This window comes from Vagococcus sp. QWL-13 (genome assembly GCF_058683555.1).
Genome location: NZ_CM178746.1, coordinates 2410001 through 2833116 on the forward strand (window position 1 = coordinate 2410001; position 423116 = coordinate 2833116).

General features: G+C 40.1%; 380 protein-coding genes, 2 tRNA genes, 2 rRNA genes, 3 other RNA genes, 1 pseudogene, 1 CRISPR repeat array, 2 riboswitches and 3 other annotated features (1 of these 394 cut by a window edge). Of the genes and pseudogenes, 91 read left to right on the forward strand and 297 right to left on the reverse strand.

All coding sequences use genetic code 11. The annotated features are described in order from the left end of the window. From AC4PHI_RS11410 to pth, 14 genes are all read right to left on the reverse strand, one after another. Positions 1 to 195: ribosomal RNA gene (locus AC4PHI_RS11410) — 23S ribosomal RNA — on the reverse strand (it extends 2717 nt beyond the left edge of the window). A 188-nt stretch (positions 196 to 383) separates the two neighbouring features. Further along, positions 384 to 456: transfer RNA gene (locus AC4PHI_RS11415), tRNA-Ala, on the reverse strand. A gap of 107 nt (positions 457 to 563) precedes the next feature. Then, a 16S ribosomal RNA gene (locus AC4PHI_RS11420) occupies positions 564 to 2123 on the reverse strand. The 16S and 23S rRNA genes sit together here with 1 tRNA gene alongside, the layout of an rRNA operon. A gap of 414 nt (positions 2124 to 2537) precedes the next feature. Beyond that, entirely contained in the window at positions 2538 to 4040 is a 1503-nt protein-coding gene (lysS, locus tag AC4PHI_RS11425) for a lysine--tRNA ligase (protein WP_492199963.1), read from the reverse strand. A 61-nt stretch (positions 4041 to 4101) separates the two neighbouring features. Then, the gene (gene dusB / locus AC4PHI_RS11430; protein ID WP_492201590.1) at positions 4102 to 5043 is read right to left on the reverse strand and encodes a tRNA dihydrouridine synthase DusB; all 942 of its coding nucleotides are present in this window, start codon (positions 5041 to 5043) and stop codon (positions 4102 to 4104) included. Between the two features lie 64 nt (positions 5044 to 5107). Further along, positions 5108 to 5995 carry an Hsp33 family molecular chaperone HslO gene (hslO, locus tag AC4PHI_RS11435; RefSeq protein ID WP_492199964.1) on the reverse strand — a complete coding sequence of 296 codons (888 nt, stop codon included), beginning with the start codon at positions 5993 to 5995 and terminating at the stop codon, positions 5108 to 5110. A 72-nt stretch (positions 5996 to 6067) separates the two neighbouring features. Then, positions 6068 to 8110, reverse strand: a complete 2043-nt coding sequence (ftsH, locus tag AC4PHI_RS11440) for an ATP-dependent zinc metalloprotease FtsH (RefSeq protein WP_492199965.1) — start codon at positions 8108 to 8110, stop codon at positions 6068 to 6070. Between the two features lie 69 nt (positions 8111 to 8179). Continuing rightward, the gene (gene hpt, locus AC4PHI_RS11445; RefSeq protein WP_492199966.1) at positions 8180 to 8722 is read right to left on the reverse strand and encodes a hypoxanthine phosphoribosyltransferase; all 543 of its coding nucleotides are present in this window, start codon (positions 8720 to 8722) and stop codon (positions 8180 to 8182) included. Next, positions 8688 to 10106, reverse strand: coding sequence for a tRNA lysidine(34) synthetase TilS (gene tilS / locus AC4PHI_RS11450; protein WP_492199967.1), 1419 nt, complete (start codon positions 10104 to 10106; stop codon positions 8688 to 8690). Before tilS ends, hpt begins: the two co-directional genes overlap by 35 nt. A gap of 77 nt (positions 10107 to 10183) precedes the next feature. Then, complete coding sequence (locus tag AC4PHI_RS11455) at positions 10184 to 10615, reverse strand: S1 domain-containing RNA-binding protein (protein WP_492199968.1); 432 nt, start codon at positions 10613 to 10615, stop codon at positions 10184 to 10186. Between the two features lie 49 nt (positions 10616 to 10664). After that, positions 10665 to 11087: an FtsB family cell division protein gene (locus AC4PHI_RS11460; RefSeq protein ID WP_492199969.1), complete on the reverse strand. Its 423-nt coding sequence runs from the start codon at positions 11085 to 11087 to the stop codon at positions 10665 to 10667. A gap of 81 nt (positions 11088 to 11168) precedes the next feature. After that, positions 11169 to 13013 carry an oligosaccharide flippase family protein gene (locus AC4PHI_RS11465; protein ID WP_492199970.1) on the reverse strand — a complete coding sequence of 615 codons (1845 nt, stop codon included), beginning with the start codon at positions 13011 to 13013 and terminating at the stop codon, positions 11169 to 11171. 17 nt (positions 13014 to 13030) lie between these two features. After that, positions 13031 to 16558: a transcription-repair coupling factor gene (gene mfd / locus AC4PHI_RS11470; RefSeq protein ID WP_492201591.1), complete on the reverse strand. Its 3528-nt coding sequence runs from the start codon at positions 16556 to 16558 to the stop codon at positions 13031 to 13033. Positions 16559 to 16567: 9 nt separating this feature from the next. Continuing rightward, on the reverse strand, positions 16568 to 17137 hold the full coding sequence (pth, locus tag AC4PHI_RS11475; protein WP_492199971.1) for an aminoacyl-tRNA hydrolase: 570 nt from the start codon (positions 17135 to 17137) through the stop codon (positions 16568 to 16570). 215 nt (positions 17138 to 17352) lie between these two features. On the opposite strand from pth, the gene AC4PHI_RS11480 reads away from it, so the two are divergent. The 6 genes from AC4PHI_RS11480 (at position 17353) to AC4PHI_RS11505 (ending at position 23622) form a co-directional block, all read left to right on the forward strand. Beyond that, entirely contained in the window at positions 17353 to 18735 is a 1383-nt protein-coding gene (locus AC4PHI_RS11480) for a L,D-transpeptidase family protein (RefSeq protein WP_492199972.1), read from the forward strand. Positions 18736 to 19087: 352 nt separating this feature from the next. Then, complete coding sequence (gene nrdH, locus AC4PHI_RS11485) at positions 19088 to 19318, forward strand: glutaredoxin-like protein NrdH (RefSeq protein WP_492199973.1); 231 nt, start codon at positions 19088 to 19090, stop codon at positions 19316 to 19318. Position 19319: 1 nt separating this feature from the next. Continuing rightward, a complete protein-coding gene (nrdI, locus tag AC4PHI_RS11490; RefSeq protein WP_492199974.1) occupies positions 19320 to 19700 on the forward strand; it encodes a class Ib ribonucleoside-diphosphate reductase assembly flavoprotein NrdI in 381 nt (126 codons plus the stop codon). Next, positions 19678 to 21840, forward strand: coding sequence for a class 1b ribonucleoside-diphosphate reductase subunit alpha (gene nrdE, locus AC4PHI_RS11495; RefSeq protein WP_492199975.1), 2163 nt, complete (start codon positions 19678 to 19680; stop codon positions 21838 to 21840). The genes nrdI and nrdE overlap by 23 nt, the downstream gene beginning before the upstream one ends. A gap of 19 nt (positions 21841 to 21859) precedes the next feature. Beyond that, on the forward strand, positions 21860 to 22831 hold the full coding sequence (gene nrdF / locus AC4PHI_RS11500) for a class 1b ribonucleoside-diphosphate reductase subunit beta (RefSeq protein WP_492199976.1): 972 nt from the start codon (positions 21860 to 21862) through the stop codon (positions 22829 to 22831). A gap of 515 nt (positions 22832 to 23346) precedes the next feature. Then, a complete protein-coding gene (locus AC4PHI_RS11505) occupies positions 23347 to 23622 on the forward strand; it encodes a hypothetical protein (RefSeq protein WP_492199977.1) in 276 nt (91 codons plus the stop codon). 213 nt (positions 23623 to 23835) lie between these two features. Here the strand turns inward: AC4PHI_RS11505 and AC4PHI_RS11510 are convergent, their stop codons facing one another. The 5 genes from AC4PHI_RS11510 to spxA all read right to left on the reverse strand — a co-directional run bounded on the left by AC4PHI_RS11510 (position 23836) and on the right by spxA (position 27079). Further along, on the reverse strand, positions 23836 to 24396 hold the full coding sequence (locus AC4PHI_RS11510; RefSeq protein WP_492199978.1) for an NUDIX hydrolase: 561 nt from the start codon (positions 24394 to 24396) through the stop codon (positions 23836 to 23838). Positions 24397 to 24463: 67 nt separating this feature from the next. Then, on the reverse strand, positions 24464 to 25105 hold the full coding sequence (locus tag AC4PHI_RS11515; protein WP_492199979.1) for a uracil-DNA glycosylase: 642 nt from the start codon (positions 25103 to 25105) through the stop codon (positions 24464 to 24466). Between the two features lie 33 nt (positions 25106 to 25138). Beyond that, entirely contained in the window at positions 25139 to 25822 is a 684-nt protein-coding gene (locus tag AC4PHI_RS11520; protein WP_492199980.1) for a YjjG family noncanonical pyrimidine nucleotidase, read from the reverse strand. Between the two features lie 66 nt (positions 25823 to 25888). Then, positions 25889 to 26560 carry an adaptor protein MecA gene (locus AC4PHI_RS11525; protein WP_492199981.1) on the reverse strand — a complete coding sequence of 224 codons (672 nt, stop codon included), beginning with the start codon at positions 26558 to 26560 and terminating at the stop codon, positions 25889 to 25891. 120 nt (positions 26561 to 26680) lie between these two features. Further along, on the reverse strand, positions 26681 to 27079 hold the full coding sequence (gene spxA / locus AC4PHI_RS11530) for a transcriptional regulator SpxA (RefSeq protein WP_126809870.1): 399 nt from the start codon (positions 27077 to 27079) through the stop codon (positions 26681 to 26683). Positions 27080 to 27336: 257 nt separating this feature from the next. On the opposite strand from spxA, the gene trpS reads away from it, so the two are divergent. Beyond that, on the forward strand, positions 27337 to 28347 hold the full coding sequence (trpS, locus tag AC4PHI_RS11535) for a tryptophan--tRNA ligase (protein WP_492199982.1): 1011 nt from the start codon (positions 27337 to 27339) through the stop codon (positions 28345 to 28347). A 45-nt stretch (positions 28348 to 28392) separates the two neighbouring features. Beyond that, a complete protein-coding gene (locus AC4PHI_RS11540; protein WP_492199983.1) occupies positions 28393 to 28986 on the forward strand; it encodes an ATP-dependent Clp protease proteolytic subunit in 594 nt (197 codons plus the stop codon). A gap of 59 nt (positions 28987 to 29045) precedes the next feature. Here AC4PHI_RS11540 and lplA read toward each other — a convergent pair whose 3' ends face one another. The 3 genes from lplA to AC4PHI_RS11555 form a co-directional block, all read right to left on the reverse strand. Further along, entirely contained in the window at positions 29046 to 30050 is a 1005-nt protein-coding gene (gene lplA, locus AC4PHI_RS11545; protein ID WP_492199984.1) for a lipoate--protein ligase, read from the reverse strand. A 29-nt stretch (positions 30051 to 30079) separates the two neighbouring features. Beyond that, positions 30080 to 30817, reverse strand: a complete 738-nt coding sequence (locus tag AC4PHI_RS11550) for an MBL fold metallo-hydrolase (protein WP_492199985.1) — start codon at positions 30815 to 30817, stop codon at positions 30080 to 30082. Between the two features lie 231 nt (positions 30818 to 31048). Further along, entirely contained in the window at positions 31049 to 32134 is a 1086-nt protein-coding gene (locus tag AC4PHI_RS11555; protein ID WP_492199986.1) for a M42 family metallopeptidase, read from the reverse strand. A gap of 151 nt (positions 32135 to 32285) precedes the next feature. Here AC4PHI_RS11555 and AC4PHI_RS11560 point away from each other — a divergent pair, with 151 nt between their 5' ends. Further along, positions 32286 to 32951 carry a hypothetical protein gene (locus tag AC4PHI_RS11560; protein WP_492199987.1) on the forward strand — a complete coding sequence of 222 codons (666 nt, stop codon included), beginning with the start codon at positions 32286 to 32288 and terminating at the stop codon, positions 32949 to 32951. A 48-nt stretch (positions 32952 to 32999) separates the two neighbouring features. On the opposite strand, the gene nrdG is transcribed toward AC4PHI_RS11560, so the two are convergent. The 4 genes from nrdG to AC4PHI_RS11580 form a co-directional block, all read right to left on the reverse strand. Continuing rightward, positions 33000 to 33602 carry an anaerobic ribonucleoside-triphosphate reductase activating protein gene (gene nrdG / locus AC4PHI_RS11565; protein ID WP_492199988.1) on the reverse strand — a complete coding sequence of 201 codons (603 nt, stop codon included), beginning with the start codon at positions 33600 to 33602 and terminating at the stop codon, positions 33000 to 33002. A gap of 46 nt (positions 33603 to 33648) precedes the next feature. Next, entirely contained in the window at positions 33649 to 35841 is a 2193-nt protein-coding gene (nrdD, locus tag AC4PHI_RS11570) for an anaerobic ribonucleoside-triphosphate reductase (protein ID WP_492199989.1), read from the reverse strand. A 516-nt stretch (positions 35842 to 36357) separates the two neighbouring features. Further along, positions 36358 to 37452, reverse strand: a complete 1095-nt coding sequence (locus AC4PHI_RS11575; protein ID WP_492199990.1) for an ABC transporter permease — start codon at positions 37450 to 37452, stop codon at positions 36358 to 36360. After that, positions 37449 to 38366 (reverse strand): ABC transporter ATP-binding protein, encoded by a 918-nt coding sequence (locus AC4PHI_RS11580; RefSeq protein ID WP_492199991.1) that lies wholly within the window; start codon positions 38364 to 38366, stop codon positions 37449 to 37451. The genes AC4PHI_RS11575 and AC4PHI_RS11580 overlap by 4 nt, the downstream gene beginning before the upstream one ends. Positions 38367 to 38826: 460 nt before the next feature. On the opposite strand from AC4PHI_RS11580, the gene AC4PHI_RS11585 reads away from it, so the two are divergent. Then, a tRNA-Thr gene (locus tag AC4PHI_RS11585) sits at positions 38827 to 38899 on the forward strand. Between the two features lie 289 nt (positions 38900 to 39188). Here the strand turns inward: AC4PHI_RS11585 and rplT are convergent. The 9 genes from rplT to AC4PHI_RS11630 all read right to left on the reverse strand — a co-directional run bounded on the left by rplT (position 39189) and on the right by AC4PHI_RS11630 (position 44719). Next, complete coding sequence (gene rplT / locus AC4PHI_RS11590) at positions 39189 to 39548, reverse strand: 50S ribosomal protein L20 (protein ID WP_492199992.1); 360 nt, start codon at positions 39546 to 39548, stop codon at positions 39189 to 39191. A 37-nt stretch (positions 39549 to 39585) separates the two neighbouring features. After that, the gene (gene rpmI, locus AC4PHI_RS11595; RefSeq protein WP_126809858.1) at positions 39586 to 39789 is read right to left on the reverse strand and encodes a 50S ribosomal protein L35; all 204 of its coding nucleotides are present in this window, start codon (positions 39787 to 39789) and stop codon (positions 39586 to 39588) included. Positions 39790 to 39815: 26 nt separating this feature from the next. Continuing rightward, a complete protein-coding gene (gene infC, locus AC4PHI_RS11600) occupies positions 39816 to 40337 on the reverse strand; it encodes a translation initiation factor IF-3 (protein ID WP_492199993.1) in 522 nt (173 codons plus the stop codon). A 284-nt stretch (positions 40338 to 40621) separates the two neighbouring features. Next, positions 40622 to 41557 (reverse strand): metal ABC transporter substrate-binding protein, encoded by a 936-nt coding sequence (locus tag AC4PHI_RS11605; protein WP_492199994.1) that lies wholly within the window; start codon positions 41555 to 41557, stop codon positions 40622 to 40624. Continuing rightward, positions 41554 to 42405 carry an iron chelate uptake ABC transporter family permease subunit gene (locus tag AC4PHI_RS11610; protein WP_492199995.1) on the reverse strand — a complete coding sequence of 284 codons (852 nt, stop codon included), beginning with the start codon at positions 42403 to 42405 and terminating at the stop codon, positions 41554 to 41556. The genes AC4PHI_RS11605 and AC4PHI_RS11610 overlap by 4 nt, the downstream gene beginning before the upstream one ends. Next, positions 42389 to 43138, reverse strand: a complete 750-nt coding sequence (locus AC4PHI_RS11615; RefSeq protein WP_492199996.1) for a metal ABC transporter ATP-binding protein — start codon at positions 43136 to 43138, stop codon at positions 42389 to 42391. The genes AC4PHI_RS11610 and AC4PHI_RS11615 overlap by 17 nt, the downstream gene beginning before the upstream one ends. A gap of 130 nt (positions 43139 to 43268) precedes the next feature. Then, positions 43269 to 43454: a hypothetical protein gene (locus AC4PHI_RS11620; RefSeq protein ID WP_492199997.1), complete on the reverse strand. Its 186-nt coding sequence runs from the start codon at positions 43452 to 43454 to the stop codon at positions 43269 to 43271. A gap of 12 nt (positions 43455 to 43466) precedes the next feature. Further along, the gene (locus AC4PHI_RS11625; RefSeq protein ID WP_492199998.1) at positions 43467 to 44141 is read right to left on the reverse strand and encodes an NAD(P)H-dependent oxidoreductase; all 675 of its coding nucleotides are present in this window, start codon (positions 44139 to 44141) and stop codon (positions 43467 to 43469) included. Further along, positions 44138 to 44719: an LOG family protein gene (locus AC4PHI_RS11630; protein WP_492201592.1), complete on the reverse strand. Its 582-nt coding sequence runs from the start codon at positions 44717 to 44719 to the stop codon at positions 44138 to 44140. Before AC4PHI_RS11630 ends, AC4PHI_RS11625 begins: the two co-directional genes overlap by 4 nt. Positions 44720 to 45313: 594 nt before the next feature. Between AC4PHI_RS11630 and AC4PHI_RS11635 the strand changes: the two genes are divergently transcribed. The 5 genes from AC4PHI_RS11635 to licT all read left to right on the forward strand — a co-directional run bounded on the left by AC4PHI_RS11635 (position 45314) and on the right by licT (position 50140). Continuing rightward, positions 45314 to 45766 (forward strand): hypothetical protein, encoded by a 453-nt coding sequence (locus tag AC4PHI_RS11635; protein ID WP_492199999.1) that lies wholly within the window; start codon positions 45314 to 45316, stop codon positions 45764 to 45766. A 243-nt stretch (positions 45767 to 46009) separates the two neighbouring features. Beyond that, the gene (locus tag AC4PHI_RS11640; RefSeq protein WP_492200000.1) at positions 46010 to 46444 is read left to right on the forward strand and encodes a LysM peptidoglycan-binding domain-containing protein; all 435 of its coding nucleotides are present in this window, start codon (positions 46010 to 46012) and stop codon (positions 46442 to 46444) included. A 292-nt stretch (positions 46445 to 46736) separates the two neighbouring features. Further along, positions 46737 to 47117 (forward strand): YxeA family protein, encoded by a 381-nt coding sequence (locus AC4PHI_RS11645; RefSeq protein ID WP_492200001.1) that lies wholly within the window; start codon positions 46737 to 46739, stop codon positions 47115 to 47117. Between the two features lie 295 nt (positions 47118 to 47412). Next, complete coding sequence (locus tag AC4PHI_RS11650) at positions 47413 to 49257, forward strand: beta-glucoside-specific PTS transporter subunit IIABC (protein WP_492200002.1); 1845 nt, start codon at positions 47413 to 47415, stop codon at positions 49255 to 49257. A 31-nt stretch (positions 49258 to 49288) separates the two neighbouring features. Continuing rightward, positions 49289 to 50140 carry a BglG family transcription antiterminator LicT gene (gene licT / locus AC4PHI_RS11655; protein ID WP_492200003.1) on the forward strand — a complete coding sequence of 284 codons (852 nt, stop codon included), beginning with the start codon at positions 49289 to 49291 and terminating at the stop codon, positions 50138 to 50140. 128 nt (positions 50141 to 50268) lie between these two features. Here licT and ffs read toward each other — a convergent pair. The 4 genes from ffs to lepB all read right to left on the reverse strand — a co-directional run bounded on the left by ffs (position 50269) and on the right by lepB (position 53192). Further along, positions 50269 to 50365, reverse strand: an RNA gene (gene ffs / locus AC4PHI_RS11660) — signal recognition particle sRNA small type. A 76-nt stretch (positions 50366 to 50441) separates the two neighbouring features. Continuing rightward, positions 50442 to 52109, reverse strand: coding sequence for a MutS-related protein (locus tag AC4PHI_RS11665; RefSeq protein WP_492200004.1), 1668 nt, complete (start codon positions 52107 to 52109; stop codon positions 50442 to 50444). Next, on the reverse strand, positions 52110 to 52616 hold the full coding sequence (gene tadA, locus AC4PHI_RS11670) for a tRNA adenosine(34) deaminase TadA (RefSeq protein WP_492200005.1): 507 nt from the start codon (positions 52614 to 52616) through the stop codon (positions 52110 to 52112). It abuts the gene before it with no gap. Positions 52617 to 52619: 3 nt separating this feature from the next. Then, complete coding sequence (gene lepB / locus AC4PHI_RS11675; protein WP_492200006.1) at positions 52620 to 53192, reverse strand: signal peptidase I; 573 nt, start codon at positions 53190 to 53192, stop codon at positions 52620 to 52622. A 311-nt stretch (positions 53193 to 53503) separates the two neighbouring features. Here lepB and AC4PHI_RS11680 point away from each other — a divergent pair, with 311 nt between their 5' ends. Both AC4PHI_RS11680 and AC4PHI_RS11685 read left to right on the forward strand, forming a co-directional pair. Next, entirely contained in the window at positions 53504 to 54370 is an 867-nt protein-coding gene (locus AC4PHI_RS11680; RefSeq protein WP_492200007.1) for a helix-turn-helix domain-containing protein, read from the forward strand. A gap of 34 nt (positions 54371 to 54404) precedes the next feature. Then, positions 54405 to 55184 carry a PHP domain-containing protein gene (locus AC4PHI_RS11685; protein WP_492200008.1) on the forward strand — a complete coding sequence of 260 codons (780 nt, stop codon included), beginning with the start codon at positions 54405 to 54407 and terminating at the stop codon, positions 55182 to 55184. A gap of 44 nt (positions 55185 to 55228) precedes the next feature. Here the strand turns inward: AC4PHI_RS11685 and AC4PHI_RS11690 are convergent, their stop codons facing one another. Both AC4PHI_RS11690 and AC4PHI_RS11695 read right to left on the reverse strand, forming a co-directional pair. Next, complete coding sequence (locus tag AC4PHI_RS11690) at positions 55229 to 55588, reverse strand: hypothetical protein (protein ID WP_492200009.1); 360 nt, start codon at positions 55586 to 55588, stop codon at positions 55229 to 55231. A 68-nt stretch (positions 55589 to 55656) separates the two neighbouring features. Continuing rightward, positions 55657 to 56346, reverse strand: a complete 690-nt coding sequence (locus tag AC4PHI_RS11695) for a zinc metallopeptidase (protein ID WP_492200010.1) — start codon at positions 56344 to 56346, stop codon at positions 55657 to 55659. Positions 56347 to 56636: 290 nt separating this feature from the next. On the opposite strand from AC4PHI_RS11695, the gene AC4PHI_RS11700 reads away from it, so the two are divergent. Next, the gene (locus tag AC4PHI_RS11700) at positions 56637 to 58178 is read left to right on the forward strand and encodes an AcpB/EbpR/MafR family transcriptional regulator (RefSeq protein ID WP_492200011.1); all 1542 of its coding nucleotides are present in this window, start codon (positions 56637 to 56639) and stop codon (positions 58176 to 58178) included. Between the two features lie 8 nt (positions 58179 to 58186). Further along, positions 58187 to 59329, forward strand: coding sequence for a GGDEF domain-containing protein (locus AC4PHI_RS11705; protein ID WP_492200012.1), 1143 nt, complete (start codon positions 58187 to 58189; stop codon positions 59327 to 59329). 29 nt (positions 59330 to 59358) lie between these two features. Here the strand turns inward: AC4PHI_RS11705 and AC4PHI_RS11710 are convergent, their stop codons facing one another. Beyond that, a complete protein-coding gene (locus AC4PHI_RS11710) occupies positions 59359 to 59916 on the reverse strand; it encodes a recombinase family protein (protein WP_492200013.1) in 558 nt (185 codons plus the stop codon). A 304-nt stretch (positions 59917 to 60220) separates the two neighbouring features. Here AC4PHI_RS11710 and AC4PHI_RS11715 point away from each other — a divergent pair, with 304 nt between their 5' ends. The 3 genes from AC4PHI_RS11715 (at position 60221) to AC4PHI_RS11725 (ending at position 62667) form a co-directional block, all read left to right on the forward strand. Next, entirely contained in the window at positions 60221 to 60841 is a 621-nt protein-coding gene (locus AC4PHI_RS11715) for an FMN-dependent NADH-azoreductase (protein WP_492200014.1), read from the forward strand. A gap of 193 nt (positions 60842 to 61034) precedes the next feature. Further along, positions 61035 to 61304: an ACT domain-containing protein gene (locus tag AC4PHI_RS11720; protein WP_492200015.1), complete on the forward strand. Its 270-nt coding sequence runs from the start codon at positions 61035 to 61037 to the stop codon at positions 61302 to 61304. A gap of 19 nt (positions 61305 to 61323) precedes the next feature. After that, on the forward strand, positions 61324 to 62667 hold the full coding sequence (locus AC4PHI_RS11725; RefSeq protein WP_492200016.1) for a PFL family protein: 1344 nt from the start codon (positions 61324 to 61326) through the stop codon (positions 62665 to 62667). Positions 62668 to 62762: 95 nt separating this feature from the next. Here AC4PHI_RS11725 and AC4PHI_RS11730 read toward each other — a convergent pair whose 3' ends face one another. Next, on the reverse strand, positions 62763 to 63932 hold the full coding sequence (locus AC4PHI_RS11730) for an AI-2E family transporter (RefSeq protein ID WP_492200017.1): 1170 nt from the start codon (positions 63930 to 63932) through the stop codon (positions 62763 to 62765). Positions 63933 to 63939: 7 nt separating this feature from the next. After that, positions 63940 to 64305: a PTS glucitol/sorbitol transporter subunit IIA gene (locus AC4PHI_RS11735; protein ID WP_492200018.1), complete on the reverse strand. Its 366-nt coding sequence runs from the start codon at positions 64303 to 64305 to the stop codon at positions 63940 to 63942. 149 nt (positions 64306 to 64454) lie between these two features. Between AC4PHI_RS11735 and AC4PHI_RS11740 the strand changes: the two genes are divergently transcribed. Beyond that, a complete protein-coding gene (locus tag AC4PHI_RS11740) occupies positions 64455 to 65483 on the forward strand; it encodes a lactonase family protein (protein WP_492200019.1) in 1029 nt (342 codons plus the stop codon). A 137-nt stretch (positions 65484 to 65620) separates the two neighbouring features. On the opposite strand, the gene AC4PHI_RS11745 is transcribed toward AC4PHI_RS11740, so the two are convergent. From AC4PHI_RS11745 to AC4PHI_RS11785, 9 genes are all read right to left on the reverse strand, one after another. After that, the gene (locus AC4PHI_RS11745; protein ID WP_492200020.1) at positions 65621 to 66487 is read right to left on the reverse strand and encodes a class II fructose-bisphosphate aldolase; all 867 of its coding nucleotides are present in this window, start codon (positions 66485 to 66487) and stop codon (positions 65621 to 65623) included. A 226-nt stretch (positions 66488 to 66713) separates the two neighbouring features. Next, positions 66714 to 68189: an aldehyde dehydrogenase family protein gene (locus tag AC4PHI_RS11750; protein ID WP_492200021.1), complete on the reverse strand. Its 1476-nt coding sequence runs from the start codon at positions 68187 to 68189 to the stop codon at positions 66714 to 66716. Between the two features lie 209 nt (positions 68190 to 68398). After that, a complete protein-coding gene (typA, locus tag AC4PHI_RS11755) occupies positions 68399 to 70249 on the reverse strand; it encodes a translational GTPase TypA (RefSeq protein ID WP_492200022.1) in 1851 nt (616 codons plus the stop codon). 102 nt (positions 70250 to 70351) lie between these two features. Beyond that, on the reverse strand, positions 70352 to 71119 hold the full coding sequence (locus AC4PHI_RS11760; RefSeq protein ID WP_492200023.1) for an inositol monophosphatase family protein: 768 nt from the start codon (positions 71117 to 71119) through the stop codon (positions 70352 to 70354). Positions 71120 to 71132: 13 nt separating this feature from the next. After that, positions 71133 to 71402, reverse strand: a complete 270-nt coding sequence (locus AC4PHI_RS11765) for a UPF0223 family protein (protein ID WP_492200024.1) — start codon at positions 71400 to 71402, stop codon at positions 71133 to 71135. A gap of 75 nt (positions 71403 to 71477) precedes the next feature. Beyond that, entirely contained in the window at positions 71478 to 72938 is a 1461-nt protein-coding gene (locus AC4PHI_RS11770) for an ATP-binding protein (RefSeq protein WP_492200025.1), read from the reverse strand. Further along, complete coding sequence (locus AC4PHI_RS11775; RefSeq protein WP_492201593.1) at positions 72935 to 73660, reverse strand: winged helix-turn-helix domain-containing protein; 726 nt, start codon at positions 73658 to 73660, stop codon at positions 72935 to 72937. Before AC4PHI_RS11775 ends, AC4PHI_RS11770 begins: the two co-directional genes overlap by 4 nt. Positions 73661 to 73885: 225 nt before the next feature. Beyond that, entirely contained in the window at positions 73886 to 74917 is a 1032-nt protein-coding gene (locus AC4PHI_RS11780) for a DUF5105 domain-containing protein (protein ID WP_492200026.1), read from the reverse strand. 18 nt (positions 74918 to 74935) lie between these two features. Further along, complete coding sequence (locus tag AC4PHI_RS11785; protein ID WP_492200027.1) at positions 74936 to 75781, reverse strand: hypothetical protein; 846 nt, start codon at positions 75779 to 75781, stop codon at positions 74936 to 74938. Positions 75782 to 76176: 395 nt separating this feature from the next. Here AC4PHI_RS11785 and AC4PHI_RS11790 point away from each other — a divergent pair, with 395 nt between their 5' ends. Together AC4PHI_RS11790 and ssrA are read left to right on the forward strand one after the other, a co-directional pair. After that, on the forward strand, positions 76177 to 76950 hold the full coding sequence (locus tag AC4PHI_RS11790; protein WP_492200028.1) for a Cof-type HAD-IIB family hydrolase: 774 nt from the start codon (positions 76177 to 76179) through the stop codon (positions 76948 to 76950). A gap of 66 nt (positions 76951 to 77016) precedes the next feature. Next, positions 77017 to 77384: a transfer-messenger RNA gene (gene ssrA, locus AC4PHI_RS11795) on the forward strand. 318 nt (positions 77385 to 77702) lie between these two features. Here ssrA and AC4PHI_RS11800 read toward each other — a convergent pair. The 9 genes from AC4PHI_RS11800 to AC4PHI_RS11840 form a co-directional block, all read right to left on the reverse strand. Continuing rightward, a complete protein-coding gene (locus tag AC4PHI_RS11800; RefSeq protein ID WP_492200029.1) occupies positions 77703 to 79268 on the reverse strand; it encodes a glycoside hydrolase family 43 protein in 1566 nt (521 codons plus the stop codon). After that, a complete protein-coding gene (locus AC4PHI_RS11805; protein WP_492200030.1) occupies positions 79261 to 79683 on the reverse strand; it encodes a DUF4064 domain-containing protein in 423 nt (140 codons plus the stop codon). Before AC4PHI_RS11805 ends, AC4PHI_RS11800 begins: the two co-directional genes overlap by 8 nt. 2 nt (positions 79684 to 79685) lie before the next feature. After that, the gene (locus tag AC4PHI_RS11810) at positions 79686 to 80591 is read right to left on the reverse strand and encodes a pectinesterase family protein (protein ID WP_492200031.1); all 906 of its coding nucleotides are present in this window, start codon (positions 80589 to 80591) and stop codon (positions 79686 to 79688) included. Next, on the reverse strand, positions 80578 to 81483 hold the full coding sequence (locus AC4PHI_RS11815; protein ID WP_492200032.1) for an alpha/beta hydrolase family protein: 906 nt from the start codon (positions 81481 to 81483) through the stop codon (positions 80578 to 80580). Before AC4PHI_RS11815 ends, AC4PHI_RS11810 begins: the two co-directional genes overlap by 14 nt. Next, positions 81473 to 82801 carry a glycoside hydrolase family 28 protein gene (locus tag AC4PHI_RS11820; RefSeq protein ID WP_492200033.1) on the reverse strand — a complete coding sequence of 443 codons (1329 nt, stop codon included), beginning with the start codon at positions 82799 to 82801 and terminating at the stop codon, positions 81473 to 81475. The genes AC4PHI_RS11815 and AC4PHI_RS11820 overlap by 11 nt, the downstream gene beginning before the upstream one ends. Positions 82802 to 82803: 2 nt before the next feature. Continuing rightward, a complete protein-coding gene (locus tag AC4PHI_RS11825) occupies positions 82804 to 83928 on the reverse strand; it encodes a glycoside hydrolase family 88/105 protein (RefSeq protein ID WP_492200034.1) in 1125 nt (374 codons plus the stop codon). Between the two features lie 93 nt (positions 83929 to 84021). Continuing rightward, positions 84022 to 85473, reverse strand: a complete 1452-nt coding sequence (locus AC4PHI_RS11830) for an extracellular solute-binding protein (protein WP_492201594.1) — start codon at positions 85471 to 85473, stop codon at positions 84022 to 84024. A gap of 19 nt (positions 85474 to 85492) precedes the next feature. Next, complete coding sequence (locus AC4PHI_RS11835; RefSeq protein ID WP_492200035.1) at positions 85493 to 86173, reverse strand: YesL family protein; 681 nt, start codon at positions 86171 to 86173, stop codon at positions 85493 to 85495. A gap of 18 nt (positions 86174 to 86191) precedes the next feature. Beyond that, a complete protein-coding gene (locus AC4PHI_RS11840) occupies positions 86192 to 87166 on the reverse strand; it encodes an ABC transporter permease (protein ID WP_492200036.1) in 975 nt (324 codons plus the stop codon). Positions 87167 to 87532: 366 nt separating this feature from the next. Here AC4PHI_RS11840 and AC4PHI_RS11845 point away from each other — a divergent pair, with 366 nt between their 5' ends. Then, entirely contained in the window at positions 87533 to 88363 is an 831-nt protein-coding gene (locus AC4PHI_RS11845; RefSeq protein ID WP_492201595.1) for a carbohydrate ABC transporter permease, read from the forward strand. A 353-nt stretch (positions 88364 to 88716) separates the two neighbouring features. On the opposite strand, the gene AC4PHI_RS11850 is transcribed toward AC4PHI_RS11845, so the two are convergent. After that, positions 88717 to 90954 carry a helix-turn-helix domain-containing protein gene (locus AC4PHI_RS11850; RefSeq protein ID WP_492200037.1) on the reverse strand — a complete coding sequence of 746 codons (2238 nt, stop codon included), beginning with the start codon at positions 90952 to 90954 and terminating at the stop codon, positions 88717 to 88719. Positions 90955 to 91192: 238 nt separating this feature from the next. On the opposite strand from AC4PHI_RS11850, the gene AC4PHI_RS11855 reads away from it, so the two are divergent. The 7 genes from AC4PHI_RS11855 to AC4PHI_RS11885 all read left to right on the forward strand — a co-directional run bounded on the left by AC4PHI_RS11855 (position 91193) and on the right by AC4PHI_RS11885 (position 98885). Further along, positions 91193 to 92203, forward strand: a complete 1011-nt coding sequence (locus AC4PHI_RS11855) for a LacI family DNA-binding transcriptional regulator (RefSeq protein WP_492200038.1) — start codon at positions 91193 to 91195, stop codon at positions 92201 to 92203. Between the two features lie 62 nt (positions 92204 to 92265). Beyond that, complete coding sequence (locus tag AC4PHI_RS11860) at positions 92266 to 93681, forward strand: tagaturonate reductase (protein ID WP_492200039.1); 1416 nt, start codon at positions 92266 to 92268, stop codon at positions 93679 to 93681. A 4-nt stretch (positions 93682 to 93685) separates the two neighbouring features. After that, a complete protein-coding gene (locus AC4PHI_RS11865; protein WP_492200040.1) occupies positions 93686 to 95191 on the forward strand; it encodes a UxaA family hydrolase in 1506 nt (501 codons plus the stop codon). Positions 95192 to 95255: 64 nt separating this feature from the next. Further along, positions 95256 to 96644 (forward strand): glucuronate isomerase, encoded by a 1389-nt coding sequence (uxaC, locus tag AC4PHI_RS11870; protein WP_492200041.1) that lies wholly within the window; start codon positions 95256 to 95258, stop codon positions 96642 to 96644. Positions 96645 to 96664: 20 nt separating this feature from the next. Then, positions 96665 to 97363, forward strand: a complete 699-nt coding sequence (locus AC4PHI_RS11875) for an alpha/beta hydrolase (protein ID WP_492200042.1) — start codon at positions 96665 to 96667, stop codon at positions 97361 to 97363. Then, positions 97356 to 98039, forward strand: a complete 684-nt coding sequence (locus AC4PHI_RS11880; protein WP_492200043.1) for a rhamnogalacturonan acetylesterase — start codon at positions 97356 to 97358, stop codon at positions 98037 to 98039. Before AC4PHI_RS11875 ends, AC4PHI_RS11880 begins: the two co-directional genes overlap by 8 nt. Positions 98040 to 98045: 6 nt before the next feature. Then, positions 98046 to 98885 (forward strand): sugar phosphate isomerase/epimerase family protein, encoded by an 840-nt coding sequence (locus AC4PHI_RS11885; RefSeq protein WP_492200044.1) that lies wholly within the window; start codon positions 98046 to 98048, stop codon positions 98883 to 98885. A gap of 389 nt (positions 98886 to 99274) precedes the next feature. On the opposite strand, the pseudogene AC4PHI_RS11890 reads toward AC4PHI_RS11885, so the two are convergent. Both AC4PHI_RS11890 and AC4PHI_RS11895 read right to left on the reverse strand, forming a co-directional pair. Then, positions 99275 to 99661, reverse strand: a pseudogene (locus AC4PHI_RS11890) (2-thiouracil desulfurase family protein); the annotation flags it as partial. A gap of 338 nt (positions 99662 to 99999) precedes the next feature. Beyond that, complete coding sequence (locus AC4PHI_RS11895) at positions 100000 to 101112, reverse strand: hypothetical protein (RefSeq protein WP_492200045.1); 1113 nt, start codon at positions 101110 to 101112, stop codon at positions 100000 to 100002. A gap of 1154 nt (positions 101113 to 102266) precedes the next feature. On the opposite strand from AC4PHI_RS11895, the gene AC4PHI_RS11900 reads away from it, so the two are divergent. Together AC4PHI_RS11900 and AC4PHI_RS11905 are read left to right on the forward strand one after the other, a co-directional pair. After that, positions 102267 to 103511: a CapA family protein gene (locus tag AC4PHI_RS11900; RefSeq protein ID WP_492200046.1), complete on the forward strand. Its 1245-nt coding sequence runs from the start codon at positions 102267 to 102269 to the stop codon at positions 103509 to 103511. Positions 103512 to 103717: 206 nt separating this feature from the next. After that, positions 103718 to 104140, forward strand: coding sequence for a cupin domain-containing protein (locus AC4PHI_RS11905; RefSeq protein ID WP_492200047.1), 423 nt, complete (start codon positions 103718 to 103720; stop codon positions 104138 to 104140). 225 nt (positions 104141 to 104365) lie between these two features. Here AC4PHI_RS11905 and AC4PHI_RS11910 read toward each other — a convergent pair whose 3' ends face one another. The 7 genes from AC4PHI_RS11910 to ulaG are packed head-to-tail and all read right to left on the reverse strand — an operon-like array spanning position 104366 to position 109955. Beyond that, on the reverse strand, positions 104366 to 105052 hold the full coding sequence (locus tag AC4PHI_RS11910; RefSeq protein WP_492201596.1) for an L-ribulose-5-phosphate 4-epimerase: 687 nt from the start codon (positions 105050 to 105052) through the stop codon (positions 104366 to 104368). Positions 105053 to 105068: 16 nt separating this feature from the next. Beyond that, positions 105069 to 105932: an L-ribulose-5-phosphate 3-epimerase gene (locus tag AC4PHI_RS11915; protein ID WP_492200048.1), complete on the reverse strand. Its 864-nt coding sequence runs from the start codon at positions 105930 to 105932 to the stop codon at positions 105069 to 105071. A gap of 2 nt (positions 105933 to 105934) precedes the next feature. Further along, on the reverse strand, positions 105935 to 106576 hold the full coding sequence (locus AC4PHI_RS11920; RefSeq protein WP_492200049.1) for a 3-keto-L-gulonate-6-phosphate decarboxylase UlaD: 642 nt from the start codon (positions 106574 to 106576) through the stop codon (positions 105935 to 105937). 14 nt (positions 106577 to 106590) lie between these two features. Further along, entirely contained in the window at positions 106591 to 106893 is a 303-nt protein-coding gene (locus AC4PHI_RS11925) for a PTS sugar transporter subunit IIB (RefSeq protein WP_492200050.1), read from the reverse strand. A gap of 24 nt (positions 106894 to 106917) precedes the next feature. Beyond that, on the reverse strand, positions 106918 to 108399 hold the full coding sequence (gene ulaA, locus AC4PHI_RS11930) for a PTS ascorbate transporter subunit IIC (RefSeq protein ID WP_492200051.1): 1482 nt from the start codon (positions 108397 to 108399) through the stop codon (positions 106918 to 106920). Between the two features lie 11 nt (positions 108400 to 108410). After that, a complete protein-coding gene (locus AC4PHI_RS11935) occupies positions 108411 to 108872 on the reverse strand; it encodes a PTS sugar transporter subunit IIA (RefSeq protein ID WP_492200052.1) in 462 nt (153 codons plus the stop codon). Between the two features lie 15 nt (positions 108873 to 108887). Beyond that, positions 108888 to 109955, reverse strand: coding sequence for an L-ascorbate 6-phosphate lactonase (gene ulaG / locus AC4PHI_RS11940; protein ID WP_492200053.1), 1068 nt, complete (start codon positions 109953 to 109955; stop codon positions 108888 to 108890). Positions 109956 to 110119: 164 nt separating this feature from the next. Between ulaG and AC4PHI_RS11945 the strand changes: the two genes are divergently transcribed. Beyond that, entirely contained in the window at positions 110120 to 110890 is a 771-nt protein-coding gene (locus tag AC4PHI_RS11945; RefSeq protein WP_492200054.1) for a DeoR/GlpR family DNA-binding transcription regulator, read from the forward strand. Between the two features lie 357 nt (positions 110891 to 111247). Continuing rightward, positions 111248 to 112531 carry an InlB B-repeat-containing protein gene (locus AC4PHI_RS11950; protein WP_492200055.1) on the forward strand — a complete coding sequence of 428 codons (1284 nt, stop codon included), beginning with the start codon at positions 111248 to 111250 and terminating at the stop codon, positions 112529 to 112531. A gap of 247 nt (positions 112532 to 112778) precedes the next feature. On the opposite strand, the gene rpmG is transcribed toward AC4PHI_RS11950, so the two are convergent. The 5 genes from rpmG to rpsO form a co-directional block, all read right to left on the reverse strand. Continuing rightward, positions 112779 to 112928 (reverse strand): 50S ribosomal protein L33, encoded by a 150-nt coding sequence (gene rpmG, locus AC4PHI_RS11955; RefSeq protein ID WP_126806574.1) that lies wholly within the window; start codon positions 112926 to 112928, stop codon positions 112779 to 112781. 129 nt (positions 112929 to 113057) lie between these two features. Beyond that, complete coding sequence (locus tag AC4PHI_RS11960) at positions 113058 to 115136, reverse strand: peptidoglycan D,D-transpeptidase FtsI family protein (RefSeq protein ID WP_492200056.1); 2079 nt, start codon at positions 115134 to 115136, stop codon at positions 113058 to 113060. 143 nt (positions 115137 to 115279) lie between these two features. Further along, a complete protein-coding gene (gene thrS, locus AC4PHI_RS11965; RefSeq protein ID WP_492200057.1) occupies positions 115280 to 117226 on the reverse strand; it encodes a threonine--tRNA ligase in 1947 nt (648 codons plus the stop codon). Positions 117227 to 117692: 466 nt separating this feature from the next. Continuing rightward, positions 117693 to 119816 carry a polyribonucleotide nucleotidyltransferase gene (gene pnp / locus AC4PHI_RS11970; protein ID WP_492200058.1) on the reverse strand — a complete coding sequence of 708 codons (2124 nt, stop codon included), beginning with the start codon at positions 119814 to 119816 and terminating at the stop codon, positions 117693 to 117695. 185 nt (positions 119817 to 120001) lie between these two features. Then, positions 120002 to 120271, reverse strand: a complete 270-nt coding sequence (gene rpsO / locus AC4PHI_RS11975; protein ID WP_492200059.1) for a 30S ribosomal protein S15 — start codon at positions 120269 to 120271, stop codon at positions 120002 to 120004. A gap of 280 nt (positions 120272 to 120551) precedes the next feature. On the opposite strand from rpsO, the gene def reads away from it, so the two are divergent. Next, a complete protein-coding gene (def, locus tag AC4PHI_RS11980; RefSeq protein WP_492200060.1) occupies positions 120552 to 121133 on the forward strand; it encodes a peptide deformylase in 582 nt (193 codons plus the stop codon). Positions 121134 to 121226: 93 nt separating this feature from the next. Here the strand turns inward: def and AC4PHI_RS11985 are convergent, their stop codons facing one another. The 4 genes from AC4PHI_RS11985 to AC4PHI_RS12000 are packed head-to-tail and all read right to left on the reverse strand — an operon-like array spanning position 121227 to position 123768. Further along, positions 121227 to 122000 carry a Cof-type HAD-IIB family hydrolase gene (locus AC4PHI_RS11985; protein WP_492200061.1) on the reverse strand — a complete coding sequence of 258 codons (774 nt, stop codon included), beginning with the start codon at positions 121998 to 122000 and terminating at the stop codon, positions 121227 to 121229. A gap of 12 nt (positions 122001 to 122012) precedes the next feature. Further along, a complete protein-coding gene (locus AC4PHI_RS11990; protein ID WP_492201597.1) occupies positions 122013 to 122615 on the reverse strand; it encodes a DNA alkylation repair protein in 603 nt (200 codons plus the stop codon). 60 nt (positions 122616 to 122675) lie between these two features. Beyond that, on the reverse strand, positions 122676 to 123386 hold the full coding sequence (locus AC4PHI_RS11995) for an LrgB family protein (protein WP_492200062.1): 711 nt from the start codon (positions 123384 to 123386) through the stop codon (positions 122676 to 122678). Further along, positions 123364 to 123768, reverse strand: a complete 405-nt coding sequence (locus tag AC4PHI_RS12000) for a CidA/LrgA family protein (protein WP_492200063.1) — start codon at positions 123766 to 123768, stop codon at positions 123364 to 123366. Before AC4PHI_RS12000 ends, AC4PHI_RS11995 begins: the two co-directional genes overlap by 23 nt. A gap of 278 nt (positions 123769 to 124046) precedes the next feature. On the opposite strand from AC4PHI_RS12000, the gene rpsD reads away from it, so the two are divergent. After that, a complete protein-coding gene (gene rpsD / locus AC4PHI_RS12005) occupies positions 124047 to 124658 on the forward strand; it encodes a 30S ribosomal protein S4 (protein ID WP_492200064.1) in 612 nt (203 codons plus the stop codon). Between the two features lie 257 nt (positions 124659 to 124915). On the opposite strand, the gene lsrF is transcribed toward rpsD, so the two are convergent. From lsrF to AC4PHI_RS12030, 5 genes are read right to left on the reverse strand one after another with little or no spacing between them, the layout of a single operon-like run. Then, complete coding sequence (gene lsrF, locus AC4PHI_RS12010) at positions 124916 to 125797, reverse strand: 3-hydroxy-5-phosphonooxypentane-2,4-dione thiolase (RefSeq protein WP_492200065.1); 882 nt, start codon at positions 125795 to 125797, stop codon at positions 124916 to 124918. Between the two features lie 20 nt (positions 125798 to 125817). Further along, entirely contained in the window at positions 125818 to 126915 is a 1098-nt protein-coding gene (locus AC4PHI_RS12015; RefSeq protein ID WP_492200066.1) for a substrate-binding domain-containing protein, read from the reverse strand. 1 nt (position 126916) lies between these two features. Next, complete coding sequence (locus AC4PHI_RS12020) at positions 126917 to 127954, reverse strand: ABC transporter permease (protein WP_492201598.1); 1038 nt, start codon at positions 127952 to 127954, stop codon at positions 126917 to 126919. A gap of 20 nt (positions 127955 to 127974) precedes the next feature. Continuing rightward, positions 127975 to 128952 (reverse strand): ABC transporter permease, encoded by a 978-nt coding sequence (locus AC4PHI_RS12025; protein WP_492200067.1) that lies wholly within the window; start codon positions 128950 to 128952, stop codon positions 127975 to 127977. Beyond that, complete coding sequence (locus AC4PHI_RS12030; RefSeq protein ID WP_492200068.1) at positions 128953 to 130443, reverse strand: sugar ABC transporter ATP-binding protein; 1491 nt, start codon at positions 130441 to 130443, stop codon at positions 128953 to 128955. It lies immediately after the preceding gene. Between the two features lie 222 nt (positions 130444 to 130665). Here AC4PHI_RS12030 and AC4PHI_RS12035 point away from each other — a divergent pair, with 222 nt between their 5' ends. The 5 genes from AC4PHI_RS12035 (at position 130666) to AC4PHI_RS12055 (ending at position 134561) form a co-directional block, all read left to right on the forward strand. Next, positions 130666 to 131598 carry a sugar-binding transcriptional regulator gene (locus tag AC4PHI_RS12035; RefSeq protein WP_492200069.1) on the forward strand — a complete coding sequence of 311 codons (933 nt, stop codon included), beginning with the start codon at positions 130666 to 130668 and terminating at the stop codon, positions 131596 to 131598. A 2-nt stretch (positions 131599 to 131600) separates the two neighbouring features. Further along, complete coding sequence (gene lsrK, locus AC4PHI_RS12040; protein ID WP_492200070.1) at positions 131601 to 133169, forward strand: autoinducer-2 kinase; 1569 nt, start codon at positions 131601 to 131603, stop codon at positions 133167 to 133169. 11 nt (positions 133170 to 133180) lie between these two features. Further along, the gene (locus AC4PHI_RS12045; protein WP_492200071.1) at positions 133181 to 133540 is read left to right on the forward strand and encodes a cupin domain-containing protein; all 360 of its coding nucleotides are present in this window, start codon (positions 133181 to 133183) and stop codon (positions 133538 to 133540) included. A 313-nt stretch (positions 133541 to 133853) separates the two neighbouring features. Beyond that, entirely contained in the window at positions 133854 to 134276 is a 423-nt protein-coding gene (locus tag AC4PHI_RS12050; RefSeq protein ID WP_492200072.1) for a helix-turn-helix domain-containing protein, read from the forward strand. 72 nt (positions 134277 to 134348) lie between these two features. Next, positions 134349 to 134561, forward strand: a complete 213-nt coding sequence (locus tag AC4PHI_RS12055) for a hypothetical protein (RefSeq protein WP_492200073.1) — start codon at positions 134349 to 134351, stop codon at positions 134559 to 134561. 38 nt (positions 134562 to 134599) lie between these two features. Here the strand turns inward: AC4PHI_RS12055 and nagA are convergent, their stop codons facing one another. The 8 genes from nagA to AC4PHI_RS12095 all read right to left on the reverse strand — a co-directional run bounded on the left by nagA (position 134600) and on the right by AC4PHI_RS12095 (position 142599). Next, the gene (gene nagA / locus AC4PHI_RS12060) at positions 134600 to 135748 is read right to left on the reverse strand and encodes an N-acetylglucosamine-6-phosphate deacetylase (protein WP_492200074.1); all 1149 of its coding nucleotides are present in this window, start codon (positions 135746 to 135748) and stop codon (positions 134600 to 134602) included. Positions 135749 to 135831: 83 nt separating this feature from the next. Continuing rightward, entirely contained in the window at positions 135832 to 136680 is an 849-nt protein-coding gene (locus AC4PHI_RS12065; RefSeq protein WP_492200075.1) for a hypothetical protein, read from the reverse strand. Positions 136681 to 136886: 206 nt separating this feature from the next. Further along, the gene (locus AC4PHI_RS12070; protein ID WP_492200076.1) at positions 136887 to 138104 is read right to left on the reverse strand and encodes a pyridoxal phosphate-dependent aminotransferase; all 1218 of its coding nucleotides are present in this window, start codon (positions 138102 to 138104) and stop codon (positions 136887 to 136889) included. A 173-nt stretch (positions 138105 to 138277) separates the two neighbouring features. Continuing rightward, on the reverse strand, positions 138278 to 138943 hold the full coding sequence (locus tag AC4PHI_RS12075; RefSeq protein ID WP_492200077.1) for an ABC transporter permease: 666 nt from the start codon (positions 138941 to 138943) through the stop codon (positions 138278 to 138280). Beyond that, entirely contained in the window at positions 138940 to 139848 is a 909-nt protein-coding gene (locus AC4PHI_RS12080) for an osmoprotectant ABC transporter substrate-binding protein (RefSeq protein WP_492201599.1), read from the reverse strand. Before AC4PHI_RS12080 ends, AC4PHI_RS12075 begins: the two co-directional genes overlap by 4 nt. 37 nt (positions 139849 to 139885) lie before the next feature. Further along, positions 139886 to 140518, reverse strand: coding sequence for an ABC transporter permease (locus AC4PHI_RS12085; protein WP_492200078.1), 633 nt, complete (start codon positions 140516 to 140518; stop codon positions 139886 to 139888). A 1-nt stretch (position 140519) separates the two neighbouring features. After that, positions 140520 to 141713 carry a betaine/proline/choline family ABC transporter ATP-binding protein gene (locus tag AC4PHI_RS12090; RefSeq protein ID WP_492200079.1) on the reverse strand — a complete coding sequence of 398 codons (1194 nt, stop codon included), beginning with the start codon at positions 141711 to 141713 and terminating at the stop codon, positions 140520 to 140522. A 148-nt stretch (positions 141714 to 141861) separates the two neighbouring features. Next, complete coding sequence (locus AC4PHI_RS12095) at positions 141862 to 142599, reverse strand: acyl-[acyl-carrier-protein] thioesterase (RefSeq protein ID WP_492200080.1); 738 nt, start codon at positions 142597 to 142599, stop codon at positions 141862 to 141864. 130 nt (positions 142600 to 142729) lie between these two features. Between AC4PHI_RS12095 and AC4PHI_RS12100 the strand changes: the two genes are divergently transcribed. Continuing rightward, on the forward strand, positions 142730 to 143383 hold the full coding sequence (locus tag AC4PHI_RS12100) for a metal-dependent transcriptional regulator (RefSeq protein ID WP_492200081.1): 654 nt from the start codon (positions 142730 to 142732) through the stop codon (positions 143381 to 143383). Between the two features lie 136 nt (positions 143384 to 143519). Beyond that, entirely contained in the window at positions 143520 to 145031 is a 1512-nt protein-coding gene (gene zwf, locus AC4PHI_RS12105; RefSeq protein WP_492200082.1) for a glucose-6-phosphate dehydrogenase, read from the forward strand. Between the two features lie 34 nt (positions 145032 to 145065). Here zwf and pepV read toward each other — a convergent pair whose 3' ends face one another. The 4 genes from pepV to hisS all read right to left on the reverse strand — a co-directional run bounded on the left by pepV (position 145066) and on the right by hisS (position 150600). Then, complete coding sequence (pepV, locus tag AC4PHI_RS12110; RefSeq protein ID WP_492200083.1) at positions 145066 to 146487, reverse strand: dipeptidase PepV; 1422 nt, start codon at positions 146485 to 146487, stop codon at positions 145066 to 145068. A gap of 53 nt (positions 146488 to 146540) precedes the next feature. Further along, positions 146541 to 147419, reverse strand: coding sequence for a YitT family protein (locus tag AC4PHI_RS12115; protein WP_492200084.1), 879 nt, complete (start codon positions 147417 to 147419; stop codon positions 146541 to 146543). A 91-nt stretch (positions 147420 to 147510) separates the two neighbouring features. Then, the gene (gene aspS, locus AC4PHI_RS12120) at positions 147511 to 149283 is read right to left on the reverse strand and encodes an aspartate--tRNA ligase (protein WP_492200085.1); all 1773 of its coding nucleotides are present in this window, start codon (positions 149281 to 149283) and stop codon (positions 147511 to 147513) included. A 30-nt stretch (positions 149284 to 149313) separates the two neighbouring features. Continuing rightward, positions 149314 to 150600 (reverse strand): histidine--tRNA ligase, encoded by a 1287-nt coding sequence (hisS, locus tag AC4PHI_RS12125; RefSeq protein WP_492200086.1) that lies wholly within the window; start codon positions 150598 to 150600, stop codon positions 149314 to 149316. A gap of 51 nt (positions 150601 to 150651) precedes the next feature. Then, positions 150652 to 150861 (reverse strand) — a binding site (T-box leader). A gap of 159 nt (positions 150862 to 151020) precedes the next feature. Between hisS and AC4PHI_RS12130 the strand changes: the two genes are divergently transcribed. After that, complete coding sequence (locus AC4PHI_RS12130) at positions 151021 to 152307, forward strand: N-acetylmuramoyl-L-alanine amidase family protein (protein WP_492200087.1); 1287 nt, start codon at positions 151021 to 151023, stop codon at positions 152305 to 152307. Positions 152308 to 152386: 79 nt separating this feature from the next. Here AC4PHI_RS12130 and dtd read toward each other — a convergent pair whose 3' ends face one another. The 5 genes from dtd to AC4PHI_RS12155 form a co-directional block, all read right to left on the reverse strand. Continuing rightward, positions 152387 to 152833 (reverse strand): D-aminoacyl-tRNA deacylase, encoded by a 447-nt coding sequence (dtd, locus tag AC4PHI_RS12135; protein WP_492200088.1) that lies wholly within the window; start codon positions 152831 to 152833, stop codon positions 152387 to 152389. A 17-nt stretch (positions 152834 to 152850) separates the two neighbouring features. Further along, positions 152851 to 155067: a RelA/SpoT family protein gene (locus AC4PHI_RS12140; RefSeq protein WP_492200089.1), complete on the reverse strand. Its 2217-nt coding sequence runs from the start codon at positions 155065 to 155067 to the stop codon at positions 152851 to 152853. Between the two features lie 157 nt (positions 155068 to 155224). Continuing rightward, positions 155225 to 155983 carry a 16S rRNA (uracil(1498)-N(3))-methyltransferase gene (locus tag AC4PHI_RS12145; protein ID WP_492200090.1) on the reverse strand — a complete coding sequence of 253 codons (759 nt, stop codon included), beginning with the start codon at positions 155981 to 155983 and terminating at the stop codon, positions 155225 to 155227. Between the two features lie 3 nt (positions 155984 to 155986). Continuing rightward, the gene (gene prmA / locus AC4PHI_RS12150) at positions 155987 to 156940 is read right to left on the reverse strand and encodes a 50S ribosomal protein L11 methyltransferase (protein WP_492200091.1); all 954 of its coding nucleotides are present in this window, start codon (positions 156938 to 156940) and stop codon (positions 155987 to 155989) included. Positions 156941 to 156958: 18 nt separating this feature from the next. Beyond that, positions 156959 to 157453 carry a DUF3013 family protein gene (locus AC4PHI_RS12155; RefSeq protein WP_492200092.1) on the reverse strand — a complete coding sequence of 165 codons (495 nt, stop codon included), beginning with the start codon at positions 157451 to 157453 and terminating at the stop codon, positions 156959 to 156961. 218 nt (positions 157454 to 157671) lie between these two features. On the opposite strand from AC4PHI_RS12155, the gene AC4PHI_RS12160 reads away from it, so the two are divergent. Further along, positions 157672 to 158943: a replication-associated recombination protein A gene (locus AC4PHI_RS12160; RefSeq protein WP_492200093.1), complete on the forward strand. Its 1272-nt coding sequence runs from the start codon at positions 157672 to 157674 to the stop codon at positions 158941 to 158943. Between the two features lie 188 nt (positions 158944 to 159131). Here AC4PHI_RS12160 and mgtA read toward each other — a convergent pair whose 3' ends face one another. Continuing rightward, positions 159132 to 161774, reverse strand: coding sequence for a magnesium-translocating P-type ATPase (gene mgtA / locus AC4PHI_RS12165; RefSeq protein WP_492200094.1), 2643 nt, complete (start codon positions 161772 to 161774; stop codon positions 159132 to 159134). A 207-nt stretch (positions 161775 to 161981) separates the two neighbouring features. After that, positions 161982 to 162149, reverse strand: a riboswitch (M-box (ykoK) riboswitch). A 129-nt stretch (positions 162150 to 162278) separates the two neighbouring features. Here mgtA and ssrS point away from each other — a divergent pair. The 3 genes from ssrS to AC4PHI_RS12180 all read left to right on the forward strand — a co-directional run bounded on the left by ssrS (position 162279) and on the right by AC4PHI_RS12180 (position 163328). Beyond that, positions 162279 to 162468, forward strand: a non-coding RNA gene (gene ssrS, locus AC4PHI_RS12170) — 6S RNA. A gap of 78 nt (positions 162469 to 162546) precedes the next feature. Beyond that, complete coding sequence (locus tag AC4PHI_RS12175) at positions 162547 to 162834, forward strand: hypothetical protein (RefSeq protein ID WP_492200095.1); 288 nt, start codon at positions 162547 to 162549, stop codon at positions 162832 to 162834. Between the two features lie 23 nt (positions 162835 to 162857). Beyond that, on the forward strand, positions 162858 to 163328 hold the full coding sequence (locus AC4PHI_RS12180) for a universal stress protein (protein ID WP_492200096.1): 471 nt from the start codon (positions 162858 to 162860) through the stop codon (positions 163326 to 163328). A 450-nt stretch (positions 163329 to 163778) separates the two neighbouring features. Here AC4PHI_RS12180 and AC4PHI_RS12185 read toward each other — a convergent pair whose 3' ends face one another. The 27 genes from AC4PHI_RS12185 to AC4PHI_RS12315 form a co-directional block, all read right to left on the reverse strand. After that, a complete protein-coding gene (locus tag AC4PHI_RS12185) occupies positions 163779 to 164609 on the reverse strand; it encodes a sugar phosphate isomerase/epimerase family protein (RefSeq protein WP_492200097.1) in 831 nt (276 codons plus the stop codon). 12 nt (positions 164610 to 164621) lie between these two features. After that, entirely contained in the window at positions 164622 to 164960 is a 339-nt protein-coding gene (locus AC4PHI_RS12190; protein WP_492200098.1) for a cupin domain-containing protein, read from the reverse strand. Continuing rightward, a complete protein-coding gene (locus tag AC4PHI_RS12195; RefSeq protein WP_492200099.1) occupies positions 164953 to 168051 on the reverse strand; it encodes an alpha-mannosidase in 3099 nt (1032 codons plus the stop codon). The genes AC4PHI_RS12190 and AC4PHI_RS12195 overlap by 8 nt, the downstream gene beginning before the upstream one ends. Before the next feature lie 158 nt (positions 168052 to 168209). Beyond that, the gene (locus AC4PHI_RS12200) at positions 168210 to 169319 is read right to left on the reverse strand and encodes a glycoside hydrolase family 88/105 protein (protein WP_492200100.1); all 1110 of its coding nucleotides are present in this window, start codon (positions 169317 to 169319) and stop codon (positions 168210 to 168212) included. Between the two features lie 27 nt (positions 169320 to 169346). Continuing rightward, the gene (locus AC4PHI_RS12205) at positions 169347 to 170171 is read right to left on the reverse strand and encodes a carbohydrate ABC transporter permease (protein WP_492200101.1); all 825 of its coding nucleotides are present in this window, start codon (positions 170169 to 170171) and stop codon (positions 169347 to 169349) included. After that, on the reverse strand, positions 170172 to 171110 hold the full coding sequence (locus AC4PHI_RS12210) for a carbohydrate ABC transporter permease (protein WP_492200102.1): 939 nt from the start codon (positions 171108 to 171110) through the stop codon (positions 170172 to 170174). A 70-nt stretch (positions 171111 to 171180) separates the two neighbouring features. Next, the gene (locus AC4PHI_RS12215; RefSeq protein WP_492200103.1) at positions 171181 to 172461 is read right to left on the reverse strand and encodes an ABC transporter substrate-binding protein; all 1281 of its coding nucleotides are present in this window, start codon (positions 172459 to 172461) and stop codon (positions 171181 to 171183) included. After that, positions 172458 to 174944, reverse strand: coding sequence for a hypothetical protein (locus tag AC4PHI_RS12220; protein ID WP_492200104.1), 2487 nt, complete (start codon positions 174942 to 174944; stop codon positions 172458 to 172460). The genes AC4PHI_RS12215 and AC4PHI_RS12220 overlap by 4 nt, the downstream gene beginning before the upstream one ends. An 18-nt stretch (positions 174945 to 174962) precedes the next feature. After that, positions 174963 to 175820: a helix-turn-helix transcriptional regulator gene (locus AC4PHI_RS12225; RefSeq protein WP_492200105.1), complete on the reverse strand. Its 858-nt coding sequence runs from the start codon at positions 175818 to 175820 to the stop codon at positions 174963 to 174965. Between the two features lie 483 nt (positions 175821 to 176303). Next, a CRISPR array of direct repeats spans positions 176304 to 185011; the repeat unit is 33 nt; unit sequence ATTTCAATCCACTCACTCTAAACAGAGTGAGAC. Positions 185012 to 185178: 167 nt separating this feature from the next. Further along, a complete protein-coding gene (gene cas2 / locus AC4PHI_RS12230) occupies positions 185179 to 185469 on the reverse strand; it encodes a CRISPR-associated endonuclease Cas2 (RefSeq protein WP_492200106.1) in 291 nt (96 codons plus the stop codon). Positions 185470 to 185479: 10 nt separating this feature from the next. Then, the gene (gene cas1c / locus AC4PHI_RS12235; protein ID WP_492200107.1) at positions 185480 to 186511 is read right to left on the reverse strand and encodes a type I-C CRISPR-associated endonuclease Cas1c; all 1032 of its coding nucleotides are present in this window, start codon (positions 186509 to 186511) and stop codon (positions 185480 to 185482) included. Next, positions 186508 to 187164 carry a CRISPR-associated protein Cas4 gene (gene cas4, locus AC4PHI_RS12240; RefSeq protein ID WP_492200108.1) on the reverse strand — a complete coding sequence of 219 codons (657 nt, stop codon included), beginning with the start codon at positions 187162 to 187164 and terminating at the stop codon, positions 186508 to 186510. The genes cas1c and cas4 overlap by 4 nt, the downstream gene beginning before the upstream one ends. Next, positions 187154 to 188011, reverse strand: a complete 858-nt coding sequence (gene cas7c, locus AC4PHI_RS12245; protein WP_492200109.1) for a type I-C CRISPR-associated protein Cas7/Csd2 — start codon at positions 188009 to 188011, stop codon at positions 187154 to 187156. Before cas7c ends, cas4 begins: the two co-directional genes overlap by 11 nt. Beyond that, positions 188011 to 189909 carry a type I-C CRISPR-associated protein Cas8c/Csd1 gene (cas8c, locus tag AC4PHI_RS12250; protein ID WP_492200110.1) on the reverse strand — a complete coding sequence of 633 codons (1899 nt, stop codon included), beginning with the start codon at positions 189907 to 189909 and terminating at the stop codon, positions 188011 to 188013. The genes cas7c and cas8c overlap by 1 nt, the downstream gene beginning before the upstream one ends. Before the next feature lie 4 nt (positions 189910 to 189913). Beyond that, positions 189914 to 190636 (reverse strand): type I-C CRISPR-associated protein Cas5c, encoded by a 723-nt coding sequence (gene cas5c, locus AC4PHI_RS12255; protein ID WP_492201600.1) that lies wholly within the window; start codon positions 190634 to 190636, stop codon positions 189914 to 189916. Positions 190637 to 190798: 162 nt separating this feature from the next. Beyond that, on the reverse strand, positions 190799 to 191266 hold the full coding sequence (locus AC4PHI_RS12260) for a DUF4062 domain-containing protein (RefSeq protein ID WP_492200111.1): 468 nt from the start codon (positions 191264 to 191266) through the stop codon (positions 190799 to 190801). Positions 191267 to 191578: 312 nt separating this feature from the next. Beyond that, the gene (gene cas3, locus AC4PHI_RS12265; protein WP_492200112.1) at positions 191579 to 194023 is read right to left on the reverse strand and encodes a CRISPR-associated helicase Cas3'; all 2445 of its coding nucleotides are present in this window, start codon (positions 194021 to 194023) and stop codon (positions 191579 to 191581) included. A 342-nt stretch (positions 194024 to 194365) separates the two neighbouring features. Then, positions 194366 to 195457, reverse strand: a complete 1092-nt coding sequence (locus tag AC4PHI_RS12270; protein ID WP_492200113.1) for a M24 family metallopeptidase — start codon at positions 195455 to 195457, stop codon at positions 194366 to 194368. Between the two features lie 109 nt (positions 195458 to 195566). Beyond that, positions 195567 to 196937: an APC family permease gene (locus AC4PHI_RS12275; RefSeq protein WP_492200114.1), complete on the reverse strand. Its 1371-nt coding sequence runs from the start codon at positions 196935 to 196937 to the stop codon at positions 195567 to 195569. Between the two features lie 137 nt (positions 196938 to 197074). Continuing rightward, a complete protein-coding gene (locus tag AC4PHI_RS12280; RefSeq protein WP_492200115.1) occupies positions 197075 to 197698 on the reverse strand; it encodes an MBL fold metallo-hydrolase in 624 nt (207 codons plus the stop codon). Positions 197699 to 197769: 71 nt separating this feature from the next. Beyond that, positions 197770 to 198537, reverse strand: a complete 768-nt coding sequence (locus AC4PHI_RS12285) for a MerR family transcriptional regulator (protein WP_492200116.1) — start codon at positions 198535 to 198537, stop codon at positions 197770 to 197772. Positions 198538 to 198640: 103 nt separating this feature from the next. Next, the gene (locus AC4PHI_RS12290) at positions 198641 to 199444 is read right to left on the reverse strand and encodes a pyruvate, water dikinase regulatory protein (protein WP_492200117.1); all 804 of its coding nucleotides are present in this window, start codon (positions 199442 to 199444) and stop codon (positions 198641 to 198643) included. A 3-nt stretch (positions 199445 to 199447) separates the two neighbouring features. After that, positions 199448 to 200086 (reverse strand): helix-turn-helix transcriptional regulator, encoded by a 639-nt coding sequence (locus AC4PHI_RS12295; protein ID WP_492200118.1) that lies wholly within the window; start codon positions 200084 to 200086, stop codon positions 199448 to 199450. Positions 200087 to 200422: 336 nt separating this feature from the next. Then, positions 200423 to 203038, reverse strand: a complete 2616-nt coding sequence (gene ppdK, locus AC4PHI_RS12300; RefSeq protein ID WP_492200119.1) for a pyruvate, phosphate dikinase — start codon at positions 203036 to 203038, stop codon at positions 200423 to 200425. Between the two features lie 241 nt (positions 203039 to 203279). Further along, positions 203280 to 203900, reverse strand: coding sequence for a 50S ribosomal protein L25/general stress protein Ctc (locus AC4PHI_RS12305; RefSeq protein WP_492200120.1), 621 nt, complete (start codon positions 203898 to 203900; stop codon positions 203280 to 203282). 300 nt (positions 203901 to 204200) lie between these two features. Then, complete coding sequence (locus AC4PHI_RS12310) at positions 204201 to 204755, reverse strand: TIGR01440 family protein (RefSeq protein WP_492200121.1); 555 nt, start codon at positions 204753 to 204755, stop codon at positions 204201 to 204203. 240 nt (positions 204756 to 204995) lie between these two features. Continuing rightward, entirely contained in the window at positions 204996 to 205118 is a 123-nt protein-coding gene (locus tag AC4PHI_RS12315; RefSeq protein WP_492200122.1) for a hypothetical protein, read from the reverse strand. Between the two features lie 89 nt (positions 205119 to 205207). Here AC4PHI_RS12315 and AC4PHI_RS12320 point away from each other — a divergent pair, with 89 nt between their 5' ends. The 3 genes from AC4PHI_RS12320 to AC4PHI_RS12330 all read left to right on the forward strand — a co-directional run bounded on the left by AC4PHI_RS12320 (position 205208) and on the right by AC4PHI_RS12330 (position 210177). Continuing rightward, the gene (locus tag AC4PHI_RS12320; protein WP_492200123.1) at positions 205208 to 206947 is read left to right on the forward strand and encodes an ABC transporter ATP-binding protein; all 1740 of its coding nucleotides are present in this window, start codon (positions 205208 to 205210) and stop codon (positions 206945 to 206947) included. After that, complete coding sequence (locus AC4PHI_RS12325; RefSeq protein WP_492200124.1) at positions 206948 to 208696, forward strand: ABC transporter ATP-binding protein; 1749 nt, start codon at positions 206948 to 206950, stop codon at positions 208694 to 208696. Between the two features lie 176 nt (positions 208697 to 208872). Next, positions 208873 to 210177: an ISL3 family transposase gene (locus AC4PHI_RS12330; RefSeq protein ID WP_492200125.1), complete on the forward strand. Its 1305-nt coding sequence runs from the start codon at positions 208873 to 208875 to the stop codon at positions 210175 to 210177. Positions 210178 to 210355: 178 nt separating this feature from the next. Here AC4PHI_RS12330 and AC4PHI_RS12335 read toward each other — a convergent pair whose 3' ends face one another. The 10 genes from AC4PHI_RS12335 to dnaX all read right to left on the reverse strand — a co-directional run bounded on the left by AC4PHI_RS12335 (position 210356) and on the right by dnaX (position 219394). Continuing rightward, entirely contained in the window at positions 210356 to 211843 is a 1488-nt protein-coding gene (locus AC4PHI_RS12335) for a glucosaminidase domain-containing protein (RefSeq protein ID WP_492200126.1), read from the reverse strand. Positions 211844 to 212410: 567 nt separating this feature from the next. Further along, positions 212411 to 213289, reverse strand: a complete 879-nt coding sequence (rsmI, locus tag AC4PHI_RS12340) for a 16S rRNA (cytidine(1402)-2'-O)-methyltransferase (RefSeq protein ID WP_492200127.1) — start codon at positions 213287 to 213289, stop codon at positions 212411 to 212413. A 66-nt stretch (positions 213290 to 213355) separates the two neighbouring features. Next, positions 213356 to 213697: a DNA replication initiation control protein YabA gene (locus AC4PHI_RS12345; RefSeq protein ID WP_492200128.1), complete on the reverse strand. Its 342-nt coding sequence runs from the start codon at positions 213695 to 213697 to the stop codon at positions 213356 to 213358. Further along, positions 213697 to 214518 (reverse strand): PSP1 domain-containing protein, encoded by an 822-nt coding sequence (locus AC4PHI_RS12350; RefSeq protein ID WP_492200129.1) that lies wholly within the window; start codon positions 214516 to 214518, stop codon positions 213697 to 213699. Before AC4PHI_RS12350 ends, AC4PHI_RS12345 begins: the two co-directional genes overlap by 1 nt. A gap of 11 nt (positions 214519 to 214529) precedes the next feature. After that, on the reverse strand, positions 214530 to 215465 hold the full coding sequence (gene holB / locus AC4PHI_RS12355; protein ID WP_492200130.1) for a DNA polymerase III subunit delta': 936 nt from the start codon (positions 215463 to 215465) through the stop codon (positions 214530 to 214532). A gap of 2 nt (positions 215466 to 215467) precedes the next feature. Next, entirely contained in the window at positions 215468 to 215797 is a 330-nt protein-coding gene (darA, locus tag AC4PHI_RS12360; protein WP_492200131.1) for a cyclic di-AMP receptor DarA, read from the reverse strand. An 18-nt stretch (positions 215798 to 215815) separates the two neighbouring features. Beyond that, positions 215816 to 216463: a dTMP kinase gene (gene tmk / locus AC4PHI_RS12365; RefSeq protein ID WP_492200132.1), complete on the reverse strand. Its 648-nt coding sequence runs from the start codon at positions 216461 to 216463 to the stop codon at positions 215816 to 215818. Positions 216464 to 216593: 130 nt separating this feature from the next. Then, entirely contained in the window at positions 216594 to 217190 is a 597-nt protein-coding gene (gene recR, locus AC4PHI_RS12370; RefSeq protein WP_492200133.1) for a recombination mediator RecR, read from the reverse strand. Between the two features lie 72 nt (positions 217191 to 217262). Continuing rightward, the gene (locus AC4PHI_RS12375; protein WP_492200134.1) at positions 217263 to 217577 is read right to left on the reverse strand and encodes a YbaB/EbfC family nucleoid-associated protein; all 315 of its coding nucleotides are present in this window, start codon (positions 217575 to 217577) and stop codon (positions 217263 to 217265) included. An 83-nt stretch (positions 217578 to 217660) separates the two neighbouring features. Beyond that, complete coding sequence (gene dnaX / locus AC4PHI_RS12380) at positions 217661 to 219394, reverse strand: DNA polymerase III subunit gamma/tau (protein WP_492200135.1); 1734 nt, start codon at positions 219392 to 219394, stop codon at positions 217661 to 217663. Positions 219395 to 219582: 188 nt separating this feature from the next. On the opposite strand from dnaX, the gene AC4PHI_RS12385 reads away from it, so the two are divergent. The 3 genes from AC4PHI_RS12385 to AC4PHI_RS12395 all read left to right on the forward strand — a co-directional run bounded on the left by AC4PHI_RS12385 (position 219583) and on the right by AC4PHI_RS12395 (position 222805). Beyond that, complete coding sequence (locus AC4PHI_RS12385) at positions 219583 to 220809, forward strand: SPFH domain-containing protein (protein ID WP_492200136.1); 1227 nt, start codon at positions 219583 to 219585, stop codon at positions 220807 to 220809. Between the two features lie 68 nt (positions 220810 to 220877). Continuing rightward, the gene (locus AC4PHI_RS12390) at positions 220878 to 221987 is read left to right on the forward strand and encodes a TFIIB-type zinc ribbon-containing protein (protein WP_492200137.1); all 1110 of its coding nucleotides are present in this window, start codon (positions 220878 to 220880) and stop codon (positions 221985 to 221987) included. Then, positions 221984 to 222805 (forward strand): TPM domain-containing protein, encoded by an 822-nt coding sequence (locus tag AC4PHI_RS12395; protein ID WP_492200138.1) that lies wholly within the window; start codon positions 221984 to 221986, stop codon positions 222803 to 222805. Before AC4PHI_RS12390 ends, AC4PHI_RS12395 begins: the two co-directional genes overlap by 4 nt. A gap of 431 nt (positions 222806 to 223236) precedes the next feature. On the opposite strand, the gene AC4PHI_RS12400 is transcribed toward AC4PHI_RS12395, so the two are convergent. Then, positions 223237 to 223893 (reverse strand): HAD family hydrolase, encoded by a 657-nt coding sequence (locus tag AC4PHI_RS12400; RefSeq protein WP_492200139.1) that lies wholly within the window; start codon positions 223891 to 223893, stop codon positions 223237 to 223239. 357 nt (positions 223894 to 224250) lie between these two features. Continuing rightward, on the reverse strand, positions 224251 to 224481 hold the full coding sequence (locus AC4PHI_RS12405) for a hypothetical protein (RefSeq protein WP_492200140.1): 231 nt from the start codon (positions 224479 to 224481) through the stop codon (positions 224251 to 224253). Positions 224482 to 224737: 256 nt separating this feature from the next. On the opposite strand from AC4PHI_RS12405, the gene AC4PHI_RS12410 reads away from it, so the two are divergent. Beyond that, entirely contained in the window at positions 224738 to 225016 is a 279-nt protein-coding gene (locus tag AC4PHI_RS12410) for a hypothetical protein (protein WP_492200141.1), read from the forward strand. Positions 225017 to 225218: 202 nt separating this feature from the next. Then, positions 225219 to 225656 carry a universal stress protein gene (locus tag AC4PHI_RS12415; RefSeq protein ID WP_492200142.1) on the forward strand — a complete coding sequence of 146 codons (438 nt, stop codon included), beginning with the start codon at positions 225219 to 225221 and terminating at the stop codon, positions 225654 to 225656. A 149-nt stretch (positions 225657 to 225805) separates the two neighbouring features. On the opposite strand, the gene AC4PHI_RS12420 is transcribed toward AC4PHI_RS12415, so the two are convergent. After that, a complete protein-coding gene (locus AC4PHI_RS12420; RefSeq protein ID WP_492200143.1) occupies positions 225806 to 227155 on the reverse strand; it encodes a glucose-6-phosphate isomerase in 1350 nt (449 codons plus the stop codon). A gap of 190 nt (positions 227156 to 227345) precedes the next feature. Continuing rightward, complete coding sequence (gene gdhA / locus AC4PHI_RS12425) at positions 227346 to 228692, reverse strand: NADP-specific glutamate dehydrogenase (protein WP_492200144.1); 1347 nt, start codon at positions 228690 to 228692, stop codon at positions 227346 to 227348. A 114-nt stretch (positions 228693 to 228806) separates the two neighbouring features. Here gdhA and AC4PHI_RS12430 point away from each other — a divergent pair, with 114 nt between their 5' ends. Together AC4PHI_RS12430 and AC4PHI_RS12435 are read left to right on the forward strand one after the other, a co-directional pair. Beyond that, positions 228807 to 230069, forward strand: coding sequence for a BaiN/RdsA family NAD(P)/FAD-dependent oxidoreductase (locus tag AC4PHI_RS12430; protein ID WP_492200145.1), 1263 nt, complete (start codon positions 228807 to 228809; stop codon positions 230067 to 230069). 186 nt (positions 230070 to 230255) lie between these two features. Continuing rightward, complete coding sequence (locus AC4PHI_RS12435; RefSeq protein ID WP_492200146.1) at positions 230256 to 230891, forward strand: pentapeptide repeat-containing protein; 636 nt, start codon at positions 230256 to 230258, stop codon at positions 230889 to 230891. Between the two features lie 394 nt (positions 230892 to 231285). On the opposite strand, the gene AC4PHI_RS12440 is transcribed toward AC4PHI_RS12435, so the two are convergent. The 8 genes from AC4PHI_RS12440 to AC4PHI_RS12475 all read right to left on the reverse strand — a co-directional run bounded on the left by AC4PHI_RS12440 (position 231286) and on the right by AC4PHI_RS12475 (position 237216). Next, entirely contained in the window at positions 231286 to 231936 is a 651-nt protein-coding gene (locus AC4PHI_RS12440) for a histidine phosphatase family protein (protein ID WP_492200147.1), read from the reverse strand. Position 231937: 1 nt separating this feature from the next. Continuing rightward, positions 231938 to 232225, reverse strand: a complete 288-nt coding sequence (locus AC4PHI_RS12445; protein WP_492200148.1) for a PTS sugar transporter subunit IIB — start codon at positions 232223 to 232225, stop codon at positions 231938 to 231940. A 12-nt stretch (positions 232226 to 232237) separates the two neighbouring features. Then, entirely contained in the window at positions 232238 to 233596 is a 1359-nt protein-coding gene (locus AC4PHI_RS12450) for a PTS ascorbate transporter subunit IIC (protein WP_492200149.1), read from the reverse strand. 15 nt (positions 233597 to 233611) lie between these two features. Then, positions 233612 to 234049 carry a PTS sugar transporter subunit IIA gene (locus AC4PHI_RS12455; protein ID WP_492200150.1) on the reverse strand — a complete coding sequence of 146 codons (438 nt, stop codon included), beginning with the start codon at positions 234047 to 234049 and terminating at the stop codon, positions 233612 to 233614. 50 nt (positions 234050 to 234099) lie between these two features. Further along, positions 234100 to 234744, reverse strand: a complete 645-nt coding sequence (locus tag AC4PHI_RS12460) for an L-ribulose-5-phosphate 4-epimerase (RefSeq protein WP_492200151.1) — start codon at positions 234742 to 234744, stop codon at positions 234100 to 234102. A gap of 65 nt (positions 234745 to 234809) precedes the next feature. Then, positions 234810 to 235613 (reverse strand): L-ribulose-5-phosphate 3-epimerase, encoded by an 804-nt coding sequence (locus AC4PHI_RS12465; RefSeq protein WP_492200152.1) that lies wholly within the window; start codon positions 235611 to 235613, stop codon positions 234810 to 234812. Between the two features lie 2 nt (positions 235614 to 235615). Continuing rightward, complete coding sequence (locus AC4PHI_RS12470; RefSeq protein WP_492200153.1) at positions 235616 to 236272, reverse strand: orotidine 5'-phosphate decarboxylase / HUMPS family protein; 657 nt, start codon at positions 236270 to 236272, stop codon at positions 235616 to 235618. An 11-nt stretch (positions 236273 to 236283) separates the two neighbouring features. After that, complete coding sequence (locus AC4PHI_RS12475; RefSeq protein WP_492200154.1) at positions 236284 to 237216, reverse strand: phosphotriesterase family protein; 933 nt, start codon at positions 237214 to 237216, stop codon at positions 236284 to 236286. A gap of 170 nt (positions 237217 to 237386) precedes the next feature. Here AC4PHI_RS12475 and AC4PHI_RS12480 point away from each other — a divergent pair, with 170 nt between their 5' ends. Together AC4PHI_RS12480 and AC4PHI_RS12485 are read left to right on the forward strand one after the other, a co-directional pair. Further along, entirely contained in the window at positions 237387 to 238346 is a 960-nt protein-coding gene (locus AC4PHI_RS12480; protein ID WP_492200155.1) for a sugar-binding transcriptional regulator, read from the forward strand. Between the two features lie 178 nt (positions 238347 to 238524). Beyond that, on the forward strand, positions 238525 to 240894 hold the full coding sequence (locus AC4PHI_RS12485; RefSeq protein ID WP_492200156.1) for a phosphoketolase family protein: 2370 nt from the start codon (positions 238525 to 238527) through the stop codon (positions 240892 to 240894). Between the two features lie 547 nt (positions 240895 to 241441). Here the strand turns inward: AC4PHI_RS12485 and AC4PHI_RS12490 are convergent. From AC4PHI_RS12490 to AC4PHI_RS12515, 6 genes are read right to left on the reverse strand one after another with little or no spacing between them, the layout of a single operon-like run. Next, positions 241442 to 242107, reverse strand: a complete 666-nt coding sequence (locus tag AC4PHI_RS12490; protein WP_492200157.1) for a DUF4310 family protein — start codon at positions 242105 to 242107, stop codon at positions 241442 to 241444. A gap of 13 nt (positions 242108 to 242120) precedes the next feature. Then, entirely contained in the window at positions 242121 to 242894 is a 774-nt protein-coding gene (locus AC4PHI_RS12495; RefSeq protein ID WP_492200158.1) for a DUF4311 domain-containing protein, read from the reverse strand. Between the two features lie 23 nt (positions 242895 to 242917). Further along, positions 242918 to 243265 carry a DUF4312 family protein gene (locus AC4PHI_RS12500; protein ID WP_492200159.1) on the reverse strand — a complete coding sequence of 116 codons (348 nt, stop codon included), beginning with the start codon at positions 243263 to 243265 and terminating at the stop codon, positions 242918 to 242920. An 18-nt stretch (positions 243266 to 243283) separates the two neighbouring features. Beyond that, positions 243284 to 243637, reverse strand: coding sequence for a glycine-rich SFCGS family protein (locus tag AC4PHI_RS12505; RefSeq protein WP_492200160.1), 354 nt, complete (start codon positions 243635 to 243637; stop codon positions 243284 to 243286). Positions 243638 to 243654: 17 nt separating this feature from the next. Next, a complete protein-coding gene (locus tag AC4PHI_RS12510) occupies positions 243655 to 243987 on the reverse strand; it encodes a PRD domain-containing protein (protein WP_492200161.1) in 333 nt (110 codons plus the stop codon). After that, positions 243984 to 245861, reverse strand: coding sequence for a BglG family transcription antiterminator (locus AC4PHI_RS12515; RefSeq protein WP_492200162.1), 1878 nt, complete (start codon positions 245859 to 245861; stop codon positions 243984 to 243986). Before AC4PHI_RS12515 ends, AC4PHI_RS12510 begins: the two co-directional genes overlap by 4 nt. A 728-nt stretch (positions 245862 to 246589) precedes the next feature. Here AC4PHI_RS12515 and AC4PHI_RS12520 point away from each other — a divergent pair. Beyond that, positions 246590 to 246700, forward strand: coding sequence for a hypothetical protein (locus tag AC4PHI_RS12520; RefSeq protein WP_492201601.1), 111 nt, complete (start codon positions 246590 to 246592; stop codon positions 246698 to 246700). A 77-nt stretch (positions 246701 to 246777) separates the two neighbouring features. Here the strand turns inward: AC4PHI_RS12520 and AC4PHI_RS12525 are convergent, their stop codons facing one another. The 3 genes from AC4PHI_RS12525 to AC4PHI_RS12535 form a co-directional block, all read right to left on the reverse strand. Continuing rightward, positions 246778 to 247962 carry an acetate/propionate family kinase gene (locus tag AC4PHI_RS12525; RefSeq protein ID WP_492200163.1) on the reverse strand — a complete coding sequence of 395 codons (1185 nt, stop codon included), beginning with the start codon at positions 247960 to 247962 and terminating at the stop codon, positions 246778 to 246780. A 12-nt stretch (positions 247963 to 247974) separates the two neighbouring features. Continuing rightward, positions 247975 to 249012, reverse strand: coding sequence for a class I SAM-dependent methyltransferase (locus AC4PHI_RS12530; RefSeq protein ID WP_492200164.1), 1038 nt, complete (start codon positions 249010 to 249012; stop codon positions 247975 to 247977). A gap of 95 nt (positions 249013 to 249107) precedes the next feature. Continuing rightward, positions 249108 to 249635 (reverse strand): folate family ECF transporter S component, encoded by a 528-nt coding sequence (locus AC4PHI_RS12535; RefSeq protein ID WP_492200165.1) that lies wholly within the window; start codon positions 249633 to 249635, stop codon positions 249108 to 249110. 44 nt (positions 249636 to 249679) lie between these two features. After that, positions 249680 to 249775: riboswitch (THF riboswitch) on the reverse strand. 182 nt (positions 249776 to 249957) lie between these two features. Between AC4PHI_RS12535 and AC4PHI_RS12540 the strand changes: the two genes are divergently transcribed. Continuing rightward, entirely contained in the window at positions 249958 to 251061 is a 1104-nt protein-coding gene (locus AC4PHI_RS12540) for an ABC transporter ATP-binding protein (RefSeq protein WP_492200166.1), read from the forward strand. 49 nt (positions 251062 to 251110) lie between these two features. Here the strand turns inward: AC4PHI_RS12540 and rsmA are convergent, their stop codons facing one another. The 4 genes from rsmA to metG all read right to left on the reverse strand — a co-directional run bounded on the left by rsmA (position 251111) and on the right by metG (position 255416). Further along, positions 251111 to 251989, reverse strand: coding sequence for a 16S rRNA (adenine(1518)-N(6)/adenine(1519)-N(6))-dimethyltransferase RsmA (rsmA, locus tag AC4PHI_RS12545; protein ID WP_492200167.1), 879 nt, complete (start codon positions 251987 to 251989; stop codon positions 251111 to 251113). Then, positions 251982 to 252566 (reverse strand): ribonuclease M5, encoded by a 585-nt coding sequence (gene rnmV, locus AC4PHI_RS12550; protein WP_492200168.1) that lies wholly within the window; start codon positions 252564 to 252566, stop codon positions 251982 to 251984. Before rnmV ends, rsmA begins: the two co-directional genes overlap by 8 nt. Continuing rightward, positions 252556 to 253338 carry a TatD family hydrolase gene (locus AC4PHI_RS12555; protein WP_492200169.1) on the reverse strand — a complete coding sequence of 261 codons (783 nt, stop codon included), beginning with the start codon at positions 253336 to 253338 and terminating at the stop codon, positions 252556 to 252558. Before AC4PHI_RS12555 ends, rnmV begins: the two co-directional genes overlap by 11 nt. Before the next feature lie 77 nt (positions 253339 to 253415). Continuing rightward, a complete protein-coding gene (metG, locus tag AC4PHI_RS12560) occupies positions 253416 to 255416 on the reverse strand; it encodes a methionine--tRNA ligase (protein WP_492200170.1) in 2001 nt (666 codons plus the stop codon). Between the two features lie 214 nt (positions 255417 to 255630). Between metG and AC4PHI_RS12565 the strand changes: the two genes are divergently transcribed. Both AC4PHI_RS12565 and AC4PHI_RS12570 read left to right on the forward strand, forming a co-directional pair. Beyond that, positions 255631 to 256347: a gamma-glutamyl-gamma-aminobutyrate hydrolase family protein gene (locus AC4PHI_RS12565; RefSeq protein ID WP_492200171.1), complete on the forward strand. Its 717-nt coding sequence runs from the start codon at positions 255631 to 255633 to the stop codon at positions 256345 to 256347. A 270-nt stretch (positions 256348 to 256617) separates the two neighbouring features. Beyond that, entirely contained in the window at positions 256618 to 257298 is a 681-nt protein-coding gene (locus AC4PHI_RS12570; RefSeq protein ID WP_492200172.1) for a metal-dependent hydrolase, read from the forward strand. A gap of 120 nt (positions 257299 to 257418) precedes the next feature. Here AC4PHI_RS12570 and comGG read toward each other — a convergent pair whose 3' ends face one another. From comGG to AC4PHI_RS12615, 9 genes are all read right to left on the reverse strand, one after another. Then, complete coding sequence (gene comGG, locus AC4PHI_RS12575) at positions 257419 to 257778, reverse strand: competence type IV pilus minor pilin ComGG (protein ID WP_492200173.1); 360 nt, start codon at positions 257776 to 257778, stop codon at positions 257419 to 257421. After that, the gene (gene comGF / locus AC4PHI_RS12580) at positions 257726 to 258181 is read right to left on the reverse strand and encodes a competence type IV pilus minor pilin ComGF (RefSeq protein ID WP_492200174.1); all 456 of its coding nucleotides are present in this window, start codon (positions 258179 to 258181) and stop codon (positions 257726 to 257728) included. The genes comGG and comGF overlap by 53 nt, the downstream gene beginning before the upstream one ends. Then, positions 258174 to 258506: a hypothetical protein gene (locus AC4PHI_RS12585; protein WP_492200175.1), complete on the reverse strand. Its 333-nt coding sequence runs from the start codon at positions 258504 to 258506 to the stop codon at positions 258174 to 258176. The genes comGF and AC4PHI_RS12585 overlap by 8 nt, the downstream gene beginning before the upstream one ends. Next, positions 258481 to 258930 carry a competence type IV pilus minor pilin ComGD gene (gene comGD / locus AC4PHI_RS12590; protein WP_492200176.1) on the reverse strand — a complete coding sequence of 150 codons (450 nt, stop codon included), beginning with the start codon at positions 258928 to 258930 and terminating at the stop codon, positions 258481 to 258483. Before comGD ends, AC4PHI_RS12585 begins: the two co-directional genes overlap by 26 nt. Next, positions 258927 to 259241 carry a competence type IV pilus major pilin ComGC gene (gene comGC, locus AC4PHI_RS12595; RefSeq protein ID WP_492200177.1) on the reverse strand — a complete coding sequence of 105 codons (315 nt, stop codon included), beginning with the start codon at positions 259239 to 259241 and terminating at the stop codon, positions 258927 to 258929. The genes comGD and comGC overlap by 4 nt, the downstream gene beginning before the upstream one ends. Beyond that, complete coding sequence (gene comGB / locus AC4PHI_RS12600; RefSeq protein WP_492200178.1) at positions 259238 to 260263, reverse strand: competence type IV pilus assembly protein ComGB; 1026 nt, start codon at positions 260261 to 260263, stop codon at positions 259238 to 259240. Before comGB ends, comGC begins: the two co-directional genes overlap by 4 nt. Further along, positions 260244 to 261260, reverse strand: coding sequence for a competence type IV pilus ATPase ComGA (gene comGA, locus AC4PHI_RS12605; protein WP_492200179.1), 1017 nt, complete (start codon positions 261258 to 261260; stop codon positions 260244 to 260246). The genes comGB and comGA overlap by 20 nt, the downstream gene beginning before the upstream one ends. 132 nt (positions 261261 to 261392) lie before the next feature. Beyond that, positions 261393 to 262115: a YebC/PmpR family DNA-binding transcriptional regulator gene (locus AC4PHI_RS12610; protein WP_492200180.1), complete on the reverse strand. Its 723-nt coding sequence runs from the start codon at positions 262113 to 262115 to the stop codon at positions 261393 to 261395. Positions 262116 to 262190: 75 nt separating this feature from the next. Beyond that, entirely contained in the window at positions 262191 to 262697 is a 507-nt protein-coding gene (locus AC4PHI_RS12615) for a VanZ family protein (RefSeq protein ID WP_492201602.1), read from the reverse strand. A 143-nt stretch (positions 262698 to 262840) separates the two neighbouring features. Here AC4PHI_RS12615 and AC4PHI_RS12620 point away from each other — a divergent pair, with 143 nt between their 5' ends. Next, complete coding sequence (locus AC4PHI_RS12620; protein WP_492200181.1) at positions 262841 to 264643, forward strand: M3 family oligoendopeptidase; 1803 nt, start codon at positions 262841 to 262843, stop codon at positions 264641 to 264643. Positions 264644 to 264715: 72 nt separating this feature from the next. Here AC4PHI_RS12620 and AC4PHI_RS12625 read toward each other — a convergent pair whose 3' ends face one another. From AC4PHI_RS12625 to AC4PHI_RS12675, 11 genes are all read right to left on the reverse strand, one after another. Further along, a complete protein-coding gene (locus AC4PHI_RS12625) occupies positions 264716 to 265975 on the reverse strand; it encodes a C40 family peptidase (RefSeq protein WP_492200182.1) in 1260 nt (419 codons plus the stop codon). A gap of 138 nt (positions 265976 to 266113) precedes the next feature. Beyond that, positions 266114 to 266635, reverse strand: coding sequence for a rod shape-determining protein MreD (gene mreD, locus AC4PHI_RS12630; protein ID WP_492200183.1), 522 nt, complete (start codon positions 266633 to 266635; stop codon positions 266114 to 266116). Next, positions 266635 to 267498: a rod shape-determining protein MreC gene (gene mreC, locus AC4PHI_RS12635; RefSeq protein ID WP_492200184.1), complete on the reverse strand. Its 864-nt coding sequence runs from the start codon at positions 267496 to 267498 to the stop codon at positions 266635 to 266637. The genes mreD and mreC overlap by 1 nt, the downstream gene beginning before the upstream one ends. A 179-nt stretch (positions 267499 to 267677) precedes the next feature. Further along, the gene (adhE, locus tag AC4PHI_RS12640) at positions 267678 to 270341 is read right to left on the reverse strand and encodes a bifunctional acetaldehyde-CoA/alcohol dehydrogenase (protein WP_492200185.1); all 2664 of its coding nucleotides are present in this window, start codon (positions 270339 to 270341) and stop codon (positions 267678 to 267680) included. 185 nt (positions 270342 to 270526) lie between these two features. Beyond that, a complete protein-coding gene (locus AC4PHI_RS12645) occupies positions 270527 to 270811 on the reverse strand; it encodes a post-transcriptional regulator (RefSeq protein ID WP_492200186.1) in 285 nt (94 codons plus the stop codon). Between the two features lie 40 nt (positions 270812 to 270851). Then, positions 270852 to 271211, reverse strand: a complete 360-nt coding sequence (gene yajC / locus AC4PHI_RS12650; protein ID WP_492200187.1) for a preprotein translocase subunit YajC — start codon at positions 271209 to 271211, stop codon at positions 270852 to 270854. An 84-nt stretch (positions 271212 to 271295) separates the two neighbouring features. Then, the gene (gene tgt / locus AC4PHI_RS12655) at positions 271296 to 272441 is read right to left on the reverse strand and encodes a tRNA guanosine(34) transglycosylase Tgt (RefSeq protein ID WP_492200188.1); all 1146 of its coding nucleotides are present in this window, start codon (positions 272439 to 272441) and stop codon (positions 271296 to 271298) included. Positions 272442 to 272902: 461 nt separating this feature from the next. Further along, on the reverse strand, positions 272903 to 273940 hold the full coding sequence (gene queA / locus AC4PHI_RS12660) for a tRNA preQ1(34) S-adenosylmethionine ribosyltransferase-isomerase QueA (protein WP_492200189.1): 1038 nt from the start codon (positions 273938 to 273940) through the stop codon (positions 272903 to 272905). Between the two features lie 108 nt (positions 273941 to 274048). After that, a complete protein-coding gene (gene ruvB / locus AC4PHI_RS12665) occupies positions 274049 to 275050 on the reverse strand; it encodes a Holliday junction branch migration DNA helicase RuvB (RefSeq protein ID WP_492201603.1) in 1002 nt (333 codons plus the stop codon). 9 nt (positions 275051 to 275059) lie between these two features. Further along, positions 275060 to 275674 carry a Holliday junction branch migration protein RuvA gene (gene ruvA, locus AC4PHI_RS12670; RefSeq protein ID WP_492200190.1) on the reverse strand — a complete coding sequence of 205 codons (615 nt, stop codon included), beginning with the start codon at positions 275672 to 275674 and terminating at the stop codon, positions 275060 to 275062. 94 nt (positions 275675 to 275768) lie between these two features. Next, positions 275769 to 277103 (reverse strand): glycoside hydrolase family 18 protein, encoded by a 1335-nt coding sequence (locus tag AC4PHI_RS12675; RefSeq protein ID WP_492200191.1) that lies wholly within the window; start codon positions 277101 to 277103, stop codon positions 275769 to 275771. Between the two features lie 326 nt (positions 277104 to 277429). Between AC4PHI_RS12675 and AC4PHI_RS12680 the strand changes: the two genes are divergently transcribed. Beyond that, complete coding sequence (locus tag AC4PHI_RS12680; RefSeq protein ID WP_492200192.1) at positions 277430 to 278287, forward strand: DUF368 domain-containing protein; 858 nt, start codon at positions 277430 to 277432, stop codon at positions 278285 to 278287. Positions 278288 to 278396: 109 nt separating this feature from the next. Here AC4PHI_RS12680 and deoC read toward each other — a convergent pair whose 3' ends face one another. The 3 genes from deoC to AC4PHI_RS12695 all read right to left on the reverse strand — a co-directional run bounded on the left by deoC (position 278397) and on the right by AC4PHI_RS12695 (position 280519). Beyond that, positions 278397 to 279065: a deoxyribose-phosphate aldolase gene (gene deoC, locus AC4PHI_RS12685; RefSeq protein ID WP_492200193.1), complete on the reverse strand. Its 669-nt coding sequence runs from the start codon at positions 279063 to 279065 to the stop codon at positions 278397 to 278399. A gap of 94 nt (positions 279066 to 279159) precedes the next feature. After that, positions 279160 to 280095 carry a DNA-binding transcriptional repressor DeoR gene (gene deoR, locus AC4PHI_RS12690; protein ID WP_492200194.1) on the reverse strand — a complete coding sequence of 312 codons (936 nt, stop codon included), beginning with the start codon at positions 280093 to 280095 and terminating at the stop codon, positions 279160 to 279162. A 100-nt stretch (positions 280096 to 280195) separates the two neighbouring features. Next, entirely contained in the window at positions 280196 to 280519 is a 324-nt protein-coding gene (locus AC4PHI_RS12695) for a putative heavy metal-binding protein (protein ID WP_492200195.1), read from the reverse strand. A gap of 158 nt (positions 280520 to 280677) precedes the next feature. Between AC4PHI_RS12695 and AC4PHI_RS12700 the strand changes: the two genes are divergently transcribed. Further along, complete coding sequence (locus AC4PHI_RS12700; protein ID WP_492200196.1) at positions 280678 to 281274, forward strand: nitroreductase family protein; 597 nt, start codon at positions 280678 to 280680, stop codon at positions 281272 to 281274. Positions 281275 to 281395: 121 nt separating this feature from the next. Here AC4PHI_RS12700 and AC4PHI_RS12705 read toward each other — a convergent pair whose 3' ends face one another. Then, a complete protein-coding gene (locus AC4PHI_RS12705; RefSeq protein WP_492200197.1) occupies positions 281396 to 282046 on the reverse strand; it encodes a PepSY domain-containing protein in 651 nt (216 codons plus the stop codon). 217 nt (positions 282047 to 282263) lie between these two features. After that, a complete protein-coding gene (locus AC4PHI_RS12710; RefSeq protein WP_492200198.1) occupies positions 282264 to 282956 on the reverse strand; it encodes a MurR/RpiR family transcriptional regulator in 693 nt (230 codons plus the stop codon). A gap of 79 nt (positions 282957 to 283035) precedes the next feature. On the opposite strand from AC4PHI_RS12710, the gene AC4PHI_RS12715 reads away from it, so the two are divergent. Both AC4PHI_RS12715 and AC4PHI_RS12720 read left to right on the forward strand, forming a co-directional pair. After that, positions 283036 to 284118 carry a M42 family metallopeptidase gene (locus tag AC4PHI_RS12715; RefSeq protein WP_492200199.1) on the forward strand — a complete coding sequence of 361 codons (1083 nt, stop codon included), beginning with the start codon at positions 283036 to 283038 and terminating at the stop codon, positions 284116 to 284118. 19 nt (positions 284119 to 284137) lie between these two features. Further along, positions 284138 to 285778, forward strand: a complete 1641-nt coding sequence (locus tag AC4PHI_RS12720; protein WP_492200200.1) for a peptide ABC transporter substrate-binding protein — start codon at positions 284138 to 284140, stop codon at positions 285776 to 285778. Positions 285779 to 285927: 149 nt separating this feature from the next. Here the strand turns inward: AC4PHI_RS12720 and pgsA are convergent, their stop codons facing one another. The 5 genes from pgsA to yfmF form a co-directional block, all read right to left on the reverse strand. Further along, a complete protein-coding gene (gene pgsA, locus AC4PHI_RS12725) occupies positions 285928 to 286506 on the reverse strand; it encodes a CDP-diacylglycerol--glycerol-3-phosphate 3-phosphatidyltransferase (RefSeq protein WP_492201604.1) in 579 nt (192 codons plus the stop codon). Positions 286507 to 286577: 71 nt separating this feature from the next. Further along, positions 286578 to 287444 (reverse strand): helix-turn-helix domain-containing protein, encoded by an 867-nt coding sequence (locus AC4PHI_RS12730; RefSeq protein WP_492200201.1) that lies wholly within the window; start codon positions 287442 to 287444, stop codon positions 286578 to 286580. A gap of 26 nt (positions 287445 to 287470) precedes the next feature. After that, positions 287471 to 288193 (reverse strand): elongation factor P 5-aminopentanone reductase, encoded by a 723-nt coding sequence (gene ymfI, locus AC4PHI_RS12735; protein ID WP_492200202.1) that lies wholly within the window; start codon positions 288191 to 288193, stop codon positions 287471 to 287473. Further along, a complete protein-coding gene (gene yfmH, locus AC4PHI_RS12740; RefSeq protein WP_492200203.1) occupies positions 288193 to 289494 on the reverse strand; it encodes an EF-P 5-aminopentanol modification-associated protein YfmH in 1302 nt (433 codons plus the stop codon). Before yfmH ends, ymfI begins: the two co-directional genes overlap by 1 nt. 1 nt (position 289495) lies before the next feature. After that, positions 289496 to 290758, reverse strand: coding sequence for an EF-P 5-aminopentanol modification-associated protein YfmF (gene yfmF, locus AC4PHI_RS12745; RefSeq protein WP_492200204.1), 1263 nt, complete (start codon positions 290756 to 290758; stop codon positions 289496 to 289498). A 338-nt stretch (positions 290759 to 291096) separates the two neighbouring features. Between yfmF and mscL the strand changes: the two genes are divergently transcribed. Continuing rightward, on the forward strand, positions 291097 to 291501 hold the full coding sequence (gene mscL / locus AC4PHI_RS12750; protein WP_492200205.1) for a large conductance mechanosensitive channel protein MscL: 405 nt from the start codon (positions 291097 to 291099) through the stop codon (positions 291499 to 291501). Positions 291502 to 291631: 130 nt separating this feature from the next. Here the strand turns inward: mscL and AC4PHI_RS12755 are convergent, their stop codons facing one another. The 11 genes from AC4PHI_RS12755 to AC4PHI_RS12805 form a co-directional block, all read right to left on the reverse strand. After that, a complete protein-coding gene (locus AC4PHI_RS12755) occupies positions 291632 to 292603 on the reverse strand; it encodes a ribose-phosphate diphosphokinase (protein WP_492200206.1) in 972 nt (323 codons plus the stop codon). A gap of 89 nt (positions 292604 to 292692) precedes the next feature. Beyond that, positions 292693 to 294075: a bifunctional UDP-N-acetylglucosamine diphosphorylase/glucosamine-1-phosphate N-acetyltransferase GlmU gene (gene glmU, locus AC4PHI_RS12760; RefSeq protein WP_492200207.1), complete on the reverse strand. Its 1383-nt coding sequence runs from the start codon at positions 294073 to 294075 to the stop codon at positions 292693 to 292695. A gap of 14 nt (positions 294076 to 294089) precedes the next feature. Further along, positions 294090 to 294914, reverse strand: a complete 825-nt coding sequence (purR, locus tag AC4PHI_RS12765; RefSeq protein WP_492200208.1) for a pur operon repressor — start codon at positions 294912 to 294914, stop codon at positions 294090 to 294092. Positions 294915 to 295035: 121 nt separating this feature from the next. Beyond that, positions 295036 to 295860, reverse strand: a complete 825-nt coding sequence (locus tag AC4PHI_RS12770; RefSeq protein WP_492200209.1) for a metal ABC transporter permease — start codon at positions 295858 to 295860, stop codon at positions 295036 to 295038. Then, complete coding sequence (locus AC4PHI_RS12775) at positions 295833 to 296513, reverse strand: metal ABC transporter ATP-binding protein (RefSeq protein ID WP_492200210.1); 681 nt, start codon at positions 296511 to 296513, stop codon at positions 295833 to 295835. Before AC4PHI_RS12775 ends, AC4PHI_RS12770 begins: the two co-directional genes overlap by 28 nt. A gap of 249 nt (positions 296514 to 296762) precedes the next feature. Next, on the reverse strand, positions 296763 to 298322 hold the full coding sequence (gene rny, locus AC4PHI_RS12780) for a ribonuclease Y (protein ID WP_492200211.1): 1560 nt from the start codon (positions 298320 to 298322) through the stop codon (positions 296763 to 296765). A gap of 210 nt (positions 298323 to 298532) precedes the next feature. After that, on the reverse strand, positions 298533 to 299315 hold the full coding sequence (locus AC4PHI_RS12785; RefSeq protein WP_492200212.1) for a sulfite exporter TauE/SafE family protein: 783 nt from the start codon (positions 299313 to 299315) through the stop codon (positions 298533 to 298535). Beyond that, a complete protein-coding gene (locus AC4PHI_RS12790; protein WP_492201605.1) occupies positions 299312 to 300433 on the reverse strand; it encodes an SPASM domain-containing protein in 1122 nt (373 codons plus the stop codon). Before AC4PHI_RS12790 ends, AC4PHI_RS12785 begins: the two co-directional genes overlap by 4 nt. Before the next feature lie 332 nt (positions 300434 to 300765). Next, positions 300766 to 303954, reverse strand: a complete 3189-nt coding sequence (locus tag AC4PHI_RS12795; RefSeq protein ID WP_492200213.1) for a DEAD/DEAH box helicase — start codon at positions 303952 to 303954, stop codon at positions 300766 to 300768. 9 nt (positions 303955 to 303963) lie between these two features. Then, positions 303964 to 307143 carry an AAA family ATPase gene (locus tag AC4PHI_RS12800; RefSeq protein WP_492200214.1) on the reverse strand — a complete coding sequence of 1060 codons (3180 nt, stop codon included), beginning with the start codon at positions 307141 to 307143 and terminating at the stop codon, positions 303964 to 303966. 11 nt (positions 307144 to 307154) lie between these two features. Beyond that, positions 307155 to 308285: an exonuclease SbcCD subunit D gene (locus AC4PHI_RS12805; RefSeq protein ID WP_492200215.1), complete on the reverse strand. Its 1131-nt coding sequence runs from the start codon at positions 308283 to 308285 to the stop codon at positions 307155 to 307157. Positions 308286 to 308738: 453 nt separating this feature from the next. On the opposite strand from AC4PHI_RS12805, the gene AC4PHI_RS12810 reads away from it, so the two are divergent. Further along, on the forward strand, positions 308739 to 309539 hold the full coding sequence (locus AC4PHI_RS12810; RefSeq protein ID WP_492200216.1) for a putative ABC transporter permease: 801 nt from the start codon (positions 308739 to 308741) through the stop codon (positions 309537 to 309539). 67 nt (positions 309540 to 309606) lie between these two features. Here the strand turns inward: AC4PHI_RS12810 and AC4PHI_RS12815 are convergent, their stop codons facing one another. Beyond that, positions 309607 to 316257: a SpaA isopeptide-forming pilin-related protein gene (locus AC4PHI_RS12815; protein WP_492200217.1), complete on the reverse strand. Its 6651-nt coding sequence runs from the start codon at positions 316255 to 316257 to the stop codon at positions 309607 to 309609. 664 nt (positions 316258 to 316921) lie between these two features. Further along, positions 316922 to 317893: an NAD-dependent epimerase/dehydratase family protein gene (locus tag AC4PHI_RS12820; RefSeq protein ID WP_492200218.1), complete on the reverse strand. Its 972-nt coding sequence runs from the start codon at positions 317891 to 317893 to the stop codon at positions 316922 to 316924. A 120-nt stretch (positions 317894 to 318013) separates the two neighbouring features. Here AC4PHI_RS12820 and AC4PHI_RS12825 point away from each other — a divergent pair, with 120 nt between their 5' ends. After that, a complete protein-coding gene (locus AC4PHI_RS12825) occupies positions 318014 to 319219 on the forward strand; it encodes a helix-turn-helix domain-containing protein (RefSeq protein WP_492200219.1) in 1206 nt (401 codons plus the stop codon). Positions 319220 to 319551: 332 nt separating this feature from the next. Further along, the gene (locus AC4PHI_RS12830) at positions 319552 to 319758 is read left to right on the forward strand and encodes a hypothetical protein (RefSeq protein ID WP_492200220.1); all 207 of its coding nucleotides are present in this window, start codon (positions 319552 to 319554) and stop codon (positions 319756 to 319758) included. 86 nt (positions 319759 to 319844) lie between these two features. Here AC4PHI_RS12830 and AC4PHI_RS12835 read toward each other — a convergent pair whose 3' ends face one another. From AC4PHI_RS12835 to AC4PHI_RS12880, 10 genes are all read right to left on the reverse strand, one after another. Continuing rightward, complete coding sequence (locus tag AC4PHI_RS12835) at positions 319845 to 320366, reverse strand: NYN domain-containing protein (protein WP_492201606.1); 522 nt, start codon at positions 320364 to 320366, stop codon at positions 319845 to 319847. Positions 320367 to 320383: 17 nt separating this feature from the next. Continuing rightward, positions 320384 to 321208 (reverse strand): 23S rRNA (guanosine(2251)-2'-O)-methyltransferase RlmB, encoded by an 825-nt coding sequence (gene rlmB / locus AC4PHI_RS12840; protein WP_492200221.1) that lies wholly within the window; start codon positions 321206 to 321208, stop codon positions 320384 to 320386. Further along, positions 321205 to 321663: a Mini-ribonuclease 3 gene (locus tag AC4PHI_RS12845; RefSeq protein WP_492200222.1), complete on the reverse strand. Its 459-nt coding sequence runs from the start codon at positions 321661 to 321663 to the stop codon at positions 321205 to 321207. The genes rlmB and AC4PHI_RS12845 overlap by 4 nt, the downstream gene beginning before the upstream one ends. Beyond that, positions 321660 to 323066 (reverse strand): cysteine--tRNA ligase, encoded by a 1407-nt coding sequence (gene cysS, locus AC4PHI_RS12850; protein WP_492200223.1) that lies wholly within the window; start codon positions 323064 to 323066, stop codon positions 321660 to 321662. Before cysS ends, AC4PHI_RS12845 begins: the two co-directional genes overlap by 4 nt. 30 nt (positions 323067 to 323096) lie before the next feature. Further along, the gene (epsC, locus tag AC4PHI_RS12855; protein ID WP_492200224.1) at positions 323097 to 323642 is read right to left on the reverse strand and encodes a serine O-acetyltransferase EpsC; all 546 of its coding nucleotides are present in this window, start codon (positions 323640 to 323642) and stop codon (positions 323097 to 323099) included. Positions 323643 to 323713: 71 nt separating this feature from the next. After that, positions 323714 to 323950 (reverse strand) — a binding site (T-box leader). Further along, positions 323947 to 325413, reverse strand: coding sequence for a glutamate--tRNA ligase (gltX, locus tag AC4PHI_RS12860; RefSeq protein WP_492200225.1), 1467 nt, complete (start codon positions 325411 to 325413; stop codon positions 323947 to 323949). (Overlaps the previous feature by 4 nt.) A 63-nt stretch (positions 325414 to 325476) precedes the next feature. Further along, the gene (locus tag AC4PHI_RS12865; protein WP_492200226.1) at positions 325477 to 326580 is read right to left on the reverse strand and encodes a PIN/TRAM domain-containing protein; all 1104 of its coding nucleotides are present in this window, start codon (positions 326578 to 326580) and stop codon (positions 325477 to 325479) included. 16 nt (positions 326581 to 326596) lie between these two features. Then, on the reverse strand, positions 326597 to 327967 hold the full coding sequence (radA, locus tag AC4PHI_RS12870; protein ID WP_492200227.1) for a DNA repair protein RadA: 1371 nt from the start codon (positions 327965 to 327967) through the stop codon (positions 326597 to 326599). 101 nt (positions 327968 to 328068) lie between these two features. Next, positions 328069 to 328599 (reverse strand): dCTP deaminase/dUTPase family protein, encoded by a 531-nt coding sequence (locus AC4PHI_RS12875; RefSeq protein ID WP_492200228.1) that lies wholly within the window; start codon positions 328597 to 328599, stop codon positions 328069 to 328071. Between the two features lie 153 nt (positions 328600 to 328752). Then, positions 328753 to 329619, reverse strand: coding sequence for a helix-turn-helix domain-containing protein (locus AC4PHI_RS12880; RefSeq protein WP_492200229.1), 867 nt, complete (start codon positions 329617 to 329619; stop codon positions 328753 to 328755). Between the two features lie 123 nt (positions 329620 to 329742). Here AC4PHI_RS12880 and AC4PHI_RS12885 point away from each other — a divergent pair, with 123 nt between their 5' ends. Beyond that, positions 329743 to 330984: a PTS sugar transporter subunit IIC gene (locus tag AC4PHI_RS12885; protein WP_492200230.1), complete on the forward strand. Its 1242-nt coding sequence runs from the start codon at positions 329743 to 329745 to the stop codon at positions 330982 to 330984. Between the two features lie 17 nt (positions 330985 to 331001). Further along, on the forward strand, positions 331002 to 332438 hold the full coding sequence (locus tag AC4PHI_RS12890; protein WP_492200231.1) for a glycoside hydrolase family 1 protein: 1437 nt from the start codon (positions 331002 to 331004) through the stop codon (positions 332436 to 332438). Positions 332439 to 332487: 49 nt separating this feature from the next. Here AC4PHI_RS12890 and AC4PHI_RS12895 read toward each other — a convergent pair whose 3' ends face one another. The 7 genes from AC4PHI_RS12895 to xylA form a co-directional block, all read right to left on the reverse strand. Then, complete coding sequence (locus AC4PHI_RS12895; protein WP_492200232.1) at positions 332488 to 333354, reverse strand: ROK family protein; 867 nt, start codon at positions 333352 to 333354, stop codon at positions 332488 to 332490. Positions 333355 to 333368: 14 nt separating this feature from the next. Next, positions 333369 to 334868: a xylulokinase gene (gene xylB, locus AC4PHI_RS12900; RefSeq protein WP_492200233.1), complete on the reverse strand. Its 1500-nt coding sequence runs from the start codon at positions 334866 to 334868 to the stop codon at positions 333369 to 333371. Positions 334869 to 334930: 62 nt separating this feature from the next. Next, a complete protein-coding gene (gene yicI / locus AC4PHI_RS12905) occupies positions 334931 to 337210 on the reverse strand; it encodes an alpha-xylosidase (RefSeq protein ID WP_492200234.1) in 2280 nt (759 codons plus the stop codon). Between the two features lie 10 nt (positions 337211 to 337220). Further along, on the reverse strand, positions 337221 to 338045 hold the full coding sequence (locus AC4PHI_RS12910; protein WP_492200235.1) for a carbohydrate ABC transporter permease: 825 nt from the start codon (positions 338043 to 338045) through the stop codon (positions 337221 to 337223). Further along, positions 338045 to 338911, reverse strand: coding sequence for a carbohydrate ABC transporter permease (locus tag AC4PHI_RS12915; RefSeq protein ID WP_492200236.1), 867 nt, complete (start codon positions 338909 to 338911; stop codon positions 338045 to 338047). Before AC4PHI_RS12915 ends, AC4PHI_RS12910 begins: the two co-directional genes overlap by 1 nt. Positions 338912 to 338969: 58 nt before the next feature. After that, positions 338970 to 340253, reverse strand: coding sequence for an ABC transporter substrate-binding protein (locus AC4PHI_RS12920; RefSeq protein WP_492200237.1), 1284 nt, complete (start codon positions 340251 to 340253; stop codon positions 338970 to 338972). Positions 340254 to 340284: 31 nt separating this feature from the next. After that, positions 340285 to 341592 carry a xylose isomerase gene (gene xylA / locus AC4PHI_RS12925; RefSeq protein ID WP_492200238.1) on the reverse strand — a complete coding sequence of 436 codons (1308 nt, stop codon included), beginning with the start codon at positions 341590 to 341592 and terminating at the stop codon, positions 340285 to 340287. Between the two features lie 125 nt (positions 341593 to 341717). Here xylA and AC4PHI_RS12930 point away from each other — a divergent pair, with 125 nt between their 5' ends. Further along, complete coding sequence (locus AC4PHI_RS12930; RefSeq protein WP_492200239.1) at positions 341718 to 342872, forward strand: ROK family protein; 1155 nt, start codon at positions 341718 to 341720, stop codon at positions 342870 to 342872. A 286-nt stretch (positions 342873 to 343158) separates the two neighbouring features. On the opposite strand, the gene AC4PHI_RS12935 is transcribed toward AC4PHI_RS12930, so the two are convergent. From AC4PHI_RS12935 to AC4PHI_RS12970, 8 genes are all read right to left on the reverse strand, one after another. Then, the gene (locus AC4PHI_RS12935) at positions 343159 to 343776 is read right to left on the reverse strand and encodes a histidine phosphatase family protein (RefSeq protein ID WP_492200240.1); all 618 of its coding nucleotides are present in this window, start codon (positions 343774 to 343776) and stop codon (positions 343159 to 343161) included. Positions 343777 to 343892: 116 nt separating this feature from the next. Next, entirely contained in the window at positions 343893 to 344882 is a 990-nt protein-coding gene (locus AC4PHI_RS12940; protein WP_492200241.1) for an anti sigma factor C-terminal domain-containing protein, read from the reverse strand. Continuing rightward, complete coding sequence (locus tag AC4PHI_RS12945) at positions 344882 to 345361, reverse strand: RNA polymerase sigma factor (protein WP_492200242.1); 480 nt, start codon at positions 345359 to 345361, stop codon at positions 344882 to 344884. Before AC4PHI_RS12945 ends, AC4PHI_RS12940 begins: the two co-directional genes overlap by 1 nt. Before the next feature lie 174 nt (positions 345362 to 345535). Then, positions 345536 to 345793: a metal-sensitive transcriptional regulator gene (locus AC4PHI_RS12950; RefSeq protein ID WP_492200243.1), complete on the reverse strand. Its 258-nt coding sequence runs from the start codon at positions 345791 to 345793 to the stop codon at positions 345536 to 345538. A gap of 12 nt (positions 345794 to 345805) precedes the next feature. Further along, entirely contained in the window at positions 345806 to 347452 is a 1647-nt protein-coding gene (locus AC4PHI_RS12955) for an FAD-dependent oxidoreductase (protein ID WP_492200244.1), read from the reverse strand. A 1-nt stretch (position 347453) separates the two neighbouring features. After that, entirely contained in the window at positions 347454 to 347768 is a 315-nt protein-coding gene (locus tag AC4PHI_RS12960) for a rhodanese-like domain-containing protein (protein ID WP_492200245.1), read from the reverse strand. 71 nt (positions 347769 to 347839) lie between these two features. Further along, on the reverse strand, positions 347840 to 348562 hold the full coding sequence (locus tag AC4PHI_RS12965; protein ID WP_492201607.1) for a pseudouridine synthase: 723 nt from the start codon (positions 348560 to 348562) through the stop codon (positions 347840 to 347842). A 64-nt stretch (positions 348563 to 348626) separates the two neighbouring features. Next, positions 348627 to 350267, reverse strand: a complete 1641-nt coding sequence (locus AC4PHI_RS12970) for a putative polysaccharide biosynthesis protein (protein WP_492200246.1) — start codon at positions 350265 to 350267, stop codon at positions 348627 to 348629. Positions 350268 to 350504: 237 nt separating this feature from the next. On the opposite strand from AC4PHI_RS12970, the gene AC4PHI_RS12975 reads away from it, so the two are divergent. Then, positions 350505 to 351548, forward strand: coding sequence for a M42 family metallopeptidase (locus tag AC4PHI_RS12975; protein ID WP_492200247.1), 1044 nt, complete (start codon positions 350505 to 350507; stop codon positions 351546 to 351548). Positions 351549 to 351700: 152 nt separating this feature from the next. Here AC4PHI_RS12975 and AC4PHI_RS12980 read toward each other — a convergent pair whose 3' ends face one another. Beyond that, positions 351701 to 352999, reverse strand: coding sequence for a PTS sugar transporter subunit IIC (locus tag AC4PHI_RS12980; RefSeq protein WP_492200248.1), 1299 nt, complete (start codon positions 352997 to 352999; stop codon positions 351701 to 351703). 30 nt (positions 353000 to 353029) lie between these two features. After that, a complete protein-coding gene (locus AC4PHI_RS12985; RefSeq protein WP_492200249.1) occupies positions 353030 to 353335 on the reverse strand; it encodes a hypothetical protein in 306 nt (101 codons plus the stop codon). 444 nt (positions 353336 to 353779) lie between these two features. Here AC4PHI_RS12985 and murQ point away from each other — a divergent pair, with 444 nt between their 5' ends. From murQ to AC4PHI_RS13010, 5 genes are read left to right on the forward strand one after another with little or no spacing between them, the layout of a single operon-like run. Further along, positions 353780 to 354676 (forward strand): N-acetylmuramic acid 6-phosphate etherase, encoded by an 897-nt coding sequence (gene murQ / locus AC4PHI_RS12990; protein ID WP_492200250.1) that lies wholly within the window; start codon positions 353780 to 353782, stop codon positions 354674 to 354676. A gap of 12 nt (positions 354677 to 354688) precedes the next feature. Then, positions 354689 to 355588 (forward strand): N-acetylglucosamine kinase, encoded by a 900-nt coding sequence (locus AC4PHI_RS12995; protein ID WP_492200251.1) that lies wholly within the window; start codon positions 354689 to 354691, stop codon positions 355586 to 355588. Continuing rightward, positions 355585 to 356679, forward strand: coding sequence for a DUF871 domain-containing protein (locus AC4PHI_RS13000; protein ID WP_492200252.1), 1095 nt, complete (start codon positions 355585 to 355587; stop codon positions 356677 to 356679). Before AC4PHI_RS12995 ends, AC4PHI_RS13000 begins: the two co-directional genes overlap by 4 nt. 5 nt (positions 356680 to 356684) lie before the next feature. Beyond that, positions 356685 to 357830 carry an anhydro-N-acetylmuramic acid kinase AnmK gene (anmK, locus tag AC4PHI_RS13005; protein WP_492200253.1) on the forward strand — a complete coding sequence of 382 codons (1146 nt, stop codon included), beginning with the start codon at positions 356685 to 356687 and terminating at the stop codon, positions 357828 to 357830. Positions 357831 to 357850: 20 nt separating this feature from the next. Continuing rightward, positions 357851 to 358747, forward strand: coding sequence for a MurR/RpiR family transcriptional regulator (locus tag AC4PHI_RS13010; RefSeq protein WP_492200254.1), 897 nt, complete (start codon positions 357851 to 357853; stop codon positions 358745 to 358747). 135 nt (positions 358748 to 358882) lie between these two features. On the opposite strand, the gene AC4PHI_RS13015 is transcribed toward AC4PHI_RS13010, so the two are convergent. Continuing rightward, entirely contained in the window at positions 358883 to 359317 is a 435-nt protein-coding gene (locus tag AC4PHI_RS13015) for a universal stress protein (protein ID WP_492200255.1), read from the reverse strand. Positions 359318 to 359631: 314 nt separating this feature from the next. Here AC4PHI_RS13015 and AC4PHI_RS13020 point away from each other — a divergent pair, with 314 nt between their 5' ends. Beyond that, entirely contained in the window at positions 359632 to 360597 is a 966-nt protein-coding gene (locus tag AC4PHI_RS13020; protein ID WP_492200256.1) for a Gfo/Idh/MocA family protein, read from the forward strand. Between the two features lie 186 nt (positions 360598 to 360783). On the opposite strand, the gene mnmH is transcribed toward AC4PHI_RS13020, so the two are convergent. Continuing rightward, the gene (gene mnmH, locus AC4PHI_RS13025; protein WP_492200257.1) at positions 360784 to 361827 is read right to left on the reverse strand and encodes a tRNA 2-selenouridine(34) synthase MnmH; all 1044 of its coding nucleotides are present in this window, start codon (positions 361825 to 361827) and stop codon (positions 360784 to 360786) included. 1322 nt (positions 361828 to 363149) lie between these two features. Between mnmH and AC4PHI_RS13030 the strand changes: the two genes are divergently transcribed. Continuing rightward, positions 363150 to 364349 (forward strand): LPXTG cell wall anchor domain-containing protein, encoded by a 1200-nt coding sequence (locus AC4PHI_RS13030; protein ID WP_492200258.1) that lies wholly within the window; start codon positions 363150 to 363152, stop codon positions 364347 to 364349. Positions 364350 to 364691: 342 nt separating this feature from the next. Here AC4PHI_RS13030 and AC4PHI_RS13035 read toward each other — a convergent pair whose 3' ends face one another. The 14 genes from AC4PHI_RS13035 to AC4PHI_RS13100 all read right to left on the reverse strand — a co-directional run bounded on the left by AC4PHI_RS13035 (position 364692) and on the right by AC4PHI_RS13100 (position 387996). After that, complete coding sequence (locus tag AC4PHI_RS13035) at positions 364692 to 365696, reverse strand: DUF1002 domain-containing protein (RefSeq protein ID WP_492200259.1); 1005 nt, start codon at positions 365694 to 365696, stop codon at positions 364692 to 364694. A 208-nt stretch (positions 365697 to 365904) separates the two neighbouring features. After that, positions 365905 to 368127, reverse strand: a complete 2223-nt coding sequence (locus tag AC4PHI_RS13040) for an alpha-galactosidase (protein ID WP_492200260.1) — start codon at positions 368125 to 368127, stop codon at positions 365905 to 365907. A gap of 41 nt (positions 368128 to 368168) precedes the next feature. Further along, on the reverse strand, positions 368169 to 370181 hold the full coding sequence (locus tag AC4PHI_RS13045) for a beta-galactosidase (RefSeq protein WP_492200261.1): 2013 nt from the start codon (positions 370179 to 370181) through the stop codon (positions 368169 to 368171). A gap of 17 nt (positions 370182 to 370198) precedes the next feature. Further along, the gene (locus AC4PHI_RS13050; RefSeq protein ID WP_492200262.1) at positions 370199 to 371677 is read right to left on the reverse strand and encodes an alpha-L-fucosidase; all 1479 of its coding nucleotides are present in this window, start codon (positions 371675 to 371677) and stop codon (positions 370199 to 370201) included. A 22-nt stretch (positions 371678 to 371699) separates the two neighbouring features. Beyond that, on the reverse strand, positions 371700 to 373823 hold the full coding sequence (locus tag AC4PHI_RS13055) for a glycoside hydrolase family 3 C-terminal domain-containing protein (protein ID WP_492200263.1): 2124 nt from the start codon (positions 373821 to 373823) through the stop codon (positions 371700 to 371702). Between the two features lie 90 nt (positions 373824 to 373913). Then, positions 373914 to 376199: an alpha-xylosidase gene (gene yicI / locus AC4PHI_RS13060; RefSeq protein ID WP_492200264.1), complete on the reverse strand. Its 2286-nt coding sequence runs from the start codon at positions 376197 to 376199 to the stop codon at positions 373914 to 373916. A gap of 31 nt (positions 376200 to 376230) precedes the next feature. Further along, entirely contained in the window at positions 376231 to 377892 is a 1662-nt protein-coding gene (locus tag AC4PHI_RS13065; RefSeq protein ID WP_492200265.1) for an ABC transporter substrate-binding protein, read from the reverse strand. A gap of 28 nt (positions 377893 to 377920) precedes the next feature. Continuing rightward, positions 377921 to 378793 carry a carbohydrate ABC transporter permease gene (locus AC4PHI_RS13070; protein ID WP_492200266.1) on the reverse strand — a complete coding sequence of 291 codons (873 nt, stop codon included), beginning with the start codon at positions 378791 to 378793 and terminating at the stop codon, positions 377921 to 377923. A 45-nt stretch (positions 378794 to 378838) separates the two neighbouring features. Then, positions 378839 to 379804, reverse strand: a complete 966-nt coding sequence (locus AC4PHI_RS13075; RefSeq protein WP_492200267.1) for an ABC transporter permease — start codon at positions 379802 to 379804, stop codon at positions 378839 to 378841. A 222-nt stretch (positions 379805 to 380026) separates the two neighbouring features. Then, positions 380027 to 381346 carry a hypothetical protein gene (locus tag AC4PHI_RS13080; RefSeq protein ID WP_492200268.1) on the reverse strand — a complete coding sequence of 440 codons (1320 nt, stop codon included), beginning with the start codon at positions 381344 to 381346 and terminating at the stop codon, positions 380027 to 380029. Further along, positions 381343 to 382017, reverse strand: a complete 675-nt coding sequence (locus AC4PHI_RS13085; protein WP_492200269.1) for a YesL family protein — start codon at positions 382015 to 382017, stop codon at positions 381343 to 381345. The genes AC4PHI_RS13080 and AC4PHI_RS13085 overlap by 4 nt, the downstream gene beginning before the upstream one ends. 4 nt (positions 382018 to 382021) lie before the next feature. Next, complete coding sequence (locus AC4PHI_RS13090; RefSeq protein ID WP_492200270.1) at positions 382022 to 383545, reverse strand: response regulator transcription factor; 1524 nt, start codon at positions 383543 to 383545, stop codon at positions 382022 to 382024. After that, on the reverse strand, positions 383523 to 385295 hold the full coding sequence (locus AC4PHI_RS13095) for a sensor histidine kinase (RefSeq protein WP_492200271.1): 1773 nt from the start codon (positions 385293 to 385295) through the stop codon (positions 383523 to 383525). Before AC4PHI_RS13095 ends, AC4PHI_RS13090 begins: the two co-directional genes overlap by 23 nt. Before the next feature lie 19 nt (positions 385296 to 385314). Beyond that, a complete protein-coding gene (locus tag AC4PHI_RS13100) occupies positions 385315 to 387996 on the reverse strand; it encodes a beta-glucosidase (protein ID WP_492200272.1) in 2682 nt (893 codons plus the stop codon). Positions 387997 to 388732: 736 nt separating this feature from the next. After that, positions 388733 to 388984: a binding site (T-box leader), on the forward strand. A gap of 52 nt (positions 388985 to 389036) precedes the next feature. Between AC4PHI_RS13100 and AC4PHI_RS13105 the strand changes: the two genes are divergently transcribed. From AC4PHI_RS13105 to AC4PHI_RS13115, 3 genes are read left to right on the forward strand one after another with little or no spacing between them, the layout of a single operon-like run. Then, positions 389037 to 389891 carry a MetQ/NlpA family ABC transporter substrate-binding protein gene (locus AC4PHI_RS13105; RefSeq protein ID WP_492200273.1) on the forward strand — a complete coding sequence of 285 codons (855 nt, stop codon included), beginning with the start codon at positions 389037 to 389039 and terminating at the stop codon, positions 389889 to 389891. A 27-nt stretch (positions 389892 to 389918) separates the two neighbouring features. Next, positions 389919 to 390935, forward strand: coding sequence for a methionine ABC transporter ATP-binding protein (locus AC4PHI_RS13110; protein ID WP_492200274.1), 1017 nt, complete (start codon positions 389919 to 389921; stop codon positions 390933 to 390935). A gap of 11 nt (positions 390936 to 390946) precedes the next feature. Continuing rightward, positions 390947 to 391606 carry a methionine ABC transporter permease gene (locus AC4PHI_RS13115; protein ID WP_126809129.1) on the forward strand — a complete coding sequence of 220 codons (660 nt, stop codon included), beginning with the start codon at positions 390947 to 390949 and terminating at the stop codon, positions 391604 to 391606. A gap of 403 nt (positions 391607 to 392009) precedes the next feature. Here the strand turns inward: AC4PHI_RS13115 and AC4PHI_RS13120 are convergent, their stop codons facing one another. The 5 genes from AC4PHI_RS13120 to AC4PHI_RS13140 all read right to left on the reverse strand — a co-directional run bounded on the left by AC4PHI_RS13120 (position 392010) and on the right by AC4PHI_RS13140 (position 396462). Further along, the gene (locus AC4PHI_RS13120; RefSeq protein ID WP_492200275.1) at positions 392010 to 392501 is read right to left on the reverse strand and encodes a hypothetical protein; all 492 of its coding nucleotides are present in this window, start codon (positions 392499 to 392501) and stop codon (positions 392010 to 392012) included. Positions 392502 to 392586: 85 nt separating this feature from the next. Then, positions 392587 to 393054: a hypothetical protein gene (locus tag AC4PHI_RS13125; RefSeq protein ID WP_492200276.1), complete on the reverse strand. Its 468-nt coding sequence runs from the start codon at positions 393052 to 393054 to the stop codon at positions 392587 to 392589. Between the two features lie 14 nt (positions 393055 to 393068). Further along, entirely contained in the window at positions 393069 to 393797 is a 729-nt protein-coding gene (locus AC4PHI_RS13130) for a hypothetical protein (protein WP_492200277.1), read from the reverse strand. Further along, positions 393797 to 395470 (reverse strand): hypothetical protein, encoded by a 1674-nt coding sequence (locus AC4PHI_RS13135; protein ID WP_492200278.1) that lies wholly within the window; start codon positions 395468 to 395470, stop codon positions 393797 to 393799. The genes AC4PHI_RS13130 and AC4PHI_RS13135 overlap by 1 nt, the downstream gene beginning before the upstream one ends. Next, a complete protein-coding gene (locus tag AC4PHI_RS13140) occupies positions 395467 to 396462 on the reverse strand; it encodes a DUF916 domain-containing protein (RefSeq protein ID WP_492200279.1) in 996 nt (331 codons plus the stop codon). Before AC4PHI_RS13140 ends, AC4PHI_RS13135 begins: the two co-directional genes overlap by 4 nt. A 285-nt stretch (positions 396463 to 396747) precedes the next feature. Here AC4PHI_RS13140 and AC4PHI_RS13145 point away from each other — a divergent pair, with 285 nt between their 5' ends. Beyond that, positions 396748 to 398154, forward strand: coding sequence for a helix-turn-helix domain-containing protein (locus tag AC4PHI_RS13145; RefSeq protein WP_492200280.1), 1407 nt, complete (start codon positions 396748 to 396750; stop codon positions 398152 to 398154). A gap of 452 nt (positions 398155 to 398606) precedes the next feature. Here the strand turns inward: AC4PHI_RS13145 and AC4PHI_RS13150 are convergent, their stop codons facing one another. The 40 genes from AC4PHI_RS13150 to fusA form a co-directional block, all read right to left on the reverse strand. Next, positions 398607 to 398825, reverse strand: coding sequence for a hypothetical protein (locus AC4PHI_RS13150; protein WP_492200281.1), 219 nt, complete (start codon positions 398823 to 398825; stop codon positions 398607 to 398609). Positions 398826 to 398870: 45 nt separating this feature from the next. Beyond that, on the reverse strand, positions 398871 to 399923 hold the full coding sequence (locus tag AC4PHI_RS13155; RefSeq protein WP_492200282.1) for a DUF6933 domain-containing protein: 1053 nt from the start codon (positions 399921 to 399923) through the stop codon (positions 398871 to 398873). Between the two features lie 325 nt (positions 399924 to 400248). Next, entirely contained in the window at positions 400249 to 400641 is a 393-nt protein-coding gene (gene rpsI / locus AC4PHI_RS13160; RefSeq protein ID WP_492200283.1) for a 30S ribosomal protein S9, read from the reverse strand. Between the two features lie 13 nt (positions 400642 to 400654). After that, positions 400655 to 401083, reverse strand: coding sequence for a 50S ribosomal protein L13 (gene rplM / locus AC4PHI_RS13165; RefSeq protein WP_492201608.1), 429 nt, complete (start codon positions 401081 to 401083; stop codon positions 400655 to 400657). A gap of 150 nt (positions 401084 to 401233) precedes the next feature. Further along, complete coding sequence (gene truA / locus AC4PHI_RS13170; RefSeq protein WP_492200284.1) at positions 401234 to 401992, reverse strand: tRNA pseudouridine(38-40) synthase TruA; 759 nt, start codon at positions 401990 to 401992, stop codon at positions 401234 to 401236. Between the two features lie 110 nt (positions 401993 to 402102). Continuing rightward, complete coding sequence (locus tag AC4PHI_RS13175; RefSeq protein ID WP_492200285.1) at positions 402103 to 402900, reverse strand: energy-coupling factor transporter transmembrane component T family protein; 798 nt, start codon at positions 402898 to 402900, stop codon at positions 402103 to 402105. Then, positions 402897 to 403760, reverse strand: coding sequence for an energy-coupling factor ABC transporter ATP-binding protein (locus tag AC4PHI_RS13180; protein WP_492201609.1), 864 nt, complete (start codon positions 403758 to 403760; stop codon positions 402897 to 402899). The genes AC4PHI_RS13175 and AC4PHI_RS13180 overlap by 4 nt, the downstream gene beginning before the upstream one ends. After that, on the reverse strand, positions 403736 to 404575 hold the full coding sequence (locus tag AC4PHI_RS13185) for an energy-coupling factor ABC transporter ATP-binding protein (protein WP_492200286.1): 840 nt from the start codon (positions 404573 to 404575) through the stop codon (positions 403736 to 403738). The genes AC4PHI_RS13180 and AC4PHI_RS13185 overlap by 25 nt, the downstream gene beginning before the upstream one ends. Before the next feature lie 454 nt (positions 404576 to 405029). Next, complete coding sequence (rplQ, locus tag AC4PHI_RS13190) at positions 405030 to 405410, reverse strand: 50S ribosomal protein L17 (protein ID WP_492200287.1); 381 nt, start codon at positions 405408 to 405410, stop codon at positions 405030 to 405032. Between the two features lie 91 nt (positions 405411 to 405501). Continuing rightward, a complete protein-coding gene (locus tag AC4PHI_RS13195) occupies positions 405502 to 406440 on the reverse strand; it encodes a DNA-directed RNA polymerase subunit alpha (RefSeq protein ID WP_126809104.1) in 939 nt (312 codons plus the stop codon). A gap of 81 nt (positions 406441 to 406521) precedes the next feature. Beyond that, on the reverse strand, positions 406522 to 406911 hold the full coding sequence (gene rpsK, locus AC4PHI_RS13200; RefSeq protein ID WP_492200288.1) for a 30S ribosomal protein S11: 390 nt from the start codon (positions 406909 to 406911) through the stop codon (positions 406522 to 406524). 27 nt (positions 406912 to 406938) lie between these two features. Further along, positions 406939 to 407304 carry a 30S ribosomal protein S13 gene (gene rpsM, locus AC4PHI_RS13205; RefSeq protein ID WP_126809098.1) on the reverse strand — a complete coding sequence of 122 codons (366 nt, stop codon included), beginning with the start codon at positions 407302 to 407304 and terminating at the stop codon, positions 406939 to 406941. Positions 407305 to 407321: 17 nt separating this feature from the next. Then, on the reverse strand, positions 407322 to 407435 hold the full coding sequence (gene rpmJ, locus AC4PHI_RS13210) for a 50S ribosomal protein L36 (protein WP_009488082.1): 114 nt from the start codon (positions 407433 to 407435) through the stop codon (positions 407322 to 407324). A gap of 30 nt (positions 407436 to 407465) precedes the next feature. Further along, entirely contained in the window at positions 407466 to 407684 is a 219-nt protein-coding gene (gene infA, locus AC4PHI_RS13215) for a translation initiation factor IF-1 (protein ID WP_126809095.1), read from the reverse strand. A 205-nt stretch (positions 407685 to 407889) separates the two neighbouring features. After that, a complete protein-coding gene (locus AC4PHI_RS13220) occupies positions 407890 to 408540 on the reverse strand; it encodes an adenylate kinase (RefSeq protein WP_492200289.1) in 651 nt (216 codons plus the stop codon). 63 nt (positions 408541 to 408603) lie between these two features. After that, positions 408604 to 409902, reverse strand: a complete 1299-nt coding sequence (gene secY, locus AC4PHI_RS13225) for a preprotein translocase subunit SecY (RefSeq protein ID WP_492200290.1) — start codon at positions 409900 to 409902, stop codon at positions 408604 to 408606. Beyond that, a complete protein-coding gene (gene rplO, locus AC4PHI_RS13230) occupies positions 409902 to 410342 on the reverse strand; it encodes a 50S ribosomal protein L15 (protein ID WP_492200291.1) in 441 nt (146 codons plus the stop codon). The genes secY and rplO overlap by 1 nt, the downstream gene beginning before the upstream one ends. A gap of 39 nt (positions 410343 to 410381) precedes the next feature. Then, complete coding sequence (gene rpmD, locus AC4PHI_RS13235; protein ID WP_492200292.1) at positions 410382 to 410561, reverse strand: 50S ribosomal protein L30; 180 nt, start codon at positions 410559 to 410561, stop codon at positions 410382 to 410384. A 15-nt stretch (positions 410562 to 410576) separates the two neighbouring features. Beyond that, a complete protein-coding gene (gene rpsE, locus AC4PHI_RS13240; RefSeq protein ID WP_492200293.1) occupies positions 410577 to 411077 on the reverse strand; it encodes a 30S ribosomal protein S5 in 501 nt (166 codons plus the stop codon). Between the two features lie 20 nt (positions 411078 to 411097). Beyond that, positions 411098 to 411454 (reverse strand): 50S ribosomal protein L18, encoded by a 357-nt coding sequence (gene rplR, locus AC4PHI_RS13245; protein WP_492200294.1) that lies wholly within the window; start codon positions 411452 to 411454, stop codon positions 411098 to 411100. Positions 411455 to 411492: 38 nt separating this feature from the next. Next, positions 411493 to 412029, reverse strand: a complete 537-nt coding sequence (gene rplF / locus AC4PHI_RS13250; protein WP_492200295.1) for a 50S ribosomal protein L6 — start codon at positions 412027 to 412029, stop codon at positions 411493 to 411495. Positions 412030 to 412058: 29 nt separating this feature from the next. Further along, positions 412059 to 412457, reverse strand: coding sequence for a 30S ribosomal protein S8 (gene rpsH / locus AC4PHI_RS13255; RefSeq protein ID WP_126809069.1), 399 nt, complete (start codon positions 412455 to 412457; stop codon positions 412059 to 412061). A 95-nt stretch (positions 412458 to 412552) separates the two neighbouring features. Next, positions 412553 to 412738 carry a type Z 30S ribosomal protein S14 gene (locus AC4PHI_RS13260; protein WP_125943957.1) on the reverse strand — a complete coding sequence of 62 codons (186 nt, stop codon included), beginning with the start codon at positions 412736 to 412738 and terminating at the stop codon, positions 412553 to 412555. Between the two features lie 18 nt (positions 412739 to 412756). After that, positions 412757 to 413296 carry a 50S ribosomal protein L5 gene (gene rplE / locus AC4PHI_RS13265; RefSeq protein WP_492200296.1) on the reverse strand — a complete coding sequence of 180 codons (540 nt, stop codon included), beginning with the start codon at positions 413294 to 413296 and terminating at the stop codon, positions 412757 to 412759. 28 nt (positions 413297 to 413324) lie between these two features. Continuing rightward, positions 413325 to 413636: a 50S ribosomal protein L24 gene (gene rplX, locus AC4PHI_RS13270; protein WP_492200297.1), complete on the reverse strand. Its 312-nt coding sequence runs from the start codon at positions 413634 to 413636 to the stop codon at positions 413325 to 413327. Between the two features lie 32 nt (positions 413637 to 413668). Beyond that, positions 413669 to 414037, reverse strand: a complete 369-nt coding sequence (rplN, locus tag AC4PHI_RS13275; RefSeq protein ID WP_126809060.1) for a 50S ribosomal protein L14 — start codon at positions 414035 to 414037, stop codon at positions 413669 to 413671. A gap of 51 nt (positions 414038 to 414088) precedes the next feature. Continuing rightward, the gene (gene rpsQ / locus AC4PHI_RS13280) at positions 414089 to 414352 is read right to left on the reverse strand and encodes a 30S ribosomal protein S17 (protein ID WP_126809057.1); all 264 of its coding nucleotides are present in this window, start codon (positions 414350 to 414352) and stop codon (positions 414089 to 414091) included. Positions 414353 to 414373: 21 nt separating this feature from the next. After that, positions 414374 to 414562 (reverse strand): 50S ribosomal protein L29, encoded by a 189-nt coding sequence (gene rpmC, locus AC4PHI_RS13285; RefSeq protein WP_126809054.1) that lies wholly within the window; start codon positions 414560 to 414562, stop codon positions 414374 to 414376. After that, the gene (gene rplP / locus AC4PHI_RS13290; RefSeq protein ID WP_492200298.1) at positions 414552 to 414986 is read right to left on the reverse strand and encodes a 50S ribosomal protein L16; all 435 of its coding nucleotides are present in this window, start codon (positions 414984 to 414986) and stop codon (positions 414552 to 414554) included. The genes rpmC and rplP overlap by 11 nt, the downstream gene beginning before the upstream one ends. Positions 414987 to 414988: 2 nt before the next feature. Further along, entirely contained in the window at positions 414989 to 415645 is a 657-nt protein-coding gene (rpsC, locus tag AC4PHI_RS13295) for a 30S ribosomal protein S3 (protein WP_492200299.1), read from the reverse strand. Positions 415646 to 415658: 13 nt separating this feature from the next. Next, positions 415659 to 416006: a 50S ribosomal protein L22 gene (gene rplV, locus AC4PHI_RS13300; RefSeq protein ID WP_126809045.1), complete on the reverse strand. Its 348-nt coding sequence runs from the start codon at positions 416004 to 416006 to the stop codon at positions 415659 to 415661. Between the two features lie 22 nt (positions 416007 to 416028). After that, positions 416029 to 416307: a 30S ribosomal protein S19 gene (rpsS, locus tag AC4PHI_RS13305; RefSeq protein ID WP_126809042.1), complete on the reverse strand. Its 279-nt coding sequence runs from the start codon at positions 416305 to 416307 to the stop codon at positions 416029 to 416031. Between the two features lie 40 nt (positions 416308 to 416347). Continuing rightward, positions 416348 to 417178, reverse strand: a complete 831-nt coding sequence (gene rplB, locus AC4PHI_RS13310) for a 50S ribosomal protein L2 (protein ID WP_492200300.1) — start codon at positions 417176 to 417178, stop codon at positions 416348 to 416350. 42 nt (positions 417179 to 417220) lie between these two features. After that, positions 417221 to 417508, reverse strand: a complete 288-nt coding sequence (locus tag AC4PHI_RS13315) for a 50S ribosomal protein L23 (RefSeq protein ID WP_492200301.1) — start codon at positions 417506 to 417508, stop codon at positions 417221 to 417223. After that, positions 417508 to 418131: a 50S ribosomal protein L4 gene (rplD, locus tag AC4PHI_RS13320; RefSeq protein WP_492200302.1), complete on the reverse strand. Its 624-nt coding sequence runs from the start codon at positions 418129 to 418131 to the stop codon at positions 417508 to 417510. The genes AC4PHI_RS13315 and rplD overlap by 1 nt, the downstream gene beginning before the upstream one ends. A gap of 26 nt (positions 418132 to 418157) precedes the next feature. After that, on the reverse strand, positions 418158 to 418790 hold the full coding sequence (gene rplC, locus AC4PHI_RS13325; protein ID WP_492200303.1) for a 50S ribosomal protein L3: 633 nt from the start codon (positions 418788 to 418790) through the stop codon (positions 418158 to 418160). A gap of 27 nt (positions 418791 to 418817) precedes the next feature. Next, positions 418818 to 419126, reverse strand: a complete 309-nt coding sequence (gene rpsJ, locus AC4PHI_RS13330) for a 30S ribosomal protein S10 (RefSeq protein WP_023606959.1) — start codon at positions 419124 to 419126, stop codon at positions 418818 to 418820. Between the two features lie 308 nt (positions 419127 to 419434). Further along, a complete protein-coding gene (locus AC4PHI_RS13335; protein WP_492200304.1) occupies positions 419435 to 419560 on the reverse strand; it encodes a hypothetical protein in 126 nt (41 codons plus the stop codon). A 69-nt stretch (positions 419561 to 419629) separates the two neighbouring features. Next, a complete protein-coding gene (tuf, locus tag AC4PHI_RS13340; RefSeq protein ID WP_492200305.1) occupies positions 419630 to 420817 on the reverse strand; it encodes an elongation factor Tu in 1188 nt (395 codons plus the stop codon). 121 nt (positions 420818 to 420938) lie between these two features. Beyond that, positions 420939 to 423029, reverse strand: a complete 2091-nt coding sequence (fusA, locus tag AC4PHI_RS13345) for an elongation factor G (RefSeq protein WP_492200306.1) — start codon at positions 423027 to 423029, stop codon at positions 420939 to 420941. Positions 423030 to 423116: the final 87 nt, after the last annotated feature.

Below are 423116 nucleotides of genomic sequence, written 5' to 3' on the forward strand. Positions count from 1 at the left end.
AGTTCTCTGCGTCTATCCCTTATGACCTATGTATTCAGTCATAAGTAGCATCCAATCAAAGATGCTGGGTTGCCCCATTCGGAAATCTCTGGCTCATAGCTTACGTACAGCTCCCCAAAGCTTATCGGAGTTAGTCCCGTCCTTCATCGACTTCTAGTGCCAAGGCATCCACCGTGCGCCCTTGTTCACTTAACCTTCATGCTAACCCTAGGGGTTAGTCTTTTGACTTCCGCTGATGAGCGATCATCAACTCCATCAATCCTTCTTTTTAGCGTTTGAACGTTGTTTTAAAACTCTTTTCAACGCGGTGTTCTCGGTTTGTTTCTTTGAATGTGTTTCTTATCCAGTTTTCAATGAACGAAGTTGACAACTGTCGTTGCCAATGGAGCCTAGCGGGATCGAACCGCTGGCCTCCTGCGTGCAAGGCAGGCGCTCTCCCAGCTGAGCTAAGGCCCCATAATAGAAAAAAATAAAGCTTTGAGAGTAGACCTCTCAAAACTGAACAATGTTTAAGACGTGTGTAGTTTCCGCAGCCAGAACAATGTCTGGCTCTTATTCCTTAGAAAGGAGGTGATCCAGCCGCACCTTCCGATACGGCTACCTTGTTACGACTTCACCCCAATCATCTATCCCACCTTAGGCGGCTGGCTCCCGAAGGTTACCTCACCGACTTTGGGTGTTACAAACTCTCGTGGTGTGACGGGCGGTGTGTACAAGGCCCGGGAACGTATTCACCGCGGCGTTCTGATCCGCGATTACTAGCGATTCCGGCTTCATGCAGGCGAGTTGCAGCCTGCAATCCGAACTGAGAACAGTTTTAAGAGATTAGCTAAACCTCGCGGTCTCGCAACTCATTGTACTGTCCATTGTAGCACGTGTGTAGCCCAGGTCATAAGGGGCATGATGATTTGACGTCATCCCCACCTTCCTCCGGTTTGTCACCGGCAGTCTCGCTAGAGTGCCCAACTGAATGATGGCAACTAACAATAAGGGTTGCGCTCGTTGCGGGACTTAACCCAACATCTCACGACACGAGCTGACGACAACCATGCACCACCTGTCTCTTTGTCCCCGAAGGGAAAGCTCTGTCTCCAGAGTGGTCAAAGGATGTCAAGACCTGGTAAGGTTCTTCGCGTTGCTTCGAATTAAACCACATGCTCCACCGCTTGTGCGGGCCCCCGTCAATTCCTTTGAGTTTCAGCCTTGCGGCCGTACTCCCCAGGCGGAGTGCTTAATGCGTTTACTGCAGCACTGAAGGGCGGAAACCCTCCAACACTTAGCACTCATCGTTTACGGCGTGGACTACCAGGGTATCTAATCCTGTTTGCTCCCCACGCTTTCGAGCCTCAGCGTCAGTTACAGACCAGAGAGTCGCCTTCGCCACTGGTGTTCCTCCATATATCTACGCATTTCACCGCTACACATGGAATTCCACTCTCCTCTTCTGCACTCAAGTTCCCCAGTTTCCAATGACCTTCCCCGGTTGAGCCGGGGGCTTTCACATCAGACTTAAGGAACCGCCTGCGCTCGCTTTACGCCCAATAAATCCGGACAACGCTTGCCACCTACGTATTACCGCGGCTGCTGGCACGTAGTTAGCCGTGGCTTTCTGGTTAGATACCGTCAGGGCGGGAATAGTTACCCTCCCGCTGATTCTTCTCTAACAACAGAGTTTTACGATCCGAAAACCTTCTTCACTCACGCGGCGTTGCTCGGTCAGACTTGCGTCCATTGCCGAAGATTCCCTACTGCTGCCTCCCGTAGGAGTCTGGGCCGTGTCTCAGTCCCAGTGTGGCCGATCACCCTCTCAGGTCGGCTATGCATCATGGCCTTGGTGAGCCCTTACCCCACCAACTAGCTAATGCAGCGCGGGTCTATCCATCAGTGACACCCGAAAGCGTCTTTCATCCGATGACCATGCGGTCACTGGAATTATGCGGTATTAGCACCTGTTTCCAAGTGTTATCCCCCTCTGATGGGCAAGTTACCCACGTGTTACTCACCCGTCCGCCACTCTTTTTCTTTCGATGGAGCAAGCTCCGGTGAAAGAAAAAGCGTTCGACTTGCATGTATTAGGCACGCCGCCAGCGTTCGTCCTGAGCCAGGATCAAACTCTCAATAAAAGTATGATTACATCTTGCGATGTTTAGCTCATTAAATATTTTGCTAGCGAATTGACTTCACTAAATTTAGTATGGTTTTACTAGAAGTAAAACCCCCTACACATTTGGTTCGTCTTATTCATTGTTCAGTTTTCAAAGGTCTACGTGACAGCTTCAAAAGCTGTCGGTTGCCTTGTTGGGACAACTTCTAAATATTAGCATCATTAGTTGAGTATGTCAACTATTTTTGTTAACTTTTTTAAAAGTTTTTTTGCACACTTTTTAACGAGACAACTTTTACAGTCTATCATGGCCTCGTTTGTTTGTCAAACTATTTTTTAAATAAAAAAAGCTTTTCAACACAAGACAAAATCGTCCTAGGGACTCTTATTACTATATCAAGTCCTGTGTTAAAAAGCAACTATTTTATTCATTTTACCTCATGGTCGGAAACAGCAAAACATCCCGGATAGAATGTGAATCCGTCAGGAGCATGACCAATCTGTCAATTCCGATTCCTAAACCGCCTGTTGGAGGCATGCCATATTCTAAAGCTTCGATAAAGTCTTCATCAATATCATTTGCTTCAACGTTTCCTAACTCTTTTTCTTTTACTTGGGCTTCAAAACGTTCCCGCTGATCAATGGGGTCATTTAGTTCCGTAAAGGCATTCCCGTACTCATGTCCAGCGATAAAGAATTCAAATCTGTCGGTAAAGCGGTCATCTTCTGCATTCTTTTTCGCTAAAGGCGAAATCGATACAGGGTGCCCGTAAACAAATGTAGGCTGAATCAAACGATCTTCAACAAATTCTTCAAAGAATTCACTGACGATATGACCAAAATCCATATGCTCTTCAATTTTCACATGATGTTTTTTCGCAAGCTGACGGGCTTGCTCATCTGTCATCGGCTGCCAAAAATCCACGCCAGTCACTTCTTTGACAGCATCTACCATGTGGACCCTTTTCCACGGTCCAGTTAAATCAATCGTATGCTCACCGTAAGTCACTTGCAAAGTCCCCAATACACTTTGGGCGACATGAGTCACGATGCCTTCCGTCAAATCCATCACATCGTTAAAATCAGCGTAAGCTGTATAAACTTCCAACATTGTAAACTCGGGATTATGGGTTGTATCGATGCCTTCATTTCGGAAAACCCGTCCGATTTCATAAACCTTCTCCATTCCACCGACGATAAGTCGTTTTAAATGAAGTTCCAAAGCAATCCGCAAATATAATTCAATATCCAAGGCATTATGATGGGTTGTAAAAGGTCGTGCTGCTGCCCCTCCTGCCATATTATGCAGTGTTGGGGTTTCAACTTCTAAATAGCCATTTTGATTGAGATAATTGCGAATTTCTGAAACGATTTTACTTCGAGTCACAAAATTATCAAAGCTGTCACGATTGCTGATTAAATCGAGATACCTTTGACGGTAACGCTGCTCTATATTGGTCAAGCCATGGTATTTATCCGGCAAGGGACGCAAGGCTTTCGTCAAAAATGTCAGCGATGAGGGTTTAACAGTCAATTCACCCGTGTTGGTTCTCATCACTTCTCCTGTTACACCTAAAAAGTCGCCCAAGTCCGCCTGTTTGAACAATTCATATTCTTCTTCGGACAAGGCATCCTTCCTCACATAAATTTGAATCTGGCCTTCCCGGTCCTGAAGGTGAGCAAAACCGACTTTTCCTTTGCCCCGCTTGGTCATCATTCTCCCTGCGATTGTAGCTGTCACATTTTTATCAGCAATTTCTTCCTTAGTCAAGTCTCCATAAGTATCATGAAGCTCTTTTGAATTGTGGGTTCGTTCGAAACGTCCGCCAAATGGATCTAGCCCAGATTCTGTCAACTTTTTTAACTTGTCTCTTCTTACAAGCAGCTGATCATTCATTTCCTGTTGCTCTGTCAACTGATTTCTCCTCCATCTCATTTATTCATACTCTATAATGACACACCAAATCAAAGAAAGGCAAGGTAATTTTTTATTTTCCTTACATTCGTTTCAATGCAATTGCTTCCGCCTGTTCAGCAAAATCTTCTAATATCTCGATCATCTTATCAGGATCCGTGGTTTGGTTAACAGCCACCTTGGCTTTAGCCGAACGGGGAATTCCCTTCAAATAGTAGGCAGCATGTTGGCGGAACTCTCTTGTTGCCAATTCCGCACCTTTTAATTGTACCAATCTTTCAAAATGAACCCTTGCGGTCGTGATTTTTTCTCTCGGACCCGGCTCAGGCAAAAGTTCTCCCGTCCGCAAATAATGTTCTGTCCGATAAATCATCCACGGGTTGCCTAAAGCCGCCCGGCCAATCATCACGCCTTCACATCCCACTTCTTCCAGCATCCGTTTGGCATCTTCCGGTGTACGGACATCACCATTTCCCATCAGCGGAACAGATAACGCATCATTAACTTGGCGTAAAATATCCCAGTTTGCTTTGCCCTCATACATCTGAACCCGAGTTCTTCCATGCATGGCAATAGCACTGGCGCCGGCTTTTTCCGCTGCAAGAGCATTTTCAACGGCAAAGAGATGTGCCTCATCCCAGCCAATCCGCATCTTGACAGTCACCGGAAGTTTTACCGCTGAAGAAACTGCCTCCACCATCTCATAAACTTTATCCGGATCAAGCAGCCACCTGGCTCCGGCCTCGGCTTTGATAACTTTGTTCACAGGACACCCCATGTTGATATCAATAATATCTGCTGAAGTATTTGCCTCAACAAATTGTGCTGCTTCCACCAACGTTTCCTTCTGACCGCCAAATACTTGGATACTGATGGGATGTTCTCCTTCTTCGATATGGAGCATCTCCAAAGTTTTTTTATTCTTAAAATGAATGCCTTTGTCGCTAATCATCTCACAGACGACCAGACCCGCACCGAACTCTTTCACCGTTAAACGAAAAGCGCTGTTACTGATGCCAGCCATCGGTGCCACTACCACACGGTTGGAAATTTCTACATCTCCTATTTTCCACACGGCTGACTCCCCCTTAGTTTGAATTTTCCGTTTCTTGAATCAACTTTTGCAAATCTTCTTCATTAAAGTAATATTTATTGCCGCAAAAATGACAAGAGGTTTCTGCTCCGTGATCTTCTTCAAGCATTGCCAACAATTCTGCTTTGCCTAACGCAAGCAATCCGGCAGAAAAACGTTCTTTCGAACAATCACATTTAAATTGAACGGGCAAAGTATCTAAAATCTGAAGATTTTCTTTTCCCAGTAAATACTCCAGCATTTGTTCAGGCTTTTCCCCCTGCTCAATCAACGACGAAATCGCCGACATTGCTCCTAACCGTTTTTCTATTTCCTCAATAGTTTCTTCTTCCGCTCCCGGCATCACTTGAATCATAAATCCGCCGGCTGCTTTCACAGTGTGATCCCGGTTGACCAGCACGCTTAAACCTACAGCAGAAGGAACTTGCTCAGAGTTTGCTAAATAATAAGTAAAATCTTCTGCTACTTCCCCTGAGACTAGCGGGACTTGCCCGATAAAAGGCTCTTTCATCCCTAAATCTTTAATGACGGACAGACTCCCGTTTGTTCCTACTACTCCGCGAACGTCGATTTTCCCCTGTTCATTCTGAGGAAGACTGAGGTTGGGATTATCAATATATCCTTTGACCTCTCCTCGACCGTTGCTGTCTACCATGATCGTGCCGCCGGGACCGTCTCCCTTGATTTTTACCGTCAGGCGGTCATCGCCTTTCAATGTAGCTCCAAGCAGCAAACTTCCTACCATGGTTCGGCCTAACGCTGCCGTCGAGCTGTTGGCAGAATCATGGCGGCGCTGTGCTTCGGAAATCGTTTCAGTGGCTACTACTGCGTAAGCTCTTATTTCCCCATTAAAAGCCAAAGCTTTGACTAAATAATCCTTCATTTTTTGTCACCCTCTTCTTCTTCTTTGACAACAAAAGTGGGTCGCATACCGCAACCCACTTCCTATCATAACTTATTCGTTATCATTTTCCGTACTGCTTTGCTCACTCTCTGGATGATGCACTTCATATTCTGCTTGTTTTTGAGCTTCTTTCTTTTCTAAAGCTTTTTTTGCTTCTTCAAAAGATCTTGCTTTTTCACTTGGAAATTCATCATCACCATTGGAAGGCATTTCCCCTGTTTCAAATAAAGATTTGATTTGACGGGCATCCAGCGTTTCGTATTCCAAAAGCATTCTAGCGATCAATTCATGTTTTTCACGGTTTTCTTCGATAATTTCCCGTGCCTTCGCATGAGCACGGTTCAGTATATCCCGGACTTCTTCATCGATTTCAAATGCGATTTGTTCAGAGTAAGCTTTTGTCTGACCATAATCACGTCCGATGAATACTTGATGGTTCCCCTCATATTGAACAGTTCCCAGACGGTCACTCATCCCATACTCGGTTACCATGCTTCGCGCCAATCCAGTAGCTTGTTCAAAGTCGTTGCTTGCCCCAGTGGATTTCACACCGAAGAATACTTCCTCAGCTGTACGTCCGCCAAGGAGACCGACGATTTGCTCGAACATTTCTTCCTTGGTCATCAAGAAACGATCCTCTTTCGGCAAGGCGATCATATAACCGCCGGCACGTCCCCGAGGCACGATCGTTACTTTGTGAACCGTTCTGGCATCACTCAAGACTAAGCCGACAATCGTATGTCCTGCTTCATGATAAGCTACCAGTTCCCGTTCTTTCTTGCTGATAACACGGTCTTTCTTAGCCGGTCCAGCGATGACGCGATCCTGTGCTTCATCAATATCTGAAGCGTCGATTTTTTTCTTGTTCCGTCTGGCCGCTACTAATGCCGCTTCATTCAAGACGTTTTCTAAATCAGCACCAGCAAAACCTGGTGTCTGCTGCGCCACGACTTTCAAATCCACGTCAGCTGCCAACGGTTTGTTTTTAGCATGAACTTTAAGTATTGCTTCACGTCCCCGTACATCGGGCCGTCCTACTAAAATCTGACGGTCGAAACGACCGGGTCTCAGCAATGCCGGATCTAAAACATCTGAACGGTTAGTCGCTGCGATAACGATGATGCCTTCATTTCCGCTGAAACCATCCATCTCAACTAGCAACTGATTCAGTGTTTGTTCCCGCTCGTCATGTCCGCCGCCCATACCTGCGCCACGTTGACGACCAACAGCATCAATCTCGTCGATAAAGATAATTGACGGTGCGTTTTTCTTAGCATTTTCAAACAAATCACGTACACGACTGGCTCCCACACCTACGAACATTTCCACAAATTCAGAACCTGAAATTGAATAAAACGGAACGCCGGCTTCACCTGCAACTGCTTTTGCAAGGAGAGTTTTACCAGTCCCCGGTGGTCCTTCCAGAAGAACACCGGCCGGTATCCTTGCACCTAGCTCCACAAAACGGCGCGGATCTTTCAAAAATTCCACAACTTCGACTAATTCCTGTTTTTCTTCTTCCGCTCCTGCCACATCTGAAAAGCGGACTTTAGCTGCTTTTTTATCAGCTTCCTTGGCTTTGGACTTGCCGAAATTCATCACACCCCGGCCACCGCCGCCTTGCTGCCCCTGTCCCATCATCATGTAAACCATGAAGACCAAGAAAATGATAGGTACAACACTAATAAGAAAAGTCAATAACATACCATTATTGCTTTGTTCATGGATTTTTACTTGCGTTCCGTTTTCTTTAGCTATCTTGGTAACGTCTGAAATCGACGTATCATTCGATAAAACAGTAGTCGTAAAACGATCTGTTTCTAAATTCGATTCGCCAAGAATCCTCATGCCCTGATCTTCAACTTTTTGCTTTTCAGTGTATACACCATTGATAATGTATGCACCGTTTCCAGGTTTGATATCCATTTCTTTGATTTTTCCGTCAGACAGTTTTTCACTGAACACGGAATAAGGGATTTCTGTTCCTGTATTCTTATCATCATTAAAGAACCACATGACTAGCAATCCGACAGCTAGCAAAAGCACGATGTAATACAGCGAACCTTTTGGTCTGCCACCCTTTTTCTGATTCATATAGAGCCTCCCTCTAATTTTTCACTCATCACTCTATTATTTTAACACAAATTCAAAAAATCGTTAGCATTATGCTTCGTATATTTCAGGCTTTAATACACCGACGAAAGGCAAGTGCCGATAATTCTCTTTGTAATCTAAGCCAAACCCTACCACAAACTCATTTGGTATCTTAAAACCGTAATAATCCGGCTCTATTTCAACGACTCTGCCTTCCGGTTTGTCTAGTAATGTGACGATTTTTACTGAGTTTGCCTGACGATATTTAAACAGCTCCACTAAATATTTCAACGTCTGCCCGCTGTCAACGATATCTTCAACAATCAGCACGTCCCTGCCGGCCACATTTGTATCTAAATCTTTGATTATTTTAACTTCTCCCGACGAAACTAAAGCTTCGCCGTAACTGGAAACGTCCATAAAATCCATTTCCAATTGTGTGTCGATGGCTCTGACTAAATCGGCCATAAAGGGCACAGCACCTTTTAAAACACCTACAACCAGCGGAGTTTTTCCAAGGTAATCTTCATTTATTTTTTTTCCTAGTTCTCTTGTTTTAGCTTCGATTTCTTCTTTATTAACTAGTACTTCCTTGATATCTTTTTTCAACATCTACTTCTCCTTCTAAACCATCTGTTGTTTTGTAATAAATCAACCTGTAAGGTATTTTATCAGTTTCACTAGGAATACTCAAATAACTTTTTCTAAAACCGACGATCCAAAGAATATCGCCATTGCCGTCTGCGACCAGAGGTATCTTCCCCCTAGTGTGTGCCGGAATTTTTTCATCGATAAAATAGCGCGATACTTTTTTGCTTTGACCAGATTTGTTAAAAATAAACCGGTCCCCCTCTTGAATACTCCGAACGAAGATGGGCAAGCGGTCTGCAGAAATGTCGATTTGGTCTAATACTGATAAATCATCTCCAGCTTCTGTTTTTTTTCTCAACAGCAAAAAACGGTTGTCAGCCACTTTTACTGGGTGGTTTAATACCAATGTCTGGGTTTCTATTTTCTGCGGCACTTCTTGTGTCAAAATCAACCGGTCGTAGCTCTTGATGACCATCCAGCCACCAGACAAATGCAATTCTTTGCTTTCCGGTTTAATAATCATCTCTAGCAGATTTTGGATTTGGTTAAAATGGACGTCAACACCGTGGTCCACCACATGCTCCTCTAAAAATTTCACCAGCAGATGATAGCGGACAGCTTCACTTTCCTTCAATAATAAAGGAAGGTCCATCGTCGCCATCCCGTCTTGAGAAAAAACTAGTGTCTCATACTTAGGTGCGAGATACTCCTCCACAAGGTCAGTATTATAAGCCAATTGTGTGACTAAATTGTGAATTTGCCGCAAATAATTAGTGTTTTCTTGTCTGAAAAACGGAATCATCTGCCGGCGGATCCGGTTTCTTAAATAAGCATCAGAGAAATTACTCTCATCCTGCCAATAGACTAATTGTTTTTCTTTGGCGTACGCTTCCATGTCCTCTCGGGAAAAACGCAGCAAGGGACGGACGATTTTATGTTTTTGCCGATAACTGATTTCTCTAATCCCCACTAAATTTTTCAGTAACGTACCGCGGATCAGTTTTATCATGATGGTCTCCGTCTGATCGTCCCCATGATGGGCAGTGACCAGCACATCAAATCCCTGAGCGGACATGAGACGAAAGAAAAAAGCATAACGGGCTTCCCGTGCCCGGGCTTCTATATTATGCCGGCTTGCTGATGAAGTTAACCATTTTTCTGAAAAAAAAGGAATCCCTGCTTTTTGGCAATACTTTTTTAATTCTGTTTCCTCTGTATCTGATACGGAGCGCAGCCGGTGATTAAAATGAGCCACAGCAAATAAAGGCTGCATGGTTTCCGGCAGTCTTCTAAATAAATCCAGCAACACCATTGAATCCAATCCGCCAGACACAGCCAACAGCACTTCTGACTCTTTCCCCCAAAACTTACGCCGGTTTATGTCTTGTATGAAGCTTTCCAACATTTTTTTATCACATCCTTCGACTGCCTGTACAAAAAAGAAAAAAGGATAAGTCTCCTTATCCCTAAACTATTTTCTCATTAATTACGACGTCCTCCGCGTCCTCCGCGTTTACCTTCTGTGTTACGTTTTAAGGACAATAAACGATCTTCACTTTCTTTCATGAAATCACTCATCAGATCATCAAAACTTTGCTTCTTTTGCGAAGATTGCACGGTCGGCTTGCGATATTCTTTCCGAGGCGCACGAGGGCGTTCCTCACGTTTCGGTGCAGCGTCATCTTGCAAGCGTCTGATGGACAACCCTATCTTTCCATCGTCGCCGACACTCATCACTTTGACTTCTACAGTATCACCTACTGTGAGCACATCGTTGATGTCTTTGACATAACTATTGGACACTTCGCTGATGTGTACCAATCCAGTTTTACCTTCCCCTAAATCAATAAACGCTCCAAAATGCGTGATGCCCGACACCTTACCCGATAGCTTCCCGCCTACTTCAATTGACATAAAAAAAATGTTCCTCCTTCAATTCTCTACCTTAATATATTTATATTTTTTAATTATCAGTTGCTGATTTTGTTTCCTGATTCCCCTGATCCAGCTTCGGAATATTATAGACTGTCTCACCGTCACGAGAATAGTAAAATTTTTGACGGGCCAGCTTGGCCAAATATTCATCATCATTCAATAAGTCCACTTCTTCGCTGAGTGCAGCTTTTTGCTCCAACAGTGCATCCCGTTCTGTGATTGAAACAGTATACTCCTCTTCCAAGCGTCGCATCTGCTGAACGTTACGGAAAATATTTACGCCCAAAAAAGAAATCATCACTGCTGTCACAATAAACACCACTGCCAGACGACGTCTTCTGTAGACAATCTTTTTTTGCATCGCGCTGAACTTGCGGCGTTGTTCTTTAGTATAATGAGTGTCTATTTCTGACACATTGTTCGTTCTTTGCTGATCCGTTTTATTTTCCATCTAATTAAATACCCCGCTCTAACAGTTATGACTTAGACCCATTATAACAACAAGCGTTGCTCTTGTCTAATCTAAATTCCATCATTCTGCTGTTGTTTCCCGAATCACTTCATACATCTTGGCAGCATCTTCTTTTTTCGTTGATTCATGCAGTGCCAGGACCTCCACTACTAACGTTTTATTGCCGAACAATATGGACAACTGATCCCCTACCGCTACTTTGCTGGAGGATTTTGCAACTTGACCGTTGATAGTGATACGACCTTTATCGGCAACTTCTTTTGCAACGGTACGTCTCTTGATTAAACGCGAGACCTTTAAAAATTTATCCAATCTCATTGATTTCACCTTCTTTAACTTAAAATCAGCAAATTTATTGCCAAAGGGCAGCATTTTCCATTCATCTCGGTCAAAAAGCCCGGTAACGATGATACTGAAAAGGAAAACCGCAAGACCTGTCAAGGCTCCTGAAAGGGAAAACAATAAGTTTATCCCGCGAGAATCATTTCCAAACGTCAGTAAATGCCAGAACCGGCGATAAATCTGAATGCTTATACACATCATACTTAAGGCAAACAATAATTGCCACAAATATCCGCTTTTTTTACTGACTTCCTTATAATACAAAGACCGGTATAGCAATCCAAACGTCAAGGACAGACCAATTAATGTAGAAAGACTTGCCCCAACCGTGCCCAAAAGATAGGTCAAGGGAAAACTGAGTATCCCTTTCCCCAGCCCCCCGAAAAAAAAGGCTGTCAGTAAAAGTCTATAGGAGTGACTCGTCTGCCCGATGATTTGAAGCACTTGAATCACGCTGAGAAGAAAAACTACTCCCATAAATAAACTGATGGCGATATTTTCTTTTCCATCGCCAAACAGTCCACGGTTCAATTCCGGCAAGAGCATACTCAAACCGACCGTCGCGGCACTGCCGATGACTACTACCACTTTCATCAAACGCCGAAAAGTTGTCTGATAACTCACGGTGTCCTTCTTTTCACGGAGCAAAGTCAACCGGGGCAAATGGGAGGTCGCAAAGGCCGAACTAATCACAAGACCAACTTGCGCCAAAGGTTGCCCCCGGTCATAGGCCCCTTTGATCGTTTTTGCTAAAGTTTCTTCCATCCCGCCAGACACTAGTCCATTTTTCAAGACAAAGGAATCCACCAGTTGAAAAAGAACCAGCAATGCACTATAAGCACAAATGATTCCCCCTTCAACAAGAAACCTGCGGAAGAGATCAGCAGGCAGCCTTTTTTTCTCACTCCTTGAAGAAAGCCAGTCATGAATCCCTGTGGATTTTCCGTAGAAAAATAAAATAATCACGGCTGCACCTGCACCAAATAAAGCACCAGAAGAGGCCAGCACACCTGTCTGATAAATTCCCAGCAGTCCCTTTTGAAATAAGACGGCAGAAAGAATAATGATTGCAACACGAACTACTTGCTCTAAAAGCTGAGAAAAAGCTGTGGGTTCCAGCTTCAATTCCCCTTGAAAAAAACCGCGGTAGACCGCAAGAGGCGGAACAAATAAAAATAAAACTGCGGAAACTTTAATCAAGGGAGCCAGTTGCGAATCTCCCATCAAATAAGCCAGTAAACTTGAACCAAAGAAAAATACGGTGAACAGCAGCACTGACAACAACAGAACATACTGCTGAACCCGATGTAAAACCGCCTGTTTTTTTTCGTAAGTCTGCTGCTCGGCAATCACCTTTGATATAAACATGGGCAAACCGTTCAAAGATAATGTCAAGGCAATCCCATATATAGGGTAGACTTGCTGAAAGATGTAAAATCCTTCGTCCCCCACGATGTTTTGGAACGGGACACGATAAACAGCACTGAGTATTTTTACGATTAGAGAAGTAGCTGCCAAAAAATAAGTCCCTCGTATCAACATTTGATGATTATTTTTCGACATTTGAACACCCCATCTGCTCAAGCACTTAATTGTTCCCTTACTCTCTGCTCCCGTATGGCTTCTACAAAGTTTCCTACCTCATGGAGAATCTGCTCCACCGGCATATTTTTCGGAATCATCAATGTGATTGCCATCTTTCCATCTTCTAACCCCATATCAGATTTCAAATGGGTGGCACTTAATGCTTTGAATAGTTGCTCAATTGAATATGCCTTGGTCCCCGCTTTACTTAAAAGCAGTTTTACTTGCCTGTTATCCCGGCGGATAGATTCAAGCAACGCACGATCTCCATTCATCTTCAAACGGCCGACTTCCAGCAGATACGCAACTTCTTGCGGGAATTCACCAAAACGGTCCAGCAAATCCCCTTCCAGCTCATCGTACATTTCGCGATTTTCCAACTGGCGCACACGTTTGTAGATTTCTATTTTCTGACGTTCGTCCTGTATATAGTCTGTCGGCAAATACGCGTCAATGCCAAAATCAATTTCAACAGAAGTTTTGAACTCTGATGGTTCTTTCCCCTGTTTTCGGGCGACAGCTTCTGACAACATTTGAGAATACATATCAAATCCAACTGAATCGATAAAGCCGTGCTGTTGCGCACCGAGAAGATTTCCGGCACCTCTGATTGACAAGTCCCGCATGGCGATTTTAAAACCGGAACCTAACTCAGTAAAATCTTTGATGGCCTGCAATCTTTTTTCACTTACCTCACTCAAAATCTTCTGAGGAGCATACATGAAATAAGCGTAAGCCACCCGGTTGCTCCGCCCGACTCTTCCCCGCAGCTGATAAAGTTGTGACAATCCCATGTGGTCCGCATTTTCAACAAACAACGTATTGACATTGGGGATGTCCACACCAGTTTCTATAATCGTCGTGGTCACCAAGACATCGTAGGCACCGCTGATGAAATCCATCAGTACATTTTCCAGCTGAATTTCAGACATTTGCCCGTGAGCGAAAGCCATTCTGGCATTTGGCACCAAATCTTGCAGCTCCATCACTTTTTGGTCGATGGTATCCACCCGGTTATGCAAGTAAAAAACTTGTCCCCCGCGGGCAATTTCCCGTTCGATACCGTCACGAATCGCTCCGGCATTCTCCTCCATCACATAAGTTTGAACAGGATACCTGTTAGAAGGCGGCGTCTCGATGACAGATAAATCACGGACACCCAGCATAGACATGTGCAGCGTCCGCGGAATGGGGGTCGCTGTCAAAGTCAAAACATCCACATCTTTACGTAGCTGTTTTAAACGTTCTTTATGTTTCACACCAAACCGCTGCTCTTCATCGATAATCAGCAGTCCCAAATCTTGAAAAACCACATCCTGAGACAAAATACGGTGTGTGCCGACTACCAAGTCCACTTGACCTTTGCGAATGGCTTCCAATGTTTCAGTTTGTTGTTTTTTCGTCCTGAAACGACTCAACAAATCCACAGAAACAGGATACTCGCGAAAACGGTCTAGCATAGTCTCGTAATGCTGTTGAGCCAGCACTGTCGTCGGCACCAAAAAAGCTACTTGTTTGCTGTCTTTGATTGCCTTGAAAGCTGCTCTGAGAGCAACTTCCGTCTTCCCGTAACCTGCATCACCTACTAAAAGACGATCCATGGGTTTTTCTTTTTCCATGTCCCGTTTGATTTCTTGTACGCTACGCAACTGATCTTCCGTTTCCGAATAAGGAAAGGCATCTTCAAATTCTTTTTGATAACTGTCATCAGGAGAAAAAGCGTAACCTTTTTCCGCCTCGCGGGCAGCATACAGCTGAATCAAATCGTCAGCGATGTCTTCTATCTTCCCTGAGACCCTTTTTTTCGTCTTAGTCCACTCACTGCCGCCAAGCTTATTGATTCTAGGGGTTTTTGATTCGGATGCAACATATTTTTGAATCAAATTTAGTTGCGTCACCGGAATAAATAATTTGTCATTATTCTGGTAAAGGATGGTCATGTAGTCTTGATGCACACCATCCATCTCCAAGGTTTCCATACCAATGTACTTGCCGATCCCATGATTGACGTGGACGACATAGTCTCCGGGTTTCAACTCATTATAACTTTTTAACCGCTCCGCATTGGAAAGGGTCTGAGTTCTGGCACGTTTTCGTTTGGTGGTTTGCAGCAGCTCTTTTTCAGTCACTACGACCAGTTTTTCTTCAACCAGTTCAAAACCGTTCTGCAATGTTCCTAAACGGATCTGGGTTTTCCCTGCTAATAATTCGCCTTCATACTGGCTCACTACCGCCACGTGATAATCTTCCAGCATCTCGGACATTTTACGGCCTTTTTCTTCATCAGAAACCAGCAAAACAACAGTTTCTTTCTTTTTATGCCAGCTGGCGATTTCTTCTTTCAGCAAAGGTATCTGCCCGAAAAATTGCTGCATCGAGCGGCATTGAAAATGATATATTTTTTGAAACTTTAAATTTCCCATCCCCTTTTGAAAAAGAGAAAAAAAGGATTGAGACAAAGGTGTTTCCTTAACGATGGTACGGATATCCCGCCCAAATTTTTGCTCCGGAACCATTCGCAGTTCTTGCAGCTTCAATGTGACCCACTCGGCTTCTTCCAGCAGCAGTTCTCTTTCCACTTCAAGAACTCGGGCGTAATCATCTATAATGATGACGTCTTGTTCTGTCAGATAGGATTGGATACCAAGTTTTTCTTGGTAGACTAAATCCAAATAATAACGTACCTCTTCGGTGGGATTTCCCTGCTCCCATTCGTCTGCCAGCTGGTGAAAGTAAGTTTCTATCAGCTCCCGGTCCGTTTCATCCTTGATACCGCCCACGTAAGAGGACAATGCCTGCCTTAATTTAAGAGCTCCTTGTACCAAATCTTCTTTAGAAGGCAGGATGTCTGTAGCAGGTGTCAAAATAAAAGACTCAATATTTTGGATGGAACGCTGTGTTTCCACATCAAAAGTTCTTAGAGAATCTACTTCGTCATCAAACAAATCAATACGGTAAGGGTACTCGCTGGTCAGAGGATAGACATCGATGATGCCCCCGCGGACACTGAATTCACCCGGTTTGCCGATCATCGTTTCTCTCTTATAACCCATCAATACTAAATCACTTAGAAAACTCTCAATATTTATAATACTGCCGATTGCAATTTCCTTTTCATAGGACCGCCAAGTTTCAGGTGCCGGCAAATATTTACGATAGCCTGCTGTCGGAACCAGCAAGATACCTGTACGATTGCTTGCCAAAAAAGACAACGCCGCAATCTTATCTGCCATGGCTTCCGGGGAAGAAAAACTCATTTCCACCGATGTTGCTTCGTCAACAGGAAAGCTGAAAATTTCCTCATCTGGTACCACATTGCGCAAATCTTCAAGCAAATGGTTCATTTGATACAAATTCGGGACGACGATGACCAACTTGTTGCCTTTTGAATGATATAAACTTGCCATCGCCAACATTTTCGCTGAATTCGTCAATCCCACCACCAACTGATGAGAATTGTTTTCTGTTCCCTTTATCCATGATTGAATTTTTTCTGTTTGTAACATTTTCTCCACAAAAACCATTATCTTCACCTAAATCTTTCCGTTAAAGCGGCTCATCGTTTTAACAAAATCATTTTCTTTTATCCAGTCTTCACAGGCGTCTGCCGCTGTCTTTACTGAAAGAAGCATTTCTTCGTGAGCTTCTTTTGGAAAAGGGCTCAACACGTGACTTACCACATCTTGCCCCGGAAAAGGGCGGTCTATACCAACACGGATTCGATTGAAATTTTGAGTCCCAAAATGCTGGATCAGACTTTTAATCCCGTTATGACCTCCCGCACCGCCTTTTTGTCGCAGCCGGATTTTTCCGACTGGCAAGTCCATGTCATCATAAATTACTAACACATCTTCTAAGGGCACTTGATAGTAATCCATCAACGGACGAACTGAACGACCCGTTAAATTCATAAAAGTTTGAGGTTTGACCAGCAATATCTTCTCTCCAGCAGAAAAAAACTCTGAGATTTCTGCTTCAAACTGGTGTTTTTTCCATGTGGTATTTTCGCGAAATGATAATTCGTCTACGGTGATAAAGCCGATATTATGTTTTGTTGCCATATATTTTCTGCCCGGATTGCCCAAGCCTACGATTAATTTCATTTATTTCCCTTTCGTCTTCCGTTCATTTAAAAAACAAGTTAAACAACACAAAATAGCCGAGCAACTTGCATTGCCCAGTCCTATCTGTTAGTATAACATAGATTATGGGAAAAAATATTAAAAAAGATTATATATTGCTTTTTTTAAGCGTAAAGGATTCACTTTTATTTCAATTATGTTACAATATGCTTAAATTTTATTAAACGGGGGACAAAATGAATAAGAAAACCATTTTGCTGGCTGTCGCCGGTCTTTTGATTGCGATACTCGCATTTGTTTATATTAAACAATATTCTTTTTACAAAAGTCATTTCTTGCCAAAAACAGTTGCCAATGGCATAAATATCAGTGATATGACCGCTGAACAAGCAAATGCTAAATTAGTGGAAAAAGCAGAGCAAAATCAGGTTGTGATTACAGACAATGGTGCCGTCTGGAAGGAAATCTCAACTAAAGAAGCAGGCGTGCAGTACAATTATCTGAAAGAGCTAAAAAATCTACTGAAAAAACAATCCCGCGGGACTTGGTTTTTAGCAACTTTTTCAAATAAAAAAAGCACTTTGGAAAGTACTGCGATTGATGATGAGGCTTTGAAAGTAACTATTGATAGTCTGACACAGGAACTGGAAGCTTTCAATAATGAACGTACACCGACCAAGAATGCTTCGATCGAGAAAACTGACAACGGCTTCGAAATCGTTCCTGAAGTTCAAGGGAATGCTTTTGATGTGAATAAAGTAATCACAGACTTTGAAAAAATACTTCGTCAAGGGAAACCAACCCTTGAGTTGGAAAATTATACGAAAGTGCCGACAGTCAAGAGCGATAACGCTGAATTGAAAAGCAATTTAGAAGCTGTGCAAAAAATAGCCCATCAAAGCGTTGCCTATGTCATCAACGGTCAAAGAATCGAAGTGCCGATAAATACAGTCGCCTCTTGGATCAATTATGACAGCGAAACCCAAGACATCGGACTTAATGATGAGAATATGCGCAATTTTGTGGCTGAACTAGGCAACCAATATAACACCAGTACTAATGCTTCTGCTTTCAATAGTACCCGCAGAGGACAAGTTTCTGTCCCGGCCGGTACATACAGCTGGACGATTTCCACCGATCAGGAGACAGAAGCCTTAAAAGAAGATTTTCTGGCAGGAGACGGCGTAGAACGTTCTCCAGCCTATCAAGGAAGTGCTTCACCGGGATCGGCATTGATTGGCAATACTTATGTTGAAATAGATTTGCAAAATCAGCACATGTACTATTATGAAGCAGGCGCTCTGAAACTGGAAACTGACATTGTCACTGGAAAACCTTCAACCCCTACTCCGACAGGTGTCTTTTATGTCTGGAACAAATCTCAGAACGAAACGTTGAGAGGCACCAATGATGACGGAAGCAAATACGCTGAACCTGTCAGCTACTGGATGCCGATTGACTGGACCGGTGTTGGTATCCACGATTCCCCGTGGCAGCCGGCTTACGGCGGACAATTATGGCAATCGATCGGATCCCACGGTTGTATCAATACACCGCCCGGAGTGATGCCTCAATTTTATTCAATGGTTGGCGTTGGAACTCCTGTAATTGTATTTTAAAACAAGATTATTTTTCAAAAGCAGGTCGCACATCAAAAAGATGTGACAGACCTGCTTTTTTTATTTTTGCAAATCATTCTCCTTCTTTTACCAACTAAATTTTCTCTCATATTTTTAATTTTCACCCTCTTATTATCCCCAAAAATCTGTTGATAACTGACTTGTTTTCATGAAAATATCATTGTGAAAACACTCAACCTCATAGACTACACCTTTTATCCACATTGTGAATAAAACACCAATACTTGTGTTTTAAAATAAATTAAACACAATATATGGTGTGTTTGAGTTGACTTTTTTTCTATAGACAGTATACTATTAATTATCAAAAAGTTTTTGGAGGTAAGCAGCAATGAACAAAATTACTCTTTATACAAAAAATAATTGTCCCCAATGCAAGATGACAAAAAGATTCTTGAATGACAAACATCTTTCCTATAATGAGATCAATATAGATGCCCAACCGCAATACATTGACTGGTTGAAGGAACAAGGTCACCGTACGGTCCCTGTCTTAACTACTGAAAGCTTAGGCACAATCGTAGGTTTCCGTCCGGATAAATTGCGTACGCTGGCAGTCTAATATGAAAATCGTATACTTTTCCTTAACAGGACAAACCAGACGTTTTGTTAAAAAGCTGGGACTTCCTGCTTACGAAATAAATTCAGGAAACCCTTTTTATGAATTAAATGAACCTTACATTTTAGTCGTTCCTACTTATGATGCTGACGTAACAGAGGTAGTGAACGATTTTATTGAGTACGAAACCAATCGGGAAAATCTTTTGGGAGTGGCTGGCGGAGGCAATCGCAATTTTGCTGACCTTTTTATTTTTACCGCTAAACATATCGCCCGGGATTACAATATTCCGTTGCTTTTCGAATTCGAATTTAATGGTACGAAAGAAGATGTGGAAAATTTTAGGAAAGTAGTGAATAACATTGAGTCTGAAAGAGTTAAATGATGTGTCTTATTTTAAATTGAATAATGAGATTAATCGTCCCGTCGACGGGCAAATCCCTCTGCATAAAGACAAAGAAGCTTTAAATGCCTTTTTTAAGGAAAATGTGGAACCAAACACAATGACGTTCCCCACAGTGGAGGAAAAAATCAATTATCTGATTGAACAGGATTACCTTGAAGAAGCCTTTATCCAGAAATATTCCATGACATTTATTTCATCTTTGTTTGAATATTTGAAGGGCCAAAAATTTACTTTCAAATCCTTCATGGCTGCTTATAAATTTTATTCCCAATACGCATTAAAGAACAATGAAGGAACTCTTTATCTGGAAAGTTTCGAAGACCGTGTGGCATTCAATGCTTTATACTTTGCTGACGGAGATGAAAAATTAGCCATGAAACTGGCGGAGGAAATGATTAACCAACGTTATCAGCCTGCCACTCCCTCTTTCCTAAATGCCGGCCGCAAACGCCGGGGAGAATTAGTTTCTTGTTTCCTTTTGCAAGTGACTGATGATATGAACAGTATCGGACGCTCCATCAATAGTGCTTTGCAGCTTTCCCGAATCGGAGGAGGCGTGGGAATTTCTTTATCCAACTTGCGTGAAGCCGGTGCACCAATCAAAGGCTACGAAGGCGCAGCCAGCGGTGTCGTTCCTGTAATGAAACTGTTTGAAGACAGCTTTAGTTACAGCAATCAGCTGGGACAACGCCAAGGTGCAGGAGTAGTGTATCTTGACGTATTCCATCCCGATATCGAAATGTTCCTGTCCACCAAGAAAGAAAATGCCGATGAAAAAATCCGCGTGAAGACTCTTTCCTTAGGTTTGACGATTCCGGACAAATTTTATGAACTGGCACGCAACAACGAGGACATGTACCTGTTCAGCCCTTACAGTGTGGAAAGAGAATACGGCATGCCCTTCTCCTATCTTGATATCACCGAAAAGTATGACGAACTAGTAGCCAATCCAAAGATTCGCAAAACTAAGATTCGTGCCCGTGATTTAGAAAATGAAATCAGCAAGTTGCAGCAAGAATCAGGCTATCCATATATCATCAACATTGATGAAGCTAACCGGCAGAACCCGATCGACGGCAAGATTATCATGAGTAATTTGTGCTCGGAAATTCTTCAAGTCCAAACGCCTTCTGTTATCAACGACCGACAAGAGTATGAAGTCCTCGGCACAGATATCAGTTGTAATTTAGGTTCAACGAATATTCCCAACTTGATGACCAGTCCTGATTTCGGCGAATCTGTCCGTGCCATGACGCGAGCTTTGACCTATATCACAGACTCATCTGAGATTGATGTGGTGCCTTCTATCCAAAACGGCAACTCATTAAACCATACGATTGGTTTGGGTGCCATGGGTCTGCACACATTTTTCGCTAAACATCAAATGGCTTACGGTTCAGCGGAGTCCATCGAATTTACAGACGTCTATTTCAGTTTGCTGAATTATTGGACATTGGTAGAAAGCAATCTGATTGCGAAAGAACGGGGAGTTAGTTTCAGTAATTTTGAAAATTCTGCTTATGCAGACGGCACTTATTTCGACCGTTACATTGACCAGCCAGTAACACCTCATTCTGAGAAAATCAAAGAAATTTTTAAGGGCATTTTCATTCCCTCTGCGGAAGATTGGTCCGCCTTGCGCGATAACATCCAGGCAGACGGTCTATACCATCAAAACCGATTGGCGGTTGCGCCAAATGGCTCGATTTCCTATATCAATGACACCAGTGCAAGTATCCATCCGATCACTCGGCTGATTGAGGAACGTCAAGAAAAGAAAATCGGAAAAATCTATTACCCAGCTCCGAATTTAAGTAATGAAACACTGCCTTACTACACCTCTGCGTATGACATGGATATGCGTCAAGTGATAGATGTTTATGCAGCTGCACAAAAGCATGTGGATCAAGGCATGAGCTTAACTCTCTTCATGCGCTCTGAGATTCCAGAAGGTTTATACGAGTGGAAAACAGAGACCAGCAAACAAACCACACGTGATTTGACCATATTGCGTCATTATGCCTTCAATCAAGGGATAAAATCTATTTATTACGTGCGGACGTTTACAGAAGATGAAGAGGAAATCGGCAGCAATCAATGTGAAAGCTGTGTTATTTAAGAAGGGAGCTTGAAACAAAGTGAGCACGAATAAAACCTATTATGAAGCGATAAACTGGAACGCTGTTGAAGATATGATCGATAAATCCACTTGGGAAAAGCTGACAGAACAATTTTGGCTGGATACCCGTATTCCCCTGTCTAATGATTTAGATGACTGGCGCACACTTTCCGAGTTGGAAAAAACAACGGTGGGTTATGTTTTTGGCGGATTGACCTTGCTGGACACTGTACAATCTGAAAGTGGGATAGAAGCAATCCGACGCGACTGCCGAACCCCCCATGAAGAAGCAGTACTGAATAATATCCAATTTATGGAATCTGTCCATGCGAAAAGTTATTCTTCTATCTTCAGCACGCTAAACACAAAAGCTGAGATTGATGATATTTTCGAATGGACCAACACCAATGAATTTTTGCAAAAGAAAGCTAAAATCATCAATGAGATTTACTTAAACGGCACAGCATTGGAGAAAAAAGTAGCCAGTGTTTTATTGGAAACATTTTTGTTCTATTCCGGTTTTTACACCCCGCTATATTATTTGGGAAATAACAAACTGGCAAACGTGGCAGAAATCATCAAGCTGATTATCCGTGATGAGTCTGTCCACGGCACCTACATCGGTTACAAATTCCAGTTGGGCTATAATGAACTTTCTGAGGAAGAACAGCAAGCAATGGAAGACTGGGTTTACAATTTGATGTATGACCTCTATGAGAATGAGGAACACTACACAGAGTTATTGTACGATGAGCTGGGATGGACGGAGGAAGTGAAGGTCTTCCTGCGCTATAATGCGAATAAAGCGCTGATGAACTTAGGATTCGACCCTCTGTTTCCAGATACTGCAAATGACGTGAACCCGATTGTGATGAACGGTATCTCTACCGGTACAAGCAACCACGACTTTTTCTCTCAAGTGGGAAATGGTTACCTTCTGGGAACCGTTGAAGCTATGTCCGATGATGATTACTTGATTGGTATTAAATAATCCAACAAAAAAAGCAGTACATCCTAAACGTTAACCTTTTTTCGGAGCAGAAGATTCTGCTCCGATTTTTTATTTCCCGCCAGTCAAAAAAATCACTAATTTTGTTTTTTGTGATATCTATGAAGTTAAGATAAATCCCTTTTAAAATTTCAGCGTAAACCAGCAAATAAGTATTAATTTTTCTAGTTGTTTATAAAAAAACATTTGCGTCAGTCTTCTCACTAACATATATCGTTATTATACAAGAAGGCAGCTGGCATGCTATAATGTTCGTATAGTATTTCTCCGATACTTTGACAATAAGTCTCTGTAAGAGGCAAGTAAATAACCATTGTTTGCAGTCTCGTCCACCAGATTAAAGAGTCTGTTGCGAATTTCATCAGCTCGTTGATTTTACCTGCTGCTATTGATGATATACATAGAAGAAATAAGATGGTGCAAAGGGAATGTTAACCGAAACTGGCATGAATAATTTGGTAAATCAGGGTTGAATTAAAATAGGGAGGGTAATAAAAATGGCGGTAAAAGATTTTCTTGGTTTTTTTAGGACACCTAAAGCAGATGAAAAACTTGATGTTGATTATTTGGTGTTTTTTGATGTCCAGCGTCCGGATATCAAAAAATATGAAAAATTAAAGGTTTTAGGAGACTGGGTTCCCTACGGTGACACAGGTTACAGAATCTGGTGTGCTTTACCGAAAGAAAAATTTGAGGAAATGATTGTTGAAGAGACCGGTATTTCTGCTGAAAAATTCACCGTCATACGTGGGGCAGAATTTGCAGGGATGTAATTTTTAAGATAATTTATATCGTACTATTAAAATGAAAACAGGGGAAAATTATCCTATTAGTTTTGATGCAACAAGGTATCATATAACAAAACAAATTAAATAAACAGCACCTTTGGTTGTGTTCATTCACTTGAATTCAACCAAAGGGGCTATTTTTTTACTCAAAGCTATTAAAGAAGAATATGCCAATGCACTGAAACAGATTTAAATTTTTTATGATTTTTTTAACTTTTCATTCAGCTTTTTATAAACATTTTCTCGAAACCACCACTCCGTTGAAGCAGCAACCGCATCATCTAGAGCAAACCATTTCACTCCGCTATTTTCATCCGGTTTAACAAACAAAGATGCCTTTTCATCTGCCTCTATCAAATAAGTCAGATTCAAATGCAAGTGGGAAGACACATAGTTTCCATGTTTCATATGGCCGTCCACTGTCAATACTTCAAGAGAAAAAATATCTTCAGATACTGGTTGATTTTGTTGAAGTCCGCTCTCTTCACTGACTTCCCGCAGGGCAACTTTCAACAGATTTTCTTCCCCGTCTGCATGTCCCCCCAGCCATGACCATGAATCATAGAGATTATGGTAGGCCATCAAAACTTTGTCTCTGTTTTGATTGACTACCCAAGCAGAAGCGGTCATATGTGCCAGCAGATTTTCCCTTAAAAAAATATTAGGGTATCGTTCAAGGCAGGATATGATTAAACGTTTATCTCCCGCTTCCTGCTCATTGAAAGGGACATAATTATTGAGCTGCTCTTTCAGGCTCACAGTAACAACCTCTTTTCCGTAATTAGTTTAATTGTGAACCAGTCCGTCATCACATGATGAGCCTTTCTCACATTTTTTTGACTAGGCAGCCAAGTTTTTGCCAGTCCTGTTCGAGCGTACTTTCTAAAGTCGAATTATAAAAAACAGCAGCAGGATGAAACAAAGGGAAAATCAGAAATGTTGCTTCACTATATTCATAGCCTGTTTTCTCCTGATTTAACTGCAAAATTTTGCTTTCCATAATTTCTCCGCGGACATCAGTAATCTTGTACTTTCCTCCCAGAAGCCTCTTCAGTCCGATGTTGCCCATAGGTACAAGAATTTTAGGCCGGATAGACTGTATTTCATAATCCAGCAGCGGTGCATGGGCCAATACCTCTTGTTGGGTCGGAGCACGATTAGGACGGGTTTCTTTTAAAGTACCCGTCTTTTTATCCATTGACATCAGGATTTTATAGGGACGGCTTCTAACAGCACTGGTGATATAAATATCATCTCTTTTCAATCCGGCTGATTGGAGCCAGCTATCCAATTTTTTCCCCGAACGGCCGGTAAAAGGAATTTTTGTTTGTACCTCAACTTTTCCGGGTGCTTCGCCCACCAGCATCACTTTAGCATGAGTCGAACCGCGACCAGATAAAAATCCCGTCAGAGCCATGCCTTGGGACCTTTCTAAAACTTCATCTACTAATTTTTTAGGGTATTCCATCTTGCTCACCTGTAAAGTTTATTGGCTCCTTGTTCACACAATGGTCAACACATCGTCCAGACGGGTAATATGATACGTAGGCGTAATCTCATGGTTGCCCTCTGCCTGCTTTTCTGTATACCAGCATGTGTCGATCCCCGCCTGATTGCCTCCTTTGATATCAGCAGACAGTGAGTCCCCCATCATCAGAACTTTAGACGTATCTTTTTCTTCGATGCGGTCAAACACATGTTGAAAAAATTCTTTTGCCGGCTTTTGATAGCCCACTTCTTCAGAAATAAACAACTGATTGAAATAATGTCCTATCTTGGCTTTTTTGATTCTCCGGTATTGTGTCACCGCCACGCCATTAGTCACCATATGAAGATGAATCTTTTTTTCTTTCAATCTGTCTAAAGTTTTCAGCGCCTTGGGCATAAAGAATATCTTTTCTGATAAATGATGCCTGAATCTTTGATCCATCTCATGACCGTCCACTTTTTTTCCGCACAGTTGAAAAATATAAACAAAGCGTTCTGACAAGACGTGCTCACGCTGATAAATCCCTTTTTCCAATCCTTCCCAAAGTTCTTTGTTTTTTTCATGGTAATGTTGGAAAAGTTCCTGCTGCCACGGAACATTTTCTTCTTCAAATATTTTTTTCAGCGCATATTCTTCCGCCTGATCAAAACTCAATATTGTATTGTCCAAATCCATTAAGACTGTAGAATAATTCATCGATTAGCTCCTTGATTAAAAAAATCCGTCCAAATAAATTGGACGGTCGTTTGTTGACTCGTTTGATTAAAAGTAGAACTTCACTTGCTCCAAAGCATTCCGATCCATGATCAAATCCCCATGCTCTGCCAGTATCTCCGGTGTGACCTTACTCAAATGACTATATTCAAGCACTTGGGCAATATCTTCTTTCACTTGATTTTCTGACGTTTCTTCCAAGAAGAAAACACTATGTAAAAAGTAGACGCCGTCCATTCTATAAAGATGTGTCTGCATATTATTAAACTTGCTCATCTTAGCCAATTCAATTAAATCCTCGAAGTCTTCAAAAACAACTACATAATCAATTGTCGGTGAGTCTAGCTGATTAATCAGTTCGTCTTCTCTAGGCACTTGTTCCACAGGTGTCCCTTCGACCATTTGTCTTCTCACGAATTCGCTAAGAGATTCTTGATCGACAATATCAGGCATGTCTGCTGTCTCGCCGTTGTCACCCATAAGAGCATTTTTACTAATAAACAGTTCCAATCCATTCCGGTTAGGCAAGACTTGAAACGTCACGGCATCGGTCTCCTGAAACTGTTCATCAATATCGACCTCTTCCAGAATACTGTAAAAAAAGTTCTCTATTTGTTTATGGTTTCCCAACAGATCCAAAAAAGTGATCCCGCGCTCTTCCAAATCAGCATTTTCTATCAACACCCTGATTGTATTCTCATTGATGCGTTCCATTTCCATTTGACTACACCTCTCTTCTAACCTAATTATACTACAAATCTGCTCATTAAACACATTGTAGCTTAATTCATCTAAAAGTAAAGAAAAAAAACCTCGTCCTAAAGACGAGGTTCGTCATTCCTAAAGTCCTGCCATTAATTGTGCATGACGCAATTCTAAAGCACGTACCTCTCTCGGTAAGAACCTTCTAATTTCATCTTCATTGAAACCAACTTGAAGTCGTTTTTCATCAATCATAATCGGTCGTCGTAACAGTCCCGGGTTTTTTTGCACAAGTTTCAGCAACTCATCAAGAGGCAAGTCATCCAAATCCATATCTAATTTTTGGAAAACTTTCGAGCGAGTCGAAATGATCTCTTCTGTGCCATCTTCTGTCATGCGTAAAATTTCCTTCAGTTCAGAAATATCCAGGGGTTCCGAAAAAATGTTACGTTCTTTAAACGGAATTTCTTGTTCTACTAACCAAGCACGAGCTTTTCGACAAGATGTACAACTAGGAGATGTGTAAAGTGTTAACATAAAATCACTCCTTTTCGTGATCTCCATGACATTCCCAACAGTGATATGGATATAACATATCACATAGTAATTATACCGTAATTAGTCCCTAAATTCCAGTTGATTCGGCAATTTAATGTGATTTATATTGAAATTTTAATAAAAACCCCCACTTAATAAACATTAAGAAAGCCGGTAACTGAAATTTTTTTTGATTTTTCTTTTTAGAAATAATCCAGTATAATGGAGATTAGGAATGACAGAAAGGAACATTTTAGATGAAAACAATTTTTTCCGGAATACAGCCCAGCGGCATCCCTACGATTGGGAACTATATCGGCGCCCTTCAGCAATTTACCCAACTCCAGCAGGATTACAACTGCTACTTTTGTATTGTTGATGAACACGCCATCACAGTGCCCCAAGAACGCTTGGCCTTGCGACAACAAATTTTAAAACTGGCTGCACTCTATCTGGCAGTCGGGATCGACCCTAAAAAATCGGCAATTTTTATCCAGTCTGAAGTTTCAGCCCATGCGGAAGCTGCCTGGATTGTTCAATGCAATACTTATATCGGCGAATTGGAGAGAATGACACAATTCAAAGATAAATCCCAGACCAACGAAAAAAGCGGCGTTCCGGTCGGCTTGCTGACTTATCCGCCTTTAATGGTGGCAGACATCATTTTATACAACACTGATCTGGTTCCTGTAGGAGAAGACCAAAAACAGCACTTGGAGTTGACCAGAGATTTCGTTGACCGTTTTAATAATCGCTATGCTGAAAAAAATCAAAGCATCTTGGTTAAACCTGAGGTACACATTCCCAAACAAGGGGCGCGTATCATGAGTTTGACAGAACCTACGAAGAAGATGAGCAAATCTGATAAAAATGCCAAAGCATACATTTCCATGATGGACGGCCCAGATGTAATTCGTAAAAAAATCCGTTCTGCCGTGACTGACTCCAGCGGCATCATCGAATACGATGTAGAAAATAAGCCAGGCATTTCCAACTTGCTGACAATTTACGGCGCTTTTTCCGGCAAAACGATTCCGGAGCTGGTGGCTCAATATGAAGGCAGCGGATACGGAGACTTTAAAAATGATTTGGCCGAAGCAATCGTAGCGGTCCTTGAGCCGATTCAAAAACGTCAAGCCGAAATATTAAATTCTGAAGAATTAAATCAGATTCTTGATGAGGGTGCAGAAAAAGCGAGAATCGTTGCAAATAAGACCTTGCAAAAAATGAAAAATGCTGTCGGTCTCGGACGCAAACCTCGACGTTAAGCATGTTGATTAAAAATTTCATCAGTAAGTGTTATAGTAAAGACAATGAATTATTGGAGGGACCAAGCTATGTCAGAAAAAGATATGAAAGAAATGGACAATCTATTTGCAGAAAAACTGTTGAAGTCTCGTACGATTTTTATCAGCGGCGGGATCGATCAGGACTTGGCAAAGGATGTTTCAACTAAGTTATTACTTTTAGAAGCCGCCGGCGATGAGCCGATTACGATTTTCCTAAATAGTCAGGGCGGTCATGTGGAAGCTGGCGATACCATTCATGATATGATTAAATTTGTAAAACCGGAAGTTAAAATCATCGGTACCGGCTGGGTGGCAAGTGCCGGCATCACGATTTATTTGGCAGCAAAACCGGAAAACCGCTACAGCTTGCCAAACACCCGTTACATGATTCACCAGCCAGCAGGCGGAGTTCAGGGACAAAGTACTGAAATCCAAATCGAAGCAAAAGAAATCGTTAAAATGCGCGAACGTATCAATCGTTTGATTGCTGATGCAACAGGACAGTCTTATGAAAAAGTTGCCCTAGATACAGACCGCAACTTCTGGATGTCTGTCGATGAAGCAAAAGAATACGGTATCGTCACACATCTGATTGAAAGCCGTGAAGATTTAAACTAATCACATGAAAAAACCTCCTGACGACAAAATCGTCAGGAGGTTTTTGCGTAAATGTAATCTTAATATAAAAGTTCCAGCAGTTCCTCAGCTGATATGTTGCCGAAATATTTTTTAATATCCACTTTTCCGACCCATTCTTTTAGAGCTTCTTTATTGTATTGAGTGCCTATCAGCATCTCCTCAACATCAGAAATTTCTCCAAGACCAAAGAAATCACCGTAGATTCTGGCTTCATGGATTTTCCCTTCCGCAACATTCAAGCGCACCTCAATGGAGCCGATTGGAAATCTTTGACGTTTGACAATATCAAACTCAGGGGATTTCCCGAAGTTCCAGTCCCAGTTGCGATAGTAATTATTTGAAATCTCATTGATTTTTTCCCAGTCTTCTTCTGTTAAGTGATAAGTATTGACTTGGTCTTCTGAATCAACGCCAAAAATTCTCAACAAAATATCCTGACGAAAAGCTTTTGTAGACAGATTCTGGTACTCGTCATTCAAATATGGTTTGATGTTGGTCACACGGGAGCGAATGGACTTGATACCTTTCGACTCAATTTTATCCTTGCGTACTTTCAACGCATTGACGACTTCATTGACATCACTGTCAAACATGATTGTTCCATGAGCAAACATCCGGCCATTTGTGGCATACATGGCGTTTCCTGAAAACTTCTTATCATCAATCACTAAATCATTCCGGCCTTTCAACTGTGCCCCAGTGACGCCCATCGAATGCAGTGCTTCAATAATCGGACGTGTCACCTTTTCAAAATTTCTGAAAGAAGAACCGTCATCAGGCATGATAAAACTGAAGTTCAAGTTGCCGAAATCATGATAAACTGCGCCGCCCCCGCTGAGACGGCGAACCACATGGATATTATTCTGCTCAACATAATCCAAATTGATTTCCTCAATTGTATTTTGATTGCGTCCGATGATAATCGACGGCTCATTGATATAGAATAGTAAAATCGGTTCATCTGCCTGTTTTTCCTGCAATAAATACTGTTCAATCGCTAGGTTGATTCTTGGGTCATTGTTTTCATTTGGTACGAATAACATATCATCTCTCCTATTTCTTCACATATTTCTTATAAAATTATTTTCAAGCCCGCTTCTGCCAAACAAACATCGACTCCTGGACCCGCTGCTTCTTCTGCTTGCCTTTTTAAAAGGGACAAATAAACCTCTTGCTGCAGATGACTTAACAGCACTTTGGGGATATTGCCGTTTTTTGCCATCTCGCCCACTTCCTTTGCCGTAAAATGTACCGGATTGTCCTCCTTGCCATTTAAAAAATAACTGTCGGCAATCAGCAGGTCCGTTCTTTTAACGAAATCAGCAAAAATTTCCAAGTAGCCGGAATCTGCGGTGTAGACAAAATTTTTACCGGTTGATTTTTCCGTAATCCTCATGGCAAAACATGGCACCGGATGTCGTGTTCTCAAAAATTCAACGGTAAAAGGACCGATATCAATCGGTGTATGCTCGTAGTAGGGAATGCCTTTACTCACTTTCGGCATGGTTAGGGCACTGAAATAAAACTCATGTTCTGTATGACCATAAATTGGCAACTCAAAATGCCCCTCCGACTGATTTAATTGGCGGTAATATTGCAGTACGCCCAAATCAGCAATATGATCATGGTGATAATGAGAAATAATCACAGCATCCAAATTCAAAGGTTCAATTGTTTCCCTTAGCATGTTAAATGTTCCGCTTCCTGCATCAATCAACAGCGAAAAACTTGCCGATGTCAGTAAGTAGCTGGAGGTGCCTTCTTTATTCCATGGATACGCACCCCAAAAACCAAGAACAGTGATTTCCATTGACAATCTCCTCCCATCACATTATTTACTTTACCTCTTTTTGTCTTTGATGGCTAATAATTAAACCTGAAAAATATGTTCAGTAAGATATAATATTTATCGCCCCTGTCACCTTCGAGACGCAAAAAGAAGCGTCTGCTTTTCCCTATTTTTTTACATACAATTTTGTATAAACCTGTACAAAAAGAAGCGAGAGAACTCTCCCGCTTCCAAATAGAATCCAAAACATATTTATTCGAAGGAACGAATTTTTTTCACGGTTTTGCTGTCCAGCCGTTTGACCACTTCTGTGACTAATGCAACCGTATTGATATAATCGTCCTCGTGTATGATAGACGTGTGGGAATGCAAGTACCTTGTTGCCACAGTGATTGCTATGGCTGGGATACCATCACGGGTGATGTGCTGTGTACCAGCATCTGTTCCGCCCCCCGCAATCACTTCCAACTGATAAGGAATTTCCATTTCTTCTGCGACATCTATAACGAAATCTCGCAATTTTTTGTGAGGAATCATCGAAGCGTCATAAATTAAAATTTGGGGACCTTTCCCCAGCTCAGACATTGACTCCTTCGCTGTCATCCCGGGAGTATCTCCTGCCGTACCGGTATCCAGAGCTATGGCAATATCCGGATTTGCCAAGTAGGTGCTAGTCCGTGAACCGCGCAAGCCAACTTCTTCTTGAACATTGCTTCCTGCGAATAAAATGTTCGAGTGTCCCTCTTTGGCTAAGTTTTCTAATACTTTTAAAGAAACCGCCGTACCGATGCGATTATCCCATGCTTTTGCCAACATAAATTTAGTACCGTTCATGCGGCGGTATTCTGTATAAGGTGTGACCATATCTCCAGGACGAATACCCCATTCTTTCACTTCTTCGACATCAGCTGCACCTATATCGATAAACATATCGCTGATTTCATACGGTTTTTTCCGAGCTTCTGCTGTCAAGACATGGGGCGGTTTACAACCAATAACACCGTGGAATATTTTTCCCGCACCGGTTTTAATTTCCACTTGTTGCGCCAGCATGACTTGACTCCACCATCCGCCTAGAGTTTGAAATTTCAAGAACCCTTTTTCAGTGATCTGTGTGACCATAAATCCTACTTCATCCATGTGCCCCATAATCATGACTTTCGGACCTTCTTTATCACCGGTGTGACGTGCCATGATTCCGCCTAAACCGTCAAACATCAGCTTATCTGCATAAGGTGCGGCATATTTTTTAAATACTTCCCGTACCTCTTCCTCATTGCCCGGGACTCCTCTGGCGGTAGTTAGTTCCTTTAACATCGTTTCTTCATTTGTTTCCATCGCTGTTACCCCCTAATCATTTCTTACAATCACCAGTATAACACTGATTGGATGATAGAGAGATTATCTTTGCTTTAAAATTTTTTAATGTCGGACAGCTCATAAAATGTTACAATAACATACAAAGTATTCTGAAAGAAGAGGGAACGAAATGTCTAAATTCAAATCTTTCAAAGCACGATTGATTTTAAGCGGCTTTGCTATCCTTCTGATAATTTTGGCTGTGATATTAAAAGGAGTGATGGTCTCCGCTCCTGCCCAACCGGTCATCGAGCCTGCCAATCCAAAAATAGCCGAGGATAATCCAGTTCTTGAAAAAACCGCACCTTCTGCCAAAGTTGCAGAAATCGACAGTCAGTCTGTCATTTTATCAGCTAACAAAGAAACACTTGAAGAATATAACGGCGAGAGCACAAAAAACTTTTCAGTAGATGAGTCTTTTTCTTCCAACGGACTGAATATCTCTATTAAAAATATAACATTAGCAACACTTTCCAAGCAAAACATGGAAGAGATGGGATTGTTTGGCGATGGGTTGCTTGATGTGACGTTCAAAGTTAAAAATGAAAGTCAAACTGATATTCAGATTTATCCCTCGCTTTTAAAATTTTCCATTGATGACGAAAGCTATCCGGTGAATGCCAATCCGGCTATCAGGGACGGTAATATCGCTGCCGGAGAAACAGCTGAAGGCAGTGTGGTCGCACAAATCTATTCTCTTTCATCTCCTGATGAGGTGAAGGAATTCAGTTTTAACTGGAAAACGACCAAAAATAAAATCAGCCATTCTTCTGAAGTTGTTATTATTTTGGAATAATTAAAAACACTTGAAATCTACAGATTTTCTGTGATTTCAAGTGTTTTTTTAAATCAATGCTGATTTTTTTATTTGTTCATAGGTATCTTCTGCATCCACACACTTTTCCCAAAGGACCACTTGTCGCTCTTCCAGTGACTTTTTCACATCAATAATCCGTTGGTTACTGCTGCCGCGGAATTGCAGCTTTAAATCTTTTTTGGCCAGCTCAAAACGGCCGTCCACTAATATATCTACTTCATGAAGCAACGACAACTTATCCTCAGTCTCCAGTAAAAGTTCTTCAAATGTGTAACCTGTCCACGCCCAAATATCTTTGCTGTCGCCGAATGTGTCGCGCATACGCCGCACTAATGACAAACAGACTTTCGTGTTTAAAAACGGTTCCCCTCCAAGCAATGTCATACCTTGAACATAATTTTGCGACAAATCTGCAATGATTTGATCTTCAACTTCTTTGGTATATAACTGACCATAACGAAAACTTTGAATGGCCTTATTATAACAACCTTCGCAGGCGAACAAACAGCCGCTCACATAAAGGCTGCATCGCACGCCTTCCCCGTCAACAAAATTAAAAGCTTTGTAATCGGCATAGTAATCTTGGCTGTAGTCCGCGGAATCCCATTCTTTTGGCTGCGGATTTCTCATCGACTCACCTCCGCCAACTTGTTTAAATCTTTATACAATAATTATCTTATTTCATATGTTTGACACGGGAAGAAATTTCTTTGTGTCTTCCATGAACCATTGGTCTGGCTTGTGGATTGCCTAAATAACCGCAAGTTCTTTTCACCACATCACAGGTTTTTGGATTTGTGTTGCCGCAATTTGGACACTCAAATCCTCTTTCTGTCGGAGTGAAGTCACCTTCATAATCACACTCATAACAGTGATCGATCGGTGTGTTGGTCCCCAGATAACCGACCTTGTCGTAAGCATAATCCCATACTGCCTCTAAAGCTCTTGGGTTTTGTTGCAGCATAGGGTATTCACAGTAATGGATGAAGCCCCCTGAACAATACTCCGGGTAATCTTTCTCAAAATCAATTTTTTCAAATGGCGTTGGATTTTTACGCACATCATAATGGAAACTATTCGTATAATAATCCTTGTCCGTGATGTTTTCTATGACACCAAATTTTTCAGTATCCAACCGACAGAAACGGTCTGTCAAACTTTCGCTTGGCGTACAGTAAACACTGAAATGGTAACCATACTCATTGCCCCAATCGTCAGCATGACGCTTCAAATAGCGCATGATGTCCAATGTGAACTCTTTAGCTTCAGAATCATTTTCCCAATTCCCGCCATAAAAACTTGCTGCCACTTCATACAAGCCGATATAGCCCATAGAAATCGTCGCACGTTTATTTTTAAATAACTCATTCACATCATCATTTTTCCCTAAACGTTTGCCGAAAGCTCCGTACATATATAGGATTGGTGCATTTTCCGGCTGAGCCTGACGGCATCTCTCAATACGATACAATAAAGCATCGCGCAAAATTTCAAGTCTTTCATCTAGCACAGACCAGAATTTTTTCTTGTCGCCCGCAGCTTCCAAGGCGATTCTAGGCAAGTTCAAAGTAACTACCCCAAGATTCATCCGACCTGAAGTCACATCTTGTCCGCTGTCATCTTTCCAGCCTTGCAAGAAAGAGCGGCAGCCCATCGGTACTTTAAAACTTCCGGTCAATTCAACGATTTTATCGTAGTTTAAAACATCCGGATACATCCGTTTCGTAGCACATTCCAAAGCTAGTTCTTTAATGTCGTAGTTAGGATCGCCGGGGTTCAAATTCAAACCATCCTTGATCGTGAAGATTAATTTAGGGAAAATCGCTGTGCGTTTTTCTTTACCCAACCCTTGAATACGAATCTTGAAAATCGATTTTTGAATTTCCCGAGCGAACCAATCAGTTCCTAAACCAAACCCTAGAGAAGTAAATGGCGTTTGACCATTCGATGTAAACAATGTATTGATTTCGTATTCTAAACTCTGCATGGAGTCATAAATATCTTTAGCTGTTTTAGCTTTAGCGTATTCGTCGTGTTTACTTTCATCTTCGATCCACTGCTTGGCATCATTCATATGTTTGTCGTAATTCTTTTTAGCAAATGGCGCCAGCAGTTCATCAATTCTGTCAGCTGAACAGCCGCCATATTGGCTTGATGCTACGTTAGCAATGATTTGAGAAATTTGAGCTGCTGCCGTCTGGATGGATTTTGACGGTTCAACATCTGCATTCCCAATTTTAAATCCGCTATTCAGCATGCCTTCAAAATCGATCAGGCAGCAATTCGTCATCGGTGTATACGGATGATAATCTAAATCATGGTAATGAATGTCGCCTTTTTGGTGGGCATTTGCCACGTGAGATGGCAGCATTTGCAAACCGATAGACTTGCCGACAATTCCTGCAGTCAAATCTCTTTGCGTGTTAAACACGTTGCTGTCTTTATTGGCATTTTCATTCACCAGTGTGTGATCTTTATTAATCAACTTGCCAATGGTAAAATTGATATCCGTTGCTTTTCGTCTGGAAAAGTCACGAGCCGTACGATAATTGATGTACTCTTCTGCTAAATCGTACTCTCTTTGATCCAGCAACGTTTGCTCCACAATATTTTGAATTTCATAAATTTTAATATCCACTTGGAAACGAGAAGCGATTTCCTGATCCACCAGCATGACGATTTCGCGGATTCTTTCCTCCACAAAAGGACGCAGCTCTCCATGGATTTTTTTATCAGCTTTAAGCAAAGCCTCATAAATTTTTTCATCATCAAAATCAACTGAACGACCGTCTCGTTTCACTACTTTAATTTTATGAAGCATGTTGTGCATCTTTAGAAGTTCATTATCTTTATGTACAATATTTAGCATCTCTACCACCCTTTCACTCATAATATTCTATCGTACACGCAAAGAAAATGCAACTATATATTGCGTTAAAATACACTTATTTTAAATAAGAAACACAATATATAGGGGGTATCGCGAATTAGCTTTGAACGGTGGAAAGCCTATCTTACAGGTTATATTCAACGCTAAAAAAAACAAAAAACAAAGTAAATAATGGCATAATAAAACATTTTCTGCTCCAATATTTTATCTAGCTGATAACTTTCTGTCATTCAATCCTTTTTATTGCGAGCTGGTTTTCTCCGGCAAACTGCTATACGAATGCTGATGCCCATAAATAAACTCATAGTTTTCACCACAGATTTTCTGCTTTCAGAATATTTTATTGACGATATTGACAAAAACGCTCCTAAGATATCAGATGTTGTTCCGATATTTTAGGAGCAGTCTATTAATAAAAATTTCCGTAATTTTTTAGCATAAACTGAGCTGGTCGTGACGTTTCAATCATCATTTTTATCGACAGGTGATAAGAGACTAGGTCAAAGCGACATCACGTTTATTAAATAGAAAAAGTGTTGCAGCTTGAATCAAGATAATGTAAACCATAATCCCGATTACCGTTGCCGGAATACTTAAATTCCCACCGGCATAGTAACTGGCATCAATCACCTGATTGTTCAATCCCAGCAGATTAAAAATAATCCATTTCAGCCAGTCGTACTTCTCGATCATCGCCGGCAAGACTTGACCGAGGATACTTCCTGAGAATAAAATCCCCATCCCCACGCCCACAGCCAGAGCTTGAGAGCGAATCACTGCTGAGAAGAAAAAAGCTATCGTGATGTATAAAAGCATCAAAAGAAAATTACTGGCAAACAATTGTCCCGCTACAGTCAAGGCTGTTTTTGCCCCTGTCGTGACAGACAAAGGGACATTCAGTGATTGGCTCGGCAAAATAAAGGAACATAGGAACGCTGAAACTGCCATAACAATAGAAGAAAGGATGCTGTAAATAATCGTCACGAAATACTTTGACCAGAGGATTTGCATCCTTGTATAAGGGCGTATCAGCAGTAATTTTATCGTCCCTCCAGTAAATTCTGCAGCGATAATCATACTAGCAACGATAACAGAAAAAAGTGTCGGCAAGACATAAATTTGACCGAAAAGACTGAAGAAAATTGCGCTGGTTTCTCCTTCATACGGATTGGGAGGATCTATGCTGCGATCGTAGTAAACTTGATAATAATCCAATTTCTTTTGCGTTGCTTTTAACAATTCTTTTTCATTTACTTTAGGATTATCCTGATAATTTTTCAATCTTCTGCTCAGTAAATCAACTGTTTCAGCTAAAGTCAATGACACTTCCACTACTTCACCATCGCCGATATCCTCTGCTCGCCAATACTCTTCATCAGTCATCAAAGTACCATCAGGTTTCTTATATGCAGTCATTCCACCTTTGAATTCGACGACGTCAGCCTGTTTGTAATAATTCTTCAAGGACTCATTGCTTTTCGCAAACATGAAGGCCATCGCAAACATACATAGAACTAAAACAATTTGCATGCCCCAGCTTGACTTACGGCTGAACAACTTGATCAATTCATTTTTTATCAATCCCATCATCGTCTCTTCCCTCCATTCGTCAGCTCAAGGAAACGTTCTTCAAGGGAAGCAGTCTTGGCAAAGACAGCATAAATTCCCACATGATGGACGACCAGCGCTTCTATTACTTGCGGTACCTGCTGTTCTGCAACAACCACTTCTATGCCATTTTTGTCCAAACTTTTTGATTCTAGTGAGAAAGACTGGAAAACTGCAGCAGCAGCGGCTTCATCTGATACTTTAAAGACATATTTCGAATGAGCTTCTTCTTCCACTTCACTTATCTTCTCAATGTGAGTCAATTCCCCTTTATCAATAATGGCAAAACGATCGGTAATCTGTTGCACTTCACTTAACAAGTGACTGGAAATCAATACCGAAGTGCCTTGGGCGGAAAGTTCCCGGATAATCTCGCGAAACTCTGCCATCCCTTGTGGATCCAAGCCATTGGTAGGCTCATCTAAAATCATTATCGATGGTTGATGAAGCAGCGCTTGAGCCAACCCTAGACGCTGTCTCATACCCAATGAATAAATTTTGACTTTCTGATGAATCGCCTCGGATAGTTTCACACGGGTGACGATTTCTTTGATCCAGTCATCAGAAATATCTCTGCGGCTCATCCGGGCAAATTGCTGTAAATTTTCCCAGCCTGACAAGTGCATGTAAAATTCCGGATTTTCGATGATGGCTCCGATCTCGCTGATAGTCCCTTTAAAATCTTCGCTGACATCTTTTCCATTGATCAGTACTTTTCCAGAACTTCTGCTGATCAAGCTTACAATAGCACGGATGATCGTTGTTTTCCCTGCACCGTTAGGGCCCAAGAGACCAAAGACCTCCCCTTGAAACACTTCAAAATTAATACTGCGAAGGATTTTTTTCTTCCCTACCTGTTTAGATAAATTTTTAACTTGTAAAACGGTCTTCGCCATTTAACCCCTCCTCGAAATATGATTCGTCCTTCTCATGTCAGCAAAAAGTGATATTGAGCTGTCGGTATATTCCTTAGTATACGTTAAAAAAATCTTAGAGGTATCCACCTTAAGTCCTAATCTGTTTGTCCTAAGCAGAAAAAACTACCTTTAGCAGACGTTTTTTTTAATTTTTCTTGTATGATTTTTGGCGATGTGTCAGCTAAGCAACGCACTATATGAACACCGGAACATTTTTTTCTTTAGATTGTCACGATTTTATAGTTGTTGGTTCATACTTTTTTCACATTCAAAAGTTATGATAGGGTCATACCAATCAAACAACCCTAACATTTTTTCATTATTTACTCCTCCAAAGTAAATAAATCTCCTTTTCCTCCGACAAACATCGGAGGATTTTTTTGCAAAAAATTTCTCCTTTTCAGCCAAAAAGTGTTATAATCATAGACAGATTTATTTTGCCGACTTAGCTCAGATGGTAGAGCATCTGATTCGTAATCAGGGGGTCACAGGTTCGATTCCTGTAGCCGGCACTGGACAACAAATCCGACATTTTCCCAGCAGGAGCCAGCCTGTGTCGAAAATGTCGGATTTGCTTTATTTTTCCCGCTTTGGACGATAATGGGAACTACCATAAAGTCCTATCTCCTTAGAAGACTTTGATATTTTAAAAAAATACGCTATATTGCAGAGCTTTTTAAGATTACAGGTAAAAAATAAAAAAAGAAAACTCACAACTAGCAATCACAAACACAGCCAATAGCAAAAAAAAGCTCCTCCCGGTAATGGGAGGAGCCTTCATCATTGTAGATATATCAACGTTTATTCAGCAATTGCTGCTTTAGCTTGGTCAACAAGTGTAGTAAATGCAGTTGCATCATTTACCGCTAGGTCAGCCAACATTTTGCGGTTGATGTCGATACCCGCAACTTTCAATCCATGCATTAATTTAGAGTAGCTCATACCGTTCATACGAGCAGCTGCATTGATACGTGCAATCCATAATTTACGGAAATCACGTTTTTTCTGGCGACGATCTCTATACGCATAGCTGTATGATTTCATCACTTGTTCTTTTGCTGTTTTATATAATGTATGTTTAGAGCCGTAGTAGCCTTTAGCTAACTTCAGCACTTTTTTTCGACGTTGACGGGTTACAGATCCACCTTTAACACGTGCCATTTTTAATTCCTCCTCAAGTTTTCGTTTCTTCTACATATTATTTTTTCATGTAAGTCAATTGTTGGCGAATACGTTTGAAATCACCTGCAGATACCATTCTTGGTCTACGCAATTGACGGCGTTGTTTCTTAGTTTTACCATGGAAACGGTGACTTGTGAATGCACGATATCTTTTTAATCCGCCACCACCTGTACGTTTAACACGTTTAGCAAGTCCGCGGTGAGTTTTCATTTTTGGCATTTTATTTCCTCCTCAAAATCTAATCATTACTTCTCTGTTTTTGGTGCTAACATCAAAAACATGCTTCTGCCTTCCATTTTAGGTCTAACTTCAACATCAGCAATATCTTTGATTTCTTCTGCAAAGCGTGACAAGACATCATGACCAATTTGCTTATGCGTAATGGCACGACCTCTGAAGCGGATAGATGCTTTCACTTTGTCTCCACTTTCCAAAAACTTCCGTGCATGGCGCAATTTAGTATTAAAATCATTTTCCTCTATGGTCGGACTGAGTCTAACTTCCTTAACATTAATTACTTTTTGCTTCTTGCGAGCCTCACGAGCTTTCTTTTGCTGCTCATAACGATATTTCCCGTAGTCCATAATACGAGCTACTGGCGGTTTGGCATTAGGAGAAACAAGCACCACATCCAGATTCGCAGCTTCTGCTATCCGAAGAGCTTCTGCTTTGCTTTTCACACCCAACTGTTCGCCGTCTTGAGAAATAAGTCGCAACTCACGTGCACGAATACCGTCGTTTACCATCATATCTTTTGCTATGGTCATTCACCTCTCTATATTTTTCAGAGAAAAAATGCAGAAAAAAAGAGTTCTTTTCACAAAGAACCCGCAAATTGCCCTTAAACAGAATTTTCATCGTCTGCATAAGAAGTTTATCTAGCCCAGTGATACTATCAACTAAGGCGAGAAGCGGGAGCTTCTGCTTGATTTCTCGACCTTCCAATAATACCAACTATTACTCTAATTGTCAACAAAAATATATATCACCTTAAAATTTATCAATACAACAAAACAGCTTGAAGAAAAATAGCTCCAAGCTGTTCCTGTTCTTATTGGGAAAGTCCTTCTGAAATCTTATCAATATTCCATGTCATCATATCAATATAATTATCTCCCATGGTGCCCTCTTTTGCCAAAGAGTCGGTAAAAATCGTTTCAAATATTGCCACGCCCGTTTCACGGGAGACAGCTTCCATCGTTTTTGGAGACACACTTGTCTCAACAAACAGTGCAGGGATATCATTATCTTTAACGATTTTTGTGATTTTGCCAATCTGATCTGGTGAACCTTGGGTATCGGTGTTGATTTCCCAAATGTATTCCGCTTTTAATCCATATTCTTTTGCAAAATATTTAAACGCTCCTTCACTAGTGACCAATACTTTTTTATTTTCAGGTATTGCCGACAATTTTTCATGAGCTGTTTGATTAAGCTTTTCCAATTTCTCCACATAGGCTTCCTTATTACTGAGATAAGTATCTTTATTTTTTTCATCTATTTTGATTAAAGAGGCTGTGATATTTTCCACGTACTGGATACCATTTTTCAACGATAGCCAAGCGTGGGGATCTTCTTGAGTCTCTTGACCTTTTTCTGACAAGTACTCCGGAGCAATACCCTCGGACACTTGAAAGCTCACCTCTTCTTTGCGCCCGTTCTTAATCAACTTATCAAACCAGCCTTTGCCGGTTTCTAAATTTAAGCCATTGTAAAAAATCACATCAGCTTTTTCGATGGCCAATGTATCCTGCGGAGTAGGCTCATAACCATGGGGGTCTGTGCCTCGCGGAACAATGCTGGTCACACTAACCTTGTCTCCACCTACCTGTTCCACCATATCAGCAATCACTGAATAGCTGGCGACAACATTCAGTAGATCAGATTCAGTCCCTGCATTTTTTGATTCATTCTGCTTCCCTGCGCAACTAGTCAAAATAAATAGACTAGCGAAAGACAACAGACAAATAACTAATTTTTTTCTCATCCAATCACCTTCTTTCCTTGTTTGAAAAAGCCATTCTTAGGTGACAACACAAAGGAAACAACAAAAATCGCTGCGCCAATCAGCACGATTGCCGCGCTGGTAGGAACATTATAATAAAAGCTCAGCAGAACGCCTCCTATGCCACTAATCACTCCCAGCAAAGAAGCTCCGACGATCATGTGGTTCAAATGTTTGGACCATAAGTAGGCAGTTGCTGCCGGAGTGACCAGTAATGCTACCACTAAGACGATACCCACTTGAGACAAAGCAGACACCGTAAAAATCGTCAATAAAAACATCAGCAGATAATGATAAAAATTTGTATTCATTCCGTAAGTTTTGGCAACTACCGGGTCAAAAGAAGTCACAAAAAAACCTTTATAAAAAATTGTGACAATTACCAGAACAATCACGAGAATGACCAAAGATTGTAAAATTTCATTGGGTGTCACAGCTAAAATATTGCCAAACAAAATATGATTCAAATCCGTCCCGCTCTCAGCTTTTGTAATCAAAACAACTCCAAGAGCAAAAAAACTGCTCAGGATGATACCGATGGACGCATCTGTTTTAATTTTACTTTTTTTGGTGATAAATTCTATCATCCCTGCCGCAAGCAAGCCAAAAAAAGTGGCCCCGAACAACATATTGATACCCAGCATATAGGAAACTGCCACTCCGGGCAAGACAGCATGGGATAAGGCATCTCCCATCAGCGATAATCTTCTCAACACGATAAAACTTCCAAGAATGCCGGATGTGATTCCCAAAATAATTGAGGCCAACAATGCCGTCAACATACTTACAGGCATATTAAAATAATCTGCCACACTAAACAGCCACTCCATGTTTCCCCTCCTTTGCAAATAATACATCTCCGAACTGCTGTCCGTATGCTTTTTGAATATTGTTAATATTAAATGTTTTTTTCGTTTCTCCCGCACTGATGATTCTCTTATTTACAATCAGCAGATAATCAAAATAATGTTTTACCTTGTTCAAATCGTGGTGGACCGTCAAAATAGTTTTACCGTTCTTAACCAACTCGTCTAACACCTCATGGATCAACCGTTCGCTGAGCATGTCGATTCCGGCAAAAGGTTCATCCAAAAATAAAAAGTCCCCCTGCTGGGCCAACGCTCTCGCAATAAAAACTCTTTGCAACTGTCCGCCGGAAAGAGCATCGATTTGACGACCGGCTAAATCTTCCAAGGATAGTTTCTTTAAACACTCTAGTGCTATCTTTTTTTCTTTTTCCCCCGGTCGTTTAAAAAAAGATAAAGTAGGAAAGGTACCTGTCAACACCGTTTCATAGACAGTAATCGGAAAAGTCAAATCAACGTCGCTGCGTTGGGGAACATAGGCGATTTTTTTTTGAAACTTTTCAATGGACTGTCCATCAATCAAAACTTCCCCATGACTTTTTGCAACGACTGACAGCATTGCTTTCAACAGGGTCGATTTCCCCGCACCATTTGGACCGATAATTCCTGTTGATTGATGCAGCGGAATAGAAACATTGAGATTATCAAAAACATTGTTTCCAAAATATGCCACATTCAAATCCTTTACTTCGATCATGTTATCCCTTCTTTCTATTTTCAATTGTACACCGCAATTATTTTTTAGGCAAGCCTAAAAAATAAAATCGTTTGTTTTTTCAACAAAAAAAAAGAGGAGATAATTTCTCCTCTGCCTTTAACTCGATGATTTATTTTGCTTTCCACTTGTCAGGACTCCACATGATACCGTCAATTTCTCCGTGCAATATTTCGATACGAGCATATTGCTCAGTAATTAGTTTTCCTAATTCTTGCATCAAAGCTTTTTCTTGATAACTTGCCGCTTCTGATGTCAATATTTTCAGTTCTTCTTCAAACCAGTTATTTTGTTCCATATATTCAAACCTCTAATCCAGTGCATCACGCATTGTTTTTAAATTTTCTATTTCTTCCTGATTGTCATAAAGCAAGTCAATAAGATGTGTGAAACGTTGCTTCTGTACAGGATCTGATTTTTCTTCGGACAGTTTTCCCAATTGGCGGATAAACCAGTTTGTCCGCTCGTTTAAAGATTCGTTTGGCAATGTCAATAATTGTCGATAACGGACAAGCAATGCTTTTTTTTCATGTTCAGTGTGATAATTAAATTGATGAATGTTTAAAGCCGGCAAATAATTCCAGCTGAATTTATTCGCAATCATCTGAAAGGGACGTAATAATTCATCCATAGTCACCTTTTCCCTGCCGCCAGCTCGAAACTCCCTTTCATGTATCCCAGCCAAGACGACCAAACCAAACTCTTTTCCTTTCCACATATCCATCATGCTTTCGTCCAGCACTACATCCTGCCAATGCTTCAACATTGCCGGAGAGCTGTACCAGTACAATGGAAATTGAAAGATGATCCGCTGGTGTTGATTGATGTAGAAACGTTCCTCTGCTCCATTGATTTTTCCCTCTGGATAAATAGTTTCCAAATGACGTACAGTAATATTTTCTTGATCTGCCACTGCCTCAAGCAAAAATTGCTGGGACTGTGAACTGGCAATTTCCGGATGGGAAATAATGATTAATGTTTTCAATGGTTCACCTGCTTATCATAAACACCAGCTTTTGGCGGCTGGTAAGTTGTAATAAAGTGATAAATTTCCTCCAGTGAATCGGAAAACAATATCGTCCGGCGATTTTCCTCATCCAAAAATCCTTCAGCAGTCATCGTATCGAAAAAGTTTTCCAACTTGTCGTAGTATCCGTCCACATTAAAAAAAACAGAAGGTTTCTGATGGAGACCAATACGACTCAAGGAAACTGCTTCGGTGATTTCTTCCAATGTCCCAAGTCCACCGGGCATTGCTAAAAAGACATCCGCCAAGTCCATCATCTTTTTCTTTCTCTGAGCCATGTCGTCAACGATATATAGTTGTGTCAAATTTTCTTGTACCAACTCTTTGTCTTTTAAAAAATCAGGCATAACACCAAAAACTTCACGCCCGTTTTTCAAAAGACGCGTAGAAAGTATACCCATCAAACCAATCTTGCTCCCGCCGTATACCAAATCATAGCGGTGTCGGGTCATCCACTCTGCTAGTTCTAAGGCTTTTTTTCCATAAACAGGACTATCCCCCACAGTCGAACCGCAGTAAACAGCGATACGTTTAATCATATTAAAACTCCTTTTTGTATGAAATTCGTTTAAGTTGTCATCTTTTCGATAAATGTATCATCGTCTTTTTAATGAAGGATGACCACCTTCTATGCTACCATCTTTTGGATATTTTTTTCTAAAAATTGCTCATGATTTTTTTCAGGGCAGTGGACAGCTTTCGAAAAACCAGAATTAAAAACGGGCTAAAAATTGTTAAACAAATCAACTGTCATTAGGATGTGCTGTGCAACTTGTGGCACTGATAAAAAAACTTAAAAAAGGTTATTTTTGTGTTTATTTAATTCGGAAAACCAGTTAGAAAATGGTTCGAGACCGAACCAGCAGTCCTACTTTATTATCAACTCCGTTTAGTATGTACATAATTCTTAAACTATTTTGAATTTTTCTACTTTTATTTCAATTACCTTACCACTGGTGATACTATTATCATATAAAGAAGGAGATAACTGTGCCCATCACAGATATAAATAACTTGATGACTAATACTCTTTGTGCATGTTTAGGGTACTTTATTTATAAATTGTTTTAAAAAAGTGATGTATAAAATTTAAAAATATAATTGATTTAAACAGAGAGGAAGTGACACCAATGAATAATGTGGATAAAACTTTTTATAGTCTAACGGCTAAAATTCATTATGCAAGCTGCTATAATAAATCGTCGCTTATGCAAAGTTATTTTTATTTACTGAAAGAATTTGATATTAGTCTAGGTTTTCATTTTACATGGAAAGACCACAAAGTAGTTTCGGACGAAATAGACTTGAAGATAAGTAAAAGAATCTCCTCGGAAAAATTTGATTTAGATGATATTGCTATCAATAATGATATCGAAAAAACAATAGATATGTTAAACAAGTTAAATTTATATAGACCAACAGAGTTGTCTAAAGATAAATATTTCGAACTATTGTCAAGTTTAGTCTACCTTAATAAAAATGAAAATATAAATTCAGACTCTTTTTTATCCCACAATGATGAAAAACAAATTGAATATTGCAGGAATATACTCAAAGAGTATGTCTATCCCTATATGAAATGATAAAAAAGCAACATTATCAGAGGCCGACTTTACGATTAACAACGATCCAGGGCTTTATATGCCGCTCGCTTAGAACAAACATATTTGATTACTAATTAAATATCAAAACTGAAGATTTTTGCGTCAAGGGAAGCCAACTGGCCACAAAAACAAAATGAAATCGTCTACAATGGTTTTGTATCTTTATTTTTTAATTAGTTATTGTATAATAAACGGAGGAAATTGAATAGGAGAGAATGATTAATGGAAGAAAAGAGGGAAGATTGGTCCCGTCTGTCTGATAGAAACCGACCTAGAAGACAGAAAGAAACTCGTTCAACGGGACGATGGCTATTATTTATTATTTTTCTTTTAATTTTAAATAGTCTAGGAGTTGGCTATCTGATTTACCGGCAAGAAACATTTGAGAAAAAAGTGAACACACAGCTAAAGAAAGACCAAACCAAAACGAACGAAGCTGCTAATGATGCCCCTGAGCAAGTGATGGCGGCAGAGACTTCTGCAGCGGAGCAAAGCACTACCTATCAGTCTGCTTCACCTGAAGTCCACGTGGTACAGCCCGGCGAAAGTTTGACCATTATTTCTGCCATGTATCAGATCGGCATTGATGAATTGATGGAATTGAACGGTTTGAGCAGTAATGTTCTTTCCGCCGGACAAACACTGGTCATCAAGTAAACACCTTTAGATGAACCGTGAAAAAAATCAAGTCTTGAAGTCTGTTAACATCAACAGATTCCAAGACTTTTTTATTTTTATCTGACTCAGCCCTTTTAATCTTTGACAATTTCAGAAATGGGATAACGTAAACATAATAACGCCCTACTCAACAGATAGCAACAGAAGTCACAAGAAAAATATTTCTTATTGTACTCAGTACCTAATAAAAAATAGTCCTCTGGTCCAATGTATTTTTTCTCTATCTGGTATACTATTCTAAAGAAATTAATTTATAAAGGTGGCAATATCAATGAAAAAAGTAATTGTTGTGATAGGAATTTTGGTCTTGGGCGTCGTCGGCTGGAAAGGCTGGGAATACTATCAGTCAACTTATGTAGGGAAAGACTACTATGGAGTTATCGAAGCTCCTCTGCCGGAAGAAACGACCATCGTCAATAACAACGGCGAATCATTGGGACAAGGATATGAATATAATGTCAATGCTTTTGATAAAAATGGCAACAACCGCGAGATAACTTTTGATATCATCGTTTCCGGTCAAAATGCAAACGGGTCTCCCTACGAAGCTGGAACAGTTTTCAAATTCAACGCAAGTGACAAACGGATCATAGGGAAAAAAGTGATTTCCATGGATGAAGTGCCGGAAAAAGTCCAACCTATGCTCAAATAAACTAAGAAAGGCTGAACTGTCAAAAGTTTGGCTTTTTTCTGTCTTCTTCTGATTTTAAGCAAGCTGACAATCGAAGCGAAAAATAAACCGGCGTTTTTTAATTGGTAAGGGTTTACATTTTTTTCGACATGTGCTAAAATCTAGTCAAACGTAATTAGAGATTGTTACTGCTATGCAGGCAAAACCCTAATTGATAGATATAAAATACTAAGCTTTCGGATAGGTTTGTCCGAAGGTCCATGTGTTTTGTTTCCATCAATTAGGGTTTTTATTTTTAAATTAGGGGGAATAGAGAATGGAAAATCAAAAACTGGCAAGAAATATTTTACAACTTGTCGGCGGCAAACAAAATGTCAAAAGTGTGATTCATTGTGCAACTAGGATGAGGTTTAAACTAAAAGATGATACAAAGGCCAAGACAGACAACCTGAAGTCCCTTGACGGAGTCATAGAAGTTGTGCAAAGTGGCGGACAATACCAAATCGTTATCGGCAGTCAGGTAAAAGATGTCTACAATGCCTTGATCGAAGAAGGACACTTTGAAGAAGAAGGCAGTGACACAGAAAAAAGTGAAGAAAATCTCTTGAGTCGAATCATTGACATCATTTCTGGTATCTTCCTTCCTTTCGTTGGTATAATGGCAGGTGCAGGGGTATTGAAAGGTTTTCTGGCATTGGCTGTTACCTTAAACTGGCTCAGTCCTGAATCAGGCACTTATCGAATCCTTTTTATTGCAGCAGATGCCTTTTTCCAATATTTGCCGTTTCCAATCGCGGTCACCGCTGGACGAAAATTCAAAGTAGACCCTTTTATTTCTGTAGCAATCGCAGCTTCTCTGCTTCACCCGGACTTAACTGCGGGTGCCCTTAATTTTATTGGAATCGATGTTGTACTGCCTCCAATCGGATACTTTTCTTCCGTACTGCCGATTATTCTAGCGGTAGCCGTCCAAATCCCGGTAGAAAGATTCTTTAAGAAATTCGTACCAAGTTTCTTACAAACGGTCGTCACACCTTTGCTGACCCTGACGGTGATGGTTCCGTTAAGTCTTGTTCTCATTGGTCCTATTGGAACCATTGCTGGTAATTCCCTAGGGAAAGGTTATATGGCAATTACTGAATTAAGTCCACTGATTGCTGGTCTAGTAATCGGAGCTTTATGGCAAGTATTAGTGATTTTCGGAATGCACTGGGGACTTGTGCCGGTAACGATTAATAATTTAGCTACACTTCAATTCGATACATTCACACCGCTTATTTTACCGCCGGTTATTGCTCAAGGGGGAGCGGCATTGGCCGTCATGTTGAAAACAAAGGATAAGAAAAAGAAACAATTGGCAGGCTCCGGTGCTCTGACTGCTCTATTTGGTATCACCGAACCTACCATCTACGGGGTCACATTGCCCCAGAAAAAACCATTTATCGCTGGTTGTATCGGCGGTGCCATAGGCGGCGGGCTGATGGGAGTGATGGGTGTCAAGGCCTTCAGTCAAGTCATGCCGAGTATCTTAGTCCTTCCGGCATTCATCAGTACAGTTGACGGCGTTCAGTCAAGTCTCATGTGGGCTGTCATCAGCGTCCTTGTTGCCTTTGTATCGGCCTTTGTCTTAACATTGATTATGGATATTGGCAGTACTGAAACGGTTAACACAGCTGTTGAAGAACAGGTCACATTAAAAAATGGGGAAAAAGAAATTTTGGTCAGTCCTATGACTGGAAAAGTTACACCTTTATCGGATGTGGAAGATGCAGTTTTTGCTTCCGAAGCAATGGGAAAAGGGCTCGCCATACTGCCAGAAATAGGGGAATTAAAAGCTCCAGCAGCAGGCGTGATCACAACTGTTTTCCCTACAGGACACGCTATCGGAATGACAACAGATTTGGGGGCAGAAATTTTAATGCACATCGGTATTGATACGGTTGAATTAGAAGGACAAGGATTTGAAAAACATGTTGAACAAGGTGATACGGTAGTTAAAGGACAACTGCTGGTAACTTTCGATATTGCTCTTTTGGAAAAACAAGGAAAAGGGCTGACTTCTCCGATAGTGATCACCAACAGTTCAGACTATCTGGATGTGTTGGCATTCAATCAAACGGAACTGGTCGTCGGTGAAGACTGTCTAACCCTCATTAAATGACTTTTTAAACTGACAAGGAGGAATAATAACAATGATTATAAAAAAAATACTGAATAACAATGTTGTTATTTCTACAAACGATCAGAACGAGGAGATTGTGGTCATGGGCAGAGGGATTGCTTTTCAAAAAAGTAAAGGAGATGAAATCAATAATGATTTTGTCGAAAAGGTATTCACACTGGCCTTTGATGACATTGATAAACTTGATTTGTTGGACTTGGTCAGTATTTTCAATCCTGAAGAAATCACTTTGTCAAAAAAGATTATCCAAATGGCCGAGGAAGATCTTGCAGAAACATTTTCTGATCAAATATACATTACCCTGACCGATCACCTCCATTACGCAATGGAACGGCAGCAACAAGGAATCGTACTGACAAACCCGCTTTTATATGACATCAGACGCTTTTATCCTGATGAATTTGAGGTTGCCAAAAAAGCGTTGGTCCTTATCAACGAGGAATTAGGCGTTGATTTCCCGAAAGACGAAGCCGGATTCCTAGCGTTGCATTTCGTCAGCAGCAGTTCTGCACAGGAAAATATCAATCTCACCATGGAAAGCACGGAAATAATCAGAGACATATTAAATGTTATTAGCCGGTTTTTCGGTATATTATTCAATGAAAAAAGCTTGAGCTACACAAGAATGGTCACACACATCCAGTTTTTTGTCAGACGTATCTTAACAGAAGCTTCTTTCGAAGAAGAGGATGAATTTTTATTGGAACTAGTCAAAGCCAAGTATCCTAAAGCTTACCAGTGCAGTCTGCGGATAAGAGATTATTTAAAACAGGCAAGAAAAATTGACGTTCAAGATGCTGAACTGATTTACCTGATTATCCATATCAATCGTGTCATTATGTCCGAAAATGAAAGAAGCTAACATAGAAAAAAAGAGGGTATCCATACAGCGTAACGTTTGGATACCCTCCTATATTATGAAATTTATAATTGCTACTTTACGCTACCTTTATCCTTTAACCTCACTAAAAATTCTACAAACCTTGATTTCAAGGCACAAAAAGAGGCACATGGTGACAACTGCGTAGTGCTGCTTCCTTCCAGACCTGACACGCTTGGCAATCTCACCATTGCCCTTAATCATTCTAACCCATTTTAAATAAAAAAGCTAGTCTTTTTGTATTGACCAGATAGTCAGGCCAATCATCTGCTTTTTTCGTGTTTTAATTTTCACCGTGCCATTGCCGGTTTTTCTCAAAAGCCGCTGCAGCCTCAACGGCTTGAGCAACGATCTCCTCTGGATAACCTAACCGCTCCAACAGAGCGATAGCATTTCGTGTTTTAGAGGGTCCTTGATGCAGGCGATAGTCAAAGGTGATATCTCCTTCTTCTGTAATCACTTCACGAAAATGAATATTGTGACATCTCTCCCCCAAAATTTCCGTCAGCTCAATATCATGGGTCGCCACATAACCCAGACAATCTTGTCGGGTCAGCCATTCTACGATGTGTGAAGAAGAGGCAATCCGTTCGATGGTATTGGTTCCTTTAAGAATTTCATCTACGAACGCATAGCAAAAGTGGCCGTCTTCGATTACACGGATAATACGTCTCACCGATTTTATTTCAGAAATAAAATAGCTCTCTCCTTTAAAGATGTCATCTTTGATTGCCATCGACGTATAAACTTCACCGGGATACATCTGCCATCTCTCAGCACAGGCTATCCCAAAGGTTTGGGATAAAATAGCATTGATGGCCACACTTTTGACATAGGTAGATTTCCCTGATGCATTTGAACCTGTCACCAAATTAAATTGGTCAAGAGAGACATCGTTGGCTATAGGGTCAGTCAACATCGGATGATACACACCTTGCCCTTGAATTTTTTTATCGCTGATAAATTCACTCTCACAATAAAAGGGTAGTAACTTCTGAAAGTTTGCTACCGCAATAGCAGCATCCACAGCTCCCAACAACTCTACTAAGGCCGCTGCTTCTTGGCGGTTTCTTTTGATTTTATCTACCACGATATTATAAGAAATAAACGGCACCATAAACATGGCATTCAAATATTCAAAAAATATTTCTGCATCGCTGTTGCCTTTCACTCGAAAGGAAAACCCCACCTTGCGGGCAACACTAAACAGCTTGGCATACTCTGTCGCTTCTTGTTGAAAAGGAAAGTTGATTTTTTTCATTTTCTCCGGAGTAGACAAAGCATTGACCAGATAACTCATCACGATTAATTCCGTTTCCAGTTTGCCTTTATTATAATAATAAACCCCTAAATTCACACACATGAGTACCAGCACAAGTGTGCCGAAAGCCGGTTTAAAAGTAATCAAAAAAAGAAACAGTGATATCAATGTTGCCCCACCCGCTAGATAAAAAGGCCAGGTATGTTTAATAAATGACAATTCATCGTCATACAAATACTTCCAGACATGATTTTCGTTTTTCTTTCCTACTCTGGCTAGCACGAACTGCATCTTTTCCCGCTCCTCCTGATGGTCATAGAAAAAATCAACCAGCTGGCGGAACTCTTTTTGTTCCTTTTGACGATAGTCATTTTGGCGCAGTTTTGAGTAGAGCCATTCAGCACCTATACTGGAGCGGGTAGCGTTAAGCATCTTAAACAAACGGGAAAGGTCCAAGTCATACCAAGTCGTATCATCAAGCAATGCTGTCTGATTTTTCTTTTGAACATGGAGTCCCCATACTTCATATAAACTATTTTCATCATCAACAGTCAAGGCAGATGGTCTCGGAACTTTCCCCCAATCACGTTTTATTTTTTCTTTCAACCTCTGCTGATCTCGCCAGCTTAGAAATAAGATAAAACCAATCAGTCCTACAGCAAGAATTGCCAACATTATTTTTTCGTCCATCTACTCCGCTCCTTTTTTTCTCAGCTTCTTTGACTGTCTCAGTGTTTTAAAAAAATCCTGCAGCAGCTGGCGGCACTCTTCCTCCAACACACCTTTTTCTACATACGCCCGATGATTCAAGCGCTGGTCCGTCAGCAAATGATACAGGCTCTCCACCGCCCCGCCTTTTGGATCTGTGGCGCCATAATAAACTTCATCGACCCGGGATAAAACTAATGCCCCGCTGCACATGATGCATGGTTCCAATGTGACGAACAGCTGACAGTCTTCTAAACGCCAGCTGCCCACAACGTTGCAAGCCTCCTGAATCGCCAGTATTTCAGCATGAGTGACGGCGTTTTGTGTGGTCTCTCTCAGGTTATGGCCCCGTCCGACAATTTTTTTATTGCGGACCACCACCGCTCCGATTGGTACTTCTCCTTTTTCTTGCGCTAAATCTGCTTCTCGCAAAGCCTCTCTCATGAAAAGTTTTTTCTCTTCATCGGTAAATGAACTTGTCATTTTCATTTTCTAATCCACCGATCCAAACTTATCAAAAGGCCATAAGCGCCAATTCATAATCCTGAAAGACCAGTCCTTTTTGACCAGACCAATCCTTCGGCTGTCAGTTGAGTTCCGGCGGTTGTCTCCCAAAACAAAATAGTGATTTTCCGGAATGACATACAGCTGTCCCGCATCGCCGTAATAAAAATCAGCTGTCAGCTGTTCACCCATTTTCAGTTCCGCTTTCGGCAAGTCCAAATAAGGTTCGTCAACAGGTTGTCCGTTGATGAACAACTGATCGTTTTGATAGTAGATCGTTTCACCGGGTAACCCCACCACCCGTTTGATGTAATCGTCCTTTGCCCCTTCAGTATGAAAAGTCACGATATCGAACCGTTCCACCTCTCCCACATAGGAAGTGGCAACGAAATCTTTATCTTCTAATGCGGGCATCATTGAAGCTCCTGAAACCCTTACCGGACGGAAAAATAAAAACTGGATGGTGATTGTAAGTGTTAAACATCCTATGAAAAATAAGGTGTCTGAAAGTGTCCACCATTTTCTGTGTTCCTGTTTAGAGGTCTCCTGTCTTGCATCCATGTTTTGACACACCCTTTTCCTTTGAAATTTCAATCCCCAGCACTTCCTGCCAGTACGAGAAATCTCGTATCAGCAATTTTTCCAGAATGCTGCTGAGACTATGTAGATAATTTTCGTATATTTTTTATCTGCGGTACCAATCTGTCATTGATATTGCTGTTCATTTATTCCTATAGTTTACTATACTTCAGTTCACAGAACAATTGAACCAAGGTATTTTAGGGCCTTCTTCTGGTGAATTGCTGAAATTTTTTAATCATAATATGTTAAAATGAACGTAATGACTTTTTCATGGTGAAAGGTGAACAAATATGGATATCGCATTTTTAAAAAAGACCTACCCTAATAGTTTTTCTACACCTCATAAGCCCGACCAAACTTATTTTGCTATCAAGACGGCTAATGATTATTTAGCTATCCCCAATGCCGAACTAAGTGAAACGGAAATCAAACTATTGGCTGCGATTAAACGGGAGTACTTTGAACAAGAGACAGAATCTCCCGAAAACAGTTGGCATCATTACTTGTTTTTTGAAGGAACACTGCCTGTCGAAAAAGGAAATTTTAGAAGTATCCAATTTTTCTTGAATTCGGAAAGTAAAGAAGATAACAAAGAGTGGCTTTCAGCTTTTGAAAATATGTTCAATCAGCCTGTATCAAGTTTTTTTGTTTCTTCCTCATTTGGGGTCCTAATAGAAAAAGAGGATAAAAACCACTACTCTTTGGAGGAAATCGAGGGAATCTTAAAAACTCTGGAAAATGATTTCGGTATTAAAGGAAAGGTATTCGTTGGTGTTTTTCTGCCTCTGGATGACTCGTTTAGGAAACTTTTTCAAGAACAGATGACGATATTTCAGTCTGAACAGCATCAAATAAAATATAATCAAGCTGTTCAAATTGCAGAACTCTCCCTGTCCTATTTAACAAAAACAACCTTTCAAAACAGTGATTTGATGACCTATTTTGCTGAAAAAATCGCATTGGAACCCGAGATGTCCAAAATCATCGAAGCACTTTGGCACAATCAGGGAAATATCAGCTCTGCCGCCAAAGAATTGTTTATGCACCGCAACACGTTGCGTTACCGTATCGAAAAATTCCATGAACAAACGTCTCTTTCCTTAAAGTCCATGGATGATCTGGTTTTAGCCTATTTATTTGTCCAACATAAAAAATAATCCGTTTCACGTCAATAAAAAAGGAGTGGTTCAGATGAAGTATCATGACCAGCATTTGCACACATATTTTTCCTTTGATGCAGAGGAAACATTTGAAAATTATTTAAAATATCAGCCGGAGTATTTTGTCAGCACAGAACATTTGGATTTGAAAAATCCTGCGGAACATTTCCAAGACAGTATTCCGGACTATGAATCGTACACAAAAAAAATTGCGGAACTGGAAAACTCTTATCCCACAAAATTTTTAAAAGGAATCGAACTGGGTATCGTACCGGGACAAGAGCAGGAGATAGCGGACTATTTGTCTACAAGACCTTACGACCTGAAACTGTTGAGTATCCACCAAAATGGCGTGTTTGATTACATGGATGAGCTTGTCTTGACTAAAGACAAGGTTGCAGTGACTACTGAGTATTTTGAAGCTATGGAAAGGGTACTGACAAATTTCCATCAGGCCGATATCTTAGCTCATTTTGACTACGGTGTCCGCCGTTTTGATTTCACCGTTCCAGAATTTGCTGAACATTTTGAGAAACAGTTGTCAGCAGTCTTTAAAAAAGTCATTGAACGTGAGATGGTATTGGAGCTAAACGCCAAAAGCTTTGTCAACTATCAAAAAGAAAGTCTCTATGATTATGCGATTGCCCTTTACCAAGACTTGGGCGGCAAATATTTCAGTTTAGGCTCCGATGCCCACCGAGCAGCTGACTATCAGCTTGCTTTCGCGGAAATGTCTGCCAAACTAAAAGAGCATGATGTCAAATCCCTTACTCTGTTTACTGGAGATGAGCGGGTGCAGCTCCCTTTATAAAAGAAAAACTCTCGTGCAAGCAGTCCCTGCCGCACGAGAGTTTTTTATAAAATGGAAAAATTATCCAAAAAACGGACAAACATTTTTTTGACTTCTTCTTTCAGCTCTTCGATGGTCAATCCTTCAATCTGAATATTTTTTTTACGTTCATCTACTTTTTCCAGGACTTTGATTAGGGTTTCAATTTCTTGAGGTGACAAAGAATCGACAATTTTAATGAAATTTGGATTATTATCCAGATTTTCGGCAACAAATTGTTTTAATTCTTTCTTCTTTAGACGTTGTGTCAGTTGTCTATAAACTTTTTTAGATGAAACGACTGCAATCCCCGCACTGACTGCCGCAGCAATCCCAATCCCGATTATCACCTTTGTAGAAGTGGAAGTACAAGGCGATTTCTTCATTCCTCTCAACTCCTCTTTCTTTAAACGACTCATTCTCTGCTGAAAATACCCGTCTGCAAAATATCAACTCAATCCCGACGATTGCCAAAAAGTAACACTAACCGGTAAAACTGAAGTGCTGTTGCCAAAGTGCTGGCAACATAAGTCAACGCCGCCGCTGTCAATACTTTTTTGACCACGGCAAGTTCTTCCTCTGATAATAAACTGTCCGCCCTTAAAATTTGAATCGCCCGGTTGGAGGCATTGAACTCCACTGGCAAAGTAATGATTTGAAACAAAAGAACCAAGCCAAAACATATAATACCGATTTGAATCAAGCGGCTGCCAGATAAAATAATCCCCAGCAGTATCAGCGGAAACGACAAGCTGGCACCGATATTGGCCACTGGTACGATAGCATTTCTCAAGGCCAACGGAAAATACTGTGTGTCATGCTGAACAGCGTGGCCACACTCATGGGCGGCTACACCAATCGCAGCGACAGAGCGGGAAGGTCCTACAGTCTCTGATAAGTTCAATGTTTTTGCTCTGGGATTATAATTATCTGTCAGCGAACCCCTGATTCTCTGAACAGATACATCATGGATATCAGCCCTGTTCAAGATTCGGCGAGCCACATCGTCTCCTGTCAAACCTTTACGATTATTGACGGAGCTGTACTTTTGGAATGTAGCATTGACATAGCCTGATGCTGCCATGGAGAGGACTGCACCAATAATGACTAAAATATAAGTCGGATCGAAATAAAATGGAACCATCTTTTTTCCCCCCTTCTTTTCTTATGATATACCTTAATTATACCGTGTCACAAAAGATATTCACACTATTTGCACCAAGATTTTTTGGAAACTATTTATTTTAAACAAGAACAAAAACAACAGTTCATACGTTTTTTTACCACACTGGTAGAAACGGCCTTACTTCATCCAAATTCTTTTAAAAATTATTACCTTGTTATGAAAGAAATGCTTTCTGATTAAACAGATATTTCAATCAAATGCCTCCTGCAAAAGAATGGATGATTTTCTATCGAAAGGAATGAGACCATATGCGAAAGTTGCTAGATAATTCAACTAGGCGCAGATTGGCGATTTTAGAACAGCTCAATGATAGTTCCAGCTGGATAAGTTCCGGTGATTTAGCTAAAAAGAACAATGCCTCGCTGCGGACAATCAATAGTGATGTCCAATTTTTAAAAGAAAACTGGTATCCGAATATTATTATCGAGACCTCTAAAAAAAATGGCGTCCGCATGAGCACCCCGCCCAGCAGTCATGCTCAAATCATTTATCAGGACATCGTCAAACATTCTGAAGCCTTTACGCTGCTGGAAAAAATATTTTTTGACCCCACAGTCAATCTGGAAGACTGGGAAGAGCGTGTATATATCAGCCAGTCCTCTCTGCACCGACTTGCCGGACAAATCAACCGGGCGATAAAAAAATATGACTTGGCACTTAATAAAAAACCACTGCATATTACTAATACCCGTGAAATCCATGTGCGCTATTTTTTTACAAGTTATTTCAATGAAATATATTTTATCCATTCTTGGCCCTTTGACTTTGACCGTCAAAAAATCATCGCATTGGCCGAGACTATCTTTAATCATCTGTTTGAGCCCTCCAGAGGACACCACGATGATATGCTCTCGATTTATTTAGTCTATCTCATTAGTGTCTCCTTAACCCGATATCAACAAGGTTTTTTCGTCGATCCAAAGGAATGGGATTACATTTCTGAAGAAGACACTGATATTATTTTAGGCGATAACAGTGAGCTGAAAGCAGTCGCAGATGAGTTGGGTTTGGAGATAAATGAGAGGTTAATCAAAGATTTGATGAGCTCAATTTATTTCTTTAAGACAAACTCCATCCCTCCAAAAAAAAGACGACAAGTGAAAGAACAGATTCATCTGTTTACGGAACGATTTCAGAAAACTCTTTTTTTAGAGATGGATGCAGACAGTCGAGAATTAGTGGAAAAAATATTGACTCTTATTTTTATGCACCATCAGGAATACCCTTATAAAGATCCGATTATTTTTGATAAGTTTCGTTTCAATGCCGTAGTCATCGCCAATAGTTATCCCAACTATGCGAAACTGCTTGAATATTCTCTAAAAGTTCTGGAAAAGGAAACGGACTTCCCCTGGTATTCCCTGTATTTTAGCGATATATTGTATTGGATCATGGTAAAGTGGCACAATTTGCCGATTATTTTGGAAAGAAAGCGGACCACGGCGACGGTTCTCGTATTGACAGACCATGGCAGCGACCATAGTGTCATGCTGGCAAGTCTTTTAGAGAAAAATTTCGGACAGAAAGCTCACGTCGTTCCATACACCCAATCTATTTTGACCCTAGATTCCCTTAATGAGGAAACGTTCGCAGACTATGATCTTTTAGTGACCAATTTCATCAGCAGCACCTTGCCGAAACATAAGATGGTTGTGGTCAATACGTTTCCCACGGATCAAGACTGGGGGAAAATCAGGATCGCCATCAATAAACTCAATCAGGGACCGAAAAAAATCGTCACTTATATTGAGAAACTTTTTCTTGATTTGGAAAGGCAAGAGATACTATGAAGGTTTCAATGCTCGTTAACACTATCATCAATAACTTGGCTATCATGACCAGCTCGTTCTTGCTGGGATATTTTTTCACCGTGCGAAGCATGTTAAAAAATACCAGTGATCCTACTTCGCCGATGGAAAGTTATCGTTTAAATAGAAAACAAGAAACTATCATCGGCCTCAGCTATGGCGTGTTTAGTTTCTTGTTGTCACTTAATCGGATTCAGTTGGATTCTTGGCATCGGATTGACGCACGTTATATTTTCATTTACCTTGTTGTTTTTTATGTGTCGTTTTATTCCGGCTGTGTTTCCTCTGTCGTCTTGGTGCTTTCCAAATCATTGCAATACTATTTGACAGGTGTTCCTTTTTTTTCTATCGAATTTATCAACAATGTAATCTTCACATCCATTGTTTTAGTAATTTCTTACTATTTTTCTAGAAAAAAAGACCATATCTGGAAGAAACTTTTTTGCTTTTTGATTTTATTTTTTATTTTGAGAACACTGTTGCTTAGAATTTATTTTCCAGACTTGTTTGAACGCAATATCGGCTGGCAGCTTGTATTTTATTACTCCGTCATGAGTCTGCTCTTGATTACCACTATGTATCTGATTGAGATGTCATTAAAAACCATCATGTCAATCAATGTGTTTCGGATTTCATCAATGAGTGATCCCTTGACGAAATTATTCAATCGGCAGGCGCTGGACAACTATCTCGAATTTTTATCGTTGAGCCGAAAAGCGCCGGATAACACTCCTATCTCCATTACCACCATAGATCTGGACTCATTCAAAAGAATCAACGATCAGTTCGGTCATTCTGCCGGGGATGCGGCTCTTAATCACTTTGCCAAACTATTAAAAAGTGATGTTTTTGGTTCCGCCAATATTTATCGCTTTGGTGGTGACGAATTTATGATTATCCACCACTACTCGCCCAAACAAGTGGAATGGGAATTGAAAAATTTTTTAGCTCTGGTTCAAAATACTCCTTGGCATTATGAAGAGCATACAATGCCAATCAGATTGTCGATAGGAACTATCCATACGCGAATAACCAGAGACTTTAAGCCTTCAGAAGCGGTCAAACAATCTGACACCGCACTTTATCAGGCTAAAAAACAATACGAAAATTCTTTAGTAATCTATCATAACTAAAAAAAACAAGGGGGAATTGCCCCCTTGTTTTATTTTTGGTCTTGAGTATATTTATAAGCTGTCCCAAGAGAGATATTACACTCTTCAGCAATTTGACGTAAAGTATACTTGTTATTATTGTACAAAAACTGGATCCGTTCCACGGTTTCCTGAGAGATCTTTGGCCGTCCGCCAATGCGCCCTTTCCGTCTTGCCACTTCTAATCCGCGGGATGTTCTTTCCCGAATAATAATTTTTTCCATCATAGCAAACCGACGAATGATTCCTGCCAACTCTTTGTCGCTCAAATCAACCATCTCTTCTGACTTTTCTATTACAACTAATTCTGCCCCTCTGTTTTCCAGCTCATGAAGAAGATCTGCCAGTTGAATAATTGATTTGCCAATCGAAACTAAATGCAACACGACTAATCGGTCGTCCGTGCCTAATTTTTCTACCAGAATTTCTAGTCCTTGATGAATTTTTCCTGTTTCTTCCACTTCTTGTTCCAAAACAATTTCATCCACGCCGTACGCTTTCAAGCTGGTTAATTGTGCATCCAAGTATTCCTTATCTGCCAATGAATACGCATAACCATATGTTGTCATAAGTGCACCCCTTTAAAATATTTTTTCGTATATTAAACGATACTTTTTTCATACTACAAGTATATAAAACCTACTTATGAAAATCATTTCAAAGATTGCATGTACATGTGAAAAAAACGAAAAAAGGTAGGATAACTAAACTCTTACTGGAAGTTGACGGACTTGAACCCAAAGATTGATAAAAATCACTTCACAAATCAGCTCAATCTGTTAAGATAAAAAAATTATATCCGAGAAAAATTAGTTGAATTACTTACTTTTTTTCTGTATTATAAATCTATCAAAAGATAAGTGAGGTTTTTTTATGTCTAACATTTTAGTAGTAAAAGCTCACCCTTTAACAGGGAAAGAGTCAAAATCTGTGGCAGTAGCAGATGAATTTTTAAAGCAATATCGCCAACAAAATCCCGGGGACAATATCGAAATCCTCGATTTGTTTGCTTCATATATTCCTGAAATCGATAAAGATCTGCTCAGCGCTATGTACGCATTAGGGGGCGGTTCTTCTTTTGAAAGCCTATCTGCGGAACAACAAAAAGCAATGGGCAGATATGATGAATTAATGGCTCAATTTTTAGCAGCCGATAAAGTCATCATCATCAATGCTCTTTGGAATTTAGGTGTCCCTGGTCGATTAAAATCATGGATCGATTCCATTACTGTTGCAGGAAAAACATTTAAATACACCGAAAACGGGCCTGTCGGATTGTTGGATAATAAAAAAGTGCTTCATATCCAGTCAGGCGGCGGACATTATGACGGCAGCGATTTTTCTGCCCAATACGTCAAAGCGATGTTTAATTTCGTCGGTATTACCGATCACCAGCGCCTTGCCATCGAAGGAATTGACTACGCTCCAGATAAAAAAGAAGAAATCATGGCTTCTGCATTCGAGCAAGCCGGAATACTAGCGGCAACTTTTTAACAATTAAAATCATCTCATGGCATCAGCAGACACAGCTGATTTCATGAGGTGATTTTTTAAATTCCTATCATTCCAGCCATTTTCCCACGAATAATGTTCGGTTATTCGCTTAATTCTCTTTATTTTATTAAAAAATGTTTATTATTTTCTGTTTTTGGTATAAGATACTACTAACGTCAAAGGAGGATAAATCATGAAAGCAATTTTAACAGTGGTAGGACAAGACAAAGTGGGAATCGTGGCAGAGGTCAGCAATAAATTAGCGACACTGTCCATCAATATTTTAGATATTTCCCAAACTATTATGGGAAAAAACTTCACGATGATGATGATGCTCGAGCTGGAATCAGCAGATGCCGACTTCGTCACAATAAAAAATCAGATGACCGAGCTGGGCAATCAACTGGGATTAACTATCCATGTCCAACGTGAAGACATTTTTAACACCATGCATAAATTATAAATCAGGAGGCTCTTGAACATTGGAAACTGCACAAATTTTGGAAACAATCCGCATGATCGAAGAAGAAAAACTGGATATCCGAACGATCACGATGGGAATTTCTCTCCTTGACTGCATCGACAGCGACGGTGAGAAAGCCAGAAAAAAAATCTACGATAAAATTACCCGACTGGCAAAAGATCTCGTAAAAGTCGGCGAAGACATTGAAACGGAATACGGTATCCCGATTATCAACAAACGAATTTCTGTCACACCGATTGCACTGGTGGCAGCCGCAACAAAGGATAAAGATTATGTCGCCTTTGCCAAAACACTGGATCAAGCGGCTAAAGACGTAGGTGTCAACTTTATCGGCGGTTTCTCTGCCTTGGTGCAAAAAGGTTATCAGTATGGGGATGAAATTTTAATCAATTCTATCCCGCAAGCTCTCGCAGAAACAGAGCGGGTCTGCGCATCGGTCAATATCGGCTCGACACGCACCGGTATCAACATGGATGCGGTCCGTCATATGGGATACGTTGTTACTGAAACTGCAAAAAAATCTGATTTGGGATGTGCCAAACTAGTGGTCTTTGCTAACGCAGTAGAAGACAATCCTTTTATGGCTGGCGCCTTCCATGGTGTGGGTGAAGCAGACTGCATCATCAATGTGGGGGTCAGCGGCCCCGGCGTTGTGAAACGGGCACTTGAAAAAGTAAAAGGCGAGCCATTTGATGTGGTCGCTGAAACAATCAAGAAAACTGCGTTTAAAATCACACGTATGGGACAACTGGTTGGTCAGGTGGCCTCTGAAAGACTGAACGTTCATTTCGGTATTGTAGATTTATCTTTGGCGCCGACACCGGCAGTAGGCGATTCGATGGCACATATTCTTGAAGAAATGGGATTGGAATCAGTGGGGACTCACGGAACAACAGCAGCCCTTGCTTTGCTGAACGACGCAGTCAAAAAAGGCGGCGTGATGGCTTGCGGACATGTGGGCGGACTGTCAGGAGCCTTCATCCCCGTCTCTGAGGACAAAGGTATGATTGATGCGGTAGAAAAAGGAGCCTTAAACTTAGAAAAGCTTGAAGCCATGACCGCTATTTGCTCGGTGGGCTTGGATATGATTGCAATACCAGGAGACACGCCGTCAGAAACAGTTGCCGCAATCATCGCTGATGAAGCAGCAATTGGTGTGGTCAATAATAAAACCACTGCCGTCCGCATTATCCCGGCACAGGGAAAACAGGTCGGTGAGATGGTTTCATTCGGCGGTCTGTTAGGCTATGCACCAGTGATGCCGGTCAACAAGTATGCTTCTACTGATTTTATTTTACGAGGCGGACGAATCCCGGCACCTATCCATTCATTTAAAAATTAATTCACACAAAACCCCCAGCCGAATCATCAGCTGGGGGTTTAACTGTCTCTAGTATGCAATTAAATCATTTTAATCTTAATGGCTCTACTCGACGACTATTGTTCAGTATCTATCGTCTCTTGTGTTTCCTCATCGTATAAGCCTGAATGTTCTTTATACCACTCAAAAATATGAGTCACGATAACTTTGATTGTCGCATATCCGGGCACTCCGAGAATCACTCCCACGACACCAAATAAATTTCCGGCGGTAAGCAGTACAAAAATAATTGTCACTGGATGAACTTTCAGCTGACTGCCAAGAACTAGCGGCGAAACAAACCGTCCTTCAATAAACTGTTCCAAAGAAAAAACTATCAATACTTTGACTAACATGAACGGACTGGTGACGATACCCAACATCACAGCCGGGATCATGGCTAAAAAAGACCCTAGATAAGGAATCAAATTTAAAAATCCTGCCAAAACCCCTAAAGTAACACCGAATTCCAGATTAATAGCTTTGAAGCCGATCATAAACATAATAGCCACAATTAAAGCAACGGTTAATTGCCCTCTGATGTACTGTGATACTTGCGTGTTGATGTCTGCTAAAACTTCCATTATCGGCTTTCTCACCTTGACAGGTAAAAATTTTTCGATATATGGCCCTAAAGATCTCCCGTCCTTCAACAGATAGAATAAAATAATCGGTCCCGTTGCTACTGTCAAGAAAATCGTGGTGACTGCACCGATTACACTTCCGATTCCGCGAAAAGCATTTTTTGAGAACCCTTCAAACATGGAACCAATAGAATCCATAAAGTTGCTGCTGACCTGTTCGATTTGTGCCGCATACTCTTCCAAAAAGCGATGATTCAACAATTCATCCCATTTCCCTTGAATCGTCTGCCAGTAACCCGGCCAGTTTGCCAAAAAGCTGGCTGTTTGCCGCTGAATTTCAGGAACCAGTATAACGATACCCCAGACGATCAAGGCGATGATTGCAATAAAAATCACCGAAATGCTCCACACTCTGGAGATGTCTCTCTCTTCTAACTTATCCACCAGCGGATTGAGCAGGTAAAATAAAATGCCGGCAAAAATTACTGGCGAACCAATAATCCCGACAAATTGAAGAACTGGAGTAAATAAATGGGAGACCTTGGTGAAAAGTAAAATAATCAATAAAATCAACAGGACGACCAGCAGTCCTGTAACTACCTGATTGTTGAGAAATAATTTCCAAAACCAGGAGTGCTTTGTCCTTTTATCTTTCTCTTCCATCCTATCACTACCCTTCAGATTGAAATGTGATAATCGTTCCTATATTTATTTCAGGAACCTCTGAAGGCAAAAGGTAGATCGAATTAGGCAGGTGATGCTCATTGGTCGGCAAATGGAAAACAATTGTCACATGGCCCAGATCTTTCAGCGAACTATTTGCCATCTCGCAGACTTCCTCCACTTGATACTCTTGTTCCCCGAATAATATTTTATCCCCTTTTTTAATATTAAAGGGCTGATTTTTATCCAACTCTTCGTGAATCACCGCTACTTTTCTAATTTCCTCTGTAGCTGTCTGATTAAACAAAATCAACATCGGCTCATTAGCCGTCACTGCATGTTTCCCGATTTCAGTAATTTTTATTTGTTTCATCCATCCAACCTCTTTCTAAATTTCTCTATCCGTATTGTACCATATCCGCGCATTAAAAAATGAAAAGTTGCATAATCCAGCCACAAGATTTATAACTTTCAACTCCGAAAAACACTATGCTATAATAAGAAAAAGAAAGGATGGATCCCATGGAAGAAAAAATTCTATTAGGAACATACACCAAACGAGAAAGTAAGGGAATTTATCAAGCCACTTTAGATACAGAAAAAAAAGCCTTAACAGAAGTGGCTTTTGTCTTGGCAGAAGGTTCCCCGACTTATTTGGGCACGAGCAGCGATGATTTCCTCTACACTGTGAGCAAAGAGGACACAACTGGCGGTATGGCTGCTTACAAGAAAACGGCAGACGGCTCTTACGAACTGATCAACAAAGTGATGGACGAAGGGGCTCCCCCTTGCTATGTAGGTATTGATAACCAAAGACAGCTCGTCTACGGAGCAAATTATCACAAAGGTACTTTGCAAGTTTACAAAAAAAATCAAGATGGCAGTCTTGCCTTGGTCGACAACGTCCAGCATCTCGGGCATGGTCCCCACGAAAACCAGAAAAGTGCACACGCCCATTACGCCGACTTGACACCAGATGGCCGATTGGTCGCCTGTGATTTAGGAACTGACGGTATTTATGTGTACGATGTCAGTGATGAAGGAAAACTAACGGAAGTTTCTGTTTTTCAAACAGCAGCGGGTACCGGCCCTCGTCATATTGTTTTCCATCCTTCCGGCAACACGGCCTATATCATAGGAGAATTAAACAATACTGTCATCTCCGTTTCCTATGACCGCAGCACCGGTGCATTCACTTATCTGCAAACTGTATCAATCCTACCGGAAGATTTTACGGCATTCAGCGGTGCGGGGGCAATACGTATTTCCCGCGACGGAAAATTTGTTTACGCCTCAAACAGAGGGCACAATTCTATTGCGGTGATTGCCTTAGATGATACTGGACAAACGATGACTGTGGTGCAAATCATCTCATCTGAAGGAGATTTCCCACGGGATTTTGCATTGAACAGCACCGATGAGCTGGTAGTCGTGGCACATCAGGAATCAGACAATCTCACGCTATTCGAAAGAAACCACGCGACAGGGGAACTGACCCTTCTGCAAAAGGATGTTTTCGCTCCTGAAGCGGTATGTACATATTTCTTATAAACTACACTCTTAAAGAAAGAGACTGTCAAATACAATCATCAAATCAAAAATCGCATGACCTCGACCCACTGTCGAATGTCATGCGATTTTATTTATTTAAAACTTTCAGTCAGCAACACTTCTATGTCACTAAATGTTTATGCTTTATTTGTAGAACCAAACCATTCAATACGTTGTTTCACTAAGTCAACAACAGCTTGTGTGCCAGGTGCTAGTAATTTACGAGGGTCAAATCCTTTGCCTTCTAAATCTTTGCCTTCTTCGATGTATTTACGAGTAGCAGCAGCAAACACTTCTTGACACTCAGTGTTTACGTTGATTTTAGAAACGCCTAAGGAAATCGCTTTTTGAACTTGGTCCAACGGGATACCTGAACCGCCATGCAGTACAAGAGGGATACCGTCTGTAATATCAGCAATTTTCTCCAATGTTTCAAAACTTAAGCCAGCCCAATTTTCAGGGTAGGCACCATGGATATTGCCGATACCAGCTGCCAGAAAATCAATCCCAGTGTCAGCCATTTGTTTACATTCGTTTGGATCAGCTAATTCGCCTGAACCAATCACGCCATCTTCTTCCCCGCCGATGCTTCCAACTTCACATTCCACGGAAACACCTTTAGCATGTGCTTTAGCAACAACGTCTTTAGCCTGTTCGATATTTTGGTCGAACGGTAAATGTGATCCATCATACATCACTGATGTATAACCTAATTCAATACATTTTAGAGCATCTTCGTATTCCCCATGGTCCAAATGCAGTGCTACTGGAACAGTGATTCCCATTGATTCAATTAAATCTTGCACTAAGTGTACACACACTTGGTAGCCGCCCATATATTTCGCTGCACCCATCGACGTTTGAATCATGACAGGAGCGTTTGCTTCTTGAGCTCCTTGCAAAATAGCTTTGGTCCACTCTAAGTTGTTTGTGTTAAAAGCCCCTACTGCGTATTTTCCCTCACGTGCTTTTTTCAACATCTCTGCTGCTGATACTAATGCCATTACTAAATTCCTCCTAAATGGAAATGATTTGGTCAAGTACTTTAGACTTAACTGACACTACTATTTTATCAGAAAAGTCCATTTAATACTACTCTTATTAAAATTAACTCAGTATTTTCAGATAATAAATGAAAAAAATTACAAAAGCTGCTTTTGAATATTCATCCCATCAAAAAAGAGCTTGTCTCCCCTAACAAGCTCTTAAAAGGTTTAGCATCAGTACAGATTAGTATAATCCGATACCTTGCTCTCCTGTATCAATATAGATATTTTTCATCTGAGAGTACGCGTCAATCATCGATTTGTATGTCTCCCGTCCGATACCTGATTTTTTCACGCCGCCAAATGGAGCGCCTGCCGGGATTTGATTATAAGTATTGACCCAGATGCGTCCTGTTTCCATCTCACGGCTGACTTTCAACGCTTTGTTTATATCATTGGTCCAAACCCCTCCGCCTAGACCGAATTCGGAATCATTGGCTAAAGCGATGACCTCATCAATGTCTTTAAATTTGATGACCACCGCCACCGGACCGAATATTTCTTCACGGCTGACACACATATCATTATTGGTTTGTGTCAATAAAGTCGGCTCCATGAAGCAGCCTTGAGCCAAGTCTTCACCGCCAGCTTTTTTCCCTCCGGTCAGAACGGATGCCCCTTCTTTTTTACCGATCTCCACATATTCAAGGATTTTATCAAGCTGCCCTTGATTGATTTGACTGCCCATTTGAGTCTCTTTTTCCCAAGGCAACCCTACTTTGATTTTCTCAAAAGCTTCTTTCAAATCCCCAACAAATTTATCATAAATGCCTTCCTGTACGAAAATTCTTGAACCCGCACAACACACTTGTCCCTGATTAAATAAAATCCCCATCTGTGCCCCTTCAAGTGCTTTTTCATAAGGCATATCATCAAAGAAAATATTTGCAGACTTTCCGCCTAGTTCCAGTGTTGCCGGAATCAGACGTTCTGCTGCAGCTTTAGCGACTGTGTAGCCGACTTCAGTAGAACCAGTGAAAGCCAGTTTTTGAATATTCTCATGGGCCAAAATATAACTTCCTGTTGTGCGTCCGCGACCGGTCACCACATTCAGCACACCCTTCGGCAGTATATCTTTCAGCAAACGAGCTAACTCAAGCACACTTAGTGAGGTAGTAGATGAAGGGTTGAGGATGATCGTATTCCCTGTCGCCAAAGCTGGAGCAATTTTCCATGCGGCCATTAGAAACGGAAAATTCCATGGAATGATTTGCCCAACTACTCCGATTGGTTCTCTCAAAACAATACTTAACGTGTTCTCATCAAAAGTCTGTGCAGATCCTTCTTCGCTGCGGATGACGCCTGCAAAATATCTGAAATGATCGGCTGCAAGCGGGATATCCACTGCCATCGTTTCTCTGATTGGTTTCCCGTTGTCCAGAGTTTCCACCATTGCCAGATGTTCAAGATTTTCGTCAATAATATCAGCAATTTTCAGCAATAAAGTGGAACGTTCCAAAATACTGCTTTTCTTCCAAGTTTTGAAAGCCTCTTGTGCCACTTTCACCGCATTATCGACATCTTCCTCAGTAGCATCTGTGAATTCAGCTAATTTTTCCCCGTTAGCCGGATTCACAGCTTCAATGAATGCAGCCTGACTATCTTCTAAAAATCCCCCATTAACAAATAATCCATACTGTTTCTTTAATTTAGTCTTCATAAATTAAACATCCCTTTCTTATCTGTTACAACCAACTATAAAAGCGTTTACAAATAAAGTCAAGGGAAATCTGATTTTTTTTTTGTGAAGAATATTTTTTTTTAGCAAACGAAGTCTTTACTTGAGTTTGGGAAGAACCATTCTTTTTATTTTTAAAAACTTTACAAACACGAAAAACCGACCAGGATTCCCTGATCGGTCATTCAAATCTATTCTTGTTCTGCTTCTGCCCATTTCTTCCTTTTAGCCACACGTTCTCGCTCGCCTTTGTCCAGCAATTGCTTACGGAGACGGATACTCTCAGGTGTCACTTCACAATACTCGTCATCATTTAAGAATTGCAATGACTCTTCTAAGGTCAAAATTTTCGGTTTCTTGATGACCGCCGTCTGATCCTTAGTTGCAGAACGGACATTAGTCATTTGTTTTGCTTTTGTAATATTGACGGTCAAATCGTTCTCACGACTATTTTCGCCAACAATCATCCCAGCATAAACTTCTGTGCCGGGTTCGACAAAAACAGTTCCCCGTTCTTCTACACTCATGATACTATAGGTGGTCGCTTTGCCGTTATCAACAGAAACTAACGCACCGTTGCGCCGTCCACCTAGAGCTGTCTGTATCTTAGGCAGGTACTGATCAAATGTGTGATTGATAATACCATACCCGCGAGTCATCGACATAAATTCAGTTGTGTAGCCAATCAATCCTCTTGCTGGAACAAGGAAAATCAAGCGGACTTGACCGTTCCCGGAATTGATCATATCGAGCATCTCACCTTTACGTTGTCCTAAAGATTCAATGATGCTCCCCATATATTCTTCCGGAGTATCAATTTGTACTCTTTCAAACGGTTCGCACTTGACCCCTTCCACTTCTTTTTCGATAACTTTAGGACGGGAGACTTGCAGTTCATAGCCTTCACGACGCATGTTTTCGATTAAGATGGACAGATGCAACTCCCCACGGCCTGACACAATCCAAGCATCAGGAGAGTCAGTATTTTCAACTCGCAGAGAGACGTCTGTCTGCAACTGGCTCATCAAACGTTCTTCAATTTTTCTCGAAGTAACAAATTTACCTTCCCGACCGGCGAATGGAGAATTATTCACCAAGAATGTCATTTGCAGTGTAGGTTCATCAATAAAAAGAGTTGGCAAACCTTCCTGATGATCGACAGGGGTAATGGTTTCTCCCACAAAAATGTCTTCCATACCGGAAACAGCAATCAAATCTCCTGCTTTGGCTTCTTTGATTTCCACTTTTTCCAAACCTAAGAAACCAAATATTTTAGTCACGCGGAAGTTTTTAGCAGTACCGTCAAGCTTCAACAAGGATACCTGATCTCCTACTCTGATTGTGCCGCGAAAAACTCGACCGATACCGATTCGCCCCACGTATTCATTGTAGTCCAACAAAGATACTTGAAACTGCAACGGTTCATCACTATTATCAACCGGTGCCGGAATATGGGCAATAATCTGATCATAAATCGGATCCATTGTCTCTTTTTGATCGGCAGGATCGTCTGACAAACTAGAAGTCCCGTTAACAGCAGAGGTATAAATCACCGGAAATTCCAACTGATCATCATCGGCCCCCAGCTCAATAAACAACTCCAGCACTTCGTCTACTACTTCTGCTGGACGTGCAGAAGGTTTGTCTATTTTATTAACAACCACGATTGGTGTCAATCTTTGTTCTAATGCTTTTTTCAGCACAAACCGGGTTTGAGGCATAGTGCCTTCATAAGCATCGACCACAAGAAGCACCCCGTCGACCATTTTCATAATACGTTCAACTTCTCCGCCAAAATCCGAGTGCCCAGGCGTGTCCATAATATTGATTCTAGTATCATGATAGCGAATCGCCGTATTTTTTGCTAAAATCGTAATGCCCCGCTCTCGTTCGATAGCATCTGAATCCATGACCCGATCTTGTATTTCTATACGTTCATCCAGCGTGTGGGACTGGCGTAACAGTTCATTTACCAACGATGTTTTTCCGTGGTCAACGTGGGCAATGATTGCCACATTTCTAATATCATTTCTTGTCTTCACTTTATTTCTCCTAACTAACCTCATAAACTATCTACAAAAATTAACCGACTAACCATTATAACAATAAACACAGCAACAATACAACCAAAAACTTTCAGAAAATCAAGGTGTGACAAGATTTTTAATATCTTTATATGTTTGTAAACCGGCAACTAATACAGGTGATTGAGCTCTCAAATCCAAGGCTTTGCCGTCCAGACTTTCCACCTTGAGTCCGAGAGTTTCCGCCAAAATTTTCCCCGGAGCGTAATCCCACGGCTGCAGGAAAGACAGATAACCATTTTCTTTGCCAAGAATCACTTCCTTGAAGGCAATCCCCGCACATCCGGTCATCCTTACTGCTAAGGCTTGTGCCGCAATATCTTTTGTACCAAAACTGTTGGCCACAAACATATTCGTGTTCACATTGATAATCCCATCCGACAAAGATTGTTTTTTGACTGTAGTGATTTTTCGGTCGTTGATATGAACACCGATAGAATGACCACCCCACAGCAGCTCGTCCCGCATGACTTCATAAATGAATCCCAGACGACCGATTCCATTTTCATAAACCGCCAGCATGATACAAAAATGATCTTGTTGTTTAACAAAATTCAATGTGCCGTCAATGGGATCAATCACCCAAACCCGTCCGGAAAAATCCTTTACTGGTTCACTGATGCCTTCTTCGCCTAAAATTTTTTCATCAGGATAAAACTGCTGAATCTTTTGGACAAAAAAAGCTTCCACTTCCTTATCCACATTTGTCACCACATCTGCTGCACTGGTTTTTTGTTCCACAATAAGGGGAGATCTTAACCTTTCCTTGATCAGTGCACTTGCTTCATAAATCCATCCTTTAACATTTTCTACCATCTCCAATGTCATCTTAAGCCCTCCTTCACATTTTGATTTTCCCAGTGTCCTTCTGTTTGGCTGCTTGGATGACACGATATAAGGAATAACCTGAGACCTTTTCAAACTCCCGTCCCAATATTTTTTCTTCGCCAATGCTAGGTACAACTTCTTTAAATTTATGATAAGCCGCTTTCACCAGCTCCACATCCACTCCATCTTCATACGCTTCTTCCACTTTCGTCCAAAGATTCATGACTGTCACCAGCTCTTCATGAGACCACTGGTCATTAAGCGGATAATAATATTTCTCCATTTTCTGCTCCTTTCATTCCCTTTATCAAACACCTGCAACTCAGAAGAATCGCAGAACATAGACCGAATAATCTGTTTAATTTTTCCCGTTTATTTTTGGTTCTCTATCAGGAAAATGAATAATAAACTTCGTGCCGATTTCTTTTTCACTTTCAACTTGTATTTCTCCATGATGAAGTTTTACCAACTGCTGGACAATAGAAAGACCCAAACCAGATTCTCCGAAGGCTGTATTTTTTCTGGAAGCATCTACTTTATAATATCGTTCCCAAATATTGTTCAGCTCTTCCTCTGACATGCCCATCCCGGTGTCCTCAATCGTCACAATGGTTTCTTTGTATCCTTTTTCCAATGTCAACGTAATCAAACCGTCTTTGGTAAACTGAATAGCATTTTGAGTGATGTTAAATAAAATTTGAATAAAACGGTCATAATCGGCATAAACGAAAACATCTTCCGCACTGACCAATTTTAACGTGTTCCCCGCTTCTTCAGCTTTTTGAGTTAATTGCGTCACAAGTCCACGAGCTGCTTCCGTTGCGTTGAACCTTTGAATGACCATGCTGATTTGATTGTTCAATATTTTTTCGTAATCCAAATTCTCATTCACTAGGCGAATCAACCGGTTGGTTTCTTTTCGCATCAGCTCAATGGATTTTTCTTCCTGATCCTCCGGTATTGCCTTGTAGGCGATGCCTTCCAGCAAGCCGTTGATCGTAGTTAAAGGTGTGCGCATCTCATGGGCAGCATCTGCCATGAATTGACGACGGCGTTCCTCTTGTCTCTGGATTTCTTCTTCGTATTGTTTTAATGCTTCAGCCATTTTATTAAAATCTTCAGCCAATTCATCAAGCTCATCGTTGCCTTTTGTTTCGATGGTCACATCGAAGTTCCCATGGGAGATTTCCTTGGTAGCTTTTTTCATCCGATTGATTCGGTTGACTTGAAATTGTGCCAAGACATAGCTGAACACTAAGGCAACCAAGCTGGAAATCAAAAACCCTCTAAATAAGTTTTCCGTGATGGCATCGGTATTTTCCTTCACCACACTGACCGGCTGGGAAACGGCAAGCACTCCGATAAATTCTTTATACGTTGGGTACTCTGCCAGACTTGTAATCAACGGGTAAAAAATAACCGCATACTCCTGCTCTTTATTATTAAACGTTTGTGACTTGGTTCCGGACAAACTTTTACCGCTTTTTAGTTTTTTCCAGTCTCCTTTCGAGAGGAAATCTTCTGAAATCTTGTAGCCGGCACTGTCTGGCGGGTAGACCAGTTTCTTGTCCGGCTGAAAAACCATAATCGTGACCCCTTGATCTGTCAAAAAATTTTCCAATGTGTAAATATTGGCAAGCAGCTTGTCAGGGGACAAATCACTAGTTTTCACGATACTCTCCGCGTACGAAAGCATCTGGTCATAATGATTGTTGAGTATGGTCTGTTTGGTTAAAGAGCTAAACGACAAGCCCACAACGACCATGATAGTCAAAATGATTGCCCAAAAAGCAATCATCTGCTGAAATAAGTATTTCATTTGATTTCTACTCCCGAGTCATCAAATTTATAGCCGATTCCCCAAACTGTTTGAATCACTTGGGGACCAACTTTTTCAATTTTCTGACGCAGCTTTTTGATATGAGCATCCACGGTCCGTTCATCACCGAAATATTGATAATCCCAGACTAATTCCAGTAATTTTTCCCGGGAAAAGACTTGACGGGGTTTTTTTGCCAGTGTGTAAAGCAAATCAAATTCTTTTGGTGTCAATCCCTCAATCAACCGCTCATCAATGTAAGCTTCGCGTGTTTTGGTGTTCATTTTGAAGTGTTTGGTCTCAACATCAAATGAGGACGTCTCATCCGAGCTGCCTTGCCCCTCTTCTCCTACAAGTTCGGCACGACGGTGCAGAGCTTTCATTCTGGCAATCAGAGTCAGCGGACTAAATGGTTTGGTCACATAATCATCTGCGCCCAGCTCTAATCCGATGACTTGATCGCTTTCAGAGTCTCTAGCAGTCAGCATGATGATCGGCACGACACTGGATACTTTGCGTATCTCCCGGCAGACCGTCACGCCGTCCATGGTCGGCAGATTCAAATCCAAGGTGATCATATCCCAAGCTTCAGGCTCTGCCAGAAAAGCATCCAATCCTTCTTTGCCGTCATATTTAAACGTCGGATCCCAATTTTCATTTAAAAAAAACATCTGCATCATTTCTGAAACTGATTCATTGTCTTCAATCATTAATATTTTCAACATGCTCACAACCTTTATTCTGCTTATTGTCCTTATACACTCCAATTATACTATAAGATTTTAGTAAACTCTAAATCTTCACACTATTTTCATGAAAGAGTTGGAAAGTAGCTCCGTACTCATTCTTATTGAAAATATCCCTGTCAATCCACTCTCAAAAAGAAAAAAATCTGCCAATCAGAAAAGACTTCTTTCCGATTGACAGGTCTTGTGATCATCTTCTATCTAGTTTACGTATCCGTTAAATATTTTAATAAATCGTTGATTTTCATAACTATCGTTACTCTTGAAATCAAACAACCATTTGCCGTCTTTTTTCTTCATCACTAGAAATTGATCGTCTCTAGGTTCACCAATGTCTGCTTGTGCATAGACTTCATCGAACTTATTAAACGCATACTCTTCTGCTTTGGTGGGATCATAATCATTGTTAGCATTATATTCTTTTTTAATCTCATAAAAATCAGACGAAACCACATCACTGTTGATTCCTTTGAAATCAATTTTGACCATGGCCACGTCTCCGTAATATGTCTCTAATGACACAGTTAATTCGCCACGCTCGGCTTGCTGTTTAACATATTCAGCGTAAGCTTCATCCAACTCTTCATTACTCGGACGATAGTTGTAAAATATAAAATCTTTGATGTTATTGTTAAATTCCCTTTTTATGATATCAGTAACTTCCTGTTGATCCGTTCCGATCAATTCCTCATAGTCTTCGTTTTCTTTTTGATAAAATGCAGATTCAATAAATATTTTTGCTGCATCTTCAGCTTTTTCCATCTCTTTTTTAGTTTTTTCATAATTGCTAGGATCTAAGTCAACTTCAAGCACTTCATCCTTCTCAACTCCATTTAAAGACACACTTAATGTGTATTTCTTATCTTTTTCAATTTCAAACGGAACTAGACCAGTCTTTGATTTGTCGGCAGATAGTTCCCCTTCAATGATTTTCACATCGCTGCTGTAATCTAGATTAAAGGGTTCAATCACTGCATCGTCGCCTTTCTCAGTCAAACTGAATTGTCCCGAATAAAGATACAAGCTTTCTGACAATTTATTGGTTACCTTTAAATCCACCATTAAATAGTCATGATTTTCATCCGATTCTGCCGGCTTAAAGAAATAGGCATCCTCAACCGATACTTCTCCGGTTTTGCCCTTGCTTTTCCCTTTTCCATCACTGTTTCCGCTACCACAACCCACCAACGTCAATAACCCTATCAAACTTATAAGCGCCAGTCTTTTTTTCATTTTTTTCCTCCTTTATAATTAAACTGTATCATTCACATCTTTCAAATCGTCTATATCTATTTCTTTTTCTTCATCGCCAGTATGTTCTTCAACAGCTTTTTCTACAAAAAATCCCGTAATCAAATCACTGAACTGTTTGTCATTAATCACAAAGCCAGCATCATTGAGTGTTAACTTTAATTGAAAAATTTCTTCTCCCTTAGTTACAGGTATAGCCAAACTGTCCCGTTCAAAAGCTAGCCAATACAAATAATAATTAATATATTGACTGAATTTCTGTACCTCGCTGTCGTGAGTTTTACCCTCTAACAATTCTTCCAGTCCAACCGTTTCACGAATCAAGGTCAATGTAGTCACGATATCTTTATTGGCAATCCCTTTGGAAGTAAATGAAACGATTGCTTCTTTCCCTTTGATTTTTACCCCTTCGATTTTAAAGTCTTTTATTTCCGGGATAATATTATAAATTTGTGTCAACTTAAAATTTTCCAGTACATCTGCCGGCAGCAGTTTGGTTCTGGAATTATGAACAAGCATCCAGTCTTCTTCCGGTTCATATTCCGTCACCTTTTCAGTAACGAATGTATCAATAACGTCTTCCACAAAATAATCATATTTTTTCTTGCCAACAGACTTGAAGCTATAGGTATCTCTTTTTATGACAGCGTTCAAAACTTTTTCTGCAGCTGCAAGTGCTTCTTTTTCTAAATCTTTTTCCTTTTCGGATGTTGAAGATGATGTTTTCTTTTCGACTTTTTGGGACACTGACTCTGATGTTTTCTTTTCAGCATCTTTTCTACTAGAATAACAGCCCGTTAATGAACAACAAACAACCAAAATCCCTAACATTTTGATAAAATTCATATTTGCCTCCTTTTTTGCAAGAAATCCCTCAGATTATCAGATTACTAGTTTCGTTTTGTAAAGTCAACATATCATAGGCATTTTGTTGGCTTTCCTTCCCTATTCAAGTGTTTTTTTACTTAGCTCTCAAATATTCGCTAAATTCTTCTAGCTGCCACGATTCAACTCATCAACTTTTTATCATTTCTTGTAAAATAACTATGATGACAAAAAAACAAATTATCAAAGCCGACAAAAATTATTTGTCAAAGGATCCTTTGTTCCACAGCTTAAAACAATTGCACTAAACATATAGAAGATTGGCCAAAGTTACCTATATATGTGAAACACTAGTTTGTAGAAATATTATCTGGTATGATAGTCAATGACTATTTTATCTCAAGAGGAGAATTTGAATGAACACAGTTAAAGCTTTAGCTTTTTTTGATCTTGACGGGACCTTATTGGACAATCGCTCTCAAATAACACCTGAAATCGTCACTGCTTTATCACAAATGAAAAAAAACGGGGTCATCCCTGTGATTGCTACTGGACGCACAAATACAGAAATCCAAGCTTTTCTAGACAAAACGATTATTTCTTCCAGCATCACTATGAACGGACAATATGCAATGGTGGAAAATCATGAGGTGGTCAATGATAAAATACCTGTGGAAACCACCCACAAACTTTTCTTGCAAACACAAGAATTAGGACAGGAGCTTGGCTTTTATACCCACCAAGGAATAAAAATCTCTGCTCAAACCAAGATGGTGGAAAAATGTTATCAATACATTCATCAGCCAGTCCCACCGGTCAATTCAGAGGATATTTTACAAACCAGCTATAATATGCTTTTAGTGATCGGCGATGAACACGATGCACTCTATCACGAAGCCTTTCCTGAGCTGACTTTTTACCGCAACGGGCCCTATTCCATCGATACAGTCACTAAAAATAAGTCGAAAGGCAGTGCTGTTAAAGAAATCCTTGACTATCTGGGCGGAAAAAATATTCCTACGTTTGGTTTTGGTGACGGCCCCAATGACATAGAACTGTTACAAGCATGCGATTATAAAATCGCCATGGGGAATGGCATTGACCAACTGAAAGAAATGGCCACATACATTACCGCAAAAAATACCGAAGGCGGCATCGTTCAAGCTTTAAAGCATTATGATTTGATCTGATAAATTCAAAGCCCCGATTTTTTATTTTTACTCTTTTTGTGATATAATAATCAAGGATAGAAATTAGGGGGCGTTCTGGATTCGACAGGCATAGTTTGAGCTTGAGTTGCGTTCTGTAGGTTACGTCTACATTAAAACGTTACAGTTAAATATAACTGCAAACAATAATAACAACAATTTCGCTTTAGCTGCCTAAAAACAGTTAGCGAAGATCCTTCCGGCATCACCCATGTGCTCGGGTCAGGGTCTCAAACTCAGTGGGTTACGTTACTTGACTTCCGTCTGCAGTCAGTAAAAGAGACCATCAGACTAGCATAATAAAACGCCTGACTTGCGGCAGTTTATTGTGCGAATCTTCAATAGCATGTCTATGAGCGTAGAAACTTAGGTGGCGATATGTTTGGACAGGGGTTCAATTCCCCTCGCCTCCATCAAAAAAACTTGCTGAAAACATTGTATTGACGGTGTTTTGGTAAGTTTTTTCTTTTTTGAGGCTTAAAAAAAACTGAACCATAAGTCTCAAAAACAGTAAAAAGGAACAAAATCATAAAAAGATTTCGTTCCTTTTTTATTGAATGAAGACTTACGGGTCAGCTTCTTTTGCATTCTTAATCGTTAAAATTTTCAACTTTAGATTTAATGGTTATTTTAGCAAACTCACGATACTTTGAATTTGCAGAATAATACTATTTCCTACTATTCCTTCTTTTGAAATAAGTAGACCCGCTGATTATTGCCTGCAAACATCCAAATTAATGATCTAACCCTTGGTAATCAAAATATTCGAAATCACCGTATATATTATCCTTTTTATCCATATCATGAACAGCAATCCCAACAAAATTTCCCGTAAAACCGCCTGATAAATATCTGATATCTTGTGTATCCAGTACCTGTTTCCATGATTCCATCTCTGTTTCCTTGTATTCAAATTGTACTTGTATTCCAGATGCCTTGACTCTTAACCAAGTTTTTTCTTTGTCTAAAGGAATTATGTCTTCATACAAATAATATTCCCCATTCTCACTCTTTATCAACCTGAGAGTCTTCCCAAGTTTCTCATCATAAGTCACATAAATATATAAGTAATTCAAATCATTCAGATACAACATTAATCCTGCCATTTGATTATATGTTTCCGGTGAAAACTCCACTGCGGTTTCAGCTATAAAATAAAAATCTTTTTGACGAATAGCCAACAAATGCTGTTCAAAGAGCGATTGTATCGACTCTCCCGAATGAATACGCAAAAATCCCGGTCGGCTTTTAAAATCACACCAATCTTCTGTAGGCATAATACGTAAGGCATTCCATTCCTTTTGTAAGCCTCTATTAAAGTTATCATAAAAATTGGTACTTATTTGTTGTTTAATAGGTTCTTTCGTCATGATTCTTGTTTCGTGAGAAGGTCCATTGCCACCATCTTTTAATTTGAGCCAGCCATCTGATGTCCAAAAAACTTCTTGAATAGCTGTTTCTCGACCTAAAACTGCATATTTTCCATCAATCGGCCGAGTACAAAGATATACCATAAACCAATCGTTGTCTTTTGTTTGTACCAAGCTGCCATGTCCTGAACATTGAAGGACAGAATCAGGCTTATCGCTAGCAGTTAACATCGGATAATCAGGATCCAATTCATAAGGGCCCGTTATGGAACGAGATCGGCAAATCGTTACAGAGTGATCAGAACCTGTTCCCCCTTCAGCTGTCACTAAATAATACCAGCCTTGATGCTTATAGATATGGGGTGCCTCTGTTTTAGCCAATTCGGTCCCATCAAATATTTTATACACTTCTCCTATTAATTCATTATTCACTTTATCAAACTCTTGAAGTACAATACCTGCTGATTTGTTTCCTGTTTGAAGTCTGTAATCCCATATTTCTGCTAGCAGCCAAGAACGCCCATCTTCATCATGAAAAAGTGAAGGATCGAAGCCGCAGCTCGTCAAATAAATAGGGTCTGACCATGGCCCTCTAATATCCGCAGACTTCATCAAATAATTATGACAATCTTTGAACGGTCGGCGAGTTGATTTTACATCAGTATATAGTAAATAAAATTCTCCATTAAAATAACTGATTTGCGGTGCCCAAATACTACCATTTAAGGGGTTCCCTCTCAAATCAACTTGGTCTGTCAATATATCCGTACAATGTTCCCAATTGACAAGATTTTTGGACTGATAAACCCTTACCCCAGGCAACCACTCAAAAGATGACACAATAATATAGTATACATCTCCAACCCTTAATATATTAGGGTCCGGATTAAATCCTCTCAAAATAGGATTAGTAATCTTTGTCTCAAACACCTATTTTCACCTCTTTGTTAAGATAATTTCGATAAACCATGTATCCACTCGCAACAAAAAACAAAAATGCCAAAGGATAAGCAATCAGTTGTGTCCCCAATAACAAAACAACTCCGGTCAAAGCATAAAGGATTGCAGCTGCGGTCAAAAATTTGTCTCTCAAGGAAAAAATGAGTGCTAATGTTAGTAATAAAAGTGATATAAACAGTGATATACCGAAATAACCAGTTAACTGGCGCATCATTTCAAATGTTTCTCGCATTGAATTTCCTGTTATTCTAGCCATATCAGCACCAATGCTTTTTTCAAATTCTGGAAAAGTCAATTGATAAAACGTGACGGATATTCCACCAAAGAAAATAAGTGATAAGACGCCACCAGTTATCCCAAAAATCATATCCCATTTATGTTTCATTTTTATCCACCTCTATAATTTATCCATTGCTCTCTTCTTGGTATGTTTTTATAGTAATTTTCAGTTTCTAAATAAACTACCGTTTTCCTGTTCTCTTTATTTTCCCAATCATTCCAGCCGCTTTCAGTAATATGTTTGCCCATCCAGCATTTTTCAAAATGAGTCTTGGCATATGGACGCCACGGTCGACCTAAGTAGACCGCATTTACATCTTTTTCAGCGCTTAAATAACAACCATAAAAATATAGACCTTTTTCTTGTTGCATAGGTGTCGAAGCTGCCGTAATATAACCTCCACCTGAACCATCACGACGACTGCGTAATTCACAATTGAAAAAACTGGCTTCAGCTCCTCCAAATATAAAATCTATGCTACCTTCTATTAAACAATCATGATACGCTTGTACACAGTATTCAAAATTTTGCTTTAATTGAGGTGTCAAAAATTTGCTGCCATCTTTTTGATATTTAGGAAGAGGGCCCACACAAAGAGTATCCTGATAACCAGACAAGGTACAATTTCTAACTTCAATTTGATGACCATGATTGAATAATGCCACTGCTTGTCCTACTAACTTCCCTGGTCCAGCATTGTTACGAATAACCAAATTTTTTAAGAGCACCTGTTTGCCTTCTAAAAAAAATGTTGCGGTCCTAAAAGTTGTCAAAAACCTGCCCTGTTCATCTCGTTGTTTGGCATACTTATCTCCAATGATCTCGACTTGTCCAAGACCGATGATTGTTACATTGGACAAATAACAGTGAACATTTTCATTATAAATTCCGGATAAAATAAATATCTTCTTAGGCATATCTTCTGGAAGTTTCTCTAAATATTCTAATCCAGATTGAATCGTTTCAAAGTCACAGTACCATTCTTTTCCAATAATAATCTCACTTTTCTTCACAACGACTATGCTCCTCTAAAAAATTAAGCCAGTGATAACGCATCTCGGCTGTTTCAAAATGTCCGCCGGTCAAGCTTAAACCGGAAAAACTGGTTGCAGCGCCAGCTAACTTATATTGCTCGCGTAAAAATCCGTTCAACATTAAGACTCCTGAATTTAGACTCATCGTATCGCGTCTGCCACTCAGACTCATGCGTGCACGTGGAATAATTAATTCTTGAATCTCTTTGGTGCTAAAGTGTTTTAGTAATGAAGGGACATAATAATAGTAGCCGTGATGATCCAATCTTCTTGCTTCCATTAATGTCTCTAAATTAACTTGCGCACACAAATCAACACATACTTTGATACGCTCGTCTAGTGCTGCTAACCACCAACTAATTAAACCGCCCATAGACATACCGATCGTGACCAAAGAGGATAGATCCATGTCATTACGACTCTCCAAATAGTCTATTAGACCGATACAATCATACAACCGCATGCCCCACAGCGTTCTTCCTGTCAGCAAAAATTCTTTGAAAAGCTCGCTTTCCTGAACTCCCGCCCGTTCCTCGAATCCCCAAGCATCGATTGCCCAAACAGCGAAACCTCTCTCAGTCAGCTCTTTGGCAAAACTTTTATTAAAAAGATAAGCTGCACCATCAACTAATTCACTCTTCCCAACTTCAAAATCTCCTCCGTGGGAGTGTTGATATAAAACAACGGGATACGGTTTTTTTGATTTTTGAAGTGGGAGACAACAAATGGCAGGCACTGTTTCTATCCCGTTAATCGTCAGCATGTATCGTTCAAGTCGAAAATTATCAATCTGCTCTGTTGAAATTATTGTTCCTTCTAATACACCTGGACAAGAACGTTCTCCTAAAAGAGAAAATAATTTACTTCTCATTGTAATTGATCAGCTCTTCTTTTTTTTCTGTATTATAAGAACGGCACTCAGAAAATTCTATGGACTCTGTATGTTCTAGTGAAAAAGCGGCACCTTTGTGATTTTCGATCGAAACATGATCAAACACAATATCCTTAGAAAAACCGATAAAAAATCCCCGCTGACTCATGTCTTCTATACCCGTCATCATCGCAGGCTTACCTGGAATAGCGTCTTGAGCCATAGAAATATCCACTTGACTAAAGGAAATGTCGCTTGCATAAAGTTCCGCTAAACCATAAATAAAACCAGCGGATGCATGAACATTCCGAGCGGTAACATTCATAAAATGGATCCGTCGAAAACTAGGTGTGCGGTCATCAATTGGATAAGGTGTCTTATCCCAAACGTAAGGTTCTTTCCCTCGAGGACCACAGAAATAATATAAATTAATGATGAATGGACACATGACATTATCCATCACAATATTACTAACACGAATATCTTCTACGATACCTCCACGACCTCGCCGTGACTTCAAACGAATACCGCGATCCGTATCCTGGAAAACACAGTTAGAAATCACTACGTTACGAACACTGCCACTCATTTCACTACCAATAACAACTCCACCATGTCCATGAACCATTGTGCAATTAGTGATGGCTATATTTTCGCAAGACACTCGTTCTGGTGTCCCTTCTGTTCCGGCTTTTATTGCAATGCAGTCATCTCCCACATCGATATGACAGTTGCTGATCCGGACATTTTTACATGATTCCGGATTTATGCCATCCGTGTTCGGAGAATCTGCTGGATTCAGTATCGCCACGTTATCGACTGTTACATTTTCACAGAGAATTGGATTAATCGTCCAACTAGGTGAGTCAAACAAGCGAATATCACGGATCGTGATTCTTTGACACTCGTGAAAGCTGATCAGCTTAGGACGTGGGTAGGCTAATTTCTCGCTATCATTTCGGAAAATGTGCCACCATTTAGCTCCGTGGCCATTTATAATACCAAAGCCGGTTACAGCAATATTCTCTGCGTTTTCTGCATAAAGGCAAGACGCGTAAACTTTGCGATGCACTCCTTCCCATCGCGAAGAAACGACTGGATAATCCTTTTGATCATCCGAAAAGTTCAATATAGCACCAGATAAAAGATGCAGTTCAACATTGCTTTTCAAAAACAGGGCACCAGTCAAATAGTCTCCTGCTGGTATAACAACTCTGCCACCACCATTTTCGTGGGCTTTATCGATCACCTCTTGCAATTCTTTTGTTTGAATATTTTTGTTTCTCTTTACTCCATAATCAGTAACTAAATAATCCATCTTTACACCTCTAATATTCCTTCCGCTTCAATTAAAGCTTGTAAAAAGGCTCCTAATCCTTTTTGATCATTACATATAATTGGCTCACTTATATAATAGGTATAAGAACCATCTCTCTTTTCTGCTCCGCCAAGCCCTGCTACTTGACATGTTTTGTTCAAGTTTACCCAGCCTGAATCCGTAAGCAAGACAAATTCGTCTAACAATCCTTTATATGACTTCTCCATTTGATTCAACCATTTTTCTTTATCTAAAACACCTAAACGAATGCCCTTAGCCATCGCATAAACAAACATGCTGCTGCCAGACGCTTCTAAATAATTACCTTTTCGGTTTGGTTGATTGGTTACTTGATACCACGTTCCGCTTTCAGGGTCCTGATATTTCAGTAAACCTTCCAATGTTTCGTTAATAACTTCTCTCAGCACTGTTAATTCTGTCTCCGTATCTTTCAAGAGTTCATAGGTATCAACGGCTGCCATCAAGTACCACCCTATTGATCGGCTCCAAAAATTATGTGAATGTCCTGTCTCAGGATCGGCCCAGGGCTGAACTTTCTTTTCATCATAGGCATGGATCAACAAATTTGTTTCAGGATCAAACAATCTCTTATAGCTAATAGCAAATTGATGGACAACATCATCATACATTGCTGGTTCCCCAAAGTTTAGAGCATATTCCGCATAAAATGGTGCACCCATATACAATCCATCCAACCAAATTTGATGTGGATAAATGTTCTTATGCCAAAAAACTCCTTCGGTTGTACGCGGATGATTTTTTATCTGAGAATATAATAAATCCGCTGCTTTTTTATATTTTGCTTCTCCGGTTTCTTGATACAGTACAAAAAGTAATTTCCCTGTATTTATATTATCAATATTATAAGATTCTAAATTATAGCGGTCGATTTCCCCATCATCCTGCACAAAACAATCCATGTTTTTTTTAATAAAATTGAAATATTTTTCTTCTTTTGTTTTTTCCCATAAAAGTTGAAATCCTTTTAAGATAACACCATAATCGTAAGTCCACTTACCGTTATAACCTTTATCTTGGGAAAGTATCGGCGTTCGTTCCATAATAGAAGACGCTGTTTTTTCTGACCAATTCTGTTGATTTAGCATATAAACTCTCCTTTTGTTTTTAAAAGCCTGACTAATCATTTTCAATTAGCCAGGCTTCTTCGTTGACAGTTAAAACATCATCCATAAAAATAATTATTTGGCTTTTTTATAAGCTTCTTCATATTCAGCTTTGATTTTCTCTCCGCCTTGAGCATTCCATTCTTTCACTGCTTTTTTAAAGCCAGCCTCATCTGTTTGTCCCATAATATATTGAACTGTCGCGTCAACAATCAATTTTTCAATTTCTGTACCAACTTCATTATTTGTCGCTGAGTCTAATGGGATAGTTGGATTTAATACAGCAAATTTTTCGTTTTCTTTTACCAACTCATTGGCTTCTTGTTTTTTTGGATCCGCATCAATAAGTTGATAAGCAACTTCACTTGGTCTAGAACTTGCAAATGGCTGAACATCTTGTTGCCACAAATCATTATCGATAATATTGAATACGCCATTTTCATCTAACTCATAGTGTGTTCCTTCGATTCCGCCAGTCATAGCGTAGTACATTTCTTCATCAATCAAGTTATCCACAAATTGCAATAATTGTTTTAAATGTTCTTCATCTTTTACTACAGACTTAGGAAATGCAAGCAAGCCGCCTACACCACTACCTTCAGACCACACATGGAAATCACCGCCATCTTTCGCTGCAATTTTATTCACAGGAACTAATTCCATGTCGTCCTGAATGCCTTTTGCCAAGTTTTTCAAGTTTTTGATATCGATCATACCAGTATATATACCTGTTTTTCCTTGTGCGAATTGCTGCTGTTGATCAGTTTTTTGAGTAACCGCAAAATCTTGTGCCAGATAACCATTTTTATACAAATCTCTAGAAAAATTCAGTGCCTTCATATATTCTTCTGTTTCAAATTCAGGAATAAATTTTCCTGCCTCGTCTACCTTCCAACCATTTGGTGCACCAAAATAAGTAGTAAATAATTTAAAACTCGTATATTTAATATCTGTTGGGGCACGGTCTCCAAAACCTACTGTGTCATCTTTACCGTTTCCATCTGGATCATTTTCGGTAAACTGTTTTGCAACTTCATATAATTCATCCATTGTCGTCGGAACTTCTAAGCCCAAATTATCTAGCCAATCTTTACGAATAACTAGGCCTGGACGAGCTAAGTCTTTCTGGAAAGGAACACCGTAAAGTTTCCCCTCAACACTTGCTGCTTCAATTCTATCTTCTGAAATTTCACTTAAATTCTTATAATCTTTTAAATAGTCTGATACTTCCCAGAACATACCGCTTTTCAGAGCATTTCTAACTGAGGAATTTTGCATAATTGTTATCGTCACAATATCGGCTAATTCATCAGATGCTAACGCTGTAGTTAAACGTTCTTCCTTAGAGGCATCTGGAATCCAATTGAACGTTAGTTTAGTATTTGTATAATCCTCAATTTTTGAGTGCACCACATCGGTTGGTGGAGAAGCAGTGTGCAATATGTTCATCCAAGTAATCTCTAGAGGTCCGTCCCCATCCTTACTTGCATCAGCTTTTTTATCTCCACCACACCCTGATAAGAGCATTAATCCAACTAGCCCTACACTAGCCATTTTTAAAAACATTCTTCTTTTCATTAAATTTCTCCTTTACTATTTGATAATTTGTTTTATATTCTGCATCTTCTGACTCTTCAAGCTCTATTCGACAAAACACTTGATTTGCTGTCCATGTCAAACAGAATATCAGAAAACTAGAGCCAAAAAATGTCAAAATTCCCGGAAAAAAACTAATGGCTAAAAAGTAGAGAATTCCTAAAATGGTAAACAGCACTAATGTGTACTGTAAATAAGAAAAACCAAACAGAAAAGCCATTTTGATTTTAAAGAAAAATCCTTGCCATTCATAGTGAGCTAATATTGGAAATATAAATGCAAGAGAAATTAAATACACAGCACAAACAATATACACTACCACACGAAAATACCAGTTTTGTATATAAAGTAGATCTATAGTGATGACATAACCTACAATAATATAAAACCAACTGACCAACATTGATTCAATGAAGGCTTCTTTTAAAAAAAACATATAACTTCTTGTTATCGAAAAGCTCGCTTCTGATCTCTGCCACTTTCTAATAACAGAAGTTACCGCATAAGTGGCCGGACCAATTGTCACTAGCCCTAAGCCCAAAAGAGTCGTCAATAACCATAAAAAATTTAAATAGGCTAGCTGTAGAACTTTTAGTAATACTCTGTTTAATTTCTCTGCCCTTAGTAACACTGGTTATCCTCCTCTGGTTTAATAAACCCCGTCTTCTCCCATTCTTTTTGCGAGTTTATTGGCTCCAATTACCATGACCAAGCCGACCACTCCCTTAAACATTCCCATTGCAGTACTAAAACTTAGTTGCCCCTGTTTCAATCCAGCAGAATAAATATAAGTATCAAAAATCTCTGCTACATTACGGTTTAACGAATTTAACAACAAATACATGTGCTCGAATCCTAAATCCAGAGTACTGCCAATTTTCAAAATCAACAATGTAATAATTACAGGCCGAATCGCCGGAAGCGTCACATGCCAAGTTTTTCTTAATCGATTTGCTCCATCCATATCAGCTGCTTCATATAACTGGGTATCAACTGCAGTAATTGCAGAGAGATAAATAATCGTTGACCAGCCTAACTCCCGCCATATAACCTGTCCGATATAAACTATTCTTGTCCAATCAGGTGACGTTAAAAAACTTATTTTTTCTTTTCCAATGGAAGCTAAAAACTCGTTGATGACACCACCATCTACATTCAAGAAAACATAGGTGATTGAAACAATGATAACCCATGACATGAAATGAGGAATATAAATTAATGTTTGAACACCTGTTTTTAAATATTTGTTTTTTACTTCATTCAGCATTAACGATAGTATGATAGGTAAGGGGAAAAACACAAATATATTTAGAGCAAATAAAACTAACGTGTTTCTTAATAATGTGAAAAAAGTCGGTTCTGTAAACAAACGTATAAAATGCTTCAGACCTACCCACGGACTTCCAAAAATCCCTAGATATGGTTGATAATCTTGAAAGGCTATAACTAATCCTCCCATTGGTAAATATTTAAAAATAATAAAGTATAACATTCCTGGTAAAATCATCAAATAAAGCAACTTGTTCTGGCGAATCCCAGCGATGATTTTCTTTTTCCTTTTTATTTTTTCTGTCTTCATTAACTTCTTTGAAATGTCATAGACCTTGGACGAAGTCTCCTCCATAGCTTTTCCTCCTTTAAATTAAGTGATGACTCTTCCGCAACAACTTGCCTTTATGATACCTAATCCTAATAGGTTACGTATATGGTCATTTATCCTTCTGCAAAGTAAACCCTTTCATATTAAGGTTTGTGATAATTAAAACAAAAGAAAAGATACTCTTTTAAACAAATGATTATCGGAAATTTTTCTCTCTAAAAAAAAAATTACTTCTATATAATTTTGAACCTAATATAGTCAATAGATGATTATAGACGTAACGAAAAGCACATGCTACATTGGAAATACAAGAACGTACAATCTAAAAGGAGGAAAAAAATGAAAAAAGTAACAGTGAAAAATAATTGGGGTTCAAAGACATTTAATATTATGAACAATACTTTATTAATACTGATTGCATTAATTTGTATCGTTCCCTTTATCAACATTATTGCCACTTCGTTTGCCACTACACAAGAAGTCGTCTCAAAAAAATTTATTTTATTTCCAACAACATTTTCTCTTGATGCTTACCGCTATATCCTATCAACTCCTACTCTTTTCAAAGCAATGGGTGTATCTATAGGTGTTACAGGTATAGGAACCTTAGTCAGCATGATCATTACTTCATTGATGGCATATGGTCTTTCTCGTAAGTATCTATATGGTCGCAATATTTTTAATTTTATTGTGGTCTTTTCCATGCTGTTTAGTGGTGGTATGATTCCAACTTTTCTAGTCGTAAAATCACTTGGATTGATCAATTCTTACTGGTCTATGATTTTGCCAGTTTGTGTAAACGCAATGAATATGATTATCATGCGTAACTTTTTCCAAGCATTACCAGACAGTCTGGAAGAATCAGCAAAAATGGATGGCTGCACAGATATTGGGGTTTTCCTAAAAATAATGCTTCCCCTTGCTCTACCATCTATTGCAACTATTTCTTTATTCTATGCCGTGACTTATTGGAATACATATATGAATGCTATTTTATATATTAACGATTCTGCTAAATGGCCTATTCAGGTTCTGTTGCGTCAAATCGTTATTGTTTCAAGTGGAATGCAAGCAGAAAATAGCGTAGTAGACATCATTCCTCCTGCTCAAACAATTAAAATGGCCGTTATTGTCATTGCAACTGTACCAATGCTTATCGCTTACCCATTCGTTCAAAAATATTTTGTAAAAGGGGCATTAGTTGGTTCAGTCAAAGGGTAACATTTTAAAAGCAGTCTTCTCTAAATTAATGAGAGGACTGCTTTTTCTATACCAATAATCGATTTTTTTCAATATATCTTTGAATAGAGTTGATCAATAACCTTGGATATTTCGTCGATTGCAAATCAACAAAATGCTATGAGACAAGCAAAACTGCTCCTATTTTCTCAACAAATAGAAAAGCAGCAAAAATACTCTTAAGACTACAGGTCAAGAGAGTTATTAAACATTTTCAGCCTTTAGACAAGTTGTTTCACTCCATGTCACTTAAAATACCTAATAGTTCCACACACCACTCGAACAAACAATGAAAGTCTGCAAAAGTTTTACTATCCGATCGATCATTCATGCCTCTAATTTCTCTCCCTATAAACACTATTTCCAATTTCTAAATTTTTATTCTTTTTGCGGTATTCACCCGGTGTGATTGACATCTTCTTCTTAAAAAATCTAATGAAATTTTGAGGGTTTTTATACTGTAATTTTTCAGCAATTTCTTTAACCGTCATATCCGTTTCTTTCAGCCATTTTTTTGCAATTGATAGGCGGTAATTTTGTATATAATCACCTAAATTTTCCCCGCTCTCTTTTTTAAATACGCTGCTAAGATAATTCGGATTATAATGAAGTTTTTCCGCAATGTTTTCTAATGATAGATCTTGATCAAATTCTGTCTGTATGAGGTGTATAATACTATCAGAAATAGATTTAAATTCTAATTCTGCCCTTTCTTGAGGATTGTTACTAATCGGTTCTATTAATTTTTTTAGTAATACTTCTTTGATTTCTTTCGCATTATAGCTAGTCAAGACCTTCAAATAGACTTGTTTGACATCTTCAAAATCCTTGGCATCAGCTCCCATTAAGAGTCCTAACTGAACTAATTCATTGATTAATCTCGTAAAAGAAACTTCTAATCCGGTCATATTTTGATTCAAACGAAAAATTTCATCAACTAAACGATTCAGGTGCCGATTCGTTTCCTCACTTCCAGAACGTATGGCATCGAACAACTGATTTTGCCGCTCTAAAGGATACTTAATAAGAGTTTTTTTACTTGATGAAGGAACTATGTCTTTATAAAAGATAATTGAATTTGGTCCCGTATTATGACGATAGTAAACAGCTTCTTTAGCAAAATCTAACGCTTTTTTACTTTCTAGCAAATCAAAAAAGTTGGCGCTGATTCCTGCACTAATAGATAGTTTTAAATATTTTTCAACACCTGCTTGAACCTCTTCAAAATAGCGCGTGACCTTTTTACTCGCTTCAGTGTCTTCTTTCTCCATAACAAAAACTGTTGCCTGCATCTCATCATTCAAAACTATCGGTAACATGCGTTTCTCTTCAGGAACTATTTCAGAAACAATATTATTAATAGCTAACAATAGTAATTCTCGCTCTCCTCCATGCTGCTCGTCTAAATCATCTATTTGAATAATTCCAATGTAAAATCGCTTATCCTCGAAATGGTAGCCAAATTGAGACAATCTTTGATTGACTTCATTTTTCATTACGCTATTTCTGAATAAACTTAAAATAAAAAGTGTCTCCAATTGTGGTTTTTGTGAGATTAGACTTGCACTTAAATATTCATTTTGATTGACTAAAGTCGTAACAGAGTAGGCCACCATGTCTAACTCGTCACCCTTAAAACCTTGTGGCAAAAAATTTAAATCTTGTTGAAGCTGTCGTATTGGTGCCATAAATCTTTTCGCGAAAAAATAAGCAATGACTCCAATGAAAATGATTAGCACTCCCGAAGCACTAATAAGTCCCAAACGTAAATAGCGAGTAGCATGCACTGTCCCTTCACTATTCAGGGTCATGGCATAAACCCAATTATTATAATCAGATTTTAAAAATATCATTTTAGATTGACTATTTTCTTCTATGACTAGTGGGTCTCTTTCTAATTTCTTATCATACTCTGCTACTACCTCTGGTGATATTTTATTTTTTTCATTTTCAAAAAGGACTTCGTGTTGGCCAAAAATGGAAATATAATCACCACTTTGATTATCAATCAATTTTTTTAGACTCTGCTGGCTGATCTGAGCACGTCCTATAGCACATTTCTCTTTTGAAAACATTGGTAAAGAGATAGTCATTTCAATATTATCCTCTTCACGTGACCAAAACAAACTTGTCTCAGCACGAGAATATTTATCTTTGAGAAGATCAATTTGTCCATCAGAAAGTTGAATCAAAGAGCCCTTGATAATTCCCCACCCTCCAGCCAGACTAATCAAATCGTAAGTGCTTTCATCCATAACCATCATTTCAATATATTTAAGTTCCGTATTGATATCCCGATAAACTTCAAAATCTGCTGAAGTCAAACGATTGCTGAATATCTCATTAAAAGAGCTGGTCGAACCGTATGCAGTAAAAGCATATTCAATCGTTCTGACTTTCTTTTCGACATTATTTTTGACTTGCTGTAAATATTCAGCTTTGTTTGAAATGTAATTTGCTTCAATTGAGTCAAATGTATTTCGATAAATATATAGACTAAACCCAGTCACTAACACAACTCCGAGTACAAAAAAAGGAACAAATATTTTATAAAACATTGAATGTTTTTTCACACTTCCACCCCTCCAGTGCTTTTGATCCACGATCTAACCAAGAGAAAATTTATCATAATAAATGCATACACCCATTCATTAGAATAGCATAACAAATCATAAAAACCAACTACTCATCCCAATAATGTTAGCGTGTGCATTTATTATATCGCATAGCAATTGACATTTAAAGCATTTTATAATAGAATTTTGTTAACGTTAACAAAATTATAACAAGAACTAAAAGGAGTCGTTCCATATGGTGACTATTAAAGACATCGCTAAACTAGCTGGTGTCTCGCATACAACTGTTTCTCGCGCTCTAAATCATAGTCCTCTGATTAAATTAGAGACTCGAGAAAAAATTCTAGCTCTTGCAGAGAGCTTAAACTATAGCCCAAATATCAACGCTAAGAGTTTAGTGTATCAAAGAAATTTTATTATTGGTCTTTTTTTTTCAAGCTTAGAACAAGGAACAAGTTCTAGTTTTCTAATCGAAGCCATAAAAGGAATTCATGAAATTTTGGATGAAAACTATACATTAGCAGTTAAAGGAATCGATGAGATAAAAAACCCTGAGCAGACAAATTTCCAAAGGTTCGATGGCATCATTATTATGAGCCAAAGCACTGGAGATGAAGTTTTTATCCAATCCATAAAAAGCAAAAAAATCCCATTAGTCGTTTTAAATCGACAATTGAATGATAAGGAAATTGTCAATGTTATCACCAATGAATCAGAAAGTGTTGCCAAAATGATCGATTATGCCATTACACAGGGACATAGAAAAATCGGCTATATTGGTGGCATGTCGACATTTCATTCCGCAGATGAACGGAAAAAGGGATTGATTCGCAGTTTAGAACAACATCAAATACCTGTTCATGAAGAGTTCTTATATACCGGAGACTATAGTCCTGAAAGCGGCTATCATGAAATGAAAAAAATACTGGCAATGAAAGAATTGCCTACTCTGGTTTTTTGCGGTAATGATGATATGGCTATCGGAGCAATGAAAGCTATCCGTGAAAAAAAACTCCATATCCCAATGGACATATCTTTAATTGGTTTTGATGACATTTCGTTTGTCAATTATTTAGATCCGCCATTAACAACTATCCATAAACCTATCCGTGAAATCAGCCGTAAAGGACTTGAGTTGCTTCTGCAACTTATTGACAATGAAAAAAATGAATCATCAGTTAAAGAAGTTGTTATCGAATCATCTTTGGTTATACGATCATCAGTAAGAAATATTACAGAAACTTAAGAGGTTTCTGTTTTATATAAAAATGTTCACGTGTGCATAAGCGTGTTGAAAGGAATTTAATCATGAAAAAACTTACAAATCAACTACTCAATCAAAGAACTCCCCAGCCGATAAAAGTACTTCAATTTGGCGAAGGCAATTTTATGCGTGCTTTTGTAGATTGGCAAATACAACAGATGAATAAGCAAGGTTTCTTTAATGGAAACGTTGCGGTAGTACAACCAATTCGGCAAGGCCTTAGTAAAATGCTCAACGAACAAGATAACCTTTACACGGTTCTTCTTGAAGGCATTCTCAACGGTGAAGTGGTAGAGTCAAGTGAAATCATCACGGTCATTGACGAAACAGTAGATCCTTACGAAAATTGGGAACGTTACTTAGAACTTGCAGCTATCCCTGAACTCGAAGTCATTGTCTCAAACACTACTGAAGCAGGTATACAGTACCATGAGGAAGGCAGATTGACAGATCGTCCCCCACAAAGTTTTCCTGCTAAATTGACGGTTTTTCTTTACAAAAGATTTCAAAGTGGACAAAAAGGACTAACTATTATCCCTTGTGAATTAATTGATCGTAATGGTGAAAAACTTAAAGAAATTATTGAAACATATGCAAGCGATTGGCAGTTAGGGAAAAAGTTCCAGACTTGGTTACTAAATGAAAATATTTTTTGCTGTAGCTTAGTCGATCGAATCGTCCCAGGCTATCCTCGTGAAACGGCAAAAGAATTACAAGAAAAACTAGGATATGAAGATAACCTAATGGTAAAGGCAGAGCCGTTTATGCTTTGGGTCATAGAAGGACCTGAATCTGTCAAGGGAACTTTCCCACTTGCTCAAGCCGGTCTAAACGTTATTGTGACTGACGATATGACACCCTATCGCGAGCGAAAAGTTCATTTGCTCAATGGTCCCCATACTGCAATGGTTCCACTAGGTTTATTAGCAAATATAGAAACAGTTGAAGATATCATGAAAGATCTTGATTTTCGTCCCTTTATCGATTGTTTGATGGAAGATGAATTAATCCCGACGTTAGAATTACCTCAGAATGAATTGAAAATATACGCCGACCAAATCAAAGAGCGTTTTTTAAATCCTTTCGTTCATCATGAATTATCTTCTATTGCGTTAAACAGTGTCTCAAAGTTTAAAACAAGATTACTACCTGCATTTGTTAAGTTTATCGATAATAAGAAAATGTTGCCACCTTATATCACAGCTTCATTGTCAGGATTAATTCTCAGTTATCGCGGCGATAAAATAACTCCACAAGATGAAGCTGAAATTTTAACAATATTTGCTGATGCTTGGAAAAATCCCGACAGCGCTGTCGAAAAAATACTTTCAAATCAACAATTATGGGAACAAGATTTAACTTCAATCGAGGGGTTAGTAGATAAGGTAGTAGAAATGATTGAAACAATTGAAACAAAAGGTTCTCGGACCTTGATTCAAAAAATTAACCAAGGAGTTTAAAAACATGAATGAATCTCATACAAAAGTAAGCTATACAAAATTAAATCCAAGAGACAATGTGGCAGTTGCTCTAAAAGAAATACCTGCAGAAACCGTGCTTGAAATCGATGGAGAGGCTTTGACAATCCAAGAACTTATTCCCCGTGGGCACAAGTTTTCTTTGATAGCTTTAGATGAAAATGAAGATGTTATCAAGTATGGTTATCCGATTGGTCACACCACTACTTCTGTCCCAAAAGGACATTGGCTTCATACACATAATGTTAAAACTAATTTAGACGGAGAGTTGGCCTATACGTATGATCCTGATATTCATCAAGTCATGTATGAAAATCGTCATCTGACTTTCAAAGGCTATAAGAGAAAAAATGGGAAATCCGGGATTCGTAATGATCTGTTTATTGTCCCAACAGTTGGCTGTGTGAACGGCATGGCTGAAATCATGATCAAAAAGTTTAAAGAAAAACACCCTGATTTAGGCGGCTTCGACAATATTACCATTTTAAAACATCCTTATGGTTGCTCCCAGTTGGGTAATGACCACAGCAACACACGAGAAATCTTAATTGATGCGGTACAACATCCTAATGCTGGCGGTGTTCTTGTTTTTGGCTTAGGTTGTGAAAATAATACGGTAAAAGAGTTTGAAGAAAAAATGGGTAATTACGATTCAGAACGGGTCAAGTTTTTAGTAGCGCAAGAAGTCTACAATGAAGTGGAGCAAGGCTTGCTTCTATTAGACGAGCTTTATGAGGCTGCAAAAAATGATCAAAGAGAAGATATTCCCCTTTCAGAATTAAATGTTGGTTTAAAATGTGGTGGCTCTGATGGTTTTTCCGGCATTACTGCCAATCCTTTGTTAGGCGCCTTTTCTGATTTTCTGATTTCACAAGGAGGCTCAACGATTCTTACAGAAGTACCCGAAATGTTTGGGGCTGAACAAATGTTGATGTCACGTGCTGAAAACGAAGAAGTATTTGAAGACATTGTCCATCTAATAAACGACTTTAAACATTATTTTCTATCTTTTGGAGAACCTGTTTATGAAAATCCTTCTCCTGGAAACAAGGACGGTGGGATTACAACACTCGAAGATAAGTCCTTAGGATGTACTCAAAAGGCCGGAACAGCTGTCGTTGTCGATGTCCTAAAATATGGCGAGAAATTGCGTAAGAAAGGACTAAGTCTACTGCAAGCACCAGGGAATGACTTAGTTGCCTCTTCTGCACTCGCTTCATCTGATTGTCAACTCGTCCTCTTCACAACTGGAAGAGGTACTCCATTTGGTTCTTATGTTCCTACACTAAAAGTTGCCACTAACAATGATATCTTCCAGCGGAAAACACATTGGATGGATTTCAATGCTGGCCGTCTATTAAACGACTCAATGGAAAATGTTTTAGAAGAATTTATCCAAAAAATCATTTCAGTTGCCAGCGGTGAAACTACTCGCAACGAAGATAATGAGGTCCGAGAGTTAGCCATTTTTAAAACTGGAGTTACTTTATAAGAAGTATAAGAACTGTTTTTTTAGGCTCTTTTCATTACAATGAAACTTAGAAAGAAGGAAAAAAATGTTTTTAAACAATGATTTTTTATTATCAACTGACTGTGCAAAGAAGCTTTATCATAACCACGCTGCTAAAATGCCAATTATTGACTATCACTGCCATCTAGATCCAAAAGAAATTTATGAGAACAAAAACTTTAAAAACATCACTGAAGCATGGCTTGGAGGAGATCACTACAAATGGCGTTTGATGCGCGCTTGCGGTGTTCCAGAAGAACAGATTACAGGCACAGCATCTGACTACGAGAAATTTCTCGCTTGGTGTCAGACGGTTCCTAAAATAATTGGAAACCCCCTCTACGCTTGGACGCATTTAGAATTGAAACGATTTTTTGATGTAGGTCTCATGGTCAATGAACAAAATGCACCAACAATCTGGAAAATAGTTAATGAAAAATTAGGCAACCAAAGCTTTTCCCGTCGTGAGATCATCAAAAATTCACAGGTTAAAGTTATTTGTACAACGGATGATCCAAGCGATGACCTTGCGTATCATCAGCAACTAGCCAATGAGGAAACAGCTTTTAAAGTATTACCAACCTTTAGGCCTGACAAAGCACTAAATATCGACAAAGACGGGTTTACAGAATGGATACAACAGTTAGCAGCTTCTGTTGATAGACCAATCACCACATACAAGGAACTGATAGAGAGCCTGAAAAATCGCATAGACTTCTTTCATAAGATGGGATGCCGTTTGTCTGATCACGCACTGGATGTCTTGACCTATACGGAAGCTGATGAGTCCATGCTTGAAGCTGTTTTCCAAAAGGGGTTACGTAAAGAAACTTTGAATGAAGAGGAAATCTCAGCTTACCGGACAGAAACTCTGGTTCGACTTATTCAAAGTTATCACGAACATCATTGGACGATGCAGCTACATATCCACGCTTATCGAAATTGTAATCAAAAAATGTTTCAAAAGTTAGGACCTGACACAGGCTACGATAGTACAAATGATCTATCCATCACAATTCCTTTACAAAAGTTATTGGATCGCTGTGAAAGTACCGATCAACTGCCAAAAACCATCCTATACTCTTTAAATCCAAATGATTTTCCTGTTCTAGTCACCCTGATGGGATGTTATCAAAAAGATGTGCCAGGAAAACTCCAACTTGGATCAGGCTGGTGGTACAATGATACTCGTTCCTGCATGCGTTCTCAACTAACTTACTTTGCTGACGGTAGTTGTTTATCCAACTTCGTAGGTATGTTGACAGATTCACGTAGTTTTCTTTCTTACACCCGACATGAATACTTTAGACGTGTCTTGTGTGAATTTATTGGCGAAATGGTGGAACGGGGCGAGGCACCTGCTGATGAAAAAATACTCGGAGAAATGGTCGAAAACATCAGCTATAACAACGCAGCTGAGTATTTTGGTTTTTAGACTGTAGGAGCAAAAATAAAATGAATTCATTTTCTGAAACAACTTTATCCCATTACTGGCTTGACGAAACCCCAAGACCCTACGTATTGATTTGTCCAGGTGGTGGTTATGAAACTTTATCATTAGAAAAAGAAGGCACGGCTATTAGCCATTGGATGCAGCAGCAAGGATATCATGCTGGCATCCTCTCTTACCAAATAAAAAACAAACGCCCCGATACGTTTTTAGAGAACATCAAGGTCATTCTTAAAGAACTGCAACACCACCCTAACATCAGTTCACTTATATTGATTGGATTTTCTGCTGGTGGTCATGTCGCTGGACTAATCGCCAGCGAATGGCCAAGATGGTTTGAGGGTATTATCCTCTGCTATCCCGTAGTTTCCCTTGTAGAAGACTGGGCACATCAAGGCAGTAAAAAGAACTTTTTACAAAACATGGAGGAAAAAGCATCTGAATATTCAGTGGAGAAAAGAATTACTCCCGACTTTCCTCCTAGCTTTATTTGGCACACTGTAGCTGACCAGTCCGTTCCAGTAATGAACAGTCTAACATTAGCCAAGTCATTGAATGATCAGGGGATTTCATTTGAGTTGCATCTTTTTCCAGACGGCCGTCATGGTTTAGGCATTTTGCCAGAAAATAAACACACTTTACAATGGAAAAATTTAGCAGAAAACTGGTTAAATAGACTAATAGAAGGAGCAAGTAATGGCTAAACTCACAATTCACATTGCTGGTGATTCAACAGCCGCAATTAAACAGAATGATAAACGGCCCGAAACTGGATGGGGGGAAAAAATAACTGACCTTTTTACTGATGACATAGCTATTGTTAATCATGCTGTCAATGGACGCAGCACTAAATCCTTCATTGCTGAAGGTCGCCTAACAGTCATTGATAAACAACTCCAAGCTGGTGACTACTTCTTTATTCAGTTTGGACATAATGACCAAAAGATAGAAGAGGAAAGAGGAACGCAGCCTTTTAGAGACTATCAACAGTATCTCCAATCATTTTGTCAAGTTGCTCATGATAAAAATGCTTTTCCTGTTCTGTTAACTTCTGTCACTCGCCGTGACTATCTGAGTAATGGTGGCCTAAATCCACATACTCTAGGAGACTATCCGAAAGCTATGATTGATTTTGCCAATAAAAACAACTTACCTTTACTGGATATTTTTAGTGCTTCACAATACTATTTTAACAAATTAAGTAAAAGGGAAACTAAGAACGCCTATCTCCATCTATCAGCTGGGACCCATCCTAATTATCCGGATGGAGTGAAAGATAATACTCACTTTAGCGATTTAGGAGCTCAGATGGTTGCTACACTTATCTGTAAAGAAATCGAAAAAAGTTCGTTACCTCTTAAAAAATTTTTGAAAGGATAATCAGCTATGCTGCCACTTAATCTTGGAATCCGTGCTCATGATATTCAAGCTAAAAATCGTGAAGAGCTCGTTTCCAAATTATCTCATTATCAATTAACTCATGTACAATTTGCTGTGAAAAAATCGTTCCCAGAAGCTGCTCCAAGTTTACAAAGTATCTCTACAGGTACGGCAAGTTTTTTTGGAGACTACTTTCAAAACAATCAGATCAAGCTTTCTGTTTTAGGATGTTATGTCAATATTTCCAGTCTTGATGAATCCATCAGACAAAAAGCGATTGCCGATTTTAAACATCATTTAGACTTGGCAAAAGACTTTCACGCTGCTTTAGTTGGGACAGAAACTGGAAGTGTCGGGCAAGGATACACTAAAAAGAATTTTACAGAAGAAGCTTATCAAATTGCGCGTGACTCCGTTATTGAATTAGTCACTCATGCCGAACACCTAGGTGTCACAGTCGGCATTGAAGCGGGTTTAAACCACCCTCTTTATACATCTGAGCTTGCTCGAAGACTAATCCATGAAGTCGCTTCGCCAAATCTAAAAATCATCTTAGATTGTGCGAATTTGATGAGACCAGACAATTATCAAGAACTTGACCGGGTCATTGCTCAAGCTTTTGAAGATTTACATGGCCATATCAGTTGTCTTCATCTGAAGGATTTTGTTGTCGAAGATGGAAAGATTAAAATCGTTCCGGTCGGTACTGGCCTGATGGACTATACTCGTATCTTGACTTATTTAAAGAAAGAACGACCGCTAATGTTTGCAAGTTTAGAGGCTACTCCAGAGACATATGTAGAATCAGCTACCAAACTGGTGAGAACGATGTATGAACAAATCTAAAAAAGCGGTTGTCTGAAAACATTCTAAATAAATTAAAGCAACAGGCTTACGGGATTTATCTCCAGTCTGTTGCTTTTTCTTTATATTATTACTACCCCACACTAAGACACATTCCTTAAGCAAAAAATGCATGAATAAGCTAACTTTAATAAAATAAACCAAAAGATCCTCCAGTCAGCTTGTATCGTGATAAAAGTTCCACTAGCCACTGTCGAGTCAAAACCTAATGTATTGTATTCATAACCATGTGACACACTCGCTAGCCACCTCTTCGCTTTTCAGTGGAGATCTTTTCTCCTAAGCATATTTTTGTAAAAAAAACATTGTATCGTAAATGGACTGCTAATTGACCGTGCTTCTTTTGTAGCATCTCTTCACTAATTACGAGTCTAACCGCCCATTATCTCGTCTATATCTTCAACGTCAATCACTTTGCATCCTCTATCAATCAGCGCTTGAGCAAATAACCCGCTTCCGCTGATTAAATTTCCATTGAAACTACCGTCATATATTTGATTGACGCCACAGGTAGGACTTCTTGATTGTAAAATCGCTAAGTCAAAATCATCCACATTGATTTTAGACAGCGCAATATCTACTGCTTCTTGAAATTTTAAATGCACATCTTCCCCGTTGGCATTTACCATGCGCCCATTTAATATCTCGGCAGAAGGACGGGGAGTTCCCAAGCTGCCCAATATTTCAAGACAAATTTTAATCATCTCTTTATCTTTTAAAAAACCGATGATCTTTTCGTTTTTATTATTCCCTCCATTATACTTGCAATTTTATCCCATAATGCATGCGCTGACCAATACTTTCATTTTTATTCCTTTCAGTCCTTCTTTCTTAATAACTTGCTCTATAATTATAATTTTTGAACTATCTTTTTCCGACTGGATTTACATCATTATAGCAAAGATTAAATAGAGAGTGACAATATTGTCCCCATCAGACTATCTATGCAATGATCATCATAAAGAGCATGAGATAATACCATTTTTTTGTCTGACTATAAAAAAGAAGGGCGGAATCATTTCCCCTCTCCTCTAAAAACAAGAGTTTTTCTGCTCTATTTCAAATCAGCTTTTTTGATATATTCCTCAACTCTTTATCATTCTTCCCTATCCTCTGTTATTTCCAGTCTTTCACCCAGTGCTTGCGTATTTTTGTAAGAGAATAAGGCATTATCTATCAGTCCGGCTTTCATGATGCTTTTCTCAAGAGTAGTTGCATCAATCGGCTCTTCGTATTTCTTTGTATCTTCAATGATTCGCTGATTCCACTCTGCTATATCTTCCTTCAATGCCTTTTCTTCGCTTTCAGACACACTATAAGTTCTCAAGTACGATGTGATAGGACTATATGTTCCAATTCCATAATCCTCCGCCAGAACATAACCCAACCGTCTATAATCAAAATTCCCTCTTGCAAAATAGCCTTCCTTCAAAATTTCTGAATACTGCCCTTCAAATAAGTGGGATTTCAATATTTCAATTTGTTTCGGCACATTTACTTGAACAGCTGTCACTAATTTGATAAAATCCTCATTCGATAATTCCTCTGTCACCAAACTCACCACATACTCTGTATAGGTTGAATAGCCAATTCCTTCCGGCTTTAATCCATCATTCAATATATTTAAATGGTTATTCATATCGATAGCATTAAAACTATTTTCTTTTGAAAGTTTTTCTTTATCTAAACTTGAAGAAATTTTGTCTAAGCGTTTCTCTTCTTTTTCTACATACCCTTTCGGCGTTGCCAACAGATAAATTTTGTGATTCTCATAAACATTATTTAATAGTTGTTCCATCCTGTCGCTTTCAGCTAAAAATTGTCCATTCTCCCCTTCTCGGATAAACTGTTGGATTTTCCTTTCAGCAATATCTTTGAAATTGATTGTATAGTCGCAACTGTCTTGTTCATTTAAAGCTAACTTCACCAACTCACGTGCTTGCGAATCGTAAATATAATAGTCCATTTTTTGACGTTTGTTTTTATTTAAGAATTCATCAATTTCAAAAGTTAACGTCACAGTCCCATCCATTTTTACTTCTGTATTATGAAAGTCGGAAAATGAAAATGGCTGTATGCCAACCGTTTCCTTTAAGGTTAGTTCCCTTTTTTGTTCCTTGCGGTAAAGGCCATAGCCAATTCCACCCCCAAAAATAATTAATACAATTATCACACTTATTACTATTTTCACGCGCTTGCTTATTTCCATTTTATCTACCCTTTCTTAACTTTTTCCAAGATATAAACTCAAGTTTTTCAGCACAAAAAGAAGACCACCTTATCAACACCAAAAAAATTGATACAATCGTCTTTCAATGAAGGATAATTGTATTTTCCTATCAGTCAAAACTTGAATTTGTTTTCGAATACACAATCCCTTACATTATCAAATAATAACGCTTGGAAATAAATTAATCAAGAAATTTTTAGGAATTAGTCTTTGTTTTCAGCAATACGATTGACTGATTTTCAATATATGAATCATTTTTAAACAATGAGGCCCGATGCCAGTCTGCTTTCCTGATATAACAATAAAATATTTTTTTCGTGGCTTTTTTGCTAATCTGACTAAACATTTTTAGTTTCAGCAAAGCTTCTTTAGTTTTAAGAATTACCAGCCATTCCTGCTCATAGAAGCAACACTATAAAAATATAGTTCATCTATTTTAAATTTTTTGATAAAAAAAATGATATTTTGCGTATTTTAATTATGTGATGAGCAAAAGCAAAGTACTACAAACACCCTCAAAATCGCCAACTATATGTTATGATCACTTCAACAAAGCTCATCACATCTAAGCTTGATCCAGTTGTCAGGCTTTTACCACTCAGAATGAGTGGTTTTTTTATTTGAATGCTCTATAATTTTTATGATAAATCTTATCACATTTTTAAACTTTGATTATTAATAACCTTTTATTTGAATAATCTTTTGCTTACTTACAGGCCTGAACTCTACCATTTCCCCAAATCCTAAACAACGCCTATCAAATAGAACATTCACCACGGTCAAAACCACCTTTGTTTGTACTGTTCAAAATATTTTTTTCAAACGTAATTTATCAGTAAAAAACCCCGACACTAAGCACTTTTCTAGCACCTGAAAAAAATTACTGTACCTATAACCATTCCAGTGACTTTATATTTTATCTTCTCTTCGCCAATCAAAAGTTAATCGTCACCAAAAACGTTGAATTAGCAAACAGAGTCCGTTAAACTTAGGATAAGCTGAAATCGCTATCTCATTTGTTTTAATATCTTCTCTGTACGATTACAGCCGTTTTTTTCTAGTAATCAGTTTTGGAAACAGCTCAGACTTTTTCCAAATATTTTAAATCACCAAAACATACTGGGAGTGATCAAATGAAACGTAGAGAAAGAGAAAGTACAATAGGAAATAAAAACGAAGTGGTAAAAATTGCCATAATAACAATTTTAGGTATCATATTAGTTATGTTAAGTTGGTTCGCAATGGCAATGGGGCAAGAAAACACTGGAAACAACAAAAGTACGGCGTCGCAAAAAAATCAAAAAGACGTCGGCAAAGTTACCGGAAAAAACGGCGAACAAACCGCAACTATTATGGCCAGCGGAGATATGCTGTATCACGATGTCGTTTATGGTGGTGCTTTTGACGGTGAAAATTTTAACTTTACAAATAATTATAAACACATCACGCCTCTCATCTCCTCTGCCGATCTAGCACTGGGAGATTTCGAAGGTACGATAAATCCAAACCGGGAACTGGCCGGATATCCTGTTTTCAACGCACCTGAAGTGGTGGTGGAAAGTATTAAAAATGCCGGTTACGATGCAATCACTCTGGCACATAATCATATCTTAGACACAGGAATCGAAGGGCTTATCTATACTGCCAACGCATTTAAAAAGGAAGGACTGGACGTGTTCGGTGTCAACGTGTCTGAGAAGGATGATATTCTGGTAAAAAATGTCAACGGCATTAAAATCGCACTTTTAGGATATAGTTATGGGTTTAACGGCATCGAAGCAACAATCAGCAAATCTGACTACGATACGTATTTAAAAGATTTAAATATGGAAAAAATTCAAAAAGAAATCGAACAGGCAGAAAAAATCGCAGATATTACTGTTGTGATGCCCCAGTCGGGCGTAGAATACAGCTTGACTCCTTCTGAAGAACAGCAAGAGATTTATCGAAAAATGATTGATTTTGGTGCGGATATTATTTTTGGCGGGCATCCCCATGTGGCACAGCCGACTGAGATTATTGAAAAAGACGGTGAGAAAAAATTCATTCTCTATTCCATGGGAAATCTTCTCTCCAATCAACGGTTCGAAACATTAGAAAATTACTGGACTGAACGCGGTGTGATTATGGAGGTAGAAGTAACGAAGAAAAATAAAAAAACTGTGTTGAGCAATATCAAAGCCCATCCGACTTGGGTATCGAGAGAACCTACTGGCGGGATGACTTTCAATGGTTATCCAGCATATGATTATCAGGTATTGCTTGCTGAAGACTACCTGAAAGACGGGAAACAGGCTGACAGTGTCCCAGAAGAAAAACGCCAACGCATCGAAACTGCTTACCATGAAATGATGGATTTATTGGATCTAAAATGGTGAGGACTGGTTTCAAAAATTATTGCATCACAAACACAACTATACATATTTTCGGACACTCACTGAGACGTGTCCGAATTTTTTTAACTATTTTTTCTGTTCTTTTTCGTTATTTGAGAACAATAATCGTTGTCATATAAGGCTTTTCCCTTCCTTTTCCCTAAAATATGTCCTACTATGAAGGTAACAAACAAGGAGGTGTCTTTAAAATGACATTTGATTATTCTGATCGCGGCAAGCAGCCAGTTGTTGAAGATATTGAAGGCATGACTTTGGCAAATGAAAACTTCCGGACGACTATCTGGACGGGGGACAAATTACAAGTAACGGTGATGACCATTCAACCTGGAGACGATATCGGCTTGGAAATCCACCACGGGATAGACCAATTTTTGAGAATCGAGCAAGGTAACGGTGTTTGTAAAATGGGACCTGCCGAAAACAATTTGACCTTTGAGTCTCCTGTCAAAGCAGATGATGCAATTTTTGTTCCCGCGGACACATGGCATAATGTAGAGAACACAGGAACTGAACCTCTAAAATTATATACCATCTATGCCGGACCAGACCACATTGCTGGAACAGTTCACAAAACACACGATGATGCACGAAATGATCCTAATGAACAGTAGAAAGTATTAACCAAGACATGAAATCTTTTTGATTTCATGTTTTTTGTTATTTGTGATGGTTTTATTATGTCCTAGCAGCGAAAACTATTCTATTACTACAAAAAAACGACCGCGCAAAACGGGTCGTTTAAAATCTCATCAATTTTTTGAAGCCTCTACAAATATGAAAGTCTGGTATTTTTTTAAATAAAAATTTTATCAATAAAGTAAACGTTACAGATCCTTCTATCCTTGACCATAGTAAGCATCTTTACCATGCTTCCGTAAATAATGTTTATCCAATAAATAATTAGGTATCGGACGTATCTTTGGGTTTATCAGCTCTGTATAAAGGGCCATCCGAGCTACTTCTTCTAAAATCATACTGTTTTCCACAGCCTTATTGGGGTTGTTCCCCCAAGTGAATGGGCCGTGTCCATTTACGACTACCCCAGGAACTGCTTCCACATCAATATTATTTCCCATAAATGTTTCAACAATGACGTTTCCAGTTTCCTCTTCGTAGGCGCGGTCAACTTCTTCTTTTGTCAAATGCCTGGTGAGGGGAACGTTTCCGTAAAATGTATCCGCATGTGTTGTTCCATAGGCGGGAATCTCCCGTCCTGCTTGGGCCCACATCACTGCGTGGCTAGAGTGGGTGTGTACGATTGACTGAATCGTCTCAAATTTTTCATACAATACTAGATGAGTAGCTAAATCAGAGGACGGATTAAGACTATCTTTTTCAAGCTTTTTCCCTTTTAAGTCCGTCAAAACCATATCTTCAGCCCTCATCCTGTCATAAGGCACCCCGCTGGGTTTTATGGCTACCACACCAAATTCACGATTAATCTCGCTCACATTTCCCCAAGTCAACATGACTAAGCCGGAGCTTGGTAACAATAAGTTAGCTTCAAAAACTCGTTGTTTCATCTCTTTAATCACTGCATCATTGTTTTCCAAAATAACCGGCCTCCTTAAAAATAGGTAGAAGGAACTCTTTTGCTTCTCTTATATCTGCTTCTGGATACTCACTATTTTCAGTCCACATTTCGATTAAGAATGGTCCGCTAAAGCCTAAGCGTTTGAGTGTCTTCAAACAACCTAAAAAGTCTACATGCCCTTCTCCAAAAGGAACTTCCTTGAATTTTCCAGGAAAGGTTTCTGTTACAGGTAGTGTATCTTTGATGTGAACCGCACTAATATCTCCTACCCCTAGTTCTAACTCATACCCGGGATTATTTTCCGGCCAAGCAGATAGATTGCCTAAATCAGGATAGACTTGCAAATAAGGAGAAGCAATCTGCTCTTTGATTTGTTTGAATTTAGTGATTGAGTTTAGGAAAGGGTCATCCATGATTTCAATGGATAAGATGACTCCTTTTTGTGAAGCAAGTGCCACACCTCTCTTGATTCCCTCGATAAAAAGTTCCCTTGAAAGCAGACTTTTCTCTTCATAATAAACATCATAACCTGCGAGCTGGATGATACGGACACCCAAATCTACAGCCAACTGAATGGCCTTATCCATAATTTCATCGGCTTTTTGACGTTTTAAGGGATCAGATGAACCTAAAGGATACCGTCTATGACCGCTCAAACAAATGGATTGGATCGTTACACCTGTTTCAAACATTGCTTCGACTAGTTCCAAACGCTCCGCTTTATTCCAATCTAATCTAGCCAAACGATCATCAGACTCGTCAATCGACATTTCGACAAAGTCAAATCCGAGAGTTTTGGCTAATTTTAAACGTTCAGGCCAAGTAATGGATTTAGGCAATGCCTTTTCATAGATACCTAGGCTCGTCATGACTATTCACCCCAAATTCGCACAATCTCTTGTTTGAAAGCTAGAGCGGCTTCCTTTGGATCAGGTGCATCAGTGATTCCTCTACCTGTAATAAATGTATAGACATCGATACCGGCAAATAATTTCAATGTGTCAACATTCAAACCGCCAGTCACTGATACATTAAAGCCCATCTCGATCAGTTTTTTTACTTTAGCCAAATCTTTTTCTCCCCAAGTTTCACCAGAAAAAAGTGCATCTCTGCTTTGATGGTAAATCGCTTGTTTGATACCTATCTTTTTCCATTCTTCAGCTTGTTCAAACGTCCAATCGCCATACAATTCCACTTGGAGCTCTTTCACTTCTTTTTTTGCAGCTTCCATTGTTGGAATCGTCGCGCAACAAATAACTGTCATCCAATCAGCACCGGCATCTGCAACGTTTTTCGCTACTGTTTTTCCTGCATCGGCACATTTAGTATCCGCCACAATTGTCTTTTCAGGGAACATGCTGCGAATACAGCTGATTGCCCGTTTCCCTTCTTGCAGACAAAGAATCGTTCCCACTTCAATAATGTCAACCACATCTCCGACTTTGATAACGTCAGATAAAGCGTGTTCTAAATCATTATGGTCTAACGCAATTTGTAAATTTGGTTTAGTCATTTAATCTCTCTCCACTATTTTTTTCTTGACTTATATAGGTCCGTTTCAGCAAATTTTTCTCCAATTTCTTTGTGAGACATCACATTCTTGATGCCAACCACTGTAACACCTTGCTTTTTTGCTTGTTCAAACATATTCAAGAAGTTCATCGGCGTAAAAATAACGTCATACTGACTCGCAGAACTTTTTCCTTCTGAAATTGAGCAATGATGTATTTTGGTAATAGGTATATTCAAATCTTTCATCGCTCTTTCTGCACTTCTCATCATCATCAAACTTGTTCCTGAACCGTTCGCACACGAAATTAATATTCTCATTTTTTTCCTCCTTGATTTTATGCTTTACGCTTTGCTTTTTTGATACTCATCATAGTCTTCTACAATTTGGAAGTATCCCTCAGGGTTCTTACGATACTGAAGCTGAGGAATCACCAACAATATGACAACGACCACAGCAATTCCCACATAACCTAAAACTTTCATTATGATGGTGAACCCCGGCCAAACAGTTGCCCAGTCGAACATTCCTAAGTAGCCTCCATATTTAGACAAGCCAATCCATGAAGCAAATATTGCTGAACCTAGTATTTGAATCATCCCAGACAGGAACGGAAACAAACATGCCGCTTTAAAGCCCCCGCGGTTATTTGCAAAAACAGCAATAACTGCATTGTCAAAAAATAGCGGGATGAATCCTGCGATAACAATCGTAGGAGACTTCATTAGAATCAAAAGACCGATCATCAAAAACTGTCCTAGGGCACCAAATAAAAATCCAATAGTCACTGCGTTTGGTGAACCAAAACCGAATGTCGCAGCCACATCAATTCCTGGTACAGCGCCAGGCAGGATAGTATTAGAAATTCCCTGGAATGACTGGGTCAGCTCATCAACAAATGTCCTGACACCTAACTGTAAAATTGCCAGATACACTGCAAAATTTAGTGAGGTTGTCATAATGTAGAACAAGAAGCTTTGTCCTTCCGCCATAAACTCTGCTGCAATAAGATAGTCCTGTCCCAATACCAATAAAATAATACCGAAGAAGAAAATCATCAGAAGAGAAGTGGCAACCATATTCTCGTTGAATATTGAAAGGAATCCTGGCAACTCCATGTCTTCCAATCTCTTATCCGCTTTTTCTGACTTGCCTTTCTTTTGATCACGTTTCTTCATAAATTCTGCTAATTTCGCAAAAATATAAATACCGAACATCTGCTGGTGTGCAACCGCAAAACCGGCACCTTCAGTCAAATCTTGCGTCACATCAACCGTCAAGTTGGAACCCACAGCCCAATAACAGCCCAATACTAATCCCATAACGGCTAAAACTTCGATTCTGCCTAAATCAGGGAAACAAAATAGTAAAATCCAAAAAGCAGTCGCCGCTTGCTGCACTTGTACATTACCTGTTGTGAAAACAGCTCTAAGCTTCGTATATTTCTGGAAACGTACGAGTAAAATATTCATGATAAATGCGATCAATAGTAAAATCATCACGTCTCCGAATGTTCGACCAAAAGTCTCCATCAAACCGGCATCTACAGCATTTTGACCGAAGTAAGGGTCTGTCACCATCGCATCCAAATTGAAGCGTTCTTTCAATCCCACTAATATCGGTCTAAAATTATTTACCAGTCCTCCTGAACCAACGCTCAAAATAAAATAACCAACAGTTGCTTTTAAAAAACCTGCGAGGCATTCATGAAACGGCCTTTTCAATAAAATATAACCAATCAATACAATAAATCCAATCAAATATGCCGGCTGGGTTAAAATATTTTTTGCAAAATATTCCCAAATGCCTAGTAGAAAATCTCCCATCTTCTTCCTCCTTATTGTGAGTTGTATTCTTCCATCACAAGCTTATAATCTTCAATATTATTGGTCTTCACTAATTTTTCTATCAGCCCCTCTTCCATCAACATCTCAGATAAATTTTGAATGTTTTCCATATGTTCTTCGGGATTTTTTGCGGCTAGCGTAAAAAACAGTGTTGCGACTTTTTCACTATCTGACGGATCAAAAACAACGGGGTTTTTCATTTTTGTAAATGAAATTGCTGTATCAAACACTCCTTCACTTTCACCTGAAGAATGAGGGATTGCCACTTCAGGAACAATCACGATATAAGGACCATACTCGTTAACACAACGAATGATTTCATCCACATATCTCTGATCGATCATCTTTTTTTCCATTAAAATCTGACAACTTTCTTCGATAGCTTCCTCCCAATCAGTGATTGTTTTATCGGAGTACCTTATCAAGTCGTTATCATAAAAGTATTTCAGCATATTGCTATTCTCTCCTTATAAGAATGATGGGAATGGTGTATCATTTTCATCAATAAATGCATCATCAAAGCCCCGATAATAATTGAACTCCAAATCATCTTTATTGGTTGGATAAGTGAACTTTCCGCCAACTTGCCAAATGTAAGGTTTGAAGTCATACTTCAGACGGTCTTTCTTCATCTCCCACAAAGCGGTGATTTCCTTTGGATCTGCCATAAAGTTGGACCAAATATCATAGTGAACAGGAATGACTACTTTTGAGTTCAAGGACTCTGCCATTCTCAGCAAATCAACAGATGTCAGTTTATCTGTGATACCTCTTGGATTTTCTCCAAATGCTCCCAGACAAACATCAATGTCATAGTTATTACCATGTTCAGCAAATTTGTTACAATAGTGGGAGTCTCCCGCATGATAAATATTTCCACCTGTAGTTGAAAACAGATAATTTACAGCAATTTTATCCATATCTTGAGGCATTTTTCCTTTAAGTATCTCTTCTGAATCATTTGAAGTGACCAACGCTGTCCGGTCAAAAGCTTCTAAAGCTGTCACCTCGACTCCTTTTACTTTGACAGAATCACCAGGTTTGACTACGATTGTTTTTTCTTCGGAAATACCCCAGCCAATCCATGTATTAACAACTTCTTGAGGACCGATAAATTTCGCTTCAGGACAATTGTTGTTCACCGCAGCAGCAGTATGTATGTCTAAATGGTCCGAATGGATGTGGGTGACAACCAATGCGTCTACATTTTTGATTTCAAATGGATCAATAACGAAAGGCTGTGTCCTTAAGTTTGGCTGCATTTTGCGTACCCCGCTCATCCTCATCATCTGATGCCCTTTTTTCATCATCCCATCTCCGTGAGTACGTTTACCTGTTCCGCACCACAAGTCGCATAGAATGTTGGTATTTTCGTGTGATTTGATCCAAATACCTGTACAGCCCAGCCACCACATAGCGACAGTGCCTTCTTCTACTTCTGTCGACTCAATTTCTTCATTTAACCATGTTCCCCACTCCGGGAATACAGAATTAACCCAATCTTGTTTGGTAATATCATTTACTTTTTGTCCCATTTACCTTACCTCCGCTTCTTTATTCAACATCATGATACCATTGAAAAAATCAGATGAAAACACTTTTATATGATTTTTTGGCTTTTATATGATTTTTCAAAGTTTTTTCAGCGCTTTTATGATATTATAATTAATAATAAATCATATATTGGAGGTGTCTTCTGATGAAAAACTCAGTAAAAAATATAAATAAGCGCCAAAATGATATTTTACTCTTGTTGCAAAAACACGAACAACTCACCACTCAACAACTTGCGGATAAAACAAATACTTCGTTAAGCACTATCAGAAGAGATTTGATTATTTTAGAGGAAAAGAATGAAATTATTAGAAACCATGGCTACTGTCTCTATAACTATAAGAACAAAGAAAATTTCGATGAAACCGGCCCTTTACTTATTAAAAATGAAATTGCACGGGCAGCTGCGGCATTTATCAATCACTACGACACAGTCTTTGTCAATACAAGTTCAACTGCTTTAAAAACACTGGATTACACTGTTTCGGATAATATAACGGTGGTATCTAACAACTTGAAAATGTCCAATAGCAAACATCGTAAAAATTCCAATTACATCCTAACTGGCGGAGAGATGCGTTTTCCAAAAGAAGCTTTGGTAGGAGACATCGCTGTCGATACTATTTCCTCTATTCATGCCGATACTTGTATCATCGGTTGCAGCGGTGTAGATTTAGAAAACGGGGTCACAACTAAGGTTTTTAACGAGGCGAAAATCAATGAGCTCATGATCAATAGAACAACCCGCAATCGAGTATTAGTTGCCGATCATAGAAAAATTGGTCGAACTTCAAAATTTAAAATTGCTGATCTTTCCAGTTTCAACTACTTGGTCACTGATACACACAGCTCTCAAAATATTTTAAAAAAATTTGAAAAAACAGGAATAGAAATTATTCAAATTGAAATCAATTAACACAAAAAAACTGTCAACAAATGGCGTTGGCAGATGTTTTCGAATTGAGCATAGTTTTGTAAAAAAGCTCCTCTGACAAAAAATCTCACTAGATGTCTTTTTAAAAGCATTTATACTTAAACGAATAATCAAGGAGAAAGACATACCAAATTTATCCGCAGTTAAAAGGAAAGCGATTATACTATATAAACATGACAAAAAACTCTCCATCAGCCACGTAAGAACGATTCTTGTGTATAAAAGCATTTTATATGTCAAGAGGATTTTCACTTTTTTTTACTTAAAGACTTTCATTTTTGGTTTATTTATTGTACAGTTAAGTTGGAAACAAAAAAATTGAATTCGAGGAAGATAAACATGAAAAAAAAACTCACTACACTTGTTATGTTCTGTTTGGCGTTCACATTTTTTCTTTCAACTGCAGCAAATGCATCTGCTGAAGAATTAGGGATTAGAGGGATTGGAATGAGTTCTCCAGACCCAGAAAATGGCAAAGCTGTTTTTGAAGCATTAATCGGTGTCAATGTCACAACAAATGAATTGAATTATATACCAATTAAAGATGTCAATGTAAAAGTCTATGATGACATCGGCTCTAGAGTTATAGAAGATTATGCGAATGAAACTCCTATTTTTGAAGGTAAAACTACAGCACCTTATATATTTGATCAAAGTGCAGAACTCGGTGTTGATAAGTACAGAAACTTCAGAGTTGAGATTGATGGGTTTGTAAATAAAGATCGAGATTTGTTTTTTGTAGCAAATCAAGAAGGATATGAAATGAGAGGAAGTCAAGGATTTATTACCCCTGTTAAAAAGTATACTGTTGTTTATACTGATGGAGTCGATGGGGAAGTACTTTTCACTGATCAAACTTATCCTGATTTGTTTTTAAATTCTAACACTCCTCAATTTGTTGGCGACCCTAGTCGTGAAGGTTTTACATTCTCTGGTTGGGAACCTGAAATAGCAGAAAAAGTTACAGAGAATGTTACTTATCAAGCCACATGGACTTCTATTATTAACAAATTTACAGCAACATTTAATAGTAACGGTGGAACTCATGTTGCTCCACAAACAGTTGATGAAGGAGAATCGTTCACTAAACCAGCTAATCCCTCATTATCAGGTTATACATTCGAAGGATGGTTTATTGATGAAGAACTTTCGATCCTATATGATTTCCAAACTCCCGCTAACCAAAATATTACTTTATACGCCAAATGGAAAAAGCTTCCTGAAGAAGTTAAAATCGGGAAAGTTGAAATCAAATATCAAGATGAAAACGGTGAAGAAATTCACGCCCCATATTCTGTTACAGGAGATGTCGGAGATAACTTCAATCTCAATCAAAAATATCTTCTTGAAATCCCAAATTATCAATACGTAAAAACAATTGGAACTCCAGAAGGTAAATTTATTGAAAAAACACAAGAAGTTATCTACGTTTACAAATATGTAGAAAAAAATACATCAGACGATTCTAGTAAGCTCGTTAAGCCGAGCAAACCTGCTAAAAAACCGGTAAAAAAATCCTTGCCAAAAACTGGTGAACAGCAAACTATTGTACCCCTGCTATTAGGAACAATTTTAATATTCGTTGCAAGCGTCATTTATTATATCAAACGAAAAACAGCATAATTTTAAAGACTAACCTGCCTCGCGCAAGAACTGCACCCCAAAAGTTGAACTGACTCTTCAATTTTATGGGGGTGCTTTTTATATGATAATAAATCCACCCCATAAACCTATTAAAACGATATCTACTTTAGTAGAACACATTGGATTTTAAGTTACTGTCAGTCAATTTGTTCATCCGTCAATATCTCTAAAAAAAAAAGGCTGTAACCCGTCTGGTACAAGGGTTACAGCGATCATCAAAAAAAATCTATTTTGTTTCTCTATGTAAAGTTACTTTACGTTGTCTTGGGCAATATTTTTTTACCTCTAGACGATCAGGATTGTTGCGTTTATTTTTATTAGATAAATAATTACGCTCTTTACATTCAGTACATTCTAAAGTAATGTGTACACGCATCGTGTTCCCTCCAAACTTATCTTAAACTATGAGTCTTGTTCTTTCTCACACTCAGTAATCATACCATGATTTTTTTTGATTTTCCAGCTTTTTCGCAAATTTTGTTAAGTAGTTCTACTTTACAAAAAATTAGTGAGTCAAGCGATAATACGCATTGAAAATTTCTTTAGTGATTGCTACATTATACCCACTTCTATCATCTTTCAAATGAGGCAGCATCACGGCCACCGCTATTTCAGGATGGGCGTCCGTATTATAGGCAACCATCGTACTGTTGATCAATTCCACGTCCCCCACTGCTGTTTCAGCTGTTCCTGTTTTGGCGGAAATCGTATATGCGGCTCCTTGCAGCCCTGCACCAGTTCGCCGACCATCAGTACCGTTGACGACATTATAAAATCCATCTTGGACTACTTCCAAATATTTTTTCTCCGCCACTTCATTTAAAACAGTCGGAGCAAATAATTCCTCCACATTACCCAAATCACCAGATTTATCATTGTCATAAATACCTTTGACGATTCGCGGGGCTATCCTATTCCCGCCGTTAGCAATCGTTGATACGTATTGCGCCATCTGCATCGGTGTATAAGTATCAAAGTTTCCAAAGGACAGATCCAGCAAGTGGCCCATTCTCCCAGCAATCAAGCCATTTTCATCATAATGTGTCGTTGGCGAATACCCTGTGGCTTCACCCGGCAAATCAATACCGGTTTGTGTTCCCAGTCCATAATCACGGTAAGTTATTCTCAATGTTTCAAATAAATCAGTCCGGTCAGGCAGCACTAGATTAGGTTTGTACTCCACACCCATCATAGACAAAACGATTTTCATCATGTAAACGTTCGAGGACACCGTCAGTGCCTCCACGGTATTTAACGGAACTGCTCTGGCATAAGCAGGCGGATTGAACAGAGACGACTTGATTGTTCCACCTTGAAAATACAGCGGTTCATCCACTAAAACACCATTGTTCTGCAAAATATTATTTTCATAACCAGCCATTACTGTGGCGCCTTTAATGGAGGAACCGGGAACAAAAGCCTTATTGATTGTACCAAGGACATCCTCTCTGATTTCGCCGGTCTCAGTGTCCCGTTCGAACCCTGCCATCGCAAGAACTTCCCCTGTTTCCGGATTCATGGCTACGGCATACGCTCCTTCAGAATATTCAGCTTTCCCTGCACTGACCATTCCCTGGTAGCTGCTTTTCAAAATATCCTCTACTGTCTTTTGAAAATCTAAATCAATCGTCAGCACCAGATTTTTCCCTTTTTCACCTTCATAGACTTGTTCTTGACTTTCTATCTCATTATTTTTATTCAAATTTACAGTAGAACGGGATTTTGTGCCTCTCAAGACTGATTCGTATTGCTGCTCCAAATAACTGCGTCCCACCCGGTCATTCATCGCATAACCTTTTGACAGGTAGGTCTCCAAAGATTCTTCAGGAATCCCCTGTTTAGCAGAAGTCACTGTTCCAAGAATACTGCGCAGCGAATCCCCCTGCGGATATTCCCGTTCCCAGTCGAAACCTGTTGACAGACCGGGAAGATCAGCCATATGCTCACCGACAACTGCAATTTCTTCCTTCGTCACATTTTCATTTTTTATAAATACAGGCTGCAAAGCGTACGCACCGTTGATACGGGTAAAAATCGTGGCAACCGCAAGCGTGGACTGTTCGAAATCTATTTCGTCATCTGTTACTTTACTTACATACGTACTGTATTCTTCTGAAACAGACATTTTCTTAGCTTTTTCTTCTGCAGTCAGACGTTTCTTTGCTTCTTCCAAATTAGCTTCATCGGCCAGCCAAAAATCTTTTTTGTCTCTCTCCGTCAACTTGTCCGGCTGAACAGAAATAATCTCTGCTATCTTATGGGAAACTTCTAAAAGGTCGCTCGTGGCCGCTGTTTTGCTTTTCGTATATAGTATCGCCTGATTCGCTTTATTGCTCACCAATACTGTTCCTTTGGCATCGTAAATCATTCCTCTTGGTGCCTGACCCTCTACAATATTGATTTGTCCCGACTGGATCCGTGCTTCAAAAAAATCTTTATTGACAATCTGCAAATATGCCAACTGAATAATCAGTGCCACAAATAAAGCAAAGACAATAAAAAACAAAAAATTCAAACGAAAAGGAATATGGGATTTTTTCACAGCCGATTGACTGCTCTTTATTTTGTTTAATAAATTTTTCATGCTGCGTTTGTTTCCTTTCCTCTTCCATCTTATCTTCTCCATTTTACATAATGCATTCAAAAAAAAAAAGGGATTTAATGCAATTAATGACATTCTTAATAATCATATCAAAAAAGAACCGGATTGCTCCAGTTCTATCGTTTTTATTCTGACCGACTGTAAGAACCCACATCAGACAATATTTGGTCAAGGAATGCACCTATCGACATTGTTGTAGTCTCTTTACTGTTATAGCGTCGAACATTGACTGTCTGTTCTTCCAATTCCCGATCTCCCACCACCAGCTGGTAGGGAATTTTGTGGGTCTGAGATTCCCGAATCTTGTAGCCCATCTTCTCATTGCGGTCATCCACTTCAAAACGCAGTCCTTGAGAAGTTAATTTCTCTTTAATCTCATAGGCAAAATCCCCATGCAATGTCGGGTTCACTGGAATAATCGTTCCTTGGACAGGTGCCAGCCAAGTTGGGAAAGCACCTTTGTGAACTTCTGTCAAATGTGCCACAAATCGTTCCATCGTAGAAACAATGCCTCGGTGGATGACTACTGGACGATGAGTATTTTCTCCATCTTCGCCCACATAAGTCAACTCAAAACGTTCCGGCAGCAAAAAGTCCAACTGAACTGTCGATAATGTTTCTTCAATACCCAAGGCTGTTTTCACTTGCACATCCAGCTTAGGACCGTAAAATGCTGCTTCACCTTCAGCCTCTTTATAATCCAATCCCATTTCATCTACAGCTTCTTTGATCATCTTTTGGGCAGTTTCCCACATCTCGTCATCATCAAAATATTTATCCTTGTTTTCCGGATCACGGTAGCTCAAACGGAAACTGTATTCAGTGATATTAAAGTCTTTATACACAGCCACCATCAATTCAATCGTCCGTTTAAATTCTTCTTTGATTTGGTCAGGCCGGACAAAGGTATGCCCATCATTAAGTGTCATCTCCCTCACACGCTGAAGTCCCGACAAAGCTCCTGATTTTTCATAGCGGTGCATCATCCCCAACTCGGCGATACGGATCGGCAATTCCCGATAGCTGTGAACATCATTTTTGTAAACCATCATGTGGTGCGGACAATTCATCGGACGCAACACCAGCATTTCTCCATCGCCCATGTCCATCGGCGGAAACATATCATCATGGTAATGATCCCAGTGACCTGATGTTTTGTATAAATCCACATTAGCCAGCACAGGAGTGTAAACATGTTGATAACCTAAACTGATTTCCTTGTCTGTAATATATCTTTCGATTACCCGGCGGATAGTGGCACCTTTCGGCAACCAGAACGGCAGACCGGAACCTACTTCAGGACTGACCATAAATAAATCCAACTCTTTTCCGAGTTTACGGTGGTCACGCTCTTTTGCTTCTTCGCGCATTTTAAGATATTCTTTTAATTCTTTCTTATCGAAAAAGGCTGTACCGTACACCCGCTGCATCATTTGATTGTTTGAATCGCCCCGCCAGTACGCTCCGGCAACAGATAATAGTTTGAACACTTGTATCCGTCCAGTGCTCGGCACGTGGATACCCCGGCACAAATCAACAAAGTCTCCTTGGTCATAGACAGTGATTACTTCATCTTCCGGCAAATCGTTGATCAATTCAATTTTGTATGGATCATCTTGAAATAATTCTAAGGCTTCTTCACGAGAAACTTCTTTGCGCACGATGGGATTGTTTTCTTTGACGATTTCCATCATTTTTTCTTCGATTTTTGGTAAATCTTCTTCTGAGATAGGTGAATCACCATTATCAGTATCGTAGTAAAAACCGTTATCAATAGCAGGTCCCACCCCGAAATGAATCTCAGGATAAATGCGCCGAATGGCATTTGCCATCAAATGGGCCGCAGAGTGACGCAAAATCCCAAGAGCATCTTCATGGTCCGGCGTGACAATCTCAAGAGCACCGTCTTCTTCTAAAGGGCGAACCAAATCTACCAGTTCTCCATTAAATTTTCCTGCCAAAGCTTTTTTCGCTAGACTTTTGCTGATACTCCCAGCAACTTCAAATGTAGTAGCTCCTGACTCATATTCACGGACAGCGCCATCTGGAAATGTGATTTTTATTTTTGACATGTTTTTTCCTCCATCTTCCCTGATTAAATAAAAAGATAAAAAAAGCCCCAATGTTTCTGACTTATTTGTCAAAAACATCAGGACGAAGTTATTCGTGGTTCCACCTAATTTTAGAATGCAATATTCTCTCACAAGCGATAACGGTGCGACCGACTTAGCTTTCCGCTAAATTCTCAAAAGTGGTCATCCTTCGCGCAATACTGGAAAAATTTCAGCCGCGTTTTTCCTCTCTGGCAGTACGCATTCAAATTCAGGTGTCTTTATCCAATCATCTATCAGGTTTGTTGATGAAATAGTATCACAATTCTTTTTTTTTCGCAAGTTGTGGCGGGAAAGTAAGTGCTAAAAATTGGCATTGAGTAATTCGTTCCACATATATTCACTTTGCTTTATTCTTTGTCAAAATAGCACTGATACAATCGAGAAACCTCAAAGCTAAATGCCTTGAGGTTTCTTTATTTATATTTTATTTTTGACTATCTTTTTTATCTTCTTTAGGAATCATCGCTTTGCGAGAAGCATTGACACGTCCTTGGGCATCTATTTCAGTGACTTTGACTAGAATTTCATCTCCCAATTTTAATACATCTTCCACTCTTCTCACACGTTCGTGAGCCAACTGGGAAATATGTACCAAAGCGTCTTTTCCTTTAATCAAGTTTACAAATGCACCGAATTTTTCGATGCGGACAACTTTTCCTAAGTAAACTTGTCCAACTTCCACTTCTTTCACCAAGTCTTCGATGATTTCGATTGCTTTGCGAATCATTGCAGCATCGGCAGAAGCAATACTCACATTTCCTTCTTGATCGATATCAATCTTAACACCAGTTTCGTCAATAATACTATTGATAGTGTCTCCGCCTTTACCAATAACGTCTTTGATTTTCTCCGGCTTGATTTGAATCATTTCGATCTTAGGTGCGTATTGACTCAACTCTTCACGTGGTTCTGCAATAGTTCCAGTAATCACATCAAGAATTTCCATACGGGCTTTTTTCGCTTGGGCAAGGGCTTCAGTCAAAATCTGTTCGGTGATTCCTTCGATTTTGATATCCATTTGTAAAGCAGTAATTCCTTTTTCAGTTCCGGCAACTTTAAAGTCCATGTCACCCAGGTGATCTTCCAACCCTTGAATGTCAGTTAAGACTGTATAGTCTTCACCTTCCATGACTAATCCCATAGCGATTCCTGCCACAGGTGCTTTGATTGGAACACCAGCATCCATTAAAGCTAGGATTCCCCCACAAATACTTGCTTGGGAAGATGAACCGTTTGATTCCAACACTTCAGAAACGATTCTGATTGTATATGGGAAATCTTCTTCACTAGGTATGACTTGTGCCATTGCACGCTCTCCCAAAGCACCATGACCAATTTCACGACGGCCGGGTCCCCGGGCAGGCCCAGTTGAGCCAACTGAAAATTGCGGGAAATTATAATGATGAATGAATCTCTTGCTTTCTTCAATTCCCAGTCCATCAATGATTTGATGTTCCCCTAATGGCGCCAAAGTGACAGCTGACATCGCTTGTGTTTGTCCACGGGTAAATAATCCTGAGCCGTGTACACGAGGAAGCAAACCGACTTCTGCTGCCAATGGACGAATCTCATCAATTTTACGGCCGTCAGGACGAATCTTTTCCTTCGTAATCAAACGACGGACTTCATCTTTCTCTAAATCGTCAGCGATTTGGGCAACTTCTTTCATCTTTTTCGCAGCTTCACTATCGTCAGCAAATTTCTCTTCGTAAAATGTTTTGATTTCAGCTTTGACTGCATCAATATTTACTTCACGCTCTAATTTTTCTTCTGTTTGGATGGCTTCAGTCATCCGTGAATGATAGGCTTCATGAATTTCAGCACGCAACTCTTCAGAAACTTGCAGCAACTGAATCTCCATTTTTTCTTTACCCACTGCCGCAACGATTTCTTCTTGGAAAGCAATCATTTCTTTAATTGCCTCGTGTCCAAAAAGCAATGCACCCAGCATGTCTTCTTCGGAAACTTCTTTTGCTCCGCTTTCCACCATGTTGATGGCTTCTTTAGTTCCTGCCACACTCAAGTCAATGTCTGAGAGTTCTGCTTGAGCTGGTGTCGGGTTCAAAATATATTCACCATCAATCCGTCCCACATTTACCCCAGCGATTGGGCCGTTGAATGGGATATCAGAAATACACAATGCCAAAGATGACCCCAGCATTGCTGACATTTCCGGTGTGCACTCTTGTTCCACACTCATCACGATATTAGTAATTTGTACATCATTACGAAAACCGTCTGCAAACATCGGGCGAATCGGACGGTCGATCAGTCGTGCTGTCAATGTGGCATTTTCACTTGGACGACCTTCACGTTTAATAAAACCGCCGGGAACTTTTCCGACTGCGTACATTTTTTCTTCATAATTGACTGTTAGCGGAAAGAAATCTACATCTTTTGGCTCTCTTGAAGCAACTGCAGCAGTTAAGACTACGGTATCACCATAACGAATCAACACTGCTCCATTTGCCTGTTTGGCTAATTGCCCCACTTCTACTGAAAGAGGACGTCCTCCCCAAGTGGTGGAAAATACTTTTTTTTCTGACATTCTTTTTGCTCCTTTGTATTTGAAAAGAATGATGGTCTACTAGACAAATGTCAATATTTTTTATACAAAACTATTCACATTTGTATAGTAGAAGAACACAACATCTTTTCGATTTTGATAGTTTTCAATACTAAAAGAAAGCGAGATTCATAAAGAACCCCACTTTCCTTAAGTTTTTGCAAAAATTAACGACGTAAGCCTAATTTTTGGATCAACTCACGGTAACGTTGTACATCGTTGTTACGCAAGTAAGCAAGCAAGTTACGACGATGACCAACTTTTCTCATTAGTCCACGGTAAGAATGATGATCTTTTTTGTGAACTTGCGCGTGCTCATTCAGATGATTGATTTCAGCTGTTAAAACTGCAATCTGAACTTCTGGAGAACCAGTGTCTCCTTCATGACGAGCGTATTCAGCAATGATTTCATTTTTTCTTTCTTTGGATATTGCCATTGACTCCACCTCTTTCTTCTTTAGTCATCCGATAACTGAGTAACACGTTGGTGAATCGTCTAACCAAGTCATGGACGGTACAATTCGTACAGTAATACTTTACATGATGGCAGGCTTAAAAGCAAGAAGAAACCACAGATTTGCCTCTAAGTAATAGAGAATAGCACTCGTGAGCACTAGAAAAATATTCTGACGAAAACTCAATAATTTTTTATTGCAAAATCATCTCACTTTTTTTCAGTCTATGGTAAAATGAAGAATTGAAAGGGAGTATTTTTAGATGATCACAATGGAAGATATTATTAGGGAAGGACACCCTACTTTACGAAAAATTGCTGAAGAGGTTACGTTTCCTCTATCAGATGAAGACAGACAATTAGCAAAAGATATGATGGAATTTTTAAAAAACAGTCAAGATCCCCAGTTGGCTGAAGAATATGACTTGCGTGGCGGAGTGGGACTGGCTGCCCCTCAACTGGATGTCTCGAAAAAAATCATCGCTGTACGTATTCCAAATCCGGCATTTGATTCAGAGGACCCGGAAAATACCGAAGCGCCGACTTTATTTTCTGACGTACTGGTCAATCCGAAAATCATCAGCCATTCCGTTCAATTAGCAGGATTGGAAGATGGGGAGGGCTGTTTATCCGTCGACCGCCCTGTTGAAGGTGTGGTCGTCAGAAATTTGCGGATCACTATCACCTACTACACCGTTGATGGCGTGCTTCAAAAGAAAAAATTTAAAGGGTATGAGGCAATCGTGGTCCAGCACGAAATAGACCATCTTAACGGCATTATGTTTTTCGACCGCATTGACGAACAAGACCCATTTGCACTGCAAAAAGAAATTACTTTGCTGTAAAATAAATTTTTTGAAAAAATGTTTACAGCAAAACTGCTCCTCTCAGCCATGAGCTATCATGACCGGGAGGAGCAGTTTAATTTTTCTGAGCCTTTAAATCAATTCTAATTCTTTCAACGCCCTATAAATACCATCGTCATCATTACTTTTAGTGACCATATCGGCAAACTCTTTAACCTTACCGGAAGCATTGTCCATAGCAATCCCTATCCCAGCTTCCTGCAGCATTTCAATATCATTTTCGCCATCGCCGAATGTGATGATATTTTCTGTTTTAATCCCATTTCTCTCTGCCAGCACTTGAATCGTCTTTGCTTTAGAGCTTGAAGCAGGGATGGCATCTGCACCGAAATCTCCCCAGCGGGTCAACCGCACCCTGTCAAGATTTTTTTCGAATTTCTTTTGCTGTTCAACAGTTATATAGATGGTGGCTTGAAAGATCCTATCTTGCTCCACATCTACCCCGTGTGCCAGTTCGGCACCGTACATTTCCTTCAGCCGTGCTGTTAATTCAGGGTCAAGGAGCTTGCGATTGCTTTTAATCCCTTCAATTGAATGATAGATAGCGTCTAGCTGCCACTCATTGCAAAGATTCATCAGCTCCACCAAATCAGATTTCGACAAAGGGTTTTCATAGGACAGCTGATGATCAACAAAAGCGTATCCCCCATTGCACAAAGCATAGTGATGGATGCCCGATTCTTCAATAACGCCTCTGCTGGTTGACAGACTTCTTCCTGTGGCAATCATTACAAAATGACCGTCAGCCTGCAACTGGCGAATCAGCTTCTTACTACGCGCTGTCACTTGCCGCTGATCATTTAACAATGTGCCGTCCAAATCAAACGCAATTAATTTTTTTGTCATTGCTTCCCTCTTTCATGATAAATACTTGCTTCCTTCCCGAATGGCCAAATTGCTCAAGTCATACTTTGAGAGGAATAAACGTACCCATTCCGGATCAGTTTTGCTGTACTGGCGAAGCGACCAGCCAATAGCTTTTTGGATGAAAAATTCCTCTGTTCTCAAATCTTTTAAAATACTTTTTTCCAAATAATCAGTTTTGGTGTTTTCGCGAAACATCAACTGCAAATTAATAGCTACGCGTCTCATCCAAAAATTTTCACTCTGGTAAAACAAATCAAAAACTTCCTCAAAACAACTCATATTTTGCTGTGTCCAGAGACCAAAAAATTTTCGCCAAGCATCCACACTGTCCCACCATGCTTTCTCAGTAACATATTCACTGAGCTGCATGACTTCGCTCAGAGTCAGCTTCTTAACATTGGCAATCGCTATATCGATTGCTATGTACTGATACTCCCGCTCTTTTTTTCCATAATAATCAGCAATCAGCGCCATAACATCGTCAACAGACAGATGTTTGCTTTCTTTGATCAATTCTTTGGACAGCAGTCTTCTTTCTTGAGCAGGAACACCGCAAAAAGGAAATTTGTTTTTCATGTACTTCGCCATTTCCATTTGTTTTTCAGGATGAACAGGTAACGAGATAATCAAATGCTTCAATCTCATCAGCTCCTTTTAAGAAAACCAAAAAATCGTAGCCAGCTCCATGGATATCGGTGCAAAAATAACTGTGGCGATTCCTGCCAACCCGATTGCCAACCCTGACATGGCTCCTTGAACTTCTCCCATCTCCATCGCTGTACTTGTCCCGATGGCATGAGAAGTGGTCCCCAAGGCCAACCCTTGGGCAATAGGATCTGTGATAGAAAACAACTGCAAAAACGGTATCGCCATCAAAGGGGCAAAAACGCCTGTGATAATCACCGCCAGCACTGTAATAGCTGCCACACCGCCCATTTGTGTGGACAAGTCTATGGCAATAGCGGTAGTGACCGACTTTGGCGCAAGAGACGCCGCCAAAACTTTATCCAATTTAAACAATGCCGCCAATCCTAGAACCATAATAATATTTAACAGTGAACCTACTCCAATACCCACCATGATGGATAATGAATGCTTTTTTATCAAATGCAGAGAACGATAAAGAGGGATTGCCAGCGCCACCGTTGCCGGAGCAATAAACATATCCACATACTTGGCTCCCACGAAATAGTCTTCGTATGAAATATTAAACACACTTAAAAGGAGGATGATAGTCACAATCGAAAAAGCTAAAGGGTTTAGCCATTTTAATTTTCTCGTCCTTTCTATCCATCTAAAAAGGAGAAAGACTGCCAGTGTTAATACAAACCCAAACATCGGGTCACTCGTCAATTGTTGTGGCATGTTCGACATCCTCCTTTGTGATATTTACTTTGGAAACTTCTTTCTTCATTTTCAGCCATTGAGACACTCTCCCCACAACAAACAGGGACACAACAAAGGTCACAAGTAAAATCAGCAGCAATTTTAACAAACTGCCCTTGACTAAATCAAAATGAAGCATCAGCCCCACTCCTGCCGGTAAAAAGAAAATACTCAAAATCTCTAATAAGTAATCCCCCACCAGTGCTACCTGCTTCTCTTTCACCAAACCGGAGGCCAAAGCTGCCAATAAAAAAATCATTCCCAGAACGCTCCCGGGAATTGGCAAATGAAAGATTACCTGTAAACTTTTTCCTAAGAAAGTAAATGCTAAAATTATCAATAATTCACGTAAAATTTTCATAAAAACCCACCTTCAAAATAATTATAGCATAAACAAAGGCAGACAACGAAATTAATATTGGGTAATAATTGACTTTACATTAAAAAATGAGGTATACTAATAGGCGTGTAAAATAATGCAGCTAGAAAATATGTAAGCTCGTAAACAGTTTGTCGCCTTTTGTGGGTTCAATTGTGTAACCGCGGCTGCAAAGGTGAAGATTGAAGGATGAACTGAACGAATACAAAGTTTTCAATCGATTATTTTACTCCAAACACATTATATTGGAGGAATTTTAAATGTCACGTTATACTGGACCAAGCTGGAAAGTTTCCCGCCGTTTAGGCATTTCACTTTCTGGAACTGGTAAAGAATTAGCACGTCGTCCATACGCACCTGGTCAGCACGGACCAAACAGCCGTGGAAAAAAATCTGAATACGGGATGCAGATGACGGAAAAACAAAAACTACGTCATATGTACGGTATGAATGAGCGTCAATTTGTTAACACATTTATCAAAGCTGGCAAACTTAAAGAAGGTAAACACGGGGTTAACTTCATGATTATGTTGGAACAACGTTTGGATAATGTTGTTTATCAACTAGGTTTGGCAACTACTCGTCGTCAAGCTCGTCAATTGGTCAACCATGGTCACATCTTAGTTGACGGCAAACGCGTAGATATCCCATCTTACCAAGTGGAAGTTGGACAAGTAATTTCTGTGAAAGAAAAATCTCAAAACCTAACAGTTATTAAGGAAGCAGTCGAGTCTTCACTTGGCCGCCCTGCATATGTTAGTTTCGATGATGAAAAACTTGAAGGAAGCCTAACTCGCTTACCTGAACGTGAAGAACTTTCCCAAGAAATCGATGAGTCATTCATCGTTGAGTTCTACAACAAAAAACTTTAAGATCGCACTAAAAGCACTTAAATCCTTTTTGATAAGGGTTAAGTGCTTTTCTGTTTGTTCAACCAATTTATGCGGAAAAATAATTTAAAGAAGAAGCAATTATTTCCACCTATTATAGAAGTTCTTGCCTTTCGCACAAAAAAGGTTCTAACACCTCGTGATAATCCAAGCGTTAGAACCTTCCATTTAATCGAAACCAATTTTTTCTTTAAAAAAGAAGAAATTTTCAAGGCTTTTTAATCCAAAATGGAGTGATGCTATTTGTTTATTAAGTCTGTGTAGAATTCAAATGCCTCTCTATCAGTAAATCCTTCATGAACAATTTTCGCGATACTTTTTGCCATAGCACTAGGATTGTTACTTTGGAAAATATTTCTTCCCATATCTAATCCAGCGGCTCCTTCAGAAATAGCATTATACGCTAATTTCAAGGCATCTTCCTCGGCTAACTTCTTCCCTCCTGCTACAACAATCGGTACTGGACATGCTGAAACAACTTCAGAGAAATTATCGCAATAATATGATTTTACTATATTAGCGCCTAGCTCAGCGACTATTCTGGTAGCCAATTTAAAGAAACGGTCCGTTCTTTCCATTTCTTTACCTACAGCAACCACCGCCATGGTAGGAATACTGTATCGCAAACCTAAATTAACAGTATCGGACAAATTTTTCAAACTGGATAATTGTCCATCTGCACCTATGAAGGTCTGTACCGCCATACAATCCGCATTCATTCTAATCGCATCATCAATATCAACCGCATTTGTTTCAAAACTTAAATCATCCTGCAGCATTGAAGAACCCGAAGTCGTCCTCAAAGCGATACCTTTATTCGTCGCCGGATTAACGCTTGTCCTCAAAGCACCTCTAGTCCCCATCAAAACATCCACATCATCAATTACCTCAGGGATAATAATGTCTAGCCTTTCCAAACCTGCTGTTGATCCCATGAAATAACCATGATCAAAAGCAAACATAACTGTTTTTCCACTCTCAGGATTAAAAATATTTGTTAACCTTTTTTTCATCCCCCAATCAAGGTGAGCGGCCCCTTTCACATGAAAATCTCCACCAACATCAACTTTTTTATCTAAATGATAATTTTTAGCCACTTTCAATCCATCTAAATCTGCCATCCTATGCGCCTCCTATTTTCTTAAAAATCATAATCATCCACATTATCAATAGTAAAAACTGTTCTTTCAGGCAACACTACCACACCTGAATCTTTCATATCTTTTGCATCTGGATTCAATACACTGTTGTTTAGCACCTCTACTTCACCAATGCCAGGGATTTCAATAATATCACCAACTTTCACTTCATTTCCAGAAGCTAAGTAATTAGCCAAATATACTGCCATCGCTCCTTGAACTTTGACATCCCACAATCCCCACCGGTCAATCACTCCAGCTTCAGCATAGTCTTTTATAGAATTAGGTGAAGCAAAACCAGTTATCGTCACATCGTCTTTAGTTAAATCATTATTTTGGGCCGCTTGAAGCTGTCCAGGAAGAGCAGTTGAATCATTGGCAATTATCAAGTCTATGTCTTTATGCGCTGAAAGAATCGCTTCACCGACAGTTATAGCTTTTTCTGCGTTCTGCTCACTATAATAATTATCCGAAGCAACATTTTCCCAATTCGGATACTTTTCGCTAATGTATTCTTCACCTGCTTTTTGCCAAGAATTTTGATCTGCTACAGTTGATTGAGAATAATGCCAAACATATTTGATTGTATCTTTTTCAGGATCTTTTCCTCTATTTTTTAATCCATCTACTCCCATTTCGACTAGCATTTCACCTAGTTGTTCAGGGGTTCCTTGAGATATCATCAATGTACGGGCATCTTCTGAAACGTCTGAATCCCAGGTTGTTACTGCTAAACCTGCTTCTTTAGCTTGTTTCAACACATCATCCAACCCCGTAGCATCAACAGCAGAAACCGAAAGAGCATCCGCCCCCTGTTGAATAGCATTATTAATAATCGTCACTTGGTTAGCAACTGATGCTTCCGGATTCCCATCATATTTCACCGTAAACCCATTTTCTTTCGCCATTTCTTGAGCCCCATCATTACCTGATTCAAAGAATGCATTTCCTGACAACTTAGGAACAAAAACTACCAAATTATCCTTCGAATCTTTTTCACCGTTAGCTTCCTTTTTGCTTTCGCCACCAGATCCCCCAGCGCATCCTGCTAATAAGACTAAAGATAAAAACATTAAACCTACACCAAATTTTCGTTTCATATCATTTCTCCTTCTTTCTTATTATTTTATTAATTACTTTTCTGGCAATACCTCCGTCAATAAAAGAACGCAATATCAGCGAAACAATCAAAAGTATTCCCACGGGTATATCCAAATACTGTGTATTGACACCCGACATTGACAGACCAAATCTCATTATCCCAATTACTACTGAAGCTAATGCAGTTCCTAAAACATTCCCCTTTCCCCCAGTATTTAAAGTTCCTCCTAAAACAACTGCTGTAATAATGGGCAGGGTCAACTCTTTCCCAAAATCAGCTTTAGCCGTTCCCAAGTATCCAGTCAAAACAATTCCTGCAATAGCTGCACTAATACCTGATATAACATATGTACTCATAATAATCCTATTAGATTTTATCCCAGAATACTCGGCAGCATTACGATTGACCCCAATTAAAAATATTTTTCTGCCAAATTGGGTTCTATGAAGAAGAACGTAACAAATTAATATTAAAGCAATGAATATTAAAACTTGATTTGGAATCCCCAATAGATTCCCTCTAAAGAGCTCAGTGAATTCTTGCGGAAAACCACTGATCCCCTTGTAAGACTCAACCGAACTAACGCTAGTGATTGCTAAGGCTATACCAGAAAACAGGAATGAGCCTCCTAGTGTAATAACCATTGGCTGGACATCTGTATTCGCTATCAAAAAACCACTGAACAGTCCGCTACTAGCACCTATCAATAAACCAAGCAAACACGCGATCCAAATGCTTAAGCCTACTTCTTGCCATAAAAGTCCTATACAAATAGAGGTTAAACCCACGACCGATCCCGCTTGAATGTCTATTCCTCCAGTAATCATGACAAAAGTAACTGCCAAAGAAATAATACATATAGGCATAAAGTCATTAATACTTCCCAGAAAGACAACTGGATTTAGAAACCGCGGATTTAAAGCGCCAAATACGACTATCTCAGCAGATAAAAGCATCAGTAAAAAGTATTCCCACCTCCATTTCAGGCGAAATTTTTTCGTTTTTTTTACTGAAGAAACTTTATCACCATTAACCATTTCCACCACGTTCCCTCCAATCAATCATTTCGCGCAGCTAATCTAGATTGTCGTAATTTTTCGTTTGACCGCTGATTCATTACCGCCCCAAAAACAACAATTACAATCAGAATAAATCCTGTGATTGTGTTATCAAATGTGGACGGAAATCCTAAGAAAACTAAGACCCGACTGATGGATGCCATTAGAATCGATCCGGTCACGGCTCCCCAGACACTACCAACACCGCCATTTAGATTGATCCCACCAATGACACAAGCTGCTATTGCTGTCATTTCATATCCTAAACCTGCAGTCGGTGTTATAAAACCTACACGACTTGCATACATTATTCCCGCCATTGAAGCAAAAACACTACAAATCAAAAAGCTTAGCAATTTGGTTTTTACAATTGATATCCCAATCAACCTAGCACCATCTTCATTATCTCCCACTGCTTTAAAAGTTTTTCCGAAAGCAGTCTTAATTGTGATAATAAAAATTACAAGTGCGAAAAACAGGACAAGACTATAGAAAAGTGAAAATGTATTAAAAACATTTTTTTGAGCAAGAGTTTTGAACTCCAGCGGCAAATTTTCAATCCATTTCCCGCCTGTATACACATAAATCAATCCTCTAACTATTCCATTAGTTCCCAGTGTCATTATGATAGAAGGTATTTTGAAATACAGAACCCCTAGTGCGTTTATAGCACCGACTACGATACCAAAGATAAAAGTTGCAAGTATCACAATAAAAAGCGAATGCCCTTGCACTATTAAATTACCTGCCAGAGCAGCTGAAAAACCTAATGTGGCCCCAATAGAAACATCAATTTCCCCAACAAACAGAACGAATGCCATGCCTAAAGCTACCAAGGCATAAACAACACTGCCATTTATTGTTTGAAAAATATTTTTCATTGATAGAAAATCCGGATTTTGCAGTCCCACCATTAAAAAAACTAAAACGATGATACCTAAAGACATAAATTCCCTTGACTTTAAGATTTTCTTCATCTAAATTGCCTCCTCAAGTACTCCGAATGAAGCACTCATTAAATTATCCGGAGTGATATCAGCTCCCAATAGTTCCTGATTAATACGCCCAGAATGCATTGTCAACGCCCGGTCAGACAATTGAACTATTTCTTCCATATCTGAAGAAATCAATAATATCGCAACTCCTTGTTCTTTTAACTTGTAGATAATCCTATAGACATCTTCACGGGCACCCGCATCGACTCCTCTAGTAGGCTCATCCAAAATCAATATCTTAGGTATCGAAGCCAATGCTTTGGCGATAACAATTTTTTGTTGGTTTCCTCCCGAAAGATTGCCAATTTCTTGATCAATGCCCGTGGATTTAATCCCAAAAGATTCTTTATAATCCTTGTAGAGAAGCTCATCATAATGACGATTCACAAAAATTCTTCCCATTGAGTTTAAAGAAGCTGATGAAATATTCATTCCTATGTCACTTATTTTAAAAATTCCATTTTTAAAACGGTCTTCCGGAACATAATTTAGGCCCGATTTGATTACTGCACTGGTTGATAGTCCCGTGATGTCCTTATTTGCGACAAATACTTTCCCACTTTTAACCTTGTCTCGACCAAAAACCGTCTCTGCCAATTCAGTCCTGCCAGCTCCTACAATTCCAGCTAACCCAAGGATTTCACCTTCTCGAACTGTGATACTAACATCACTAAACCCATTGCCATACAAATTTTCTATTCTTAGAACATCTTTTCCATCTGTTGCCACTTCTGATTCTTTCTTGTTGTAAGAATTAAGTTCAGTATCATCAGGCAACAAGCCTTGAATCAGCATTTCGCTAGTAAACTCAGATACATCACCTTCTATAGTAATTTGACCGTTTCTCATTATGGCAACTTTGGTCGAAATTTCAAAAACTTCATTCAATCTATGAGTGATATATATGATGCCGACTTTTTTTTCTTTTAAACTTTCTATGATTTCAAACAGTGATTGAATTTCATTGAAAGTTAAAGAACTGGTAGGTTCATCTAGTATTAGTACTTTAGAGTCTCTTATAAGTCCTTTTATTATTTCAATCAACTGCTGCTCTGCTATTGATAAGGTTGAAGCTTGTCGTTGGATATCAATTTCCCATCCTAATTCTTTAATCAGTTCATCCAGTTTCTTCCTATTAGCATTTTTTTTACCTTTCAAACCCATTAACACATTTTCTTCTATAGTCATGTTAGAAAATAGCATCGGTTCTTGGGGAACTAAATAGATACCGTTCGAAAGGGCTGTAGCAGGTGTATGTTTTTCTATCGTTGTGCCCCTAACACATACGTCCCCTTTGTCACATCTGTAAATTCCCATAATTATTTTCATAAGTGTGCTTTTCCCAGCTCCGTTCCCTCCCACAATGGATAAAACTTCTCCCGGAAAAAGCTGCATATTGACATTTCTTAATACATGATTATCCCCAAAAGATTTAGTAATCGAACGACAATCCAACAATGGTTCTTTTTCCATTTCCAATCCTCCTTTTAAAACTTTAGTTATAGTTATAAACATTTGTATAAAATTTACAGAAAAAAATATTTGTCCGCTTGTCATTTTAAGCGCTTTCTCACCTATAAATAGATCATACACCCGGAAATTGAATGTGTCAACAAAAAAATATTAGCGTTTAGTTGAAAAAAGGATAAACAATTGTTATAATAGGTATACATAAGTAACGAAAAGGAGGGCCCTATGATTAACAATAAAACAGAATCTGTTTATAGAAGAGCTTTACTCACTAAAGTTGTTTGGATGTATTACATAGAAGGAATGACACAAAAAAGTATAGCAGAAGAAATCGGAACAACACGTTTAAAAGTCATAAAAATGCTAGAAGAAGCTCGAAAAAAAAATTTAATTCAATTTAAAATCCCTGTAATCGATAGAGAAAAAATTGAAATTGAACAATCATTATCAAAAACTTTCAATCTTAAAGATGTTTTCATAGTTCCAACAAACGGACAAGAAGATATCAATGATTCTATTGCACAAGCAGCCGCAATGTATATCAACGATCTAATCGAAGATGATGCTTTTATTAATATGGGATATGGCGACACACTAGGAAAAGTTCTAAATCACCTCGCTAATATTTCTAAAAAAACTCTGTCCATCATATCCATGACCGGAGGAGTCGCCCCATATCTACCAAATAATACTTCTCATATTTTTAATGCTCAATTATATTTGTTGCCGGCCCCATTGTTAATGAGCTCTGCAGAAACTGCTCGAAATATTTTGCTTGAAAATCCAGTAAAAGAAATATTTGAAATGACGAACCTTGCTAATATCAGTGTAGTTGGAATCGGTGGAATGAATGAAGAGGCAACCGTTCTCAAGTCAAACATCCTCAGTAAAAATGATTTCATAAAATTAAAAATGAAAGGAGCAGTAGGAGACATTTTGATGCATTTCTTCGATGAAAATGGCAATCTCATAGAATCAGAAATTGAAGATAAACTTGTTTCAACCAGCTTAAAAAAACTAAAAGAGTTTGACAATGTAATCGCCGTTGCGGCTGGTCTTGAAAAAATCGGTGCGATTAGATCTGCTTTAAAAGGCGGATGTGTTAATACATTAATTACTGATGATACAACTGCAAGACAACTTATTAAGGAGGTATAAAAATGAATAATAATAAATTACTTCTCGCTCTTGATGGTGGAACGGGAAGTTTTAGGGCCGTAGCATTTGATTTAAAAGGTCGTCAAATTGCTATTTCTCAAAAAGAATGGACCCACCCTTCCGATCAACGTTATCCAGGAAGTATTGATTTCGACTGTAAAAAAAATTGGGAAATTATTTCTAGTTGTATAAAAAATCTGTTCTCTAACAATCCTATCTCTCCCAGCAATATAGTTGCAATAAGTACCACTTCAATGAGAGAAGGTTTTGTTGTCTATGACGATGTTGGAAATGAGTTAATGGCTTTCTCTAACGTAGACGCCAGAAGCAAACAAGAAGCCGAGGCACTAAAGAAAACACGTCCTCATCTAGAAAGTGAATTTTATCAAATCACTGGCGAATCCTTCGCATTAAGTGCTGTCCCAAGGTTGCTCTGGCTAATGAATAATAAACCTGAATTTTATAAAAAAATGAACAAAATCAATATGCTGAATGATTGGATTGCCTTTAAACTAACAGGGAAACTGACTACTGAACCCAGCAACGCATCTACTACCGGATTGTTTAGTCTGAAAAAAAGAGACTGGGATCACGATTTAGCTAAAAAGATTGGGCTAAAAGAAACCATTTTTCCTGAGGTTATTGAAAGTGGTCAAGTAATTGGAAGCGTTTCAGAATATGCGGCTGAACTTACTAATCTATTACCAGGGACTCCGGTTGTGGCGGGTGGCGGAGATGCTCAGCTTGGGTGTATCGGAATAGGAGCAACGACCCCTGGTGATGCAGCTCTGTTCGGTGGCAGTTTTTGGCAACTGGAATACAATATCCCCGAACCCAAAATAGACCCGTCTCAAAAGCTGAGAATAAATTGCCATGCTGAAAGAAATATTTGGCAATATGAGTCGCTTGCCTGGAATCCCGGACTCGCAATGAGATGGTACAGAGATGCTTTTTGTCAAAGCGAGAAGGAAAGAGCAGTGACTGAAAATAAAAATGTCTATTCAATCCTTGATGAAAGTATTCAGGATATACCCGCTGGCTGTCATGGGATGTTTGCATTGTTCTCGAACGAAATGGATTTTCTAAACTTGAAACATGCTGCACCAACGTTTACAAATTTCAAGTTAGACTCTGAAAAATTTAATAAGTTTACATTTTATAAATCAATAATGGAAAGCGCAGGAATTGTAACTCTAGGGCACTGGTCTCATGTAACCGCTCTGACGAATCACAAACCTGCAGAATTAGTTTTTGCTGGTGGAGCATCCAATAATCCAAACTGGTGTCAAATTATAGCAGATATTCTTGGTGTAACTGTTAAAACACCACTGGTCAAAGAGGCAACAGCCTTAGGTGCGGCGTTCTTAGCGGGACTTGGAGTTGGTATCTATGATAGCTTAGAAGACACTGCACCTCTAATCCAGTGGGACAAATCGTACCAACCAAATTTAGAGAATCACAAAATATACCAACAAATGTATAGTACCTGGAAAACAATCTACGATACCCAACTAACACTTAGTGATGACGGGTTGACAGAACATATGTGGATTGCCCCAGGAGTCAAATAAGGAGGATAATTATGTTTGTTATTGATGAAAAAGAAAAAGAATACCGTTTCGGTGACAGCGGGCCAAAATATTTAATGAAGGGTCCTCGGTCAAATTTTGCCGTTGTCAGATTTAATCCCGGGCAAGATTTCCCGGCACATTATCATGAAATCATGGAGGAAAATTTTTACATTATCGAAGGAAAAATTGATATCTATGTAGATACAAAAAAGGTAACTTTAAGCAAGGGACAGTTTATACATATTGCACCAAAAGAAGTCCACTACGTTAAAAATAGTTTTGATAAACCTATCACGATGATTTCAACCCTTGCACCTTATCAAGAAGTTGATAAAATCGAAGTTCCAGACTTCGTTCCTCAAGATCTCTGATTTTTACAAATGAATCGGTGGGAATGTTAACTTTTTAAAATATCGAAATAAAGAAGCAGCTGGCGTGAGTGTTTAGCAGCAACACTCATTGCCAGCTGTTTTCATTTGTTTCTTTCTCTCTAAAAAGCACCTTATCCTGCTGAATAATTTCCCCAACAATTTTTCATTTCTCGCAATTAACACCATTGATATTGAGATACCAACATGTCAAAGAACTTGTACATTAAAAAAATCAGCAAATTCTATCAAATGCTTAACGAGTTTGATACAATGTTATCAATAAAAAGGATATTATTTAATTAAGGGGAAACAGATGAACGTTGGAAAAATTCTTAAAAAAAAAAGATTAGAGATAAATCTCACTCAAGAAGAAGTTGCTGCCAGTCTTTTCGTCTCCAGGCAAACCATTTCAAATTGGGAAAACGAGAAAACTTTGCCGGATATTGAAAGTTTGATTCGTTTGGCTGAATTTTACCACATCTCTTTGGATAAATTATTGTTAAAAGGTTCAGATGTTGTGGAAAATATTAAGAAACAGGAAAAAAATGCCGACTTAAAACGACTCATGAAATTGATTGCCCTATCAAAAATGATAAATATTTTTCTCTTAGGGGTTTGGATTACTATGCTGGCCACTAGCCGATTAGACATGGAAGTGCTCCTTCCGCTGCTGATTATCACGGTAGTAAACTTTGTATTTTCTCTAACCCCTTCAACGCCCAAGCACCTTGACTGAGACATATACTTGCGTCTCTTCTTTTCATTAAAAATCAACAGTACAACCCAACATACGAAAGGGGGAATAATCATGTATGGTCCTGAAATTTTTGGATTATTGTTTTCAATTCCAATAAATTTTATCATCTCTGCCACACTGTTAGACAAAGGTATCGGTTTGTTTAAAGAAGATCAAATAATGTTAAGCGGCTTATACCTTTTGGCTTTCATCATATTTGCTTCATGGATCGTTTATTCCACTAGAAAATTCTGGGAAACTTACGAACAAAGCCTAAAAAAATAAAGGCGCCAGCGCACTTTCAAGTGCACTGACGTCTTTTTTTATTCTGCTGTGTATCTTAACTTGCCATCTAAATAAGTTGCTTCCAATTCCATGTCAGGAGTTAAAACGATGAAATCAGCGTCTCTCCCTGCTGCGATTTGTCCGCATTTATCATCAATATCACAGCTGACAGCCGGGATTAACGTTGCCATCATCACCGCTTGTTCCGGCGTAGCAATGCCCCAATCCACAACATTTTTCAGACCTTCTTTTAATTTCAGAATGCTGCCTGCCAAACTGCCTTCTTTCAAACGGGCAGTTCCCTCTGCAACCACTACTGGAAACTCTCCTAGCATATAATTACCGTCGGGCATGCCGCCTGCCATCATACAGTCAGTGATTAAGGCCACGTGATCATGACCGCGATTATTTACCAAAACATCCACAGCTTTCGGATGGACATGATGACCGTCACAAATCACTTCTGCATAAACATCATGCAATGTCATCGCCGCGCCGACCATCCCAGGCTCACGATGGTGCAGACCGCTCATTCCGTTATAGGCGTGAACGAACACACTTGCTCCGCTCTCCACCGCTTTTTGGGCTTCTGCCAATGTGGCATCACTGTGTCCCAAGGCGACCACTACACCTTGATTTGTCACTTCACGCACAAACTCCGACACACCTTCCCGTTCAGGTGCCAATGCGATTTTCTTGATTAATCCTCCCGAAGCTTCTTGCCACTCATTAAAAATTTCCAGACTTGGGTCAGAAAAATATGCCGGGTTTTGAGCCCCTTTGTATTTTTCTGTGAAGAAAGGACCTTCGAAGTAGATGCCTTGAATTTTGGCTCCCTCTACTTCCTGATACGTTTCACCAATTGTTTTCGCCACTTTAGTCAGCAATTCTCTAGAAGAAGTCAGTGTTGTCGGAAGAAAAGATGTCACTCCGCAAGACAACAAATCTTCAGACATTACTTTCAATCCTTCAGCATCATTGTCCATCACATCATGATTTTTGTAGCCATGAATATGCGTGTCCACTAAACCGGGTGCTATCCATTTGCCGGTATAGTCAATCACTTCTGCTCCGTCTGGGATATCTTTCACGATAGAACCAAAAACACCGTCTTCAATTTCCAGATAAGCAGATGTCACTGTACCACTTTTCAAAAAGAACTTGTCAGCGTAAACATAAGATTTCATTCAAAATCCTTCTTTCTTTTATTTGCTACTTCCAAATTACCGTTTTCTGTCAAAAAAGTCAAGAATGGTGTAGACCATTAAAATTAATTTACTTTAAAGTCAAGAAGTTTATCGTTAGTTTCAATCTCGCTTATTTTTTCAGCCAATTCGACGAAATAAATCGCATCGTCCAATTTGCCCACATCTTCTAAAATCATACCTTTTAAATACAGCAGTTCGCGTAATAAGTACAGACTCATCTTTTTGCGGCACCAGGAAATCCCCACATTGACCATATCAGCTGCTTCACGATATTTTTCTCTTTCGATTTTTACCAAGGCAGTCACATAAAATATCCGGATGATTTCCGGCCGAAAATTGACACGCCGGCTCGTAAAAAACAGATGAAGACTTTTATCAAAAAAATAATCGGATTTTTCCAAATCCCCTAGGGCATAATAGATATACCCCAGCCCGTTCAATATGATCAGTTCCATATCTGTGGGGGCAGAAGAATTTTTTTGATAGCTTTGACTCAAGGCCTGTCTAAAACATTCCAGTGCTTCCTCAAATTCTTTGTACAGATGGATATGCACTTGCCCTTGATAATACAAGAATAGCTGACGTTCCAGTCCTGTCAGCTTGCCTTCTATTTTCTTGATCTCATCACAAGTTTCTTTTAACTTTTCGTATTGCATGGTTTTGAAAAAATAATTCATCATCCCCAGCCATTTTTTTGTATCCATCATCTGGCATTCGTACAAGTACATCACTTCATCCACCGTCACAAATAGACGGTCACAGAGCTGCTTCATCAAAAACAGATCCGGGACTTCGTTTTCCTCTTCGATCTTTGTCAACCTTTCGAAAGAACAAATTCCTTCCGATAGCCTTTCTTTACTCATAGATTTTTCTAATCTGATTTTCTTCAAGAAGCTTCCAAAGCTTTTCATAGCCATCCCTCAGTTCATAACAAATATTTTTGCCATCAACTAACTGTCAAACGTTCATTTTTGTGGTGTTTTTTATTTAATGAACAAATTATCTCACATTGTAAAAGCAAAATAAAGAATAATTTTGATGATTTTTCACTAATTTGAATTTTTAAACAAAAATACTCACTGTTTCTACAAAAATAAAAACAGTGAGTGTTAAAAAGTTATTTTTGCCGGTAATGCTGGAGAAATTCTGCCAAACTGTCCGTAGTTTGTTTTAATTCCTCTACACGGGGCAGATAAACGATGCGGAAATGATCTGGGCTCTGCCAATTAAAACCGCCGCCGTGAACCAAAAGTATTTTATATTTGTGAAGAAAATCCAGCACGAACTGTTCATCGTTCACGATATTGAATTTATCCACATCTATTTTGGGAAAGATATAAAATGCTGCTTTAGGTTTCACTGCACTCAATCCCGGGATAGCATTGATAGCTTGATAAATAAACTCCCTTTGTTCATAAATCCTTCCTCCCGGCAAGAGTAGTTTATCCACACTTTGATACCCGCCCAATGCGGTCTGAATGATTTGCTGGGATAAAACATTGGAGCACAGACGCATGGAAGCCAGCATATTCAAGCCTTCAATGTAGCCTGCCGCCTTGGACTTGTCTCCGCTCAATACCATCCAGCCGGAGCGGAAGCCCGCCACTCGATGAGATTTTGACAGTCCGTTAAAAGTTATCACAAAAACATCCGGAGCAATGCTTGCCACAGGCGTATGAGTCAGTCCATCCATCACCAGACGGTCATAAATTTCATCAGCAAATAAAATCAGTTGATGCTCGCGGGCCAAATCCACAAAAGATGTTAAAATTTCCCGCGGGTAAAGTGCTCCTGTAGGATTATTAGGGTTGATGATGACGATCCCTTTAGTTCTTGGCGTGATTTTACTTTTAATATCTTCCATATCCGGATACCATTCCGCCTGTTCATCACAAATATAATGAACCGGTGTCCCTCCCGCCAAAGAAACAGAAGCTGTCCATAACGGATAGTCAGGCATGGGAACCAGCACTTCATCGCCTTTGTCCAGCAGTCCCTGCATACTCATGGTAATCAGCTCGCTCACACCATTACCAGTGTAGATGTCGTTGATCGTCACGTTATGAAATCCTTTAAGCTGACACTCTTGTTCGATTGCTTTTCTGGCAGCAAATATCCCCTTGGCATCAGAATAACCCTCAGAACTGCGGGCGTTTAAAATCAGATCGCGGATAATCTCATCTGGAGCGTGAAAATCAAAAGCTGCCGGGTTCCCGGTGTTCAATTTTAAAATTTTCACACCAGCTTCAATCATTTTTTCTGCTTCTTCGAGAACTGGTCCACGGACATCATAACTGACGCCGTTTAATTTCGTTGACTTATCGAATTGTTTCATTGTCATCTTCCTTTAATCAAGTCATAAATAATTAATATATACCTACCATTATAAAGAAAGTAAAAGTTATTTGTCCATCTGATTTTTTATAATTTTATTTGTTGGATATAAAAAATCCTCACAAGAATTTCAACTTCTCCCTGTGAGGATTAAAAAATATCTTAAGTTATCCATCAACCTTTTTCGATTTTTCTGGCAGGGTCCAGTCGTTTTTCAACCACGCCCAGCACTAAATCCACCGCCATGGCCATGAATGCAGTCGGCAATGCCCCGACCAAAATCAGAGACGTGCCGTCAGTTGCATTCGTACCGCGGGTGATGATGTCTCCCAGTCCGCCAGCCCCTACAAAGGAACCAATGGCTGTGATACCGATGGCCACAACTAACGCATTTCGTATGCCCCCCATGATAACTGAAATGGACAAAGGCAGCTCCACTTGCATGAGTAATTCAAAACGGGTCATTCCCATTCCTTTTCCAACATCTAATATGTCTTCATCCACCTGTATCATTCCAGTGTATGTATTGGAAATAATCGGCAGCAGGGAGTACAAGAAGACCGTCACGATTACCGTGTTCACTCCCAGTCCCAAACCCAGCATCAAAATTGACAACATGGCTAGAGACGGCACTGTTTGAATCACGTTGGCAACACCAATAATCCATTTGGCTAGTTTTCTTTTTCGGGCAATCAAAATCCCTAAAGGTATCCCGATAATTGCCGCAAAAACAACACCGTAGAGGGAAATCAAAAAATGACGCCAAAATTGAGCTAAAACATAACTGCCGTTTTGACTGAAATAGTAAAAGAATTGTTGGATTACATTCATATCACTCATTTTAGAAATTCCCCTTTCTCACCAAAATATTGATGCTCTCTCAAAAAATTGACCGCAACAGTTTCCGGTTCCAGCAGTTGGTCATCTACTTGATAATTCAGCTGCTGCATCGTTTCTGTGTCGATGGCTCCGCTCAATGCTTCCAAAATTTTATCCAGCCCGGCTATTTCTTCCAACAGGTCATAGCCTACTACAATCGAAGCATCATAGGGCGGGAAGAAATGGCGGTCGTCTTCCAAGGTGACCAGCTCATAACTAGCAATCCGGCCGTCTGTTGAATAACCTAGAACTACATCCATTTTCCCGGCATTGACCGCATCGTAAACCAACCCGATCTGCATCGGATAGACTCTGCCAAAATCAAAACCATATTCATCAACAAATCCTCGGTAGCCATCCCCTTTACGGTCCAGCCAAGAAGTGTCCACGCCAGCTGTTAATTCCCCGGCAACTGCTTCTAAATCACTGATTTTCTCCAGTTGATATTTTTCAGCCGTTTCTTTGGTCACCATAAAGGCATAAGTGTTAGCAAAGCCGTAAGAAGGATACCATTTTTGATTAAATTGTTCTTTAAATTCTTTTTGGACGATCTCCAAAGCTTTTTCAGGCTCTTTTTCAGGCTCTAATTTTAAAGCACCGGTCAAATCTGTCCCTGTATAACGGACAGCGGAAATGCTCACATCTCCTCTTAACATCGCCTGATGGACAACTGTAGACGTCCCTAAATTATTCACTAAATTAATTTGTAATTCTTCGTGATGGTATTCAATCATCTTTTTAACAATATTTGCTAAAATTTGTGATTCTGAAGAAGATAAACTGGCAACAGAAATTGTATTCTTACTGTTTCCGCTTGGTAGTCCCGGCAAATTACAGCTGACCAACACCATTGATAAACCGATCATGGTCAGTGCATAGAGTAATTTTTTTATTTTTTTCAAATTACTCCCCTCCTTCGCTGATTGGTGCCACTTTTTCTTCCACTTTCGAAAAAATAAAATCTGTGAGCAATGCCATCAATGTCACAGGAATCGTACCACCAACGATTAATTCAGGCAGATAATTATTCAGTCCGCTAAAGATAAAATCACCCAGTCCCCCGGCACCAATATATGAAGCAAGGGTCGCCCAGGCGATTACATAAACAGAAGACAATTTTACTCCCGCCATAATCGTCGGCATTGCCATGGGGATTTCCACTTTTATCACCGATTGCATGGTCGTCATTCCCATCCCTTTGGCTGCATCAACCAGATTCTCATCCACGTTTGCCATGCCGATATAAGTGTTTCGTAAAATGGGCAGCAGCGAATAAATAAATAATGCCATCACCGCCGGAATCTTACCTACACCTAAAAAGGGAACCATTAACGCTAAAAATGCTAGAGAAGGAATTGTCTGCAGCAAGCCAGTAAGACCGACCACGACCCCGGCAATTTTTTGTGTCCGGGACAGCAGGATGCCTAAAGGGACTGCGACTAATACACCTAAGATCAATGAGGTTGCAGAGATCATCAAATGTTCACCTGTTTTGACCACTAAATCTTGTCCATAGTCCAATAAAAAACGTTCCATCTCACTCAGCCTCCTTAGTGACGGCTCCAGATAATCTTTCAGGAATGTTTTCTTCTATCGCATCTACAATTTGTTCTTCGTCCCCCCAAACGACATCATAAACGACATCAACTAGACTTGCCCGGGTGACGATGCCTACCAGCCGTTTATTTTTATCCACTACCGGCACATATTTTAATCCCCGCTTCAAAATTCTTCTAACAGTGTCTCTAAGTTTCGAATCCTTTTGCACGAAAAATACATCGGTCTGCAAAATATCGCCAACACTGGTCGCAACTTTCCGGCGGCTGTTAAGAGTTTCAAAATCAATAAACCCTTTCAGTACACCTGTCCCATCGACAACGAGCAAAGTGTCTACCCGTTTTTCCCTCATCAAACGAATCGCCTCTGATAACGATTTTTCCGGTGTGATAGAAATTGCCGTGCCCAACATAATCTGCTCTACGGTCGTATCATCCTGTTTCGCTTGAATCAGTCGTTCTTCCCCAATAAGGTTTTCAACAAATTCATTGGCAGGATTGCGTAAAATTTCATCAGGGGTATCAAATTGAATCATTTTCCCCTCATTCATAATCAAAATACGGCTGGCCAGCTTTAAAGCCTCATCCATGTCGTGGGTAACAAATACGATCGTTTTCCCCGTTTGTTCCTGAAGCTCCTTGACCAGATCCTGTAAAGATTCCCGTGTGATAGGGTCCAGAGCACCAAAAGGCTCGTCCATCAGCATGATATCCTGATCGGCTGCCAATGCACGGGCAACGCCAATTCTCTGCTGTTGTCCGCCAGATAGCTGTCCCGGGTAACGATCCAGCATTTCTCTAGGCAGTGATACCAAATCGATCATCTTTTCTGCAATCCGATTTCTTTCTTCCTCAGGCCATTTCAACAACTTAGGAACCATTACAATATTCTCCCGTATAGTCATATGAGGCATCAGACCGATACTTTGAATTACATAACCCAGTTTTCGCCTAAGCTGGACAGGGTCCTCTTTTTGAATATTTTGTCCATTGATCAAAATTTCCCCTTTGGTCGGCTCGATCATTCGATTGATCATCCGCATGGTGGTGGTTTTACCACTGCCGCTTGTGCCGATAAAACAAATAAACTCTCCTTTGTCAATGGTCAAAGTAATATCATCGACGGCGACTTTTCCACCTCTAAATATCTTAGAAACATTCTTAAATTCAATCACTTTTTCAACTCTCCTTTGGATAGAATTCAGCTTTCCCTATTCCACCTTCTCATAAAAGAGTTTTTTTTGCAAATGAGGTCTCTTCAAAAAACAGGAATTTAAAAAAGCTGAAAACGATTTAACGCTCAGCTTTTAAGACAAATATTTATTATTTTTTCCAAGTGATGGAACCCTCTGCACATTTTGTTTCTCCCACCATGATTACGTGCTCGGTTACCTTCGTTCCGCCAAAAGAAGGCTCAAATGTCCCTGCCCACCGGCTGATGACAGTCTCTCCATAATTGATTTCTTTAATAAAGCGGATCAATACTTTTTCCGGTTCCCGGCTCATCAAAAAATCAAGGGATAAACTATCTGTCATCCAATCCAAATATCTGGAATTATTTACATGCCCGTTAGTGTCGATGTCGGAAAAACGTACCCGGTAGTCCCGTTTTTCAAAAGAAGCCATCTCCCCGATTTTTTCGCCCCGCTTGATTGTTTTGATTTTTTCACTTTCATAAGGTGCAATCAATTCTTCCGGTACACTGACCATTTTTCTAGTCTCGATGTTCATCAGTACAAATGTGGACTCGATTTCTATCAGTTCATTCCCGTCACTGTCATGAAGCCAAAAATTACGGTAGCAGAAATACTTGTTGTGTTCTCTTGCTTCAGTGGTGACAGTTACCAGTTCGTCAGTTTTCGGCAGTCGCGTGATGTTTATGTCATGTTGCGTGATTACCCACGTCAAACCCAAACTATTGACGTATCCTGTCCCTCTACCCAGTGCCTCGCTTTGGGCCTCGGATGTTTTAATGACGATATTCAACAACATAGGCAGTGTCAATTTCCCTGTGGCATCACATTCATAAAATTGAATCCTATGTTTTTCACTAAATTTCATAAAGTTCACCTGTTTCCTTTTTATCTCTATTATACCTATAAAAAAATATTTTGCAGAAACTTTTCATTTTTCAAATTATACTTTCTATACTTTTCTATGTTAAAATGAAAATGAAAGAAAGGTGATTTGAGTGACTCCGAATAAAGAAGACTATTTAAAACTAATCTATGAACTTGGGGGATACCAGAAAAGAATCAGCAACAAAGCTATCGTCTCCGGTTTAAATGTCTCTGCGGCTTCTGTCAGCGAAATGGTGGCAAAGCTGGAAAAAGACAAGGTTGTAACCCACACCCCCTATCAAGGTGTCCAGTTAACTGACAGCGGCATGAAATATGCCAGCTCCCTTATCCGGAAACATCGCTTGTGGGAAGTTTTTCTGGTAGAACATCTTAATTACTCATGGAATGAAGTCCATGCTGAAGCAGAACAGCTGGAACATACCACCTCTGATGAGCTGACCAATCGCTTGGAAGAATTTTTAAACTTTCCAACGGCTTGCCCTCACGGTGGGATTATCCCAAGAACAGAGGAGTTTGTGGTGGAGCCAAGTCAAACACCATTGATTGAATGTCAAGCAGGGCAGACAATCCAAATCAAACGGGTCATCGATGAAATCGAGTTGCTGGATTATTTAGCCAATATCGGTTTGACCGTTGAAGATATCGTGTCGGTGGAAGAAATCGGCGCTTACGACGGACCCATTCTTTTAAAAAATGAAGCAGACAAAACATTTATCGTGAGTCGGAAAGCGGCTCATAATATATTTATCGAAATCATCGACTAAATTCTCTTTCATAGAGGATTTTTTAGTTGATATCTACCTAGAAACCTTGTTCTTGCTTTGACTATTGGAAAACAGTAGAATATGAAGAGAAGAAAAATGTTCACACAAGTATGACTAACTGGAGGGGATTCTTCCCATGAACAAAGAACAAATAGCACTGTTTACAATTTTTGGCGGTACGGGTGATTTGGCACAACGCAAATTATACCCTTCTCTATTTCGGCTATACCGCAAAGGATTTTTAAAAAATAAATTCGCTGTTATCGGAACAGCACGACGGGAATGGACTGACGACTATTATCGTGAAGTCATCATCAAGTCGATCAATGCTTTAGACCCGACTGAGGAAGAAGCTGCGGCATTTTCCTCGCATTTTTATTATCAGGCACATAATGTGATGGACAGCGGTCACTACCACAATCTAAAAGAACTGGCAGACACCTTGGATGAAAAATATCAACTTGAAGGGAACCGGCTTTTCTATCTAGCCATGGCGCCAAACTTTTTTGGCACAATCGTCGACCACCTGAAATCAGAAGAAATAATCAATACTAGCGGCTACAGCCGGTTGATTATCGAGAAACCTTTTGGCTCAAGTTTTGAATCAGCCCAGCAGCTTAACGAACAGATTCGTGCTGTCTTTAACGAAGAACAAATTTTCAGGATCGATCATTATTTGGGCAAAGAAATGATTCAAAATATTTCCGCCGTCCGTTTTGGTAATTATATTTTTGAGTCTCTATGGAACAATCACTACATTGACAATATCCAAGTGACCCTTGCAGAAGATTTAGGAGTTGAAGATCGGGGCGGCTATTACGATAAGAGTGGTGCTTTGAAAGACATGATTCAAAATCATATCCTGCAAGTCGTCGCCCTGCTGGCAATGGAAGTCCCTAATACTTTTTCTGAAAAGACTATTCGGGAAGAAAAAATCAAAGCCTTGAAAGCTATCCGGATTTATTCTGAAAAAGAAGCTCTGGAAAACTTTGTCCGCGGACAATACGTTGCAAATACTTTTAACGGCAAGGATATTATCTCTTACCGGGAAGAAAAAAATGTCGCACCTGATTCAAACACTGAAACATTTGTGGCAGGAAAACTGGTCATTGATAACTTCCGCTGGAAAGGAGTCCCTTTCTATATCCGCACGGGGAAACAGCTGACAACTAAAGCTGCACGGATCAATGTCGTGTTCAAGCCTTCCCCTGTCAATATTTTTAATCCTGAAGATGTGTGCAAAACATTGCCGCAAAATATTTTAACCATTTATATTCAGCCCACAGAAGGTTTTTCCTTAACTTTGAACGGAAAAGAAGTGGGACCGGGCTTCCATTTGGATCCGGTCAAACTAGATTACCGCAACACAGCAGAAATCATTGAAAACAGTCCGGAAGCCTACGAAAAATTAATGCTGGATGCGCTAAAAGGTGATGCTACCAACTTTACCCACTGGGATGAAGTTTCTCAATCATGGCATATCGTTGATGTGATCCGGCAAGCATGGGATAAAGAGGAAACGGATATCCCTACTTATAAAGCCGGGACCATGGGGCCAGAAGAAGCATTTGATTTAATCAAGCGCGACAACTACGATTGGGTCTGGAAACCAGATGAATGGTACCGGGAAAGAGATTTACTCAAATAAAAAAGCTTGTCACGAAAATTCGTGACGAGCTTTTTTACTTAACCAATTGGTAAATGGCGTCGGCATATATTTCTGCCGCTTTCAGCAAATCATCGACCGCCATGAATTCATTTGCCTGATGCATCGTATCAATGCTGTCAGGGAACATGGCACCATAAGCAACTCCGCGCTCTAATAAACGGCCAAAGGTACCGCCGCCTATGACTTGCCCGTGACCTTTCAAGCCGGTATGTGCTTCGTACACAGATAAAAGTGTTTTGACAAGTTCATCTTCTTCCGGTACATAGTGAGGCCCTTTGCCCCCGCCTTCCACTTCAACACTGAATTCTGTCCCAGCAAGTTTCCCGCTGATAATCTCGTTGATTTTTTCTGTTGTTATCCCCTTTGGATAGCGCATGTTTAAAAGAATATAATTATTTTTAGCATCATTTGCTGCTTCAAACTCAAAAACACCTGCATTCAGAGTCAAATCACCCATAATTTCGTCGCTGAAAGCAACACCCAGCTTTTTACCCTCTGTGTCATCATGGATAAGTTCAGCGATTACTTCCAGATAAGTTTTAGCATTGCCGTCAAAGTCATAACGGCTCAAGAAGTTTGCCAAATGTGTGCCACCATTGATGCCTGCGGCGGGGCTGGCTCCGTGTGCGGATTTTCCTTTGATAAAAACAGTCACCTTGGAGTCTTCAATAGTCACATTCCCTGAAATTTTATTCTCAGCTACATAAGCCTTCAAATCTTTTTCAATGGCTTTTAAAGTCTCCGCCTTTTTGATTTCAAGCACAGCAGTACCGGATTCTGGAACCATGTTCGGACGCAAACCTGAGTTGAAACTAATTAACTTAACGGGACCCTCATTCGTTCCGCCGATCTTCAATGCTACGGACACATTTCCTTTTTCACCATTGATGATTGGAAATTCTGCATCAGGAGCGAAACCAAAATCTGGCGTTTCCTCCACTTCCAGATAACGGTCCATACATTGCCAGCCGCTTTCCTCATCCGTTCCTATGATAAAACGAATTTTTTTCGATAAGGGCAAGTTTAATTCCTTGATGATTTTGATAGCATAGTAAGCCGCAATGCTTGGCCCTTTGTCATCACTGGAACCCCGCGCATAAATCCGGCCGTTTTTGATAACCGGTTCAAAAGGATCTGTTTCCCAACCGGTTCCTGCCGGGACCACGTCCACGTGCCCGAAGATGCCTAATGTTTCATCTCCTTCGCCGTATTCGATGTGTCCTGCGATATTTTCAACATTTTTTGTAGTGAAGCCATCCCGTTCGCCCAAAGCCAAAAATTTTAACAGCGCATCCCTTGGACCGGGACCGACTGGTGCATCTTGTGCGGTTTTATCATCTTCACGCACACTGGGAATCCGCAGCAATTCAAATAAATCCGACAACAGCTCTTCTTTTCTATCTGCTACTTCCTTTTTCCAATCAATTGTTGTCATAAAACTAACCACTCCTTCTAATGCTCTCACAATTTTAAAAAATTTATCAAAGTCTACATACCCGGGTCATAAAAATTCCCCAAAATCGTTACGTTGTCTGAAATACTCACAAACGCATGAGGGTCTGCTTCTTTCATTATGCAGACAAAAACCGACATTTCATAGCGGGTAATCACAGTAAATAAAACTTCCTGTGCCTCACGGTCATACGCCCCTTCAGCTCCATGAATAATCGTGATGCCTCTGCGCAATTTGCTTTGCATGGCTTTAATCACTTTATCCGAATGCCGGGTAATAATCATCACCTGCATCTTTTTCTGTTTCGTGTAGACCTCATCCATCACTTTTCCGCTGATGAAAAAACTCAAAATACTATAAAAAGCATATTGCCAACCGAATAAAAAACCTGCTGTCAGTGCGATTGCTGCGTTAAAAATAATTGCCACAGAACCAACTGTTCTCCCAGTCATCTTGCGGATCGACAAAGTGATAATGTCCAAGCCGCCGGAAGAAATACCGTTTTTCAACGCAAATCCTACGCCAAACCCGTTCACCGCTCCGCCAAAAAGGGCACACAACAACGGATCCGTGGTCAGTGGCGTAATAGGGACCACTGCTAAAGAAATAGATGTCAATGTAACGGTAATCAGCGTAAAAACCGTAAATTTACGGCTGATTTTCAGCCATGCAAGAATAAATAACGGGAGATTCAACAAGTAATACAAAACTGAAAACGGTAATTGAACGTGTAAAAATCTTTCCAGTAATGTCTCAACAATTTGGACAAATCCTGTCAGTCCGCTGGCATAGATATTTCCCGGTCGCCAAAAAATATTCAGAGCCACTGACGCAATCAATGCATACAAAACCGCTACACCTGTCTTTTGGACATATTCCTGTTGAGGAATCTTCAGTCTTTCGCGTTTTTCCATTGGTCTCTCTCTCTTTTTTTAATATCCATGCCAATTATAGTCTCTTCTTACTCATAATAAAAGAATAAATGACAGCAAGAGGCCCACTCTCTTATTTTTTTAATGATTCTATTATTTTCAAATGAAGGTCCGTCAGCTGTCCTTCTGAAACTTTTCCTGGCGCGTTGTTCATCGGGTCCATGGCACGGCCATTTTTAGGGAAGGCAATCACTTCACGAATGTTGTCTTCTTTTGCCAGCAACATCGCCAAGCGGTCAAGCCCCAAGGCAATTCCGCCGTGTGGAGGAAAACCGAATTCTAAAGCATCCAGCAAAAAGCCGAATTGGCTGACAGCCTCTTCCTTGCTGAACCCTACAACTTCCAAAACTTTTTCCTGCAGCTCCCGCTGGAAAATTCTTGAAGAACCTCCGCCTAACTCATAGCCGTTCAAGACGACATCGTATGCTTCTGCATGGACTTTTTCCGGCGCCGTCTCCAGCAGTGGGATATCTTGTTTTTGCGGACTGGTAAAAGGATGGTGGGCTGCAACATAACGCCCCTCTTCCTCATCATACTCCAATAACGGCCAGTCAACGACCCAAAGGAAGTTGAAGAGTTTGCCGTCAATTAATTCTAGTGCCTTGCCCAGCTTCAAACGCAGCGCACCCAGGGATGCTGCCACCACATCAGCAGTATCGGCAACAAATAAAATCAAATCACCGCTTTGTGCCCCCACATGTGCGGTCAATTCGTCTTTCACCACAGATAAAAACTTGGCGATAGGCCCGTTCAGACCATCCTCGGTCACTTTCACCCAAGCAAGTCCTTTCGCACCATATTGTGACAACTCTTTGCCCAAATTATCCAAATCTTTTCTTGAATATTTATCCGCCGCTTGAGGCGCAACGATGGCCTTTACCTGACCGCCGTTTTCTATCGCAGACTGAAAAACTTTGAACTCTGTCTCTTTTACCACTGGTGCTACATCTATCAAGGTCATGTCGAAACGTGTATCAGGTTTATCTGAGCCATACTTGTCCATGGCTTCTTGATAAGTCAATCTAGGAAACGGTGTAGGAATCGACACATCCAAGACTTCCTTCATCACTTTTGCCAGCATATTTTCTGTCAACGTTTGAATCTCTTCTGGAGTCAAAAAGCTCGTTTCGATATCGATTTGTGTAAATTCCGGCTGACGGTCGCCGCGCAAATCCTCATCACGGAAACAACGGGCAATTTGATAATAGCGGTCAAACCCTGCTCCCATTAATAACTGCTTTCTTAACTGAGGAGATTGGGGCAAAGCATAAAAATGTCCTTCTTGTACCCGCGAAGGAACCAAATAGTCTCTGGCACCTTCGGGAGTGGACTTGTCTAAATAAGGTGTTTCAATTTCTAAAAAATCTTCGCCATTTAAAAAACTTCTGACTGATTGAGTGATTTGATGTCTAACTTTTAAATTTTCAAACATTTTTGGACGACGCAAATCTATATAACGATATTTTAAACGGATTTCATTATTGACCTGTCCCTCATCTTCAATTGGAAACGGAGGTGTTTTCGCTTTATTTAAAATCACTACGGAGCGGGCAGAAATTTCTATTTCTCCGGTAGCCATTTTTTTATTGACTGCCTGACTTTCTCGAGCCAGCACCTCACCGGTGATTTCCAACACATATTCAGAGCGGCAAGTATTAGCCGCCTCCCAAGAACTTTCCGCGATTTCAGGACTTACTACCACCTGAACGATGCCTTCCCGGTCTCTTAAATCAATAAAAATCAAACCGCCCAAGTCCCGGCGTTTCTGCACCCATCCTTTCAAAGTCACTAGCTCGCCTAACTGTTCACGAGATACTCTCCCGCAGTACATGCTTCTTTTTGTCATTCCCTGTCATCCTTTTCTCCCAATCAACTCTTAGTTGGTTATTTTCTGATAAATACTGGCAAAATCTTGATAAATGTCCGTCCACGAGACTGTCACTTCCTTGGAGGAAGCCATATTTTTTACTCTGGCCACTTGTTGTTCGATCTCTTCCGTCCCTAAAGTCACAACGACTTTCGCTTTTAAACGATTGGCGGTTTTAAACTGTGCTTTAGCACCCCGGTTCATATAATCCCGTTCTGCTGAAAAACCTGCGTAGCGAAGAGCTTGAACCATTTTGAACGTTTCCAGGTTTGTTTCTTCTCCCAAGCCGACCACATAAACGTCGATCCCTTCTTCCAACGGCAGTGCATCTCCCTCGGCTTCGATTGCCAGCAACGTCCGTTCAATCCCCAGTCCAAAACCAACACCTGGGGTTTCCGGTCCGCCGATTTCTTCTACTAACCCGCTGTATCGGCCGCCGCCGCCCAAGGCTACCCTTTCACCAAAAACTTTGGCTTCACTCATGATTTCAAAAATCGTGTCATTATAATAATCTAGACCGCGGACCATCCGGTGGTCTATCTCAAAAGGGACATCCAAATAATCAAGCAAAGCCTTCACTGTATCAAAATGTTTTTGCGACTTCTCCGAAAGAAAATCTAAAATTGAAGGCGCATTGGCTACGATGTCTTTGTCTTGCCGATCCTTGCTGTCTAAAATTCTTAAAGGGTTTTTTTCAAAACGATTTTTCGAATCTTGGCTCAACTCGTCATAGTGAGGCGTCAAATAATCTATCAGGCCTTGTCTGTATTTTTGACGGCTTTCTTTGTCCCCCAAAGAATTGATGACCAACTTCAGCTCTTTGATTCCCAATGTCTGGTAAAAATCAAGGGCCATCAACATCACCTCAACATCTGTTGCCGGATTTTCACCGCCGAACACTTCCACCCCAACTTGATGGAATTGACGCAGCCGTCCTGCTTTAGGACGCTCATAGCGGAACATAGGCCCGATATAGTAGGCTTTGTACGGCTTGGGAAACTCTGGACCGAATAACTTGTTTTCCACGAATGCCCGGACCACTGGCGCTGTCCCCTCTGGTCTCAAAGTAACGTGCCGGTCTCCTTTATCATAAAACTCGTACATTTCTTTAGAAACGATGTCTGTGGTGTCCCCTACACTGCGGGCGATGACTTCATAATGTTCAAACATCGGTGTGCGGATTTCTTTGAATTGATATTTTTTAAAAATTTCTCGGGCTGTATTTTCAACAAACTGCCATTTTTCCACTTCGCCCGGTAAAATATCTGCCGTTCCCCTAGGTCTCTGATACTTCATCTCTGTATATCCTCCTTTAAATTTTAAAACAAAAAAAGTCCTTGTTGCATTAACAAGGACGAATGATTTCACACGTGGTACCACCTGATTTGAAAGAGACTCTCTTTCCACTTTAATCGATTAACGCCTCGAACGCGAAACAGCTTTGCACTGTTTATCTCCAGAGTGTCTTTCACTTTTTTTGCGGAAACTATTTTCAGCCATGATAGTTTTCTCTGCGCCGGCAAGAATAAAAGCTACTTTCTCTATCTAAGATTTAAGGTATTATACCTTAAACTACTAAAGAACAGCTTATTTGTCAAGGGGAGAAAATAAAAGTTGAAAAATTTTAAAAGAATACCGCCAAAAGTCCCCCTGTATATGCCGCCCTGATTTTTTCTGTTATAATAGATAAAAGTTCTATGGATACGGAGGTTAATTGTGAAAAAAAAGGCCTATCATCAACAAAAGAAAAAATTATTATTCATTAATATAATCATTATATGTATCGTCATCCTTGCTTTTTTTAGTTTGAACGGCAAAGAATTTGTTACCGTCAAGGCGATGGCCATGAATGTCCGGATAGGGCCGGGAGTGGAACATGACGTGGTTACCCAAGTAAAAAAAGGGGATAAACTGGAAATTCTAAAAGAAAAAGGTCAGTGGTATTTAGTTAAACTTGATGACGCCTCAGAAGGCTGGATTGCCAGCTGGCTGGTTTCAGAAGATGCTACCAGCCCCTCGACCAGTATCAAAGCGTATGTCAATACTGCCGATACAAAACTTCGCAAGGAAGCCAGTACGGAGAGCAAAGCACTGGACGAACTCAAAAAAAACACTGAAGTCACCATCACTTCTGAAAAAAACGGCTGGTCCCACGTTGAAGTGAAATCAAAAACCGGTTGGATTTATTCAGAACTACTGACACCAGCAACTACTGAAGAACTGGCAATCGAATCTCAGAAACTGGATAAAGTTTATGCCCGGCAAGACGGCACCAAAATACGTGACCAAGCAGACATTGAGGGAAACATCATTGAAGAAATTAATTTTGGAGAAAGCCTCACCTATGTTGCTTCTGATGGAGACTGGTATCAAGTGGAAACATCTGATGGCAGTACCGGTTATGTGGCTAATTGGGTGGTCAGCTCCAACGAACCCCAAACTGGAAACGAAAAAATCACTTCTATCGCAGAAGCCACGATTATGATCGATGCGGGACATGGCGGGGAAGATTCGGGTTCGGAAAGTGCCAACGGGATGATTTATGAAAAAGTCGTTACTTTAGCCACCGCCCGTTTTGTACAGCAAGAACTAAAAAAATACGGCGCAAATGTGATTTTGACGAGAGATGAAGATGTGTTCATTCCTTTGGCAGAAATCGCCGAAAAGAGCAACCGGGCAAAAGCTGATGTGTTTATCAGTGTTCATTATGACTCTACCGAAGAACTGAATACCGCCAGCGGGACAACGACTTACTACTATGATGAAAGTAATCTTGCCCTGGCAAACACCGTGAATAAACATTTGGCTTCCGATCTGCCAATTGAAAATCGGGGCGTTGAATTTGGCGACTATCAGGTGCTGAGAGATAATGAACGGCCCGCCTTGCTGCTGGAGCTTGGCTACATGAACTCTTACAACGACGTTTCCCATTTTAAGACAAAGACGTATCAAAAAAAAGTTGCCAAAGCTATCACCAATGCTCTAGTGGAATATTTCCAATAAGATTTCAAATATTTTCATCAAATTGAACTAGATCAGCAAAAAACCTTCCGTTGCGGTTAACTCAACAGAAGGTTTTTTATTATTTTTTTTCAGTGTCGATCACGATCGTTACAGGTCCGTCATTTACTAAACTGACCGCCATTTCTGCCGCAAATTTCCCTTTGCCGACGTTGATGCCCTCTTGCTCGATCTGGGCATTGAAATATTCGTAGAGATCGTTGGCTTTATCAGGCATTTCCGCTTCCGTGAAGCTTGGACGGTTGCCCTTTTTTGTATTGGCCAGCAATGTGAACTGGGAAATCGACAAAATTTCTCCGCCGACCTGCTGAATATTTAAATTCATCTTGCCTTCATCATCCTCAAAAATACGCAGATTGATTATTTTGCGGACAAGATAGTCTGCTTCGGCTTTGGTGTCTCCTTGTTTGACACCCACAAGGACAACAAATCCTTTGCCGATTGATGAAATTTCTTCTCCTGCCACTGAAACACTGGCGGATGTCACCCGCTGAATCACTGCTTTCACAATTTTTCCCCCGCTTGTTAGCCGTTCATCCGCCGCACACTATACACATCTGGAATCATCTTTATTTTGTCAACGATTCTCTCCAAATGAGCAAGGTTTTGAATGCTGATACGCAGATGGATGTTGGCTGTTTTATTTTTCCCTTGTTTGGCATCCACATTTATCAAGTTTTTAGTCATGCTATTGACAACTTGGAGGATGTCGTTCAGGAGACCGTTGCGATTATAACCGAAAATTTCCAAATCGGCATTATATTCTTTCGTGCTGACCGCTGCGGTATCTTCCCACTCCACTTCGATTAAACGCTCATCCGCCGCATCATTATTTACGATATTGGGACAGTCTTTACGATGGATAGAAACGCCGCGGCCTTTCGTGATATAACCTACAATTTCATCTCCCGGCAGCGGATTGCAGCAGCGGCTGATTCGAACCAGTAGATTTTCGACCCCTTGAATGACTACACCGCCTTCATGACGGATTTTCATTCGTTCCGGTTCTTTTTTCGCCGGCTGCTTCAACATTTCTTCTACTTGCTCTTGTTGTTTCTGCTCTTCCCGTTTGCGCCGGGCCTCTTCAGTCAACCGATTTGCCATAGTCAAAGCAGTGACTTCGTTATTGCCTACCGCCGCATACAAATCATCTTCTGTTTTGTAGTGGTAACGTTCCATGACATGGGCCATGGCGGCTTTATTCAAAAAGTCTTTAGGCAAAAAGTCATTTTGAAGCAATTGTTTTTCAATGCTGTCTTTGCCTTTTGCCACGTTGGCTTCTCTGTCCTGATTTTTAAAGAAGCGCCGGATTTTATTACGGGCACTGGAAGTTGCGACTAAATTAATCCAGTCACGGCTCGGACCAAAGGAATTGGCAGATGTCAAAACTTCGATGATATCGCCGTTCTTCAGTTTATAATCCAGGGGCACCATTTTTCCGTTTACTTTTGCCCCTGTCGCCTTATTTCCCACTTCCGTATGGATATTATAAGCAAAATCCAATGGACCGGAACCTTGAGGCAATTCAGAAACGTCTCCCTTAGGTGTAAAAACATACACCTTGTCGCTGAAAATATCTCCCTTGACCCCTTCCATAAAGTCAAAGGCGTCGTTGCTTTCATCTTGCAGTTCGATAAGTTCTCTGAACCAGCTCAGTTGGCGGGTCTCAGCATTTTCTTCTACCTTTTCAGTTCTTCCTTCTTTATATGCCCAATGTGCGGCTACCCCGAATTCAGCTACTTCATGCATTTCATGTGTCCTGATCTGAATCTCTACAGGATTTCCCTTAGGTCCAATGACCGTAGTATGCAGCGATTGATACATATTTGCTTTCGGCATGGCGATATAATCTTTGAAGCGTCCAGGCATCGGTTTCCACTTCGTGTGAATGGCTCCCAAAACCGCATAACAATCTTTAATCGTATCCACCAATACACGGATAGCCAATAAATCGTAAATTTCTTCAAACTCTTTTTTCTGATCTTTCATTTTTCGGTAGATAGAGTAGATATGTTTTGGCCGGCCGTAAATCTGAGCATAGATTTCCAGCTCTTCCGTTGCTTCCTTGATATTTGTTACAGTTTCCTCAATGTAAGCTTCTCTTTCATCCCGTTTGGAATTCATCAAATGAACGATTCGATAATACTGCTGGGGATTCAAGTAACGCAAGGCTGTATCCTCTAATTCCCACTTGATCCGGCTGATCCCTAGCCGATGAGCCAGCGGTGCGTAAATTTCCAAAGTTTCTTTTGCGATTCTGCGTTGTTTGTCTGCCCGCAAGTGCTTCAACGTCCGCATATTATGCAGTCGGTCTGCCAGTTTCACCATGATGACCCGCAAATCTTTGGACATGGCCATCAACATTTTACGGTGGTTTTCAGCAAGCTGTTCCTCATGGGATTTATACTTGATTTTACCTAGTTTCGTCACGCCATCCACCAACATGGACACCGTTTCCCCAAACTCTTCGGTCAATTCTTCCAGCGTCACATCCGTATCTTCTACCACATCGTGCAAAAATCCTGTGGCGATCGTATAGGGATCCATTTTAAGTTCTGCAAGAATTCCTGCAACCTGAATAGGATGAATGAAATATTCTTCCCCCGACTGTCTGACTTGTCCTACATGCGCCTCTGCCGCGAAAACACACGCTTTTTTCACAAAAGATACATGCTCAGGACTCATATAATTGGAAACAATTTTGATGACGTCATCAGCACTTAAATTTTGATCTTTTGACATGTGTTTCACTCCCTGATCCTTCTTAATTTTAAAAAAGCACACACATAAAGGTGTGCTTTTCCATGAAGTTATTACTTAATTATAACGATTTTTATGACTTTTTTCAACGATTCGCTTTGTCCTGCCTGTAAAGCAAACACGTCTTGATATCTTTTGTTCAATTTAACATTTCTAACTGGAAACTGACGGCACTCAGGGCATAAAACGGAGCCGTCTCCGTCCGCAGAATCCTTGGACCGAGACTGCAGACTTTTCCGCCTGCTTGACTTAACATCTCCACCTCATCTGGAGTCAGTCCGCCTTCAGGACCGAAGACGAATGCCAGTCTCTCCCCGGTCTGAACTTGCTGCAAAGTCTGGGTCAGCTGCCTGTGCTCCCCTTTTTTTGCCGTTTCTTCATAGGCTATGAGAATATGATCGAAGGATGCCAACTCGTTTAGTAATTCTTTTTGACTTTCTAAAAGCCGCACCGTAGGGAACGTCGTCCGATGGGATTGCTCCGCAGCTTCTTTGGCAATTTTATTTAAACGTTGTTCACGATTGATTCGTTTTTTTTCATTCCATTTTACCACAGATGTCTTGCTGGGAAAACCAAAGATTTGATTGGCTCCAAGCTCTGTGCTTTTCTGAGTAATCAGCTCCAGCTTGTCTCCTTTAGGAAAGCCGCAAAACAGACTGACATGTGCCGGCAGTTCCGTTTCGGATGCCACTGCCCTTACTTCTTTCAACAAAGCCAGCTCCTCGGCAATAGCAGTAATTTCTGCAATGATGGTATGTTTTTGATTGAATACCAGATAAACTTGTTCTGCCACTTTCATTCGCATCACCCGAATCATGTGATGAAAAATCTCCCCGGTGATTTCGATTGAAGAGCGGTCATGTTCTTCATAATTCGTTGGGATAAAATATCGCTGCATGTGTTACTCTCCATCCTGCTCAGGTTTTTCAAAAACTAAGGCCAACCAGCCTTGCTGTTCATACTTCTGCAGTAATTCAAATCCTTGGGCATACATCTCCTCAAGAATCTCCCCTTCTTTATCCAGAATGATTCCTGAGACTATCAGTTTGCCTCCTTCTGTCAAAAGATGCCATGCATCCTCAATCATCCGGAGAATAATGTGGGGCAAAATATTGGCGACGATCACGTCTGCTTTGATTGTGATGTTTTCTAACAAGTCATTGGCAGAAACAGAAACTTCTGCTGCCACAGGGTTCAAATCCAAATTGCCCTTTGCAGCTGCCACCGCAACATCATCTAAATCAAAGGCGTGAACTTCTTTTGCACCAAAATGTTTAGCGGCAATACTCAAAATACCCGAACCTGTCCCCACGTCCAAAACACGTTCTCCGCCCCTGAGTGTCATTTCCAACGCTTGTAAACTCAACAGTGTTGTCGGATGAGTTCCGGTACCGAAAGCCATTCCCGGATCCATCACAATAACTCTTTCATCCTCGTGTTTAGGTGTATAGGTCTCCCATTCTGGTACAATGGTCAGAAAACGGCTGACCGGCACCGGATGATAATATTTTTTCCATGAGGTTGCCCAATCTTTTTCTGCTACTTCACTTGTTGTAACTTCGCCGGCCCCGATGTTAAGACCAAATTCCGGCAGTTTAGCAATTTGTGCTTTGATGTGGGGTAAAATCTCAGGAAGAAAAACCGTCTCAGGAAAGTATGCACTCACATTGGCACCTTCACGAATATGATGAATCTCATGCTTATCAATGTACTCCCCTAATTTATCTCCTGAGTAGGCTGCCAAATCCGCTGCGTCCTCAATTGCTACACCACTTGCGCCTGCTTCCATCAATATATTCGAAACAGCCTCTACTGCTTCACTTTCTGTTTGTACTTTTACTTCTGTCCAATTCATGTTCTCGACCGCCTTATTTTAATATCTTGGGTAAGAATAATACATCTGACCGTTTTTCCGTTTTGTATGCTCGTCCACCAGCGATTGAAAAACTTCTGACTCCCAATACAGCTCAAATGATTCTTTCGTCTCATCTTGTAAAAAATCCATCAGTTCTTCTTCGCCTGTTTCAAGGACTTGGAACAGATAGCTGGCGATTCCTTCAATCTCTCCCTGTGTCAGCCCTTTTTTCCCTTCATAAGGCAGCGCAGCCAAGTAATCTTGCTTATCATTTTCGTCTACATTATCTCCTTGAGGATAAAGCAATACAGCATCTTCGAATTCTATAACTTCTTCTGCTGACTCTACGCCATCCAAATCCTCTACTTTAAGACTTTGGCTATTGTGAGCATACAATACCACAATGATTTCTATCCTGTGGGTCTTTCGGTCCCAATCAATAGCAAAATCATAGTCTTTTAATTTTTTTTCAAGTTGTTCGTCTAAATATTCCAACATATTCTTTTTCTTCATTATGATTTCCTCGCTTGTCTAAACTTCTGTTCCCATCATACAAGAAATTCTGTCTACTTCCAATACCTAATGAAAAGATTCGGGTATTTTAGCGGCTCCCAGTTTTTAATCTTCTTCTGCTTTCCAAAAAGTAATCCGGGTTTGTCAAAATAGCAGCAAAAACAGCAAAACAAGAATGTACGTTTGTGTTATAATAATAAAAAACAAGGAGGGAGCTTATGAACAAGCCTTTAGCGTATCGGATGCGTCCTAAAAATTTAGATGAAGTGGTTGGTCAGCAGCACCTTGTCGGCGAAGGCAAAATCATTCGACGAATGGTCGAAGCAAAAATGCTGTCTTCCATGATTTTATACGGTCCTCCCGGGACTGGAAAAACCAGTATCGCCAGTGCGATTGCCGGTTCTACCAGATATGCTTTTCGAATGCTGAACGCAGCCACAGATACAAAAAAAGATTTACAAATCGTGGCAGAAGAAGCAAAAATGAGCGGTTCAGTCATTCTAATGCTAGATGAGGTCCATCGTCTGGATAAAACAAAACAAGATTTTTTGCTGCCTTACTTGGAAAACGGCAAAATCATTTTAATCGGGGCCACCACGGAAAACCCCTATATCAGTATCAGCCCTGCCATACGCAGCAGAACTCAAATTTTCGAAGTCAAACCTTTACAAGAAAAAGATATCAAGCGGGCAGTGGAACTTGCTCTCTCAGATAAAGAAAGAGGATTGGGCAGTAAAAAAGTTGTTTTGGATGAGCTGGCACTGCTTCATTTGACCCGTGCAACAAACGGCGATTTGCGCAGTGCGCTAAACGGACTGGAGCTGGCAGTCAAATCCACGCAACCGACGAAAGATGCTGCCATTCATTTGACCCTTGAAATCATTGAAGAATGTATCCAGAAAAAAGCCATGGTTCATGACAAAAAAGGCGATGCCCACTACGATGTTATCTCCGCACTGCAAAAATCCATTCGGGGCAGTGATGTCAATGCTGCCATGCATTACCTGGCAAGACTAGTGGAAGCTGGCGATATGCTGATTATTTGCCGGCGTCTGATGGTCATTGCCTATGAAGATGTGGGATTAGCCAATCCCCAAGCAGCGGCACGGACTGTCAGTGCAGTACAGGCGGCAGAAAAACTGGGATTTCCTGAAGCAAAAATCCCGCTGGCCCAGGCAGTGGTAGATCTTTGTTTATCGCCAAAATCTAATTCCGCCTATTTGGCTATTGATGCGGCGTTAGCTGATATCCGCAAAGGACTGATCGGTGAAGTCCCTGACCATCTGAAAGACAATCATTACCGCGGGGCAAAAGACTTGGGAAGAGGCATAGGTTACCGCTATCCCCACGATGCTCCAGACGGTTGGGTCCCCCAGCAATATCTGCCGGACGGTTTAAAAAATAAAAAATATTATCAGCCTAAAGCCACCGGAAAATATGAGCAAGCTTTGGGCAATCGCTATAAGCAGTTGGAAGAACGCCAAAAATAAAATCTATCCATCAAAAATTCACGGTAGCAAACTATCCCGCCAGTACAACAAAAGCCAAAAGCTGCAGCAACAAGAAAAACTTGGCACTTAAACTAATAAAAAACGTTGAGAATTACTTTTTAAGTATTCTCAACGTTTTTGGTTTTTAACTTGATTTTTGATTTAAAACTTTGATAAATCACTGCCGTCTATAGCCAGCCGTTATTCGCTTTTATATAAATTTTCTTCATAATTTCTGTTGTTAAGATATAGCTGATAACAATACCTACAAGCCATGGCCAATAATTAGCCGGCAAAGATAAGAAGTCGAAATATTGGTTGAGAGAGGTCCCTACAATCAATAAGCCTGTCCCGCAAGCCAGCACACTGGCAATGGTCAATGCCATGCTGGCACGACTTTGGATGAAAGATAATTTTGACGTTCTTAAAATATGTACGACAAAAATTTGCGTGAAAAGTCCCACTACAAACCAGCCTGCCTGAAACAGTCCTTGCTGAGCCACCGTATTGGCTCCAAACACTGTCCACATCAAAGCAAATGTCAGGACATCGAAAATACTGCTGACAGGACCCAGAATCAACATAAAGCGTACGAGACTTTTTAGATTCCAAGTAATCGGCTTCTCCAGCTCCACTTCGTCAACATGATCCCAGGGTGTGGTCAGCTGCGCCAAATCATATACTAAATTTTGGACCAGCAGCTGAAGAGAAAGCATTGGTAGAAACGGCAGAAAGATACTGGCAATCAATATGGAAAAAACATTCCCAAAGTTGGAACTGATGGTGATTCTGATATATTTCATCATATTGCTGAAAACTTTTCGTCCTTCAATGGCCCCTTCAGCTAACACTGTCAAACTTTTTTGAAGCAGGATGATGGAACTGGCATCCTTAGTAATATCGGCCGCTGTATCTACCGAAATCCCCACATCAGCTTTTCGCAAGGCGGGGGCATCATTGATACCATCTCCCATAAAGCCTACTGTATGTCCGTTTTCTTGAAGGGACTGGATGATTCGGGATTTCTGCATCGGTGATAATTTGGCAAAAAGATTGATTTCTGAAACTTTTTCTTTCAGCTGGGCATCAGACATTTCTTCAATTTCGGCTCCATTGAGATAACCATCAACTGTAATACCCACTTCTTCGCAGACGGTTTTTGCTACGATGGCATTATCACCTGTCAAAACTTTTACATTTACGCCGTGATCATGAAAGGAGCTGATAGCAGGACCGGCACTTTTTTTAGCCGGATCAAGGAAACCCACAAAACCTTTTAAAATCATGTCCGACTCGTCAGCTACTGTATAAACTGGAGATTTGTGGACATTTTTCTGATATGCCACAGCGATGGCACGCATCCCTCTCTGATTCATGTTATAGCTGACTTCCCGCATGCCTTGTTGCAGCTGTTCTGTCACCGGCACAACTTTTCCGCCGATTTCCACATGTGTGTAAACATCTTCCATCTCTTCTAAAGCACCCTTGGTCACCATCAAGTGTTCATTGTCCTTTTCCACGATGACGCTTAATCGCCGACGGGAAAAATCAAAGGGCAGCTCGTCCACTTTTGTAAAACCATTATCTTCTTTTTTGGTGCGGTTTTTATTATAATATGAAATCACTGCATGGTCGATCAAGTTTTTCCAACCTGTTTGGTAATAGGAATTCACATAGGCCGCATCCAGAACAGAGTCATCCACTATCCCTTCCGGATTCACATACTCTACCAGGACAACTTTGTCTTCAGTAATGGTCCCCGTTTTGTCTGTGCACAGAACATCCATGCCTCCTAAATTTTGGATGGCGTTTAATTCTTTTACGATGATTTCTTTCTTCGATAACGCCAGCGCCCCTTTAGCCAGGTTGCTTGTCACAATCATTGGGAGCATTTCAGGAGTCAATCCCACCGCCACAGCAATCGCAAAAAAGAATGCTTGGCTCCAGTCTCCTTTTGATATCCCATTCAACAATAAGACCACGATAAAAAACACTGCCACTAAACGCAGCAACAATTTGCTTACTTGCGTGATGCCTTTTTCGAAAGCAGAACTGCCTCTTGTAGACGAAGCTGTCTTCGCAATATCTCCAAAGAAAGTGTTGCCTCCTGTCTGCATGATCAGCACGATTCCCTCACCGCTCAGCACGTCTGTCCCCATAAATACTAAGTCAGACATTTCCAAAACAGTCTGGTTTGCTTGGATCGCGGCACGGTCTGTTTCATCGACCAGTGTGTGCTTTTCCACCGGCAATGATTCCCCGGTCATGGAAGATTGGTTGACGAACAAGTCATTGGCCCAGATGAGTTTGCCGTCTGCCGGAATCATGTCTCCGGTCGCTAAACGGACGATATCCCCCGGTACTACCTCGTCCATTGGAATTTCAAATGTTTCTCCTTCACGGGTGACTGCACAAGTGTTTTCAATCATCTCTTTCAATTCAAAACTGGCTTTTTGCGCCCGGACATCTTGGACAAATTGAATAAACACGCTGGCAAAAATCATGATTCCCATAATAATGACTGCGTCGTAATCCTTTGTTAATGCCGAAATTATTAATAATAATACCAAAACATAGACGAATGGATCTTTTGTGGCATTCACAAACAATTTCCAATGAGGGATCGGCTGCTCTGAAGCGACGATATTAGGCCCATATTCTTCCAATCGAGTGGCGGCATCTGTTTTTGACAGACCGTTTTCGCTGGAACGGAAGATCATCATCAATTCCCGTTTGCTTAATTTCACAAGTTTGTGAAAGTCATATTGACTGGCTACTTTTTTATTGAGTGCAAGTTTTTTCATGCTTGTTGTTTCTAGATTTTTATTCATTCTCGTTTTCCTCCTTAAATTCGCAGGAAAACAATTCTCTGCCTCCCTATTCTTTTCCACAGGATAAGCACAAAATTGCTTCCTGCTTCCTTCGTTCATCTGGGTTTTCTTTGTTGACGCATTGAGAATACATTTAACCATCTCCTTAAAAAATTTCTAAATAAAAATGCACCCTCGAAATTGAGAGTGCATGCAAAAAATCATTAACAAGTAACCTCAAAGTCGAGCTTTAGCACTACATGGCTTAGAAGTCATTACTTCAGCTACATTAGGAAGAGCCTTCATTCGACAATTCCAGTTGACCCATTGGCGTCTCTCGACATTTTTGGGCAGCAGCGTGTTTCCATACAGGAGCCTCACCTAACAGATTTTTATTTAACTTTCTTAATCATTGTACATGAAAAAAGGGCATTAATCAACTTCGGCAAAAAATCCCCTGTTTTGGTTCATAATCATTCCCATTTTATTGCTCATTTTTTTTTTCTATGCTAGTATATGACTAGGGGTAGTCTGTGATGTTCGCGCCACTCCATTTCAGTGTTGACCGAACATATTAGTATTATTTAGGGATTCAAAATGTTCAAAAGGAAAACAAGCCTTTTCACTTGGTAGTTTGAGAGTTGAGCTATGAAACCCACCTGCTTACTAGCGGGTTCAATACTACGGGGTGACTAACGGCATCGACGGATTTCCTTCTTTTTAAAAAATCAAAGCAATTTGCCTGCGCAAGTTGCTTTTTATTCTATATGTCACAATTTCAGAAGGGGCTATCATGATTCGACTACTGACCGGCATTTTGATGGTTGTATTGTTCCTTGTTGCTTTAATACTGAACAAACACCACCAAAAAATCAGCCACGTGCTGGGAAATGGAAAAACAGATGAGCAGATTTCAAAGGCTTTCAAGGGGTTTATCAATTGGTGCTTCGCCCTTAGCCTTGCAGGTTTAATATGTCTTTATCTCAATCAAAAAACCGCCACTCTTGTCTATCTTGTGCTGATCATGTCTGTATCAGCTTTTTACAGTCTTAAAATTTCAAAAAATATACATCAATCGTAAAATTTTGAATTGAGGTGTTGGTTATGAAACAAAAGTATCAAAGGATTCTGGTTGCAGTGGACGGCTCTGAGACGGCAGAATTAGCTTTGTCTAAAGCTATTCAAATCTCTAAACAAAACAGCGGAAAACTAGTGGTGGCCCACGTGATTGATACTAGGGCTTTTCAAAATATTTCCTCTTATGATGATGATATGGCAGATCGAGCTGCTGTCATGGCACAGCAAACACTGGACGAATACTTGCAGCTCGCAAAAGAACGTGGCGTCAAAGAGGTCGAAGGAGTAATTGAGTTCGGTTCAGTGAAAAAACTACTTGCACACGAATTGCCCGAAAAATATCATATTGATTTGATTCTGTTGGGAGCAACGGGGCTGAATTTAGTTGAACGCTTCCTGTTAGGGTCAGTGTCCCAATACGTCGTCAGACACACTGCTTGCGACGTGTTGATTGTTAAAGATAAAGATATCCAATTGAAGAAACCACCTGCCGAGTAACTTTGGCAGGTGGTTTTTGATTTCTAAAAAATTCACAATTCTAAAGATAGGTTCCAAGAGTTGTCAACACTTCTTAAGTAATTTTTAATCAGAAGTGTTATTATTCAAAAAGTATTTTCCATAGAGAGTTTTGATTGTTTTACACTTTCAAAACATTGCTAGTTATATTCTCTCTATCATCGAGGTATAGGTTCTAATCCTACCGTCCACTTACATTTTTGAGAGTTCCTTAAACTTATTGTAGCAACGTCTAAAGCAATTTTGTAACTCTCATTTCTTTTTTTACTCTAGTTTCGACTATGGATAAATTGAAATGCGCTCAAACCAGCTGAAAAATATGTTTCCAAGACGCCTTCAACCTCTACGCGCTGTTAATGAGCTGCTTACCTTATACTACCATTAAAAACATTAAATATAAGCGCTCTTTAGCTTTTTCCATGATAAAGATTATTATTTTATTGAATTAATCAGATTTACCGCTTCGCCAATTTTTTCGTTTTTTGTTTCCTCTAAAACTATGTAACAATATGGTTTAAAAGAATTTACAATTTCCAAGATTTCTTTATAAGGGATAATCCCATCACCTAATGAAACTGGGATCACTTTATCTTCTTTGATAATAAAATCTTTTAAGTGTAAACAAACAATCTTATTTCCAAATGTTTCAAAAGCTTCTCTTACAATTGATATAATCTCAGTGTGAGTGTCTGCTGTAATTAAGTTAGTCGGATCATAAATTATTCCTAGAAACTCAGAATCTATGGCTTGAACTAATTGATGAATCCGCTGGTTTGAATACAGAGGGTGATTCAGACCACCCTCAATACCTACAAGCGTCCCAACTTTTTCTCCTGTTAAGACTAGACGTCGAATAACACCGACCATGTCTTCAAAGGTTTCATTTGTAAAATTTTCTTCACTGTACCCCATCTCTGGCAAAACCGATCCGGTTTCACTGGCAACCATGGATGCTTGAAAAAACCTGGCATGAAACAAATAATTCTCAAATTTCTGCAAAACTTTTTCTCTGATTCTAGCATCAGGATGAATTAAATTAGAATAGCAGCTGAGCAAAGCTATTTGGACCCCTTCTCTTGCCATCTCTTGTTTGAAATAGGTCCCTAACCCTGGATTCATTGAAGACACACTACTCAGATTAGGAAAAGACACATTCAGAGCCAGCTGTAAATTTTTAACACCATATTTTTCTGTCTTATGAGCAAGTTCTGTTGGCGTCTTTACATTTGATATATCGTGTCCGCGAACCGCCAAATTAAACATTTCTACCACCTCTTAATTTTCAAAAAAATCTTCTCTAATAGGACAAAAAACATCCAAAAGTAAACCTGGCAATGACAAAGGAATACAACCATGTTCCAAATTACTTTCAATTAACAATGAATCCCCTTTTGAAACCTGATATTCCTTACCATCAATTACAAATAAAAAACTGCCTTCCAAGACATATGTAACTTGGCTGTGGTAATGTTGATGAAATCCATAATCATCTGTCGATTGTTCAAATTTGACCTTAGTCATAAGCATCTCTGAATTATAAACGCCAATAGCTCTACTCGAAAAACTATTGATTTTTTTGAAGTCATCATCCCTGCTTATTATTCTCTTATCCATATGTACTCCGATCTGATAAATATAATTTAAATGTTCGAATTTCAAACGGTTTAAATTCTGCAGTAATAATCCCTTCTGAGGATAAATAGCTAAATTTTTCATCTGTTATATTTTCTAACAAGCTGACAGTTTCAACCGAACTCACTTGTTGATTAACACGTATATTGCACGACGTTGTCTTTCCAAAGGATTCATAGCATCTGATAATATATGCATCGTCCTCATAGGCCATTTTTATTGATTCACAAATAACATTTTTTTCAGATAAGTCAATTAACAATAGGTCCTCAACAACCCTTGGGCTTTCTTCTGTCCTCTGGCCAAAAATTAATGGCACATTGAGTGCGTATGCTTCTTTGTAGACTCTTGATTGTTCAACGGTTCCTTCATGAGGGTACAGACTATAAGTAAACTCTTGAATGCGCTTGTCAATATCTTTTGCTGGATTTTGCGGACTTCTAAGAAGTGTCAAGCTCAGTTGATTTTCCCTTGCCGAGTAACCATACTTACAATTATTCAAGAGTGCAATACCGCACGTTTTCTCCGATAGGTCTGCCCATTTATGTGCACAAACTTCAAATCGTGCATCATCCCAAGAAGTGTTCACATAAGAAGGACGTTCTACATTACCAAACTGAATATCATATGTAGCTTTTGGCATAATCAGGTTAGTTGCAAAATTTATTTTAAGACATTTTTGTCTCTCCTGCCAATCAACAATCGTTTTAAAATCAATTCTTTTAGTGTGTTCATATAAAGTAATAGTTTGAAAAACGGTTGAATTTCTTAACGTTCGCGAATAACTAATTTCTAATTTGTGTTTTGATTCTACAATATCCTCAATTTGTCCCTTATTTCCTATATTTATTTGTTGAGATAACGATTCTTGATCTAAATTCCATGCATCATACTCTTTAGGCATGTCGTTAAACAATTGGAATTGATTGAATGCTCCTTGTCCTTCTGTCAAATTTCTTTGCAAAGCTTTATCGTAAAACTCTCTTATCTCACCACTATCATGTAATATAAACCGGTAATGTTTTGTTTCGATTTTATACGAACACTCCGTTATTTTTTCTACAACATTACTATCCGCTATATTAAGCCCCTTAATATTTTTTTTCTTCTCCTTTGAGGATGACAGTTTGATTTTTTTAAAGCCAAAAGCTGGAATATTCTCTATCAGATAATCATTTTCCTCATCACTTACCACTTCATTTCGCAAATATGAAGTTGGGTTTCCTACCCAAATATCTTCCTCTGATACTTGCGAAAAACTTGAAATATCTTTGAGGCCTAAATCCGCTAACTTATCAGAAATCAGCTCTTGACACATAATAATTGCACTCTGATAACGTTCAATTGCCTCGTCATGAACTTGCTGAATCGAAGTACCTGGCAAGATGTCGTGAAAATGGTTAATTAACACCTTCTTCCAAGCCTTTTCCAAAATCATTGGATAGTCTGCAGCCTCTTCCTCTTGATAAAAATGCGCAATGACATTTATCCATTCCGTGATTAACAACAAATTTTCCGTTTCGCGGTTCATCCTTTTTAATAATCCATCAGTTGTATAGGTACCTCGATGAGTCTCAAGATATAACTCTCCTCGCCATTTAGGAACTTTTTTCCCCTGGATATTTTTCTCTAAATGGTTAAAAAAAAGTTGTGGCGAAGAGTGTTCAATCCTTGGCATATTTGGCAATTGGTGTTGGAATACTTTACTGTATTCTAACATTTCTTCTGTTGGACCGCCTCCGCCATCGCCAAAACCATATATTTGTAGCACTTCTTTACTTAGTTCTTTATTTTTAAACCTGGTCCATGTCCCTTTGACCTGTGATGCATTTAAACGTCCATTGTAAGTTGTACCAACCGACTGGTCTTCTGAATAGTCAGATGTAGTTAAAAAATAGCTAAGAACTTTGGAACCATCGATGCCTTCCCAGAAGAAGATATCGTTTGGCATTTTATTTGTTTCGTTCCAATCCATTTTAGAAGTGAAGAAATAATCAAGTTCCGCTTTCTTGATTATTTGTGGCAATGAGGCACTAAAACCAAAACAGTCAGGTAACCATAGTATTCTTGTTTCTTTATTGAAGTTTTCAGAAAAGAACTTCTTGCCATAATATATTTGACGAATAAGGGACTCACCGCTAGGAAGATTAATGTCACTCTCAACATACATTCCTCCCTCAATAAACCAGCGTTCCTGCTCAATGAGTCCTTTAATTTGTTCATAAGAATTTTGGTCCTGTTCGTGTAAAAACTCATAAAGTAATGGTGTACTAGACATAAATGTCATTTCAGGGTAGATATTTAACAAATATAGCGCATTAGAAAAACTACGAACTACTTTTTCTTTAGTTTGCTCAATTGTCCACAACCAACTTAAATCAATATGGGTGTGTCCAATAACATGCTCAACAATCGGCGAATCAGCCACTTCATCTTGATAGAGCAGCCACTTATCAATTTTCTCCAAACATTCTTGATATTTTTTGGGGGAGTCATAATCCCCTTCAACAATAGATAAAATCCGTTCAAAAAAACCTTGATAGATGACTCTTGTGGGAGACTCCTTCTGACAAAGTTGATAACTTTCATAAATTGCCTTCAGTCGATAGAAAAGCTGGAACACACAAGTGTTTTGATAACCAAACCATACTTCTATGAAGATATCTGGTTTTTCAGTATTTGTGTAAACATTTAAAGTAATTTCCTCACTATTTTTTGGGGGAAGGAGAAAATAGCTGTGATTCATATCCAATGAACGAATTATTTTTTGATTATGACTGACGATGAATTGAGGATTGTTTGTATTCCAGATATCTGTATCTGTTGTTTTTACCCAAACACAGGGTTTTAAACCTTCATTCATATCATCTGTTACCGAATCGGGATATGGGAATACAATCTGATAGTGGCTATCTATTCCCCCCAACCCTTTATTTAAGTCGCTTTTTTCACCATTGATAACTTTATTCCAATCAAAATAGCCAGCTTTTTCGATTTTGAAATCTTTAATCCTTCTTTTTTTTTGAAATATCTCCTGTTTTAATTTAGCTAAGAGCAGTTCGATAGCTGTCATTCCAAACTCCTTTTCTTAATAGAACAATTTGAGGATAATTTACAGTACAGTCTCTAAGTTTTGCACATTTCTCCAATACTTTTTAAAATAAATATTATTATTCTCGGTTATTACTAGAACTTTAAGCCGAAAAAATTCTCTTAAAACGAACGAAAGTCTCACTTTTCTCTCATAGCTTCCGTAACATACTTATCATATTGTCCTAAAGCAAATAAACACATTGCTTGGCCATACGCCATTGGTTTTACAATGATATTTTTATAGTCATCTCTTGCTGAACTGATTGCTGTACCAGCAGAAACCCCGTGTAGTGTACCATGCTCATCTATGTAAGAAACTAAAGATTGAATACTCTTTTCAGCTAACAAGCCATATTGACTTTTCTTTAAATATCCTTCTCGCAAGCCAAGATAAATCCCGGCAAGTATTCCTGCTGAACCAGAGGTTTCAATATATGAGCTCTTATCATCTAAAATGGTATGCCAAAGATTAGTTTCGTCATCTCGTAATTGCATCAACCGTTCAATTTGATTCTGATAAACAACCAACAAATATTCTTTTTCTTCGTTAGCTAGATGATCTTCCATAATCTTACAAAAAAGAGGAATTCCCATTGCCAACCAACTATTTCCACGGCACCAAAAAATAGCACCAAAATTAGAACGTTTAGAAAAATCCCAGCCATGATAAAACAAATTTGTTTCTCTATCCAGAAGATATTTCACATGTAAGAGCACTTGATAAATCGCCTCTTCGATCCATTCTTCTCTTTTATACTTTACACCCATTTGTCCTAAAAAGAGAATAGTCATAAAAATTGTATCTGCCCAAATTTGCTCATCGTTTTTGACTAAGTCTGCTTTAGTTGCTCCAGTTGTGTTGTGCTGAATTCCATTTTCTTCTGTACGATCAAAACGATAAAAAATATCCTCCGCCCATTGCAAACTCAGTTCTTCATATTGTGGATAGTTCATTATCGTCAACAAAGGACAAACAGTATTGACATTTGAAATTGGCAGTCCTTTTCGGATCTCATTTTCCGCCCAATTGATTATATATTCATCGTACTTACGAGAAATATTAAATAAGCCGAATAAACCAACTCCTTGTGGCCAATCCCAATAATTCATTCCAAAATCCCGAGCAAAAAAACCGATTTTCTCTTGTTCTTTTTTTGAAAGTCCTTCAAATTCAGTACTGTCTATCTCTTCCAGAGTTGTTAATTTATCAATAACTTTCTCTATCGTTGCTGTCACTTCTATTGCCATGATACCCTTCTCCTGTTTTCCTTATAGTCATCCTTTATCTCCCGATGCTGTTTCACTGCCAACAATATACTTCTGCAAAAACATAAACAAAATCGTAACTGGAACAATTGAAATAACTGATGCTGCTAAAATAGAATTCCAGTCAACACCATTGAAACCGATGAAGTTTTTAATGGCGATTTGAATCGTATATTTTCTCTGTTCTGACAATACTAACAACGGTAAGATATAATCGTTCCATCGCCACATAAAACTGAACAATGTCAATGTGATTGTTGTTGATTTTGCCAATGGCAGCATGATTTTTCCAAAAATATAAAATTCAGAAGCACCATCCATTCTCGCTGCTTCCACAAAAGATAACGGTAAAGACATAAAATATTGTCTATACATAAAAATCCCTGTAGTAGTTGTTACAACCGGAAGTATAACCCCCCAGATATTGTTGTATAATCCTAAAAAACTGATAACTGTAAATTGTGAAATTGTTAAAGTCTCCCCTGGGATTAACGTACCTAACAAAAAGACTGCAAAGACTAAATTCGTATACCTGATATTCCCGCGATATATGGCTAAAGCATACCCGCACATCGCACTAATTGCTAAAGTTATCATTGTTCCTACAACCGCTAAGAACAGACTATTATAGATGTATTGTAAAAAACCACCTTTTAACACTCTGATATAGTGATCTAACGAAAAATCCTTCGGAAACAATGATAGTGGGTATGAGAAGAGCTCACTTGAAGGTTTAAAAGAACTGAATATTAACCAAATAATTGGAAAAACAATTAAAAAACCACAAACCAAGCTTAGCACGGTCAAGAGTATGCTTGTTCTTTCTTTTTTCATCTATATCTCTCCTCCCTCATTAACTTTAAACTGTACAAATGCGATGATTGCAAAGATTATCATAATAACAACTGAAATCGCGGTTGCATAGCCATATTCTGACTGATTAAATCCTTTATCAAAGATATATTGTATAACAAAAGTAGTACTTGTTCCCGGACCACCTTGCGTAATACCTTGAATTAGAGCATATTCCTTTAGAAGGTTAACCGTACTTAATAACGTCACTAAGAAAGTAGTTGGCGCCAACATGGGTACTGTGATTCTTAAAAATCTTTGAAGACTTGTTGCCCCATCTATGTCAGCAGCTTCATACATGTCTTTGTTTATGTTATTTATAGCCCCAATATAAATAATCATGTAAAATCCTGTAGAAGCCCATGTACTAGCCACGCTGATAATGAATGTCGCTAAAAGAGAGTGGCTGCCCCATTCTACGGCTTTCCCTCCAAATTGCTGGATAATAAAATTAATCAGACCGTATTCTTGTGAAAACATCCAATTAATCGTAATACCGACGACTAATGAGGATAACAATACTGGAACATAAATTGCGGTCCTAGAAATCGTTTTAAACTTAACTCTGGGAGAAGTTAATAAAGCCGCCAATAATAAGGGAATAATCACTTTAAAGGGAATATTAACTATGGCATAGATCATTGTTTTAACTAATGCTGTATAAAAACGATCATCAGATAACACTCGAACATAGTTAGAGAGACCAATAAAATCCATTGTCTTCCAACCATCATAATTTGTTAAAGACAAAAACATATTTAAAAATAAGGGGATTAAGAAAAAAATTGTAAACAAAATACCACTGGGCATAATAAACATCCAAAAAGCCTTTGTCATACGTCCCTTTCCAGCTTTTTTGTTTTGTTTTTCTTGTTTATCAATCACTTTTACTAATTTTGATGTTGATATATTATCTTCCAAGTGGTCCACTTCCTTTCAATCAAGAAAGAGCATAGGAAACTATTGCTATGCTCTTTCCTAAAATTATTCATTATTTTTTAATTTGCCATTCTGATTTTTGACTTAAATCCTCAGCAAAAGAATTGAGTGCTTCTTCAACTGTTAGTTCACCACTTACTGCTTGTTTTAGATAGTCGCGATACTCGTTATCCAGATAATTTCTCCAACCTGATTCTTCATCCACTAAAAAGGTGTCTGTGACATGCTCCATCTCAGTCTGCATAACAGCGTAGTCGGCTGCCACTTTTTCATCACTGTTCTCGACCGAAACCCCATCAATAAATGATAAACCTTTATCATTTGCCAAATATTCTTTATAATTATCTTCTTTATAGAACCAGTTTAGAAAATCGATAGCTAATTCCGAATTAGCCGAAGACTTGGGAACAGCTATCCCACTGCCGCCTGCAATTGAAGCCTGCCCACTTTTACCAGCTGGGGAAGGCATAACAGCATATTCAAAACTACTTATATCATTATAAAATTGCTCATAATTCCAAGAACCAGACAGGTAAATACCTATATCACCATTTTTAAAATAATCGGCAGGATTATCACTAGAACCACCTGTCCAAATCACCTTTGGCATAACACCCGAATTATTCAAATCAACAAATTCCTGTAATGTATCAATATTTTCCTGGCTATTGATAGATATTTCAAATGAATCTCCTGCTTTTTCAGTCATTGAGCCACCATTCGCATACATTAAAGTATCATAACGTGCCCGAGAAAAATCACTGGCAAAACCATATTTAACCGCACCAGAATCCTGTAATTCTGATGCATATTTGTACATTTCTTCAACTGTCCAAGGATTTTCTGCTGTCGGCGGAGTTATCCCGGCCTTCTCAAAGGCATCAGCATTATAAAAGTAGCATGTCACTGTATATTGGTTTGGAGCAGCCAAATCTGATTCACTTGAAAAATCCTGACTAATAATCTGAAGAGCTGTCTCATTAAAAATAGATGTATCAATTTTTTCAGATAAATCGATAAATTCATCAGGGTACAAACGTGTCAATCTCGTCGTTGCTACCAAATCAGGAACGTCATTGTTTTTTACCATCAAAGGGAATTTAGTCAATTGATCGTCGTATGGAATGACTATCGTCTCTACTTTATTCCCAGTTTCTTCAGCCCACGAATTAAATGCAATATTCAAAGCATTTGTATCCGATGGCTCCTCTGAAAGTAAGATTTTCAAAGTCTTCTTACCGTCACCTCCCGCCCCTTTGTTGGAGCCGCCTCCACAAGCAGCAAGTATCATCACTGCTATCAAACTGAGTGTTAATCCTAAAAATTTTTTCATCCTTCTCTCTCCTCCTGATAAAAAATAGTATAGTCTTGTTCATAAAGAACAGTGTTCCCGTTTAATTTCAAAGAGTCAGCAATAAACTCAAACTCTCCATGTTCGAAATCTGTATACATGACTGTATCTTTGTCAAAGTTAATATTTTTTGATTTAAAATTCTTAATAAAAGTTTTAAAATCTTTTGATTCATCCTTTGAAGAAAGCTTTACAACAACATACTGATCCTCTCCAATTGCCCGAATTTCTCTTCCATAAACAGCACTTTCAAAAACTCGGACCAATGGATTCGAGAAGAAAATACCACAATAGCTCTCCGCTTTCCGAATAAAAATACAATTTTTTTCTTCAACGATTTCATCTAAGTTCCAAAACGGTAAATATAAATGAATAAATTTGTAATCAGATTCCGATAACCGGTAATGAGCAAATAAAGTGTTTTCATATTGACGAATCATTGGTATGACACCATTACCTGCCCAATAGCTAGGTCGGTTCCCCCCACTAAACTCTGCTTCTCCCGGATTATTCAACCAAAGAATTGCACCCTCGCCTAAGGATATATTCATCATATGCTGCTGATGCCCCTGTTGATATGGCTTATAGTTAATAGCGGATGCCAAAGAATATTGCTTGTTTTTATACAAATAAGTATATGCGCGGTTCTCTCCTTGTAGATATTCTGCTTTGATTGCCTTATTTGATTCTAAGCAAAGTAAACTTTCATATTCTGACGGCGGCTCATAGTCTGATATAGCAAATAAGGCAGAAGCCCTTAACGAGTTATTAAAATACCCATTTCCCCAAGCAATTTGAATTACATTTGAGATTTCACCAAGTTGCATTGCTTTCAGATTATGCTCATACACGCGACCAAAAGTCGTAGTCATAGTTCCGCCATGATAATTTAAAGCGATGAGCTTAAATGTGTAATCTAAAGCTTTTTTTGCTAATTGCTTTATAGAATTATCTGGTGCAGAAATAAATAAAGTAAAAAAACCAATAAAATCGATTGGAAAATATGTCGTAGAATTCCATTCAGAAAACCCTACTTGGAAGAACGTAGCAAACCATTCCTTTAATCTCTGCTTTCCAATCTCATATTGCTGTTTTCCAGAACGTCCTGAAACTGAAAATTTCTCTTCCCCATATAAATAACCTGCTAAATATTGGGAAACATGAAATAATAGCGCATGGTTTTCACTGAAATACCACATGACGTCATTCCCGGGTTCATCAATCCAATAACGAAAACCGAGCGAGAGCGACTTCATTTGTTGATGAAATTTTTCTGGAAAATTCTCAGCATAGCGAGTATAAATACCAAGTAAGGGAGCCAAAACAAAATCAGCACAATCGCCTTTCTCTTCAATCAGTTTGAAGGCACTTAGATACTCTTGATAAATATCAGCCGTCCCAATTTTATTTAGAAAGACATTAACTAAAGCAACATTGATATCCTCCAACTCAAGGTTTGAAAAATAATCTAGAGCGGCTAATTTTCTTTCTACAATCTGCTCTTCTGTCACTAAACTTGAAAAATATTCTTGATTATAAATCGATCCTGTTAGCGTCCGTGAAAGCCAGTATCCATCACTTAGTTCAATCCCTAATTCAAAACGGGTTAAACCAGCAGTAGGTATATCCGAAACAGAACCTATCACAATAAATTCCTGTTCCTTTTTTATTTGAACATATATATCTTCAACATCAAAATCAGTGATATTGCCATCCTGAGTACCATCATCAACTAATGAAAGTCTTGGGTTTATTCTGATTCTCAAAGGAATCTTCTTTAGCTTCGGCGGATTGCAAAATTTTAATCTGATATCACCTTTTTGGAAAAAATCTTTTTCTAGATAAGCATCGTAAAGCAATTCTTCTGCTGCTTGATACTCTTCAATATTTACGTCAGTTTCAATAAACCCCCTGATTTCCTGAGTATTGTCGTTGATTAATTCAAAGTAAAAACTTACATCTCTTTCGGCTAAATCTTCAAAATAAATAATAATTTCGTTAGTTCCTTGCTGAAGATGTAATGAGAACAAAGCTTCAGAACCGTGGTTTCTCGTGTAGGGAGAAAATGTAAATTCAAGATGCTGATTTGTCCAAATTTTTAAAGCCCCACAGGTTCGAATACGAAAATTATAGACACCAGCCTCATCAACTTCAAAAAATGTTTTCCCATAAGTTGAGATTTTATGGGGCGTTGAAATAAAAGTGGAGCTGTCTACTCGATCCCTTTCAAATGGTGTATAAATTGTTGAATATCCATCTTCTTGCAGTGATATTTTAGAGAGATCGTTATTTTCTAAAAATTCTTTTCTAACCGGATATTCTACTTCATAATAATCTTCAACACGGGTAACCTCGTTCTCCATAGTCGCGTTAGGAGCACTGATTGCTGTCAATTCGACAGGTCGCAGCATAAACCTCGTAAATTTTTCTTTAACTCCTACACTATATGTCAGCTTGTTGCTCAAAATTACTACCTCCTCAATTTAACTTCTTTGTAATGCATATTGCTTTGGTGAGACTCCTGAAATTTTTTTGAATTTTTTTATAAAAGTGGAATCATCACTGTAACCTACCTTAGCTGCTACAACTTTTATTGGATAACCTTGTTTCAATAATTTTCTTGATTCAATAAAACGAACATAGCTGATATATTCATTGGGAGTCATTCCTAAATGAGAACGAAACAAACGTATCAAAGTAGACTTACTTATAAACAACATATTTACCAGGTCGTCTAATTTTATATTCTGATCATAATTTCCTTTAATATAATCCAAGACTATTTTTAAATCCTTTGATTTATCAGATAGAATTCGCTTTTCAAATTGGTTTCCTCGACTATAATAATCATGTAATAACAATATGATTTCCAATAATTTTTGTTTGATTTTCAGCTGTCGAATATTGATATTTTTTTTGTTTTGAAAACTGACAAGTTCGTTTAGAAGATTGATCATATGAATTCGGTCATTAGCTTCTAGTTGCACAACATTTTCAAAACCATCATATCTTTTCGTAAATATGCTGTATAACTCTGGATACTCTAAGAAAGCAAATTCTAGGTATTGCGGCTTAAACAAAATGTAATATCTTTCGTAAACAATCCCCTCATCTACAACTACACGATGAATTTCCTGAGAATTAAATAATGCTATAGAACCCAAATTACCAATATATTTCCGTTCATCAACAAAATAATGGGTATTATTATTTAAGGTGAAGTGGATCTCATAGCCATCATGAAAGTGAGGCCTGTCCATCTTATGATCAGTACGCCTCTTATACTCTATAAAAAAATCTTTCTCAATCAGAACTTTGTCAATTTCGGCAGAATAAACCATCATTTTCCTCCTTCATAACACCTTGTTACTGATCACGCTTTAATTATAGCCAAAACATTCAATATAAAGTTGGCAATTCTTTTAAAAAAGTTGTCAAAAATCGTCAATAAAAGCGCTTACTAATCGGTGTTTATTCAATATAATTATGTTAACTTCACTAAACAGTTCCTTGAATACACATTTTTACAATTCAAGTAAAGTTATATCTAATAGTTGACCTATTAACTAAATAAATTTGCAGCAAACCCAACTAATACGAATGCGTTTTCTTTGGTTGGTTTTATCAAATCAAGCTGGTATGACTGCACTTATCAACAAAAATCATGAGGTTCCATTTTGATGGGGGAATGCTTAAATGGATAAAAAGATGAGCAAATTTGGGAAGCATAAACATGAAGAGAAAATCTTATTCAAAAGAATAAAAAATCAAGCGGTGTTACATTCTAAATGGAGATATCCTCCACAAAAAATCCTTTGTTAGCTGTTTCAATCCACTCACTCTAAACAGAGTGAGACGACCATCAACACAAACAACAGGTGTTGCAAGCAATATTTCAATCCACTCACTCTAAACAGAGTGAGACTAACGATTTGGTCGGTAGTTATATTGTCAAGCCGATTTCAATCCACTCACTCTAAACAGAGTGAGACCCGATACAAGGCGGGTGGGTCCTAACTGTCAGAACGATTTCAATCCACTCACTCTAAACAGAGTGAGACTTTATTGACGAGCATAAAAAATATATGTGGGACGAATTTCAATCCACTCACTCTAAACAGAGTGAGACACGACATGGGGTAACGATTCGTTAGGTCGTCGCCAAATTTCAATCCACTCACTCTAAACAGAGTGAGACTGTATAAGCTAGATATTTCCGTTCTCTGTCCGCAAAATTTCAATCCACTCACTCTAAACAGAGTGAGACATGGCTACAAAATTATACGGTAGCGGAATTTTAAAATTTCAATCCACTCACTCTAAACAGAGTGAGACAAAGGTTTTGACGACTACACGCTTGATTTACAAGGATTTCAATCCACTCACTCTAAACAGAGTGAGACCGATACTCTTTCAATCCGTTCTTCCCAGTCATGAGATTTCAATCCACTCACTCTAAACAGAGTGAGACTGTTTTTAGTAAGGTATAATAAACTGATTTTGAAATTTCAATCCACTCACTCTAAACAGAGTGAGACTGTATAAGCTAGATATTTCCGTTCTCTGTCCGCAAAATTTCAATCCACTCACTCTAAACAGAGTGAGACATCAACGAGAAACTACATTGAGAGAGGTGAAAAAATATTTCAATCCACTCACTCTAAACAGAGTGAGACGGAAGACGAACACACTAAAGACGTGACGCTTGGAATTTCAATCCACTCACTCTAAACAGAGTGAGACCCACTCTCAAATAGCAGAGTAGCGTGTGTGTGCCGATTTCAATCCACTCACTCTAAACAGAGTGAGACGGAAGACGAACACACTAAAGACGTGACGCTTGGAATTTCAATCCACTCACTCTAAACAGAGTGAGACAATTTATTCAGACTTATGCCAAATAACGAATTAGAATTTCAATCCACTCACTCTAAACAGAGTGAGACATCTGTTAATCTCCATGTACCACCTAAATCATCAAATATTTCAATCCACTCACTCTAAACAGAGTGAGACTTTTAAAATTGTTGTTGAGACACATCATTTATACTATATTTCAATCCACTCACTCTAAACAGAGTGAGACTTTTCTGTCTTCCCATCATTTGTGCGAATGTATATTTCAATCCACTCACTCTAAACAGAGTGAGACATGGATATTAGATAATGTGGATATTAATATTTTGATTTCAATCCACTCACTCTAAACAGAGTGAGACCTGACGGAACATTCAACACTGACGTTAAAAGTTTTATTTCAATCCACTCACTCTAAACAGAGTGAGACTAGACTTATTTCAACTTTTATACAATATTTGATTATTTCAATCCACTCACTCTAAACAGAGTGAGACACCGCTTATTCTTTCCGATTGCAATATCCCAGAAAATTTCAATCCACTCACTCTAAACAGAGTGAGACGCGAAGCAATGGATTTACTGGTTAAAGGGATTGAAATTTCAATCCACTCACTCTAAACAGAGTGAGACGGGATAGTTTTTTAGAAGGTGCTCATAGGGTTTTAATTTCAATCCACTCACTCTAAACAGAGTGAGACATGGATATTAGATAATGTGGATATTAATATTTTGATTTCAATCCACTCACTCTAAACAGAGTGAGACGTTCTTGACAGACGTTCCTTTCGAAAAGCTGAATATTTCAATCCACTCACTCTAAACAGAGTGAGACGTCGCAACTTTTCCATTTCCTGTGGATGTTGGAATATTTCAATCCACTCACTCTAAACAGAGTGAGACTTTTAAAATTGTTGTTGAGACACATCATTTATACTATATTTCAATCCACTCACTCTAAACAGAGTGAGACTAAACTAGTACCGTTTGCTGTATAACTGGCCAGCGATTTCAATCCACTCACTCTAAACAGAGTGAGACGTTAAGAAATTTAGCGAATTAGACGATGCCACGAAATTTCAATCCACTCACTCTAAACAGAGTGAGACTGCTTGATGGATGGGCGTTGCTGTCTGTGTGGTGTATTTCAATCCACTCACTCTAAACAGAGTGAGACAAACGCAGCTGTAAAAGGCTTAGCAAACGTCATATTTCAATCCACTCACTCTAAACAGAGTGAGACGGAAACACCGCAATTTCTTTTTGATGAGTTAAATATTTCAATCCACTCACTCTAAACAGAGTGAGACTGGGAAACACCGCAATTTCTTTTTGATGAGTTAAATATTTCAATCCACTCACTCTAAACAGAGTGAGACGTTGCCGTTTTAATGCCGAGTATGGGCCGTAATCATTTCAATCCACTCACTCTAAACAGAGTGAGACCATTAAGCATACCTCTTACTCAAACTCAATCGATAATTTCAATCCACTCACTCTAAACAGAGTGAGACATCAAAAACAACGCCACACTGGAAGACTTGGACATTTCAATCCACTCACTCTAAACAGAGTGAGACACTCATCAGCTCAATATCTGTGTGGCTACCATCAATATTTCAATCCACTCACTCTAAACAGAGTGAGACATCACCTTATGAAAGGTGGTGTTAAAATGACTGAGATTTCAATCCACTCACTCTAAACAGAGTGAGACGAACCTGTATCCAACCCATCTGCCTCTATTCCAAGTATTTCAATCCACTCACTCTAAACAGAGTGAGACCGATTTCTAGATCCTCCAAATTTGTATCTATAAGAATTTCAATCCACTCACTCTAAACAGAGTGAGACTCTCAGCGTACCGAATTTGATGTAGTTGGAAGTAGATTTCAATCCACTCACTCTAAACAGAGTGAGACGCTATCCATAAAATCTAACCGTCGTTTTAATGTTATATTTCAATCCACTCACTCTAAACAGAGTGAGACACTTTCAGCAGAATTATAAATATCAATCTCTTGAATTTCAATCCACTCACTCTAAACAGAGTGAGACCGCCTATATGGCGGATGTTGTTATCAATCAAGAGGATTTCAATCCACTCACTCTAAACAGAGTGAGACTTTAGATAATGATGACGTAGCACTGGTTGCAGAATTTCAATCCACTCACTCTAAACAGAGTGAGACTTTCTTTCCTTTTGCAATTTCTTCCGCTATTTCCGATTTCAATCCACTCACTCTAAACAGAGTGAGACCCTCGTAAACGGATGTAAGACATCTTTCCCCTCCGATTTCAATCCACTCACTCTAAACAGAGTGAGACCCAATTTCTTTAATCTTTCATTAATATCTTCATTATTTCAATCCACTCACTCTAAACAGAGTGAGACATCTATTCATTATCTGGCAATAATGGAGTAGATATTTCAATCCACTCACTCTAAACAGAGTGAGACCGGAGCCGATTCCACTTTATAAAGTTAAAACTGATATTTCAATCCACTCACTCTAAACAGAGTGAGACAATTTAAAGAAATAGTCTTTGTTTTCGCCTTTTGATTTCAATCCACTCACTCTAAACAGAGTGAGACCCTTTAACTGCATCAGTAGCTGTTTTAGCAGGTCCTATTTCAATCCACTCACTCTAAACAGAGTGAGACATTTTTTCTCTAATCCAACGGGCTATCTTAGCTATTTCAATCCACTCACTCTAAACAGAGTGAGACTTTTAGGAGTAATGTTGTGGTACTCCCCATGTCTCTATTTCAATCCACTCACTCTAAACAGAGTGAGACAATTCAAACCGTTTAACGTAAGTTGTAACTCATTTCCATTTCAATCCACTCACTCTAAACAGAGTGAGACAACCTCCACTACTCAACAGCAGTGGAGGAAAATAAATTTCAATCCACTCACTCTAAACAGAGTGAGACCGGATGGCGCCTTAAAATAGCAATCAAGCGACAAGGATTTCAATCCACTCACTCTAAACAGAGTGAGACGATAGCCAAAGAAATATCCCCGTTCCCAAAAATATATTTCAATCCACTCACTCTAAACAGAGTGAGACGCGTTCCACCATCACTTTCTTATTCCAATCAAGTGATTTCAATCCACTCACTCTAAACAGAGTGAGACGCTAAAATTGCTTTTGACCATGAGAAACGTCTCCAATTTCAATCCACTCACTCTAAACAGAGTGAGACAATAACGAAATTATCAATATAGTAATTGAAAGACATTTCAATCCACTCACTCTAAACAGAGTGAGACATTTTTGATCCTTGTCACGTTGTGCTAAATGCGGATTTCAATCCACTCACTCTAAACAGAGTGAGACTGTCACAATAAAATATATCCACTGGATCTCCAGGATTTCAATCCACTCACTCTAAACAGAGTGAGACCCGAGTACATCACAAAGAACTTAAACAAAGATTTTAATATTTCAATCCACTCACTCTAAACAGAGTGAGACCTCTTGCAGATATAGAAGCAGCATCAGAACTAAAAGAATTTCAATCCACTCACTCTAAACAGAGTGAGACCACAGGGGCACACCAAGCATTTACGAGGTTTATATTTCAATCCACTCACTCTAAACAGAGTGAGACGCTGACCAGTGTATCTGATTTAAAAGTTTTGATTATTTCAATCCACTCACTCTAAACAGAGTGAGACACGCGGTAAATCAAGCATGACATCTCTCCCCTGTGATTTCAATCCACTCACTCTAAACAGAGTGAGACACCAACCACTACTTAATTTTGAGGATGTCCAAGCGATTTCAATCCACTCACTCTAAACAGAGTGAGACCTTCCCGGTAATTAAACTTGATAAATTCACAATTATGATTTCAATCCACTCACTCTAAACAGAGTGAGACCAAAAGAATCTTTTGGTGATGTCCATGAAATATTAATTTCAATCCACTCACTCTAAACAGAGTGAGACTGTTTTAGTCCACTTTTCTTTGTTATACTTAACTAATTTCAATCCACTCACTCTAAACAGAGTGAGACGGTCGTTATTTTTGTGATTGTAGCGGTGGCACATGATTTCAATCCACTCACTCTAAACAGAGTGAGACATCCTGCATCAGTTCATACACGTCTGATGATTCCAATTTCAATCCACTCACTCTAAACAGAGTGAGACCAACCATACAAGTGTTTTTGTTACACCGCCGAAAAATTTCAATCCACTCACTCTAAACAGAGTGAGACGAGGAAACCATCATCAGAATTGGTTTGATGACTAAATTTCAATCCACTCACTCTAAACAGAGTGAGACCACCTATATATATTCAAACGCCCGTAGCATTGTTATTTCAATCCACTCACTCTAAACAGAGTGAGACCTGTTATCATCTTCCGTTTAATTCCAATATCAATAGATTTCAATCCACTCACTCTAAACAGAGTGAGACGACTCTGTACTAGATAGTCAAACTGTTATTAATTCTATTTCAATCCACTCACTCTAAACAGAGTGAGACTTCAAGATATGAAAAGTAATCTTAGTAAGTCCGATATTTCAATCCACTCACTCTAAACAGAGTGAGACCCCACATTGATACCACTACTCACCAAAAGGTTGTATTTCAATCCACTCACTCTAAACAGAGTGAGACTTCTAGTATTTTCAACATTTGCGTATTAGTTTTATATTTCAATCCACTCACTCTAAACAGAGTGAGACCACTGCTCCCCTTCCAAATCACCCATCTCTTCTGAGATTTCAATCCACTCACTCTAAACAGAGTGAGACAGTATTAAATCAAAGAGTTATTCTTCATCTAAAAAAATTTCAATCCACTCACTCTAAACAGAGTGAGACTTGCCACGTTTTTAACCGTTCCTCCAATTATTTATTTCAATCCACTCACTCTAAACAGAGTGAGACTCAGTATGGACTTTCCATCTTTATCATGGGTTGATTTCAATCCACTCACTCTAAACAGAGTGAGACATTTCAACTTTAGGATTCGGTGATTAAGTCCTCTATTTCAATCCACTCACTCTAAACAGAGTGAGACGTCTTCTTGTTCTCTGACATCCAATCCCTCACTAGATTTCAATCCACTCACTCTAAACAGAGTGAGACTATCAATGAGATAGACAACCGTATCAAAATAGGGATTTCAATCCACTCACTCTAAACAGAGTGAGACCCTGCTCCAACCAATTCTGCTAGGATCGTACTGACTATTTCAATCCACTCACTCTAAACAGAGTGAGACTCTAAGGTTGTTTGTATCCGATTATTAAACAAACATTTCAATCCACTCACTCTAAACAGAGTGAGACAAAAACGACCTTGGATGTATACGCTCATATAACAGAATTTCAATCCACTCACTCTAAACAGAGTGAGACCGCAGATATATAATTGTGAAGTGTTTTTTAGTTATATTTCAATCCACTCACTCTAAACAGAGTGAGACAAGTTCCAATTGATACCCTGTTTTCTGATACAGTATTTCAATCCACTCACTCTAAACAGAGTGAGACAAATGTATAATTATTCTAGACCATGAATAAGGTATTTCAATCCACTCACTCTAAACAGAGTGAGACTCACTGGCATTATGTATCGTCACTGTTTCTTCTATTTCAATCCACTCACTCTAAACAGAGTGAGACTCTGATATTGCCATCTATTTCCTCCTTTCTTCTGAATTTCAATCCACTCACTCTAAACAGAGTGAGACAATAAAACAAAAATGTAAGGTCGGTTATCATCTTTTATTTCAATCCACTCACTCTAAACAGAGTGAGACTGTTTGTAAGCAATTCATTTACAGCATACGAAATAAATTTCAATCCACTCACTCTAAACAGAGTGAGACTCTCGTGTTTCTTTATCGACTTCACTAGAGTCTTTTATTTCAATCCACTCACTCTAAACAGAGTGAGACTTTGATAACAGATCTGCTAGTATTAGCCATTTTTAATTTCAATCCACTCACTCTAAACAGAGTGAGACAATTTGGAGTAACGGAAATGTAAATTGGCTCGGAGATTTCAATCCACTCACTCTAAACAGAGTGAGACTCGATGTCTTTGCAACCGGTGGAACTATTGAGGCTATATTTCAATCCACTCACTCTAAACAGAGTGAGACATGATAAAGCTAAAAAGGCGTTATTGGAAAAGCTATTTCAATCCACTCACTCTAAACAGAGTGAGACTTTATTAGGTGTTGCTAAAATACTTGGCATTGTCATTTCAATCCACTCACTCTAAACAGAGTGAGACATGAGGAGCAACTTTAATCGGTTGCTCTTTTTATTTATTTCAATCCACTCACTCTAAACAGAGTGAGACTGCTTTGTAGTCAGACAAACGGCCACCCATCACAATTTCAATCCACTCACTCTAAACAGAGTGAGACAGTTGAGATTTGGACATATCAGAAGTCGGTTATCAATTTCAATCCACTCACTCTAAACAGAGTGAGACTAGAAGTAATTAAACATCAGGGTTTATCTAAAGGGATTTCAATCCACTCACTCTAAACAGAGTGAGACTGTAACACCGAATGGGAGGATCTGACAATTGATATTTCAATCCACTCACTCTAAACAGAGTGAGACTTTAACGATTTCCCCACCGGCTTGCGATGGGGGATTTCAATCCACTCACTCTAAACAGAGTGAGACCTCCAAATTGGGGGGCAGTGATAGGCAGTCAAGATTTCAATCCACTCACTCTAAACAGAGTGAGACAAACCGGACTGTGGAAATATGAATAAGTTGTTAATTTCAATCCACTCACTCTAAACAGAGTGAGACAGCGTGAAGAATATGGCAAGTTAACAACTAAGCTTATTTCAATCCACTCACTCTAAACAGAGTGAGACAGGAGAATATCCGTTTATTGTCAAAAAGATGGAGAATTTCAATCCACTCACTCTAAACAGAGTGAGACGTTATCATCAAACACCATCTTATAAATAATTTGATATTTCAATCCACTCACTCTAAACAGAGTGAGACACGTTACGATGGGCGGTGTGTAAATGTTTAAGAATTTCAATCCACTCACTCTAAACAGAGTGAGACCTCTTGGCAACTCAACCCCCCCTCTCATGTGCGATTTCAATCCACTCACTCTAAACAGAGTGAGACAAGAAGCGGTAGAAATAGAATTATAGGAGGCAAATTTCAATCCACTCACTCTAAACAGAGTGAGACAGTATCAAGTTTATCAAACTGATATCACTGGTGAGATTTCAATCCACTCACTCTAAACAGAGTGAGACCAATATTTGGCATCACCAGCGATAACGAGGACGATTTCAATCCACTCACTCTAAACAGAGTGAGACGCCCTGACCGAACGAAGTGAGCAGTTGCTAGACTATTTCAATCCACTCACTCTAAACAGAGTGAGACAAATAAATGTGCTTGCACACCATCTGTTTTTTCATATTTCAATCCACTCACTCTAAACAGAGTGAGACTGAAATCACTGATTTAAGAATTGATCAAAAAAATATTTCAATCCACTCACTCTAAACAGAGTGAGACATTTTTATTACGCCATTTTGCTTTAAAATCAAAATTTCAATCCACTCACTCTAAACAGAGTGAGACTAAGGTTTTCAGGTTTTGTCTACTTTTTCATAAATATTTCAATCCACTCACTCTAAACAGAGTGAGACTGCGAAAATCCAAACTTATCATACACATTTACTTAATAAGCCTTAATTCTCGCCGCTTTTCTCTTAAAAAATAATAATTCAATGAGAGAAAAGGTAAATATTACTATTTACAGCTAAATTTTTGGTGCGAATCCTCCTATAAAAACATGTGAACTTAGCATTCGCACTCAGAACATTAATGTTCCTTCCACATTAAAAGAATCCTTAATACCAAAATGTTCAATTTTATTGCGGTAATTTTTTCCCAAAATATAAAAACGCAGACTATCTTTCTCCTCATCAATGATTTCTCTTAAATCGATTTTTAATTGTGCCAAAGTAGCTCCGTCGCAGACACACTCAAAAACGGAATTTTGTACTCTTTGCCCATGATCCAGACACTTCTTTGCGACTTTTCTCAATCTTTTAACACCGCCATCAGAGCTAGTTGCCACATCATAAGTGATTAACACAAACATTTCCTCTCACCTACTTCCACAAAAACGGTGGGTATTCATCCAAATCGCCACGAATATATCTGGCCAATAATAAAGCCTGCACATATGGGACAAGCCCCCAACTGATTTTTTCTCCTAAAAAAGGATGCTGAATTTTCTGTTGTTTCTTTTCCTGCCAAGCATTGATGAAAATTTTCCGGGTGTCATCGTTCATGATTACCGCCCCATTTTCTTTTAGAAGGAACCCTTTACCATTCACAACTCTTTTGTTGATTAAAGTCAATACAAAACGATCAGCATAAACTGCCCGGAGTTCTTCAATCATATCCAACGCCAATGACGCTCTTCCCGGCCTATCTCTGTGCAAAAAGCCGACATAAGCATCCAATCCAACAGCTTCAATGGCAGAAGCCATATCATTTGTAAGCAAAGTATATGCAAAAGACAACATAGCATTCACATTATCCAGCGGAGGACGTCGGTTGCGGCCGTAAAAATAAAAATCATTTTTTTGCTGTAAAATCATATCATCAAAGATTAGGTTATACCTTGAGGCAGATTGCCCTTCAAACCCGCGCAAACTTTCTAAATCTTCAGTTTCACGAATAAACTGTAAATTTTCGAATAAATCTGAACTGACTTCTTTAAACTTAGACACATCTACCCGCAGTTCATGATCCCGCGTGGTCCGCTCTATCACCCACCGCTGATTATAAACTTTTCCTGTTATAAAATTGCGTGCAATCAAGGAACTGGCGGTCTCATCATCTGAGAGACGATATTGCTTTTTTCTTAAAACCACATTGCCCTTACTCTCACCGACCACTCGTGCCCGAAATTTTCCGGTAGTTGATAAAAAAACGATGGAAATATTACGTTGTGCGCAAGCATACATTAACGCAGGGCTGGCTCCCGCATAACCTAACGTCACCACCTGTTCCAAATTATGAAGGGGGACTCGACCTAAAACTTCATCCTCTTTGTTTACCAAAATATTGGCACCTTCCAACGAAAGATAGGCTTTAGGCGTTGTCACAAACAATGTATTCAGCAATGCTCTCATTTTTTCAATGCCCCCTCAATATAACTTTTGACTGATTGTTTATTCATCAAAACCGGCAGACATTCATCTTTCAGCGAACAATTCAAACAAAATTTCCCAGTTTTGACTTTAGGTGTATAACGCCGTAGATAGTATTGATGCATCTCCGCTAGAATTTTTTTCAGCTGTTCACGATGTTCCTGGGTAAAACAAATTTTCTCACGATGTTTGGTTTCGTTATAGTAAACAAAGCCTTCTGTAATTTCACAAACCAGCATTTCCTCCAGACACATCGCCTGTGCCAGTAACTGCATCATATCAGAGGTATCCCATTTCGGCTTGCCCCGTTTATACTCCACCGGACAGACCCGGTAAGTTTCTGGAGAATTTTTTAAAGTAATACCATTTGGATCCCGCACAAATTCCACAACATCACAAATCCCAGTGATACCGAGGGAATAAGACTGCACCGGCATCCCGCGAACGATTAGCTTCTCTCTTCGCTTTTCCCTTATAAAAGGCTGGTCAACTTTTTTATGCAAGTCTTGACCTTCCACCGTCAGCACATTTTCTGTCCATTGCTGTTCAATGTGGATCAAGGCCCATTGTCTCCGGCAAAAAACAAAATGCTGGATACCGGAAATCATCAAAAAATCATCTTCACTATAGACCATCAATAATCTCGACTGCCAACCCTGGCAATTCTTGGACTTCGATAGTAAAGTCCTCAATAGATTTCGGATTAGTGATGCCCTCTTTCAAATCGATTTCAACAGAACGATGAACTTTCGCTGACGAGTATTGCCCCATTTTCGAAGAATGCTCCCACCAATAGACTTTATTCACTTCCATTGAACCATCAGGTCGAGCAGAGGAACTGTCATTTTCAAATAGACTGATTAGCGCTTCTTTGATTAATTGGCTGTCTTCCACCGTAAAGCCGGTCTTTTCGGCTAGCTGAACATTGATACTGCCGCTAAATGTATACAAGCCATAGTCAACAAAATGTTTCATCCCCATCGTATCAGAACCTTTTTTATCTCCTGTCACCGAGTTTACACTTTTAGTAATTTGCATACTATTGATATCGATTTGATTCACGCTAGTTGCGGTCCTGATGGAAACTGGTCCCCGGACACCTACCGACAAATCGATTCCTTTAAAAGCAAAGACTTGCCCGAAAGCCCGAACGTCGATCCAAGTTTTTGCAGCCGCTTTAGCGTAAGCATCAGCATCTTTGGCTTTATCTTTAGCAATTTTATTTAATTCTTCCACGCTGTCCGCACGGTCTTTTAAACTTTTAAACCCGTCGTCCGTCCGATCATTGGATTGTACAAAAATCGCCTGCCCTAAATCTTGCAGTCTATTGCGGATTTTTCGTTTCAAACACACATCTGAAACTTCGCCGAATCCCGCAAAATTTTGTCGTGGTCTGTTGCCATTCAACGGATCTCCGTTAGGATTGGCATTTGTTACAGAAAAAACAACTTTAAAATCAATTTTGTGATCTAGTACGCTCATTAGTCTTGCTCCTCTGTCTTTTTATTTTTTGTATAAATATCCTGACGTTGGCTGTAATAGCCAATCAGGTACTTGCCGTTTAACATCTTATCGTTAAAATCATCGTCATCGAACCGTTGCGCTATTTCATCTAAAATCTTTTCATAATAAACGCTTTTGCCCCCTAATCTAGCCTGATAAGGCAGCAGGTTTTCTTGAATGATTTTCCATGTGCTCATTGGATGCTGACTAAATGCTGTCATATAACGTTTAGCATTGGTCGTTCGACTTTCGTTTTGACTAGCCAGCGCACTTCTTTCTAAAACATCTGCCACTGCTAACATCCGGCCGAATAAGTAATTCCGGTCTGTACTTTCCTTGTTTAACGCCATGTCTATTGCCTCCCCATTTCTTTGTTGAAAATATTTCCGCACCATACTGCAAGTGATTGTCAGCGTCCGTTCCCATTCCCATTCTTCCATTCCTTGCGGCTTGGACGAGCGATTGACAAGTAGTTGGACGATATCTCTAGGAACTGGTCTACCTTCTACGATGGACGGTAATAATCGGGACATAGTATTTTTGATAATCTCATCGCTTGCCTGCGAACCATAAGCAGCTTTTGCTATGTCTCGATTCGTGGGTGCCCCATAGTAAAAAGTCATTTCCTTATTCTCATTACGCCGGTAAGCGTGACGCCAACTGCAGGATTCATGCCAGTGTTTAATCCGCTCCAAATATAAATCTGCTTCAAAATTCTGATAGTAAACAATAGACATTCTGCCAGGGGTTGCTGCATCTAAAACCAAAATCGATACCCGTTCATCAGTGTCTAAATTATGCTGATATCCATCTATAGCTTGTCTGAATTGTTTAGCAAACACACTATGGGTGTCATCTGTAACTTCTTTTTGAGTCACCGGTTCAATATTAAATTGATCCAGCAGTGAGTCCATAGGGTCAGGTATCTCTACAGTTTTTTTCCCCCATGTTAAAAATACCCGGCCATCAATTGTTTGTGCCTGTTTGGTAATTAGCCACTTCAATGCATTGTGGGCTTTTTGCGATGTATCATACCCTACGGTTGCCACCTGATCCTTTGATGAAAAACGTCCTCTAAACGTATAACCTGAGCTGTCATTCCCTGAAATTATTTTTGCCATATCGCCCCCATAACGGATTTTAGAGGCATGCTTATCTGTGAGCGGCTGGCTTATTCCAGTAATGTAGCACAATCCGGACTCCTCTATTTTGTCTTGATAAAAATTGACAAAGGATTGGAACATCTGCGGGTCTTCCCAAGCTTTCAGCGTTTGATACTCCAAATCAAAAATACTGAAACGTACAAATGCACTGAACTGGTCACCTGCTAAAACTTTAAAAATTTCGGGTTTTTCCTTGCCTTCCACCTGATGTTCTTTGGTCCATTTAGGTATCAGCTCTCCGTTTTTTTCATGTAAAACACCTTGATCTATCAAGTCTTTAATCAAGTGTCCTTCTTGCAGATATTTATAAATCGCATGAATCGTCCGATTGTCCTTATCATATTCGCACCACTCTTTTAATTGAGCCAAATAGGTCTGATAAGGCGTTGAATTTTTTCTTATCTTGCCTCCATACTCCGCAAAATCTCCTGCCACATACATCAACTTGTCATGCAGCGGATGAGGCACAGGACCACTAGATCGAGTCGAAGAATCAATCGTGCAAGGGATAATCGTATTTCCCTGCTCTTTAGGAATCACTTCCGCTGCGATAAAATTCCCCTGAAAATCTAAATTCACCTCAATCTGTGCAGTCTGATACACATGACTCACGGGCAGCAAAGCATAGTCAGTACCAAATCTGCTTTTCTTGACTTTGCCGGCCTGATCGCTATTTTCTTCATAAGTTTCGTATAAATCAAGCATCCACCCCATTGACTCACCCTCTTTCAATTTCTTTATGATACAGTTCATCAACAGACTCAAAAGATGTGGGAGAAAATTCTTTTGCGCTCATTTTTTTCAAGGATCTTTCAATCGGGCATTCGTCTGGAGAGATAAAAGAAATGTATCCTTTATCCATCACCGGTTGCCACAGTCTTGCCTTCAACTCATCTTCACCTGTTTCGCTGGGATACCCAAAGCTGTGGAAGACAGTTCCAAAGTGAAGTTCTCCAATATAGTCATCATAAAACCCTTGTCCTGATCCAAATTCGCAAGGCTCTACATAGGCTTGGCATTCCCTAGTACCTAAAAAGATGTCTCGCCGCCCCCCCGCTTTCAAGGAACGTTTTAAAATTTCGTAATGCTTGTGTTCATTGTGATCCTGTTTCAAGTCTGGACGATAAGGATTGAAAATAAAATGAGCTTTCACTTGGTACTTCACATCTCTGAGATAGCTGTAAATCGCCAGATTGGGTTTAGAATTATCTGTATAATCCATGGGACGAATTCCCTTTGATTCCATTTGAATCGGATTCATGACTCTCAGCTCATCTACTACCATCAAAATACTGGGCTTCCAGTATATGGATTCTACAATACCCTTCAAAGCTTGATATGTAGGTATTTGATAAGAATTTTTCTCCCCGCCCATCCGCGTGATTGGATCAGTGAATAAAGCATAATCCCCAGTCAACTCAAAACTGATTTGATTTCTGATCTTTGTCAAACTTTTTCCTCCTTTATACTCAAATTATCCAAGAAAATATGTGAGATGAGTTATGGAGGAATAATAATTTTCAATTTCCTCCACAACCACTCTAATGACTAACATTTATTTTCTTTTGGATTAATATTTTTAACACATTTAATTACATCTTCCTTAAAGACTATTTAACGCCTGCTCAACAACGCGACCAATTTGCGACAACGATGACACGAAATTAACAAACCTTCCTCTCTGTAAAATTTTAATTCTAAAAGCATAACTTTCTGGTTCAATTAATTGATAGCCACTGTCTTGACCGTTCCTTTCAGATAAGTAGTTGTCATCAAGGACGATAACAACTCGTGGGATGCTATACTTTTTGGCTAAATCGTACTCATACTCCGTATAGCTGATTCCTGTTTTTTTATCGATGCTCCCATATCTTGAACCAATTATAATCAGTACCATGTCCACTTGTTTCAACTCATTTTCAATAAGCCGTGTAATCTCCAAATCTTCAGAGACTTTCCACTCCAGATTGATTGGGAGATGACCTCTTTTTATAATTGCCAGCATCGCCTGCTCTCTTTCTTCTTTTAGATCGAAAGTTGAGCTCAGTAAAATCCTCTTGATTTCGTTCAAAGATTGTTTCACACCCCTATACAATATCCAACTTTCTAAATAAATATAGTCATCTTCCTACCAACTCTAAACTAATTTCGAGTAAATGGAACGCTGATTCAAGTATCCCATAAATCTCGTATTAATTCAAGCTATAAAATAAGAAGTAGTACAATTAACCTTGTTCTTTTTTTTAACAGATTAATATGTTAAAATTTAAACTGGTCTCTTCAAAATAATGAAGAGTGGATTGAAATGAGTATATGGAAAATATCGTTTTAGCAGACCAACCAGTTAATCAATCGTTCTGATTGACTGGTTGGTTTTTTCCTATTAAATGCTTAGCATTCCCATTTTGCCGTCTCCCTCAAGGTTGACCCCATAAACTTTGTCATAAGCCCTTTCCGACAAATAATAACCATCTCCCTTATAAAGAGGAAGTAACAATCCATTCTGACTTAAAACTCTAATCTCTTGGTCAAAAAGATTAACGCTATACTGCTGGGCTCTCTTTAACAACTTTGTCAACTCTGATACTTCGGGGTCACTATTCAGCAAGGCGATGATGTCATCCCCTTCCTCATCATAAGGCACGAGTACGGATGTTGTTTGATTGTCAATCACTCTAAAATACTTGCCGATTGTTTTCATGCTTGAAGTTAAAAACAGCGGATAGTTTATGCCTTTATCCTGCAGCAAGGCACTTCTTAAAAATTTGTTTGGACCTAATAAATCAAACAGGTTAGCTTCGATTTCATTGATAAAATAATTAGTGTCTGTTTGAAACTCTGCATAATATTCTTGAAAATACCGTTTCATTACAGCAGGTCCCAGCAAATCAAAGGTTTCTGTTCCTCCTTCTTTTTCCTGAATATTTTTCAATGTGCTGAATAATTTCTTAGTAATTGCTGCCCCACGTTTGATTTCCAGTAGTTTATCCGTATTCTCTAATTCATGGCTGACATTGATGACATAAACTTCTTTGATTGGTTCACTGCCGTGACGATTGCAGCGTCCGGCGGCTTGTGCGATTGAGTCCAATCCCGCCAAAGACCGGATCACATGATCAAAACTGATGTCCACACCCGCCTCAATCAATTGACTGCTGATACAGATGACGGGCTGATTATTTTTCATAAGCTCAATCATTTTTTCCAGTTGTTTTTTGCGGTGTTTAGGACACATACTGGTGCTCAAATGATAAACTGCTGCATTTGATGTGTTTTCTGAAACCAACTGTTTGTATACTTCTCTGACCGCTTTCTTTGTATTTAGGACCACTAACAGACTTTTGGCATTTATCATTATTTTTTGAGAAAATTCGACTATATCAGCTTGTCCCCAAGCTGTATTCTGAGTTTTGTCAACAACCTGAACGCGCTTAAATGCTTCCACTACTTTGGGCAGTTGTTGAACGATTTCAGATTTCTCCGCCAGCTCTAAACCATTCGTCACATAATCCAATGCCGGTTGAGTAGCGGTACAAAGCAGCAAACTTGTCCGCCCATAATTTTTTAAAAAATTAACCGATTCATTAAATAATGATAAACATTTAATCGGTACTGCCTGCACTTCATCAAAAATTATCGTTGCATTGGCTAAATTATGCAGCCGCCTCACATTTCGGGTCCCCCTACTGTAAAAAATATTCAGGTATTGAACCATTGTGGTTAAAATAATCGGCACATCCCAGTTATCTTTGGCCAACTTTAAATTAAAATGATCCTCCTGAAAATTCGACTCAAATTCTTGGAAGGAAAAATCATCTTCAATCACATTGGAATGATGTTCCAAGAGATACTTATCTCCAATAATGTCTCGAATGACTTGGGCATTTTGTTCAATTATTGTCGTAAACGGCACGACGTAAATAATACGCTCTTTCTTATATTTTTTGGCATGCTGTAAAGCATAACGCAGGCTCGCTAAAGTCTTTCCCCCGCCGGTCGGAATCGACAGCTGATAAATCCCTGAAGGTCTGGACGCAAACTCAAGCGCTTGTTGCGACATTTTTTGACGCAGTACATTTATCCGGCTTTGTTTTGCAGTGTTTTGTTCAAAACTGGATAAAAGATGTTCTAATGCAGTTAGAGAATCTGAAAAGAACCGGCTTCGATCCCAGGTTTGATCTTCTGTATCCTCTTCAAAAAGTCGGGTATTCGTTCGATCTGCATCAATTAAGCAACTAAAAAGATACTTCGTCAGTAAATCAATATCCCGTAAAAAACTTGCGGCATCCCGCCCGTGGGTTTTACTTTCATTGATGAAATTATGCAATTCTTCCATTGCCTTGGCACAGTAATTCTGTAATTCTTTTTCAGATAAAACCTCGCTCAAAAAGCGTTCCTTGGCTTTTTCAAATTCGGGAAGTTCCTTCTCGTACACCCGCCGATAGTAAGGAGTTTCCAAACTTACCGGGGAGATATAATCGTTCAGTCCGCCGTGATGGGATATAATTACATTGCCAATGATTTCAGCAAGCATTTTTTCTGTGGGAGAGTTGCTGAGAAACTCCGATAAAAGTCTTCCTCCAGCAGTGGAGTGGTCCACAGTCCCCCTTTTGGACAAATCATCTGGATGTGCCACTGCATCCCTTAAATACTCTTGAAATTCATCACTATATTTGCCGCAATCATGTAACACACCTGCCAATCCTGCTAAATGCCCCACCCCCAACTTGCTTCCTGATTCTTCAGATAGCGCTTTCACTTCTAACAAATGATTTCTCACAAGTTGAGCTGCACCATCTTTTCTTCTGATATGTGCCATATATCTCATCTATATACCGCCTTTGTCTATTTTGTTATCTAAAACCAATGATAGCATAGTTCCGCTGCAGTATAAATGCTATCATTGATGTAATATCATACTTTTTAGCTAATGAAAAATTTTGTCAGCCACTACCGTTGTTTATGGTTATTTATCATAGGGTATTGCCCATATTATATAAAAACGAACAATAGTTTTATTACGCAGATTGGAAATTTAAACCAATAAAAAACTGTCGTACTTGTGCTGTGCTCTAAAATCATATCTTTAGAACACGACATATAACGACAGTTTAAAATTTTTTGTTATGTTTTCAATCTTTTTCTATTCAGAAATTCCTTATTGTTCAAACTATTTATTTTCTCCGATAATCATCAACTCTTTTGGAAAATGATTCAAATTTTCATAGCCATTTTCTGTAGCTACAACCAAGTCTTCGATTCTGACGCCCACTTCACCTGGCAAATATATCCCCGGTTCAATCGAAAAAATCATGCCCGCTTCCACCGTCGAGGTATTAGCTGCTGAAACATCTCCTACTTCATGGCACTCCAATCCGATAAAGTGCCCAGTACGGTGAGTAAAGTATTCTCCATAACCTTTTTCCGTAATATAATCACGAGCTGCTGCATCAATGTCGCAAAATCTAACACCCGGTTTGACTGCTTCGATGGCCCGGCGGTTAGCCTCTAAAACAATATTATAAATTTCCCGATGACGTTCGGAAACAGACTGGTAGAAAACCGTGCGCGTCATATCGGAACAGTAATCATTTTTTACCCCGCCAATATCTAAAATAATACTATCTCCATCAGATACCACACTATCATCTGTCAGATGATGTGGGTCAGCTCCATTAGCCCCGTATGCAACGATAGGATCAAAAGATACACCTGAATTCCCCAACTCTCGATAAATCCCTGTCAGTCTGTCAGTCATTTCAAGTTCCGTTAATTTTTCCGGTATCAAGTTAATCAAACGGCTCATTGCTTCATCGTTATCCTTGGAGGCTTCACGCATCAAATCAATTTCCTCTGCCGACTTACGTGCTCTCACGGCATCAGTGATTTCAGAACCAAGTGTGATTTCTCCGATTTCTTTTTTCATCACTTTCATCAGCGCAATCAGAAAATGGGCCGGCCAAACTTTATCCACGGCAATCGCTTCAGTCTCATCTAAATAATCAGATAGGATCTTAATACCATCATCTGTGTCGTCCAAGTAAACGATTGAAATACCCAAATCTTTTTTAACGGTGAAAAGTTTATTTAAAAACAACACGTGCTCTCCGTTTGCCCTCAACATCAAAACCAGCAGACGTTCCCCTGGATGAATCCATTCTCCCGTAAGATAAAATATCGTTGTGGGGTCAGAAACCAGCAGCTGACTCACCTTTTTTTCAGTCATTCTAGTCAAAATATTTTGTAATCTTTCTTGATTCAACGTAATGCCCCCTTATTTTTTTAGCTAATATCAGTTTATCATACTGCCTATTTTATAGGATAGTTTAACTTTTCAAGTCACAGTGTTGTCATCAGAAAAAGTTTGAAAGTCAACACTGCTGGTCCTTGAAGTCTTCAGTTTCAAATATCTTTTTCCTGTAATAAACAAAGCCGACCAAACTAACTGTAAAGCAAATACCAATAAAGACAGACACACTGACAGGATTACTGATAATCCCCCCAAAAACGATGATCATGCTGCCTAAAATACCTAAAATAGGAGACAGCAGTCCTTTAAAGATACTTTTAACTTCTTTTTTCAAATACATCTGAATGATTTTTATATACAATATAGGATAGCAAATATAGCCAAAAATAATCGCAATCTCACTGATATCTCCGCCGGGAATCAGATTCATCTTCTGAGTTAAATAATGAATCAGCATCCAAAACACAGAAAAAAACAGTGAGATATAAAAGGAATTTTTAGATAATTTTTTTCTCATGTCTACTTTGCTCACTTCTTCGGCAAAAGGAATCATATTTTTCGTTGCCAGAGCTTGGGGCATTCTCAAATTGCCGATTGTCAGTCCATTGGTCACTCCCAAAACAGAAATGACTACAAAGGATAAAATGATGGGTCCGCCCTGTTCTCCCAATAATAATTTGCCCACATCATAGATGGCTTGGTCTCCGACTTGCAAAATATAATCCGAGCCGAGAATCCGATTGATTCCTAAAAAGTAAAGGACGTACACAGACAAGACCACAGTTGGTCCGATAATCAATGCTAGTGGCATGTTGCGTTTAGGATTTTTTATCTCGTTTGTGATACTGGTGGCAACAGGCCAGCCGTCATAAGAAAAGGCCGTCGGTGCCAGTGCAGCAAGCCACAGCCAGCCTGATGAGTTAGTTGCAACTGATGAACCGCTTACTTCCAACACCACATCTGGCTGCCAAAACATTCCTAATAGCGCCACCCCCACTAAAGGAACCAATTTAACATAGGTAGTGATGATTTGAAAATTCCCGCCTAGTCTCAAAGATAAATAATTCATGCCATAAATAATGAATAAATAAATTGTTCCTACCAAAATTTGTTTTTCAAGGGAGGGGGCAATGCCAAACATCATCAATGTATAAATACCAGCAGCCCACGACACAACTACATTGATGGAAGGTATGTATAGAAACGTCTGAAACCAGCCAAATGCACTGGCTATCTCAGGAGAAATAAAATCTTCAAAGTAACCGACCAGACCGCCGTTTTTCTCTGTCCTCACAGACAATTCAGTCAAGCTCAAACTGCCAAAAATAATACTAAAGGCACCTAAACATAACACGATAACACCTAGAGTAACATTTCCTCCCGTATAGCGCAAAATGTCATCTGCCTTGAAAAAAATTCCTGAACCAATACAGATGCCTACTATCATGGTGACAGCAGTCATCAATCCATAATGATGTTCTTTGTTTTCCATTCAATTCTCCAAATTCTATTTTTAGTCATGAAAATTATAACACACCTTTCCAGATTTTCTTCAAGCAATTAAAAGTAATCTTGTTACTGCAACAAAAAAGAAGCAAGGACGCATACATCAACTTGCTTCTTCTCTAATTACTGAAAAAATGGATTATGACTCTTTTCAAATCCAATGGTGCTCGGTCCCCGATGTCCGGGATAGATTTTGTAATCTTCCGGCAAAGTAAACAGTTGCTGGCGGATACCATGAATCAATACACGGCTGTCTCCAGTAGGCAAATCACTGCGCCCCACACTGCCGGCAAACAGTGCATCTCCTGTTACCGCAAAACGTGCCTCATGAAACACAAAACTGACGCCCCCATGAGAGTGTCCAGGTGTATGACGTACTTCAAAGGTCATTCCGCCTAGAGTATACTCCTTCATCTCAAACTCAAACTCCGCAGGTTCGCAAACAATCATATCCATGGGACGCAGTCCTGAGAGATTGAGATTCGGGTCTGTCAGCCACCCCTGCTCGGACGGATGGACATACACTGGAATATCATAAGCATTGCGAATCTCTTCTAATGCTCCGATGTGATCGTAATGGGTGTGAGTCAATAAGATTGCCACAGGTTTACGGTTTAGATCGGCAATGATTTCTTGAATCTTTCCCCCATCTTCCCCCGGGTCGACAATCAAAAGATTGGATTCATTATAAATAAAGTAACAGTTGGCTTCCACTGGTCCCGTGACCAGCTGTTTGATTTCTATCATTCACTTGCTCCTTCAAAAATATTATATAGTTAAGTATAACGAATAAATCAAACCATGCCAACCGTAAACAACTAAGCGTAATGATGAATCACATCCCGTAAAAAATCCGCCGCGCCATCAGATGACCGCTCTTCATAATACTTGGTAAACTCCGGCGACGCCACATACATCTGCGCCACACCTTTGTGGTTCTCTACGGAATATTTGCCCCAGGCCTGCGTGATCCATGCTTTATGCAGTTGGAAAATTTTCTTTGCTTCCGTAGATGGAATCTTGATTGCCTGATGTCCAGCCAGCAGCTGGAGCATCTCTTTTTCTGTCTCTTGAAACTCTCGATAATCTTCCTCTGACATTTTTGAAAATTGGAGATTAGCGGCTTCCACCTGTTCTTCCCCATATTTTTCACGAATTTCTTTTCCGTATTTCATTTCATTAGTTTCCAATTGCTCTTTCTTGAATGCTTCAAATTTTTGTTTATCAGACATACTGATTACTCCTTCTTTTTCCATAATTGATTGGTCGGCTAAATCAAGCAGATGGTCTAGTCGTTCCCGCTTTTTAAGCAATGCCTCGCGATGTTGTCTGAGCAAAGACAGATAGTCCTCTTTTTGATTTAACAATGAATGGATTTGTTTCAACGGCATCTCCAGTTCCCGTAAAAAAAGTATATGCTGCAGCTTTTCCACTTCTTCTTTCCCATAAATACGGTAACCTGAAGGACTGATTTTCTTTGGCGGCAATAACCCCACTTCGTCATAATAACGTAGCGTACGAGTCGTCACTCCGGTCAATTGCCCAAATTCTTTAATCCTATATTCCACTGATTTCAATCCTTTCATTTTCCAACCTGCTTAAACTATAAAGGATAACGTAACGTGAATGTCAACAAAAAAAGCAAAAAAAGAGAAACAAATATTTGTTTCTCTTTTAAGCATCCCTATGTCACTTCTTACCTAATTCCTCAATAAGCGCCGCTGTTTCCTCAATGGAACGGTTATCCACATGAATCACTGTTGCATTTAACTTTTTATAAACATCTTCTGCATACAGTACTTCTTCACTGATTCTTTCAATACAAGCATACTGGGAATCAGAATTCAGACCTAAAAATTCCAGACGAGACTTTCTGATTTCAACAAGCTTTTCCGGATTCGCTGTCAATCCGATTAATTTTTCTGACGGTACGTCCAGCAACTCCTGAGGCAAAGGCATCTCCGGAATCAAAGGTAAATTAGAGACCCGATAAGATTTATTCGCCAAATACATGCTCAACGGTGTCTTGGAAGTCCGCGACACACCCAAAATCACAAAGTCGGACTGCAAAAATCCCCGAGGATCTTTTCCATCATCATATTTAATCGCAAATTCGATTGCCGCCACACGATCAAAATATTCCTTGTCCAATTTATGCAATGCCCCTGGTTGTTCCAACGCGGTCACACCAGATTTTCTTTGAATCATTTCTGTCAACGGAGACATGTAATCTACATACTCCAATCCCGTCCGAGCTGAAAATTCTTGAAGCACGGTAACCAAATGACTATTCACCAACGTTGCAACAACAATGGCTTTCTCCTGTAAAGCGTCCTTCAATATCACTTTCAACTCGTCTTCATCCGTCACAAAAGGGTAACGTTTAAATTCTGAGTCGGCCACACTTGGAAACTGGGCCATTACTGCTGATATCACTTTTTGAGCTGTCTCCCCTACAGAATCAGATATAATAAATAACGTAATTTTCTTCATTCTCTATACCTCTTTATTTTTTTCTATTTGAAGCCCAGCCTCAATGAAATGAGTGAGCAATTTGCTTTTAGAAATCTTGCCGACAACTTTTTGCGCATCGGCTGTTTCTACCACCGGCAATGAATCAATTTCCTGATGTACGATCAGGTAACCAGCGTCCACTACTCTTTCTTCCGGAGTCACTGTGATGATATTAGGCGTGCGGGTCATGATGATAGCCACGGGCGAAGTATCAATATTCGGATTATTCATTGTTGCACGAAGTAAATCTTTTCGTGATAGCAATCCAACAAAATTGTCATCATCATCAATCACATACAAACTGCCTGCATCGTGTAAAAACAAAGCCGTCACTGCATCTTGTATAGTTGTCGTCTGTTTTATCAGTATCGGGGGGACCATGATATCGCCAATTTTTTTATGATACAGCTCCTCAAATAATAAAGGCTCAATTGTTTGTCCGGAATAAATATAGCCCACTTTAGGCCGGGCATCTAAGATTCCCGTCATTGTCAATAAAGATAAATCACTCCTCAGAGTAGGTTTTGTCAACCCTAACCTTTTAGCAATATTGTCTCCACTGATCGGCTCATTTTCACGGACGATTTTGATTATTTCTTTTTGTCTTGTTGTTAGTTCCATTCTCATTACCTCGTCCTATTCATATTAATTTTATTATATATGACGTTCTAATAAAACACAACACAACTTAATAGGCAGATTGAAATTCTAATAAAATCCTAACATTTCCCTTTGATTCATTAAAATACCTTGTTTATCTCCTGTAGATTCAAGTTGTGCATGCCAGCATCAAAGATAAAATTTCTCGTATCTTCCTAGATTTATACTCGCGGCTGTGTCGCTCCTCATTGTCTAAATTTGCTTTGTCAGTTTTCTCTGAATTTACGGATAAAAAAATCACGGGACATCTATGAAACTTAAAAATGTCCCGCGATTTTTTCCTGTGCCATGATTAAATTATTTTAAGATAGCTGCCTGCCCCACTGCTAAACGGGCAATCGGTACACGATAAGGCGAGCATGACACATAATGCAAACCTAATTTTTGGAAGAATGCAATCGAAGACGGATCTCCGCCAACTTCACCGCACACTCCGATTTTCAAATCAGGTTTTGTTTGTCGTCCACGTTCAACAGCAATCTCAATCAGTTGTCCAACCCCTTCAACATCCAATTTTTGGAAAGGATCTGCCGGGAGCAGTTTCTTTTGCTGATAGGTGGTAATAAATTTGCCGGCATCATCCCGTGAATAACCGTAAGTCAATTGTGTCAAGTCATTGGTGCCAAAACTGAAGAATTCAGCTTCCTCGGCTAATTGATCCGCAATAAAACATGCCCGTGGAATCTCGATCATCGTTCCTATCGTGTAGTCAACAGGAATATTTTCTTCAGCGATGATTTTGTCAGCCACTTCAATCAATAACTCTTTTAGAATAGTCAGCTCGTTTTTCACTCCGACTAATGGAATCATGATTTCAGGTGCCACTTTTATTCCTTTTTTGACTAAGCCGCAAGCACTTTTGATGATTGCTTCCACTTGCATCTCATAGATTTCCGGGAAGGTCACGCCTAAGCGGCATCCGCGATGCCCCAACATTGGGTTGGTCTCGATCAAACTGCTGACCCTTTTCTCCAGAAAAGCCTCAGTCAATCCCAACTCTCCAGCTAATTGTCTGATTTCTTCTTTTCCATGAGGTAAAAACTCATGTAGAGGAGGATCCAGCAGACGGATAACAATATCTTTTTCTTGTGTGATGTTGAAAATGTTTGTAAAATCTTCAATTTGAATTTCCAGTAATTTTTTCAAAGGCGCTTGCCGCTGACTGCTGCTTCCAGCCAAAATCAAACGACGCATTTCCATCAGACGGTTACCTTCAAAGAACATGTGCTCCGTACGCGTCAATCCTACACCTTGAGCACCAAATGCAAAGGCGGTTTCTAAATCTTTCGGTGTTTCAGCATTGACCCGGACTTTCAAATCCGCAACTTCATCGGCCCAAGACATTACTTTTTTAAAGACGGAACTCTCCTCTGTTTTTTCCATCTCCAATTTCCCTAAAAATACTTTCCCCTGACTGCCGTCAACTGAAATATAGTCTCCTTCTTCAACAATTCCCCCGTCAAAAATAATCGAACGGGCAGCTTCGTTGACTGTTAGGTTCGTACAAGCGACTACACAGCAGATTCCCATCCCCCGGGCAACGACTGCCGCATGAGAGGTCATACCGCCGCAGCTGGTAACGACTGCGTTACTGACTGACATGCCTTCCACGTCTTCAGGAGATGTTTCCTGTCTGACTAAAATCACCTCATCGCCAGCTTCCACATACTTTTTCGCCTGAACCGCATCAAAAACTACCCGACCGGTAGCCGCCCCTGGGCTGGCAGGCAAGCCTGTAGACACCACTTGAGCTGTTTCTATGACTTCCTTAGAAAAAACAGGATGAAGAAGCTGGTCAATCATTTCAGGTTTCAGATGCATAAGAGCCTGTTCCTTGGTAATTACGCCTTCTTCTTTTAAATCATGAGCGATTTGAAAAGCTGCCCGAGCAGTCCTCTTTCCGCTCCGGGTTTGTAAAACGAATAATTGCTCGTCTTCAATAGTAAACTCTATATCTTGCATATCTTGATAATGATTTTCCAGTAAATTAGCGATTCTCATAAATTCCTCATAGACTTTAGGCATTTTTTCAGCCAACGTATCAATCGTCTCTGGTGTCCTGATGCCGGCGACAACATCTTCGCCTTGCGCATTGATGAGATATTCTCCAAAAATATGATTGTCCCCTGTTGCTGGATTTCTGGTAAACGCCACACCCGTACCGCTTGTTTCACCGCTGTTGCCAAAAACCATTGCTTGGATGTTCACCGCTGTTCCCAAGTCATCTGCAATTCCATGAAGACGACGATAGACTTGTGCCCGATGATTATTCCAAGAATGAAAAACTGCTTCCACCGCCATGAACAACTGGTCGGCAGGATTTTGCGGGAATTCTTTTTTAACTGCTTCCAAATAAATTTCTTTAAAAACTTTGACTATCTCTTTTAAATCTTCTGCAGTTAACCCATTATCAGAAGGATAATTATTTTTTTCTTTCACATGGGTCAAATATTGTTCGAAACGTTGACTCTCGATTCCGAAAACCACCTCACCAAACATCTGCAATAAACGTCGGTAGCAGTCATAAGCGAAGCGTTCATTCTGAGTCTGTTTTGCTAAAGCTTCTACAGTCTTGTCATTCAATCCCAAGTTTAAGATCGTATCCATCATCCCCGGCATGGAAAACACTGATCCGCTTCGCACCGATACCAACAAAGGTTTTTCAGCGTCATCAAATTTTTTACCGCTGGAAGATTCTATTTGTTTTAAAGCAGTCAAAATCTGCTCCTTTAATTCCTCTCCCAAACTGTGATCATGAGCTAAATACGCCATACATGCTTCCGTAGTAATGGTAAATCCTCCCGGAACTGGCAGTCCCAGTTTTACCATTTCCGCTAAGTTTGCCCCTTTTCCGCCTAACAACGGTTTCATTCCAGCATTTCCCTCAGAAAACTGATATACCTTTTTATCCAAATTCATCGCCGCCTTTATTTAAGATGTATTAAACCTGCTCTTATACTATATAATACGTCTTATATAAAATCAATAGGTGTTTTATATATTTGTTAAATAAATTTATAAAATTTAAATATATCAGGTAGGTTGGCAAAATAATTTTCACGCAAAAAAGGGAATCTTTCCCATTAATCTGCAATTCACCGACAAAAAAATCCCTGTCAACGTTCATACGTCAACAGGGAAACAAAAATAAAAATTATTCTTCTACTTCTTTTTCTGTGATTACTTCTGGTTCTGCTACCACTTCGTCATCAGCAGGCTCTTCTTCGACAGCCATTTCTACCACTGAAGCAACTTGCTCTTCAGGATCAGTGATGATTGTGAAATCAGCATGTTTCGGAATATCAGCCACTGAAATAGATGAACCGATTGTCATGTCTTCCACATTCACTTCAATACTTTCAGGCAATTTGTCTGGTGTTGCTGAAACTGTTGCAGCATACAACGTTTGAGTCAACACGCCGCCTTCTTTAACACCGACTGGCATACCTACTAGAACGATTTCAGCTTCAACTTCTTGTTCTTCGCTCATATCAACAGCCAAGAACTCTGCGTGAACCCATTCGTTAGTAAATGTGTCTGTTTGTGTTCTGTGAAGCAATGTCGGGATTTTTTCTCCGTTCAGCTCTACATAGTAAACAGCGTTCACACCGTTTTCTCTAAGTGCCTTTGATAAGGCTGGTCCGTCAACGGAGATTGCTGTGTTCTCCATTTTATTCCCATAAACTACTCCGGGAACTCTTCCAGCTGTTCTTAATTGTTTGCGGATAGAACGCGGACGCAATGCTCTTTCCTCTGCATGTAATACTACTGCCATTTCTTGTTTCCTCCTTGGTCATATAAAATAAGCTTCAATGGTCATTGTTTGACAGGAATATCCTGAAACTGATGTCCACTAAAGCTTCACCTATAGTTATAGAGAGTTCCTCCTCAAAAAAGATGGAGGCCAGTGTTTCCACTTAAACAAAAATATTTTTAAAATCATTCTTGTTTGCTCATCATGATGACTTAAAAGCGACAGATTATTTCTACTCCCTTTTAAGCAACCACACTATAGTATAAGCTTATAGCCACCATCTTACGATAATCTCGCAGCAATGTCAAATGCCCAAACCTTTTACTGATACACCGCGCGAGCGCCGCCGATTAATTTTGGCCTTGAGCCTAGGGCAGTGACATGGGCTTCACCTAGAAATTTTTCTTTTGGCCGGATCGGTACCGCCACATGCTTGATATGCATCCCTATGGCCGTATCTCCAATGTCTATGCCGGCTTTTGCTACAATATGTTCCACTTCGACGGGATCATTAAATAATTTGAACGCCGCCACGGAACAGGAACCGCCAGCATGGACAGCCGGGATTACCGCTACCTCTTCAAATTTTTCGGCTTCCATGACCGACCGTTCCACTACAAGGGCCCGATTGATGTGTTCGCACCCCTGGACAGCAAAATGAATTCGATAGTTTTGCAAAACTTCCAGCATGGCTTTGACGATTACTTCTCCCACCTCTAAGCTGGAATTTTTCCCGATGACGCCGCCAATAACTTCACTGCTGCTGCACCCCAGCACTAGTAACTCTTCTGCCTTGATATTTGATTTTTCAATCACATCTTCCGTCAAAAACTTGACGTCACGACTCAGCTTGTCTAAATCAACTGTGTTTTTCATTTTTAAAGTCTCCTTCTTTATTTTTACTAAATATTACCCTTGATGCATCAGCTTAAAAACAACCGGAACCAAACCCTATATTTTTAGTCATAACAGCGTTTCGGAAATAAGCCCTCCCCAAAGCAGATGTTGCCCTGAAATCTTATGGATGACGTTCGCAACGGTATCTTAGAACTTATGATTGACAGACAAAAATCAAACTCCCATGGAAAGCAAACCATCTCTCACGTTATTTTCAAATCAGCAAATATCATCTGCATCTCTTGTTTCCACATTAACATTCTCTGCCACACTCTTTTTAAATTCAGCAATAACTCGGACTCTTTCTGCTTTAAGGGTAACATAAACAGTGATCCTTTTCATGAATTTCCTCCTGTGTTTATTTCTATCCTTGAAATCAAAATCTGTTGTCGTACAATAAGAGGTAGCTTTAATTTTTGGGGGAAGAAAACATGTTTCGATTATTGAAATATTCAAAAAAATATAAAAAAGAAATTTTATTAGGACCATTTTTCAAATTACTGGAAGCCATCTTTGAATTAGTCTTGCCCTTATACATGGCAAAATTAATCGACCAAGGGATTCGCCAAAACAATCTCACTTATGTTTGGCAAACAGCAGGAAAAATGTTTTTGATGTCTTGTATCGGTTTAGCCTGTGTCATGATTTGCCAGTATTATGCTTCGATCGCTTCCCAAGGATTTGGGACCGAATTACGCCGAGTAGTATTCAAAAAGATTAATCAGTTTGCCCATGCCGAATTAGATTTTTTTGGCACGGATACGCTGGTTACACGAATCACAAATGACGTCAATCAACTACAACTTGCTTTGGCTATGCTGATTCGACTGGTCATAAGAGCACCTTTCTTAAGTATCGGCTCCGTGATTATGGCATTCTACATCCATTCCGGCATCGCAATTATTTTCGCCGTCGTGCTGCCCATTTTCTTTTTTATTTTGGTCTTCTTGATCAAGCGCACAGTCCCTCTGTTCCGCAAAGTCCAGAAAAAAATGGATCAGCTGACCCGGAATATCCAAGAAAATCTGGCAGGTATCCGCGTGATCCGCGCCTTCGTCAGAGAGAAGGCACAGTCAGAAAAAATCAATCACACCAGTGAGTCCTTAGCAAAAAATAGTTTGAAAGCTGCTAATCTCTCTACTTTGCTCAATCCCCTGACGATTCTCATCATGAATTTCGCCACTATTCTTCTGCTGTATATCAGCGGAGATGCTGTGAATATCGGTTCTCTCAATCAAGGGGAAGTCGTCGCTCTCGTCAATTACTTGATGCAGATGCTGCTGGCACTTATTATCGTATCAAATTTGGTCGTAATCTTTACCCGTGCCGCTACCTCAGCTCACCGAATCAATGAGCTCTTAGAGACAAAAGAAACGCTGACCGACTTTTCCGGAACGCACGTGCAGAAGGCAGACCATGCAAGCGAAGATAAAATCATCTTTCAAAATGTCTCATTCAAATATCCTCGGCAAAATGGCTGGACATTGGAAAATATCACTTTCGAATGGGGCAAAGGACAAACTTTGGGTGTTATCGGACCGACCGGCAGCGGCAAGTCTTCACTTATTCAATTGCTTCTCAGATTTTATGATCACACAGAAGGAGATATTTGTCTTTTTGGCAAAAAAATCGCAGATTATCCTGTTTCTGAATTAAGAGGAAAAATAAGGCTGGTACCGCAAAAAGATGTGTTGATTTCAGGAACCATCCTCAGTAATCTCCAATGGGGAAAACATGATGCCACAGAGGAAGAAGCTTGGCAAGCTTTAAAAATCGCTCAGGCGGAAGAGTTTGTCAAAGAATTGAAAGAAGGTTTGAATAGCCCGGTAGTTGAAGGCGGGGAAAATTTTTCAGGAGGGCAAAAACAGCGTCTAGCCATCGCCCGTGCAGTAGTCAATCGGCCTGACGTATTGATTTTGGACGACTCTCTAAGCGCTTTGGATTACCGTACTGATCTGGCCTTGAGAAAACAGTTAAAAACTGAACTGCCTCAGACCACAAGTCTGATTGTTTCTCAAAGAATCAGTTCCATCCGACAAGCAGATCATATTTTAGTGCTTGATAATGGCAAAATCGCCGGACAAGGCACCCATCGCGAACTGATACAAACATGTACCGCCTATCAAAAAATTGCGGCGTCTCAAGAAAATCAATCGACGGAGGTGAAGTAAATGAACAACCAGTGGACTCTTAAAAAATTTTCCCTTTACTTGCTTCCGTATAAATGGCTGTTACTTTCTGCTTTTTTATTCGGCATCATCGGTGGGGGAAGTTCTGTTCTGATGACCTACTTGACAGGAAAATCTATTGACCACATGCTTGGAAAAAACCATGTGCTGTTTACGGAACTCTATCATGTGCTAGCTTATTTTGCACTAGCTATTTTATCAGCTTCATTGACCCAATGGCTGATCCAAAGAATTGCCAATCACATCAGTTATCAAGTTGTGGATAAGATACGAAAGGACACCTTTGATAAACTCAATCATTTGCCTATTCGTTTTTTCGACAGCCAATCCATTGGGGACATCACCAGCCGTTTTACCAATGACTTAGACTATGTGGCTGAAGCAATGATTTCGATTTTTAATAATTTATTTTCCGGCATGACCATCGTGATTATTTCGCTGATTACTATGCTGAAATTGAACGTTTCCCTGACACTTGTGGTTTTGCTGACGACTCCTTTTATGTTTTTAGTCACATGGATCATCGCTCAAACCAGTCAGAAAAGATTTTTAGAACAACAGGAAATCGTGGGGAATATTTCAAACTATGTGACTGAAATCGTGGGAAATCAAAAACTGGTCAAAGCATTTCAATACGAGCAAGTGAGCATGAATGAATTTGACAGACGAAACGAGGAACTTTACAACGTAGGTCAAAAAGCACAATTTGTTTCGTCTCTGACAAACCCCTTGTCACGGTTCATTGACCATCTTGCTTATCTTTCCATCGGATTTGTTGGAGGCTACTTGATTTTGAGCGGCCACCCATCCTTAACTGTGGGGATTTTGAGCAGTTTTATTATTTACTCCAGTCAGTTTACCAAACCATTCATTGAACTATCGGGTATCACGCCACAGATTCAATCCGCCTTGGCTGGTCTGACAAGAGTTTTCAGAATTATGACTCAAAAAAATGAACCAGATGACAGTCATCTGCCTAGTGTCCCGGAAAAAATTAATGGAGAAATCGAGTTTCGCCATGTTGACTTCTCTTATCGAAAAAAACAGCCACTCATTCAAAACTTTTCTTTAAAAGTTGCGCCAGGCGAAACAATAGCCATTGTTGGAAAAACCGGCGCTGGAAAGTCTACTTTAGTAAATCTATTGATGAGGTTTTACGACATCGACGGAGGAGATATTTTATTAGATGGTTGTCCTATTGACCACTATCGGAGGGAATCAGTGCGTCGTTCCTTTGGTATGGTTTTGCAGGATACTTGGTTATTTGACGGGACCATCAGGGAAAATTTAACTTTCGGCAACACCGAAGCCACAGAAGAACAAATCATAAGTGCAGCAAAATCAGCTAAGATTGACCGCTTCATCGAAAATTTACCACAAAAATATGATACCCTTATAGGAAATAACGGCATCAGTATTTCTGAGGGACAGCGGCAATTGTTGACAATCGCTCGGACCATGATTGCTAATCCGCCTATGTTGATTTTAGATGAAGCCACAAGTTCAGTGGATTCACTGACAGAGCTCTCCATTCAAGAAGCTTTTTTAAAAATGATGATTGGAAAAACCAGTTTTGTTATCGCACACAGACTCTCAACTATTAAAGAAGCTGATCGAATCTTAGTGATGAGTGACGGTCAAGTGGTGGAAATCGGTACTCATGAGGATTTATTATTAGACAAAAACGGCTATTACTATCAACTCTACCATGCACAATTTGCTGAAGTCTAAACTTGAAAATTTAAAAAAAGCAACGCATCAGATGTTATTTAGGCTCTATAATTTATGGGACTGATGAATCAAAAATTGATTCATCAATCCCATTTTTTTGTATTAAATAAAAAAACATATAGTTCTTCTGTTACTATTAAAGCGTCTAACCTAAACAGTAAGGAGAACTATATGCTATGACACATGATATCAAAAAACTACTAAGAATTATAGACCCTGATCTAACTATTTTAGCTGTTTCTAAAGAAGCCTACCAAGACAAGCAAACACTGATTATTGAAGCTGATTATTTACCCGCTCCTAAAGTTTGCCAAGTATGCGGTTCAAGTCCTATGGACCATGAGGGGAAGTATAGGGTCGTTAAAAATGGGACTAAATCTTCTATGATTCGGTTGGAGGACTATCATCATATGCCCACCGTGATGAAGTTAAAAAAGCAGAAGTATTTTTGTCGCAATTGTCACTCATACACCACCGCTAGTCCTTACTTTGTTAAAGAAAATTGTTTTATTTCAGAGCACATCAAGTTTAAAATTTTAGATCTTTTAAAGGAGAAAATCTCGTATACCCTCATTGCCAAACTCTGTCATGTGTCTATCACGACAGTGATCAGACTTCTTCGAAGTCTAGAAGCCTACGTGCCTAACAGCCAAGTAAAAGCTGCTTTACCCACTGTCCTAATGGTTGATGAATTCCGGTCTCATGCGACGCGGGAAGATAAGATGACGTTTATTTGTGCCGATGGTGACTCTGGGAAACTTGTGGATATTTTACCGAGTCGACAACACAACAAGTTAGAAAAGCACTTTAACCGTTATCCTCAAGAAGCATTAAATCAAGTAGACTTTCTCGTCACAGACATGAATGCGGCTTATTTTAAGCTAACGAAAACCTGTTTCAAACAAGCTAAAATCGTCATTGATCGTTTTCATATTGTTAAACATATCAATACTGCGTTTAATGACTTCAGAGTGAAGGAAGTCAAGCGATTAAGGAAACAAGGGCACCTCTATGAAGCCCAAAAAATCAAAACTAACTGGAAATTGCTATTAAAGGATTATCAAAACATTGATTGGACCAATTATCGTAGTTGGCGAAGCTTTAGATCTCCTAAATATCCTCTCCTCACGGAGGGAATGGTGATTGACCGACTGCTCTCTTACTCGCAAAGGCTTCACGATACCTATCACTGTTTTCACAACTTGTTGAACGCTTTTAGGAGCAAAGATGTCGCCTTATTTTTCAAACACTTGGAAGACTTGCCGGAACATCTTGATAAAGAGTTTAAACAGAAAGTACAAAATCTATTAAAGTATGAAGTAGGCATCACTAATGCTCTTATTTACCCGTATTCCAATGGTAAATTGGAAGCCAAGAATACCCATATTAAAACACTAAAGCGAGTGTCCTACGGCTTTAAATCATTTCGTAACATGAGAATCAGAATTTTTATGATGAATGGTTTAATACAAATAAAATAACGGAAAAAGGAACCAAGCAGAAGTGTTCACTTCTACTTAGTTCCAAACTAATTTTTACTCATCAGTCCTATTTGACAAAGAGCCGTTATTTATCAAACATCTGATGCGTTGCTTTTGTCGTCCTATTTAACTAAAAACGCCTATTTCTTAATAATCAACCCACCCGTTTTCATTCTTCTTATTCCAGCGGGGTATAAGGATTTTCAACGACTAAAACTTGACCTTTAATCAGCACACTATTTTCCAAATCATTCCACTCAACGAGTTCCTTGACGGGAATCTCTGTTTGTTCGGCGATTGACAAAAGGGTGTCTCCGTCTTTGACCCGGTATGTTTTTGCTCCCTCAGCATGGGGACTGCTTAATTTGACGACCTTGTCATTGGAGAAACTGGTAGGCAATGCACGTGTCATAGAATAAGCCACTTGACGAGCCTTCAGCAAAGCCAATTCCTGCTGGCGCTTTCTTTCATCTTTATCGTTCAGCTTTTCTTTTTTGCTGTCCGCTCTGTTTTTTTCAACAGAATCATCCGTTTTCCCTTCCTGGATTCTTTCCCGACTAACAACGATCCATTCATCTTCTGCTAGGTCTCTTTGAACTTCGATGTCATTTAATTCTTTAAGTTTACTTATGGTCGTTCCGTATAACTTCGAAATATCCCACAGCGTTTCATCACCCTTAATTTTATGGCGTGTGACACGTATTTTTCTGACTATTTTTTGTGCATTATCATATTTTTGGAGATTATATGCAGAGATCAAACCGTTTAATTTTTGATTATACAGCGTGTCTGTCGCATATCTGCCTGTTAAAAAAGCAGTCGCTTCTTTATAAGAATCTGCATTACTCTTACGCACACCTGAATAAAAACTGGTATTCAACAGCTTGGCATAGTCTTCCAAGGATTCTTTGTAAGACGGGTATTTTCTAAAAGTAGCTTTTATCGTAAACATAGCACCTTTGCCGTTATCTTCAAGTGTTGACATTTCAACACCCCTGCCTCTAAACGTTCCTTTGATACCAAAGAGATTGTGATTGGGCGGCTGTGCCAAGGCACTATTCCCTGAAGCACTCTCCAATATTGCCTGAGCAATCATCACTGATGCATATAAGTCGTATTCATCAGCTATAACCATAGCTTCTTTACCTATTTCTTGAATAAATGACTGGGTTGTCTGATTTTTTCCGAAAGTAATGACGCCTTCTTTATCAATAGATTTGCCGTTATCTTTCTCTCCTTTTCTCTCACCAGTATCTGAAGCAGATGTTCCTTTCCCGCTCACATCAGTGCTTTGACTAGTACTGCCACCAGTAGTTGAACTGGAACTGGTACCTGAATCAGAGCTGTCCGTGTTGGAGCTGCTGGAGTCCTCTGTACTGCCGGGGTCGCCAGAGCTCTCAGAACTGCCGGTATCACTGCTCGAATTCCCCGTATCCTCTGTCTCTTCAGGCTCAGTTTCAATATCAGAAGAAGGTTCAGTGCTTGGTTCTGATATCTCCTCCGAATCCTGGGGCAGGGCTTCCTCTGATGTTTCCCCTTGTCCGTCTGGGATATTATTTTCTGTTGCTCCGCCACCGTCGGCCAGCACCTGAGTATCTGACTCCGAGAGAGTATTCTCTGCAGCAAGCACAACAGAGCCGACAGCTGGTACCACTGATGAAAACAAGAGAGTCCCTACTCCCAAACATGTATAAATGCATTTAAAACATAAGTTCTTCTTTTTTTGCCCCACGAGTCATCCTCCTCACTTGTACTAAAAGTACCGATTTGCTTCCATTAAATTTTTTAAACTTACTGATAAATTATCTAGCAGCGTTAACGATTTATTTCTTTGATTTTCCCTTAGTGTCTTCCACGACCGCTTCATTAAGACAACGTTTACAAACACCTCTAACTTGTTCTTCTTATTTTAAAAACTGTGTGTCAATTACCGGCACCCAAAAAATAACGTACCTGAAAAAAATTAAAACTAATCTGTCCGCTGACTATTCTTTCCTGCCCAATCTCGTCGTAATAAGATACGCCATAACAAGCATTTCTATCGTTAAATGAACATCGATTTCTTACAAAAGATGATCAAAAACAAAAGGAATATTATCCCCACCATTATTAAATCAGTGCATGATAAAATACTATCTTATAGTACATATTATAACACAGTCTATTGGTTAAAGTAATGTATCTTTAAAAATACGGTCTCCAAAAAAACGACCATTCAACAAGACGATTTCGATTAAATGTTATGATATTCTTTATAAACTTCTTGTTTTTTTATCCCCCTAAGTTTCGCCACTTCCTTAATTGCCTCTTTTGAACTCATGTTATGCTTCTCCTCCAGCAATTCCACATGGGCTTTGATACTCAAAGCCTCCATCATCGCTAAAGAGTCCTCATTTTTTTCTAGAACATTCCCGCCGATCAAAAGACAGCACTCCCCTTTGAACTCCTCTTGTTCCGCCAATTCCAGCAATTCTGATAATGTCCCCCGGATATATTCTTCGTGAATCTTAGTCAGCTCCCGGCATAAAACCACCGGGTGATCTTGAGGATAAATATCTGACATGTTTTTCAATGTGTTTTTGATCCGGTAAGGAGATTCATAAACAATCAACGTTTCTTCTCGAGCGGCCAGCTCTTTTAAATATTTTTTTTGTTCTGCTTTCTTTCTCGGCAGAAAACCAATAAAGGTAAACTTCTCCGCTGAAAGACCGGACGCAATCAGCGCAGTCACTCCAGCTGTTGCTCCAGGCAAGGAAATCACCGGAATATTTTGATGGATACAGGCTTGAACCAACTCATTTCCCGGATCGCTGATAGATGGCATGCCGGCATCGCTGACTTGGGCGATGGACTCGCCATTTTCCAATTTCTTTAAAAATTCTGGAATTCTTTTTTGGGTGTTGTGTTCATGAAAGCTGACCTGATTCGTTGAGATGTCGAAATAATTTAGAAGTTTCTGCGTGTTTCTCGTGTCCTCACTGGCAATCCAATCCACTTCTTTCAAGACCTTCAATGCCCGGAAACTGATGTCCTCCAAATTACCGATGGGCGTGGGAACTAAATACAATATCCCTTTCGCTGAGTGATCCTTGTAGCTTTTTTGACGATTCAATGACTTCTCCTCACTTTACCTAATCATGATTAAAAAAGTTGAGATAAATAACAATTTATCTCAACTCTATTTTCTTTCTCCATAAATAACATCTAAACAAAAGGCACACTCTTCATCGTTTTCTCTACGCGTGCCGTAATATATGTTGCAGACATGAAACCCTTCTTCATAGATATTCTCTAAATTCATACGAGATTTTGATAGTCCGTGTTTTTCATCTGTCAGTTCGACTTGTTCTCGTTCCAACTGAAGTAATCGCTCACGAAGATGCTTATTTTCCATTTCTAAACGGACATTTTCTTCAATAATGATATCCAAAGATGTTTTCATTTCACTCAAGCGCAACATCATCTGTTTAAGATCATTTTCAAAATTTGAAAACTCGTCATGCAGCATTCGTTTATCCATCAAGATCTTCCTTTGGTTTTAAGTACTTTTATTTCATCATGGTCAAAATTTATCGCGATTTCCTGGTGAAACAACCTGACTTTTACTATGCGGTCCAATAAGTTCAGTCCCACAACTTTGCCCTTGCCTTCAGGTGTCTCTACTTCATCACCAAAATCCGGCAACTCTCTTTTCGCTTCTTCATATAAATCATTTTCGTATTTCAAACAGCACATCAGCCGGCCGCAAAGTCCCGAAATTTTTGTCTGGTTCAATGATAGATTCTGATCCTTAGCCATCTTGATCGAGACAGGCATAAAATCACCTAAAAAAGTGGAACAGCATAGCTGACGGCCGCAAGGACCGATCCCCCCTAAAATTTTCGCTTCATCTCTTACACCAATCTGCCTGAGTTCGATCCGAGTCTTGAAAACAGAAGCCAAATCACGAACCAGCTCGCGAAAATCAACCCGTCCTCCGGCAGTAAATTGAAAAACCATCTTTGCCCGGTCGAAAGAATACTCCACATGGACCAATTTCATTTCCAGTCCGTGCTCCTCGATTTTTTTTCTTGTGATACCGAAAGCATCTTTAGCATCTTGAACGTTTGATTCCTCTTGGTGCAAGTCCCTTTCAGTTGCCACGCGAATCACCGGCTTCAGACCTTCCGGCAAATCCTCTTTTGCTATCTCTTTACTTGGAATTGCCACGTAAGCCAACTGTTTGCTTTGCTCCGTTTCCACTAAGATTCGCTGATTGAACTGATAATCACTATTTTTTTGAGCTAAAAAATAGTAAATTTGTCCGGCTGGTTTAAATCTCAATCCGACTACTCTCGCCATTTATCTTCACCTCATTTACCTACGATTTTAATCACCAATTGCTCTAACGTGGCTTGAAAGGCAACGTTAGCGTGCCATTTCCCTTGGCAAGACAAAACTGCCGCCAAAGCTTCTGACAATTCCTCCTTATGCCACTTCTCAATCCCCTTAAATGGCTGTGTGTCAGAATCCGTCAATAGCTGATGAAAATAAGCAATCAGCAGATCATACAACATTTCCTGCTGCTTTTTATCTTTACATATTTTTACCAATGACTGTTGAACAAAGACAAATGCATAAAGATCTTTCTTGACCAGATACTGCACCCATTTGTCCATGGACTCTTTTAATTCATTAAACCATTGATCTTGATACAATGTCAAAGCTCTGTCTAAATCATTGGTTAATTCCGACAGTAACTTTGCCATCAGGGGCGGAACCCCTTCTTCTGTCAGTGAATTCTGCAATACCACTGCTGAAAAGGGAGTAAAATGCAGAATTTGACATCTCGACTGAATAGTGGGCAAAATTTGTTCTTTGTTTTCCGTAAGAAAAACAATTTGCAACTGCCCTGTAGGCTCCTCAATAAATTTTAATAAACTGTTGGCAGACTGGGGAGTCATTTTCTCCGCCTGTTCCACCAGCAAAAACTGCTTGGATTGTTCTAACCCGCTCTTCCCTAAATAGGTTTTAACTGCCGCGACTTGATCAATTTTGATACTCTGACCGTCCGGCTGTAAAAAATGAACGTCCGGATGTTCCTCTGCCAGTATCCTCTGACAATTGCGGCAATGACCGCAAGCCAGCGGGCCATTCTGACAAAAGTATGATTGTGCCAGCCATTTTGCCATCTCTTTTTTTCCGGTCCCTTTTTCCCCTTCAAATAGAAGGGCATGAACCAGCTGCTTTTTTTCGATACTCTTTTTGAGCATTTCCCAAATTCTTGGTTGTTTTTCTTGAATAGACATGATCAGTAACGATGAAAACTTTCTACCGGCATGACAAAGACCGTCGCCCCGCCTACTTGCACTTCGATAGGACGTCCCATGTACGAGTCGATGGATGTATCCAGATTGATCGGCGCAGTCAAGTATTGTTCTCTAGACTCGCAGGTATCCTTGATAATCATCAGCACTTCATCTACCCGTTCGTCCTCAATCCCCACAATAAACGTCGTGTTCCCTGATTTGAGAAAACCGCCTGTGGTTGACAGCTTTGTTGCCCTGACATTTGCATCGATAAATTTATTGGACAACCTTTGACTATCCTTATCTTGAACAATGGCTAATATCAGCTTCATCGTCATTCCGCCTTTCTATTATAAATGAAACTTATCTGCATATCTTTGTTGCAGCACCTGATAACAGGCTGTTACTACCTGATCCAACTCTTTACGGGCATTGATCGTCACGATTCTCTCGGGAAACTGCTCAGCTAATTTTAAGTATTCGTGCTGTACTCTTTGGTGGAACACTGTACTTTCCTGATCCAAACGATCTAATTCCGCCCGTGTACGTCCTTTCTGGATTCTCTGCAAGCCTGTTTCCGCATCGACATCCAGATACAATGTCAAATCAGGCGTCAACCCTTCTGTCGCAAATTGATTGATTGACGCCACGGCATCAACTCCGATTTTGCGTCCTGCTCCCTGATAAGCAAGAGAGCTGTCAACAAAACGGTCGCACAAAACAAATTTATTTTTTTCAAGGGCAGGCAATATTTTCTCGATTAGATGTTGTCGTCTGGCAGCCGCATACAGCAGTGCTTCCGTCCGCTCATCCATCTCCATATTCTTTGGATCTAAAATAATTTGGCGAATTTTTTCGGCGATCGGTATGCCCCCCGGCTCTCGCGTGACGACCAAGTCCACTTGAAGATTTTTCTTCAACAAACGCTCCAACTTTCTAATGACACTGGTTTTCCCTGCGCCATCCGGTCCTTCAACTGTTACAAACACACCTGTCAAAATATTTCCGCTCCTTTTTCTTCACGATTTCATTTCTGCTGTTTCAAATAATAAATCGCCAAGAATAGAAGTTTCCTCAGCTCATTTATTCCTTTATTTTACTTGATTACTCCGATTATGTCCACGGAATTCACATCTCCCGGCGGCCTTCCACTGCCTTTAAAAGGGTGATCTCATCTGCGTATTCGATATCACTGCCCACAGACAAACCATGGGCAAGTCGTGTCACTTTGATTCCTGCCGGTTTGATTAATCTGGATAGATACATGGCCGTTGCTTCACCTTCAGTTGTTGCATTTGTCGCAATGATGACCTCTTTTATTTCATCATTACGCAGCCGCTGAATCAATGATGTGATGTTGATGTCGTCCGGTCCGGTGCCGTCCATAGGGGAGATCACACCGTGCAGCACATGGTATTGCCCCTTGTATTCACGCATTTTTTCCATGGAGATAACATCCTTAGGCTCCTCCACTACCAGCACTTGACTTTTATCCCTTGAAGTATCCTGACAAATCGTACAAGTCTCACTTTCGGCAATGTTACCGCAAACCACACAAAAATGCAGGTCTCTTTTGACGCTGATCAAAGCTTTAGCAAATTCATTCACGTCTTCTTCCCGCATGTCCAGTGTAAAAAAAGCCAGTCTTGCTGCGGTCTTAGCACCTATCCCCGGTAATTTCATATAGCTTTCTATTAATTTTGCAATCGGTGCTGGATAATACATATTGATCCTCTTTTCATTAAAAATTTGGCACATCTTAAAAAAACAGGAAGTTCCCCTCCTGCTCTTTTAGCACTAGAATCCCGGCAGCCCTTTAGTATATTGCCCCATGGTTGCTTCAGTTTCATCTGCGATTTGTGTCAAGGCATGATTGACTGCTGTCAGCACCAAATCCTGTAACATCTCCGGGTCATCCGGGTCAATAACTTCTGGTTGAATGCTTAAATCCAGCATCTCTCTTTTGCCGTTAAAAACAACTTTCACCAAATCATTGGCTGCTGAGCCGGTGAATTCTTTTTTTTCTAAAGCTGCTTGAGCGGCTTCCATTTCTTTTTGCATTTTCTGAACTTGCTTCATCATTCCTTGCATGTTTCCCATTCCGCGCATCATTTTTTAACATCTTCCTCTCACTATTTTCCAGCCGATGTTTGAACGAACCCGTCATTCAAACATCATATTTTTTATTTAACCCTTTAGTCGTTCACGATTTCGACTATATCACTGCCGAAGAATTCCAAGGCTTTATCCACGACTTGTTTTTCCTGATCTTCTTGAAGCAACTCTGCTTCATCCTGTATCTCTGAGTTCGTTTGACCAGTCCCTTGGTCATCCATCGGATTAGCTTGTAAAAACTCCCGGCGCAGCACACTCCACGAATCTTTAGGAACAAAGACCACATTCAACTCCAGTTGGAGCAGGCGTTGAATGCTATCTCCAATCACTGTCTTAAGCTCCATATCATCGTCTGCCCGCTGACAAATTATTTCGTAATCAAATGCAATGACGACCCCTTTTTCACTGGCAGCCACAGGTTGACTTGCCTTGAGCATGGCACGATGCGTGACAGACAAAAACTGCAGCAGCTCCGCCCAAACATCTTGTGTCAAACGCAGGTGCTCTCTCGTTGCTTCACGGAGAATTTGATAAACTTGCTCTTTCGGCAAACGGTACTGGGTCACAGGACGGCTTTGAGTGGGACTGTTGACCGGCTGCGGCTTGACTTCACTGTTGATACTTGAAGACTGCCATTCCTTGATTTCATTCTTTAACATAGCAATTTGTTGCTGCAACTCAGTAATTTCCTGACTGGTTACGGCCGAGTGCCCCTCATTATTTTTTGAGGCAGTGCTGTCATTGGCCAGTTTCACCGTAACTATTTCCAAATAAATCGCTGTATGAGTAGACATTTTCAGTTGACGCTGAGTATCACTCAACAAGTCTATGTAGCGGTAAATTTTTTCAGCAGACAATTCTTGAGACAAGGTTTTAAAATTATCGCTCAAGAATCCCCGTTCGGTTAAAAGAAATTGTGGCGCCTGCTGGTAAATCAGCAGGTCACGGCAGTAAAACAGGACATCTTCGATAAACCGGCTGCTTTCTTTACCTTCCGTCAAAATAGCCTGTACTGTTTGAAGGGCATCTTCCACACTGCCCTCCGCACACAATGATATATACTGATCCAACATTTCCGTGGTCAGGCTCCCGGTCACTTGCAAGGCATCTTGGTCAGTCAATTCCCCGTTGCTGAAAGACAACGCTTGGTCCAGCAGACTTAAAGCATCCCGCATTCCCCCTTCAGCTGCTCTGCCGATAATATATAAACTTTGGTCTTGAAAGGCAATACCCATCTCTGACAATATATGTCGTAAATGCTGAACAATGTCCTCTGTGGTGATACGTTTAAAATCAAAACGTTGTGTGCGGGAAATGATTGTCGGAGGAATTTTATGAGGCTCTGTCGTAGCCAAAATAAATAAAACATTTTTGGGCGGTTCTTCCAGTGTTTTCAACAAAGCATTAAAAGCACCCGTAGACAGCATGTGGACCTCATCTATGATATAAACTTTATACGTTGCCTGAGTAGGGGCATACTTCACTTTTTCACGAAGGTCGCGGATCTCGTCAACGCCGTTATTACTTGCCGCATCAATTTCTATCACATCATTCAGACGGCCTTCAGTGATTTCCCGGCAAATATCACACTCGTTGCAAGGCTCCCCATCTGTTTGATTGGGACAGTTGATTGCTTTGGCAAAAATTTTGGCAGCACTCGTTTTTCCGGTGCCTCTCGGTCCGGTAAAAAGATAAGCATGAGAGGTTTTATGCTGAGATAGGGCATTTTTCAGTGTTTGTGTCACCATCTGCTGCCCGACGAGATCTGAAAACCTCTGGGAGCGCCACACACGATACAATGCTTGATAAGCCATGATTTCCTCTCCTGTACATTCATTTTGATTTTTTTACAGCTGTTCTCAAACTTTTTCGAGACGCAACTATAAATTTTCCTCTCATTATTATACGTGATAATTTAACAAAAAACCACCTTAAGACGTATTCAATAGATTTTTACGATATGGTACAATGAATGCATAAAATAACGAATGGAGTGACGACTATGGGTATTATTAAAGCCGCTACAAGTTCTGTTTCCGGTGCTTTGGCCGATCAATGGCTTGAGATTATTGAACCCGATCGACTTACCAGTAAAACACTAATCACCAAAGGGGTACAAATCGTCCGCAACCGTAGAAATGGTTCCAACACTAAACGAACGGATGGGGTGATTACAGACGGTTCTGTTATCCATGTTTATCCGAATACAATGATGCTGCTGATCGACGGAGGAAAAATCATCGATTTCACAGCGGAAGAAGGCTACTATACAGTAAAAAATGACACTGCCCCTTCCATGTTTCAAGGGGATTTGCGTGCGTCCATTGCTGAATCCTTCAGCCGTTTTAAATATGGCGGCACCACTCCTAAAAACCAGCAGGTCGTTTACATCAACCTGCAAGAAATCACTGACATAAAATTTGGCACTCGAGCACCTCTAAATTATTTTGACAATTTTTATAACGCCGAATTATTTTTGCGTGCCCACGGAAGCTATTCCATCAAAATCACTGATCCAGTTCTTTTTTACGGAGAAGTTGCTTCGAAAGGCAGTGTACATTTAGAGACTGATGATTTACCGCAACAATTTTTGGATGAATTTTTAACAGCCTTACAAACATCCATCGCTAAAATGTCAGTCGCCGGTGTCCAGATTAGTCATCTGGTTGCCAAATCCCAAGAGTTAAGCCGGTATATGAGCGATGCTTTGGATGATGAGTGGCGCGACCGCCGCGGCATTGAAGTTGTTTCCGCAGCTGTGGCCAGTATTTCTTATGACGATGACTCTAAGCAGCTCATCCAAATGCGTAATAAAGGTGCTATGCTCAGCGATGCCTCGATTCGTGAAGGATTCGTTCAAGGCTCTGTGGCCAGCGGAATCGAAAAGGCAGGCGCCAATCCCAGCGGCAGCGGTACAGCTTTTATGGGAATGAGTATGGGAATGGGTGCTGCCGGCAACTTTATGGGTGAAGCTTCCAAAACTAATAGGGAACAAGCGGCGGCTCAAGCTAAACAGCAATCAGCTGCCGGAGATACTTGGATTTGTCCAAACGACGGCACAGAAAACACGGGCAAGTTTTGCTCAGAATGCGGGGAAGCCAAACCGGCAACCCAAGACAAAGGGATTCAAATGAGGTGCAGCGAATGTCAAAATATTATTACTATCCACGGTTCGATGCCCAAATTCTGTCCAGAATGCGGCAAACCTTTTTCGGGGACTGCCCTCTGATTCACAAATCCAGGAAATAGCTGCCGTTCCATAAAGGAGCAAACTATTAAAAATCAAGGAGGGATGGCATGAGCGACGTATTAACACATAAGTGTCCAAATTGCGGCGGTCCTTTATTATTTGATCCAGCCAAACAACTTTTTCATTGCGAGTATTGTCTGAGTGAATTCAGCGAAGAAGCACTCACGTCACTACTGACAGCCAAATCCGAAACGGCCTCTGAAGAAGTTGACTCGTCAGCTGATTTCGATGAACAAGTATTAGATCAGGTCGACAGCGAAGAAGAGAGCACAACTTTGGAACTTTTCAGTTGTCCCAGCTGCGGAGCGGAAATCGTCACGGATGAAACCACTGCGGCAACTTTTTGCTATTACTGTCACAATCCTGTGGTTTTGTCTGGAAGAGTGAGCGGCGATTTCCTCCCCGAGGCCATCCTGCCTTTTGCAGTAGATCGTAAAAAAGCGGTGGAGCAATTTCTTGCATGGGGCCGAAAAAAGAAATTCGTTCCTAAAGATTTTTTTAATGATGCCCAAATAGAAAAAATCACCGGTGTTTATTTCCCTTACTGGCTGATCGATGGTGAACTGTCTGCCTCTTATCGGGCAAGAGGAACGACTATCCGCGTCTGGCGCGCAGGTGATTATGAAATGACTGAAACTAAATATTTCAATATTGCCCGGGAAGGAACGATGAATTTTAAAAATTTCATTAAGAATGCCTTGAGAAAAAATCAAACACTGGCGATGATTCAATCTGTCCAGCCTTTTAATTTGCTGCAGACGAAAAAATTCTCGTCTAAATATCTCTCGGGCTTCCAAGCCGACAAACGGGATTTAAATTATAAAGATTTGCAGGAGGAAGTCCGCAGCGAACTCAAAAATTACGGTCATTCCCTGCTCAAGGATACCGTCAATGGTTATACGCAAATTTTTCAGGAGCATACGGATTTTCATACTATCAAAGAAACGCCCCAATACGTTTTGCTCCCTGTGTGGGTGCTGACTTATCGCGGCCAGGGAAACAACGATCAAGATCAGCTCTATTATTATGCGATGAATGGAGAATCAGGAAAAACTAGTGGGCGGCTGCCAGTAGATAAAAAGAAAGTCAGCCTTTTCGCAACTGCTATTTTTGCCGTTGTGCTCGTTCTTGCACTGATCGGAGGGTATCTTATATGAAACGTTTGACCTTCTTGCTGCTCAGCGTGCTTGGTTTTTTCTTGTTTCCATTGAGTAATCCGATTGCTTTAGCGAATAAACAGATAATCGTCGATAATGCCGGTCTTTTCAGTGAAGAGGAAGCCCTGTCCCTAGAACAAATGCTTCGTGAATTTATTGATGACACAAAGATGGATGCAGTAATCCTGACCACAAATAGTACGGATGGTCAGGCAATCGAATACTATGCTGCCGATTTTTATGACTATAATGATTACGGCATCGGGGAACACAAAGACGGGTTTATTTTTATTATTGATATGGGAGAACGGCAATTTGATATTGTAACTACAGGTAAAACCATGGCACTTTTATCAGATGGGAGAGCCAGTTCTGTTCTTGATGCAGCCGAAGACAACATGAGAAACGGCGACTTCCCGGGTGCGGTCAGAAGTGCGGTCGATTCTGTGAAAAGTTATGTCGCACAAGGGATGCCAAGCGGGCATACTTACGATAAAGAGGCCGGAAAATTAAAAAAAGTGAAACGTATCAGTCCCCTGGAAGCTGTGATTGCATTTATTACTGCGGTAGCTTCTGCCGGCATTGCCGTGGCAACAATTGCTTCAAGATATCGTCTTAAAAAAAGCAGTTACTCCTATCCATATCGTGAACAGGGAACTTTAAATTTAGCGGTGAAAAAAGATGATTTATTTGATGTTCGCATCACACGCCGGCACATTCCCCGTCCTTCCAATAACAACAAAAGCGGTGGAGGCGGGGGCTCGTTTACCTCAAGCAGCGGACGTTCCCATGGCAGCGGCGGCGGACGTAGTTTCTGATTTGCTAGTCCAATAATTTTAGAGCATAATAAAAAAGTCGGAAGCAGTTGCAACATGCTCCGGCTTTTTTTAATAAACCTGTGACCCGACCAAGTATTTACGCTGCAAAGAAAAATTTGAATGCAAACGTTCCTCACTTTAGTGTACATAAAATGCAATCTCTGTTTTAAATAAACTTTTTATCCCACAATATCTTCGTTTTGAAGGGACTTTATTTGAATTAGCTATAAGTTTGAGCTAAGCTATACATAAGAGCTTTACACTAACAATTAACTCAATCATTTTATACCTAAACTCTATAAACTGATCCAATATTGAGGGACTGTTGTGTAAAGTTCTTTTTGTGTTGAATTCATTAAAAGTACGTCACAAATAGAACAAACCAACTAAAATGATGGACGTATTCAATCAGCAGTTATAAAACTTCTGCTTTATTGATCAGTCAGCACCTTCAAAATTTCCTCAGGGGAAGCCACGATGACTGTTGCTCCCGCCTGCTCCAATTCATCACGGGAACCAAAACCATACAATACACCGATGCTCTCCAATCCATTTTTCTTTGCACCTAGGATATCATATTCTCTATCGCCGATCATCACCGCAGCTTCCTTCGCAATGGAGGGGAAATGTTTGAGAGCGTAGTGAATCACCTCTGCTTTGTTAGAGCGGGTGCCGTCCATGTTACTGCCGAACACTCCGGTAAAATATTTTTCCAACTTGAAATGCTCCATGATTTGTTTCGCATATTTTTCAGGTTTTGAAGTGGCAATCCCAAGTGTCAGCCCCTTTTCTACTAATCCTTGGAGGACTTCAGTCATACCCGAATAAAGATAATTTTCAAAAATCCCTTTCACTGAGTAGTATTCACGGTAAAACTTGACCGCTTCATCGCTTTTTTCAGCAGACAAAAAATAATGCTTCTGGAAGGATTCTTTCAAAGGCGGTCCGATAAATTTTTTCAACTGTTCATCAGGCAAGGGCACCAAATCCATCTTAACTAATGAATACCTTATGGCAGCGATGATTCCTTCTTCCGGATCAGTCACTGTTCCATCCAAATCAAACAGCACCAGCTTTTTATTTTTCATTTTACCAACTCTCCTCAATCATCTGATTTTAATTTAACTTCTCACTTCCCAATAAGCATACTCTCAAAAGATAGCTGTCAACCAACTTTTTTATTTTATATTCTGAATCGCGTTTAGGAAATGATTTTATTTAACACAAATTTCTACTAATGCTCCTAAAATCATCACAATAAATTCACATCTTGAAGATATAGTATAAGCATACCAATAAACAACCCTAACAAAACTTTTCATTATTTACTCCTCCAAAGTAAATAAAATCTCCTTTAGCCCTTGGCGTAAAAGCCGGGGCTTTTTTTGTCGGTAGTTTTAAGGGGATAATCAATAAAAACACATAACTTTCAGCCATGTGTTTGATCAATATTTTTTCATATTCACTTCGTATTCAAAAATTTTATTTTTAATTTTCATATCGTCAGAGAAGCCGTAGCCGCAATATACCAAGTCGTTCACAAGTAATTCTTTTTCGGTTGCCTGCCTTTCCATCAGTATCACCGCAAAGCCATCATAGTAAGTCATCCTTAAATACCCTTTTGGAGAAGTACTGTTTCTGGAAATATAAAAATATCCAAACAAAGCTGTTTTCATACTCTTCCTCCTTTTTCCTCTTCCTATGATACCTTTCATTATACCAAAGTATTAATAAATTGACGATGAATGAGTTCCTTTTGTCCACATTTCTCTCTATTATTTAATCCATTTCTTGTATAATATTTTTTATCTTTTTCATATAGCAAATTATTTCTGTTTGATATGTGAGCGACTTAGGGATTTTCACCTTTACAAAAAGAACAAATGTTCGTATAATTGTGATGAAGACCTTTTTAATCGGGAGGGATAAGAGATGAAAAAAAATTTAGTCGGCACATTTGAAAAAGTCAGATTTATCGGCAAATATCCCAATGTTATGATCCGCTTTACACTCATAACTGATGAAGGCAATGTCAACTGTATCGCAACTAGAGAAATTGCCAATAGGCTTATGATGATGACGGAAAAAAAGCAACTCGCTGTTTACGGTCATTACAATACTAAAGGTCAATTGATTATTGAAAAGATGATGATTAGAAACCCGAGCAGCTTCGCTCTTGCCTACATGTCGAAAAATAGAAAGTACGTTTAACAGAATCTGGCTGTGCTAGATGTTTTAAAAAACACTTTGCAATAAATCAGACATTTTTTGAAAAAACAAAGCCTCTGTCAGATTTCCACATCTTCTGAAATACAGTTATCCCGTCTTCCAAATCAACAGACTTTGAAAAAGCGTTCCTATTTTTTGTAAACGCTTCTTTGTGATACAATAATAGACAAAGGAGGCGCTTAAAATGACTGTAGAATATAAAAAAATACTTGTTGCATTTGATGCTTCAGAACAATCCAAAGTTGCTGTGGAACATGCCAAATTATTGTCCCAACTAAATAATGGTCACGTCACTATCCTGCAAGTTCTCGAACCAATCATTGATTACTTGGCTCCTGACTCATACGTGATAAGCGAACTCACCAAATCTCAAAAAGAAATACAGAAGAATTTAAAACGGACGCTGGAAAATAATTATGTTTCTCCAGAGGACCCCAACATTGATGTGATGGTTTTGATAGATACGCCGAAAGATGCTATCGTCAAATTTGCCAGAGAAAATAATTTTGACATCATCGTGATGGGTGCTACTGGAAAACACGGCATCAACAAGCTGTTGATGGGGTCCACTGCCTCTTACGTGGTAAATCATGCTCCGTGTACTGTTCTAACTGTGAAATAATTTTTTTTCACTCGTATATACTATTACACTGCTCAAAAAACAGCTGGTTTACAAAGCTGGTATTTTGAGCAGTTTTTTTACAAAAAAATGTGCTTGGAAAATAAATTCCAAGCACATTTTAAACTTATCTCAGTCCACATTCGATAGAATTACAAACGTTCGTTTAATTCTTTCGCCAAATCTTCAAAGCCTGGTTTGCCTAGTAGAGCAAACATGTTTTTCTTGTAAGCTTCCACTCCTGGCTGATCAAACGGATTTACCCCATTCATATAACCCGAGATACCGCAGGCGATTTCAAAGAAATACATCAAGTAGCCTAAAGTAAAGGCATTTTGTTCCGGAATTGTGATTACAAAATTCGGAACATCTCCATCTGTATGAGCCAGTAAAGTTCCTTCAAATGCTTTGGTGTTGACAAAATCCACATCTTTCCCTTGCAAATAACCCAAACCGTCCAAATCTTTTTCTGTGATCGGAATATTGATATTATGACGAGGTTTGTCTAATTTAATCACAGTTTCAAAAATATTGCGGCGACCTTCTTGAATGTATTGTCCCAGTGAGTGCAAGTCTGTGGAGAAATTAGCACTGGAAGGATAGATACCTTTTTGATCTTTTCCTTCTGACTCGCCGAATAATTGTTTCCACCATTCTGAGAAATATTGCAGACTTGGCTCATAGTTAATCAAAAGCTCTGTCACTTTTCCTTTACGATATAAAATATTACGCAAGGCAGCATATTGATAGGCAGCATTTTCTTCCAACTTGTCGCTGGAGAAATCCTTACGGGCTTGATTAGCCCCTTCCATCAGCTCTAAAATATCAGCACCGCTGGCAGCAATCGGAAGCAAGCCCACCGCTGTCAACACTGAAAAACGTCCGCCCACATCATCAGGAATCACGAAAGTTTCCCAACCTTCTTCATCAGCTTCGACCTTCACTGCCCCTTTAGCCTTATCTGTGGTAGCATAAATACGTTTGTTGGCTTCTTCACGGCCATATTTTTTTATCAGCATTTCTTTAAAAATTCTAAATGCAATCGCAGGCTCGGTAGTTGTACCAGATTTTGAAATCACGTTGACTGAAAAATCACGGTCTCCGATGATATGGATCAAATCTGTCAAATAAGAAGAACTGATGCTGTTCCCGGCAAAGAAAATTTGAGGAGCTTTTCTCTCGCCTTTGTCCAGCAAGTTATAAAATGAATGATGTAAAAAGTCCAGTGCTGCTTTTGCCCCTAAGTAAGAACCGCCGATCCCGATAACGATCAAAACTTCTGAATCAGATTGAATTTTTTCTGCTGCCTTTTGAATCCGGGCAAATTCCTCTTTGTCATAATTTTCCGGCAAATCGATCCAGCCTAAAAAGTCACTGCCTGCCCCTGTACCTTCACGCAGCTCTCTATGTGCAGCTGACACTTGATTTTGCATATACCCCAACTCGTGCTCGACAATAAATGTACCTTCCACTTTTGAATAATCAAATTGAATATGTGCCATTTTTTTCCTCCTAAATTTAATGGTTCAGCAACCATGATTTTTAAGGTCATTTTTTACAAAAAGTATCAACTGTCCTTAAAAGTTCAACACTTCCTTTATACTATATACTTTACGTTCTTTTCACTCTTTTTTCAAGTGAACACTGCAAATTTAACTGTTTTTCAGAAGAATAAAAAAAGGCCTAGTCACACTAGACCAATCCTTGGATAAGCATCGCATCCGCTACCTTGGCAAAGCCGGCGATATTCGCACCGACCACTAAATTTCCCGCCTTGCCGTAGGTGATTGCTGTATCTCGGCAAGTGATATAAATATCTTCCATAATTTTTTCAAGCTTCTTGTCGACTTTTTCAAAAGTCCACGGCAATCTTTGCGAATTCTGAGCCATTTCCAGCGCTGAAACGGCTACACCGCCCGCATTGGCTGCCTTGGCAGGGCAAAAGAAAACACCGTGCTCTTGAAAAATTTTGACAGCTTTGAGTGTTGAGGGCATATTTGCCCCCTCAGCCACTACTTTCACCCCATTAGCAATGATATTTTTAGCAAGAGACTCATCGATTTCATTTTGGGTGGCGCAAGGCAAGGCAATTTCATAACTTTCTTTTAATGACCAGACAGACTCATCGGGAAAGTATTTTGCATTGGGCACTCGGTCTGCATATTCTGATATACGGCCTCTCTTGATCTCTTTGATTTCTTTCAGCAATGCAACATCGATGCCTTGATCGTCATAAATAAATCCATTGGAGTCACTGCAGGTGACAGCAGTCGCACCCAACTGATGTACTTTTTCGATGGCATAAGTTGCAACGTTGCCACTTCCTGAGACCGCCACTTTTTTACCTGCCAAACTTTCCCCGTGATCTTTCAATAAATTTTGCACGAAATAGACCAAGCCGTACCCGGTGGCTTCGGTCCGGCCCAAGCTTCCCCAGATAGTCAAAGGTTTACCAGTTAATGTGCCGCTGCTGTATTGCTGTATCCTTTTATACTGTCCAAAAAGATAGCCGATTTCCCGACCGCCGACGCCGATATCTCCAGCAGGCACGTCGGTATCTGGACCAATATAATTTTGGAGTTCCAGCATAAAACTTTGACAAAAACGCATGATCTCACCGTCGGATTTTCCTTTTGGATTAAAATTACTGCCGCCTTTTCCTCCGCCGATAGGCAAACCTGTCAAACTATTTTTAAAGACTTGTTCAAAAGCCAAAAATTTCATGATACTTTCATTAACTGTCGGATGCAGACGCAAGCCACCTTTATAAGGACCTAATGCCGAATTGAATTGAACCCGATAGCCACGATTGACTTGCCATTTACCCTGATCATCCTGCCACGGGACACGAAATTTAATCACACGTTCAGCCTGCATCAACAATTCTAAAATACTGTTTTCTTCAATTTGCAGATGCTGCTCCACATACATTTCAATGCTGGGCAAAAACTCATCCACTGCTTGCAGATATTCTGATTGGTAGGGATTTTCACGTTGAATTCTTTCTCTGATGTTTTTTAAATACTCATTTTTTAACATTTTCATCCCTCTTTCGTTATTTTTTAATAGTATAATCTATTTGTGAAAAAAAATAAATTCATTTTTTTCCTTTTTGAGCTATGGTACACTATTTTTAGAATTGGAGGTTGTCAAATGTCAATAGATGTGATTGTTGTGGGTGCAGGAACCAGCGGTATGATGGCAGCCATCTCTGCTGCCGCTCATGGCGCTGAAGTTTTGCTGGTGGAAAAAAATAACCGGTTAGGAAAAAAATTATTGCTGACAGGCGGTGGCCGATGTAATGTCACAAACAACCGTTCATCAGATGAAATTATCCGTTATATTCCGGGCAATGGAAAATTTTTATACAGTGCTTTTTCTCAATTCGATAATTTTGACATTATTCGTTTTTTTGAAGAGCGTCAGATTCCATTAAAAGAGGAGGATCACGGACGGATGTTTCCCGTCAGCAATCGTTCAAAAACAATTGTTGAAGCTTTGCAACGGGAACTTGAAGTCTTGAATGTCAAACTTCTGACTAATAGTCCTGTCAAAAAGTTGTTGAAAAATGAACACAAGGTTTTGGGCGTCCGATTAGAAAACGGGAAAGAATTTATTGCACCGTGCACTATCATCGCAACAGGAGGAAAGTCCTATCCATACACTGGGTCAACTGGTATTGGTTACACTTTGGCTAAAAGTGTTGGTCACAAGATTACTCCCTTATTTGCCACTGAGTCCCCGATTAAGCTGAAAGATTCTTTTGTTAAAAACAAACAACTACAAGGTCTGTCTCTTCAAAACATCTGTTTGTCAGTAATAAATTCTGCCAATAAGACTGTGGTCAGCCATCAAATGGATGTTTTGTTCACTCATTTCGGTATCTCCGGCCCCGCAGCCTTGCGATGCAGCATGTTCGTCAATCGGGAACTTGAAAAAAATAAACAAGTCACACTTAGATTAGACGGGATGCCCCAAACATCTGCTGGGGAACTTGAAACACTTTTAAGCCGCACGCAAGAGCTGTCTGGTAATAAATCAATTAAAAATGCATTGAAAGGACTGCTTCCTGATCGTTATCTGACCTTTTTATTACAGCAAGCTGGCATTGAGCTAACCATGCCCATTAAGCAGATGGAACAGAAACAAATGGAAGATTTTATTAATCAAATCAAAGCTTTCGAAATGACTGCTGTGGGCACCTATCCCATAGAAAAATCCTTTGTGACCGGAGGAGGCGTTCATTTGAAAGAAATTGACCCCCGCACTTTGAAAAGTAAACTAATCGACGGTCTTTTCTTTGCAGGAGAATTGCTTGATGTCAACGGCTACACAGGAGGATATAATATCACTGCTGCATTTGTGACAGGATATGTTGCAGGAAAACACGGGGCAGAGACTGCTATTTTCTATTAGAGCAAGCATAGTCAAATCGGTTAACTTCATCTGAATTACCTAGAGAAAATTTCAGGTCTTTTCTTGGTACAATCTTTCCATCTAAAATAAAGTTGCTCTGAAAAACAACTGTCTCAGATAGATACGTTTTTTTACAACTCCTCTGCTATACTAGTAAGAGATGTAAAAAACTTAGGAGAAATAGCAATGAAAAAACCTGTGTTACCGAAACTGCCTATAAACTTGATAGCTGAATCTTCCTTTTATATAGAAGAAGGGGAACTTTATGAACACCTACTAATCGAAAATCAGCTCTGCAACGATAATGATACTGCCCATGTGATTTTAAAAAATTCAAAGTTGAGCAAAGTTTCCCTCACTAATAGTGCTTTGCATCACTTTGAAATGAAAAATGTTGTTTGTGACCACTGCGACTTTTCCAATACGGAATTTCTCTACGGCTCTTTTCACCAAGTCCATTTTAAGAACACTAAACTCACCGGAGTTAATTTCGCTGAAAGTTATTTTCAAGACTGTACGTTTGAAGATTGCCTGTTAGATTTTTCTTCTTTCAACTATTCTAAATTTAAAATCGTTTCTTTCCTGGATTGTTCCATTAAAGAGAGCGAATTTTCTGAATTGGATTGGAAACATTTAACTTTGGAAAGATGCTTGATAGACAATACTAACTGGTTCCATACGGCTTTAAAGGGTCTCAACCTTGCTTCTTGCAACTTTGAAAAAATCGCCTTTAGTCAGGAGAAAATCGGCGGATTGATTGTCAACCAAGAACAAGCCATTCTCATCACCTTGGCATTGGGGATTGTTTTGGAGGATGAATGAAATTGGGAAAACGTAAAAAAAATCGAAAAAATTATTTTTCGAGTTAGTCTGGCAAGAATTAAATTAGAAGATGTTAATTTAGTAAGGTTATTCATTAAAAAAAATCAAAACCAGAAGAGATACATCTAGGATGCTGAAAATTTTTTATATCAGTGTTTTTGATTTTTTTGTAACGAACGACTTAAAAAAATCGCATCATTTGTGGTACATCTCTGTACACCACAAACAAGTGCGATTTTTTATAATCTAACCTTCCTAAAGAACCTAGTCTAAAAAACAAACAAATTATTTTTACATTTCCAGATATTTGAAACCTTTGCATTCAATTTCTTCAAGCATATTTATATTGAATCTTGTCTCCACAATCAATTCAACCAATAAAAGTCATGCTTTATTAAGACAACTCTGCAAACTTCCAACAATTGTCATCATTTTGCAGATGGAACATCTGACCATTTCTCATTTGAATTTTTTCAACTGAAAAGTTTTCATGATCCAGTAAGGTGTCCAGCATACACAAAATAGTATTAGCATGTGATACTATCAATACATTTCTCCAATCATTGGCAGATACACGGTCTTTTATCATATTCAAAGCATCTTTAATTCTTGCAGAAAACTCTTCATAGTTTTCTGCTAATCCATTTATGTCATACTTTTTTGTTGCATCTATAAAATCTGAGAGAGAACGATTTGATAAGAACTCTTCGTAATTATCAAATCCTTCAAAATTCACAATTTTTTTTCTGGTTTTCTGAAGATTGTCCCCTTCGAACGTTCCTAGAAATCTTTCTCTCAGCAACTTAGTATAAAAAACATCTTTTTTATCTACCTGACAATATTTTAAAATAATTTCCGCAGTTTGTTTGGCTCTTCCCAGATCACTGCATATCACAGCATCAACTACTCCTAGATTACAATCACGATAAATTTTTTCTAGCTCATTTATTCCCTCCTGAGTCAAATCAGAATCAATCCATCCCTGATTTTTACCCAGTCTATTGAGAAGAGTTTCACCGTGCCGAACTATGAATAAATTTAACATATTAATCTAAGACTTTACTTGCTTTTAATTTTTCTAGAATCTCATCTTTTGACAGCAAATTTTTCAAGCCAATAATTGTAGCACGGTTTTGGGCATTTCCAAAATTATGTTCTAGTGCTGTTGAGACAAATATAATATCAGCGTTCCCGCCTTGGTTTTTTGCATCTCCCACACTCATATGATCAACTTTAGCTGGTATATTCAATTCCCTGAAAACTTCTTCAATCTTCATTTTTACCATTAAGCTAGATCCCATACCATTGCCGCATGCTGCGATTACTTTTAACATGTTAAAGCCCTCCTAAATATTTTTTTGTCTGTTACGATCTTGAATTTGCGGAATTAATAGTAAAAGTAAAATCAACACTACGGTTCCTATTATCCCGCCATACTTCATTACGATCATGTATCCAGGGATAACTGTTACCCAGTCAAAGTTGGCCATTACACCACCAGATAGACCAGATAAGATATAAGCAACAGCTCCAAGTGATACTTGTAAAATACCTGAAATAAATGGTAACACCATTGTCGCTCTAACGCCACCATAATGATTGGCATAAACACCGATACCTGCATTGTCAAAAAACATTGGAATAAATCCTGGGATTAAAAAGACTGGGGAACCGGTTATTAGCAAACCAATGACTCCAATCAATTGACCTAGCGCCCCTGCCATGAAGCCTAATAAAGTGGCATTTGGATGACCAAAACCATAGATAGTTGCAATGTCTACTGCAGGAACAGATCCTTTCAATATTTTTTGTGAAATACCTTGAAAAGATTCTACTAATTCAGCTACAAACATTCTGACACCACTTAAAATAATCGACAGATAAACAGCGAATTTAGCAGTGGTTAAATAAATATAGATAGGGAAAAATAACTCTGTTTCAAAATAACTTGAACCAATAACTCCCATGATTCCGCCAAAGAAAAGACTCATTAGAATAGTAGTGGCCACGATATTATCATTAAACATTTCCAGCCACTTTGGAAATTTTAATTCTTCAATAGACTTATCATTTTCCCCACTTATTTTAGGTGCTATTTTACTTGCTAACCATAGTCCTAACATCTGTTGATGCCCGATAGCAAACTCAGCCCCACCTGTGACCTCATTAGTAATATCCAATGTAAGATTTGAAAATACTGACCAATATACACCGATTAAAACTCCAGCAATTAAAACATTCAACCAATCAGATGCACCTAGGTTATGATATACCATCCATAACAAAATAGCGCTCTGAACAAACATAACATGACCTGTCACTTGCAATGACCTAATTTTGGTATACTTAGAAAAAGCAACTAAAACAATATTGACGGCAAAGCCGATCAATAGCGTGTAACCTACATATGCAACATTCTTCCCGAGAGCTTCAGTTGCTGAAGAAAGCGGCACATAAGAATCCATAACAGCTCCGTCAATATTAAAGCGGTCTTGCAATGCCTTTAAAATTGGGGCAAAAGTACTAACTAACCCTCCCGTACCTGCTTGCAAAATCATGAAGCCGACAGAAGCTTTTATGAAACCGGTTATTGCATCTGTAACACCTCTTTTTAGAGCAATGTAACCAATGAAAACAATAATTCCCATCAGAAAGGGAGCTTGACCTAATATTTGATTGATAAAAATATCTAAAAACTTATCCATAGTGTTCTTTTGCTCCTAACCATTAATTTGAATGTATTCAAAGATATCCTCTGGTGAATCCATCTTTAAAATTTCATTTACATTTTTTTCATCCGACAAAAAGGTTGCCAGTGCTTGAATCATCGAAATATGGGAATCCCCATCTTTGGCAGAAAAAGCAAAAAATAGACGCGCTTTTCTATCTTCATCAAATACAACTTCCTCAGATAGCTTCAACAAAGAAATCCCCACCTCTGTTTTTTCAAAATATTGCGTATGGGGCAATGCTATTTCCGGTGCAATAAAAATATAAGGTCCAATTTCTTTAATATTTTCAATAATTTTACTCTTATAGTCCGCAGGAACAACACCTTTATTCTCTAAAATTCCTACCGATTCATTGACAGCAGCTTCCCATGAAGTAACTTTTTCTTTAACAAGTATGCTGTCCTTTGTCAAAAGCTTTTTAAACATTTTTTACCTCTCTTCTATAAAAAATTTGATATTTTGGCACGCTTTTAAATTTATTGACCATAAGTTGCATTATAAACTTCATAACCTCTTTTAACAGTTCTTTCGCTCAACGGTGCTATTTCTTTTCTACACATCGCATAATGTACTGACTGAGCAGTTTCTTCTAGTACTATAGAATATTTTAAAGCTTTTTTATAATCTTCACCAATCGTAAAGACACCATGATTTCTAATTAAAATTGCGGTAGAATCACCAATCTTTTCAACTATTTCTTTTCCTATCTCTTCTTCTCCTATAGTAGCAAAATCAGATACAGGAATAGTAGCTCCAAAAACTGCCGCAGAAGTTGTTGTATAAATTTCTAACGGCTCTCCCGTGATTGCAAAACTGGTGGCATAGGGAGAATGAGTATGAACCATGCCATTGATATCTTTTCTGTGTTTATAAACGTAAAGATGGGAGGCTGTATCAACAGAAGGTTTTAAATCTCCGTCAATAATATTGCCATCTAAATCAACCACAACGATACTTTCCGGTGTTAAGTCATCGAATAAAACACCACTTGGTTTAATTACCACATATCCTGTCTCCGCATCGCGAGCGCTTACATTGCCGCTAGTCCATAAAACTAAATTATTGTTTTGCAATTCTTTATTGGCTTGACAAACTTCTTCTCTTAACTTTTGCAATAACACTTTTCTCACCTCATTAAAAAACACTTGTGTTTTCGAGCTAACCAAAAACACAAGTGTTTTGATTTTTATTTATTTGATTTTAACCACTCTAATGCACCTTCAACAATCTTTAAACTGTCCGCAGAATCATCATTCCACATTTCTACCCCAAAGTAACCATCGTACCCATTTTCATCAAGATGTTTAAAAATTGTTTTGAAATCAACGATTCCTTGTCCAAATGGAATCCTTCTATATTCCCCTATTTTCGCTTCTTTTAAATGTAAGCCTATAAGATGAGGTAATCCCACTTCTAGCTGTTTTACTACATTTAAATCATTAGCCGCAAAATTCCCTACATCTAGAAACATCTTTAAATATGGATTATTTACTTTCCCTATAACAAATAAAATGTCCTTAACATTAATCAAATTCCGATCCATATTTTCAATGCCTAGCAGTATGCCTCTTTCTGAAGCTAAAGTAACACACTCTTGCAAAGTTTTAATAAACAGTTCAAGAGAACCATCCTCTGTATTATCCATTGAACTATAATAGCCAGCCAGTTGTATTGTCCGGATATTCATCCTATCTGCAAAAATGATTGCTTTCTTTAAGTAATCTATCCCTTTTTTTCTAATCGCTTCATTACGGCTTCCTAACGGGTAGTCTCTATGAATGCTTAAAACCATATTAAAAATCGGCATTGATGTTTTTTCACACACATCCAGCAAAAATTGGATCTCTTGTTTCGTCCAATTTAATCTACCTTTTTTTTCATTGTCTATGGATATTTCCCAGTAATCATAACCAGCATTTTTAGCAAACGATAACGATTTCTCTAAATTGTCAAACAACAATGCTTTTTCATAGATACCATATTTCGCCATATTTAGTCTCCAAACCATTTAGCTATTTCATCTTGATATTTTTTAGCTTCTTTTCCGGGGTTATCAGCATGTGAAATAGCTCTTCCAATGATAAAGCCATAAACTGGAACATTATGGAAACGTTCAATCTCAGTCAAGCCTATGCCGCCAGTAACATAAACTTTAAAACCTAAATCAGTCAGTCTCCTGATTTCACGAAAATGTGAATCTGTCCAACTATCGTGAGAGTCTGTGATTTCACTGCCACGATGAAAAATAATATGTTCTAATCCCAATTCCAACCAATAGTTAAGCTGTTTCTCATCATAAGATGTGTTGACTTCAATCATAATATTTCTATTAGGATTCTTTTTCTTTTCTGCAACGACTGCTTCAAAAGTTTCTTTTGAAGCATCGCTGATAATCGTTACAAAATCTGCACCCGCACCATAAGTCATGCTTGCAAGCTTACCACCTGCTTTGATAATCCGAATATCTGCCAACAATTGTGTCTCAGGAGCCAATGCTCTGATTTTTCTAACACTTTCAAGCCCAGAATCAATTACCAAGATTGTTCCAACTTCAATGATGTCAACGATATTTTTTGTTTGTTCTGAAATTTCCAAAGCTTTGCTAAAGTCTGTTAAATCTAAAGCTAATTGTAAACAAGGTTTCACCATTTCAGCCGCTCCTATTTAATCATTTGATACAAACGTGCCGGATTGTGAATCATAAATTTATCGATAACATCTTGGCTGATTCCTTCGTCCAGCAAACGTGGAATGAAGCGTTGTTTGATCCAATTAAATCCAGGTCCGCCGCCATAGACTGTATGGTGAGATCTTCTTCCCATATCATTTGAAAGCATGATTTGGTCCTCAAACCCGTCCGCAATCAATTGTTTTAATAAATCAACACGCATTTGATCTGGATAATATTTAGCTTTATGAGGTCCGTCAAAAATTAGATTTGCACCTTTTTCTAGTAGACGGCGGTGGTACCATAAATCTGGGAATCTATCTACATGTGCCAAAATCATACGACTCAAATCAAAGTTTTCTTCTTCTAGAATCTCTAAAATTTCAATTCCCATTGTCCCTGTACTTGTATGTGAATGGAATACAGTCCCTGTTTCAGTTGCTACGCGGGCACCTGCTCTCATTACTTTTTCTTCATTAGGAGTAATATGCATGTATGAAGCCCCACATTTTACCCAACCTGCTTTGATGCTGGTTCCGTCCATTCCTTTTGTTACATCGTTATACATCATTTCTGCGATGTCATCGATTGTCAAAAGATCTTCCTTAGCAGTCATGCCGCTATCTTGGTTCATATAACCAGTACATGCAACTACATGGACGCCTGTTTCTTTTGATGCAACATACATACCGGGAACATTTCTTCCCCAAGATTCTGGTGTTGCTTCAATAATTGCTTGCCCACCAATTTCTTTATATTCATTTAACATTTGAATTGCTTTTGGTAAGCTATCTAAAACGTGATCCGGTTCATCTTTTTCTCCCCCACCTTGAGGATTTGTCAAGATGTGTTCATGAGCCATTGTGAACCCTAATTCTTTTGCATCAATGTCGCCTAATACTGTCCTAATTTTGCCTTGTGTCATTTTAATTGCTCCCTTTCATTTGATTATTTATAAATTAACATACTTCAAAATGATTATCAAGACTTTTTTTACTTTTATAAACACTATTTACATTTGTAAAAAAATGTTGAAAAAATTTTTTTATGTGATAAAATAAATAAGTAAATAAACACTTTTGGGGAGGTTCAAATTTGTATAATCGAGAAGACTTATTAGTAAAGATTGCTATCATGTACTATCAAGAAGGTCGTACTCAAACGTATATTTCACAGAAACTCGGAATTTCCAGACCAACTATTGCAACATTGCTTAACGAAGCCTTAGAAAAAAAAATTGTTGAAATTAACATTAATCATCCTAATAAACATTTGTATGATATGCAAGAAAAAATTAGAAATTATTTTAATTTGGAAACATTATTGGTTTCAGCTGGAAATGGAAAAAAAGAAGTCGGTAAATTAGCTGCAGATTTTCTTGAATCTATCCTCCCAGAAATTAAGAGTATGGGGATTGGATGGGGAACAACAATTTCAGAAGCAGTTAATTCGGTAAAATTTTTACAGTTTCCAGAGCTAGAAATTATCCCTTTAATCGGCGGAGTTGGTTCTTCAAATAATAAGATACACTCTAATCACTTGGCATCTGAATTAGCCAAAAAATTAAATGCCCATGCAGAACAGCTTTATGCACCTGCAGTTGCAGATACAAAAGAAACAAAAGAACTATTTTGTAGTAATGATCTGGTCGCACGTGTATTAAATAAAGGAAAGACCATTGATTTAGCTTTATTCGGTATGGGGAATCCTTTTGAAAATTCAAACTATAAAAATTTAGGTTATTTATCCGAAGACGAATTGAAGATGCTTGAAGAGCAATATGTTGTTGGAGATATTTTGACATCATTTTTTGATAGTTCCTTTAACCAGATTCAAACTCAAATTTCAGATAGGATGATTGGACTTGAGCTGTCAGATCTTAAAAACATTAAAAATGTTGCTCTCATTGCAGCCGGAAATGAAAAACAGGAAGCCTTGTTAGCAACTTTAAACAACAGCAATTTAATTAATCATCTAATTATTGACCATGAACTAGCTTCTTTATGTATTGATTTTATTGATAGTGAGACATCATCTGAATCTGAAGTTGAGTAGTACATTCTGCAACCCAAACTATGGGTTGTTTTTTTTATCGCTAAGAAAAAAATCTATTCTATAATCCCTCTTTACAAATTTTACTATTGGAAATATACTTTACAATAGTAAAAAAATGCTTGATATTAGATTCTGATAATGATACTATACAAACATCAAGGACAGAAGGAGATATTTTATGACTATTGACTATGATTCAAAAGAATACCTAGAAAAAGTTGACGCTTGGTGGAGAGCGGCTAATTACATTTCGGTAGGACAAACTTTCATGAAGGGAAATCCTTTGTTAAGAGAACCCCTTACAGCTGAACATGTAAAAAGAAGACCTGTAGGCCATTGGGGGACAATCCCTGGGGGTAATTTTGTTTATGCCCACCTGAACAGACTGATTAATAAATATGATTTAAATATGTTTTTTATAGTTGGTCCAGGACATGCCGGTCCTGTTATGAATACAAATTCCTATTTGGATGGCTCTTACACTGAACTTTATCCAGAAATTACTCAAGATATTGAGGGCTTGACTAAATTTTTCCATCAATTTTCATTTCCTGGCGGCGTCGGCTCGCATGCTGCCCCTGAAACACCAGGTTCCATCCACGAAGGAGGAGAATTAGGGTATTCGTTATCCCATGCAGCTGGTGCAATATTGGATAATCCTAATTTAATTACAGTACCGTTTATTGGGGATGGAGAATCCGAAACCGGTCCGTTAGCTACAAGCTGGTTCGCAAATGTGTTTATCAATCCTGTCAATGATGGGGCAGTATTGCCTGTCGTTCATCTCAATGGAGCTAAAATTTCAAATCCAACAATTTTAGCTAGAAAAACCGATGAAGAATTACGTAGCTACTATTCTGGAATGGGTTGGGAAGCCGTCTTTATTGAAGGCGATGATCCAAAAAAAATGCATGAATTAGCTGCTGAAAAATTTGATTATGCTATTGAGAAAATTAAATCTATCCAGAAAGAAGCACGTAACAAAACAGCTGAAGAGGCAACAATGGGACATTGGCCTGTCATTTTACTGCGTACACCTAAAGGATGGACTGGTCCCAAAGAGTTTGATGGTAAGAAAATTGAAGGAAGCTTTAGATCTCATCAGATTCCAATCCCAGTCACTCAATATGCTATGGATGATTCTAAAGTCTTAGAAGAATGGTTAAAATCTTATCGACCTGAGGAACTCTTCACTCCTGAAGGAAGATTAGTACAAGAAATTCAGGATATTGCTCCCTCTCATAATAAGCTAATGGCGCTAAACCCCGTAACCAACGGAAATCCCAATGTTAGCGAACTAAATGTGCCTGACTGGAAAAAGTTCGCAATTGATTTTGATACGCCAGGTGAGATTGAAGCACAAGATATGATAGAATTTGGAAATTATGCGGCGGAAATTGTTAGAAAAAATCCTGATAATTTTAGAGTTTTCGGTCCAGACGAGACTGCTTCAAACCGCTTACAAAAAATATTTGAATCTACGACTAGACAATGGTTAGAACCTATCAATTCAGAGTTCGATGAATTTCTTTCACCTGCTGGACGTGTAATCGATAGTCAGTTGTCCGAACATCAAGCCCAAGGTTTGCTGGAAGGTTATGTTTTAACTGGACGTTACGGACTATACACAAGCTATGAATCCTTCGTTAGAGTTACTGATTCCATGCTGACCCAACACTTTAAGTGGTTAAAAAAATCCAAGGCTATTTCATGGAGAAAGCCTATCAATTCATTAAATATTATTGCAACATCTACTGTTTTTCAACAAGATCACAATGGATATACCCATCAAGATCCAGGTATTCTAACACACTTGGCTGAAAAATCACCTGAGTTTATTAGAGAGTACTTGCCTGCCGATACGAATACTTTACAGGCCGTCATGAATAAGGTCTTCAAATCAGAAAATATGATTAACTTAGTAGTTGCCTCAAAACACTTAAGACCACAATTCTATTCTAAAGATGAGGCCGAAGAATTAGTTGACAAAGGTTTTAAAATTATTGATTGGGCCTCAAATGTTTCTAAAGAAGAAGAACCCGATATTGTCTTTGCGGCTTCTGGAACAGAACCTAATTTGGAATCATTAGCAACGATTTCTATCCTAAACAAGGCTTTCCCTAATTTAAAAATTCGCTTTGTTAACGTTGTAGATTTGTTGAAATTACGTCACCCAAGTGTGGATCCAAGAGGCATTTCAGATAAAGAATTTAATGAGATATTCACAAAAAACAAACCCATTTTCTTTGCTTTCCATGGCTATGAGGGCTTAATCAGAGATATTTTTTTCAAGCGCGAAAACAGAAATTTACATATTCATGGTTATCGAGAAGAAGGTGCGATTACGACACCATTTGATATGAGAGTATATAGTAAAATGGATCGTTTCCACATGGCTAAGCTAGCTGCTGAGGAGGTTTTAGGTGACTCTTCAAAAGAATTTACATCTGAGATGGATAGTATTTTAGAATATCATCATAAATACATTAGAGAGCACGGGACAGATATCCCTGAAATTGAAAATTGGAAGTGGGAGAATTTAAAATAGTTCTGGGCACATTATAAGCTAGTAACAATCAATCCGCCCTTTTTAACTTCATGTCCTAATCCTCAAGATAATGGATGATACCTTCGCGCTCTTTGCCAAATTGAATTAATAAGTATTAAGAAGATGACCCAAAAGTCCTAAAATAAGAAAAATCCCATGAAATCAGTTTATTAAAATAGTGATTTCATGGGATTTCTATTTTGTCGGTAATTTTAATTTAAAATGTGGTTGTTAGGTCAGCCTGATTGAGTGAAACTCCTCAGAGTTTCTATTCAACATCTTTTTGTTATAATCATCGAATGCTCCTTACTTTCATTATTCAGGGTGAACGAGTGTAACAAGCTCATGCAAGTTTGACAAAAGTCAATACAAAAAACTCCCCTCAATTACCAATAGTGACTGTATCCACTATTAGTACATTGAAAGGAGTTTTTTCTTATCGCTAAAATTATTTCATCCCTGCATACTTCCCTTAGTTTACCTTTGAATCAGTTTATGCTTGTCTGATTGGAATTATTAATAAAAGCAGGTATGAACGTGACTTTTTTTAACCGCCAAGGGCTACTGGGAACAAAGCCCCAAAAATCATTGCTCCGATGATAGCTCCACCAGCGATTGGTTTTTTCCAAATATAGAAACCTAATGCACCAATAAGCGCGCCAATCCCGATTGGAATAGAAGCTGCACCGGCACTCAGAACTATCAATGGCCCTAAGAAACGTCCCGTTTGATTCCCTGCACCCATCATGATGTCTGCACCAAATGTCGCACTTGTTTGACCGATAGTGAATTTACGAATCAAAACGATGATACCACCGATGATAACTCCTAAAACTGTACCAGTCAGCAAAGCAAGCACGAAATTATTCATCGGAGCCGTGATATTCAGTGTATATAGAATAGCCGGAATTCCAATACCGATACCAGTTAGAATAGAACCGCCAATATCCAAAATACCTACCAATGATCCCTCAAGAACACGTGCAAACAGAAAACTTGCACCAAAAGCTGCAGCTGGTCCGAAGCCGTCTCCTTCTAATCCTGCTTTTAACATTGCTACAATCGACACTTCATTAAATGCTCCCACACCGTGTGCGATATACATATGGGTTCCTGCAAAAACTGCCGCTGACATAATACCTACAATAAAAGGAAATGCCCAGTCAGCTAACCAGAAACTATTATCTTTTATTTCAATTGATTGTTTTTCCATTATCCCTATTCTCCTATTCTACTATAAATATATTATGCAAATTCTCTAACCATTTCGGTATGGTCAACTTAAAGCTTTCCAGCATATTCAAGTCGAAGCCACGGAAGAACGCACTGAACACGAATAATAGAATAACTGCCACCATGATACTCTTGGTAATTCTATTCCAACCGATTTCATCAACACCTTTACCCACCAAAATCCCCAATACAACACCTGGAACTGCATTACCCATGATGAGCTGAGCTAAACCGCCAAACAAAGTGCCCCAAAATCCTGAACGACGTCCTGCATCAATAGCTGCCAGCCAAAACAGAACCGGCATGACTGTATTAACTAAAATGTTTGCTGCTGGTACTAAAACTACTTGAGCCACTACCTGCAATGATTCTGGGATAGCTGCTGCTGTTGTATTCAAAAACGGTACAACGAGTGCTCCAATGACAGCACCGACAATCCCCATTTTTTTAGGATTATGGATCGTTTGTGTTACATCTTTATTCTTCGCCACCAGAACAGCCGCCGCCCAGTTTGGAATCACACGGTGTTCAATATCCTGCGTAAAAGCTCCTGCTCCTACAACTGAAGCCCAAGCGTTGAAGAAGAAACCAAGCCCAAATGAAAAGTGTGCCGCTGCATCCCCTTCACAAGCATTCATCTCTCCAAGAGTACGAAACGCTCCCAAACCTTGTGCTTTCGGTACGTGAAACATTCTTGCTGCTCCTACGCCAGCTGAAAATCCTAATAAAGCGCCAATAATTACTGACTTAAATAATATCGCTAACATTTATTGTCTCCTCATTCCTTTAGTTATGATTGCCTCAAGAGATTTTTAAGAAGCCCGTGAGATTTTTGGATTTCCGTTGTGAACATTACCTCTTCCAACGAAATATCGCTGATCTTGACTGTTACTTCAAGTGTTACCTCATAAGTTATCTTCTCTCTGGGGAAAAAAAGAAACATGAAACGTTCTGTTTCTTTTTTTTCTTTGGCACTAGTAATATTAATATCCACTGGTTCGATTCGCAATAAAACATCTTCACTGTTTTTTAAGACCTGTTTTTGGATGTCGGCTAAAGCAGCGGCAAAGGCGGCTTTTTTATTGTCGCCTTTGCCATGGACTGTTACAACCTTCGTTTTTTCTCTAATGCTCCCCATCTCTTTTATCTCCTTTTATTACTGATGCTTTTTGATGTATGCTTCTGTTAGACGTTTACCCAATTCTTCCTGGTCCATAAAACCAAAGCCAAGAACTATCTTTCCATCATTGATTGCTGTAACGCCCTCTTCAATCGAACGCATACCGTGACGCTCTGGGTAGCCGTATTTTGTTGCTGCTGTCAACGCACCAGCACCGCCGCTGCCGCAAAATGAAATGCCTAAATCTGCATTTTCTTGTTGCATTACATCACCTAAACGCATATCTGCTCCCATGCCAGGCACTACAATTGCTTCTCCGCCAGCTGCTTCGACGCCCTTTGCTACATTTTGTCCTTTACCCATACGATCTGCAATAACTACTTTTACCATGATTTTCTCTCCTTGTATTAATTATTTTTTGGTGTTTCAAAATGAATCGATAAAACATATTTTTCATCCATAGACAAGTTGCCTAATTGATTGACAATTTCTTCTGAAATGTTTAGAGCTTCATCTGAAACTTCAGAAAACATTTCCGCCTCCACCTCAGGAATTCTTTCTCCTGAAACAGAACGCTTGATCATTTCATTTAAATGATTGACCAATACTGTTTGTTGGATATCTGTTTGTTCTAAACCGTATTTTTTGAACCATTGATGACTTAGCGATAACAGCGAGATAAGGTCCTCCTTATGCTGGCTGCCATCAATAATTTCCTGTGCTTTTTCTACAATAATCACACTTTTTTCTCCCTTCTGGTATATTGCAAGAGAGCGATAATTTCTGAAAGATTCACAGCTAAATCCTGTTCTGAAAAAACTTGTTCCATCTTCATCACAGTTGCTTCCTCTCTGTGTATAATACTCTTATCCACACTTCGCTCATCTATATATTGCTGATTATATTCCACACGATGTACTAGCAAAAGCACGTGAAGCAAGAAAGAATCCATATATTCTTCTTTCAGCTTCTCAGCTAATTCTTCTTTTAGACGCTCGTACACCATATAGCCTTTAATGATAGTTTCCTTCGTTGCCTCTTCCACTGTCTGTTGATCGTAATCGTTTTTCCTGTCGAATCGGTTAAAATCCAGCGGCTTTCTAGTGCTGTGAAGCTTTAACTCTGCCACTTTTTCCCGGATCGTTTTTATATCTTCCTTCGAGGGTAACGGATTGACCTTGACCCATGGCAGATCGACGTTTTCAATGGGAAAGATGCTAATAATCAAATCAGGATTTTTTTTCTCGACTTCTTCTCTCAGATTTAATATGGAAACAAACGCAACCACTTCTACATCTGTGACTTCATCTCTGATTTTTTGCTGTAATAAGCTTGTGACGCCTAACCCGGTAGAACAGACATAAACTACTTTTATGGTTTCTTTTACTTGGCGTCTTTCAATTGATACCAGAAAATGAAGGGCCAGATATGAAATAAAGGAATCGTTGACGATAGACACATCATCTTTGATGACTTCTCTGGCGGTGTCTGTAATGGCATTGAATAATTTTTCATGTTTTGACTTGATGTCCATCACAAAAGGATTATATTCGTTTACATAAACATGTTTTTTTGCCAGCCGCAAAGAAAGATGAGCGAATAAGTTATTGTAAAGCAATACATCCTCATAAAAAGGATAATCTATTTTTTCGCCTACATGTTGGATTAAACGCTGGGTGATGCTTTGAATGTTGTAGCTGTCATCTTCCCCAGAAACATCACTATAAATAAAGTCAAATTCACTCTCTAGAACCGGTAGATCGTAACCATCAAAAGTCACTTTCACCAAAAGATAAGGGATATCCCGTTGTAATTCTACTTCCTTCTTTGCTGACAACAGTTTATAACTGCCTAACGTTTTGTTTTTTAACAATCTGAAAACGGCAATCGTTGTCCGAATCGTAATCGACAAAATTTCGCTATAATTAAACTTTTCAATCTGCTCTTGACTTAACAAGCCCGCCATGTGTTCCAGTGTTTTTAAATACACTTTTTGAAACTCCGCATTGAAACCGATATAGATGCTATCTTCTTCCAGTGATACACTGCCTTGCACTAGACGATTCATAATGTTGTAAATATCGTATTCAGAAATTTCTTTTTGAATCAGATGTTCCATCAACAGACGAACGTCCAATTCTTTCCCTAAAATTCTAACCCCCTTGCGGCTCTTTCGCTCCAGAAACAAATTATGTTTTGCCAGAAGCTGTTCCGAACGATCGAGATCATGAAGCACGGTGTTTTGAGAAACTTGCAAATAGTGGCTTAATTTTTCACTTGTCGTATAACCATCTTCAGACAACATGGCGAAAATTAATTGGTAAATCCTTTTTTCCTGGGAGGTTGAGATTTCTTCTTTGTCCAACTTTAATAACTCATTTTTTAGCAATAAGCGCTGAGAATCTGACAGATCCAGCCACACGCCTTTGCCCCGTTTAGATAATAAATTGATTTGCTGGTCTTTCAACCAGTAACGGATATTGTCCAAATCGTACTTTACCGTTCTGACACTGATATTAAAGCGTTTGGCCAATTCCGCTGAAGTTACCGTGTCGTGAATGGTCAGCATATGCAACAAAATATTTTTTTCTCTTTTAGACAGCTGTATCTTCATAAAAGTTCTCTCCTCATCCGTATATCTAATATAAGACATAAAGTGCACTTGTTCAATACAAAAAAATTGCACTTATCGTTAGTGCATAAAGTATCACATTATTAAACAAAAATAAAGTTTCTTGTTGCTTTTTCATTTTTTATTATTTTAAAAAATTTTTCTGCACGAAGATTTCTTCCGAAAACTTATACAAAGCCTATGCTTTAGCACTTTTGCAAGAAAAATAAAAAAAAAGCTCACTAGCTTTTCCCTAAAACAATCATCAACTTAGTGCAAAATGTAAAGAAAATAAACCGATCAAGTGCAAATCATTGTGTTGATATTTTCTAAACAGCTATTTTTGAACATATCATTATAATCTTTTGTCGCTATGGATGGAAAATCATCAACATCATAACGGTAATTATAAAAAGTTATGTTAGGGGTTGCAAATCGACGACTGATCTTAATTACTAAGATTATTCGTATCAGCGTTTATTCAAAAAGCCGATGCCTGAAACAGAGATTGTGGATTACCTGCTTGACCTTACTTTGAAAGCAACCTATCAGCTAGAGTTCCTATCAAGAGCTGGTTTATTACGCTCAGACGAATGATTTTAGCGGATTCAAACTTAGTCTACAAACAATTCCCTCTATATGAAAACCTCAGTCAAAACACTTAAGAAACATCTAAGGATAATTGAAAATACCTTCAATTATCCTTTTCCTAATGGTTCTTTGGAAGTAAAATCAAAGTCATTAAACGAACTGCTTATGGCTATCGCAGCTTTTGGCACTTCAAGCATCGCATTCTTGCAGCTTTAAACCAACAAACCAAAAAGACAACTCCACTTGTCTAAGCAAAGTTGTCTAAGTTTGTTATTTAAAGTCAACTAAATTCTAGCCATCCACGTCATTTGACGAAGAGCCCTATTTTTTACTTTTTTAATGCTTCTACATCTCTGGCAATCATAACTTCTTCATCTGTTGGAATCAAGAAAACTTTGACTTTAGAATCAGCAGTAGAAATTTCACGCTCAACACCTTTAACATTGTTTTTCTCGTCGTCGATTTCGCAGCCGAACCAAGAAATACCATTGATGATATTGCGACGGGTAACAGGTGCATTTTCACCAATACCGGCAGTAAAGACAATCGCATCCACACCATTCATCAAAGCCACATAGCTGCCGATATACTTTTGAACACGGTTATCAAAAATCTTCAATGCAGTTTCTGAATCTTCAGTACCAGCCGCCTCAACTTCACGCATGTCGCTTGAAACACCTGACAAGCCCAGTAAACCAGATTTTTTATTCAAAATATCGACCATGTCTTTAATATCTGTCAATCCTTCTTTTTCCATGATATACGGCAATAAAGAAGCATCGATGTCACCAGAACGAGTCCCCATAGTCACCCCTGCAAGCGGTGTGAAGCCCATGGAAGTATCCACAGATTTTCCGCCTTCAACAGCAGTGATAGACGCGCCATTTCCTAAATGACATGAAATGATTTTTAACTCTTCGAGAGGTTTGCCCATCAATTCAGCTGCACGCTCAGCAACGTAACGGTGGCTTGTACCGTGCGCACCATATTTACGTGCTTTATACTTTTCGTAATAAGCCATTGGAATACTATACAAATAGTTTTCCTTCGGCATTGTTGTATGGAATGACGTGTCAAAAACAGCTACATTGATTGCGTGAGGCAACACCTTTTGGAAAACACGAATCACTGTTGCTTCAGCAGGATTATGCAATGGTGCAAATTCTGCCAGCTCGTCAATCATTGCGATCGCACGGTCGTCAATTACAGCAGATTCCTTGAAAAATTCTCCTCCGGCAACGACACGGTGTCCCACACCAGTGATTTCGTCAAAAGATTGAATGATTTGCAGTTCTGTCAATTTTTCCAACAACATATTAACAGCGAACTCATGATCATTGATATCCAGTATGTCGTTAAACTTTTCTCCTTCGCCATACTTCACTGTAAAAATAGAATCCTTCAAACCAATTCTTTCTACTACTCCTTTTGCGATGACTGTTTCTTCCGGCATCTCAAATAATTGCCATTTCAAACTAGAACTCCCCGCATTAATTGCAATTGTTTTTGACATAATAAACTCCTTCTATATATTATTTACTTGCCACACTTTAAATTTTTCAAAGAAACTCTGGATACCCTGAGGATCTTTCATTGACGGAATATTGGCAAGTAGGACTTCCTTTGCTTGTTGACTTTTCTCCCCGCGGTTTTGAACAATGATGATGACCTTGCGGGAACTTTCGGATTGGAAAAGTGTTTTCGGCAATTCCAAAACTGCTTGTAAATAAACTTTTTTCTGAAACCACTGTTTCAAAGCGCCACCTTGACTCGTACTCAAAAAATTCTCCGGAAGAAGAAAAATACCAAATCCGTCGGAGGTCACGTAGTTCATGGCTTGCTCCATCAATAAGTGATGGGCGTAGGTATGTTCATGCTCCACTCCCACAAGAAACTCCTTGGCCCGTACATCATCGGGATAAAACCCCACAGGCAGATCACTGACCGTTACATTTGCAGGCGGCAAAAGCAGATTTTGCAAGCTGTCCTGCAAATAAAAAGCGACTTCCTGATTTAACAATCCGCTGTTGACAGAAGCAATCGACAGCAGCAGTTCATCTACCTCAACACCTGCGCCGGTAATATTGAAATTTTCTTGTTTCAAATACAAAAGAACTGTGAACAACAAATTCCCCGTCCCCACCGTCAAATCGTGAAGAACGAGCGGTTCATTTTTTTTGGCAGTCAATAACTGCCCGGCCAAATAACCTATCAAAAATCCGAGAGAATCTGGTGTCAGCTGATGATTAGGCTGCATTGGTTCTTTTTTCAACCCGCTCAGCAGGACCAATTGAATCACCCGCCGCATTTCATCAGGAGTTAGTTGTAATTCCGCAAAATGACGATAGTTTATCTCCAACTCTGAAACCGTCACAGCTTTGGGAAGACCATCTACAACCCGCACCTTGTTCCCCTCAAGAATATTTTCTCCCGTTTCTATATAAGCTTCGAAAAAAGAACATTCAAGGGCATTCCCCATGGAGAGGACACATTTTTCCAGCAATTTAAATCCTTTTTCTATTTTTTCATGGGACACTGTGCTATCGGTTCCTTTCCTTGTCAAAAGCGACGATTACCTTCTCATTCTAACGAAAAAAGAGTGTGTATTCAAGCCTTTCTGAATGAAATCACCTGAATCACTCTCTTTTTTTGATTTTATTAATTAAAAAACTGATACGAACCTGTCAAAGTTTTACGCAACAAATCTTTTTCTGTTATTAAACGAATAACGAGTATCTTTACACCGGTCATCACCACTGCTGTGACGAGACGTGTCGGCAAGTAAAGCAGAACTGTCTTTGAGCCAAGTGTCATGTAGAGCCACAAGGTGTTTAAACTTGTTTCCACTATCGTGGCTAAAACACTGGCGATGACCGCCCTGTGCCAGCTTATTTTCTTCCCGTAAAAGAAGACGCCATAGATAGTCCCCATCAAGGCCGCAGTTAAAGTAAACCCCGGAAAAAACTGACCCACAGGATGAATGAAAAAGCCAAACAGATTAGCCAGCCCTGCCCCGACCCCCGCCAAAAAAGGGCCGAAGATCATTCCCATGATAACCACCGGAATGAAGCCGAAACTGATTTTAAAAAACTCTGTCTGAACGGAAATAAAACGTGAAATCACAATTTCCAGTGCTATCAATACTCCCATCAAAACAATTTCTCTTGCTCCCAGCTTTTTTTTCATAAAAAATGCCACTCCTTTCTAGAGCAGCCGCACAAACATAAATATGCAGCGAACGCGAAAATGAAACCGCGGATTTCTCCTTCGTCTTCCAGGCAACATTCCATCCCGGAAACACTTAACGCTTCACTTTCTACTCTGATTTATTTTACTCTCTCATTTTATCACATTCATAAGAAATTAACATTTAATTGAGCCTTTAAATTTCTGAAAGCTTTTTCGTCACTTTGACAATTTATGCGCATTTTCTTGTGCAAGATTACCTTGAACCAAAAGACCGCTTTCATTTACAATAGGGTTAACTCAAGAAAGGAAGCGTGAGAAAATGGTTGATATAGCTTTAAATCACATTCACAAAAAATATGACGGCAATGATAATTATTCAGTGACTGACTTTAATTTAAATATTAAGGATCGTGAATTTATTGTTTTTGTAGGTCCTTCCGGTTGCGGAAAGTCCACAACTCTAAGAATGGTGGCAGGTCTGGAAGATATTACAGAAGGCGAACTGTGGATTGGAGACACGATGATGAACGACGTGGCACCAAAAGACCGCGACATCGCCATGGTGTTCCAGAATTACGCATTATATCCGCATATGACGGTTTTTGACAACATGGCTTTCGGATTAAAACTGCGTAAGTATCCAAAAGACGAAATTGAACAACGTGTGAACGATGCAGCTGAAATCCTTGGTTTGACAGAATATTTAAAGAGAAAACCAGCAGCTTTGTCAGGTGGACAACGTCAGCGTGTGGCACTGGGGCGGGCAATCGTGCGTGATGCAAAAGTTTTCTTGATGGATGAGCCTCTATCAAACTTGGATGCCAAACTTCGTGTAGCCATGCGTGCTGAAATCGCAAAACTGCACCAAAGATTGGAAACCACAACTATTTACGTTACCCATGACCAAACAGAAGCAATGACAATGGCTGACCGGATCGTTATCATGAAAGACGGCTTTATCCAACAAATCGGCTCGCCAAAAGAAGTTTACGACACGCCGAATAATGTGTTCGTAGCAGGATTTATCGGTTCTCCGGCAATGAACTTCTTCAACAGCCGCATTGAAAATGGTCGTGTTATCAGCGATGATGGACTGAATCTGGCTATCCCTGAAGGAAAATATAAATTACTGAAAGAAAAAGGCTATGAAGGAAAAGAAGTCTTCTTTGGTATCAGACCTGAAGATATTCATACTGAGCCGATTGCTTTGGAAACTTATCCAGAAGCAACAGTCGTATCAAAAGTGGTTGTAGCTGAATTACTTGGAGCAGAAACCATGCTCTATACAACAGTTGGCGAAACAGAATTCATCTCTAAAGTAGATGCACGTTCTATTTACCAACCTGGTCAAGATGTGAAATTAGGATTCAACCTAAACAAAGCTCATTTCTTTGACAAAGAAACAGAAGAAGTAATTCGTTAATTCCCCCTAAAAAAGGGAGAAGGTATCTAAGATGCCTTCTCCCTTTTTGCTATTCACTTTTTTCTGCCAGCTGATCTGACAATGCAGCAAACTCCTGAATACTCAATGTCTCTCCCCGGCGCTGAGGATCGATAGCGCAAAACGTCAGAGCCTCTCTTAACCATTCTTTAGTACTGTCATCTTTTCCATAGTAACTGATTAAATTATTCCATAGCGTCTTGCGGCGTTGCTGGAAAGCAGCCTTGATTAAAGCAAAAAATCGAGTTTCATCCTTGACTGTGACTAGAGGATGCTCTCTTTTGGTCAACTGCAAAATGGCCGAATCCACATTAGGTTGTGGCACAAAAGCTGTTTTGGGAACAATAAAAGAAATTTCCGCCTCCATAAAATACTGCACAGCAATCGTCAACGTCCCATAAGCTTTTGTTCCCGGTTTGGCTACAATCCTCTCCGCCACTTCCTTTTGCATCATAAGCGTCATTCCCTCGATAGCTAAAGAAGATGACAATAGATGCATCATGATAGGTGTGGTCACATAGTAAGGCAAATTAGCCACAACTTTCAGCGGCAATGTCTCATGGAAAACTTCCTTCGTCATCTTTTCGATATCTGCTTCCAACACATCTTGATTGACCACCGTCACATTAGGATAGGGTGCCATCGTTTCAGCTAAAATTTCTATCAAGCGCTGATCGATTTCAAAGGCCAGCACCTGATTGGCACTTTTAGCAAGGAATTCCGTCAGAGAACCCATCCCTGGACCGATTTCGATCACATTTGTTTGATTATTTAATTGTGCCGCTTTTACAATGTTGCGCAAAATATTCAAATCGGTCAAGAAATTTTGTCCCAAACTCTTTTTGAAGGAAAAACCGTATTTTTTAAGCAATTCTTTTGTTCTAGCGGGTGTGGCGATTTCTTTAGTCATTTTGCTCCCCTTCTATTTCTTCCATCGCATCTGTCAGCATCTCTTCGGTGATTCGAAATACTTTTAGACGTTTCATCAATTGTTTGCTGTTAGTATAACCAATCCGCAATATTTCCCCTAATTTTTCTCGCTTTTCTTTGCTGTTGGCTCCGCCGATCAATCCATAGGTCATCAGCAAACCACGATCGATTTCTTCCCAGCCCTCATCATGATAGGGCGTCACCACATTTTTCAAAGCATCAATGATGGCTTCGTCACTGGCATGTTCCACCCCGAGACTTGCCCCTCTTTTTTTGGGTGACGCTTTCCTTCTCGCCAAAAAAGCGTGTTTGGCATTTGGTACATGTTCAGTGATGATTTTCCTTATTTTTTCTCCTGAAAAATCAGGGTCGGTAAAAACGATCACGCCCCGAACTTCTTGTGCATGGACGATTTGTTCCAGTATCTCCTCGTTGATTGCCGAACCAATCGTTTCGATCGTGTCGGCTTCCACCACTTCTTGAATTCTTCGAGTATCTTCTTTGCCTTCAACGACAATTATTTCCTGAATTTTCAGCTTTTCTTCTTTATCTAACATCCTCATCACCAATCCTGAATAAACGATAGGCATTTTGGCGTGTGACTTTTGCAATCGTCTCAGCCGTTTCTCCCCTTAATTGCGCAATTTTCTCTACGACAAATCGCGTATAGGCGGGTTCATTTCTCTTGCCTCTGTAAGGTGTCGGCGCAAGATAAGGGGCATCTGTTTCAACCAGCAGCCAGTCCAAAGGCACTTGTTTCGCCGCCTCCTGCAATTCCAGTGCTTTTTTAAAAGTGACCACACCGCTGAATGAAATATGCAAACCTAAGTCTAAAAATCGTTTCATCCATTCTGTATCCCCGCTGAAGCTGTGCATAATCCCGCCAGTCAAATGCACTCTCTCTTCTTTCAAGATGCGGTAAGTGTCCTCTAGAGCATCACGCATATGGACGCTGAACGGCAAATGAAGTTCCCGAGAGATTGCCAGCTGCCGACGGAAAATTTTTTCCTGAACGTCTTTCGGATCAGTCATCCAGTGATAATCTAAACCTATTTCTCCCAAAGCTACCACTCGAGAAGTCAGCAAGTCTTCCTGCAATTTTCTTTCGATTGCCGGCGTATAATTGCCGGCTTCTGTGGGATGCCAGCCGATAATGCTGTAAATCATGTCATATTCTTGACTCAGTGCCAGACTTTTTTTTATTGTTGGTGTGTCAAATCCCACCACTGCCATTTCTTTGACACCGGCTTCTTCCGCCCGCTCAAGCACCTCTGGAAGATCCTCCTCAAATTGGGGAACATTCAAATGGGTATGTGTGTCGAATATCATATTTTCCCTCCTGTAACTTTCCCATGACTTTGACAAAAGAGAAGACGATTGAAGAGAATCTTCAACCGTCCGTCATTTCAAGCAATTTCCGAGCCATTGGGAATGGTCTTCGCGACTTCGATGATCTTCAGTTTACCGTCATATTCAGCCGATAAAATCATGCCTTGGCTGACCAGTCCGCGAATTTTTCTTGGGGCCAGATTAGCCACGATGGCTACCTTTTTCCCAATCAAATCTTCAGGGTCTGGATAAAACTCTGCCACCCCGGAAAGTATTTGCCGATGCCCTTTATCCCCTGCATCCAAACGGAATTTCAGCAGTTTGTCAGCACCTTTTACTTTCTGGCAATCAATGATTTCTGCCACTTTTAATTCCATGGCTTCAAAATTTTCAAATTTAAGCGGCAGCTCTTTTGAAGATACCAGTTCTATTTCTTCCGGATTCCACAAAATCGTTTCATCTGCAGGCTTTTCATTCATCTTTTGCTTGATGTAAGCCACTTCTTCTTCCACATCCAAACGGGGGAAAATCGGCTGCCCTTTGCTGATGACCTTTGTATCCTCCGGGAATTCTCCAAAGCGGATATTTTCCATATCGATTTCAGTCTGTTCCAAACCTAGTTGTTTAAAAATTTTCGCCGGTGTCCGAGTCAGAATAGGCTGTAATAAAATTGCAGTAATCCGCAAAGATTCAGCTAGATGGACCATAACACTGTCCAATTCTTTTTTGCGCTCGTCATCTTTGGCAAGCACCCATGGTTCCGTCTCATCAATATATTTGTTCGCACGAGAAATCAGCGTCCAAACTTCTTGCAACGCTAAACTGAATTCCATATTTTCCATAGCCTTATGATAGCGGCCAATCACATTTGCAGCTGTAGTCGACAGCTCGCTGTCGAAATCTGTCACAAGAGAAGCATATCTCGGAACGACCCCGTCACAATATTTATTAATCATGGCCACTGTACGATTCAAAAGATTGCCCAAATCGTTGGCTAAGTCATAATTCACGCGGGAAACAAAATCCTCTGGTGTAAAGATACTGTCATTGCTGTACGGCATGGAACGAAGCAGATAATAACGCAAAGCATCCAAGCCGTAGCGATCCACCAACATATCCGGATAGACCACATTGCCTCTTGATTTAGACATTTTTCCGTCTTTCATTACGATCCAGCCGTGGGCGTAGATTTTTTCAGGCAAAGGCAAGTCCAAAGCCATCAGCATAATCGGCCAATAAATCGTGTGAAAACGTACGATTTCTTTTGCGATGACATGCACATTAGCCGGCCAATATTTTTGAAATTTTTCGTCATGATCCGTGTCATAACCCAGGGCTGAAATATAATTAATCAGAGCGTCAATCCAGACATAAATCACATGTTTAGGATTGCTCGGCACCTCGACTCCCCAACTGAACGTTGTCCGCGTCAAAGCCAAATCTTCCAGCCCCGGCTTAATGAAATTATTCAGCATTTCATTTTTACGCGATTCCGGTTGAATAAACTCAGGATGGGTGGCATAATGCTCAATCAACCGGCCGGCATACTTGGACATTTTGAAGAAATAGCATTCTTCTTTTACTAATTCTACTTCATGACCGCTTGGCGCCAAACCGCCGATAACCTTTCCATCGTCATCACGGAAAACTTTCATCAACTGTTTTTCCGTAAAATATTCTTCATCAGAGACTGAATACCAGCCTTCATACTCGCCAAGGTAAATATCCCCTTGAGCCAGCAATCGTTCAAATATTTTTTGGACCACTTCCTTATGCTGCGGGTCCGTCGTTCTGACGAAATAATCGTAACTGATGTCCAGACGTTTCCACAGTTGCTGGACACCGACTGCCATCCCGTCAACATATTCTTGGGGACTAACATTCATTTCTTTCGCTTTTTGTTCTATTTTTTGTCCGTGTTCATCCAAACCTGTTAAATAAAATACATCATACCCTGTCAAACGCTTATAACGAGCCATTGCGTCACAGACAAGTGTCGTATAGGAGCTGCCTATATGTAATTTCCCGCTCGGATAATAAATTGGTGTTGTGATATAAAAAGGCTTTTTATCCGCCATTTAGTCTCCTCCTCAAAAGTCACATTCTATTGTAAAAATGTTCAGTTTGCTTTATAGTATAACATATTCTTTTAGAAACTTCTCAAAAAAATCGAGCACGAAAACAAAAATAGTTTGTTTTTTGGCGATAAAACGCAGATTATTTGAAAATGGACTTGTTTGCGAGTAAAATACTCGTACTGAACATAACTCAAAATGTTACGGAGGAAACGAGATGTCAAAAACTATTATAGGAATTGCAGGCAATAAGCAGGCATCAGGCAGTGGAGAATTTTTCGGAACGACCACCGCCTACACACCAGAAGGATTTGTTCACGGTGTCAATCATGTGGGCGGCCTGCCTTTCATTTTACCAATCGGAAAACCTGAACTGGCGGAAGCCTATGTCAGTCAAATAGATAAACTCTTACTTGCTGGGGGCCAAGATGTGTCGCCCCAACTGTATCATGAGGAACCCCATCTTTTAATCAAACAAACAGATTTGGACAGAGATTTGTTTGAGAAGGCACTGATAGAAGCAGCGGTCGCCCAAGAAAAACCTATTTTTGCCGTGTGCCGCGGCATGCAGCTGTTAAATGTCGTTTTCGGCGGCAGTCTTTACCAAGATTTGTCCTTGTTTCCCGAGTGGCAAATCAACCATTTGCAAATCCAGACACACCCGATCTACCCTTCCCATTCCGTCACCGTCAAAGAAAACAGTACTTTAGCCGGGCTTATCGGAACAGAAGCGATGGTGAATTCTTATCACCATCAAGGGATTAAAAAATTAGCTCCCGGGTTCGAGGCAGTCGCTCACAGTAAGGACCACTTAATCGAAGGAATCGAGGCGGTCGATAAACCAATCATGGCTGTACAGTGGCATCCGGAACTATCCTTTCATGCTAATGAAAAAGACCTTAGTCTCTTTGACTATTTTGTCAATCATTTATAAACAAGCTATTTGGAACTACTCAAGCACTCCGCCCTTAGAAGAAACAAAAAAATCATCTTGCCAGTCTAGGTCTATCTTAGAGAGTCGCTGATTCATTCTTAAAGTAGTTATAGCTAAAAAGAATAAAAAATCATGCTTATCTTTTGTCCCACTAAAGCTGACATTTAAAGAGAAGGACTTCCCGCAAAGGGGGTTCTTCTCTTTAACTTTGAGTTTTTTTTAGATTTTTCCTATAATTGATGTGAAGCGTCAAGAAAGGATGAGGAACGAATGAAAGTAAGTTGGCACGGCCACTCCGTAGTAAAAATCATCACTTCTGATGAAAAAGTCATCTTGATCGATCCTTTTATAACTGGTAATAGCTTATGTGATTTAAAGGCAGAAACTGAACAGGCAGACTTCATTTTATTGACCCATGCCCACAACGACCACGTGGGGGACACGTTGAGCATCGCAAAAAAAACTGGCGCTCTAGTGATAGCCAATGTGGAATTAGCAGATTTTCTCGAATCTCACGGCTTAAACACTCACGGCTTACAGCCTGGCGGAAGTTATATTTTCCCATTTGGCAAGGTGACCATGACACCGGCCATCCATAGCTCAAGCTACACCGATGCTGACGGGATAAATCATCCTTTGGGAATTGCCACCGGCTTAGTAATTAATCTTGAAGGAAAAACCATTTATCATGCTGGAGACACGGCACTTTTTTCAGATATGCAGCTAATCGGCAACAAATTTTCCATTGATCTAGCTTTCGTTCCTATTGGGGATAATTTTACCATGGGACCAGAAGATGCTGTTCAGGCAGTCAATTGGTTGAAACCTCAAAGGGCGGTACCGATTCATTACAATACCTTCCCCTTAATTAAACAAGACCCGCAAATATTTGTGAATGAGTTGGGGGATGTGGGGATAGTGCCAAAAATCGGCGAATCACTTCCCTTATAACTTAAGAAAAAAATCGGTAAATCAGTATAAAATGTAAAGAAATCCCTCGCTATCAGTAAGCTTTTCCAAAGACTGCTGATAGCGGGGGATAAATTATAGATGAATCTATACAAATTTTCATTATTCCTTTTTGTGAAACATTATTTTTGATTCCTTTGTATTTAAAACTGCCACCAATTTTATCTGATGAGGCTCAACTTTATAGGTCACTTTTCCCTGATTGAATTCAATGGTTCCTTCTCCCTCCATCTCATTGGCTTCAATCCATTGGACAGACATTTCCTTTAAAATTTTCATCTGATAAAACTTTTTAGTTTGAATCATCATGGACTGCTGATGGAAGAATTGGCGATAAATCATTTGAAACACAAGCAAATACATCGAAAAAAGTACAATGACTGACAGCAAGATTCCACCGGTATATGACTTATGGGTCTTGCTTTTTTTCGAGGCAGATCCTGCCTTGTTTCCTCTCACCATTCAACAACTCCACCTTTATTTCTATCATACCTGTTTCAACTTCCTTGAACTGAACTTTCTTCACCTGAAGCAGTAGGGGATGGTGCCCTAGGTTTGTTGATTTTCTAACCATTTGACCTTTATAGTAATGTTCGATTTTTGTGCGTTCAGTTTTGTTTTCCGGTTTCTCCTCAATGAGTTTCAAATAGTCTTCCCCTACTTCAACTAAAGTCAAGTTTGATAGTTCATTGCTCAGCTGGTTTAAAAACAAGTGCCACTCCATATGTTTTTGGGTAGCATCATCCTCAGTTATCTGCTCAAGTCCCTTTAGCAGTCCTGTGAAAAAGGAACAGGTCAATAAGAGCACCAGCAATGCTACCAAAGCTTCCAACAAGGTGAACCCTTGAAAATGTCGTCTATTCATAAATTTTAACACTTGCCAAAGTCTTCTGATGTTCATCAACAATCGCAACACCTGTCAATCTGCCCCGCTGCTCCTCTGCTCTCAAAAAAATGGTCCCCTCTTCAACGACAATACTTCTTTGCTCTATTTTTTTTGTGACATTAAACTCCTCTGTCATTTCCAACAAATACCGGTAATAATCTACCTGATGCTGCAATCGGGCTTCTTCTTTTTTCATAAACAGCAGTAATGGCACTAAGTTCATCACCAGCCAAAGCAAAACAGCAAATGCTGTAATACTTTCTAACAAGATGTATCCTTTATAGTTTTTGAATTTCTTTGACAAGCTTGCCACTTCCCAACTGAATTTTATAAATAACCAGCTCTTTTGCCGCTGTATTAGAAAAATTAAAAGTCTTCATGTCTTTGGTGTTGCTGCTGGTATCCTTGATTTGGATTGAAAACTCAGCCAATGTATTCACTTCTGGAGGGATGGACAAAGAAACCCACTGCTGTTCGGCCGCCAAATCTCGGTAAATAAAAGCAATTTCTTTTTTCTTCCCCCATACATAAATCGTACAGGGCATGGAACTTGTCACTGCCGATAATTGGGTCCGGTGATAATAAGCTTCAAATTCGCTGAAAAAGTAAGCGGCAGTCATTTTTTCCCGCCACCGGTGAAAAGACAGATAGGGCAGACCTAACATGACGGATACAACTAACAGTACCAGCAATGACTCAATAAGGGTGAAACCTCTATAGCGTCTCATTCTGCTTGAAGCTTAATTTCGCTTTTTTGCGCCTTGTCCGATTGGTCTTGCGTTAAATACTTCTTAGCCACTAAATTTTCATAGGTGAGTCCACCTTCCTCATCATTCATCAAAAATAATTCAACTTGGGATTGCACTACCTTCGTCAATGCCTCATTTCCTTGTTTAGTTATCTTTTCTCTTTGAGACGCCAGATTGGGGATAAAAATCAAGATTAACGTTGCAATGACAAATAGAACTATCAACATTTCAATCAAAGTAAAACCTGAATAACTTTTCTTTTTATCACAATATGTATTAAACAGTTTCATATTAACCCCTCCATACTTTGATAAATCGGCAGCAGCAAAGCACTATAGACAGCAATTATCAGCAATGCAATCACCAAGAAAATGATTGGTTGGAGCCACTGAGTCCCTTTTTCAATCTTCTGCAGTAAGTCTTCCCATAATTTTGTTCCGTAAATCATCAATTCTTCCCCCAGTCTTCCTTTAGCTTCTCCTTGCATGATGATTTTGCCGAAACCTGGAAGGAAAAATGTCCAACTGTTAATCTGTGTCACAATCAATTCACCCGACTCCAATTTGTTCTGCAAGACTTCGCCAATTTCTTGCATAAACAATGTATTCCCCTCTTCTGTCATAATCACCAAAACTTGGCGCAGCTCAATGCCCTGACTCAGCAATTTTCCCCACTCATAGGCAAAAAAAGATGTATAATAATACTGTAAAAAAACTTTCACTAATGGAAAATGCATATAAAATGTTAATTTTTTTATTTGAGAGTTCTTTCTCAGCAACATTTTTGTTGATAAACCCGCTAAACACAGCACTACCGCAACTCCCAAAGTCACATAAGGAATATTTTGAATAAACCAAATACCTAAATTATCATCACCGGTCGTCTGCGGCATTTGCGGTAAAAGGAGCCAATTCATGCCCATAATCATACTGAATAAAAAGCACATCAAAATCAGCGGATAGGTCAAAATTTTATACAAACTTTGCTTTTGTCTTTCCTTGTCTTTCATCTGTGCTGCCACTCGAGAAAAAGTGCTGATCAAATCTCCATGTTTCTCCCCCAAATTGATTTGAGCAACATACTTGTCAGAAAACCCCAGTTGCTGAAAGCCCAGATAAATCGCATGACCGCCCAAAAACAACCGCTCCATTTCCATCAGTGAGACTGCTTCTTTCGGATAAATCAGTGTCATGAAGCGCAAACTTTCTTGAAAAGTAAAACCATTCTTCAATAAATCTGCCAAAAGAGCAACCACAGTCAGCTGAAATTTTTCAGACATTTTTTTCGGCATTTTAGAAGCGGTACTGGTCATAGGTCTGACTGCTGATATACCCAAGAGCCCACGTTTTCCGAAGTTTCTTTTGAAAGTCCTCTTTCTTTTTTTGCGTCTTGACAAGCAACCGGCCCCCTTCATAGTAAAAAACATCAAATAAAACCGCACTTTTTTGATTCGGACAGTACACAGAACATTTCCCCTCGCAATAAGGACATTTAACCGGCAATATTTTTTGGTAGATCACTCCTTTCAAACACTGCTTTAAATCTTCTTGATTGACTCCCAACTCCAGCAATCGAAAAAGGACACTGTGCTTATCAATCCCATGAATCGTCGAAAAAATACGATGCCCGGTCAAAGCACCTCTGACTACAGCCTGTGCAGTCTGTTGATCCCTGATTTCTCCTACAATCATCAAATCAGGACGGTGTCGCAAGCAAACCTGCACTAAGTCATCATAAGTCAGTTCGATTTTTTCATTCGTCTGGAGTTGTAAAAATTCGGGACACTCTATCTCTACCGGATCTTCAATAGTGATGACCTGTTTTTGAACACTGGCAAAATCTCGAGCTAAAGAGTACATAGTGGTAGATTTCCCCGATCCTGTGGCTCCCGCAAACAAAAACAACCCGCTTCCGGCAAGACTCTTTTTAAGTTTTTCGTATTCTTTTGGGAAAAATAAATGAAAAGCCGATTCTTCCAAAAGATCATGGAGAAAACGAATAACTAATGTTTCTTGATAACGGTAGTTGGCAACAGCCGACAAACGCATCCTCCGTTTGCGCCCCTCAGCGGTCACAAAACTGGCGGAGCCGATTTGAATCCGTCTCTTTTCTCCTACATCCATATTTGCAGAATATTTCAGATACAAAATCAACTTCTCAGCGAAAGCTGCTGTTACATACTCATAGACACTTTTTTGCTGATGAACACGAAAAGCCAACTCATAGCGCTCAGCAGCAGGAAATATATACAGATCACTTGCATTCAATCGAAAAGCTTTTTCCCATAACCGATTCACATAATCTTTCATAGTTTATTACCTCTTCATCCTAAATTTATGGAAGAAAGATGAAATCCCGCTAAATTTTTGCCTTAAAATAAAAAAATAAGCTTTGTTTGATGGCGTAATAACCATAAAACAAAGCTTATTATCAAATTAATTTTAAAAAGCTGCCGAAGTAAATACTTCCGAGATATCGTCATCATCTTCTAATGCGTCAATCAAGTTTATCAATTTCTCTTTTGCGTCCTCGGCTAATTCTATTTCTGTTTGGGCGACCATGGTCAACTCAGCTTGTGCCAAAGTATATTCAGCAGCCAATGCATCCCGCACCTCATTGAAATCTTCTGCTTCACAGTAAATCTCGAAAACTTCTTCAGAGGTTTCCAGATCCTCTCCACCGGCTTCCAAAACACTCATCAGCATCGTTTCTTCATCCACATCCAAACCATCACGTTCAATGGCGATATACCCTTTGCGATCGAACATGTAACTTACCGAACCTGTTTCGCCTAATGAACCGCCATTTTTATTAAAGGCTACCCGTACATTCGTTGCTGTCCGGTTACGGTTATCCGTCAGAGCGTACACCAGCACTGCTGCACCATCTGGTCCGTAGCCTTCATAGGTTACTTCATCATAATGCTCTCCCTCACCAGAAGAAGTTGCTTTTTTTATGGCACGATTCACATTGTCATTCGGCATATTGGCAGACTTGGCTTTATCTAAAACTAGTCTTAAAGACGGATTAGAAGTTGGGTCAGGTCCACCACTTTTTGCTGCCATGTATATTTCTCGAGATAATTTTTGGAAAATTTTGCCGCGCTTTGCATCTTGCGCAGATTTTCTTCCCTTGATGTTATTCCACTTGGAATGTCCTGCCATTCTCTCCACCCGCTTTCTTTATTATTTAAACCGTTACTATCATAGCAAATTTCGTTTTCAGAAGCAAAAATTGTTTTACTTTTTCTTGCGCCACTGCCTGATTAAGGAAAACAACAGACACAAAACGATTCCTGTCAAAGCTCCTATGCTGTCCAGCAACACATCTTCGAACATGGGGGTCCTTCCGCCGGTCACCATCTGATGAAACTCATCCAGTCCTGCATAGCCGGTAGCAGCCAGCCAACTGACAACACCGGGGAGAAAAGTCGCCTTCATTTTGATCTGCAACCCTAAAAACCACAGACTGCCTAAAATGAAATAACTCAGGAAATGTGCACCTTTCCTGAGAAAAAATTCCACAAATTGAAAATATCCGTTTTTTTCGATACTGACCACACTTCCCCCGTAGGTGATTTGCCAGCCAGACAAAGTCTCTTTAAAAGGTTGATTCTTTAATAGTTTTTCCAGCAAACCGATTTGCGACTGTTCTTCATAGGTCTGAGAAGAACTGATAAATAAAATCCCCATCACCACAAATGCAAGGATAATATATAAATTACCATTTTTAACTGCTTTTTTAATCACCGCTACCACCTCTCCATCAATTATCCTACACGAGTACCCTTGAGGATTCAATGCTTATCAAAAAATAATAGCCGATCTAAGTTTTTTTGAAAAAAATAGCCTATAATGGAAATGTAACTATTTGAATTAGGAGTGATACGATGAACTATTCTTTAACTTGGGACTTAGAATCAATTTTCCCAGGCGGGACGGAATCCCCTCAACTTGCAGCTAGACTTGATAAGCTGGAAAGTCAAATCAATGACCTTGCAGGTACCCTCAAAAAATGGCAGCCTTCTGAAGATGTGCCAAACTTCAGCGGTCTTGGGTCTATATTAGATTCAGTTGAAAAAATTGAAAATGGGTTTGCCCAAACCGGCAGTTTTATCACGGCTGTGCAGTCAGCTGATATTCACAATAAAAAAGCCAACGCCTTGTTGGGTACTTTACAAAATTATGCCGCAAACTATCAAAACGTTTATAACGACTTGATGAAAAAACTGACGGCCTTATCTCCAGAGGAATGGAACCAATTGGAAAACACTCCTTTGGCTGGCCGGCAAGGTGTTTTATTCAATCTGAAAGAGTTGCGTGAAAAAGGCAAACAGCTGCTGACTGAAAAGGAAGAACACATCATTAATCAGTTGGCTATTGACGGTTTCAACGCTTGGAGCTTGCATTATGACACCATTGTTGCCAGTGTGGAAATTGAGTACGACGGCGAGAAACTTTCTGCCGGCCAAGCATTTAACCGCATGACAGGCGACCCGAACCCTGCCGTTCGAAAAGAATTATTTGACCTATGGGAGGAAAATTGGGCAGATAAAGCTCCCTTGTTCGCAGACACTTTAAATCACCTGCAAGGTTTCCGGCTGATGAATTATCAGCTGCACGGTATCGAAGACTATCTGGAAACTCCGCTAAAATACAACCGCATGAAAAAAGAAACCTTAAATGCTATGTGGCAGACAATCTCGGCAAACAAACAAACCTTCGTTGATTTTTTAACTAGAAAAGCACAACTGTTTGGGAAAGAAAAGATGGCTTGGCAAGATCAGGATGCCCCGGTCATTCTAGGCGATTTGAAAGAAACACGCTACACTTTTGATGAAGCAGCAGACTTTATTATCGGAAATTTTGAGAAATTCAGCCCGAAAATGGCTCAGTTTGCACAAGAAGCTTTTGAAAAAAGCTGGATTGAAGCGGAAGACCGCCCTGGGAAAAGACCCGGCGGTTACTGCACAGGTCTGCCTGAAACTGAAGAATCCCGTATCTTTATGACTTACAACGAGTCAGTCAATGAAGTCGCTACCTTGGCTCATGAGCTGGGACACGCCTTTCACAGCCATGTCATGTGGGATCTCCCGGGCATCAGCCAACATTACGCCATGAATGTAGCAGAAACTGCCAGTACCTTTGCTGAACTGATCGTAGCTGATGCAGCCTTAAAACAGGCTGAGACGGACACTGAAAAAATAAATCTCTTGGACAGCAAGATGCAAAATGCTATTGCGATGTTTATGAATATTCATGCCCGTTTCATTTTTGAAAATAATTTCCATGAAGCAAGAAAAGAAAAAGTATTGTCTGATGAAGAAATCACTGAATTAATGTTGACCGCTCAAAAGGAAGCCTATCAGGATTCCCTTGAGACATATCATCCTCATTTCTGGGCAAGCAAACTTCATTTTTATATTGACGATGTGCCGTTTTATAATTTCCCTTACACATTTGGCTATCTATTTAGTATGGGCATCTATGCTTTTGCTAAAAAAGCCGAGGGAAATTTTGAAGAAAACTATATTTCTTTGTTGCGGGACACCGCTTCGATGAGTACCGAAGAGCTGGCTAAAAAACATTTGGGAGTGGACTTGACCCAAGCAGAGTTTTGGCAGGCTGGTATTGATATTGTTAAACGGGACGTTGAGGAATTTATGACTTTAACTGAAACTTACATTCAATAAGAACCTAAACTTTCAAAAAGTTTCCACAAAAAAAGAACTCTCCGATAAAGAGAGTTCTTTTGATTTTTTGAATTATAGTACACGGACTGCAAAGCTTGGAGCATACCAAGCAAAGTTGCTGTAGCATACTGTTTGTCCTGGTGCTGGTGCATGGATATAACCTGACCCGCCCGTTGAGATTGCTACGTGAGTAGAACCTCCCGGAGGTCCCCAAAACAGTAAATCTCCCGCTTGTACTTGAGATAAGGAAATCCTTACTCCTGCACTTTCTTGTGGCACTGTCCATCCGCCGATTGATTTTCCTGCCGCTACACTAAACACATAACCAGTGAAGCCTGAACAGTCAAATGAATCTGGTCCTTTTGCTCCCCATACATATGGCTTGCCAACATGTTTCGCTGCTTCTGCCAATATGGCGCCTGCATTCACTGACGTTCCTGGTGCTGGTTCTGTTGGTGTCGGATCTGGTACCACAGGGCTTGGCGCGGGATTTTGTGCTCCGCCTCCGCTTCCACTTCCGGGACCAGGATTGACGACATTATTTCCGCTTGGCTGTTGCGTATTTCCAGCTGTCTCTGGTGCTGGTTGAGCAGCCTGTTGTTGTGCTGCTGCTTGTTGCGCTTCCTCCACTTGACGAGCCTGTTCTGCAAGTGCTCTTTCAGCCGCTTCTTTTTCAGCTAACAATTCAGATTTTTTACCTTCTTCAGATGTTTTCTCTGCTTCAATGGTACTTACCAAAATCGTCTGCTGGTATTCTTGCTCAATCAGAACACCTTTTTGCTGTTCCAATTCAGCTGCATTTTCTTCAATTGTTGCCAATTTAGTTTCTGCATCAGCTGCTTTATCTTCAACTGCTGCTTTGTCTTTTTCCTGTTCTTTCAGCAAATCATTGTTTGCTGCAACTAATCTGGCTGTTGCCGCTACACGTGTGACTGCATCGGAAATCGTTTCTGCAGATAATACAGCTTCCAAGTAATTTGAAGAAGCTTCTCCTGTCTGAACCGCACGAGCCTGTTCTTTGATCTTTTGGTCACGCTTTTCAATTTTGACTGTCAAAGCCGCAATATCTTCTTTGAGAGTTACCAACTCATCATTCAAGGCTGCTTGCTCCATCTGTAATTTTTCTGCTTTGCTGCGGATACTATCCATATTGGCTCTTAATGTTGCTAGCTGAGCCTCTGCTGCTGCTGCCTGATTAGCCAACTCGTTGATTTTTTTATCTGAGGCTTCAATTTTATTATTTACTTCATCAGCACTAACTGTTGCAGGTATCGTCACACTTCCAAGTGCTAGACCACTTACCAATAAAACCGATAAAATTCTCTTCTTCACAGTGTCATTCCTCCGAATTTTTGTTTAGTCCATCTTGATTTATATTCATTTAACAAATAGCATAATTGTTTCATCGACTATTAGAAATTCTAACACACTATCATGACAATGGCATAATAGAAATATTACAATAACATTTCATACTCGGTGGCTTTTTTCTGATATTTTTTTTATCGGATAAGCTAAGAGAATAAATATGGTCATGTTCATCAGCAGGGTCGGCCCCAACTGAGTGGAAATAAATCCTAAAAGATTTCCTTCAATCAAATTAAAGATGACTTGTATAAAATAAGCACTACCGTCCATGATGGTAATAAAAATCACCAAACTCAAAAGCAAGGTAGGTATAGTCGGCTCGATGTACTCAAAAACTAAATAAACCAGTAAAACTGTTAAAGGCAAAGAAACGGTGTTAATACCTAAAATACTGTAGTAATAAGTATCAAAGACCAGTCCGAGGACGATGGACGTGACCACCATGTAGGTTTTCGAATAAAACAAACTCCCCAAAATCAAGCCCAGCAGCATAAAATGACTGATAAAAAAAAGTTCTCCTCCTGTGAACAGTCTTAAAATATTACTGATCTGACTATCCATCAGCATAGCAAGCAGCACTAAAATCGGGAGCAGAATCTTCATCACTTCTCTTTTTTTCTGCATCACTGGCCACTTCCCACTACACGTTTTACCACGGTGACCACTGAAATATCATACAAAGAGGAGGCAGGAGACACATACACTTCCTGTTCCAGCCCAAAACTCGTCGGTTCAACCTTTGTTACCGTGCCTACCATCAGTCCTTTGGGCGAGCTTGTCCCCAAGCCTGAAGTCAGCACCTTGTCTCCTTTTTTTACACCTTTGACAGACGTAAGTTGTTTAACTACCAACGCACTTTCTTCTTCCGAGTAACTTGACATCAAACCAAACACTGACTCTTCCCCTTCAGGAGTAATCATCACTGGGAAATGGTTAGAATTTTGATTCGTTGACGTCAACAACTCAACTTTGGCGGATGTGTCATTCACTACGATGACCCGCCCGATCAGACCGCTGCTTCCCATCACGGGCATATTTACTTCGATGCCATCCCGCTGTCCCCGGTCGATGATTAAAATATCCTGCCAATCATCTGGCGAACGGGTAATCACATTAGCAACGATTTTTTCGTTGGTAGTCAATGTTGCTTGCAGTGCTAACTGGTCTCTTAATTCTTTATTTTCTTTTTGTAAAATTTCATTTTCACTTTGCATGGAAGCATAGGCATCCAGCCGTTCTTTCAGCTGAACATTTTCCTCATAAGTCCCTAAGAGATTACTGACTGACTGGACACTTCTTTCGATCGCACGGACCGGATATGATAAGCCTTGATCGACAGTTGCCACCAAATCGCTGATGACTGACTGGACAGGGCCAGAAGAATCTTCATTATCTCTTTGCATCACACTTAAACTAACTAAAAATATGATAATGATTGCCAAAATAATGGCAATAATAATCTTTTTGCTTGAATTAAATTTTTTCACATTTCCACCCCGAGTCCTAGTCCCTATCTATCTAATCTAGCAAACAATCTCTATCATTCTAACATGATTTTTTTTCCTTTTCTACTGACGGCAGAGAAAATTAACAAACTTTAAACAATCCGCTGAAATCAAAAAAACACACAAGTTAACAGATAACTTGCGTGTTTAAATGTGTCTGATTATTCACCATGATAAGCTTTGACGATAATCTCTTTCAGTTCGCTAATCAACGGCTCTTTAGGGTTTGCTGTAGTACATTGGTCAAGGTAAGCCAGCTCTGCCAACTCGTCGGCTTGTGCTGCCAATTGAGCTTCCGTTACATTTTGCGCTTTAAAGCTCATATCGATACCAACAGACTGACCAAGCTCTGTCACAGCAGTTGCTAATGATTCTACCAACTCTTCCACTGTATTTCCTTTAAGACCCAAGTATCTTGCAATCTCAGCATAGTCCTCATGTGCTCTAAAGTAATCATATTTAGGGAACATCGCATGCTTAGAAGGATCTTTTGCATTATAACGGATCACGTGCGGCAACAGAATAGCATTTGTTCTGCCATGCGGGATATGGAAAGCAGCACCGCATTTGTGAGCGATAGAGTGACAAATACCTAGAAACGCATTGGCAAATGCCATACCAGCTAAAGCTGAAGCGTTATGCATTTTCTCACGGTTTTCCTCATTAGGACGCAGGCAAGAATCTTGCAGGCTTTCAAAGACTAATTTGATTGCTTGTAAACTCAAACCGCGGGTATAGTCAGATGACATCACTGAAACATAAGATTCGATGGCGTGAGTCAAAACGTCCATTCCTGTGTCGGCAGTAACTGATTGAGGCACTGAATAGACAAACTGCGGATCAATAATCGCAACATCAGGTGTCAATGCATAATCTGCCAACGGATATTTTACCCCAGTTTCACTGTCTGTAATAACAGCGAAAGGTGTCACTTCAGAACCTGTTCCAGAAGTCGTAGGGATACAAACAAAGGTTGCTTTTGATGCCTCAGGAATCTTGTAAGTTCTCTTACGGATATCCAAGAATTTTTGTTTAGCACCAAAGAATTCTACATCTGGATTTTCAAAGAACATCCACATACCTTTAGCAGCATCCATCGGCGACCCGCCCCCTAGAGCGATGATGGTATCCGGATTGAACGCACGCATTTGTTCAGTCCCTCTGTTCACCGTGTTGGTTGAAGGATCAGGCTCAACGTCAGAGAACACTTCAACAGTCACACGGTTGTCACGTCGGTTCAATGCATCTATGACCCGGTCCACATAACCGAATTTGACCATACCTTCGTCACAGACGATAAACACACGCTCAACGTCTTTCATTTTTTCAAGGTAGTTTAAAGAATTTTTTTCAAAATATATTTTTGATGGAAGTTTGAACCATTGCATATTATTTCTTCTCTTTGCGATTGTTTTTGTATTGATCAAGTTAACAGCTGAAACGTTTTTGGATACTGAGTTCTTACCGTATGAACCACATCCAAGAGTTAAAGAAGGAAGCATTTCGTTATAGATATCTCCGATACCGCCTTGAGCTGCTGGAGAGTTTACCAACACACGGCAAGCTTTCATTTTCAAACCAAATTTGATTTGCAAATCATCATCTTGTGTATGGATGACTGCAGTGTGTCCCAAACCAAATTCTTGCATGTTCTCGCACAGTTCAAAGGCATGCTCTCTGTTGTCAGCCTTGACCATAGCCAATACTGGAGAAAGTTTTTCCAATGATAATGGATAATCGATTCCTGTACCATCTAATTCTGCCACCAGCATTTTAGTGCCTTCAGGTACGTCTATCCCAGCCATTTCTGCGATTTTTGTTGCAGCCATTCCTACGATTGCAGGGTTTACTGCTGCTTTTGATTCATTCATCACAGTGTCTTCCAATTTACCCAGCTCATTAGGTTTTACAAAATAAACTTGGTGAGAAGCAAATTCTGCTTTGACTTCATCGTAGATTTCTTTATCTACAATCACGCCTTGTTCAGAAGCACAAATCATCCCATTGTCAAAAGTTTTTGATACGATTACGTCATTTACTGCACGTTTGATGCGTGCTGTTTTTTCTATATAGACAGGTGTGTTTCCTGGTCCCACACCTAAAGCTGGTTTTCCAGTTGAATAAGCCGATTTGACCATTCCTGCACCACCTGTTGCCAGAACGATTGCCACGCCTGGGTGGTTCATTAAACCATTAGTTGCATCTAAAGACGGGTGCTCGATCCACTGTACACAATCTTCAGGAGCTCCTGCTTTGATTGCAGCGTCTCTTACGATGCGGGCAGCTTCTACCGAACATTTCTGAGCACTTGGGTGGAAGGCAAAAATAATCGGATTTCTAGTTTTCAATGAAATCAAAGATTTAAAAATCGTTGTAGATGTTGGGTTGGTTGTCGGTGTCACACCACAAACAACTCCTACCGGTGATGCGATTTCTACGATGGCATGCTGCTCATCTTCACGTATCACACCAACAGTTTTATCATATTTGATGTTGTTCCAAATTGATTCGGAAGCATACATGTTTTTGATTGCTTTATCTTCATAAACACCGCGTCCCGTTTCTTCAACCGCCATTTTCGCTAGAGGCATATGGGCATCTAAAGCTGCCATTGCCATTTGGTGAACGATGTGGTCCACTTTTTCCTGATCAAAATCTTCCATCGCCTCCAATGCGACGTTACCTTTTTTAACCAGTTTGTCGATCATTTCCTCTACGGATTCTTCATGTTTATTTTCAAGTGTTACTGTGACAGCAACATTACCTTCAGTTACTACTTCAGTTCCGCTGACTTGCTCAATCTTTATATCTTTTTTCTTACCCATGTCAGACCCTCCATTTGTTTGTTAAGTATTTCACAATTAGAACTATACACGATTTTCTTTTAAAAGTAAACCATTTTTGTGAAATTTTTAACAAGAAACCGTTTTTATTTTGAAATCAACGAAAAAAGCTGTTGTATCAACCTTTTCAGATGGTCGAAACAACAGCTTGCAGGCAAGAAAAATCATTATAATAAGTCTTGGATATCTCCAAAATCAAATGAATCAACATTTTTAACTTGCGCTTTTAATTGTTGATAGTCAAAAAAATCATTGATCACAATATTTTTTATGTCATTTTTGTACTCGGCTACGGTTTTATCCGGCGAAAGTTTCCACCGTTTTTCAATTAAGTAATCCCACATTTCTGTTTCCACAACATTGGAATAGCCGGCACGATGGAATTCTTTTAATTTTCTCTTAAGAGAACGGCGCAGCAAAAATGCTTGACGCCACTTTAACTTGTTTGTCATATTTATTTCCTTAATATACTTCTAGATAATTCTTGGTGTCCTACTGCTGATTATCTTCTTCTGAAGTTTTTTCGTCTTCAGATGTTTCAGTCTCTTCATCAGTAATCATCTGCTCTGCTTCTGTTACAGCGGTCGACGGAACTACCTGCTGGATAGCTGAACGGTTATACTCCAAGTAAATACCTTCACAATCAAGCAACACCGTTTTTCTGCCTTCACCTTCTCTAATCTCTGCAATCACACCGTGCAAACCGCCGATCGTGATAACACTATCGCCTGCTTTTAAATTATCAAGTAATTGTTGACGTTGGCTCTGTTGTTTCTTCTGTGTACGAGACATGAAGAACCACATCACTACAAGAGCTACAATCAAAGGAATAAAGGTTCCTAATCCTCCCATATCCTCACCTCATTTTTTATTTGTTTGACTAATAATAACTTTATCAAATTTCACTTAAAACTACTAGCATTATCTTTTATGCTGCTAAAAATTCTTCGGATTCTTTTCATTAAAGCCGTATTCTTCAAAAAACGATTCTCTAAACTCGAGCAAGTTGTCATCTAGGATGGCTTGACGTACTTGTTTCATCACATTCAGCAAAAAGTACAGGTTATGATAAGAAGTCAAGCGCAGGCCAAAGGTTTCATCACATTTAATCAAATGACGCACGTAAGCCCGTGTATAGTTGCGGCAAGTGTAACAATCGCATTTTTCATCAATCGGTCTGAAGTCACGAGTATATTGGGCATTTTTGACCACCAGTCGTCCCTGGCTGGTCATACATGTGCCGTTGCGCGCAATTCTTGTAGGCAGGACACAGTCAAACATATCCACACCTCGAATAGCTCCGTCAATCAATGAATCGGCTGTCCCGACTCCCATTAAATAACGAGGTTTATTCTCCGGGATGACAGGATTCAACCATTCCAGGGCTTCATTCATTTCCGCTTTTGTTTCCCCTACCGACAGACCCCCGATTGAATAGCCGGGAAAATCTAAACTGATTAGGTCCCGTGCACTTTGGAGACGCAAATCTTTATAACCGGCACCCTGAATAATCCCAAACAGTCCCTGACGTTCCGGATTGGCATGGGCTTTCAAGCCGCGTTCTGCCCAGCGTGTCGTCCGCTCAATTGATTTCTTCACGTAATCATGACTTTCGTAAAATGGTGCGCATTCATCAAAACTCATGATGATGTCCGAGCCCAGCTGATTTTGAATTTGAATCGCTTTTTCAGGAGAAAGAAACATTTTAGAGCCGTTTAAGTGATTTTTGAAATGGACGCCTTTTTCCTCTATATTACGCATATCCGCCAAAGACCAGACTTGGAAGCCTCCTGAATCAGTCAAAATCCCCCGGTCCCAATTCATAAACTTATGAAGACCGCCTGCTTCCGCCACGATATCTTCTCCCGGACGCAGCCAGAGATGATAGGTGTTGCTTAAAATTATTCCCGCGCCCATCTCTTTTAATTCTTCCGGTGCCATCGTTTTCACTGTGGCAAGAGTCCCCACTGGCATAAACATCGGTGTAGGAAAGGTTCCATGGGGAGTGATGATTTCTCCCAATCGAGCGCCTGTATGTTTTTCTTTTTTGATTAGCCGATAACGAATGGCCGGTTCTGTCATATCGTATTCCTACTTTCATTTGATAAAAATTACATCCTAGTAATGATACTCTGATTTAACTCAATGTGCAAGTTTTCAAAATAAGAGCATTTAAGTTGAAAACGCTCTCTTTGTATGGTTAAATGTAGACATAAGGAAGAAAGCAGTACAGAAAGTGAATTTCTCGAAAGGTTTTAGCGAAGTAACTAAACAAAGATGTGTAAAAAATGTATGAAATTCTCCAACCATTAGAAAACATGTAAAGTTTCAGTGTCAAAAGAAGTTTAATGTTCAGATGTTTCATGTGTTGCAAGTTAGTTTGATGAAGATTGTATGTTAAGCAACTCTTGTTTAATTAAGAAATTCAAAGAAAAAAGATGTAAATGTTCGCACTTTGCATGAGTTCTATTCCTAAACTTTCTGTTTTCTTCCGTGAACAAGAAATGCCCGGCTAATCGAGAAGCCGGGCATTTTTTATTTTGTCACTTAATAAACATGGCATCGCCGAAACTGAAAAACCGATACTCTGCTGAAACAGCATGCTTATAAGCTGAAAGCACCTGTTCCCGTCCGGCAAAAGCACTGACCAGCATGACCAGTGTGGATTTGGGCAGATGAAAATTTGTCACAAAAGCATCAACCACTTTAAACTCGTAACCCGGTGTGATAAAAATATCAGTCCAGCCGCTATCCCCTCGAATCTTGCCGGAAAACTTCGAGCCAATCGTTTCCAAAGTCCGGATGCTTGTCGTCCCAACAGCAATAATCCTGCCGCCTTGTTGCTTCACGTCATTCAATACTGCTGCCGCCTCATCTGTCAGCTGATAAAATTCACTGTGCATATGATGTTCGCTGATGTCCGTCACACTCACCGGACGAAACGTCCCCAACCCTACATGTAAGGTCAAATAGACTAGCTTGACTCCTTTTTTTTCTATTTTTTTTAGAAGTTCTTCAGTAAAATGCAAACCTGCTGTCGGTGCGGCTGCGGAGCCATTTTCTTTAGCATAAACTGTCTGATAGCGGTTAGGGTCCTCTAATCGCGTTTTGATGTAGGGAGGCAGCGGCATTTCCCCTAGAGATTCAAGAATTTCCAGAAAAACCCCCTCATACTGAAAATCAATAATCCGTCCCCCATGCTCCAATTCTTCAACCACTGTTGCTTGTAAACGACCATCGCCAAAAGAAATAACTGTGCCGACTTTTGCACGTTTAGCCGGCTTGATCAGTGTTTCCCAACGGTCTCCTTCGATATTTTTCAACAGCAATACTTCCAACTGCCCGCCTGTCGCCGGCTTTGTACCAAAAATTCTAGCTGGCAGCACCCGTGTGTCATTCATCACTAAAGCGTCTCCCGAGTCAAGTTGGTCGATGATATCGGTAAAATGTTTATCACATATTTTTCCTGTTCTGTGATCAAGCATCAGCAAACGTGAAGCTTCACGGTTTTCCAAAGGGGTTTGGGCAATCAGCTCCTCCGGTAAATTAAAATCAAAATCATCCGTTGTATATGTCTTCATTATATGTCCCTCTATTTCTTCCATTAGTTCACTTCGCTATTCTATCATTAAAATCAGAAAAAGTGATAATAATTAATATAAAAAAAGCCCTCTGCTCAAAGAGGACTTCTATTCTTGATACCGGTAGCCTAGATGAGCATATGCTCGCGGAGTTGCCACGCGCCCGCGGGGTGTCCGTTGGATAAAACCTTTTTGGATGAGATAAGGTTCATACATATCCTCAACAGTTTCTGTTTCTTCGCTGATGTTGACTGAAAGAGTACTTAAGCCAACTGGTCCGCCGCCGTATAACTCAATCATCGTTTTTAAAATTTTCTGATCCACATAGTCCAAGCCTTCTTGATCCACCTGTAAAATCGTCAGAGCCTTATCGGCAATTCTTTGATCGACCACGCCATCGCTTTCCACTTGTGCCACATCTCTCACTCTTCGGAGCAAGCGATTAGCAATCCGCGGTGTCCCTCTTGAACGTCTGGCAAGTTCAAAGGCGCCTTCTTCAAGAATTTCTGTTTCAAAAATATCGGCTGAACGCAGGACGATTTCCTGCAAGTCGGCAATTTCGTAATATTCCATATGAGAGACGATGCCAAAACGATCCCGCAGTGGTGCAGAAAGCATTCCCGCACGAGTGGTAGCCCCGACCAAAGTAAATGGGGGCAGTTCAAAATGAACGGGATGAGCTCCCGGACCTTGTCCTACCATAATATCGACATAATAATCTTCCATCGCAGAATACAACATTTCCTCTACGATACGGGGCAGACGATGGATCTCATCAATAAATAAAACATCCCCCGGCTCCAGTTCATTTAACAATGCCACTAAGTCTCCCGGCCGTTCGATTGCCGGTCCGCTGGTCGTTCGAATCTGAACGTCCATCTCGTTGGCAATCACCATTGCCAGTGTTGTTTTCCCTAATCCGGGCGGACCAAATAAAAGTACATGATCCAACGCTTCCTGCCGATTCTTAGCCGCTTGGATGTAAATAGAAAGTTCTTCCTTTACTTTATCCTGACCGATATATTGAGACAGCCGTTGGGGACGTAGTGATTTCTCTTCAAATTCTGCTGCCAGTTCCTCAGGAGATACTAAACGTTCTTCTGTCATGATTTTCCCTCACTATTTTTTCATCAGTAAACTTAATCCTTGCCTCAAATAAGCATCAGTGGACGTTAAACTTTCGACTGCCAGTTCTTTTTCAATACGCTTCAATTCTCTTCGACTGTATCCCAGTGCAGACAAAGCTTCCATTGCTTCATCAAAATACAGATTATCAGAACTTGCCGCCACCACCTCTAGTTTTTCTGGTGCATCTTTCAGCTCTCCGATAATCAAATCATCCAGCTTGCCTTTTAAATCCAAAATCATCTGCTGGGATGTCTTTTTCCCAACACCTGGAAACTTTGTCAAATACTTGACATCCTCCGACTCCACAGCATTAACTAGGCCCACGTGGTCTTCTCCGGCCATGATTGCCAAAGCACTTTTAGGACCAATCCCCGAAACACTGATCAATTTAATAAATAATTGCTTTTCCTCAAAAGTTGAAAATCCATATAACAAAATGGCATCTTCTCTCACGGCTTGATAAACAAAAACTTTTATTTCCTCTTTTTGCCGTGCGGCATAACGAAAAGGATTAGCCACAGCCAACTGGTAGCCCACACCTGATGTTTCCAACACGATATAATAAGGACTGATAAATGTTACGTAACCTTTTAAATATTCATACACACAGTTGCACCTCCGATTAAAAACATGCGTTCGCTTTTTTGATTGTACCATATTTCTGCCCAAATGAAAAAATCAGTCATTTAAATGCCTATCGTCAGGATTTTTTAAGGATGAGTAACACGCCTATAATTATCACGGCAATAATTAATAAAAATATCGGCAGAGGCAGCAGCAAATATAAAAGCAGCACTGTTCCTGCCAACGCTAAAATAACTCCCACACCTTTGCCCAGGACTTGGGGTTTGACTTTTCTTCCCTTGATAGTTTTAGGCAATAAGAAAAGAAACTTCCCAAAGAATAAAAACAATCCGAGAACGATTAGTAAAACAGCTATTACAGAAAATACTTTCCGCAAAATGGTTATTTCTGACCCGGAAAAAACCGAAGACAAATACATAGATTTATCCAGAGTCACTTCTTCCTCACCGATAGTCTCCATGATTACATCCATCAGGCGAGAAGAACTTGAAGTCTTCCTGTCCAAAGCGGGAGTCCAGACCATAATCCCCAACGAACCCGTCTCTATCGACCGCAATGTTTTTTCTTTTACAGTGGATTTATTGTTGAAATAGAATATTTCCCCGTCAATGGTCACTTCGTCTGCCATTGGTACCTCTGCTGATTTATGGACAAGCTCCCGGTAAGAATAAACAGCTCCGCTTTCAGATTTTCCGTAAAATGGAATTCCTGCGACTAGTTTCCCCAGATAGTCCCCGCCCAAAAGTTCGTTCCAATAGAGCAGATTTTGCTCATGGAGAGCCAATGGGGAATGCTGGGGGTAGCCCTCGATTTGCGCATCGTAGGACATAATATTGATCCAGTCCGCTTCCTTCAAGCCAGCAGGTAAAAAATGCTGGCCCCAGTGTCCGCTTGGTCGTCCGTTTGCCGCAACGCCTGAAGGGACAGTGATGGACAAGGCAGCTGAATCCCCCAACTTTTTATTTAATTTTTTGATAAATGCGGCAAATTGTTCCGCTTGGTCTTCAGCCGGGTATTCCCAATCAATATCCACACTATCGACTTCGAATTTCTCAACAAAGCTTAGAATTTCATCAATGAATTTTTCTCGGTTGTCCGGTTTAGTAGCTTCTGAAAAATTATCGCTCAGCCCCCAGCCGCCGATACTCACACCTACTCTGACATTAGAACTGTGGGCTTCCTTGACTAAACTGCGCAACTGCTCCTCACTGCCGCTTTCAGAAAACGACAACGTCCCGTCCTTCTCGGGAATCAGTGAAAAATAATTTACATCGGTAAACATATCCAAATCGACAGTATCCTCAAGTCTGCTCAAGTCATAATCGGGCAAATAACCAATCAGGCGAAAACTTTCTGCCTGCACTGCACTTGCTGGCAACAAAAAAAAGACAATAGCCGTCATCACTGCAAGTAAGCAGAAATAAAGCCTATGTCGAATAGTCTTTCCCATAAATAATATCCTTTCTAAACAAGGTTTTATTTATTATAACAAACCCTCGTCCCTTGTGCACATTTCCCTGCCTGCTTTTCACTTCCTTCATGAGCATAAAAATAGTCCCGTACTGTTTTCTAACAGAATTTTTACTCCCTTTAACCGACAAATTCAAATAATCTCTAAAGAAAATTATTACGGGTTTCAAAATCTGTCAAAGTTTTGTATGATAAGTAACATAATCTTTTTAGGTTATTCGTTGCCTTTTTTCAGCTGTTGAAGCTGTCGTGTTTTTTAAAGGTGACTCTAAAAACACTTTACGTTTTCGTATCGGACTTAATATCATGAAAGAGGAGCGCAATATGACAAACGCAATGAAGGATTGGATTTTAAGATTTATCAAGGGAATGTTCATCGGTTCCGGTTTTATTTTACCAGGAGTCAGCGGCGGGGCTTTGGCGGCTATTTTTGGAATTTACGAACGAATCATCACATTTTTAGCCCATATCACCCGGAACTTTAAAGAAAATGTGTTGTTTTTTATTCCTGTAGGTCTTGGCGGACTGTTCGGCATGTTTATTTTATCATTTGGTGTGAGTTTTGCTTTAGGAAATTATCAAACCATCGTTTTATGGTTTTTTGTAGGCTGTATCCTCGGTACCGCTCCTGCTTTGTGGAAAGAAGCGGGGAAAAACGGCAGACAAAATCGTGATATAATCATCATGGCTGTCAGCTTGGTGGCTGCGGTTATCTTTTTGTATGTCCTTGAAGATTCCATCGGCGGAAAATTAACGCCGAGCTTTTTAAACTGGGTGCTTTCCGGAGCACTGATAGCACTTGGGGTCATCGTGCCAGGCTTGAGCCCTTCCAACTTTTTGGCTTTCTTTGGACTATACAAACCAATGTCAGACGGTATCAAAACGTTAGATTTCAGTGTGCTGCTTCCCTTGGCACTTGGCGGAATTATCTGTCTGCTGAGTTTATCTAAAATCATGGATGCTATTTTCCAACGGGCCTATCCGCAAATGTTCCACTTCATTTTAGGTGTGGTATTTGCTTCGACTATCATGATTATCCCTGCCAATTTCAGTGTGGACTACGCTGGATTCGGTTTCCTGCAGTATCTCTGGTGCGTCATCAGTTGTGTCGGCGGGATTGCCTTGGGTAAATGGATGAGCCGGCTGGAGGAGACGTATAAATAGCCAAACTTGAGATAAAAATCAAAAACACGGTAAACCACCTACTCATAGTGGTCTATCGTGTTTTTTAAAATTAATCTTGAAATTTCCCAAAAGGCTTCAGCTCTCCTGCCTAATACCCCGAGATATTAGTTTTTTCTCCTGAAACAATGGCAACTCCGGCACTGGCTCCGATTCTAGCAGCACCTGCTGCAACCATTTCTTCTACGTCTTCTTTCGAGTGGATTCCGCCGGAGGCTTTGATCTGTGCTCGATTACCCACTGTTTCCTTCATCAGTTTGACGTCTGCGGCTGTTGCCCCTCCTGTGGAAAATCCTGTAGACGTTTTGACAAAATCTGCACCTGCTTCCACAGCTAATTCGCAGGCTTTTACTTTCTCTTCATCAGTAAGCAGTGCTGTTTCTATAATCACTTTGACTAGCGCCTTGTCTTTAGCCGCATTGACTACTGATTGGATATCCTTCAACACTGTTTCGTACTGGCCGCCTTTCAAAGCGCCAATGTTGATGACCATGTCCACTTCATCTGCACCATTTGCGATAGCTTGAGTAGTTTCAAACGCTTTGGTTTCAGCAGTTGTCGCGCCTAAAGGAAACCCTATCACCGTGCACACCTTGACCTGACTGCCTTTTAATTTATCCGCAGCCAATGCCACCCAAGTTGGATTGATACAGACGGAAAAAAATCCATATTCTTTGGCTTCAGAAATCAAAGTTAAAATATCTTCTTCTGTAGTTTCTGCTTTCAATGCCGTATGGTCGATCAATTTTGCTAAATCCATTACTATTCCCTCTTCCTGTTTCTTAATAGTTTAAGTATAGCTTGAGATAGAACAAATGTAAAATATATCATGAACGTTATTTCTGTAACCCTGTTTATTTTAGTAATTCTTCCGCCGTTTGATAATCTGTTACCAAAACATTGGCATAATTCCCGGACAAAGCTCCTTTGATTGCCTGAACTTTATGCTTTCCCCCGGCCACAAGTAGTGAAATTTCTTTTTTCTTTAATTCATCCAGCTCAATCCCCACAGTTCGATTATTGATGTCGTGATTGGCAACCTCTCCCTGCGCATCGAAAAATCTGGAGCAAATATCTCCCACTGCAGTTCGTTGGATTTGTTTTCTTTCCTCTTCGTCCAAATAGCCCAAACGAAACAACAGTGCCTCATCTCTAACTGTCCCCACGGTAAAAATAGCGATATTCGCTTTTTTCCCTAATGATACTAAACGCTGGATGTGACGGTCTTGTTCCAGCATTTTTTTCACTTCTTTATCATCGAAAATAACCGGCAGAGGCAAAGGCAAACCTATCGTTTGAAACCTTTGTGCAAACAAAGACAATGCTTCATAGGCATAAATATCCACTTGGGCATGTGTCATGCTGCCTTTTAATTGCACCACCTGAACATTTTCCACTGTTTGTGGTTTGATTTTCTTGGCAACCTCATACAGTGTGGTCCCCCAGCTGATGCCGATAATATCCCCGCTTTTTACCTGTCCGTCAATATAGCGGGCAGCCTCCGTGCTGATTTGGTCTACGATGAGCGCATCGTTTTGACTTGCGGTCTGTGCCACGATCGCCTCCTTTAATCCAAACTTTTCTTTCAGCCTCTCGGATAAAATTTCCGCCCCTGTAAAAGGATTTGTAATCGTAATCTGAACAAAGCCTTTATCTTTCGCATGCTTTAACAAACGGGAAACCGTCGGCCGGGAAATTTCAAGTTCATCAGCGATTTCCTGTTGATTATATTCCAGCTGATAGTACAATCGTGCGGCCTCTATGCTTAACTGATCTTTTTGACTATCCATCTACCCACGACCTTTCTTTCTCTATTATCCCTAATCCCCTGCCATTCCACAACCACAAAAAAAGACCGACACATAGCCTAATATGTCAGTCTCCATTGATTTAATTGCTTAAAACTACCGCCGTGCCGCTGCAAGTAACCATCAGCATGCCATTATCTGACCCTAAAACTTCATAATCCATCTTAGTTCCGATAACCGCATCGGCACCCAGATTTTCAGCCCGTCTGCCCATTTCAGCTAACGCCTCTTCTCTGGCTTGCAGCAATTCATTTTCGTAACCTTTGGAACGTCCTCCAAACATATTCCGTAAGCCGGCTCCCATGTCTTTGAACATATTGATTCCTGTAATAACTTCTCCAAAAACGATGCCGTGGTAGGATTGAATTTCTTTGCCGACGATATCATTAGTTGTTGTAATAATCATGTTTATGTTCTCCTTTTTTATTAATTATTTACAGTATACACTATTTTTCTCCATTGACTATACAACCTGAGGCTGAAAATAAAAAGCATATTTCTTTACTTACATTTTACAAGTGAAGTATACTGAAAACTAGCTTAATTAAAGGAGAGAACACAACAATGACAAATTTTATTAATACTTTAAAAAAGAGACGTTCCATCTACACGATTGGCAGAGAAACTGATTTATCAGAAAAGGAAATCGAAACATTGATCCGCCAAGCTGTAAAGGAAAGTCCTTCTGCTTTTAACTCACAAACATCACGTGTCCTTATTTTGTTCGGCGAGGCACACGAAAAACTATGGAACATCGTAGAAAAAACATTGAAACCTTTAACACCGCCTGAAGCATTTCCCAACACTCAGGCAAAACTGGCAGGCTTTGCTGCCGGTGCCGGTACGGTCTTGTTCTTTGAAGACCAAGACGTGGTAAAATCTTTGCAAGAACAATTCGCTTTATATGCAGACAACTTCCCTGTTTGGGCAGAACACTCTACAGGTATTGCCCAGCATTCTGTTTGGGTCGCATTGAGCGAAAGCAATATCGGTGCAAGTCTGCAACATTATAATCCAATTATCGATCAGGAAGTGGCTGAAACATGGAGCCTTCCAGCATCTTGGAAACTGACAGGACAAATGCCTTTCGGCTCTATCGAAGCTCCTGCTGGCGAAAAAGAATATATGGACGATGACGCCCGTTTTATGACCTTCAGCTAAAATTTTAACAGACAAAAAGAACGCGTAAAATTCACGCGTTCTTTTTTTTTCGCTATCAATGTTGCTTTTGAAAGTTTGACTCATCAGTTGCTCAGTGTACACTGTCCGGACTTAATAGCGGTCAATCATCAAAATCTATTTCCAGTACTTTCCCGGTCTTGCTGTCTAATGTCACTTTTGATTCAGAATGTCCTGCTCGCACTTTGACTTCCCAGAAAGTGATTCCGTCGTCTCGTTCCAGTGACCATTCCACAGCCTTCCCATCGCCCACTGCGGCTACTGCAAGTTCCCCGGCTTTTTCAATGGACAAGACACCTGTCAGATCCAGCGCTTCTTCTCGTCTTTCTACACCATGGCGTTCGTCTTCGTCCAGTTGTTCCTGTTCCTTCTTACTTATCTCGCCTGTGACGGCATGGACATGGAGTTCATACTCCATATCATCGTCTACCCCTTGGATTTCATAATAATAGTGCCCACGGTTTACTTCTAACTCGATAGAAGTAACATCGCTGTCAGGAAAAGCAGACCGATATTTTGCCACTGCATCATCCAAAGTCAGCTTTATTTGATCCTGCTCTTCTTCCACAGGTACTGCAGCTCCATCGTCATCCTTTTTTTGTTCAGTTTCTTCCGTTGACTTTTCCGTAGACACTTCCGTCGTTTCACTTGCAGTCGATAGTTCCTTGTCGTTTGTTTGTTCAGTCTTTTTCGGAGCACACCCAGTCAGCATAAGACAAAAACCTAGACAACCAATCACCAACATCTTTTTCATCCTTTTCCCTCCCTGCTTTATTATCTCCATTATATCAAACTGCCGGATAAAGAAAATAAATGTCCCTTAAGAGAAAAAGGCCTTTCAGCCTATGAGGAATTTTGATTCAAAAGTCGAACATCCTTTAACAAAAATTTGTTCAATCATGGACTGAACATGTACAAAAACACCGTGACTATCTGTCATTTCATTTGTCACCTGGATATAATGAAAACAGCTAGGCTTTATTCTGATTTAAATACTGGGAGATGATAATTTCAAAATGATTTAAAGTATCCCCAAAGAAAAACTGGGGCTTTGATACGGCGACAGAAAAAGGGCTGAACGTGTTGCTGGAAAAAGTCAGTGTGGATGTTTTGGCCAGGGAAGACATTTGACTGCCGGTAAAAGAGATGCAGCTGATATTTTTCGAGAGACATTTTTTGGCCATAGAGACGAGTTCTTTTTCTTCCCCTGAATGGGAAATAAAAATAGGCAAGAACTTTACTGGCGACTGGAGCTGAAAAACTTGCGAATGACTGGTAACGATACTGGGTATACCGTTTACATTAAACACTTCATTCATGTAGCGTGCCAAATGAAGGGAGAACCCGCTGCCGATCAGTGCCACTATTTTTTCGCCCCGCTCATCCAACAGCTTGCAAAACAAGTTGATTTTCTCTTCTGAGAGGCTGGTATACGTTTCATCCTGAAGGTTGCCGTGTTTCATTTGGAAAATCAATTCGCTAAACCCTGAAAGCTGTAATTTCTTAGCTAAATTGATGACGGTTGAAGGCGACGTGTAACATGCTTGAGCCGTTTTTCTGACATTGATTTTATCTAAATTCTCTTTTTGATCTTTTAAATAGTTTAAAATATTAGCTTCAGTATCCGTTAAATGATAGAGCTGAATCAAATAATTAAAATTCATTTTAGTCACCCTCCTTGCTTTTCTTATCATACATTTTTTTAAGGCAGGTGACAATATTTCTGGAAAGGAAGTTACACGAATGTTGTTAGATACAATTGATTTAAAACTGATTGAACAACTGTCCAATGCACCCGGCGTGTCCGGTTTTGAAGAAGAAGCGGTCGCCGCAGCCAAAAAATTTGCCGAGAATTTTGCTGACACTTCTGTAGACAGTTTGCAAAACCTATACATACGACCAAAAAAAATAGATCCTAAGAAGCTGACGATCTTGTTAGATGCCCACAGTGATGAAGTAGGGTTTATCGTCCAAGCCATCCGCCCTAACGGCATGCTTGATTTCCTCCCTGTCGGAGGCTGGGTTGCACACTCCGTCCCTGCCCACTTAGTCAATATCCGAAATGATGAGGGAATTTATGTTTCTGGTATCGTTGCTTCCAAGCCCCCTCACTTTATGAGTGAACAGGAAAAGAAACAGCCTTTGCAAATGGATCAGCTGGTCATTGATGTGGGATGTACCTCGGCAGATGAAGTCCGGGAAAAATTAAAAATTTCTATCGGTGCTCCTGTCGTTCCTGACGTGACTTTTAAGTTTGACGAAAAAATGAAACTGCTTAGAGGAAAGGCTTTTGATTGCCGCATTGGTTGTGCAACTCTGCTGGAAACCATGGAACATTTATATCAAAATGATGAGGAGAAATTCAATATTCAAGGCATTATTTCCAGTCAGGAGGAAGTTGGATTGCGTGGTATCAAAGCTGCCATGGCATCCATAACAGCAGATTTGGCCATTGTTTTCGAAGGCTGTCCCGCCGATGATTCATTTACTCCCGACTATCTGATTCAATCCGGGATTCGCCGGGGTCCCATGTTAAGAAATTTTGACGTGTCCATGATCACCAATCCGAGATTTCAAAAATTTGCTGTCGATGTGGCGAAAAAACATCAGCTGCCCATGCAGCAAGCGGTGCGAAAAGGCGGCGGAACTAACGGTGCGGTCATCAATTTGATGGAACGGGGCATTCCTACCATCGTCATCGGTATTCCTGTCAGATACGCCCACACCCATTACGGTTATGTCGCTTTGGAAGATGCTGTCGCAGCCAAAAAACTGGCACTAAAAATCATACAGGAGCTGACTCCTGAAATTATTCAATCATTTTAACCCATAGGAGGAGTAAACAATGAAGAAAAAAAATATTTTAAGTTTGGTGGTTTTAAGCTTGGCTTTCCTCGTCGCCGGCTGCAGCACTTCCGGCGATAAGAAAACTGATAAAGGCTCTGAAACTGGCAATGATGCACAAGTATTAAAAGTTTTAGAAAATGCTGAACTGCCTACCATGGACCTGTCACAAGCAACAGATGTGGTAAGTTTTTCGGCAATCAGCCAAGTGATGGAAGGTCTTTATGAATTCAGCGATGACAGCACGGCCCAGCCTGCTTTGGCAACAGAAGTCGTTGAACCGACCAACGACGGCAAAACCTATACGTTCACGTTAAGAGAAGATGCTAAATGGAGCAATGGAGATCCAGTGACCGCCCACGATTTCGTTTTTTCATGGCAGCGGACAGTCGACCCGGAAACCGGCGGACAATATGCGTATTTGTTTGACGGCTTTGAAAACTTTGAAGCCATCCAGTCAGGCGAAAAAGAACCTAGCGAGTTAGGCGTTAAGGCATTGGATGATTATACTTTAGAAGTCAATCTCTCCCATCCAATTCCCTATCTGGATTCCATATTGGCAAAACCTTTTATGTATCCGTTGAATCAAAAATTCGTGGAAGAAAAGGGCGGTAGCTACGGCATGGACAGCGACAATGTTTTATACAACGGTCCCTTTACACTGGCTGAGTGGGACGGCACCAGTATCACATGGAAATATATTAAAAATGAACATTACCGTGATGCGGACAACGTTGCATTGGATGAAATCGAGGTTCAAGTCAGCAAAGAGGACAATACCAATGCTAACCTGTTCCATGCAGGAGATGTGGATGTGGCACAAATCAAAGGAGAATTTGTTGAGCAAGAGCTGGATAATCCTGAACTTGTTACCCGCCTTTATCCTTCCACCACCTATTTGCAGTATAATTTGACAAATGAGCTCTTTAAAAATAAAAATATCCGTCAAGCTATCAATCATCTCATTGATTCAAAACAAATCACAGACAATATTTTGAAAGACGGTTCTCTGCCAATCTATGCTTTTGTTCCGAAAGGTATCGTCAACCAAGAAACCAGTGCTGACTTTTCAGAAGATTCTGGAGAAATGATGAAGAATGATATCAAAAAAGCAAAAGAACTGTGGAAAAAAGGAAAAGAAGAATTAGGAAAAGACACTTTTGAAGTCCTGTTGACCACCTCCGACACCGATTCATCCAAAAAAGTGTCAGAATACATCCAAGCAGTGCTGACCGAAAATCTTGAAGGTTTAACAGTAAATATCGCAAACGTGCCCTTTAAAAACCGGCTGGATGCCCAAAGCTCAGGCGATTTTGATGTGGTACTGGCAGGCTGGGCAGCGACTTTCAATGACCCCATTGATTTCCTTCAGCTGGTCCAAAGTGAAAACGGCATGAACTACGGCAAGTTTGTCAACGAAGCATTCGACGCCCTGTTGGAAGACGCCTCTGTCACTTATGCCACTGACAACGACAAACGCTGGGAAACACTGTTGCAAGCTCAAGAACTGTTTATGGACGAAGCTCCGATGACACCTGTGTTTCAAGGCTCGGAAACCTTCTTGGTAAAAGACTATGTCAAAGGATTAAAATACCGTGCGTTAGGCAGTCCTTACTACAAGAACGTCAGCATCGAACCGTAAAATAAAAAAGAAGCTCGAAATGTAGTGCACCCCATAAGTTAGACCAAAAATCTAACTTTTAGGAGGTCAGTACAAAACGAGCTTCTTTTTTTACAATAATTTTATCTTTTTCAATTCTTTTATGGTGCTTTAACAATTCAACTGTTGGACTACATCGAACCCTTGAAAACATCAGCATTCTTGATAAAGTAATCCGCTCCCGAATAGATAGTAAAAATCAGACACGCATATAATAAGATAGAGGCCACCGGAATACCCAGACCTTCAAACGGCACATTGTTGATCAATAAGAAAATAATTGCTAACATCTGGGTCGCTGTTTTGACTTTTCCCGGCCAAGCGGCTGCCATGACTTCTCCGCCTTCCACCAGCAACAAACGCAATCCCGTAACTGCTAACTCGCGGCAGACAATAATCGCCACTACCCATGCCGGTGCTTTTCCCTGCTCGACCAACATAATAAAAGCGGTCATCACCAGCATTTTATCAGCCAGGGGGTCTGCAAATTTTCCGAAATTCGTGACCAGATTTTGCGACCGGGCAATATAGCCGTCTAGCCAGTCGGTAATACTTGCAACAGCGAATACGACCATGGCAACAAATTGGTCCACGCCCACTGATATCCCGCCGATTGTCCATACTCCCCAATCAAAAGAAAATGATGTCAGAACGATAAACACGGGAATCATCAAAATTCTTAATACAGTTAATTTATTAGGTAAATTGATTTTTTTCACACCCTTTCACTTCTCTTATATTTTAAGTAATTTGTTTTGGAATGTCTACTAAGGCCTTCATATTATTCTGCGTAGGAAATCGTCAAGTTCAAATTACGTTTCACTACGTTCGTATTATTCTGATTAAAATCTACCTTCTGCCCGTTGATGTGAAGGATCACATTGTTTGATGCCCCCAAAACGATTGTGGCATTGGCAATATTATCCGGCAAAACAGTCTCAGTTTTTCCGCCTGCAGTCAACGTATGATCGAAGGTGTACTGACCATTGATTAGTACTCCCAACCAGCAATTGCCGTTGATTCCCTCAAAGGATACCTTGACCGGGTTTTCCGCATTTTTGATTGTGATTTGAGACTCATTTCCAACCTCGCTGTCAATGGTGATGATTTGTTTCTCTGGTTCAGATGATTCCTCTGTTTCCACCGTGGTGGACTCTTCAGTCTCGGTCGTTTCCTTATCATTGGTGGAAGTATCAATCGTGCCTTCCACCACCACCGTTTTATTTTTATCAATCAATTGTTTTTCTGAATTTTCCCGCAGCGTCAAATAAACGACCACACCGATAATCAACAAAGAAACAAACGTCAAAATAATTTTCGGCACTAGTGATTTTGGCGCCTCTTTAACAGAACCGTGTCGTTTCCTATTCAACTCAATCCGGGAGCCGCCAAGCTCTTCCTCCTGCCTGCTTCGAGTAGGAGCGATACCGTCATAGACATCCACCATATAGTCCCCGTCAAGTCCCACAGCTTGGGAATATTGGCGGATAAAGTTTCTGGCATAGTAAGACCCCGGCAGCAAATCAAATCTATTATCTTCCAAAGCGTGTAAATATCTTTTTTGGATTTTAGTCGTTCGTTGAAGTTCATCTATGGTCAAGCCTTTTGTTAAGCGTGCTTTTTTTAGTGTTTCCCCGATTGTTTCCACTTACTCACCTATATTTCTTTTTCTTTCTAAACTTTCCAGCCTCCAGTGACCGGAATGATAGTTCCTGTGATATACCTTGCATGTTCTCCTAACAAAAAATGAACCACTGCGGCAATTTCATCTGCCTCAGCCATTCGATTGGCCGGAATTTCTGATAAAAGCTGCCGAGTTTCCTCCTCCGTCCAATGATGATTCATATGAGTCCTGACTGCACCCGGGGCAATGGCATTCACAGTGATGTCCAAGGATGCCGATTCTTGCCCGTATGCTTTCACAAAAGCATGCTGCGCCCCTTTGAGCGTACTATACAAAACTTCCATGGCACTTCCGGAAATGCCGTACACAGAGCCAATAAAAACGATGCTCCCTTTATTGCGGGCTAATTTTTTTTGGACTTTTTGACAAATCAGCATGGGCGTTTTTACCATCATCTGCCACAGCTGGTCCATCTCCCAAGATGTGGTATCTGTCAGCAGTTTGTAGATGGTTTGTCCGCTGGCTACAATCACAGCGTCCACTTCGAAAAGCTGCGCTGTAAAAGATTCAATCTTCTTTTCATCGGTCATGTCCAATTGCAGACTGAAAAAATCTTGTTCAGGGTATTTTTTTCCCAGGTCTTCGATTAGTTTTTTTACTCTCGTTTCATTTTGATGATAGTGGCAATATAAGGACCAGCCATTTTCCGCCAAAAGACGGGCACAGGCCTGTCCGATATCCCCACTTGCACCTAAAATCAGGGCAAATTTCATCATGCTTCATCCTTGTCAGGGTAGACAAAAAACTCTACCATGTGATCTTCGATAATAAAATGGTCGATAAACATACGGATATCTTTCATTTCGATACTGTCGATGACATCCGTCATATCAAACAATGTTGCCGACCCGAACTGATCCTTGCTGAACTGGTTAGCGATATATTCCAGTGAATTCAAAGACTGTAAATGATTGCCTGTCATCCGTTTCTTCAACAACTGCAAGCGTTCTTCGCTGATTTCGCTGCTGTCATGAGCGGTCAGTAAAATTTCTTTGATTCCTTCGGTCAGCTTTTTAGGATCCGCTGTGTCTCCACCGATATCCGCAAAGTAAAACTCCCGGTCAAGAATAAATTCATAATCAAAGCTGTCATCAATCAATCCCTCATTATACATCGACAAATAAGTTTCTGACGTAGGCCCTATCAGCAACTGGAAAAACAATGAGGCTGCCGTGCGATAGCGAAGCAGTTCAAAACCATTCTCCGGCAAAGGGGCAAGCCCTTTGATGCCTATGTAGCCTTTCGGACGACTGACCGGCAGACTCAAACTGGAAGTTTTCACCAAATCAGCCGGTGATTCTTGCGGGAATTTCCGCGAGATTTCCTGGGGCGGAGCAAAAGTTTTCTGCTCTTGATTACTGCGGATCAAAGACATCATCTCTTCAGGGTCCAGATTGCCAACCACAAAAAGATTCATATTGCTCGGGTGGTAAAACGTACGGTAGCAGGTGTATAAATCTTCCGCTGTGATTTGGGCAATACTCTCGATAGTCCCGGCGATATCAATATGCAAAGGATGTTTCGGATACATCCCTTGAAGCAGTCCGAAAAAAGTCCGCCAATTGGGGTCGTCATTATACATTTGGATTTCTTGCCCGATGATGCCTTTCTCTTTCTCCACCGTTGCTTCGGTGAAGTAAGGAGACTGGACAAAATCCAGCAATGTGGTTAAATTTTCTTCAATCTGGTCTGTTGACGAAAACAGGTAGCTGGTTTTCGTAAAGCTCGTAAAGGCGTTAGCAGATGCCCCTTGCCTGCCAAAGACTTGAAAGACATCCCCTGCCTCTTTTTCAAACATTTTATGTTCCAAAAAATGTGCGATGCCGTCAGGAACTTTTACAAATTCTTTTTCTCCCAAAGGAATGAATTCTTCATCAATCGAACCGTAGTCAGTGGTAAACAAGGCATAAGTTTTATGAAAATCCGGTTTGGGAAGTAAAGAAATCCGCAGACCATTCGAAAGGGTTTCAGTATACAAAACTTCACCCAAACGTGAGTATTCTTTTTTTTCCATTCTACCCATTCCCCTCCATAAAATAAATTGCCTGCAGACGGACATTTTTTGCTGCTTCTTGCACGTCTGCCAACGTAACATTTTCTAAATTCCCAAGCCATTCCCGGTCTGTCAAGTCCGACTGCGGGAATTTTAATTTCAAATACTCAGCTTCTAAAATTGCATTCGGATTATCTTGCGACAGTAAGTAATGATTTTTCAACATTGCCTTGGTCTGCAGCATGACCTCCTCGGAAACTTGCCCGTCTATGACAGCTTGGCGTTGTTCCTCAATCAAGCGGATCACCTTTTCCCGGTTCTGACTGTCGATTCCTGTTTGAACCGTCATCATCCCGCGAAACGTATCCAGTGAACTGGACGCATAATAAGCCATGCTTTCTTTTTCACGAACATTGGCAAAAAGTTTTGAGTGGGGGAAACCGCCAAACAAACCATTAAAAACTTGCATAGCAAAGTAATCCTCATCATGGAAATAAACTCCTGTATGATAACCCATGTTCAGTTTCCCTTGATTCACCGGCAAAATTTCTTTCTTTTCAAACACTTCATCGTGGGGAGACTGATAGTACATCAAGCTATTTTCTGCTGATACCCGTTTTCCCCAAGTAAATGATGCCAACGATGCAGCAACATCCTCTGCGGCTACGTCACCCAGCACCATCACATCAATGGTATCTTCCCTCAGCATCTGCGAATAATACGCCGCCAGCTCTTCACTGGTGATGGCAGCAACATCTTCTGTTTTCCCAAAACCGGGAGTTTTCTGAGCCTCTGACTCGCTAAAATACAGCTCCTGCAAACTCAGAGCTGCGTGACTTTGCTTATCGTCGTACACAGAGTCGATGTAGGACTGCAAATTATATTTTTCTCTTTCAAAAGTCGCCAAATCAAACTGGCCGTCTTTAATATTGGGAGATAACAAAACTTCGTTTAAAAACATCATGCCGTCTTCCAACAGAGCGGTCTCGTTGGGCAAATATTTCGGGTTCACGATGGACAGCGTCAGATTCAGTTGATGGATGTTCCCTTTTTTGTTAGAAGCAACATTGAAACGGGCACCGTACATTTCTGATAATTTTTTACTTATTGCGGTGCTTGTGGGGTAATTCCGGCTGTTTGTTTCTAACATATTGCTCAATAACGTTCGTAAGCTTGCCTTCTCACGGGTCAATTCAGAGGCAAATCGAATCATAATCTGAATCGTCTTGTATTTTTTTGTAGGAATCACATGTAGTTTAATATTTTCGGCTAAAACCAAACTCATTGACATGCCTGCCTTTCTAAATCCATCTTAATAATAGTTAATTTCATTGTGCGATACAATGAAATAATCCTTAATTTAAAAAATTTTATCATTTGATTTTGTTGCGATGCTATTCACTAATCATATCATAAAAAAAGAGGAGACTAAACAAATTACACGCTAAAACAAATAAGTATTTTCAGCATATTTTGAGCATTTCAAGAGACTCATCCCCTTCTTTTCTCTATAATTAAAAATTGAAGCGGAGATATTTCACTTCCAAGAGCACAAAGTGTTATAGTATTATATTGTTATGGGTTCATGTGTTTAAATTTATCAAATGAAGGAGCGAATAGTTTATGTTAAAAGAGTTTAAGGAATTTATCATCCGGGGAAATGCTTTTGATTTGGCAATCGGTATCCTCATCGGCGGAGCTTTTAATTCTGTTGTTTCCGCCATCGTCGACGGTATTCTCGGTCCCCTTGTCGCATGGTTTATCATGCTGATTACCGGCAACCCGGAAGGAAAAATCGATGGTTTGACAATTACTCTAGCCAAAGGTGCCTCCCTTGATTTCGGGATGATTATTTCAGCAATTATTTCATTTTTAATTACAATGCTGGTATTATTTTTTATTGTTAAAGGTGTAAATAAAGCACGCAGTATGGGAGCTAAAGCGGAAGAGGAAGAAGCCGAGGAAAGCGGACCGACTCAAGAGGACTATCTGAAAGAAATCGTGGAGCTGCTGAAGAAAAAGAACTGATTTTCATTCGCTCTGTGTTAAAAACAAGGAAACAAATAACAGATAAAAGAAAAACACCTCTGAAACTTTTACATTGGTTTCAGAGGTGTTTTGTATTCGAAAGTCATCAAAAAATTTCTTGATTCAGCTGTTACATACGTTTTGATTCAAACAGCGGACTGACCGGTTTGTTCTCATGGATACGTTTGATGGCATCACCAATCAGATTACCCACGCTGACTTCTTCAATCTTGCCGATCCGTCTTTCATCAGGCAATAAAATAGAATCCGTCACAATCACTTTTTCTATCGCTGACTGTTCCAGTCTTTCAATTGCCGGACCTGACAGCACCGGATGAGTGCAGCAGCAAATCACTTCAGTCGCGCCTTCATCTTTTAAGGCTTGCGCTGCCAATGTGATTGTCCCGGCAGTATCAATCATATCATCAATGATGATACATCTCTGTCCTTTGACATTTCCGATAATATTCATTACTTCAGCAACATTGGCTTTCGGTCTTCGTTTATCAATAATCGCAATTGGAGCTTTTAAAAATTCTGCTAACTTGCGGGCACGTGTCACACCTCCATGATCAGGAGAAACAACGACCACATCGCCCCCTTCATATCCCCGTTCGATAAAGTAATCAGCCAGCAGCGGTGCTGCCATCAGGTGATCCACCGGGATATTGAAAAATCCTTGAATTTGTGCTGCATGCAGATCCAACGTTAAGATGCGATCTGCCCCCGCCGTCGTCAGCATGTCGGCAAATAGTTTTGCTGTGATTGGCTCGCGAGAACGTGCTTTCCGGTCCTGTCTTGCATAACCATAGTACGGCAGCACTACGTTGATTGTTTTAGCGCTTGCCCTTTTCAGTGCATCCATCATGATCAGGAGTTCCATAATATTGTCATTCACTGGATAAGAAGTCGACTGGATCAGATAAACATGATCACCACGTATACTTTCTTCAATGTTGATTTGGATTTCACCGTCGCTGAATTGACTCACAGACGATTTTCCTAAGCTTACACCCACTGCATTTGCGATTTTTTGAGCCAAAGGTTTATTCGAGTTCAGTGCGAAAATTTTTAACTTTGGATCAAAGTAATGATTTGTCATGAGGACCTCCGCTTTCTTTAATTTAACTTTTAGTCTTTAAATACCATATTAAATATTAGACACTTTCCGCCATAAAATCAAGAGTTTCCTTAAAAATCTTGAGAATAAGGTAATTTTTTAGCGTAGCCGATCTTGTTTTCCTGACGGGAACGGGCAATCCCCAGAGAATCGTTCGGAACATCATCAGTAATCGTTGAACCCGCAGCTAGAAACGCATTTTCTCCTACCGTTACAGGTGAAATGATGTTCACATTGCACCCGATGAATGCGTGATCCCCTATCACTGAACGGTGTTTGTTTTTGCCGTCAAAGTTGACAAAGACTGTCCCGCAGCCCACATTGATATTTTTTCCTAAATCAGCATCTCCTACATAAGTCAAATGCCCCACTTTAGTATCCTCACCTAAAGTGGAATTTTTGATTTCCACAAAATTTCCCACATGGGCCTTTTCACCCACTGTCGAATTCGGACGGATATGGGCATAAGGTCCCACATCTGCACCGGATTTTATCTCCGACTGTTCAATCATGGATGAGATAACGTTGACTTCATCATGTATCCTGCTGTCAACGATCTCACTGTTGGCACCAATCAGACAATTCGAACCAATCACAGTGTTTCCTTTCAACATGACCCCCGGTTCGATGAGTGTGTCGTTGCCGATTTCCACATCAATATCGATATAAGCAGCTGCACCATCCACGAAACTCACACCATTTACCATGTGTTTTTCATTGATCCGTTTACGCATAGTTGCTGTTGCTTCGGCCAGCGCTTGGCGGTTATTGATACCGATCGACTCAGAATAATCATCCATTTGATAAGCTTCGACCACTTCGCCTTGGGACTGTAAAATACCGATTACGTCCGGCAAATAATATTCTTGCTGTTCATTGCGGTTATCGACTTTTTCCAAGGACGCAAACAACGCCTGATTATCAAAACAAAAAGTACCTGTATTGATTTCATCTACCAGTTTTTCTTCTGCACCGGCATCTTTTTCTTCCACAATTTTTAAAACCTGTCCTGAAGTGTCCTCACGGATGATTCGCCCGTAACTAAAAGGGTCTGGCGCCTTGACGGATAAAACAGTAGCCTTGGCTCCGCTGTTCTCATGGTGTTCAAAGAGTGCCTTCAGCGTTTCCTGCCGCAACAAAGGTGTGTCCCCGCAGATGACCAGTGTGGTCCCTTCCTTGTCAGCCAAAATATCTTTCGTTTGAAGCACTGCATGCCCCGTCCCCAGCTGTTCTTCCTGCAAAACATACTTGGTGCGTCCACCCAGATTTTTCTGCACTTCTTCTGCACCGAAACCAACCACTGTTACTACTTCATCCGGTGAAAGGCTCTCCACCTGAGTCAGGACATGGTCGACCATGGTCCGGCCGGCGATTTCATGGAGCACCTTGTACTTTTTCGACTTCATCCTAGAACCTTGACCGGCTGCCAAAATAATTGTATATCTCTTTCCCATCCTTGATTCTCCTTTTATTGTTCATCTTCAAAATATGTTCCAGGTCTGACACTGATTGTCCGGGTATGTGTGTCCACAGCATCCACGCACAGCAGAGAATGATAATTATCGATCGCCCGGCGGCCAGTAAAACGAGATTCGGCAAAAACGCAAATCCCTGCCAGTTCCGCTTCAAACTCTTCGATAAGTCCTTTCATACCGTTGACAGTGCCGCCCCCTTTCATAAAATCATCCACTACCAGAACTCTCGCCCCTCGCGCAAGACTCCGTTTAGACAATTCCATTTTTTCAATTCTTTCAGAAGACCCTGACACATAGTTCACACTAACAGTGGAACCTTCAGTGATTTTCGAGTCTCTTCGGACGATCACAAAAGGCACATTCAAATTATAGGCAACTGCCTGAGCAATCGGGACCCCTTTTGTGGCCACGGTCATGACTGCGGTCACATTTTTATTGGAAAATTTTGAAGCAATGATACGTCCCACTTTTCTTAAAATATCCGGGTTGCCTAACATATCGGATAAATAAACATAGCCTCCCGGCAACAGACGATTGCTTTCAGATAATTTTTGGCACAAATCATCCACTATTTCCAATGCTTTGGCTTCAGACATTTTAGGAATATACCGCACACCGCCGGCCGCACCAGGCAATGTTTCTAAAAAGCCTAAGTCTCTTTGGGCAAAGGTTCTTTTGACAATAGAAAGATCCTCACTGATGGATGATTTTGCTGAACCGTATTTCTTTGAAAAATAGGTGAGCGAAATCAGCGTGTGAGGATGTTCCAACAGATAGTAGGTGATATCTATCAAGCGTTCGCTTCTACGAATTTTCATCCCTATCTCCTCTTTTCATTAGTTTCCTAGATAATTATAGTTGGTTGCTATTAAATTTACTAGTTTTTTATTTTTCTTTCTCATTATATCAAAAAAAGGAAAAGAATGTTCGTCTTTTCCTTTAGTTTGATTTTTTTATATAACGGGACTTTAGTGATTTCACGATACCTGTCAGCAAAAATATACCGATAAAGATCAATGTAATCGTAGCGCCCGCAGGTGTATCCAGTTGATAGGAGGCAATCAGCCCGCTAGTCATGCCCAGCAAACCGATTCCTACACTAATAAGAATGACTTGATTGAAGCCTTTGCCTATCCGCATGGAAATTGCAGCCGGCAGTACCATGATAGCCGAAATCAGCAACGCTCCCGCAATCGGGATCATAATCGTGATGGCAGTTCCTGTCAGCACGTTAAACAGAATCGACATCAGCCTCACCGGCAAGCCGTCCACGTGGGCGGTGTCTTCATCGAAAGTCAAGACATACATAGGACGGCGGAATAAAAGATATAGCAAAACTAAAAAGACCATCATCAAACCTAGAATGATGACTTGATCGCGATTGATGGTCACGATCGAGCCGAATAAGTACTCGTTGATTTTCATCCCTTTGCTGCCTTGATTGAACTTCATCAAAACTAACGCCAAGGCCAAGCCTCCTGACATTAAAATAGCCGTGCTGATTTCAGAATAAGTGCTGTAAATCGTCCGCAAATATTCTAAAATAAAAGCTGCTGCGATAACCACCAATAATGTGGTCACCGTTGGATTGATGTTCACCAGAAAACCTAAAGCCACTCCCGCCAAAGAAACATGGGACAGGGTGTCTGCCAAAAGAGATTGGCGGCGAATCACCAGAAAAACACCCAGCAATGGCGCAATCACAGCCATAAAACAAGAAGCAATCAGTGCCCGGATCATGAACTCATATGAAAACATCGCCATTGGGAATCCTCCTTCCTGATTAGACGGATATGCCGGTCAGCATATTGTTTGATATCCTCATGGTCATGGGTGATCATCAAAATCCCTTTTCCGTGATCATGGGCATTGTGTCTTAACAACTCATAAAAATCTCCGCGGGAAGTTTCATCCATCCCAGTGGTCGGTTCATCTAAAACAAAGAGATCAGGGTCCGTAGCAAAAACTCTCGCCAAAGAAATCCTCTGTTTTTGACCGCCGGAAAGCTCCCCGATTTTCTTTTGGCGCATCTCCCACATATTCACTGAAAGCAATGCTTTTTTCACATGGTCATGGTCTTTTTTTGTCAAAGGTTTAAACCAGCGATTTCTCGGAAATCTGCCTGACTCTACTAATTCTAAAACCGTACTGGGAAATCCCGCATTATAAGAAGAAATTTGCTGAGGGATGTAGCCGATACTTAATGGTTTTCCTTCCGTGTTATGGGTTGCGATCGTTGCTTTCCCCGCAGCCGGCTTTAACAAGCCTAATGTATTTTTTATTAACGTGGATTTAGCGGCCCCGTTTTCTCCAGTCAAGATGACAAATTCTCCTGCATCCACATGGTAGGAAACGTCTTCCAGCACCGGTTCATCTCCATAATAAAATGTTAAATTTTCTACCTTGATGTAATTCAAGTCGATCCTCCTTCAGACAAAGCGTAACGATTACGTTTTAACTATGAAATCTTATCACTTTGCTATCAAAGAGTCAACTAAATAATGCCAAATAAAAAGACACAGGAAAAATTGCTGTCAAAAAAACTATTAGACCAGTAAGACAAAAAATAATGTGTCTGATTTTTCGATTTCAGCATCGTTAATCTGATTTGATGAAAAAATAAAAAGACAACGTGGCGAAATGCCGTTGTCTTTTGGATTGTTCAATTACTTAGCATATTCAACTGCTCGTGTTTCTCTTACAACTGTTACTTTGATATGCCCCGGATATTCAAGCTCATCTTCAATCCGTTTGCGGATGTCGCGGACAAGCATGGTTGCCTGATCATCGGAAATTTCTTCAGGTTTGACCATGATCCGGACTTCCCGTCCTGCCTGAACAGCAAAACTGTAATCTACGCCCTTAAAGTCGTTGGCGATCCCTTCCAAACGTTCCAGACGTTTGATGTAGTTTTCCAAGGACTCGCTGCGGGCTCCAGGTCTTGCAGCAGACAGTGCATCAGCCGCTGCCACTAATACTGAGATGACAGACGTTGCTTCTGTGTCTCCGTGGTGAGAGGCGATGGCGTTGATAACTACCGCCGGCTCTTTATATTTTTTCGCAAGCTCTGTTCCTACTTCAACGTGTGAACCTTCCACTTCCCGGTCTATTGCTTTACCGATATCATGTAAAAATCCTGCTCGCTTGGCAAGATCCACGTCTTCGCCTAATTCGCCTGCCAGCACTCCTGTCAGTTTGGCAACTTCGATAGAGTGGTTTAAAACATTTTGACCGTAACTTGTTCTGAAACGCATCCTTCCCATGATTTTGATTAGATCTGGATGCAAGGTGTGAATGCCCACTTCAAAGGCTGCATTCTCACCGTATTCGCGGATACGTTCGTCCATTTCTTTTCTGGCTTTGTCCACCATTTCCTCAATACGGGCAGGGTGGATACGTCCATCTTGGATCAACTTTTCCAAAGCCATCCGGGCGATTTCACGTCGGATTGGATCGAATCCCGAAAGAACTACTGCTTCTGGAGTATCGTCAATAATTAAATCAATACCAGTCAACGTTTCCAGCGTTCGGATGTTGCGTCCTTCCCGACCGATGATCCGGCCCTTCATCTCATCATTTGGCAAGGTGACCACAGAAACTGTAGATTCTGACACTTGATCCGCCGCACACCGCTGCATTGCCAATGACAGCATGTTTTTTGCGATGCGGTCTGATTCTTCTTTGACCTGACGTTCGTTTTCTTTCACCATGACCGCCAGTTCATGTCCTAACTCTTCTTTTGTTTCAGTGACGATCATATTGCGCGCCTCGTCTCTTGACAAGGAGGCAACTTGTTCTAATTTCAGCTTTTGCTGATCGATCAATTCTGTTACTTCTCGTTCTCGTTCACCAATCAATTGTTTTCTAGAATCGAGTTTTTCTTCTTTTTCTTCCAGTGAATTTTCTCGTTTAACAAGCGCTTCATCTTTGCGATCGATGTTAGTTTCCCGCTGAAGTAAACGATTTTCTTGGACTTTAACTTCGTTTCTGCGCTCTTTCAACTCACTTTCAATTTCTAGACGATACCTCTGATTCTCTTCTTTGGCTTCCAACAATGCTTCTTTTTTTAACGTTTCCGATTCACGCTTTGCTTCTTCCAAAATTCCTTCAGCAGAGTTTTTAGCTCCGTCAATCGCTTTTTCATGACGCGATTTTGCAACGAAAAAACCTGCCAAAAGGCCTACAATCAAACCGATGATACCGAGGATGATAGAAATTGCTTCCATCTTATGACACCTCCGTAAAATCTTTAGTTATGTGCTTTCTTTTGACAAAAAGAATTATTATTATCACATGCGTGTTTGCATTAGTGTATAAAGTTACACACTCTTAATTTTAATCTTTATAGCGGGAAGTGTCAATCTTAATAATTGTCGCTCACCAGCAAATACAGAGGAAACCCGTCATACCAGTATCTTAAATCGGAAACTGAAAATCTATATAAAAATCCTGATGCCATTATACAAATTAATCAATAACACGAGAAAAATCACCCACTGGAAAACTTTGCCGACTTTTTCTTCCGAGAAAGTACCGCTCAATTTAGCTCCCAGCCAGCCCCCGAGGACAGCAGCCGGGATGATGAACAGCAACATCCTCAAATCATAGGACTGAAATCCGGTGGTTGTTCCGATCGTCACCAGTTTTGCCAATTGTGAAAAGAAAATAGTGATGATAGAATACACCGTTGCTTCCTTGATTGGCAGATAGAAACACATCATCAATAATGCTACGTTAATCGGTCCGCCGCCGATACCTAACAAGCTAGCCAGAAAGCCTAAAGTAAATCCCACAAGCACATACCAGTGATTTTTTCGCAAATCAATGTGCCAAGAATTGTTTTTTGAGTAAAAATAGGCAAACAATAAGGTAATGATGGTTAAGATGATTTGAATCAGCATGACCATCTCGCTGTTTAATCGTGTCATCAGCTGTTCAAAAACGATGTTCCCGACCGAACCCCCAGCGACAGCACCGACAGAAATCAATAGGGCCAGAAGCCACTGGATGGTTATCTTGTTTTTCATTTGTCGCAACGTGGAAACGATGGACATGGTGAACACCGCCACACTGGAATAAAACGAAATCGCCGCCACCTGATGGGCGCCGATAAAATCCAGAACTGGTTTGATGATGACACCTCCGCCCATACCGGAAATAGCGCCCGCAGTGTTAGCTAATATTATCACTAAAAAATAGATGATTCCCGTCCAAATCATTTGACGACCTTCTCTCTTGCTTCATTGATAGTTTCAATTTGCGGCACGAATTTTTTCAGAAACGTTTGGTAGCCGCAAAAATCTTCTTGTTTGTTTACATACATGGCATCCTTCATTCGTTTGCACCCTCCACGGCACATGTTCAAGAAAGGACATTTTTGACAGAACTCTGATAGGTCCCGCTTCTCGCAGAGGAACATTTTCGACACATCTTGTTCAAACAATTCCTTTAGACTTTTTTCCTGAATATAACCTAAGCGATACGTATCCAACACATAAAAATCGCAAGGATAGACACTGCCGTCTGCCTCGATCACGTACTGAATCTGACAGTTCCCTAATATACCGCAGGCAGTCAGCTGCCCGGCCACAAGTAGATTAAAGACATCGTCAAACAGTTTGACACTGCGATACGTCCCTTGCTTGAACTCGTCCAGCCACAGCTGAAATATCTGCTGATAAAATGACGCAAAACGTTTAGGGGTCAGTGCGTAGCGGCTCCTTTTTTCTGCATTGAAATCATCTAGACAGGGAATGAATTGAACGTAGTCGATGTTTTCATTTTGAAGAAAACGGTAGACTTTTTTAGGCTCTGCTGCCAGCTGGTTCGTCAACACACATAAAACATTGTAGTCAATCTCATAATCATCCAGCATTTTTTTAGTCGCAAGGACTCGCTGGGACGTTCCTCTTCCCCTGGCATCAAGGCGGTACAAATCATGGAACATCGCCGGACCGTCAATGGAAAGCCCCACTAAAAACTGATACTCTTTAAACAGACGGCACCATCTCTCATTGACAACGATACCATTTGTCTGGATAGCGTAATGGACTTCCACATCAACAGTTTCTAAATAGTCGTCAACTAATCCGGTTAAATGCCGGTAATAATTTAAACCAGCCAGCGTAGGTTCTCCCCCTTGAAAAGCAAGAGTCAGCTGATCCCCGTTTTCTAAATCAGAAAATATCTGTGCAATCATCTTTTCTGTGGTTTCTTTGGTCATTCTGCCATAAGATTCGACTTCCCTCAATGATGTTACATCCGCATAAAAACAATATTGACAACGTATATTACATAATCCTGAAGCCGGCTTGATCAAAACTGACACGTGCTTCACGGCAATCATCCCTTTCTCTTAATCTCATGCCCTCTAGCTTTTTCCATATCATTTTTTTATGTTTTCCGCCTAGAGCATTTCGTCTCCTCCATAGGACACACTTAATCCGGACACACTTAATCCTTATTTTCTCACGGCCTGACCAATATAGCCACAGAATTCAAGGCAAACGTCTCCCTTTTCCCAAAAATAACACTCCAATCGGTATGAATAGCTCTGATATTTTTATCTGTGACATTCGTTGCAAAAGGATTATCAGAGCGGAGCAGCCGGATTTGTTGATTCTTTTGTCACGGCGGGTCCGCTTTGACTTTTCACACTATGCCTTGGTTTTACTGGAGCAAAATATCACGAATGTCTTGTTCTGTCAGCTGACTGGCAGAAGTGCCAAGAATATTTTCAAACAAATCCTTTTTGTCTTCTTGAAGCTGGACCATTTTTTCTTCGATTGTTCCTTCTGCAATCAAGCGCCAGACTTCTACTTCTTTCTTTTGCCCGAGACGATGGGCCCGGCTGGCCGCCTGATCTTCTACCGCCGGGTTCCACCACAAATCATATAAAATAACAGTGTCGGCTCCTGTCAAGTTCAAGCCGGTTCCGCCAGCTTTTAAGGAAATCAAAAAGACATCTTTGCTGCCCTGATTAAACTCGTCCACCATCTGTTGACGAAGGGCAATCGGGGTGCTGCCCCGCAAATAGAAGGTGCCCACCTGCATCTCTGCCAGCATTTCTTCAATAATCGACAACATACTGGTGAATTGTGAAAACAGCAAAATCCGGCGGTTGTTCGCCAAAGCAGATCGAATCAGTTCTTTTAATTGTTCCAACTTTCCGGCCCCGCCACGATAATCAGGTAGAAACAATGCCGGAGAACAACAAATTTGGCGCAAGCGGGTCAAACCTGCCAAAATACTCATGCGGTTTTTTTGAAAATCTTGCCCGTCCATCCCGCTTAAAGAATGCTGCATCTCTTGAAGTTGTGCCAGATATATCTTTTTTTGCTCCTTGGTCAGCTCGCTGCGTATAAGGGTTTCGATCTTATCGGGCAACTCCGTCAAGACCCCTTTCTTTTCCCTTCGCAAGACGAAAGGCTGAATCCATTTATTGATTTCTTCAGTGGAAAACTTTTGAAATTTTTTAAATGACGGCAAAAATCCCGGCATGATTAGATGAAAAATAGCCCAAATTTCTTCCAGACGATTTTCGATTGGCGTGCCGCTTAAAGCAAATCTCTGTTTAGCTGAAACTTTTTTGATTGCTTGAAATGTTTTGGTGGCTGAATTTTTCACCATCTGGGCCTCATCCAAAATCAGCGTATGAAACACATGATTATGGTACTGTTCCATGTCTTGGCGGAACGTTGCGTAGGAAGTAATCAGCACATCTGTTTCTCCATTTTCGGCAATCAATTCTTTTCTTTTATCAACACTGCCGCTGATAACCGCGGTCGTTAATTCTGGAGCAAATTTCTCTACTTCATATTTCCAATTCAAAATAAGACTGGCAGGAGCAATCACTATTGACTGGGACAAACTGCCCTTTTCTTTGGCATCTTGCAGATAAGTAATCATCTGGAGAGTTTTACCGAGACCCATCTCATCCGCCAAAATTCCGCCAAATCCATAACCGCCCATCATTTTCAGCCAGCGGAAGCCGGTGACCTGATAGGGTCGTAAGACGGCGTTGACTTTTTTCGGCAAGGCATCGTCCAGTTCTTCAGGGGAAGTCAACTCCCCCACCATCCGCTCGAAATCCTCGCTGAACTGGGCCTCTTTCACCGAAGCAAATTGATTTTTCAACAGAATACTTTGATAGTTGGGCAGCCGAACACTCCCCTTGTGGAACGTTAACTCTTCTGGAATTGTCTGGAGACTTTTGGTTATTTCCCGATATTCCTCGGTTTCCAGCGAGATAATCTGCCCGCTTTTCAGCTGGTGGAAGGTTTTCCCCGCATAAATACTGCGGATCATTTCGTCAACTTCCTCTTCGCCGATATCAGACACATCAAAATGAATATCCAGCCAAGAGTTGGCGGCATCGATTCGGATTTTAGGCCGGGACTTCAATCCATCTAAATAAAGTTCCTGCAAACTGTCAGCTAAAGTCACCTCTGCCAGTTGACGCAATCGGGGCAGTTCCTTTACAAAGAACGCATATAATGCTTCCCCTTCCGGCAACATCTTGTAAAAAATCCCTTCTGAAAAAGCATAGGATAACTCTTTCATCCTCTGAAGGACAGTCTCCTCTTCGCCGATTCTCCGGGTAACCAGCTCTTGACAGGTGACTTCCCCCAATAGCATTGCCGGCAGGATCACGTGTCCATACTTGAACTTGACCTCCCCTTCCACACGTCCATCCTTCAAAGAAAGATGGATCGATGTTTCCAGCGGTTCCTCTACCAATTGTTCAAACAAGTCTTCCGACAGCTCTATCTCCCCGGTTTCCTTGAACACAGGATATAAAATATTGAAAAAGTCAGCCACAGCTTCGTCCAAAAAAGTCAACATGGGCCGGGGCATTCTTTTTTTCGTTTCATAGACCAACTGAAACTGATAGACAGCCTCAAAGGGCAATTCAAAAAAATAACCTTCCTCAAAAAACCAATGGTATTCAGGGTAATAGTCTTCATACTGGTCTTCGATAAAAACTTGCAGTTTGTGACGGTCTCCCAATAGACGAAAGCGGTAAGGCTTCTTATCGGCGCAAAAACCGCGCAATTTTTTCCTTTTCCCGTCGATCATCACCGATACCTGCTGCACCTTTCTTTCACTAAAGAACAGCTCTTTCATCAGTCTCTTTGGCAAGGAAATATTTTTGCTCCAAAGGTTGTTTTTCGCTGAAGTCTCCTGCAAAGACAGCTGATGATCATAGGCATCTGACAAAGTCACTAAGCAAGAATAGTCTTCCGGGTCAAAATTTTCCTTTCCCAGAGAATAATCCGCCTGTGCCGTCTGATACATCCCTTGTTCTTTAAATGCCCGGAAAAACTCCTGCAAGTCTCTGACCACGTACAGACGGCCGGTTTCGTAACCTAAACGCAATCCTACCGATAAAACTTTGGCAGGATAGTAGCCTCGGGTGATTTCCTGTCCTTGAATCACAAATTCTATTTGCAATCGTTCCTCTAAGCTTGCTGTTTGCTGCATCATCACAAAATCCACCGCTTGATGCAGCAGCATTTCTTCATGGGTCGGCCCATGATGAACAATTCTGTCCTGCTGTTTATCCGGTATATTGAGATGAGCAGAGGCCGGAGAAATCACACGACTGTACCCCGCCTCTCTTAATGCCAGCTCGACTGCCACGGTGTGTTTGCAGTAACCCCGGTCTTTGAAGTAAGGACAGTTACAGTAGTCGTCTTCTTTTGGCGTACCGTCCAATTCCACATAGTACACTTGACTGCCCACCACTCTGGCCAGCCACTTGACTCGTTTTTTATCCTGACTAATCTCAACGACCCGACCTTCCGACGCATACTTTCTGCCCCGTTCAATAATTCTGTCTGGTATTGACCATTTCATCTTATTTCCTCATTCCTCTGATAGCTGGTAAGTAATGCGGCTTCGTCCTGTTCCCTGAGTCAAAACTTGGATTTGTTGCGGGATACGCTGTTTCAATTCCCGCACATGGCTGATAATGCCAATCATCCGTCCTTGGCTTTCCACTGTTTCAAAGGCGTCCATTGCGGTTTCCAAAGCTTCTTCATCCAATGAACCAAACCCTTCATCAATGAACATCGCCTCCACGCTGATTCCTCCCGCTTGGGCTTGAACCACTTCCCCTAAAGAAAGGGACAATGACAAGGCAGCGATAAAACTTTCTCCCCCTGACAAAGTATTCACACTCCGGGCAGCTCCCACATTGTCATCGTAGACATTCAGCTCCAGTCCCGTCTGACTTTTGTAAGAACCTTGTTCCTCTTTTAATTCAAAACTGTAACGGTTATTTGTCAGCTCCATCAGTTTCTGATTTGCCACCCGTAAGATCTCCGCAAAGTAAACTTGTAAAACATACCGCTCCAAACTCATCTTCAGCGGACCGTCTCCATTAGCCACCTCTGACAGTTGATTCAATTCAGCCAGTTTTTCCCATTCCCTCTGCAATGCAGTATAACGGTCGCTCATTTCCTGATGGATGCGCTGATTTTGAGTGACCCGCTGGACCAAAGCCAAACGCTCCGACTCCAATTGCTCGATTTTTTGTTCTAATTCTGCTTGCTGTACCAAAGTCTGTTCGATATCAGGAACCGTTTGATCTGCCAGTTTCTTTTCTACTTCTTCCAACTGTATCTTCAATCGCTGAAGCCCATCATAAAACTCTTTGATAGTTTCTTCGTACGCTTCGATTTTTCCGATGTGTTGTAATTCTTCTGTCAATTCTGCTAAATCGTGGACATAAGAGCTGGCAGCGATTCGTTCTTCCAGCTGTTTTTGCCGAATCGACACCTCTGCCCCAGTCTCCTTCAACTGTTGTTGGACATGGGCCAAAGAATTTGTTGCCAGCAAGTCCTTCTCATCTACACCCTTTAGTTGTTCTTCATAGATTTTCACTGACTCCTGCCACTCTTCAACCGCACTTCGGCAAGTTGCTAACAGCAGCTGAATGTTTTCCTGCTGCCATTTTTCAGGGATTTGCTGGCTGATTTGGTTTATTTTTGCCGTTAAAGTGGTCTGCTGTTTTTCTTCCTGAGCCCACTTTTTTTCGATAGCTCTTTGCTCGTCCACTAAGCTCTGCATCTTTATTTTCAGCTCTTCTTGAGCCGACTTCATCTCTTCCAACGCCGCAATCGTTTCAGTCACTGTCTCCTTGTGACGGGTCAGTTCTTTTAGTTCTTTTCGGATGATTTTCAGCATGTCCGCGGATTGTTTCCCGTCTAGTCCCATCAACCAGTCAGCTGATAAAGACTCTTTCAAACGCAGTAGTTCTTCCTCTACTGCTTTTTGCGAAAGACCGAGACTGTGTGTGGCATCTTGTATCTTTTCATTTAAATAGCGTTCTTCCTCCGCCAGCTGGACGTTGGTCTGCTGTTGGCTTTCCCGCTGTTCTTCCAGGTCTGCTAAATACTCCTCCGCCTCTTTGATAGCCTCAGCAGTCCACTCCCGTTCTCCATGGGGGCTGGGATGTTCCTGACTGCCGCAAACAGGACAGGGCTCTCCCGGCAGCAAGTCAACGCTGAGTCTGGCGATCAGCAATTTTGCCACCTTATCCTTTTGCTTCCGGTAGTCTTCTTCCAGCACTTCCAATTTCTTTTTCTGTTCCACCAAAAGAAGGAGAACCTTTTCTTGCCGAACATGCAATCCATATTGTTCTTCCTCTTTCTTTTGCTGCTCTGACAAATCTTTCAGCAGTACCGTCATCGACTGCATTTGTTTTTCCAACCCGCTGAGCTGGCGTAAAAGCCGGGGCTCTTCTTGGATTTTTTCCTGATTACCCTCATATTTCTCTTGGATATTTTTGATTTGAGCACAAATTTCCTCTTGTGATACCTGTGTTTTTTTTATTCCCTGACAAAGATCAGCTAACTCTTTGTCGAATTGTTCTTTTTGTTCAAAGAGAGGCAGCAGGGTTTCCATATTGGTGATTTCTTGCTGTTTCTCTTTGATACGTTCTTCTTCTTGCCCCAGTGCATCCAGCGTCTGTTTGATTGTTTTGCGTTCTCTTTGCCACTTTTCTTTGGCTTTCTGATGTTCCTCATACTTTTTTTGAAGCTTCTCTATTTGCTGCTGATCCTCCTGCAGTTGAAGCAGAGGATGTTGATTCTTTTCAACCCAGTGCCATTTTGCTACTTGATGTTCCTTTGACAAAATCAGCTCTTTTTCTTCCTGATGACGGGCAAGTTTTTCTGTCAGCACTTGCTGCTGATCAAAAGCTTCTAACAGCTGCTGCTGTTGATGAATAGTCTTATCCAACACTTTTTTTTCAGCCTTTATCTGCTGTTCCTGCTGTTTAAATGTTTCTGCCTGTGACTGGTAGTCTGCATTTTGTGCCAAAATCAGTGCCAGCCGACTGGCCATATCCGTCGTTTCCTGCTTCTTCAACCCATAAACGTCATCAAACACCACTTGGTCATACAATAAATTCAGCCCATGCTGCTCGTCATTTAGTTTTTTTTCAAAGGTTTTTTTACGTTCTTTCAACCGGAGAGACAGGTCGCTGTAAATTTGAGTGCCGAAAAGTTTGCGCAAAACTATTTCTTTGTCATTGCTGTTGGCATTCAAGAACTTGCGGAATTCCCCTTGGGGCAACAAAATAATTTGGGTAAATTGCTGTACTGTCAAATGAAGCAGTTCTTCAATCAACCTTTTCACTTCTGTTGCCTTTTTCTCTTGGCGGAGTTCACCGCCGGCCTCATCATAAATTGTCAGCAAAACTTTTGCTGGACGAGCGGTCATACCGTCTCCCACTTTTTTCTTCAACAGTTGTTCAGGTTCCCGTACGATTTCATAGCGTTTTCCTTGATGGTCAAACACAAAGGTAACCGCTGTTTTTTCTTCTCCGTCGGCAAAGTTAGAGCGCATTTCTTTCCCTTGACGAATGCCTCCGGTAGTTTCCCCGTAGAGGGCATAGCACATAGCATCAAAAATTGTTGTTTTTCCCGCTCCCGTCTTCCCTGCGATTAGAAATAGGGGGTACTCTTGAAACTGGGAAAAATCTACTTCTTCCTGCTTAAAAGGACCAAAATTCTCCATTATCAAACGAACCGGCTTCATCTTCCCACTCCTTAACTTTCTTTTTGCAATGCTGTATATTCTTCTTCCAGCCATTTTTTTTGCTGTACGGTCAAAGGCTGTTCCACAGCTGTCTCGAAAAAATCAGCAAATAAGGACACAGGGTCTTTCTTTTGCAAATCTGAGGATGCCATGACTGTCAGCTCTTGGGAAGTCCTTCCGTGAGCTCTTTCCAGCTGAATGATTCGGGGATAAACCGACCTGAGCTGGTTCATCACATTGGGAATGACTTCTTTGTTGGTCAAACGGATACCGATATAATCTTCCCGGTCGATATCACAATAAAAAGCCGGAGTCATCAGCGTATCAAAACTTTCCTCCAGCACTTTCACATCCCGCAAAGGTGTCACCGGAAAAAACTCAATCTGGGGGCTGTTGTCTGAGAGCTCAACGACCCAAACCCCTTTTTCTTGTCCTGCTTCTGACAAAGAATACTTCAGCAGAGAACCGCTGTACCGGGCTTTATCGCTGCGCAACGCATGGCGGTGGTGCAGATGTCCTAACGCCACATAATCAAAATTTTCCAATGAAGAAAGCGGCACTGCATCCAGTCCTCCCACTGTGACTTTTGTCTCAGAGTCCGTAGTAGTGCTTCCTGCTATGAAAAAATGGGAAACCAGCACCTGTTGTTTATCAGGATCAAATCTTTTCTCCATTTCTGCCACAGTCGCCGACACCGCCTGCTGGATTGTCTTCAATGACTCATCTTCAAAATATTTTCTGGCGGCAAACGGTTCAAAATAAGGCAACAAAAAAAACTGGACATTGTCTATTTCCACTGGTTCAAGAGCCTGTTCCAGTCTCGTGTGCAAATGAAACTGCAAGGTCTCATACCACGGCCCCCCTGTTTCCAGCCGGATACTGCTGTCGTGGTTGCCTGAAACAGCCAACACAGGATATTTTTTTTCAATATTCATTTCCCGCATCATCCCGTTGAACACTTCCACTGCCTCTACCGAAGGAACAGACCGATCATAAAGATCCCCTGCAATGACAATCCCATCCACCTGCTCCTTTTCGGCGATTACCATCAGCTGACGAAAGACATCTTGCTGTTCTTCAAGCAAATCATAGCCATTTAATTTTTTACCGATATGCCAGTCGCCCGTATGTAAAAATTTCATCGACATCTCTCCGTTCCGTAAAAAGCATCATCCTTCATTATACCAAATTTCAGCTTGTTTTTCCCGGACTGTTCAGAGAAATTTCAACTATCCCGTCACGTACGATTCCTTAAAACATTCTAAGCCTGTTTGTTTTTCAGAGCAGATACTGCTCCTGTTTTCCTTTTATCTATAACCTCCCTTTAGATAAGTTCATTTTTCTAACATTTGTCCAAAATTTCTTTATTTTTAATCATTTTGGTATACAATGAGTCTTAGAGGTATAAAAACCAAAATTGTTACTGAAACTCTTCATTCAAGTTCCCGTTTGAGAATCTAACCTAAAAAGTCACTGCTAGAACAAATTTTGCAGGTTTTTTGAAGCGCATCAGAAAAAACTCAGAGCAAAGCATCAGCTGCCAAATGAGAACTCTATGGTTTTTTCCGTTGAAATAAAACAACTCGAGGTGTCAAATGATTAATTTTTTAAATGAAGTCACACTTTTATTTTTATTTTACGCCATCATCGGCTGGCTTTGGGAAACAGTCTACTGCTCCATCAAAGCGAAAAAATTCGTCTACCGGGGCTTTCTGGTCGGTCCTTATTGCCCGATTTACGGTTTTGGTGTTTTATCCGTTCTTTATTTTATTGCCCCGTATCAAAATAATCTGGTCTTGCTTTATTCGCTTTCGGTAGTGGCTGTCACTGTGCTGGAATACTTCACCAGCTACATACTAGAAAAACTTTTCCATGCCACATGGTGGGATTACACAGATGTCCCGCTGAATCTTCACGGCCGGGTGGCACTTCCAGTCTCTCTATTTTGGGGAACAGGCTGCCTGTTGATTGTCAAAGTTATTCATCCGGAAGTTATGAAACTAACTAACTTTACTTTGGCCCATACAGGAAACCATCTCTATCTGGTAATCGCCCTCCTCTTTGCCGTTGACTCGATCTACACCGTGGTCAATATGATTAACTTCAATAAAGTCAGCATGGAGTGGGACAAAGCCATCGATAACAGCCGACAGCAATTTGAAAAACGAAAATTACTGCTGGAAGCTTCACTGGAGAAGAATTTGGAGTCGATCAAATCTGACTATGTGGAATGGCGGGAAGAATTCGATGAGCGTGCTAAAAAACTGCCGAAATTAAATTTTAACCATCGCCGGTACTTAAGGAACTTTAAACATTTTCGCATGAAAAATATCGAAAACCAGGCCTATATCAAACAATATTTAGTAGAAAAATACAAAGAGAGAAAGCACAAATAGGCTTTCTCTCTTTTTCTGTCTTGATTCAGTTCAACAGCTGTTATAACACTCTTACAAAAAATCCCAGTTAATACATTTTCCTGCGAGTGTAGTAAAAAGCACTCGAAAGCATAACTACCACACCCAACCCTAGCATAAACAGGAATTCTGTGCCGTTTTCACCCAAAGCAGGGATTTTAGCCGGCTTTGATGTCTTACCAGATGAAACTTTTTCTGGTTCAGGAGTTTCCAGCTTTGGCGGAACCAGTACGTTGACAAAGGAACCCGCCTCAACGACTTGCGGCCTGCCTTCCCAACTGTCAGGAATTTCAAATGTTAACGGACGGGAATTTAATTTAAATCCGACCGGCGCCTCCTGTTCAACGAAAGCATAACTTCCCGGCGCAAGATTTTCTACGATGATTTCTCCCTGTTCATCAGAAATCAATCCGCTAATAAACACTTTGTCTGTGAGAACTCCGAATTTATTGATCTCATACAGATTGAACCGTGCACCTGCCAGCGCTTGACCCAACTCATCCTTTTTGACCAGTCGAGCCGAGCCCTGATAATTGATAAAAGTTTGTTCCAAAATGATTTTCTCCGGTTCTCCTTCCGCCCTTTCAGGAACAGTAAACATCAAGAGTTCCGTATTTCTTACATAGCCCGCGGGTGCTTTGGTCTCCACGAAAGCGTAATGCCCCGGTGCCAAGCCTGTCACCGTGATTTCTCCCGATTCATCGGTGATTAAATCAGTCGCGACAGCCTCATTAATTATTCCACCCGACTCATCCACTTTGTAAACGTTGAAATGAGCATTTGCCAACGGCTGGTCAAATTCAGTGGTTTTTCTCATGCTGACTTCGCTTTGATAGTTGATAAAGTTGTCATCGGCCACCACCAGCTGCGGCGCTCCTTCCGCCTCGTTTGGAATAACAAACGGTATCGGCGTATCATTTATCAAGTAACCTGCCGGAGCTGCAGTTTCAATAAACTGATAATTGCCCGGTGGCAACCCCTCAACATCGACTTCTCCATTGTCATTGGATATCACATCCGTTTGGAGTATGTTCCCCTCTTCATCAGCAACACTAAAGACCGCTCCTGCTAAAGGTTCACCGTTGATATCATTTTTGATTAAACGTGCGACCCCTTGGTAATTGATTTTCTCTCCTGCATCGACGACTTCCGGTTTGCCTGCCTCTTCAGCCTTGATTTCAAAAGCAACTGGAGTGTCATCCAATAGATAGCCTGCGGGTGCCTTGGTTTCCACGAAAGCGTAATGCCCCGGTGCCAAGCCTTCAACGAAAATCAATCCTTCTTCTGTAGGAAGCAGTTCTTCATACCCGGAAACAACATTCCCTTCAACATCTACCAGTTCGAATTCGGCACCCGTCAGCGGTTGCCCAGCTTCATCTACTTTGGTCAGCTGAGCAGTTCCCTGATAATTAATTAAAGCTTTTCCTATGTCGACTCGCACAGGTCGATCTAGTTGTTTAGCTGCTATGGTGAATGGTACCAAATCAGTATTTAGAATAAAGCCTGCGGGCGCTTGGATTTCCTGAAGATAGTAATCTCCGGGAGCCAAGTCCTCCACCACCACACGACCGGCTTCATCAGAGACCAGTTCAGGGGTATCTTCGACCACTTCCATATCCCCTTTCAGAAGTCTGAAAACAGCACCGGCCAGCGGATTGCCGTCTTCATCGGTTTTCAGCAATTCGGCGGAGCCCCGATAGTTGACAAAGTTTTTATCAATCCTAACCGTTTGAGGTGTGGAAGAAGCTTTTTCCGGAATGGTGAAGGAATATTTAGCCGTATTGATGATATAACCGGTCGGAGCCTCAATCTCTTCGAAATAATAATTACCCGGCGCCAACCCTGAAGCTGATACGACTCCCAGTTCATCTGAAATCAGGCTCTCATAACCTGGGACAGGCACTTCCTTCCCGTCCAACAGGCGGAATACAGCATTTTCTAAGGGCTTGCCTTCATCATCTGCTTTCAGCAGTTCGGCAGTTCCCTGATAATTGATAAAACCTTCAGCGACCATCACGATTTCCGGCTGTCCTTCTGCTTCTTTCGGAATAACAAACTGAACCTGTGTCGTATTCACCAGATAGCCGGCAGGTGCTTTCGTCTCTTCGAAGAAATAGGTGCCCGGCTTCAAATTATCAGCTTTAACAACTCCCGACTCGTCTGACAACAATCCCGTTTGGACAATTTCCCCGTCCTCAGTCACAATTTTAAATTCCGCCCCGGCCAACGGTTCAGATTTAGTATTTTGTTTGACCCATTTAACAGACCCTTGATAATTGACAAAAGGTTCTGCGATTTTGACGATTTCGGGTTCACCCTCGTGTCGGTCTTTGATTTCAAATGTCACCTTGGCTATGTTACGCAAATAATCCTCCGGTGCTTTTGTTTCCTCGAAAGTATACTCCCCGGGAGCCAAGCCGGCAACACGAATCAGTCCCTTATCGTCTGTGACCAACTTTTCATGACCGGAAACAACTTTGCCGTCTTTGTCCAGCAGCCTGAATTCCGCCCCAGCCAAAGGTTCCCCTTGACTAGTAGTTTTCTTGAGTTCTGCCGCTCCTTGATAGTTAATCAAAGACTCCTTCAATTCGATGACAACAGGTTTGCCTTTGGCGGCAGTCGGTACAGAAAACTTTACAGTTTGTTCGTTGATAAGATAACCGGCGGGAGCCGCTACCTCTTCAAAGACGTACTCCCCCGGTGCCAAACCTTGGGCAGTCACCACTCCTTGAGAGTCTGATGTGAGCTTTTCCAGTCCCGCAACAGGTTTTCCTTCCCCGTCCATCACTCTGAAAACCGCTCCTGCCAGTCCTATACCTGCCGAGGAAACTTTCTTCATTTTGACAGTTCCCTGATAGTTAATAAGTTCCGCCCGCTGGGTTTGAACAACTCCATCTCCGCGGTCGGTAAGTGTAAATTCTACTGGTTCAGTATTCAGTAAGTAGCCGGCAGGTGCTTTTGTTTCAGTCAAACGGTAGCTGCCCGGCAATAGTTTCTCAATGACCAGCTGACCGTTTGCACCGGTGACCAAACGTTCCTCCGAACGAATTTCCTGCCAGTCATCTTCAACTTTCTGCTCCAGTTTGAATTCAGCGTCCTTTAACAGCACGCCCTTTTCATTTTTCTTTGTCAGTATCATTTTCGTCGGTTCATTGGTAATTTCCTGAAGAGGATACTGTGCTGCTCCCTCCTCTTTTCTAACTTCGATAACTTTTCCTTTCGCTAATTCCTCGCTGACTGAATAGCCCTCTACAGCTTCCGTTTCGATTAACAAATACTTGCCTACGCGTAAATTGCCTATCTTCCACAACCCCTCTGATCCAATAGCACCTTCGCGAATCAGTTGGGTTTTTTTATTGGTCTGACTATCCATCCACCACAATTCAAACTTCGTCCCGACCAGCAGTTTTTTATCACCGTCTATTTTCTTTATCGCCAGTGAGCCCTTTGAGCCTTCTCCGCTGCCGTCAGAGTATACATATCTCACATCTTTTTTCGTTTCACTTGTAACCGAAGTCTTGTTTTGCCCTTCCAGCTTGACATTATTCGAGACATTCCCATTTATTGTCGCCAAGACTAAGGTGCGATACTGAATGTAATAAGGTTCAGTGATTTCCTTTTTAAAGAAGATAGAAAGTTTCTGATGATTATTTTCAACATCTATCTGCTCAACAGTAATCGTATAGTCTTCTCCCAGTTGAAGAACATCACTCTCGTTGACCGTCACTTCTCCATTTTGATTCACTTTGGTTCCTTTGACGACGATTGACTGTTCGTCAAACAGCTGCCCTGGCGAAGGTTCATCAATAACAACAACATTGGCAATTTTAGATTGTGAACGGTTGATGTAAAAACTCCAGTTCACATAGTCCGGGTCTCTCATATCCTGTTTTCCTTCTTTGGCTACCAGTTCTCCGCTGTGTCTCGGTGTCACAGATGCATCCAAATAATGTGTGATTTCGTTATTCGTAAATTTAGCTTTATTTTCATAAGTCTTGTTTGTTCTGCCGATGACCGTCTCTGCCAAACTGGTTTTAAAAATAAGGATGTATGCTTTTGTACTGCCTTGAGGTAATTGAATCGATAAGGTGTGCCCGTTTTTTTCCGTGGCGTGTTCAATAGCCAAAATTTCTGTCACATCGGCACCTCTGGTTAACTTGCCGTCTTTGCCCACGACAGCTTCAAATACTTGAGTTTTTTCCGGCAGATACTTTTGATCCCCTAAGATAGGATCCACGATGGTCCCGTCCTTCAACTCTTGCTGATTATAGTTGACCGACACTTCCCAGGTGATTTCCTTGGTCACTGCGTTATAAGAACTACCTTTTGTCCCGTTTTTGATAAATGGCGTTATCGGTGTAAAGTCCTTCTTTTGATGATTTTTATGCTCTCCGCCGTCGCTATCCGTCCATGAGCTGGTCGCCTGATTAATAAAAATTATTTCACTCTTGTCCCCCTTGTCTATAACACTGGTATCAAACTCGGTCGTATAAATGATTTGAAATTTATGATTCGTCCCCTCTTTCAAACCGCCTAGAAAGGCGACCCCAAAACCATCAGCTGTGGGAACCAGTTGATAATCTGTGTCACGTACCAAATATTTTTTATCGGTCTTATCGTAAATTTTAAATGTCTGTTCGATTAAACTCAGCCCGGGTGAAAAAGTGTCGTTCAACTGCCAATTTTTCATCAGATAGCCTGCGTCATTGACATCTATCTTCCAAGTCAACTGTTTTTGGTGATAATCAACACTGGCTTGGTCATAATATTTTCTTAAGTTCTGCTGTTCTGCCTGTCCTTTGCTGCCAGCTTCTTTTCCTCCCGAGTTGATCGAATTGCTGATTTCTTCAGTATCGTCCACAAAACCAGTCACTTCCGTCTGATAGTCGATTTTAACGGCTCCGCTGACCTCTTTAAGGAAAACGATTTCAAATTCATTCGGCTTAGACGAGTCTTGGTCCAATCGATAGTCCGTACCAAGCTGAAGTTTTCCCTGTTGTTGCGGATTTCCGTTACCGTCAAAGGTTACTGCAAACAATTCTAAAGTCTCCGGCAGCAGTTTTTGGTTGGCACTCATCGTATCCACCAGGGTAGTATTTGCCGGATATGTCATTTCCCGGTAGTTATATTCCACCGACCACTTATAGCGTTGATTTTCCCCCATAGCAACTGGGTCTTTCTTTGTTAACAACGGCTTGTAGTAGGCTGTTACCGTCGCACTGGCGGGGACAGGCGGCAAATCGCCGCTTGCCAGTTTGGCTTCATTAAAAAATCTCACTCCCGCTGCAGCGTCATCTTTGACTGTTTCTTCTATGTTCGTCTCATAGATGAGGCGAAAAGCCTGACTGGTTTCAGCGTAGTCTCCCCGGAAAGTAATCACATCCCCCTGCACGTCGTAGTCGACACCTTTAACAAGAGGAACTTCTGAAACACCCGATATTTCACCATTTAAATCAATAGTTAGCGGGAAAATTTTTACATCAGCCAAAGTCGTCCCTTCTGGCAAAGGATCTGTGACTGTTGGATGTTTCAATAAATTCATCCCGTGATTGATGTCTACTTCCCAAAATATTTTTTCAGGATTCAACGTTCTGTCAAAACGTCCTCTTTTGGCGATAGACTTGGAAGTTTTTGGCCGAACATTGACATTTACAGTTAAAATATCTTCTTTGTAAGGAAAGGTTATCTCCGTTTCCCCTGTTTCATTGTCTTGCCTGATACCATTTTTGTAGTTGAATGTTCCCTTCACATCGTGCTCTTCTTCCACTTTCTTGCTGAAAGTAAAGCGAACAGTGCCATCCTCAAATATTTCATAAGCACCATACTCCCCCAGTCCTTTAGGAAAATACACCGGGCTGGCAGTCAGTATTTCAGGCAACTTCAACTCAAAATAATCTCCTTCACGCATCTGGACGAGAATTTCTTCCGGAAGCGACCACGTCGTTCTTAATTCAATTTCTGAATCCTTCGTAACATCGACTGTTCCGCCAGGAGCAGCAGAAACGCCGTCTACCAAAATAGCCACACTGTCGATGATTGTGGTGATATCCTCTGTGAAAAGTGTTCGGATATCCACAGGGTTTCTGTCTGATACTGATACGGAATCTTCTGATTCTAAGGTTTCTGCCGCCTCTTTGACAGCGGATATATTTCCGACCGAAAGAATGTCAGAATCAATCAAATCATCCGCTTCCGGTACTGCTTTGATTTCTTCCTCTTGATGGATAATTTCTAAACCGGATGAAATAACATCACCCGTCGAACTAATGACTGAAATACTGGCAGGCTGACTGTCGCTGTGGTCGACTACATTCAATATCAATGTAAAACTTCCAGCGGTGTTTTTGTCAGCGGTAATTTCCAGCGTACCGTTATTGATAAAATAACTTAATCCCCCTGAACCAAAACTCTCTTGATAGCTGACAATATTAAACGGTGCTGAGGTGTGCAACTTGAAATTCGTGCTTTCTTCCCCAGTATGTCTGATTTCAGCAGAAAGTGTGAGAGTGGCTCTATTGTCTTCTTGCTGCAAGACAGCCAAATCATTTAAAGCAAGCACCGGCGGCTCGCCGGACGTTGACTCCTGTCCTTCTCCATAAACAATTGCCGGTGACACGATGGATTGTATCAGTAATGCCAGCAGCATCACCAAGGAAAATAATTTTTGCCGATTGAACTGTTTTTTTCTGTTTGTGCCCATGGTACTCCCTCCCAATTTGAATACTTCTTCACACAAAATAATCAACAATATTTGTACTAATCCTGCCAGAAAGTCGAAATTAAAATAACGATGTTTTAAATAATGTTATTCAAATTAATCCTAAAAAACCATTCATAAATTACACATCTATATGAATTTTTTCTATTATCTATTCAAATATATTTATTTTGGTCTTAATAAAATTTTTGTGATTAAAAATAACAATGCTTCTCTTGTTTTATTGACAAATAAATTAATATGAAGAAAAATTTAGCAACCTTTTTTAGTAAAAAGATGCAAATAATGAAATGAAAAATGTGCCGTTATTTAAAGTTGGAAACAAAAACTGGATACTGAAAAATTGCAACAGATGGAAAACTATTGCTGATTGGGGTTAAAAATTGATAATCAGCGGGTAAAAACAGGAGTTTATCGACAGTCTTTTTAAACTAATTGAGTGGTTTGGGGAAATTTTTAAAATTTTTTGATACCTTTGATACCAAGAAAGCTTCTGGCAGAAATTTAAGGTCAACACGAAAACAAAAAACCGAAAAGAATTTCTTCTTTTCGGCTTGTTAGTTCAATCACAGAAACACTTGTCAATTTAATCTTGCTAAACTCGGTACACAGACATCCACCTCAGTCTCCAGCATATCTTCTCTTATTATTTAACACATCTTGCCAATGTTTCTTTGATGCTGGCAACCACATCATGTTCTTTGATGCCCAACACTGGCATTGTCTCTGCCGGGTCCAAATAAAGATCTTCAAATTGCAATCTTCCGCTGACAGCCATATGGATGCCGTGCTCTTTTCCTGCGGCTTCGGTTTGAGCATCAATAGCTTCAAAAGCCGGCAGCATTTGTTCAAGGGCAACGACGGGTACTTGGGTTTTACCTGTTTGCCCAAGAGCTTCCACAATCAATTCATAGAACTGTTGGAATTTCATATTCAATCCGGAGATAGCATACGTTCCGCGATGTTCACCCTTTTCCATTGCACCAACAGCAGCTTCTGCCACTTGTTCGGCTGTGACCATGGCTGTCCCGCCAGACGGACTTGGAAAAACTTCTTGTCCTCGGACACGGTCCACGAACATCGTCCACAACGGTTCTCTCCCCGGCATCGTTCCAAAAATATAAGGCAGGCGCAAGGAACAGACTTTCATTGCTCCTTCGCCCTCAGCAAAAGCCAGTTGCTCTTGCAGCAAACGTGTATTAGGGTAAGCTTGACTCCGTAAATGATATTCCGGAAGCCTTTCGGCAAATTCAGCAAAATAAGAACCAAAGACGACAAAATTTTTGACTCCTGCCTGTTTTGCCAATCTGGCCAAACGCTGGGTTGGCAAAACGTTCGCTTCGTAAAAGAATTTTACTGCCGGTTTGTCCGGCACTGTCCGCTCGTCCGCTCCCGCCGCATAAATAAATCCTTCACAATCATCCAGCAAGGTCAAAATCTCATCATCTGTCAGAGCGTTGATATCCCCAAGCTGACATTCAACACCTTCCGGCAGTAAATCTTTCGCAGGCATCGGAGGCAGTGACATAGTTTTCACTTGATAGCCTCTGCTTAATAATTCTTTAGTAGTATAGTAGCCTAAAAATCCTGTGCCGCCTAAAATAAATACTTTTGACATGTTTGTTCCTCCTATTGTGCTTGTTTTCACAATTATTATAAACTTTTATTTCGACTTACATCTATCATAAAAAGACTTTTCACACACTTTTTGCTAAAATTAGATTAGAGGTGAACCAAAATGGATAATTTTCCTTATATCAGCAGCGACTATTTTTCAGAAAAATTCAAACCTAAAGAACTCCATTTGATAAAAGAAACAATGACTAAAAGCAGTCATAAAGTTTTTCGGGATGAAATAGAGTTTATTTATATACTGACAGGCACTTGCCGCATCGAAATCAACGACTTGAGTACCGTTGTGTCCGCTGGCGACTTCATCCAGCTGATGCCCTACCACGTCCACCGCTTTTTATTGAAACCGGATGAACAAATTCAATTTTACCGTATCAGATTTTCCATCGGTTTATTATTACTTGTCAGTACCAATCAGAAAAACTATCTGCGGTCGATACAAAAGATAGACAACGCCATTCCCATAGTTTCGTTGAAGGAACGCTACCGCAAGCAAATCGAGTTTTTATGTGCCGAGCTGGACGAAGAATTCAAACAAACAGCTGGCAACCACGAACCGTTGAATCTGGCGCTCATTTCATTTATCTCCTATATTTACAGCCGTCATCAAAATGAACTGGACAAAAAACCCGTTGCAGACAATCTAAGTTGGATTATTTTAGAATATTTGCATCTCCATCATCAGGAACCTCTGACTCCCGACACATTGGCGAAAGCTCTGGGAGTCGACAGTCAAGAGGTAAAAAGTCATCTTAAATCACTGACCGGTATGAGTTTTAAACAAATACTCAATCAAGTAAGAATCCGCAATGCAGCAGCGTTGACCCAATTCCACGAACTTTCATTGAATCAAATCGCACAAATCAGCGGATTTCACTCGGAAGCAAATTTTTACAAAACGTTTAAAAATCTGCAAGGTGTCACTCCGCAAGAATACCGTCTCAGTGGTATGTCTGCCGGTAATGTTTCTGCCGACATCTGGGAACTTGCTTGTTATTTGCTGGAAAATTGTCGTCAGCCGTTGACCATTGCTACTGTTGCCAACGATTTGCATTTTACCGAGAAAAAGATTCAAACATTGCTGAAAGAACAGTTTCAGACTACATTCAAAAGCTTTCTCAATACGTTGCGTGTGCACATTGGCAAAAATTTGCTGACAACATTGGATAAAAGTATCAATGAGGTTGCTCTGTTAGTGGGTTTTCAGGATACCTTGAGCTTCTCGCGTAATTTTCAGCGTGTTTACGGTGCACCCCCAAGAGACTATTTGAAGCAAAATCAACGGGAAAATAATATTCATCTCCGCCAGTAGGCAAATTGAAATACTAAGCCTGTTTGGTTTAACCCAACACAAAGAAACTGAAATGTCCTGTTGAAAATACAAGACACCTTAGGGGCAAATCAACTAAGCAAAAATCATTTGCAGAGCCGGAAACTGTAGATGTTATATTTTTCCAGCTTTTTACTTTTCCATTGACATACACATAGTTGCCAATGGAAAAGCTATTTTACGTTCAGTACCCTCGATGTCAAATCAACTATTCTAGATTCTTCACTTAATCAAGTCCATAATCAGGGCAAGAGATGTTTAAAACGATAAACAAATCGGGAGAAATAGGAATCATATTTAAAGGGGGAGAGTTAATGTTTTATAAAATCATGTCTGTTTTCAGTGTTATCCTTTCAATCATACAATTTTACACTACGGTTAAAGCTTATCGCTTTATCAAAACTGAGGGAGGCCAAAATACATCACCATTTATTTTATATGCCCTCTGGTTTTCCTTGGTGCTGGCAGTTATGTTTTTGACTGTCGGCATCAGCGGTATCAAAACATATTTTTTTCATTAAATGGACTCACACGGCGATAAATATCTACACTCTCGATACAAATAAAAAAGACCGCCAGCGGTCTTTTTTGTCGGACTCGTTCTATTTCATTTTGACAAATCATCTCTCAAATCTTCTAAGTGCTTCATTTCTTCCATACTCCACGGAATATTGCGTGAGTATTGGGCATAGCGGTTAGCAATCACTTCTTTTCTGATACTATCTTTGGTCTCTTCCACATCTTTATATAGCTCATAAGCGGACTTGCGCAAAGCTCCCTTGGAAAAAATCAGCCATTGTTCAGCTAAATCACTGGTGGCGACAGTCACTTGTGTCCGCAAGTCGATTAATCCTCCGGCTTCCCGCTCAATATAAGTATCTGCCGTTTCATCTGTCTTTGTAAAGACAACGGTCAGCTGATACTGTTCGTATTCTTGCTGGATACCGGGAACGAATTGTGCATCAAAAACCACAATGATTTTTATCCCCCGAAATTTAGCGTAGTTGGACAGCTCAAACAGCAGTTTATCCCGGGCATCACCTAGTTTATCTTGATTTTTCAATCGAACCAACTCCGGCCAGGCACCAATCATATTGTAGCCGTCCACCATTAATATTTGACGTTTCAGCATTTTATTCACGCCCTTTACCTCTGACGCTTCCGAAATACTTCGTACATCATGATGCCGGCGGCTACACTGGCATTTAAGCTTTGAACATGCCCCGTCATGGGGATGGTCAGCATTTCGTCAACTTCTTTTTTTAATCCGGGAGAAATGCCCTTTCCCTCATTGCCGATAATCAACGCGATAGCTCCGGCAACGTTCCACTCCCGATAATCTGTGCCTGCCATATCTGTGCCGAAAATCCAAAAGTTTTTATCCTTCAACTGACGCACGGCCTGAGACAAATTAGTCGCGCGGGCCACTGGGATATGCTCAACTGCACCGGTGGAAGTCTTTGAGACGATTGACGTGATACCTACCGCCCGGTGTTTAGGAATAATCACACCGTCCACTCCTGCCGCATCAGCCGTCCGCAAAATCGAACCGAAGTTATGGGGATCTTCGATGCCATCCAAAATCAAAAAGAAAGGCGTCTCCGAAGTAACAGAGTTTAACAGTTCTTCCACACTCAAATAGCTGAAAGGTGTCACACCTAGGACTACTCCCTGATGATTGCCCCGGTCGGTCAAATGGTCCAATTTATTTTTAGGCACGAATTGGACAGGGACTGACAGTTTTTGTGCCAGTTGTTTAACCTCGTCTATCCGCCGGCCTTTGATATCTTCTTGCACAAATAATTTATTGCCGCGCTTTGCTTGGAGTGCTTCGCTGACCCCGTAAAAACCGATGGCAAAGTCCTCTCCCGCTGCAACATCCGGTGTTTCTTGAGACTTCACAACTGTTTTTTCTTTTTTTAGTTTATTCGGCTTCCGGCGGGGGGATTGTCCGCTATGGCGTTTTGTCATGTTCCTTCCTCCTTATCACTGGCAGAACGATTGTCTTGATTCTTTAAAACAAAATCCTCTCCGCCATCTCTTATCTGCACACACCAAGTCATCAACTCTTGAAGTCTTTCAGTTTCTCCGTTTAAATGAAGATAGCCCATCACCGCTTCAAATCCTGTTGAAATACGGTACGTTTTGACCTCCACATTTTTAGCAGTGGTGTGGCTTTTAGCATTGCGCCCGCGACGGTAAATCTCTTTTTCTCTCTCATTCAGCAAGTCCTTTGCCAGCAGTTCATGCATCAATTCGGCCTGAGCGTTTGCCGAAACATACTTTGTGGCTTTCTGGTGAAGCATATTCGGCCGCGTGTTCCCTTGGCGAATAAGATACTCACGGACGAATAATTCATAAACAGCGTCGCCCATGTAAGCTAAAGCTAAGCCATTCAACAAGCCAAAATCTTGTTTCTCTCTCATTTCGTTCGTCTCCATCTGACACCTTGTGCCGTATCTTCTAATATGATGCCCTGAGCTTTCAGCAAATCACGAATCTCATCACTGCGGGAAAAATCTTTGTTTGCTCTGGCTGTCTTACGTTCCTCAATCAACTGCTCGACATCTTCATCCAGCAGCTCTTGCGTTTTCAAAGTGACGCCAAAAATATAAAGCCACTTTTCCAATTTCTCAACCGCCAGTTCCAAGACTTCCCGGGAGACTTCGGCTTTTTCGATATAGTGATTGAGCCACTTAACCAATTCGTACACCACTGTGATGCCGTTAGCAGCGTTGAAATCATCGTCCATTGCTGTGACAAACTCTTCTTCTAATCTGGTCAGCTCTGCTTCTCCATCAGCATCAGCCATACTCTCAGCTTGTTTCAGACGAAACTGGGCATTACGGTAAGCTGTCTGGATACGCTGCAAATTATTTTCCGCATCCGCCAACGTTTCTTCATTGAAAGGGATTGGCCGGCGATACTGCGTAGTTGCTAAAGCAAAACGCAAAGTCATGGCATCAACTTTTTGCAAGAGTTCATGGGCAGTCACAAAATTTCCTAGGGACTTGCTCATCTTCTCGTCTTCCGTGCCTACCGTCACAAAACCGTTATGCATCCAGTAGTTGGCAAAAGGTTTGCCGGAACGGGCTTCTGATTGGGCGATTTCATTTTCGTGGTGAGGAAACTGCAAATCTTCCCCGCCTCCATGAATATCAATAGTCTCTCCCAAATGATGATTAGCCATAACCGAGCATTCAATGTGCCACCCCGGACGTCCTTTGCCCCAAGGAGATTCCCATGAAATTTCATCTTCTTTGGCCGTTTTCCACAAGGCAAAATCGATAGGGTCTTCCTTTTTATCTTGTTCCTGTCCGGTGCGTTGGCTGGCACCTATTTCCAGTTCATCTATGGACTGGTGGCTCAATTTTCCGTAATCTTTAAACTTTCTCGTGCGGTAGTAAACATCTCCACCGGACTCATAGGCATATCCTTTGTCTATCAGTTCTTCGATAAACTGGATGATTGCACCGATATGGTCCACCACTTGCGGATGCAGGCATGCCGGCTTAACGTTCAGTGCCCCGGTGTCTTCTTTGAAGGCTTTAATATATTTTTGAGCCAAAGCTTGGGGAGTGGTGCCCTCTTCTTTGGCCGAACGAATGATTTTATCATCCACATCTGTAAAGTTAGAAACATAGTTCACTTGATAACCTCGGTACTCAAAATATTTCCGAATGGTATCAAACGCGATGGTACTGCGGGCATTGCCGATATGGATATAATTATAAACTGTGGGCCCGCACACATACATTCTTACCTTGCCTTCTTCAATAGGGACAAAAGTTTCCTTTTCCCGGGTCAATGTATTATAGATTTGAATCATTTTATTCCTCCTGTATTTTGCTCCCATAACCTACTCTATCATACTGTCATCTTTTACCCTTATGCCGTTCAATCTTACCACTTTCGCAGGCAACCCCACTGCTGTCGCATTGTCCGGGATGGATTTCAAAACGACAGATGAGGCGCCTATCTTGCTGTTTTTACCAATCGTGATTGGCCCTAAAATTTGCGCATGGGCAGAAATATAGGCACCATCCAGCAAAGTAGGATGTCTTTTTCCTTTATCTTTCCCTGTTCCTCCAAGCGTTACACCGTGAAACAAAACCACATCGTTGCCGACTTTGGCTGTTTCACCGATAACAAGCCCCATACCATGGTCAATGAAAACGCGCCGGCCGATCTGTGCCGCCGGATGAATTTCTATGCCGGTTAAAAACCGGCTGAAAGTTGCCAACATTCTAGCAACTAATTTCAATTTATGCCGATAGAGAAAATGTGTCAAATGATGCAACCATAATGCGTGCAAACCGGGATAAGTCAAGATTATTTCCAGTGCATATCTGGCCGCCGGATCATGTTTTTTTACCGTTAGAATATCTTCTTTTAGTCGATTCAAAATTCTCCCCTCACATTCATTAAGTAAAATTTTGTCATAAAAAAACGCCTTTTGCATAAGTATTGACTCATACAAAAGACGTTTGGCACGTGGTTCCACTTTTATTTGCAAAAATCAAACTTGCTGATTTCTGCCTTGTTCGTCCGTTAACGTGGACTGATTTCCGTAAACAGCTACTCTTTGAACACTGTCAGTTTCGCCGTTTCCACTACAAGGGGCATTTCAATCGTCTGTCAGGTCTATTTTCACCAGCCATAGACTCGCTGTACTAAACAAAACAATTTACTTCTTCTTGTCTGCGTGTTTATTTATTGATAACTTTATTCAAATGGTCGATCGTTTTTTCTTTTCCTAAAAGAAGGATGGTGTCCCCTAATTCAGGTCCATGAGTTTGTCCGGAAACTGCCACCCGAATCGGCATGAATAAATTCTTGCCCTTGGCGCCAGTGGACTTCTGAACATTTTTAATCGCTTGTTTGATTGACGGAACATCGAAGGCCTCCAACTGACTGATTTCTTCTTTGAACGCCGCCAGCACTGTCGGTACTGTATCTCCCGCTAATACTTTTTGGGCCCCTTCGTCCAACACCGGATAGTCCTCAAAGAACATCTCTGTCAGTGCGACGATTTCACCGGCAAAACTCATTTGCGGCTGATACAACTCTACAAGTTTTTTCACCCATGTCTGTTGGTCTTCTGTCAATTCTTCCGGCAAACGTCCAGCATCCACAAAAAACGGAACACACATAGCCGTTAATTTATCTAAATCTAACTCTTTGATGTATTGATTATTAATCCATTCCAACTTTTTGGCATCAAAGGCTGCAGGAGATTTGCTCAAACGTTTGGCATCAAACCGCTCGATCAGCTCCTCTTTAGAAAAAATCTCTTCTTCTCCGCCCGGCGACCAGCCCAGCAAGGCAATAAAATTGAACATGGCTTCTGGTAAATAGCCAAGGTCACGGTACTGCTCAATAAATTGCAGGATACCGCCGTCACGTTTGCTCAACTTCTTCCCAGTGTCGCTATTGACAATCAAAGTCATATGCCCAAAGACTGGAGGCTCCCAGCCGAAAGCATTATACACCATGATTTGTTTTGGTGTATTGGCAATATGGTCATCTCCCCGCAAGACATGAGAAATTTGCATCAAATGATCGTCCACCGCAACTGCAAAGTTGTACGTCGGCATTTTATCCCGTTTCAAGATAACAAAGTCTCCACCCACACTATCAGACTCGAAGGTGATTTTTCCTTTGACTAAGTCATCAAAAGAGATTTCTTCCCCTCTCGGCACGCGGAAACGCACAACGAAGTTTCTTCCTTCAGCTTCTTTCTGTGCTTGTTCTTCTGGAGTCAAGTGAGCACAAGTCCCGCCGTATCTTGGCATCTCGCCCCGACGATGTTGAGCTTCTTTCTGTTCTTCCAATTCTTCTTCCGTACAATAACATTTATAGGCCAGATTGCTGGCTAACAACTGATCAATCAGCGGCAAATAAATATCGCTTCGTTCTGATTGGCGGTAAGGGCCAAATGCTCCCGGCTTGTCAGGCGATTCCTCCCAATCGATGTTTAACCATTTCAAGTTATCAAGCTGGCTTGCTTCCCCGCCTTCGATATTACGCTTCATGTCCGTATCTTCTATCCGGATGATGAAGTCGCCGCCTAGATTTTTTGCATATAAATAATTAAATAATGCGGTACGCGCATTGCCGATATGTAAATGACCTGTCGGACTTGGTGCATAACGCACACGAACTTTTTTTCCCATACCTGTTATTCCTTTCTTCAAATGCTGTTCATCTATTTTCATAAGGAGAACGTCATTCTCCCATTACTTGTTCTTTTCATTAAGACCGTGCTGAGCATGAGCCGGCTTGGCAAAAATCATTCTGCCCGCTGCCGTCTGCAAGGCACTGGTTACGATCACGTCGATCTCTTTGTTCATATAATGCTGACCGTCTTCCACCACAATCATGGTGCCGTCATCTAAGTAAGCCACTCCTTGCTGACGCTCGGTGCCATCTTTCACAACCAACACCCGCATGGTTTCCCCTGGTATCACTACGGGTTTCACGGCATTAGCCAACGCATTGATATTTAAGACCGGTACATTTTGAAACTCGGAAACCTTATTTAAATTATAATCATTTGTTACCAAAACACCATCTAACAGCTTGGCCAGACGAATCAATTTGCTGTCTACTTCTGTGATTTCTTCAAAGTCGCCGTCATACATTTCCACCTGAACGCTTTCTTCTTTCTGTAAAGCATTCAAAATATCCAGTCCCCGTCGTCCTCTGACCCGCTTTACGCTGTCGCCGGAGTCGGCAATATACTGCAATTCATAAAGCACGAAATTAGGAATCAATAGTGTGCCTTCGATAAAACCGGTTTTGGCGATATCATAAATCCGACCGTCTATAATTACGCTTGTATCCAAAATTTTGTATTGGCGAAAAGTTTCATCTGCTTTCCGCTCAAGGACATCCTCAGCGTTGCGACGGTTTTTCGGCATAAATAACCTGCGCCAATCATCCATTTTAGTCGTTCCTACTCTAAAACCTAGAAATCCCAAAGATAAAAGAATAATTGCAGGTACAACATCACGAATAACGGGAATATCTATGTTGTAAAGCGGAACAGAAATCAATACTCCAAGCAGTAGTCCGACAATCGCACCAAGGGCTCCAAACAACAGATACTGAGAGCTTTTCTTGCTGATTGCATCCTCCAATTTTTTTAAACTGCTGACAAATTTATTGCCGGTCAGCATTGCAATAATCAGAAAAACCGATCCGCCAATCACACCATTGACAATATAGTTGTTGATAATCTGATTGTTAGTCAAGTCTATCAGTACCCATAATTGCGGTAATGCGGCAATACCGATACTGGCACCTATTAAAACCAAAATAATGGTATAAATTCTTTTCATAGTTTGCCTCCTCTCTTTAATTAAACACGCGATTCAGAACATCGCTAATCGTTGCTACACCGACCACTTCGATTCCTTTGGGCGGTTTCCATCCATGAAGGTTGTTTTTGGGTATATATACTTTTTTAAAGCCTAATTTCTCTGCCTCTTTCACACGTTGTTCGATGCGGTTGACGCGGCGGATTTCACCAGTCAGACCTATCTCTCCGACAAAGCACTCAGAGACTTGGGTGCCCTGATCCTTATAACTGGAAGCGATACTGACTGCAATAGCCAAATCAATCGCTGGTTCATCCAGCTTGACCCCGCCTGCTGCTTTGAGATAGGCGTCTTGATTTTGCAGCAGCAACCCTGCCCGCTTCTCCAGTACTGCCATAATCAAAGCTACCCGGTTATAATCTAGACCTGTTGCTGTTCGTCTTGCATTGCCAAACAAAGTAGGAGTTACCAAGGCTTGCACTTCTGCCAAAATCGGCCGGCTACCTTCCATGGAAACAACGATGGCTGAACCAGTCGCTCCTTCCAGTCGTTCCTCTAAAAAAACTTCTGAAGGATTGAGGACTTCTGCCAGTCCGCTTTCTTTCATTTCAAAAATACCAATTTCATTTGTAGAACCGAAACGATTTTTTACTGCCCGCAAAATCCTAAACGTGTGATGACGGTCCCCTTCAAAATAAAGCACCGTATCCACCATATGTTCCAGCATTCTCGGACCTGCCAAAGCGCCTTCTTTCGTCACATGACCAACGATAAAAATCGCAATGTGATTGGTTTTGGCAATTTGCATCAATTCAGCAGTAGTTTCCCGCACTTGACTCACACTTCCAGAAGCACTGGTGATTTCCGGCTGAATCATCGTTTGAATCGAGTCAATGATTACATAATCAGGACGCAATTCTTCAATCGTTTTCCGGATCAAAGACATGTCGGTCTCTGCATAGACAAAAAAGTCATTCCCTGCGCTGCCCAAACGCTCTGCACGCATTTTTATTTGTTCTGCACTTTCTTCCCCGGAAACGTACAAAACTTGCCCTTTTGTCAAATTCAGTTGTTGTGACACTTGCAGCAGCAAGGTAGATTTTCCGATACCCGGATCTCCCCCAATCAAAACCAGTGATCCCGGGACCACACCGCCGCCTAACACCCGATTCAATTCACCCATCCGGGTTTTTACACGGGGTTCCTTACTCGTTGTCACATCACTTAATTTCTTTGGTTGGGCTTGTTTGCCGCTTAAACTGACACGGTTGCGGTGATCCTCTGTTTCCTGAGATTTCACTTCTACCATTTCATTCCACTTGCCGCAATTAGGACATCTTCCCAGATACTTCGGCGAAATATAACCGCACGCTTGACATTCAAAATGTGTTTTTACTTTTTTTGCCATAGCTTCTCCTTCAATCATGACCATTCAGTTCATTTTAACATAAAAAGCGGTATTTTAAATGAATTTAAATAGATAACTTCTTTAAAAAAGGATTAAGTTCCTTAGTTCTCTCCGGAAGAACCAAACCCGCCGACTCTCTCTCCAGTAGCCTTATCCTGATCTGCTTTTAAAAAGGGCAGAAAAATTCCTTGACCGATACGATCACCTTTGCTGATTTTTTTATCTACTAGACCAAAATTTAAAAATTGAAACATGATATGTCCTTCATTGTCCGGATTATCGTAGTAATCACTGTCGATAACCCCCACACCGTTAGCCAGCCAGAGATAATTTTTCAATGGATTGCTGGAACGGTTAGTCAACTGCAAATATTCGTCAGCGCCCATGTAAGACTTGATTCCTGTCGGCACCAATGTGGGTTTCACTTCTTTTTGCGATTCCTCGTTTACCGATAGAGTTTCTTTCTTTAAAACAGCTTTTAAAACCGTTGCGATGCCTTGTTTCCAAATACTTGGTATCACAACGTCTTCCGCCGCTTCAAAATCATAACCTGCCGCACCATATGTGGCCCTTGCCGGCAAGTTTACTTTTCCAATATAGTCTGTAATGACTTCAAATCCTCTAGTTTTCATTTTTTTACCTCTTCCTATCGCTCTTAACAATACACTAGTATACCATTATCTGGGAATGGATTGTAGAGGAAAGCGTGAGAATAACGAGTGACTTTTTAAACTGCTGAATCAATACACTTTTAAAAACACATAAGAAAAGTTTACTTATATAGTTTACAAGTAAGTATACTTTTTCCGATATTGTTGCGGAGTCATCCCCATTTCTCGTTTAAAACATGCTGAAAAATAACTACTTGATTTAAAACCACATGATACAGCGATATCAATAATAGCTAATTTAGTCGTCTTCAAAAACAAAGTTGCCTTGCTGACCCGATACTTCATCAGATATTTGGTAAAAGTACAACCAAAATGTTTTTTGAAAATCCGGCTAAAATGTTCAATGGATATGTTAAGCTTTTGGGAAATATCCTTTAACTTTATGTCATCTTGATAATTTTCCCGAATATATTTGATTATTAACTCTTTCCTATAGTCTAAAACCTGCTCTTTAAAAACTGATCGCGAAAAAATTTTATCCGCTGATTGAAACATATAATGAAAAAGGTGGAACAAGTTCCCACGAATCAAAAATTCCGATTCAGAATGATGGGTTGAATACACCTCAATGGTTTGATACAAGATATCTTGTATCTTTTTTCCTATGTCATTGTCTAAATTTATTATTTCGGCAGTTGACATCAGAGAATGATTAAAAATGGATTCTTTTAAATTTTTTTGTCCTATCAAATCTGCTGAAAAAACTAAAGAATAAACACTTTTATCTCCGTCTTTATGATTACGAACAGAATGAATCGCCTGTGAGGGCAAATAAACGAGTGTTTGATTACCTACAACAAATTGGCTGTCGTTGATATAGATTGTTACATTGCCTTTTTCTACGTATAAGAATTCCATCTCTTCATGCCAATGGCTGTTGATAATCAGTTGTCTATTATCCAAAATTTTCAATTTATATATTGAAAAATGAAAAAAATCTTCCCCATGAAAAGCCACTTCTTTTAAATACATTTTTTTCATTCAAAACACCTCATATCAATATCCTTATTTTTTTTAATCAATATTCTTATATCAGCATCAAAAATGACAGCTTATTATTAGGTCAGAATAGCTGCTATTTAAAACGTACAGGAGGTAAAAATTTTGCATAATTTTTCAGATTGGTTATCAAACGGTTTACTCAACAAAGTGACAAGGATAAGTGAAAATAAGTATCTCGTCGCACTTAGAGACGGTATGGTGATTACTGTTCCATTTACAATATTGGGTAGTATTTTTTTAATCTTCAACAATCTTCCCTTTAGTTGGTGGAACGATTTTATCTCACCGGTCAGTTCTGTTTTTAATCCTATCGTGAGCGTTACATTCGGTATGCTTTCTCTGATTGTTTTACTTGGGATCAGCTATCAAATGACACGGCTAAACAATATTGATGTAGTTAGCGGAATGGTCATTTCTGCTGTTTCCTTTATTTTGGTGATGCTTAACAACAACTTTGAGGTTGATGTTTCAAACTTTGGCTCAGGCGGGATGTTTACTGCTATCATCGTTGCACTTTTCTCAGGTGAACTGTTAACATTTTTCTACAGAAAAAACTGGACAATAAAATTACCTGAAAGCGTCCCTCCAGCTGTTATGAGATCTTTTTCTGCGCTTATCCCTGGTGCCTTAACCGTTCTGTTTTTTTGGCTGATCAGAATTGTTTTCAGCATCAACATAAATGACCTTATCACCAGTCTCTTTGCACCTTTAGTGACAAGTGTCGATTCGCTTGGCGGGATTTTGTTTGTCAGTTTTTTAATGTGTGCTCTATGGACCCTTGGAATCCATGGAAACAATGTTGTGGGAAGTGTGACTTCTCCAATATTTCTAACCTTTTTGACAAGCAATATCGAAGCAGTCACTAACGGAAGTGCTCCTCAACACATTGCAGCTGACGGCTTCCTTCTTTTCGGGATGAACCTTGGCGGAACTGGAGCTATTATCGGTTTGGCTTTTTGTATGTTATTTGCTAAAAGCAAACAATACAAAACTCTTGGGAAAATCTCATTTTTCCCTTCAGTGTTTGGAATCAGTGAACCAATTATGTTCGGAATCCCAGTCGTATTAAACCCTATTCTAGCAATCCCTTTTATAGGTATTCCTCTGATTTTACAAGGCATTACCTATTTCTTGATCAACTTTGGCATCATTGGTCATGTTGTTGCAGCAGCACCTTGGACAACTCCACCGATTATCGCAGGTTTCCTTATCACTGGCGGCGATTGGCGTGCAGCTCTATGGCAAGGGATTGAAGTGATTATCGCTATTGCTTTATACTATCCATTTTTCAAAAAAGTAGATAATCAGGCTTTAAAGAATGAGGCTACTGTTGAGGTTAACTAGACTAGGAGGAAAAACACATGGAACATAGACAGCTAGACAACTTCCCGAAAAACTTTCTCTGGGGTTCTGCTTCAGCTGCTTACCAGGTGGAAGGCGCTTGGCAGGAAGACGGCAAAGGAGTGTCTGTTTGGGATGACTTCGTCAGAATCCCTGGAAAGACTTTTAAAGAAACAACAGGAGATGTCGCAGTAGATCACTATCACCGCTTCAAAGAAGACATTGCTTTGATGAAAGAACAAGGGTTGAAAGCCTATCGTTTTTCAGTAGCTTGGACACGTATTTTCCCAGAAGGAAAAGGTAAAATTAATCAAGCTGGCTTGCAATTTTATATTAATCTCGTAGATGAGTTAATAAGCAACGGTATAGAACCAGTACTGACAATCTATCATTGGGACCTTCCGAAAGCTCTCCAAGAAGAATACGGCGGTTGGGAATCAAGGCAAATCATTAAAGATTTCACACGCTATGCAGCTGTTCTTTTTGAAACCTTTCGAGGAAAAGTCCACTACTGGGTTAGCTTAAATGAACAAAACATTTTCATACAACACGGTTATTTATTGGGTTCACATCCACCAGCAGTACAAAACATGAAGAGGATGTATCAAGCGAACCACCATGCCAATCTTGCGAATGCCTCCACCATTCATTTGTTTCATGAGTTGAAAATGCCCGGAAAAATCGGCCCCAGTTTTGCTTACGGTCCAAACTACTCTTTTAATTGCGACCCCAGCAATGTACTTGCAGCTGAAAACGCAGAAGAATTAGAAGCAAATTTTTGGATGGATGTGTATGTTAACGGCGAATATCCGTTGGTCGCTTGGAAATATCTGGAAGACAACGATCTAACACCAGACACTTTGCCTGAAGACACTCAACTATTAAAATCTGGAAAGCCTGATTTTATGGGTATGAACTACTACCAAACAAACACTATGAATTTTAATTCTCTAGACGGTGTTTCTGTCGGAAAACAAAATACGACGGGTGAAAAAGGAACTTCAGAAGAATCTGGTCGGCCCGGTGTTTACAAACGAGTAGAAAACCCTTTTGTCGAAAAGACTAATTGGGACTGGGAAATTGATCCCACTGGTCTCCGGATAGGCATGCGCAGAATCGCAAGCCGTTACAGATTACCCATATTAATTACTGAAAACGGCCTAGGTGAATATGATACTCTAACAGAAACTGGAGCAGTCCACGATGACTACCGTATTAATTATCTAAGACAGCATATTCAGGCCATTAAAGAAGCTATCAGTGACGGCATTACTGTTTTAGGTTACTGCACATGGTCATACACCGATTTATTAAGCTGGTTAAACGGTTATCAAAAACGCTATGGTTTTGTCTATGTTGATCAAGACGAGTCACAGCAGGGAACCCTAAAACGCTACAAGAAAGACAGCTACTACTGGTATCAAGATGTTATAAAAAATAACGGCAAAAAACTTTAACATAATTAAGAGTGTTGTATAGAGCATACAACACTCTTAATTTATTTAGTCACTTTGACGTTGTACTGATGTAATGATAAACTGCACCGACTAAATTTGCATCGTTTCTAAAAACACATGGTTTAATATCGTAAGTCATCTGAGTGACTTTTTTTTCTGACATCATCTTGGTTAACTGATTTTTGAGTTGTTCCAACCAATATTCGTCAGCAGAAATTCCTCCGCCTATCACAACCAGACCCGGATCAAAAGCCACAAGTAAATTTGAAATTCCAATCGCTGTATTCCATGTAAATTTTTCAAACAGTTTGTTGGCTAGTAAGTCATGTTCTCTCACAAGTTGCATCATTTCTTCACCTGACACTTGTTTTCCCGTCATCTGGTTATATTTTTTGACAGTCTTAACCCAACTGCCTACCTCACTCCAAGTGGCGGTATCATTTAAGGTCATATAGCCAAATTCGCCACCAAAAAAATTTTTCCCTTTATAAAGTTGTCCATCAAATATGATTGAACCTCCAACACCACTTCCAATCACAACGAATAAAGCAGAAGTACTATCCTTGGCGGCACCTAGCCAAACCTCAGCAAGAGCAGCACAATTGGCATCATTTTCCATCGTGACGGGAACACAGAATAAATCGGATAATTCATCAATAATGGGGAAATTGTGAATATAAGCAACGGCACTTACTCCTTGGATTTGCCCTATTTTTTCGTTTACGAGTCCTGGCGCGCTGAATGCAACTCCTTCAATTTCCCCATTGTCCTGACTGTTTTCAAAAACATTTAACAGCTCCTGCTTCATGCCTACCCAATCACTTGGCAAGGCAAAGCTTCCTTTAGACTCAAGACCATTCCCATTCCATAAAGCGTGTTTAACTGCGCTCCCGCCTATATCAAAAGCTAGTATCATATCTTCAATCTCCCTTACTCTGATAGACCCACTAATTGATGTGAGAGATCCTTCGTACCTGAATAAACCATTTTATAAACATCGAAATATTTTCTATATTTTGTTATATGGTCATGATTAGGACAAAACTCCTGATCATACGTAACGAAGGTCCCCACACAATCCTCAACATTAATGAACCATTCCAATCCCATCGCAGCAATCATTGCTGCCCCGAGCCCTGGACCTTGCTCAACCTTTAACGAACGAACTTTGGTTTCAAAGATATCAGCCTGAATCTGCATCCAAACGCTACTTTTAGCTCCGCCCCCAACGGAAATTATCTCTTCAAATTTTTTACCAGTATTATCCATCATTATTTGCTGACTTTCTTTCAAAGAAAAAGTAATTCCTTCAATAACGGCTCTGGCGAAATCTGAAAATTGATGAGAAGCATCGACTCCCACAAAACTCCCTCTTATTTTACCGTCAATATAAGGAGTTCGCTCTCCCATAATAAACGGTGCGAAAAGCAAACCATTCGCTCCCGCTACGCTCTTAGCAGCCTCTTCAAGTATTTCTTCAAACGTCCGCTCTCCTGCGAATGTCTCCTTAAACCATGACAAGCTTTGCCCAGCTGCTAAAGTGACTCCCATAGAGTAGTAACTCTGCGGCAGAACATGATTAAAGAAATGCAGTTTGCCGTGGTAATTTTTTTCTTCTACTCCTTCATAGGAAAGAAAGACTCCCGAAGTGCCAATACTGCACATAGCCCTGTCTTCAGCTATTATTCCTGCACCAAATGCAGCACAAGCATTATCTGCTCCGCCAGCAAAAACTTTCACAGATTTTTTAAAGCCAAGTTTTTCTAATAACGTCTGCTTGACAATTCCGATTTCATCAAATGAATTTTTCAATTCCGGCAGCTGATTTTTAGTAATATTAAATTCTGATAAAATGTCCGAGTCCCAATCTTTCTTCACTACGTTCAACATCAATGTCCCGGCAGCATCAGAATACTCGGTGCATCGCTTCTCTGTGAGATAATAAGCCAAATAATCTTTCGGTAAAAGAATGGTCGCTGTTTTTCCCCATATTTCAGGTTCGTTTTCCATTACCCATAAAATTTTAGGTAAAGTAAAACCTTCTAGTGCTATGTTTTTGGTTTTACCAAGCAGGGAAGCTCCCAATCTTCGGGAAATCTCCTCACACTGTTTCATCGTTCTAACATCATTCCACAAGATCGCGTCTCTCAAGACCTCCCCCTTTTGGTCGAGAAGAACTAGACTGTGCATCTGACCTGAAATACTGAGCCCTTCCAAGTTCTCTTTTAAGTCAGGAATTTTCTCTATTAAGTCTTCCATCACCGTCTCTAGGGCAGCTATCCAGTCCTTTGGCTTTTGCTCACTATATCCTTTTTGCGGGTGATAAAGCCTGTAATCACTGGATGATTGTAAAAGCACCTGTCCAGTCTTATCCACCACTAATCCTTTAAGAGAACTGGTACCTAAATCTATTCCTAAAACGTAACTCATAATTTCTATCCTCTTTTCTAAATGAAAAGCTGAAACAGCTCCGTTTCAGCTTTTGTTCATATTCAAATAACTGTTATTTGAGCGCTATCGCCTAAAATAGTTTCAGTAACAACTTGACTTCCTTTATGAATCACTATTGTGTTTTGACCTTCTATGCCTTCCACGCTCGCCTTATAGTTGTCGTCTTCTCTTGTTACCATAACTTTACCGACAACATTTCCCTGACAATCCACCAGCTCCTGCTCGTGTTTCCCATTGTCCAGCTGGTAGCAATGTATTTCCACATCTTTGTTGTAATCATACAGTACGCTGCTGTGCTCTGATCCGCTCATCACTAAGATACTATTTTCTTTCACCCACACAGGCAGACTCAAATAATCATGCTTTTCTTCTAACCAAGCACCATTTTCTTTGACTTGTTTAAACTCACCATTTAGTAAATGAGTCCAATCCCCTTCAGGTAAATAATATGAAACATCTCCTGTTTCTGAAAGTATCGGAGCAACCATGACGCTGTCTCCCAAGAAATATTGTTTGTCTACAAAATAACTATTTTTATCAGATATGTATTCTAAGAACAGTGGACGCATCATTGGAACACCTGTATTGGCAGTATACACTGCTTGCTGATAAAGGTACGGCATTAATTTGACTTTTAACTTTGTGAATTCCCGTGTCACACTGACAGCTTCTTCATCATAATTCCAAGGTACCCGGTATTCAATATTTCCATGATAACGACTATGGGTTGATAGTAAACCAAATTGTGTCCAACGTTTATAAATATCAGCCGAAGCATTTTCTTCGAACCCGCCTATATCGTGGCTCCAATACCCAAAACCGGAAAGAAGGAATGAAAGACCACCACGGATGGTTTCTGCCATAGACACATATTCTGAAAGATTATCTCCTCCCCAATGAACTGGAAATTTTTGTGAGCCAACGGTGCCAGATCGGGCAAATAAAACTGCTTCATTTTTTCCTCTTTTTTCTTCAAGCAATTCAAAGACCACTTTATTATATAAATAACTGTAATAATTATGGGCTCTCTTCGGGTCCGAGCCATCAAAATAAACCGCATCTGTTGGAATCCGTTCGCCAAAATCTGTCTTAAAGGCATCCACTCCCATATCCAAAAGACGGGACAGATGACCGCGATACCATTCAACAGCTTCCGGATTGGTGAAATCGACAATTCCTTGGCCTGCTTGCCACATATCCCACTGCCAAACAGAGCCATCTTCCCTCTTTAAGAAGTACCCTTTGCCTTCTCCTTCTTGGTATAAAGGTGATTTTTGTCCAATGTAAGGGTTAATCCATAAACTTACCTTGATACCTTTATCATGAATTCTTTTAATCATTCCCTCCGGATCTGGAAACAACTCTTCATTCCAGGTAAAGTTCGTCCACTCAAATTCCTTCATCCAAAAGCAGTCAAAATGAAAAACTTCCAACGGAATATTGCGCTCAATCATGCCATCGATAAACTTCATGACCGTTTCTTCACTATAATCCGTAGTAAAAGAAGTTGATAGCCACAAACCAAAAGACCATGCTGGAGGTAGTGAAGGTTTGCCTGTCAGACTGGTATAATTTTCCAAGACATCTTTTGGAGTATCACCATAAATGATAATATATTCTAATTCTTCCCCTTCCACACTAAATTGTGCTCGAGACACATTTTCTGATGCAATTTCGTAAGAAACCTCCCCAGGATGATTGACAAATACTCCATAGCCATTGCTACTTAGATAAAAAGGAATATTTTTATAGGCTTGCTCACTTCCTGTTCCACCATCTTTATTCCAAATGTCCACTGTCTGTCCATTTTTGATAAACGGTGTGAACCTTTCACCCAACCCATAAATCAACTCATCTACACCAAGGCTTAATTGTTCACGCATATAGTGGGTGCCATCTTTCAAGGTGATTTCTCCTTGAGCACCAAATTTAGAGGATGTCAACACCTGATTTTTCGCAGAAAATTCCAACTGAAATTTTTCATTTAATTTAGCTGAAACTTTTAAACTCCCTGATTGTAAAGATAACTCTTCATTCTCATGAGCCACAATAACTTTAGTATCTTGCTGATTCAACTGAAAATCAGGTCCTTTATTTTTCCCTTGATGATGCACGATACGAACAGAAATCATATTTTCTCCAGGACTGCTGAGAGTAATTGTGCTCATCCCTAAATTAAGCGTGTCTCCCCTTCTTATGATTTTTTTATAAGGGGCATATAGCACCAAAGAATCGTCTCTCTTATCAAAAGTATAGATCTCTTTAGGCGAGTGAACCGTAACACCGTCTTTTACCATCCAATATCCATCTGTGAATTTCATAAAAACCTCCTTATTTTACAGCGCCATCTGAAATGCCTTTTACAACATGTTTTTGCAATGCAACAAATAGTATAATAATAGGAACAATCACAACCACTAGAGCCGCTAAAGCTAAGTGCCATTGTTTATTAAATTCTCCGAAGAAATAAAACATTTTTAACGGAATAGTATATAATCCCTCTTTATTTACACTCAATGAAGGCAGCAAATAGTCATTCCAAAACCATAATGAATCTAAAACAATAATTGTTACCGTTGTCGGCTTCAATAATGGGAAAATAACCGTCCAATAAATCTTAAATGTCGAAGCACCATCAATAACAGCGGCTTCATCTAAAGATCTAGGAATCCCTCTCAGTGCTCCATAATACATAAACGTAGCCATACTAGTTGCCAGTCCGATATACATAATCACAAGACCAGCCCGATTCAGCATATTTACTTTCCCAAAAATTGATACTAGTGGAATCATTATCCCTTGAAACGGAACTAACAAGCCTATCGCAATAAAAAAATACAACCCCGAGCTAAGCTTACTTTTATTTCTTGATAAACCATATGCTGCCATTGATGAAACGATTACAACGAAAAATAGTGAGAAGACCGTAATCAAGATAGAGTTAAGCGCCGTGTTTTTAAAATCTAACTTATCCAACGCTGTAATATAATTGTTAAACTCAAGACCATCGGGCAGTCCCAAAGTATCCTGAAATATTTGCGATTTCGTTTTAAAGGAATTCATCACAATCAAGTAAAATGGATATATCCACAAACATGAGAAAAGAATTCCAACTAAAACAGCACCAGTCTTCTTCAATTTCCTTTTATTCTTCATTACGCATCACTCTCTTTTCTTCTCGTAACCGAAATCTGGATTATTGAAATTATCACTATAATCAATAAAAAAATCATAGCTTTGGCTTGAGCATACCCCATATTCCTCATAGAGAACGCTTCATTATAGATGTTCATGGCCGTCATCTGGGTCGAATTATACGGTCCACCGGCCGTTAATGCTAAATTCTGATCATACATCTTAAAAGCATTGGAAAGTGTCAAAAAAAGAGTTACTGTAAAGGCCGGCATAATCATTGGCAGTTTCACTTGGAAAAACTTTTGGATTGCTGAAGCTCCATCTATTTCTGCAGCTTCAATAATTTCACTAGGTATATTATTTAGATAAGATATGTAAATCAACATCATATACCCACTCATTTGCCACACAAATAAGATTACTAATCCCCAAAAACCTGTTTGAGGTGTATTTAACCAATTGTTAAAACCAGCAATACCGGTGATGTCAGCAATACTTGTAAAAACCTTATTAAAAATAAACTGCCAAATGAAACCTAAAATAATCCCTCCGATTAGGTTTGGCATAAAAAATACGGTACGGAAAAGAGTACTCCATCTCCCAAGCTTTTGAGTTACCAACACTGCCAAACTTAGGGCTACAACATTTATCAAAACAATACTGACTACCGAAAACTTAGCCGTAAAAATCAAGCTGTTAATAAATGTTTCATCTTTAAAGACTTTCATATAATTCTCAACACCTAAGAACACACCTACTGTATTTCCATTCCAATCCGTGAGTGAGTAATACCCCCCTATAAATAAAGGAATAAACAATACAGCCATAAGTGCCAGCAAAGCAGGAAGCAGTAATAACCAAAAGGATTTCGATTTATTAGTTAACACAATTAATCCCCTCTCTTTCAAATACAGATGGGAGATTCACTCCCATCTGTATTTTTCTCTACTTGGATCGTTCTGTATTCCAAGTGTCTATTAGCTTCTTACTTAACTCTTCCCATGTAGAATTTTTAGCTGCATAGGATTGAACCTCTACACCAATAATATTTTGACCGTAACCATCAGGATAAGAATTATGTACCCAAGGAACAGTCTTTCCATCGCTCAAATATTGGTAAATCTCTTTAGATAGCGGATCCTTGATATCCTCACTTGCAAAATTCGTATAGGCCGGGATGAAATCAAAATCTTCTACTATCGACGTCATTGCCTCTTCGTTTGTATACATCCAGTTAATAAATTCTATAGATGCTTCAATCTCTTTTTCATTTTTATTGCTGTTTACACACCAGTACCAAGCAGGGCCAGCAACGATTTTACCTTCAGTTTCAGATTCAACGTACATTGGCACAATTCCCAATTTTTCCTTTGCAAAAGCTTCATCTAAGCTGTTTAATGTAGGAACAATCCAGTTTCCCTGGTGAATAACTGCTACTTGATTGCCAGCGAACATTTCTTCTACAGAAGTAGAATAATCCATTGATTCCAAAGGTTTGGCATTATACTTGATTGCTAAGTCGATATTTTCTTGCATTTGATCTGAATATTCTAATTTTAATTCTTTTGCTGAATAAGTCTCTAGTAAACTATTGTTGAATTCTGGCGCAATAAAGTTTGAGCTGAATTGACTTGTTACCCAAGTTTCTCCACCACTAAAACCAAACACTCCTTTTAACCCAAGATCATCTTTCTTAGAATCCAGTGTTTCTACTGCAGATTTAAAGTCAGCAAAGGATTCGATACCTTCTATCGGAACACCAGCTTCTTCAAAAATTTCCTTATTGACCAACCAACCATAACCCTCAATATTCATCGGAAGACCAACGACCTTTTCATCATAGGTGCCGCCTTCTAAAGTTCCTTCAATCGCAGATTTAGCTAAGTCAGTGTCGGATAGGTCATATAAGGTATGACTCCATGTCTGGGCGTCTGATAATCCTCCCAACATAAATACTGCTGGCTCATCTCCAGAAGAAAACTTCGCTTGTAAAGCTGCTGTTGCATCTGTTCCGCCTCCAACTGTTGTCATATTGATATCAATATCTGGATGAGCTTCTTCAAACATCTCAACCAAATTGTCCATCTGCTCCGCTGTTTCTGTTTTGATGTTAAAAACTTCAACAGTCGTTTTTTCTGAGCTTCCCTTTTTCGAATCTGAACTAGAACACGCTGTCAGACCAACTGCACCCAATAAAACTAATGAAGAAATCAACAACTTTTTTTTCATTTTTATACCTCATTTCTTTTATTTAAAATAGTTAAACTAAATAATCATTCAACAAAGACTTCACATACTCCAAATGACTGGACTCCAATTTCGGGTCATCATGTTTCAACGCATACGCAGTTAAACTTTCCAAATCTTCAGAATCCGCTAATATCTTAGCTCCGATTCCCTCTTTAAAGCTGGCATAGCGTTTGTCTTTCAAATCATCAAAGAAACGCTCTTCTTTTAATTTTGCCGCTGCTTTCAAACCGCGGGCAAAGGTATCCATCCCGGCAATGTGAGCCAACAACAAATCGTCCATTTCAAATGACGAACGGCGGACTTTAGAATCAAAATTGATACCTCCTGGAGCAATCCCGCCATTTTCTAAAATTTCATACATCGCCAAAGCGGCATCATAAATATTAGTTGGAAACTCATCTGTGTCCCAGCCAAGCAGCATATCCCCTTGGTTGGCATCAATCGACCCTAACGCATCATTGATACGGGCCACATGAAGTTCATGCTCAAAGGTATGCCCTGCCAGAGTGGCATGGTTCGCCTCTAAATTCAGCTTGAAATCTCCTTCTAACCCATATTTCTGAATAAAAGCTAACGTTGTGGCCGCATCGAAGTCATACTGATGTTTTGAGGGCTCTTTTGGTTTTGGTTCCAATAAAAACTGCGGTTTGTGACCAATCTTTTCACCATAAGCAATCGCCATTTTAAACAGACGGGCAATATTGTCCTGCTCGAATTTCATGTCCGTATTCAGAAGAGACTCATACCCTTCACGACCGCCCCAAAAAACATAGTTTTTTCCATCAAGCTTTTTACTCAAATCCAAACCTTTTTTAACTTGAGCTGCGGCATACGCATACACTTCTGCATTGTTAGTTGAAGCCGCCCCATTATTAAAACGAGGATGAGAAAACATATTGGCCGTGTTCCACAACAATTTTATCCCGGTCGCAGCCATCTTTTCTTTGATCAAGTCGGTGATCTCATCTAAATTAGCAAAAAATTCTTCTAAAGAATTACCGGCAGGTGCGATATCAATGTCATGGAAACAGAAATATTCTACACCTAATTTTTCAAGGATTTCAAAAAAAGCATCCACACGGTTCTTAGCCGTTTCCATTGGATCCGCAGTCTCCCAAGTACGAATATTGACAGGGTCGCCAAATGGATCCGTGCCGTCTTGTGTCATTGTGTGCCAGTAAGCCAGCGCAAAGGGCAGGTGTTCCCGCATGGTCTTACCTAGAACCACCTCTTCAGGATTGAAATGACGAAAAGCAAATGGGTTGGCAGTTTTCGTCCCCTCATACTTAATTTTGTCTACATTTGGAAAATAACTCACTTTGACTCCTCCATCCTCTTGATTTTAGTTGGTTAGTAAGATAAACTTACTTACAGATAAAGAATACTACGAGGGTTTGTTTTTGTCAACCGCTTACAGTATAATTTTTTTCAAGGAGTGATGATATGATTACAAGCAAATACACGATTAGAGAACGCAATGAAGCAATTATCCTACAAAAAATTATTGATGAAAATATTATTTCGCGAGCTAATTTGGCAATGATTACCAATTTAAATAAAGCTTCTGTCTCAGCTATCACGAAAAAATTGATGGAAGAAGAGTTGATTATGGAAGTTGGTGTTGGCAACGCAAGCAGTCAAGGCGGCCGCAAGCCCGTTCTTCTTACTTTTAACAGACGTTCATCGCTGGTCATTGCGCTGGATATCGGTACTAATTACATTGAAGGAGTTTTGTCTTTCATTGATGGAACCTTTATTGAAAAGATTAAAAAACGGAAGATAGCTATTGATGAGCAGACAGTCACAACACATATCCACGAAATTATCAGTGAACTCTCTGAATACACTCCTGAAACTAGGCATGGAGTCGTAGGAATGACCGTTGCGATTCACGGGATTGTCGTCAATAATGATATCATTTATACTCCTAACTACCCTTTGGATCATATCGAGCTTTTTGATGAATTATCAAATTCGTACGATTTTCCTATCTTTTTAGAAAATGAAGCAAATTTGGCTGCTTTAGGAGAATATAGCTTTTCATCCAAATTCAATAGTCTGGTCAGTATCAGTATCCATGGAGGAATCGGTGCCGGAATCGTGGAGAATGGTCTTTTAAGAAATGGAAAACACGGAAAGGCAGGGGAAATCGGTCATAGCATCCTGTTCCCGGGAGGAAAAAAGTGTCCTTGCGGCAATCAAGGTTGTCTGGAACGATACGCATCACATCGGGCCTTGTATGACCAAATTGAAACGGCTTTAGATGTGCATAATATCAACTCAGACCGAGTCAAAGAATACTACGACGAAGGAAACGAGCTTGTCAAAGTTATTCTCATAGAAAATGCAGACTATCTAAGTATCGGTATCAATAACCTTTCTTCTTTGTATGATCCGGAAATTGTAGTCATCAACAGTTCGGTCTATCAAAAAATTCCTGAACTCATTGATTATTTAAATAAACATTTAGTGAGCCGGTTTACAAGGGACGTGATTGTTATGAACAGTCCGCTGCAGTCTAGCGCAACACTTTTGGGCGCCGTTACTAAATCCGCACAGAATTTCCTTAATATTCAAAATTTAAAGTTCATTGACTGATTTTCAAAATACTCCCAGAATCTAAAACAGAGGAAAATTGACTTTAGGCTGCTGACGGCTCTATCAATACCAGACATTGCGAGAGGGTGCTTCTCTATCCGCCGTTATTAACGCTATCCAACGATTTTTAAATTTCAAACAACTGTTGGTAATGTTGGAAATGGTTCATAAACATTAAAAATTATCTCTCCAAATGCTTTTCCCCAATTAAAATGTCAGCTTCTCTAAATTAAAAACAAAAAACTCCTTTGAACGAGGCATCCCGTTCAAAGGAGTTTTTACATCATCACTTAATAAAACTTGTATCATTCCACACATCTAAAACAAATCCGTTACCGTTATTAAGAATAGTGGAGACACTGGTGTTTTTCAAAGGTTTATCTTTTCTGACATCTGAGAGCGGCACACCCGTTAAAGTCTTGAGTATCGTTTGCAAAGTCAAACCATGGGAAACGATTAAAATTTTATCTTCCGGATGAGAGATACTATAATTCTCAAACACAGCTTTCGTACGCTCAATCAATTGATAAAATGATTCTCCCTGATATTCGGCAGGATTGTACTTATGCGGATAATGTACTAGATTTTGGAATTGTTCCAGATGGGAAAAATCTTTCTCAGGCAGTCCTTCCCATATGCCAAATTCCATCTCCCGCAAATCGTCCACAGTTGTGATAGCCAGTGATTTCGTGTGCTGTTCTAAAATCAGACGGGCGGTATCTTGTGCTCGTCCTTGTGGGCTGACCAATACTTCGGAAAATGGCACTTCTCTTAAAAACTTTCCGGCTTTTCTAGCCCCTTCCCGACCTTCAGGCAGCAGCGGCGAGTCCACAATCCCTCCTTGAAAAAATTTCCGTTGATTATATTCGGTCATTCCATGTCTGACACAGTAAAATGTTGTCATTAAAAAAATCCTCCTTGATTATTCTCACCTTTATTATACGTGAGTCCCGTCAAAAAGTCATATTAACTGCCAAAACAACGCTTTTACCAAACACTCTCCTACCAAATGATTCAACACTATTCTTGTTTTTCTGGAATAATATAAGGAGTGATTTCTTCGGTCACTCCTATGGAAGAAGCTCGAATGAAAGGCAGCTTTTCTAATTTTTTCAAATGTTCGTTTGCCCCCGTGACCATTAGACCAAGGATTTCTACTTCATCAAATTTTTTTTCGTAGTCTTTTTTGAGAAAAACATCATATTTTTTAACAAAGTTTCCAATCATTTTTTCATTTTGCCCGCTGTTATAGTCGTTTAAATTTTTCAGAAAGTCTTGGAATGATGCGGTCAGGTTTTTTGTTTCCCGGTTATACGCTTGAAACCCGAAAACTTCTGCTGCTTGGGGACCTGAACCTTCGTCCAAAGCATCATCCGATAACAGATACAGCCAAACCACATTCACATCACTGGGGAGCTGTTGATTGATTTCTGACCAGCGATAGGGCCGGTCAAAAGAAAGGGCGACTTCGCTGACTTTTTGATCATCGCCAGACATTTTTTGCAAATCTTGGGGAAGTTTTACGGTATAGTCTTCTGAAAAGTCATCGTAATAATTTTTTATGTTCGGATGATAAAATTGTGCCAAAGGCTGTTTCGTCTGGCGGTTATAAAAATAAAGATTGTCTTTAGTTATATGAAAACCGCCATACATTTCATTGTAGTCAACTTTTGCACCTAGCATCGTGTAGTGATTGGTCAATGTGTCCCAGGGAACGATATAACCTGCGATATTTTTTGAACGGTTGGAAACCACAGAACCGCCAGTCGGCGAACTGTTGACTAACACTTGGGAATCAATCCTGACATTAGGTTCTGCAACAGCGTTATGTAAAAAAAGAAAATCGTTCAGTTCGTTGGAATGTTTCGCAGATAATTTATTGCACAAAAAGTAACTTGCCGGAAATAAAATCATCACAGTCAACACTGAAATCACAATCATTTTGACTGACTGCCGGCGTTTTGCCTTACTCAAAGCTTTGGTCAAATCGGTGTTTTTTTGTTTATCCATCATAAGTGCTCCTTTTCTTTTAATTGTTTTCTGGCACGGGCAAGTTTTTGCTTCACAGAGTTGCTTTTTATCATTAGAAGCCTGCTGATTTCTTCATAACTCAACTCATAATAGTATTTTAAAAGCAAAATTTCTTGATACTCCGGTTTAAGTTTGGATATTCGATACAGAAAAGATTCTCTCGTGAAAAATTCTTCCAGTCCATCCTTGCGTTCTATTAAGCCCATCTCTTCCAAAGGGGTGGGGTCATGGAATTTCGTCCTCCTTTTAAAATCGATGAATTCATTGAGAGCCACACGGAAGAACCAAGGGCGAAGGGTGTCTTGGTTGAGAACGTCCAGTGCGACCAGCGTTTTGTAAAATGTGTTTTGAACCACATCTTCGGCTTCGTGATAAGAGGCGCCTTTTCTTATCAAAAAGTCTGACACATCTTTTCCCAGATTCAATAAAAAAGAATCCAGCAATTCTTCACTTTTCATGGTCAACCCCCTTCACTTAATACAACGAACCAGCTAAAAGAAAAGTATACAGTAAATTCAAACTTTTTAAACACCTATATTATTTGAAATGCTTCTGTTATATCTGAAAAAATTAAAAAAGCAAGCCCTCATTCAAGGCGTAAAACCTTTTGATTGAGAACTTGCACGTTTTATTTATAATTTTTGAATCATTTTCATCGCTTTTTTTATATTTTCTTCTTGGACAACCGGGTCTTCTGCCGGCTGTTCAAAACAGTTGCGGATATTTTCAGAGGCCACGATTCCCATGATGCTGTCGATACTTGATCTGACAGCAGACAGCTGTGTCAGAATCGCTTCACATTCTTTTTCCTCTGCCATCATTTTCTGAATACCGCGCATTTGACCTTCCGCTCTTTTTAGGCGATTCATGATTCTTTCATCACACTTCATCTTATCACCGCTTTATTTTGTCTCTTGGGGACGTACAACTTTGTAAAGACCGAAAGAACCGTCTAGATTAGCAGCTTTGAAGCCTTTTTGTTTTAATACTCTTTCAGCCATGTAGCTGCGTTGCCCGCTGGCACAACTGATAATATATTCCTTTTCCGGATTTAATTCATGGAGACGTTCCCGTAAATTATTCAAGGGAATGTGTAGACACTGTTCGAACACGCCGGACAACAGCTCTCCTTGATTACGAACGTCAAGCAGTATAGCGCCTTGAGCCAATCTGTCAGGCAATTCGTGCCACTGAACCAAATCGGTCAGTCCCTCAATAACATTCAAGCCGGCATAACCCAGCATATTGACAGGGTCTTTAGCTGCTCCGAACGGCGGAGCGTAGGTGAATTCCAATTCTGGCAGATCTTCTACTGTCAGATTCCCTTTGATTGCCGTTGCCAAAATATCGATCCGTTTGTCTACACCTTTTTCACCGACACCTTGGGCACCATAAATTTTACCAGTCTTAGGATCGAAGATTAATTTCAATACTACTTGTGTTGCCCCAGGGTAATAACCGGCGTGGTCATTGCCGCTGACGTGAACTACGGCATAAGGCAATCCTGCTAATTTGACTTGTCTTTCAGACATTCCCGTGGAAGCTGCTGACAAGTTAAAGACGCGAACGATAGCTGTGCCGATACTGCCTTTATTTGTACGTTTCATTCCTGAAATAATATCTGCCACTTGCCGGCCTTGCCGGTTTGCAGGAGAAGCTAACGAAATAAGTGCATCTTCACCACTAATCTGTTGTTTCACTACGATAGCATCCCCTACCGCGTAGACATCTTTCGCACTTGTCTGGTATGAGTCATCAACAAGGATTGCTCCGCGCAGTCCCAGTGCGATATCTGCTTTTTTAGCCAGAGCTGTTTCAGGGGCCACTCCTACGGACAGAATAATCATGTCCGTTGCCAACTTCTCCCCATTTTCAAGCACAACAGTTTTCCCTTGGTCAAGAAATTCTGTTGCCGACTGATTTAGAATGACTTCTACACCGTTTTGACGTAATTCCTTTTCCACGTAGGCAGACATCTCTTCATCCAGCGGCGGCAACACATGAGGTGCTTTTTCTATCAGTGTGACTTCGATACCTTTTTCGACTAAATTTTCCACCATTTCCAGTCCGATGAAGCCGGCACCGATAACTGCCGCTTTTTTCGGCTGATGCTTGTCGATAAATGCCATCACTGCGTCCAGATTAGGAACATTGCGCAAGACGAAGACATTTTCAGCCGCTTCGATGCCTGCGATAGGCGGGACAAAAGGGCTGGCTCCGGGAGATAAAATCAATTTATCGTAACTTTCCCAGTATTCCTTTTCTCCTACTTTTATCTTCACCTGTTTTTTCTCTGTATCTAAATCCACAGCTTCGCTATTTACCCGCACATCTAAATTAAAACGTCCTTTTAGACTTTCAGGAGTATGCAGCAGCAGTGCTTCCCGCTCTTTTATTTCCCCTGACACATGATAGGGCAGACCACAGTTGGCAAAAGAAACATAAGGACCTTTGTCCAACACAATGATTTCAGCCGTTTCATTCAAACGACGCAAACGAGTGGCTGCTGACATACCGCCAGCCACCCCACCTACAATAATTACCTTCATCCTACTGCAATCCTCCTTTGACAGGTCCGCGCCATGAATTCATGCCGCCTTTAACACTATAGGCGTCATATCCTTGACGCTTCAACTCTTTAACAGCTGATTTGCTGCTCATGCCGGAATAGCAGACAACATAGACAGCTTCTTTTTTTGAAAGTTTCATTTTGTTCAACTTATCCATTGTCACATTTTTTGCTCCGGGAATATGACCGTTGACGTAGGCATCCTTTTGTCTGATGTCCAAAATCGTCGGCCTCTCAGATAGTTTTTCTGTCAGCTCATTGCCGCTGACAGAAGGGGTTTTATCGAATAGAAACATAGCTTTCTCCTCACTCTTACAGTTAATTTGACAAAGCTAATCATATACCCCCTCGGGTATGCAGTCAACGATTATGCCTGCTTTTTCAAAATTTCCAATTCAACATTAGTCAATCGCCGGTAATCCCCCGGTTTGAGTGCTTTATCCAAAAGCAGCCCGCCCATGGATTCCCTGTGGAGAGTCAGAACTTTTTTGCCGACAGCAGCAAACATTTTTTTTACTTGATGAAACTTCCCTTCAACGATAGTTAAAGAAACAGCAGATTGATTTTGGCTTTGGTCGACCGTTTCGACCACCAGCTCGCTGGGCTGCACCTGTTCATTACCGTCTATTTCGAATCCCTGAGCGAATAATGCAATGTCTTCCTTTGTGACTATCCCCTCTACAAGCGCCAAATAACGCTTGGGAACCTTTTTCTTTGGAGACAGCAGCTCATGGGCAAGGGGACCGTCGTTTGTCAGGAGCAGCAAGCCGGTTGTGTCTTTATCCAGCCTGCCTACTGGAAATAAGTCCGGCCGGATGTCTGGTTGGCTGATAAGATCCAAAACCGTTCGATGCCGCCCGTCTTCCGTTGCCGAAATCACGCCCTTGGGTTTATGCAGCAGATAATAAACATATTTTTCATACACTACGGGTTCCCCATCTAAGAGCACCAAATCTTTTTCCGTATCTACAAGTTGTCCTCCATTTCTTACCACGAGGCCATTGACCAATACCGCTTTTTTCTTCAATAATTGCTTGACCTCTTTACGACTGCCGTGGCCCAAATGGCTCAACATTTTATCCAAACGCAACTTCATTTTCTCGACCCTTTCTAAAAATAAAGAACACCTATAAATATAGATGTTCTTATCAGACTTATTTTATATTTAGCCGCTTCCGCAGTCCCAACATTTTGCTTCCCAGCAACTTGTCAGCCAGACGGAGTTTCAGCGACAGGTAGCCGTATATCACAGCACCTACCACACCAACCACCAGCACAATGACTAAGGACTGAGCTTTGCTTGCCGGCGAAAGAAACTGGTACAATACTTGCCGCACGATAAAAGCCCCAACCAGCATGATAATCGTCAAAATTGCCATCAGCAATGTACGTCTTGCTGTAAAGCCCACATTGAAATGGGTCAGCCGGTGAATTTCCCTGGCAGTCAAAAAACCGGAAACTAAAAATGCAAGGGCAGATGACAGCAGCGGTCCATAGACCTCAAACAAATAAATCATCGGGACTTGTAAAACTATTTTAATGACAAACCCGACAATCAGGAAATGAATGGCCCGTTTGTTGCCGTAAAGTCCCTGCAAGGTGGTGGATACTAGAATATAAAACCCTAAGACAATCCCCACATAACAGGCCTGACGCAACAAAGAAGCACCTAATCGGTCATAGCTGTAAAACAGTGTATTCAACGGCTCTGACAATAAAATCATACCAAACGTGGCAGGAATCATCACGAAAAAGAACAGTTGAAAATTGTCACTGACTTGTTTAGCCAACCCTTTGTAGTTCTTCATAGTGAACGACTCGGTAATCAAAGGCAAACTGGTCACCGCTAAAGAAGTGGCAATCGAAATAGTAATCATGGTCAGTTTATCTGGGTTGCCGCTAAACAGTGTGAACAGTTCTTCTACCTGCGTCTCATTAAAGTTTGTAAAAGCGTGGATCAGCGGTTCAAAAGTAAACTGGTCGAAAATTTTTACGATTGTGATAGCCGACCCTATGATGATAAACGGAATAGCTTCACGGACGATTTCTTTCAGCAGCTCATTGGGCGAAACTTCCAGTCGATTCACACTGGAGGCTTCAAGTGCCGCAAACTTCGGCATCTGCTTTTGGTAAAACCATACCAGCAAGCCCAAAGCCGCCAAAGCACCGATAAAGGCAGCGAAGGTTGAGTGAGTAACAGCTGTCACATAATCTTCTTCTAGCACTTTCATAATGACAAACGTGGCGGTCAGCATATAAAATACACGAGCTATCTGTTCCACGATTTGGGAAACCGCGGATGGCATCATGTTGTGATTTCCTTGGAAAAAGCCTCTAAAAGCACTCATAATCGGGAAAATCAAAACTGCCGTACTCAATGCCCTCATGGTCGGAATCAGATTTTTATTCCCGGCCGCTAAAATCGGGGCGCCAAAAAACATCACGCCAGCACACGCCAAACCGAATATCCCCATCAACATCAATGCCCGTTTAAATAACTGTTTACTCACTTTATATTCATTCAAAGAATTGTAGTGAGAAATTTGTTTTGCGATGGCCCCGGGGATCCCCGCAGTAGAAATCATTAAAAACAAAGCATAAATATTGTAACCCTTGGTAAAAAGGTTGTTTGCTAATTTAGCATTTTCACCCATCCATAAATACCAAGGAATAATGTATACTGCCCCCAATAATCTCGAAGCAAAACTTCCCACAGACATCCAGATGGACCCGCGAATCATTTTGGACTTAGATTCTTGGTTAATTTGCTCAAAATCTCTCGTTTGAGTTTCCATGTGTCCTACCCAACTTTCTACTTGCTATCTATACTCTCCCTATTGTAAGGCTTATTTTTTGCGAATGCAATCCTTTGTTAAATTAATCCCCAGGCTAAAATCAGATGAAAATACGGTCCGGAAATCTTTGTAAAAAAAACAGAAAAAGGATACACTGTTACTGGATAATTACCGGCACGGGATGGTGTTCCGCCTTGCTCAGGTAATTAAAATATTTGAAAAGGATGGAACCTATGTATGGAAAAAACTATTGATTTAACTGCTCAACTGACAACGATCCCTTCCCCCACAGGAAATACTCTGACAATCATCCAATGGATAAAAAAACAGTTAGAATCCCTTGGCTATAACCCCGTTATCAATCGTAAAGGCAGCCTGATCCTCACCGTACCAGGGGAGGATACGAGTCAGTCACGCTTTGTCACTGCCCACGTAGATACACTAGGGGCCATGGTGCGAAATATCAAGGAAAACGGTAGAATCAAAATGGATTTGATCGGCGGTTTCCGCTACAACTCGATTGAAGGAGAATATTGCACCGTCCACACCCAAGACGGCAACTCCTTTACCGGAACGATTTTGATGCATCAGACCAGTGTCCATGTGTACAAAGACGCAGGCACAGCAGAACGCAATCAAGACAATATGGAGATCCGTTTGGATGAAAAAGTAAAAACGGCGGATGATACCCGTGCTTTAGGGATTAACGTGGGCGATTTTATCAGCTTTGAACCCCGTACTGTAATCACACCGGCTGGATTTATTAAATCTCGCCATTTGGACGATAAAGTCAGTGTGGCGATTTTATTAAAGTTTTTAGAAGAAATGACTGCCTCAAATAAAAAGTTGCCCTATACTACCCACTTTTTTATTTCTAATAACGAAGAAATCGGCTACGGAGGGAACTCTAACATTCCTGAAAACGTCGTAGAATACCTTGCCGTAGATATGGGTGCAATCGGCGATGATCAGCAAACAGATGAATACAGTGTCTCCATTTGTGTCAAAGACGCCAGTGGTCCTTATCATTTAGGATTGCGGCAGCATTTGGTCCATTTATGCGGGCAGGAGAACATTCCCTATCAACTAGACATTTACCCTTATTACGGCAGCGATGCTTCTGCCGCTATGAGAGCCGGGGCAGATGTGAAACACGGATTGATCGGTGCAGGAATCGACGCCAGTCATGCTTTTGAGCGGACCCACGAGGATTCTATCAAAGCAGCGGAAGCACTGGTTTCAGCTTATTTATACAGTCCTATGAGTTCAGATGTTGACTGATTACAAATCACCATATTTCTTGGTACATTCAGACAACAAATTAAAGCTGTAATCAGCCATATCAACCAAAAGACCAGCGAGCAAATATCTCGCTGGTCTTTTGGTTGTTGTATTCATAATCTCAAATTAAATGATACGAATTCTTGAAGTGATTATTCAGCAACGACTGCCCCTGTTTCTTTAGCTAATTCATTTTGGTCGTAAATCTTAACAAACGGATAGTAGCAAATGACTGAAACAATAATCAAGACGACGTTCAAAACAGCTGCCCGCCAGTCTCCACCTGTGGCTAAAAACGCACCGATCGGTCCCGGCAGAGTCCAAGGCGCGGTCACTGTTACCGGACTGACCAAACCGGCTTTTGTCACAAACCATGCAATAATCGCTGTGACTACTGGTGTGCCGATAAACGGAATCATAATGATCGGGTTTAAAACAACTGGTACCCCAAAAATAACCGGCTCATTGATATTGAAGATGGATGGCATGATAACTGCCTTTCCTAATTTAGAACCGTATTCAGATTTAGCAGTAAATGCTAACAAAATAGCTAGACCAATCGTACAGCCGGAACCCCCAATCCAAATGAACCATTGGAAGAATGGTTCTGCTGCGATATGAGGCAAAGCTTCTCCTGCTGCTTGAGCTGTAGTATTAGCTTCTAGCAATTGCAGCCAAACCGGACGGGCTAAAGAACCTACGATAGATACGCCGTGAATACCAAACACCCAGAAGAAAGTAATCATAAAGATCAGCAACAAGACACTTGGTAAAGAGTCTGCCGCACTGACTAACGGCGACACGACTTTTGCAACGGCTGAATGCCAGTCGAAGCCAAGGAAATAAGTAATTGAGCCCATACCTAAGATAACGATCAACGTAGGCGTCAGAGATTCAAAAGAACGAGCCACTGCCGGCGGTACTTGTTCAGGCATGGTGATCTTAAATTTCGACTTGTCAGTTATACGGTAAATTTCAACTGCCAGAATCGAAGTAATGATACCCACAAACATCCCGCCTCCGCCTAAATTAGCCATAGGCAGTACGAAGCCCACTGTTCCAGCCGCCTCCAAAGCTTCTGCCGGAATGTTAACAGGAATGAACGTCAATAGAAAAGCAATCGTGGCTAAAATACCGCCCGATACCACATCAAGATTATAAGTTTTAGCTAAACTTGCTCCGATCCCAAACGTGGCATATAAAGACATGATGTACATCGTCATACGATAAGGTAATAAAATCGTCGCTGCATTAGCTGTCAGAAACTCAGAAATTCCCCAATTTGCCGGAAGCGGCGGGAAAGCCAAAATCAGGAAGAAAGAACCAATGATGATCAACGGCAATGCTGCAATAATCCCGTCTCGAATCGCTCGCAAGTGTCTTTGGTTAGCCAGCTTATCCATCGGTCCGGATAATTTTGAATCAACAAAGTTTGTAAATTTTTCTAACATTTTTCCACCCCTAACTAGTAAGTCTCCTTACTAAAATATAAATCCCTGATACAACCAAAAATATGAAAGTATCTCCAAAATGAAAAAACAAATGCTTAAAATCACCCAAAAACGTTTACAAATACCTGTATCAGTTTCAATAAAACATTGACCATAAGCAATAGCCGCGGAAATAAGTGCCGGAAGAAAAATCATGACGGCGATACGGGTATCCCATTGTAGTTCATAAAAAAAATAAGGGAAAATAATACCGCCGAACAGTCCCGCTAATAAAATCAGCAAAGAACTCTTGACTGAAAAACCTGGGATTGCCCGTTTTTTTTCATTTGTCAACATTTCTTTAGTGTCACCCCCTCGCATAATTTCTATCACTCTTACTTGATCCCCATCCCATAAAAGTCTATGCTGTGCAAGGCCGCTTTAAATATTTTTTTTAAAAGAGACCTTAACTACATTATAACCTTTTAAAATTAAATTTCAACATAATTCTTTTAAAAAGAAATTTTATTTCATTAGAGGGTGAATATTCCTTAAATCTAAAACTTAAATTGAAATTTTATTTCAAAAGTGGTAAAATCAGTTTATGTTAAAGGAAAACTGGCTCTCGAAAAAAATGGTACTCATTACCTCCCAACGAGACTGACGCTGAATCTCTTTTAACTTTTACTGACAGAACAGCACCCCTTTTGTTGTCCATTAATAATATTGAGCGATACACTGTGCCGAAGGAGCAGTTTACAATGACCCCCCTTCAAATAAAAAATATAAGAGGATGAGAATATGTTAGAGAATCTGACGACAGAAAAGAGAAATGAAGAAACTACTGGATTAGACAAACTGACCATACTTGAAACCGTAGAAAAAATGAATCAAGAAGACATGAAAGCCGTTAAAGCCATCAGCAAAGAAGCAAAAGCCATCACTGCCCTGATCGAACAAGTTGTCCACAGTTTGAAAAACGGCGGCCGGTTATTTTACTTTGGTGCCGGGACAAGCGGACGCCTAGGTATTCTTGATGCAGCCGAATGTGTCCCTACCTTTAATACAGACCCCGAGTTTGTCCAAGGAATCATCGCAGGAGGCGAGTCCGCCATGACTGTTGCGGTGGAAGGCGCAGAAGATTCTGCTACTTTAGCTGCGGAAGATTTCAAAGAACGTGGTCTGACATCAAAGGATATCGTCATCGGTATCAGCGCCAGCGGCAGGACTCCCTATGTGATTGGCGGATTAAAATATGCCAACGACATCGGGGCAACGACCGCTTCGATTTCTTGCAACGAATCATCCGAAATCAGCCAATTCGCTTCCTATCCGGTCGAAGTGTCTGCCGGACCGGAAATTTTGACTGGCTCTACTCGTCTAAAAGCGGGCACGATGCAAAAATTGATTTTGAACATGATTTCCACAATCAGCATGGTACATTTAGGTAAAGTTTATGAAAATCTGATGATTGACGTGAAACCGACCAACGAAAAACTCGTTGAGCGGGCAAAAAATATCATCACTGAAGCTACCGGTGTTTCAAAAGAAGAAGCCGCTTTTTATTTTGAGGATTCTGACCAACAGGTGAAACTGGCTATCACCCGGATTTTGACCGACACTTCCAAAGAAGAAGCACAAAGACTGCTGGATAAGAATGACGGATTTATCAGAAAAGCGATAGAAATGGCTAAATAAAGGATGATAAGCATGAAATATGTCATTGGTGTCGATTGCGGCGGAACAAAAACAGAGGCTTCCGCCTACGGAATCGAAGATGGAATATTATTACAGACCACTACTACAGGTTTCGGAAATTTAATAGTGGATTATGCAAAAGCGGCGGCGAATATCAGACAAGCAGTAGAGACATTATTGCAAGCACTAGGCGAAGAAAATTGCCAAAGAATCGTCATGGGAATCGCCGGTATCGACAGCGGCGGATTCAAGGAAAAAATGGCAGAAGAATTTTCTGATTTGCCGGGGAGTCCGGTATTTCTTAATGATGCACAGCTAGCACTGTATGCCATCCTAAAAGGCCGCGACGGTATCGTTGTTACCGCAGGAACCGGATCGATTATGTTAGGTCTTTCGGACGGCGCTTGGTACCGGTCCGGCGGTTGGGGTCATATTCTTGGAGATGAGGGAAGCGGGTTCGATATTGCTAAAAAGGCAATCCAGCATGTCCTAAATGAATACGATACCGGGGAAGAAACCAGTGCTTTTTCGAAAGAAATATTGACTTTCTTTAAAGCTGACGACGTTTTTTCTCTGGCTAAAAAAGTCTATCAAGTGGACAAAGGTGAAATCGCCGCTGCCGCACAACACATTGGAGCTTTGACGGCGGATTATTCCCAAGCGCAAAACATCTTGCAATCAGCCGGCGAAACGCTGGCAAAAAAAGTCCTTCAGCTGATCGGAAAATCTCCTCTTATCGGCAAACCAGCAGATATCGGTCTAAATGGAAGTGTCATTCAAAAAAATGAACTGGTGCTCAAGTCATTCACTCATTACTTGGACAATTGTCAGTTAACCTATGACTTGCATAAAAAAGAAGTATCCAGTGCTAAGGGTGCTTACTATCTTTATAAGGGAGAACATACATTATGAGAAGATTTGGGATTTCAGTTTATCCGAACCACAGTTCCGTCGAAGACATCAAAGAATACATGGATCTAGCTGCAAAATATGGTTTTTCAAGAGTTTTCACCTGTCTTTTGTCAGTTGACAAAGAAGATAAGAAGCAAATCGTTGCAGATTTTTCTGAAACCATTGACCATGCCAAGGCATTGGGCATGGAAGTGGTCGCCGACATCAGTCCGAAAGTGTTTGATGAACTGGGAATCAGTTACAATGACTTATCTTTCTTCAAAGAAATCGGCGCAAATGGTATCCGCTTAGACATGGGGTTTACTGGCAATGAAGAATCCATCATGACCTTCAATCCCCAAGAGTTGGCGATTGAGCTGAATATCAGCTCCGGCACACGGTATCTGGAAAATATTTTGAGCTATCAGGCCAATGCGAACAAATTACAAGGGTGCCACAACTTCTACCCTCACCGTTATACCGGACTAAATTATGAGCATTTTATCGAAACTACAACTGTTTATAAAAAGCATGGAATTTCAACAGCCGCTTTTGTTAATTCTCCTACTGCAACGATCGGTCCTTGGCCAGTGGAAGAGGGGCTGTGCACACTGGAAATGCACAGGGAATGGCCGATTACTACTCAGGCCAAACATCTCTGGGCGACAGACTTGATTGATGATGTCATTATTGCCAATGCTTTTGCATCGGAAGAAGAGCTGAAAGCCTTAAGTGAAATCAATCCTTATAAAATCACTCTGGATTGCGTCTTGCGTGACGATGTGCCGGAACTAGAGCGTAAAATCGTGTTGGAAGAGTTCCACTTCAACCGGGGCGATATTTCTGACTACGTTATCCGCTCAACCCAAAGCCGGGTCAAATATAAAGGACATGAATTCAAAACATTTAATACGGAAGACATGGAAATAGGCGACATTTTAATCGAGTCTTCATTGTATGCCCACTACGCCGGAGAATTGCAGATTGCCCTGCTTCCAATGGAGAATTCCGGCAAAACGAATGTGGTGGGACACATCACCAAAGACGATCAAGTGCTTTTGCCTTACATCAAACCTTGGCAAAAGTTTGCCTTTCATCAAGTAAGGGAGTAAAATAAATGAGTCAAACTATAAGTTATGCGGCAGGGATTATGTCGGGGACGTCTCTGGATGGCATCGATGTGGCTATCGTTAAAATCGATAGCTCTGTGCCGGAACATCCCGCCTATGAACTGACCGCTTTTGAAAGCTTTCCCTTTGAGGAAGAAACCAAGAAACGAATCATGGCCGCACTTTCTATTGACACTTCCAACGTGGCATTGATTTGCAGTCTAAATTTTGAACTGGGAAAATTATTCGGCGAAGCAGTTGTGGCGACTTGCGAAAAAAATGATTTTTCTTCTGAAAATCTAGTTTTCGTTGCTTCTCATGGCCAAACTATTTACCATCATCCGCAAAAAGATGGTCTGCTGGAACCTTCCACATTGCAAATCGGCGAGTCCAGTGTGATTGCAGAAATTGTAAAAACAGATGTGGTCTCCGACTTCAGATACCGGGATATGGCGGTGGGGGGACAAGGTGCCCCCATCGTGCCATATTCAGAATACATTTTATACCGCAGCAGCCATGTTCAGCGGATCTTGCAAAATATCGGCGGCATCTCCAACGCCACTATTATTCCCAAGAACGGAAGGCTGGAAAATATGCTGGCCTTCGATACCGGCCCCGGCAATATGATTATTGATGAACTGTGCCGGCACTTCTACCAGCAATCCTATGATGCAAACGGCTCTTATGCCAAACAAGGCAGTATCCATAAGGAGTTGCTGGAAGAGTTTATGAGCCATCCTTTCATGGCGAAAAAAGCTCCTAAGACCACCGGCAGAGAAGAGTTCGGCAAAGAATATGTCCACTCTCTGCTGGCTGAGTATCAAATGCCTGCAAACGACTGGATCAGAACTGCCACGCTGTTCACTGCCAAAGCTATTGCAGATGGGGTACGTCCTTATGTGGATAAGACAGGCAGCGAACTGATTATCGGCGGTGGCGGAAGCTATAATTCCGAACTGGTGAAAATGATCAAGGCTGAATTACCGGAAGCCCGCGTGATGACCCAAGAAGAAATCGGCCTCTCCTCAGACGCTAAAGAGGCAGTGGCGATGGTGATTTTAGGTCACCGGACCATGGCACATTTGCCAAGCAATGTCCCAAGCGCTACCGGAGCTGCAAAAGAAGTCATTCTAGGCAAGATAACCTACTACTAACAACAGAAAGCAGGGATTGAATGAAAAGTAAGCATGTCCATTATCGTGTGAAAAGTATCTATGACGACTTGACACGGTCTGAGCGTAAAATCGCTCAGCTTGTTTTAAACGAGCCGGAAAAAGTGATGAAAATGACCGCCAGCGAATTGGCCAAAGCTTCTGATACCAGCCCTGCATCTGTGATTCGTTTTTGCAAATCTATTGGCATCCCCAGTTTTCCTGATTTAAAACTGCAGTTGTCGGCGGAAAAAGATGCTCCTGTCGTTCAGCAGTACACGGATATTTCCCCGGACGAGTCGCCGGAAGATATCAAAAATAAACTGCTGGGAAATGCTTATCAGGCGATGAAAGAAACGATCCAGCTTGTAGATGATGATACTTTGGCTTCGGCTGTCCAGTTGATTTCAGCAGCGTCTTTCATCTATGTTTACGGCATCGGTTCTTCCTACTTGGTCGCTGAAAATATCGCACAAAAATTCAATCGGATCGGCAAAGTATGTATCTGCCAACCGGATGTCCATTTGCTGATTGCCAGCTTGACATCCGCACCGGAAGGGACCCTGTTCATCGGTGTGTCCAACTCCGGAGAAACCAGTGAAGTGCTGACACTGAATGATATTGCCAAAAGCAAACAGTTGCGCACCATCTCCATCACACAGTTTGGCGCCAACTCACTCAGCAAGCAGGCAGATTTTTCCTTACAGACGGTGAAATCAAAAGAAGCCGAGTTGAGAAGTGCTGCCACCAGCTCGCTAACGGCTCAATTCATTTTGACTGACCTGCTGTTCCTGACCTATGTTTTGAAAAACTACGACGAAAATATGGATAATATCCGGGTTTCACGGGAATTAGTAGATCAGTATAAACGGCGGGCGATTAGAAAAAATGTTAAGTCCAAACAAAAAGACGACAAATAAAACAAGGCGTGAAAATCACTAAAATGATTTTCACGCCCATATTTTTGAAACAGTTAGTTTTTATTGGAACGATTTTCGTAACTAGACCGGTATGCAGGGAAAATAAATAATTTATCCCCCTTCATCCCAACTTGCTTACCTGATTACCATCACATTACAAGGCGCATGGGTCACCACGTAGGAAGTCGTAGACCCCACCAATGCCCGTTGAATGGCTCCTTTTCCTGTGGCACCGACTAAAATCAGATCGATATCACGTTCTTCCGGAATGATGTGTGCAAGATATTCTTTCGGATTGCCGATTTCCACTATCGGAACCGTATCATCTACTCCCCGCTTACTGGCATCATCAATTTTCTTTAATAAGTTCATTTCAATTTTTTTCTTTTCTTCAATCAACAATTTTGAAAAAGCATAGGCACTTGTCGTAAGTTCCACATCATTGACAATCGCAGCGATAAAAAGCTTAGCATCGTTCCTCTTGGCAATGGAAATCGCTTCTTGAAAGGCTTTTTCCGATTTTTCCGATCCGTCGATTGCAACTAAAATACGCTTATAAGTATCAACCATTGTAAACGCCTCCTTCAACTATAAGTATAGCACCGATATCTAAAAAAAACATTTCTCAAACTGTTCATCCGCAAAATTTTATAAAGAGCAAGAACGGAAACTCTCAGCCAAATCAAGCCTGTAAGTCTCAAACGAAATTTGCTGCTGATCTACGGACAAAGGCGGAACAAAAAGGAGAAGACAAACTTTTCACCTAATCATCTGTTAGTCTTTGTCAAACGCCCGACTATTCGTTATAATGTTTAAAGAAGGGATGATTAATACACATCCTGATGAAAAATGATAAAGTATCGCCCTTAAAAGGAGGCTATCACATGAAAAAAATCCGCTATGGCATTTTAAGTGCCGCTCAAATCGTTCCCCGTTTCGTGAAAGGTGTCCAGCAAAGTCAGCTGGGAGAAGTCGCAGCTATCGCTTCCCGGACTCCGGGCAAAGCCGAGTCAATGGCTGAAGAACTGGACATCCCAAAAGTCTATGACGATTATGAAAAACTTTGCCAGTCTTCTGACATTGATATCGTCTATATCCCGATCTATAATAAAGGACACTATCAAGCAGCCAAGTTGGCACTGTCCCATGATAAACACGTCCTTCTCGAAAAACCTTTTACGCTAAAGACGTCCGAAGCGGAAGATTTATTTCGCCTGGCTGAAGAAAAGGATCTATTTTTGATGGAAGCACAAAAATCCGTTTTTCTGCCGTTAACCCAAAAAGTAAAAAAAGCGTTGCAGGAAAATGTCATCGGAGAGATAAAGTGGCTGCAATCCGTGACCACCTATCCCAGCGTCGACCATATCAAATGGTTTTATTCCCTAGAAGCCGGGGGCGGTGTCCTGCATGGTTCCGGCAGTTACCCCCTTCAATATATGCAGTATCTTTTGGATCTGCCTGTCCAAAACTATCAAGGGATGGCAGTGGCCAACCCTGGTGAAACAGATAGCATGTGCACTCTTTCCTTGCAGTTTGATCGAGGCATCCTAGGTAATATTTTTCTAGGTGTCAACTTGGATATCCCAAGCAGATTGACTGTTCACGGTACCAAAGGCAAAATCGATGTCCCAACTTTCTGGCGGAGCAAAGAAGCTACCATCACTTACACAGATGGTACTCAAGAAAAAATTTCAGCAGACTACGACAGCGAATTTGTTTTTGAAGTCGACCACGTGAACGACTGTCTCAGCAAGGGCTGGACGAATAGTCCCGTAATGACCAAGAAGCTGACCGTAGATACTGTGGGATTAGTTGAAGACCTGTACTCTCAGTGGATACCAGAAAATTAGACTAACTAAAATTCAACAAAGCTGAGCTGTAAGTACTTTTAAATTTTATAATCGTGAAGTTTTAAAATGAACCCCCATGAAATCACTGTTTTAAGAAAGTGGTTCCATGGGGGTTTCTCTGTTCATTACTTTAGGAGCAGTCTCTCCTTATATGACAAATAGCCAAGCGGCACAACTAGCAGTCACTTATGAATTTTGTTCTGCTTCTTTTTGCCATTCAAGAATGGCTTTGGCTGTTGCAGCTGCATCCAAATTAATAAACGACTGATCGTAATTTTTCTTGCGATAACTGTACCGGGGATCATAGTAAGACGTCAACAAGGTTTTTATGACCGTCTCCGTTTCCCCCACCTGCAACTGGGACTGCAGCTGATTCACCCGGTTCTCATTAATCACTTTTTTTAATTTGCCTAGTGCGTCCATCAGCTCGGGCAACTCCGCCTGATCAACATAATCCCGGCGAATCTGTGCTACCCGGTGCTCCAAAGATGCATGAATAAAAATTTTTCTCCCTTGCTGGATAGACCCTGCTAAACTTGAAGGCATCACCACTTTACCAATCCGCCTGCTTTCTCCTTCAGTGAAGACCGTCTCTCCTTGTTCCCATTTCCGGCTGGCTTCAAACAATAAACTTTCGAACATTTTTTGAGAATGGGGTTCAGACAACCCCACACTTCCCAGCAATGATCCTCTGTGATTGGCACATCCTTCTATATCCAAAATTTTCGCTCCCTGTGAAGATAGTTCCTGTAAGATTTCTGTTTTTCCGCTGCCTGAAAGTCCGTAAAGAGTGACAAATTTTGCTTTGGCTAACTGTCCATCCAATTGCCGAACAATATAATGACGATAAGCTTTGTAACCGCCGCTGATTCGGCTGACAGGCAGACCCAGCGATTTTAGCAAAGAAAAAATCGTCCCCGAACGCATCCCTCCCCGGCTGCAAAAAATAACCAGCTCATCGTATACCGCTAGCAGCTGCTGATAACGGTCGAACATCTCCGGAAGATGTTTTGAAGTATAGGACACGCCATATTGTTTCGCTTCATTGATTTGTCCGTTTGTATATAACTCCCCGACTTTTTTCCGCGCTTCATTGTCCAGTACAGGTACATTGACTGCCCCCGGTATGGTAGATAATTGAAATTCTCCGGGACTGCGGACATCTACAAATCCGATTCTCTTTTTTTCACTTGCTTTCAATACTTCTTCGTACGTTACTGTGGGTTTCATGATTCATCACTTTCTAATGCTTTAAAATTTTCATTACTCCTTTCTATCATACGCTCATTTTAGAGAAATTTCTCTAGTAAAGTTTTAGAAAGAAGATAAATGATACATTCTAAATCAAAATGCCCCAAACAAACTTTTTCCCTACTTAATATTTCATAAATCCAGTTGACAACCCCCCCATTTTATTTACCCTGTAGTCTTGTTTTCCCATTCATCATTTCCCTTAAACAAAATCCGTTTAATTGTTATTTAAATTATAGTAAAGGTTAGATTTTAACTTCTTTTTATTTTTTATTAAAATAAAACCATTAATAGATAAGCAAATACAAGATATCTAATTACTGTTATTTATATACATCTGAATCATTTTAGATGGCCAACATTATTTATGATGCCAAAATAAATATAAAAAAATACAGCAACTAAATACATCCTTTTTTAGGACTTTATTTTCTTTTTTGTGTTGTCAAGTGCATTAAATTCACTAATTCGTATTTTATGTTTTTAAAGTTTAGCAGATAAATTCGTTAAGCATATCTATCCCCTTTTATATAAATCTAAACAAACAAAAGTCACTAAAGGTGTATCATAAATAAATATAAGTTTTTAAGTTATTTTATGTTCATTTTACATATCGTTTGACTTAATTTAAATCCCTTTATATAATCCAATAAAGCAAAAAGAAATATCCGTTTTGAAGTTATTTAATTTTGGCTTTCCCGGCTATTTGTGCGGATAGATTGCAAAAAAATTTTAAAGCTTTCCCGAAAATGACAAGGCTTTCAAACGAAGCGAATCTATCTTCTCCAATAGGGCTGGTATCTGAAAAAAATTAATTACACAACTCTAACTGGATTAGTTTTCAGCATAATTTTAACGAACGCTTAAACCTCAGAAGAAATCAGCAGCATTCTTACGACACAAAATACTTTCAAGGGAAAACCAAAATGCCGCTAGAAGTCATTAATAGCCACTTCTCAACCAAGTACATCCGATTTACTTTTTCAAAATCACAAAACGACCCCTCGCTGTTTTACAGATTTTACAATGCGATTCCTGTCACAGCACTTATAAAAAATCATTTTGCTACTTAAATGCCCATCATTATTTCTCAACATTCAGCTCCATGAACAAAGCTTTCTTGTTACTATCGCTCATTTGGTTAAGTATCTGTACTTAAACCGCTGACCTTTTGACGATTTTATATAGTTGACCGACTCATACGGTAATGAAATGCCAAAAGGGGGCGATACGCCGCAAAAGATCATTAATAGTATATTTTTTGTAATGTTGAAATCGTTTTTATACACAAGGAGGTTCTAATGGTGAAAAGAAAAATATTGAAAAAAATGACGGATGATAGCAAGAAAAACCGAGGATCCAAACAGCTTGCCTTTCTTTCAAGGGGGTTAATGGTGGGCTTATTACTCGCAAATGCAGGGACAGCAGCTGCTGAAACACTGACTAGCGAAAATGACGCACCTAATGTAACCGCTGCCGAAACAGTTCCCTTTGAACCAAGTCAAGAGGCACCAATAGAAACGCCAACTACTGAAACCGAAATACCGGAAACAGCAGTCTCTGAGACATCAACTGCCGAGGCTGTGACCACAATAATTGAAAATGAAAGTGAAAATGAAACCGCTACAGCAGAAACGACGGAAGCAGACCTGGCAGAAACTGTTACTTCGACTACCGAGCAGCAGGAAAACATTGAAAGCACAGAAAACCAGCCAGATGAAAGTACTGATGATACGACCGTCACAGATTCCAATGTCAACTTTGAAAAATCCGAAGGGATAAAGGTCGGCAACGGTTGGGGAAATGTGGAAGAAGCAAAAGGTTTGCCAAAGCACACATCAAACGGCCAAGGCGCTCAAACGGAAATGTTCAGTGGGGAAGATTGGAGTATCACCCTCAAAGTTCAAGAGAATAAAGATTGGGCGATTGTTGGCGAAGGAAATGTACCTGCTGGAACCTTCACTCTCTTCGTTCAAGAGGGAAATGGCAACAACACGGTGATTCTAAAATATACTATTACCGTGGTGAAAGCCGAAGACGGCTCAAACATTATCATCCTAAACAGCGGACTAGGAAGTGACTCCATCAACGAAATCAGATGGGGAGAATTTGTTGCTGAGCCTGTTGATCCTGTGGACCCTGTTGATCCGGTCGATCCGGTCGATCCGGTCGATCCCGTTGACCCTGTCGACCCTGTTGACCCTGTCGACCCTGTTGACCCTGTCGACCCTGTTGACCCTGTCGACCCTGTCGACCCAGTTGATCCCGTTGAGCCAACAGACCAGCCAGATCCGGTAAAACCAAAACCAGAGGCTCCTGCTCCAGACGCTAAACCAACACCTATTGTTAAACATAAAAAAACTACCAAACCTGTAGTCAAAAAACTGCCGCAGACTGGGGAAACTGCAACCATTGCTTATTCAGCTATAGGCGGATTAATGAGCGCTGCCGCAGGATTATCTCTATGGAAATCTAAGACAAACCGGAGAAGAAAACACTAAAAAACTGCCTTAAAATGATACAGAGCAGAATTTTTTAAAAAAGTTTATTCTAATAGGCGAATGACACAGACGTCATTATTATTGCTGAAACGGAAATTTTAAAAATGGTTGCGGCTGTGAGAACGGTGCTTTTCACCTTGCTCACAGCCCTTCTCTGTAAATCCCCTTTATCTTAATAAGAAATGAGATAGTTTATGCGATTTTCCAGTGCAAGTATGGAGCAAAGAACATCCTAATGCCTCTGTTTTTTTATTTGAAGCAAGCATCTCAAAATGTTATCCAGCACAAAAAAATAAGACACAGACCTTGATAAAAGGCTTATGTCTTATTTTTAATAAAGTTTTAACCGAACAAATTACTGAAAAAACTGGTGATTTTATTCCAAAGATTGCTTAAAAAGCCTTTAGTTTCTTCACTGGTCAATTTTTCTTTGGCATTATCTAGAAAATCTTTGCCATTTTTCATAATATCGTCTTTCAGCTCTCCTAATTGAGCCTGAAGATTTTCATTGTCAATGGAAGGGGAGTTCCGGAAAGCAACCATAGTATCCACGATTTTATCTTGTTGTTCAGGTGTCACAATCTCTGACAATCCTTGATTTTGAAGTTCAACTTGAACGATTTGTGTGATTTCCTGTCTCACTTCCGGTTCGCTCAGCTGATCCAGCTTTTCATTGATTTTTTGTAATTCCAATTTAATATCAGCCATTGCTACAGCCAGATTTTCGTCTGAAAAATTTTCGGCATTTTCATTGGCTTGAGTGATTTCCGCTGTTACAGCACTTTCTTTCTGAGCAACATCTCGACTGGCGGCACGTTCCTGTTTTTCCGCTTCGCTCGCCGCCGGGTCCACTTCGTCATATATTTTGTAAATCCCAGCCAAAGCACCGCTGCCATCCATCACACGGACACTGGCGATTCTGATGTCTGCATCATAAATTCCTGAAGTAATGGCCGCATTCCGGTAATTGGCTTCCGTCCGTGCTGTAATATTCTGGGGTGTGACTATTTCAACGTTGACGCCCGAATTATCTTTGGTCCGAACAATGTGAGCACTGCTGTATGCTAATGACGCACTGGTGAATTCTGGAACATCTGTCACATATCTCACAAGATCATCGCCATTTACAGTAAATTCATTGAAAGAATCTTTTTCCTTTACACCCAAGAGCTCCAATGTTTTAAGACGTTCATCATTAGTCAGACCGTTGCCCAAAGCCACACTGGGAACATCCCAGCCTTCATTTTTTGCTTTTATCTGACTGTCGGCTGCTGATGCGACACTGGTATTAAGCATCAAACCTGCCGTTAACACTCCGCTTATTAAAAGGTTTTTCATAAATTTCATAATATCCCTCCTGAAGTGATTATACAACATGATGGAAGCATAGCTATCAGTCCTTAGTACTATTTAAGATAATTCTAAGATTTTCTTATGAAATTGTTTGACGCATGTTATAACCAAACTATCTACTTGGGAAATAAAAACACCACAATCAAACTCCATATATGATTGTGGTGTATAACTAGCAAAAAAATTCAAATTCACATATCAGCTATTTATTGTCAGCTCTTAAATAAATCAGGCGACTATTAAAATCACCTGGCATGTCTCTTTGCCAGTACTCATTATCCCTGCCAATATAATTTTCTCCGAAGAGCAATCCTACAGACATCAACTCATCGCCATAATGAATCCCTTTCCCTGATACATCATACTGATAATTTTCATTTAGTCCCGTCAGCTTCAAACGATAGTATTTAGGATTAGGTCTGCTAAGAATTTGATAATAACCAACCAGCGCTTCCTGCTGATTCTTAGAAACTACCATCCATGCCACTTCGTTTGAGTCGAACGGACTCAGCAAACGATAGAATTTCCCTGAATGAATGAGCTTTTGATGTTTTTTAAACTGCTGGACTTGCTGAGAGATGATTTCCTTATCCTCATCAGTACATTGAGTGATATCCAATTCATAGCCAAAGGTCCCAAAATAGGCTACTTCTCCACGCATTTTCAAAGAAGTCATCCGTGCAACCTGATGATTAGGTACTGCTGACACATGGGACCCGATGGATGATAGCGGATATACCATTGAAGCACCGTATTGGATTTTCAGTCTTTCCACCGCATCTGTATCATCACTTGCCCATGTTTGAGGGGCATAGTACAGCAACGCTGGATCAAAGCGCCCGCCGCCGCCTGCGCATGACTCAATTAACATATCTGGATATTTATCTAATAAACGCTCGTACAACTCATAGACCCCTAAAATATAACGATGACTGATTTCCCCTTGTCTGTCACTTTCCCAAACAGTCGAGAATGCTTCAGAAATATAGCGATTCATATCCCATTTTATGTAATCTATTTGGCACGAAGAAATAACTGCATCCATTTGCTCAAAAATGTTTTCGACAACAAGTGGATTGCTGAAGTCTAGAACATATTGGTTGCGTCCATGTGAAATATTTTTCTTTGGATGTCCTAATATCCAACCAGGATGACGAGCATACAAATCGGTATCTTTGGAAACCATCTCCGGCTCAAACCAAAGACCAAAAGACAACCCAAGTTCATGGATCCTAGCACTTAAACGACCCAGTCCACCTGGTAATTTCCGTTTGTCCACCGTCCAATCCCCTAAAGAGCCGTTGTCACTGTCACGTTTTCCAAACCATCCGTCGTCCAGCACTAGCAGATCGGCACCAACGGCCTTTGCTTCTTTTGCGATTTCTAGAATTTTATCCTCATCAAAATCAAAATAGGTTGCTTCCCAGTTGTTAATGAGTACCGGACGCGACTGTTCGCGCCAACGCTCATTAATCAGATGTTGACGATAAAACTCATGAAATGATTGACTCATCCCATTTAAACCATTTTCTGAATAAGTCATCACCACTTCAGGACTCGTCAATTTTTCGTTTGGAGCCAATTTCCACGAGAACTGAAACGGATTAATCCCCATTGTAACTCGAGCGACATCATAACTATCCAGTTCGACTTGTGCTAAAAAATTGCCACTGTAAACTAAACTGAACCCATAGACATTCCCATGTTCTTCAGTAGTTTCCGGCATGCATAGTGCCAGAAACGGATTGTTAATATGACTGCTGGCTCCTCTGGTACTTGCAACGGACTGCACTCCCTGATGCAGCGCTTGTCTATTGACATGGGTTTCTCTTGCCCAAGCACCATTCAGTGTCACCATCTCAAAACTTTCATTAGGTAAATCTAAAGAAAGACTTAAAAAACGTTTCAACTGGACAGGTATCTGACCAGTATTTTTTATTTTTACCCATCTTGTGATGATAGGCAGATTTTTATAAACAGCATACATCAAATACAATTCGATATCAGAATATCTATCTTTTAGATGCACTTGCAGAATTTCCACATCGTCATCATTGCCAAAGCTGGCAGGTTGACCCTTGACCCTCTCTTTGCCACAACTGATCGTGTGACCTTGATAGTCAAAAGCTGAGATTGTATCTCCCTCAGGATACGTCAATTCGATAGCCGGATAACGAAAATCTGTTGTCCCAAACACTGGATATTCTTGTTTGATATGTTCTAAAGAACTTGTTTGACTCCCTTCTGACAAATTATTGGATGGTCTGACTTCTCTTTCGATTAAATGGGAAAAGTCTGAACGGTGCTTGATTGCCTTCCCAAAATAAAGTTGCTCTAGGCACTTTGTCTGATCGTCTATCCTGAAAATGTAACTAATCAATCCGTTAGACAGATGAAACTCCTTATTATCAGTAACATTTATCATCAATTCACCTCATACATTTAGCAATTCTATAACTGACACTATTAATTTTTATACTCGTGAACAATCACTGTTTCATAAGGCTGGACAACCGTCTCCTCCATCAACAGTTGATTCGTCAACACGTTCTCACTGCCGACAAAATCTTTCGGTATCACCTGGTTTTGTTTCCCAAAGTTCATGATGAAAACAAATCTCTGATCATCGTCTTCGCGGATCGATACCTCAAGCTCTGTTGCATCTGAAACAACTGAAGACAATCCTATTTCAGCAGTGATTTCTTGCAGCATCTTATAAAGTGTTTCTTTCTCCAGCTGCGAACCAACATACCAGGCATGACCATGACCAAACTTGTTTTTAGTTATTGCAGGCGTTTGCTCATAAAAATTACTTGTATAAACAGCCAGACTTTCCGCACCTTCAAGATGCATCAAGTCACATAGCAGACCACACGTTCCAGTCTCGCCGTCATTAAATTCCAGACTATTGGTTTGTTCGGGGGCAAGAGCATCGATTTCCTCTACCCAAACACCAACCAATTGTCTAAGCGGTCCGGGATAGCCGCCAAGATGTACATTGTCACTCTCGTTAACGATACCGCTCATAAAAGTAGTGATAAAATGACCGCCAGCAGAAACGTAGCTCTCTAATTTTTCTTTCAAACCTTCCTTGACTAAGTACAAGACAGGAGCAACTACTAGATCATACTTTGAAAAATCACTGTCAGGAGAAATCATATCTACCGAAATATTTTGATCATAAAAGAACTGATAATATTGGTGGATTTGGTCTACATATTTTAGATTTTTGCTTGGACCGATAGTGAACTCCAATGCCCAATAATTGTCCCAATCAAACATGACCGCAACCTTGCTCTTTTTCTCCATACCCAAAATCGGTTTAAGTTTAGGCAGTTGCTCACCTAATGCGGCAACTTCACGAAACACACGTGTATGCTCATGTCCCACGTGTTCGATCACTGCCCCATGAAACTTTTCACAGGCACCGACAGAACGTCTCAGCTGGAAAAACTGGATCGTGTCTGCCCCATGTGCGATTGTTTGATAGCTCTGAGTGGTCATCTGTCCCGGCTTTTTGAGCGAATTAAACGGCTGCCAATTTTGCTGTGAAGGTGTCTGTTCCATCAGCATGAATGACTGTCCGTCTTTCAGCCCCCGCATCAAATCATGGCTCATCGCTACAAAACTCCATGGTGTATTATAGCTTGGATAATTGTCCCAAGAAACAATATCCAGTTCTTTGGCCCACTTGAAATAATCCAGTCCTTTAAAAGTTCCCATCAAGTTAGTTGTGCATGGAGTATCAGGATCATACTGTTTGATAATATCCCTTTCCATTTTATAATTTTCTAAAAGACTGTCTGACATGAAACGACAGTAGTCTAAAGAAATACCTGTAAAGGAGGCTGCTTCTGAATGAATACCATCTCCTAGAAGGTTAGGCACGACAATTTCATCAAAACTGTATAATTTATGTCCCCAAAATTCCATGTTCCAAGCTTTATTCACAGCTTCAATTGTCCCGTATTTTTCTTTTACCCAGACACGAAAAGCCTTTTGGCAGTTTTCACAATAGCATTCGCCGCCATATTCGTTGTTGATATGCCAGCACACAATATTATTATGGTCTTTATATCGCTGTGCCAAGAGCTCCACCATTTTTTTAGCATATTTCTGATAGACTAAACTATTGGGACAAGCATTATGGCGGTGGCTGAATTTGTGACGTCGTCCTTCAAAATCAACTCTTCCTACTTCTGGGTAGCGCATAAATAGCCATGCGGGCAAAGCTGCTGTTGATGTTCCCAAAACAATCTGTGAGTCTTCTCGTAATAACCGCTCAATAATCTCATCAAGCTCTCTAAAATCATACTCATTTTCTGAAGGCTGATTTTGTGCCCATGAAAAAACATTAATCGTTGTCGAGTTGATATTTGCCAACCGAAACATGCGCATATCTTCTTCCCATACTTCTCGCTCCCACTGATTCGGATTGTAATCTCCACCATATAAAAATTCATTAAACATTTTCTTCACTCATTGTCTTCCCTTCCCTATGACATCACTTTGATTCTAAACACGATGGGCATATTAGGCTGTCTGTTTTTTCGTTGGAAATCAATATATATTGATAAACCGTTGTCCTCCTGCGAATAAGTCACAGGTCCTTCTCCCAACAATTCAACTTCCTGAACATGACGATGAAACGTCAAGTTGTTCTGATCCGAAGTTTTTCCCAGTGCTGGTAGAAGATACTCCTCACGCTCGGTATCACCTAAAACAAAACCATACACATAGCTGCCTTTAGTCGTATAGCGGATATCTTGACTGGTATAAGCTCGCTGATAATCTTCTTGAAACTGCCCTTCCCTTAGTTCCGTAGGGCCTTCTCCGCTTATTCGCCAAGGTTTACTGTCATAAATACCCTCACCATTTCTTTCAAGCCAGTTGCCGATTTCCAAAAGTATTTCCTTATCTTTTGCGGGAATCGTCCCATCTTTTTTTGGCCCAATGTTTAACAGCAAATTGCCATTTTTCGATACGGCTTCTATCAAGTCGTTGATTATTTCATGACTTTCTTTATAATCCAGTGTCTCTGTATAACACCAAGAATTCCTAGCAACCGCTGAGTCTGTTTGCCAATAAAAAGGTTTTGGTTCTTTGAATAAACCTCTCTCTACTTCTGGAATCCCGCTGCCAAAAGCTAATGCGTCGTGTTTATAGCAAATAGCTACTTCTTTTCCCCAAACAGCTGCCATATTATAATAATAAGCTACGACTTTTTTCAGAGCTGTGGCAAATGCCTGATGTTGAATCCACCAGTCAAAATAGACAATCTCCGGCTGATAATCTTTTATTAATTCACAGGTGCGCAGCAGCCAGTCTGTTACAAATTCATCGTCAGGCTCCGGTCGACTATCTAACATCTGATGATCACTTTCAGGCATTGCCGGCCAATACATGCTGTTACGGTCGTCAGCTTCCCGTGACACATCGCTGGCAAAGTTCCTGCCATTGCCAAAAAACCACCAATGCTCTGCCCGATGAGAAGAAGCGCCAAAATGAAGACCATGATTTTCAGCTGCTTCTTGCAGCTCTTTTAAAACGTCTCTTTTGGGACCCATGTTTCTTGCATTAAATTGGGAAAGTCCGCTACTGTACATTTGGAAGCCGTCATGATGTTCTGCCACCGGAACAACATACTGTGCACCTGCTTTTCTAAACAATTCTAGCCACTGGTCGGCATCAAAATTTTCTGCTTTAAATAAAGGAATGAAATCCTGAAAACCAAAAGTGTCCTGATCACCGTATGTTTTCCGATGATGTTCATACTCCGGATATCCTTCGATGTACATATTTCGTGCATACCACTCATTGCGATAAGCTGGCACACTATATAATCCCCAATGAATGAAAATACCGAACTTACTTTGTTTAAACCATCCCGGTACATCAAAATGACTTAAAGACTCCCAGGTATCCTTAAACGTCCCTTTGGAGATAGTTTCCTCAATTTCATTTAACGTTATCATAGCCATTGTTTCTCCTTATGATTTAATCCAACTGATAGCTGAACTTTTGTGCGACTGCCACTTTAGTACGATCATGAATGGCTCTTGATGAACTGCCAACACAAACCTCATAATCTTTACTGTGGACAACAAATCGATCTCCTTCAAATCTTGCAAAACTAGCATCCGGCAGGACGATTTCTACTTCTTCTGTGTCGCCGGCAGGAACAAACACTTTACTAAAGCCTTTCAACTCTTTATATTTTTTCCCGTCTGTTTCAGTTTCCACGTATAATTGGACTATTTCATGACCATCTATTTCTCCTGTGTTCGAAACGGCAACTCTTATCAGAGTGTCTGATGAGTCGGCCAACCTGTCTACAGCTGATATTTTTTGTTCGAATCTCGTGTAGGTTAAGCCGTGACCAAATGGAAACAGCGGTTCGATATCAAATGCATCTTGATGACGATAGCCAACAAATACACCTTCTTTATAAGAGACTTTTTCATCTCCCGGGAACTCCCCGATACTGTGAGCAGAACAATCTGACAGGTTGCGGTAAAAAGTGACAGGTAACTTTCCGGAAGGTGCTACTTTACCAAACAAAATATCCGCTAGCGCTTGACCGCCACGTGAACCAGCATACCAAGACCAGACCACCGCTTTAGCCTCGTCGATCCAGGGCATCGTCACTGCCGAACCGCCCACAAATGTTAAAATCGTTTCAGGTTTGACTGCTAATAAAGCTTGAATCAATTCGTTTTGACCATCTGGCAATTCTAAACTTTCTCTATCATTTCCTTCAGTATCATGATTATGATCTAAACCGCCCACAAATATGACAATATCTGCTTCTTTTGCTTTTTCAACCGCTTCATCTATCAATCGGCGATCCGTTTCTTGTACCGTTTTCTGTTGGACCATTGAAAAGCCTTCTTCGGTACTTTTCTCTTGCCAACTAGTATCAAAAGGATTGACCATCTCAGATGCTTCATAACCTTTGACAAATTCAACAGTACTATTGCCACCGGCAGACATGGTAATACCTAGCAGCGGTGTGATTTCAAACAACGCTTTGATTTCCGCACTGCCGCCACCAGTCGAATGGACTCTATCAGCATTGGCTCCTACGACTAAAATCTTTTTCCCGACAGAATCTTTGATTGGTAAAACTGCTTCTTCATTTTTCAAAAGAACAACTGATTCCTGTGCAATTTTTAAAATCGAATCCTGAGTCGCAATCTGATTGTATTTGCCTGATTTTCTTTTTTGACCAGGAAGCATTTTCAATTTTTCCATCATTCTCAAAATATGCCTTACTTTTTTGTCTAGCTCTTTCTCAGCAAGCTCACCGGTTTCTATTGCATGTTTCAGTGGTTCTGCCAGAAAATAATCGTCAAAATTATTCGTCACACTCATCTCAATGTCAAGTTCGCTGAGCAAAGATCTCTCTGTGTCATGAACACCACCCCAGTCTGAAACTATCATGCCTTCAAAACCCCATTGCTTTCTTAAAATATCATTCAACAAATAATTACTTTCACAGCAATACTCACCGCGATACCGGTTATAAGCCCCCATAATAGACATCGCCTTGGCTCTTTTTACGACCTGATAGAATCCTGGCAAATAAATTTCCCATAGTGCCTGATTCCCTACTTCGACTTCTACTTCCAACCGCCGCGTCTCCTGATTATTTAACGCAAAATGTTTAACAGAAGCCGCTACATCGTTTCTTTGAATCCCTTTTACTAGAGGCACTGCCATCGCACCAGTTAAATACGGGTCTTCACTAATATACTCAAAGTTTCGTCCACATAAAGGCGACCGAACGATATTGATCCCCGGTGCCAAAACCACATCTTTACCTCTCCCCCTAAATTCTTCGCCCAAATGTTCGCCGAATTGTTCAGCTAAAGAGGGGTTCCAAGTTGCTGCCAAACAACTATTGCTAGGAAAATAAGTCACATAATCATAGGATAAGTCTACTGGCAGCCACTGATCCTGAAGATGATCTTTACGCACGCCCATAGGACCATCAGCAAATTTTACTGGGGGAATCCCCAGCCTCTGGACACCCTTCGTTTGAAACAACCCGTCCCCATGCACCATACCGATTTTTTCTTCTAATGTTAACTCTTGTAGTATCTTTTCTATCATCGTCATATTTTCCCTCCATGTTATGCCTGTTATAAAGAAAAGCGTGACAAATGTTTCTGTCACGCTTTTTGTCAAACAGACTACACTGATTAGCTTTTATCTAATGATTTGTTCCGTATTTGTGAGTTTGACTAATGTTCCTTCGTCACACACTTCACCGCTTGCTAGCTGTTTATTACGGAAAACAACACTGACTTCATCTAGTCCCATAGTCTGCACACGATAGCTCTCATCTGACAGTTTCTCAATGCTGATTGATCCAACAGTCTGGCCTAGCTGATCGGTCACTTCAGCAGCCGCCTTTCCGTCAATCTCAAAAGCATGAACGACTAGCTGTTTAGCATAATCATAAACTGCTCCTTCCGAGTCTTGACCTGTAACGATCAAGCTATTAGGTTTCGCTAGTAAAGGCATCGTCAAATAACCATACTCTTTTTGATACCATTTACCGCCTTCATGGCTTTCGTTGGTCAAAAAGTTAGTCCATCTGCCTTCAGGGACATAGAACTCTGCAACTCCTTTATCATTGAAGATGGGGGCAACTAACAGATTTTCACCAAACATATACTGTTGATCCAAATGGTGGCAATTTCTGTCTTCTGGGAATTCCAACACCATTGCTCTCATCATCGGAAGCCCGTGATCCACTGCCACTTGTGCCTGTTTCATGATATATGGCATCAAAGAAAGCTTTAGTTTCGTAAATTTCCGAGTGACATCGACCGCTTCTTCACCATAAAGCCATGGTACTTTATATTCCCAACTGCCATGATAGCGACTGTGAGAAGAGAGTAATCCAAATTGAGTCCAGCGCTTATACAAATCTGGTGTACAGCCGGCTTCAAATCCGCCGATATCATGGGACCAGAAGCCAAAGCCGCTCATACCGAATGACAAACCTGCCCGCAGCGATTCAGCCATCGATGGATAATCTGATGTACAGTCTCCGCCCCAATGAACAGGGAACTTCTGTGAACCAGTCGTAGCAGACCTGGCAAACAAGACCGCTTCGTGTTCGCCCCGTTCTTCTTTCAGTAAGTCGAACACTACTTGATTGTATAAATAAGCATAATAATTGTGCATGCTTTCTGGTGATGACCCGTCATAATACACGCAATCTGTTGGTATACGTTCGCCAAAGTCTGTTTTAAAACTGTCAACACCCATATCAAGCAATGTTTTCAGTTTGCGGCGATACCAGTCCACTGCTGCCGGATTAGTAAAATCAACGATGGCCAAGCCTGCCTGCCACTTGTCCCACTGCCAGACATCTCCATTAGGACGTTTCAGGAAGTAACCGTTCGCCATCCCTTCATCAAACAAAGGAGATTTTTGCCCAACATAAGGATTGATCCATATGGATATTTTCAACCCTTTATCTTTCAAACGTTTCAGCATTTTTTCCGGTTCTGGGAAAGTACGTTCATCCCATGTGAAGTTACACCACTCAAACTCTCTCATCCACAAACAATCAAAGTGGAAAACTTCCAGCGGGATATCCCGTTCAATCATGCCATCTACAAATTTATTAACTGTTTCCTCATCGTAATCTGTTAAAAACGAGGTGCTCAACCATAAACCAAAAGACCATGCGGGTGGCAAGCCGGGCTTGCCAGTCAACGTCGTATATAGTGTCAGCACATCCTTCATATCATCTCCTGCCAGAAAGAAATATTCCATGGATTCGCCTGGTTGACTGAACTGGACTTTAGAAACCTTTTCACTGCCGACTTCAAAACTAACTTTCTCTGGTGTATTGACAAAAATACCATAACCTTTATTACTAATATAAAACGGAATGTTTTTATAGGCTTGTTCAGTACCTGTCCCACCGTCTTCGTTCCAAATATCCACTGTCTGTCCATTCTTAATGAAAGCTGAAAATCTTTCTCCCAAGCCATAGATATATTCGCCCACACCGATAGATAATTGTTCAGATACGTGGATTTGATCAATATCATCTTTAATATATGCCTTGCTTCTAGGACCACTCTCTGTCAAGACTTTACCGTCTCTCTTATAGACCATGGACAGCTGCTCACCTTTGGTTATCTCAACGGAAGATTTCCCGCTAGAAAAAGTATACTTGTCATCGTCTTCAGCAATTGTCACATGCGGCTGTTGGTTATTAATCTCAAAGGCCGCTTTTTTCTGTGCAGAACCTTTATGATGATACATTTTGACAGAAATTATATCTGCTAAAGGAGATGTGATCTCAATAGTGAACATACCCCCGTCTAGAGAATGTCCTTTATGCCCTGTAAATTTAAACGGTGCATATAAGTACAAAGTGTCTTCTGTGTAGCACACATCATAAACATGCGCTGCATAATCCACAGAAAAACCGTCTTTGAGTAACCAACCGCCATCTGAATATTTCATAGTATTACCTGCCTCTTCTCACTGTCATTATTTATTTTTTGAAATCACCACTCCACAGTTTGATCCGGTCCTGTGTTAATTGGGTCATTTCTGCATTTGCTTTCTCAATACCCATTTTTTCAAGTTCATCTTGCATCTCTTCCCAGATTTTATCAAAATCTTGCGGAGTTGCTAAAATCGCTTTAGTTATCGCTTGTGTGACATAATCATCTGCCTTGGCTTGAATAATACTGGCATCACTTTCTGACGGAAGCACATATTCATATGCTTTCCCGTGAGCCGATGTTCCTAATTCTTCCGGTTTAGGGAATAAATCAACCCATAGTTCAGCATCATATTCAGCTAACACTTCTTTTTCAGCAGCTGTAAAATCATTGATGACTTGTTCTTTTGTATCTCTTGAAATACTCTGTCCAGTTGAATCAACCGCTGCTGTTCCCCATTGCGGGAACGGCCAGCCGTAAGCACCAATTCCTGTTTTAGTTTGATAGTTTGTATCTGTTTGAGATGCCTTCAAATCTTCTGGCTTCGCCACTCGTTTGCCGTCTGTCACATCATAGTTGACACCTTCTACACCCCAGTTGGTCAGAATTTGTGCTTCTTCAGATGCCATCCAGTTCAAAAACTCAAAAGCCTTGTCTTGATGTTCACTGGTGGATGAAATAGAAATCCCCGTCGTTCCGGTAAATCCGTAGTCCTTTACCCCTTGAGAAAGAAGACTGTCATTCAATGTCACTGGCAGAGGTGCATACAATCTCCAGTCTTTGCCGTCCGCTTTCAAATTTTTGACAGCGTCTTGGTAGTTCCAGTCTTGATCAGCAATCCCTAACACTCTGCCTGAAGAGAGTTTAGCAATATAAGTATCTTCTTTTTGTGTAAATGATTCTGGATCCAGAAGTCCCTTAGCATTCATATTATTCAGCCATTTAAAGTATTCTTTAAATTCTGGCAGTTGGAATTTGTAAACTGTCTCCCCAGTTTTTTCGTCCACTGCCCACTGACCGTCATCTTGTAATCCTGCAGCAAATCCAGCAGGGTTTCCTACAGTAATCAGCCAACGCCAATCTGACCCCAGCAAAGACAAGCCCAATGTTTTTTGTCCATCAATTTCAGGATACTTCTCTTTATAAGCTGTAATAGCTTTTTCAAAATCATCAAGTGTTCTGATATCAGGATACCCAAGTTCCTTTAACACATCTAACTGTATTGAAAAAGTACCACTTGTTTTATAATAGGCATTTTCCACACCGCCAGTTCCCAGATGATAAATTTGAGGATCAGACAGACTGTTTCGCAATCGGTCAAGTTGATCACCATATAGTTTTTTAATGTTATCTCCTTTTTCTTCAATCATTTCGTCCAGCGGGATTACTGCATTCGCGTCAATCAGTTTATTCAAATCCCCCTTACCGAAAATCATGTCAGGATAGTCACCGCTCGCTATCATCAATGGAATCGCCTGTTCATCCCCGCCTACCGGATGTGAAATTTCAAGCTTGATTCCTGTTTTCTTTGTGATTTCCTCGGCAACCGGATTATCAAAGTCATCATCCTTCTGCAAGTCCTTACTAAAAAACGTCAGTGTTGTGACATCCCCGTCTCCGCCCTTAGCTTTTTGATTTGAACCGCATGCTCCTAAGGTCAGAATAGCACCTGTCAAAAGCAAGGCACCATACATTTTTTTCTTTTTCAATTGTTTTTCCCCCTAATCATTTATATTTTTAATTTTTTACTGCTCCTAAAGTTAAACCTGAAACAAAATGCTTTTGTAAGAATGGATACACTACAACAATTGGCACTGTAGCAATAATCGTAATTGCCATCTTGATTGATTCTGGTGTTGTCTTGGCTTTGTTCATTAGTTCCATGCTACTTGTCGCTGACTGACCGCCAGCAGAAACTTGTGCAGAGGCATTATCCAAAATCTTCATCAATTCATATTGCAACGTGGTTAAATTATTATTGGTTTTAGCATATAGATACGTATCAAACCAGCTGTTCCATTGACCGACAGCTATAAACAATGCCACCGTTGCAATAACCGGTTTGCAAAGAGGTAATATAATTCTAAAAAAAATCGTTAAGTCATTTGCCCCATCGATTTTAGCGGACTCTTCCAGAGCGTCGGGCAGCCCCTCAATAAAAGAACGGATAACAATGACGTTGTATGCACTGAGAAGCATTGGTAATATATAAACTGCAAAATTATTAATTAACCCCAACCCTCGAATAACCAGATAAGTTGGTATTAGCCCACCGCTGACATACATTGTCAGTATCAGTAAAGTCGTTGCCTGCTTTCGAAACATAAAATCTTTGCGGCTGATGACATAAGCATACACACAACTGCTAAAGACACCCGCCAGCGTACCAATAACGGTTCTTAGCACCGAGTTGCTGAACGCCCTTAACAACTGACTATTGCCTGAAAAAATTTCTTTATAGTTTACCAATGTTAACTTTCTCGGAAAGATAGTCAAACCACCTTTGGCTGTATCTGTAGCATCATTCAGAGATGTTGCCAGCACATTTAAAAAAGGATACAGGGTAATAATAATGACTCCTAACATAAAGACAGCAATAAGAACATCCATAGATGTAAAATCTCTTTTTTTCCTTACTTTCATAATAGCTTCCCCCTATATCAGCTGGCCTTCTCCAGTTTTTTTAGCAATCTGATTAAACACAAAAATCAGAATAACACTGATGACAGATTTAAAAATACCAATTGCAGTACCAAAAGAGTATCTAAACATACCTATTCCATAGTCTAAAGCATATTTATCAATTACCAACGCTTTGCCTTGAACAATATTATTCCCCAACAACATTTGCTTCTCAAAACCGATATTTATCAAATTACCAATACTCATAATTAACAAAACCATAATGACTGGCCTGATTGACGGTAGTGTAATGCTCCACATTTGTCTCAGTCTAGAAGCTCCATCCACTTTAGCTGCTTCATACATTTCTTGATCAACCGAAGCCATTGCCGCAAAATAAATAATGGCATTCCAGCCCATCTCTTTCCAGACGTCAGCTGCTGTTACAATCCCCCAAAACTTCCCAGGATCGCTCATAAAATTGATTGGCGTATCAATCACATTTAAAAACATCAACAGGTTGTTAACAACACCGGATTGAGAAAGAGAAGTAGTGACAATGTTGGCGACGATTACCCATGAAACGAAGTGCGGCAAATAGGAAATTGTTTGTGTTAGTTTTTTGAATTTGGTGAATCTTAACTCATTTAGAAATAACGCAAAGGTGATTGAGCTCAGGAATCCAAAAATCAGACCTAAAATCCCCATGCCGAACGTGTTTTTTAGAGCGGTATAGAATTGCGGCTCATTGAATAGTTCTTTAAAATATTTTAGTCCTACCCATTCTTGTCCAAAAATCAACCCGTTTCCAGGTTTATAATTTTGAAACGCCATTAACCATCCCATCAGCGGTGCATAACAAAAAACTAATAACCAGATAATAAACGGAGCAACCATCAAAATCAGGATTTTCTGATTTTTTAATTCTCTCCATGTTATTCTCTTTTTGACTTTCCTTCTGCTTTCGTTTTCAGAAATTGGTTCTGCTGGATATTCCATTGTACTCGCCTCCACTTATTCTCTCGTTGCTCTACTATAATTTTACAGAAAGCGGATACAATAAGTCTTCCTACTTTTTAGTGCTAAGTATCATAAAAAGTAGATACTTTACATGGAAAAACCTTTTTCTACCCCAAATCCTCCATTTCTAAATACAAAAAGAGGCTCAGCCATAAGTCTCAAAAATAATCAATGAGGATTTATGGGCTAACCTCTTTTTAACTAATCACCAGCTATTTTTTGTATTTCATGCAACATGTCTTCCAACTGCTGTTTGGACACTGAATAAAACTCTTTATTCTCAAGCTCGCACAAATATGTGTCCTTTTCACCAGTGTCATAAAAAACCAGTGTGCGTGTCTGGGTTTCTCCTTCATCAATAAAAGTATAGGTTATTTTTAGCGAAAGAGCAGCCTCTTTCAGCGTTTCTTTCGATGGAAATATTTCTTCTAAAGGTGCAAGCACTGCAATGTACTGATACATTTTTCTAAACACATCTTCATTGACTTCTTGCTCATTCAAATAAAAAGTTGAAGCGCTAGCTGATGATGTCACCTCATGTTCTAATAATATTTGAAAGTTTTTCCCTTCAGTTTGCTGGATATCAATGGTTGTTACAGCATCCAACGGTAGTATATATAGAAAACGGTCTACCAACTGTAAGCCTTCTTTTACGAAGACTGAAGCCAGATTTTTAGGTACTTCAAAGATATCACTCTCATGCTCAATAAAATAGCTTTGAGCCGCTTCACTATACGCAACAATTGAAAACTGCCTGTTGTCGCCGTCATGATACTCAAATGTGACATTTACCGGCATAAACTTCTCACTTCCTTCAGGGATTGAATTAATTTTCTGGCTAGGCAGCAATACCGCGTTTGTCAAAATCTGTTCCATCGTATAGTATTCCACAGAACGCGGCGACTTAAAGTAATTATGCAAATACCAGCCGCTAATAAAGGGTGTTGTCTCAACATCCGATAAAGTGCCTTTATCCTTTGTCATAAAGTATGTTTTAGTATCTGTAGAAAAACTTACCTTGCTTAGTTCTTCCTCTGCTTCAGCAAATAACGGCTCCCCGATAAAATATATTGGCGATAAGTCCGACATAGCATCAAAATTAGCAAGCCTGTAGGAGTCCTGTCCTATTACGCCATAATACGCATCTTTTTCTTTATAAAATGAAACTGACTCTTTTGACGTGATAATTTTAAACAATTCTGTACCTTGGTCCAATTTAAATGTATTATCCGCCTTGCCTGCAGTTTTTAGCAGTTTAGTAATTTTATCATTAACTTGTTCCTGATCAATTAATGTTTCTCCGCCGGCTTTCAACCCCCAGTTCGCTTGATTTAACTCAAATTCTGCCAACTGTCCTTCTTTTTCCAACGTAAACTGTTCAATTTCTTCAAAAGAGAACAAATACTCTTTTGAGTTCTCACTGGCCGTTGTTGACTGACCAGCTTGGTTGTCTTTTGGGGTACAGCCTGTCCAACACACACACAACAAGCTGTACATCATCACATATACTGCTTTTTTCACTGTTTCCCTCCCAATTCTCTCGTCAAAACATAAAATATTTTTTGACTGGATTTTACTAACAACCATGCAAACAAACCAAAAATAAACAAGAAGCTAAGCGATGGTGCATACCAAAAGCCAATAATCAAACAGGCAATACAGCTGAAGATTTTCACACTCTTCGAAAAATGAAATACCATGGTATAGACACCCAACTTTAATACTTCTTTTATAGACATAGCGTATTTGGCAGTTAATATCATGATAAGTAAATAATAAGTGACAAAAAAAGGCAACAACAGCACGTATATCCCCAGCAGCAGCCAAGATGCTTCAGTAATGGCATGTAGTATATCTACCAGCAGAATCATAGTTCCTGAAAAAAACACAACACCGAACAGGAAGGACTGCCTCCAATTATCTTTTACTGCTGAAAAAAAATCATGCAACAGATTTACGCTCTTATCTCTTTCAAAAATCAGCATCGTTCCCAAAAGTCCTTGAAATCCGAGTGATGTAGGTATCAAAGCAACACAATAAATCATAATATTGCTAATTGATATCTGCGTATTAAAAAACAAAAGTAAAAAAGGCAACAAGAACAAGATAAAACAACAATTGCTTAGAAATACCACTGTAATCAACTGTAAATACTGATAAATCGGCCGCTCAATAATAGTCTTATTTGACATGTTACTAATCCTTTTCTATGTTTTTTCGGTATACCTTCGGACTCATATGTGTATGTGCCTTAAATTTTTTATGAAAATAATCCAAAGTAGTGTAACCAACATTATCTGCAATTTCATAAATCAAATAATTCGTTTCTTTTAGCATACGTTTAGCTTCTTCTATCCTAACCTGATCCAAATACTGCCCATAAGAAACAGACATTTCTTTTTTAAATTTTTTTCCCAGATAGGAACTGTTATAACCGAAGATCTCTCCTAGTTTTTGCAATGTCAAACTGTCAGAAAAATTTTTTTTGGTATATTTAATCATTTGCTGAATCACATCACTGCAGTCGTCCAATTCTCTTTGAATCAGCCGCAGCAGCTTGTCAATGAAAATAAAAACATGTTCGATTGCCAAGCTTAATTTTTTAACTCCCATGATGTTTTCTATCACTTCAAATCGCATAATTTCTGGTACTTCTGCCATAGATGCTTGAATCACTTCTTCCAACACAGATAAACAAAAATTACACAATTCTATCTTAATTTCATTTTCTTGCAAACTAGATTGCTGGTAATATTTTTGTAGCGCAAGATTCGACTTTTGAAACGGTTGATGCTCTTTATCGGCAACTGCTTTTCTGATATCCGAAAAAATCTCTTGGGAGGTATTGTGGCAGTCTTCCTTAATTACTAACAATTCCTCGGCAAGCTTTTCCCACGACAAATATTTAACATCATCAAATAAAAAACGATACCGGTCATTTTTTTTCATCTGGTCGTATACTTCAGGCAACTGGTCTTGGTAATTAATCAACCGGGACAGCTGAAAAGATGTCATACTTATCCGATGCTTTTCTAACAAATCATTCATTTCCTGCATTTTGCTTTCTCCATACCCCTGAAGTAAATTAGAGAAGATGACATAATAATCATTACCATATCTAAAATGAATGTCCTCCGGCTCAATAAGTGTTTTAATAACCTCTCCAAAATAATTACGGCTGCTATTATTTTTTTCTTCTGCTATCATTTCTAATAATTGAAGTTTAGGTTGCAACTTAATGTGGCTAAAACTACCTTCCTCTTTTTTATGAACAATCCATTCTTTCAAGGCACGCGAACGCTGTATCTTCTGATAATCAAGATTTGCTTTTTTGAGCTCTTTTTTCTTTTTCTTAGTTTCACTTATTTTTTTTATCGCATCGATCAACTCTTCCTCTTCAATCGGTTTAAGCAAATAGGAAGCTATCCCCTGATGAATTGCCTCCTTAGCATAGTCAAACTCTGAATAGCCTGAAACCAAAATATAGTCAGAGTCATTTGAAAAATGTTTTGCTTTTTGTATCATCTCCAAGCCTGTTAAATAAGGCATTTTAATATCTGAAATAACAATATCTGGTAAATGCTGTTTGATTTTTTCCAATCCTTCATACGCATCTTGAGCAAATCCGATTATCCGACAATCCAGAGCTTCCCAATCAATCAAATATTTAAGTCCTTCTCTAATATTCGGCTCGTCATCAACGATTAAGACTTTCATCATTATTCTCACCCTTAATTTTTGGTAACTTAATCAAAATTCTAGTCCCAACATCTTCGATACTTTTTACTTGAATCCCAAACTCCTTGCCATAATATAAACCGATACGCTGTTGAGAGTTCATCAACCCTATACGTTTACTTTTCACATCGGCAAGCTGTGTCCTTAATTTCGTCAGTTTTTCTTCCCTCATTCCTACGCCATCATCTATGATTTCAATTTCAAGCGTGTCGGATTCTCGGATGTTAAACTGTAAATGTCCCCCATTAGGATTCAGCTCAATACCGTGAACAAAAGCATTTTCAACAATCGGCTGGAGAACCATCGGCAATATCTGATACTTGCTGGTGTCCACCCCATCCACATAAATGTCATACGTAATCCTGTCGCCAAAACGTAAGTGCTGAATTTTCAAATAGAGTTCCACAAACTCCAGTTCTTTGTCTAGGCTAGTTAAGATATTTTCTTTCTGATAAGCCTGTCTCATCAATTTACTGAAAAGCTTGATAATGTCTGCAACTTCTCTATCCTGATTTTTCAATGCTTTCATACGAATCATTTCTAAAGTGTTGTATAAAAAATGGGGATTCAGCTGAGATGATAACCTTTTTAACTCCGACTCTTTTTGCAGCAGTTGTAGTTCATGCCATTTTTTTTCATGAGCAATATTTTCATCCATCAACTTTTCGAGACTGACTATCGTCCGTTTCAACTCTTCGTACACATCTTTAATCTCATCATTGCCCCCAATCGTTTCCTTAATGGAAAAATCTCCATGGGACACACTGAACATCGCCGACTTCAGTTGTTGTATACGCCAGTTGAATGACTGTAAAAATGCCGACAAAAGGGCAAAAGACACTGCAACTATACAAATCACAATCATCAAACCTTTATGCAGGACTTGCTTAACTTCACTTTTTATGGTCAGGCTGTCACCCAGTGTCACCAATGAAAAATCAGTCGTCCACGTATCATTGACTTCTACATCATTCTTCATGATGAAATACGTCTTATTCCCAATTGTTTCCTCAAATAGGGATTCGGATTTAACATCCGACGCTTTGGCTAAAAAAATTTTTTCGTATGATTCCGGCAATGTTTGTATGTGTCTGCCAACATATACAGGCTGAGTATCAAGAAAAACGATGGATGATGTCAAATCGTTGCTTAAAAAACTCCTAATAACATCCGCATCAGGGATGATAATCAACGTACCCACCCACTGCCCTTTTTCAAAGTGCCCCCTCACTAATGACAATTGTTCATAGTGTGTCACCGGGTCTTTAAGAACCTGCCAAAAATATGCAATCTGATTATTTTTTGATTTTTGAAACCAGTCGCTATGCTCTATCTCTTCGTTTAAATTTATAATATTCGAATTTGTCACGATACTGGAATTATCCACAACGTAACGGATATTTCCAATAGACTTATCCTGCATAATATATTCTTCAAACAACCGGAACTGTTGATAAGCCAAGTACACATCATAGACACTAGCGTAGTTTTTAGAGATAAATGCTATCAATTCATCATTGCTCACGATACTTTCTGATTTATTTACCATAGCGATTAATGTGTCTGATACTGAGTTCCGCACTTCTATTGCCTGAATTCTAATGTCCTTTTGCTTGTTTTCCATTAAAATAGTGTTCATATTTATGAACAAAAAGATTCCTGCAAACAACAACGGTATAATCGTGACCACAATAAAAATCATCAGTAATTGTTTTTTGACAGAGTTCTTCACTTTCTCTCCTCTTCTCTAACTAACCATAAATAAATACCGAGCCCATAACCCCTACTTTTAAATCTCTAGGTACTTTTTGCTCAGGGATTGTGACGGTAACCGAATCTTTGTGTTTCAAAAGCGGCACCTTCTGTTGAAACTCCCCGATTGAAACGTAACAAAACGTATCAGCAAAAGTTTTGTAGCGAATACATATCTCCGTTTCTTCATGACAGATAGCATCAAAAAATATAATCCAGCTATCTTTCTCCATAAGCATACCAGGCCGTCCATTTTCCTGCTCATATACCACTTGATGGTACTCATCGTGTCTCAAAAAAGACATACTAGTTGTAATTTCTCTGTTTACTCTATTTTTTCCTGATAAATGTATCTTTTTCCATAATAAGTCATCTTGAGCATTCTTTCCAATGCTTAGTTTGACATTGACCTCTGGCAGCTGGTAGTCTTGATAAACCACATCCCAGTATGTCATCGAGTTCGTATGAATGGGTATCACAATTTCTTTTTCAGAATATGGCTCAATGACTTCTTTGGTGAATCCTACTAATTTTTTTCGCGGAAGTTCTAATTTGCCATTATTTTCAAAACTAGCATAACATTGAACTGTTTCTTTTATGCTTTTCTCTGTGGGATTTTTTACTTTTACACGGACTTGATATTCTTTATCTTCCTCCCAAATGTGACTGTCCACTACCATCTCTGTGTAAATAGTATTACCATACGACAAACCATAACCGAAAGGATATAACACATTGTCTGATAAATAATGGTATGTTCGCGGATTTTTTCTTATGTTATACTCCCTGATATCTGGAAGCAAGGTATTGTCTTTGATCCATGTCTGAGATAGCTTGCCTGAGGGGTTAATTTTTCCATACAAGATATCTTCCAATGTATCCCCCAATGCTTGGGACCCGTGATTAGCATACACAATCGAAGATGCTTTCAGCACAATATCGGACATTTCATAAGGATAGCTAGAAACTAGAACTAGAACAACATTGTGATGATGTGTGATTAAACTAGTTAACAAATCCAATTGCCGCTTAGGAAACTGCATTGATGTACGGTCTTCACATTCTCTGCCGTTGAGCATCGGGTGATTCCCCATCACCATCACGACTTGACTCTCCTTGTCAATTTCCTTAACCTTTTTCAACTCCAGATCTTCTTGCCATTTTACAGTTACTGGTTTGTTATCATCTTTTTTATCACGCCTCAGCAAACAACCGTTACTAATGACTAACTCTCTGCCACGCCAATCAGCCAACTGATTTTGAGTAATATCAAAACATTCTTTAACGAACCAGTCAAACACTTCATGCTTATTTAACATAATTTGACCATCATCATTGGAACAGAGATAACGTTTTGTTACAGAATCTCTCAATAAATAGGCGTCTTCCCCCCAATCTTCCGCCAGCCATTTTGTCGCTTCTTCTTCTTTGTTTGTCTTTGTTACTTCACCGTCTCTCACCATAATATGCTGACTACCGTTAGTTAAAATCAGCTGTTGATTTCCTTCAATATATTCCGACAAGTTGCCGCTTTCTTTTAAACGTGAAACTAGCGTGCTTTGTCTGGATGGAATACCACCATACCAGTCTCTTAACTGTGAATTGCCTAGCATCCCAACAACTGTGACCTGTTGATTGTACAGAGGGAGTACACCCTCATTTTTCAACAATACAACACTTTCATCTGTAATTTTTTTGACAATAGCATGATGTGTATCGCTTCCTAACAATTCGAAAGGATAACTGTCATAAGGAGTTTCCACAACAAAATGTCCCAATCTCGATCTGACAGTCAAAATATTTGTTACCGCTGTGTTTAAATCTGCTTCTGTTATCAGGCCTTTATCAAGTGCTGTTTTCACCGCTGTTTCTACTAAATCTTTATCATCTACAAAGCAATCTATTCCTTGTTGCAAACCATCGGCAACCGCCGAAGCATAGTCTTTATGATAACCATAATCTTCAATATTTAATGACAATGCCCCACCGTCGCTGACGACAAACCCATCCATGCCCCACTTTTTTTTGACGATTTTTTTAACATCAGGATTTTGCATTCCCGGATAGCCGTTGATGCCATTATAAGCTGTCATCATCGACTGTGCTTTTGCCTTCACGAAAGCGGATTCAAATGCTTTTAAATAATATTCATATTTACTGCGTTCATCGATGCTGTTGGAGCTGTTTTCTCTTAGATACTCATTATTATTGCCATAAAAGTGCTTCGGTGCCGCAGCAACCTGAACAAACTGATCATCTTGCCCCTGCATACCGATAATAAATTGACTGCTCAATACACCAGCCAAATAGGGATCCTCGCCATAACTTTCTTCATTTCTTCCCCATCTTGGGTCTCTTGCCATATCAATTGTAGGTGCCCACGGTGTTAACCAACTTTTTTTCCCAGACTGATTATAAAGAATTCTGGACTCGACACCTATAACCTGACCAACTTCCATTAATAATGTCTCATTCCATGTTTGTGACAAGCCTATCGGCAATGGAAAGCTTGAAGTTCTAATATTGCCACGATCCACAACTCCATGGGCTGCTTCTCCACCAATATGATATTCCGGAATTCCTAACCTCTCGATGGCACTTTGATGAGTGGACATTAACGTGGTTTTCTCTTCCAATGTCAACTGATTTGTCAATTTACTTGCTATCCTTCGATGATCCATTTAAATCCCTCCTATTTTCAATACTAACAGAAAAAAGAAAGACGACTAATGGATTTATTAGTGCAAAGTGTCATAAAAATTCGACATCCTTGTTCAAAAACAATGTAAACATTACCTATAAGTACATGTAAGGAATAGAAAAAGCATAATAATTTGAGCTGATTTATCAAGCCAGTTCAAAATACGGGCCTATAAATCGAATTAATACTATGACTAAAAATAAAAAAGCGAGATTCAAGAACAAACAAACTGCTCCGGCTCTACAATTTAAGATGTTAGCGGGAGCTCCGCTATTTTTCTCTCGGTATTTTTTTGTGAAATGTGCATAAAAAGATGTCCAAATTGATAAAATTAAGTCAGTAAAACAGAATTATCAAGAAGAGATATCACCACAAACAATCATATCAAAAAATTAATTAGTTTAACAAATAACAAGGGGAAAGAAGTCTATCTAGTCGCTGAATAAGAGGAAATCATTAATCAAATTAAAAAGGAATTTGAAAAGTGACAAAAACAGTAGCCTAGAGTTTCCAAACTTTCCCTGAATCCTGCGACACTAATTTAATCATTTCTCCCCTTTCAGTAAGTAAAGCTTTATTAAAACAACCATTCCAAATCTCCTTTCCCCTTTATCTTATTACCGCCATTTGCCATTTATTTATGCTATCTCCTCACTTTAACTAAAAAAAATTTGACAAGACTCCTTTCATCAGCTAATATGATTCTTAATCAACTTTAAAACGCTATGAAAAGAAGAGTACAAATTTACTGCTTTCAAAGAGAGCTCCTGTTGGTGAGATGGAGTAAGGCCAGTGGTTTGGAAGATGGTCTTTGAGCAAGTTGTCTGCGAGTCACAAAATAAGCGGACAACGGGCTGCCCGTTACAGCATGCTGGTATCGAATCGCTAGATTCTGTATCATAGAGGTTTGGTTTGTAAAAATCAAACAAATTAAGGTGGTAACACGAAGCTATGCTCTCGTCCTTTTACAGGACGAGGGCTTTTTTGTTTACTGCCAAATAAAAACTAGGAGGAGATTGTATGAAGTTAAGGAAAAAAGTAGTTTTAGCCATTTTAAGCGGTGTAATAGTGACGACACTGGCTGCTTGTGGTACACAAAGCAAGGAAGCAAAGGATGAGGGCAACGCCAAGTCTGCTGAAGAAAAAGTCATCGGAGTAGCACCAGGACCTTACGGCGATATGGTAACAAAAGTGATATCACCTTTACTGGAAGAAAAAAATTCCGGCTATACACTGACAACTAAACTATTTAATGATTATGTGCAGCCAAACAAAGCTTTGGATGCGGGGCAAATCGACGGAAATCTTTTCCAGCATACTGCCTACCTGGAACAATTCGCAACAGATAATGATCTAGATTTAACGGCATTGCAAATAGTCCCTACACTGGGCATGGGAATCTACTCCAAGCAAATCGACAGCTTGGAAGATCTGAAAGATGGGGACATCGTTTCAATTCCTAACGATGCTTCTAATCTGGCACGGGCTTTGCTGTTGCTGGAAGCCAATCAACTAATTACCCTGAAAGAAGACGTGAATGTGGCCAAGGCTACCGTGAATGATATTGCGGAAAACCCTAAAAATATAGAGTTCAAAACTTTGGAAGCCGCTCAACTAGTACGTTCTCAAGACACTGTGACCGCAGCTTTAGTTCCCGGAAACTTTTCATGGGCAGCGAAATTAGATCCCGCAGACGCTTTAGCACTGGAAGATTTAGCAGAAAATTATAAAAATGTCTTTGTTGTCACAACAGAAGCTGCAGATTCTGATTTTGCTCAAGCAGTAAAAGAAGTGTTGGAAAGCCAAGAGTTCAAGGATGCCATTGCAGAATCTTCGTTTAAAGACTTCAGTAAGCCGGAATTTTGGAATGAATAATAGAAAACGATTAATGGAGGAAATTTTATGAGCAGTATCGAAGTAAAAAATCTATCCGTTGATTTCCAAACACCAAAGCAGACAATTTCTGCTGTAAAAAAGGTTTCTTTTAAGGTGGAAGCAGGCGAAATTTTTGGCATCGTCGGTTTGAGCGGCGCCGGAAAAAGCACTCTCATCCGAACATTTAATTTGCTGCAGCAGCCTACAGAAGGTCAAATCTTGATTGACGGAAAAGAAATCACCGGTTTAAAAGGAGTAGAGCTTCGAAAAGTCAGGCAAAAAATCGGCATGATTTTCCAGCACTTTAACCTGATTGAAAACCGGACTATTTTTCAGAACATTGAGTTTTCTTTAAAAGCCAGCGGCTATCCGAAAGAAAAACGCCAAGAGCAAATTGATGAGCTGTTGAGTTTAGTCGATTTGAGAGACAAAAAGGACGCTTACCCGAATAATTTATCCGGTGGGCAAAAACAGCGGGTTGGTATTGCAAGAGCACTGGCAAATAATCCTGAGATTTTACTTTGTGATGAGGCCACAAGTGCTTTGGATGTGGAAACTACTGAAGAAATTTTGAAGATTCTCGAGAAAATCAATCGTGAAATGGGGCTGACCATTGTATTCATCACCCATGAACTAGAAGTAGCAAAACGGCTGTTTCATCGAATGGCTGTAATGGAAAATGGTCTCATTGTAGAATCAGGAAAAACATTTGACATTTTCGCAAATCCGCAAAAGGAAATCACCCGCAAACTGGTCGGACGATTTTTCAATTTAGCTATCCCGGAAGAAATCGAACCCACTTTGGCCGATGGGAAACTTCTGGAACTGCGCTATCAGGGCGGCCACACGCTTGACCCTTTGATTTCAGAAGTTTCTAAAACCTATGATGTGTTTATCAGCATCATCCATGGAAAAATCGAATACATTCGAAATGATGTGATAGGTATTTTGCTCGTCTATGTCACTGGTTCAGAAAATCAATTGGAGCAAGCTGTTCAACAATTAGAACAAAATGTATACAGTTTAAGAGATTTAAGGCAATAGGAGGTGTTTTTATGGAAGAAACAATTGAAATTTTGCAACAATATCTTCTAAGTTCTTTAGTAGATACATTTTATATGGTTTCTGTTGCAACAGTTATCGGAGTTTTATTTGGCACCATCATCGGCTTAGGATTATTTTTGACGAATCACGAATACTTTTACAAACAGCCACTCATCAATCAAATTTCCGGCTTTATTGTCAATGCCATCCGCTCATTGCCTTTCTTAATCCTATTGGTAGTCTTGCTAGTTCCGATTACTTGGTTGATCAAGGACCCGTACACACCAACTGGTGGAGCGATTGCTCTATCTATTGCAGCAATCCCTTTCTACGCACGGATTGCAGAGGGAGCATTTTCAGAGGTGAACGCAGGGGTCATTGAAGCCGCCGTAGCTGCTGGCGGAAATACCGCCCTGATTGTCAAAGATGTGCTGATTCCAGAAAGTCTGCCGGCACTGATTCGTGGTGTTGTGTTGACAATCATCAGTCTGTTAGGTTATTCAGCAATGGTAGGGACAATTGGCGCCGGCGGGATAGGCGATTTAGCGATTCAGTTTGGGTATAACCGCTATGAGACGGGAGTCTTGATTGCCGTTATTGTTATCCTTGTGATAATCGTCCAGCTTATTCAGTGGGCTGGGGACCGGTTAGCGAATCATTTTGTGAAATAGTAATTTTCTAGTGAGATTATTGTTAAAAGACACTAAAGTAAACTATTGCTAGATTTTTATTGAAATAATATATGCTTAAAAAGACACTTTCCAAATTTTGGAAAATGTCTTTTTGATGATTTGTTGATGAATCTGCTTTGACTAACAAAGCTTCCAACAGTGATTCTCGTATCTTGTAATCTCGAAGGAAAATCGTGATTAACATTTTAAGTATTGGGAACTCTCACGAGCTTCCTTCTCATTTGATTAAACAAAAACGGTTTTATCACATTTTTAAAAAAGAAAACATTGGTATATCAACATTCCACTGGTCATATTATTATTCAGCAATTCATAGAAGCTCATCTATCATTACCCAACTTAACAAATTAATTGAATGAAGATAATAATATGATTCAAAAAATCATTCTCTTATATCTGCGGTATTTTTTTGGAATACCCATGTAATCCCATCAGAAAAATTGCCTGTTTTCTCAATTCCCATTAATTCTAAATCCGCATAAAAACCACCTTTAGTTATGCCAAATCCCAATTCACTTTTATTAAAAACTTCAACTGGTGTGGTTGATAGTTGATGACTTTCTTGACGTCCATCTTCATATACACTTGTAATGACCAACTTTTCAAACTCACTTGTTTGACTAATCGCAGCAGTAGCCGTAAACCCCAGATTATTTCCACTGTAATCAATAACTGTACAACCTACTATTTTTCTAGGAAATACAATTTTATTTGACAGTGGTTGTTCCCCAAAATCTAAAAAATCATCTACTGTAAATGTTGTATCTCCTGCCACTACTGAAGAATTAACAGTTGTAGTCTCCGCCTCTACTTTTGTAATACCTAGATTCATCAACATTATGACTAAACCAACTGTAAAAATTATTTTTTTCATTTTTAATCCCTTCTCATACATTTACAGTATATAAGGAAGCAACCTCCTCATTCTTTAATAATAAGAGGAGGTTAGCATTATCGAATTATTCTGCTACTTCGCCAGTAGCTTTTTGGAAAGACCATGTAATAGTTTCTGAATAATTACTAATCTCTTGTACTCCTGATAACTCTAAATCAGCAGTAAAAACGTTTGGATTTTCACCAAATGCTAACGAAGCAGCGTTAATAACTTCTGAAGCAACTGGTGAGAGTTGAACTCCTTGAATAGCTAGTTTCGCATGTTCATTTGAAGCAGTAATAGCTACATTTACAGTATATCCTTTATCATTACCACTATAATCAACCACATTATAATTAATTGATTTTTGAGGGAAAACAATTTTTTCTGCTAAAGACTGTTCACCAAAATCAAGTGTTTGGTCTACAGTAAATGTTGTCTCTCCAGCAGTAACATTTGCATTAACATCAGTTGTTGATGCTTCAACAGTATGACCATAGCCACCCATCACTAATCCACCACTTAACACCGCACCTATCATTATTTTTTTCATTGTTCCTACACTTCCTATTCTAATATTTTGTTTTGTACCTTAGGTTCTAAATGCCATACTAAGGTTGTATTATAAAATCCAGCTTTAACTGAATTTGATAAACTGATATTGGTTTGCAAACTAATTTTTTCTTTTTTGTTTTTACTTTCATAAACAGTTGAAAAATCGCTCGTTATTAATTGGTTTTCTACTGTTAAATGAAAATAGTTTTTTTGTTTATCATAATCTGTGGTTGAAACTAACAATTTCCAGCCATCGTTACTACCCGAAAAATCTCTAATAGTCAAAACCAATTGTCCTATACCAATAGTGGAACCTGCTTCTGATAACTTTACCGAGCGATTAACTATATCGGTTTCAACTAGCAGCGCCATTTCTCCTGCCACAATCTGTGCACTCACGTTTGTTTCATTTCTTTCGGCATACCCCAAAGAAGGGAACGTAAGTAACCCTATCCCCATTAGTAACAAACCTCTGTATATTTTTCTTCTTTTTCTAATGCACAAAATCAGAAAAATGATTATCACCCCAGCAACGCTAAAATAATTTTTCCTTTCTCCCATTTGAGGTAATTTTTTTTCAAGATGTTGTATATTAGCATTCTGACCCTTGTTTTCTATATCAACACTATCGTCTATCACTTCAATATTAACTAAAGAGGTCGCTGCTGAAACATTTGAAGGAAATATGAAACTTATCCAGGCAACTGTTAAAATTAATAATAAAAACATCTTTTTTATCACTATTCAGAAACCTCCTTAGTTGAAGGAGAAAGGAGCCATTCAATAACACCACTGTCTACTCGAGGTTCTTGTACAGCACCGTACTCAACTATTATTCCCGTTTGTGCATCCCAACTTTCATTAATAATTGTCTTTTCCTTATCACCCAAACTAACATATATAGGAATCAAATCTGATATAGCTTTTTTATTCATTAATAAACATTGGGAATAGTCCTCGTTAGATGTTTCTATTAGTTTAGCGTATAGTTCCCATGGTCCCTTAACTTTTCTTCCATCATCCACTATTATAGGTTGATCACTAGGCCAAGATAGAGTTGTATTGGGATCTCCCAGTTTATACGAACCAAAGTTGATATTGCTAGGAACGTTCAAGCTTAAGCTATTCCCAACTACTTTTAAGTTCATGGTGATTTCTCTTGTTGATCCTGCTTTCCACGGTAATGCCACACTAAATGTTACTTGATAATTTCCAGGTGGCGAAACTAACACACCATCTTTGACTTCTAAATTGGAATTTTTTAGATGTAATGATTCATTAAAATCAACTGGTGCCCCTTTTTCATCAGTAATCTTTACCAAGTCATTGTAATCAAAAGCCTCTCCTGTATAGAGTGTCACTTCGTCTTCTGAATACTTGCTTTCAATCCACGTACCATCTACTTTGACATCTGTTGTAGTTTCAATGGTCTCTTCTTCTTCTAGGTCATTGATATATGTGTATGTGTACTTGACTGGATATACACCAGGTACTTCCAAATTAACATCTCCTGTTACCTTCAATAAACCTACTTTTATAGCTTCATTTGCCTCGTAGCTCATCCCTTTTTCATCAACAAATTGAGTGACTCCTTGTCCAGGCTTCCACGGATCCTCTTCTTCAACATGCCCTGATAATCCCGTATGAAGATTATCTGAAGATAATACTCCTAAACTTTGTTGCTTTATCCAACCCGAAAAATCATACCTAAGTGGTGTAGCAGTTTGCCTTGTTTCACTTAATAAGTGGTATTTATTTTTAAGTTTGACATCAGTACTACCCAATAGACCATTATATTTATATGTCGAAGAATCATAAAAATCATACTGTGACTGCAACCCATAAAGACTAAACATCAAGTTTGAATAGTTGCCCCCATTTCGTTCTGCTTCTCTTTTTAATGTAATAGTATACTTAGGTAGTCTGCTTGTATCATTTGTCTTTCTCGTTTGAATATTTATGCTTATCTGACCATCATCACTATAAAAAGTTTTATTCGTTTGAAATTTACCTGATGCCATTGCCCATGCATATCCTAACCAAAAATCACCTGATGCCGTCACTCCGGTACCATTATTACCATCATTATATGGAGGTTTGTTAGTAAATTCATAAACAACTATATCTCCAACATTATTTCCTAAAACTTGTCTTCCACGCGTGAGAATATTAGGATAGGTTCCATCCAAACTCCTCTTCCACATATATTTTACTGAACCAACATTTCCCCACTTTCTATCTTCATCGTATTCTCTAAAAATTGGGAACCATACAGCCATATTATTAAAATCTGATTTGTTCAATGCTTCAGTCTCAGAATATAGTTTTTCATCAACACCTGCATAGGTTTTCGTAGGAACAGAAAAAAATGAAATTAATAGCAATCCTGCAACAAAATAGAGTTTTTTTTTCATAGATCCTCTCTCCTTTTTTGTTTTTTAGAGAGCTGCCAGAATATTGTTAATAGCAAAGCTAAAATTATCAAACTCACTATTATCATCCAACTGTTACGTTTCTCTTTTTTCACTACGTTTATTTTTTTTGAATCTTTATCTGTCACGGTAAATGATTGATTAAACTCCCAAGTTCCAGCATTTTTATGAGTCATGACTAAATTAAGTGTATACTCTCCCGGTTTATACTCTTCACTTAACGGTATTTGATAATCAAAAATCGTCTCCGGAGTTACATCAAATACAACATTTCTTTTTTCTACCATCTCTTTATTTTTATTAAATACTTTTGAATCGAAACTAACTTTATTTAACAAGTTGGGACCTAAATTTCTAATAGGAACATTTAACACCATGGTATTAGTCAATGATTCCTCCAAGTTCAACTTGCCAAACTCAATTATCGGAACTGGTCGTTCATCGATATTCCCTCTTAACACGATTGGAATATTGTAAACAACAACATTGCTAATGCCGCTATTTTTTTGTGTGTTATCGGTATTCTCAGAAATATTAATCCCTCCCATTAATATTCCATTAAAATCATCACTTGAGAAAGCTACCATCCCTTCAATTACTTTACTTTCATTTGCTTTAAGATTAACTGTTTGTGGAAAACTTACTTGTTTTTTAATCTTAAATTTCGTAGGCAATTCTGAATCGTTATTGTTGCTATAATCAATTATCTGATTTACATTCGTTTCTGCTTTAGTTACTAAAATATTATATGATTTTTCTTCATTGGTTTTATTGGAGATTCTTACCCCTATCTGCTCTTCCTTTCCTGGCTGCCACTTTATATCAAAAAAACCTTCCACATCATTTGTTTGATTTTTAGATAATATCGGAGTCACACTATAGGTTCCGGATGGAGTAGTCTCATCTGCTAGTACTGACTGGGAAAAGGAAAAAATACAAACTACAATTAGCATAGTTAATAATCGTTTTTTCATCATATATAATCACCTTTTTATAGAATATATTTAATACTATCATTTTTATAAAAGAAAACATTTCTTGTTATTCGTATTTTCAAACAAAAAAAAACATGTTTTACACGTAGAACGCATGTTTTTTAAGGTGCTTTTAATAGATTTAATGATTTTTGTCTAAAAGGGCTAAATTTCACACAAATTTTATTCCTTTTTTTTGTTTTTTTATGTATATTAAAGACATATTTTTTTTTTTTATATCTTTATAATGTAGAAAGAAGAAATAAAATGGAGGATTAAATTATTATGTATGAAATACTAGAAAGAAAAGATCATGAGAAATATAAATTGCTCATCCATATAAATAATTCAGAATATGATGATTTTCTATTAGAAGAACTTTCGCACCAACTCAATATGTCCGAATTAAAATTAGCATTACTGATTGATGAGATTTTGCATGAAGTTGATAATCCGGATCTATTGATTAGAAGGAATAGTAAAGAGATTTCTAAAGGAATTAATTTTTCCACAGAACCTTTCCTCAATTTTTATTTAACCAAAAGCATCAAATTTAAATTGGCAAAAGATTTATTCTACAATAAATATATTTCATTAAGAAAATATTCGATTAACAATAATATTAGTTTTACAACTATTTCACGAATGTGGCGAGAGCTAAAAGACATACTTTTAAAATTTGATATTCATATTTTAAAACGTAATAAACAGTTTGTATTAGCGGGACCAGAAGAAAAAATCAGATACTTTTTTTTTGTTTTATTCAAACATAGCGGTGAACAAACTTTTTTAACACTCGATATTTGCCATCTAGACTTCGTCTACGAATCTAATGTCGTCTCACCTTCACAGATGAAATTAGATAATCTTGCGTTAATTTTAAACATTTCAATTATCAGAGCAAAATATAAATGCTTTATAAAAAAAGAACCTGATTATTTTTATTCAGCGAATAAATTAAATAATCCAACGTCATTTTTTAATATTTTGGAAAAATTCTATGATAAGTCCATCTCGGAAGAAAACTTAACAAAAGAACTGACTTTCTTATACTTTTTTATTAATACATGGACTATCACAGGAAAAAGAGTCACATCGGGTTCCAATTCCTATCTAACTACTGAGTTAACGAAAACAATAGATTTTAAAGTTTGTAATGATTTGATTATTGAAATAATTAATACATTTCACTTACATTTAAACCCAGATGACTATTTTTATTTGATAATAAACCTTATGAGCTTAAAAAATAAACAACGTATATTTGGCTCTCTTATAGATTTACACGGAAACATTTATAATACGAATAACTATAAAAAATTCATCTCGGAACTTCCCGACGATGTAATAAATCAAACTCATATCTCAAGTGAACAACTTTACATCATTTTTTGTCCTTTATTGATTGATAACTACTACTCAATCAAACTTCTTATTTTAAGTAGTTATGGTTTCGAAGAAAAAAAATATATAGAAAAAAAACTAGCCGCTTTGTTGCCATATAATGTTGAAGTTGTTGAGTTCATCAATCAAAAACCTGACTTAATTATCACAGATTATTTTTACAATAATAATCATGCGCCTGTATATTATCTAAATCCTTATCCCAAAAACTACGAATTCGAAAAATTAGCTAGATATATTGCAGAAAAAAAATTATATAAAAACAACTCAATTGACACGCTAGTATAATACTTTTCAAGTAGAAAATTGAATATTCTGTCAATTCAAACGCCATTTAGATATCTAGCTATTTTGTAATTACCTTCTAAGCTGATTTCTACGAAAAGATGTGATAAGACCTTGCAATCTGCATTTTTTTGCTTAGTTATATTAAAAAATATCAGTATCTTTTTTACCACTACAACGAAAAAAAGACACTTTCCAAATTTTGGAAAGTGTCTTTGAACCGTTGATATAACAACGATTAACGTTTTGAAAAGGGGCAGTTAGTAATTTGATACTTCTCTATCCGTAAGAATCCCTTTATATCAACGTTTAGTAGTTCTGGAACTGGTCTAAGACTGGTAGAAAAGGATAGAAATTGATTACAGTTGAACCAATTTGAACCAAAATTTCTGGATGTCAGTTGAATACAAAGTTTTCTAAAACTAGTATTTTATTTCGAAATTTCATTTGTCAAATTAAGCTGGGCGAATGAAAAAGATAAAAAAGTCAAGCAGAGTACCACCTATTCTTGAATTTTGACGAAACATTTTTGATGCGTTTTGAGTCCAACGTTTATTAGCGCTCGCCTTCACAGGCGACTTCGCAGTTCTGAAAATAATCAGCAAAAGCGAACGTAAAAACAATTCCAGTTTTTCAGCCAAAACATAATCAAATACTGCAAGTTGCAAAACCATTTATACTTTTACAACCTAGTATTTTTTTGTATAAACTAAAATTTTCTAAAAAAAATCTTCAAAATCATCCATCATCTCCAAAGTGTCCAGTCCTTCTTCTCTTCCTTCTGAAATAAACTCTTTAACCTCCTTGAGCTGAGCTTGATCGATAACCCCAGCCACAGATAAAAACGTATAGAATTTTTTCAAAGCACTGCCCGAACTTTTGACTTCAGAAGCACTTGCCCACAAAGCTTTCCTTGGGAAAAAATCGGCCAAAAAACTTTTCGTATCAGAAAAATCAGTGGTGGAGGTGTGCAGTCCATAATACAACAAATAATCATCAATGAAAAACTGGACATTTCCCAGATGTTTTCGCACAACCTTATCACTAAGTCCTAGTCCATCCTTCAAATAGCGTTGAAACCCTTCAAGTACAAGCTGGTTATTTTGCATAATTTCTTCAGCAATTTTTTCATAGTCCTCGAACCAATCACAGCTTTCATATTTTTCCCAATGACTAAAGTCCTTCCAAGACTGAGTGGCCGTATGCTGTATTTTATCTTTTAGCTGGTCAATATCCGCTTCACTAACAGGATGAATGACGAGTTCTCCTTCAAATACTTGGAGGATAGCTTCTTGAGGAGAGGCATAAGCAATAGTGCTGATTGGGACTTCTAATAGCCGATTTATCAGTTCCTTTTGAACGATTGCGGGATCTTTGATCGTTGTCCCCTGAGCCATACGGATAAACATATTGGTAACAGAAATAAGCGAACGGTCGAACCCTTTACTGACCTGAATTTCTCCAGCCAATTCAAAATATCGCTTGATTTTTTGAGATGACACCCCTGCCTGCTTAAACACTTCACGGATTCCCTCAAGGATATAAACTGCCAATTCTTTTTTATTTTTGGCATTGATATCCGCTAAAACAACTGGAGCTAACGTCAGTCCGTTGACCAACACCAAAATTTTCTTGCGATGGTCATTATAATAATTAGCTTCCCACGAAAAAAATAGATTACGTTGAGAAAACAACTTCGCCAAAGGTATGTTTTCCGCCTTTGGTAATGCTGAAAAAAGCGGCTGCGTTTTTTTAGTAGGATTTATAATCATATTTTCCCTCTCCCTATCAAGGCTTTCTAATCTAGATTATATCTCAAAGACCATCTGAAGAGAATAGGTAGCTCGTAATCCCATGTTTCAATTTTTTTTATTGAGCTTCAGCCATGAAATTTCGTTCATGACCGCTTAATAGCTACTGAGCATTTTGGTGCTTACTCATCAGTCCTATTTGAGAAAAAATAAAAAAATATCTAAAAAGACACTTCCCAAATTTTGGAAAGTGTCTTGACTTGTTGATTTTTTACCAAGGCTACTCTGCTCAGCAAAGCTTCCACCAGTGATTCTCGTATCTCGTAATCTCGAAGAAAAATCGTGATTAACGTTTTGAAAATTGTGAACTCTTACGAGCTTTTTTCTTACCTGGTTTTTTACGCTCAACCATACGTGAGTCACGTGTCAGCAAACCAGCTTGTTTTAATGGTGCACGGAAGTCAGGATCAACTTCAAGCAATGCACGAGCGATTCCGTGACGAGTAGCGCCTGCTTGTCCAGCATAGCCTCCGCCATGTACGTTGACTAATACGTCATACGCACCTTTTGTTGCAGTTGCAGCGAATGGTTGGTTAACCACTTCACGCAAGTCAGCATGTGGAATATATTCTTCAATATCTTTATCGTTCATAGTGATTTTTCCAGTTCCTGGTACTAAACGCACGCGAGCAACTGATCTTTTACGACGGCCTGTGCCGAAATATTGTACTTTAGCCAATGAATTTCCCTCCTTAAATTAGGTTTGTAATGTCTAAGACTTCTGGTTGCTGTGCTGCGTGTGGATGTTCCGCTCCACCGTACACATGCAATTTAGACAGCTGCTGGCGTCCCAAAGTATTTTTAGGAAGCATCCCTTTGATTGATGTTTCAATTAAGCGACGAGAATTTTTATCTCTCAATTCACCAGCTGAGATAGACTTCAAACCACCTGGGAAACCTGTATGATGGTGATACATCTTATCACTTGCTTTGTTACCTGTTAATTTAACCTTGTCAGCGTTGATAACAATGACAAAATCACCTGTATCCACATGAGGAGTGAATGTTGGTTTATTTTTACCACGCAGAACAGAAGCAACGATTGTTGAAAGACGACCCATTGGGACATCTGTTGCGTCTACTACGTACCATTTACGTTCTACTTCGCCAGTTTTGGCCATATATGTTGTACGCACTTTTTTTCCTCCAATTTTCATCTAAATGTTTGACAAACACAATAAGTTTCCGGGGCTCATCGTGGGGCAAACAATACCATTAACCATAATACCCCTTAAACGGCATAAAGTCAATGTTTTTTCACCCTTTGCCAATTATTTTTTATCATATCTCACTTCCATTAAATACAAGCCTTCCGGATGAGCTGTCGGGCCCACGAACTTTTTATCACCTGTTTCTAGGGCCTTTCGGATCGTATCCGCCGGCAATCTCCCTTGCCCCACTTTCAGCAAGGTGCCCACTAGGATACGGACCATTTTATACAAAAAACCTGTACCCCTAAAAACAAAGAGCAGCTCCTGATTCTTCTCGTCTAATGTCACCGACGCTTCAATAATCGTCCGCACACGATTCTCCACTGAACTTCCGGCAGCACAAAATGCAGTAAAGTCATGAGTTCCTACCACATCAGCAATCCCTTGTTGCATTAACTCTACATCCAGTGCCCTTGTGTAGGGATAAAACGCAGCATAGCGCCGCTTGAACGGCACCCGCGAACGAGCTATATCCAACCGATATTGATAAGTTTTTTCTGTTGCATCGTAGCGGGCATGGAAATCATCTGTCGTTTTTTCCAATGAGCGGACTGCAATATCACTAGGCGTCTGTGTATCTAGAGCATGACGTAATTTTTCCGGCTCCCTCTCCTGCGGCAAATCAAAATGAATCACTTGGCCCCACGCATGGACACCGGCATCTGTCCTTCCGGAAGCATGGATAGTCACTTTTTGACCGCTATTGAGTTTCTGCAATGTCTTCTCCAATGCCGCTTGGACCGTATATCCGTTTTCTTGTGTCTGAAAACCGCTGTAATTCGTCCCGTCGTAAGCAATCACTGCCTTATACCTGACCATCTTTTCCCTCTTTTCACATAAAAAAAGCGCATCTATCAAAAGCTTCCTGCCTCGAAACGTCCAACCATGTTTTCACGTTTAAGAGCAGCTTGCAATAGATCGCTTCTTATCTAATTTCTTGCCCATAACAAAGCAACAGTCAACAACCCGTAGGATAAAATACACAAAGTGTCTTTCAAACGCCACTTTAATTGGCGGTACTTGGTCCGTCCTTCGCCCCCTTGATATCCGCGGGCTTCCATAGCCGTCGCCAATTCCTCTGCCCGGTTGAAGCTGCTGACAAACAGCGGAATCAACAGCGGAACAATGGCGCGCATCTTATCCATCAAATTCCCTTCGCCAAAATCCACCCCACGGGCACGCTGGGCATTCATGATTTTTTCTGTCTCGTCCATCAAAGTTGGGACGAAACGTAAAGCAATCGACAGCATCAAAGAAATTTCATGTGCAGGAAATTTCACTGCCTTGAGAGGACGCAACAGAGATTCTATGGCATCCGACAAAGACAACGGCGGTGTGGTCAACGTCAGCAAGGTAGACATAAAAATAATCAGCACGAACCGGCAAAAAATATAAAAAGCATTCAACACACCGGCCTCGGTGATGGAAATAATCCCCCAACTCCAGTAGACCTGTCCCCCTTGAGTAAAGAACAACTGTAAAATCACAGTAAATAAAATCAGCCAAATCAAAGGACGAACCCCTTTGAGAAAGAATGAGAGATTGACTTTTGATAGCAGAATGGCAAAAATGGTGAACGCCCCCATCACTGCAAAAGAAGGCATATTATTACATAAAAATATAATACCGATAAAGTAAAAGCTGCTGACCAGTTTGGCCCGCGGATCCATCCGGTGAACAATCGAATCTCCGGGGATATAACGACCAAGGATTAACTTATTCATCATTTCGAATCACCTGCTTCATACTTTTTCAAGGCATCTACCAATTCTTCTGTCGTCAACGGCATTTGGTCAAATACCATTCCTTTACTGCGTAACTTATTTGCAAAACGGGTCGCTTTAGGCACCCCCAATTGTTTTTCTTCCAGCCACTGGATATCAGAAAAAACATCCCGAGGTGCTCCTTGTTTGATAACCTGCCCCTTCGCCAACACTATGACATAGTCAGCATAATCAGCCACGTCATCCATCATATGGGTCACTAGGACCACTGTCATGCCCCGGTCCTTATGCAACCGGTCGAACATCTCCAGCATCTCTTGCCGTCCTTGCGGGTCCAACCCGGCTGTGGGTTCATCCAGTACAAGAACCGACGGCTGCATCGCCAATACACCGGCAATAGCCACGCGGCGCATCTGCCCGCCGGAGAGTTCAAAAGGCGAACGCTCCAGATAACTTTCATCCAAACCAACTAAACCAAGCACGTCTCTGACGATTTTTTCAATTTCCTCTTCGGAGCGCCCAAAATTTTTCGGACCAAAGCCAATATCTTTTGCCACTGTTTCTTCAAACAGCTGTGCCTCAGGAAACTGAAAAACAATGCCGACTTTTTGGCGGATATCTTTCAAGTTTTTATTACTGGTTTCAGGAGTGATGACCCGATCTCCGATTCTTACGATGCCTTCCGTAGGCTTGACCAATGCATTCAAATGTTGCAGCAACGTAGATTTCCCACTGCCTGTGTGCCCCACAATCGCTGTGTAAGAGCCGGATTTTATCGTAAGATCGATATCCGTCAAAGCCCGCTGCTGAAAAGGAGTGTTTGGCTGATAAATAAATCCTACTTTTTCAAACTGGATGTCCATAGCCAATCAATCATCCTTTCTTCTGACATATATTCTTCAGGTATTTTTAAACCTTGTTTGTCCATCTCGATTTTTAATTTTTCCGGAAAGGGCAAGTCCAGCCCCATTTCAACCAGCACTTCACCTGAAGAAAATATTTCTTCCGGCAGTCCCTCACGATAAACTTCTCCCTGACGTATCACTAAGACGCGAGTCGCATTAGCTGCTTCGTCAATATCATGGGTAATCGAAATCACTGTTAATTTTTTTTCTTCACGCAATTTTTGAATCGTGGAAATCACTTCCAGACGTCCCTTCGGATCCAGCATGCTCGTTGCCTCGTCCAAAATAATCACGTCCGGGCTCAGTGCCACCACACCGGCAATCGCCACCCGCTGTTTTTGTCCGCCAGACAAGCGGACAGGTTCTTTATCATAAAAATCCCACATACGCACTTGTTCAAGCGACTCTTTGACGATTTTCAACATCTCGTCTCTAGGGACTCCCTGATTTTCCAAACCAAAAGCCACATCGTCTTCCACTGTTGCGCCCACAAACTGGTTGTCGGGATTTTGAAATACCATACCGATTTTACGGCGGATTTCCCAAACATTTTCTTCATTCATGAGCATTCCTGCGACTTCCACAGTACCCTCTTGAGGGACAAGCAAGCCGTTAATCGTCTTTGCTAACGTTGATTTCCCGGAACCGTTGTGACCGATGATTGCCAGCCACTCCCCTGGATAGACATCCAAGTTGATATTTTTCAATGCCGGCCGACCGCCATCTTGTTGATAAGTATAACTAACGTTTTCTAGCTTTATTATTGGTTTCATATTAGCCTCACAATTTATAAAAATTCCTGTCTCCTATTATATACTAAAAAATGGTAAAAAAAAGAAGCTACACCTTGTTAGCTTAACATAAATTCATTATCTAACATCACACCATTAACAGTAACAAAAATCAAGGAAAAATTCAACGAAATAAACGATTCGACAGCAGAGTAAAACAGTTTAAGACAACATTGTTCTAAAATAACTCCTTACCCACTTTGAAAATTAGTTTTTTCTTAGTGAGTCCAAATCGCAAACACTCTTTAACCACCCGGCTAAATTTTAAAAATAACGACAAAAAAACACTTCATATGATGAGCGCTGCCTCTCCAACCCCTGAAAGGAAGTCGGAGAGTAGCCACCACGAGCTAGACTAGGAAATGAAAACAAGCTTCATTCCAACATCATAACACTCTAAATAAATCATCAATAAAGTGATGGTATAGTTTTTTTATTAGACAAGTTCTAAAATAACCATTTGAGCGGCATCACCGCGGCGTGGTTCAGTTTTTAAAATGCGTGTATATCCGCCGTTACGCTCAGCATAACGAGGAGCGATATCGTTGAACAGTTTTTGTAAAGCTGTTTCAATGACGATTTCTTCATTCTCTTCTCTAACGTCAGCAATCTCATTTCTTACAAATGCTGCCGCACGACGACGAGCATGCAAATCTCCACGCTTACCTAAAGTGATCATCTTTTCCGCTGTAGAACGTACTTCTTTCGCACGCGCTTCAGTCGTTACGATTTTTTCATTGATAATCAAGTCTGTAGTCAAATCTCGCAACATTGCTTTACGCTGACTGCCTGTACGACCTAATTTACGATAACTCATGTTAATTCCCTCCTTTATCTATAAAAGGTTTAGTCTCCTCTATTCTAAAACGAAGTTATTTTTGAAATAGCGGTCTGTTTATTTAAAATTTTTAATCATCTTGACGCAGGGCCAATTCCAATTCACTTAGTTTGAATTTGACTTCATCCAATGATTTCCGTCCCAAATTACGGACTTTGATCATTTCTGCCTCAGACTTGTTGGTCAATTCCTGAACAGTATTGATTCCTGCTCTCTTCAAGCAGTTATATGAACGAACGGAAAGATCCAACTCTTCGATAGTCATTTCGAGCATTTTCTCTTTTTGAGTTTCTTCTTTTTCAACCATGATTTCCGCATTTTTTGCTTCATCAGTCAGGTTGACAAAGATGTCCAGATGCTCGGTCAATATTTTGGCAGCCAAACTAATGGATTCTTGCGGCATGATGGAACCATCTGTCCACACTTCCAAAGTCAGTTTGTCAAAATCATCACGACGTCCAACACGTGTATTTTCCACTTGATAATTCACTCGGCGAACCGGTGTGTAAATCGAATCAACTGGCAAAACACCTATCGGCATATCTTCATGTTTATTGTCATCAGCTTGCACATAACCGCGACCAGGTTTTACAACCAGTCGGGCATGCAAAGATGCGCCTTCTGCAACATTGCAGATATATAAATCTTTATTCAAAATTTCAACATCACTGTCTACAATGATATCACCCGCAGTGACGATTGCAGGTCCAGTAACATCTATTTCAAGGGATTTTTCTTCTTCACTGTAGAGCTTCATTGCCAAACCTTTAATGTTCAAAATGATTTGTGTCACATCTTCTTTTACACCTTTTACAGTGGAAAATTCATGAAGAACACCATCAATCTGCAAGCTGGTAATCGCAGCCCCCGGTAGTGAAGAAAGTAAAATACGACGAAGAGAATTACCTAACGTAGTCCCATAACCTCTTTCAAGCGGTTCAATGACGAACTTGCCATAATCTCTATCCTCATCAATTTTTGTGATCCGTGGTTTTTCAAATTCAATCATTCTTATCTATACCCCTTTCAAAACGAAAAGTGTCACGTTCAATGACGCATTTAAGCTTAAACTCAAAATGAAAGACGCGCATTAAACACGACGGCGTTTTGGAGGGCGGCATCCATTATGAGGCACTGGAGTGACATCACGAATTGCTGTCACTTCTAAACCTGTTGCTTGTAATGAACGAATTGCAGCTTCACGACCTGAACCAGGGCCTTTAACTGTCACATCAACAGTTTTCAAACCATGTTCCATAGCAGTTTTAGCCGCTGCCTCAGCTGCCATTTGGGCTGCAAATGGCGTTGATTTTTTACTGCCTTTGAAACCTAGAGCACCTGCAGACGACCATGAAATGGCATTTCCATGAACATCTGTTATCATCACGATCGAGTTGTTAAAAGTTGAATGAATATGAGCAATCCCAGATTCGATATTCTTTTTCACACGACGTTTCTTGCTAACTTTTTTTGCTACCATGAAGTTCTAACCTCCTTCACAACTGATTTATTTTTTCTTGCCAGCGATAGCACGAGCTGGGCCTTTACGAGTACGTGCATTATTTTTTGTGTTTTGTCCACGAGTAGGCAACCCACGACGATGACGGATACCACGGTATGAACCGATTTCCATCAAACGTTTGATGTTCAAGTTCACTTCACGGCGCAAATCACCTTCGATTTTTAGTTTATCTACTTCTGCACGGATTTTATCTAATTGATCATTGGTTAATTCCCGGACACGGATGTCCTCTGAAACTCCAGCATCAGCCAACACTTTTTGAGCAGTGTTTTTACCGATACCGAAAATATATGTAAGTGAAATAACCACGCGTTTATCACGAGGAATATCTACTCCTGCAATACGAGCCATTTATGCTACACCTCCTATTATCCTTGGCGTTGTTTATGTTTTGGATTTTCGCAAATAACCATAACCCGACCTTTGCGGCGAATTACTTTGCATTTTTCACAAATTGGTTTTACTGATGGTCTTACTTTCATGATTATACCTCCTTGATTTTACGGAGTGCACTATTTAAAGCGGTAGGTGATACGGCCTCGTGTCAAATCATATGGAGACAATTCGACGGTCACCCGGTCTCCTGGAAGAATTCGAATGTAATGCATTCTGATTTTCCCGGACACGTGAGCTAACACTTCATGGCCATTTTCCAATTCTACTTTAAACATCGCATTCGGCAAAGTATCAACAACTGTTCCTTCAATTTCAATCACATCTTCTTTTGCCATTCTGAGTACCTCCTTATTACTTGTTTGTCATCATCGTACGATAAAAACCGCTCCGGCACTCTGGCCTTGATTTATAACGCCTCAACCCACCAATTATAACATAAAGTCACTTTATTTAAAAGTGGACTCGCAGGGCATTTAACGACATAAACATGTGTTAAAAACAGAGCCACAAGTATAACAGTTACTTTCTTGGCTTGAAGTTTTAAAGACTGTTGATGATTTTTTGCACATCTTTGAATACAGCCTCTATCTCGCGATTTCCGTCGATTGTATGGAGAAGACCTTTTTCTTTATAGTATTCTACGATTGGGGCACTGTCTCTGACATTGACAGCCAAACGATTTTTAACAATCTCCGGCTTGTCATCCTCCCGCTGATAGAAATCGTGGCCGCCGCAACGGTCACATGTCCCTTCAACTTTTGGCGGATGATTCAATTTGTGATAAGTCGCTCCGCAATCTCTACAAATAAAACGACCAGCTAAACGGTCTATTAAGATACTTTCTTCCACATGGATGTTGATGACAGCATCGATTTTTTTGCCTAAGTCTGACATTATTTCTTCTAAAGCATTACTTTGGTCAATAGTCCGTGGAAATCCGTCCAGCAAAAAGCCTTTATCAGTATCTTTTTGATTAAGACGTTCTTTCACAATACCATTGGTCACATCGTCTGGAACAAGCTCGCCTTTGTCGATATAAGACTTGGCTTCCACACCTAGAGCTGTTTGATTTTTTATTGCTTCACGAAACATATCTCCAGTCGAAATCTGCGGAATGTGATAGGCATCGATGATTCTTTCTGCCTGTGTGCCTTTTCCAGCGCCTGGTAAACCCATTATAATGAGATTCATATCGGTTTATCCTCCTAGCAAGTTCGAGAGTAGTGCTGAGGTCATTTGCCCCAACACATGCTCTTACTCAGCGATGAAGCCTGTGTACTGACGCTTCATCAGTAAGCCTTCTAATTGTTTTGCAGTTTCCAAGGCTACACCTATCGCAATTAACAAACTTGTGCCTCCCAAACCAATAGCTGTCGGCAGTTTGAAAAGATTTTGTGCGACAATCGGCAAAATGGCCACTGCTGTCAGGAATAATGAACCTGCCACACTCAAATGCATCAATACAGTTGAGAGATAGTCTTCAGTTCCTTTTCCTGGACGTACACTCGGAATATAGCTTCCTTGTTTTTGTAAATTTTCTGCTACCTTTTCAGGATTGACCTGAACAAAAGCATAGAAAAAGGTGAACGCTATGATTAGGACGGCATACAAAGTGCCTCCCAAAAGTGTTGAATAATCAAAAATTTCTTTTAATACTTGGTACCAGCCGGCTGCACTGTGATTTTTTGCAACAAACTGCAAAATTTGGCCTGGCGTCGTAATAATCGAGCTGGCAAAAATCACCGGGATAACTCCCGCTGCATTCACTTTCAATGGCAAATAACTGCTTTGAGGAGCACCTGCCACTCGTTTGGTATACTGAATCGGTATTTTACGTTCCGCTTGGTTAAAATACGTGACAAACGTAATAATAGCAAACACCGCAATCAGCAATACAAGGGTAAAAATCGCAGATTTCCACAGATCTTCAGATCCGATGTTGATAAATCTATCTTCCACCAGAGTCATAATCCCTGAAGGCAATCTGGAAATGATTCCGGCAAAGATAATCATGGAGACACCATTGCCGATGCCTTTTTCTGAAATTTGCTCTCCCAACCAAGTCAAAAGCATGGTTCCTGAGGTTAAAATAATTCCAATGGTGACATAAGTTTTCACACCTGTGTCATACAGGAAACTCTGGCCTGCGAATTGATTAAATCCGGTTGTTAACGCAATGGACTGGATAAAGCCCATTGCCAACGTTAAATAACGTGTAGCCTGATTTAATTTCCGGCGACCGACTTCTCCCTGTTTGGACCACTCAACAAATTTCGGCACGATATCCATCTGCAATAGTTGAATCACGATGGATGAGGTAATGTAAGGCGAAACTCCCATAGCAAATAATGAGAAGTTTTGCATGGCACTACCGCTTACCGTGTTAATCATGCTGAACAGCGGGTTCTCACTAAGTTCTGCTAATGCTTTTACATTGACTCCAGGAACGGATATATGAGCTCCTAAACGAAAAGCGAACAAGATAAAAAGCGTAAATAAAATGCGATTACGGATATCTTTTACTTTGAACGCATCTTTCAATAGTCTAAACATTAGATCACCTCGATTGAACCGCCAGCTGATTCAATAGCTTCTTGAGCACTTTTAGAAAATTTAGCAGCTTTGACTGTTAATTTCTTAGTTAATGCTCCGTTAGCTAAAACTTTGATCCCTGCTTTTTCGTCTTTAATAATGCCAGACTCAACAAGCAATGCTGGTGTTACTTCTGTACCGTTTTCGAATTTTTCTAACACGTCCAAGTTGACCACAGCATACTCTTTGCGGTTGATATTGGTGAATCCGCGTTTCGGCAATCTTTGGAATAATGGTGTTTGCCCACCTTCAAAGCCTAAGCGTACACCACCGCCTGAGCGAGATTTTTGTCCTTTTTGTCCTCTACCGGATGTTTTACCATTTCCGGATGATGTTCCGCGTCCAACCCGATTACGCACATGTCTTGATCCTTCTGTGGGTTGTAACTCATTAAGCTTCATACTATCGGCACCTCCTCTTTATTAGTTTCATTAGTTGTCTTAAACTTCTTCAACGTCCACTAAATGTGATACAGTATTGATCATCCCTTGAATCGCTTGATTGTCCGGTTTGACAACAAAACTGTTCAGTTTGCCTAAGCCCAATGCTTTGACTGTATCTTTTTGGTTTTGAGGACGTCCGATAACGCTGCGTTTTAATGTAATTTTTACTTGAGACATTACATAGTCCTCCTTTTATCCTAAAATTTCTTCTACAGTTTTGCCGCGAAGTTCAGCTACCTCTTCAGCACGTTTCAAGCGAGACAGACCTTCCATCGTCGCACGAATAACGTTGATCGGTGTGTTGCATCCCAACGACTTGCTAGTCACATCAGCAATACCTGCAAGCTCCAAGACCGCACGAACTGGTCCCCCAGCGGCAACTCCTGAACCCGCAACTGCTGGTTTGATCAATGTACGTCCACCACTGTAAACGCCAATGACTTCATGAGGAATGGTTGAACCTACCATTGGTACTTCAATTAGATTTTTCTTTGCATTTTCAATTGCTTTACGAATCGCTTCCGGTACTTCTTGTGCTTTCCCTGTACCGAAACCAACGTGTCCATTTCTGTCACCCACTACCACTAAAGCAGCGAAACGCAGACGACGGCCGCCCTTGACAACTTTAGTGACACGGTTGATAGCAACAACACGGTCTTCTAGTTCAAATCCTTTTGGATCGATATAAGCCATGAATGGTATTCCTCCTTTTCTTAAAATTCTAGTCCGTTTTCGCGTGCTGCATCAGCCAATGCTGCCACACGGCCATGGTAAAGGTAACCCCCACGGTCAAAGACTACTTTTGTATACCCTTTGTCAACTGCACGTTTTGCTACTAATGCACCAACTGCTGCAGCTTGTTCAGTTTTGTTTCCACCTGAAATTTCTTTATCTAAGGTAGAGGCACTTGCTAGCGTCACACCCGCTACGTCATCAATCAATTGAGCGTAGATGTTTGTATTTGAACGAAATACATTTAAGCGTGGGCACTCAGCAGTACCAGAAAGATTTTTACGTACGCGTTTATGTCTTTTCTGACGCGTTGTGTTTTTATCTGGTTTTGAAATCACAATTGTCACCTCATAATTAATTTAGTCGTAAGTATGAATTACTTACCTGTCTTACCTTCTTTACGTCTTACGTATTCGCCAACGTAGCGGATTCCTTTGCCTTTATACGGCTCTGGCGGACGTACACCGCGGATGTTTGCTGCTAATTCTCCAACATGCTCTTTGTTCGCACCTTTTATAATCACTTGTGTGTTTGTTGGCACCTCAATCGTAATTCCTTCAGGTGATTCGAACTCAACTGGATGAGAATAGCCGACATTAAGCACAAGTTTTTTACCTTGCATTTGGGCACGGTATCCGACCCCGATCAGCTCAAGTTGTTTTTCAAACCCTTTGCTTACACCAGTGATCATGTTATCCAAATTAGAACGCATTGTCCCATGCAATGAACGACTTTCTTTTTCATCGTTTTCACGTGTCAACGTTACTTCATTTTCTTCAATCTTAATGGCAATGTTTGATACAAATTCACGAGTCAATTCTCCATTAGGACCTTTTACAGTCACTTCTTCCCCATTCTGTGTGACAGTCACGCCAGCAGGGATAATAATTGGTTTCTTACCAATACGGCTCACTCAAGACACCTCCTTATACTTTCTTGCAATTACCAAACGTAAGCTAATACTTCTCCGCCGACATTGCGCTCTCTAGCTTCTTTGTCTGTGATGACACCTTCAGAAGTAGAAATAATCGCTATGCCAAGTCCATTTAAAACTTTTGGCACTTCTTCAGCTTTTACGTAGGCTCTAAGTCCCGGTTTAGAAATACGTTTTAAGTTTGTGATAACACGTTCGTCATTACGGCCGTATTTCATGAAAACCCGAATGATGCCTTGCTTATCATCTTCAATATATTCAACATCGCGGATAAATCCTTCATTTTTAAGGATATTGGCGATATCATGTTTAATTTTTGATGCAGGTACTTCTAACATTTCATGTTTTACCATGTTTGCATTACGAATGCGTGTTAGAAAATCTGCAATTGGATCTGTCATGACCATTGAATTATGTACCTCCTTCTCTACTTGTAGCTCCGGTATCCGCTATTCCTTCGAATGTTTTTCTTAGAATAGAGATCCTTCACTTAGGATTAAGTTTACCAGCTTGCTTTCTTCACGCCGGGAATTTGTCCCTTATGGGCAAGTTCGCGGAAGCAAATACGGCAAAGTTTAAATTTACGATAAACTGAATGTGGACGACCACAACGTTCACAGCGTGTATATTCCTGTGTGGAGAATTTCGCCGGACGTTTGTTTTTAGCAATCATTGATTTTTTGGCCACGTAGTTCGCCTCCTTTAATTATTTTTGGAATGGCATTCCAAGTAACGACAACAGTTCACGTGATTCTTCATCAGTGTTAGCGGTGGTTACAATCACAATATCCATTCCACGTACTTTATCGACTAAATCGTAATCGACTTCTGGGAATATTAATTGTTCTTTAACACCCAGAGTGTAGTTTCCACGACCATCAAATGATTTTTTGCTGGCACCATGGAAATCTCGTACACGCGGCAAGGAAACATTGACTAGTTTATCCAAGAATTCGTACATTCTTTCTCCGCGTAAAGTTACTTTACAGCCGATCGGCATTCCTTCACGCAATCTGAAACCGGCAATTGATTTTCTTGCTTTTGTGATTACAGGTTTTTGTCCTGAGATCAGTGTGAGTTCTTCCACTGCTTTATCTAAATTCTTCGCGTTAGCGACAGCATCACCTACACCCATGTTGATCACGATTTTCTCAACTTTCGGTGCTTGCATAACAGATTTATAATTAAATTTCTCCATTAAAGACGGAGTAACTTCATTAATGTATTTTTCTTTCAGGCGGTTCATTTTCCGTTGGTCCCTCCTTTCAATACTTTTACTTATCTAAAACTTCACCAGTTTTTTTAGACACACGAACTTTTTTCCCGTCAACCACTTTATGACCAACTCTTGTTGGTTCACCTGTTGATGGATCGATGACCATCACATTGGATGCATGGATAGAGCTCTCAGTTTCAACGATGCCTCCCTGAGGAGCAGCAGCGCTTGGCTTCTGGTGCTTCTTCACCACATTGACCCCTTCAACGATGACACGGTTATTTTTAGGGAATACAGTTAATACGATGCCTTCTTTGTCCTTATCTTTTCCAGTAAGAACTTTGACTTTATCGCCTTTTTTTACGAACATTTTGTCTCGCACCTCCTTTGGATAGCTATAAATTATAATACTTCTGGTGCTAATGAAATGATTTTCATGAAGTTACTATCACGTAATTCACGAGCAACCGGTCCAAAGATACGAGTACCACGCGGACTCTTATCATCCCGGATAATCACACACGCATTTTCATCAAATTTGATATATGAACCGTCCGGACGACGAGCTCCTGATTTTGTCCTTACAATAACTGCTTTGACAATATCACCTTTTTTAACAACTCCGCCTGGCGTTGCTTGTTTAACCGAAGCAACAATCACATCGCCTATGTTTGCATTGTTACGCCCGGAACCGCCCAGTACTTTAATTGCTAAGACTTCTCTTGCACCTGAGTTGTCAGCCACTTTTAAACGACTTTCTGTTTGGATCACTATAGTATCCTCCTTTCAGATTTCAACTTACAATCTATAGGAAAATCTCGCTTAGATGATAACTGCTTCTTCTACAACCTCTAACAAACGAAAACGTTTAGTAGCGGATAATGGACGAGTTTCCATAATTTTCACGATATCGCCTGTTTTAGCAACATTATTTTCATCGTGTGCTTTGTATTTCTTAGAATATTTTACTCGTTTACCATAAACTTTATGTGTCTTTCTTGTTTCAACAACAACTGTAATGGTTTTGTCCATTTTGTCTGAAATAACACGTCCTTGGTAAACTTTACGCTCATTTCTTTCAGTCATACGTATGGCCTCCTTCCATTATTACTTTTCTTGTGCTCGCAAAACTGTTTTGATGCGTGCAATCGATTGACGTACTTTCTTAATACGTGACGTATCTTCAAGTTGACCTGTAGCCAGCTGGAATCTCAAGTTGAACAGTTCTTCTTTAAATTCCTTTTCTTTTTCAAGCATTTCGGCAGTGGTTAGTTCTTTGATTTCATTAACTTTCATTCGATTCACCACCCATTTCTTCACGTTTTACAAATTTGCTTCTTACCGGCAGTTTATGTGCAGCTAGACGCAATGCTTCACGAGCAGTCGCTTCATCGACACCGGCAACTTCAAACATGATTTTCCCACGTTTAACAGGTGCTACCCAACCTTCAGGTGCCCCTTTACCAGAACCCATACGAACTCCGATGGCTTTGGCTGTATAAGATTTATGAGGGAAAATTTTGATCCATACTTTCCCGCCACGTTTCATATAACGAGTCATCGCAATACGAGCCGCTTCAATTTGTCTGTTTGTAATCCATTGAGAATCTAAAGCCTGCAAACCGTACTCACCAAAAGAAACATCTTTGCCGCCTTTGGCTTCGCCGCGCATTTTGCCTCTAAACTCACGACGGTATTTTACACGTTTAGGTACTAACATGTTTATTTCCCTCCTTTCTCAGTGTTTTTCGCTTCTGGAAGGATTTCTCCGCGATAAATCCACACTTTAACTCCTAGTTTTCCGTATGTTGTATCTGCTTCTTCCCATGCATAGTCAATGTCTGCACGCAAGGTATGAAGTGGCACTGTTCCTTCTGAATAGCCTTCTGATCTTGCAATGTCTGCTCCGTTCAAACGTCCAGAGACCAATGTTTTGATTCCTTGAGCACCGGCTCTCATGGTCCGTTGGATTGCTTGTTTTTGAGCACGGCGGAAAGCCACACGATTTTCCAGTTGACGTGCGATTCCTTCACCGACTAGTTTAGCATCCAAATCAGGTTTTTTGATTTCTATAATATTGATATGCACTCTTTTACCAGTTAGCGCATTTAACTTTTTACGTAATTTTTCAACCTCTGATCCGCCTTTACCAATGACCATACCTGGTTTAGCTGTATGGATCGACACGTTCACGCGGTTAGCGGCACGTTCGATTTCAACCGTTGAAACTGCGGCATCAGCAAGGTTCTCCGCAATATACTTGCGAATTCTCAAGTCTTCATGTAAGTATTCAGCATACTCTTTTTCAGCATACCATTTTGCATCCCAGTCGCGGATGATCCCGACACGCAGACCCGTTGGATTTACTTTTTGACCCACTGATTGTCCCTCCTTATTTCTCAGTCACTACTACTGTAATATGACTTGTTCTTTTGTTGATTGGTGAAGCTGATCCTTTGGCACGTGGACGGAAACGTTTCATCGTTGGTCCTTCGTTCACAAACGCTTCAGATACAACCAAATTTTCAACATCTAAATCATAATTGTTTTCTGCATTCGCTACTGCTGACATCAATACTTTTTCGATCAATGTCGCTGCTTTATTTGGCGTGTATTTCAAAATTGAAATTGCTTCCGCCACACTTTTACCTCTAATCAAGTCGATTACTAAGCGTGCTTTACGAGGTGAAGTGCGAACTGTATTAGCAGTTGCTCTTGCTGAAGTGATTTGTTCAGTCATCTGCAATTCCTCCCCTCAATAATTAACGACCTGTTTTTTTGTCATCACCTGAGTGACCACGGAATGTTCTAGTTGGTGCAAATTCACCTAATTTGTGCCCAACCATATCTTCTTGAATATATACAGGAACATGCTTTCTGCCATCATATACTGCAATAGTATAACCTACAAAATTTGGGAAAATTGTAGAACGGCGAGACCATGTCTTGATTACTTTTTTCTTTGATAAATCTTTTTGCTCCAATACTTTCTTCATTAGATGATCGTCACAAAAAGGACCTTTCTTCAAACTGCGACCCATGGTGAACCTCCTCTCAAAATTCGCGATTGATTAAATCATTTTATTTCGTTTTACGACGACGAACGATTAATTTATCATTTTTGGATTTCTTACGAGTCTTGTAACCTAATGTCGGTTTGCCCCAAGGTGTCATTGGTGAAGGCATACCGATTGGAGCCTTACCTTCCCCACCACCGTGTGGGTGATCATTAGGGTTCATGACACTACCACGCACTGTTGGGCGTTTTCTCAACCAACGACTGCGTCCGGCTTTACCAATATTGATCAATTCATGCTGTTCGTTTCCTACTGCACCGATAGTTGCACGGCAAGTTCCCAAAATCATGCGGACTTCCCCTGAGTTCAATCGAACTAAAACGTATTTGCCCTCTTTACCTAACACTTGTGCTTTGGTCCCGGCAGAACGGATCAATTGTCCGCCTTTTCCTGGTTTCATTTCAATGTTGTGCACCACTGTACCCACTGGAATGTTTTCAAGCGGCAGTGTGTTGCCCAATTTTATGTCTGCTTCCGGTCCGGAAACAACTTTATCTCCAACTTGCAAACCTTTTGGTGCTAAGATATAACCTTTCACACCGTCTTCGTAGTGAATCAACGCGATGTTTGCTGTTCTGTTTGGATCGTATTCGATTGTTTTAACCGTTGCTACGATATTGTCTTTGTTACGTTTGAAATCGATCAAACGATATTGACGTTTATGTCCACCACCGTGGTGACGTACAGTAATACGTCCCATGTTATTGCGACCAGCATTGTTTTTTGATGATTGCAATAAAGATTTTTCCGGTTTAGTTGTTGTAATTTCAGAAAAATCTAGGGATGTCATATTACGACGGCCATTCGTGGTTGGTTTATACTTTTTAATCGCCACGTATATTCCCTCCTACTTTAAAAATTAGCAGCTTACTTGAGGTTATTCACCATCAAATAATTGAATTTCTTTTGAATCTTCTGTTAGAGTCACGATTGCTTTACGACGTTTGTTTGTATATCCGGCGTAACGACCCATGCGTTTTAATTTTGGTTTGACATTCATAATGTTGACACTTTTCACTTTCACATCAAACGCTGCTTCAACCGCTTGTTTCACTAATGTTTTATTGGCACGAGTATCTACGTCGAACGTATATTTTTTCTCGTCCATTGCCAACATAGAAGCTTCAGTGATTACTGGTTTTTTAATGACATCAAATAATTCCATTATGCAAGCACCTCCTCTAATTGAGTAAGGGCAGCTTGAGTCATCAGCATTTTGTCGTTGGATACAACATCCAAGACACTGACATTTCCAGCTGATACGATAGAAACATTTGGCAGATTACGAGCAGATAGTGCAGCGAAATCATTGCCTTCTTCCAAGACTAACAACACTTTTGTTGTTACTTCTAAGTTAGATAAGACCTCTTTGAAGTCTTTTGTTTTAGGTGCATCAAATGTCAATGCATCTACTACTACCAGATTATTTTGAGCAACTTTCTCAGATAAAACTGAACGAATTGCTAATCGACGAACTTTTCTAGGAAGCTTGTAGCCGTATGAACGTGGTGTTGGTCCGAAAACAATGCCTCCTCCACGCCATTGTGGTGAACGGATGGACCCTTGACGGGCACGGCCTGTTCCTTTTTGACGCCAAGGCTTGCGACCACCGCCGCGAACCGCACTGCGATTTTTCACTGCATGTGTTCCTTGTCTTAGAGAAGCACGTTGCATAATAATTGCATCATATACGACACTTTCATTTGGTTCGATACCAAAAATGGAGTCATTCAATTCCACTTCACCATTTTTTGTACCATCTTGTTTGAATAATGCTACAGTTGTCATTCCTTAGTTCCTCCTCTCTTCGACAATTATTTAGCAGTTCTTGCTGACTGCTGAATTTGAACTAACGATTTTTTAGAGCCTGGCACATTACCTTTGATCAAGATAACATTTTTTTCAGGATCCACACGCACAACTTCCAAGTTTTGGATAGTCACACGGTCGCCACCCATTTGGCCGGCTAATTTTTTATTTTTAAATACGCGATTCGGATCGACTGGACCCATTGACCCAGGACGACGATGGTAGCGGGAACCGTGGCTCATTGGCCCACGTGCTTGACCATGGCGTTTGATAACCCCTTGGTATCCTTTACCCTTCGTTGTACCTGTTACGTTTACGATGTCACCAGCTTGGAAAACATCTACCGTTACTTCCTGTCCTACTTCGTATTCTCCCAGCTCAACATCTTTAAACTCTCTAATGAAGCGCTTAGGAGTTGCTTTTGCTTTAGCAACATGACCTTTCGCAGGTTTGTTCGCTAAAATTTCACGTTTGTCTTGAAAACCAAGTTGCACAGCTTCGTAACCGTCCGTTTCGTTTGTTTTAACTTGTAAAACAACGTTTGGCGCAGCTTCGATTACTGTAACTGGAATTAATTCGCCGATGTCTGTAAAAATTTGCGTCATACCTACTTTTGTTCCTAAGATTCCTTTGGTCATGAGTACACCTCCATCATCTTAATTTTTTTATAATTTAATCTCAATATTTACACCGCTTGGCAGGTCAAGCTTCATTAAAGCATCCACTGTCTTTGGTGTAGGGTTCACAATGTCGATTAGACGTTTGTGAGTTCGCATTTCAAACTGCTCGCGTGAATCTTTGTATTTATGCGTTGCACGAATCACTGTATACACTGAACGTTCCGTTGGCAATGGAATCGGACCTGAGATGTCAGCTCCTGTTCTTTTTGCCGTTTCTACAATTTTCTCTGCAGACTGATCTAAAATACGATGTTCATACGCTTTTAAACGAATACGAATTTTTTGCTTTGCCATTTTTTTCCCTCCTTCGCCTATTTTAAAAATTAGACATAGCTCCACGAAAATATCCGCCACGACCTTCCATGGCAACTCTTCCGGGCGTGTCGCAACCTTTCGTTTCCCAGCCTGATAGGTTTTCTCCTGAGCCCCTATCCGTGATGTGTTTGTCTGAACACAGCACCCTTGAAATTATACACAATACAAAGGGCGATTGCAAGCTTTTTTCATCTTAAAACCAGTATTTTCCGTCTTAATTGCAATGTTTTCAAGATATTTTTTTGCTCGTTTCAAATGAAAACATTTTCTCATGAAAATCAGGTGATTTAAAAACTTTCTATATGATGAACCAGCAATTTATTTAACTCGTTTCGATAGTTGCCTTTGATTTCATCTCCAGCCACCCGACTTGACGAAGTGCCGATAAAAAAAGGTGCAAGCATCATTTTCATGTTGTTTGCACCTTTTATATTTTACAACTTACAAAATCTAATGTCTGTGATTTTTAGTCAGACGTTACATTAAGCAATGATAGTCGTAACAACGCCAGATCCTACTGTACGTCCGCCTTCACGAATTGAGAAACGAGTTCCTTCTTCGATAGCGATCGGGTGGATCAATTCGACGTCAATTGTTACGTTATCACCAGGCATAACCATTTCAGTGCCTTCTGGCAACTCGATAACACCTGTAACGTCAGTTGTACGGAAGTAGAATTGTGGACGGTAGTTTCCAAAGAATGGAGTATGACGTCCGCCTTCTTCTTTGCTCAATACGTAAACTTCAGCGTTAAATTTAGTATGTGGTGTGATTGTTCCTGGTTTTGCCAAGACTTGTCCACGTTGGATGTCGTCACGGGATACGCCACGAAGCAATGCTCCGATGTTGTCTCCTGCTTCTGCATAATCCAATAATTTACGGAACATTTCAACACCTGTAACAGTTGTTTTGCTTGTTTCTTCAGCAATACCGATGATTTCAACTTCGTCACCGACTTTTACAGATCCACGCTCAACACGTCCTGTAGCAACTGTTCCACGACCTGTGATTGAGAACACGTCCTCAACAGGCATCATGAATGGTTTGTCAGTGTCACGTTCTGGTGTTGGGATGTAAGCATCAACAGCTTCCATCAAGTCCAAGATTTTTTGTTCGTAGTCAGCGTCGCCTTCTAAAGCTTTTAGAGCTGAACCTGCAATGATTGGTGTATCATCTCCTGGGAAATCATACTCAGACAGCAAGTCACGAACTTCCATTTCAACTAATTCTAACAACTCTTCGTCGTCAACCATATCCATTTTGTTCAAGAACACAACGATGTATGGTACACCAACGTTACGAGACAATAGGATGTGCTCGCGAGTTTGCGGCATTGGGCCGTCTGCAGCTGAAACAACAAGGATTGCTCCGTCCATTTGAGCAGCACCTGTAATCATGTTCTTAACGTAGTCCGCGTGTCCTGGGCAGTCAACGTGAGCATAGTGACGATTAGCAGTTTCATACTCGATATGGGAAGTACTGATTGTAATTCCACGTTCTTTTTCTTCTGGAGCGTTGTCGATTTCATCGTAACCTTTAGCTTCTCCACCTAAAGATTTAGATAATACAGTTGCGATAGCAGCTGATAATGTTGTTTTACCATGGTCAACGTGTCCGATTGTACCAATATTTACGTGTGGTTTAGAACGGTCAAATTTTTCTTTAGCCATTTTAAAATAATCCTCCTAGAAAATATAATTAATATTTTTGATAAATCTCCCGGCCTGATACCGGGATTTTAATCTCACTGTTAGTTTACATGATTTTCTACAAAATGAACAGTCTTAATGTCTATTCAGCAGAACCGCCATGTTTCTTGATGATTTCTTCCTGAATAGATTTCGGAACGTCTTCATAGTGGTCAAATACCATTGTAAAGACACCGCGTCCTTGTGTTGCTGAACGCAATGTTGTTGCGTATCCGAACATTTCAGATAGAGGCACCATTGCCTTAACTACTTGAGTGCCACCGGTGCGGGCTTCCATGCCCTCAACCCGTCCGCGACGAGCAGTGACATGTCCCATGATATCTCCTAGATAGTCTTCCGGGATCACAACTTCTACAGCCATGATCGGCTCCAGGATTACAGGGTTTGCTTTTTTAGAAGCTGCACGCAATGCCATAGAGGCAGCGACACGGAAAGCCGTCTCACTTGAGTCTACATCATGGTAAGAACCATCATATAATTTGGCTTTGATATCCACTAACGGATAGCCGGCCAATATACCGTTCTCCATTGCTGCTTCAAGTCCAGCTTCAACCGCCGGGATATATTCTCGAGGAACAACTCCTCCGACAATCGCGTTCTCAAATTCAAATCCGGCACCTTCTTCATTCGGTGTGAATTCGACCCAAACGTGTCCATATTGACCTTTACCACCAGACTGACGGATAAATTTACCTTCAGCTTGTGTAAGAGGGGCTCTAAATGTTTCACGGTAGGATACTTGAGGCGCTCCGACGTTAGCTTCAACTTTAAATTCACGACGCATCCGGTCTACAAGAACATCTAAGTGAAGTTCTCCCATTCCGGCAATAATCGTTTCCCCTGTTTCGGCATTAGTTGATGCACGGAACGTTGGGTCTTCTTCTGAAAGTTTTTGTAACGCGATACCCATCTTATCTTGGTCAGCTTTCGATTTTGGTTCGATCGCAACTTCGATAACCGGCTCAGGAAACTCCATAGATTCAAGGATGATAGGATGTTTCTCATCACACAATGAATCTCCAGTTGTTGTATCTTTCAATCCAACAGCTGCAGCGATATCTCCAGCGTAAACTTCAGTGATTTCTTTACGTGTGTTGGCGTGCATCTGCAAGATACGTCCCACACGTTCGCGCTTGCCTTTTGTGGCATTCTTTACGTACGAACCGGATTCCAATACACCGGAGTATACGCGGAAGAATGTCAAACGTCCAACAAACGGGTCAGTCATGACCTTAAATGCTAAAGCAGAAAATGGCGCTTCATCAGAAGATTCACGCTCTTCTTCTGCTTCTGTATCAGGATTGATTCCTGTGATAGCTGCAATATCGATTGGTGCAGGCAAGTAATCAATAGCACCGTCCAACAGCAGCTGGACACCTTTGTTTTTGAAGGCTGTTCCGCAGAACACAGGGAAAAAGTCAACTGCGATAGTTGCACGACGAATCGCCGCTTTCAACTCATCTTTAGAAATGTCTTCCCCTTCTAAATACTTCATCATCAAATCTTCATCAGTTTCAGCCACAGCTTCCACTAATTTTTCGCGCCATTCTTGAGCTTGTTCTTCATACTCAGCCGGAATCGCACCGATTGTATTTTCTGTTCCCAAGTCATTTCCGTACATGGTTGCTTCCATCTCGATCAAGTCGATGATGCCGACAAAATCGTCTTCTGCACCAATCGGCAATTGAACGGGATGAGCATTTGCTTGCAAACGGTCATGTAATGTACTTACTGAGTACAAGAAGTCTGCGCCGACCTTATCCATTTTGTTGATGAATACGATACGGGGCACACCATAAGTGGTCGCCTGACGCCAAACAGTTTCTGTTTGCGGTTCAACACCTGACTGAGCATCCAATACCGTTACTGCACCGTCCAACACGCGCAGAGAGCGCTCCACTTCAACTGTAAAGTCTACGTGTCCCGGTGTGTCGATAATATTTATACGATGCCCTTTCCATTGAGCGGTAGTAGCAGCAGACGTGATTGTAATTCCACGCTCTTGCTCCTGCTCCATCCAGTCCATTTGAGAAGCTCCATCATGAGTCTCCCCAATCTTATGGATTTTACCAGTATAGTACAAAATACGTTCGGTCGTCGTTGTCTTACCGGCATCGATGTGGGCCATAATACCAATGTTACGAGTTTTTTCCAACGAAAATTCTCTAGGCATTCTAAATTTCTCCTCTCTTAATTTAACTACTGCTTTTTCTAGCTCTGCTGTTTTTTACAGCAGGCTTTTCGCAAATAAAATGAAAAG

Coding starts and splice junctions, on each gene's coding strand:
- lysS (WP_492199963.1), bottom strand. CDS start 4,040: ATGAGATGGAGGAGAAATCAGTTGACAGAGCAACAGGAAATGAATGAT.
- dusB (WP_492201590.1), bottom strand. CDS start 5,043: ATGGCTGGCATCAGTAACAGCGCTTTTCGTTTAACGGTGAAAGAGTTC.
- hslO (WP_492199964.1), bottom strand. CDS start 5,995: ATGAAGGATTATTTAGTCAAAGCTTTGGCTTTTAATGGGGAAATAAGA.
- ftsH (WP_492199965.1), bottom strand. CDS start 8,110: ATGAATCAGAAAAAGGGTGGCAGACCAAAAGGTTCGCTGTATTACATC.
- hpt (WP_492199966.1), bottom strand. CDS start 8,722: ATGTTGAAAAAAGATATCAAGGAAGTACTAGTTAATAAAGAAGAAATC.
- tilS (WP_492199967.1), bottom strand. CDS start 10,106: ATGTTGGAAAGCTTCATACAAGACATAAACCGGCGTAAGTTTTGGGGG.
- AC4PHI_RS11455 (WP_492199968.1), bottom strand. CDS start 10,615: ATGTCAATTGAAGTAGGCGGGAAGCTATCGGGTAAGGTGTCGGGCATC.
- AC4PHI_RS11460 (WP_492199969.1), bottom strand. CDS start 11,087: ATGGAAAATAAAACGGATCAGCAAAGAACGAACAATGTGTCAGAAATA.
- AC4PHI_RS11465 (WP_492199970.1), bottom strand. CDS start 13,013: ATGTCGAAAAATAATCATCAAATGTTGATACGAGGGACTTATTTTTTG.
- mfd (WP_492201591.1), bottom strand. CDS start 16,558: ATGGTTTTTGTGGAGAAAATGTTACAAACAGAAAAAATTCAATCATGG.
- pth (WP_492199971.1), bottom strand. CDS start 17,137: ATGAAATTAATCGTAGGCTTGGGCAATCCGGGCAGAAAATATATGGCA.
- AC4PHI_RS11480 (WP_492199972.1), top strand. CDS start 17,353: ATGAATAAGAAAACCATTTTGCTGGCTGTCGCCGGTCTTTTGATTGCG.
- nrdH (WP_492199973.1), top strand. CDS start 19,088: ATGAACAAAATTACTCTTTATACAAAAAATAATTGTCCCCAATGCAAG.
- nrdI (WP_492199974.1), top strand. CDS start 19,320: ATGAAAATCGTATACTTTTCCTTAACAGGACAAACCAGACGTTTTGTT.
- AC4PHI_RS11505 (WP_492199977.1), top strand. CDS start 23,347: ATGGCGGTAAAAGATTTTCTTGGTTTTTTTAGGACACCTAAAGCAGAT.
- AC4PHI_RS11515 (WP_492199979.1), bottom strand. CDS start 25,105: ATGGAATACCCTAAAAAATTAGTAGATGAAGTTTTAGAAAGGTCCCAA.
- AC4PHI_RS11520 (WP_492199980.1), bottom strand. CDS start 25,822: ATGAATTATTCTACAGTCTTAATGGATTTGGACAATACAATATTGAGT.
- AC4PHI_RS11525 (WP_492199981.1), bottom strand. CDS start 26,560: ATGGAAATGGAACGCATCAATGAGAATACAATCAGGGTGTTGATAGAA.
- spxA (WP_126809870.1), bottom strand. CDS start 27,079: ATGTTAACACTTTACACATCTCCTAGTTGTACATCTTGTCGAAAAGCT.
- trpS (WP_492199982.1), top strand. CDS start 27,337: ATGAAAACAATTTTTTCCGGAATACAGCCCAGCGGCATCCCTACGATT.
- AC4PHI_RS11540 (WP_492199983.1), top strand. CDS start 28,393: ATGAATTATTGGAGGGACCAAGCTATGTCAGAAAAAGATATGAAAGAA.
- lplA (WP_492199984.1), bottom strand. CDS start 30,050: ATGTTATTCGTACCAAATGAAAACAATGACCCAAGAATCAACCTAGCG.
- AC4PHI_RS11550 (WP_492199985.1), bottom strand. CDS start 30,817: ATGGAAATCACTGTTCTTGGTTTTTGGGGTGCGTATCCATGGAATAAA.
- AC4PHI_RS11555 (WP_492199986.1), bottom strand. CDS start 32,134: ATGGAAACAAATGAAGAAACGATGTTAAAGGAACTAACTACCGCCAGA.
- AC4PHI_RS11560 (WP_492199987.1), top strand. CDS start 32,286: ATGTCTAAATTCAAATCTTTCAAAGCACGATTGATTTTAAGCGGCTTT.
- nrdG (WP_492199988.1), bottom strand. CDS start 33,602: ATGAGAAATCCGCAGCCAAAAGAATGGGATTCCGCGGACTACAGCCAA.
- nrdD (WP_492199989.1), bottom strand. CDS start 35,841: ATGCTAAATATTGTACATAAAGATAATGAACTTCTAAAGATGCACAAC.
- AC4PHI_RS11575 (WP_492199990.1), bottom strand. CDS start 37,452: ATGATGGGATTGATAAAAAATGAATTGATCAAGTTGTTCAGCCGTAAG.
- AC4PHI_RS11580 (WP_492199991.1), bottom strand. CDS start 38,366: ATGGCGAAGACCGTTTTACAAGTTAAAAATTTATCTAAACAGGTAGGG.
- rplT (WP_492199992.1), bottom strand. CDS start 39,548: ATGGCACGTGTTAAAGGTGGATCTGTAACCCGTCAACGTCGAAAAAAA.
- rpmI (WP_126809858.1), bottom strand. CDS start 39,789: ATGCCAAAAATGAAAACTCACCGCGGACTTGCTAAACGTGTTAAACGT.
- infC (WP_492199993.1), bottom strand. CDS start 40,337: ATGACCATAGCAAAAGATATGATGGTAAACGACGGTATTCGTGCACGT.
- AC4PHI_RS11605 (WP_492199994.1), bottom strand. CDS start 41,557: ATGAGAAAAAAATTAGTTATTTGTCTGTTGTCTTTCGCTAGTCTATTT.
- AC4PHI_RS11610 (WP_492199995.1), bottom strand. CDS start 42,405: ATGGAGTGGCTGTTTAGTGTGGCAGATTATTTTAATATGCCTGTAAGT.
- AC4PHI_RS11615 (WP_492199996.1), bottom strand. CDS start 43,138: ATGATCGAAGTAAAGGATTTGAATGTGGCATATTTTGGAAACAATGTT.
- AC4PHI_RS11620 (WP_492199997.1), bottom strand. CDS start 43,454: ATGGAACAAAATAACTGGTTTGAAGAAGAACTGAAAATATTGACATCA.
- AC4PHI_RS11635 (WP_492199999.1), top strand. CDS start 45,314: ATGAATAATGTGGATAAAACTTTTTATAGTCTAACGGCTAAAATTCAT.
- AC4PHI_RS11640 (WP_492200000.1), top strand. CDS start 46,010: ATGGAAGAAAAGAGGGAAGATTGGTCCCGTCTGTCTGATAGAAACCGA.
- AC4PHI_RS11645 (WP_492200001.1), top strand. CDS start 46,737: ATGAAAAAAGTAATTGTTGTGATAGGAATTTTGGTCTTGGGCGTCGTC.
- AC4PHI_RS11650 (WP_492200002.1), top strand. CDS start 47,413: ATGGAAAATCAAAAACTGGCAAGAAATATTTTACAACTTGTCGGCGGC.
- licT (WP_492200003.1), top strand. CDS start 49,289: ATGATTATAAAAAAAATACTGAATAACAATGTTGTTATTTCTACAAAC.
- AC4PHI_RS11665 (WP_492200004.1), bottom strand. CDS start 52,109: ATGGACGAAAAAATAATGTTGGCAATTCTTGCTGTAGGACTGATTGGT.
- tadA (WP_492200005.1), bottom strand. CDS start 52,616: ATGAAAATGACAAGTTCATTTACCGATGAAGAGAAAAAACTTTTCATG.
- lepB (WP_492200006.1), bottom strand. CDS start 53,192: ATGGATGCAAGACAGGAGACCTCTAAACAGGAACACAGAAAATGGTGG.
- AC4PHI_RS11680 (WP_492200007.1), top strand. CDS start 53,504: ATGGATATCGCATTTTTAAAAAAGACCTACCCTAATAGTTTTTCTACA.
- AC4PHI_RS11685 (WP_492200008.1), top strand. CDS start 54,405: ATGAAGTATCATGACCAGCATTTGCACACATATTTTTCCTTTGATGCA.
- AC4PHI_RS11690 (WP_492200009.1), bottom strand. CDS start 55,588: ATGAAGAAATCGCCTTGTACTTCCACTTCTACAAAGGTGATAATCGGG.
- AC4PHI_RS11695 (WP_492200010.1), bottom strand. CDS start 56,346: ATGGTTCCATTTTATTTCGATCCGACTTATATTTTAGTCATTATTGGT.
- AC4PHI_RS11700 (WP_492200011.1), top strand. CDS start 56,637: ATGCGAAAGTTGCTAGATAATTCAACTAGGCGCAGATTGGCGATTTTA.
- AC4PHI_RS11705 (WP_492200012.1), top strand. CDS start 58,187: ATGCTCGTTAACACTATCATCAATAACTTGGCTATCATGACCAGCTCG.
- AC4PHI_RS11710 (WP_492200013.1), bottom strand. CDS start 59,916: ATGACAACATATGGTTATGCGTATTCATTGGCAGATAAGGAATACTTG.
- AC4PHI_RS11715 (WP_492200014.1), top strand. CDS start 60,221: ATGTCTAACATTTTAGTAGTAAAAGCTCACCCTTTAACAGGGAAAGAG.
- AC4PHI_RS11720 (WP_492200015.1), top strand. CDS start 61,035: ATGAAAGCAATTTTAACAGTGGTAGGACAAGACAAAGTGGGAATCGTG.
- AC4PHI_RS11730 (WP_492200017.1), bottom strand. CDS start 63,932: ATGGAAGAGAAAGATAAAAGGACAAAGCACTCCTGGTTTTGGAAATTA.
- AC4PHI_RS11735 (WP_492200018.1), bottom strand. CDS start 64,305: ATGAAACAAATAAAAATTACTGAAATCGGGAAACATGCAGTGACGGCT.
- AC4PHI_RS11740 (WP_492200019.1), top strand. CDS start 64,455: ATGGAAGAAAAAATTCTATTAGGAACATACACCAAACGAGAAAGTAAG.
- AC4PHI_RS11745 (WP_492200020.1), bottom strand. CDS start 66,487: ATGGCATTAGTATCAGCAGCAGAGATGTTGAAAAAAGCACGTGAGGGA.
- AC4PHI_RS11750 (WP_492200021.1), bottom strand. CDS start 68,189: ATGAAGACTAAATTAAAGAAACAGTATGGATTATTTGTTAATGGGGGA.
- AC4PHI_RS11760 (WP_492200023.1), bottom strand. CDS start 71,119: ATGACATTGGAGATGGTAGAAAATGTTAAAGGATGGATTTATGAAGCA.
- AC4PHI_RS11765 (WP_492200024.1), bottom strand. CDS start 71,402: ATGGAGAAATATTATTATCCGCTTAATGACCAGTGGTCTCATGAAGAG.
- AC4PHI_RS11770 (WP_492200025.1), bottom strand. CDS start 72,938: ATGAAATACTTATTTCAGCAGATGATTGCTTTTTGGGCAATCATTTTG.
- AC4PHI_RS11780 (WP_492200026.1), bottom strand. CDS start 74,917: ATGAAAAAAAGACTGGCGCTTATAAGTTTGATAGGGTTATTGACGTTG.
- AC4PHI_RS11785 (WP_492200027.1), bottom strand. CDS start 75,781: ATGAATTTTATCAAAATGTTAGGGATTTTGGTTGTTTGTTGTTCATTA.
- AC4PHI_RS11790 (WP_492200028.1), top strand. CDS start 76,177: ATGAACACAGTTAAAGCTTTAGCTTTTTTTGATCTTGACGGGACCTTA.
- AC4PHI_RS11805 (WP_492200030.1), bottom strand. CDS start 79,683: ATGAAACATAAATGGGATATGATTTTTGGGATAACTGGTGGCGTCTTA.
- AC4PHI_RS11815 (WP_492200032.1), bottom strand. CDS start 81,483: ATGAGAAGTAAATTATTTTCTCTTTTAGGAGAACGTTCTTGTCCAGGT.
- AC4PHI_RS11820 (WP_492200033.1), bottom strand. CDS start 82,801: ATGGATTATTTAGTTACTGATTATGGAGTAAAGAGAAACAAAAATATT.
- AC4PHI_RS11825 (WP_492200034.1), bottom strand. CDS start 83,928: ATGCTAAATCAACAGAATTGGTCAGAAAAAACAGCGTCTTCTATTATG.
- AC4PHI_RS11830 (WP_492201594.1), bottom strand. CDS start 85,473: ATGCTCTTATCAGGGTGTGGTGGAGATAAAAAAGCTGATGCAAGTAAG.
- AC4PHI_RS11840 (WP_492200036.1), bottom strand. CDS start 87,166: ATGGAGGAGACTTCGTCCAAGGTCTATGACATTTCAAAGAAGTTAATG.
- AC4PHI_RS11845 (WP_492201595.1), top strand. CDS start 87,533: ATGAACAATACTTTATTAATACTGATTGCATTAATTTGTATCGTTCCC.
- AC4PHI_RS11855 (WP_492200038.1), top strand. CDS start 91,193: ATGGTGACTATTAAAGACATCGCTAAACTAGCTGGTGTCTCGCATACA.
- AC4PHI_RS11860 (WP_492200039.1), top strand. CDS start 92,266: ATGAAAAAACTTACAAATCAACTACTCAATCAAAGAACTCCCCAGCCG.
- AC4PHI_RS11865 (WP_492200040.1), top strand. CDS start 93,686: ATGAATGAATCTCATACAAAAGTAAGCTATACAAAATTAAATCCAAGA.
- uxaC (WP_492200041.1), top strand. CDS start 95,256: ATGTTTTTAAACAATGATTTTTTATTATCAACTGACTGTGCAAAGAAG.
- AC4PHI_RS11875 (WP_492200042.1), top strand. CDS start 96,665: ATGAATTCATTTTCTGAAACAACTTTATCCCATTACTGGCTTGACGAA.
- AC4PHI_RS11880 (WP_492200043.1), top strand. CDS start 97,356: ATGGCTAAACTCACAATTCACATTGCTGGTGATTCAACAGCCGCAATT.
- AC4PHI_RS11885 (WP_492200044.1), top strand. CDS start 98,046: ATGCTGCCACTTAATCTTGGAATCCGTGCTCATGATATTCAAGCTAAA.
- AC4PHI_RS11895 (WP_492200045.1), bottom strand. CDS start 101,112: ATGGAAATAAGCAAGCGCGTGAAAATAGTAATAAGTGTGATAATTGTA.
- AC4PHI_RS11900 (WP_492200046.1), top strand. CDS start 102,267: ATGAAACGTAGAGAAAGAGAAAGTACAATAGGAAATAAAAACGAAGTG.
- AC4PHI_RS11905 (WP_492200047.1), top strand. CDS start 103,718: ATGACATTTGATTATTCTGATCGCGGCAAGCAGCCAGTTGTTGAAGAT.
- AC4PHI_RS11910 (WP_492201596.1), bottom strand. CDS start 105,052: ATGAAACAACGAGTTTTTGAAGCTAACTTATTGTTACCAAGCTCCGGC.
- AC4PHI_RS11915 (WP_492200048.1), bottom strand. CDS start 105,932: ATGACGAGCCTAGGTATCTATGAAAAGGCATTGCCTAAATCCATTACT.
- AC4PHI_RS11920 (WP_492200049.1), bottom strand. CDS start 106,576: ATGACTAAACCAAATTTACAAATTGCGTTAGACCATAATGATTTAGAA.
- AC4PHI_RS11925 (WP_492200050.1), bottom strand. CDS start 106,893: ATGAGAATATTAATTTCGTGTGCGAACGGTTCAGGAACAAGTTTGATG.
- ulaA (WP_492200051.1), bottom strand. CDS start 108,399: ATGGGAGATTTTCTACTAGGCATTTGGGAATATTTTGCAAAAAATATT.
- AC4PHI_RS11935 (WP_492200052.1), bottom strand. CDS start 108,872: ATGCTGAAATACTTTTATGATAACGACTTGATAAGGTACTCCGATAAA.
- ulaG (WP_492200053.1), bottom strand. CDS start 109,955: ATGGGACAAAAAGTAAATGATATTACCAAACAAGATTGGGTTAATTCT.
- AC4PHI_RS11945 (WP_492200054.1), top strand. CDS start 110,120: ATGAAAAACTCAGTAAAAAATATAAATAAGCGCCAAAATGATATTTTA.
- AC4PHI_RS11950 (WP_492200055.1), top strand. CDS start 111,248: ATGAAAAAAAAACTCACTACACTTGTTATGTTCTGTTTGGCGTTCACA.
- rpmG (WP_126806574.1), bottom strand. CDS start 112,928: ATGCGTGTACACATTACTTTAGAATGTACTGAATGTAAAGAGCGTAAT.
- AC4PHI_RS11960 (WP_492200056.1), bottom strand. CDS start 115,136: ATGAAAAATTTATTAAACAAAATAAAGAGCAGTCAATCGGCTGTGAAA.
- thrS (WP_492200057.1), bottom strand. CDS start 117,226: ATGTCAAAAATAAAAATCACATTTCCAGATGGCGCTGTCCGTGAATAT.
- pnp (WP_492200058.1), bottom strand. CDS start 119,816: ATGTCAGAAAAAAAAGTATTTTCCACCACTTGGGGAGGACGTCCTCTT.
- rpsO (WP_492200059.1), bottom strand. CDS start 120,271: ATGGCAATATCCAAAGAAAGAAAAAATGAAATCATTGCTGAATACGCT.
- def (WP_492200060.1), top strand. CDS start 120,552: ATGATCACAATGGAAGATATTATTAGGGAAGGACACCCTACTTTACGA.
- AC4PHI_RS11985 (WP_492200061.1), bottom strand. CDS start 122,000: ATGACAAAAAAATTAATTGCGTTTGATTTGGACGGCACATTGTTAAAT.
- AC4PHI_RS11990 (WP_492201597.1), bottom strand. CDS start 122,615: ATGGAAATGGCGAAGTACATGAAAAACAAATTTCCTTTTTGCGGTGTT.
- AC4PHI_RS11995 (WP_492200062.1), bottom strand. CDS start 123,386: ATGCCACAACAATTGACGAGTGACCCGATGTTTGGGTTTGTATTAACA.
- AC4PHI_RS12000 (WP_492200063.1), bottom strand. CDS start 123,768: ATGAAAATTTTACGTGAATTATTGATAATTTTAGCATTTACTTTCTTA.
- rpsD (WP_492200064.1), top strand. CDS start 124,047: ATGTCACGTTATACTGGACCAAGCTGGAAAGTTTCCCGCCGTTTAGGC.
- lsrF (WP_492200065.1), bottom strand. CDS start 125,797: ATGGCAGATTTAGATGGATTGAAAGTGGCTAAAAATTATCATTTAGAT.
- AC4PHI_RS12015 (WP_492200066.1), bottom strand. CDS start 126,915: ATGAAACGAAAATTTGGTGTAGGTTTAATGTTTTTATCTTTAGTCTTA.
- AC4PHI_RS12020 (WP_492201598.1), bottom strand. CDS start 127,954: ATGGTTAATGGTGATAAAGTTTCTTCAGTAAAAAAAACGAAAAAATTT.
- AC4PHI_RS12025 (WP_492200067.1), bottom strand. CDS start 128,952: ATGAAGAAAATCTTAAAGTCAAGGGAATTTATGTCTTTAGGTATCATC.
- AC4PHI_RS12030 (WP_492200068.1), bottom strand. CDS start 130,443: ATGGAAAAAGAACCATTGTTGGATTGTCGTTCGATTACTAAATCTTTT.
- AC4PHI_RS12035 (WP_492200069.1), top strand. CDS start 130,666: ATGATTAACAATAAAACAGAATCTGTTTATAGAAGAGCTTTACTCACT.
- lsrK (WP_492200070.1), top strand. CDS start 131,601: ATGAATAATAATAAATTACTTCTCGCTCTTGATGGTGGAACGGGAAGT.
- AC4PHI_RS12045 (WP_492200071.1), top strand. CDS start 133,181: ATGTTTGTTATTGATGAAAAAGAAAAAGAATACCGTTTCGGTGACAGC.
- AC4PHI_RS12050 (WP_492200072.1), top strand. CDS start 133,854: ATGAACGTTGGAAAAATTCTTAAAAAAAAAAGATTAGAGATAAATCTC.
- AC4PHI_RS12055 (WP_492200073.1), top strand. CDS start 134,349: ATGTATGGTCCTGAAATTTTTGGATTATTGTTTTCAATTCCAATAAAT.
- nagA (WP_492200074.1), bottom strand. CDS start 135,748: ATGAAATCTTATGTTTACGCTGACAAGTTCTTTTTGAAAAGTGGTACA.
- AC4PHI_RS12065 (WP_492200075.1), bottom strand. CDS start 136,680: ATGAAAAGCTTTGGAAGCTTCTTGAAGAAAATCAGATTAGAAAAATCT.
- AC4PHI_RS12070 (WP_492200076.1), bottom strand. CDS start 138,104: ATGAAACAATTCGATAAGTCAACGAAATTAAACGGCGTCAGTTATGAT.
- AC4PHI_RS12075 (WP_492200077.1), bottom strand. CDS start 138,943: ATGAGTGATATGAATGTAATCCAACAATTCTTTTACTATTTCAGTCAA.
- AC4PHI_RS12080 (WP_492201599.1), bottom strand. CDS start 139,848: ATGATCGGTTTATCAATGGTGTTGGTCAGCTGTAATTTGCCGGGACTA.
- AC4PHI_RS12085 (WP_492200078.1), bottom strand. CDS start 140,518: ATGGAACGTTTTTTATTGGACTATGGACAAGATTTAGTGGTCAAAACA.
- AC4PHI_RS12095 (WP_492200080.1), bottom strand. CDS start 142,599: ATGAAATTTAGTGAAAAACATAGGATTCAATTTTATGAATGTGATGCC.
- zwf (WP_492200082.1), top strand. CDS start 143,520: ATGAACAAAGAACAAATAGCACTGTTTACAATTTTTGGCGGTACGGGT.
- pepV (WP_492200083.1), bottom strand. CDS start 146,487: ATGACAACAATTGATTGGAAAAAGGAAGTAGCAGATAGAAAAGAAGAG.
- AC4PHI_RS12115 (WP_492200084.1), bottom strand. CDS start 147,419: ATGGAAAAACGCGAAAGACTGAAGATTCCTCAACAGGAATATGTCCAA.
- aspS (WP_492200085.1), bottom strand. CDS start 149,283: ATGACAAAAAGAAGCATGTACTGCGGGAGAGTATCTCGTGAACAGTTA.
- hisS (WP_492200086.1), bottom strand. CDS start 150,600: ATGAAGTATCAGAGACCTAGGGGAACGGCAGATATTTTACCGGGCGAA.
- AC4PHI_RS12140 (WP_492200089.1), bottom strand. CDS start 155,067: ATGTCAAAAGATCAAAATTTAAGTGCTGATGACGTCATCAAAATTGTT.
- AC4PHI_RS12145 (WP_492200090.1), bottom strand. CDS start 155,983: ATGCAGCGATATTTTATCCCAACGAATTATGAAGAACATGACCGCTCT.
- prmA (WP_492200091.1), bottom strand. CDS start 156,940: ATGAATTGGACAGAAGTAAAAGTACAAACAGAAAGTGAAGCAGTAGAG.
- AC4PHI_RS12155 (WP_492200092.1), bottom strand. CDS start 157,453: ATGAAGAAAAAGAATATGTTGGAATATTTAGACGAACAACTTGAAAAA.
- AC4PHI_RS12160 (WP_492200093.1), top strand. CDS start 157,672: ATGAACAAGCCTTTAGCGTATCGGATGCGTCCTAAAAATTTAGATGAA.
- mgtA (WP_492200094.1), bottom strand. CDS start 161,774: ATGAATAAAAATCTAGAAACAACAAGCATGAAAAAACTTGCACTCAAT.
- AC4PHI_RS12175 (WP_492200095.1), top strand. CDS start 162,547: ATGATTCGACTACTGACCGGCATTTTGATGGTTGTATTGTTCCTTGTT.
- AC4PHI_RS12180 (WP_492200096.1), top strand. CDS start 162,858: ATGAAACAAAAGTATCAAAGGATTCTGGTTGCAGTGGACGGCTCTGAG.
- AC4PHI_RS12185 (WP_492200097.1), bottom strand. CDS start 164,609: ATGTTTAATTTGGCGGTTCGCGGACACGATATATCAAATGTAAAGACG.
- AC4PHI_RS12190 (WP_492200098.1), bottom strand. CDS start 164,960: ATGGATAAGAGAATAATAAGCAGGGATGATGACTTCAAAAAAATCAAT.
- AC4PHI_RS12195 (WP_492200099.1), bottom strand. CDS start 168,051: ATGACAGCTATCGAACTGCTCTTAGCTAAATTAAAACAGGAGATATTT.
- AC4PHI_RS12200 (WP_492200100.1), bottom strand. CDS start 169,319: ATGGCAATAGAAGTGACAGCAACGATAGAGAAAGTTATTGATAAATTA.
- AC4PHI_RS12205 (WP_492200101.1), bottom strand. CDS start 170,171: ATGAAAAAAGAAAGAACAAGCATACTCTTGACCGTGCTAAGCTTGGTT.
- AC4PHI_RS12215 (WP_492200103.1), bottom strand. CDS start 172,461: ATGAAAAAATTTTTAGGATTAACACTCAGTTTGATAGCAGTGATGATA.
- AC4PHI_RS12225 (WP_492200105.1), bottom strand. CDS start 175,820: ATGGTTTATTCTGCCGAAATTGACAAAGTTCTGATTGAGAAAGATTTT.
- cas2 (WP_492200106.1), bottom strand. CDS start 185,469: ATGTTTGTGTTAATCACTTATGATGTGGCAACTAGCTCTGATGGCGGT.
- cas1c (WP_492200107.1), bottom strand. CDS start 186,511: ATGAGAGCATTGCTGAATACATTGTTTGTGACAACGCCTAAAGCCTAT.
- cas4 (WP_492200108.1), bottom strand. CDS start 187,164: ATGGTCTATAGTGAAGATGATTTTTTGATGATTTCCGGTATCCAGCAT.
- cas7c (WP_492200109.1), bottom strand. CDS start 188,011: ATGAGCGTACTAGATCACAAAATTGATTTTAAAGTTGTTTTTTCTGTA.
- cas8c (WP_492200110.1), bottom strand. CDS start 189,909: ATGGGGTGGATGCTTGATTTATACGAAACTTATGAAGAAAATAGCGAT.
- cas3 (WP_492200112.1), bottom strand. CDS start 194,023: ATGAGATATATGGCACATATCAGAAGAAAAGATGGTGCAGCTCAACTT.
- AC4PHI_RS12275 (WP_492200114.1), bottom strand. CDS start 196,937: ATGGAAAACAAAGAACATCATTATGGATTGATGACTGCTGTCACCATG.
- AC4PHI_RS12280 (WP_492200115.1), bottom strand. CDS start 197,698: ATGATAGAAATCAAACAGCTGGTCACGGGACCAGTGGAAGCCAACTGT.
- AC4PHI_RS12285 (WP_492200116.1), bottom strand. CDS start 198,537: ATGAAAGGATTGAAATCAGTGGAATATAGGATTAAAGAATTTGGGCAA.
- AC4PHI_RS12290 (WP_492200117.1), bottom strand. CDS start 199,444: ATGAAGAAAATTACGTTATTTATTATATCTGATTCTGTAGGGGAGACA.
- AC4PHI_RS12295 (WP_492200118.1), bottom strand. CDS start 200,086: ATGGAACTAACAACAAGACAAAAAGAAATAATCAAAATCGTCCGTGAA.
- AC4PHI_RS12305 (WP_492200120.1), bottom strand. CDS start 203,900: ATGGCAGTAGTATTACATGCAGAGGAAAGAGCATTGCGTCCGCGTTCT.
- AC4PHI_RS12310 (WP_492200121.1), bottom strand. CDS start 204,755: ATGAAAAACACAGTTGATTTAGACAAGCTGAGTCGTGACGTCAAGTTT.
- AC4PHI_RS12315 (WP_492200122.1), bottom strand. CDS start 205,118: ATGAAAAGGATCACTGTTTATGTTACCCTTAAAGCAGAAAGAGTCCGA.
- AC4PHI_RS12320 (WP_492200123.1), top strand. CDS start 205,208: ATGTTTCGATTATTGAAATATTCAAAAAAATATAAAAAAGAAATTTTA.
- AC4PHI_RS12325 (WP_492200124.1), top strand. CDS start 206,948: ATGAACAACCAGTGGACTCTTAAAAAATTTTCCCTTTACTTGCTTCCG.
- AC4PHI_RS12330 (WP_492200125.1), top strand. CDS start 208,873: ATGACACATGATATCAAAAAACTACTAAGAATTATAGACCCTGATCTA.
- AC4PHI_RS12345 (WP_492200128.1), bottom strand. CDS start 213,697: ATGGATAAACGAATGCTGCATGACGAGTTTTCAAATTTTGAAAATGAT.
- AC4PHI_RS12350 (WP_492200129.1), bottom strand. CDS start 214,518: ATGGCGAGAGTAGTCGGATTGAGATTTAAACCAGCCGGACAAATTTAC.
- holB (WP_492200130.1), bottom strand. CDS start 215,465: ATGTCTATTCAAGAAAAACAACCAAGAATTTGGGAAATGCTCAAAAAG.
- darA (WP_492200131.1), bottom strand. CDS start 215,797: ATGAAGCTGATATTAGCCATTGTTCAAGATAAGGATAGTCAAAGGTTG.
- recR (WP_492200133.1), bottom strand. CDS start 217,190: ATGTATTATCCAGCACCGATTGCAAAATTAATAGAAAGCTATATGAAA.
- AC4PHI_RS12375 (WP_492200134.1), bottom strand. CDS start 217,577: ATGATGCGCGGAATGGGAAACATGCAAGGAATGATGAAGCAAGTTCAG.
- dnaX (WP_492200135.1), bottom strand. CDS start 219,394: ATGGCTTATCAAGCATTGTATCGTGTGTGGCGCTCCCAGAGGTTTTCA.
- AC4PHI_RS12385 (WP_492200136.1), top strand. CDS start 219,583: ATGGGTATTATTAAAGCCGCTACAAGTTCTGTTTCCGGTGCTTTGGCC.
- AC4PHI_RS12390 (WP_492200137.1), top strand. CDS start 220,878: ATGAGCGACGTATTAACACATAAGTGTCCAAATTGCGGCGGTCCTTTA.
- AC4PHI_RS12395 (WP_492200138.1), top strand. CDS start 221,984: ATGAAACGTTTGACCTTCTTGCTGCTCAGCGTGCTTGGTTTTTTCTTG.
- AC4PHI_RS12400 (WP_492200139.1), bottom strand. CDS start 223,893: ATGAAAAATAAAAAGCTGGTGCTGTTTGATTTGGATGGAACAGTGACT.
- AC4PHI_RS12405 (WP_492200140.1), bottom strand. CDS start 224,481: ATGAAAACAGCTTTGTTTGGATATTTTTATATTTCCAGAAACAGTACT.
- AC4PHI_RS12410 (WP_492200141.1), top strand. CDS start 224,738: ATGAAAAAAAATTTAGTCGGCACATTTGAAAAAGTCAGATTTATCGGC.
- AC4PHI_RS12415 (WP_492200142.1), top strand. CDS start 225,219: ATGACTGTAGAATATAAAAAAATACTTGTTGCATTTGATGCTTCAGAA.
- AC4PHI_RS12420 (WP_492200143.1), bottom strand. CDS start 227,155: ATGGCACATATTCAATTTGATTATTCAAAAGTGGAAGGTACATTTATT.
- gdhA (WP_492200144.1), bottom strand. CDS start 228,692: ATGTTAAAAAATGAGTATTTAAAAAACATCAGAGAAAGAATTCAACGT.
- AC4PHI_RS12430 (WP_492200145.1), top strand. CDS start 228,807: ATGTCAATAGATGTGATTGTTGTGGGTGCAGGAACCAGCGGTATGATG.
- AC4PHI_RS12435 (WP_492200146.1), top strand. CDS start 230,256: ATGAAAAAACCTGTGTTACCGAAACTGCCTATAAACTTGATAGCTGAA.
- AC4PHI_RS12440 (WP_492200147.1), bottom strand. CDS start 231,936: ATGTTAAATTTATTCATAGTTCGGCACGGTGAAACTCTTCTCAATAGA.
- AC4PHI_RS12445 (WP_492200148.1), bottom strand. CDS start 232,225: ATGTTAAAAGTAATCGCAGCATGCGGCAATGGTATGGGATCTAGCTTA.
- AC4PHI_RS12450 (WP_492200149.1), bottom strand. CDS start 233,596: ATGGATAAGTTTTTAGATATTTTTATCAATCAAATATTAGGTCAAGCT.
- AC4PHI_RS12455 (WP_492200150.1), bottom strand. CDS start 234,049: ATGTTTAAAAAGCTTTTGACAAAGGACAGCATACTTGTTAAAGAAAAA.
- AC4PHI_RS12465 (WP_492200152.1), bottom strand. CDS start 235,613: ATGGCGAAATATGGTATCTATGAAAAAGCATTGTTGTTTGACAATTTA.
- AC4PHI_RS12470 (WP_492200153.1), bottom strand. CDS start 236,272: ATGGTGAAACCTTGTTTACAATTAGCTTTAGATTTAACAGACTTTAGC.
- AC4PHI_RS12475 (WP_492200154.1), bottom strand. CDS start 237,216: ATGACACAAGGCAAAATTAGGACAGTATTAGGCGACATTGATGCAAAA.
- AC4PHI_RS12485 (WP_492200156.1), top strand. CDS start 238,525: ATGACTATTGACTATGATTCAAAAGAATACCTAGAAAAAGTTGACGCT.
- AC4PHI_RS12490 (WP_492200157.1), bottom strand. CDS start 242,107: ATGGAAAAACAATCAATTGAAATAAAAGATAATAGTTTCTGGTTAGCT.
- AC4PHI_RS12495 (WP_492200158.1), bottom strand. CDS start 242,894: ATGTTAGCGATATTATTTAAGTCAGTAATTATTGGCGCTTTATTAGGA.
- AC4PHI_RS12500 (WP_492200159.1), bottom strand. CDS start 243,265: ATGGGGAGCATTAGAGAAAAAACGAAGGTTGTAACAGTCCATGGCAAA.
- AC4PHI_RS12505 (WP_492200160.1), bottom strand. CDS start 243,637: ATGGTAAAAGTAGTTATTGCAGATCGTATGGGTAAAGGACAAAATGTA.
- AC4PHI_RS12515 (WP_492200162.1), bottom strand. CDS start 245,861: ATGAAGATACAGCTGTCTAAAAGAGAAAAAAATATTTTGTTGCATATG.
- AC4PHI_RS12525 (WP_492200163.1), bottom strand. CDS start 247,962: ATGTCAAAAACAATTGCAATTAATGCGGGGAGTTCTAGTTTGAAATGG.
- AC4PHI_RS12535 (WP_492200165.1), bottom strand. CDS start 249,635: ATGAAAAAAAAGCTGGGAGCAAGAGAAATTGTTTTGATGGGAGTATTG.
- AC4PHI_RS12540 (WP_492200166.1), top strand. CDS start 249,958: ATGGTTGATATAGCTTTAAATCACATTCACAAAAAATATGACGGCAAT.
- rsmA (WP_492200167.1), bottom strand. CDS start 251,989: ATGACTAAAGAAATCGCCACACCCGCTAGAACAAAAGAATTGCTTAAA.
- rnmV (WP_492200168.1), bottom strand. CDS start 252,566: ATGTTAGATAAAGAAGAAAAGCTGAAAATTCAGGAAATAATTGTCGTT.
- AC4PHI_RS12555 (WP_492200169.1), bottom strand. CDS start 253,338: ATGATATTCGACACACATACCCATTTGAATGTTCCCCAATTTGAGGAG.
- metG (WP_492200170.1), bottom strand. CDS start 255,416: ATGGCGGATAAAAAGCCTTTTTATATCACAACACCAATTTATTATCCG.
- AC4PHI_RS12565 (WP_492200171.1), top strand. CDS start 255,631: ATGTCAAAAACTATTATAGGAATTGCAGGCAATAAGCAGGCATCAGGC.
- AC4PHI_RS12570 (WP_492200172.1), top strand. CDS start 256,618: ATGAAAGTAAGTTGGCACGGCCACTCCGTAGTAAAAATCATCACTTCT.
- comGG (WP_492200173.1), bottom strand. CDS start 257,778: ATGGTGAGAGGAAACAAGGCAGGATCTGCCTCGAAAAAAAGCAAGACC.
- comGF (WP_492200174.1), bottom strand. CDS start 258,181: ATGAATAGACGACATTTTCAAGGGTTCACCTTGTTGGAAGCTTTGGTA.
- comGD (WP_492200176.1), bottom strand. CDS start 258,930: ATGAGACGCTATAGAGGTTTCACCCTTATTGAGTCATTGCTGGTACTG.
- comGC (WP_492200177.1), bottom strand. CDS start 259,241: ATGAAACTGTTTAATACATATTGTGATAAAAAGAAAAGTTATTCAGGT.
- comGB (WP_492200178.1), bottom strand. CDS start 260,263: ATGACCAGTACCGCTTCTAAAATGCCGAAAAAAATGTCTGAAAAATTT.
- comGA (WP_492200179.1), bottom strand. CDS start 261,260: ATGAAAGATTATGTGAATCGGTTATGGGAAAAAGCTTTTCGATTGAAT.
- AC4PHI_RS12610 (WP_492200180.1), bottom strand. CDS start 262,115: ATGGCAGGACATTCCAAGTGGAATAACATCAAGGGAAGAAAATCTGCG.
- AC4PHI_RS12620 (WP_492200181.1), top strand. CDS start 262,841: ATGAACTATTCTTTAACTTGGGACTTAGAATCAATTTTCCCAGGCGGG.
- mreD (WP_492200183.1), bottom strand. CDS start 266,635: ATGCAGAAAAAAAGAGAAGTGATGAAGATTCTGCTCCCGATTTTAGTG.
- adhE (WP_492200185.1), bottom strand. CDS start 270,341: ATGGGTAAGAAAAAAGATATAAAGATTGAGCAAGTCAGCGGAACTGAA.
- AC4PHI_RS12645 (WP_492200186.1), bottom strand. CDS start 270,811: ATGACAAACAAGTTAAAGTGGCGTCAAGCATTTTTGCTGCGCCGTTCT.
- yajC (WP_492200187.1), bottom strand. CDS start 271,211: ATGGGAGGATTAGGAACCTTTATTCCTTTGATTGTAGCTCTTGTAGTG.
- tgt (WP_492200188.1), bottom strand. CDS start 272,441: ATGACAGAACCGGCCATTCGTTATCGGCTAATCAAAAAAGAAAAACAT.
- queA (WP_492200189.1), bottom strand. CDS start 273,940: ATGAAGACATATACAACGGATGATTTTGATTTTAATTTACCGGAGGAG.
- AC4PHI_RS12675 (WP_492200191.1), bottom strand. CDS start 277,103: ATGGGAAAGACTATTCGACATAGGCTTTATTTCTGCTTACTTGCAGTG.
- AC4PHI_RS12680 (WP_492200192.1), top strand. CDS start 277,430: ATGAAAGAGGAGCGCAATATGACAAACGCAATGAAGGATTGGATTTTA.
- deoC (WP_492200193.1), bottom strand. CDS start 279,065: ATGGATTTAGCAAAATTGATCGACCATACGGCATTGAAAGCAGAAACT.
- deoR (WP_492200194.1), bottom strand. CDS start 280,095: ATGGATAGTCAAAAAGATCAGTTAAGCATAGAGGCCGCACGATTGTAC.
- AC4PHI_RS12695 (WP_492200195.1), bottom strand. CDS start 280,519: ATGATTATTACAACAACTAATGATATCGTCGGCAAAGAAATTCAATCC.
- AC4PHI_RS12700 (WP_492200196.1), top strand. CDS start 280,678: ATGACAAATTTTATTAATACTTTAAAAAAGAGACGTTCCATCTACACG.
- AC4PHI_RS12705 (WP_492200197.1), bottom strand. CDS start 282,046: ATGAAAAAGATGTTGGTGATTGGTTGTCTAGGTTTTTGTCTTATGCTG.
- AC4PHI_RS12710 (WP_492200198.1), bottom strand. CDS start 282,956: ATGAATTTTAATTATTTGATTCAGCTCTATCATTTAACGGATACTGAA.
- AC4PHI_RS12715 (WP_492200199.1), top strand. CDS start 283,036: ATGTTGTTAGATACAATTGATTTAAAACTGATTGAACAACTGTCCAAT.
- AC4PHI_RS12720 (WP_492200200.1), top strand. CDS start 284,138: ATGAAGAAAAAAAATATTTTAAGTTTGGTGGTTTTAAGCTTGGCTTTC.
- ymfI (WP_492200202.1), bottom strand. CDS start 288,193: ATGAAATTTGCCCTGATTTTAGGTGCAAGTGGGGATATCGGACAGGCC.
- yfmH (WP_492200203.1), bottom strand. CDS start 289,494: ATGGAAAAAAAAGAATACTCACGTTTGGGTGAAGTTTTGTATACTGAA.
- yfmF (WP_492200204.1), bottom strand. CDS start 290,758: ATGAGTTTGGTTTTAGCCGAAAATATTAAACTACATGTGATTCCTACA.
- mscL (WP_492200205.1), top strand. CDS start 291,097: ATGTTAAAAGAGTTTAAGGAATTTATCATCCGGGGAAATGCTTTTGAT.
- AC4PHI_RS12755 (WP_492200206.1), bottom strand. CDS start 292,603: ATGACAAATCATTACTTTGATCCAAAGTTAAAAATTTTCGCACTGAAC.
- glmU (WP_492200207.1), bottom strand. CDS start 294,075: ATGGGAAAGAGATATACAATTATTTTGGCAGCCGGTCAAGGTTCTAGG.
- purR (WP_492200208.1), bottom strand. CDS start 294,914: ATGAAAATTCGTAGAAGCGAACGCTTGATAGATATCACCTACTATCTG.
- AC4PHI_RS12770 (WP_492200209.1), bottom strand. CDS start 295,860: ATGGCGATGTTTTCATATGAGTTCATGATCCGGGCACTGATTGCTTCT.
- rny (WP_492200211.1), bottom strand. CDS start 298,322: ATGGAAGCAATTTCTATCATCCTCGGTATCATCGGTTTGATTGTAGGC.
- AC4PHI_RS12785 (WP_492200212.1), bottom strand. CDS start 299,315: ATGATTTGGACGGGAATCATCTATTTTTTAGTGATAATATTAGCTAAC.
- AC4PHI_RS12795 (WP_492200213.1), bottom strand. CDS start 303,954: ATGAAATGGTCAATACCAGACAGAATTATTGAACGGGGCAGAAAGTAT.
- AC4PHI_RS12800 (WP_492200214.1), bottom strand. CDS start 307,143: ATGAAGCCGGTTCGTTTGATAATGGAGAATTTTGGTCCTTTTAAGCAG.
- AC4PHI_RS12805 (WP_492200215.1), bottom strand. CDS start 308,285: ATGAAATTTTTACATACGGGCGACTGGCATATCGGTAAAAAATTAAAT.
- AC4PHI_RS12810 (WP_492200216.1), top strand. CDS start 308,739: ATGATTAATTTTTTAAATGAAGTCACACTTTTATTTTTATTTTACGCC.
- AC4PHI_RS12815 (WP_492200217.1), bottom strand. CDS start 316,257: ATGGGCACAAACAGAAAAAAACAGTTCAATCGGCAAAAATTATTTTCC.
- AC4PHI_RS12820 (WP_492200218.1), bottom strand. CDS start 317,893: ATGTCAAAAGTATTTATTTTAGGCGGCACAGGATTTTTAGGCTACTAT.
- AC4PHI_RS12825 (WP_492200219.1), top strand. CDS start 318,014: ATGGATAATTTTCCTTATATCAGCAGCGACTATTTTTCAGAAAAATTC.
- AC4PHI_RS12830 (WP_492200220.1), top strand. CDS start 319,552: ATGTTTTATAAAATCATGTCTGTTTTCAGTGTTATCCTTTCAATCATA.
- rlmB (WP_492200221.1), bottom strand. CDS start 321,208: ATGACAAAACGCCATAGCGGACAATCCCCCCGCCGGAAGCCGAATAAA.
- AC4PHI_RS12845 (WP_492200222.1), bottom strand. CDS start 321,663: ATGAGAGAGAAACAAGATTTTGGCTTGTTGAATGGCTTAGCTTTAGCT.
- cysS (WP_492200223.1), bottom strand. CDS start 323,066: ATGATTCAAATCTATAATACATTGACCCGGGAAAAGGAAACTTTTGTC.
- gltX (WP_492200225.1), bottom strand. CDS start 325,413: ATGGGAAAAAAAGTTCGTGTGCGTTATGCACCAAGTCCGACAGGTCAT.
- AC4PHI_RS12865 (WP_492200226.1), bottom strand. CDS start 326,580: ATGAAAAGAATTTATACCATTATTTTGGTTTTAATAGGTGCCAGTATC.
- radA (WP_492200227.1), bottom strand. CDS start 327,967: ATGGCAAAAAAAGTAAAAACACATTTTGAATGTCAAGCGTGCGGTTAT.
- AC4PHI_RS12875 (WP_492200228.1), bottom strand. CDS start 328,599: ATGAAAACTAGAGGATTTGAAGTCATTACAGACTATATTGGAAAAGTA.
- AC4PHI_RS12880 (WP_492200229.1), bottom strand. CDS start 329,619: ATGAAAAAAATGTATTTAAAAGAAGTGGCTTTTCATGGGGAAGATTTT.
- AC4PHI_RS12890 (WP_492200231.1), top strand. CDS start 331,002: ATGGAACATAGACAGCTAGACAACTTCCCGAAAAACTTTCTCTGGGGT.
- AC4PHI_RS12895 (WP_492200232.1), bottom strand. CDS start 333,354: ATGATACTAGCTTTTGATATAGGCGGGAGCGCAGTTAAACACGCTTTA.
- xylB (WP_492200233.1), bottom strand. CDS start 334,868: ATGAGTTACGTTTTAGGAATAGATTTAGGTACCAGTTCTCTTAAAGGA.
- yicI (WP_492200234.1), bottom strand. CDS start 337,210: ATGAAATTCACAGATGGATATTGGATGGTAAAAGACGGTGTTACGGTT.
- AC4PHI_RS12910 (WP_492200235.1), bottom strand. CDS start 338,045: ATGAAGAATAAAAGGAAATTGAAGAAGACTGGTGCTGTTTTAGTTGGA.
- AC4PHI_RS12920 (WP_492200237.1), bottom strand. CDS start 340,253: ATGAAAAAAAAGTTGTTGATTTCTTCATTAGTTTTATTGGGTGCAGTT.
- AC4PHI_RS12930 (WP_492200239.1), top strand. CDS start 341,718: ATGATTACAAGCAAATACACGATTAGAGAACGCAATGAAGCAATTATC.
- AC4PHI_RS12935 (WP_492200240.1), bottom strand. CDS start 343,776: ATGACAACATTTTACTGTGTCAGACATGGAATGACCGAATATAATCAA.
- AC4PHI_RS12940 (WP_492200241.1), bottom strand. CDS start 344,882: ATGGATAAACAAAAAAACACCGATTTGACCAAAGCTTTGAGTAAGGCA.
- AC4PHI_RS12945 (WP_492200242.1), bottom strand. CDS start 345,361: ATGAAAAGTGAAGAATTGCTGGATTCTTTTTTATTGAATCTGGGAAAA.
- AC4PHI_RS12950 (WP_492200243.1), bottom strand. CDS start 345,793: ATGAAGTGTGATGAAAGAATCATGAATCGCCTAAAAAGAGCGGAAGGT.
- AC4PHI_RS12955 (WP_492200244.1), bottom strand. CDS start 347,452: ATGAAGGTAATTATTGTAGGTGGGGTGGCTGGCGGTATGTCAGCAGCC.
- AC4PHI_RS12960 (WP_492200245.1), bottom strand. CDS start 347,768: ATGTTTCTATTCGATAAAACCCCTTCTGTCAGCGGCAATGAGCTGACA.
- AC4PHI_RS12970 (WP_492200246.1), bottom strand. CDS start 350,267: ATGGAAACTCAAACGAGAGATTTTGAGCAAATTAACCAAGAATCTAAG.
- AC4PHI_RS12975 (WP_492200247.1), top strand. CDS start 350,505: ATGGAAAAAACTATTGATTTAACTGCTCAACTGACAACGATCCCTTCC.
- AC4PHI_RS12980 (WP_492200248.1), bottom strand. CDS start 352,999: ATGTTAGAAAAATTTACAAACTTTGTTGATTCAAAATTATCCGGACCG.
- AC4PHI_RS12985 (WP_492200249.1), bottom strand. CDS start 353,335: ATGTTGACAAATGAAAAAAAACGGGCAATCCCAGGTTTTTCAGTCAAG.
- murQ (WP_492200250.1), top strand. CDS start 353,780: ATGTTAGAGAATCTGACGACAGAAAAGAGAAATGAAGAAACTACTGGA.
- AC4PHI_RS12995 (WP_492200251.1), top strand. CDS start 354,689: ATGAAATATGTCATTGGTGTCGATTGCGGCGGAACAAAAACAGAGGCT.
- AC4PHI_RS13000 (WP_492200252.1), top strand. CDS start 355,585: ATGAGAAGATTTGGGATTTCAGTTTATCCGAACCACAGTTCCGTCGAA.
- anmK (WP_492200253.1), top strand. CDS start 356,685: ATGAGTCAAACTATAAGTTATGCGGCAGGGATTATGTCGGGGACGTCT.
- AC4PHI_RS13010 (WP_492200254.1), top strand. CDS start 357,851: ATGAAAAGTAAGCATGTCCATTATCGTGTGAAAAGTATCTATGACGAC.
- AC4PHI_RS13015 (WP_492200255.1), bottom strand. CDS start 359,317: ATGGTTGATACTTATAAGCGTATTTTAGTTGCAATCGACGGATCGGAA.
- AC4PHI_RS13020 (WP_492200256.1), top strand. CDS start 359,632: ATGAAAAAAATCCGCTATGGCATTTTAAGTGCCGCTCAAATCGTTCCC.
- mnmH (WP_492200257.1), bottom strand. CDS start 361,827: ATGAAACCCACAGTAACGTACGAAGAAGTATTGAAAGCAAGTGAAAAA.
- AC4PHI_RS13030 (WP_492200258.1), top strand. CDS start 363,150: ATGGTGAAAAGAAAAATATTGAAAAAAATGACGGATGATAGCAAGAAA.
- AC4PHI_RS13035 (WP_492200259.1), bottom strand. CDS start 365,696: ATGAAATTTATGAAAAACCTTTTAATAAGCGGAGTGTTAACGGCAGGT.
- AC4PHI_RS13040 (WP_492200260.1), bottom strand. CDS start 368,127: ATGATAAATGTTACTGATAATAAGGAGTTTCATCTGTCTAACGGATTG.
- AC4PHI_RS13050 (WP_492200262.1), bottom strand. CDS start 371,677: ATGATAACGTTAAATGAAATTGAGGAAACTATCTCCAAAGGGACGTTT.
- AC4PHI_RS13055 (WP_492200263.1), bottom strand. CDS start 373,823: ATGACGATGATAGAAAAGATACTACAAGAGTTAACATTAGAAGAAAAA.
- yicI (WP_492200264.1), bottom strand. CDS start 376,199: ATGAAATATTCAGATGGCGGTTGGTTACTCAAAGACGGTTTTTCTGTG.
- AC4PHI_RS13070 (WP_492200266.1), bottom strand. CDS start 378,793: ATGGATGTTCTTATTGCTGTCTTTATGTTAGGAGTCATTATTATTACC.
- AC4PHI_RS13075 (WP_492200267.1), bottom strand. CDS start 379,804: ATGGAATATCCAGCAGAACCAATTTCTGAAAACGAAAGCAGAAGGAAA.
- AC4PHI_RS13085 (WP_492200269.1), bottom strand. CDS start 382,017: ATGTCAAATAAGACTATTATTGAGCGGCCGATTTATCAGTATTTACAG.
- AC4PHI_RS13090 (WP_492200270.1), bottom strand. CDS start 383,545: ATGATGAAAGTCTTAATCGTTGATGACGAGCCGAATATTAGAGAAGGA.
- AC4PHI_RS13100 (WP_492200272.1), bottom strand. CDS start 387,996: ATGGATCATCGAAGGATAGCAAGTAAATTGACAAATCAGTTGACATTG.
- AC4PHI_RS13105 (WP_492200273.1), top strand. CDS start 389,037: ATGAAGTTAAGGAAAAAAGTAGTTTTAGCCATTTTAAGCGGTGTAATA.
- AC4PHI_RS13110 (WP_492200274.1), top strand. CDS start 389,919: ATGAGCAGTATCGAAGTAAAAAATCTATCCGTTGATTTCCAAACACCA.
- AC4PHI_RS13115 (WP_126809129.1), top strand. CDS start 390,947: ATGGAAGAAACAATTGAAATTTTGCAACAATATCTTCTAAGTTCTTTA.
- AC4PHI_RS13120 (WP_492200275.1), bottom strand. CDS start 392,501: ATGAAAAAAATAATTTTTACAGTTGGTTTAGTCATAATGTTGATGAAT.
- AC4PHI_RS13125 (WP_492200276.1), bottom strand. CDS start 393,054: ATGAAAAAAATAATGATAGGTGCGGTGTTAAGTGGTGGATTAGTGATG.
- AC4PHI_RS13135 (WP_492200278.1), bottom strand. CDS start 395,470: ATGAAAAAAAAACTCTATTTTGTTGCAGGATTGCTATTAATTTCATTT.
- AC4PHI_RS13140 (WP_492200279.1), bottom strand. CDS start 396,462: ATGAAAAAACGATTATTAACTATGCTAATTGTAGTTTGTATTTTTTCC.
- AC4PHI_RS13145 (WP_492200280.1), top strand. CDS start 396,748: ATGTATGAAATACTAGAAAGAAAAGATCATGAGAAATATAAATTGCTC.
- AC4PHI_RS13150 (WP_492200281.1), bottom strand. CDS start 398,825: ATGGTTTTGCAACTTGCAGTATTTGATTATGTTTTGGCTGAAAAACTG.
- AC4PHI_RS13155 (WP_492200282.1), bottom strand. CDS start 399,923: ATGATTATAAATCCTACTAAAAAAACGCAGCCGCTTTTTTCAGCATTA.
- rplM (WP_492201608.1), bottom strand. CDS start 401,083: ATGGCCAAAACTGGCGAAGTAGAACGTAAATGGTACGTAGTAGACGCA.
- truA (WP_492200284.1), bottom strand. CDS start 401,992: ATGGTCAGGTATAAGGCAGTGATTGCTTACGACGGGACGAATTACAGC.
- AC4PHI_RS13175 (WP_492200285.1), bottom strand. CDS start 402,900: ATGATGAATAAGTTAATCCTTGGTCGTTATATCCCCGGAGATTCGATT.
- AC4PHI_RS13180 (WP_492201609.1), bottom strand. CDS start 403,760: ATGGACATCCAGTTTGAAAAAGTAGGATTTATTTATCAGCCAAACACT.
- AC4PHI_RS13185 (WP_492200286.1), bottom strand. CDS start 404,575: ATGAAACCAATAATAAAGCTAGAAAACGTTAGTTATACTTATCAACAA.
- rplQ (WP_492200287.1), bottom strand. CDS start 405,410: ATGAGTTATCGTAAATTAGGTCGTACAGGCAGTCAGCGTAAAGCAATG.
- AC4PHI_RS13195 (WP_126809104.1), bottom strand. CDS start 406,440: ATGATTGAATTTGAAAAACCACGGATCACAAAAATTGATGAGGATAGA.
- rpsK (WP_492200288.1), bottom strand. CDS start 406,911: ATGGTAGCAAAAAAAGTTAGCAAGAAACGTCGTGTGAAAAAGAATATC.
- rpsM (WP_126809098.1), bottom strand. CDS start 407,304: ATGGCTCGTATTGCAGGAGTAGATATTCCTCGTGATAAACGCGTGGTT.
- rpmJ (WP_009488082.1), bottom strand. CDS start 407,435: ATGAAAGTAAGACCATCAGTAAAACCAATTTGTGAAAAATGCAAAGTA.
- infA (WP_126809095.1), bottom strand. CDS start 407,684: ATGGCAAAAGAAGATGTGATTGAAATTGAAGGAACAGTTGTTGATACT.
- AC4PHI_RS13220 (WP_492200289.1), bottom strand. CDS start 408,540: ATGAATCTCATTATAATGGGTTTACCAGGCGCTGGAAAAGGCACACAG.
- secY (WP_492200290.1), bottom strand. CDS start 409,902: ATGTTTAGACTATTGAAAGATGCGTTCAAAGTAAAAGATATCCGTAAT.
- rplO (WP_492200291.1), bottom strand. CDS start 410,342: ATGAAGCTTAATGAGTTACAACCCACAGAAGGATCAAGACATGTGCGT.
- rpmD (WP_492200292.1), bottom strand. CDS start 410,561: ATGTCTCAAGTAAAAATTACATTAAAACGCAGCGTTATCGGACGTCCT.
- rpsE (WP_492200293.1), bottom strand. CDS start 411,077: ATGGCTTATATCGATCCAAAAGGATTTGAACTAGAAGACCGTGTTGTT.
- rpsH (WP_126809069.1), bottom strand. CDS start 412,457: ATGGTCATGACAGATCCAATTGCAGATTTTCTAACACGCATTCGTAAT.
- rplE (WP_492200296.1), bottom strand. CDS start 413,296: ATGAACCGCCTGAAAGAAAAATACATTAATGAAGTTACTCCGTCTTTA.
- rplX (WP_492200297.1), bottom strand. CDS start 413,636: ATGTTCGTAAAAAAAGGCGATAAAGTCAAAGTTCTTACTGGAAAAGAT.
- rpsQ (WP_126809057.1), bottom strand. CDS start 414,352: ATGACTGAAAGAAATGAGCGTAAAGTTTACCAAGGACGTGTTATTTCA.
- rpmC (WP_126809054.1), bottom strand. CDS start 414,562: ATGAAAGTTAATGAAATCAAAGAACTAACCACTGCCGAAATGCTTGAA.
- rplP (WP_492200298.1), bottom strand. CDS start 414,986: ATGTTAGTACCTAAACGTGTAAAATACCGTCGTGAGTTTAGAGGCAAA.
- rplV (WP_126809045.1), bottom strand. CDS start 416,006: ATGACTGAACAAATCACTTCAGCAAGAGCAACTGCTAATACAGTTCGC.
- rpsS (WP_126809042.1), bottom strand. CDS start 416,307: ATGGGTCGCAGTTTGAAGAAAGGTCCTTTTTGTGACGATCATCTAATG.
- AC4PHI_RS13315 (WP_492200301.1), bottom strand. CDS start 417,508: ATGGAATTATTTGATGTCATTAAAAAACCAGTAATCACTGAAGCTTCT.
- rplD (WP_492200302.1), bottom strand. CDS start 418,131: ATGACAACTGTAGCATTATTCAAACAAGATGGTACAAAAAATGGTGAA.
- rplC (WP_492200303.1), bottom strand. CDS start 418,790: ATGACCAAAGGAATCTTAGGAACAAAAGTAGGTATGACGCAAATTTTT.
- rpsJ (WP_023606959.1), bottom strand. CDS start 419,126: ATGGCAAAGCAAAAAATTCGTATTCGTTTAAAAGCGTATGAACATCGT.
- AC4PHI_RS13335 (WP_492200304.1), bottom strand. CDS start 419,560: ATGAAAATGATGCTTGCACCTTTTTTTATCGGCACTTCGTCAAGTCGG.
- tuf (WP_492200305.1), bottom strand. CDS start 420,817: ATGGCTAAAGAAAAATTTGACCGTTCTAAACCACACGTAAATATTGGT.
- fusA (WP_492200306.1), bottom strand. CDS start 423,029: ATGCCTAGAGAATTTTCGTTGGAAAAAACTCGTAACATTGGTATTATG.